The organism is Tenggerimyces flavus (assembly GCF_016907715.1).
GTDB lineage: Bacteria > Actinomycetota > Actinomycetes > Propionibacteriales > Actinopolymorphaceae > Tenggerimyces > Tenggerimyces flavus.
The window spans coordinates 6,365,697-6,827,069 of record NZ_JAFBCM010000001.1 but is presented as its reverse complement, the minus strand read 5'-3'; the positions used below and the strand labels follow the sequence as shown (position 1 = coordinate 6,827,069).

At 68.1% G+C, this 461,373-nt stretch carries 396 protein-coding genes, 3 tRNA genes and 6 pseudogenes (2 of these 405 running past the window's edge); 203 read left to right on the top strand and 202 right to left on the bottom strand.

The genetic code is table 11. The features are described from left to right. Positions 1 to 948, top strand: partial view of an MFS transporter gene (locus JOD67_RS31910; protein WP_205121406.1) — the 3' portion only. Its footprint begins 294 nt before the window's first position; only the last 948 of its 1,242 coding nucleotides appear in the window; its start codon lies beyond the left edge, outside the window; the stop codon is at positions 946 to 948. On the opposite strand, the gene JOD67_RS31905 is transcribed toward JOD67_RS31910, so the two are convergent. The 4 genes from JOD67_RS31905 to JOD67_RS31890 all read right to left on the bottom strand — a co-directional run bounded on the left by JOD67_RS31905 (position 915) and on the right by JOD67_RS31890 (position 4,452). Then, on the bottom strand, positions 915 to 1,196 hold the full coding sequence (locus JOD67_RS31905) for a DUF6295 family protein (protein WP_205121405.1): 282 nt from the start codon (positions 1,194 to 1,196) through the stop codon (positions 915 to 917). The two genes, JOD67_RS31910 and JOD67_RS31905, sit on opposite strands and share 34 nt — an antisense overlap. A gap of 415 nt (positions 1,197 to 1,611) precedes the next feature. Beyond that, the gene (locus tag JOD67_RS31900; RefSeq protein WP_205121404.1) at positions 1,612 to 2,373 is read right to left on the bottom strand and encodes a dienelactone hydrolase family protein; all 762 of its coding nucleotides are present in this window, start codon (positions 2,371 to 2,373) and stop codon (positions 1,612 to 1,614) included. Positions 2,374 to 2,431: 58 nt separating this feature from the next. Further along, positions 2,432 to 3,451, bottom strand: coding sequence for an ABC transporter ATP-binding protein (locus JOD67_RS31895; RefSeq protein ID WP_307782627.1), 1,020 nt, complete (start codon positions 3,449 to 3,451; stop codon positions 2,432 to 2,434). Beyond that, the gene (locus JOD67_RS31890; RefSeq protein WP_205121403.1) at positions 3,448 to 4,452 is read right to left on the bottom strand and encodes an ABC transporter ATP-binding protein; all 1,005 of its coding nucleotides are present in this window, start codon (positions 4,450 to 4,452) and stop codon (positions 3,448 to 3,450) included. Before JOD67_RS31890 ends, JOD67_RS31895 begins: the two co-directional genes overlap by 4 nt. 115 nt (positions 4,453 to 4,567) lie before the next feature. On the opposite strand from JOD67_RS31890, the gene JOD67_RS31885 reads away from it, so the two are divergent. The 13 genes from JOD67_RS31885 (at position 4,568) to JOD67_RS31825 (ending at position 18,716) form a co-directional block, all read left to right on the top strand. Continuing rightward, complete coding sequence (locus JOD67_RS31885; protein WP_205121402.1) at positions 4,568 to 5,239, top strand: GntR family transcriptional regulator; 672 nt, start codon at positions 4,568 to 4,570, stop codon at positions 5,237 to 5,239. 621 nt (positions 5,240 to 5,860) lie between these two features. Further along, positions 5,861 to 7,087 (top strand): CaiB/BaiF CoA transferase family protein, encoded by a 1,227-nt coding sequence (locus tag JOD67_RS31880; RefSeq protein ID WP_205121401.1) that lies wholly within the window; start codon positions 5,861 to 5,863, stop codon positions 7,085 to 7,087. Positions 7,088 to 7,103: 16 nt separating this feature from the next. Continuing rightward, positions 7,104 to 7,697 (top strand): MaoC family dehydratase, encoded by a 594-nt coding sequence (locus JOD67_RS31875; protein WP_205121400.1) that lies wholly within the window; start codon positions 7,104 to 7,106, stop codon positions 7,695 to 7,697. Beyond that, entirely contained in the window at positions 7,698 to 8,177 is a 480-nt protein-coding gene (locus JOD67_RS31870) for a MaoC family dehydratase (RefSeq protein ID WP_205121399.1), read from the top strand. Further along, entirely contained in the window at positions 8,174 to 9,385 is a 1,212-nt protein-coding gene (locus JOD67_RS31865; RefSeq protein WP_205121398.1) for a Gfo/Idh/MocA family protein, read from the top strand. The genes JOD67_RS31870 and JOD67_RS31865 overlap by 4 nt, the downstream gene beginning before the upstream one ends. Positions 9,386 to 9,413: 28 nt before the next feature. After that, positions 9,414 to 10,802: an acyclic terpene utilization AtuA family protein gene (locus JOD67_RS31860; RefSeq protein ID WP_205121397.1), complete on the top strand. Its 1,389-nt coding sequence runs from the start codon at positions 9,414 to 9,416 to the stop codon at positions 10,800 to 10,802. Between the two features lie 19 nt (positions 10,803 to 10,821). Beyond that, positions 10,822 to 11,145 (top strand): DUF4387 family protein, encoded by a 324-nt coding sequence (locus JOD67_RS31855; RefSeq protein WP_205121396.1) that lies wholly within the window; start codon positions 10,822 to 10,824, stop codon positions 11,143 to 11,145. Positions 11,146 to 11,226: 81 nt separating this feature from the next. Then, entirely contained in the window at positions 11,227 to 12,780 is a 1,554-nt protein-coding gene (locus tag JOD67_RS31850) for an ABC transporter substrate-binding protein (protein ID WP_205121395.1), read from the top strand. Positions 12,781 to 12,864: 84 nt separating this feature from the next. Continuing rightward, positions 12,865 to 13,788 (top strand): ABC transporter permease, encoded by a 924-nt coding sequence (locus JOD67_RS31845; RefSeq protein WP_205121394.1) that lies wholly within the window; start codon positions 12,865 to 12,867, stop codon positions 13,786 to 13,788. Positions 13,789 to 13,809: 21 nt separating this feature from the next. After that, positions 13,810 to 14,727, top strand: a complete 918-nt coding sequence (locus JOD67_RS31840) for an ABC transporter permease (RefSeq protein ID WP_205121393.1) — start codon at positions 13,810 to 13,812, stop codon at positions 14,725 to 14,727. Further along, positions 14,724 to 15,497, top strand: a complete 774-nt coding sequence (locus JOD67_RS31835) for an enoyl-CoA hydratase/isomerase family protein (RefSeq protein ID WP_205121392.1) — start codon at positions 14,724 to 14,726, stop codon at positions 15,495 to 15,497. Before JOD67_RS31840 ends, JOD67_RS31835 begins: the two co-directional genes overlap by 4 nt. 20 nt (positions 15,498 to 15,517) lie before the next feature. Beyond that, on the top strand, positions 15,518 to 17,572 hold the full coding sequence (locus tag JOD67_RS31830) for an acetate--CoA ligase family protein (protein ID WP_205121391.1): 2,055 nt from the start codon (positions 15,518 to 15,520) through the stop codon (positions 17,570 to 17,572). Positions 17,573 to 17,579: 7 nt separating this feature from the next. Beyond that, positions 17,580 to 18,716, top strand: a complete 1,137-nt coding sequence (locus tag JOD67_RS31825) for an acyl-CoA dehydrogenase family protein (protein ID WP_205121390.1) — start codon at positions 17,580 to 17,582, stop codon at positions 18,714 to 18,716. A gap of 20 nt (positions 18,717 to 18,736) precedes the next feature. On the opposite strand, the gene JOD67_RS31820 is transcribed toward JOD67_RS31825, so the two are convergent. Then, a complete protein-coding gene (locus JOD67_RS31820) occupies positions 18,737 to 19,273 on the bottom strand; it encodes a polysaccharide lyase family protein (protein WP_205121389.1) in 537 nt (178 codons plus the stop codon). A 129-nt stretch (positions 19,274 to 19,402) separates the two neighbouring features. Continuing rightward, positions 19,403 to 19,921, bottom strand: coding sequence for a hypothetical protein (locus tag JOD67_RS31815; protein WP_205121388.1), 519 nt, complete (start codon positions 19,919 to 19,921; stop codon positions 19,403 to 19,405). A 26-nt stretch (positions 19,922 to 19,947) separates the two neighbouring features. Here JOD67_RS31815 and JOD67_RS31810 point away from each other — a divergent pair. Beyond that, a pseudogene (locus tag JOD67_RS31810) lies at positions 19,948 to 20,331 on the top strand (substrate-binding domain-containing protein); the annotation flags it as partial. Between the two features lie 23 nt (positions 20,332 to 20,354). Here JOD67_RS31810 and JOD67_RS31805 read toward each other — a convergent pair. Genes JOD67_RS31805 through JOD67_RS31790 form a run of 4 tightly spaced genes read right to left on the bottom strand, consistent with a single transcriptional unit; the run spans position 20,355 to position 23,771 of the window. Continuing rightward, positions 20,355 to 21,545, bottom strand: coding sequence for an ABC transporter permease (locus JOD67_RS31805; RefSeq protein WP_205121387.1), 1,191 nt, complete (start codon positions 21,543 to 21,545; stop codon positions 20,355 to 20,357). Next, complete coding sequence (locus JOD67_RS31800) at positions 21,545 to 22,231, bottom strand: ABC transporter ATP-binding protein (protein ID WP_205121386.1); 687 nt, start codon at positions 22,229 to 22,231, stop codon at positions 21,545 to 21,547. Before JOD67_RS31800 ends, JOD67_RS31805 begins: the two co-directional genes overlap by 1 nt. Further along, positions 22,228 to 23,289 (bottom strand): peptidoglycan-binding protein, encoded by a 1,062-nt coding sequence (locus JOD67_RS31795; RefSeq protein WP_205121385.1) that lies wholly within the window; start codon positions 23,287 to 23,289, stop codon positions 22,228 to 22,230. Before JOD67_RS31795 ends, JOD67_RS31800 begins: the two co-directional genes overlap by 4 nt. Further along, the gene (locus JOD67_RS31790; protein WP_205121384.1) at positions 23,286 to 23,771 is read right to left on the bottom strand and encodes a hypothetical protein; all 486 of its coding nucleotides are present in this window, start codon (positions 23,769 to 23,771) and stop codon (positions 23,286 to 23,288) included. The genes JOD67_RS31795 and JOD67_RS31790 overlap by 4 nt, the downstream gene beginning before the upstream one ends. Before the next feature lie 88 nt (positions 23,772 to 23,859). Here JOD67_RS31790 and JOD67_RS31785 point away from each other — a divergent pair, with 88 nt between their 5' ends. Then, positions 23,860 to 24,516 (top strand): response regulator transcription factor, encoded by a 657-nt coding sequence (locus tag JOD67_RS31785; RefSeq protein WP_205121383.1) that lies wholly within the window; start codon positions 23,860 to 23,862, stop codon positions 24,514 to 24,516. Then, the gene (locus JOD67_RS31780; protein WP_205121382.1) at positions 24,516 to 25,697 is read left to right on the top strand and encodes a sensor histidine kinase; all 1,182 of its coding nucleotides are present in this window, start codon (positions 24,516 to 24,518) and stop codon (positions 25,695 to 25,697) included. Before JOD67_RS31785 ends, JOD67_RS31780 begins: the two co-directional genes overlap by 1 nt. On the opposite strand, the gene JOD67_RS31775 is transcribed toward JOD67_RS31780, so the two are convergent. Then, positions 25,694 to 26,542, bottom strand: a complete 849-nt coding sequence (locus JOD67_RS31775; protein WP_205121381.1) for an alpha/beta fold hydrolase — start codon at positions 26,540 to 26,542, stop codon at positions 25,694 to 25,696. The genes JOD67_RS31780 and JOD67_RS31775 overlap by 4 nt on opposite strands. A 57-nt stretch (positions 26,543 to 26,599) precedes the next feature. Between JOD67_RS31775 and JOD67_RS31770 the strand changes: the two genes are divergently transcribed. Further along, the gene (locus JOD67_RS31770; RefSeq protein WP_205121380.1) at positions 26,600 to 27,202 is read left to right on the top strand and encodes a TetR/AcrR family transcriptional regulator; all 603 of its coding nucleotides are present in this window, start codon (positions 26,600 to 26,602) and stop codon (positions 27,200 to 27,202) included. Between the two features lie 120 nt (positions 27,203 to 27,322). Next, the gene (locus tag JOD67_RS42505; RefSeq protein ID WP_372442348.1) at positions 27,323 to 27,547 is read left to right on the top strand and encodes a hypothetical protein; all 225 of its coding nucleotides are present in this window, start codon (positions 27,323 to 27,325) and stop codon (positions 27,545 to 27,547) included. 34 nt (positions 27,548 to 27,581) lie between these two features. Here the strand turns inward: JOD67_RS42505 and JOD67_RS31760 are convergent, their stop codons facing one another. Continuing rightward, positions 27,582 to 27,740: a hypothetical protein gene (locus JOD67_RS31760; protein WP_205121379.1), complete on the bottom strand. Its 159-nt coding sequence runs from the start codon at positions 27,738 to 27,740 to the stop codon at positions 27,582 to 27,584. Between the two features lie 57 nt (positions 27,741 to 27,797). Between JOD67_RS31760 and JOD67_RS31755 the strand changes: the two genes are divergently transcribed. Further along, entirely contained in the window at positions 27,798 to 28,031 is a 234-nt protein-coding gene (locus JOD67_RS31755; RefSeq protein WP_205121378.1) for a hypothetical protein, read from the top strand. Positions 28,032 to 28,732: 701 nt separating this feature from the next. Next, complete coding sequence (locus tag JOD67_RS31750) at positions 28,733 to 29,986, top strand: HNH endonuclease signature motif containing protein (protein ID WP_205121377.1); 1,254 nt, start codon at positions 28,733 to 28,735, stop codon at positions 29,984 to 29,986. A gap of 151 nt (positions 29,987 to 30,137) precedes the next feature. Here JOD67_RS31750 and JOD67_RS31745 read toward each other — a convergent pair whose 3' ends face one another. Both JOD67_RS31745 and JOD67_RS31740 read right to left on the bottom strand, forming a co-directional pair. Further along, on the bottom strand, positions 30,138 to 30,503 hold the full coding sequence (locus tag JOD67_RS31745) for a VOC family protein (RefSeq protein ID WP_205121376.1): 366 nt from the start codon (positions 30,501 to 30,503) through the stop codon (positions 30,138 to 30,140). Then, positions 30,500 to 30,883, bottom strand: a complete 384-nt coding sequence (locus JOD67_RS31740) for a nuclear transport factor 2 family protein (RefSeq protein WP_205121375.1) — start codon at positions 30,881 to 30,883, stop codon at positions 30,500 to 30,502. Before JOD67_RS31740 ends, JOD67_RS31745 begins: the two co-directional genes overlap by 4 nt. 85 nt (positions 30,884 to 30,968) lie before the next feature. Here JOD67_RS31740 and JOD67_RS31735 point away from each other — a divergent pair, with 85 nt between their 5' ends. Next, the gene (locus tag JOD67_RS31735; RefSeq protein ID WP_205121374.1) at positions 30,969 to 31,532 is read left to right on the top strand and encodes a TetR/AcrR family transcriptional regulator; all 564 of its coding nucleotides are present in this window, start codon (positions 30,969 to 30,971) and stop codon (positions 31,530 to 31,532) included. Here the strand turns inward: JOD67_RS31735 and JOD67_RS31730 are convergent. From JOD67_RS31730 to JOD67_RS31700, 8 genes are all read right to left on the bottom strand, one after another. Continuing rightward, positions 31,529 to 32,311, bottom strand: coding sequence for a DUF1684 domain-containing protein (locus JOD67_RS31730; protein WP_205121373.1), 783 nt, complete (start codon positions 32,309 to 32,311; stop codon positions 31,529 to 31,531). The genes JOD67_RS31735 and JOD67_RS31730 overlap by 4 nt on opposite strands. Beyond that, on the bottom strand, positions 32,308 to 33,420 hold the full coding sequence (locus JOD67_RS31725) for an LLM class flavin-dependent oxidoreductase (RefSeq protein ID WP_205121372.1): 1,113 nt from the start codon (positions 33,418 to 33,420) through the stop codon (positions 32,308 to 32,310). Before JOD67_RS31725 ends, JOD67_RS31730 begins: the two co-directional genes overlap by 4 nt. Continuing rightward, positions 33,410 to 35,653 carry an FAD/NAD(P)-binding protein gene (locus JOD67_RS31720; protein ID WP_307782626.1) on the bottom strand — a complete coding sequence of 748 codons (2,244 nt, stop codon included), beginning with the start codon at positions 35,651 to 35,653 and terminating at the stop codon, positions 33,410 to 33,412. Before JOD67_RS31720 ends, JOD67_RS31725 begins: the two co-directional genes overlap by 11 nt. Positions 35,654 to 35,743: 90 nt before the next feature. After that, positions 35,744 to 35,815 carry a putative leader peptide gene (locus JOD67_RS42500; protein WP_372442373.1) on the bottom strand — a complete coding sequence of 24 codons (72 nt, stop codon included), beginning with the start codon at positions 35,813 to 35,815 and terminating at the stop codon, positions 35,744 to 35,746. A gap of 84 nt (positions 35,816 to 35,899) precedes the next feature. Then, a complete protein-coding gene (locus tag JOD67_RS31715) occupies positions 35,900 to 36,298 on the bottom strand; it encodes an arsenate reductase ArsC (protein ID WP_205121371.1) in 399 nt (132 codons plus the stop codon). Then, on the bottom strand, positions 36,295 to 37,017 hold the full coding sequence (locus tag JOD67_RS31710) for an aquaporin (protein WP_205121370.1): 723 nt from the start codon (positions 37,015 to 37,017) through the stop codon (positions 36,295 to 36,297). Before JOD67_RS31710 ends, JOD67_RS31715 begins: the two co-directional genes overlap by 4 nt. After that, the gene (locus tag JOD67_RS31705) at positions 37,010 to 37,690 is read right to left on the bottom strand and encodes an arsenate reductase ArsC (protein WP_205121369.1); all 681 of its coding nucleotides are present in this window, start codon (positions 37,688 to 37,690) and stop codon (positions 37,010 to 37,012) included. Before JOD67_RS31705 ends, JOD67_RS31710 begins: the two co-directional genes overlap by 8 nt. Beyond that, entirely contained in the window at positions 37,687 to 38,391 is a 705-nt protein-coding gene (locus JOD67_RS31700) for an arsenate reductase/protein-tyrosine-phosphatase family protein (protein WP_205121368.1), read from the bottom strand. Before JOD67_RS31700 ends, JOD67_RS31705 begins: the two co-directional genes overlap by 4 nt. Positions 38,392 to 38,621: 230 nt before the next feature. Here JOD67_RS31700 and JOD67_RS31695 point away from each other — a divergent pair, with 230 nt between their 5' ends. Both JOD67_RS31695 and JOD67_RS31690 read left to right on the top strand, forming a co-directional pair. Beyond that, a complete protein-coding gene (locus JOD67_RS31695; RefSeq protein ID WP_205121367.1) occupies positions 38,622 to 42,239 on the top strand; it encodes a LamG-like jellyroll fold domain-containing protein in 3,618 nt (1,205 codons plus the stop codon). 26 nt (positions 42,240 to 42,265) lie between these two features. Then, a complete protein-coding gene (locus JOD67_RS31690) occupies positions 42,266 to 48,859 on the top strand; it encodes an RHS repeat-associated core domain-containing protein (RefSeq protein WP_205121366.1) in 6,594 nt (2,197 codons plus the stop codon). 58 nt (positions 48,860 to 48,917) lie between these two features. Here JOD67_RS31690 and JOD67_RS31685 read toward each other — a convergent pair whose 3' ends face one another. Then, positions 48,918 to 51,674, bottom strand: coding sequence for an AfsR/SARP family transcriptional regulator (locus JOD67_RS31685; protein WP_205121365.1), 2,757 nt, complete (start codon positions 51,672 to 51,674; stop codon positions 48,918 to 48,920). A gap of 25 nt (positions 51,675 to 51,699) precedes the next feature. Then, positions 51,700 to 52,014, bottom strand: coding sequence for a hypothetical protein (locus tag JOD67_RS31680; protein ID WP_205123377.1), 315 nt, complete (start codon positions 52,012 to 52,014; stop codon positions 51,700 to 51,702). Between the two features lie 145 nt (positions 52,015 to 52,159). Here JOD67_RS31680 and JOD67_RS31675 point away from each other — a divergent pair, with 145 nt between their 5' ends. Further along, complete coding sequence (locus tag JOD67_RS31675) at positions 52,160 to 53,071, top strand: diacylglycerol/lipid kinase family protein (RefSeq protein WP_307782625.1); 912 nt, start codon at positions 52,160 to 52,162, stop codon at positions 53,069 to 53,071. A gap of 213 nt (positions 53,072 to 53,284) precedes the next feature. Here the strand turns inward: JOD67_RS31675 and JOD67_RS31670 are convergent, their stop codons facing one another. From JOD67_RS31670 to JOD67_RS31640, 7 genes are all read right to left on the bottom strand, one after another. Beyond that, positions 53,285 to 54,022, bottom strand: a complete 738-nt coding sequence (locus JOD67_RS31670; protein WP_205121364.1) for a class I SAM-dependent methyltransferase — start codon at positions 54,020 to 54,022, stop codon at positions 53,285 to 53,287. Next, positions 54,006 to 54,791 (bottom strand): ABC transporter ATP-binding protein, encoded by a 786-nt coding sequence (locus JOD67_RS31665; protein WP_205121363.1) that lies wholly within the window; start codon positions 54,789 to 54,791, stop codon positions 54,006 to 54,008. The genes JOD67_RS31670 and JOD67_RS31665 overlap by 17 nt, the downstream gene beginning before the upstream one ends. Continuing rightward, positions 54,788 to 55,801: an ABC transporter substrate-binding protein gene (locus tag JOD67_RS31660; RefSeq protein WP_205121362.1), complete on the bottom strand. Its 1,014-nt coding sequence runs from the start codon at positions 55,799 to 55,801 to the stop codon at positions 54,788 to 54,790. The genes JOD67_RS31665 and JOD67_RS31660 overlap by 4 nt, the downstream gene beginning before the upstream one ends. Before the next feature lie 13 nt (positions 55,802 to 55,814). After that, positions 55,815 to 56,909 carry a FecCD family ABC transporter permease gene (locus tag JOD67_RS31655; RefSeq protein ID WP_205121361.1) on the bottom strand — a complete coding sequence of 365 codons (1,095 nt, stop codon included), beginning with the start codon at positions 56,907 to 56,909 and terminating at the stop codon, positions 55,815 to 55,817. 102 nt (positions 56,910 to 57,011) lie between these two features. Then, positions 57,012 to 57,242 carry a hypothetical protein gene (locus JOD67_RS31650; RefSeq protein WP_205121360.1) on the bottom strand — a complete coding sequence of 77 codons (231 nt, stop codon included), beginning with the start codon at positions 57,240 to 57,242 and terminating at the stop codon, positions 57,012 to 57,014. 129 nt (positions 57,243 to 57,371) lie between these two features. Further along, the gene (locus tag JOD67_RS31645; RefSeq protein ID WP_307782624.1) at positions 57,372 to 58,052 is read right to left on the bottom strand and encodes an anti-sigma factor family protein; all 681 of its coding nucleotides are present in this window, start codon (positions 58,050 to 58,052) and stop codon (positions 57,372 to 57,374) included. Next, positions 58,049 to 58,615 (bottom strand): sigma-70 family RNA polymerase sigma factor, encoded by a 567-nt coding sequence (locus JOD67_RS31640; protein ID WP_205121359.1) that lies wholly within the window; start codon positions 58,613 to 58,615, stop codon positions 58,049 to 58,051. The genes JOD67_RS31645 and JOD67_RS31640 overlap by 4 nt, the downstream gene beginning before the upstream one ends. A 157-nt stretch (positions 58,616 to 58,772) precedes the next feature. Between JOD67_RS31640 and JOD67_RS31635 the strand changes: the two genes are divergently transcribed. Continuing rightward, complete coding sequence (locus JOD67_RS31635; protein ID WP_205121358.1) at positions 58,773 to 59,627, top strand: DUF4394 domain-containing protein; 855 nt, start codon at positions 58,773 to 58,775, stop codon at positions 59,625 to 59,627. A 74-nt stretch (positions 59,628 to 59,701) separates the two neighbouring features. On the opposite strand, the gene JOD67_RS31630 is transcribed toward JOD67_RS31635, so the two are convergent. From JOD67_RS31630 to JOD67_RS31615, 4 genes are all read right to left on the bottom strand, one after another. Further along, on the bottom strand, positions 59,702 to 60,070 hold the full coding sequence (locus tag JOD67_RS31630) for a DoxX family protein (protein ID WP_205121357.1): 369 nt from the start codon (positions 60,068 to 60,070) through the stop codon (positions 59,702 to 59,704). Positions 60,071 to 60,105: 35 nt separating this feature from the next. Continuing rightward, the gene (locus JOD67_RS31625) at positions 60,106 to 61,605 is read right to left on the bottom strand and encodes a sulfite exporter TauE/SafE family protein (RefSeq protein WP_205121356.1); all 1,500 of its coding nucleotides are present in this window, start codon (positions 61,603 to 61,605) and stop codon (positions 60,106 to 60,108) included. Between the two features lie 20 nt (positions 61,606 to 61,625). Further along, positions 61,626 to 62,990, bottom strand: a complete 1,365-nt coding sequence (locus JOD67_RS31620) for a tetratricopeptide repeat protein (protein ID WP_205121355.1) — start codon at positions 62,988 to 62,990, stop codon at positions 61,626 to 61,628. A 116-nt stretch (positions 62,991 to 63,106) separates the two neighbouring features. Further along, complete coding sequence (locus tag JOD67_RS31615) at positions 63,107 to 64,699, bottom strand: DUF4331 domain-containing protein (protein ID WP_205121354.1); 1,593 nt, start codon at positions 64,697 to 64,699, stop codon at positions 63,107 to 63,109. A gap of 400 nt (positions 64,700 to 65,099) precedes the next feature. On the opposite strand from JOD67_RS31615, the gene JOD67_RS31610 reads away from it, so the two are divergent. After that, positions 65,100 to 65,678, top strand: coding sequence for a sigma-70 family RNA polymerase sigma factor (locus tag JOD67_RS31610; protein WP_205121353.1), 579 nt, complete (start codon positions 65,100 to 65,102; stop codon positions 65,676 to 65,678). A gap of 16 nt (positions 65,679 to 65,694) precedes the next feature. Here JOD67_RS31610 and JOD67_RS31605 read toward each other — a convergent pair whose 3' ends face one another. The 3 genes from JOD67_RS31605 to JOD67_RS31595 all read right to left on the bottom strand — a co-directional run bounded on the left by JOD67_RS31605 (position 65,695) and on the right by JOD67_RS31595 (position 67,966). After that, entirely contained in the window at positions 65,695 to 66,306 is a 612-nt protein-coding gene (locus tag JOD67_RS31605; RefSeq protein WP_205121352.1) for an RNA polymerase sigma factor, read from the bottom strand. Positions 66,307 to 66,436: 130 nt separating this feature from the next. Further along, complete coding sequence (locus tag JOD67_RS31600) at positions 66,437 to 67,207, bottom strand: GAF and ANTAR domain-containing protein (protein WP_239554125.1); 771 nt, start codon at positions 67,205 to 67,207, stop codon at positions 66,437 to 66,439. 42 nt (positions 67,208 to 67,249) lie between these two features. Continuing rightward, complete coding sequence (locus JOD67_RS31595; protein ID WP_205121351.1) at positions 67,250 to 67,966, bottom strand: ANTAR domain-containing protein; 717 nt, start codon at positions 67,964 to 67,966, stop codon at positions 67,250 to 67,252. 156 nt (positions 67,967 to 68,122) lie between these two features. Between JOD67_RS31595 and JOD67_RS31590 the strand changes: the two genes are divergently transcribed. The 7 genes from JOD67_RS31590 to JOD67_RS31560 all read left to right on the top strand — a co-directional run bounded on the left by JOD67_RS31590 (position 68,123) and on the right by JOD67_RS31560 (position 75,259). Continuing rightward, the gene (locus JOD67_RS31590) at positions 68,123 to 69,916 is read left to right on the top strand and encodes a cytochrome c biogenesis protein CcdA (protein ID WP_205121350.1); all 1,794 of its coding nucleotides are present in this window, start codon (positions 68,123 to 68,125) and stop codon (positions 69,914 to 69,916) included. Positions 69,917 to 69,979: 63 nt separating this feature from the next. Next, positions 69,980 to 70,318 carry a thioredoxin gene (trxA, locus tag JOD67_RS31585; protein ID WP_205121349.1) on the top strand — a complete coding sequence of 113 codons (339 nt, stop codon included), beginning with the start codon at positions 69,980 to 69,982 and terminating at the stop codon, positions 70,316 to 70,318. A gap of 185 nt (positions 70,319 to 70,503) precedes the next feature. Continuing rightward, the gene (sigK, locus tag JOD67_RS31580; protein WP_239554123.1) at positions 70,504 to 71,103 is read left to right on the top strand and encodes an ECF RNA polymerase sigma factor SigK; all 600 of its coding nucleotides are present in this window, start codon (positions 70,504 to 70,506) and stop codon (positions 71,101 to 71,103) included. After that, complete coding sequence (locus tag JOD67_RS31575) at positions 71,100 to 71,915, top strand: anti-sigma factor (RefSeq protein ID WP_205121348.1); 816 nt, start codon at positions 71,100 to 71,102, stop codon at positions 71,913 to 71,915. The genes sigK and JOD67_RS31575 overlap by 4 nt, the downstream gene beginning before the upstream one ends. Positions 71,916 to 72,197: 282 nt before the next feature. Further along, positions 72,198 to 72,848, top strand: coding sequence for a fasciclin domain-containing protein (locus JOD67_RS31570; protein WP_205121347.1), 651 nt, complete (start codon positions 72,198 to 72,200; stop codon positions 72,846 to 72,848). Positions 72,849 to 72,961: 113 nt separating this feature from the next. Next, positions 72,962 to 74,185 (top strand): Nramp family divalent metal transporter, encoded by a 1,224-nt coding sequence (locus JOD67_RS31565; protein WP_205121346.1) that lies wholly within the window; start codon positions 72,962 to 72,964, stop codon positions 74,183 to 74,185. A gap of 96 nt (positions 74,186 to 74,281) precedes the next feature. Further along, on the top strand, positions 74,282 to 75,259 hold the full coding sequence (locus JOD67_RS31560) for a ferritin-like domain-containing protein (RefSeq protein WP_205121345.1): 978 nt from the start codon (positions 74,282 to 74,284) through the stop codon (positions 75,257 to 75,259). A gap of 122 nt (positions 75,260 to 75,381) precedes the next feature. Here JOD67_RS31560 and JOD67_RS31555 read toward each other — a convergent pair whose 3' ends face one another. The 5 genes from JOD67_RS31555 to JOD67_RS31535 all read right to left on the bottom strand — a co-directional run bounded on the left by JOD67_RS31555 (position 75,382) and on the right by JOD67_RS31535 (position 78,799). Continuing rightward, entirely contained in the window at positions 75,382 to 75,789 is a 408-nt protein-coding gene (locus tag JOD67_RS31555) for a hypothetical protein (protein ID WP_205121344.1), read from the bottom strand. A gap of 208 nt (positions 75,790 to 75,997) precedes the next feature. Continuing rightward, positions 75,998 to 76,732: a class F sortase gene (locus JOD67_RS31550; RefSeq protein ID WP_205121343.1), complete on the bottom strand. Its 735-nt coding sequence runs from the start codon at positions 76,730 to 76,732 to the stop codon at positions 75,998 to 76,000. A gap of 14 nt (positions 76,733 to 76,746) precedes the next feature. Further along, positions 76,747 to 77,547, bottom strand: a complete 801-nt coding sequence (locus JOD67_RS31545; RefSeq protein WP_205121342.1) for a GVDTG sorting domain-containing protein — start codon at positions 77,545 to 77,547, stop codon at positions 76,747 to 76,749. A gap of 147 nt (positions 77,548 to 77,694) precedes the next feature. Next, the gene (locus JOD67_RS31540; protein WP_205121341.1) at positions 77,695 to 78,492 is read right to left on the bottom strand and encodes a GAF and ANTAR domain-containing protein; all 798 of its coding nucleotides are present in this window, start codon (positions 78,490 to 78,492) and stop codon (positions 77,695 to 77,697) included. A 133-nt stretch (positions 78,493 to 78,625) separates the two neighbouring features. Then, positions 78,626 to 78,799 (bottom strand): CsbD family protein, encoded by a 174-nt coding sequence (locus JOD67_RS31535; protein WP_205121340.1) that lies wholly within the window; start codon positions 78,797 to 78,799, stop codon positions 78,626 to 78,628. Between the two features lie 26 nt (positions 78,800 to 78,825). Between JOD67_RS31535 and JOD67_RS31530 the strand changes: the two genes are divergently transcribed. After that, on the top strand, positions 78,826 to 79,197 hold the full coding sequence (locus JOD67_RS31530; RefSeq protein WP_205121339.1) for an Asp23/Gls24 family envelope stress response protein: 372 nt from the start codon (positions 78,826 to 78,828) through the stop codon (positions 79,195 to 79,197). Between the two features lie 303 nt (positions 79,198 to 79,500). On the opposite strand, the gene JOD67_RS31525 is transcribed toward JOD67_RS31530, so the two are convergent. Then, positions 79,501 to 80,391: an AraC family transcriptional regulator gene (locus JOD67_RS31525; RefSeq protein ID WP_205121338.1), complete on the bottom strand. Its 891-nt coding sequence runs from the start codon at positions 80,389 to 80,391 to the stop codon at positions 79,501 to 79,503. A gap of 88 nt (positions 80,392 to 80,479) precedes the next feature. Here JOD67_RS31525 and JOD67_RS31520 point away from each other — a divergent pair, with 88 nt between their 5' ends. Beyond that, complete coding sequence (locus JOD67_RS31520) at positions 80,480 to 81,058, top strand: NADPH-dependent FMN reductase (RefSeq protein WP_205121337.1); 579 nt, start codon at positions 80,480 to 80,482, stop codon at positions 81,056 to 81,058. 42 nt (positions 81,059 to 81,100) lie between these two features. After that, a complete protein-coding gene (locus JOD67_RS31515; RefSeq protein WP_205121336.1) occupies positions 81,101 to 81,886 on the top strand; it encodes a GNAT family N-acetyltransferase in 786 nt (261 codons plus the stop codon). Here JOD67_RS31515 and JOD67_RS31510 read toward each other — a convergent pair. Genes JOD67_RS31510 through JOD67_RS31495 form a run of 4 tightly spaced genes read right to left on the bottom strand, consistent with a single transcriptional unit; the run spans position 81,883 to position 87,569 of the window. Next, positions 81,883 to 83,139 carry an APC family permease gene (locus JOD67_RS31510; protein WP_205121335.1) on the bottom strand — a complete coding sequence of 419 codons (1,257 nt, stop codon included), beginning with the start codon at positions 83,137 to 83,139 and terminating at the stop codon, positions 81,883 to 81,885. The two genes, JOD67_RS31515 and JOD67_RS31510, sit on opposite strands and share 4 nt — an antisense overlap. Continuing rightward, the gene (locus JOD67_RS31505; RefSeq protein ID WP_205121334.1) at positions 83,139 to 83,630 is read right to left on the bottom strand and encodes an HIT family protein; all 492 of its coding nucleotides are present in this window, start codon (positions 83,628 to 83,630) and stop codon (positions 83,139 to 83,141) included. The genes JOD67_RS31510 and JOD67_RS31505 overlap by 1 nt, the downstream gene beginning before the upstream one ends. A gap of 23 nt (positions 83,631 to 83,653) precedes the next feature. Then, complete coding sequence (locus JOD67_RS31500; protein ID WP_205121333.1) at positions 83,654 to 84,487, bottom strand: arsenate reductase/protein-tyrosine-phosphatase family protein; 834 nt, start codon at positions 84,485 to 84,487, stop codon at positions 83,654 to 83,656. 52 nt (positions 84,488 to 84,539) lie between these two features. Beyond that, entirely contained in the window at positions 84,540 to 87,569 is a 3,030-nt protein-coding gene (locus JOD67_RS31495) for an AfsR/SARP family transcriptional regulator (protein ID WP_205121332.1), read from the bottom strand. Between the two features lie 160 nt (positions 87,570 to 87,729). Between JOD67_RS31495 and JOD67_RS31490 the strand changes: the two genes are divergently transcribed. From JOD67_RS31490 to JOD67_RS31460, 7 genes are all read left to right on the top strand, one after another. Then, positions 87,730 to 88,386, top strand: coding sequence for a C39 family peptidase (locus JOD67_RS31490; protein ID WP_205121331.1), 657 nt, complete (start codon positions 87,730 to 87,732; stop codon positions 88,384 to 88,386). Beyond that, positions 88,383 to 89,570 (top strand): hypothetical protein, encoded by a 1,188-nt coding sequence (locus tag JOD67_RS31485; RefSeq protein ID WP_205121330.1) that lies wholly within the window; start codon positions 88,383 to 88,385, stop codon positions 89,568 to 89,570. The genes JOD67_RS31490 and JOD67_RS31485 overlap by 4 nt, the downstream gene beginning before the upstream one ends. 198 nt (positions 89,571 to 89,768) lie before the next feature. Continuing rightward, positions 89,769 to 90,542 (top strand): sugar phosphate isomerase/epimerase family protein, encoded by a 774-nt coding sequence (locus JOD67_RS31480; protein WP_205121329.1) that lies wholly within the window; start codon positions 89,769 to 89,771, stop codon positions 90,540 to 90,542. Beyond that, positions 90,539 to 91,519, top strand: a complete 981-nt coding sequence (locus JOD67_RS42180) for a Gfo/Idh/MocA family protein (RefSeq protein WP_205121328.1) — start codon at positions 90,539 to 90,541, stop codon at positions 91,517 to 91,519. The genes JOD67_RS31480 and JOD67_RS42180 overlap by 4 nt, the downstream gene beginning before the upstream one ends. Before the next feature lie 145 nt (positions 91,520 to 91,664). Further along, positions 91,665 to 95,243 carry a GH116 family glycosyl hydrolase gene (locus JOD67_RS31470; RefSeq protein ID WP_205121327.1) on the top strand — a complete coding sequence of 1,193 codons (3,579 nt, stop codon included), beginning with the start codon at positions 91,665 to 91,667 and terminating at the stop codon, positions 95,241 to 95,243. Continuing rightward, positions 95,240 to 96,919: a dihydroxy-acid dehydratase gene (gene ilvD, locus JOD67_RS31465; protein WP_205121326.1), complete on the top strand. Its 1,680-nt coding sequence runs from the start codon at positions 95,240 to 95,242 to the stop codon at positions 96,917 to 96,919. Before JOD67_RS31470 ends, ilvD begins: the two co-directional genes overlap by 4 nt. Then, complete coding sequence (locus JOD67_RS31460) at positions 96,912 to 98,024, top strand: glycoside hydrolase family 88 protein (RefSeq protein WP_205121325.1); 1,113 nt, start codon at positions 96,912 to 96,914, stop codon at positions 98,022 to 98,024. Before ilvD ends, JOD67_RS31460 begins: the two co-directional genes overlap by 8 nt. Before the next feature lie 217 nt (positions 98,025 to 98,241). On the opposite strand, the gene JOD67_RS31455 is transcribed toward JOD67_RS31460, so the two are convergent. The 7 genes from JOD67_RS31455 to JOD67_RS31425 form a co-directional block, all read right to left on the bottom strand. Further along, positions 98,242 to 98,604: a YbaB/EbfC family nucleoid-associated protein gene (locus tag JOD67_RS31455; protein ID WP_205121324.1), complete on the bottom strand. Its 363-nt coding sequence runs from the start codon at positions 98,602 to 98,604 to the stop codon at positions 98,242 to 98,244. Beyond that, entirely contained in the window at positions 98,592 to 99,041 is a 450-nt protein-coding gene (locus tag JOD67_RS31450; RefSeq protein ID WP_205121323.1) for a YbaB/EbfC family nucleoid-associated protein, read from the bottom strand. The genes JOD67_RS31455 and JOD67_RS31450 overlap by 13 nt, the downstream gene beginning before the upstream one ends. Before the next feature lie 10 nt (positions 99,042 to 99,051). Beyond that, positions 99,052 to 99,819 carry a hypothetical protein gene (locus JOD67_RS31445; protein ID WP_205121322.1) on the bottom strand — a complete coding sequence of 256 codons (768 nt, stop codon included), beginning with the start codon at positions 99,817 to 99,819 and terminating at the stop codon, positions 99,052 to 99,054. After that, on the bottom strand, positions 99,816 to 100,133 hold the full coding sequence (locus JOD67_RS31440; RefSeq protein WP_205121321.1) for a hypothetical protein: 318 nt from the start codon (positions 100,131 to 100,133) through the stop codon (positions 99,816 to 99,818). Before JOD67_RS31440 ends, JOD67_RS31445 begins: the two co-directional genes overlap by 4 nt. A 31-nt stretch (positions 100,134 to 100,164) precedes the next feature. After that, complete coding sequence (locus tag JOD67_RS31435; protein WP_205121320.1) at positions 100,165 to 100,605, bottom strand: hypothetical protein; 441 nt, start codon at positions 100,603 to 100,605, stop codon at positions 100,165 to 100,167. Continuing rightward, positions 100,602 to 101,291, bottom strand: a complete 690-nt coding sequence (locus JOD67_RS31430; RefSeq protein WP_205121319.1) for a C39 family peptidase — start codon at positions 101,289 to 101,291, stop codon at positions 100,602 to 100,604. The genes JOD67_RS31435 and JOD67_RS31430 overlap by 4 nt, the downstream gene beginning before the upstream one ends. 102 nt (positions 101,292 to 101,393) lie before the next feature. Then, entirely contained in the window at positions 101,394 to 101,930 is a 537-nt protein-coding gene (locus JOD67_RS31425; RefSeq protein ID WP_205121318.1) for a hypothetical protein, read from the bottom strand. 71 nt (positions 101,931 to 102,001) lie between these two features. On the opposite strand from JOD67_RS31425, the gene JOD67_RS31420 reads away from it, so the two are divergent. The 3 genes from JOD67_RS31420 to JOD67_RS31410 all read left to right on the top strand — a co-directional run bounded on the left by JOD67_RS31420 (position 102,002) and on the right by JOD67_RS31410 (position 104,551). Continuing rightward, positions 102,002 to 102,646, top strand: a complete 645-nt coding sequence (locus JOD67_RS31420; protein ID WP_205121317.1) for a hypothetical protein — start codon at positions 102,002 to 102,004, stop codon at positions 102,644 to 102,646. 105 nt (positions 102,647 to 102,751) lie between these two features. Further along, entirely contained in the window at positions 102,752 to 103,204 is a 453-nt protein-coding gene (locus JOD67_RS41450; protein WP_205121316.1) for a peptidoglycan-binding domain-containing protein, read from the top strand. A gap of 405 nt (positions 103,205 to 103,609) precedes the next feature. Continuing rightward, positions 103,610 to 104,551, top strand: coding sequence for a MerR family transcriptional regulator (locus tag JOD67_RS31410; RefSeq protein WP_205121315.1), 942 nt, complete (start codon positions 103,610 to 103,612; stop codon positions 104,549 to 104,551). A 364-nt stretch (positions 104,552 to 104,915) separates the two neighbouring features. Here JOD67_RS31410 and JOD67_RS31405 read toward each other — a convergent pair whose 3' ends face one another. Both JOD67_RS31405 and JOD67_RS31400 read right to left on the bottom strand, forming a co-directional pair. Beyond that, positions 104,916 to 107,729, bottom strand: a complete 2,814-nt coding sequence (locus JOD67_RS31405; RefSeq protein ID WP_205121314.1) for an AfsR/SARP family transcriptional regulator — start codon at positions 107,727 to 107,729, stop codon at positions 104,916 to 104,918. 114 nt (positions 107,730 to 107,843) lie between these two features. After that, positions 107,844 to 108,281: a hypothetical protein gene (locus JOD67_RS31400; RefSeq protein WP_205121313.1), complete on the bottom strand. Its 438-nt coding sequence runs from the start codon at positions 108,279 to 108,281 to the stop codon at positions 107,844 to 107,846. A 297-nt stretch (positions 108,282 to 108,578) separates the two neighbouring features. On the opposite strand from JOD67_RS31400, the gene JOD67_RS31395 reads away from it, so the two are divergent. Both JOD67_RS31395 and JOD67_RS31390 read left to right on the top strand, forming a co-directional pair. Then, complete coding sequence (locus JOD67_RS31395; RefSeq protein ID WP_205121312.1) at positions 108,579 to 111,779, top strand: adenylate/guanylate cyclase domain-containing protein; 3,201 nt, start codon at positions 108,579 to 108,581, stop codon at positions 111,777 to 111,779. Positions 111,780 to 111,858: 79 nt separating this feature from the next. Beyond that, positions 111,859 to 113,409, top strand: coding sequence for an alpha-glucosidase/alpha-galactosidase (locus JOD67_RS31390; protein WP_205121311.1), 1,551 nt, complete (start codon positions 111,859 to 111,861; stop codon positions 113,407 to 113,409). Positions 113,410 to 113,641: 232 nt separating this feature from the next. Here JOD67_RS31390 and JOD67_RS31385 read toward each other — a convergent pair whose 3' ends face one another. The 4 genes from JOD67_RS31385 to JOD67_RS31370 form a co-directional block, all read right to left on the bottom strand. After that, on the bottom strand, positions 113,642 to 114,481 hold the full coding sequence (locus tag JOD67_RS31385; RefSeq protein WP_205121310.1) for a class I SAM-dependent methyltransferase: 840 nt from the start codon (positions 114,479 to 114,481) through the stop codon (positions 113,642 to 113,644). A gap of 63 nt (positions 114,482 to 114,544) precedes the next feature. Continuing rightward, entirely contained in the window at positions 114,545 to 115,312 is a 768-nt protein-coding gene (locus JOD67_RS31380) for an IclR family transcriptional regulator (RefSeq protein WP_205121309.1), read from the bottom strand. Positions 115,313 to 115,385: 73 nt separating this feature from the next. After that, entirely contained in the window at positions 115,386 to 117,575 is a 2,190-nt protein-coding gene (locus tag JOD67_RS31375; RefSeq protein ID WP_205121308.1) for a caspase, EACC1-associated type, read from the bottom strand. A 166-nt stretch (positions 117,576 to 117,741) separates the two neighbouring features. After that, complete coding sequence (locus JOD67_RS31370; RefSeq protein ID WP_205121307.1) at positions 117,742 to 118,302, bottom strand: DUF4287 domain-containing protein; 561 nt, start codon at positions 118,300 to 118,302, stop codon at positions 117,742 to 117,744. A 280-nt stretch (positions 118,303 to 118,582) separates the two neighbouring features. Here JOD67_RS31370 and JOD67_RS31365 point away from each other — a divergent pair, with 280 nt between their 5' ends. After that, entirely contained in the window at positions 118,583 to 119,623 is a 1,041-nt protein-coding gene (locus JOD67_RS31365) for a TolB family protein (RefSeq protein WP_205121306.1), read from the top strand. 264 nt (positions 119,624 to 119,887) lie between these two features. Here the strand turns inward: JOD67_RS31365 and JOD67_RS31360 are convergent, their stop codons facing one another. The 4 genes from JOD67_RS31360 to JOD67_RS31345 all read right to left on the bottom strand — a co-directional run bounded on the left by JOD67_RS31360 (position 119,888) and on the right by JOD67_RS31345 (position 124,245). Further along, a complete protein-coding gene (locus JOD67_RS31360; protein WP_307782623.1) occupies positions 119,888 to 120,577 on the bottom strand; it encodes a coenzyme F420-0:L-glutamate ligase in 690 nt (229 codons plus the stop codon). A gap of 109 nt (positions 120,578 to 120,686) precedes the next feature. Continuing rightward, entirely contained in the window at positions 120,687 to 122,252 is a 1,566-nt protein-coding gene (gene murJ / locus JOD67_RS31355; protein WP_205121305.1) for a murein biosynthesis integral membrane protein MurJ, read from the bottom strand. 457 nt (positions 122,253 to 122,709) lie between these two features. After that, complete coding sequence (locus JOD67_RS31350) at positions 122,710 to 123,336, bottom strand: class I SAM-dependent methyltransferase (protein WP_205121304.1); 627 nt, start codon at positions 123,334 to 123,336, stop codon at positions 122,710 to 122,712. 3 nt (positions 123,337 to 123,339) lie between these two features. After that, a complete protein-coding gene (locus JOD67_RS31345; protein WP_205121303.1) occupies positions 123,340 to 124,245 on the bottom strand; it encodes an SPFH domain-containing protein in 906 nt (301 codons plus the stop codon). Positions 124,246 to 124,448: 203 nt separating this feature from the next. Here JOD67_RS31345 and JOD67_RS31340 point away from each other — a divergent pair, with 203 nt between their 5' ends. From JOD67_RS31340 to JOD67_RS31320, 5 genes are read left to right on the top strand one after another with little or no spacing between them, the layout of a single operon-like run. Next, on the top strand, positions 124,449 to 124,919 hold the full coding sequence (locus tag JOD67_RS31340; RefSeq protein WP_205121302.1) for a cation:proton antiporter regulatory subunit: 471 nt from the start codon (positions 124,449 to 124,451) through the stop codon (positions 124,917 to 124,919). A gap of 4 nt (positions 124,920 to 124,923) precedes the next feature. Further along, positions 124,924 to 126,114: a cation:proton antiporter gene (locus JOD67_RS31335; RefSeq protein WP_307782622.1), complete on the top strand. Its 1,191-nt coding sequence runs from the start codon at positions 124,924 to 124,926 to the stop codon at positions 126,112 to 126,114. Next, positions 126,111 to 127,007: an alpha/beta fold hydrolase gene (locus JOD67_RS31330; protein WP_205121300.1), complete on the top strand. Its 897-nt coding sequence runs from the start codon at positions 126,111 to 126,113 to the stop codon at positions 127,005 to 127,007. Before JOD67_RS31335 ends, JOD67_RS31330 begins: the two co-directional genes overlap by 4 nt. 57 nt (positions 127,008 to 127,064) lie before the next feature. Continuing rightward, a complete protein-coding gene (locus JOD67_RS31325; RefSeq protein ID WP_205121299.1) occupies positions 127,065 to 128,045 on the top strand; it encodes a HAMP domain-containing sensor histidine kinase in 981 nt (326 codons plus the stop codon). Beyond that, positions 128,035 to 128,700 carry a response regulator transcription factor gene (locus tag JOD67_RS31320; protein ID WP_205121298.1) on the top strand — a complete coding sequence of 222 codons (666 nt, stop codon included), beginning with the start codon at positions 128,035 to 128,037 and terminating at the stop codon, positions 128,698 to 128,700. The genes JOD67_RS31325 and JOD67_RS31320 overlap by 11 nt, the downstream gene beginning before the upstream one ends. Before the next feature lie 13 nt (positions 128,701 to 128,713). Here the strand turns inward: JOD67_RS31320 and JOD67_RS31315 are convergent, their stop codons facing one another. Together JOD67_RS31315 and JOD67_RS31310 are read right to left on the bottom strand one after the other, a co-directional pair. Continuing rightward, the gene (locus JOD67_RS31315; RefSeq protein WP_205121297.1) at positions 128,714 to 130,000 is read right to left on the bottom strand and encodes an ArsB/NhaD family transporter; all 1,287 of its coding nucleotides are present in this window, start codon (positions 129,998 to 130,000) and stop codon (positions 128,714 to 128,716) included. 94 nt (positions 130,001 to 130,094) lie between these two features. Then, a complete protein-coding gene (locus JOD67_RS31310) occupies positions 130,095 to 130,526 on the bottom strand; it encodes a CBS domain-containing protein (RefSeq protein WP_307782621.1) in 432 nt (143 codons plus the stop codon). Positions 130,527 to 130,765: 239 nt separating this feature from the next. On the opposite strand from JOD67_RS31310, the gene JOD67_RS31305 reads away from it, so the two are divergent. Further along, positions 130,766 to 133,318: an ABC transporter substrate-binding protein gene (locus tag JOD67_RS31305; RefSeq protein ID WP_205121295.1), complete on the top strand. Its 2,553-nt coding sequence runs from the start codon at positions 130,766 to 130,768 to the stop codon at positions 133,316 to 133,318. Positions 133,319 to 133,483: 165 nt separating this feature from the next. Here the strand turns inward: JOD67_RS31305 and JOD67_RS31300 are convergent, their stop codons facing one another. From JOD67_RS31300 to JOD67_RS31280, 5 genes are all read right to left on the bottom strand, one after another. Further along, complete coding sequence (locus JOD67_RS31300) at positions 133,484 to 135,367, bottom strand: ABC transporter substrate-binding protein (RefSeq protein WP_205121294.1); 1,884 nt, start codon at positions 135,365 to 135,367, stop codon at positions 133,484 to 133,486. A gap of 74 nt (positions 135,368 to 135,441) precedes the next feature. Continuing rightward, positions 135,442 to 136,293 (bottom strand): ABC transporter ATP-binding protein, encoded by an 852-nt coding sequence (locus tag JOD67_RS31295; protein ID WP_205121293.1) that lies wholly within the window; start codon positions 136,291 to 136,293, stop codon positions 135,442 to 135,444. Beyond that, positions 136,290 to 137,327, bottom strand: a complete 1,038-nt coding sequence (locus JOD67_RS31290; RefSeq protein ID WP_205121292.1) for an ABC transporter ATP-binding protein — start codon at positions 137,325 to 137,327, stop codon at positions 136,290 to 136,292. Before JOD67_RS31290 ends, JOD67_RS31295 begins: the two co-directional genes overlap by 4 nt. Further along, entirely contained in the window at positions 137,327 to 138,247 is a 921-nt protein-coding gene (locus tag JOD67_RS31285) for an ABC transporter permease (protein ID WP_205121291.1), read from the bottom strand. Before JOD67_RS31285 ends, JOD67_RS31290 begins: the two co-directional genes overlap by 1 nt. Continuing rightward, entirely contained in the window at positions 138,244 to 139,350 is a 1,107-nt protein-coding gene (locus tag JOD67_RS31280) for an ABC transporter permease (RefSeq protein ID WP_205121290.1), read from the bottom strand. Before JOD67_RS31280 ends, JOD67_RS31285 begins: the two co-directional genes overlap by 4 nt. A gap of 115 nt (positions 139,351 to 139,465) precedes the next feature. On the opposite strand from JOD67_RS31280, the gene JOD67_RS31275 reads away from it, so the two are divergent. After that, positions 139,466 to 140,593: a serine hydrolase domain-containing protein gene (locus tag JOD67_RS31275; protein WP_205121289.1), complete on the top strand. Its 1,128-nt coding sequence runs from the start codon at positions 139,466 to 139,468 to the stop codon at positions 140,591 to 140,593. A 156-nt stretch (positions 140,594 to 140,749) separates the two neighbouring features. On the opposite strand, the gene JOD67_RS31270 is transcribed toward JOD67_RS31275, so the two are convergent. Beyond that, entirely contained in the window at positions 140,750 to 141,736 is a 987-nt protein-coding gene (locus JOD67_RS31270; protein ID WP_205121288.1) for a LacI family DNA-binding transcriptional regulator, read from the bottom strand. 108 nt (positions 141,737 to 141,844) lie between these two features. Here JOD67_RS31270 and JOD67_RS31265 point away from each other — a divergent pair, with 108 nt between their 5' ends. Together JOD67_RS31265 and JOD67_RS31260 are read left to right on the top strand one after the other, a co-directional pair. After that, positions 141,845 to 142,882 (top strand): alpha/beta hydrolase family protein, encoded by a 1,038-nt coding sequence (locus JOD67_RS31265; RefSeq protein ID WP_205121287.1) that lies wholly within the window; start codon positions 141,845 to 141,847, stop codon positions 142,880 to 142,882. After that, entirely contained in the window at positions 142,879 to 144,147 is a 1,269-nt protein-coding gene (locus JOD67_RS31260) for a Gfo/Idh/MocA family protein (protein WP_205121286.1), read from the top strand. Before JOD67_RS31265 ends, JOD67_RS31260 begins: the two co-directional genes overlap by 4 nt. Positions 144,148 to 144,151: 4 nt before the next feature. On the opposite strand, the gene JOD67_RS31255 is transcribed toward JOD67_RS31260, so the two are convergent. Further along, on the bottom strand, positions 144,152 to 144,973 hold the full coding sequence (locus tag JOD67_RS31255) for an AraC family transcriptional regulator (protein ID WP_205121285.1): 822 nt from the start codon (positions 144,971 to 144,973) through the stop codon (positions 144,152 to 144,154). A 109-nt stretch (positions 144,974 to 145,082) separates the two neighbouring features. On the opposite strand from JOD67_RS31255, the gene JOD67_RS31250 reads away from it, so the two are divergent. The 7 genes from JOD67_RS31250 to JOD67_RS31220 all read left to right on the top strand — a co-directional run bounded on the left by JOD67_RS31250 (position 145,083) and on the right by JOD67_RS31220 (position 152,361). Beyond that, positions 145,083 to 145,820, top strand: a complete 738-nt coding sequence (locus JOD67_RS31250) for a phytanoyl-CoA dioxygenase family protein (protein ID WP_205121284.1) — start codon at positions 145,083 to 145,085, stop codon at positions 145,818 to 145,820. 163 nt (positions 145,821 to 145,983) lie between these two features. After that, a complete protein-coding gene (locus JOD67_RS31245) occupies positions 145,984 to 146,772 on the top strand; it encodes a glucosamine-6-phosphate deaminase (protein ID WP_205121283.1) in 789 nt (262 codons plus the stop codon). A gap of 7 nt (positions 146,773 to 146,779) precedes the next feature. Continuing rightward, positions 146,780 to 147,946 carry an oligogalacturonate lyase family protein gene (locus tag JOD67_RS31240; protein ID WP_205121282.1) on the top strand — a complete coding sequence of 389 codons (1,167 nt, stop codon included), beginning with the start codon at positions 146,780 to 146,782 and terminating at the stop codon, positions 147,944 to 147,946. Positions 147,947 to 147,964: 18 nt separating this feature from the next. Then, on the top strand, positions 147,965 to 149,704 hold the full coding sequence (locus JOD67_RS31235; RefSeq protein WP_205121281.1) for an extracellular solute-binding protein: 1,740 nt from the start codon (positions 147,965 to 147,967) through the stop codon (positions 149,702 to 149,704). Positions 149,705 to 149,744: 40 nt separating this feature from the next. Further along, entirely contained in the window at positions 149,745 to 150,590 is an 846-nt protein-coding gene (locus JOD67_RS31230; protein ID WP_307782620.1) for a carbohydrate ABC transporter permease, read from the top strand. An 87-nt stretch (positions 150,591 to 150,677) separates the two neighbouring features. Continuing rightward, complete coding sequence (locus tag JOD67_RS31225; protein ID WP_239554119.1) at positions 150,678 to 151,583, top strand: ABC transporter permease; 906 nt, start codon at positions 150,678 to 150,680, stop codon at positions 151,581 to 151,583. A gap of 13 nt (positions 151,584 to 151,596) precedes the next feature. Next, a complete protein-coding gene (locus JOD67_RS31220; RefSeq protein WP_205121278.1) occupies positions 151,597 to 152,361 on the top strand; it encodes a sugar phosphate isomerase/epimerase family protein in 765 nt (254 codons plus the stop codon). Between the two features lie 754 nt (positions 152,362 to 153,115). Here the strand turns inward: JOD67_RS31220 and JOD67_RS31215 are convergent. From JOD67_RS31215 to JOD67_RS31205, 3 genes are read right to left on the bottom strand one after another with little or no spacing between them, the layout of a single operon-like run. Then, on the bottom strand, positions 153,116 to 154,024 hold the full coding sequence (locus JOD67_RS31215) for a carbon-nitrogen hydrolase family protein (protein WP_205121277.1): 909 nt from the start codon (positions 154,022 to 154,024) through the stop codon (positions 153,116 to 153,118). 14 nt (positions 154,025 to 154,038) lie between these two features. After that, positions 154,039 to 156,123, bottom strand: a complete 2,085-nt coding sequence (locus JOD67_RS31210) for a beta-galactosidase trimerization domain-containing protein (RefSeq protein ID WP_205121276.1) — start codon at positions 156,121 to 156,123, stop codon at positions 154,039 to 154,041. 16 nt (positions 156,124 to 156,139) lie between these two features. Beyond that, the gene (locus tag JOD67_RS31205) at positions 156,140 to 157,120 is read right to left on the bottom strand and encodes a putative glycoside hydrolase (protein ID WP_205121275.1); all 981 of its coding nucleotides are present in this window, start codon (positions 157,118 to 157,120) and stop codon (positions 156,140 to 156,142) included. Between the two features lie 654 nt (positions 157,121 to 157,774). Between JOD67_RS31205 and JOD67_RS31200 the strand changes: the two genes are divergently transcribed. Then, positions 157,775 to 158,317, top strand: coding sequence for a DUF2637 domain-containing protein (locus tag JOD67_RS31200; RefSeq protein ID WP_205121274.1), 543 nt, complete (start codon positions 157,775 to 157,777; stop codon positions 158,315 to 158,317). Here the strand turns inward: JOD67_RS31200 and JOD67_RS41445 are convergent. After that, complete coding sequence (locus JOD67_RS41445) at positions 158,300 to 158,731, bottom strand: winged helix-turn-helix domain-containing protein (RefSeq protein ID WP_275577193.1); 432 nt, start codon at positions 158,729 to 158,731, stop codon at positions 158,300 to 158,302. The genes JOD67_RS31200 and JOD67_RS41445 overlap by 18 nt on opposite strands. 49 nt (positions 158,732 to 158,780) lie before the next feature. Next, positions 158,781 to 158,939 (bottom strand): annotated as a pseudogene (locus JOD67_RS40585) (phosphate ABC transporter ATP-binding protein); the annotation flags it as partial. Between the two features lie 191 nt (positions 158,940 to 159,130). Between JOD67_RS40585 and JOD67_RS31185 the strand changes: the two are divergent. The 10 genes and pseudogenes from JOD67_RS31185 (at position 159,131) to JOD67_RS40580 (ending at position 167,383) form a co-directional block, all read left to right on the top strand. Next, positions 159,131 to 159,487, top strand: coding sequence for an STAS domain-containing protein (locus tag JOD67_RS31185; RefSeq protein WP_205121272.1), 357 nt, complete (start codon positions 159,131 to 159,133; stop codon positions 159,485 to 159,487). Next, entirely contained in the window at positions 159,484 to 159,789 is a 306-nt protein-coding gene (locus tag JOD67_RS31180) for a hypothetical protein (RefSeq protein ID WP_205121271.1), read from the top strand. Before JOD67_RS31185 ends, JOD67_RS31180 begins: the two co-directional genes overlap by 4 nt. Before the next feature lie 93 nt (positions 159,790 to 159,882). Beyond that, positions 159,883 to 160,254: an ArsR/SmtB family transcription factor gene (locus JOD67_RS31175; RefSeq protein WP_307782619.1), complete on the top strand. Its 372-nt coding sequence runs from the start codon at positions 159,883 to 159,885 to the stop codon at positions 160,252 to 160,254. A gap of 42 nt (positions 160,255 to 160,296) precedes the next feature. Next, the gene (locus JOD67_RS31170; RefSeq protein ID WP_205121269.1) at positions 160,297 to 160,776 is read left to right on the top strand and encodes an NADH-quinone oxidoreductase subunit B family protein; all 480 of its coding nucleotides are present in this window, start codon (positions 160,297 to 160,299) and stop codon (positions 160,774 to 160,776) included. Further along, positions 160,773 to 162,782, top strand: a complete 2,010-nt coding sequence (locus tag JOD67_RS31165) for a proton-conducting transporter transmembrane domain-containing protein (protein WP_205121268.1) — start codon at positions 160,773 to 160,775, stop codon at positions 162,780 to 162,782. Before JOD67_RS31170 ends, JOD67_RS31165 begins: the two co-directional genes overlap by 4 nt. Continuing rightward, entirely contained in the window at positions 162,779 to 163,753 is a 975-nt protein-coding gene (locus JOD67_RS31160) for a respiratory chain complex I subunit 1 family protein (RefSeq protein WP_205121267.1), read from the top strand. Before JOD67_RS31165 ends, JOD67_RS31160 begins: the two co-directional genes overlap by 4 nt. After that, a complete protein-coding gene (locus JOD67_RS31155) occupies positions 163,750 to 164,412 on the top strand; it encodes a hypothetical protein (protein ID WP_205121266.1) in 663 nt (220 codons plus the stop codon). The genes JOD67_RS31160 and JOD67_RS31155 overlap by 4 nt, the downstream gene beginning before the upstream one ends. Positions 164,413 to 164,420: 8 nt before the next feature. Beyond that, on the top strand, positions 164,421 to 165,899 hold the full coding sequence (locus JOD67_RS31150; protein WP_205121265.1) for a proton-conducting transporter transmembrane domain-containing protein: 1,479 nt from the start codon (positions 164,421 to 164,423) through the stop codon (positions 165,897 to 165,899). Beyond that, positions 165,815 to 167,077: pseudogene (locus tag JOD67_RS31145) on the top strand (hydrogenase large subunit); the annotation flags it as partial. The gene JOD67_RS31150 and the pseudogene JOD67_RS31145, both read left to right, overlap by 85 nt. Before the next feature lie 150 nt (positions 167,078 to 167,227). Continuing rightward, positions 167,228 to 167,383, top strand: a complete 156-nt coding sequence (locus JOD67_RS40580) for a hypothetical protein (RefSeq protein ID WP_239556681.1) — start codon at positions 167,228 to 167,230, stop codon at positions 167,381 to 167,383. Between the two features lie 15 nt (positions 167,384 to 167,398). Here JOD67_RS40580 and JOD67_RS31140 read toward each other — a convergent pair whose 3' ends face one another. Both JOD67_RS31140 and JOD67_RS31135 read right to left on the bottom strand, forming a co-directional pair. Next, entirely contained in the window at positions 167,399 to 168,067 is a 669-nt protein-coding gene (locus JOD67_RS31140; protein WP_205121263.1) for a CBS domain-containing protein, read from the bottom strand. Between the two features lie 239 nt (positions 168,068 to 168,306). Beyond that, a complete protein-coding gene (locus JOD67_RS31135; protein WP_205121262.1) occupies positions 168,307 to 171,099 on the bottom strand; it encodes an AAA family ATPase in 2,793 nt (930 codons plus the stop codon). A gap of 313 nt (positions 171,100 to 171,412) precedes the next feature. Here JOD67_RS31135 and JOD67_RS31130 point away from each other — a divergent pair, with 313 nt between their 5' ends. Continuing rightward, positions 171,413 to 174,583, top strand: coding sequence for a hypothetical protein (locus JOD67_RS31130; protein WP_205121261.1), 3,171 nt, complete (start codon positions 171,413 to 171,415; stop codon positions 174,581 to 174,583). 36 nt (positions 174,584 to 174,619) lie between these two features. After that, entirely contained in the window at positions 174,620 to 178,627 is a 4,008-nt protein-coding gene (locus JOD67_RS31125; protein WP_205121260.1) for a hypothetical protein, read from the top strand. A 293-nt stretch (positions 178,628 to 178,920) separates the two neighbouring features. Here JOD67_RS31125 and JOD67_RS31120 read toward each other — a convergent pair whose 3' ends face one another. From JOD67_RS31120 to JOD67_RS31110, 3 genes are all read right to left on the bottom strand, one after another. Beyond that, positions 178,921 to 179,835: a TIM barrel protein gene (locus JOD67_RS31120; protein WP_205121259.1), complete on the bottom strand. Its 915-nt coding sequence runs from the start codon at positions 179,833 to 179,835 to the stop codon at positions 178,921 to 178,923. 16 nt (positions 179,836 to 179,851) lie between these two features. Next, positions 179,852 to 180,646, bottom strand: a complete 795-nt coding sequence (locus JOD67_RS31115) for a phytanoyl-CoA dioxygenase family protein (protein ID WP_205121258.1) — start codon at positions 180,644 to 180,646, stop codon at positions 179,852 to 179,854. A gap of 125 nt (positions 180,647 to 180,771) precedes the next feature. Further along, complete coding sequence (locus JOD67_RS31110) at positions 180,772 to 181,845, bottom strand: Ldh family oxidoreductase (RefSeq protein ID WP_205121257.1); 1,074 nt, start codon at positions 181,843 to 181,845, stop codon at positions 180,772 to 180,774. 56 nt (positions 181,846 to 181,901) lie between these two features. On the opposite strand from JOD67_RS31110, the gene JOD67_RS31105 reads away from it, so the two are divergent. Genes JOD67_RS31105 through JOD67_RS31070 form a run of 8 tightly spaced genes read left to right on the top strand, consistent with a single transcriptional unit; the run spans position 181,902 to position 188,543 of the window. After that, positions 181,902 to 182,813 carry an SMP-30/gluconolactonase/LRE family protein gene (locus tag JOD67_RS31105; protein ID WP_205121256.1) on the top strand — a complete coding sequence of 304 codons (912 nt, stop codon included), beginning with the start codon at positions 181,902 to 181,904 and terminating at the stop codon, positions 182,811 to 182,813. Then, a complete protein-coding gene (locus tag JOD67_RS31100; RefSeq protein ID WP_205121255.1) occupies positions 182,806 to 183,636 on the top strand; it encodes an NAD-dependent epimerase/dehydratase family protein in 831 nt (276 codons plus the stop codon). Before JOD67_RS31105 ends, JOD67_RS31100 begins: the two co-directional genes overlap by 8 nt. 31 nt (positions 183,637 to 183,667) lie before the next feature. After that, positions 183,668 to 184,663 carry a thiamine pyrophosphate-dependent dehydrogenase E1 component subunit alpha gene (locus JOD67_RS31095; RefSeq protein ID WP_205121254.1) on the top strand — a complete coding sequence of 332 codons (996 nt, stop codon included), beginning with the start codon at positions 183,668 to 183,670 and terminating at the stop codon, positions 184,661 to 184,663. After that, positions 184,647 to 185,666, top strand: coding sequence for an alpha-ketoacid dehydrogenase subunit beta (locus JOD67_RS31090; protein ID WP_205121253.1), 1,020 nt, complete (start codon positions 184,647 to 184,649; stop codon positions 185,664 to 185,666). Before JOD67_RS31095 ends, JOD67_RS31090 begins: the two co-directional genes overlap by 17 nt. Positions 185,667 to 185,669: 3 nt before the next feature. Continuing rightward, complete coding sequence (locus JOD67_RS31085; RefSeq protein ID WP_205121252.1) at positions 185,670 to 186,623, top strand: dihydrolipoamide acetyltransferase family protein; 954 nt, start codon at positions 185,670 to 185,672, stop codon at positions 186,621 to 186,623. Continuing rightward, positions 186,620 to 187,396 (top strand): SDR family NAD(P)-dependent oxidoreductase, encoded by a 777-nt coding sequence (locus JOD67_RS31080; protein ID WP_205121251.1) that lies wholly within the window; start codon positions 186,620 to 186,622, stop codon positions 187,394 to 187,396. Before JOD67_RS31085 ends, JOD67_RS31080 begins: the two co-directional genes overlap by 4 nt. Positions 187,397 to 187,405: 9 nt before the next feature. Continuing rightward, positions 187,406 to 187,849, top strand: a complete 444-nt coding sequence (locus JOD67_RS31075) for a VOC family protein (RefSeq protein ID WP_205121250.1) — start codon at positions 187,406 to 187,408, stop codon at positions 187,847 to 187,849. A gap of 13 nt (positions 187,850 to 187,862) precedes the next feature. Continuing rightward, positions 187,863 to 188,543 carry an RraA family protein gene (locus tag JOD67_RS31070; RefSeq protein ID WP_205121249.1) on the top strand — a complete coding sequence of 227 codons (681 nt, stop codon included), beginning with the start codon at positions 187,863 to 187,865 and terminating at the stop codon, positions 188,541 to 188,543. Positions 188,544 to 188,606: 63 nt separating this feature from the next. Here the strand turns inward: JOD67_RS31070 and JOD67_RS31065 are convergent, their stop codons facing one another. Both JOD67_RS31065 and JOD67_RS31060 read right to left on the bottom strand, forming a co-directional pair. Further along, positions 188,607 to 189,809 (bottom strand): alpha-hydroxy acid oxidase, encoded by a 1,203-nt coding sequence (locus JOD67_RS31065; protein ID WP_205121248.1) that lies wholly within the window; start codon positions 189,807 to 189,809, stop codon positions 188,607 to 188,609. After that, the gene (locus tag JOD67_RS31060) at positions 189,809 to 190,594 is read right to left on the bottom strand and encodes an HpcH/HpaI aldolase family protein (RefSeq protein WP_205121247.1); all 786 of its coding nucleotides are present in this window, start codon (positions 190,592 to 190,594) and stop codon (positions 189,809 to 189,811) included. The genes JOD67_RS31065 and JOD67_RS31060 overlap by 1 nt, the downstream gene beginning before the upstream one ends. Before the next feature lie 120 nt (positions 190,595 to 190,714). Between JOD67_RS31060 and JOD67_RS31055 the strand changes: the two genes are divergently transcribed. From JOD67_RS31055 to JOD67_RS31045, 3 genes are read left to right on the top strand one after another with little or no spacing between them, the layout of a single operon-like run. Further along, positions 190,715 to 191,557, top strand: a complete 843-nt coding sequence (locus JOD67_RS31055; protein WP_205121246.1) for an SDR family NAD(P)-dependent oxidoreductase — start codon at positions 190,715 to 190,717, stop codon at positions 191,555 to 191,557. A gap of 26 nt (positions 191,558 to 191,583) precedes the next feature. After that, a complete protein-coding gene (locus JOD67_RS31050) occupies positions 191,584 to 192,006 on the top strand; it encodes a cupin domain-containing protein (protein ID WP_205121245.1) in 423 nt (140 codons plus the stop codon). Between the two features lie 41 nt (positions 192,007 to 192,047). Continuing rightward, complete coding sequence (locus JOD67_RS31045) at positions 192,048 to 192,713, top strand: GntR family transcriptional regulator (protein WP_205121244.1); 666 nt, start codon at positions 192,048 to 192,050, stop codon at positions 192,711 to 192,713. Positions 192,714 to 192,948: 235 nt separating this feature from the next. Here the strand turns inward: JOD67_RS31045 and JOD67_RS31040 are convergent, their stop codons facing one another. Continuing rightward, positions 192,949 to 194,826, bottom strand: coding sequence for a glycoside hydrolase family protein (locus JOD67_RS31040; RefSeq protein ID WP_205121243.1), 1,878 nt, complete (start codon positions 194,824 to 194,826; stop codon positions 192,949 to 192,951). A gap of 208 nt (positions 194,827 to 195,034) precedes the next feature. Here JOD67_RS31040 and JOD67_RS31035 point away from each other — a divergent pair, with 208 nt between their 5' ends. From JOD67_RS31035 to JOD67_RS30985, 11 genes are all read left to right on the top strand, one after another. Then, on the top strand, positions 195,035 to 196,117 hold the full coding sequence (locus JOD67_RS31035; RefSeq protein WP_205121242.1) for a fatty acid desaturase family protein: 1,083 nt from the start codon (positions 195,035 to 195,037) through the stop codon (positions 196,115 to 196,117). Further along, on the top strand, positions 196,110 to 196,430 hold the full coding sequence (locus JOD67_RS31030) for a MocE family 2Fe-2S type ferredoxin (RefSeq protein WP_205121241.1): 321 nt from the start codon (positions 196,110 to 196,112) through the stop codon (positions 196,428 to 196,430). Before JOD67_RS31035 ends, JOD67_RS31030 begins: the two co-directional genes overlap by 8 nt. A gap of 200 nt (positions 196,431 to 196,630) precedes the next feature. Next, positions 196,631 to 198,145, top strand: coding sequence for an SDR family oxidoreductase (locus JOD67_RS31025; protein WP_205121240.1), 1,515 nt, complete (start codon positions 196,631 to 196,633; stop codon positions 198,143 to 198,145). A 55-nt stretch (positions 198,146 to 198,200) separates the two neighbouring features. Then, on the top strand, positions 198,201 to 199,262 hold the full coding sequence (locus tag JOD67_RS31020; RefSeq protein WP_205121239.1) for a C-terminal binding protein: 1,062 nt from the start codon (positions 198,201 to 198,203) through the stop codon (positions 199,260 to 199,262). 63 nt (positions 199,263 to 199,325) lie between these two features. Next, the gene (locus JOD67_RS31015) at positions 199,326 to 200,300 is read left to right on the top strand and encodes a sugar phosphate isomerase/epimerase family protein (RefSeq protein ID WP_205121238.1); all 975 of its coding nucleotides are present in this window, start codon (positions 199,326 to 199,328) and stop codon (positions 200,298 to 200,300) included. Then, positions 200,257 to 201,018, top strand: a complete 762-nt coding sequence (locus JOD67_RS31010) for an HpcH/HpaI aldolase family protein (protein WP_205121237.1) — start codon at positions 200,257 to 200,259, stop codon at positions 201,016 to 201,018. Before JOD67_RS31015 ends, JOD67_RS31010 begins: the two co-directional genes overlap by 44 nt. A 305-nt stretch (positions 201,019 to 201,323) precedes the next feature. Beyond that, entirely contained in the window at positions 201,324 to 202,697 is a 1,374-nt protein-coding gene (locus JOD67_RS31005) for an ABC transporter substrate-binding protein (protein WP_205121236.1), read from the top strand. Between the two features lie 102 nt (positions 202,698 to 202,799). Continuing rightward, on the top strand, positions 202,800 to 203,678 hold the full coding sequence (locus JOD67_RS31000) for a carbohydrate ABC transporter permease (RefSeq protein ID WP_205121235.1): 879 nt from the start codon (positions 202,800 to 202,802) through the stop codon (positions 203,676 to 203,678). Positions 203,679 to 203,681: 3 nt separating this feature from the next. Beyond that, positions 203,682 to 204,599: a carbohydrate ABC transporter permease gene (locus JOD67_RS30995; protein WP_205121234.1), complete on the top strand. Its 918-nt coding sequence runs from the start codon at positions 203,682 to 203,684 to the stop codon at positions 204,597 to 204,599. A gap of 128 nt (positions 204,600 to 204,727) precedes the next feature. Beyond that, positions 204,728 to 205,390 (top strand): GntR family transcriptional regulator, encoded by a 663-nt coding sequence (locus JOD67_RS30990; protein ID WP_205121233.1) that lies wholly within the window; start codon positions 204,728 to 204,730, stop codon positions 205,388 to 205,390. A 57-nt stretch (positions 205,391 to 205,447) separates the two neighbouring features. Beyond that, positions 205,448 to 206,308, top strand: coding sequence for an SMP-30/gluconolactonase/LRE family protein (locus JOD67_RS30985; protein WP_205121232.1), 861 nt, complete (start codon positions 205,448 to 205,450; stop codon positions 206,306 to 206,308). A gap of 31 nt (positions 206,309 to 206,339) precedes the next feature. Here JOD67_RS30985 and JOD67_RS30980 read toward each other — a convergent pair whose 3' ends face one another. The 8 genes and pseudogenes from JOD67_RS30980 to JOD67_RS30945 form a co-directional block, all read right to left on the bottom strand. Continuing rightward, the gene (locus JOD67_RS30980) at positions 206,340 to 206,699 is read right to left on the bottom strand and encodes a VOC family protein (RefSeq protein WP_205123245.1); all 360 of its coding nucleotides are present in this window, start codon (positions 206,697 to 206,699) and stop codon (positions 206,340 to 206,342) included. Between the two features lie 346 nt (positions 206,700 to 207,045). Next, complete coding sequence (locus tag JOD67_RS30975) at positions 207,046 to 207,903, bottom strand: MBL fold metallo-hydrolase (protein ID WP_205121231.1); 858 nt, start codon at positions 207,901 to 207,903, stop codon at positions 207,046 to 207,048. Between the two features lie 773 nt (positions 207,904 to 208,676). Next, positions 208,677 to 209,003 (bottom strand): annotated as a pseudogene (locus JOD67_RS30970) (metal ABC transporter permease); the annotation flags it as partial. Between the two features lie 44 nt (positions 209,004 to 209,047). Beyond that, a pseudogene (locus tag JOD67_RS30965) lies at positions 209,048 to 209,673 on the bottom strand (anchored repeat-type ABC transporter ATP-binding subunit). A 474-nt stretch (positions 209,674 to 210,147) separates the two neighbouring features. Beyond that, on the bottom strand, positions 210,148 to 210,333 hold the full coding sequence (locus JOD67_RS40575; protein WP_307782618.1) for a metal ABC transporter substrate-binding protein: 186 nt from the start codon (positions 210,331 to 210,333) through the stop codon (positions 210,148 to 210,150). Between the two features lie 94 nt (positions 210,334 to 210,427). Then, the gene (locus tag JOD67_RS30955; RefSeq protein WP_205121230.1) at positions 210,428 to 210,592 is read right to left on the bottom strand and encodes an LPXTG cell wall anchor domain-containing protein; all 165 of its coding nucleotides are present in this window, start codon (positions 210,590 to 210,592) and stop codon (positions 210,428 to 210,430) included. Next, positions 210,589 to 210,783: a TIGR03769 domain-containing protein gene (locus JOD67_RS42495; protein ID WP_372442372.1), complete on the bottom strand. Its 195-nt coding sequence runs from the start codon at positions 210,781 to 210,783 to the stop codon at positions 210,589 to 210,591. Before JOD67_RS42495 ends, JOD67_RS30955 begins: the two co-directional genes overlap by 4 nt. Positions 210,784 to 211,057: 274 nt before the next feature. Continuing rightward, positions 211,058 to 212,046: pseudogene (locus tag JOD67_RS30945) on the bottom strand (IS481 family transposase). Between the two features lie 505 nt (positions 212,047 to 212,551). Between JOD67_RS30945 and JOD67_RS30940 the strand changes: the two are divergent. From JOD67_RS30940 to JOD67_RS30925, 4 genes are all read left to right on the top strand, one after another. After that, positions 212,552 to 213,490, top strand: coding sequence for a hypothetical protein (locus JOD67_RS30940; protein WP_205121229.1), 939 nt, complete (start codon positions 212,552 to 212,554; stop codon positions 213,488 to 213,490). 114 nt (positions 213,491 to 213,604) lie between these two features. Then, the gene (locus JOD67_RS30935) at positions 213,605 to 214,654 is read left to right on the top strand and encodes a glycosyltransferase family 4 protein (protein WP_205121228.1); all 1,050 of its coding nucleotides are present in this window, start codon (positions 213,605 to 213,607) and stop codon (positions 214,652 to 214,654) included. 21 nt (positions 214,655 to 214,675) lie between these two features. Further along, positions 214,676 to 215,299 (top strand): sulfotransferase family 2 domain-containing protein, encoded by a 624-nt coding sequence (locus JOD67_RS30930; protein WP_239556002.1) that lies wholly within the window; start codon positions 214,676 to 214,678, stop codon positions 215,297 to 215,299. Positions 215,300 to 215,330: 31 nt separating this feature from the next. Next, positions 215,331 to 215,954, top strand: coding sequence for a helix-turn-helix transcriptional regulator (locus JOD67_RS30925; protein WP_205121226.1), 624 nt, complete (start codon positions 215,331 to 215,333; stop codon positions 215,952 to 215,954). 360 nt (positions 215,955 to 216,314) lie between these two features. Here the strand turns inward: JOD67_RS30925 and JOD67_RS30920 are convergent, their stop codons facing one another. The 5 genes from JOD67_RS30920 to JOD67_RS30900 all read right to left on the bottom strand — a co-directional run bounded on the left by JOD67_RS30920 (position 216,315) and on the right by JOD67_RS30900 (position 223,016). After that, complete coding sequence (locus JOD67_RS30920; RefSeq protein ID WP_205121225.1) at positions 216,315 to 217,781, bottom strand: hypothetical protein; 1,467 nt, start codon at positions 217,779 to 217,781, stop codon at positions 216,315 to 216,317. Positions 217,782 to 217,822: 41 nt separating this feature from the next. After that, positions 217,823 to 219,019, bottom strand: coding sequence for an aminotransferase class I/II-fold pyridoxal phosphate-dependent enzyme (locus tag JOD67_RS30915; protein WP_205121224.1), 1,197 nt, complete (start codon positions 219,017 to 219,019; stop codon positions 217,823 to 217,825). After that, on the bottom strand, positions 219,016 to 219,564 hold the full coding sequence (locus JOD67_RS30910) for a 2'-5' RNA ligase family protein (RefSeq protein ID WP_205121223.1): 549 nt from the start codon (positions 219,562 to 219,564) through the stop codon (positions 219,016 to 219,018). The genes JOD67_RS30915 and JOD67_RS30910 overlap by 4 nt, the downstream gene beginning before the upstream one ends. 78 nt (positions 219,565 to 219,642) lie before the next feature. Further along, a complete protein-coding gene (locus JOD67_RS30905) occupies positions 219,643 to 221,388 on the bottom strand; it encodes an ABC transporter ATP-binding protein (RefSeq protein ID WP_205121222.1) in 1,746 nt (581 codons plus the stop codon). Continuing rightward, positions 221,388 to 223,016: an ABC transporter transmembrane domain-containing protein gene (locus JOD67_RS30900; protein ID WP_239554116.1), complete on the bottom strand. Its 1,629-nt coding sequence runs from the start codon at positions 223,014 to 223,016 to the stop codon at positions 221,388 to 221,390. The genes JOD67_RS30905 and JOD67_RS30900 overlap by 1 nt, the downstream gene beginning before the upstream one ends. Positions 223,017 to 223,193: 177 nt before the next feature. Here JOD67_RS30900 and JOD67_RS30895 point away from each other — a divergent pair, with 177 nt between their 5' ends. Next, positions 223,194 to 224,159 carry a methionyl-tRNA formyltransferase gene (locus JOD67_RS30895; protein WP_205121220.1) on the top strand — a complete coding sequence of 322 codons (966 nt, stop codon included), beginning with the start codon at positions 223,194 to 223,196 and terminating at the stop codon, positions 224,157 to 224,159. A gap of 51 nt (positions 224,160 to 224,210) precedes the next feature. On the opposite strand, the gene JOD67_RS30890 is transcribed toward JOD67_RS30895, so the two are convergent. Continuing rightward, positions 224,211 to 224,711, bottom strand: coding sequence for a helix-turn-helix transcriptional regulator (locus tag JOD67_RS30890; RefSeq protein WP_205121219.1), 501 nt, complete (start codon positions 224,709 to 224,711; stop codon positions 224,211 to 224,213). Between the two features lie 173 nt (positions 224,712 to 224,884). After that, positions 224,885 to 225,625 (bottom strand): class I SAM-dependent methyltransferase, encoded by a 741-nt coding sequence (locus JOD67_RS30885; RefSeq protein WP_205121218.1) that lies wholly within the window; start codon positions 225,623 to 225,625, stop codon positions 224,885 to 224,887. Between the two features lie 156 nt (positions 225,626 to 225,781). Here JOD67_RS30885 and JOD67_RS30880 point away from each other — a divergent pair, with 156 nt between their 5' ends. Next, entirely contained in the window at positions 225,782 to 227,410 is a 1,629-nt protein-coding gene (locus tag JOD67_RS30880) for a hypothetical protein (protein ID WP_205121217.1), read from the top strand. A gap of 5 nt (positions 227,411 to 227,415) precedes the next feature. On the opposite strand, the gene JOD67_RS30875 is transcribed toward JOD67_RS30880, so the two are convergent. Together JOD67_RS30875 and JOD67_RS30870 are read right to left on the bottom strand one after the other, a co-directional pair. Continuing rightward, positions 227,416 to 228,549 (bottom strand): NAD-dependent epimerase/dehydratase family protein, encoded by a 1,134-nt coding sequence (locus tag JOD67_RS30875; RefSeq protein ID WP_205121216.1) that lies wholly within the window; start codon positions 228,547 to 228,549, stop codon positions 227,416 to 227,418. Further along, positions 228,546 to 229,616 (bottom strand): GHMP family kinase ATP-binding protein, encoded by a 1,071-nt coding sequence (locus tag JOD67_RS30870; RefSeq protein ID WP_205121215.1) that lies wholly within the window; start codon positions 229,614 to 229,616, stop codon positions 228,546 to 228,548. Before JOD67_RS30870 ends, JOD67_RS30875 begins: the two co-directional genes overlap by 4 nt. 47 nt (positions 229,617 to 229,663) lie before the next feature. On the opposite strand from JOD67_RS30870, the gene JOD67_RS30865 reads away from it, so the two are divergent. From JOD67_RS30865 to JOD67_RS30855, 3 genes are all read left to right on the top strand, one after another. Next, entirely contained in the window at positions 229,664 to 230,248 is a 585-nt protein-coding gene (locus tag JOD67_RS30865) for a D-sedoheptulose-7-phosphate isomerase (protein ID WP_205121214.1), read from the top strand. Between the two features lie 156 nt (positions 230,249 to 230,404). After that, positions 230,405 to 232,369, top strand: coding sequence for an HAD-IIIC family phosphatase (locus JOD67_RS30860; RefSeq protein WP_205121213.1), 1,965 nt, complete (start codon positions 230,405 to 230,407; stop codon positions 232,367 to 232,369). Then, on the top strand, positions 232,366 to 233,115 hold the full coding sequence (locus JOD67_RS30855) for a hypothetical protein (RefSeq protein WP_205121212.1): 750 nt from the start codon (positions 232,366 to 232,368) through the stop codon (positions 233,113 to 233,115). Before JOD67_RS30860 ends, JOD67_RS30855 begins: the two co-directional genes overlap by 4 nt. Here JOD67_RS30855 and JOD67_RS30850 read toward each other — a convergent pair. The 5 genes from JOD67_RS30850 to JOD67_RS30830 are packed head-to-tail and all read right to left on the bottom strand — an operon-like array spanning position 233,104 to position 238,755. After that, entirely contained in the window at positions 233,104 to 234,309 is a 1,206-nt protein-coding gene (locus tag JOD67_RS30850) for a polysaccharide deacetylase family protein (RefSeq protein ID WP_205121211.1), read from the bottom strand. The two genes, JOD67_RS30855 and JOD67_RS30850, sit on opposite strands and share 12 nt — an antisense overlap. Further along, entirely contained in the window at positions 234,306 to 235,229 is a 924-nt protein-coding gene (locus JOD67_RS30845; protein WP_205121210.1) for a Gfo/Idh/MocA family protein, read from the bottom strand. The genes JOD67_RS30850 and JOD67_RS30845 overlap by 4 nt, the downstream gene beginning before the upstream one ends. Continuing rightward, on the bottom strand, positions 235,226 to 236,182 hold the full coding sequence (locus tag JOD67_RS30840) for a glycosyltransferase family 2 protein (RefSeq protein ID WP_205121209.1): 957 nt from the start codon (positions 236,180 to 236,182) through the stop codon (positions 235,226 to 235,228). Before JOD67_RS30840 ends, JOD67_RS30845 begins: the two co-directional genes overlap by 4 nt. Next, a complete protein-coding gene (locus JOD67_RS30835) occupies positions 236,169 to 237,290 on the bottom strand; it encodes a radical SAM protein (protein ID WP_205121208.1) in 1,122 nt (373 codons plus the stop codon). Before JOD67_RS30835 ends, JOD67_RS30840 begins: the two co-directional genes overlap by 14 nt. Beyond that, complete coding sequence (locus JOD67_RS30830; RefSeq protein WP_205121207.1) at positions 237,283 to 238,755, bottom strand: FAD-dependent oxidoreductase; 1,473 nt, start codon at positions 238,753 to 238,755, stop codon at positions 237,283 to 237,285. Before JOD67_RS30830 ends, JOD67_RS30835 begins: the two co-directional genes overlap by 8 nt. A gap of 110 nt (positions 238,756 to 238,865) precedes the next feature. On the opposite strand from JOD67_RS30830, the gene JOD67_RS30825 reads away from it, so the two are divergent. Beyond that, on the top strand, positions 238,866 to 240,482 hold the full coding sequence (locus tag JOD67_RS30825; protein WP_205121206.1) for a hypothetical protein: 1,617 nt from the start codon (positions 238,866 to 238,868) through the stop codon (positions 240,480 to 240,482). Between the two features lie 59 nt (positions 240,483 to 240,541). Here the strand turns inward: JOD67_RS30825 and JOD67_RS30820 are convergent, their stop codons facing one another. Further along, entirely contained in the window at positions 240,542 to 241,516 is a 975-nt protein-coding gene (locus JOD67_RS30820; protein ID WP_205121205.1) for a prenyltransferase/squalene oxidase repeat-containing protein, read from the bottom strand. Then, positions 241,513 to 246,171 (bottom strand): excinuclease ABC subunit UvrA, encoded by a 4,659-nt coding sequence (locus tag JOD67_RS30815; RefSeq protein WP_205121204.1) that lies wholly within the window; start codon positions 246,169 to 246,171, stop codon positions 241,513 to 241,515. Before JOD67_RS30815 ends, JOD67_RS30820 begins: the two co-directional genes overlap by 4 nt. 56 nt (positions 246,172 to 246,227) lie before the next feature. On the opposite strand from JOD67_RS30815, the gene JOD67_RS30810 reads away from it, so the two are divergent. From JOD67_RS30810 to JOD67_RS30795, 4 genes are all read left to right on the top strand, one after another. Then, positions 246,228 to 246,908 carry a D-glycero-alpha-D-manno-heptose-1,7-bisphosphate 7-phosphatase gene (locus tag JOD67_RS30810; protein WP_239554114.1) on the top strand — a complete coding sequence of 227 codons (681 nt, stop codon included), beginning with the start codon at positions 246,228 to 246,230 and terminating at the stop codon, positions 246,906 to 246,908. 48 nt (positions 246,909 to 246,956) lie between these two features. Beyond that, the gene (locus JOD67_RS30805; protein WP_205121202.1) at positions 246,957 to 247,994 is read left to right on the top strand and encodes a thioesterase domain-containing protein; all 1,038 of its coding nucleotides are present in this window, start codon (positions 246,957 to 246,959) and stop codon (positions 247,992 to 247,994) included. A 15-nt stretch (positions 247,995 to 248,009) separates the two neighbouring features. Next, positions 248,010 to 249,125 (top strand): DegT/DnrJ/EryC1/StrS family aminotransferase, encoded by a 1,116-nt coding sequence (locus JOD67_RS30800; protein WP_205121201.1) that lies wholly within the window; start codon positions 248,010 to 248,012, stop codon positions 249,123 to 249,125. 172 nt (positions 249,126 to 249,297) lie between these two features. Beyond that, positions 249,298 to 249,804 carry an RNA polymerase sigma factor gene (locus JOD67_RS30795; RefSeq protein ID WP_205121200.1) on the top strand — a complete coding sequence of 169 codons (507 nt, stop codon included), beginning with the start codon at positions 249,298 to 249,300 and terminating at the stop codon, positions 249,802 to 249,804. On the opposite strand, the gene JOD67_RS30790 is transcribed toward JOD67_RS30795, so the two are convergent. Then, positions 249,741 to 250,682, bottom strand: coding sequence for a sugar phosphate nucleotidyltransferase (locus JOD67_RS30790; protein ID WP_205121199.1), 942 nt, complete (start codon positions 250,680 to 250,682; stop codon positions 249,741 to 249,743). The two genes, JOD67_RS30795 and JOD67_RS30790, sit on opposite strands and share 64 nt — an antisense overlap. A gap of 130 nt (positions 250,683 to 250,812) precedes the next feature. Between JOD67_RS30790 and JOD67_RS30785 the strand changes: the two genes are divergently transcribed. From JOD67_RS30785 to JOD67_RS30775, 3 genes are all read left to right on the top strand, one after another. Beyond that, positions 250,813 to 251,886, top strand: coding sequence for a hypothetical protein (locus tag JOD67_RS30785; protein ID WP_205121198.1), 1,074 nt, complete (start codon positions 250,813 to 250,815; stop codon positions 251,884 to 251,886). Continuing rightward, positions 251,873 to 252,340, top strand: coding sequence for a hypothetical protein (locus JOD67_RS30780; RefSeq protein ID WP_205121197.1), 468 nt, complete (start codon positions 251,873 to 251,875; stop codon positions 252,338 to 252,340). The genes JOD67_RS30785 and JOD67_RS30780 overlap by 14 nt, the downstream gene beginning before the upstream one ends. A gap of 932 nt (positions 252,341 to 253,272) precedes the next feature. Beyond that, positions 253,273 to 254,424 carry a glycosyltransferase gene (locus JOD67_RS30775; protein WP_205121196.1) on the top strand — a complete coding sequence of 384 codons (1,152 nt, stop codon included), beginning with the start codon at positions 253,273 to 253,275 and terminating at the stop codon, positions 254,422 to 254,424. A 16-nt stretch (positions 254,425 to 254,440) separates the two neighbouring features. On the opposite strand, the gene JOD67_RS30770 is transcribed toward JOD67_RS30775, so the two are convergent. From JOD67_RS30770 to JOD67_RS30755, 4 genes are all read right to left on the bottom strand, one after another. Then, entirely contained in the window at positions 254,441 to 254,647 is a 207-nt protein-coding gene (locus JOD67_RS30770; protein ID WP_205121195.1) for a hypothetical protein, read from the bottom strand. Positions 254,648 to 255,144: 497 nt separating this feature from the next. Beyond that, a complete protein-coding gene (locus JOD67_RS30765) occupies positions 255,145 to 256,047 on the bottom strand; it encodes a ParB/RepB/Spo0J family partition protein (RefSeq protein ID WP_205121194.1) in 903 nt (300 codons plus the stop codon). A 495-nt stretch (positions 256,048 to 256,542) separates the two neighbouring features. Continuing rightward, complete coding sequence (locus JOD67_RS30760; protein WP_205121193.1) at positions 256,543 to 258,381, bottom strand: heparinase II/III family protein; 1,839 nt, start codon at positions 258,379 to 258,381, stop codon at positions 256,543 to 256,545. A gap of 5 nt (positions 258,382 to 258,386) precedes the next feature. Then, on the bottom strand, positions 258,387 to 260,006 hold the full coding sequence (locus JOD67_RS30755; protein ID WP_205121192.1) for a type 2 periplasmic-binding domain-containing protein: 1,620 nt from the start codon (positions 260,004 to 260,006) through the stop codon (positions 258,387 to 258,389). 148 nt (positions 260,007 to 260,154) lie between these two features. Here JOD67_RS30755 and JOD67_RS30750 point away from each other — a divergent pair, with 148 nt between their 5' ends. After that, positions 260,155 to 262,350 (top strand): glycoside hydrolase family 5 protein, encoded by a 2,196-nt coding sequence (locus JOD67_RS30750; RefSeq protein WP_205121191.1) that lies wholly within the window; start codon positions 260,155 to 260,157, stop codon positions 262,348 to 262,350. Positions 262,351 to 262,372: 22 nt separating this feature from the next. After that, on the top strand, positions 262,373 to 263,395 hold the full coding sequence (locus JOD67_RS30745) for a LacI family DNA-binding transcriptional regulator (RefSeq protein WP_205121190.1): 1,023 nt from the start codon (positions 262,373 to 262,375) through the stop codon (positions 263,393 to 263,395). A 279-nt stretch (positions 263,396 to 263,674) separates the two neighbouring features. On the opposite strand, the gene JOD67_RS30740 is transcribed toward JOD67_RS30745, so the two are convergent. Further along, positions 263,675 to 263,748 (bottom strand) — tRNA-Arg (locus tag JOD67_RS30740). Between the two features lie 183 nt (positions 263,749 to 263,931). On the opposite strand from JOD67_RS30740, the gene JOD67_RS30735 reads away from it, so the two are divergent. Next, positions 263,932 to 265,620: a dynamin family protein gene (locus JOD67_RS30735; RefSeq protein WP_307782617.1), complete on the top strand. Its 1,689-nt coding sequence runs from the start codon at positions 263,932 to 263,934 to the stop codon at positions 265,618 to 265,620. Continuing rightward, positions 265,617 to 267,284 (top strand): GTPase, encoded by a 1,668-nt coding sequence (locus JOD67_RS30730; RefSeq protein ID WP_205121189.1) that lies wholly within the window; start codon positions 265,617 to 265,619, stop codon positions 267,282 to 267,284. Before JOD67_RS30735 ends, JOD67_RS30730 begins: the two co-directional genes overlap by 4 nt. Here JOD67_RS30730 and JOD67_RS30725 read toward each other — a convergent pair. From JOD67_RS30725 to JOD67_RS30705, 5 genes are all read right to left on the bottom strand, one after another. Continuing rightward, entirely contained in the window at positions 267,281 to 268,192 is a 912-nt protein-coding gene (locus JOD67_RS30725; protein ID WP_205121188.1) for a hypothetical protein, read from the bottom strand. The two genes, JOD67_RS30730 and JOD67_RS30725, sit on opposite strands and share 4 nt — an antisense overlap. Continuing rightward, the gene (locus tag JOD67_RS30720; protein ID WP_205121187.1) at positions 268,189 to 269,082 is read right to left on the bottom strand and encodes an IPT/TIG domain-containing protein; all 894 of its coding nucleotides are present in this window, start codon (positions 269,080 to 269,082) and stop codon (positions 268,189 to 268,191) included. The genes JOD67_RS30725 and JOD67_RS30720 overlap by 4 nt, the downstream gene beginning before the upstream one ends. 99 nt (positions 269,083 to 269,181) lie before the next feature. Next, positions 269,182 to 269,811 (bottom strand): hypothetical protein, encoded by a 630-nt coding sequence (locus JOD67_RS30715; RefSeq protein WP_205121186.1) that lies wholly within the window; start codon positions 269,809 to 269,811, stop codon positions 269,182 to 269,184. A 1-nt stretch (position 269,812) separates the two neighbouring features. Next, entirely contained in the window at positions 269,813 to 270,388 is a 576-nt protein-coding gene (locus JOD67_RS30710; protein ID WP_307782616.1) for an RNA polymerase sigma factor, read from the bottom strand. Positions 270,389 to 270,447: 59 nt separating this feature from the next. Continuing rightward, positions 270,448 to 271,143, bottom strand: coding sequence for a hypothetical protein (locus JOD67_RS30705; RefSeq protein WP_205121185.1), 696 nt, complete (start codon positions 271,141 to 271,143; stop codon positions 270,448 to 270,450). 106 nt (positions 271,144 to 271,249) lie between these two features. Between JOD67_RS30705 and ettA the strand changes: the two genes are divergently transcribed. Beyond that, the gene (gene ettA, locus JOD67_RS30700; RefSeq protein WP_205121184.1) at positions 271,250 to 272,932 is read left to right on the top strand and encodes an energy-dependent translational throttle protein EttA; all 1,683 of its coding nucleotides are present in this window, start codon (positions 271,250 to 271,252) and stop codon (positions 272,930 to 272,932) included. On the opposite strand, the gene JOD67_RS30695 is transcribed toward ettA, so the two are convergent. Together JOD67_RS30695 and JOD67_RS30690 are read right to left on the bottom strand one after the other, a co-directional pair. Next, a complete protein-coding gene (locus tag JOD67_RS30695) occupies positions 272,919 to 273,461 on the bottom strand; it encodes a dihydrofolate reductase family protein (protein WP_205121183.1) in 543 nt (180 codons plus the stop codon). The two genes, ettA and JOD67_RS30695, sit on opposite strands and share 14 nt — an antisense overlap. A 96-nt stretch (positions 273,462 to 273,557) precedes the next feature. Then, positions 273,558 to 274,061 (bottom strand): MarR family winged helix-turn-helix transcriptional regulator, encoded by a 504-nt coding sequence (locus JOD67_RS30690; protein ID WP_205121182.1) that lies wholly within the window; start codon positions 274,059 to 274,061, stop codon positions 273,558 to 273,560. A gap of 94 nt (positions 274,062 to 274,155) precedes the next feature. Here JOD67_RS30690 and JOD67_RS30685 point away from each other — a divergent pair, with 94 nt between their 5' ends. Further along, a complete protein-coding gene (locus JOD67_RS30685) occupies positions 274,156 to 274,710 on the top strand; it encodes a YceI family protein (protein ID WP_205121181.1) in 555 nt (184 codons plus the stop codon). Between the two features lie 45 nt (positions 274,711 to 274,755). After that, positions 274,756 to 275,163: an acyl-CoA thioesterase gene (locus JOD67_RS30680; RefSeq protein ID WP_307782615.1), complete on the top strand. Its 408-nt coding sequence runs from the start codon at positions 274,756 to 274,758 to the stop codon at positions 275,161 to 275,163. A 1-nt stretch (position 275,164) separates the two neighbouring features. On the opposite strand, the gene JOD67_RS30675 is transcribed toward JOD67_RS30680, so the two are convergent. The 5 genes from JOD67_RS30675 to JOD67_RS30655 all read right to left on the bottom strand — a co-directional run bounded on the left by JOD67_RS30675 (position 275,165) and on the right by JOD67_RS30655 (position 283,246). After that, a complete protein-coding gene (locus JOD67_RS30675; protein ID WP_205121179.1) occupies positions 275,165 to 275,551 on the bottom strand; it encodes a hypothetical protein in 387 nt (128 codons plus the stop codon). Then, a complete protein-coding gene (locus JOD67_RS42175) occupies positions 275,548 to 277,593 on the bottom strand; it encodes an ADP-ribosyltransferase (RefSeq protein WP_205121178.1) in 2,046 nt (681 codons plus the stop codon). The genes JOD67_RS30675 and JOD67_RS42175 overlap by 4 nt, the downstream gene beginning before the upstream one ends. Further along, positions 277,590 to 280,451 carry an ATP-binding protein gene (locus tag JOD67_RS30665; protein WP_205121177.1) on the bottom strand — a complete coding sequence of 954 codons (2,862 nt, stop codon included), beginning with the start codon at positions 280,449 to 280,451 and terminating at the stop codon, positions 277,590 to 277,592. The genes JOD67_RS42175 and JOD67_RS30665 overlap by 4 nt, the downstream gene beginning before the upstream one ends. A gap of 9 nt (positions 280,452 to 280,460) precedes the next feature. Next, complete coding sequence (locus tag JOD67_RS30660) at positions 280,461 to 282,440, bottom strand: hypothetical protein (RefSeq protein WP_205121176.1); 1,980 nt, start codon at positions 282,438 to 282,440, stop codon at positions 280,461 to 280,463. Positions 282,441 to 282,550: 110 nt separating this feature from the next. Next, the gene (locus tag JOD67_RS30655) at positions 282,551 to 283,246 is read right to left on the bottom strand and encodes a DUF1707 SHOCT-like domain-containing protein (RefSeq protein WP_307782614.1); all 696 of its coding nucleotides are present in this window, start codon (positions 283,244 to 283,246) and stop codon (positions 282,551 to 282,553) included. 633 nt (positions 283,247 to 283,879) lie between these two features. Between JOD67_RS30655 and JOD67_RS30650 the strand changes: the two genes are divergently transcribed. From JOD67_RS30650 to JOD67_RS30620, 7 genes are all read left to right on the top strand, one after another. Further along, positions 283,880 to 285,292: an IS1380 family transposase gene (locus tag JOD67_RS30650; protein WP_205121175.1), complete on the top strand. Its 1,413-nt coding sequence runs from the start codon at positions 283,880 to 283,882 to the stop codon at positions 285,290 to 285,292. 271 nt (positions 285,293 to 285,563) lie between these two features. Beyond that, positions 285,564 to 286,808 (top strand): IS110 family RNA-guided transposase, encoded by a 1,245-nt coding sequence (locus JOD67_RS30645; RefSeq protein WP_205117517.1) that lies wholly within the window; start codon positions 285,564 to 285,566, stop codon positions 286,806 to 286,808. 938 nt (positions 286,809 to 287,746) lie between these two features. Then, positions 287,747 to 289,078, top strand: coding sequence for a Gfo/Idh/MocA family protein (locus JOD67_RS30640; protein WP_205121174.1), 1,332 nt, complete (start codon positions 287,747 to 287,749; stop codon positions 289,076 to 289,078). A gap of 21 nt (positions 289,079 to 289,099) precedes the next feature. Beyond that, positions 289,100 to 290,404 (top strand): ABC transporter substrate-binding protein, encoded by a 1,305-nt coding sequence (locus JOD67_RS30635; protein ID WP_205121173.1) that lies wholly within the window; start codon positions 289,100 to 289,102, stop codon positions 290,402 to 290,404. 15 nt (positions 290,405 to 290,419) lie between these two features. Beyond that, a complete protein-coding gene (locus JOD67_RS30630; RefSeq protein ID WP_205121172.1) occupies positions 290,420 to 291,373 on the top strand; it encodes a carbohydrate ABC transporter permease in 954 nt (317 codons plus the stop codon). Beyond that, positions 291,370 to 292,227 (top strand): carbohydrate ABC transporter permease, encoded by an 858-nt coding sequence (locus JOD67_RS30625; RefSeq protein WP_307782613.1) that lies wholly within the window; start codon positions 291,370 to 291,372, stop codon positions 292,225 to 292,227. Before JOD67_RS30630 ends, JOD67_RS30625 begins: the two co-directional genes overlap by 4 nt. 97 nt (positions 292,228 to 292,324) lie before the next feature. Further along, positions 292,325 to 294,280 (top strand): NPCBM/NEW2 domain-containing protein, encoded by a 1,956-nt coding sequence (locus tag JOD67_RS30620; RefSeq protein ID WP_205121171.1) that lies wholly within the window; start codon positions 292,325 to 292,327, stop codon positions 294,278 to 294,280. Here the strand turns inward: JOD67_RS30620 and JOD67_RS30615 are convergent. Then, complete coding sequence (locus JOD67_RS30615; RefSeq protein WP_205123239.1) at positions 294,277 to 295,161, bottom strand: aminoglycoside phosphotransferase family protein; 885 nt, start codon at positions 295,159 to 295,161, stop codon at positions 294,277 to 294,279. The two genes, JOD67_RS30620 and JOD67_RS30615, sit on opposite strands and share 4 nt — an antisense overlap. Before the next feature lie 215 nt (positions 295,162 to 295,376). On the opposite strand from JOD67_RS30615, the gene JOD67_RS30610 reads away from it, so the two are divergent. Then, positions 295,377 to 299,384: a GH116 family glycosyl-hydrolase gene (locus tag JOD67_RS30610; RefSeq protein ID WP_205121170.1), complete on the top strand. Its 4,008-nt coding sequence runs from the start codon at positions 295,377 to 295,379 to the stop codon at positions 299,382 to 299,384. On the opposite strand, the gene JOD67_RS30605 is transcribed toward JOD67_RS30610, so the two are convergent. Next, positions 299,365 to 301,119 carry a glycoside hydrolase family 97 protein gene (locus tag JOD67_RS30605; RefSeq protein ID WP_205121169.1) on the bottom strand — a complete coding sequence of 585 codons (1,755 nt, stop codon included), beginning with the start codon at positions 301,117 to 301,119 and terminating at the stop codon, positions 299,365 to 299,367. The genes JOD67_RS30610 and JOD67_RS30605 overlap by 20 nt on opposite strands. Beyond that, positions 301,104 to 303,323 carry a glycoside hydrolase family 95 protein gene (locus tag JOD67_RS30600; protein ID WP_205121168.1) on the bottom strand — a complete coding sequence of 740 codons (2,220 nt, stop codon included), beginning with the start codon at positions 303,321 to 303,323 and terminating at the stop codon, positions 301,104 to 301,106. Before JOD67_RS30600 ends, JOD67_RS30605 begins: the two co-directional genes overlap by 16 nt. Before the next feature lie 92 nt (positions 303,324 to 303,415). On the opposite strand from JOD67_RS30600, the gene JOD67_RS30595 reads away from it, so the two are divergent. The 4 genes from JOD67_RS30595 (at position 303,416) to JOD67_RS30580 (ending at position 307,174) form a co-directional block, all read left to right on the top strand. Continuing rightward, a complete protein-coding gene (locus tag JOD67_RS30595) occupies positions 303,416 to 303,922 on the top strand; it encodes an NUDIX domain-containing protein (RefSeq protein WP_205121167.1) in 507 nt (168 codons plus the stop codon). 41 nt (positions 303,923 to 303,963) lie between these two features. Next, complete coding sequence (locus JOD67_RS30590) at positions 303,964 to 304,380, top strand: globin (RefSeq protein ID WP_205121166.1); 417 nt, start codon at positions 303,964 to 303,966, stop codon at positions 304,378 to 304,380. Between the two features lie 13 nt (positions 304,381 to 304,393). After that, entirely contained in the window at positions 304,394 to 306,040 is a 1,647-nt protein-coding gene (locus JOD67_RS30585; RefSeq protein WP_205121165.1) for a glycoside hydrolase family 13 protein, read from the top strand. A 171-nt stretch (positions 306,041 to 306,211) separates the two neighbouring features. Beyond that, positions 306,212 to 307,174 carry a GNAT family N-acetyltransferase gene (locus tag JOD67_RS30580; RefSeq protein ID WP_205121164.1) on the top strand — a complete coding sequence of 321 codons (963 nt, stop codon included), beginning with the start codon at positions 306,212 to 306,214 and terminating at the stop codon, positions 307,172 to 307,174. Here the strand turns inward: JOD67_RS30580 and JOD67_RS30575 are convergent. The 5 genes from JOD67_RS30575 to JOD67_RS30555 are packed head-to-tail and all read right to left on the bottom strand — an operon-like array spanning position 307,162 to position 312,931. Beyond that, on the bottom strand, positions 307,162 to 308,163 hold the full coding sequence (locus tag JOD67_RS30575; protein WP_307782612.1) for an ABC transporter ATP-binding protein: 1,002 nt from the start codon (positions 308,161 to 308,163) through the stop codon (positions 307,162 to 307,164). The genes JOD67_RS30580 and JOD67_RS30575 overlap by 13 nt on opposite strands. Next, entirely contained in the window at positions 308,160 to 309,134 is a 975-nt protein-coding gene (locus tag JOD67_RS30570; protein WP_205121163.1) for an ABC transporter ATP-binding protein, read from the bottom strand. The genes JOD67_RS30575 and JOD67_RS30570 overlap by 4 nt, the downstream gene beginning before the upstream one ends. Beyond that, entirely contained in the window at positions 309,134 to 310,036 is a 903-nt protein-coding gene (locus tag JOD67_RS30565) for an ABC transporter permease (RefSeq protein WP_205121162.1), read from the bottom strand. Before JOD67_RS30565 ends, JOD67_RS30570 begins: the two co-directional genes overlap by 1 nt. Further along, complete coding sequence (locus JOD67_RS30560; protein ID WP_205121161.1) at positions 310,033 to 311,088, bottom strand: ABC transporter permease; 1,056 nt, start codon at positions 311,086 to 311,088, stop codon at positions 310,033 to 310,035. Before JOD67_RS30560 ends, JOD67_RS30565 begins: the two co-directional genes overlap by 4 nt. A 10-nt stretch (positions 311,089 to 311,098) precedes the next feature. Beyond that, the gene (locus tag JOD67_RS30555) at positions 311,099 to 312,931 is read right to left on the bottom strand and encodes an ABC transporter substrate-binding protein (protein ID WP_205121160.1); all 1,833 of its coding nucleotides are present in this window, start codon (positions 312,929 to 312,931) and stop codon (positions 311,099 to 311,101) included. A 1,939-nt stretch (positions 312,932 to 314,870) separates the two neighbouring features. Here JOD67_RS30555 and JOD67_RS30550 point away from each other — a divergent pair. Next, on the top strand, positions 314,871 to 317,981 hold the full coding sequence (locus JOD67_RS30550; RefSeq protein WP_205121159.1) for an ATP-binding protein: 3,111 nt from the start codon (positions 314,871 to 314,873) through the stop codon (positions 317,979 to 317,981). A 3-nt stretch (positions 317,982 to 317,984) separates the two neighbouring features. Here JOD67_RS30550 and JOD67_RS30545 read toward each other — a convergent pair whose 3' ends face one another. After that, a complete protein-coding gene (locus JOD67_RS30545; RefSeq protein ID WP_205121158.1) occupies positions 317,985 to 318,725 on the bottom strand; it encodes an ABC transporter permease in 741 nt (246 codons plus the stop codon). Next, entirely contained in the window at positions 318,722 to 319,669 is a 948-nt protein-coding gene (locus tag JOD67_RS30540; RefSeq protein WP_205121157.1) for an ATP-binding cassette domain-containing protein, read from the bottom strand. The genes JOD67_RS30545 and JOD67_RS30540 overlap by 4 nt, the downstream gene beginning before the upstream one ends. 132 nt (positions 319,670 to 319,801) lie before the next feature. Here JOD67_RS30540 and JOD67_RS30535 point away from each other — a divergent pair, with 132 nt between their 5' ends. Both JOD67_RS30535 and JOD67_RS30530 read left to right on the top strand, forming a co-directional pair. Then, entirely contained in the window at positions 319,802 to 320,230 is a 429-nt protein-coding gene (locus tag JOD67_RS30535) for an OsmC family protein (RefSeq protein WP_205121156.1), read from the top strand. A gap of 89 nt (positions 320,231 to 320,319) precedes the next feature. Beyond that, a complete protein-coding gene (locus JOD67_RS30530; protein ID WP_205121155.1) occupies positions 320,320 to 320,877 on the top strand; it encodes a YdeI/OmpD-associated family protein in 558 nt (185 codons plus the stop codon). 33 nt (positions 320,878 to 320,910) lie between these two features. On the opposite strand, the gene JOD67_RS30525 is transcribed toward JOD67_RS30530, so the two are convergent. The 8 genes from JOD67_RS30525 to JOD67_RS30490 form a co-directional block, all read right to left on the bottom strand. Then, positions 320,911 to 321,777: a DUF4397 domain-containing protein gene (locus tag JOD67_RS30525; RefSeq protein ID WP_205121154.1), complete on the bottom strand. Its 867-nt coding sequence runs from the start codon at positions 321,775 to 321,777 to the stop codon at positions 320,911 to 320,913. A gap of 22 nt (positions 321,778 to 321,799) precedes the next feature. Beyond that, positions 321,800 to 326,197, bottom strand: a complete 4,398-nt coding sequence (locus JOD67_RS30520) for a glycosyltransferase (protein ID WP_205121153.1) — start codon at positions 326,195 to 326,197, stop codon at positions 321,800 to 321,802. A 362-nt stretch (positions 326,198 to 326,559) separates the two neighbouring features. Continuing rightward, a complete protein-coding gene (locus tag JOD67_RS30515; RefSeq protein ID WP_205121152.1) occupies positions 326,560 to 327,465 on the bottom strand; it encodes a mechanosensitive ion channel family protein in 906 nt (301 codons plus the stop codon). 147 nt (positions 327,466 to 327,612) lie between these two features. Continuing rightward, positions 327,613 to 329,721 (bottom strand): prolyl oligopeptidase family serine peptidase, encoded by a 2,109-nt coding sequence (locus JOD67_RS30510; RefSeq protein ID WP_205121151.1) that lies wholly within the window; start codon positions 329,719 to 329,721, stop codon positions 327,613 to 327,615. 130 nt (positions 329,722 to 329,851) lie between these two features. Then, the gene (locus JOD67_RS30505) at positions 329,852 to 331,495 is read right to left on the bottom strand and encodes a type 2 periplasmic-binding domain-containing protein (RefSeq protein WP_205121150.1); all 1,644 of its coding nucleotides are present in this window, start codon (positions 331,493 to 331,495) and stop codon (positions 329,852 to 329,854) included. Positions 331,496 to 331,553: 58 nt separating this feature from the next. After that, entirely contained in the window at positions 331,554 to 333,221 is a 1,668-nt protein-coding gene (locus JOD67_RS30500; RefSeq protein WP_205121149.1) for a type 2 periplasmic-binding domain-containing protein, read from the bottom strand. Between the two features lie 25 nt (positions 333,222 to 333,246). Beyond that, the gene (locus JOD67_RS30495) at positions 333,247 to 334,116 is read right to left on the bottom strand and encodes a carbohydrate ABC transporter permease (protein ID WP_239554112.1); all 870 of its coding nucleotides are present in this window, start codon (positions 334,114 to 334,116) and stop codon (positions 333,247 to 333,249) included. Between the two features lie 20 nt (positions 334,117 to 334,136). Further along, the gene (locus tag JOD67_RS30490; RefSeq protein WP_205121147.1) at positions 334,137 to 335,138 is read right to left on the bottom strand and encodes an ABC transporter permease; all 1,002 of its coding nucleotides are present in this window, start codon (positions 335,136 to 335,138) and stop codon (positions 334,137 to 334,139) included. Between the two features lie 542 nt (positions 335,139 to 335,680). Between JOD67_RS30490 and malQ the strand changes: the two genes are divergently transcribed. The 5 genes from malQ (at position 335,681) to JOD67_RS30465 (ending at position 340,382) form a co-directional block, all read left to right on the top strand. Next, positions 335,681 to 337,828, top strand: coding sequence for a 4-alpha-glucanotransferase (gene malQ, locus JOD67_RS30485; RefSeq protein ID WP_307782611.1), 2,148 nt, complete (start codon positions 335,681 to 335,683; stop codon positions 337,826 to 337,828). A 211-nt stretch (positions 337,829 to 338,039) separates the two neighbouring features. Beyond that, positions 338,040 to 338,813, top strand: coding sequence for a DinB family protein (locus JOD67_RS30480; protein ID WP_205121146.1), 774 nt, complete (start codon positions 338,040 to 338,042; stop codon positions 338,811 to 338,813). A 9-nt stretch (positions 338,814 to 338,822) separates the two neighbouring features. Next, positions 338,823 to 339,170: a hypothetical protein gene (locus tag JOD67_RS30475; protein WP_205121145.1), complete on the top strand. Its 348-nt coding sequence runs from the start codon at positions 338,823 to 338,825 to the stop codon at positions 339,168 to 339,170. Then, the gene (locus JOD67_RS30470) at positions 339,157 to 339,546 is read left to right on the top strand and encodes a DUF5130 family protein (protein ID WP_205121144.1); all 390 of its coding nucleotides are present in this window, start codon (positions 339,157 to 339,159) and stop codon (positions 339,544 to 339,546) included. Before JOD67_RS30475 ends, JOD67_RS30470 begins: the two co-directional genes overlap by 14 nt. Beyond that, entirely contained in the window at positions 339,546 to 340,382 is an 837-nt protein-coding gene (locus tag JOD67_RS30465) for an aminoglycoside 6-adenylyltransferase (RefSeq protein WP_205121143.1), read from the top strand. Before JOD67_RS30470 ends, JOD67_RS30465 begins: the two co-directional genes overlap by 1 nt. Here JOD67_RS30465 and pepN read toward each other — a convergent pair. Then, positions 340,373 to 342,931: an aminopeptidase N gene (pepN, locus tag JOD67_RS30460; protein ID WP_205121142.1), complete on the bottom strand. Its 2,559-nt coding sequence runs from the start codon at positions 342,929 to 342,931 to the stop codon at positions 340,373 to 340,375. The two genes, JOD67_RS30465 and pepN, sit on opposite strands and share 10 nt — an antisense overlap. 115 nt (positions 342,932 to 343,046) lie before the next feature. Between pepN and JOD67_RS30455 the strand changes: the two genes are divergently transcribed. After that, entirely contained in the window at positions 343,047 to 343,661 is a 615-nt protein-coding gene (locus JOD67_RS30455; protein WP_205121141.1) for a mycothiol-dependent nitroreductase Rv2466c family protein, read from the top strand. A 65-nt stretch (positions 343,662 to 343,726) separates the two neighbouring features. On the opposite strand, the gene JOD67_RS30450 is transcribed toward JOD67_RS30455, so the two are convergent. Together JOD67_RS30450 and JOD67_RS30445 are read right to left on the bottom strand one after the other, a co-directional pair. Then, the gene (locus JOD67_RS30450) at positions 343,727 to 346,810 is read right to left on the bottom strand and encodes a M36 family metallopeptidase (protein ID WP_205121140.1); all 3,084 of its coding nucleotides are present in this window, start codon (positions 346,808 to 346,810) and stop codon (positions 343,727 to 343,729) included. A gap of 425 nt (positions 346,811 to 347,235) precedes the next feature. Beyond that, on the bottom strand, positions 347,236 to 348,108 hold the full coding sequence (locus JOD67_RS30445; RefSeq protein WP_205121139.1) for a helix-turn-helix transcriptional regulator: 873 nt from the start codon (positions 348,106 to 348,108) through the stop codon (positions 347,236 to 347,238). A gap of 103 nt (positions 348,109 to 348,211) precedes the next feature. Between JOD67_RS30445 and JOD67_RS30440 the strand changes: the two genes are divergently transcribed. Next, positions 348,212 to 349,198 carry an aldo/keto reductase gene (locus JOD67_RS30440; RefSeq protein ID WP_205121138.1) on the top strand — a complete coding sequence of 329 codons (987 nt, stop codon included), beginning with the start codon at positions 348,212 to 348,214 and terminating at the stop codon, positions 349,196 to 349,198. Positions 349,199 to 349,284: 86 nt separating this feature from the next. Here the strand turns inward: JOD67_RS30440 and JOD67_RS30435 are convergent, their stop codons facing one another. After that, a complete protein-coding gene (locus JOD67_RS30435; RefSeq protein WP_205121137.1) occupies positions 349,285 to 349,905 on the bottom strand; it encodes a TetR/AcrR family transcriptional regulator in 621 nt (206 codons plus the stop codon). Positions 349,906 to 349,942: 37 nt separating this feature from the next. On the opposite strand from JOD67_RS30435, the gene JOD67_RS30430 reads away from it, so the two are divergent. Then, positions 349,943 to 350,350 carry a EutQ-related cupin domain-containing protein gene (locus JOD67_RS30430; RefSeq protein WP_205121136.1) on the top strand — a complete coding sequence of 136 codons (408 nt, stop codon included), beginning with the start codon at positions 349,943 to 349,945 and terminating at the stop codon, positions 350,348 to 350,350. On the opposite strand, the gene JOD67_RS30425 is transcribed toward JOD67_RS30430, so the two are convergent. The 3 genes from JOD67_RS30425 to JOD67_RS42170 all read right to left on the bottom strand — a co-directional run bounded on the left by JOD67_RS30425 (position 350,334) and on the right by JOD67_RS42170 (position 354,335). Then, positions 350,334 to 351,269: a beta-ketoacyl-ACP synthase III gene (locus tag JOD67_RS30425; RefSeq protein WP_205121135.1), complete on the bottom strand. Its 936-nt coding sequence runs from the start codon at positions 351,267 to 351,269 to the stop codon at positions 350,334 to 350,336. The genes JOD67_RS30430 and JOD67_RS30425 overlap by 17 nt on opposite strands. Before the next feature lie 196 nt (positions 351,270 to 351,465). Continuing rightward, positions 351,466 to 353,112: a beta-N-acetylhexosaminidase gene (locus JOD67_RS30420; protein WP_205121134.1), complete on the bottom strand. Its 1,647-nt coding sequence runs from the start codon at positions 353,110 to 353,112 to the stop codon at positions 351,466 to 351,468. Further along, complete coding sequence (locus tag JOD67_RS42170) at positions 353,109 to 354,335, bottom strand: MFS transporter (protein WP_205121133.1); 1,227 nt, start codon at positions 354,333 to 354,335, stop codon at positions 353,109 to 353,111. The genes JOD67_RS30420 and JOD67_RS42170 overlap by 4 nt, the downstream gene beginning before the upstream one ends. A gap of 71 nt (positions 354,336 to 354,406) precedes the next feature. On the opposite strand from JOD67_RS42170, the gene JOD67_RS30410 reads away from it, so the two are divergent. From JOD67_RS30410 to JOD67_RS30380, 7 genes are all read left to right on the top strand, one after another. Further along, the gene (locus JOD67_RS30410; protein ID WP_205121132.1) at positions 354,407 to 355,525 is read left to right on the top strand and encodes an ROK family transcriptional regulator; all 1,119 of its coding nucleotides are present in this window, start codon (positions 354,407 to 354,409) and stop codon (positions 355,523 to 355,525) included. Positions 355,526 to 355,917: 392 nt separating this feature from the next. Further along, a complete protein-coding gene (locus tag JOD67_RS30405; protein ID WP_205121131.1) occupies positions 355,918 to 356,748 on the top strand; it encodes a helix-turn-helix domain-containing protein in 831 nt (276 codons plus the stop codon). A 45-nt stretch (positions 356,749 to 356,793) separates the two neighbouring features. Next, entirely contained in the window at positions 356,794 to 357,219 is a 426-nt protein-coding gene (locus JOD67_RS30400) for an SRPBCC family protein (RefSeq protein ID WP_205121130.1), read from the top strand. Between the two features lie 42 nt (positions 357,220 to 357,261). Further along, complete coding sequence (locus JOD67_RS30395; protein WP_205121129.1) at positions 357,262 to 358,641, top strand: sensor histidine kinase; 1,380 nt, start codon at positions 357,262 to 357,264, stop codon at positions 358,639 to 358,641. Continuing rightward, a complete protein-coding gene (locus tag JOD67_RS30390) occupies positions 358,605 to 359,276 on the top strand; it encodes a response regulator (RefSeq protein ID WP_307782610.1) in 672 nt (223 codons plus the stop codon). The genes JOD67_RS30395 and JOD67_RS30390 overlap by 37 nt, the downstream gene beginning before the upstream one ends. 135 nt (positions 359,277 to 359,411) lie before the next feature. After that, positions 359,412 to 360,026: a P-loop nucleotide/nucleoside kinase family protein gene (locus tag JOD67_RS30385; protein WP_205121128.1), complete on the top strand. Its 615-nt coding sequence runs from the start codon at positions 359,412 to 359,414 to the stop codon at positions 360,024 to 360,026. Between the two features lie 13 nt (positions 360,027 to 360,039). Then, positions 360,040 to 360,504: a ribose-5-phosphate isomerase gene (locus tag JOD67_RS30380; protein ID WP_205121127.1), complete on the top strand. Its 465-nt coding sequence runs from the start codon at positions 360,040 to 360,042 to the stop codon at positions 360,502 to 360,504. On the opposite strand, the gene JOD67_RS30375 is transcribed toward JOD67_RS30380, so the two are convergent. Next, positions 360,471 to 362,780, bottom strand: a complete 2,310-nt coding sequence (locus JOD67_RS30375) for a HelD family protein (protein WP_239554111.1) — start codon at positions 362,778 to 362,780, stop codon at positions 360,471 to 360,473. The two genes, JOD67_RS30380 and JOD67_RS30375, sit on opposite strands and share 34 nt — an antisense overlap. A 124-nt stretch (positions 362,781 to 362,904) precedes the next feature. On the opposite strand from JOD67_RS30375, the gene JOD67_RS30370 reads away from it, so the two are divergent. Both JOD67_RS30370 and JOD67_RS30365 read left to right on the top strand, forming a co-directional pair. After that, on the top strand, positions 362,905 to 364,131 hold the full coding sequence (locus JOD67_RS30370; RefSeq protein ID WP_205121126.1) for a GNAT family N-acetyltransferase: 1,227 nt from the start codon (positions 362,905 to 362,907) through the stop codon (positions 364,129 to 364,131). Further along, positions 364,131 to 364,286, top strand: coding sequence for a hypothetical protein (locus JOD67_RS30365; RefSeq protein WP_205121125.1), 156 nt, complete (start codon positions 364,131 to 364,133; stop codon positions 364,284 to 364,286). Before JOD67_RS30370 ends, JOD67_RS30365 begins: the two co-directional genes overlap by 1 nt. Here the strand turns inward: JOD67_RS30365 and JOD67_RS30360 are convergent. Then, complete coding sequence (locus JOD67_RS30360) at positions 364,265 to 365,653, bottom strand: MFS transporter (RefSeq protein ID WP_239554110.1); 1,389 nt, start codon at positions 365,651 to 365,653, stop codon at positions 364,265 to 364,267. The genes JOD67_RS30365 and JOD67_RS30360 overlap by 22 nt on opposite strands. A 246-nt stretch (positions 365,654 to 365,899) precedes the next feature. On the opposite strand from JOD67_RS30360, the gene JOD67_RS30355 reads away from it, so the two are divergent. Genes JOD67_RS30355 through JOD67_RS42165 form a run of 4 tightly spaced genes read left to right on the top strand, consistent with a single transcriptional unit; the run spans position 365,900 to position 370,493 of the window. Then, positions 365,900 to 367,720 (top strand): peptide ABC transporter substrate-binding protein, encoded by a 1,821-nt coding sequence (locus JOD67_RS30355; protein WP_205121123.1) that lies wholly within the window; start codon positions 365,900 to 365,902, stop codon positions 367,718 to 367,720. Between the two features lie 3 nt (positions 367,721 to 367,723). Beyond that, positions 367,724 to 368,608 (top strand): Gfo/Idh/MocA family protein, encoded by an 885-nt coding sequence (locus JOD67_RS30350; protein WP_205121122.1) that lies wholly within the window; start codon positions 367,724 to 367,726, stop codon positions 368,606 to 368,608. Further along, complete coding sequence (locus tag JOD67_RS30345) at positions 368,605 to 369,627, top strand: ABC transporter permease (protein ID WP_205121121.1); 1,023 nt, start codon at positions 368,605 to 368,607, stop codon at positions 369,625 to 369,627. The genes JOD67_RS30350 and JOD67_RS30345 overlap by 4 nt, the downstream gene beginning before the upstream one ends. Then, complete coding sequence (locus JOD67_RS42165; RefSeq protein WP_307782609.1) at positions 369,561 to 370,493, top strand: ABC transporter permease; 933 nt, start codon at positions 369,561 to 369,563, stop codon at positions 370,491 to 370,493. The genes JOD67_RS30345 and JOD67_RS42165 overlap by 67 nt, the downstream gene beginning before the upstream one ends. A 533-nt stretch (positions 370,494 to 371,026) precedes the next feature. On the opposite strand, the gene JOD67_RS30335 is transcribed toward JOD67_RS42165, so the two are convergent. Next, positions 371,027 to 372,226, bottom strand: a complete 1,200-nt coding sequence (locus tag JOD67_RS30335) for a DegT/DnrJ/EryC1/StrS family aminotransferase (RefSeq protein WP_205121120.1) — start codon at positions 372,224 to 372,226, stop codon at positions 371,027 to 371,029. A gap of 116 nt (positions 372,227 to 372,342) precedes the next feature. Between JOD67_RS30335 and JOD67_RS30330 the strand changes: the two genes are divergently transcribed. Together JOD67_RS30330 and JOD67_RS30325 are read left to right on the top strand one after the other, a co-directional pair. Continuing rightward, the gene (locus JOD67_RS30330) at positions 372,343 to 373,395 is read left to right on the top strand and encodes a Gfo/Idh/MocA family protein (protein WP_205121119.1); all 1,053 of its coding nucleotides are present in this window, start codon (positions 372,343 to 372,345) and stop codon (positions 373,393 to 373,395) included. Further along, entirely contained in the window at positions 373,392 to 374,411 is a 1,020-nt protein-coding gene (locus JOD67_RS30325) for a Gfo/Idh/MocA family protein (protein ID WP_205121118.1), read from the top strand. The genes JOD67_RS30330 and JOD67_RS30325 overlap by 4 nt, the downstream gene beginning before the upstream one ends. Here JOD67_RS30325 and JOD67_RS30320 read toward each other — a convergent pair. From JOD67_RS30320 to JOD67_RS42160, 4 genes are all read right to left on the bottom strand, one after another. Further along, on the bottom strand, positions 374,408 to 377,488 hold the full coding sequence (locus JOD67_RS30320; RefSeq protein WP_205121117.1) for a heparinase II/III domain-containing protein: 3,081 nt from the start codon (positions 377,486 to 377,488) through the stop codon (positions 374,408 to 374,410). The two genes, JOD67_RS30325 and JOD67_RS30320, sit on opposite strands and share 4 nt — an antisense overlap. A 126-nt stretch (positions 377,489 to 377,614) precedes the next feature. After that, the gene (locus tag JOD67_RS30315) at positions 377,615 to 378,109 is read right to left on the bottom strand and encodes a DinB family protein (RefSeq protein ID WP_205121116.1); all 495 of its coding nucleotides are present in this window, start codon (positions 378,107 to 378,109) and stop codon (positions 377,615 to 377,617) included. A gap of 629 nt (positions 378,110 to 378,738) precedes the next feature. After that, complete coding sequence (locus tag JOD67_RS30310) at positions 378,739 to 381,795, bottom strand: heparinase II/III domain-containing protein (RefSeq protein WP_205121115.1); 3,057 nt, start codon at positions 381,793 to 381,795, stop codon at positions 378,739 to 378,741. Between the two features lie 216 nt (positions 381,796 to 382,011). Next, positions 382,012 to 385,044: a heparinase II/III domain-containing protein gene (locus tag JOD67_RS42160; protein ID WP_307782608.1), complete on the bottom strand. Its 3,033-nt coding sequence runs from the start codon at positions 385,042 to 385,044 to the stop codon at positions 382,012 to 382,014. A 157-nt stretch (positions 385,045 to 385,201) separates the two neighbouring features. Between JOD67_RS42160 and JOD67_RS30300 the strand changes: the two genes are divergently transcribed. Continuing rightward, positions 385,202 to 385,693 (top strand): YbaK/EbsC family protein, encoded by a 492-nt coding sequence (locus JOD67_RS30300; protein WP_307782607.1) that lies wholly within the window; start codon positions 385,202 to 385,204, stop codon positions 385,691 to 385,693. A gap of 363 nt (positions 385,694 to 386,056) precedes the next feature. Next, positions 386,057 to 386,971, top strand: coding sequence for an alpha/beta fold hydrolase (locus tag JOD67_RS30295; protein ID WP_205121112.1), 915 nt, complete (start codon positions 386,057 to 386,059; stop codon positions 386,969 to 386,971). On the opposite strand, the gene JOD67_RS30290 is transcribed toward JOD67_RS30295, so the two are convergent. Beyond that, positions 386,946 to 387,425: a GNAT family N-acetyltransferase gene (locus tag JOD67_RS30290; protein WP_205121111.1), complete on the bottom strand. Its 480-nt coding sequence runs from the start codon at positions 387,423 to 387,425 to the stop codon at positions 386,946 to 386,948. The two genes, JOD67_RS30295 and JOD67_RS30290, sit on opposite strands and share 26 nt — an antisense overlap. Positions 387,426 to 387,507: 82 nt before the next feature. Between JOD67_RS30290 and JOD67_RS30285 the strand changes: the two genes are divergently transcribed. Together JOD67_RS30285 and JOD67_RS30280 are read left to right on the top strand one after the other, a co-directional pair. After that, entirely contained in the window at positions 387,508 to 387,957 is a 450-nt protein-coding gene (locus tag JOD67_RS30285) for a GNAT family N-acetyltransferase (protein WP_205121110.1), read from the top strand. Positions 387,958 to 388,010: 53 nt separating this feature from the next. Further along, positions 388,011 to 388,781 carry a class I SAM-dependent methyltransferase gene (locus tag JOD67_RS30280; RefSeq protein WP_205121109.1) on the top strand — a complete coding sequence of 257 codons (771 nt, stop codon included), beginning with the start codon at positions 388,011 to 388,013 and terminating at the stop codon, positions 388,779 to 388,781. A 95-nt stretch (positions 388,782 to 388,876) separates the two neighbouring features. Here JOD67_RS30280 and JOD67_RS30275 read toward each other — a convergent pair whose 3' ends face one another. The 4 genes from JOD67_RS30275 to JOD67_RS30260 all read right to left on the bottom strand — a co-directional run bounded on the left by JOD67_RS30275 (position 388,877) and on the right by JOD67_RS30260 (position 391,727). Then, a complete protein-coding gene (locus JOD67_RS30275; RefSeq protein WP_205121108.1) occupies positions 388,877 to 389,677 on the bottom strand; it encodes a GNAT family N-acetyltransferase in 801 nt (266 codons plus the stop codon). 83 nt (positions 389,678 to 389,760) lie between these two features. After that, complete coding sequence (locus JOD67_RS30270) at positions 389,761 to 390,747, bottom strand: SDR family oxidoreductase (protein WP_205121107.1); 987 nt, start codon at positions 390,745 to 390,747, stop codon at positions 389,761 to 389,763. Positions 390,748 to 390,777: 30 nt separating this feature from the next. Continuing rightward, positions 390,778 to 391,350: a P-loop nucleotide/nucleoside kinase family protein gene (locus JOD67_RS30265; protein ID WP_205121106.1), complete on the bottom strand. Its 573-nt coding sequence runs from the start codon at positions 391,348 to 391,350 to the stop codon at positions 390,778 to 390,780. A gap of 20 nt (positions 391,351 to 391,370) precedes the next feature. After that, positions 391,371 to 391,727, bottom strand: a complete 357-nt coding sequence (locus JOD67_RS30260) for a DUF952 domain-containing protein (RefSeq protein ID WP_205121105.1) — start codon at positions 391,725 to 391,727, stop codon at positions 391,371 to 391,373. A 24-nt stretch (positions 391,728 to 391,751) separates the two neighbouring features. Between JOD67_RS30260 and JOD67_RS30255 the strand changes: the two genes are divergently transcribed. The 3 genes from JOD67_RS30255 (at position 391,752) to JOD67_RS30245 (ending at position 394,038) form a co-directional block, all read left to right on the top strand. Continuing rightward, entirely contained in the window at positions 391,752 to 392,759 is a 1,008-nt protein-coding gene (locus JOD67_RS30255) for an acyltransferase domain-containing protein (protein ID WP_205121104.1), read from the top strand. Next, positions 392,756 to 393,520: a polyprenyl diphosphate synthase gene (gene uppS, locus JOD67_RS30250; protein ID WP_307782606.1), complete on the top strand. Its 765-nt coding sequence runs from the start codon at positions 392,756 to 392,758 to the stop codon at positions 393,518 to 393,520. Before JOD67_RS30255 ends, uppS begins: the two co-directional genes overlap by 4 nt. A 104-nt stretch (positions 393,521 to 393,624) precedes the next feature. Next, positions 393,625 to 394,038, top strand: coding sequence for a VOC family protein (locus tag JOD67_RS30245; protein ID WP_205121103.1), 414 nt, complete (start codon positions 393,625 to 393,627; stop codon positions 394,036 to 394,038). 1 nt (position 394,039) lies between these two features. Here the strand turns inward: JOD67_RS30245 and JOD67_RS30240 are convergent, their stop codons facing one another. Then, positions 394,040 to 394,492, bottom strand: a complete 453-nt coding sequence (locus JOD67_RS30240) for an HIT family protein (RefSeq protein WP_205121102.1) — start codon at positions 394,490 to 394,492, stop codon at positions 394,040 to 394,042. Between the two features lie 57 nt (positions 394,493 to 394,549). Between JOD67_RS30240 and JOD67_RS30235 the strand changes: the two genes are divergently transcribed. Both JOD67_RS30235 and JOD67_RS30230 read left to right on the top strand, forming a co-directional pair. Beyond that, positions 394,550 to 395,509: an aminoglycoside phosphotransferase family protein gene (locus tag JOD67_RS30235; protein ID WP_205121101.1), complete on the top strand. Its 960-nt coding sequence runs from the start codon at positions 394,550 to 394,552 to the stop codon at positions 395,507 to 395,509. Then, the gene (locus JOD67_RS30230) at positions 395,509 to 395,919 is read left to right on the top strand and encodes a DUF4279 domain-containing protein (RefSeq protein ID WP_205121100.1); all 411 of its coding nucleotides are present in this window, start codon (positions 395,509 to 395,511) and stop codon (positions 395,917 to 395,919) included. Before JOD67_RS30235 ends, JOD67_RS30230 begins: the two co-directional genes overlap by 1 nt. A 57-nt stretch (positions 395,920 to 395,976) precedes the next feature. Here JOD67_RS30230 and tig read toward each other — a convergent pair whose 3' ends face one another. Together tig and JOD67_RS30220 are read right to left on the bottom strand one after the other, a co-directional pair. Continuing rightward, positions 395,977 to 397,374: a trigger factor gene (gene tig / locus JOD67_RS30225; protein ID WP_205121099.1), complete on the bottom strand. Its 1,398-nt coding sequence runs from the start codon at positions 397,372 to 397,374 to the stop codon at positions 395,977 to 395,979. Positions 397,375 to 397,538: 164 nt separating this feature from the next. Then, a tRNA-Pro gene (locus JOD67_RS30220) sits at positions 397,539 to 397,612 on the bottom strand. A 118-nt stretch (positions 397,613 to 397,730) separates the two neighbouring features. Between JOD67_RS30220 and JOD67_RS30215 the strand changes: the two genes are divergently transcribed. From JOD67_RS30215 to JOD67_RS30205, 3 genes are all read left to right on the top strand, one after another. Further along, a tRNA-Gly gene (locus JOD67_RS30215) sits at positions 397,731 to 397,801 on the top strand. 33 nt (positions 397,802 to 397,834) lie between these two features. Continuing rightward, a complete protein-coding gene (locus JOD67_RS30210) occupies positions 397,835 to 398,305 on the top strand; it encodes a GNAT family N-acetyltransferase (RefSeq protein ID WP_205121098.1) in 471 nt (156 codons plus the stop codon). A gap of 37 nt (positions 398,306 to 398,342) precedes the next feature. Beyond that, positions 398,343 to 399,110: a RibD family protein gene (locus tag JOD67_RS30205; RefSeq protein WP_205121097.1), complete on the top strand. Its 768-nt coding sequence runs from the start codon at positions 398,343 to 398,345 to the stop codon at positions 399,108 to 399,110. Here JOD67_RS30205 and JOD67_RS30200 read toward each other — a convergent pair. The 3 genes from JOD67_RS30200 to JOD67_RS30190 are packed head-to-tail and all read right to left on the bottom strand — an operon-like array spanning position 399,107 to position 401,714. Then, positions 399,107 to 399,868 carry a phosphotransferase family protein gene (locus JOD67_RS30200; RefSeq protein ID WP_205121096.1) on the bottom strand — a complete coding sequence of 254 codons (762 nt, stop codon included), beginning with the start codon at positions 399,866 to 399,868 and terminating at the stop codon, positions 399,107 to 399,109. The genes JOD67_RS30205 and JOD67_RS30200 overlap by 4 nt on opposite strands. Continuing rightward, positions 399,865 to 401,118, bottom strand: coding sequence for an MFS transporter (locus JOD67_RS30195; protein WP_205121095.1), 1,254 nt, complete (start codon positions 401,116 to 401,118; stop codon positions 399,865 to 399,867). Before JOD67_RS30195 ends, JOD67_RS30200 begins: the two co-directional genes overlap by 4 nt. Continuing rightward, positions 401,115 to 401,714, bottom strand: a complete 600-nt coding sequence (locus JOD67_RS30190; RefSeq protein WP_205121094.1) for a helix-turn-helix domain-containing protein — start codon at positions 401,712 to 401,714, stop codon at positions 401,115 to 401,117. The genes JOD67_RS30195 and JOD67_RS30190 overlap by 4 nt, the downstream gene beginning before the upstream one ends. 157 nt (positions 401,715 to 401,871) lie before the next feature. Here JOD67_RS30190 and JOD67_RS30185 point away from each other — a divergent pair, with 157 nt between their 5' ends. The 4 genes from JOD67_RS30185 to JOD67_RS30170 all read left to right on the top strand — a co-directional run bounded on the left by JOD67_RS30185 (position 401,872) and on the right by JOD67_RS30170 (position 405,884). Then, positions 401,872 to 402,486 carry an ATP-dependent Clp protease proteolytic subunit gene (locus tag JOD67_RS30185; protein ID WP_205121093.1) on the top strand — a complete coding sequence of 205 codons (615 nt, stop codon included), beginning with the start codon at positions 401,872 to 401,874 and terminating at the stop codon, positions 402,484 to 402,486. 46 nt (positions 402,487 to 402,532) lie between these two features. Further along, positions 402,533 to 403,141 (top strand): ATP-dependent Clp protease proteolytic subunit, encoded by a 609-nt coding sequence (locus JOD67_RS30180; protein WP_205123232.1) that lies wholly within the window; start codon positions 402,533 to 402,535, stop codon positions 403,139 to 403,141. A gap of 284 nt (positions 403,142 to 403,425) precedes the next feature. Beyond that, positions 403,426 to 404,715 (top strand): ATP-dependent Clp protease ATP-binding subunit ClpX, encoded by a 1,290-nt coding sequence (gene clpX, locus JOD67_RS30175; RefSeq protein ID WP_205121092.1) that lies wholly within the window; start codon positions 403,426 to 403,428, stop codon positions 404,713 to 404,715. Between the two features lie 86 nt (positions 404,716 to 404,801). Continuing rightward, a complete protein-coding gene (locus tag JOD67_RS30170) occupies positions 404,802 to 405,884 on the top strand; it encodes a hypothetical protein (RefSeq protein WP_205121091.1) in 1,083 nt (360 codons plus the stop codon). 64 nt (positions 405,885 to 405,948) lie between these two features. On the opposite strand, the gene valS is transcribed toward JOD67_RS30170, so the two are convergent. After that, a complete protein-coding gene (gene valS, locus JOD67_RS30165) occupies positions 405,949 to 408,462 on the bottom strand; it encodes a valine--tRNA ligase (RefSeq protein ID WP_205121090.1) in 2,514 nt (837 codons plus the stop codon). A gap of 266 nt (positions 408,463 to 408,728) precedes the next feature. Between valS and JOD67_RS30160 the strand changes: the two genes are divergently transcribed. The 5 genes from JOD67_RS30160 (at position 408,729) to JOD67_RS30140 (ending at position 413,009) form a co-directional block, all read left to right on the top strand. Next, the gene (locus JOD67_RS30160; protein WP_205121089.1) at positions 408,729 to 409,886 is read left to right on the top strand and encodes a hypothetical protein; all 1,158 of its coding nucleotides are present in this window, start codon (positions 408,729 to 408,731) and stop codon (positions 409,884 to 409,886) included. Positions 409,887 to 409,965: 79 nt separating this feature from the next. Next, on the top strand, positions 409,966 to 410,241 hold the full coding sequence (locus JOD67_RS30155; protein ID WP_205121088.1) for a hypothetical protein: 276 nt from the start codon (positions 409,966 to 409,968) through the stop codon (positions 410,239 to 410,241). Positions 410,242 to 410,289: 48 nt separating this feature from the next. Next, positions 410,290 to 412,143 (top strand): FG-GAP-like repeat-containing protein, encoded by a 1,854-nt coding sequence (locus JOD67_RS30150; protein ID WP_205121087.1) that lies wholly within the window; start codon positions 410,290 to 410,292, stop codon positions 412,141 to 412,143. A 118-nt stretch (positions 412,144 to 412,261) separates the two neighbouring features. Further along, positions 412,262 to 412,627 (top strand): hypothetical protein, encoded by a 366-nt coding sequence (locus tag JOD67_RS30145; protein WP_307782605.1) that lies wholly within the window; start codon positions 412,262 to 412,264, stop codon positions 412,625 to 412,627. Beyond that, positions 412,620 to 413,009 (top strand): hypothetical protein, encoded by a 390-nt coding sequence (locus tag JOD67_RS30140; RefSeq protein ID WP_205121086.1) that lies wholly within the window; start codon positions 412,620 to 412,622, stop codon positions 413,007 to 413,009. Before JOD67_RS30145 ends, JOD67_RS30140 begins: the two co-directional genes overlap by 8 nt. Here JOD67_RS30140 and JOD67_RS30135 read toward each other — a convergent pair. Both JOD67_RS30135 and JOD67_RS30130 read right to left on the bottom strand, forming a co-directional pair. Then, complete coding sequence (locus JOD67_RS30135) at positions 413,000 to 413,992, bottom strand: ClpX C4-type zinc finger protein (protein ID WP_205121085.1); 993 nt, start codon at positions 413,990 to 413,992, stop codon at positions 413,000 to 413,002. The genes JOD67_RS30140 and JOD67_RS30135 overlap by 10 nt on opposite strands. Positions 413,993 to 414,911: 919 nt before the next feature. Beyond that, positions 414,912 to 415,406, bottom strand: coding sequence for a GNAT family N-acetyltransferase (locus JOD67_RS30130; RefSeq protein WP_205121084.1), 495 nt, complete (start codon positions 415,404 to 415,406; stop codon positions 414,912 to 414,914). 39 nt (positions 415,407 to 415,445) lie between these two features. Here JOD67_RS30130 and JOD67_RS30125 point away from each other — a divergent pair, with 39 nt between their 5' ends. From JOD67_RS30125 to rodA, 12 genes are all read left to right on the top strand, one after another. After that, entirely contained in the window at positions 415,446 to 418,067 is a 2,622-nt protein-coding gene (locus tag JOD67_RS30125; protein ID WP_205121083.1) for a valine--tRNA ligase, read from the top strand. Between the two features lie 44 nt (positions 418,068 to 418,111). Beyond that, a complete protein-coding gene (locus JOD67_RS30120; protein WP_205121082.1) occupies positions 418,112 to 418,348 on the top strand; it encodes a DUF6364 family protein in 237 nt (78 codons plus the stop codon). 5 nt (positions 418,349 to 418,353) lie between these two features. Beyond that, positions 418,354 to 418,791, top strand: a complete 438-nt coding sequence (locus tag JOD67_RS30115; protein WP_307782752.1) for a PIN domain-containing protein — start codon at positions 418,354 to 418,356, stop codon at positions 418,789 to 418,791. Then, on the top strand, positions 418,788 to 420,152 hold the full coding sequence (locus JOD67_RS30110) for a bifunctional folylpolyglutamate synthase/dihydrofolate synthase (RefSeq protein ID WP_205121080.1): 1,365 nt from the start codon (positions 418,788 to 418,790) through the stop codon (positions 420,150 to 420,152). The genes JOD67_RS30115 and JOD67_RS30110 overlap by 4 nt, the downstream gene beginning before the upstream one ends. Further along, positions 420,149 to 420,493 carry a DUF4233 domain-containing protein gene (locus JOD67_RS30105; protein WP_205121079.1) on the top strand — a complete coding sequence of 115 codons (345 nt, stop codon included), beginning with the start codon at positions 420,149 to 420,151 and terminating at the stop codon, positions 420,491 to 420,493. The genes JOD67_RS30110 and JOD67_RS30105 overlap by 4 nt, the downstream gene beginning before the upstream one ends. A gap of 59 nt (positions 420,494 to 420,552) precedes the next feature. Beyond that, the gene (gene ndk, locus JOD67_RS30100) at positions 420,553 to 420,960 is read left to right on the top strand and encodes a nucleoside-diphosphate kinase (protein WP_205121078.1); all 408 of its coding nucleotides are present in this window, start codon (positions 420,553 to 420,555) and stop codon (positions 420,958 to 420,960) included. A gap of 70 nt (positions 420,961 to 421,030) precedes the next feature. Further along, positions 421,031 to 421,303 carry a hypothetical protein gene (locus tag JOD67_RS30095; protein WP_205121077.1) on the top strand — a complete coding sequence of 91 codons (273 nt, stop codon included), beginning with the start codon at positions 421,031 to 421,033 and terminating at the stop codon, positions 421,301 to 421,303. 55 nt (positions 421,304 to 421,358) lie between these two features. Next, on the top strand, positions 421,359 to 422,387 hold the full coding sequence (locus tag JOD67_RS30090) for a rod shape-determining protein (RefSeq protein WP_205121076.1): 1,029 nt from the start codon (positions 421,359 to 421,361) through the stop codon (positions 422,385 to 422,387). Beyond that, positions 422,387 to 423,199: a rod shape-determining protein MreC gene (gene mreC, locus JOD67_RS30085; protein ID WP_205121075.1), complete on the top strand. Its 813-nt coding sequence runs from the start codon at positions 422,387 to 422,389 to the stop codon at positions 423,197 to 423,199. Before JOD67_RS30090 ends, mreC begins: the two co-directional genes overlap by 1 nt. After that, positions 423,199 to 423,663, top strand: coding sequence for a rod shape-determining protein MreD (gene mreD / locus JOD67_RS30080; protein ID WP_205121074.1), 465 nt, complete (start codon positions 423,199 to 423,201; stop codon positions 423,661 to 423,663). Before mreC ends, mreD begins: the two co-directional genes overlap by 1 nt. 20 nt (positions 423,664 to 423,683) lie before the next feature. Continuing rightward, entirely contained in the window at positions 423,684 to 425,444 is a 1,761-nt protein-coding gene (locus tag JOD67_RS30075; RefSeq protein WP_205121073.1) for a penicillin-binding transpeptidase domain-containing protein, read from the top strand. Further along, positions 425,441 to 426,604 (top strand): rod shape-determining protein RodA, encoded by a 1,164-nt coding sequence (rodA, locus tag JOD67_RS30070; protein WP_205121072.1) that lies wholly within the window; start codon positions 425,441 to 425,443, stop codon positions 426,602 to 426,604. Before JOD67_RS30075 ends, rodA begins: the two co-directional genes overlap by 4 nt. Here rodA and JOD67_RS30065 read toward each other — a convergent pair. From JOD67_RS30065 to JOD67_RS30055, 3 genes are read right to left on the bottom strand one after another with little or no spacing between them, the layout of a single operon-like run. Then, positions 426,583 to 427,365, bottom strand: coding sequence for an ABC transporter permease (locus tag JOD67_RS30065; RefSeq protein ID WP_205121071.1), 783 nt, complete (start codon positions 427,363 to 427,365; stop codon positions 426,583 to 426,585). The two genes, rodA and JOD67_RS30065, sit on opposite strands and share 22 nt — an antisense overlap. Positions 427,366 to 427,369: 4 nt before the next feature. Then, a complete protein-coding gene (locus JOD67_RS30060; protein WP_205121070.1) occupies positions 427,370 to 428,137 on the bottom strand; it encodes an ABC transporter permease in 768 nt (255 codons plus the stop codon). Then, on the bottom strand, positions 428,134 to 429,108 hold the full coding sequence (locus JOD67_RS30055) for an ABC transporter ATP-binding protein (RefSeq protein WP_205121069.1): 975 nt from the start codon (positions 429,106 to 429,108) through the stop codon (positions 428,134 to 428,136). Before JOD67_RS30055 ends, JOD67_RS30060 begins: the two co-directional genes overlap by 4 nt. 42 nt (positions 429,109 to 429,150) lie before the next feature. On the opposite strand from JOD67_RS30055, the gene JOD67_RS42155 reads away from it, so the two are divergent. Beyond that, entirely contained in the window at positions 429,151 to 429,894 is a 744-nt protein-coding gene (locus JOD67_RS42155; RefSeq protein WP_307782604.1) for a MerR family transcriptional regulator, read from the top strand. A gap of 49 nt (positions 429,895 to 429,943) precedes the next feature. On the opposite strand, the gene JOD67_RS30045 is transcribed toward JOD67_RS42155, so the two are convergent. The 4 genes from JOD67_RS30045 to JOD67_RS40545 form a co-directional block, all read right to left on the bottom strand. After that, positions 429,944 to 430,354 carry a hypothetical protein gene (locus JOD67_RS30045; protein WP_205121068.1) on the bottom strand — a complete coding sequence of 137 codons (411 nt, stop codon included), beginning with the start codon at positions 430,352 to 430,354 and terminating at the stop codon, positions 429,944 to 429,946. Positions 430,355 to 430,729: 375 nt separating this feature from the next. Continuing rightward, complete coding sequence (locus JOD67_RS30040; protein WP_307782603.1) at positions 430,730 to 433,633, bottom strand: S8 family peptidase; 2,904 nt, start codon at positions 433,631 to 433,633, stop codon at positions 430,730 to 430,732. Between the two features lie 303 nt (positions 433,634 to 433,936). After that, positions 433,937 to 434,338, bottom strand: a complete 402-nt coding sequence (locus JOD67_RS40550) for a hemerythrin domain-containing protein (protein ID WP_372442371.1) — start codon at positions 434,336 to 434,338, stop codon at positions 433,937 to 433,939. Between the two features lie 283 nt (positions 434,339 to 434,621). Next, positions 434,622 to 435,461: an LLM class flavin-dependent oxidoreductase gene (locus JOD67_RS40545; protein ID WP_239554104.1), complete on the bottom strand. Its 840-nt coding sequence runs from the start codon at positions 435,459 to 435,461 to the stop codon at positions 434,622 to 434,624. Between the two features lie 86 nt (positions 435,462 to 435,547). Between JOD67_RS40545 and JOD67_RS30030 the strand changes: the two genes are divergently transcribed. Then, positions 435,548 to 435,979, top strand: coding sequence for a MarR family winged helix-turn-helix transcriptional regulator (locus JOD67_RS30030; RefSeq protein ID WP_205121067.1), 432 nt, complete (start codon positions 435,548 to 435,550; stop codon positions 435,977 to 435,979). A gap of 83 nt (positions 435,980 to 436,062) precedes the next feature. Then, complete coding sequence (locus JOD67_RS30025; RefSeq protein ID WP_205121066.1) at positions 436,063 to 436,878, top strand: class I SAM-dependent methyltransferase; 816 nt, start codon at positions 436,063 to 436,065, stop codon at positions 436,876 to 436,878. A gap of 274 nt (positions 436,879 to 437,152) precedes the next feature. Here JOD67_RS30025 and JOD67_RS30020 read toward each other — a convergent pair whose 3' ends face one another. From JOD67_RS30020 to JOD67_RS29945, 16 genes are all read right to left on the bottom strand, one after another. Next, complete coding sequence (locus JOD67_RS30020) at positions 437,153 to 437,839, bottom strand: CPBP family intramembrane glutamic endopeptidase (RefSeq protein WP_205121065.1); 687 nt, start codon at positions 437,837 to 437,839, stop codon at positions 437,153 to 437,155. A 23-nt stretch (positions 437,840 to 437,862) separates the two neighbouring features. Further along, the gene (locus tag JOD67_RS30015) at positions 437,863 to 438,066 is read right to left on the bottom strand and encodes a hypothetical protein (RefSeq protein WP_205121064.1); all 204 of its coding nucleotides are present in this window, start codon (positions 438,064 to 438,066) and stop codon (positions 437,863 to 437,865) included. 30 nt (positions 438,067 to 438,096) lie between these two features. Beyond that, positions 438,097 to 439,497 (bottom strand): sulfatase family protein, encoded by a 1,401-nt coding sequence (locus tag JOD67_RS30010; protein ID WP_205121063.1) that lies wholly within the window; start codon positions 439,495 to 439,497, stop codon positions 438,097 to 438,099. Positions 439,498 to 439,511: 14 nt separating this feature from the next. Continuing rightward, positions 439,512 to 440,318, bottom strand: coding sequence for a carbohydrate ABC transporter permease (locus JOD67_RS30005; RefSeq protein WP_205121062.1), 807 nt, complete (start codon positions 440,316 to 440,318; stop codon positions 439,512 to 439,514). Beyond that, on the bottom strand, positions 440,319 to 441,185 hold the full coding sequence (locus JOD67_RS30000) for a carbohydrate ABC transporter permease (protein ID WP_205121061.1): 867 nt from the start codon (positions 441,183 to 441,185) through the stop codon (positions 440,319 to 440,321). 2 nt (positions 441,186 to 441,187) lie between these two features. Beyond that, positions 441,188 to 442,462, bottom strand: a complete 1,275-nt coding sequence (locus tag JOD67_RS29995; RefSeq protein WP_205121060.1) for an ABC transporter substrate-binding protein — start codon at positions 442,460 to 442,462, stop codon at positions 441,188 to 441,190. A 10-nt stretch (positions 442,463 to 442,472) separates the two neighbouring features. Next, a complete protein-coding gene (locus JOD67_RS29990; protein ID WP_205121059.1) occupies positions 442,473 to 443,486 on the bottom strand; it encodes a LacI family DNA-binding transcriptional regulator in 1,014 nt (337 codons plus the stop codon). Positions 443,487 to 444,305: 819 nt separating this feature from the next. After that, positions 444,306 to 445,481: an alpha-D-ribose 1-methylphosphonate 5-triphosphate diphosphatase gene (locus JOD67_RS29985; protein ID WP_205121058.1), complete on the bottom strand. Its 1,176-nt coding sequence runs from the start codon at positions 445,479 to 445,481 to the stop codon at positions 444,306 to 444,308. Then, entirely contained in the window at positions 445,478 to 446,227 is a 750-nt protein-coding gene (locus JOD67_RS29980; protein ID WP_205121057.1) for an ATP-binding cassette domain-containing protein, read from the bottom strand. Before JOD67_RS29980 ends, JOD67_RS29985 begins: the two co-directional genes overlap by 4 nt. A 5-nt stretch (positions 446,228 to 446,232) precedes the next feature. Beyond that, positions 446,233 to 447,072 carry an ATP-binding cassette domain-containing protein gene (locus JOD67_RS29975; RefSeq protein WP_205121056.1) on the bottom strand — a complete coding sequence of 280 codons (840 nt, stop codon included), beginning with the start codon at positions 447,070 to 447,072 and terminating at the stop codon, positions 446,233 to 446,235. Then, positions 447,069 to 447,920 (bottom strand): alpha-D-ribose 1-methylphosphonate 5-phosphate C-P-lyase PhnJ, encoded by an 852-nt coding sequence (locus tag JOD67_RS29970; protein WP_205121055.1) that lies wholly within the window; start codon positions 447,918 to 447,920, stop codon positions 447,069 to 447,071. Before JOD67_RS29970 ends, JOD67_RS29975 begins: the two co-directional genes overlap by 4 nt. After that, positions 447,917 to 449,020 (bottom strand): carbon-phosphorus lyase complex subunit PhnI, encoded by a 1,104-nt coding sequence (locus JOD67_RS29965; protein ID WP_205121054.1) that lies wholly within the window; start codon positions 449,018 to 449,020, stop codon positions 447,917 to 447,919. The genes JOD67_RS29970 and JOD67_RS29965 overlap by 4 nt, the downstream gene beginning before the upstream one ends. After that, a complete protein-coding gene (gene phnH / locus JOD67_RS29960; RefSeq protein WP_205121053.1) occupies positions 449,020 to 449,631 on the bottom strand; it encodes a phosphonate C-P lyase system protein PhnH in 612 nt (203 codons plus the stop codon). The genes JOD67_RS29965 and phnH overlap by 1 nt, the downstream gene beginning before the upstream one ends. 11 nt (positions 449,632 to 449,642) lie before the next feature. Next, positions 449,643 to 450,077: a phosphonate C-P lyase system protein PhnG gene (locus tag JOD67_RS29955; protein WP_205121052.1), complete on the bottom strand. Its 435-nt coding sequence runs from the start codon at positions 450,075 to 450,077 to the stop codon at positions 449,643 to 449,645. After that, a complete protein-coding gene (locus tag JOD67_RS29950; RefSeq protein WP_205121051.1) occupies positions 450,074 to 450,796 on the bottom strand; it encodes a GntR family transcriptional regulator in 723 nt (240 codons plus the stop codon). The genes JOD67_RS29955 and JOD67_RS29950 overlap by 4 nt, the downstream gene beginning before the upstream one ends. 173 nt (positions 450,797 to 450,969) lie before the next feature. After that, complete coding sequence (locus JOD67_RS29945; RefSeq protein WP_205121050.1) at positions 450,970 to 451,803, bottom strand: DUF427 domain-containing protein; 834 nt, start codon at positions 451,801 to 451,803, stop codon at positions 450,970 to 450,972. Between the two features lie 75 nt (positions 451,804 to 451,878). Between JOD67_RS29945 and JOD67_RS29940 the strand changes: the two genes are divergently transcribed. The 4 genes from JOD67_RS29940 (at position 451,879) to JOD67_RS29925 (ending at position 455,752) form a co-directional block, all read left to right on the top strand. Further along, positions 451,879 to 452,301: a VOC family protein gene (locus JOD67_RS29940; RefSeq protein WP_205121049.1), complete on the top strand. Its 423-nt coding sequence runs from the start codon at positions 451,879 to 451,881 to the stop codon at positions 452,299 to 452,301. A gap of 90 nt (positions 452,302 to 452,391) precedes the next feature. Continuing rightward, positions 452,392 to 453,327 (top strand): phosphate/phosphite/phosphonate ABC transporter substrate-binding protein, encoded by a 936-nt coding sequence (locus tag JOD67_RS29935; protein WP_205121048.1) that lies wholly within the window; start codon positions 452,392 to 452,394, stop codon positions 453,325 to 453,327. 8 nt (positions 453,328 to 453,335) lie between these two features. Further along, a complete protein-coding gene (gene phnC, locus JOD67_RS29930; RefSeq protein ID WP_205121047.1) occupies positions 453,336 to 454,136 on the top strand; it encodes a phosphonate ABC transporter ATP-binding protein in 801 nt (266 codons plus the stop codon). Beyond that, a complete protein-coding gene (locus JOD67_RS29925) occupies positions 454,133 to 455,752 on the top strand; it encodes a PhnE/PtxC family ABC transporter permease (protein WP_205121046.1) in 1,620 nt (539 codons plus the stop codon). The genes phnC and JOD67_RS29925 overlap by 4 nt, the downstream gene beginning before the upstream one ends. Here the strand turns inward: JOD67_RS29925 and JOD67_RS29920 are convergent. The 4 genes in view from JOD67_RS29920 to kdpB are tightly spaced (at most 38 nt apart) and all read right to left on the bottom strand, a layout consistent with a single transcriptional unit that may run on beyond the window. Beyond that, a complete protein-coding gene (locus JOD67_RS29920) occupies positions 455,749 to 456,429 on the bottom strand; it encodes a response regulator (protein WP_205121045.1) in 681 nt (226 codons plus the stop codon). The two genes, JOD67_RS29925 and JOD67_RS29920, sit on opposite strands and share 4 nt — an antisense overlap. Further along, entirely contained in the window at positions 456,426 to 458,921 is a 2,496-nt protein-coding gene (locus tag JOD67_RS29915) for a DUF4118 domain-containing protein (RefSeq protein WP_205121044.1), read from the bottom strand. The genes JOD67_RS29920 and JOD67_RS29915 overlap by 4 nt, the downstream gene beginning before the upstream one ends. Before the next feature lie 38 nt (positions 458,922 to 458,959). Continuing rightward, a complete protein-coding gene (gene kdpC, locus JOD67_RS29910) occupies positions 458,960 to 459,553 on the bottom strand; it encodes a K(+)-transporting ATPase subunit C (RefSeq protein WP_205121043.1) in 594 nt (197 codons plus the stop codon). Next, on the bottom strand, positions 459,550 to 461,373 hold the 3' portion of the coding sequence (gene kdpB / locus JOD67_RS29905) for a potassium-transporting ATPase subunit KdpB (protein WP_275577562.1). Its footprint extends 195 nt past the window's final position; only the last 1,824 of its 2,019 coding nucleotides appear in the window; its start codon lies beyond the right edge, outside the window; it ends in the stop codon at positions 459,550 to 459,552. The genes kdpC and kdpB overlap by 4 nt, the downstream gene beginning before the upstream one ends.

The following is a 461,373-nucleotide window of genomic DNA, read 5'->3' as shown; positions in this document are numbered from 1 at the left end:
ATTCTGACCGCGACCGAGGTCGTGACGCTGTGGATCGTGATGGCGCTCGCGCTCGTGTTGGGCACGATCGAGGCCCTGGACAAGCCGGCGCGGCACACGTTCGTGCTCGAGATGGTCAACGCCCAGCAGGTGACGAACGCGGTGGCGCTCAACAACATCGTGCTCAACGCCGGCAAGGTCCTCGGTCCCGCGGCGGCCGGCGTGCTGATCGCCACGGTCGGGCTCGCGTCGAGCTTCTTCTTCAACGCGGTCTCGTTCCTCGCCGTCGTCGCCGCGTTGCTGTTCATGCGCACCGACCAGCTGGAGCTCAGCCTGCGTGCTCAGCGGGCGCGTGGCCAGCTGCGCGAGGGGCTGCGCTACGTCGCGAGCAGGCCGGGGTTGCTCGGCCCGCTCGTGTTGATGACGGTGTCGGGGTTGTTGGCGTACGAGTGGACGGTCACGCTGCCGTTGCTCGCGCGCGACACGTTCGGCGGCGACGCGCGGATCGCGGGCTTCGTGTTCTCCGCGATGGGCATCGGCGCGGTCGTCGGCGGGCTCGCGCTCGCGAGCGTCCTGCACGCGACGACGCGCAACCTCACGTTCTGGGCCTTGGTGTTCTCCGCGGTGCTCCTCGCGACCGCCGCGGCGCCGACGCTGGTGCTCGCTTTGGTGCTGCTGTTCGCGCTGGGTGCGGCGAGCGTGGCGTTCCGGGCCGTGGCCGCGGCGTTGATCCAGCTGCGCGCGGACTCACAGATGCGTGGGCGGGTGATGGCGTTGCTGGTCGTCGCCATCGGCGGCACGACGCCGATCGGTGGGCCGTTGGTGGGCTGGATCGGCGAGACGTTCGGCGCGCGGGTGGCGCTCGGCATGGGCGGCATCGGTACGGCGTTGGCCGTCGGCGGGATGGCGCTCTACCTCCGCCGCCGCCGCGAGAGTCAGGAAGCCGCGACCGTCACGTTGCCCTCGTAGGCGTCCGCCTCGTCGGCGGCCGCGAGCAGCTGCGCGGCGAGCGCGCGGGCCGACTCGCGGTCGAGCTCGATCGCGACCCGGGCGTCCGGGCCGGCCTTCGCGTCGACGAAGTCGAGCATCATCGCGTGCTCGAGGTCGATGTGGAACGGGTGGTCGTAGCTCACGCACACCTGGTCGACGGCGAACCAGCCGCGGCTGCCCTTCGCGCTGCCGGAGATCGCGACCTTGTTGGCGATGGTCGTACACATGACTAGCTGGTCTCCTTTGTGAGTAGGCCCGTTTTTGTGAGTAAACCCGTTTATGAGTAAACCCGCGACTCGTCCGTGGTCATCGCCAGGCCGTTTTCGGATGTTCACCGCGCTCCTGCTCTGGCGTGGCGTCTGCGGCGAGTCTTATTTGCCGCGACTCGTCCGTGGTCATCGCCAGGCCGTTTTCGGATGTTCACCGCGCTCCTGCTCTGGCGTGGCGTCCGCGGCGAGTCTTATTTGCCGCGACTCGTCCGTGGTCATCGCCAGGCCGTTTTCGGATGTTCACCGCGCTCCTGCTCTGGCGTGGCGTCCGCGGCGAGTCTTATTTGCCGCGACTCGTCCGTGGTCATCGCCAGGCCGTTTTCGGATGGTCACCGCGCTCCTGCTCTGGCGTGGCGTCCGCCGCGAGTCTTATTTAGCCGGCGAGGTTGGTGTGGAGGAAGTCCCAGATCTTCGCCCACCCGTCGACCGCGGCCTCGGCGCGGTAGGCGGCCGGCTTGTCGTAGTAGAAGAAGCCGTGGCCGGCGCCCGGGTAGCGGTGGAACTCGTAGGTCTTGCCCTGCTTCTTCAGCTCGGCCTCGTGCTGGGCGACCTGGTCGAGCGTGGGGGAGTGGTCCTCTTCGCCGAACAGCCCGAGCAGCGGGCAGCTCAGGTCCTTGGTCAGGTCGATCGGGGCGACTGGGTACTTGTCGTTCAGGTCCTCCGGCGCCATCACGACGCGCCCGCCCCAGCAGTCGATGGCGGCGTCGACGTTCCCGCTGCAGGCGGTGAGGTACGCGTGCCGCCCGCCGGAACACGTTCCGAAGACGCCGACCTTGCCGGTGGTGTTGGGCAGCGCGCGGAGGTACGCGACGCTGGCGAGCCCGTCGCCGATCACCTGTGCGTCGGAGACGTCGCCCTCGGCGCGGGCGCGGGCGGCGACATCGTCCGGGCTGCCGTGGCCGAAGCGGAAGAACAGGTCGGGAGAGATCGTGACGTACCCGTGGTGGGCGAACCGGCGGGTCGCCTCCTTGTACCACTCGTCCCAGCCGGGGCGGTGGTGGAAGAGCACCATCGCGGGGAACGGTCCGGGTCCGGTGGGTCTGGCGAGATAGGCGTTGATCAGGTCGCCGCCGTGTCCCGGGACCGCGATCGTCTCGGCGATCATGCCTTCGTACTCGTCGGTGGAACGACCCATCTCTCGCACCTGCCTTATGCATAGTGGGACCGCGTTGTGGATCTTATCCCCGCCGGGGTCAGGCGCGGATGCAGGCGACGAAGCGGCCGGGTTTGGCCTCGCGGAGGGGCGGCATCTGCTCCTTGCACGCGTCGATCGCGATCGGGCAGCGCTGGTGGAACACGCACCCCTTCGGCTTGTTGGCGGGGCTCGGTATCTCGCCGGTGAGGATGATCCGCTGCCGCTGTTCCTCCTGGATTGGGTCCGGGATCAGCGCGGCAGACATCAGCGCCTTCGTGTACGGGTGCAGCGGCTCGCGGAAGACCTCGTCGCGGTCGGCGATCTCGACCAGATGACCGAGGTACATGATCGCGACGCGGTCGGCGATGTGCCGTACGACGGAAAGGTCGTGCGCGATGAACAGATAGGTGAGGCCGAGCTTGTCCTGCAGTTCCTCCAACAGGTTGAGCACCTGCGCCTGGACGGACACGTCGAGTGCGGACACGGGCTCGTCGCAGATGATGAACGGCGGGTTGATCGCGAGCGCCCGCGCGATCGCGATGCGCTGCCTCTGGCCGCCGCTGAGCTCGTGCGGGTAGCGGCTCGCGAGCTGCGCGCCCATGCCTACCGTGTCGAGCAGCTCGATCACCTTGGCGCGGCGTTCGTGCCGCTTGGCCAGCTTGTGGATGATGAACGGCTCGCTGAGGATCTGCTCGACGTTCATCCGCGGGTCGAGCGAGCTGAACGGGTCCTGGAAGATGACCTGCGCGTCCTTGCGGAACTGGTGCAGCCCGTGGCCGTGCAGCGTGCTGAGGTCCGTTCCGTCGAACAGGACCTGGCCGCCCGTCGGCTTGTACATCAGCAGCAGGCAGCGCCCCACGGTCGTCTTGCCCGAGCCGGACTCGCCGACCAGGCCGAGCGTCTCGCCGCGGCCGATCGTGAAGCTGACGTCGTCGACGGCCTTGATCACGCCGCGCTTGCGGGGGAGGAGGCCGCCGGTCGTGATCGGGAAGTGCATCTGGAGTCCGCGGACGTCGACCAGCGGGGCCGCCGCGGTCTCGGTGTCGGCGGGCTTCTGGGTGGGGGCGGTCAGCTTCACGATGCCTCCCGTACTGGCTCTTTGGCGCGCTCGCCCAGCCGGTCGGCGGCCCAGCAAGCGGACAGGTGGCCTGTTCCCACTTGGACCAAGGGTGGCGTCTCGGTCTTGCAGCGGTCCATGACGAACGGGCAGCGCGGGTGGTAGGCGCAGCCCGGCGGCAGATCGCCGAGGTCGGGTGGGCTGCCTTGGATCGGCTCGAGCTTCGCCGTTCGTTCCATGTCGAGCCGGGGGACGGAGCGCATCAGTCCGAGCGTGTACGGGTGGCGCGGGTTCGCGAACAGCTCCTTGGTCGTGGCTTGCTCGACGATCTTGCCGGCGTACATGACGTTCACTCGCTGGGCGTACCGCGCGACGACGCCGAGGTTGTGCGTGATGATGATCATCGCGACGCCCGCCTGGGCGCTGAGCTCGCTCATCAGCTCGAGGATCTGCGCCTGGATCGTGACGTCGAGCGCGGTGGTCGGCTCGTCGGCGAGGATCAGCTTCGGGCGGCAGGCCAACGCCATCGCGAACATCACGCGTTGCCGCATGCCGCCGCTGAGGTGGTGGGGGTACTGGCTGAGGCGTTGCTCGGGATCGGAGATCTGTACCTGGCCGAGGAGCTCTATTGCTCTCTTGCGTGCTTCGGTGCGGGTCGCGTTCTGGTGGAGCCGGAGGACCTCGGTGAGCTGTCGGCCGATGGACAGCACCGGGTTGAGCGAGGTCATCGGCTCCTGGAAGATCATCGCGATCTCCTTGCCGCGGATGCGGCGCATGTGCTTGGCGTCCAGCTTGAGCAGGTCGACGCCGTCGAACAGGACCTGGCCGCCCAGGATCCTTCCTGGTGGGGAGGGGACGAGTCGCATGATCGACAGTCCGCTCACGCTCTTACCGCTGCCGCTTTCGCCAACCAGGCTGAGTGTTTCACCACGTTCGACATCGAACGAAACGCCGTCGACGGCCTTGACGTCGTTGCCTTCGCTGTCGAAGTGCGTCCGCAGGTCCTTGACCTCAAGGAGCATCTCGCGCAGTCACCTCCACGCTCGGTCCCCGTGGACGGCCGCTCCCTCCGGCATTTGCTATAGACTACATTGCACAGCTTGACGAGTGGGTTCAATACGGGAGAGGAAAGCGGTCATGAGCTCGACCGACGCGATGGAGCATCCCGGTCCGCCCATGAGCAAGACCGCGTACGTGCTGGACCGCATGCGCGGCGAGATCGCCAGCGGGGCGATCATTCCTGGTGAGTCTTTGAAGCAGACCGACCTGGCGGCTCGTTACGGCGTGAGCCCCACGCCCGTTCGCGAGGCTTTGCGGCTGTTGCAGGCCGAGGGCACGATCAGCTACTCGCCGCACCGTGGCGCGACCGTCGCGGGAATGTCCGCGGAACGGGTGCGCGATCTGTACCTGCTGCGCGCCACGATGGAGTCGTTGGCTACACGGCTCGCGGTCGAGCGCTTGGCAGACGACAGCGGAACTTTGGAGCTCGTCCAGAAGCTGCACCGCGAGCTTTCGCGGGGGCGGACGAAGCTCTCCGGTGGTGAGCTGGCGCAGCTGAACAAGACGCTGCATTTCGCCATCTATTCCAGCGGATCGACCATCGTCGCCGAGCACATCAACTCCCTCTGGCGGTTGATTCCGCCGACCGTGACGATGTGGGACCAGCCGCGGATCACCAAGGTCCTGGTGGCCCAGCACGCCAAGATCATCGAAGCCTTCGCCTCCCGCGACGCTGCCGCCGCGGCCGACCTGATGTCGGACCACGTCATGACGGCGGCGCGCTTCCGCGAACAACAGCTGACCCACTGACCCGCGCCGCACTTCACCCACGGGAACGGGGTTCGACGGGCTGTTGCCACGTTGCAGAACCCCACTTCGGTGGGTGAAGTGGCCGCCGGCTGTGGACGGCCGCGGTTCGGCGCCCTGCAGCTGGATGGTCGAGCGGCGCCAACGCGATGAGTCGCTCATCGCGTGGTGCCACTTGCGCGAGCGGTCGCACGGTCGGAACATCCCCATGTGGTTGCACTTCACCCACGGGAATGGGGTTCGGCGGGCTGTTGCCACGTTGCAGAACCCCAGTTCGGTGGGTGAAGTCGGCGGCGGCTGTGGATGGGTGGAGTAGCCCGCTAAGCGATCGGTCTCTGGATTCGCAGGCGTCGCCCGCTCGCCGCGTTGGCTCCACGATGCGCTGGTCTGGGCTGCGATCGGCTGTGGGGCGGGGCATTCCATCGCTCGACCATCCACTCGACCCGTTCGCCCAGGCAATCTTCTGATTCGCTTGTGGAGGCCATCTGTCGTAGCTACGATATTCTATATCGTGTACAGCGACGATTGATCCGGCCACGGAACGTGGCCATCACGAGCTCGGCTGGCACGGGTCGCACGGGGGACGTCAGGTCTCTGCTCAACGCGGGTTGGGAGATGCGGCCGATGCCGGAAACCGACTACAGCGGACCCCTCGAAGGCATCCGCGTCCTCGATCTGACCAGGGTCCTCTCCGGGCCCTACTGCGCCCTCCTCCTCGGAGAGCTCGGCGCCGAGGTCATCAAGATCGAGAAGCCCGGACGAGGCGACCACGCCAGGCGCCCAAGGGGCGGGCCGGGGGACACCGGGCTGAGGTTCCTCGCCTGGAACATGTACCGCAAGAGCCTCACCCTCGACATCTGGCAGCCCGAGGGCAACGCCATCTTCAAGAAGCTGGTCGAGCAGTCCGACGTCGTGCTGGAGAACTTCCGACCGAACGTCATGGGCAAGGCCGGCCTCGACTTCGAGACGCTCAGAAGCATCAACGAAGGCATCGTCCTCGCCTCGATCACCGGGTTCGGCCAGAACACCAGCCTCTCCCAACGCACCGCGCACGCGTCGGTCATCACCGCGTTCACCGGCGTGCAGCACATGAACCGGTTCGAGGGCGGCCCGCCCACCCCGACCCCCGGCGCCTCGCCCGACATCGCCGCCGGGACGCACGCTGCGATCGGGATCATGGCCGCGCTCCTCGGACGCCAGACCACCGGCAAGGGCAGGCACGTCGACATCAGCATGGTCGACTGCATGGTCGGCCAGGTCGCGTTCGACGTGATGTACGTCCTCATGACCGGCATTGCCCCACGCGAGCGCGAGCTGAGAGCCGGCGACGGGCACTCCACCGGCGAGGCCGGCCCGGCGTTCCACGAGTGCTACGAGGCCAAGGACGGCTGGTTCTACCTCCAGGCCGACCTCCCCGCGCACTGGCAACGTCTCGCCAACGAGATCGGAGAACCCCACCTCGTCGACGATCCACGATTCGCCACCGAGGGAGCCCGCAGCGACCACAAGGACGAGCTCGACGCGATCTTCTCGAAGTGGCTCAAGCAGCACACGAAGGAAGAGGCGTTCCGCATCCTCGGCGACGCGGGCGTCCCCTGCAGTCCGGCGTACAGCACGATCGAGGTCGCCAACCACCCCTACCTGCGCGAGCGCAACGTCCTGCACGAGATCGACGACCCGCGCCTGGGGAAGATGACCGTCCTCACTCCGCGCCTGCGCTTCGTCGGCGAGGAGCAGCGGCCACCGACGTACGCGCCGTTGCTGGGCGAGCACAACGCCGAGATCCTCGGCGACCTCCTCGGCTACGACGAGGCCGGCATGGAAGCCCTCAAAGATCAGGGCGTCATCTAAGGAGAGAAAGGCCGTCATGGCAGTCGAACGAGTCGTCACCCCTGAGATCGAGAAGATGGTCGGGAACGAGTCGCGGCCGCGGCAGGCCGTCGACGAGGTCACGACCAGCGAGGTCCGGCGCTGGGTCATCGCGACGCTGGACGACAACCCGCTGTGGTACGACCGCGAGTACGCCGAGGCCACCCGCTTCGGCACCGGTTGCGCGCCCGGCCCGTTCCCGATGCGGGCGGTCGGCCACTGGAAGCGCAGCCTCGGCAGCAAGGATCCCGTCCGCGAGCTCGACTTCGACGACGACTTCCGGTACGGCGACGAGTCGCTCGACGATCCCGCGGTGAAGATCCAGTGGCCCGAGGGCGTCGGCGCGTTCCACGCCGGCAACGAGGTCGAGTACTACAAGTTCCCGCAGATCGGCGACACGATCTCCGTCGTCGAGAAGATCGTGAAGATCGAGGAGAAACAGGGCCGCAGCGGCAAGCTCGCGATCGTCCACGTCGACCACATCTTCACCAACCAGGACGGCGAGATCCTGATCGTCAACCACGGCACGAACATCGCCCGCGAGATGCCGGCCGACCAGTGGAGCGAGTCCCGTTCCAAGAAGGAGGCCTGAATGACGCGGTACTTCGACGACGTCAAGGTCGGCGACGAGCTGCCCGAGGTCGTGCAGAAGGTGACGATCCCGGTGATGCAGCGTTGGGTCGCGAGCGCGGAGACGCTGCGCCGCGACCACTACGACCCCAAGTTCGCGATCGAGTTCGACGGGCTGCCGAACGCGGTGATGTCCGGCTCGTTCTCGCAGGCCTATCTGTGGCAGCTGCTGTTCAACTGGGCCGGCCCCGACGGCTGGGTCTTCAAGGCGTACCAGAAGAACGCGATGATGGTGCATCCCGGCAACACGATCACGTTCTTCGGCGCGGTGACCAACAAGGAAGAAAAGAACGGGCTGGGGTACGTCGAGCTGGACCTCGGACTGCGCAGGGAGGACGGCGTCGTCGCCGTACCCGGCACCGCCACCGTCGTGCTTCCGCTGCGCGGTGGCCGGAAGGTCCCGTACCCGTTCGTCCGCGAGCCCGAAGCCAGCGACGCATGAAGCGCCTCAAGGTCGGCGTCGTCGGCGCGAGCATCGCGCACAGCGCGGACGCCCGCGAGAACTTCGCGATCCGCGCCCACCTCCCAGCACTCAAGGCACTCGACCAGAACTACGAGGTCACCGCGGTCTGTACGACCCGGATGGAGAGCGCGAAAGAGGCGGCCAAGCGGTTCGACGTTCCCGAGGCGTACGACAGCGTCGAACGCATGCTCGCCGAGTCAGAGGGCCTCGACGTCGTCTGCGTGTCCGTACGTCCAGCTGCCCACTACGACGTGGCGATCAAGGCGCTCGAAGCCGGCAAGCACGTCTACTGCGAGCACCCCGGCGGCATCAGCACCGAGCAGGCCACCAAGCTCTACCAGACCGCGCTGCGCAACGACGTCCGCACGATGACCGGCCACCAGGCCCACTTCGACCCGACCGCGCTGCGGATGGCCGAGCTCGTCAAGCAGGGCTACGTCGGCAGGCCGCTGAGCTTCGGCATGAGCCACTTCGGCGCGAACTACATCACACCGCGTCCGTACTTCCATCGTTGGCTGTTCGACATCGAGGCCGGCGGAAGGCCCGCCTACCGCACCGGCCACAGTCTCGAGCGACTGATGGCCGTGATGGGCCAGGAGATCGCCGCGGTCTGCGCGGACTTCACCATCCAGGTGCCGGAACGACCAGCGCTCGACCAGCCCGACACCGTGCTGAAGAGCAGCCAGGTCGACAACATGAACTACCTGCTCCGCACCAGAGACGGCGCGGTCGGCACGCTCCAGGTGTCCAACACCGCCTGGTCCGGCACCGGCGACCGGTTCGAGCTGTACGGCACCGACGGCATGCTGATGCTCGCCGACACCGACGCCGTGGAATCCCTGTCCGGCAAGGTCGAACCCCTGCCCGACACCGAGACGGACACCCCGCGCGACTTCCTGCTGTACGGCGCACAAGCAGACGTGCAAGGGATCCTGCGCGACAAGAAGCCACCAGAGGAGCTGGGAAGGCTGGCACCGCTGCAGGTCGAGCCACGGGTGCTCCCGGTAGCGCTCAAGGGCCGCCCGGCCAGGCGCGTCGCCGCGGCGTGGATCGAGTTCGCACAAGCGATCGACGAGGGTCGCGACTGCGCGCCGAGCCTGCACGACACGTTCAAGATCCACCGCATCTGGGACGCCGCCGAGGAGTCCGTTCGCACGCATTCGTGGGTCGACGTCACCTACAAGTGACGCGCTCACCAGGGAGGTGCCACCGCATATGAACGCTGATCCCGCCACGGAGGACGAAGTCCGCATCATGTCCGTGGGCTCGATCGGTGCCGGGTTCTCCTACCGTGCTTTCAAGCGCGGGCTCGAGTGGAATCCCCACGTCGTCGCGTCCGACGCCGGCTCGGCCGACCACGGCGCCGCCTCGCTCGGCACCGGTGCCGTACGGTCGCGCGGCCCGATGAAGAAGCAACTCGACACGCTCATCACCGGCGCGCGGAGCATCGGCGCCAAGTTCATCATCGGCTCCGCCGGGACGGCCGGCGGCGAACGGAATCTGCAAGCAGTACGGGAGATCGTCGAAGAGATCGCCCAAGAACGCGACCTGCACTTCCGGATGGCGCTGCTGCACGCGGAGCTCGACAAGGACTTCCTCAAGGCCAAGCGCGCGGCGAACAAGATCGTTCCGCTCGGCCCGTTCCCCGAGCTGACCGACGAGCAGATCGACGAGTCGTACCCGATCGTCGGCATGATGGGCGCGGAGCCGTTCCTCAAGGCGCTCGACCTCGGTGCCGACGTCATCCTTGGCGGCCGCGCGACCGACCCGGCGATCTTCGCCGGCCCACCGCTGCGCGCCGGCATCCCGCCCGGCCTCGCCTGGCACGCGGCGCGCACGATGGACAAGGGCGTGATGATGACGGTCCCCGGCGAGGAGACCGGCTCGCTCGGCTTCATCCACTTCCGCAAGGACCACTTCGTCGCGTCGTCGACGAAGGAGGGCACGTACTGCACACCCCGGTCGGTCGCGGCCGTGACGCTGTACGAGAACGACAGCCCGTACCACACGATCGTCCCGTCCGGCGTCATCGACACCTCGGACTGTACGTACGAGGCCCTCGACGGCGGGCGGGTCAAGGTGACCGGCAGCAAGTTCCAGCCGGCGTCGAAGTACACGGTGAAGCTCGAGGGCGCGCGCTTCGTCGGCTACCGGGCCTTGGCGTTCGTCGCGACCCGCGACCCGATGCTCATCCCGCAGGTCGACGACTGGCTGAGCCGGGTACGGATCAACGCCGAACGCAACCTGCACCTGCAGGGCGTGGAGAAGGACGACTACACGGTCCGCTTCCGCGTCTACGGCAAGAACGGCGTGATGGGCGACGACGAGCCGATCAAGGAGACCGCGAGCCACGAGCTCGGGATCCTGATCGACGCGATCGGCACCACGCAGGAGGCGGCGCTCGAGGCCGCCGGCCGGCACAAGGCACTGGCGGGTCACACCAAGTTCCCCGGCCAGCTCAACCACGCCAACACCGCCGAGCCGTTCGCGATGGGCGCGGTCCCGTTGGGCGAGGTCTACGACTGGGGCGTCTGGCACATCGTCGAGCTGGACCACTGGAACGACTGGGAAGACCTGTTCCACGTCGAGATCGTCGACCTGTGAAGCAGCGAGGAGAGCTCTGATGATCCGGCTCCAGGACGTGGCCAACTCGATCCGGGGAACGAACAACGGCATCACGCGGCGCTCGTTCGACATCATGTTCGACAAGGAGGACGACTTCCGCCGCGTGTGGTCGTCCGGCGCGATCACGCCCGAGCTCATCGCGGAGCTGTACCGCGTCCCCGCGACCGAGGTGCGGATCTTCGACTACCCGCCGGCGTACGCGATCAAGATCCTGATGCCACGCAAGGTCGTGTCGGGCAGCCCCGACGACACCGACATCGACGGCAAGCAACAACACGTACCACTGCTGGACATTCTCATTCCATGGAGCGACGACACCTGACCGATGTCGCCGTCCGCCCGACCACGGCACAGGTCGCGGTCGAAATCCCTTGAGGTGCGAAGAGTTAAGGAGGGCACGAGAATGTCGTTGCCCAAGACAATCCGGGGGATAACGGTGGCGCTTGCCTTGCTGGTCGTCGCCGGAGCGTGCCAGAGCGGCGGCACGGGAGGTGCGCCGCAGGCCGGGAGCACGGGCAAGAAGGTGCTCACGATCGTGATCGGTCGCGCCCCGGACGAGCCGCTCGGTCTGCTGAACAGGCTGGGCGGTTCGAAGCCGTACACCGACCTCGCGGCGGACGTGCTGATGGAACGCGACCCGGCCGACGGGTCGCTGAAGCCGCAGCTCGCCGAGAAGTGGGAGATGATCGCGCCGAACAAGTGGCGCTTCACGTTGCGCAAGGGCGTGAAGTTCCACGATGGCGAGGACTTCAACGCCGAGACCGCCAAGTGGAGCATCGAGAAGCAGACCGAAGCGGACAGCCCGGCGCGGGTCGTCCGGTACGCCAAGGAGCTGAAGGCCGAGGCCGTCGACCCGTACACGCTCGACATCATCTGCCCGACGGCCTGCCCGATCCTCGACATCATCGCGCCGCAGCTGCAGTTCGTCCCGCCGAAGTGGGCGCAGGCGAACCCGAAGGAAGCGGCGCAGAAGCCCGTCGGTACGGGGCCGTTCAAGCTCGAGGAGTGGCGGACCGGTGAGTTCATGCGGTTCGTCGCGTTCAAGGACTACTGGGGCGACACCGGCTACTTCGACGAGGTGAAGTTCGTCTGGCGAAGCGAGCCCGGTGTCCGCGCGTCGATGGTCGCCGCGGGTGAGGCGCAGCTGTCCGACGACCTGGACCTCGAGTCGATCGACATCGTCCCGAAGACGTTCAAGCCCGAATCCATCGACTACGCGTGGATCCGGCTGCGGGAACGGGACGCGAACGGCAAGCTCGACCCGCTGTGGGGCGACAAACGGTTCCGCCAAGCTCTCGCGTACGCCATCGACTGCGACGCGATGGCGGAGACGCTGCTCAAGGGCGCGGTCAAGTGCAGCCCGTTCCCGTTCAACTCGGCGTCGGTCGGCTTCATCAAGGACGGGCCGCGCCACGAGTACAACCCGGAGAAGGCACGCCAGCTGCTCGACGAGGTCGTCGGTGCGGGCAAGGAGGTCAACGGGGTCAAGATGTTCTCCGAGACCGGTGACATCCCGCGGGTATGGGCCGAGACCATCATGAGCTACTGGGAGGACATCGGCGTCCACGCGACGTTCGAGTTCGTCGACGGTCCGCGCCGGGAGAAGCTGCACAACCCTGGTGTCAAGGGCAATCCGCCGGACGTGTTCATCCAGAAGAGCCACACCAACGACCTGTTCGACGCGACCGTGAGCCTGGCGTACATCGACGGCTGCAACGAGCCCCGCTCGTACTCGGTCTGCAACGAGGAGTTCTCGCAGAAGCTCAAGGATGCCGGCGCGGCGTCGGGTGAGGAGCGCCGCGGGCTGCTCGAGGCGTTGGAACGCGACTACTTCTACGACGGCGCGTACCAGATCCCGCTGTGGAGCTCGCCCGCCATCTACGGCGCGGCCGCGAACCTGGAGTGGGAAGGGCCGGTCGTCGGCTGGCTGCGCCCGGACCGGATGAAGTTCTCCTGAGGACGGACGGGTGGGCCGGAGCCTCTCTCAGGCCCACCCGTTCCACTTTCCGCTTACTGGCTGGCAAAGGATGGAGGCGAGGGCATGGGCAGGTACGTGATCCGCCGCGTCGCCCACTCCGTCTTCACGCTGTTCATCCTCGTCGTCGCTCTGTTCTTCGCGATGCACACGCTCGGCGACCCCGTCGCGCTCATGCTCGACACGGACTACTCGCAGTCGCAGTACGACGCCCTGCAGCACGAGCTCGGCTACGACCGGCCGGTGGTCGTGCAGTTCCAGGACTACATGACCGGCATCCTGCAGGGCGACTTCGGCGAGTCCCTGCGGCGCGGTCAACCCGCCCTTGACATCGTGCTCGCGTCGCTGCCGAAGACGTTGTTCCTTGGTGCGCTCGCGTTCCTGATCAGCCTGCTCGGCATCCCTCTGGGGATCCTCGCGGCGACCAGGCCGCGGTCGTGGATCGACCAGCTCGTCAACGCCTCGTCGTTCGCGATGCTGTCGGCGCCGAACTTCTGGGTGGCGCTGCTCGGCATCTACATCTTCGCCGTCCAGCTCAACTGGCTGCCGACCTCGGGATTCGGCGGCTACCTCAACCCGTCGTACCTCGTGCTCCCGGCCGTCGTTCTCGCGCTGAACAGCCTGGCCCGCTTCGCCCAGCTCACCCGCACCGCGGTGATGGAGGAGCTGACCAAGCAGTACGTCCAGACCGCGCACGCCAAGGGCCTCGGCGAACGCGTGATCCTCTGGCTGCACGTGCTGAAGAACGCGGCGATCTCGATCCTGACCCTGGCCGGTGACGAGGCCGCGTCGATCGTCAACGGCTCGGTGATCATGGAGACGATCTTCGGCTGGCCCGGCATGGGCTTCCTGATGATCTCGGCGATCGAGCAGCGCGACCTCCCGCTCGTTCTGGCCACGGTCGTGGTGGCCGCCGTTCTCGTCATGCTCATCAACCTCGTGGTCGACCTGGTGTACGGCTGGGTCGACCCACGCATCCAGTACCAGTAGTTCGCGGAGGCAGCAGTGGACGTGGAGAAGACAGTCCCGGCGGCACGGCGGCTGACCGGCCTGCCGTGGCGAGCGCTGCTCCGCGACAAGTGGAGCACCGCGTCGCTGGTGTTCCTGCTGCTCGTGATCCTGGCCGCGGTGTTCGGCCCGATGCTCAGCCCGTACGAGGTCACCGGCCGGAACATGGGCAGCGCGATGCTGCCGCCGTTCTCCGTCCAGGAAGGGAACTTCTACCTGTTCGGGACCGACGCGATCGGCCGCGACATGCTCACCCGGATCCTCGACGGCGGGCGCGTGTCGCTGAGCGTCGCGGTCGCCGTCGCGGTGATCTCGGGAACGATCGGCGTCGCGCTCGGCATCCTCGCCGGCTACTACCGCGGCTGGGTCGACGACGTGATCATGCGCATCGTCGACGTGTTCATGACGCTGCCGACGATCTTCTTCGTGCTGCTGGTGCTGTACGTCGTCGGCGCGAGCACGTTCAACCTCATCGCCGTCATGGCGGTCGCCCGCTGGATGCTCTACTGCCGCGTCGTCCGCGGGCTGGTGCTGTCGTTGCGTGAGCAGACGTTCGTCGTCGCGACGCAGACGCTCGGTGCCTCCGGCCTGCGCGTCATGCTGCGCCACCTCATTCCGAACACGCTCACCACGATCCTCACCATCGGCACGATCGACATCGCACGGGTCATCCTGCTCGAGTCGAGCATCAGCTTCCTCGGCCTCGGGCTGCAGCCGCCGAGCGTCTCCTGGGGTCTGCTGGTCGCGGACGGTCGGGCGTACATCCGCAACGCCTGGTGGCTGATCACGGTCCCGGGGCTGTTCATCTTCCTTACCGCGTTGAGCATCAACATGTTCGGCCTGTGGTTGCGGATGATCAACGACCCGTCGCACCGCTGGCGGTATCTGCGCCTCGCGCCGCGGAAGGAGCGTGCGGCATGAGCACGGTGACGTACGAGCTCAAGGGCCGCGTGTGCGTGCTCACGCTCAATCGGCCCGAGGCGCGGAACGCGATCAACCGGCAGCTGCGCGCCGACCTGCGCGCCGCGCTGGAGCGCTTCGACGACGACCCTTCGGCGCGGGTCGGGATCCTGACTGGTGCCGGGAAGTCGTTCTCCGCCGGACGGGATCTCAAGGAACGTGCGAGCGACAACGCCGCGGGCATCGTCGCGCGGCCGGACGACAGCATGTCGGCGAACAGCCTGCACAGCTGGCGACAACCGCGGAAGCCGTTGATCGCCGCGATCAACGGGCACTGCCTCGCGGGTGGCTTCTCGATCGCGCAGATGTGCGACCTGCGCATCGCGGCGGAGGACGCGAGCCTCGGCATCACCGAGCCCCGCATGGGTTTGCTGGCACCGTTCGCCTCGCTGCTGCCGAAGCTCATCCCGACGGCGACCGTGATGGAGCTCGTCCTCACCGGACAGCCGATGACCGCGCGGCGCGCGTACGAGATCGGTTTCGTCAACCGGGTCGTGCCGAACGAGAGCCTGCTCAGCGAGGCGATCGCGCTCGGCGAGCGCATCGCCGACAACGCGCCGCTCTCTGTGGAGTACTCCAAGGAGCTCGTCTACCGCAGCCTCGAGCTCGACGACGGGGGACTGCTGCGGCTCACCCACCACATGTACGCACGGCTGCTGGAGAGCGAGGACGCCAAGGAAGGCCCTCGCGCGTTCGTGGAGAAGCGTCCTCCCGAGTGGAAAGGTCGCTGATGGCCATACACACCACGACGATGAGCCCGGTCGACGTCGCCACCCGGCTTGACCGTGCCGGCATACCCGTGGCGAGGGGCGTCCTCGTCGACGACGTGTCCGGCATCGCGGCGGCGTACGAGGCGGTCGGCGCGACGCTCGTGGTGGTCAAGGCGGCCGGGCTGTTGCACAAGACCGAGTCCGGGGGAGTGGCGTTCGGACTGTCCAGTGCCGAGGCGGCCACGGAGGCGGCTCGGCGGATGCTCGAGCAGGTAGGGCCGCACGGGCTGCCGTTCATGGTGCAGGAGCAGGCGAGCGGCGTGGAAATGCTCGTCGGCCTGCGCCGCAACCCCGAGCTCGGCGCAGCGGTGGTCGTCGGTCTCGGCGGCATCCAGGCGGAGATCCACAAGGACGTCGCCCGCCGGCTCGTGCCCGTGACGCCCGACGACGTGCTGGCCATGCTGCGCGAGCTGCGTTCGTGGCCTCTGCTCGACGGCTACCGGGGCTCGCGTCCGTTGGACGTCGAGGCGCTGTGCGAAGTCATCGTCAAGGTCGCCTTGCTCGCCGAGGAGGACCCGAGCATCGGCGAGCTCGACCTCAACCCGGTGATGGTGCGGCCGGCGAACGAAGGGTGTCTGGTCGTCGACGCCCGGATCGTCACGATGCCCGTTCCGGAACGTACCGAACGCCCGCGCCACCAGCTCGAGCGGATGCTGCGGCCCAAGCACATCGCGGTCGTCGGCGTCTCCGACGACGAGAAGAAGGTCGGCGCCCGGCTGTTCCGCTACCTGGTCGACCACGACTTCCCCGGCCGGCTGTCGCCGGTGCATCCGTCCGGCGGTGAGACGCAGGGCTACCGGCGCTACCAGTCGCTGGCCGACATCGAGGGCACGCCCGACCTGGTGTGCGTCGCCGTTCCCGCGCGTGCCGTCCGCGAGGTCGCCGAGCAGGCGGTGGCGATCGGCGCGGGTGGCGTCCTTGTACACAGCTCGGACTTCGCGGAGGTCGGCGAGACCGGTCGGGAGTTGCAGGAGGAGCTGACCAAGGTGCTGTCGGCGGGCGCCGTTCCGCTCGTCGGGCCGAACTCTATGGGTGTCGTCGCGCCTCGGTTCGGCCTCGCGGCGTCGATCTCTGGCGGCCTGGAGATGACCGAGCTGACCGCCGGCCGGGTCGCGCTGCTCACCAGCTCCGGCGCGCTGGGCAGTTGCCTCGCGACCCGGTTGATGGGGACGAACGTCGGGATCTCGTACTGGATCCACGTCGGCAACGAGGGCGACCTCGTGCTCGCCGACTTCCTCGAGTGGCTCGCCGACGACGAGGACACGCACGCGATCGGCCTACTGGTCGAGGACATCAAGGACGGGCCGCGGTTCGTCGAGGCGGGGCGGCGGCTCGCGCGGGCGGGCAAGCCGATGTTCGCGTACAACATGGTGCGTTCCGAACGAGGTCGTGAGGCGGCGTTGAGCCACACCGGCGCGATGGTCGGGGCGATCGAGCTGCGCGAGGAGGTGATCCGCGCTGCCGGCATGGTGAGCGTTCCGTCGTTGCGGGTGTTGGAGGACGCGCTGCTGCTGACGTCGGCGTACGCCCTGCCGCGCGGGCAGCGACTGGTGGCGATCACGTTCTCCGGTGGCGCGAGCACGATCATCGCGGACGAGGCCGAGCGCTTCGGGATCGATCTGCCGGAGCTGTCGGAGGCGACGGCGGCGGCTGTGCGTACCCACGTCCCGTCGTACGCGGCGGTGCGCAACCCGATGGACACCAGCTTCCAGATGCTGTCCAACCCGGAGAGCTTCCGGAAGGCGATCACGGCGATCCTCGCGGGCAACGAGTTCGACGCGGCGCTCGTGCAGTTCACGACGAACGCGGACCCGTTCGCCGAACGGCTCGCCGAGTCGGTGGTCGAGGTGCTGCGGTCCGCGCGCGTACCGATCTACGTGTCCCGCTTCGGCGGCACGCAGCTCGCGCCGCGGGCGCTGAAGGTCTACAACGACGCCGGCATCCCGGTGCTCGACGCGCCCGACCGCGCCGCGCAGGCGATCGCGGCGGTCATGATGGCGCGGCGGGCGCTCGACGCGGCTTCGCGTTCGAGGTGATTGGCCCATGGACTTCTCCCTGACGCCCGAGCAGCAGGCTTTGCGGGCGATGGCGCGGCGGCTGGCCGTGGAACGGTTCGCGCCGAAAGCCTTTACCTGGAAGGGTTTTGCCTGGGAGAACGCTCGGATCCTCGCGTCGCTCGGGTTGACCGGCATCACTCTCGCGCCGGAGGACGGCGGGCAGGGCGGGTCGCTGCTCGACGCGGTGCTGGTGATGGAGGCGGTCAGTGAGGTGTGCCCGCACAGCGGCGACGCCGTGCAGGCGACGAACTTCGGGGCGATCCGCCAGGTGTCGACGTTCGGCTCCGCTGCCGTGAAGCGGGACGTGCTGCCTTTGCTGTTGTCCGGGGAGGGGCTGATCAGCGCGGGGATGTCGGAGGCGGAGGCGGGCTCGGCGTTGACGGACCTGCGGACGACCGCGCGGTACGAGGGCGACGAGGTGGTGCTGAACGGCGAGAAGCTGTGGAGCTCGTACGCGCCGGAGATCACGCACTCGGTCGTGTGGGCTCGGTTCGGTCCGCGTGCGCGCGACATCGGGTGTGTGGTGGTGCCGGTGACCGCGCCGGGGTTCTCGAAGGGGGTCGCGGGGACGTACATGTCGGGGGAGCACCACGGCGCCTTGTATATGGAGGAGTGCCGGGTGCCGCGGTCGTACGTCCTGGCCGACAGCGATGCGTTGCGGACGATGTTCACCGTGTTCGGGATCGAGCGGATCGGCAACGCCACCAGGGCTTTGTCGCTGGCGCAGGCGGCGTTCGACCGGGCGGTCGCGCACGCGAAGACGCGGACGCAGTTCGGCCGGCCGCTGTGTGAGTTCCAGGGGTTGCAGTGGCGGTTCGCGGACATGCGGATGAAGCTGGACGCCGCGCGGCTGCTGATCTACCGGGCGGTGCAGAACGCCGACGACGGCGCGCCCGACCCGGCCGAGGCGGCGATCGCGAAGTGCTTCGCGAACGAGGCCGCGTTCGAGATCGCCAACCAAGCCCTGCAGGTGTTCGGGGCGTCGGGCTACTCGACGGAGTACCCGATGGAGTACTACGTCCGCCGTACCCGCGGCTGGATGATCGCCGGCGGCTCGGTGGAGATGATGCGCAACCACGTCGCCGAAGCCGTCTTCGACCGCCGTTTCCCCCGCCGCCCCTGACGTCCGCCAGACCTGGCCCGCTACGCCGGGTAGATGCCGACCGCGTCGTAGACCAGCCAGGAGCCGGTGGCCTTGTCGAGCGTGATCGTGTTCCTGCCCGCCACCAGCTGCGCGGCCGGGAGCGCGACCGTGAACTGGGACGGGATGTCGCCGGAGTCGACCGCGCTGCCGGAGGCGTGCCCGGCGCTGCCGCCAGCGGGCAGCGCGACGGTCGTTGCCGTTCCTCCGTTGAGCTTCACCACGACCGTTCCAGGCGCGGTGGCGTGTGTGTCCAGCAGGAACACGACGAGCCGCAGGTCGCGGACCGTCGGCAGGTCGACGTTCAGCGTGTACGTGTGTGCCCGGCCGCCGGCCCACGAGTCGTCCGGGCCGGGGTGGATGTACGACCAGGACTGCGCGGGGTCGTCGCCGATGGTGAACGTCACGTCGTTCGGGAACCGCGTCGGGTACTCGGCATAGCCGCCCGGCGCGAGCGCGAACTCGTGGTCGGTCCAGTCCGGCGTACCGACCATTGCGAGCTCGCCGGTCGGTACGGCGATCACGGCGACCGACCTCATCAGCTGAGCGACCTGCCGCCCGCCGACGGAGGCCGCGGTGAAGATCGTGTTCCGCCCGAGCTCGAGCGCGTCAACCGGGACGGCGACCGCCTTCTCGACCCGCTTCCCACGCGGTGCGGTGACGCGGGTTTACCTTCTCAGGCTGGTGAAAACGGCATCGACCGACCTCTCGCCACCGGTGTTGTCGACGATGTAGGTGAGCGTCAGCGTCTGGTCGGACGTACGGACCACCTGCGGCACGGTCACCTCGAAGCGTGCGTTCGCGACGGCCTGAGCCTTCGTCCGCACGTACACCGGCGCGCCCGTCAGCGTGAGATGCACCTTGCCGTCGACCGGGGTGAGCCGGGTGCTGCCACCGGTCACGTCGACGACGTCGAGCGGCCGCTGCGTGGGCACGGCGACCGGCGTCCGGGTGTCGGTGCTCCACAGCACCGAGACGTCGTCGAAGACGTACTGGCGGATCGCTCCCGTGACGCGTTCAGAGCGCAGTTTCCGCCCTGTCAGTTGACGAATCGCCACGGCGTAAGCGGCGAACACCGGCCGCGGCGTGAAGTCGTCGACGCCGATCTCGTTGACCAGCCCGTAGTTCTGGTCGCCGACGAGGTCGTACCAGAAGAACTTCTCGACGCCGCCGGCGAGCGAAAGCACGAGTCCACGGACCAGGTAGCCGGCCGCGGTCAGCCCGTTGCCGAGCGACCGAGCAGTACGTGAGCCGCCACCGCGGCGACATCGCGCTGGCCGAGCAGACGACCCGGCGCATGCTCGCGCTCCCGGATCCGCCGACCGCGCTGATCACCGCGAACAACCGCAATACCGTGGGTGCGTTGCGGATTCTGCAACGCAGCCCCACGGCCGTGGCGCTCGCCGGCTTCGACGACATCGAGCTCGCCGACCTGTTGCAGCTTCCGCTCAGCGTGGTCTCGTACTCCGCGGCCGACGTGGGGCGCGAGGCCGCGCGGCTGCTGTTCCAACGCATCGAGGAGACCGGCGAACGTACGGCCGCTCGCCAGCAGGTCGTCATCCCCACGCAGGTGGTCGACTACCCGCGCTCTCGCTGACCTGTAAGGAGAAACTGGCGCGGCTATCCGCTGGACCGCAGCGCCGCGGTGGGTGCCATGCGTGCGGCGCGGAGGGCGGGCCAGGCACCGGCGAGGGCGCCGAGCAGCGCGGCGGCGAGGACGGCGCCTGCGAGGACGAGGGGATCCAGCGCGACCGGCCAGCCGCGGCTCGTGACGTACGCCGCGGTGGCGAGCGAGCCCAGCGCGGCGCCGGCCAGCCCGCCGAGACCGGCGAGCAGCAGGGCCTCGGCCAGGAACTGCGCGAAGATCTTCCGCCGCGTCGCGCCGAGAGCCCGGCGCAGGCCGATCTCCGACCGCCGCTCCAGCACCGCGATCACCATCGTGTTCGCGACGCCGATCGCCCCGACCAGCAGGGCGACCGCGCCGATCCCGAGCAGCAAGCCGGTGAACGCCTGCCGCGCCGCGATCTGCGCCTCCAAGGCGTCCGACGGCCGGCTGACCGCGATCGCGCTCGGGTTCGCCGGGTCGACCGTCCGCGGCAGCACCGCGCGGACGTCCTCGACCGCTTCCGGAAGGGAGCGCTCGAAGATCCGCGTCGGGTGACCGTCGAAGCCGAGCAGCCGTTCGGCAACGGGCCAGCCGACCATCGCCGCGCTGTCGATCTCCGGCGCCAGTGGCACCTCGGTGAGGATGCCGACCACGGCGAACCATTGGTCTCCGAGCCGGATCAGCACGTCCGGGTCGGCTGACGCCAGTCCGAGCGCGAGGGCGGCGTCGGCGCCGAGCACGACCGCGGGGTACGTCGACGTCGCGGCGTTCAGCCAGCGCCCGGTCGCGACCGACGCGCTGATGGTGTCGAGCAGGTCGAGCTGGGTCGCGTACACGCCGATGCCGCCACCACGGTTGGCCGGGATCCGCTCGGTTCGGTAGACCTGCGCTCCTTCGACCACGCCGATCGCGGAGACGTCGGTGACCGGGCCGATCCGGGCGACCATCGCGGGCGCATCGCGCGGCAGGACGGCCGTTTCGCCGAAGGCGGTCCGGCCGGGGGAGACGGTCAGCAGGTTCGTCCCCAGCTGGTTCAGCACGGCGTCGAGGTCGGCGCCGGCGGACGCGGAGATGCCGACGACGGAGATCATCGAGCCGATGCCGATCGCGATCCCCAAGCTGGACAGCAGGATCCGCGTCCGGCGGACGAGCAGGCCGCGACGGGCGGCGGCCAGGGTGTCGAGCAGGGCGTCGAACGTTCGCATTACCGCACCTCCGTCAGTCGGTCCTCGCGGACGAGCCCGTCCTTCACCTCGACGCGGCGCGGCAGCTGACCGGCCAGGTCGAGGTTGTGCGTCACGACCACGACCGCAGTGCCTTGTGCGCACAGGTCGAACAGCACCTCGACGAGCTCGTCGCCGGCGGCGCTGTCGAGATTGCCGGTCGGTTCGTCTGCCAGGAGCAGGGCCGGCGAGCCGACACAGGCGCGCGCGACGGCGACGCGCTGCTGCTCGCCGCCGGAGAGCTGGTCCGGCCGGTGGCCGAGGCGGTGACCGAGCCCGAGGCGTTCGAGCACCCGCGCGGCACGTTCGCGCCGGGTCGCGCGCGGCACGCCGGCGTACACCAGGCCGTCGGCGACCGCGTCGACCGCCGGCACACCGGTCGGAAGGTGGAACTGCTGGAAGACGAACCCGATCGTCCGTGCCCGCAACCGCGACAGCTTGCGGTCGTCCAGCTCGGTCACGTCCTGCCCGTCGATCCGGACGCGGCCGGCGTCCGGTCGGTCCAGCGTTCCCATCAGGTGCAGCATCGTGGACTTCCCGGACCCGGACGGTCCGACGATCCCGACCAGCTCGCCGGGCTCGATGGACAACGTGACACCGCGGAGAGCGGCGACGGTGCCCGCGTAGCGGCGATGAACGTCGATCAGCTCGACCAGTGACTCGTTCATGCCGCCATCCCCACGACGGTGCCAGCCTCGATGCCCGCGCCGGAGACCTCGACCCGGCCGGCCGCGAACAGACCCGTCTCGACCGGGACGATGCTTCGGCGATCTCCGTCGACGATCTCCAGGCCGTGACCGCCTTCTCGCAGGGCGAGCAGTGCCGCGACCGGGACTGTCAAGACGTCGTTGCGCCGGTCGCCGACGAGCTGGACGTCGACGGGTGCGCCGGTGATCGTGCCCAACGCTTGCTGGTTGGCGATCGTGATCGTGAGTGTGATCATGGGCTCCTCGGGTGCCGGGGCTTCCGACTCAGTCGTTGCCGGTTGCGCGATGTCGTTGCCGATCCGGCTGATTCGCCCTTGTATGGCTGGACGTCCGGGCACCGCCAGCTGGACGTTCGCGCCGGCGCGGGCGAGGCCTGCTTGCTCGACCTCGAGCTCGGCATACACGTTCCGCGCCGTCCCGGTGTGGTGGAGTACGACGTCGCCGGCCACGATCGCCTTACCTGGCGTGGCTTCCACGGTGTCGACGCGGACCGCGGTCGGCCAGAACACGACGCGGCCGAGCTCGACCTCGCCGGTGCGCAGGAGCGCGTGGTCCTGCTGCCAGTCCCTCACCGCTGCCGCGGTCCGCGAGGTGTAGCGGTTGTCGACCGTGAATCCCTCGTAGCCGAGGGCTCTGAGGTTCTCCTCGAGCTGGCGTACGTCGCGGCCCTCGACGCCCGGCGCCAGGTTTCGCCACGCGGGCAGGCTGCCGACCAGCAGGATCACCGGCCGCATGTCGATCGCGTACAGCCTGCTGTCGCGGCCGATCGCCGCGCCGGCGGCGGGCAGCCAGGTGACCGTTCCCTCCAGGGTGGTCGGCAGCTCCGTCGCCGGCCCGTACCCGAGCTCGCCGTCGATCGTCCGCGTCTCCACCAGATCGCCCCGTTCGACGGTCGCGGTCGACAGTGCCACCGGCTGCTGCTCGGCGACGGGGCGGGGGCGGAGGCCCACCGCAGCCACGACCGCGCCGGCGACGAGAACTGCTGCGACCGCTGTCCATCCGATCCGGGCCGCCCTCATTGCTTGCCGCCGCCCTTCGCGTCGTTCAGGTGATGGGAGCACTCCTGGTCGGCGGCCCTGAACCGCTCGTCGTCGATCAGGTTCTTCGGGATGCGCGGGCCGCGTTCGTCCGGGTCCGGGAAGTCCGGCAAGCCCTGGGCGCGGACGCACTGGGCGTACGCGCGTGCCGCCGCCGGGTCGAACGAGGACTCCTGCTGCTGGCTGGGCGGCGCGAACTGGGCGCACGCGCGGAGTGCCTCACGCGTCCGGTCGTCCTTGTCCGGCAGCTCGACCTGCTGGCCCGGCCGCGGGTCGGCGACATCGATGCCGCGCTCGCGGAGGCAGGCGGCGAACCGATGCGGATCGGCCGTGGCTCTCGAGGTGGCGGACGTCGTCGCTGTTGGCGACGCGGCGGTCGCGATCTCGTTGCTGGGTGGGGGTGTGCAGGCCGTGGCCATCGCCAGCGCGGCGATCAGCACGGCGAGGTTCGTGTGTCGGGTCATGGCTCGGACGCTAGGGAGCGAGCGATAAATCGGTCGTTAAGGCGAAACGTTGATCATTTCTTAACGACCATCTGGTCATGATGGGCTCGTGCGAGTCTTGGTGGTCGAGGATCAGCAGCTGCTCGCCGACGCGGTGGCCGAAGGGTTGCGGCGGGCGGTGATGGCGGTGGACGTGTCGTACGACGGCGCGGCGGCGCTCGAGCGGCTCGATGTGAACAGCTACGACGTCGTCGTTCTGGATCGAGATTTGCCTTTGGTGTCAGGCGATCGGGTTTGCGAGGCGGTCGTCTCGTCGGACGCGGGTACGCGTGTGCTGATGCTGACCGCCGCGGTGACCATCCCGGATCGTGTTGCGGGGTTGAACCTTGGCGCGGACGACTATCTGCCGAAGCCGTTCGACATGAGCGAGCTGTTGGCGCGGGTACGTGCGCTGGGGCGGCGCAGCGGGCCGGCTCGGAGCCCGGTGCTGTCGCGGGCCGACATACGGCTCGACCCGCACGTCCGTGAGGTCTACCGCGGCGATCGGCTGATTCCGCTGTCTCGCAAGGAGTTCGCGGTCCTGGAGGAGCTGCTGCGGGCGGAGGGAGGCGCGGTGTCGTCGGAGCTGTTGTTGGAGCGTGCGTGGGACGAGAACGCCGACCCGTTCACGAACGTCGTCCGCGTGACCGTGCTGAACCTGCGGCGCAAGCTCGGCGAGCCGCCCGTCGTCCAGACCGTCCACGGCGTCGGCTACCGGATCCCGTGATGTCGCGGCGAGCCTCGGTCCGCGTCCGCCTCACACTGGGATACGCGGCGACGTTCTTCGTCGTGAGCAGCGTGCTGATCGCAGCGACGTACGTCCTGGTGCGCAATCAGCTGCTGAGCGAGTACCGGCGGCTGAACGTGTTCGACCTGAAGGGCGGCCTCCAGCTGCCGCCGGAGAAGATCGTCGACTTCCGCCCCGACGGCACTCCGGTCACGATGGAGGAGCTTCGGACGCGGATCACCGAGCAACAGGAGTTGGCGCTCCAGACGACCACGACCAACCTGCTCGGCATCTCCGTCGCGGTGGCGTTGGTCGGAGGGCTGCTCGCGTTGGTCGTCTGCTGGCTGCTGGCGGGTCGGGCGATCCGGCCGCTCGCGATGATCAACGACACCGCCGAGTCGATCGCGGGGAGCAGCCTGGATCGGCGGATCCGGATGAGCGGGCCGCCGGATGAGCTGAAGCGGCTGGCGGACACGTTCGACGCGATGCTGGAGCGGTTGGACCGCTCGTTCGACGGGCAGCGGCGGTTCGTGGGGAACGCGTCGCACGAGCTTCGTACGCCGCTCGCCGTGACGCGGACGTTGGTGCAGGTGGCGATGTCCCGGCCCGGCGCTTCGGCGGATCTGCAGGAGCTCGGGTCGACGCTGCTCGACATCAACACCCAGCAGGCGCGGCTGACCGACGCGCTGTTGACGTTGGCGCGATCTGAACAGGCGTTGACGGCTGTGGTTCCGGTCGACGTCGGCTCCGTCGTGCTCGGCGTACTGGCCCGACATCGCGACGCCGCTTCGTCTTCGGGCGTGGCGGTGCACCCGAACGTCCGGGTCGCCGTCGTCCCGGGCGACGCCGTGTTGCTGGCGCAGCTCGTGCAGAACCTGGTGTCGAACGCATTCCACTACAACCATCGCGACGGCTCGGTGGTCGTCTCGGTGCTCGCGGCCGGTGGGCAGTGCCGGCTGATCGTGGAGAACACTGGCCCCGTCGTGTCCGAAGCTTCCGAACTGTTCGAGCCGTTCCGGCGCATCGGGACTCCGCGGGTGAACGGCCAAGCCGGGGTGGGGCTGGGGTTGTCCATCGTTCGTTCGATCGCCCATGCGCACGGCGGGGAGGTGCTTGCGACCCCCCGCGCCGCCGGCGGCCTCACCGTCACCGTCACGCTCCCGATGGTGCGGCCGGACTAGGCGACGGCTCGGTCGGCGATGGCGACGATCTCGTCCGTCAGTGCTTCCGGGGCGTCGAGGGAGACGAGCGTTCGCGACTTCGGCACGGAGACGAACCGTGCGTCGCGGAACTGGCGTTGCAGACGCCGTCCCAGCTCCGTCGAGAACGCGCGGTCGTCCGCTCCCCAGGCCAGCGTGACCGGGCCGGGGTAGCGGTCCAGCCTGGTGGAGACGTCGAGGAGCTCGCTCGGGCGTACGGACCGGGCGAAGCGGGAGACGTCGCGCAGGATCTGGCCGTCGTTCAGCGCCGGCTCGATCCACCCGCGGGTCAGGTCGGCGGGCAGGTCGTGGGCCAGCAGACCGAAGCCGAGCGGCGACTGCCGCAGGGGAGTGAACCGCATCTGGCCGGCCAGCAGCTTGGCGCGCCATTCGCTGCGCAGCAAGGCGAAAAGCTGCTTGAATGGCGCGGGCGGGAAGACGTCGAAAGCGTCACAGTTGGTGAGCACGAGCCGGCCGATCCGCTTGGCGTCCGCGTCGATCACGAACTGGCACAGCGCGCCGCCCGTGTCGTTGCCGACGAGCGTGACCTCGTTCAGGTCCAGCGCCTCCAGGAACTCCAGGATCATCCGCGCGACGCCCCGCGGCGACAGGTCAGCGTCCGGTGCCATGGGGGTGCGGTGGGAGCCGAGCGGCCAGTCGGGCGCGTACGACCGGATGCCGCGCTCGGCGAGCCGCGCGGTCACGCGCGACCAGAGGGTGGCGTCGGTGAGGAAGCCGTGGACGAACACGACCGGCGGCGTCGTGGAGTCCTCCGGCCCGGTGACGCGGTAGTGCAGGGTGCCAAGGGAGAGTTCGATCGTGGGCACGGCGGACCTCCGGGGGGTTGAAACTTGTGGCCTGCGGGGTAGTAACATACAGACTGTATGAATGTTCAGCGGAGAACGCAAGCAGACCGGACCGCGGCCACCCGCGCGGCCTTGATCGATGCCGCCCGGCGACTGTTCGCTGCTCACGGCTTCTCCGGCGTGGGTACGGAGGCAGTGGTCCGGTCCGCGTCGGTCAGTCGTGGGGCGCTGTATCACCACTTCGCCGACAAGACGGAGCTGTTCGCGGCTGTGCTCGAGGATGTGGAACGGGAGGTCACCCAGCTCCTCTCTTCTGTCGCGCTGGCGTCCGGTGATGCTGGCTTTCAGGCTGCGACTCTGAGTGCGTATGAGGCTTGGTTGGAGATGTGCGAGCGGCCGGAGATCCAGCGGATCGTTCTTGTCGACGGGCCTTCGGTGCTGGGCTGGATTCGGTGGCGGGAGATCTGTCAGCCGAATGTTCTTGGTCTGATCCAGGCTGTTCTTGCTCAGGGGATGGCCTCGGGGGAGGTTTCTTCGCAGCCTGTGGTGCCTTTGTCTCATGCGTTGATCGCTGTGGCGGATGAGGCGGCTATGTATGTGGCTTCCTCGCCGGATCCCGCTACGGCCCGCCGGGAGATGCTCGATGTGGTTCGGCAGTTGCTCTCGTCGCTCGCTGCCTAGGTGGTTGTGCTTTGTGCTTTGTGCGTGTTGGTTGGTCTCGAGCCGCCCGGCGTTCTCGTGCCCCGCGGTTGTGCCGGTGTAGCGCGTGACTGGCGGTCTGCTGACCCTTCAGCAACGCCAATGCGGGCTGAGCTCCAGGCCTATGTCGCCGCGACTCGCTGCCCGGCGACCCGCACCGGCGCCCAGCCAACTCCCGCGCGGTGCCCGGCCTGGCAGGCGCGGATCGCCAGCCCGATCGCGAGGTGGGACTTGCCGGTGCCGGGCGGGGCCGAGGAGGACGACGTTCTCCTTGGCAGTGACGACGTCCAGCGTGCCCAGGTGCGCGATCAAGTCCCGCGGCGCTGATGCGGCCCTCGTCGCCGTGCGCTTTCACGGTCGCTCACTTCGCGTTGCAGGTAGGCGACCAGGACTCCGCGACGGCCCGCTCGGTCAGGCGGTCGACCGAATCCCGCAGTGTCGGCGCCTTCCGCACCCGCGTCAGGTTGACGATCTCGGCGGTCAGGTCCGGCGCTGTCTTCGCCTTGGTGGTTGTGGCCATCGGGGATCACCCCAATCCCCGTCGCGCGGAGTCGGGATGGAGGGCAGTATGTCCCGCATGGCTGCTGACCTGCCCACTGTGGTGATCAAGCTCTGGCGCGCCGATGCCGTCGTGCTGTTCGACTGGTTGATGAGCACCGACCTGAACAGTGTGCCGATCACCCATCCGGCTCAGAAGCAGGCGCTGGCGGACCTGCTGACCCGGTTGGAGCACGAGACCGACATCCCCGGTGTCACGCAACAGCAGATCGATGCGGCCCAAGGCGAGGTCGCGCGCGACATGGGCTGGTAGTAGCTGCGTCATCAGGCGATACCGCCGTCGAGGTCCAGGCCGAGGGCGGTGTCGTAGTCGGTGAGTTGTGATGTTCATGCAGGTTGGTCAGGCGGTTGGTTGGTGCCAGGCCCAGGCCTGCTCGTGGTCGGCACCAGCCGGCCGTCGCAGACCATCCCCGTAAGTCCTCGGGCGAGTCCCGCGGCGCTCGATTTTCACCATCGTCACTTTGCCGACTGCGGTCATTCACCCAATGGCCCGCCACCTCACCCCGGCCGCAGGCCGTCACCACCAATCCCGCCCTTCCTGTTCCGCCCTGCTGCCATCCTCTTCACCATCGCCCCCTGGGGGCGGTGCTGTGCTTCTGCTCTTGCTGTTGCTTTGCCCTGCTGTGCTTGGGCGGCTAGCTGGTCGGGCTGTTGCGGCGGTCGAGTGTGGTGGCCCGGCCGGGGCGGGTCAAGGGCGTCGCGGCGGCTTCGCAGAGGGGCGACGTCGCTTCGCGACCGCTTTGCGGCCCTTGACTCGCCCCGGCCCGGCCACCAGATTTTCACGCGCCGCCCCTGCCCCCGGAACAGTTCCCCGGGACAGGCTTGCTTGCCGTCCTGTCTGCTGCCGTGTTGCGGTCTTTTGTGGAGCCCCCGGCTTCCTGTGGTGGCGGATGATGTCGGGGATTTCCCTTGCTGGGTTGGGCATTAGCCCGGTTCGGCTGGTAGAATTGTGCTATGGAATCGACCACCTGCTCGAACACCATCGGCACCGCCGATGGTGTGTCGGCGTGGTCGATGTCCGACGCCGACCTCGCCACCGCACTCCTCGACAACGCCACCCAGCTGAACCAACTCCAGGGCCGCCAGCTCGAGCTCATCCGCGAGGCCGACGCCCGCAACCTTGGTGTCACCGCGGGTGCCGCGAACACCGCGCAGTGGGTTGCTGGTCGGCTCCGGGTCCCGACTGCTGAGGCCGGGGCGATGGTGAAGCTGGCATCTCATCTCGACGCGGAGTTGCCGGCGACCGCGCGGGCGCTTGCGCGCGGCGAGATTTCTCTTCCACATGCCCGGGTGATCTCCCGCGTGGTGCAGCTGCTGCCCTCCCACATCGCCACCCCGGAGCTGCGCTCGGAGGTGGAGGCGACGCTGCTGAAGGGGGCCGTCACCTTCGACCCCGCCACGCTGCGGCAGGTCGGGAACCGGTTGTTGGAGACCGTCGCCCCCGACCTCGCCGACCAAGTCCTGGAACTGAAACTCAAACAAGAAGAAGCCAGCGCCGAACGCGACCGGTTCCTGCGCATGTCCTTCGACGAGTCGTCAGGGACATGGCGGGTCACCGCCCGGCTCCCCAAGATGGTCGGGGAACGCCTCAAACTGGTGCTCGACCCGCTCGCTGCGCCGCAGCCCGGACCCGACGGACGCGACACCCGTCTCCCCGAACAACGCAACGTCGACGCTCTGGACGAAGCCTGCCGCCGGTTGTTGGCCGAGCGGTTGGTGCCCTCTCATGGCGGGAACCCGACCCAACTGGTCGTCACCGTCACCCAGACTGGTGGACGGACCCTGCACACCGGGATCGAACTGTCCCGCAAACTCGTCGACCAGCTGATGTGCGAGGCCGACCGCACCTACCTCGTGAAGCCCGAGGACCAGCCCGGCAGAGTCACACTGCTGACCGACACCCAACAGCGACTCTTCCAAGGCAAACTCCGCCGGTTGCTCGAACTCCGCGACGGCGGGTGCGCGTTCCCCGGCTGCGACCGGCCACCCGGCTGGTGCCACGCCCACCACGTCACTCCGTGGAGTAAGGGCGGACCCACCACCCGCGACAACGGCGTCCTGCTCTGCGGCTACCACCACCGGTTAATCCACCAAGGCGCCTGGCAAGTCCGCATCGCACTCGACGGGTTACCCGAGTTCTTACCCCCCGACTGGATCGACCCCCAGCAACGACCACTCCGCAACCACCGCCTCACCCCAGCCGCCTAAGCGGCGGCCGGGGCCGGCGGAGTGCGCGCCGCCGGCTGGGGGCACCTCACCCGGCCAACCACCCCTCTACCTGGCGTCCACCCCACGTAAAGGGCCCAATGATCATGTAAACATGATCATTGGCCCCGCGGCCGCCGCATCTCGGCTCATCTCACAGCTGCTGGGTGAGGTTCAACGGGTTGCCGTCTGGGTCGGTGATGTGGGCCACTCGATGCCCCCACGGCATGTCGCGGGCTGGGCCGGTGACCGTGCCGCCGGCGGGTTCGACTTGGGGCAAGAGGTCGTCGACATTTTCGACGAACACGGTCACGGCGACTCGGCCGGGCGCTGCCTTGGCTCCCTTCTTGTAGTCGACCAGGGCCAGGCTGGCGTCGCCGAAGCGGAGGGTCACCATGAAGGGACCTTTGCTCCCCGGCACGCGGAGTTCTTCCGAGGCGCCGAACAGCTCGATGTAGAAGGCGCTCAGCCGGGCGATGTCGGTGGTGCAGAAGCCCGGTTGGATCGCGAACGCGCTCATTCGGCGGCCAACGGGATCTCGCCGCCGGTCTTGCTGTACCCGAGCGCTTCGACGACCTGGCCGTCTCGTACGCGCATCACGTTCACGCCGCGCACGTAGTCGGCGGGGCCGGAGCCGAAGCGGTAGCGCCAGCTGATGGTCGCGCGGTCGCCCATCACCACGATCTCCTCGTCCTCGAACTGCGAGCTATGGTCCTCGGCCAGCGCCAGCCAGAACGTCAAGCATGCCTCGCGGCCTTCGTAGCGGGCGCCGTCGGGGGCGGGCTGGATCGCCTCCATCACGCAGTCCTCGGCGATCAGGCCGTCCAGGGCGGCGGGGTCGTGGTGGACGAACGCGTGGTTGAAGCGCTCGATGGTCTCGGTCGGCGTACGCGGTGCCATCACAAGCTCCCTAGATAGAACGGTCGGTCTACCAGGACTATATCGACCGGTTGATCTACAGGCAATCCCGTGGCACTCTGCCGCTATGGAGACCCACACCCAGAGCCGTCCGCGCGAACGGCTCCTCGCCGCCGCGAAGGACCTGACCTACAGCCAGGGCGTGGGTGTGGGCGTCGACGCGATCCTCAAGAAGGCGAACGTCGCACGAAGGTCGCTCTATGAGCACTTCGGCGGCAAGGACGGCCTGATCGCCGAGGTCCTGCGGATGACGACCGACGAGGACGAGGCGCTCTACCGCGCGACCATGCAAGCCGCCGGCGACGACCCCCGCGCCCGGCTGCTGGCGATCTTCGACTGGCTCGGCGAGGTCGTCAAAGACCCCGACTTCCGCGGCTGCCGCTACCTGTCAGTGGATCTCGCGCTGACCGACCCCGACCATCCGGCACACGCGATCACCCGCCAGTACAGCGAGAACGTCAAGGCGCTCCTCGAGGCCGAGCTCGCCAAGCTCGGCCATCACGACCCAGCCGAGGCCGCCAACGAGCTCATGCTGCTCATCGACGGCACCCTCGCCGCCGGCGTCACCAAGCCGAGCTCCGACCCCGCCCGCCTGGCCCGCCGCCTCGCCGAGCAGGTCATCACCCCCTAGCGCGGCGCCTGCTCGCCCGCGGTGACGGGGAGGAGGAGGCGGTTGCCCTCGATCGGGGCGGGACAGGTGCCGTACGGGGTGAAGGCGAACGGCAGGTTCGTCGTGCGGTTGAAGTCGATCGACACCACGCCGTCCGGCCCCGGCGCACCGACCGACACGGCGCGCCAGGGGGCGGTGTCGACTCCGTTGGTCTCGTCGTGGAACGTCAGCGTCACCGCTCCGCCCCGGCCCGCCGTCGCGACCAGCTCGTACTCCGTTCCCGCCAGCGAGAAGCGGACGATCCCCACGGCGCGCACCTGCTGGCGCAGGTCCGAGCGCGCGGTCGCGACCTCGATCGCCAACGGCTGCGGGTACGGCGTGAACAGGCCCGGCACCACCCACTCCGACCGCGGGGCGAACGTGGGCACGCCGGCGAAACCGAGCCGAGTATGAGCGGACGGATCGCGCTGCCGAACGGCGTACCGCCCGCCCCGCAGCACGAGCTCGACCAACCGCCGACCATGCCGCAACCAGAGCAGCGAGCCCGCCTCCGAGACCGTCGCGCCGAACGTGCCGTCGATCGGTTCCCCTTCGTACGTGAGCCCATCCGATCGATCGGCCGTGACCCACGCAGCCCCGGATCGCACCGACCACAGCCCCGGCAGACCCGACACCCCACGAACGTCCGAGCCCAGCCAGTCGAAGCCGACGATGCTCAGCCAGCCGTACTCCTCCCGCAGCGAGCGGTCCCGCTCCGCCCGCCACGCGTCCCACGAGGTGACCACCGCGAGCCCGGTCACGACGCCAGCTCCGCTCGACGCTCCGCCGCCTCTCGGCGCGCGACTTCCTCGCGCACCAAGGGGATCACGTACCGGCCGAAGTCGATCGCGTCCTCGTAGACGTCGTAGCCCCGCGCCGAGAAGATGCGCACACCGAGGTCGTAGTAGTCGAGCAGCGCGGCCGCGACGGTCTCCGGCGTGCCGACGAGCGCGGTCGAGTTGCCACCGCCGCCGGTGAGGCCGGTCGGCGCGGTCCACAGCGCGCGGTCGTACCGTTCGCCCTGCGCGACAATCTCCAACAGGCGTTGGGATCCGGCGTTCTCCGGGTTCTTCGGACGCAGCCGCGCCGGCGTACGTCCGCCGGCCTGGACGGCCTTGATCCGCCCGAGGATGTCCTCCGCCTTCTGCCAGGCGAGCTCGTCGGTTGGCGCGAGGATCGGCCGGAACGCGATCTGGACGATCGGCCGGTCGGCGCGGCCCGCCGCGGCCGCTCCGGCGTAGATCGTCTCGATCTGCTGCTTGGTGTTCGCGAGCGGCTCGCCCCACAGCCCGTAGATGTCGGCCTCGGCCGAGCCGACCGCGTACGCCGCGGGGGAGGAGCCGCCGAACGAGATCCGCGGCCGCGGTTGCTGCAGCGGCGGGATGTCCGACACGAACTGCTCGAACTGGTAGTGCTTCCCGTGGAAGTCGAACCGCTCGGAAGACGTCCAAGCCTGCTTGAGGATCTGGATGAACTCGCGAGTGCGCGCGTAGCGCTCGTCCTTCGCCAGGAAGTCGCCCTCCGCGGCCTGGTCCGCGGAAGAGCCACCGGTGATCACGTGCACCTCGAACCGGCCGCCGGACAGGTGGTCCAGCGTCGCGAACGTCTTCGCCGTCAGCGTCGGGTACGCGACGTTCGGGCGGTGCGCGACCACGAGGTTGATCCGCTCGGTCTTGCCCGCGACGTACGCGGCGACCTGCGCCGGGTCCGGCGAGCCCGAGTGGTACGCGAACAGGATCCGATCCCAGCCCTGGTACTCGTGGGCGCGGGCGAGCTTGACGGTGTAGTCGAGGTCGAAGCTGCCGCCGGAGCGCGGCGTCACCTCGCTCGCCTCGTTCGTGCCGCCCATGCCCAGGAACTCAACTGGCATAGCGTTCATCGTCCTCTCTGCGGGTACGGGAGCCGGCCACCTCGGCCAGCCGGAGGAGTAGGTGCCGCGCGACCCGGTCGTTCTGCCGGAAGCCGGCGCCGTTGAAGTGCGGACGGGAGAAGCCCGACGACCCGGCGGAGCCGGAGACCGACGGGCCGAGCATGAACAGATCCGGGTCGACCGTCCCGTCGGCGCGGACGGCGCGGCACTCCGGGTCCGCGGTCAGCTGGCCGGCGTTCGCGGCGACTCGCCCACTGTGCAGGAGACTTCGCACCAGAGGGTCGGGCGCGGCGAGAACGTCCGGACGGGGGAGCCGAGCCTCGACGAACGCCCGCGCGGTGATCGCCCCGGGTACGGAACGGCTCCGGGCCACGAACCTGTCGCCGACGAGCTCCACCTCGAGGTCCGGCCCGGCGAAGCGCACGACCCCCGCACGGTGCATCGCGAGCAGCTGCTCCAGTCGCTGCGGTGGGGGACCGCTGGCGAGGAACGAGAAGAAGCCGTGCCACTCCAGCTCGACGTGTTGGACGCGATCGGCGTCGGAGAGCCAGCCGGCCGTGATCGCCGTGGACAGGACGCCGTAGACACTGAGCAGCGCGTTGAACACGGCGAGATCCGGGGAGTACGCAGGGTCTGCTCTCCTGCGCAGGTCCGCCTCGACCAGCGTGACCAGCTCCGCCTCGAGCGCCGCCCGGTCGGCGAACCGCCGCCCGGCGAGCGGCCGGTCGATCGCGGCGACCACGAACCGGTCTGCCGGATCGGGTACCGCTTCGTCGACGGCAGCGACGAGGTCCGGGTCGTCCAGCCAGCAGCGGTCGAGCACCGACTCGAACCGTTCCCACGGCCACCGGGTTCGTTCGGTGTGCGCGGCGAACAGGCGGGCGTAGTGCGCGTGCGCGAGTTCCTTGTGTAGCAGGGGTTTCACGTCGGCCACGAAGTCGAGCAGACCGTCGCGCCGGCGCGACGCGAGTGCCTCGGAGGTGAGGTACCTCGTCGGCACGGGCCCCGCGCCGGGCGCGACGTACCCCAGCTTGGCGTGATAGGGAACGCCGCGCCGCGAGCCCACGTACTGGATGGGCTCGCGACCGCTGGGGTGGTAGGTCAGGCCGCCGTCGTCCTCGCTGAACTGCCCGCCGCGCCCCTCGCCGAGCAGCACCATGAGGTCGACGAACGCCTGACCGAACCCGCGAACGATCACCGGCTCTCCGCCCCGCACTTCGGAGAGGTCGACGTCCGCGGTGTAGCCGGGACCGATGTACGTGAGGTCGTTCTCCCTTGCCTGCTGGGCGATCGCGGCTTGCTCCGGCGTCGGCAACCGGTCGAGGTAGCCGAGCGCGAGCACGACCAGGTCGGCGGGCAGCTCGGTGCCGGACGACAGCACGACTCGGTCGTCGTCGAGCGCGACGGCCCGGTCGGCGTGCACGGTGACGGAGACGTTCTCCGGCAGCGAACGAAGGACGCGGTCCCACACGCCGGCGAGGTACTCCGCCTGCGCGATCCGGGACGGGAACTCGGTCGGCTCCGCGCTGAGCCCGAGCTCTGTCAACCGCGCCTTGCCCGTGCCGGCGGCCCACTCGGCGAGCGACGGCCCGGGGACGATCGGTCCGTCACAGGTCACCGACTCGTCGGTGAAGATCGTGACGTCGCTCGCCATCGAGTTCATCCACAGCAGCGGCGACTGTGCGCGCCGCCAGATGCGGCCACCACCGGGCGGGTACGGGTCGACGACGTCGATCTCGACGCCCACACGGGGATCCAGCAGCTCGGGCGCGCTCGCGGCGAACCGTTCCAGCAGCCCGACGGTGCGCGGCCCCGCGCCGACGAACACCAGCCGGGCCGGCGCGCACACCGTCGTCGCGCCCAGGCTGGTGAGGACCGGCCGCAGCGCGTAGTCGATCGCCAGCACGTGCGCGGCCGTACCACCGGTCGCGATCGGCAGGACGACCTTGCCGCGCAGAGCGCTCTGCGGCAGCAGGTCGAGGAAGATCTTCAACAGGCCGGAGTACGCGGCCTTGTAGATCGGCGTCGTGACCACGACCGCGTCGGCCTCGTCGAGCACCTTCGCGGCGGCGGTGAGGGCCGGATCGTTCGCGCGGCCTCGTACCAACGGCTCGGCCGGCAGCTCGCGGAGCACGACCAGACCGTCGTCGCCGACGGTCGGCGGCACGCCGGGGTGGTGCTCGGGGATGGTGTTCGAGACGTCGGAGGGCGTGCTCGACGAGGTTGTCGACACAGGATCTCCCTGGCAGCAAGGCGATCACAGGCAGGATGCGTTGACGACCGAGTCGGTCGCACGAGGTGTTTCGCGAGCGTGGGGCGCTGGTCAGCGACGACAGAGCGCGCTGGAGACGCGCGCCAGGTCCACGTGACGGCGGTAGAAGGCCGGCCTACTCATGCCAAGCAGTGTAGGCACAATCCCTAGTGAAATGGTAGGCATTCTGGTCTTGCTTCGCGGCGTTCCGCGAAGTAGACAGGTCGCCTAGTCGATCAGCTCCGCGATCAGCTTCTCGACTCGCCTGCGGATCTCGTCGCGGATGGGGCGGACCGCGTCGAGGTCGAGCCCGGCGGGGTCGTCGAGCTGCCAGTCCTCGTAGCGCTTGCCCGGGAAGTACGGGCATTCGTCTCCGCAGCCCATGGTGACGATGACGTCGGACCCGGCGGCGGACTCGTCGGTGAGCCTGGCGGGTTGGGCCGTGGTGAGGTCGACGCCGACCTCGGCCATGGCGTCCACCGCGGCGGGATTGACCTGGTCGGCCGGTGCGGTGCCGGCGGAGCGGACCTCGATGGCGTCGCCGGCGAGGTGGCGGAGCCAACCGGCGGCCATCTGCGAGCGGCCGGCGTTGTGGACGCAGACGAACAGGACGCTGGGCTTGGTCATCGGGGGTTCCTCGAGAGTTCGGTGGTGGTCGGGATCGGCTGGGCGACGCGGCGCGGGTGCAGCAGCAGAACGATGCCCAGGCCGAGGCCGGCGCCGACGAGCTGGGCAAGGACGAACGCGGGTACGGAGGTGGGCGCGATGCCGGCGAACGTGTCGGTGAACGCTCGGCCGATGGTGACGGCGGGGTTGGCGAAGGAGGTCGAGGAGGTGAACCAGTACGCGGCGCCGATGTAGGCGCCGACGGCCGCCGGGATCGCGGCGGTGCGGCCGGCTCGTACCAGCGCGAAGATCACCAGTACCAGGCCGGCGGTCGCCACCACTTCGCCCAGCCACAGGTGTCCCGCAGCACGTTCGGTCGTGGACCAGGCGACGGCCGGCTGGTCGAACACCAGGTTCGCGAGAACCGCGCCCGCGATCCCACCGACGATCTGCACCGCGACGTAGGCACCCGCGTCGGCCAGTGGCGTGGTCCTCTTGGCTGTCAGCCACGCGACCGCGGTGACGACAGGATTGAAGTGGGCTCCGGAGATCGGCGCGAATACGAGGATGAGAACGCCGAGCGCCAAGGCGGTCGCGAGCGAGTTCTCCACCAGCTGGAGTCCGACATCATCGGGCGACAACGTGGTGGCCATGACGCCGGAGCCGACGACGACGGACACGAGAAGACCCGTACCCAGGAACTCCGCGAGCAGGCGTCGCCACAGCGCCACGTCAGGCATGCGCCGGGTCAACGGGTGGGAGTTCGAGCTCGGCGAGGAGGTGGCGTACACGGCGCTCCAGCTCGTCGCGGATGGGGCGTACGGCTTCGACGTCGAGCCCGGCGGGGTCGTCGAGGTCCCAGTTCTCGTAGCGGGTGCCGGGGAAGATCGGGCACGCGTCGCCGCAGCCCATGGTGATGACGACGTCGGCGGCTCGGACGACCTCGTCGGTCCACGGCTTGGGGTACTCGCCGGAGATGTCGATGCCGCGCTCCGACATGGCGGCGATCGCCGCGGCGTTGATCTCGCTGCCGGGCTCCGATCCGCCGGACCAGGCGACGGCCTGGTCGCCGGCGAGGGACGTGAAGAAGCCGAGTGCCATCTGCGAGCGGCCAGCGTTGTGGGTGCACAGGAACAGGACGACGGGGCGGCCGTCGTTGTGGTGGCCTTCGACACGGGCGAGGGCTTGGAGGCGTTGCCGGGCGAACCGTTCGGCCAGAAGGGGAAGGAAGTTCGGGATCGTACTGGTGGTCGCGAACTGGTCGTAGCTGGTGTGCAGGAACCGGTCGATCGTCTCAGGACCGTAGGTGCCGGTGAACTCCTCGGCGAGCCTGGTGGCGGCGGTTCGGAGGGCGAGTTGTTGGTCGATCGACAGGTCGTCGCGACGGTGTACGGGTGCCGGGCTGGTGGTCATGAGCGTGCTCCCTCGGGAGGCGGACTGTCGAGGGCCGAACCGAGGCGGCCGATCCGGGCCTCGAGGTCGGCGTAGGTGGCTTCGAACGCGGCGGCGGTGTCGATGCGGGCGGGGTCCGGAACGGACCAGTGCAGGTGGGGTCGGAGGTGGGTGGGTCCGGCCGCGAGGTGCTCGTGGGCGGTGTCGCAGACGGCGATGACGAGGTCGTTCTCGCGTACGACGTCGGTGGCATGCGCCGTCCCGGTGGGGTCGAGTTCGAGCCCGTGCCGGCGGGCGACGCGGACGGCGCGCGGATGGACGCGGTGGGCGGGATCGGTTCCCGCGGAGGCAGCCGGCCGGCGAGTGCGATGGGTCCACAGGGCAGCGGCCAGCGGAGAGCGGGCGGAGTTGTGGGTGCAGACGAACACGACCCGCGCGCCCACCGGCAGGCCAGGCAGCCGCAGCTCCGCCAACGCGTCCGGGCGCAACCGCAGGTACGTCCGGCGGCGGTCGCCCTCGGAGCGGGTCCGGTCGATCAGGCCCGCATCCTGCAACACGTTCACGTGGTGCGCGACGAGGTTGGTCGACAGCGACAGCTCGCGGCCGAGCTCACCCGGCGACGCGTCGCCGACGCTCAGCGCGTCGACGATCGCCAGCCTCGCCGGGTCGCCCAGCGCCGCATGGACGCGAGCCCGACGCTCGAGTGATCGCTCAGTGTTCATTGAGTCAATAATGACTGAGTGAACCGACCACGTCCAGTACATCATGTGGACGAGACCGTCTCGAACCAGCCGCGGCGACCAAAAGTACGAGCCACCTCGATCTCGCGCATCCACGGCGCAAGCGCCGCGCCAGTGTGGCGCAAGGGCGCCTCGCCATCCTGTGCGCAGGGGCGCCGGTCGGTGCGTACCCGCAGTGGTGCTGGGGAGCACTTCGGGGAGGGGTCTTGAACATGTGGCGAGGCGTGGTCGGCGTACTCACGGCGGCGGCAGTGGTGTCCGCGGGAGTGATCGCCGCGGAACCACGGTCGGCAACGGCAGCGGCGCCAGTGGTGAGGGCGGCACCGACGGGCCTGGAGGTCGAGCGGGAGACGGCCTCGGAGCAGGCCAGGCGGTCCGGCAAGCGGATCGAGGTCAAGAGCCAGCGCACCGTGTCGCAACGAGTCTTCGCCGACCCGAACGGCAAGTTCACCATGGAGCTCGACGCCCAACGCGGCGTACAGCCGAACGCCGTGCCCGGACTCCCGTGGTATCCCGCTCCCGGCGCGGGCTGGACCAAGGTGTTCAAGGGCCACCTGGACATGTCGTACTGGAACGGCGCCAACGACGACGGCTTCGCCAAGGTGGGCCGCTGCGACTGGCCGGGATGCAGGGACATCCATACGGCCCGTTCGTACTGGCAGTTCAACATCTCCGCGCTCCACGGCGGGGCCCAGATCCACGACGCGGAGCTCAACCTCCACCTGGCCTACTCACCGAGCTGTACGCCGACACCGTTCCAGGTCTGGCAGACCGATCCGATCAGCCCGGGAACGACCTGGAGAGCCCAGCCGAACACGACGCCGAGCCCACTGTGGACCCCCAATGTCGCGCACGGCTACAGCGCGGCCTGTCCGCCGAACAACGTCGGCATCCCGGTGCACGGCTCGATCGTCAGCAAGCTGAGCGTGGGCTCGACCACCGCGACGTTCATGGCCAAGGCCGTGGACGAGGGCGACAAGTTCCAATGGAAGAGGTTCGACGCCGCCACGCTCCTCGTGCAGTACAACTGGCCGGCCAGCAAGCCGACCAAGCTCTGGTCGAACGTGGGGCAAGGGCCAAGCCTCGGCTGCGCGAGCGATCCGAACCAGGCGTTCACCTACTCGCCGCGGCCCACGTTGCGCGCGAACGTGTCCGACCCGGACCGCCAGAACGTCAGCCTCGAGTTCGAATGGCACGAGTGGGGCAAGGGCGCCGTGGGTCGCATCCGTACCGCCGCCCACGGCAACAACACCACGGTTTCGGCGACGATCCCTGCCGGCCACTTCCAGGACGGCAACCAGATCGGCTGGCGGGTCCGCGCGACCGACGGCATCTCCTACAACGGGCAGCTGGTGTGGAGCGCGTGGGCGCAGTGGTGTGGCATGACGGTCGACACGAGGCCGCCGGGTCGCCCGGCACTCACCTCGACCGACTATCCGGAAGGCCAGATCGCCGGCTACGTGGGCAAGACCGGCGCGTTCACCGCGACCTCCACCGACCCCGACGTGATCGGATACCAATGGGCGTTGAACTTCCAGGACCTGCCCATCGTCGACCTCAAGTCGCCCTCGTTCGTCCCGGCGACGAACGGAAGGGCGATCATCCGAGCGACCCCACCAAGGGACGGTCCCAATGAGCTCTACGTCCGTGCCGTGGACCGCGCGCTGAACGTCTCTGACGTCTACCAGAAGCCAGATCCCAACGGTGGTTGGGAACCCGGTGGCTACCGGTTCCGGGTCGGGTCGGCGACACCGCCGCCGGTCGGGCACTGGCCATTGGAGGGCGGGCGCTACACGCCATCGGTGCCCGACGTGACGGCGGGCGGCCGGCACGGGACGGTCAGCGGGATGGTGCCCGGCGGTGGGTCGAAGTGGGTCTCCGGACGCGACGGCGACGGGCTGGGCTTCGACGCCACGGAGTCGGTGACGACCACCGGCGGCGCGCCGGTCGACACGGCCAACACGTTCACGGTCACAGCGTGGGCGCGCATGGATCGTCTCGCGGGATACCCGTCCGTCGTCTCGATGGACAGCAAGACCACGGCGGGGTTCCAGCTCCAGGCAACGCCGCAAGGCAAGTGGGCGTTCGCGATGTTCGCCGCCGACATCCCGAGTGGTGGCGACCGGCACGATCGGGTGGTGTCCTCCTCGAGCGTCCAGCTCGGTGTCTGGACCCACCTCACGGGCATGTACGACTCCGGTTCGAAGGAGCTCCGGCTCTACGTCAATGGCGCCTTGACGGCCTCCGGAACGCACCCGGGTGGGTTCACGGCGACCGGCCCGTTGACGATCGGACGTTCGATGTGGAATGGGAAACCGGTCGACTTCTGGCCGGGCTCCGTCGACGACGTACGAGTCTTCGACCGCATGCTCGCCGACAGCGAGATCGGGACCCTCGCCAACACTCCCACCGCCGAGGAGGTGTTCCTCCCGTTCGACGAGGGCGCCGGGACGACGGCGAACGACGTCTCCGGCAACTACACAAATGGGCGGATCGTTCCCGGGACCACCTGGGGTTCCGGGGTGGTCGGCGACGGCGCGGTAGTGCTCGACGGGGTCAAGGGCGAGGTCCCGACCTCTAAGCAGGCGGTGCGTACCGACCGAAGCTTCACGGTCACCGCGCGGGTCAAGCTGGACGCGGCGAGCACGAAGGCGCACACCATCGTCAGCCAGGACGGGCCGCTGTCGTCCGGATTCTCCTTGCAGTACGTGCCGATCGCGGGACAGGCGCCGGGTCGATGGGCGATGTTCCTGTCCCCAGCCGACAGCGCCAACCCGTCCTGGATCACCGTGATGTCCGCGGACCCCGCGCGCGATGGCGAGTGGACACACCTCGGCGCGGTCTACGACGCCGCGAAGGGCCAGGTGCGGCTGTACGTCAACGGCTACGAGCACGTGGCCCCGGCACGACCCAGTGCCCACGTCGGTGGCAATCTCGTTCTGGGTAGGGCGAAACTGAACAGGGCCGCGGTGTCCCGCTTCGACGGCGCGATCGACGACCTGCACGTCTACTCCGGAGTGCTGACCAAGGAGCAGCTCCAGGCCGACAACCTCAGCCCGGTCACGTCGCGCCCGAACGTGCGCGCCGGGCAGTTCAACCGGTACGTCAGTCGAGACGGCCGAGGACATTTCTTCACCAACGGACCTGTCCCGGCCGACATGCGGTTCGAGGGCGCGCTCGGCACTCCCGCGCCCGCGGAGGAGACCAACACGCGGATGCTCTACTCCTGCAGCTACGACCGGGGCCAGTTCTCCTCGGCGGATCCGGCCTGCGAGGGACGCACGCGGATCGGCGACATCGGGTTGGTCTACAAGAGCCCACCACCGGACGTCGAGTCCATCCCGATCTACCGCTGCGCCGTACCGGGAACGGGTGACCACTTCAACACCACCGACGAGAACTGCGAAGGCGACCAGTACATCCAAGAGGGTCTGCTCGGCCACGCACTGGCCTACTGGCAGTTGATCCGCTACGAGCAGGGCTACGGATCCCGCGACCAGCTGACGACCACGAACGTTCCCGGCCCTGGCTACCGACCGGCAGGTGCCCAGGGGATGGTGTCGATGAAGCGACTGCCCAACGGCGTGGACCTGTACTCGTGCGCCGACGGCACCGACGAGTTCGTCACCGACGACGCCACCTGCGAAGGGAAGACCAAGCACCGTTGGGTGGGCGACGCCTGGCCGGAGGCTCCCACGTTCGCCCGCCAGACCGCTCGGCTGTTCGCCTGCAAGGTCACCGACAGCGGCGACAGGTTCACCTCACTCGATGCGGAGTGCGAGGGCGAGACCGTCCAACGGCCGCTCGGCTACGTCATCACCCGCCTGTAGTCCCAGCGCACAAGGAGATTCTCGCGATGGCGAAGCATCGATCGACCGTGTTGCGCGGAGTAGTGCGCTGGCTCGCGATAGGTATCGGGTTCGCGTTGGTGGCCACCCTGGCTGAGCCGGTGGTGGCGGCGCCCCCGCCGTCGACGGTTCCCGGCGTTCCGCACGTACCGCCGTTCGACAAGCCGGTTCCCGTCACGCCGGTGCCGGTGAAACCGCAGCCGGCGAACGCGAAGGCAGTCGCCTCCGCCACAGGTGAGGTGCCGGCCCCGGCATGGCCGTCCGCTGGCACCGCCGACGTTCAGCTGGGCGCGATCGGCCGCGCCGCCGCGACGGCACGGGTCGGCGGACTGCCGATCAAGGTGGCGTCGACAGCACGAAGCGGGAAGGCGCCGGCATCGGTGCGGGTCGAGCTGCTCGACAAGGCCGCCGCCGACAAGGCCGGCGTCGCCGGGCTGCTGCTCCGCGTCCGCCGGACCGACGGCGTCGCGGCGCCCAGTACGGTCACGCTCACCATCGACTATTCCGCGATTCGCCATGCCTACGGCGCGAACTGGGGCAACCGGCTGCGCGTCGTGCGCCAGCCCTACGCGGCGCTCGAGTCGACGAACGACCCGAAGACCGAGACACTCACCGCCCAGGTGCAGGCCTCCGGTGCGGACGCGACGTACGCGATCGCCGCCGCGACGGGCGGCGACACGGGCAGCCACGCCGCGACGCCGCTCGCCCTCACCGGGACGTGGCAGACGTCCGGCCAGACCGGTGACTTCAACTGGTCGTACCCGCTCCGGGTGCCGGAGACGCCGGGCAACCTCACGCCGCAGCTGGCCGTGTCGTACTCCTCGGGCTCGGTGGACGGCCGCACCGCGTCCACGAACAACCAACCCTCGTGGGTCGGCGAAGGCTTCGACCTGTGGTCCGGGTCGATCGAACGTGCCTACAAGAGCTGCTCCGACGACAAGGTCGGCGGCAACAACGCGACCTACCCCACCAGCGACCAGTGCTGGTTCACCGACAACGCGACGATGTCGCTGGCCGGTCACTCCGGCAAGCTCGTCCGCGTCGGCACGAGCGACGTCTTCCGGCTGGAGAAGGACGACGGGACGAGGGTCGAACGCCTCTACGGTGCCGACAACGAGGACAAGGACAAGGAGTACTGGAAGGCCACGTCGTCCGACGGCACGCAGTACTTCTTCGGTCGGAACAGGCTGCCCGGATGGCCTGATGGCAAGCAGACGCAGTCCGCCTGGGTCGCTCCCGTGTTCGGCAACCACGCCGGTGAGCCGTGCTACGAGACGACGTTCCTCGCCTCGCAGTGCAGCCAGGCCTACCGCTGGAACCTCGACTACGTCGTCGACAAGCACGGCAACACGGTCACCTACTACTACCAGAAGGACCGCAACAAGTACGGCCTCGACAACGGCAAGAAGGTCGCGGAGTACGACCGCGGCGGCGTGCTGCTGCGCGCGGAGTTCGGCACCCGCGCGGGCACCGAGCACCTGGCTGCGCCGCCGGCGAAGGTCGTGTTCGACACCGCGGAGCGGTGCCTCGTGGCGACCTGCACGCCGACGAAGGAGAACTACCCGGACGTCCCGTTCGACCTGCAGTGCGTGGCAGCCACCTGTCCGACCGTCGTGTCGCCCACGTTCTGGACGACGAAGCGGCTCACCAAGATCACCACATACGCGGGTGCGCAGGCAGTCGACGCGTGGACCTTCAGCCACAGCTTCCCCAAGCCGGGCGACGGATCGAGGGAAGCGCTCTGGCTGACGAGGATCGGCCACGCCGGCCTGGGCGGGACCGCCGCCGCAGTACCGAACGTCACGTTCTACGGCCGGGCGATGGAGAACCGGGTCAACTCCAGCTACGACACCGCCGGACCGCTGCCGAAGTACCGCATCACCGGGATCCGCAACGAGTTCGGCGGCCACGTCACCGTCAACTACGCGCCCACGAACTGCACACCGACGACACTGCCGAAGCCGGAGCAGAACTCGCTGCGCTGCTTCCCGGTCTACTGGGCTCCGGACGGTGGCATCGCGTTCACCGACTGGATGCACAAGTACGTGGTGGAGAACGTCGTGCAGCAGGACCTGGTCGGAGGGTCGCCGAGTGAGGTCACGTCGTACGACTACCTGGGCGGCGGCGCCTGGCGGTACGGCGACGACGAGCTGATCGACCCGAAGCGCCGCACCTGGTCGGAGTGGCGTGGCTACCAACGCGTCGTCGTCCGGCACGGCAACCCGACGGAGACCGACACCCCGCAGTCCAAGACCGAGTACGTCTACTTCCGCGGCATGAACGGCGACCGTCTCAACCCCGCGGGCGGCGTCCGTCCGGCGTCGGTCCCGGACAGCCGCGGACCGACGTCGACCGTCCCCGACGACGACCAGCTGAACGGGCTGGTGCGCGAGAAGGTCACCTACAACGGCGTCGGGGGAGCGGTCGTCGGGAGCACGATCACCGACTACTGGCAACGCGGCCCGACCACCACGCAGGGTTCGGCGAAGGCGTACATGGTCGAGACCGGTGGGGTGTTGGAACGCACCGCGCTCCCCGGCGGCAAGTGGCGCAGCAACCAGATCAGCCGTGCATACAACGACGACGCCCAGGTCACCCAGATCGACGACCGCGGCGACCTCGGCACGGCTGACGACGACGAGTGCACGCGCACCTGGTACGCGCGCAACGAGACCGCCCTGCTGCTGCGGCTTCCGTACCGCACGCAGACGGTAGCGGCGCCCTGCTCGGCGACGCCGGTCTTCCCGGCCGACGCGGTCTCCGACGTCCGCACGTACTACGACGGCAACAACACCCTCGGCGCGCGTCCGGCGGTCGGCAACCCGACGAAGGTCGAGCAACTCACCGACCACCAGAATGGCCAGCCGGTCTACGCGGTCTCCTCCCGCACGACCTACGACGCGTTCGGCCGTCCGGAGGACAGCTTCGACGCACTGGGCCGCAAGACGGCCACGAGGTACACCGAGGTTGGCGGCCTGACGACGAAGCTGACGATCACCAACCCGAAGGGCCACGTCACGACGACCGACCTGGCGCCGGCGTGGGCGGAACCGGTCCGGTCGACCGACTCCGCTGGAGGCGTCACCGAGTTCGCGTACGACGCGCTGGGGCGGATCGCCAGCGTCTGGCTACCGGGCCGGGTGAAGGGCCGCGACAGCGCGAACCTGCGGTACGCGTACCTGATCCGTACCAACGGGCCGAGCGTTGTGACGACCGAGACGTTGCGGGCGAACGGCAACCACGTCGCGAGTCACTCGCTCTACGACGGGTTCCTCCGGCCGCGCCAGACCCAGTCGCCCGGCTGGGGTGAGGGCGGGCGCCTGACCGGCCGAGTCATCACCGACACCGTCTTCGACTCGCGCGGCTCGGTGGCCAAGGACAACGGCCAGTACTACGCCGAGGGTGCGCCGGCGACGGTCCTGGTCCAGGCCGGCGACAACAACATCCCGAGCCAGACCGTGACGACGTACGACGGCGCCGGCCGCGCCATCGGGACGGTCTTCAAGTCCAAGAACGTCGAGCAATGGCGGTCCACGAGCGAGCATTTCGGCGACCACACGAAGGTCACGCCGCCGCCGGGCGGAACCCCGACCACGACGTACCTGGACGGGGACGGGCGGATCGTCGCACTGCATCAGCACACCGGGTCGACCCCGGACAGCCCAGCCGACATCACGAAGTACACCTACGACCACAAGAACGGCGAGCTCGCGACCGTCACCGATCCCGCGGGCAACCAGTGGAAGTACACCTACGACCTGCGTGGGCGGCGCATCGCCGTGGACGACCCGGACCGGGGCGAGTCCACCTCCACGTACGACGCCGCCGGCCAGGTGCTGACGACGACCGACGCGCGCGGCGAGACGCTCGCGTACGGCTACGACGCGCTGGGGCGCAAGACCGAGGAGCGGCTGGGTTCTGCGACCGGTCCGATCCGGGCTTCGTGGGCATTCGATGCTCTTCGGCCGGGGCTTCCGGACTCGAGCACGCGTCATGAGGGCGGGCTGACCGTCACCACGGCAGTCGCGGGCTACGAGCCGGGCAGCAACCGGCCGACCGGCGAGAAGGTCGGTCTCGCTGGGATCGAGTCCGAGCTGAACGGCACGTACGCCACGAACTTCACGTATCGGCCGGACGGGAGCATCGCGTCGGTTGCCCTTCCAGGTAAGGGAGACCTACGGGCGGAGACGTTGACGCTCGGGTATGACGACCTCGGCCTGGTGCGGACCGTCAACGGCAGCCTGGCCGGCTACGTGAACGACACGTGGTACACGAGGTTCGCCGAGCTGTCGTTCCTCTCGCTGGGAGACGCGGGTGCACGGGTGTGGAACTCGCTGTACTACGACGAGGCGACGCGGCGCCTCACCCGGTCGCGGGTCGAGCGGGAGAAGAGCCCGGGCGACCAGGTGAACGACTTCCGCTACGACTACGACAAGGTCGGGAACGTCACCTCGATCGCGGACCGGCCGGAGGGCGGGGTCGCCGACGTGCAGTGCTTCGACCACGACCACCTCGCGCGGATGGTCGAGGCGTGGACGTCAACCGGGGCTTGCGCCAGCACACCGACTCCGGAGACGGTGGGTGGGGCGTCGGCGTACTGGACGTCGTACGGCTACGACGTGACGGGCAACCGCACCAGCGAGAAGCGTCACGGTGTCGGTGGTGCTGCTGACGACGTGACGCGCACCTACGCTCATCCTGCGCCGAAGTCGGCGCAGCCGCACACGGTGACGTCGGTGACGACCACCGGGCCGAGCGGGTCTTCGGTCGACTCGTTCTCGTACGACGCGACCGGCAACACGAAGAAGCGCACGCTGGCGGGCTCGACGCAGACGCTGGATTGGGATCCGGCCGGTCGGTTGATGTCGGCGGTCGCGGCGGACGGCGAGACGACCGGTTTCGCGTACGACGCCGGTGGCGAGCGCGTCCTGCGGCGCGAGCCCGGCTCGACGACGCTCTACGTGGGCGCGCAGCAGTTCGAGCTGAACCACGCGACTCGGGCGGTGACCGGTACCCGGTTCTATTCGCATGGCGACCGGATCGTGGCGGTGCGGAACGGCACCGGCCTGTACTGGCAGGCGGCCGACCATCACGGCACCGTGACGACCACGATCAGGGCTGGCACGTTGGAGGTGGGCCGGCGCCAGTTCACCCCGTTCGGCGAGACCCGCGGCGCGGCGCCTTCGTCGTGGCCGGACGAGAAGGGCTTCGTCGGCGGGAACCAGGATCCCTCGCTGGGAGTGACCCAGCTGGGTGCGCGCGAGTACGACCCCGCGCTCGGTCGGTTCCTGTCGGTCGACCCGATCATCGATCACCAGGACCCGCAACAGATGCACGGGTACGCGTACGCGAACAACAACCCGTCGACGCTGAGCGATCCGGACGGCCTGTTCCCCGACTGCGGGTGCCCGTCGGACCGGTACGGGTACGACAACGTGCTGCACAACGCCGACGGGTCGCTGCTGAGCGAGACGAACGCGAACAAGTGGCTGTCGCCGACACAGAAGAAGAAGTGGAAGGCGAAGGTCAAGCGCAAGGCCGAGGCGAAGAAGCGGCGGCAGGCCTGGGAGCAGAAGGTCCGCGCGGCCGGCTACACGCCAGAGGAGTACGAAGAGGCGAAGAAGATCAAGGAGAAATCCGTCTTCGACGTCGTGGTCGAAGCCGGCGGCGCGATCCTCTCGGAGTTCTTGGGCATCGAGGACATCAAGGGCTGCTTCGGCCGCGGCGATCTCGGCTCCTGCATCTCGATGGTGATCAACGTCATTCCTTGGTCGAAGCTCTTCCGCATCGGTGAGCTCATCGGAGCCGTGAAGAAGGCCTGGAAGGCCGTTACGTCGTTCAACGAGAAGAGGCGCCAGGCCGACAACGTGCTCAAGGGCGTCAACAACGCGACGAAGGGGTGTCACAGCTTCCGGCCATCGACGAAGGTGAAGATGGCCGACGGATCGACCAAGCCGATTGGGGAGATCAAGCTCGGCGACCAAGTGCTGACGATCGATCCGAAGACCAAACGTACGAAGGCGCACAAGGTCGTCTCCCTGCACGTCAACGTGGATCGCGACCTCGTCGATCTCCGGGTCCGGAACGCGAAGGGCGTGGTGACCACGTTCTTCACTACGGCGAACCATCCGTTCTGGCTCGAGTCGTCGGGCAGGTTCGTGGACGCGAGCGAGCTGGCGCCTGGGGACCGGTTGTTCGGGACGGCCGAGGGGTCGTTCGAGGTGCTGGAGGCGCGACGCTACGCGGGCGAGTCGTCCATGCGCGACCTGACCGTCGACGTGGCGCACACCTACCTCGTGTCGGACGGCGCGACAGATGCGCTGGTGCACAACAACGACTGTCCCGTGCACAGCCCCGACCCTTGCGACTGCCCCGATGCTGGGACCGAGGAACCCTGGGTCAACGAGCTCCACGACACCGAGAGGTTCAAGGAACGAGTGACGGAGACGAACACCAGGACCGACCAAGTATGGAACACGCCGAAAGTGGCAGATGGACTCGCCCACGGCACCACGTCCAACCCCATCGGCGACGCGATTGTCATCACCTTCGGTATCGGGCTTGGCATCAAGGTCGCATGGCAAAGGTTGCGGCGGCGGTGAGGGTTCGTGGTGGGCCGGGCTGAGGCGGGCCCACGACGTCATCCCAAGGCCACGTCCGTCAGCTGACGGAACGGAGCCGGGCGTGGAGGTCGGCGCGGTGGAGGTCGGGGGAGTCGGCGGCGCCGGTTTCGTCGAGGATGCGGAGCGCTGCTCGCCAGCTGGTGGCGGCCTCCGCGGGGCGCGCGCAGCGCAGTAACGCCTGGCCCAGTTGGGAAAGGAGGCTCGCCTCGTACCAACGGTCGCCGAGCTGGGCGTAGATCTCCACCGCCGTTCGGTATTGCTCGACCGCTTCGTCGCAGCGGACGAGGTTGGTGCTCGCCGCGGCGAGGGCTTGCAGCACGCGGGCTTCGCCGCGGCGGTGGCCGAGGGAGCGGAGCAAGGCAAGGGCGGAGTCGAAGACGGGCACTGCCTCAGGCGCGCGGCCGAGGGCGGTCAGCGTCACCGCCTCCTGGTACGCGCACACCGCCACGTTCCCCGACACCTCCTCACGCGCCCGTTCCATCGCACCCGCCCGCCGGAAGCAGTCCAACGCTTCGTCGAGAGAGCCGCTCGAGCGCAACGCGCTGCCGAGATTGTTCAACGCCTGCGCCGCGCCCACGGCGTGGCCCGCTTCGGTGAAGACCTCGAGCGCCGAGCGCTGCGTGCGTACGGCGAGCTCCGTCCGGCCCGTGGCGCGGTACGCGGCGCCGATGCCCGACAGCATCGTTGCGATGCCGACCCGGTCACCGCAACGCTGAGCCGCCCGAAGACCGATCTGGTGGGTCGTGACGATCTCGTCCCACGCGCCGATCAGATACAGATGCGCCCAGGTGGCGTTCGCGAGCCACCAGCAGAGGTAGTCGAAGCGATGGGCGAACGCGACCCGCACGGACGCGACGAGATTGTGCCGCTCCGTCTCGAACCAGGCATGGGCATCCGCTTCGCCTGTGAACGTAAGCGGCACGATGCCCACAACGTCGGGATGGAGGTCGTCCTTGGTCGGCTCCAGCTGCGCCTTCGCCTGGAAGGCGCTCATGGTCTGCCAGCCGAGGAGACGTCGAAGGCTCTCGGCCCGGTCCGCGGGCGCGTCCTGCTCCGAGGCGAGCTCGGACGCGTACGAGCGAAGCAGGTCGTGCAGTTCGTACCGCCCAGAGCGCTTGTGCTGCAGCTGACTCGTGCCCACCAGCCGGTCGAGCAGTCTGCCCGCGGAGGCGAGAGACACTCCGGCCAACGCGGCGGCTCCGGGCACGCCGATGTCGGGGCCGGGGTTGAGCGAGAGCACGCGAAGCATCCTCGCCGCATCGGCGGGCAACGCGGCGTTGGACCAGGAGAGGACGCCTCGCAGGTCCGTCGTCTCGTCGTCGTCGCTCTGCAGCGTGTCGAGTTTGGCGCTCTCGTCGCCGAGCGACGCCACGAGATCGGTGAGCCGATCCGACAGCTCCCGCCCAGCACGTTCACCCGCGATCGTCAACGCCAGTGGGAGACCGTGGCACAGCCGAGCCAGTTCGGCAACGCTGTCACGCGAGGTGCCGCGATCGCCGAGGAAGGACTCGAGCAGGTCGATCGACTCCTGGTGGTCCAAGCCGTCCAGGGTGAACGGATGCGCGCCATCGCGCACGGTCAGGCCACGCAGCTGGTTGCGGCTCGTCACCACCACCAACACCCCGGACCCGGGGATCAGCGGTCGGACCTGGCGAGCATCGCGGGCGTTGTCCAGCAGGATCAACGTACGGCGCCCCGCCATCATCGTGCGCAACAGCGCCGAACGGGCGTCCAGGTCCGGTGGCAGCTGGTCGGGTCGGCCACCGAGCGCACGCACGAGCGTCTCGACGGCGACCCCGGGGTCCATCGGCTCCCCGGGCCCGTACCCGTGCAGGTCGAGGTACAACTGCCCGCCGGGAAACAGGTGCGCGACCTGATGTGCCCAGTGCACCGCGAGCGCGGTCTTGCCGATGCCCGCCGGCCCGTCCAAGGTCACGACCATCCCCGGCTGGTCCGCCGCGTCTTGGTCGGAGATCAGCTTGCGCAGTCGGGTGAGAACCTCCGTCCTCCCGGTGAATCGCCCGAGATCGGACGGCAGCTGGCGCGGGATCGAGGAGGGCGGTCCCGGCTCGTCCGCGGCGAGCAACCGCAGATGTGCGCGCTGGAGGTCCGGCCCGGGTGAGACCCCGAGCTCGTCTGCCAGCCGGGCGCGGATCCGTTCGTACGCGACCAACGCTTCGGGGACACGGCCGCGGCGCTCCAGCGCGAGCATCAACCGCGCCCACAGCGACTCCCGGAACGGATGCGCGTCGGCCAGGCTGATCAGCTCGGCGATCGCGCTCGCGGCGCGATCGGTGGGGAGGTCGAGATCGACCCGACGCTCCACCAGTTCCAGCTGACGCTCGACCAGGTCGCGTTCGTACCGTGCGTCGAGCCAGGCCGACCGTACGTCCACGAACGCCCGGCCCTGCCACATCCGCAGCGCGGCGGCGATGGTCGCGGCCTCCTGGGGGGTACCACGCTCGGCGGCCGCCTGGTCGCACAGCTCGAGGAACCGCAACGCGTCTACCGCCTCCGCGCGGACGCGGAGGCGGTAGCCCTCGTGCTGGGTCTCGATCAGGTCCGGGAGGACCCGACGCAGCCGCGAGACGTACGTCTGGATGCCCGCGCGGACGTCGGCCGGCGGATCGGACTCCCACAGCGCGCGCGAGATCGTCTCGATCGGCACTGGGTTCGGCGCCGACATCGCGAGGACGGCCACCAACGTCCGCGGGATCTCCGCGGCGATCCGGACCGGCTCACCGCGCACGGTGAGTCCGAACGGACCTAGCAGCGTGATCTCGAGGTGTGACACCAGCCTCTCCCCTCCGCGAGGTGCGTCAGCCCTTGTAGTAGAAGAACCAGGGACCCCAAGCCATGTTGGTGTTGTGGATGCAAGCGCCGCTGGGGATGCCAGCGAGGCGTTTCTGGTGGCGTGCGTAGTCGCAGTCACGCCCGCTTCCGTGGTCGCGTGAGACGCAGGTGACACGCCACTTTCCGCCCGGTGTCGACCAGCACTCGGCGGCGGCGCGAACGGCGGTGGTGGTACCGGTGGGGGCGGCGGCCTGGGCGCCTGTCGCGAGCGAGATGGTGGAGGCGCACAGGAGGCCGACCGTTCCCATGGCGGCCGCGATCAGGCGGATTCGACTCGACACTGGCTGTTCCTTCCCTCTTGGTGAGAAACCCTACGAAGAGGGACGATGCCTGCTGGCGCTTTCCGGACGCTTTCCGCGCCCTTTCACCGCCACGGGCGGGGTGCCCCCGCACCGGGGACGGGGTGGGGTAGCGGATACTGGCGATGTGGCACAGCGCGTGACGATCATCGTCAACCCGATCAAGGTCGACGACCTCGACGGGTTCAGGTCCACTGTCAACCAGGCTTTGACGGAACGCGGGTACGACGAGCCGGTCTGGTTGGAGACCACGGTCGACGATCCCGGGTACGCGATGGCCAAGCAGGTCGCCGACGATCCCGTCGAACTCCTCGTGGTGGCCGGTGGGGACGGGACGGTACGCATCGTGTGTGCCGAGCTCGCGCACACCGAGATCCCGATCGCCATCCTCCCTTCAGGTACGGGGAATCTGCTCGCCCGCAACCTCGGCATCCCGCTCCAGGTCGAGACCGCGCTCTCCGCCCTGCTCGACGGTCGGACCCGCGTGATCGACATCGTCGGCGTCGAAGGCGACGGCATGGACGCCGACCGGTTCACCGTGATGGCAGGCCTCGGGCTCGACGCGGCGATCATGGCCGATGCCCCGGATCCGTTGAAGAAACGTCTCGGCTGGGCCGCCTATCTCGTGTCCGCCGCCAAGAATCTCAACCACCGCTCGGTGCGGGTCAGGATCACCGTCGACGACCATCCGCCGCTGACCAGGCGGGCCCGTACGGTGATCGTCGGCAACGTCGGCACCCTCACCGCGGATGTCGCGTTGCTGCCGGACGCGCGGCCCGACGACGGGCTGATCGACGTCGTCGTTCTCACCCCGACGCGACTGTCGCACTGGCCCGGTCTGGCCTGGCGCATCCTGACCCGCAGCGTGGCCCCCGACCGGCACGTGCACCGCCTCGCCGGCCGCCGCGTCCACGTCGAGGCGGCCCGGCCGATGCAACGCCAGCTCGACGGCGACCCGATCGGGCCCGGCCGAACCCTGACCGCCCAGGTCGAGCAGGACGCGCTCTCCCTGCGGGCACCCGCGGAGTCCGACGGCTAGCCTCAGGATTTCAGGTGTTTGGTGGGCGGTATCGACTGATCCGAGCGGGAAGGCACTCCGTTGGGTGAGGCGTCGTGGTCGCCTTACCCGGCCAGTGACCGCTCTACCTGGCGTCCACCCCACGTAAAGCGGCCAATGATCATGTAAACATGATCATTGGCCCCAGTGCGGGGGCGGACCGGGCGAACCCACCGGACGGACGAAGGATCGAGGCTAGTCGCCGTTCACGGCGGTGACCAGGTACTGCGTCTGGACGTGGTGACCGGGCGCCACGCCGTACTTCCGGTCGAGCTCGAGCACCTCGTCCAGCGCCGTGACACGGACGTCGGAGAACCCGCTCTCGCGCACGACGTCCGCGGTCGCGTCGATCGAGATCGCCTGCGCGAGCGGGAGAACGGTCAACACCTCGTCGTCGTACAGGTGCTGGAAGTCCGCCTCCTTGGCGGTCGCCGGGTCCGAGCGGATGCCGTCGGGGAACCAGGTGCTGTCGACCGCGACGAGCCGGCCGCCGGGCCGGAGCAGGCGGCGCCAGTTGGCGAGCGCGATCGCGGGCGTTCGGAGCGTCCACAGCACGTACCGGGCGGTGATGACGTCGAAGCTCTCGGGCGGAAAGTCCGGTGCGACGGCGTCGCCCACCGCGAGGATCGGCGGGGCGAACGGGAGCCGTGCGGCCTTCGCGCCTGCGTTGTCGAGCATCCCCTCGGCGAGGTCGATGCCGTAGACGGAGTAGCCGAGCTCGGCGAGCAGGAGCGAGACGTGCCCCGTGCCCGTACCGACGTCGAGAACGGTCGCCGGCGGAGGTGGGAGCGCCCGCCGCCAGACGTTCAGCCAGGTCTGGTGGACCTCGTCGTGCCGGAGGCGTTCGAGCTGGTACGCGTCGTAGGAGTCGGCGTGCCGGCTCCAGTAGGCGCTGATGTTGGACTGCACACCGCCGTCAGCTGGCGAGCTCACTGGTGTCCCTTTCGTCGAACGGCCTGAACAGCAGCTGGAAACCGTCGTCGGTCCGCACCCGCTGCACGCGGATCCGGTAGACGGGCTCCAGCACCTCCGCGCGGAGCACGTCCTCCGGACGACCGGCGGCGCGGATCGTCCCGCGGTCGAGGAGCACGACCTCGTCGCAGTACCGCGCCGCGAGGTTGAGGTCGTGCAGCACGATGATCGTCGTCACGTCGAGCGTGCTGACGAGCTGCAGAACCTCATGCTGGTAACGGATATCGAGGTGGTTCGTCGGCTCGTCGAGCAGCAGGTGGTCGGTCTGCTGTGCGAGTGCCCGCGCGATCAGTACGCGCTGTTTCTCGCCTCCCGACAGCCCGGCGAACGCGCGGTCCGCCAGCTGCCGCGCACCGACTCGCGTGAGTGCCGCGGCGGCGATCGCGTAGTCGTTCGTGGTGTGCCGTTGGAACGTCGACAGGTGCGGAATCCGCCCCAGCAGAACGAGATCGGTCACCGTGAGCGGCAGCTCGCCCCCGCCCTCCTGGACGACGACGGCGAGCCGCTTGGCGATGTCGCGCCGGTGCAGCGTCTGGATCGGGACGTCGTCCAACGACACCTGGCCCGCCCGCGGTGCGAGCGCTGCGTAGAGCGTGCGGAGCAACGTGGTCTTGCCGCTCCCGTTTGGCCCGATCAGCCCGACGATCTGGCCGGGGCGCGCGGTGACCTCGACGCCGTCGAGGACCACAGCGTCGCCGTACGCGAACGAGATCGACTCGGCAGTGATCACGTGCCGCTGCCGAAGTGCTGCTCGATCCGCTCGAGGCCGTCGACCGACAGCGGGGTCGGCGGCTCGGTGAAGTTGAACAGCTGCACGAGGATCGCGTCGTTCTTCACCGCGCGAAGGTCGTTCGCGCCGGGCAGCTTGACGATCGCGTGCTTCACTGCCTTCGGGTCGCCGTCGACGTAGAGCAGGACGAGCACGTCGGGGTCGCGGTCGATGATCGACTCGAGCGTCACCTCGAAGACCCGTTCGTTCACATCGCCGAACACGTTGGTGAAACCGGCGGCCTCGAGCTGCGGGTGGGACATGCTCTTGTTGCCGTACGCGTACCCGCTGCCACCGCCGACGGTCGGGAACAGCACCGCCGCGGTGCGCTTCTTGCCGGTCGGCCGCACCGTGGCCTTGGTGACCCGCTCCTGCAGCGTGTCGATCATCGCCGCGGCTTCCTTCTGCCGGCCGAAGATCTTCCCGTACGTCTCGACCTGCCCGTAGATGTCGTCGAACGTCGTGGCGCCGGGCGCACCTTCCGGGCAGTAGACCGGCTGCATCAACGCGTTGATGCCCGACGCGGCGAGCCCCTCGCGGGTGAAGCCGTCGGGCAGCCCCATCACAAGGTCGGGCTCCTTGGCGATGACGGTCTCCTGGGAGAGCTTCAGGTGGCCGCTGGAGTCCAGGTCCTCGCCGAGCGACTCGATCTTCTCGATGAACGTGTTCGTCTCGTCGTCGAAGTAGGCCGGCGGGAACGCACCGGCACGCAGCACGACCTTGTCCAGAACGCCCAGCCCCTTGAAGATCGTGACCGGTGCGCTCTCCAGCAGGATCACTCGCTCGGGTGGGCGTTCGAAGGTGACCTTGGCCCCGCAGTTGTCGATCGTGACGGGGAACCCGGCGACGGCCTCGTTGGACGAGCCGGTGGACGGACCAGCGGCAGGGGTGGCCTCGTTCCCACAGGCGACCGGCATGAGTCCGAGCGCGAGGACCGGCGCGAGCAGCAGCAGGCGTTTGCGGACGTGCATGTCGAACAGCTCCCTATTCGGTGGTGGCGTGGAATCGGCGGACGAGGAGAACGAGGAACGGGGCCCCGACGATCGCGGTGATGATGCCGATCGGGAGCTCGCGCGGTTGGAGGAGGACACGTGCGGCGACGTCGGCCCAGACCAGGAAGATCGCTCCGACCAACGCGGCGACGGGCACCACCCGTCGGTGGATCGCGCCGATCATCCGGCGGGCGAGGTGCGGGATGACGAGCCCGACGAAGCCGATGCCGCCCGACGCGGCGACCACCGCGCCCACGCAGAGCGAGACCACCACGAGCAGCTGGATGCGGAACCTCGTCGGCGAGACGCCGAGCGTCTGCGCGGTCTCGTCCCCGATCGCCAGCGCGTCGAGACGCGTACTCCACAAGGTGAGCAGCGCGATCGTCGCGCCGACGAGCACGAGCGCGATCGCGAGCGCCGTCGACCAGCGGGCGAGGCTGAGCGAGCCCAGCAGCCAGAACAGCACCGAGCGCGAGCCCTCGGCCGAGTTCGCGGCGAAGATCAGAAAGCTGGTCGCGGCGTAGAGGGCGTAGCCGACCGCGACACCGGAGATGAGCAGCCGGAGCGAGGTGACGCGGCCACCCGTACGCGCGACGACGAACACCGCGATCGACGCGGCGAGCGCACCGATGAACGCGCTGCCCGACAGGGCGTTCTCGCCGAGCGCCGCGCCGAACCCGAACAGGATCGCGGCCGCGGCGCCCGTCGACGCACCGGAGGTGACGCCGAGCAGGTACGGGTCGGCGAGCAGGTTGCGCACCATCGCCTGCAGCGCGACGCCGCACACCGCGAGCGCCGCGCCGACGGCCACGCCGAGCAGGACGCGGGGGAGCCGGACCTGCCACACGATGGAGTCCTGGGATCTGGGCCAGGTCGCGACCTCGGGTACGCCGAGCAGATGGTGGGAGACGATCCGCAGCACGGTCCCCGGGTTGATCTGGACGGCACCCATGGCGACCGCGAGCACGACGGTCACGACGAGGCCGGCGACCAGGCCCAGGGACCAGAACAGGTAGCGACGCCGGCCCGCTCGCTGTCCGAGGTCGTCGAGGACGTCCGTCGGCAGGTCGGGTGTCGTTGCCGTCATGGTTGTTGCCTTTCGAGCCGGTCGCGAGGCGATCTCAGCTGTCGTCGAGCTCTCCGGAGAGCTGGGTGGCGACGAGACGGCTGTAGGCACCGTCGCGTTCGATCAGGTCCCCGTGGGTTCCGGGCTCGGCGACGCAGCCGCCGTCCAGCACGACGATCCTGTCCGCGGCACGGATCGGGAGAGGGCGAAGACCCTGGCCAGGGCGGCGGCGACCAGCAGGCCCTGCCCCACGTACGTCGCGGTCGTCGCCAGCAGGACGACCACCAGCGCGACGACCCACCGTCGTGCGTCGGGCGCCATCCGTTGCAGCCGGCCGCCCATCGTGCTGTTCACCACTGCACGTTATTGCGAACGCTTTGCAAGTGCGACGGCGGGGCGCATATTGGTCAGACGTTCGGCAACGCGTTACGGGACGGCCACCGCGATGCCAGCGCACGTGCCGTGCGGCAGGTGGGGCGACGATCAGAACGTCGAGGTGAGGACGGCGCGATCGGTCTGGTCGAGGACGCGGAACCCGGCGGCGTTCTGGCGCAGGACTGAGGAGTTGAGGTTGCAGTGCATCTCGTTCGCGCCCGTTCCGATGAACTCGCCGGCCAACGCCTCCTTACCGTCGGCGGTCTGCACGACGACGCGGTAGCGCTGCCCGGAGGCGAAGCCCGTCGCGGTGAGCTTGATCTCCATGCCCCAGGTGTGCGGAACGACCCCGGCGGTCGAGGTGACGCCCGCCGCCGCATCGGCGACCGCGACCGCTTCCAGCGGGATCGCCGGTGGCTTCGGCGCCACGGTGTAGCCCACGGCCGCGCCGGCGCCGCCGATGACGACCACCGCGGCCGCCGCGGCCAGGACGCTGACGATCCGGCGGCGTGGCCGGCGCCGTGCTTCGTCGCCGATCGCGGTGACGATCGCGTCGCCCAACCACGGGGGCGGAACGGGAGTGGGCGTCCCACCGACCCGGTCGGGGTCGGCGTGCCGGAGCGAACGGGCCGTCGCCTCGAGCTGGGCGAGCTCGGCGCGGCAGTCGGGGCAGGAGTCGAGGTGGGCGAGGACGGCGGTGCGCTCGGCATCGGTGAGCTGCCCTTGCGCGAGGGCCGCGAGCAGCTCCCGCAGGGCGCGGTGGTCGTCGGGGGTCAGGTGGTCGTTCACGGCTCGATCCCCATCTCTTCCATCGCCAACCGCAGCGCCTTCAGACCATAGAAGACCCGGCTGCGAACGGTGCCCACGGGCACGCCTTGCTCGGCGGCGATCTCGGCGTACGGCCTGCCTCGCAGGTACGACTCGACCAACGCCGTGCGGTGCTCCGGGCGGATCCTCGTCAGCGCCTCCTCGACCAGCCAGCTCGCGATGGCGGCGTCGTGCGCCGGATCGTCCGCGGGGGCGATCGAGTGCAGCACCTCCATCGGCTGCGGCGTGGACGGGCGTGCCGCGGTCCGCCGGCCCTCGTCGATCACGGCGTTGCGGGCGATCGCGAACAGCCAGACGCGCAGGCTCGCGACGTTCGGATCGAACCGGTCGGCCGACCGCCATGCCCGCAGGAACACCTCCTGGACCACGTCGCGCGCGGCGCCCTCGTCGTCGAGCTGGCGGAGGGCGAACCGGTAGAGCTCGGCGCCGTGCTCGTCGTACGCCGCACGGACGCCTGCCTCGTGGCGCAGGTCATGCGTACCGCGCCGCGCGTCGGCGGATCTCGTTCGCGGGAGCCCGCGCATTCCCTGCCCTCCCACCGACTCGTTGTCCAAGGTTCTCGTGCTCGTCGGGAGTGTGTACGCACGGCTCCTCCGTCACGTTCACCGGCACGCCGATGAACGCGGTCCGATGTCGCTGCGTAAGCACCAGCGACACCTGAACGAGCGAAGGAGATCTGCCATGAAGAGACTGCTCGCGGTCATGACGACCGTGGCGCTGGCCACGACTGCCGGGGTGCTGACGATGCCGTCGGCGTCGGCGAGCTCTGGTGGGGGAGGCCAGATCTACCTGCTGGAGAAGGGCGGAACCCTCAGCACCCGCGACGCGAACCTGCCCCTGCTCGCCAAGCACCGGGTCAAGATCCGTGGGCTGGACGGCGATCGGCTGGTCGGCATCGACACCCGGCCGGCGACCGGTGAGCTGTACGGGTTGGGCAAGCGCGGGCAGCTCTACGTGGTCGACGCACGGTCGGGTCGCGCTTCGGCCGTGGGATCGCCGGCAGCCGGCGCGGTCGGCGACAAGGTCGGCTTCGACTTCAACCCGACCGTCGACCGGATCCGCGTGGTCACGAGCGCCGGACGCAACGTGCGGCTGCACCCCGACACCGGTGCTGTGGCGGGCGTCGATGGAGATCTCGCTTACAGCACAGGCGGATCGGCACCGCGCCTCGCCGCGTCGGCGTACACCAACAGTGTCGCCGGTGCCACGACCACCGGCCTGTACGGTCTCGACTCCGCTCGCGACACCCTCGTGACGCAGGGCACGCTGCCCGGCCGCACGCCGGTGGTGTCGCCCAACACCGGACAGCTGTTCAAGGTCGGCCGACTCGGCCTCGACATCACCTCGGTGAACGGCTTCGACCTCCGCCCTGGCGCGTCCAGTGCGATCGCCGCTGTGGAGCGTGACTCCCACGGGTTGTTCGGTTCGTCGAAGCTGGTCCGCGTGAACCTCAAGACGGGCCACGCGACCCCGTTGCTCGCGCTCGGGCTGGGTGACGTGGTTGGTCTCGCGTACTCCGGCGGCTCCGCGCACTGACGCGGGAGAATCCTTCGGCGGGCGATACGGATCGGTGTTGCCGATCCGTACCGCCCGCTGGCCGTTGTGGGCGGTCAGGCGTCGCGGCGCACCTTGAGGGCCCAGAGGACCAGCGGGAGCTGCAGGGGGAGACGTCCGTACGCGATCGCGCGCTGCCGCCACGGGCGATGCGACGAGTCGAGCGCCATCTTGATGTTCGCCGGGAACACCGCGACGAACAGGCCGGCGGCGAGCAGCCCACCGATGCGGCGGGTGCGGGGCACGGCGATCGCCGCGGCGACGGCAAACTCGGCCACTCCTGACGCGTAGGTCCACGTACGCCGGTCCCCGGGCAGCCACTCGGGGATGATCTGGTCGAAGGACCTCGGTGCGGCGAAGTGCAAGGTGCCCATGACCGTGAGGAAACCGGCCAGGGCGGCCGCGGGGCCGTGACGTGGTGCCATCCCGACAGCGTCCCACTTCGCCCGCATCCCTGCCATCAGCCGATACCGAGCGCGGTGCCGAGTCCCCGCGCGGTGAGCCCCACGCCCAGGACGATCACGACGGCCGCGGCGGCCGCCGGGAACAGGCGGAGCCAGGTGCGCGGCTGCGCGCCGCGCAGCAGCTTGGCTTGGACGCGTTCGCTCAGCCGCACCACGACCAGTCCCGCGAGGGCGAGGGTGAGCGCCATGCCGGTGCCATAGGCCAGCACGAGGACAACCCCGAACCAGGCTTGACCGAGCGCGGCCGCGCCGAGCAACACCACGATGGCTGACGGGCTGGGCACGAGCCCGCCGGCGATCCCCATCAGCACGAGACCGCCTCGACGCTCACCCGTGTGCTCGTGGCCATGTCCGTGGCCATGTCCGTGCCCGTGACCGTGCCCGTGACCGTGGCCATGACCGTGGCCGTGCCCATGGGAGTTCAGTTGGTGTTGGCGAAGCCGCTGGATGGCGCCTCGGAGCAGAGTCACGCCCACGACGAGGACGAGGATCCCGCTGATGGCTCCGAACCAGGGAAAGAGCGTCTCGGGGGCCAATGCCGTACTGACCGTGACGAGCAGGCCGAGGATGAGGACGCCCGCGGTGTGGGTGATGGTGACGGTGGCGCCGAGCGTGAGAACCCCACGCAGCGAGTGCTCGCCGCGGCCGGCGGCGTACGCGGCCATGATGGTCTTGCCGTGTCCGGGGCCGATCGCGTGCAGGGCGCCGAGCCCGAGCGCGATCGCGAACGCCAACGCGCCCAGCCCGAGGGTGAGGTCGCGGCGCGCGATCAGGTCGGTGAACGCGGCGGTGAGGTGATCCACCCCTCGCGGCAGCACGTTCGACAGGGGCGTTCTCGCCACGCCATCTTGGGAAGCCGCAGCTTGATCGCTTCGTGGGCCACCGGGTGCGAGCGTGAGACTCGCGGTCCGCTGGTCCAGCGGAGACGCCAGCATGTCCTCCGGGTAGCTGAGGAGCTGCTTGCTCACCGAGTCCTTTGGCACGTCGGAGCGGGTGAGCGTGACCCGGTCGCCTCGAGCGGTGATCTCTCGCCAGCCGACCCGGTTGGTTCCCGGATCCTTGAACGTCAACACGGAGTTGACGTCGATCCTCGGCAGGTCGGCGTGCAGCTGACAGTCCAACCGCAGCGTGGGGAGACCAGCCTGACCCGGGCGGGTGCTGGCCTCGGCGGTGGTGACCTCGAGCGGGAGGGGGTGACGGTCGAGGCTCGCGGCAACGGTGGTGGCGGCGTCGGCGCAGCTGGAGTCCGCCCAGCCGCGCAGCTCGGTGGCGCCGAGGGCGCCGTCCTTGTCGGTGTCGAGACCCGGCCGGAGCTGGGTGGTGGGGATCTCGGCCAGGTCCAGGACGTGGTGGACTCGCAGCTCCTCCAGACCGATGGTGAGGCCGTCGTAGCTGTTGACGCTGAAGTTCCCCAGCGGGTGGGCCACAGCAGTGCCGGCCATGCCGGCGATGACGATGGCCACGGCGCCCGCGACGATCGCGAAAGCGCGGCTCACGAAGCGGGATCGGACCTCGTTCACCGGTGGGCTCCGGGGTGGTCGAGTTCGGCGAGGGCGGTCCGGGCGTCGGCGGCGTGCAGCGGGGAGAAGCGCGGGTCCAGGTCGAGCGCGGACTTCAGGCTGCTGCGGGCCGCGGCGGTGAGGCCGAGCGCCTTCTCGATCATGCCGCGGTGGTACGCGAACGTGGCGTTCCGGAACCCGGTCGCGGCAGCTTGCCGTGCGTAGGCGAGGGCTTCGCGGTCGTTCCCGGCTCGGTGCAGCGACCAGGCGAGAGCGTCGGCGACGTGAATGCTGTGGCGGCGGCTCCATTCGGCTCGGGCCTGCTCGACCGCGCGGTCGGGGTCGCCGTGGTCGGCTTCGAACAACGCCATCTCCAGGTCGGTACGGACTCCGCCTGCCGCGGCGAGGCGGCGCCAGCTGTCCACGGTGGCGTATTGCGCCTTGGCCTCGGGTAGCCGGTCGATCGCCGTGAGCAGATCGGCGAACTCGATCAGGTACTGCGGCTCCGGGCGTTGCGCGACGACCTCGGTGAAGAGGTCGACCGCTGCGGCGTTCTTGCCTTGGGCGGTGGCGACTCGGGCCTGGCCAGCGACCGCCGCGACGTTGCTGTGGTCGGCCTTGACAGCAGCGGCGTAGTGGCCGGCGGCCTGGTCGTACGCGCCGCGGTTGCGCGCGAGCTCGCCGAGCTGGAACCGCACGAAGCTGACATCGGCCGGGACGGTCGTGGAGGACAGGGCCCGCTCGAGCAGTTCGGCCGCGGTGTCGGTCTGGCCGCGCAGCTCGGCTTGGTAGGCGAGCCGGGTGAACGTCGACAGTCCGGGATGCGTCTGGTCGGCGCGTTGGGCCGCCTGCTGGGCGTCGTCGTAGCGGCCGAGCTCGGTGAGGGCGTCGGTCCGTACGCCCTGGGCTTTGCTGTTGTACGGGTTGATGGTCAGCGCCTTGTCCGCCCACGACAGCGCCGCGGTGAACTCGTGCCTGGCCGCGGCCAGCGCGCCCATCCCGGCCGCCGCCGTGTCGTTGTCGGCGGGCTGGCGGTCCAAGGCGGTGCGCAGTACCTGGTCGGCCTTGTCGTAGAAGCCAGGGTCGCCGGTGATGCGGGCCTGTTCGACGTAGGCGATCCCGAGCGTCGCCCAGCTCTTGGCGTCCTTGGGCTGGCTGCGCAGGTGCGTCTGCAGCGTGGAGATGGTCGAGGCCATCGACACCGTTCCCGCGCGTTCCAGTCCGGCCTGCTCCGAGCCTGGTGCCCCGGTGGAGGAACGTGGGTTGGCGGCTCGATTCTCACCGCTTGACTGGCCGGAGTCCGGGCCGAGGACGATGGCCGCCGTCAGCGTGACGACCACGGCAGCGGCGCACGCGGCGAGTACGAGAAGGATCCGACGCACGAGATGTCCTCACGGGGAGAGGTTGCTGGCGGTGAATCCGGCTGCCCGGTCGGTGGAACGAGTGAGACACGACCGGGCAGCCGGGCTAGGTGGGACTAGAAGTGGGACTGGCTAGCTCACGCGGTGGCGACGGAGCCGCGGTTCCTGCGGTACAGGAACAGCCCACCGGCGATGGCGAGTCCGCCGAGCGCGACGGCCGACAGCGACACCAACGGGGTGCCGAGCAGGCCGGAGCCATCGGAGGTTCCGCCGGACGTGCCGCCGGCGATGGCGCCACCGTTGAGCGGCGTGCTTCCCGGCTTGCCTACGGCGGACTTGACCACCGAGCCGGAGTGCGGAAGCGCGACGTACGGGAACGTCTTGCCGAACGCCTTGTCGTTGGCGTTCACGGCGTCACCCAGGTCGTTCGGGGCACCGACGAGCTCACCCTCGACGACCTGCAGCGCGATGTCGACGACGTCGTCGGTGAGTCGGCGCCCGTTCGGGAAGCCGGCCGTGTCGCCCTCGAGCACGCCCAGCCGCTTCGGACTCGCCGCCGGCTTGATCGCCGTGTTGAGCCGCAGCTGCTCCGACGCCTTGACGTTCTTCGGCTGGTTCAGGCTGGGAACGCCGGTCAGGAACACCTGCACGAGGTCGTTGCGGGGCTCCTTGGGCGCCGGGATCCCGTAGACGGCCTGGATCAGCTTCGGCAGCTCGGGGTTGGTGACGTACTTGCCGAACTGCGCGTCGTCCTTGGGCTTGGAGGCGTTGAACCGGTCCTTGTCCTTGACCGGGATGACGACCTCGTTGACCAGCGGCATGCCGAGCCTGGACACCTGGCGGTCACGGCCGGAGCCGTCCTCGCGCGAGGTGCTCGACCAGACACCCACCACGGAGTCCCTGTCGATGAGCAGCTTCGACGGCACCTGCAGGGCGACCGTGTTGACGTTGTAGCCCTTGAGGCTGTCGTTGCCGACCTCGGAGAGGTCCCCGCCGTAGAGCAGGTCGAACACGCGCAGGTCGAGGAAGAACGAGTCATCGGCCTGGCCGGTGAAGCTCTTCGCCTTGCCCTTGCTGACCACGGCCTGGTTGCGCAGCGCCTCGTAGTTCGGCATCGACGCCGTGCCCACGTTGGACGGTGCGACCGGGGCGTTCTTGATCAGGTGCAGGGTCTTGCCGTCCCGGGCACCGAGGAGCACCGAGATGTCGATCTTCAACAGGTCCGCGATCTTGACCAGCAGCCGCAGGTCGAGCAGCGAACCGGAGTGCTCGTTGAAGATCAGGTCCAGGTTGTAGGTCTGGCGGAAGTTCAGGTCCGGATCGTTCAGCGACGTCACCGGACCGGTGTTGTAGAGGAACGTGTTGCCGTTCCGGTAGTGGTCCTTGAACGTCCACCGATACGTCAGGTCGGCCTTCGCGTCGCCGTCGTTGTCGATGTGGATGTCGTACTTGGCGTCGGTGGCGAACCGGTAGAAGTTCGGGCCACCAGCGGGGTCCTCGAACGGGACCCAGTTCGCCACCAGCGTGGTCGTGTCCGGCTTGTCCGGGGAGACGAACGCGTAGGTGTCGGTGTTGTCGTACTGCGGCTGACCCGAGATCAGCGGTGCTTCCCGGTGGCTTGACGCCAGCGCGGCCGGAGGGGCCAGCCCCGCCAACCCGCCCAGTGCGACGGCGGTGCCGGCCGCGACCAGCGCTGCCGCGCGTCTCTTGAAGCCTGATGCCTGAGACATGAATGTCCTTCAGACGAGAAGTTCGGCGCCCCCACCTCGTCGAGGGGGACGCCCCGTGATGTGCCGACCGGGCCACGGGGGAGGGCGTCCGGTCGAGCGTCGAGGTCGAGAGGCGCTCGACCCCGGTGGAACCTCCCTCCGTCCTCCGGGCTGTACGCGAACCACTAGGTGCTCCGCGCGCGATACCTCTCATTCGTGTGGGGCGGGCGGACGGATGGGCGATGTGGCCTCTTTCATCAAGAAAGTACTTGCAAGTAATTCGCAGCAACTGCGATTGCTTCGATCGCCGACCACTCCGGGCGGCCACCTGTTCCGAACTCCTGCTGACCTCGCGCGGGCTTTGGCGATCGCCACCGACTACGCAGCGCGAGAACAAGCGGAGGGGAAGTGCAGGTACCTCGTGCGGCCACGCATCGACCCTCGGGTGTCCGACAAGCAGCTGGAGAGTCTCCTCGTCCGGGTGTCGGACGGTGACGCAGGCGCGTTCGAACGTCTCTACTCGGTGATCGCCGACACCGTGGTCGCGTCAGTGCGCGCCGTCGTCTCCGACCCGGACCAGGCACAGGACATCGCGCAGGAGGTGGCGTTGCAGCTCTGGCGCAACGCCCACCGCTACGACCCGTCGCGGAGCAGCGTCTTGTCCTGGGTGAAGCTCATCGCCCACCACCGGGCCGTGGACCAGATCCGCACCAACCTGATCCGTTCGACGAGCGAGACCGCTGTGGCGCACAGAGCGACCGGACACGAGGCTGGTCCGGTCGAGCAGGTGCAGATCCGGTTCGAGCACCAGGCGGTTCGTGATGCTCTTTCTGGGTTGACGCGGATCCAGCACGAGGCCGTGGTGTTGGCGTACTTCGGTGGTCACACCTATCGGCAGGTGGCCGATCTGTTGAACGTTCCGGAGAGCACGGCCAAGACCCGCATCCGCGACGGCCTGATTCGGATCCGCCAGCACCTGGTCGAGAGCAACTGGACGTAGGGCTGGCTTGAACGGGTCAACGGCGACGGTGGCTGACCGAGTCCGTTCGCTGCAAGGAGACGACCTGCGCCGGTGGGGTGCCGAGCTGGTTCAGGCCGGACGACACCAGGCTTGCGGTGAGTTGGGGCGGAAGGCCCATCAGGCTGCCGATGTCTCGGTAGCTATGGTCGCCGAGCAGGGCCAGAGCCACGGCGGTGCGCTGTTGGTCGGCGAGGACGGCCAGCTCGGCGATGAGGTCGCATCCACCGTCACGTGGGCGATCGGTGCCGGCTCGGCCGCGGTGGCGTGGCTCGAGATCATCCTGGTAGCCGAGGAATCTGGACGGCTTCGCGCACCGTCGATAGATGAGTCGCGCCAGGTCGTGACGCACAGAGATGAGAGCTCCCTCGGCGGGCTGTTCCGGTGCCGTGCAGGCATGCTTGAGCACGTCGACGGCCACCAGCCGGGCGAACTCGCGATCGCCGGAGATGATGTTCGCCAAGGCGAACAGCGCAGCACCGTGGCGGTCACAGACTCGTCCGACCGCTGTCAGGTCTCCGGTACGAGCCGCCTCCAACAAGGCGTGATCCTCAGGCGGAACCGAAGCGTCACGCGACAACACATTCCCCGGCTCAACGTACTCAGACATCGCCCAACTCCCTTGTCCCAGACGCAAACGCGCCACCGGGGTCTTGGGCGGCAACTACTCGACCTCAAACGGACCTACCCTCTCCGCCGACTTCGGAACCTGAAAGGCGGAGAGACTCGACGATAGCCCGTCAGGGACTCTCGGTGGACGAAGTGGGGCGGCTTCCCGGCGAGTCAGTCAGAAGGTCGGTGGTGTCGGCGGTGCCGGCGGTGACCGCGCGGGCGAGATCGGACAGCCGCTGGTGGGTGCGGCGGGCGTGGCGTCGCATGGTGTCGAACGCCTCGTCGACGCCGATTGCGCCTCGTTCGGCGAGGATGCCCTTGGCTTGTTCGATGACGACCCGGCTGTTCAGGGCGGCCTGCAGCTGGTCGGTGAGGATCTCGGCGTGGCGGAGGCCGCGGTGCTGGAGGATGCCGATGGTCGCCGTGTCGGCGAGAGCCTGTCCGACCCGCTGGTCCTGCTCGGTGAGGCGGGTGTTCTCGGCGGAGAAGAGGTTCAGGGCGCCGATGGTGTCGTCGCGAAGCCGTAGCGGTAGGGCGTGTGCGGAGGAGAAGCCCGCTGCCCCGGCCGCTGCCGCGAAGTGTGGCCACCGGCTCTCGGCGGCCCGCAGGTCGACATTGACGACTGGGCTCTTGGAACGGTAGGAGTCCATGCACGGCCCGGTATCGGTCTGGATCTCGAACAGCTCGAGCAACCGGGCCTCCTCGGTGGAGGCGGCCGCGGGGCGAAGGTGGCCACGCTGGTCGGCGAGCATCACTCCCGCGGCCGTGACGCCCAGGAGCTGCACCGTTCTCTGCGTGAGGCCGTAGAGGAAGTCGATCACGTCGAAGTCGTCGATCAGGGTGTCCGCGAGCTCGACGAACGCGCTGATGAGCTGCTGCTCGCGAGTCATGCTCGTCATGGTCGGCTCCACGGATGAGATCGACGTCGGTTCTGGTGGTTGTCAGGCATGGAATCGTAACCGCCTCTGGACTACGTCCGTCGCGATGGCACGAATGGGTCGAGCACTGCTGAAGGCATGAGCCCGGAGCCGGACCAGGGCGTCGGCGACGCTGATGTCGAGCTGAACGCTGATCATGCCCGTGGCCTGATGAACGACCGCCGAGACGTCCGCCGGATCGAGCCCGCCCGCGCCGAGGGCGGATGTGGGGCTGGACGGGTTCAGCTCGTCGATCATCAGGGTCAACGTGATGGCGTCGGCGATGACCAGGCCATCGCCCTGCTGGTCTGCGGTCATCGGACCGACCGTGTCGCGGTGCAGCATGAGCGCACCGATGCTGATCACGCCGAGACGCAGGGGAAAGGCGAAGACGGCCCTGACCCCGAGGGTCTCCGCTTCGGTGGTGAAGGCCGCCCAGCGCGTGAGCGGTACGTCGCGCAGGCTGGGCTCGAGAACGATCGAGGTGCCGGCGCCCGCGTCGATCACGGGTCCCTCGCCCAGCGTGAGCTGGAGATCGACCAGCGAGGCACTCATCGGGTTCTCACCCCAGATCACCACCGGACCGGTGCCACTCGACAACGTCACCACAGCCGCGGTCATCCCGAGAACGAGCGCCACCTCCGCCGCCTCGACGGCCTGGAGCCCGCCCGCACCGCCATCCTCGCCGGTGAGCCTGGACAGGCACGCTGTTGCGGCGGCGGTCACCACGGCTCGCTTCACCTCCGACCCAAGTCCGCGACCTTGGCAGGAACCACGAGAGTCGGAGAGAAAGGTTGCGGTCAACCGTACCGGACGTCAGTGCCGGCACCCATCCATGATCGCGGCAGTCTCGAAGAGGAGGTGACGATGTCGCGCCGATGAGTGGAGTTGCTTTCGATGATCACGCTGGCCTTGATCGGATTGGTGGGCGGGCTGATCACGGGGGTTTCTCCGTGTGTGTTGCCGATGTTGCCGATCATCTTCTTTGCCGGTACGGCCGGCAAACCCGAGAACGCACCGGACAAGACGGCTGACAAGGCCGGCCGGCACAGCCGCGAGAGCGGTGGCGATGTGTTGGTGGATGAGGTCGTCGAGGCAGCGCCGAAGAAGGCGAAGCGGGATTTGCGGCCGTTGCGGATCATCGCGGGGATCGTGGTGAGTTTCAGTGTGTTCACCCTGTTGGGGTCGGTGATTTTGTCGTTCCTGGGACTGCCGGACAGCTTCCTACGCTGGGCCGGGCTGACGGTCCTGGTCCTGGTGGGGCTGGGGCTGATCTTTCCGGCGTTGGGGCATCTGATCGAGAAGCCGTTCTACCGGCTCCCGAAAGTCACCCGCAACGCCAACGGCGCGTTCGTCCTCGGCCTCGGCCTGGGCACCCTCTACGTCCCCTGCGCCGGCCCCGTCCTCGCCGCGATCACGGTCGCCGGGGCGACCGGGCAGATCGGCTGGCGCACCGTGGTCCTGACCGTCTCCTTCGCGGTCGGTGCGGCGCTGCCGTTGCTGGTGTTCGCCGCCGCCGGCTCCCGCATCGCACGCAGGGTGAAGGCGTACCGCGACCACGCCCGCGGCTTCCGGATCGGCGGCGGGGTCGTGATGATCCTCCTCGCCATCGCGCTGGGGTTCGGGGTGACCGATCTGCTGCAGAAAGCGTTGCCGAACTACACCGGCGGGTTGGAGAAGAAGGTCGCCGAGTCCGACACCGTCCAAGGCGTGTTGGCACCCGCCATCGGTGAGGGCGGTACGGAGTTGGCGAAGTGCACGCCGGGGGCGGCGGAGTTGGCGGCGTGTGGGGCGGCGCCGGAGTTCCGCGGCACCCAACAGTGGTTCAACACCCCCGACAACCAGCCCGCGACGGTGGCCGGGTTGAAAGGGAAAGTGGTGCTGGTCGACTTCTGGGCCTACTCCTGCATCAACTGTCAACGCGCCACCCCCCACCTGCTGGCGTGGGACAAAACCTACGGGCCGTTGGGATTGCAGATCGTCGGGATCCACTCCCCGGAGTTCGCGTTCGAAAAAGACCCCGGGAACGTGGCGGCGGCGATCCGGAAAGAGAAGATCGGCTACCCCGTCGGGCAGGACAACAACCTGTCCACGTGGACCGACTACCGCAACCGGTACTGGCCCGCCAAATACCTCATCGACGCCGACGGCACCGTCCGGGCGATCAAGTTCGGCGAAGGCGACTACGGACAAGTCGAAAACCAGTTCCGCCAACTCCTGAAAGACGCCAACCCCGACCTCAAGCTCCCCGACCCGGTCGACGGGACCGTCGAAGCCGACAACCCCGGCGCCAAGGGCACCACCCCCGAAACGTTCCTGTCCTACGCCCGCGCCACCAACTACCAAGGCACCGGGACACTCACCCCCGACGACGGACGGATGTTCGGGCTCAACCCCAACCAGCCCAACGACACCTTCAGCCTCGGCGGCACCTGGGCCGTCGACTCCCAACACGTCACCGCCACCACCAACGCCCAAGTACGGCTCAACTTCAACGCCGCGAAGGTCTACCACGTCCTGTCCGGCCAAGGCACCGTCACCATCAACATCCCCGGCCAACCCGACAAAACCATCAACGTCACAGGCACCCCCAACGCCTACCAACTCCTCGACCAACCCAACGCCGGCCGCAACACCATGACCCTCACCTACAGCCCAGGCATCTCCGCCTACACCTTCAGCTTCGGCTGAGCACGGCTGCCGGCAGCACTCGACGGGCTCGTCGCATTCGACCTGTATCCAAAGGAGATTCTCATGGGCACCAGCTTGGTCAGTGTGACCGACGCCGAGTATGACGCCGCCGTGTTGGAGAGCGAAAAGCCTGTGGTGGTGGACTTCTGGGCCGAATGGTGCGGTCCCTGCAAGCAGGTGACCCCGATCCTGGAAGAGCTGGCGGCCGAACACGGCGACCAGATCACGTTCCTCAAGCTGAACATCGACGAGAACCCAGCCACACCGGCCAGCTACAACGTGATCAGCATCCCCACGATCCACCTCTACCGCGATGGTGGGCTGGCGAAATCGATCGTCGGCGCCAAGCCCAGGGCGGCGCTGCTTCGTGACATCGCCGACCACACCGGGCTGCGGCTTTAGCAACGCTTGACCTTCCGCTCGGCCCGTACGACCCATCCGGGGCGGCACCAGCTCCGAACGATCAACACGGCCAGCCGGCACAGGCCGCCTGAAGTACGAGGGGATTGCAGATGATGGGTCAGGGGCCGAGGCTCGCCGCGGTGGCCGGTGATCGCACGCACGCGGGGGTCGTGGACAATCCGGACATGGCGACGATCGCGACACTGAGGCGACTTGTGGGCATGCGGGACGCGGATCCCACGCCCGAGGAGCTGTTGTCCAGGGCCGCTCGTGGCGACGAAGCCATGTTCGCGCTGTTGTACGACCGCCTCGCGCCGCCGGTCTTCAGCATGATCGTCAGGCTGGTCCGCAACCACGCCCTGGCCGAAGAGATCACCCAGGACGTGTTCGTCGAGCTCTGGCGTACGGCCACGAGGTTCGACGCGAGCAAGGGCACAGCGCTGGCGTGGGCGATGACGATGGCGCATCGCCGCGCGGTGGACCGGATCCGGTCCGAACAAGCCATGACCGACCGCGAACGGCGCGCCGCCGCCAGCGCCGGCGCGGCCGAGTACGACTCTGTCGTCGAGGAAGCGGTGGCGAACCTCGAGCACCAGCAGGTCCGCGGTTGCCTTGGCTCGTTGACAGACCTGCAACGAGAAGCGGTCACGCTCGCGTACTACGGGGGCTACACGTACCACGAGGTCGCGAACCTCCTGCAGGCCAACTTGGCGACGGTGAAGACGCGGATGCGGGACGGCCTGGTCCGGCTCCGCGATTGCTTGGGCGTGGAGACGACACGATGACGAACGACCTGAACAAGGGAGCCGACCCGCACTCGTTGGCAGGCCCCTACGCACTCGACGCGCTTCCGCTGGCTGAGCGGGCCGCGTTCGAACAACATCTCGACGAGTGCGACACCTGCCCGGCCGACGTCGAGGACTTCCGCCTCACCGCGGCTCGACTGGGAGCGGGCGCCTCCGACGGCGTGGTTCTGCCGTCCGGCTTGCGATCCCGGGTACTGGCCGAGGTCGCGGAGACCCGGCAGCTGCCACCCATGCCTCGCCACATCGGGTCCGCGCGTTCTCGTCGCGAGGGAGACGCGGCAGCGAGCGGTACGCGTACTCCGCTGTGGCGGCAGCCTCGGATCCTCGCCGCCGCCGCGGCGTTGGTCCTCGTCACCGGCGGCGCCGGAGTGGGCATCGGCATCGCCACGTCCCAGTCGCAGCAGACCCGACTGGCCGATCAGGCGCGCGACGAGATCACCAGCATCCTGAGCGCTCCGGACTCCACCACTCGACACGCGACGGTCACCGGTGGCGGCCGGGTCACGTTGGTCAGTTCGCCGTCGCACGACGCGGCCGTAGCGGTCTTCAACGAGCTTCCCGCCAACGCGGACGATCGCAGCTACCAACTGTGGATGTTGCATGGAACGGCTGCCCGTTCCGCTGGCGTCGTCCACGTTCCCGCGTCCGGTGGGGGAGCGGAGCCGGGCAAGGTGACTCGGGTCCTTCGGGGTGGCATCGTCGGTGCCGACGGGTTCGGCCTCACGGTCGAGCCCGCGGGTGGGTCGCAGACTCCCACCCTGCCGACGATCGCCCAGATCCCCTTCGCCTGAAGGTCAAACGCCTCTTACCGAAAAGACACGCCGTCCCTCGCGGGCGGCGTGTCTTTCGTCGTGCTCCCGAAGAAGTGGACAAATTCCTCGAGATTCGACCCATCCATCCGCTGAGTAGCCGCGAATGCCGGTCATGCAGACGATGCGGCACCACAGCTCGAGCGCACTGGCGTTCTTGTGCATCGTCCGCGTGCCGGACTCCCACCCGGATGTGCCGAGCGGGGAGCAAGTCATCGGCCTCCATAGCGCGAGGCGCGTCTACGACAGAGGGAGCACCACCTCATGAAGACCATCCGATCTCGATTCCGCTTCGGCGTGATGTTCGCCGGTGTGGGGCTGCTGGCCATGGTGGGTGCGGCCTGTGGCAACACCGCCGAGCCCACGACGCAGAACGAGCCCGCCCCCACGACGAGCGCGTCTTCTGAGGCGCCGGACGCGATGGGCGCGGGCATGGTCGGCGCCGGGTGCGCCGGCTACGCCGACCAGGTGCCGTCCGGGCCGGGTTCGGTCGAGGGTATGGCCAAGGACCCGGTCGCGGTCGCGGCGGGCAACAACCCGCTGCTGAAGACCCTGGTGTCGGCGGTGTCGGGGAAGTTGAACCCGAAGGTCAACCTCGTCGACACCCTCAACGGCGCCGAGTTCACCGTGTTCGCGCCGGTCGACGACGCGTTCGCCAAGATCGACGCCAAGACCATCGAGACGCTGAAGACCGACGACGCTCAGCTGTCGAAGATCCTCACCTACCACGTCATCGCCGGCCAGATCGCCCCCGACAAGATCGCCGGTGAACACAAGACCGTCCAAGGCGGCACCGTCACCGTCACCGGCTCGGGTGACGACCTCAAGGTCAACGACGCCACCGTCATCTGCGGCGGAGTCCAAACCGCCAACGCCACCGTCTACCTCATCGACACCGTCCTGATGCCGAAGTAGACAGCCGGAACAATCCTCACCATCACCCCCTGACTCTGCCGGCGCCCATCAGCGCCGGCAGAGTCATGCTCCACAGACCGAACCGCCGAGGAGGGGCAGTCTTGTCGACCGGGATGAGCTTGCGAGAACGAACCGGGCGCGCGCGGTCGAGCCTGTTGCTGCTGGGCCCGGCGTTCGTCGCGGCGATCGCGTACGTCGATCCCGGCAACGTGGCGACGAACGTCACCGCGGGCGCGGAGTACGGCTACCTGCTCGTCTGGGTGATCGTGGCCGCCAACCTGATGGCGGGCCTGATCCAGTACCTGTCCGCGAAGCTCGGCGTGGTCACCGGTCAGTCTCTGCCTGAGGCGATCCGGGACCGGCTTCCGCGCCCGTTCCGGCTGGCCTACTGGGGTCAGGCCGAGCTCGTCGCGGTGGCCACCGATGTCGCGGAGGTCATCGGTGGCGCGATCGCGCTGCAGCTGCTGTTCGGCCTGCCGCTGCTGGTCGGCGGTGTCATCACCGGCGTGGTGTCGATGGCGCTGCTCGCCGTGCAGGACCGCCGCGGGCAGCGTCCGTTCGAACGGGTCATCACCGGTCTGTTGCTGGTGATCGCGGTGGGTTTCTTCGCCAGCCTCGTCGTGTCCCCACCCGATCCGGCCGGCGTGGCCGGTGGCCTCGTTCCCCGGTTCGAGGGAGCCAACAGCGTCCTGCTCGCCGCCGGCATGCTCGGTGCGACGGTGATGCCGCACGCTGTCTACCTGCACTCCGCGCTCGCCCGCGACCGCCACGGCCGGCCCACGGGCCGCCGGCTCCGGCAGGTGCTCATGGCCACCCGAGTCGACGTGATCGTCGCCATGGTGCTCGCCGGCAGCGTCAACCTCGCGATGGTGCTCGCCGCGGCCAGCACGTTGTTCGGCCGCGAGGGTGTCGACACGCTGGCCGGAGCGCACGACGGTCTCGGGCAGGTGCTCGGGCCGGTGGTCGCCACGTTCTTCGCCGTCGGGCTGCTCGCGTCCGGATTCGCCAGCACCTCAGTCGGCTGCTACGCCGGAGCGGTGATCATGCAGGGCCTGCTGCGCCGACGGATCCCGCTGCTGCTCCGACGTCTCGCGACGTTGGTTCCCGCCCTGGCTGTCCTCGCCGCTGGAGTGGAACCGACCTGGGCGCTCGTGCTCTCCCAGGTGGTGCTGTCGTTCGGCGTCCCGTTCGCGCTGATCCCGCTGGTGGCGCTGACCGCCCGCGTCGACGTCCTCGGTGTCGACGTCAACCACCGCCTCACCACGGTCTTCGCGGTCGTCGCCGCCACCTTGATCGTCGCCTTGAACGTCGCGCTGATCGTGCTCACGTTCCGTTAACTCAATCTCTTGCGCAAATAAGAAGATCTGACCCATCCAACGGCCCTGCCCGTCCGAATACCTGAATGACATGTCCGCAATGGAAGGGATGTCTTCATGTTCGGTCGAAAGTACGCGGCCTCGATGATCAACCGCAGCGCGGAGACAGAGGCCGACCGGCGTCGGTTCCTGCGCAGCGCCGGTCTGGCAGGCCTCGGGGTGGTCGGCGCCGCGGCGCTGAGCACGGGAACCGCCCAGGCCGACCAGGTCAAGGCCGACGCCACCGCACTCAGTGACGCCTCGGTACTGAACTTCGCGTTGAACCTGGAGTACCTGGAGGCGCAGTTCTACCTCTACGCCGTCACCGGTCAGGGGCTTCCGTCCTCGATGACCGGCGGCAAGGGCAAGCACGGAACGGTCACGGGCGGCCGCAAGGTCCACTTCCGCAGCCGCGCTCTGCGCAGCTTCGCTCGTGAGATCGCTGGTGACGAGCACGCGCACGTCAAGTTCCTGCGTACCGCGCTCGGCTCGGCAGCGGTCGCGCAGCCCAAGATCGACCTCAAGGGCAGCTTCACCGCTGCGGCCCAGGCCGCGGGCATCGTACGCAAGGGACACTCCTTCGACGCGTTCGCCTGCGAGGAGAACTTCCTCCTCGCGGCGTACCTGTTCGAAGACGTGGGCGTCACCGCGTACAAGGGTGCGGCCCCGCTGATCCAGAACAAGACCTACCTCGAGGCCGCCGCCGGCATCCTCGCGGTCGAGGCCTACCACGCGGCCAATATCCGCACGTCCATCTACAACTCCGACAGCGGGCTGCTCGGAACCGGCTTGTTCGGGCGCGACCTGCGCAAGGCGGCCGGCAAGCTCTCCGCCGCCCGCGACAGTCTCGACGGCAAGACCGACCTCGACCAGGGCGTCGAGAACAGCAACGGTGAGGCGAACATCGTCCCCACCGACGCGAACGGCGTGGCCTACAGCCGCAGCGCCGGCAGCGTGCTGAACATCGTCTACCTCAACCCGAAGAAGGTCACCGCCGGCGGTTTCTTCCCCGCGGGCGTGAACGGCGACATCACGTCCAGCAACAACAACGCCTGACAGGCGGTTGTCCATCGGCCCTCCACCAACCGGCCTCGGCCAGTTGGTGGAGAGCCGCCGGACTCACCTCGTACTTGCGCCATCGGCTACTGGTCGCGCGCGTGCTCGACGCGCCAGGAGGATCAGCAGCGCGATCTCCAGCAGGATCGTGATCGCGCCGCCGACGACCGAGACGGGCGCGGCGCCGCGCTCCACCGCACCACTGCCCAGCCGATGCCGAGGGCGACCAGTGCCGCGAGGACGATCGGCACGGGATCCGGGACGATCCCGCCAAACACCGTTGTGGTGCCGGGGCGCAGCGCCAGCGGCAGCGTCAGCACCAGGAACACGAACGTCGCCGCCGCAGCGACAACGCCGACCACGACGAGGCCGCCGCGACGCAGGAATGGTTTGCCTCGGTGGGACGGGAAGATCAGGCCGACCAGCATGACCGGGACGAGCATGCTGAACACGACGTGCACCCCGAGCTGCGACGCCCAGTAGGTCAGGTTCGCACCACCCAGCCGCCGCGGACATCGGGGCGGGCACACCCTCGGACCTGACCGGCGTCGTGCGCGGCAAGATCAGCGAGCTGAGCTGGTGGATTCGGCCTGCCTCGGTCGCCTTACCCGGCCAGTGGCCGCTCTACCTGGCGTCCACCCCACGTAAAGCGGCCAATGACCATGTAAACATGATCATTGGCCCCAGGGCCGGACCGGGCCGGACCGGTCGAACCCACCGCTGGACGAAAGATCGACGCTATTTCGGCGTGGGGGCGCTGGACACGAGTCGCGCCCAGACGATGGTGTTGTCCTTGTAGGACCGCCGTGCGGAGTCATAGTCGCCGCCGCAGGTGATCAGGCGGAGGCCCGCGTGGCCGGCCCCGGCGTAGACGTCCTTGCTGGGGAAGTCGTTCTTCGGGAACGTGGCCACCCGTTCGACCTTGAACACCGCGGTCGTACGGTCTGCTCGGTCCACCTCGATGCGGTCACCCTTGTGCAGGGTGGACAGCTGGAAGAACACGGCCGGACGTCGGTCCCAGGTGATGTGGCCCGCGAGGATCGCCGACCCCACGACGCCGGGAGTGGGCGAGGGAGTGAACCAGCCCGCCTTGGCCGGGTCCTTGGGCGTTTCCATCACGCCGTCGTTGTCGAGCTCGAGGTGTTCCAATGTCGAGGAGACGTCGAGCCGGGGGATGCGTACGCGCCTCGGCTCGGACCTGGCGAGCTCGAGCTCAGGCGTCGGACGCGCCGCGGGCGAAGGCGAGCGGGACGCCTGCGGCGGTACGGAGGAAGCGGAGGAGGCGGAGGGCGACGGCGCGGCCGACTGCTTCGGCGGCGTGGGCAGCGTTTGGGTCTCGTTCACCGCGGGCGGATCGGGTTGCTGGCCGACCAGCGCGAACACGACGGCAGCCACGCCCAGAAGCGCGAGGGTGGCGCCGACGAGCGCGAGGATCCGCGCTCGTCGGCTGCGAGGCAGCTGTTCCGAGGTCAACGAGTCGTCCTGGTTCAGGACTCGACTCGGTGAGCCGCGGCGGACCGTCGGCGCGCGATCAGCACGCCACCCGCACCCAGCATCAGAACGCCACCGGCGGCGAGCAGGTCGAGCCGCTCGATCCCGTGGGTGCTGCTGGCGCCGGTTTCGACACCGCCCACAGGGGAGACCTCTCCGCAGGTCGCCGGGTTGGTGGCTTCCTCCGGGATGCCGCTCACGCCGAGAGACTTGGCGAAGACAGACTCGCCGAGCGCCTCGAGGTCGTACTTGTCGTTACCGTTGGCATCCAGGCCGTGCTGCACCACGTGCAGGTGCGACAGGCTGTCCACCAGGCCAGCTGGCAGCTGGCTGGCGGGGATGGTGCGGTCGTACTCGAGGTCTCCGTTCGCGTCGGCGACCGGGAACCGGTCGATCGCGAGCCCGCTCTTCGGACTCGTGTCGCCCTTCGTCGTCAACGACACGAACACCCCGCCGTACTGGGGAACGCCCTCTTCGGTGGCGACCTGTCCGTCACCGTTCTTGTCCGCCGACGGAGGCGGGCAGAAGAAGTCGTCGCTGTGCGCCATGCCGTGAATGTGCTGAGCGTGCGGCGAGTTCGGGGTGAAGCCCGAGCCCTCGATCTTGACGTGCAGGCTGCCGTCTTCTCGTGCGGTGATCGTCGCGTCTCCGCTGGAACCACTGTCGTTCAGCTCGTCCAACGTGAACCGGACTGTCTGGTCCGCATAGGCCGGGCTCGCGGCGAACAACACCGCGGCCATCGCCGCGATCAAGCCGGTTCCGGCCGCGACTGCCGCCGTACGTGTCAAGCGTGGCATCCGCATCACACCTTTCCGAGTCCTTCGGAATCTGGTTATTGGGTGTGGTTCGGAGCGGAGAGTGGAAAGGATGGGGTGAATCTCAACCACGGCGTGTCCGTGCTATAGCCGATAAACAGGAGGAAATCGGCTGTTTCCGGCTGCTAGTCAGCCCTTGGAGCCGCGCTCGTTGCGGGCGAGGGCGCTGCGGACGATGTCGGCGGCGACGTCGCGGAGCTTGCGGTTGGTGTCCTGGCTGTACCTGACCAGTGTGGCGAACGCGCGGGCGGTGTCGATGCCGTGGCGTTCGATCAGGATTCCCACGGCCTGGCCGATCACCTCGCGGGACGCGAGCGCTCCCTGCAGCTGGCCGAGGCGTTGCGCGCCGGCGATGGTGATCGCGGCGTGGGTGGCGAAGATCAGGCCGAGGTGCTCGGCCTCGTCGGTGAAGGCGTTCGGCGTGGCCGCGTAGAGGTTGAGCGCACCGAGGTCGTTGTCCTGAACGTAGAGGGGGAACGACAACATGCTGCGAACGCCTGCCTCGGCCGCGCGAGCGGTGAACGTCGGCCAGCGCCCGTCCGCGGTCATGTCGTCGACCCGGATGACGCGATCGCCGAACGCCGCGTCCAGGCATGGTCCCTCACCGATCTCGGTCATCAACGCGTCGACGAGCTTGGCCACCGCTCCCGACGCGGCCCGGTGGACGACGGTGCGCCGCTGTCGGAGCTCGGACATGGAGCCTTCTTCGGCCCCGGGCACCATGCCGACCGCCGCGTGCACGATGACCTCGAGGAGCTCGTCGATGTCGTCGAGACTCTCCAGCTCCCGTACGAGTTCGCCGAGCCGAGCGGCATCGGCAGCCTCGTTCCGCGCCGTACTGGTGTCCTGCCGCGAGTGACTTCGCGGACGACCACGGGAGCGCGTTTCCTGTCGACGGTCGTCGCCGTCGGGTCGCTGGTCACTCATCGATCTCGCCTGACCTCGTCCCTCGAGTAACTGGCTGAGGGCATTCCTACCTTGGATGTCCATAGTTGGGGAGGAAATCCCGCAGGTCCAGACCCACAGGGGCGGGCGCCCGCCCCTGCGGGTCCGATCCGTCCTACTTGGTGAACTTGTCCTTCACGTCCTCGCCGACGTCCTTCGCCTTGGCCTTGACCTGATCGGCCTTGCCTTCGTTCTCGAGCTTCTCGTTCCCGGTCAGATCACCGACGGCTTCCTTCGCCTTTCCGGCGAGGTTTTCGGCAGCGTTCTTGGCCTTGTCAGCGATGCCCATCTGGCTGATCTCCTTCTGTAGGGGTGATGCCTGGTCGCACGCCGTGGCTATTCGACGCGTGCGACGATCTGTGGCCCGCTGACGTCGTCGCCCAGGCGGCTCGGGCCGTACCCGGTGTCGCGCGGCTCCGGCCCGGTGTCAAGAGCATGTTGACGCAGTTCGCCCTGAACACCTGGCAGCGCGCTCTCGGCGGAACTCCACCTGACGTGACGGGGGTCGAGCTGCGGTCCCGTTCGGCGCGCCAGGTCGCCCGAGTCGACGTCCGCATCGTCGTCCGCGCCGGCCATCAGGCCGCCAGCGTGGGCCAAGCTGTGCACGACGCGATCGCTGCCGTCGTCGCGAGCGAGCCCCAGCCGGTCGACATCGCCGTGCACATCGTCGAGCTGGAAGCCAGATAGGGCGGGATGTGGCGTGTCGCGCGCCCGACGCTACTCAAGAGACACGGCCTCGCCTCGATCTTTCAGCTGGCGGTGGGTGCGACCGGTCCGGGCCTGCCCTGGGGCCAATGATCATGTTTACATGATCATTGGCCGCCTTACGTGGGGTGGACGCCAGGTAGAGCGGCCACTGGCCGGGTAAGGCGACCACGACACGCTTCACCTACGGAGTGCCTTCCCGCTCAGGTCACTCGAGACGTCGCCATCCCACTTTTCCGGCTTTCACAGGTCCGATGTCGCCCGCCAACACCCGAAATCCCGAGGCTAGGTGGCTTGCCGATACTTCCCGGGCGCGATGCCGTACTCCCGCTTGAACGCGTTGGCGAACGCGAACTCCGACGAGTACCCCACCCTGCGAGCCACCGCGGCCAGCGGCAGGTCCGAGTCGCGCAGCATCCGCGCGGCCGTCATCATCCGCCACCAGGTCAGATACGCCAACGGTGGTTGGCCGATGACCTCGTTGAAGCGGCGCGCGAACGACGTACGCGACAGCCCCGACTCGGCGGCCATCGCGTCCACAGTCCACGCGCGCTCGGGCGAGCGATGGATGCCGGCCAGGATCGCGCTGAGCGTGGGGTCGCGCAACGCCGTACCCCACCCGACCTCGGTCTCGACGCAGGGCTGCTGGGCGTACCACGCGCGCAGGATGTAGAGGAGGAGTACGTCCATCAGCGCCGGCACGGCGGCGTCGGCGCCCTGGCCCGCGTCCTCGAGCTCGCGGCCGAGTAGGTCGGCCGCGCCCTGGAGCTGGGGCTGTAGAGCGCCCTTGCCCACCGGCAGGTGGACGGTCTCCGGCAGCTCGCTCAGCAGGGGATGAGGTCGTCCCTGGTCCAGCAGATACTGCCCGCTGACCACGACGGTCGTTGCCGGCGCGTCGCTGTCGGCCGGGACCTGGTCGAGGTCGAGCAGTGCCTTGTCGGGGCTGTCGGCGAGGCCGTGCCCGGAGCCGTGCGGCAGCAGGACGATGTCGCCGGCGGCGAGCTGGAGTGGCTTGTCGTGCGCGGAGATCAGCCAGCAGGAGCCAAGCCGGACCGTGTGGAACGCCGCGCCGGCGACCGGATCGAACCGCCGGCCCCACCGTTCGCCGCCCTCGATGCGGAAGGCACGCGGCCGGCCGGTTCGGGTTGCCGCGATCGCGGGGCTGAGGACGTCCACCCGTTCCACTGTACGGGCTCGTTTCGCGTATGGACGTGGTGCTTTCACGTATGGGACACGCGCCGTGCGGTCCGTACGGTCGGATGTCATGAGCAACCAGAGCAACCAGACGAGAATCGCCATAGTCGTGGGAAGTACGCGACCTGAACGCCTCGGTGAGACGGTCGCCCGGTGGGTGTACGAGCGGGCCGTGGAGGGCGGCGGCGCCGAGTATGAGCTCGTCGACGCCCGCGACTTCGACCTGCCGGCCGTGACGGAAGTGCCGGCAGCGGTGGAGACCTACGCGGAGCCTGCGACCCGGGTGTGGGCGGAGAAGGTGGCTTCGTTCGACGGCTTCGTGTTCGTCACCGCCGAGTACAACCACGGTGTGCCCGGTGCGCTGAAGACCGCGATCGACGTTATCTACAAGGAATGGGGCCACAAGGCCGCGGGCTTCGTCGGGTACGGCGTCGACGGTGGCGTACGCGCGGTCGAGCAGCTTCGCCAGGTGATGGGCAACATCCGTATCGCGGACGTCTCGGTCGCGCTCGGCCTCTCATTGTTCACCGACTTCGTCGACCTGACCACGTTCCAGCCGGCCGCCCGCCACGAGAGCATGCTCAAGCTCCTGCTGGCGGACCTCCTCCCGTGGGCGAGTGCACTGCGAGGCGTTCGGGCAACCCCCTAAGGCCAAACGCGGCCCGGCGGCGAGTCGTCTATGGTTCGCGGTGTGTCCGTCGTGGTCGTCCGAGAGCTCGCAAGCGTGCGGCACCTGTTCGCGGGGGAGCACGCGGGGTTCGTTCTCGCTGCGATGATCGCGGGCAACAGCCCTGCTCGGGCGTGGGTCGACGACCTCGAGTCGCCGCGGGTCGCGCTGATCTGGGACGGTGCGCACAACGTGTACCTGGCCGGTTCGCTGGATCGGCCGGAGCTGTGGCGTGTGGTGTTCGACATCGAGATCGCGTCAACGGGGCCAGGCATGGTGAAGGTGCACACGTCCGACCCGGCTGCTGGGAACGTGCTCGCCGGCATCGAGGTGCAGCGGCGGGAACGGGTGCTGTATCGCATGGACGGGTTGGCGATCCCACCTCGCTGGCAGCTGCCAGACGGGATGCGGGTGAGCGCGATCAACGAGTCGTTCGCGGAGCTCGTTCCGCTGGCGAACTTCGATGCTGTGGTGGCGGAGATCGAGTCCTGCTGGCACTCGCTGGCGGACTTCCGGCGACGCGGTTTCGGCTTCGTCGCCCACGACGCGGACGCGATCGTGTGCTGGTGCACTGCCGAGTACGTCAGCGAGCGGCAGTGCGGGATCGGCATCGAGACCGTTCCCGAGTTTCAGGGGCAAGGCCTGGCGACCCTGGCCGCCGCCGCGTTCGTGCGACGCTGCGTCGACAGCGGCGTGACCGCACACTGGGATGCCTGGACGAGCAACCTGCCCTCCATCGCGGTCGCGGACAAGCTCGGCTTCCAGGTGGTCGAGACGTACTCGGTCCTCGTCGCCGACCTGAACGCCTAGGGCGCGTTGGGGGTGCGGGCCAGGCGCACTGCTCGGCCGGCGAGGCCGACGGCGAGGACGAGGGTTCCGGTGAGCACAGCGCTGAGCGGAAGCGTCACGGTCAGGGTCGCGCAGCCGAGGAGCCCGACCACGTTGATCGCTCGCGGCCAGCGTCGGTGGGCCTTGTCCTGGGTCCAGGCGGAGGCGTTCGCGACGGCGTAGTAGACGAGGACGCCGAACGAGCTGAAGCCGATCACGCCGCGCAGGTCGGTCGTGAGCACGAGAGCGACCACCACAACGGCGACCAGGAGCTGGGCCCGATGCGGCACGTGGTGAACGGGGTGCACCGCGGCGAGCTGGTGCGGGAGATCGCGCTCACGTGCCATCGCGAGCCCGGTGCGACCGATGCCCGCCAGGAGGCCGAGCAGCGCGCCGAGGCTCGCGATCGCCGCACCCGCCCGGACGACGGGGCTGGCCCAGGCGGCACCCACGGCGGAGACGGCGTCGTTCAACGGCGCCTCGGCCGCACCGAGCGCGTCGGCGCCGAGCGCGGCGAGCACGGCGGCACCGACGACGAAGTACGTGAGCACCGCGAGAGCGAGCGCCCACGTGACCGCGCGCGGGATCGTCCGTTCGGGATCGCGGACCTCTTCGCCGAGCGTGGCGATCCGTGCGTACCCGGCGAACGCGAAGAACAGCAGGCCTGCCGACTGCAGGACGCCGTAGACGCCGTGCGGCGCGACGCCGAGTGCGAGCCGCCCGACGTCGGCCTGCCCGCTGGCGGCGATCGCGACGACGACCACCAGCAGCGCGGCGAACGAGCCGGCGAGCAGCAGCCGGGCCACCCTCGCCGTCCGCGTGATGCCGCGGAGGTTGACCAGCGTGAGCAGCAGGACCACGGCCGCGGCGACGACCCGCTGGAGCCAACGCGGCTCCGGCACCACGTACGTCGCGAACGTGATCGCCATCGCGGCGCACGACGCGGTCTTGCCGACGACGAACCCCCAGCCGGCGAGGAAGCCCCACCAGGGTCCGAGTCGCTCGCGGCCGTACACGTACGTCCCGCCCGAGGCCGGGTACTGCATCGCCAACTGGGCGGACGACGTCGCGTTGCAAAAGGCGACGATCGCGGCCAGCGCGAGGCCGACCAGGAGCCAGCCGCCGGCAGCCGCCGCGGCCGGCGCGAAGGCCGCGAACACCCCCGCGCCGACCATCGCGCCCAGGCCGATCACGACGGCGTCGCCGGTGCCGAGACGGCGTACGAGGGTCGTCATCACATCGCGGCGGCCACGCGCTCGGCAGCGGCCCGCAGCTCCTCGTCGGTGACGTTCGGCAGGACGTCCTCCCACAGCGGGAGCATGAAGTTCTGCGCGTCGATCATGCCGAGCGGACGGGGCATGAACCACACATGGAAGTGCGATCCGCCGTCACCCCACCGGTAGAGGTGGACCCGCCCGACGTCGCCGAGCGACAGGATCGCGTTCTCGATGCGCGCCGCGAGCGGTCCGAACGCGGCGAGGGCCTCCTTCGACAGGTCCCGGAAGGAGTCCACGTGCTCGCGGCTCGCGACCCAGACGACGCCGGCCAGGCTGCCGCCGACCGGCGGGTGCATCGTGAACAGGTCGTCACCCCAGACCGGCGCGGTCGCGCCGCCGCCGCACAGGCCGCAGGGCTCACCGCCCGGCTCGCCCCTCCGGGGCGGCTCCGGGATCACCGGGTCGTCGAGCTTGAGCACGTTGAGTGGTTCGGCGTACGGAAGCCTCATGATCTGTCTCCTTGAACAGTGGGTCAGCGCGCCGGGTCAGGTCCGGCGATCGCGGGAAGGCGTCCCGCGGCGCGTCGTGCGATCTCGATGAACGGGCGCAGCCGGACGGTGAGCTCGGTCCGCGTGGCTCGGAACGCCTGCAGCCGGGTCTCCTGGGGTCCGCCGACCTCGGACGGGTCGTCGAGGTGCCAGTGGAGCGCGTTGTGCCGGCCGGACAGCGTCGGGCATTCCTCTCGGGCGGAGTTCGACAGCGTGATCACGTAGTCGATCCGCCGGTCGAGGAACTCCCCGATGTGCTTGGCCTTGGCGTTTCGCCAGTCCACGTTGATCTCCGCGAGGACCCGGACCGCCAGCTCGTGCACCCGCTTCGGCCTCGTTCCGGCGGACATCGCCGCGAAGTCGGGACCGCCGAAGTGCCCGAGCAGCGCCTCGCCGAGCTGGCTTCTCGCCGAGTTCCCGTTGCAGACGAACAACACCGCGATCGGGTCTCGCCGATCAGTGCCTCGCGGGTCGACGGCCTCGATCGTGCGCTCGAGGTCGACGAGTTGGTGTTCCAGCAGCTCGAGGTCGGCCCGCTGTTCGGCGATCTTGCGTCGTTGCTGTTCGAGCGTCGCGACGAGGAGCGGGTGGGTCGGCCCCGACTCGAGGCATTGCGTGGCGAGCCGGCCGGCCTCGACCGGCGACATGCCCAGGCGGCGCAGGGAGATGATGAGCGTCAGCCGGCTGAGGTCACGTTCGTCGTACGACCGGTACCCGTTGCCGGCGCGTACCGGAGCCGGCAGGATCCCGGCCGACTCGTACCAACGAACCCCGGACGGCGAGATCCCGGCCCGTCGGGCAAGCGCGGAGATGTTCACATCGACGAACGTTAAACCTTGCAGTCACTGCAAGGTCAAGCCGTTGGGGTGATCAGACTCCAGTGGGGGTTGCCGTGGCGGCGAGGGCGTCGCCGGCGCGGGCGATGTCGTGGGGTTGGTCGAGGGCCGTCGCGACGGACAGTGCCTCCTCCAACGGCGGCACGGCCTCAGAGGTGCGGTCGGCCGACATGAGCGCGCGCCCGAGGCCGTACAGCCCTTCGAACAGGTCGTTGCGGTTGGCGATCTCGCGCGAGATCGCCACGGCCGCGCGGTAGCAGGTGATGGCCTGGTCGTGGCGTTCGGCCGCGAGATGGACCTCGCCGACCGCCTTGAGCACCTGGGACTCACCGAGCCGGTCGCCCAACGAACGGGCGATGTCGAGGGCGTGCTGCGCGTGCCAGAGCGCGGCGGTGAGCTCGCCGACCAGCCGGTGGTTGCGGCCGAGCTCGTTGCGAACGGAGATCTCCGCGCCGAGGTCGCCGAGGTCCTGCACGATGTCGAGGGCGCGTTGGGCGTACTCGAACGCCGCGTCGTGGTTGCCCCAGTGCCGGTGCGTCATCGCGAGACTCGCGAGCGAACGTGCCTCGTAGCCGCGTTCGCCCGTGGCGCGGGCGGTCTCGAGCGCCTGGGTGAAGTGCGTGTTGGCGAGCGCCAGGTCGCCGGTCACGGCGAACCCCACGCCGAGGCCGCGAAGCGTGCGCTGCTCGACTAGCTCGTCGCCGAGCTCGCGGGACAGTCCGAGGGCTTGGTAGTAGCGCTCGCGGGCCTGCCCGTGGTCGTCGGTCAGGCGGTGGAAGTCGCCGAGTCCTGCGAGCGCGAGCAACCTGGCCTGCCTGTCACCGGTCGTCTCCGAGACCGCCAGCGCTTCCAGGTACGCCGCGCCGGCGTCGGGGTAGCGGTCCGCGAGGCTGTGCGCGTCGCCCACCCCGACCAAGGCGTACGCCTCCGCGATCGGGTTGTCCAATGTCCTGCTGGCGGCGACCGCGGCGAGGTGGAGAGCCAGCGCGTGGCCGTTGTGACCGCGCGTCGACAGCCACCGGCCCAGTAGCCGCGCGAGCACCGAGGTCTGGGGCCGAGCGGCCACAACCCGCGCGGCGGCCGCGAGGTTGACCAGCTCGACCTCGAGCCACGAGTTGGCCGACTTCGCGTCCAGGCTGGGGAGCTCGCTCACCGCGTCCGGCACCACCGGGCGATGCCGCGCGTACGCCGGGTCCGCGAGCTCCATCGCCAAGGCGGTGGCGCTCACGTAGTGGTCGAGCAGGCGGTCGAGGGCCGACGCGCGTTCGCCGTCGGTGTCCTCGGCGGCCGCCCGGTCGGCGGCGAACGTCCGCAACAGATCGTGCAGGACGAACCGCCCCGGAGTCTGCTCGGTCAGCAGGTGCGCCTGGACGAGGTCGTCGAGCGCGCGCTCCGCCGTCACGAGCGGCACGCCGACGAGCGCGGCGACCGCGTGCGCGTCGGTGTCGACGCCGGGATGAACGCCGAGAAGCCGGAACACCCGGCGCTGCTCGGTGTCGAGGTGCCGGTAGGAGAGCTCGAACGCCGCGGCGACCCCGCGGTCGCCATGGTCCAGCTCGTCGAGCCGGCGGCGTTCGTCGCCCAACCGGTCGGCGAGATGGCCGAGGGTCCAGCCCGGTCGGCTCCGCAGCCGGGCGGCCGCGATGCGGATCGCCAGCGGCAGCCGGCCGCACCGCTCGACGATCTCGCGGACCAGCTCCGGTGCGCCGGCCACGCGGTCGGCGCCGGCGATCTTGATGAACAGGACGGCGGCCTCGTCCGGGGACAGGACGTCCAGCGACAGGGGCACCGCGTGCTCGAGGTCGGACAGCCGTCGCCGGCTCGTGACCAGGACGACGCAGGCGGGGTTGGCGGGGAGCAGCGGGGCGACCTGGCGTTCGGAGGCCGCGTTGTCGAGCACGATCAGCATCGTCCGGTCGGCGAGCTGGGTGCGGTAGAACGCGGAACGTTCCTCGGTGTCGCGGGGGATCTGGTCGCCGGGCACCCCGAGCGCGCGCAGCATCCGGTCGAGCGCGTCGCCCGGGTCGACCGGCGGGACGCCCTCGGTATGGCCGTGCAGGTCGAGGAACAGCTGGCCGCCGGGGAAGCGGTCGCGGACCCGATGTGCCACGTGCGTGGCGAGAGTGGTTTTGCCGATGCCCGCCATGCCGTCGATCGCCGTGATGATCACCGTGGACGGACGGTGGTCGGAGGACAGCAACGCGGTCAGTTGGTCGAGCTCGCCCGACCGCCCGGTGAACGTCGGCAGGTCGGCCGGCAGCTGTGCGGGCGGCACGGGACGGCTGGCGGCCAGGGAGATCTCCGCGCTCTCCGGCCCGAGCTCCGGGGCGTCGCGCAGCATCGCGGCATGCAGATCGCGCAGCCGCGGACCCGGCTCGACGCCGACCTCGTCGACGAGGTGGGTCTGGGCCCGGACGTACGTCGCGAGAGCGTCGGCGCGCCGGCCGGTCCGGTACAGCGCCGTCATCAGCTGAGCCCACAGCTCCTCGCGCAGCGGGTACTCGTCGACGAACGTCGTCAGGTCCTCGATCACCTCGACCGCACGTCCGAGCTGGATGCGGGAGTGCGCGTAGCCCTCGAGCGCGTCGAGCCGGCGGCCGCGAAGCCGGGTCAGCTCCGCCTCGAGCGTCGGCCCGTGCCGCTGGTCGGTGAGCGGATCGTTCCGCCACAGCGCCAGCGCCGCGGAGTACGCCGATGCCGCGGTGGCGTGGTCGCCGGTCGCCTGCGCGTCGCGGCCAACGTCGAACTGGCGTTCGAACTCGGCGACGTCGAGCTCGCCCGGGTTGACCACGAACAGGTAGCCGCCGTCGCGCGTCACCACCCGCGGCGCGTCGTCAGCGGAGTCGGCCAGGCGCCGGCGGAGCCGGGAGATGTACGTCCGCAGGTTGGTGTCCGGCGACGCCGGCGTACGCTCCCACGCCGACTCGACGAGGTAGCCCACTGGCGCGACCTCGTTGGCCCGGAGCAGCAACGCGGCCAGCAGTGCGCGGTCGCGAGCGCCTCCGACCGGAAGCAGCTCGCCCGCCCGGATCACCTCCACCGGACCCAGCAGCCGGAACTCCATCTGACCTCCCTGGGCAAAGCCTGGCACGTCAGGGGTGCCCGGTGCCCGTTATCCACAGGCTGGTGTCCTTTGGGCGGATCTTGGGCGAGCCCGGACGAATACTGGTCGAAGCGGTCAGCAGACGAGCCGGCCGCCGAAACGACGAAGGGAACTCGTGGGGATGAGATCGATCAAGCGCCTCGGCGTGGTCCTGGTGGCGGGGGCTGCCGCGTTCTCGCTGGCGGGCGCCCCGGCCCAGGCCTCGGACACCGTCGACATCGCGGGCAAGACGCTCTCGGGCTACAAGCACGTCGGTCAGGACACGGGCTACTGGTGCGGTCCGGCGTCGGCGTACATCCTCATCACGGGGATGAAGGCCCACGGGAAGATCAAGACCACCAAGTCCAAGTCGGGTCTGAAGCTCACCCAGAAGAACCTGGCGTCGGACACCTATCTCGGTGCCAACGGCGGTGGCGGCACCCAGCGCGCGGACATGCGCGACGGGATCAACAAGTGGATCGGCCACAAGTGGTACAAGGTCCACTCCAACCCGACTCCCGCGGAGTTCAAGGACAGGTTGCTGCGGGCCATCCCCAGCGGCCGCGGCGTCGCGGTGGCGGCGTACGAGTCCGCGGGCAAGCGGCACTACAACGGTCACCCGAAGGGCAAGACCATCGACCACTGGGTCGTCGCGCGCGGCTACACGACGAACCTCAGCAAGACGAACTTCGTGGACCCGGCGACCACCGTCTGGTCGGGCGTGAAGCCGTACTTCTCGCACTACACGAACAGCTTCGTCAACGTGTTCGTCCGGCCTTCGAAGGCGATCGTGTGGTGAGGAAGCTCCTCGCGACGGCGGTCACGGCGGTCACGGCGCTCGCCGTGACCGCCTGCGCCGCGGACACCGGCGCCGAACGTACCGACGTCTCGTCGCCGCCGCCGTCCTGCGGCGGCAGCGGGACCGCCTTCAGCACGGCCAAGGCGTCCGCGGGCGCGGCCGACCTCGTCGCCCCCGGCACCGCGCTGCCCACCGGCGACCTCCTGCTCGACGTCGGCTCGACGGGTGAGCTGCTGGTCGAACGAGGCCGCGACGACACCCCCGGCACCGACGGAGCGCCAGCGACCCTGCGTCCCGGAACGCTGACCGTCCTCGACCCGGCGACCGGCCGCGAGCAGGTCGTCCGGGACAAGAAGGCGGTCCAGCCCAGTACGCAGACGGTCTTCGGCGACCTCGACCAGGAGCACGTGGTCTGGCTGGAGGAGAGGGGCACGAAGCTCGACGAGTCCGACTGGTCCATCCGCGCGGCCGATCGCCGCACCGGCAAGGTCGGCCTGCTCGCGCAGGCCCGACCGGTCAACGACAAGGGCCTCAAGCCGACCGTGCCCGGCTACACGGTTCCGCGCCTGCACGACGACACCGTCTACTGGGCCGAGGCACGCGCAGGGGCCGCGGGCAAGCCGCCGACCGTCGGCATCTACGCGCGTCCCGTCGACCTGTCCGCGCCCGCGAAGCTGGTCGTCCCGAACGCGATCCTCCCCGCCGTCTCCGGCTCCTGGCTCTACTACGCGGCGTTCGACGCCGAGAACTCGACCAAGCCGGGCTACACGATCTCCCGCTTGTCCTTGCGGACGGGCGAGACCGAGTCCGTACGGCGCTCGGAGACAGGTCCGGCAGCTTCGTACCTCACCGCCGACGGAGACGTCGCCGCGTGGGCGCTCGCGGACGGCACGGTCGAGGTGAGCAAGGCTCCCGCGTCGCCGCCGGTGCGCATCACCGCCGCCGAGGGCGAGCAGCTCAGCTGGCTCAGCGCCGACCAGGGACTGATCGGCTTCGGCGACGGCAGCGGGCAGGCCGGGGGAGCGTACGTCTTCGACCTTCGACGAGGCTGCCTTCACGATCTCGTCCACGAGGGCGCCGGCTCGGACGTCGTGCTCGGCGGCAGCACGGTGGCGTGGACGGTCGAGACCGAGGACGAACAGCGTTGGCAGATCGGCACCCGCCGGCCCGGCACGTCCGGCTAGCCGCTGTGACGGCAAATGATCATGTTTACATGATCATTTGCCGCTCTACGTGGGATACACCCCGCGTAAGGCACCCACTCGCCAGGTAAAGCGGCAGCGCCGCGACCCCCGCAACAGTGGACCGGACGTCGATTCTGTTGCCAATTCGCGCCGATTGGCCATGGATCGTTCGGACGCCGCGGAGCCAGCATGGGCCACATGGCGGACCTGTCGGCCCGATTCGTCGCCAGCCCGTGCTGCCTCCCGCAGCTCGGGCTGGTGCAGCTGCTGCACCTGTATCGCGACCTCGGCTTCCGCAACATCGAGCTGTTCACGGCGGGCGGATGGCCGTCCGCGGTGGATCCGCTGGGCGACGCCGATGCCCAAGCCGAGCTTCGTACTCAGGTGGAAGAACGGGGCATGCGGGTCACCTCGATGCACCTGCCGCCGATCACCGCGGAGTTCGACGTGGCGCAGGCGGTGACCGCGGCTCGGTTCGCCCGCGGCGTCGGCGCCGACGTCGTGCTGTTCAAGGCGACGACCCGGGACCTCTACATCGAGTCGGCGGGACCGTACCTCGAGGCGACCGCCGGCGTGGGGGTCACGCCCGTGCTGCAGAACCATGCCGGCGCGGCGATCTCCACGCTGGACGACTTCCGCGCGGTGCTGGCCGGGATCGGTGATCCGCGGATGCGGACGCTGCTGGAGGTGGGTCACTTCGCCCGGGTCGGTGTCGACTGGAGGGACGCGTACGACGTGCTCGGTGAGTCGATCGCCTTGGTGCATGTCAACGACATCGACGGCAACGGACGTTCGGTGCCGTTCGGTACGGGAACGGTGGACTTCGAGGGCCTCCTGAAGCACCTCGACGACGTCGGCTACACCGGCAACATCGTCGTCGAGCTCGAGCTCGAAGGACACACGGAGTCGATCGAACCGACCGTGACCGGCCTGCGCGACGCCCTCGACCTGCTCGGCAGGGTGGCGTCGTGAGCGTTCCTCGCGTGTGCGTGATCGGGGCCGGAGCGCTGTCGACCCGCCGGATCTACCCGAACCTCGGAGCCGCGGGACTCCGGCTGGTCGGGGTCTGCGACCTGGACCAGGACAAGGCCGAGCGCAACGCCACCTTGTTCGGTGGGACACCGTACGCGGACGTCGAGAAGCTGCTCGACGAACAGCGGCCCGACGGGGTCGTGGTGTGCGTCGGACCGGCCGGTCACGCGGCACTCGCGGTGCAGGTCCTCCGGGCCGGATTCCCTGTCTACACGGAGAAGCCGCCCGCTCCCACGGTCGACGCCGCGGTCGAGGTCGCGCGGGTCGCGCGCGAGACCGGCCTGCTGTGCATGACCGCGTTCAAGAAGCGGTACTCGGTGGCGTTCGAGCACGCCCGCCAGTGGCTCGACCAGTTCCCGGTGGATGACAGGCTCTCCATCTCCCACGACTACTGTTCGGCCGCGTACGGGGTGGGCGACGCGGGCAGGAGCCCGTTCCTGTTCGACTTCGCGATCCACCATCTCGACCTGACCCACTACCTGATGGGCGACGTCGCCGAGACCTTCGCCTACTCCGTTGGTGCGAACACGTTCGCGGTGTCCCTGCGGTTCGCGAGCGGTGCCGTCGGAACGATGCACCTGTCCGACGGCCGGTCGTTCGCCGTGCCCACCGAGGAGGTCGGCCTGACCGTACGCGGCGGGAACTTCCTCACCGTGTCCAACTCCTCGCGGTGGCGCGAGGTTCGCGAGGGGGAGCCGTCGGGGTGGCGAGAGCCGTCCACGTTCACCAGCGGCGGAGACAGCGGGCGCGACACCGGGCATCTCGCCGAGCTCGAGGCGTTCGCCGCCCATCTGCGCGAGGGCACACCGGTGCGCTCACCGATCGAGGAGAGCGTCAAGAGCCTGGTCCTGCACGACGCGATCCTCGACTCCGTACGGAGCGGCCAGCCGGTGGCGGTGCGCTACCCGCGCTTCTGACCCCCGTGCTCGACGGCTGACCAGCAACGGCCTGCGCTGTTGCGCATCCGCGCGCCCGATCCTACGATCTTCGAAACACGAGATACATCTACGAAATACCGTATAAATATTCCCACGTCGTAACGCGGTGCTCGCGGAGGCAGACATGGATGTCGAGTTGTCCAGGCGTCACCTGCTCTCCCTCGGCGGCGCCGGCGTGATCGCGGTCGGCGTCGAGCCGCCCAGGACCCGGGAGAACGACCGGCCACACCCGGACCGCGGCGCTCCGACCGAGTACACCGGCGCCGACCTCGCCCGGATCGGGATGCCCGTCGGTGGCGGATGTAGCGGGCAGGTCTACCTCGCGGGCGACGGACGGCTCTGGAACTGGGACATCTTCAACCCCCTCGGCCCGCCGCTCGGCGGCGCGGACCACTGGGGATCGCACTACGCGAGCCCGGTGACCGCGGACTCGCCGGCGCAGTTCGCGCAGGGGTTCGCGATCCGTACGACCGCGAACGGCGCCACGCAGACGCGGACCCTGGACTCCGACGGTTTCGACGACGTCCGGTTCGTCGGTCAGTACCCGATCGGCCGCGTCCGCTACCGGGCCAGGGCCACGAGCAGTCCCGTCGACGTCGTCCTCGAGGCGTTCTCGCCCTTCATCCCCTTGCAGACAGACGATTCCACCCTCCCCGCGACGATCCTCGCGTTCACCGTACGGAACACGACGAAACGTTCCGTCGACGTCACGCTGCTCGGCTTCACCGAGAACCCGGTCTGCGTCAACAGCCGCCGCGAACAGCCGACGACCCTTCGCGCCAGCGCCGTCAAGGACGGCAAGGTACGCGGTGTCCAGTTCTCCGCGGCCCTGCCCACGGCCACCGGCGAGCGTCCGGACGTCGTGTTCGAGGACTGGGAGAAGGACACCTACGAGGGCTGGACCGTCACCGGCGACGCGTTCGGAACGGGACCCGTCCACGCGCTCGCCGTACCCAGCTTCTTCAGGCGGTTCGGCAACCTCAACGTGTGTGGGACGAGGTTCGTCACCTCGCACCACTTCCGCGGCGGCGGTGACGGCGACTCCTACCAGGGGACGCTGACAAGCGTGCCGTTCACCGTCTCCCGCAGCCACGTCGCGGTGTCGATCGGCGGCGGCAACCACCCGGGCGCGACCTGCGTGAACGTGCTCGTCGACGGTCAGGTCGTCGCCACCTCGACCGGCGCCAACTGCGAGTCGATGGTGCCGGCGATGCTCGATATCTCAGCGTACGAAGGGAAAACGGCACAGCTCCAGCTCGTCGACAACGCTGCCGGTGCCTGGGCGCACCTGAATGTCGACCGCATCGTGTTCACCGACTCTCCCGACATCCTGTTCGAGGACTGGGAACGGACCGACTGGGGTGACTGGACCGTCGCCGGCGACGCGTTCGGCGCCGGTCCGGTAACGCCCGCGGAGACGCCGGAGGGATTCCGCCGCCCGTTCGGCGAGATCAACGACCTGAACGTGTCCGGTGCCCGCTTCGCCACCTCGTTCAACTTCCGCGCACCCGGCGCGTCGGACAGCTACCAAGGCACGTTGACCAGTCAGCCGTTCACGATCCAACGCAGGTTCGCGACGATCTGGATCGGCGGCGGTCGCCATCCGGGCGAGACCGGCGTCGAGGTCGTCGTCGGCGGGCAGGTCGTGGCGTCCGCGACGGGGTTGGAGATCGAGCCCCTGCAGGCCGTCTCCCTCGACCTGTCGACGTGGCTGGGGAGTTCCGCGCACCTTCGCGTCGTCGACCGGCACACCGGCCCGTGGGGGCATGTGAACGTCGACCGCATCATCTTCAGCGACCGGCCGATCCGGCAACAGGACATCCCCGACCGCCCGGACGGTGGAACGTTCGTCCTTGCGGCGTTGGACGAATCGTCCGTCGTACGTCCGTCGATCGCGGACTGGTCGACGACTGCCTCGTGGTTCGACTCCGGCCCAGGACCTGTAGAAGTGGCGGGCAACTCGTCGGGCCAGGCCGGAGCGGTCACGATCACGGCGAAGTTGAAGGCCGGCGAGTCGCGTACCTTCCGCTATGTCCTGGGCTGGCACTTCCCGACGCCCGAGCGACGGCTGTTCGCGGAGCTCGTGGGCGCGCCGACCCTGCGGCGGCACTACGCGGTGCGGTTCGCGACTGCTGCCGAGGTCGTACACCATGTCGCGCGCCACCTTGCACGGCTGGAGAACGACACCCGCGCGTGGGTGCGGACCTGGTACGAGGACTCGTCGTTGCCGTACTGGTTCTGTGAACGGACGTTGGCTCCGGCGTCGACCCTGGCGACGAACACCTGCTATCGCTGGCAGGACGGCCGCTTCTACGCGTTCGAAGGCTCGTATCTGTATGCCGGGACGTGTGGGCACGTGTGGAACTATGCCCAGGCTGTGGGCCGGCTGTTTCCCGATCTCGAGCGCGATACTCGTGAGCGCGTCGACCTTGGCATCGCGATGCGGCCGACCGGCGAGATCGCCAACCGTGGCGAGAGTCGCGACGACGCGTCGTCGTTCGTCGACGGGCAGGCGGGCACGATCCTGCGGATCTATCGCGAGCATCAGATGACCGCTGACAACGCGTTCTTGACACGGGTCTGGCCGAAGGTGCGGATGGCGCTGGAGTTCCTCGTTACCCAACGAGATGTGGACGGCAACGGCATGTTGCAGGGCGCGCAGTGGAACACGCTCGACACCCCGTTCACCGGCGACGTCCCGTGGCTGTCCGGCCTCTACGTCGCCGCGCTGCGGGCGGGTGCGGCGATGGCCGCTGAGCTGGGGGACACGGCGACGAAGGAGCGCTACACGCACCTCGCCGATGCCGGCACGCAGTTCATCTCCACCACGCTGTGGAACGACGAGGTGAAGTACTTCGTCCAGCACGTCGGCACTCCCGCCACGAACACCAACCGGGGCTGCTTCATCGACCAGACGTACGGGCAGACCTATGCGGCGCAGCTCGGGCTGCCGCGCGTCCTTCCGGCGGATCAGACGAGATCGGCGTTGGGCTCGATCGTCCGGAACAACCACCTGCCGAGCCCACGCGACCACCAGTCGCCCGCGATCGCCGGCGGCCGGATCTACAGCACCTCCGGCGAAGCGGGCACGATGATGTGTACGTGGCCGATCGGTGGTGACACCGAGGCACGCAGTGGCGGCTACTTCAACGAGGTCTGGACCGGGCAGGAGTACCAGCTCGCCGCCGGCCTGTTCGCCGAAGGCATGACTACCGAAGCGCTCGGGGTGACCCGGTCGGTCTACGACCGGTACCACGCGTCGAAGCGCAACCCGTACAACGAGGTCGAGGCCGGCGACCACTACGCGCGGGCGATGATGAGCTACGGCACGTACCTCGCGGCCTGCGGCTACGAGTACCACGGACCGAAGGGGCATCTCGGCTTCGCGCCGCGGCTCGATCCGGAGAGGTTCCGCTGTGCCTTCACCGCGGCGCGCGGCTGGGGGCTCTACCGGCAGGATCGCCAGCCTGGCAAGCAGATCTGCACCGTCGACCTGCGAAGCGGAGAGCTGCGGTTGGCCACGCTCGCGTTCGAGACCGCGACGCGGGCCAGCTCGGTGGCGGTTCGGATCGCCGGCAAGGAACGATCCGCCACGCTCTCCGCCGACGGGACGCGGGCGGTCGTCAAGCTCAGAACGCCGATCACGTTGCGGAAGGGACAGTCGATCGAGGTCCGGTTGCGACTGTCCGGAGGTACGTCGTGAACCTCCGCAGCAATCTCACCCCGGGCACGACCGAGTGGGCGGTACGCCGCGCGCAGTGGCGGGCGATGGGCATCCAGGACGCGGACCTGGAGAAGCCGAAGATCGCGATCGTCAACTCCTCGTCCCAGCTGTCGATATGCTTCACCCACCTCGACGAGGTGGCCCGCGAGGTCGCCACGGAGATCCGTGCGGCGGGCGGCCTCCCGTTCGAGATCAGAACGGCTGCCCCGAGCGACTTCATCACCAGCGCCGGGCGGCAGGCGCGCTACCTGATGCCCACCCGGGATCTCGTCGTGAACGACATCGAGGTGCAGGTCGAGGGCGCGCTGCTCGACGGGATGGTGTGCCTGTCGTCCTGCGACAAGACCACGCCGGCGCACCTGATGGCGGCGGGCCGGCTCGACGTTCCGACGGTCGTCGTGATCGGCGGCTATCAGGCCGGCGGCATGTGCGAGGGCGTTCGCGTCGACATCGACGACGTCTATGAGCAGGTGGGCGCGTACGCCGCCGGCAAGCTCGACCTCGCGGGACTGACCGCATTGACCGAGCACGCCGTCGACGGTCCCGGCGTCTGCGCCGGGCTGGGTACGGCGAACACCATGCACATCCTCGCCGAAGCGCTCGGCATGACCATGCCGGGTTCCGCGCCCGTCCGCGCCGGCTCCGAGGCGATGCTCGAACGGGCTCGTGCGGCCGGCCGCGCCATCGTCGCGCTCATCGCGAACGGGCAGCGTCCCCGCGCGACCATGACCAGGGAAGCGTTCGAGAACGCGGTCGTCGTCGACCTCGCGATCGCTGGTTCGGTCAACTCCGCAAGGCACCTGCAGGCGATCGCCGTCGAGACCGGCGTCGACGTGGACATCTACGGGCTCATCGAACGACTCTCGCTCGAGGTGCCGATGGTCTGCGCTGTCCGTCCCAATGGCCTCCACCACGTAGACGATCTGGACCGCGCTGGCGGTGCCCGGGCGGTCCTGGCGAGACTTCGCGACCGGCTGCACCTCGACGTCATGACGGTCACGGGTCGGTCGCTCGGTGACGTGCTTGCCGACGTCGAGGTCGAGGACGACACGGTGATTCGCCCACTGGCGAAGGCGTTCCGGCCGACGTCGGGGTTGACCCTCGTCCGCGGGTCGCTGGCGCCGGACGGCGCGATTGTCAAGATCGGTGCGGTGCCGGCCGGGCGCGAGCGCTTCACCGGCGGTGCGCGCGTGTTCGCGACCGAGGACGACGCCAAGCGCGCGATCGCCGACGGCGGTATCGCGGGCGGCGAGGTCGTGGTGCTGGCGGGCTTCGGCCCGAAGGGCGGCCCCGGGACCGTGTTTGCCGCTGGCCTGGTCGCGGCGCTCAACGGTGCAGGCCTTGCGAGCGAGGTCGCGGTCGTCACCGACGGCGAGCTGTCCGGTCTCAACCGCGGCATCACCATCGGGCAGGTGATGCCGGAGGCAGCCGAGGGAGGGCCGCTCGGGTTGGTACGGGAGGGGGACACGATCGTGATCGACCTGATCGAGCGCCGCGTGGATCTCGACGTCGACGCCGCCGAGCTCGCCGCGCGGCGTTCGCTGCGGGTCGAACCGCCACTCCCGACCTCGCGCAGCTGGTTGACGTTCTATCGGCACCTCGTGCAGCCGTTGTCCGCCGGTGCCGTGTTGGGACCGGTGACGTCGGATGAGTGACCAGCCGTACGCCGCCGCCATCGAGGCGATGACCGGCCGCATCGACCGTACGGCGGAGGAGGCGGCGACCGGCTTCCCGCACTACGCCGATCCGACCACGGGCCAGTGGACGCGCTCGCCGGACGGCGACTGGACCGGCGGCTTCTGGGGCGGCGAGCTGTGGTTGGCGTACCACCGCACCGGTGACGAGGCGTACCGCCGGCATGCGCTGCGGTGGGCCGAACGGCTCCGTCCGCGCGTCGCTTCGCAGACCGTGTTCCGCGGTTTCCTCTTCTACTACGGCTCCGCGCTCGGCGCGCTGCTCGGCTCGGACGAGACGGCCGGCGCGATCGCTGTCGACGGAGCCCGGGCTCTGGCGACGGGCTTCCTGCCGACCGTGGGCGCGATCCCGCTGGGTGCCCAGGCGGAGGAGGCGTCCGACGTCGGCGACACCGAGTTCAACATCGACGGCGTGCCCGGCGTCGCGCTGCTCGCCTGGGCGGCTTCGCGTACGGCGGATCCGGGTCTGCGCGAGCTCGCGGTCTCACACGCGCGGCGGCATATCGAGTTGTGCGTACGAGGCGACGGCTCGGTCTGCCAATCGGCGACGGTGGATCTCGCCACCGGAAAGGTGCTGAAACGCTATACCCACAAGGGTTTCTCGGACGACTCCACCTGGACCAGAGCCCAGGCGTGGGCGATGGTCGGTTATGCCCTCGCCGCGCGCTGGCTGCCCGAGGACGACTTCCTGGACACCCTCGTACGTGTCTGCGACTGGTGGTGCGATCACCTGCCCGCGAGCGGCGTCACGTACTGGGACTTCGACGCACCCCAGATAGCCGGAACCCGCATCGACACCGCCGGCGCGGCCATCGGCGCCGCCGCCCTCCTCAAGGCAGCCGCGCTCGTCCCTGACGAGTCCCGCGCCCAGCGGTACCGAGCGACGGCGGAGCAGACCGTCCGTACCCTCGTCGCCGACCACCTCACCTCGACGGGGATCCTCACCGCCGGCTGCTACAACCACCGCATCGGCCTCGCCACCGACAACGAGCTGATCTGGGGCTCGTACTACCTCTACGAGTCCCTTCACGTCCTGACCGGAGCGCTCGACCCACTCGCGGTCTAGCCTCGGGATGGCGACTTCTCGAGCGATTCGAGCGGGAAGGCGCTCCGTGGGTGAAGCGTCGTGGGTCGCCTTACCCGGCCAGTGGCCCCTCTACCTGGCGTCCACCCACGTAAAGCGGCCAATGATCATGTAAACATGATCATTGGCCCAAGGGCGGGGTGGGGCGGGCCGGGCGAACCCACCGCTGGACGAAGGTGCGAGGCTAGCCGCGAGTTGGTCAGAGCTGGAGGCGTGTGCGGGTCTTGCGCATGGCTTCGTCGAACGCGGTGTAGAACTTGTCGCCGACCGCGGACTGGGCGCGGCGTTCGAGGCCGGTGACGATGGGGACCTCGGTGGCTTGCCGTTCGGCGGCGTGGACCGCTTCGACGATGGCTGCTTCGAGGTCCTCGCGTTCCAGCCGACGCTTGGCCAGGACGTGGATGTCGATGTCGAGCCGGCCGTCGGCGAGGGTGGCCGTGACCAGTCCGTCGGCGGCCGTGCCGACGTACTCGCGTTCGCGCGCCGCCTTCAGTTGTGCGACGGCCTCGTTGATGGCGTGGCCCATCTCCTCGACGATCGCCTGGAGCTCTACGGGTTCCATCCGCTTGCCTTCCTGGCCTGCCAGATCTGCCCGGGATCGGGCAGTGGTGGCGCGTTCACGAGGTCGAAGCCGGTCAACCGCTTCAACGCCTCGCCCATCGACTCGGCGGCGTTGATCCGAGCAGCCGCGAGTGCTTCGGTGCACGCGCGACTGAGCTCCGCCGCGTCGAGGTCGCGCATCGCGAACGGGCTGACTCGCATGCGGAGCAGCGTCCCGCGGCCGTCGACGACCGCGACGACGCGATCGTCGTCGTCGACCCTGCCCTCGAACGCCTGGGTCTGAAGCTCGGCGAGCTGCCGCGTCATCGCGGAGATGCGCTCGTGCAGCGGTCCCAGGAGTTGGCGTGGATCGCCTCCTGGCCGTGCGGTGCGCCGAAGCTCCTCGACGTACGACGTCAGGTCCTGGCCGTTGTCCGGTTCGGGCGTCGTGTCGGTCATCGCGACCTCACTAGGGCTTGTTCCATTGATCGGTGTTGGTCATGATCTTCGCGACCTGCTTGCGCATGTTGTCGAGCGCCGCGGTGTCGAAGTTGTCGGCCTGGGTGCCGAACGCGGCCGCGAGCTGGTCCTGCGCGGTCCGCAGCTGAGCCTGCTCGCCCTCGAGCGTCTGGAACGTGTTGTTCATGTCCCAGACGTTGTACGCCAGGCCGATGAGCCACTGGTCGACGATGATCCACTTCAGCACCGCGACGATCGCGGCGCCCACGTACGGGATGGCGTTGAGGGAGTTGGACGCGATGCACAACGCGATGCCGACCGCACATTGCGCGAAGTGGATGATCAGGCCCTGGATGAGGTTCCAGCCAACGGCGGAGCAGCAGCCTGCTTCCTCGTCGGCGCACACTGCCAGCTGCTCCATCGCCGGCAGCAGTCTGTTGTTGACGTACGCGCAGAACTCGTCCGCGGCGGGCCCTTCCCACGCCGCGTCCACTCCTGCCTTGTTGACCAGGTCGCCGAGCTCGGTCTTGGTGTCGCGGATTGACTGTGCCAGCTCCTTCCACTTCTCCTCGGCCTCGAAGAAGGGAAAGGGAGGCGGCAGGCTGGGGAGCGCGACCAGCGTGGTCGCCAGAGCCACGACCACGCTGGCGCCGGAGGCCTCCGACGCGCCACCCAACGCCAGTCCGGCGAACTCGACAGCCAGCGACACTCCGCCGTGCGCGAGGGTGTCGCCGATCCCGACGACACCACCGGAGAGCCAGCTGAGATCCTCCGTCATCGCTCGCCCTTCAGCTTGGCGTCCGCGGTGTCGAAGGCTTCGCCGTGCTCGTCTTCCATCCGTTCGTAGTAGGTGGCGATCCCACCCACCGTCCGGCCCAGCGACTTCACCACGGTGTCGAGGGCCTGTGACGCCTTCTCCACCGTGATGCGGAGCTCGTCGTACTGGGCCGCCGCGCCGAACACCGCCATCAGTGGCCAGGCGACCGCCGGAATCCCCAACCGGCGTACCTTCTCCGTCACGTCCTGGTCGAGCTTCGTCTCTTGAAGCTCGCGCGCCAACGCTTGCAGCTTGGCCGTGTTGTGTGAGACCACGGATCTGCTCCCAGACTCTCGCGCTGCTTGGCTAGCTCGGCATCGTTGCGAAGAGCTCCGTCACCAGACGATCAGCTGGCTGGGACGGACGAAGAGGGAGTGGGCTCGGCCATGACGTGGTACCAGTTGTGGCCGATCCACACTTGTTGATCCCGCGGGCCAGGTCACCGCCCTGCGTGCCGTTGCCGTCGTTCGCGTCGAGGTAGCTGGGCCCCGCGAGCCTGCTCTGGGTGAGTGCCGAGCCCGCCAGGGAGGAGGTGGTCGTCCTGATCTTCCCGTAGTGCTTCATGCCCTTGATCAGGATGTACGCCGACGCCGGGCCGCACCAGTAGTTCGTGTCCTGACCGACGTGCTGGTAGCCCAGGAGCGACTTGGCCGCGAGGTTGACGGGGTCCGTGGCGGCCTGCGCCGGGGCGCTCAGCCAGGTGGTCACGGCAAGCGCCGTGACCACCAGCAGGAGGAGCTTCCTCACCAGACGATCGCCTTCGAGGGCTTGACGAAGCGGTTGACGAAGTCGTTGGTGTTGTAGGAGAAGTACGGCTCCACCGGGCCCCAGACGGTCGTCGCCGGGTCGACGAAGTGGGTCTTGGCGTAGTTCGCGGTGTAGCCGCGTGCGACGACCCAGTGGTCGATGGTCTTGCTCCTGGGGTGGCCGTTGTAGTGGGAGCCGCCCGCGTGCTCCAGCGCTGCCACCGCGACCGCGTACCCCTTGCGGATGTCCTTGCCCACGCGGTCCTTGAACTGGGTGGAGCTCGGGTTGGAGAGTACGTGGTACCAGTCCTTGCCGATCCACTTGTTGATGCCCCTGGCCATGTCCGCTCGCTGCGTACCCCCGCCTCCGTTGGCCTTGAGGTACGAGCCCGACGCGAGGTTGGCCTGGGAGAAGCTCCAGCTCGGGTGTGCCTTCGACTTGGTGCTCGAGATCTTCCCGTAGTGCTTCATCCCGGCGATGATGATGTAGGCCGAGGCCGGGCCACACCACCAGTTCTCCTTCTGCCCGACGTGCTTGTAGCCCGTCAGCGACTTGGCCGGCACGGCGGCGGCAGTTGCTGTGCCTGTGCCGTCGTCGGTTGCGGCCTGGGCGGGTGCTGCGCCCAGCATCGAGAACGTGGCGGCCGCCGCGACGACGCCCACGCCGAGTCGCTTGATCGATCTCATCTGCACGGCTTCCTCCGTTGGTTTCGGGCGACCCCTGGTCGCCGGAAACGAGTATTCGCAGGGTGCCGCCCAAGATCCGCCCAACGGGCGGTGTTCCACGCGCTACTGGTGGAGGCTCCGCTTGCCGGGTGCGAGGGCGTTCATCGCCGCGACGATCTGCTCGGTGGTGCCGTCGGTGAGGACGGGTTCGCAGACGACCCACCTGCGGCGCTGGCGAGACCAGAGCAGCCGGCGTAGGCCCGCGTCGGGTTGGGCGACGTGGGCGGCGGGGGAGGCGAGGACCATCTCGCGCCGGATCTTCTGGACCGGCTTGTCGCTCGGGACGCCGGCCCACCAGGAGTCGATGTCGGCCCACGGCAGTTCGACCGTCCGGCCGCGAGTGCGTACGTGGACGCCTTGACGGTCGAACGACAGGGCGTACCGCGGCACCCCGAACCAGAACATCGAGACGCCGACGCCGGTGAGCAGGAGGCCGACGACGCCGAGCAGGATCGTCGGCGCGACCGAACGGATGCCGCTCGTCCACGCGTTGATCGCGAACGCTCCGGCGAGGAGCAGGACGCCGAGACCGGTGAGGACGAACGCACTCCGCAACCGGCCAGGCCTGGGCCCGAACTCTGTCCGCACGTCACCGTCCATCGTCGAGCAGTGTAGAGAACTCTCAGTGCGTCATGCCGGCGGCGACCTACACTGCCGCCGAGGGGGATGCCATGGCGACACTGACAGAACGCCCGCCGCAGGTGCGGCGGCGGCCGGCGATCGTGCGGGTGGCCGGGACGAGCCTGGCGGCCGTGGTCGCCGTGGCCGGCATCGCGTGGGCGGGATTCACGTCGGTCTACACCCCGTTCCAGCCAGGAAGCCACGGCGCACCGCGGAGTGAGTCCATGAAGCCGGTCCATGACGGCGTCGAGCGGACTCGGTGGATCGTCACCGGGCCGACCGGTGGGACCGGGGTCATGGCCTGGTCGATTCACAACGCGGGCCCGTTCCCGGTGACGCTGCTCGATGAGGGCTACGAGGAAGAAGTCGACGACCCGGTCGTCGTGAGGTGGGCGCCGTTCTCGAGTCCGCGGGACAACCTGATGGGCGGCCATCCGGACGAGGTGCGCCCGTTGCCCGTCACGATCCCAGCCGACGAGGAGATCACCTTGTGGGTCACCGTGACCCGACCCCCCTGCGTGCCCGACAACGGCCTCGCTGGCGGAGGGTTCGTGGCGATCACCAGCATCCCCCTCCGCTGGTCGATCCTGGGCCGGACGCGGCTGTACGAGTGGTCCCTCGACGACCCGGACTCCCACACGCAGCCCATCTACCTGTGCTACCCCGACGAGGCGTTGCAGCACCTGGAGCGTTGACGGCAGTCCGTCGGAAAGCGAGCGGAAAGTGGGCGGAAAGCCGTACGCCCAAGACTCCAGTCACGAGGGGCCGACGATGCGGTCCCCGGACGGAGGGAACGAACGATGCGTACCTGGCGACGAGCGGTGGCCACAGCGTTCGCGGTGTCCGCGCTGGGCATCACGGGAGCGGGAACGGCGGCGGCTTCCCCCACTCAGCTGGGCGATTCCGGGACCACGACGGTGACGCCGTCAGCCGGCTGGTGCAACACGTCGAAGCTGTTCCCGCGTGGATCGGTCAGCATCCGCAAGCCCGTGTACAACGGCAATCCCGACTGCCTCATGGGCGTCGGCGCGAGCGGATCTCACGTCGGAGCCCTGCAAGACGCGATTCGGTACTGCTACCGCATCAACATCGCCGTCGACAACGTCTTCGGGCCGCGCACGAAAGCAGCGCTGCGTACCGTTCAGGCAGCTCTCCAGCTGAGAGACGACGGCGTGTACGGACCGCTCACCGAGGATCGCATCGTGTGGCCCAAGAAGACGTCGACCGGGTTGTACTCGGGCTGCGGCCGCTGAGTCTGGTCAGGAGACGGTCGAGGGTTTCTCGCTCGGTGAGAACCTGGAACAGCAGTTCGGCGCCGCGGCGGTCGACGTGCAGGTAGCCGAGTTCGTCTTGCCCAGCATCAACTCCGTCGGCTGCTTCGACGAGCTCGTTGACCAGCTTGGTCGCGAGGTGTATTTCACCCGATGCCCGGCTCGGGCGGCCTCGACCCGACGGGCGGAGCGGCGCCGGTCCCGATCGTGGCATTCGGCGAGTAGCAGTTCGGCCAGGAACCCGCTGGGGCCGCTGTGACGCTGCTCTGTACGAATGGTCTGTTTGAGTCACGGGCGAGTCCTCCGCGCGACCTGCCGAAGTTGCGGTGTGCCGACACCGCCCAGTGCGCTTGCGTCTCCGCTAGGGGGAGGTGTGAGGGTGGGTGCATGAACGGCGACGCGCTCTACTCGATCGGCGATCTGGCCCGGCGGACCGGGCTGACAGTGAAGGTCATTCGGTTCTACTCCGACCGTGGGATCGTGCCGCCGACCGACCGCAGCCCGGCGGGTCACCGCCTCTACAACATCGATGCCGTCGCGCGCCTGGACCTCGTGCGTGCACTGCGCGACCTGGGAGTGGACCTTGCCACGATCCGGAAGGTCGTCGACCGGGAAAGGTCGCTTCCCGAGGTCGCCGCAGCCCACGCCAAAGCGCTGTCGGTGCAGATCCGCGTGCTGCGTCTGCGGCGCGCGGTGTTGATGACGGTGGCCAAACGCGGGTCTACCCCTGAGGAGATGGATCTCATGCACAAACTGGCCACGCTCTCGGAGGACGAACGCCGACGTATGATCGACGATTTCCTCGGGGCCGTCTTCGGTGGCCTGGATGCGCACCCCGAATTCGTGGGGATCATGCGCTCGATGACCCCTGAGCTGCCCGACCACCCCGAAGCCCAGCAGGTCGAGGCGTGGGTGGAGTTGGCCGAGCTGTCCCAGGACCCGGACTTTCGGGCCAGCATGCGCCGCATGGCGTACTCCCATGCGGCCGAGCGAGCCCATGGCGACGATGCGGGTGTGCGTCGCGACCCCGCTGCGGCCGTTCGTGACCAGGTCAGCCCAGACATGGTAGCCGCGGTAGACCCGGCCTCACCCTACGCCGATCCGGTCATCGCGGCAGTCGCCGCTCATCAGTACGCACACGTCGGCGGCCACCCCGACGACATCGCCCTTCGCCGTCAGTTGCTGACCCGGCTGGAGACCGCGAACGATCCTCGCCGGGAGCGGTACCTTCAGCTGCTCGCCGTCATCAACGGCTGGCAGCCTCCGGAAACCCTGACGCCGGCGCTCAATTGGCTCATCCAGGCATTACGCGCCCGGACAGCGAGTTAGCGGACTGTCCCCTCATCGGCATGTGCGTGTGCTGAGCCGAAGTACCGGTCAGCGGCATGAAGCGCGCCTTCGGGTGCCGGGACGGCTGGGTTGGTTTTGAGTACCAGGCTGTCAAAGCTGGCCGTCGGCGATGCCCAACTGCGCATGAGCATCTCAGCTGGCCAGTTCGGAGAATCGCGAGCTGGAGAGGTAGGCCGTGCGCTCCTGGGACCTCCGGCTCCCTAGGTGGCGCCTAAGTGGAACGACACGTTCACCGGCGCTTCGGGCTGCTCCGGCCAGGCCGGATTGCCATGCCAGGAGCTGACCGGCGAGGGAGAGCCAGCACATCGGCCCTCCCACATCGGCGGTGATCCTGCGCCGATGGTCAGTGCACGGTCCTGCTCCGGAACTCGTCGGGGCGGTCGAAGAGCTCATCGATCTGATCGAGGCGCTCACTCTCCGAGCTCGCGACATAGGCGCGTGCTTGGGACCATGCCTCGCGTGCGGCCTCGCGGTCGCCTCGAGCGTGATGGATACGGCCCCGCACGACCATCGCGTTCGAGACACCTTTCGTTGTCTGACCGAGGGATCGAAGCTCGGCGAGGGCTTCCTCACAGAGCTCGTCCGCGCGGTCGACCTCGCCGAGACACAGGTGAGCTTCGGCGAGGTTGACCTGTGCGATGGCCGCGTACAGCCGCTCTCCATGGCGGCGATAGGTCTCGATGGCGTGCTCGCTGTACCGGATCGCTTCGCGATAGTTGCCGAGCGCCCCGTGCGATGCCGCGAGGTTGAGGTCGAGGTTCGTCGTAGGCTGCGACCCGGCGCCGACGACTGCCGCGTGCTCGTAGTTCTCGATCGCTTCCTGGTGTCTGCCTGCCCTGGCGTGGGCGTAGCCGATGTTCGACACCAGGACGAGCTCCCTGATGACGTCGCCGACGCGGCGTGCCTCGGCGAGAGCGTCCTCGTAGGCGGCCAACCCTTCGGCGATCCGGGAGGAGGCCAAGAGGGCGGAGCCGAGACAGTTGCCGGCCAGGGCCGCCGCCCGTCCGCCGCCCAGCCTCTTCGCCGCGGCCAGGCCGATCGTCGCGGTGCTGACCCAGTCGTCGTGGTGTTGCTGGTGATCGAAGAACGAATGGAGGCACCACGCGATCTTCCAGGCATGGTCGTCGAATCCGCCGTCCGCGGACGCGCCGACGCAGTCGATCAGGACCTGCCGCTCGGTCTCCAGCCAGGTGATTGCCTCCGCCGAGTCGGTGAGGGGCAGGGGCGCGACAGACGACTCGGCCGGATCGATCACCACGTCGAGGCCGGTACGCGGACGGATGTGGTCGCGGGCGACCGCCACGGTCTGCAGGTACAGATCCAACATCCGGCGGGTGGCGTCGGCGCGAGTCGACTCGGATTCTTCCCGGTGGGCCAGTTCCGCGGCATAGAGCCGGATCAGGTCGTGAAACGCGTAACGGTCCGTCTGTGGTCGCTGGAGCAGGTGGATCGAGACGAGGCGGTCGACCATCGACTGAGTCCGCGCGACACTTTCGCCGACGAGCACCGCCGCCGCGGGCAGGCTGAAGGTGTTGCTCGGGTGGAGCCCCAACAACCGGAACGCCCGAGCCGATTCCGCGTCGAGGGCGTGATAGGACCACGAGAACACCGCGCGCAGATCGGCCGCCGCGTCGTCGAGGTCGCCGAAGTGCTCGAGCCGGTCGCGCTCGCCGGCGAGCTCGTCGACCAGGTCCGACAAGGGCTGGTCCGGGATGCGGGTGGCGCGTTCACCGGCGATCCGCAGCGCGAGCGGTATCCCGCCGCAGAGGTGGGCGAGCTCGGCGAGCGAAGACGGCTCTCGGGTCGCGCGGCGCGTACCCACTGCCCTGGTCAGGAGGCGGAGAGCGTCGGCGGGCTCGAGCACGTCGAGCGTGACCCGGTGCGCCGAGTCGTGGACCGACAGGCCGCTGAGCTGGTTGCGACTGGTGACCACGACGAGGCAGTCCGCGGCGGGCAGCAGCGGACGGACCTGCTCCGGACTTCTCACGTTGTCGAGGAGAAGCAGGACGCGCTTGCCTGCCAGGTGGGACCGCAGCAACGCCGAACGTTCGTCCTCGCCCTCAGGAAGCTCGGAGGCGCGAACGTCGAATGCTCGCAGGATCGTCCCCAGGACGGCCGCCGCGCTGACCGGCTCGTGGTCGGAGTGACCACGCAGGTCGATCCGGACCTGACCATCGGGATACTCGTCGGCGACTCGATGGGCCCAGTGCACGGCGAAGGTGGTCTTGCCGATGCCGGCCGCCCCGACGATGGCCACGACCGTGGGGGTCGCTGCCGCGGAGTCCCGGCGGCGCACCACGTCGGTCAGCTCGTCGAGCTCCGCGGTCCGCCCGACGAAGCCCGCGGTGTCCGGTGGGAGCTGACGCGGCACCGTGGCGGCACGTTCGCCGATCGCCGGCGCTGCCCGGTCCTCGCCGAACAGGACGATCTGAGGCACGAGGTCCCCGAGGATGGCCGCGTGCACGCGTTGCAGCTCCGCACCTGGCTCGAGACCGAGTTCGTCGATCAAGGCACGACGACTGCGCTGGTAGACGTCAAGGGCCTCCGCTCGACGGTCGCAACGGTGCAGCGCGATCATCAGCAGTGCACCCAGCCGCTCCTTCAGCGGATGACGTTCCACCAGCTCGGCGAGCCCGGCGACGGCGGCCGAGGCGTGCCCGGTCTCCAGTTCCGCGATGTGCAGCTGCTCCAGGGCCGACAGCCTGAGGTCGTCCAGCCGGGTGACCTCGATCGCGACCGTGGGCAGGTCGTCGAGCCCGTCGAACGGTGGACCACGCCAGTACCGGCACGCGTCCCCGAGATCGCGAACGGCCGGATGCGGCTGGCCGGATCGCAGTGCCTCCGCGCCGGCACGTGCCAGCGTTCCGAAACGCTCGGAGTCGAGCTCTCCGGGCAGAACTCTGAGGGAGTAGCCGCCTCGTTCGTGAACGACCCGGTCTCGCGCGCCCAGAGCGTTGCGTACCCGGTGGACGAGCAGCTGAAGGCGACGACCTCCGTTGTCCTCGTCACCCCAGAGCTCCGCCGCCAGAGCACCAGCCGCCACCGGCTGGTTCGGTCGGCACAGCAACAGCGCGAGAAGACGGCTCTGCGATGGCGCGAGGTCCACCAACCGTTCGTCATCTCGCACCTGGAGCGGACCGAGCACGGCGAACTCCACGACACGCTCCCCAGCAGCGTCTGGCAGTGACGGAACCCCCACCGTACCGAGGAGCGCACAAATCGGCATCAAGGCACCGTCGCTGGGTCCCGATCGACGCCGAGTCGAGGTACGTCAGGGTCGCCCGACTTCGTCTTCGTCGTCTCGGCTCTGGACGAACCAGCGCTTCGGATTGCGCGACTCGAACTCGACCGTGCCCGAAACGCGACGGAATCGCCCGGTGCCCGAGCAGAGGCCCAGCTGCCCGGAGTTGAGCAGACCGGCGGTCGTGGACGCCGGGCCCGACACGCTGAGGGAGTCTGTGCGGTCGGCGTCGAAGAACTCGAAGGTCGCGGTCAGCAGGACGCGGCCTTCGGCTCCGGTGCGGGTCTCTCGCAGGTACAGAACCCCGATGACCTCGTCGCCGTGTTCCCAGGTGTCCGTCTCGAGGAACACGTCCTCGGTGCGGAGGCTGTCGTCGCCCTCGACGCGGCCGAACTGCAGTCGGCTCTCCGCGGCGCGTTCCTCACTGATCACAGGCACACCGAAGATCGGCGTCGGCATCTCTCTCACGGCTCGCCCTCCCCTTCAACCACCCCGGCCGGAGATCTGCCAGCGTAACGCGAACGCGTCCCCGGAAAGGCCAACTCGCACAGACTCGATCTTTCGTCCGGCCGCCGGTTCGACCCGTCCGCCCCCAGGGCCAATGATCATGTCTACATGATCATTGGCCGCTTTACGCCGGGTAGACGCCAGGTAATGGGGCCACTGGCCGGGTGAGGCGACCACCTGCAGCGCACGCGCGGACGCGCCGCGTCTCTTCCTTCGGATGCCGGCGCGATGTCCGCAACCCGGCTTAGACTTTCCGCCATGCCGCTCTGCCCGGGCTGCGGCCAGGACAACCCGTCGCTTGCCCGGTTTTGCATGTCCTGTGGGGGATTCCTCCCATCGCCGGGACCCGCACCGCCCGGCGCACGCAAGACGGTCACGGTGGTGTTCTGCGACGTCGTCGGTTCGACCGCGATGGGCGAACTGCTCGATCCCGAGTCGGTTCGGGAGGTGATGACACGGTATTTCCGTGCCTCGCGGGCGGCGGTGGAACACCACGGGGGAACGGTGGAGAAATTCATCGGCGACGCCGTGATGGCCGTGTTCGGCGTTCCCCTGCTGCACGAGGACGACGCCCTCCGAGCGGTGCGGGCCGCGAACGGGATCCGTGACGCTGTTGCCGAACTGAACGCGGAGATCAAGCAGCGTTGGAATGTCGAGCTGCGGGTACGCATCGGCGTCAACACCGGTGAGGTCGTCGTCGGGGATCCGAACGCCGGCGAGGCCCTGGTGGTCGGCGATGCGGTGAACGTGGCCGCGCGGCTGGAACAGGCAGCCGGTGCGGGGCAGATCTTCCTCGGCACCGACACGTACGCCCTCGTGCGTGACCATGTCGACGCGCCCCCGACGAAGCCCCTTGCCCTGAAGGGGAAACAGGCACCCGTCCGGGCGTATGACCTGCTGTCGGTCACCTTGGGGCCGACGTCGATCAGTGTCCGTTCCGATACTCCGCTGGTGGGACGAGCCGAGGAACTGGCGACGATCCGGTCGGCGTTCGACCGTGCCCGCGCGGCTCGCGAGTGCGCGCTCTTCACCGTGCGCGGCACGGCGGGAGTGGGCAAGTCGCGGCTGGCGCGGGAGTTCGAAGCCAGGCTCGGCGACAGCACCCTCGTCCTGCACGCCCATTGTCCTCCGTACGGCGACGGGCTGACGTTCTGGCCGATCGCCGAGCTCGTGAAGGAGGCGTGCTCGATCTCCGACGCCGATTCGCCCGAAGCCAGCCGCGCCAAGATCGACGAGCTGCTCGCCTCCGCTGACGACGGTCCGCTGGTCGCCGAACGCGTCGCGGCGGTCGCCGGCCTGGGTGGCAAGCCGACCGCGATCCGCGAGACGTTCTGGGCGATCCGCCGGCTGCTGGAGCGGCTGGGTCGCGACCGACCTGTCGTGCTGGTCGTCGACGACCTGCACTGGGCGGAGTCGACGTTCCTCGACCTGATCGAGTACCTCGCGGGCTGGTCGCGCGGGGTGGCGCTGTTCTTGCTGTGCCTCACGCGTCCCGAGCTCGCCGACGCCCGCCCGTCGTGGGCAGCCGGTACGTCGAACGCCGCGAGCCTGGCGCTGGTGCCGCTCGACGACGGCGACAGCGAAGAGCTCATGTCCGTGCTGCTCGATGGTCGCCGGCTGGGACCGGAGACGACCCGACGCATCGCGGAGTCCGCGGGAGGAAATCCGCTCTTCATGGAAGAGATGCTGCGCATGCTCGAGGACGACGGGCTGCTCCTGCACGGCAATCTGGCCACCGTGGTTGGGGATCTGGCGACCGTCGAGGTCCCCGCCTCGATCCACGCGCTGCTCGGTGCCCGGCTCGACCGCCTCTCGGAGGAGGAACGTGCCGTGCTGCGCTGCGCCTCGATCGTGGGCCGCGTCTTCTGGTGGGGCGCCGTCGCGACCCTCGCCCCCGAGGCAGCGCGGCCGCGGCTGGCAAGCCACCTGCAGACGCTGGTTCGCAAGGAGCTGATTCGGCCGGACACGTCGACGTTCGCCGGCGAAGACGCGTTCCGCTTCCACCACGTGGTCGTGCAGATGGCCGCGTACCGAGGCACGCCGAAGGAGCTGCGCGCCACCCTGCACGAGCGGTTCGGGGAGTGGTACGAGCAGATGACCGGTGGCGAAGGTCCCGACGTGGACGAAGTCCTCGGCTTCCACCTGGAGCAGGCCCACCGCTACCGGTACGAGCTCGGACTGGCGACGGGGGACGCCGAGATCGGGGTGCGTGCGGCGGGTCACCTGTCGACGGCCGGACGGCACGCGTTCGCCCAGGGCGCGATGTCGTCCGCGGCGGACCTGCTGTCTCGCTCGGTGGACCTGCTGCCGACCGACCATGTCGAGCGCCGCGCGCTGCTTCCCGACCTGGCCGAGGCCTGGAGCCAGGAAGGGGACCTCGCACGCGCCGAGACGATCGTGGCCGAGGCCGCGGCCGTCGCGGACCGAACGGGTGATCGCGGTCTGGGCGCTCACATCCAGGTCGTACGCCTGCTCCTGCTGGAGTCCACCGATCCCAAGCAGCTGGCAGCGGAAGCGGACCAGATCGGCGGGCTCATCGAGACGCTGAGCGAGCTGGGTGATGAGGTCGGCCTTGCCCGCGCGTACCGGCTGCTCGGGCACGTGCACTGGGCGCGGTCGCGGTTCGCCGACGCGGGGAGCGCGTTCGAGCGAGGCCTCGAGCACGCGCGCAGGTCGGGATCGCGGTGGGACGAGTCCGAGGCACTTGGCCAGTACCTGGGTGCCGCCGTTCACGGGCCGTCGACCGCGGCGGAGGTGGCCCGACGCTCGGAGGCGTTCCTCGCGTCCTCGCCGGGCATCGGGGTGGGCCAGGCGCAGGCGCTGCGGTCACTCGCGACCTCGCGTGCGATGGACGGGAGGTTCGACGAGGCGCGTGACCTGGTGGCGAGGTCCAGGTCCATGCTGACCGAGCTCCGCCTTCGCATGCACGAGGCGTTCATCGGGGGCACGCTCGGCTCCATCGAGCTGATGGCCGGCGACCCGGTAGCCGCCGAACGTGCCTTCCGCACGGCGTACGACGCGACCGTCGAGCTCGGCGAGCAGGGCTTCCTCTCCACGGTGGCCGCCCAGCTCGCGCAAGCCCTCGTCGCGCAGGGCAAGCTCGACGACGCTCACGTCCTCGTCCAGCTCAGCAAGGACATCGGCGCCGAGGACGACCTGGCGACCCAGGTGCTGTGGCGGACCGCGCAGGCAGGCATTCTCGCGGCGCGCGGCGCCACCGAGGAGGCGATCACGCTCGTACGGGCGGCGCTCGACCTCGCCGAGCAGACCGACGACATCGCGATGATCGCCGACACCCTCGACGATCTCGGTCGGCTGCTCCAGCCCGCCGGGCGCGGCGACGAGGCTCGCTCCGTACTCCAGCGAGCCCACGCCCTGTACGAGGCCAAGGGCAACGTCGTCGGCGCATGGACGACCACCCAGGGCCTCGAGCGCCTGACCGCCGAGGCCCAGCTCTGAAGGAGCACGGCCAACTTCGGCCGACCGCGTGCGGTCACCGGGCGCCACCGGACAGCCCGGGGGAGGCGATGGTGGAGCCATGGCCTTGAAGATTGCGATGGTCGGCGCCGGTTCGTTGGGCTTCACCAGGCGGCTGCTGCGTGACCTCCTCACCGTGCCCGAGTTCGCCGACACGACGTTCGCGTTCGCCGACATCTCCGAACGCAACCTGGAGATGGTCACCGCCCTGTGCCGGCGTGACATCGAAGCGACGAAGCTGCCGGCGACGATCGTGCCGACCACCGACCGTCGGGCCGCGATCGCCGACGCGGACTACGTGTTCTCGACCGTGCGGGTGGGCGGGCTCGACGCGTTCCGCACCGACATCGAGATCCCGCTGAAGTACGGCGTCGACCAGTGCGTCGGTGACACGCTCTGCGCCGGCGGCATCATGTACGCCCAGCGCACCATCCCGGTGCTGCTCGACTTCTGCAAGGACATCCGCGAGGTCGCCAAGCCAGACGCGCTGTTCCTCAACTACTCCAACCCGATGGCCATGAACACCTGGGCGTGCAACGAGTACGGCGGCGTCCGGACCGTCGGCCTCTGCCACGGCGTGCAGGGCGGTCACTGGCAGATCACGCGGTGCATCGAGGTGTGGGCTCGGAAGGAAGGCCTGATCGGTCCGGGCGAGACGCTGCACCGACGCGACGTCGACATCGTGGCGGCCGGGATCAACCACCAGACGTGGTACGTACAGGTGAGTTGGCGCGGCATCGACATGATCCCGCGCATGCTGGAGCTGTTCGAGGGGCACCCGACGTACCCGCGGACCGAGAAGGTGCGGATCGACGTCCTGCGGCGGTTCGGCTACTACAGCACCGAGTCCAATGGTCACTTGTCGGAGTACGTGCCCTGGTACCGCAAGCGGGTCGACGAGATCCCGCAGTGGATCGACCTGTCCAGCTGGATCAACGGCGAGACCGGCGGCTACCTGCGGGTGACGACCGAGGGCCGCAACTGGTTCGAGACCGACTTCCCCAACTGGATGCGCGAGGACCCCAAGCCGATCACGGCCGCCGATCGCAGCGAGGAGCACGGCTCGTACATCCTCGAGGGGCTGGAGACCGGACGCGTCTATCGCGGGCACTTCAACGTTCCGAACCGCGGCTACATCACCAACCTGCCGGAGGGATGCGTCGTCGAGGTCCCGGGCTACGTCGACCGCAACGGCATGAGCATCCCCGTGGTCGGTGACCTGCCACTCGCCTGCGCGGCGACGGTGTCGGCGAGCGTGCGCGTCCAGGAGATGGGCAAGGAGGCCGCGGTCCACGGCGATGTCAGCCTGCTGAAGCAGTCGATGCTGCACGACCCGCTGGTGGGTGCGGTGTGCAATCCGGAGGAGGTGTGGCAGCTCACCGACGAGATGCTGGTCGCGCAGGCCGAGTGGCTCCCGAACTTCGCGGCCGAGATCTCCCCAGCCCGAGAGCGTCTCGCCGCCGCCGAACGCTCCGGCACTCGCGTACGCACGGTACAGACGGAGGGCGCGGCCCGACTGGCGGTGAAGTCGGTGGAGGAGATGGCTCGCGACAAGGTCGCCGCATCCGCGAACGCGGCGGCAGCCGACAAGGCGGGGATGACCAAGACGTAGGTCAGCTCCCCGCCTCGCGGCGGAGATGCGGTTTGGTTCGACCGGTCCGGGCACGCCCTGGGGCCAACGATCATGTTTACATGATCGTTGGCCCCTTTACGTGAGGTGGACGCCAGGTAATGGGGCCACCGGCCGCGTAAGGCGGCCGTTTGTCTTTCACAGGCCAATGTCGCCCACCAACACCTGAAATCCCGAGCCTAGAAGATGCTGAAGATGCTCTTCGTCATCGCGTTCACCTCCTTCCGGATCGCAGCGGTCCTGACCTCGCCTGCACCACCCACAGCCGATCGGTGACCGAGCCGCGGTACGGATCGACCGAGGCGTAGCTGTCCGGCTCCACCAGCTCCCAGCCGGCGTCGAGGAGCAGTTCGGCGACCTGCTCGTCCGAGTACGCCCGTTCCAGGAACGGCCCGATGGTCGTGCTCTGGCCGCCGAGCACCTGGTACTCACAGGTGATCGAGAACAGATCGCGCTCCCGTTGCCCGAAGGTCACCCAGAATTCCCAGCCGTCGCCAGAATGGCCGAGAAAGCGCTCACCGAGCCTGCTCTGCAGTCCTCGATATCGCGCCGGCGTACGCATATCGAAAACGAACCCGCCACCGTCCAGGCTGTTCTTCCGGATGTTGGCGAACGAACCGAACAGCTCCGAATGGTCGAAGGCATTGAAGTGGCTGAATGCCACGTACGAATAGCTGACCAGTTCCGGAAGGACGACGTCGGCCATGTCCGCGACGAGCAGTCTGGTCGCCGCGAGGTCGGCGCTCACCTGGGCTTTCTCGATCATCCGTGGTGAGATGTCCACCCCGAACGTCGGCCGCACCTTCGCGGCGACACGCCCCAGGCCGACTCCGTACTCGACCGAAGGGCCGCCGAACCGCGCACTCAGAACCCGGTAGACATCGATGGCGGGGTCATTCGCGTTAAGCGCGCTGAACACTTCCCAATAATCAACGCTGCGGTCCCAATTCTCGAGCAAGTCCGCCACCTGGCTCACATGTCGGTACCTTTCCAGCACCCCTCGGCGGACGTCAATGGCACACAATGCCCGCGCCATCGCGGCGCCAGCGTTCATAACCTGAATGTCACAAAGGCTGCAAGGTTTGCATTGTCTTGGTTGCCAGGTCGACCAGTCCCGTCACGGGAGCAGGTCGGCGAACTCGCGCGGGTCGGTCGAAGCCAGACTTCGGCTGATGATGGCCGCCGCGCGTTGGACTCGCTCCGACAGCGACGAACGGACCCGCCGGCCGTACACGACCGCGCCCAGGGCCGCATACCCACAACCGCCCGGGAGCTGGACGGGTGCGGCGACGCAACTGACGCTCGGGTGCGCCTCCTCGTGCTCGATCACGACCGTCTCCGGCCTCCGGCCAGCCAGCCGAAGATGGCGCCATTGCCGAGATCCCATTCCTGCCGGGCGATCCTGGTCAGGATCCGCAGCGAGGAGGATCCGACCCATCGCGGTCTTCTCCAGGGTCCCTTCGCCGATACGAATGGGTGTAGGGCCGGTCGCGATGGCGCCGACTCCCTCCAACACGACCAGTCGATCGCCGCGCAGCGCACCGATCGACACCGAGGACGGGGCGAGTGCCGACAGCTCCCGGAGGTGGGTCGAGGCTGCCGCCTGGAGCGCGGGGTACCGACGCCCGGCGAGCGACAGGCGGTCCACCAGCGCACCGACGACGTAGCGTTCGCCCACTCGTTGCGCGGCCTCGAGCTCGACGAGCTGCTCCATCAGTCTGTGGACGGTCGACTTGGGCAGGCCGGCCGCGCGGGCCAGCTCGCTCAGTCCAGCCGGCCGCTCGAGCGCCGCCAACGCGTCGAGAACGGTGAAGGCACCCTCCAGCACGCTACGACCGGAGGTGCGCGCCTTCGAACGTCGCTCCTCCGGGGCAACCTCGTTCACAGACGTACCCCATTCCGCCGATTTCGCCTGCGTCCAGAATCGCGCATGGCGCGGCGCCGGGACATCCGTCGTTCTACGTAGATCGGCTCGACCTGGACGCCGCGATGCCGGCGGCAGCGGTGGCGACGAGCAAGATCCACGCTGTGGTCAGCAGGAGGCTGTTGCCGTCCGACATGCCCTCACCGAACAGGCTGACGGTTGCCGCAAGACCGAGCTCGGCGCCACCCGCCAGCCACCCGATCGAGAGGAATGCTCCGACGTGGTCGGCTCGCGCGACGAGGACGGCGAACGGCATGACCAAGGCGCAGGCCATGCCCGCGGCGACCAACACGACGCCGCTGTAACCAGCATCGAGGTGCCAGGCCTGGTGGATGAGCGGTACGGGCACCAGGTTCGTGGCGAGCGCGAGTGTCCCGACCAGCGCGGCAGCGGCCACCCGGGCCGGGTTGGCAGGGCGTCTGCGCGCGACGGCAACGATCAGGCACAGCTGGGCGGCGATGGCGAGCAGATCGGCAGTGATCATGAATCCCCAGGCGTCCTGGACGGAGTCCCGGGCGGAACTCTGCAGGGTGGGGGCCAGATCGACCCAGGCCCAGGCCAGCACTCCGATCAGGAACCACGCCCAGCGGACGCGTCGGGTGACGAGCAGGAGTCCAGCACCCGCAAGCTGCGCGAACCAGATCAGGTTGTGGAACCAGTCGTCCGCGAGCGACAGCTGGGCGATCCCGTATGTGGCGACCGCGTAGAGCGCGACACTGACCGAGACCAGAACGCAGGCCGCGAGCAGCAAAGCACTCCACTGCCTGACCGCGGGTCGATCGCGTACGTACGGACGCGGTGCGACGGCCGGAGCTGTCGTCACGCTGGGAGTCTCTTCGACGGCCGGCTCGGGCTCCGCCTCCCGACCGCCGCCCGCAAGCGCCGCGATGACAGCCCGCCGGACCTGAACGCTGTCGTCCGTGTCGCGGAGACGAGCCAGTGTCCACGCTGCCATCTCACGTATCCCCGACCGCTCGGAGGCCGACAGCTTCGCCAACGCGCGCACGGCTTCCAGCCGCAGGACGACCCGGTCGCTCGCAAGGTCGTCCACGATCGTCTGTGGCAGCGCGGCGGGGCGCGGGCTGCGGGCCACCACCAGGTGACCCTCGACGCCGAAGCTCCACTTCATCGGCGCCTGGTTCGGTGTGGTCTGGCGGACGCGACGGTACGTGTAGTCGTACAGCTCGTCGATGCTGATCTCGCCGTCCTCGTCCAGGTCGGCGGCTCCCGTTCGCAGGCCCTCCACCAACGCGGCGGTGAACACCGACGGACGGGCTTGAGCCTGGGTGAGCTCACCGTCCTCGAACGCGTACTCGGTCGCGCTGGACGCGGTGAGGACGATGCGGCCAGTGCCGGTGCCGAACGCTTCGGCGACGTGCACGTCGGAGCCAGAACGCACGGCGGTTCCGCGTGCGAACGCGCCGCTGTAGCAACAGTCGAGGATCAGCACGACCCGGCGAGACTGCGTCTGGCTCAGCGCGTCGTGCACGAAGCTGGCAGGGATACTCGTGGCTCCGAGCATGGACAGGTCCGTGTCGCGGGTCGCGAGGTGGAGCCGCCCGTGGGTGTCCTTGACGCCGTGACAGGAGAAGTGCAGCAGCAACAGGTCGTCGCGATCGCGGTCCGCGAAGAACGTCGCGATGCGCCGCCGGATGCTTCGCTCGTCCGCGTCCACCAGCTTGTCGACCTGAAAGCCGCCGATCGCGCCGTCGCCCAGGACGTTGGCCAACTCGTCGGCGTCGCGGCTGGGTGACCGCAGCCGGGTCAGCCCTGGATCGTCGTAGTGGGCGTTGGCGATCACGAGCGCGTCGCGCGTTCCCGCCGCTCGAAGCGTCGGCAGGTCGAGGAGCGCCTGGACGATCCGGGCGGACGTGACGTCGTCGTCTGCGGCCAGATCCACGTCGACGCCGGCGATCGTGACCTGTACGCGTTGCCTGCGGCGGGCGTACCGGTCGACGACGCGACGCACCGCGGCGACCGCGCGCGCCATGGACTCGCCCGTCTGTACGGCGGTGATGACGAACGAGCAGACGCCCACGATCTCGCTCAGCCCGCGCGCGCCCTGGGGCACTCTGCCGAGCGGCACCTGTTCCATCCGCAGAACCCCGGCGTCAGCCAGCTCGGGACGCAGCTCCAGAGCGATCGCTTCCACGACCTCGTCGGCGTTCGAATCGTCCTCCGCGGCGACGCGCAAGACGAACTGGGACGTCGGTTTCTCGCGCATGTAGACCTTCGTCGTCCGCCGTCTCGGGCGATGCCCCGTGCACGCACAGCGTCAGCCGAAGCAGTGGCGAAGGGAACCTCTCGGTCCGCTCACCGGACCAGCGTTCGGCGGAGCGATCCGTTCCCTCCAGCTCAGGAATCGCGAGTCCGCCGCCTGCTCAACAGCGTCAACGGTTGGTCGCCCGGTATGCGTCCAGCAGCCAGTTGGTGAGTTCGTCGTCGATGTCGTCGACGTCGGTGACATCCACCGTGTGGGTGCACATCGATCGCACCGCCCGTAGCCGATCGGTGGGTTCGCGGCCCTTCAGCACCAGTCCGACGCGGACGCGTTTGGCGGAGGGCACCTCGATGACGGCGAACTGCTTACGGGCGCGCAGGCTCACACCAGTCTTGTTGACCAGGACGTCGATGTCCTCGCCCAGACCGCGGGCGACCAGGAGCAGTTCGTCGTAGATGGGCCGCAATGCCGCTTTGGCGCCGGTGAACTGCGCCGCCAGGAGGTCCTCCTGCGTGGGAGGGCCGCCGTCGTCGAGCTCGCGAACGGCGTGCGCCAACGCGTTCGCGTTGCCGTGGGTGAAGCCGTGGTCGGTCTTGAGGAACGCGATGATCTCGCCGTGCTTTCCCTTGCCCGCGGCTTGGACGAGCGCCGCCCACTCGGCGACGTTGCGACCGGTCGCACGCTCGATGTTCGCGAGCTGGGTGCGCTTTTGCTCCAGCGGGTCGGTCACGGCTTCTCCCTATGTTCTCAATCTCGGTGTCGACCTCGAACAGTCCTGATACACCGGCGAGCATCGCGGCGTCGACGCGGTCTGCGCTTGGACGGATTTCACCTCACGGTGACGAAGCGGGTGTGGACGATCAACCGTACGTCGGGTTTCTCGGTCCGTTGAACGGACCGGGAGATTCCTCTGGTCGGGTTCGTCAGCGACGATTTGTGCAGTAAGCCCGCCGTCCGCCCCGGGACGTACGGTCGCCACGGGATGCTCGGAACTGACCCCGGGGGAGCGCATGAATCGACCGACCTTCGTTGCAGCCGTCAAAGCGGCAGTCGTGGTCGCCACCGGGGTTGCGCTCGCGGGCACAGGCATCACGGTGAGCGCAGCTGCTCAACCGACCGGCGCCGCCAGTAGCGCACGCGGCCGGATCGTGGTCTCGGTTGAGGAACGGTCCGGCGACAAGATGCGGTTGGCACTGGTCACCATGCGCGCGGGCGGGTCGCACCGGTTCCGCCTCACCCATCCGGCGTGGGGCTACCAGGACATGCCCGGGGTGTGGTCGCCGGACGGGCGGCGGATCGCCTTCCAACGCCGCGATCCGGAGGGCTATCCGAACATCATGACCGTCAACGCCGACGGCACGAGGCTCACGCAACTGACGCACTGCTCGATCGCGACCGACCCCTGCCTGGAGCAGACCCCGGTGTGGATGCCGGACGGGAAGACGCTCGTGTTCGAGCACTGCTGCGTCGCTACCTCCGCTGGCTTCCTGGACGGCATCTACTCCATCCGCGCTGACGGCACCCACCTGAAGAGGGTCACCCTCAACCCAGACATCTTCTGGGGCGACGGTGTCCCGGCGGTATCGCCGGACGGCCGATGGATCGCGTTCAGCCGGTTCAGAGGCGCTGACGACGACCCGGAGAACAAGAGCGTGAGCGCGATGTTCCTGGTCCGTCCCGACGGCAGTCGACTACACCAAATCACGTCCTATGACCTCATGGTCGACGAGAAGGACTGGTCTCCCGACGGCCGAAGAATCGTCTTCACCACTCATGCCGGCAGCAACGATGGACCGTTCCGAGCCGACGTGTTCAGCGTCCGACCCGACGGCACGGGCCTGAATGCGCTGACCACGACCACACCAGGCGAAGATCTCGCCTTCTTCCCCAATTGGTCCCCCGACGGCCGCACGATCCTCTTCAACTACTCCGCCACCGGCGGAACCTGCATCCACCTGCTGACCATGCGACCCGACGGCAGCCGCGTGCGCCAACTAGCCGATCCACCCGCCTGCGGCTTCTGGCCCGACTGGACCGACAAGAGTCGATGAGCTCAACGCGGCCCGCGACCCTCGACCAGGACCAGCGCTGAACCTGACGTCATGGCCCGATCGGGTGGCCTCGCGCGGCCAGCGACCGAAATGGGTGCTGGCACCGATGGCGACAGCGGCGTGCCGAGGCGAAGCTGGGTACGCGAGGCTCGGGATCGCTCTACCCACCCGGCGACGCCGGAGTCTCACTCGGGCTGGGGGCGGCCGCCTGCGTGGATCGGTTCGCCCCCTCCTCCGTACTCGGATGCCCGATCGTGGGACTGGTCAGAGTGGCCGGACCAGGCCGATCGGGGTACCCGTGCTGCGTTGGCCGAGCGGGTTGTCGGCCAACACCTGGAGGAGGTCGTCGGCAGGCAGGGACAGGTCGGACGCGGCCCGGATCGAGCCGCCGTGGTCGTTGATGTCGACGATGGCCACGCCAGCGCCCAGGGTGCGCTCGAGCTCGGTGCAGAGCGCGGTGGCGTGGGCAGTGGACAGTGGCGGAAACAGCATCGACCCGTACGGCGGGCGCCCACCGTCGATGTCTCTGGCGAGCGTTCCGGCGATGCGGTAGAAGGCACCGCGGATTCCGAACGGGCGGGTGAGGAGCGCCGCGGCTGCCGCCGCGGCGACGCGGGGGTGGCCCACCTCGTCGACGACGTACTGCATCTTTTCGGGGAGCGAGAGTCCCAGTGAGCCGAACCGGGGCCGCACCAGCTTGGCGAGCCGTCGGGCGAAGGGGCGAACCGTCACCGAGTCGAGCGAGATCGTCCTGCCGGTGAGCAGGATGGCGACTTTCTCACTGACGACGATCGTGTCGCCGAGCTCGCGGTCCACGGTGTACTCGTGCAGGATCGCGGTGAGGTCGTCCTCCTCGGACAGCCAAGGAGTTCGGATAGCGCATCGTCCATAGGACCTGCCGAGAACAGCGATCTTTGTCCATTCGATCGGCTGAGTGGAATGCCGGCCGGACACATTTCCTCCAGCAGTCAGGAACCTCTATGGAGCAGACCCTAAATGCCTAAAATGGGAAGAGCCGCAACAAACACGTGAGAGTATTCTCATCGCCATTTCGTGCCGCCCGTCAGGATTTGTTGTTACGGCGGAGCAGATCGCTGACGGCTTGTTTGAGGTCAGCGACCGCGGTGACGCGGAGCAGCAGAATCAGGCCGGTGTAGACGGCGAGGCAGGTCGTTCCCGCGGCGATGAGGGCGACCATCGCGCCGGACGCGGACGTCGGACCGTTGCCAGGGAGCAGCTGGAGCATGGCCCACGCGGCCAAGGCGGAGCCGGCGACCGCTCCGGCCAGGCGAGCGGTGTCGAGTGCTATCGGTCGAAGTCCGAGTGCTCGGTGTCGGCGGGCCGTGAGGACACCCAGGAGGACCGCGCCGAGCACGAGCGACAAGGACGTCGAGGCGGCCAGGCCGGCGACTCCGTAGCGAACGCCGAGGGTGAGATCTCCGGCCACGTTGACCGCCATCGCGACGACCGCGGCCAGGACCGGGGTACGGCTGTCGCCGACGGCGAGGCAGATGCGGGCTACCACCTCGCGCGCGGCCAGCCCGGGCAGACCCACCGCGTAGACCGACACGGCCAGCGCGGTGAGTTCGATCGCGTGCGCGTCGAAGTTGCCGCGGCCGAACAGCACGACCACGATCGGTTCGGCGGCGACGGTGAGCATGCCCACGACGGGACCGATGACGAGGAGGACGACGGTCAGGGCGCGTCCTGCGGCGCCGCGTAGCTCGGCGCGACGGGCGGGGTCGCCTATGGCGCTGAACCTCGGGTACAGCGTCGCCGCGAATGCCGCGACCAGGAGTACCTCGGCAAGAGTGACGATGCGCCAGCCGTAGCTCAGCGACGCGATCGTGCCGGCCCCTTGCGCGGACCCGACAGCGCGGTCGACGAGGGTGTTCACGTTGGTGACCGCGCTGCCGACGAGCAGGGCGGGAGCGAGCGCGACGACCTCACGGAAGCCACGGTCCGACAGCCGCAGGGATGGTCGCAGCTTGAGCCCGATCCGACGAGCTGCCGGGAGCTGCACGGCGAATCGCAACGCCGAGCCCACGACGAAACCGATGGCGAGCGCCGCCACCCCGAACTCGGCGGCCAGCAACGCCGCAGCCGCGATCATCGCGAGGTTGAACGGGATGCCTTGCAGACCCGACCAGAAGAAACGGCCACTTGCCTGCGCGGCTGCCGCGAGGATGTTCGTACCGGCGACGAACACGGTCGCCACCAACACGATCCTGGCCAGCTGCACGGCCTGCTCCGCGGTGGCCGCGTCGAAGCCCGGGGCAAGCACGGCGATCACGAGGTTGGCACCAATCGCCATCAGGACCGACCCGGCGACCAGCACCACGACCGCGACCGTGAGGACGACACGCACGGTGCGATGCCCCTCCTCGAGCTGACCCGCGTCCGCTGCCCTCGACACCGGCGGTACCAGCGCCTTGGCCAGCGCGCTGGCCACCAGACCGAGGACGAGGTTCATCAACCCCTGCGCGACCAGATAGGCGTCGACCCCCGCGGAGGCGCCGAACACCGCTGCCACCACCGCGTCGCGAACGAACCCCAACACCTGGCTCAGCCCGACCAGACCGATCAGGAGCGCGGACGAACGAACGATCCGCCGCCGTCCCTCACTCACCGCTCACCCGCACGAGGCCAAGGACCCCCGCGATCACGATGATCACCTTGGCTCGAACCATTGGACGAGTCTCCCCGAGGCATGCGGCGACCAGCGTGACCTGACGGTGAGATTCTTCTCATCCCAGGAACGCGGCGAGGTTTGGGTGTCCGCACCCATGGCGAACGCCCGGCCGGTTGGCGAGACTGAGATTGCCCCGGGGCGTGGAGTTGGCTACCTCAATGGCCGTCGGCCCCGGGGACCACCTGGCGACCTGTCATGCGTTGGTTTCCGTCGAGAGGAGTGGCCCTTGCCTCGCGGAGGCGACGTGCGTGGCAGGGACGGCCGTCCTCCGGTGTGGCTGCCGCTGTCGATCGTGGCCGCTGTCCTTCTCGCCAGCGCGGTGGCGTTGCACGATGGCTGGCTTCTCGTTGCCGGCTTGACGGGGTTGGCCGCGGCTGGGTACCTGTACGCGGATTCAAGGGGTCGGACGCGCGAGGGTTCGGGCCAGGACGACCACCTGGACGTCGGGGACTGGTCCTCGAACGGGCGCGGGCTCGATCGTGAGACGTGAGACCGCCTGTTCGTCGAGCAGGCGCGCGTACATCAGCTGCTTTCGTTCCTCGGTGAGTCGTGCGAGCAGGCCGCGTCGCTTGCCGGCCGGGAGCGCCACCTCGGCGACGACGAGGACACCGTCGGGTCGCAGGACTCGAACGACCTCGGCGACTCCCGCTCGCGGGCGGGACCAATGTCGCATCGACATGGTGACGAAGACCAGGTCGAAGCTGTGGGAGGCGAACGGCAGTCGCTCGGCGGCGGCGCGGACGAGTCGCAGGTTCGAGCCGCGTGCGAGGGCCGAGGCCTCGAGCAGCATCTTCGCCGCCGGGTCGACCCCGACGAGCTGCGCGTGCGGGTGATTCGTTCGCAGGTCGCGGAGCAGGCGGCCGGTACCGCAGCCGACGTCGAGGACACGGGACGGCGCGGGCAGGTACCGGTGGGCGAGCGCGATGGCGGTCGAACGTACCGGCGTGAACACGAGGGTTTGCATGGGCGTCGTCTCGTACGTGGCCGCCCAGGAGTCGAAGCTCGAGATGAGATCGCTCATGCGCTAAGCCGCGTCGGTGTCGACCTCGGCGGTCGGGGTTTCCGCGAAGGCCCGAGTTACCCCCTGGAGGGCCGCGGTGACCTCACCGGGAATGACCCAGAACGTGTTGCCGGGACCGCGGGCGAGCTCGGGCAGCATCTGCAGGTAGTGGTAGGCGAGCAGCTTCGGGTCGGGGTCGTTGCGGTGCACGGCTTGGAACACCCGGTCGATCGCACCCGATTCGCCTTCTGCCTTGAGGACCTGAGCCGCCCGGTCGCCTTCGGCGCGCAGCACCGCCGCCTGTTTGTCCCCCTCGGCGGTGAGGATCTTGGCCTGGCGCTGCCCTTCGGCACCGAGGATCGCCGCACGCTTGTCCCGTTCCGCGCGCATCTGCTTCTCCATGGCGTCCTTGATGGTGCGCGGCGGGTCGATCGCCTTGATCTCGACGCGGCTGACGCGGAGCCCCCACTTTCCGGTGGTGTCGTCGAGGACTCCTCGGAGTTGGCTGTTGATGGTGTCGCGGGAGGTGAGCGTGCTCTCCAGGTCCATCGAGCCGACGACGTTGCGCAGGGTGGTGACGGTGAGCTGCTCGACGCCCTGCAGGAAGTCGGCGATCTCGTACGCGGCCGCGCGGGGGTCGGTGACCTGGAAGTACAGGACGGTGTCGATCTCCACGACCAGGTTGTCCTCGGTGATGACCGGCTGGGGGAGGAACGACACGACCTGCTCCCGCAGGTCGATCACGGGGTAGACCCTGTCGACGTAGGGGATCACGACGTTGAGTCCGGGCTGCAGAGTTCGGTGGAAGCGGCCGAGACGTTCGACGTTTCGGGCTCGCGCCTGCGGCACGATCCGTACCGTTCTCGCGATCGTGACGACGACCAGGATGGCGAGGAGCACCGCGGCCACCAGGGCCTCGGGCGCGTTCATCGCTTCCATCGCCTCCGTGTCCTCTCTCGTGGACGACCGGGCCGTAGGGCTCGCAGTTCGAGACTCGCGCGGAGCCGCCCGGCCTGTCCATCGGGGCCAACACCCATCCGAGGGGCGTCGCGGCGCGACTCCGGACCCGACTTGGAGCCGAGTGCGATGATCATGACGACGAGAATCCTGTTGGAGGATTGACTGTGCCGCGCATGAGTTCCACGCCGCTGCCGGGCATCGGTGTGCAGTACGACCTGACCACCCGGGAGGATCGGGAGCTGTCGGTGATCGCGCACCGAGACGGTTCGCGCACCCTCAACGTCTACCGGCAGGACGACCGGGACACCTGCCAGCTCTCGCTCCGGCTGACGGGGGAGGAGGCGTCGCTCGTCGTCGGTGCCCTGTCGACCGAGCACCACAGCCCGTCCGTTCTGCACACCACTGCCCTCGGCCTGGTCGCGGAACGCATCCCGCTGGCGGCGGACTCGGTGTGGAACGGGCGGCTGCTCGGCGAGGCGCAGATCCGCACCCGTACCGGTGCGTCGATCGTGGCCGCGCTGCGCCGAACGGATGCGACGCCGTCGCCGACCCCGGACTTTCGCCTGGCGAGTGGTGACGTGCTGATCGTGATCGGCACGCGCGAAGGCGTCGATGCGGCGGCGACGATCCTCGGGCGGGACTGACTCGGTGACGGTTTTCCTGATCGAGCTCGGCGCGATCATTCTCGGGCTGGGCCTGCTCGGACGGCTGGCGACCCGACTGAAGCTGTCACCCATTCCGCTGTACCTGCTGGCCGGACTCGCGTTCGGCGAGGGAGGGCTGCTGCCGCTCGGCGCGACGGAGGAGTTCGTCTCCACCGGCGCCGAGATCGGCGTCATCCTGTTGTTGCTGATGCTTGGCCTGGAGTACTCGGCCTCCGACCTGGTCCGCAACCTGAAGACGCAGTATCCGGCTGGCGTGGTCGACGCCTTGTTCAACGCCGTTCCGGGGGCGGTTGCCGCGCTGCTGCTGGGCTGGGGTCCGGTCGCGGCGGTCGTCCTCGCCGGCGTGACCTGGATCTCGTCCTCAGGGGTGATCGCCAAGGTGCTGGGTGAGCTTGGCAGGCTGGGCAACCGCGAGACACCGGTGCTGCTGAGCATCCTGGTTCTCGAGGACCTGGCGATGGCGGTCTACCTGCCGATCGTCACGGCGCTGCTCGCGGGCGTGGGGTGGATGGCAGGCGGACTCACGCTCGCGATCGCGCTGGGTGTGGCGTCGGTGGTGCTGTTCGTGGCCGTACGGTACGGCCGGCTCATCTCGCGGTTCGTCTCCAGCGACAACCCCGAGAACCTGCTGCTGATGGTGCTGGGGCTCACGCTGCTGGTCGCGGGTCTGGCCCAGCAGCTGCAGGTGTCCGCCGCGGTCGGAGCGTTCCTCGTCGGGATCGCCCTGTCCGGCGAGGTCGCCGAGGGCACGCAGGCGCTGCTGTCGCCGCTACGCGACCTGTTCGCCGCGGTGTTCTTCGTGTTCTTCGGTCTGCACACCGACCCGGCCAGCATCCCGCCTGTCCTGCTGCCCGCGCTGGCACTCGCCGTCGTCACGACCGCGACGAAGATCGCCACGGGCTACTGGGCCGCCCGCCGCGCCGGCGTGTCCGTGCCCGGCCGGTGGCGGGCTGGCGGGACCCTCGTCGCTCGCGGCGAGTTCTCCATCGTCATCGCCGGACTCGCTGTCAGCGCCGGGATCGAGCCGTCGCTCGGACCGCTCGCGACCGCGTACGTGCTCATCCTCGTCGTCGTCGGGCCGCTCACCGCCCGCTTCACCGAGCCGGCGGTTCGCGGCCTGGCCGGCCTCCTGGCGAACCGACGCCAGCAGCCGATCGGGGGTACGGAACGGTGACCGACGACGCGTTCGCACACCCCCGAACACTCCGTCTCGACGGAGGCCCGCTGGGCGTCTACGAAGCCGGGCCGGCCGACGCGCCCACCGTCGTCCTGCTGCACGGCGCGATGCTCGACACCGCCGCGCTGACCTGGCGGCATCTGATGCCGGCCCTCGCCGCACGGTGGAACGTCCTCGCCGTCGACCTGCCACGCCACGGCCTCTCGAGACCCTGGACCGGCCGGGTCGACCAGCCACGGATGGAGACCGTCCTCGACGAGCTCCTCGAGCAGGTCGGCGTACGCCAGACCTCGTTGGTCGGGCTGTCGATGGGCGCAGGCGTCGCCCTCGGTTACGCGCTCACGCGTCCCGACCGGGTGAGCGCGCTCGTCGCGATGAACCCGGGTGGCCTCGACGCCCGGCGCCCGTGGCAGCTGCTGACCTGGCTCGTGTTGCGGTCGGGGGCGCTGCTCAGGGCTTCGACCCGTTGGACCGCCGGACCCCGCTACCTGCGCCGTACGATGTCCCGCCACCTCGCCAACGGCACGCGCACGCGCGACTTCGACGTCCTCATGCGGCTCATCGAGGCCGAGGCGCGGCAACGCGTCGAACACCGCGAACCCGCGCTCGACGACTGGCAGGTCGACGCGTACGGGCCCACCAGCATGCGCCTCGACTTCACCCCGTCGCTGCCCGTCCTGCGGATGCCGTCCCTCTGGCTGCACGGCCGGGACGATCCGCTCGTGACCGAGGGGGTCATGCGGCGCGCCGCGGCACTCGCTCAGAACGGTGAGTTCCGTTCCGTCGACGGCGCTGGCCACCTCATCCCGCTGGACGCTCCCGACCAGATCGCCGAGGTCGTCGGCACCTTCCTCGACACGGTGCACGGACATGGGTGCCCGCACCCATAGACAGCCCATCGCCACGCAGGGCCATAGTGGAACGGACACAGGATCAGGAGGTCGCGAGTGTCGCTGTTCTGGCGGATCTTCCTCACCAACGCGGCGATCCTGATCGCGGCCATCGTCGCGCTCGCTCTCGGACCCGTCACCGTCTCGACGCCGATCGCACGCAAGGAGGCGGTGATCCTCGGTGCGGGGCTCGTCGTCATGCTCGTCGTCAACGCGGTGATCCTTCGCCTCACGCTGCGACCGCTGCAGCGGCTGGCACGCACGATGACCACCACCGATCTGCTGAAGCCGACCCAACGGCCGACCGTGGCGGGCTCGGGTGAGATCGCTGACCTGATCGTTGCCCACAACAGCATGCTCGACCGGCTCGAGGCCGAGCGTGCGGCCAGCAGTGGTCGCGCGCTGTCCGCCCAGGAGGCGGAGCGGCAACGGGTCGCGCAGGAGCTGCACGACGAGGTCGGCCAGTCCCTCACCGCCGTGCTGCTCGAGCTCAAGCGGGTCGCCGACATCGTTCCCGAGCCCGTACGAGGCGTCGTTCACGAGGTCCAGGAGACGACCCGTTCGACGCTGGACGAGGTGCGGCGGATCGCCCGCCGGCTACGGCCTGGCGTCCTCGAGGAGCTCGGCCTGGTCAGCGCTCTCAAGGCCCTGACCGCGGAGTTCACCACGGGTGACCTGACCGTCGACGGGCGCTTCGACCACCAGCTGCCGTCCCTGGACCGCGAATCCGAGCTCGTCCTCTACCGCGTGGCGCAGGAAGGGCTCACCAACATCGCCCGGCACGCGCGAGCCCGGCACGCCACGGTCGAGCTCTATCGGGCGAGGAGCGGCATCGACCTCACCGTCATCGACGACGGGAAGGGACTCGGCCGTTCGACCGAAGGCGCTGGCATCCGCGGCATGCGAGAACGCGCCCTGCTCGTCGGCGCTCACCTCGTCCTCAAGGCGGGCGCCCACGGCGGCACCGAGCTCCGGCTGCGCATCCCGGCCGTACGTCGCAAGCCGTCCGTTCCCCGAGCCGCCGACCATGCACGCTAACCGCGCGCCGACGCGGATCCTGCTCGCCGACGACCACGCGCTGGTACGTCGCGGCGTACGGATGATCCTCGACAACGAACCCGACCTCACCGTGGTCGCCGAAGCCGGCGACGGCGCCGAAGCGATCGCCAAGGCCACCGCGGACCAACCAGACTTGGCGATCCTCGACATCGCCATGCCGAGGCTCACCGGCCTGCAAGCGGCGCGCGAGCTGTCCCGACTGCAGCCGGGACTTCGGATCCTGATGCTCACCATGTACGACAACGACCAGTTCTTCTTCGAGGCCCTGCGCGCGGGAGCGTCTGGCTACGTGCTCAAGTCCGTCGCCGACCGCGACCTGGTCGAGGCCTGCCGGGCGGCCATGCGCGACGAACCGTTCCTCTACCCAGGAGCGGTGACCGCCCTGATCCGCAAGTACCTCGAGCAGGCCCGCAACGGGACGATCGCCCCTGCGGCCAAGGCGATCACCGACCGCGAGGAGGAGATCCTGAAGCTCGTCGCGGAAGGCCATTCCTCGAAGGAGATCGCCGATCTGCTCGTCATCAGCTTCAAGACCGTCGAGCGGCATCGCGCGAACATCCTGCAGAAGCTCGGGCTCCGTGATCGGCTCGACCTCACCCGCTACGCGATCAGGACGGGCCTGATCGAGCCGTAGGTGGTGCCCGGTCTCAGAGGAAGTACCGCAACCACACGTACACCCACGCGATCATCGAGCTCAGCACGGTCACGACGATGCCGTACTTGGTGAACTGCCAGAACCCGATGGGGTTGCCGGTGCGCGCCGCGATGCCGATCGCGACGACGTTGGCGCTCGCGGCCACCGCGGTGCCGTTGCCGCCGAAGTCCGCCCCGAGGGCGAACGACCACCACAACGCCTGTCCTGTAGCGGGATCCGGTACACCGGCCACCATGCCCTCGACGATCGGTGCCATCGTCGCGACGTACGGGATGTTGTCGAAGAACGCGCCGAGTGCGGTCGAGCCGAACAGCAGAGCGGTCGCGGCGAGGAGATGGTTGTCGCCGAACGCCCCCGCCGCCCAGGTGCCGATGGTGGCGATCACACCGGTGTGCACCAGGCCGGCGACCATCACGAACAGGCCCATGAAGAAGACCAGCGTCGGCCACTCGATCTCGGCCAGGACATCGGAGACGTCCGCCTTCGTGACCAGCAACATCAGGCCCGCACCTACGAGAGCGACGATCGCCGGGTCGATGTGGACCACGGCGTGCAGCCCGAACCCGATCACGACGGCACCGAAGACGATCAGGCACCGCCGCAGCATCGCCGGATCGGTGATCGCCCGTCGTTCCTGCAACGCCATCACCGCTTCCAGCTCCTCGGGGGCGTGCTGGAAGGCCTTGCGGAAGAGGAACCTCGCGAAGATCACGAACAAGACGAAGACCACCACGACGATCGGCGCCATGTGGACGAGGAAGTCGGTGAACGTGAGCCCGCCCCGGCTGCCGATGATGATGTTCGGAGGATCGCCGATCAGCGTGGCGGCGCCGCCGATGTTCGACGCGAGCACCTCCGCGATCAGGTACGGCTGCGCCGGGATGCGCAGCCGGCCGCAGACGACCACGGTCACGGGCGCCACCAACATGATCGTGGTGACGTTGTCGAGGAACGGTGAGGCGATCGCGGTGATGACCATCAGCATCACCATGAGCCGATACGGCTTACCGCGCGCCCTCTTCGCCGCCCAGATGGCGAGAAACTCGAAAACGCCTGTCTGCTTGATGATTCCGACGATCACCATCATGCCGAGGAGGAGGAAGATGACGTTCCAGTCGATCCCCTCGTGCTCGGAGAAGAACACCTCCGAGCCAGGCACCAACCCCAGCACGGCCATCGCGCCGGACGCGATCAGGACGACCGTGACCTTGTTCGCCTTCTCGGTGGCGATGAAGTAGAACGCGATCAGGAAGATCGTCAACGCGGCAACGGCTGTCATCGTTCATGCCGCGCCGTCCTGCTTGGCTTCGGGCACACGGGCGCGACCTCCCCACAGCACGTGATCGTTCGTGTCGACTAGCGGCGGACGTCGTTCACTCGTCGTTGCCGAGGACCGCCAGGCTCGTGATCAACCGTTCGAGAGTGATCGCGCCCACCAGCACGCCATCGCGGTCGACCACCGCCACGAGCGGACTGTGCTGGCGTGCCATCAACGCCGCCACCTCGAGCAACGTGGCGTCCGCGGGAACCGTCACGGGCTTCGTCGGCTTCGCGGGAAGGGACTCGCCCACGGTCCGGTCACCCAGCTCCTGCCAGAAGCTGTCGGCGTAGGACTCGTCGACGACGTGCGCCAGCTTGGGGTCCTCCTGGTAGGACCCCGGAACCGCCAACCGCAACACCTGCGTACCAGGGAGCACGATCGACGGCCGCGATCGTTCGTCCACGACAACGAGCCCCGGAAGCCGACTCACCACCATCACCCGGACAGCCTTCGCCACCTGATCGTCCACAGTGACAGTCGGCACGTTCACGGCGATATCACTTGCCCGCATGGCACCAACCCGATCGGCCCGACTGTCCAGCTGCCCGAAGATGCTCACAGCCCAAGTCTTCGCCGTGGCGGCGCTCCCGACCATCAGGTGCGACACCCATCTGAGCGCCAGGCAAGCATGTAGGAGCTCGAGGAGCCATGGTTGCGGCTTCCCAGCTGTGCGCCGTCGGCTCAGATACGATCCCCGAACGACGAGAGGGGTGAGAGGGGAAGATGTCCAAGTCCGCTGCCAAGCACGAGCCGGTCGACCGTACGGTGCTCGCGACGCTGCGCGGCATCCTGCCCAACCTCTCGCGGTCGGAGGCCCGCGTCGCCCGGACGGCGCTCGACCATCCCGAAGGTACGGCGGCGTCGACGATCGCCGAGCTGGCGCGCCGCTGCAACACCTCCGAGACCACGGTGATTCGGCTGTGTCGCACGATCGGGTTCAACGGCTACCCCGAGTTCCGGCTCGCCTTGGCGGCCGCGGCTGCGGCGAACAGGAACGAAGAGCAGCTCTCCGGCGAGATCCTGCCGGACGACACCACGGCTCAGATCGTCCGCAAGGTGGCGGGCGCTGACGCGCGCGCGATCACCGAAACAGCAGAGCAGGTGTCGACTCGGAGCCTCGAGGAAGTCGCACGGGCGATCGTGGCGGCACGACGTATCGACCTCTTCGGCGCCGGTGCGAGCTCCTTCGCTGCCCAGGAGCTGCAGTCCAAACTGCATCGCCTGGGGTTGATGAGCCACAGCTTCGCCGATCCGCATTTCGCGATCGACTCGGCGGGCACGCTCGGCAGCAATGACGTGGCTGTGGGTCTGTCGCACTCCGGCTCCACCAAGGACACGATCCGCTACCTCGAGGCGGCCGCCAAGAGTGGCGCGACGACCGTCGCCGTCACGAACTACCCGCGCGCCCCGATCGCTCGTCGGGCGGACATCGTCCTGACGACGGCGGCGCGCGAGACCACGTTCCGATCCGGCGCCATGGCCAGTCGGATCGCTCAGCTCGCCCTCGTCGAGGTCATCTTCGTCCTCGTTGCCCAACAACGCGTCAACACCGCGATCACCGTCAACCTCAAGCCCGGCATCGAGTGGTCGGACGGGACGAGGCTCACCGCCCACGACTTCGTCGGCCTGTGGAACGTGAAATGGGCGCAACAGGACCCGAGTTGGGCGTCGCTCACGGACGTGAAGGCCTCGTCGGACACGCAGCTGGTGTACGAGACCCGCGACCTCTCGCCGAACCTCCTGCAGCAACTCCTTCGCTGGTACCAGCCGGCGCCATCGTCGCTGTTCGGCGACATCTACGACCGGCTCGGTCAGTTGCGCGCGGTGGGCGCCTCCCCGGGAGACGCCAAGGTCCAGGCTGTGCTCGACGACCTCGAGGCTCTGGAGGTGGACCGGGCCGTGACGTACGGTCCGTACGTCATCGACCCGAGCTCGGTCACCACGCAGCAGCTGCGCATGGTCAAGAACGACGGCGGCTACAACGGCGACAAGATCACCTTCGACCACGTCGACGTGGTCTGGGGCCGGTCGGAGCAAACCGTGCCGCTGCTGCTGCGGAACGAGCTCGACTACACGACCGACGCGTTCACCCCGACCGACGTCAAGGCACTCGAGGCGAACCCTCACCTCGAACTGATTCGGACCCCGCTCAGCACGGGCACCGGGATCTGGTTCAACGAGTCCATCCGGCCGTTCGACGACAAGCGGTTCCGGCAGGCGATCGCGCTGATCATCGACCGGGACCGCAACGCCAAGGTCGCCCTGGGTGAGGCTGCCAAGCCGGTGGAGTACATGGTCGGGTTCAGCGACACCTACGTCGACGGATGGCTCTCCGACGAGGTGGTCGCCGGCCTCGACACCTACCCCCGGGACCTCGACGCCGCCGCTCGCCTTCTGGTGGAGGTCGGTTTGTCGAAGGACAAGGACACCTGGACCTATGAGGGCGAGGCCTTCGGGTTCGAGATCACGGCACCGTCGGACTTCCCCGACTTCCTCGCCTCGGGCAAGGACGTGAGCGAGCAGCTCAACGCGTTCGGGTTCGACACTCGCGTACGCGGTATCCCGGCCGCGCACCGACCCGACACGATCGCGCAGGCCAGGTACGAGGTCATGCTCGACTTCAGCATGGTCTCCACCCCCTCCCACCCGGCGACCAGCCTCGGCTGGAACCTGGCCGAAGGACACTTCGGTACGAACAAGCCCGAGGCGAGCGGACCCAAGGGGCTCAACTGGCCGTGGCACCAGCGGGCCGCGGACGGGACAGGGGTCTACATTCCCGATCTGCTGAACCAGGCGGTCGCCGGGTTCGACCAAGAGCGGCAGAAGCGTGCCGTCGAGAAGCTGGCGCAGATCTTCAACGACCAGCTCCCCGTCGTTCCGATCTTCGAGCGGTACACCACCGACCCGATCGCCCACGGTCCCCGCGTCACCGGCTGGCTGCCCAAGGACCATCCGGTCTACGTCTACAAGAACAACCAGGGCAGCGACAACTACGTGTCGATCCAGTTCCTGGAGGGGATCCTCCAGCCCGCGGACGGCAGCGACGGCTCGTTCCGTACCAGCGCCCCGTACGCCCAGCCGCCGACCTACGTGTTGAACCAGTTCGCCGCCCACAGCATCTACGCCACGATGACCTCGCCGTCGTACGACATCACCCTGCCGCCACTGTTCTGGTACGGCGAGGCGATCGACGCCTACATCCCGGCAGTTGGAGAGTCGTACTCGGTGGCCAAGGTCGACGGATCGCCGATCCCCGGCCCGCCCTGGGGCCAATGATCATGTTTACATGATCATTGGCCCCTTTACGTGGGGTGGACGCCAGGTAGAGCGGCCACTGGCCGGGTAAGGCGACCGAGACGTCTCAGCCACGGAGTGCCTTCCGCCCCAGATCACTCGAGACGTCGCCATCCCAAGTCTCCCCAGGAGGGCAGGCACGTCCGGCTAGCCGACCTCGGCGACCGAGTACGACTTGCCCACGCTTGGCACATAGGCGCGTTTGGCCTGCGAGTACCAGAACAACGGTGGGAAGGCGATGTCGTAGGACGGCGACGTCATGGTGGAGAACATGCTGTTCGCCCCGTAGTAGTTCCAGGAGAAGTTGGGAGGCTGGGCGTAGGGAGCGCTGGTTCGGAACGTGCCGTCCCCACCTTCGACGGGCTTCAGGACGCCCTCCAGGAGCTGGATCGACACGTACGGATCGCTGCCCTGGTTGTTCTTGTACACCGGATGGTCCTTCGGCAACCAGCCGGTGACCCGCGGACCGTGGGCGATCGGGTCGGTGGTGTACCGCTCGAAGATCGGAACGACGGGGAGCTGGTCGTTGAAGATCTGCGCCAGCGTCTCGACTGCCTTCCGCTGCGGCGCCACGTCCATGCCCTCGACTGCTTCGTCCAGGAGGTCAGGGATGTAGACCTTGGTTCCGTCCGCTGCTGTCTGGCGCCATGGCCACGCGAGGCCCTTCGAGCCGGTGCTCTCGGGATTGTTGGTGCCGAAGTACCCCTCGGCCATGTTCCAGTTGAGGCTGCTCGCAGGGTGCGACGGCGTCGAGACCATGCCGAAGTCGAGCATGACCTTGTACCGTCCCTGCTTGATCGTGTCGGGACGGTTGGCTGCGGGGATGCCGCGCACGTGGGTGTCGAATCCGAACTCGTTCAACTGTGCGCTGACGTCCTTCGCGGAAGCGAGGAAGTCGGGGAAGTCGGAGGGTGCGGTGATCTCGAACCCGTACTTCTCACCGCCATAGGACCAGGAATCCCCAGACCTGGTGAGCCCAACCTCGGTGAGCAGGCTCTCCGCCGCGTCGAGGTTCCGGTCGTACGGGTTGAGCTCGCTGACGACCTCCGCGGGTAGCCAGTCAGCGACATAGACGTCGCTGAACCCGACCATGTGCTCGACAGGCTTGGCGGCATCTCCCAGCGCGACCTTCGCGTTTCGCTTCCTGTCGATGATCAGTGCGATCGCCTGTCGGAACCGCTTGTCGCCGAACGGTTTGATGGTCTCGTTGAACCAGATGCCGGTTCCTGTGCTGAGGGGTGAGCGGATGAACTCGATGTTCTTGTTCGCGCTGAGCGCCTGGACGTCGGTCGGTGTGAAGGCGTCCGTCGTGTAGTCCAGCTGGTTCTGGAGCAGCAGGGGAACCGTCTGCTGGGTTGATCCCCAGGTGACATCGACTCGTTCGAAGGCCAACTTGTCGGCGTTGTAGCCGTGTTCGTTTTTCACCATCGTCATTTGCTGCGCTGTCACCGCGCTGGGGTCCACAACGTAGGGCCCGTACGCGATGGTGCTCTCGGGCTTGAGGCCGTCCAGGTTCTTGAGAACCGAAGCCACTTCTGTGCTGTCGGGAGCGGTGCCCTTGGCCCGCAGTTCTCCGAGCGCCTTGTAGATTTCGCCGTACTGGGATGAGGACGCCGGCTGATTCCAGCGCACGAGCCGCTGCATGATGTTGGGCGACAGCTCACGCGTTTCGAACACCAGGGTGGTGTCGGTCGGTGCCCGCACCTCGGTCAACGACTCCCACACGGGGTCTTGCTGCGCCCACTTCACGTCGTAGAGTCCGACGAAGTCGCGAGAGGTGAGCGGCGTACCGTCCGACCATCCGATGTCGTCCTTGAGATTCACGGTGATGACGAACTTCGTGCCTTCGGCTACCTTTCCGGGCAGTTGCGCCGGTTGCTCAGCCGAGACCAACTCCAGTGTCCCCACCTCTTTGTTCGGCGAATCCTTGTCGTTGTTGCCGTTCGCATCTCCGACGCATGCGGCGGCCAACGAAGAAAGGACCACCATGGTGAGGCCGAGAACGGCCGACCGGAGCTTGGTTCTGGTCATCGGTACTCCTCAGATTTTGGGTAGAGCACCGTCGCACCTCATGCGGCGGAGGGTTGAGCTGTCGAAGTCGCTGCCTAACGTCCGGGCGGCATCGCCGGCGCGTTTGTCGCGGGTACCGACTGCGGGTGCGGCGAGTGCCTGGATCGCAGGCCTTCGTGTCGAGCGGCGCGGAGCAGATCTCTGGTGTAGTCGTGCTCCGGATTCGCCACGAGCGTCGCGGTGTCGCGGTGCTCGACGATCCGCCCTTGCTGCATGACCGCTACGGTGTGGCCGTCGCCGAACTGGCGGGCGACGGCGAGGTCATGCGTGATGAACAGGACAGCAAGCTCGCGGTCGTCGCAAAGCCCGCGAAGCATCTGAAGAACGCTCACTCGGATCGAGACGTCCAACATCGAGAGCGCCTCGTCGGCGACGAGCACCTTGGGGTCGACAGTCAGGGACCGGGCGATGACCACCCGCTGCCGTTGCCCGCCGGACAGCTCGTGGGGGAGTTTGGGTTCGAAGAGCCCTGATGGCGTCAGCCCCACGTCCTCCAGCAGGGTCCTGATTCGACGCGAGAGCTCGGTTCCGGACAGTCCCTCGTGTCGTTTGAGCGGCGCGGCAAGCGTCGCGCCGACGGTCATTCCGGGGTTGAGCGAGGCATAGGGGTCCTGATGGATCAGCTGGACAGCGAGTCGACTGGCCTTCAACTCGCGCCGCGACATCGACCGCGCGGACACTCCGCCGTACCGCAGGTCGCCAGCGGTCGGGTCGGTCAACCCGGTGACGATCCGACCGATGGTGCTCTTTCCAGACCCGGATTCGCCTACCAGGCAGACGATCTGACCAGGATCGAGACCGAGGGTCACCCGGTCGACAGCCGTCACTTCCCGTCGGCGACTCCGGTACACCTTGGAGATGTCGGAAAGGAAGACGAGTCCGTTCATCGGCCTTCACCTGGACCCTGCGCGGTGGCGACGATCGGGCAGGCAACCGACCGGCCCGCGAACCGGACGAGGTCTGGCGACGGTCCGCTTCGACAGCTCTGCTCGGCGAGGGCGCAACGCGGGTGGAACGCACACCCTGGTGGCAGGTTGGCCATGCTCGGCGGGTATCCACCGATGGGTTCGGCGGCGGCGTGCGAATCGACCGACGGCATCGACCGCAGGAGCCCGCGCGTGTACGGGTGAAGGGGTTCGGCCAGCACGTCTGCCGCCTGGCCCACCTCCACGGCGCGGCCGGCGTACATGGTGACGAGGTCGTCCGCAAGGGCGGCTGCCACGGCGAGGTCGTGGGTGATCGCCAAATAGCTCACGCCAGTGGACTCCTGGAGCTCGAGCAGGGTCCGCAACACCGCATCCTGCGTGAGCACATCGAGCGCGGTTGTGGGTTCGTCAAGGATGATCACGGCCGGGTCGAGCAGCATCGCCAACGCGATGGCAACCCGCTGCCTGGTGCCGCCGCTCAACTCGTGCGGGTACGAGTGCCACACCCGGTGCGGGTCCAGGTGGACCGCGGCGAGCAGTTCAGATGCTCTCGCCTCCGCGGCTCCTCGTGCCATGCGATGGGCGTCCGCGGTCTGTCGGAAGTGCTGCCCGATGCGTTGGATGGGGTTGAACGCACTGATCGAGCTCTGCGGTACGTACGCGACATGGTTCCAACGCAGGGAGCGCAGCTCCGCGTCGGGGACCGAGAGCATGTCGACCGATCTGCCACCCGCGTCGATCCTGATCCGACCTGAAGGGATGGTCGCCGTCTGCGGGAGCATTCCCAGGATGGCGAGAGCGGCGGTCGTCTTGCCACAACCCGATTCTCCGATCAGGACAACCGTGCGACCTCGCCGGAGGGAGAGGGACAGATCTGTGACCGCCTCGACCGTTCGGTCCCCCTCTTGGTACCGCACCGTCAGTCTCTCGACCTCGAGAACGACAGACGTCGGCGGATCTCCGAGTGCTGTCGTGTCGATCGCGTCCGCAGTCATCACCGACCGCCCCTCAATCGCGGGTCGAAGACTTCCTCCAGCGAACGCGAGGCGAGCACGAGACAGAACTGGAGGAAGCAGATCGCCGCGACGGGCGCGAGCATGCTCCAGGCGGCCGCGGGGAGATAGAGCGCGTTCTGGCCGTACGCGACGCTGAACAGCACGCCCCAGTTGTCCTCGAGCGGTACCAGTCCGAAGAACGCCAAGCCCACTTGCTGATAGATCGCGGAGGTCATGGCCTGGATCGTCGCGATGACGACGAACGGCGCCACGGCGGGGACCAGGTATCGCACCATGATGTGGACGGTCCGAAGCTGGAGAAGACGTGCCGATTCCACGTACTCACGACTGCGGAGCGACAGCGCCTGAGAGCGGATCTGACGCGCCAGGTAGGGCCAGCCGAACAGCGCGATGAGGACGGCGAGCGCGACTGTCGATCCGACACGGAACAGGCTTGCGATCACGAGTAGCAGGATGAACCGCGGGACCGTCAGCCAGACGTCGGTGACGGTCACCAGGACGCGGTCGACGACGCCACCTGCGAACGCCCCGAGGAGGCCCACGGCGACGGCGATCGCCGACATCAGGGTGCCGGCGACGAACGCCAGCTCGAGCATGTCCCAGCCGCCACGGATCAGGAGGACGAGATTGTCGCGGCCGACGAAGTCAGTGCCGATCGGGTGATCCGCGCTGGGCGCCTGGGCGATCGCATTCAGGTCGGTGGACGGGACTTCCAACCCGAAGCGTCCGTAGGCACACGTGAGCACCAGTGCGAGCAGGCCGGTGACGCCGAACGTCCCGCCGAACCCCAGGCGACGTATCCATCCGCGGACCGGGCGTCGCCTCGGAACCGCGGTGTGATCGCCCGGACTGCCGTCGGCTGGCGGACCCGCCGTGTGCCGATCCACCAGATCGTTCACGAGCTCACCTCGATCCGGGTTCGAGGGTCGAGCCAGCCGTACAGAGCGTCGGCGACGGCGGTCGCGATGAGGACCGTGATGGTGGTGGCGATGACCACGCCCTGCATGACGGTGTAGTCGCGTCGGGCAAGGGCGTCGGCCAGGAGCTGGCCGACACCTGGATAGACGAAGATCTCCTCGACCAGGACGGACCCGGAAACGACGAAGCCCATGCTGATGGCGAAGCCCGTCACCAGGGGGAGCCGGGCGTTGCGCTGCACGTACGACACTCGAATCGTCCGTTCGGACAATCCGCGAGCACGCCCCTGCTTCACGTAGTCGTCACCCAGCACGCTGAGGGCGCTGCTCCGCATGATCAGCGCCCATGCGCCGACGCTGGTGAGGATGTACACCGTGCCCGGCGCGATGACGTGGGCCAAGGCACTCAGGACGAAGTCGAGGTTGGGGCCGGGCTGCACGTCGGGCGAGTACGCGCCCCGAAGGTTCTGAACCGGCACCAGATCCCACACGACACTCAGGTAGAACGTGAGCAGGATCCCGAGGAGGACCGGTGGGATCGAATCCATCAGCGCGCTGCCGTTCGTGATGACCCGGTCGAGCCAGCTCCCGCGGCGGTAGGCCGCGATGCCGCCCAGGTACAGCCCGATGAAGAAGCCGATGATGAGGGCGAACCCGACGCTGAAGAGCGTCCAGCCGAGCCGGTCGCCGATCATTTCGCTGACGGGCGTGCCGGGCGAGAGAATGACCGATTGCCCCAGGTCCCCCCGGAGCAGGTTGTTCAGGTAGCTGACGTACTGACTCCACAGCGATTCGTTGACGTCGATGTTCAGCAGGCGCGTTGCCTGCTTCTCGGCTTGGGCCGCGGTCATTCCGGTGCCCTGCATGTCCTGGACCCAGACGTCGACCGGATTGCCGGGCAGTGCCCGGATCGCCAGGAACGTGACACTGGCGACCAACCAGAGCATCAGGACGGTTCTGAGGACGGCCCGCACCAGGAACGCGGCGAGCTGCCGAACCACCCCGAACCCCGAGGCGCGGCGGCTGGCGCCTTGGTCGCGGTCCCGTGCGCTTGGCGAGGCCGTCTGCGCGCCGTTGGTCGGCATGACACGGAATCTACGTCATTAAATAACGAAGCGTCCATGGATTCTGGTTCAAAAAATTCATCGAAGTACGTAAGTATGCTACGCAACGAGGTGTCAGCTTCGTATGATCCTGACCATGCACTCCGTCCGAAGCCACGACCTTGCCGATGACCGTCTGGCCCTCACCCGCGTCCACGCTGGCGACGACGGCACGATTCTCGACGCGAGCGGGCCGATCGGACTCGACGATCGCTTCCCGATCGCGTCGGTGACGAAGACCTTGACCGCGCTCGTGGTCGCACGGTTGGCGGTGGACGGCGTGTTGGGCTGGTCCGATCCGATCGCACCGTCGTCGGGTATCACCTGGCGGTCCCTGCTCAACCACACCTCGCGTCTCCCGTTCGAGCTTCGACCGGACCATTGGTTCTCGGCTGGACCTTTCCGAGACGAGTTGACGACCGCTCTCAGTCGTACGCCGTCACTGTGGATGCCGCCGTTGACGTGGCACTACTCCAACGCCGCGTACGGACTGGCGGCGCTTCGCCTGGAGCAACTCGTCGATCAGCCCTTCGCTGACCTCTTGCTCCACCAGGTGCTGGCGCCGCTGGACATGCACGCGACGTCGTTCTCGCGCGGAGTCGACGAACCTCCCGGGGTGCTGGGCGCTGCGGCGCCCGCGGGGGACCTGCGGTCGACCACGCGAGACCTGGTCGGGCTCGCTGCCGCCCTCGCTGGGCATCGACCGGACGTGGTTTCCGGGAAGATGATCGAGCTGCTCCTCGAATGCGCGGTCGCCGATGGGTCAGGCGGGGCACTCGGTGCCGGCCTTCGCATCCACCGGGAGGGAGCCCACCTGACCCTCATGAGTTCAGGGACGATCCTCGGGCACACCACCTGCGTTCTCGTCTGGCCGCGACGTGGCGCATCGGTCCTGGTCGCCAACGCGGCTGTGGACCACCGCGTGCTTCGCGATGAAGCGGTCGAGCGCTGGCAGCGCCGGGAGGTCGTTCGCTCCTGGTGGCTGGACGGCCAGGAGGTCATGGAGGTCCGCTCGGGGAACGAGGTGGAGCTCCTCATAGCCGAGTCGATGTGGCCCTTTCCCTTGTTCGCTGGCCGTGCAAGGAACCGAACGTTGGCCGGGCTCGACTGGCAGGGTGATCCACTCGTCCTGACCGATCGCGGCAGCGAGCTGGCCGGAGCGGACCTGCTCCTCACCGCCGTTCCCGGCGAGAGTGCGTTCCGTGCGGGAGCCGACGAGGCCTGACCGCATCGGCTCAGCGTCGTGGTCGCCTTACCCGGCCAGTGACCGCTCTACCTGGCGTCCACCCCACGTAAAGCGGCAAATGATCATGTAAACATGATCATTGGCCCCAGGGCAGGGCCGGCCGGGGCGAACCCACCGCCGGACGAGAGGTCGAGGCTAGGCCGGGACCGGGCCGGTGGAGCCGCGGATCACGAGGTGGGTCTCCAGCTCGGTCTCGTCCGGGTCCACGCCCTCGACGCCCTCGAGGAGGTCGAGCAGGAGGTCGACGGCGAGTGCTCCGGCCTCGGCGTTCGGAACGTGGATCGAGGTCAGCGTCGGGTACATCACGCTCGACATCGGGCTGTCGTCGATGCCGATGACGCTGACGTCGTGGCCGACGCGCAGCCCGCGCTCGGCGATCCGGCCCATCACGCCCAGTGCGATCAGATCGTCGTACGCGAGCACCGCGGTGGCGTCGCTCGCGAGGACGAGGTCGGCCGCCCGGACACCGGCCTGGACCTGTGCCTCGAACGGGCCGAACTCGGTCAGCTCGACGCCGCGCGACTTGCACGCCGCGCGGATCGCCTTGTGGCGTTGGGCGTTCGACCACGAACGGCGCGGCCCGTTCAGGTAGCAGATGTTCCTGTGCCCGAGCGCGCTGAGGTGCTCGATCGCGTCGTTGATGCCGTTCGCGCTCTCGATCGTCACACACGTCGCGCCGGGCACCTGCCGGTTGACGAACACGATCGGGCCGAGCTGGATGAGCTCCTCCATCCGCGCCTCCGACGTGCGCGGCGACACCATGATCAGCCCGTCCACGTCCTTGCGCATCGCCCGCGCGCGCGGCAGCTCGTCCGCGACGTGCTCGTCGGTGTCGGCGAGCAGCACCGCGTTCGCCCGTGCAGTCGCGCGCGACTGCACGGTCTTGATCAAGGGCGGGAAGAACGGGTTCGCGATGTCGGGCACGATCAGCCCGATCGTGCCGGTGCGCCCGATCGACAGCGAACGGGCGGCTCGGCTCGGCGTGTAGCCCATCCTGTTGGCCACCTGCTGGACCCGCTTCCGGGTAGCGGCGTTGACCTTGTCGGGGTCGGACAGGGCCCGCGACACCGTGGACGGTGAGATCCCGCAAGCAGCCGCGACGTCGGCGAGGGTCACGCTCATGACGTGATCGTACGGCAAGCGCTTGTGCCAGGAGACGGGACACTCCACAGGAGAGTCCGCCGCATGAGCACTGCACGTGCTGCAAGCGGTTGTGGTAGCGTCCGGGCGATGGAGCGGAGTGCGGAGGCGCGCCGGAACTTCAGCCCGTACGAGCTGTTCCTCGCGACCGCACGCTCGCACCTGCCACGGTACCGGTTCGCCGGCGCCTTCCCGGCCTGGCGAACGCGGGCCAAGCCGGCCGTTCTGGCCACTCTCGGCAGGCTCCCCGCCCAGGTCGACCCGCATCCCGAGCTGGTCGCCGAATGGCGGGACGGTCCGCTCCTCCGGCAGCGCTGGCACCTCGACGTCCAGCCCGGGCTGTCCGCCGTCGCGTACGTGAACCGCCCCGCCGATCTCACCCGCGGAGAACGACGCCCGGGCATCCTCTGCTGGCACGGCCACACCGCGGCGGGCAAGGAGCCGGTGATGGGCGAGCCCGGCGAAGACGTGCACCGCGGCTACGGCCGCCACCTCGCCGAGGCCGGCTTCGTCACGTTCGCCATCGACTGGATGGGGTACGGCGACCTCGCCGACGACCGCAAGCCGCACCACCGCGCCGTCGGCGGCGGCCACGACCGGTGCGACCTGTACTACCTGCACGCGACGATGCTCGGGATGACGCCGCTCGGCATGAACCTCGCGTACGGCCGGAAGCTGGTCGACTTCGCCAGCGAGCTGCCGTTCGTCGACCCGGACCGGCTCGGCGTCGTCGGCCTGTCCGGCGGCGGCACGCTCACGCTGTGGAGCGCGCTCCTGGACGAACGGCTGAGGGCCGCGGAGATCGTCTGCTACAGCGACCTGTTCGCCGACTTCGCCTACCGCGACGCCAACTACTGCGGCTCGCAGGTCACGCCAGGCCTCTACGAGCTCGTCGACGTCCCCGACCTGCAAGGCCTGCTCGCGCCGCTGCCGCTGCTGGTCGACATCGGCGCGCACGACGAGTGCTTCCTCGTCGACTCCGCACTCGCCTGCCACCAGCGGGTCCGCGAGATCTACGCGGCGGCAGGCGCCGCCGAGCGGCTCGAGCTGAACCTGTTCGCCGGCGGGCACCGGTTCGACCCGCACGGATCCGCCGAGTTCTTCGCCCGAGCCCTGGAGACTGCATGAGCACGCGCTACGCCCTGGTGGGCTTGAGCAAACGCGGCCTGGACATGTTCGCGCTGCCGCTGCTGGGCCGGCCCGCCAGCGGCGATCCCGCCGACGACCTGTCGGCGTACGGGCAGCTGGTCTCCGTCACCGACGTCGACAAGGGGCGAATGGCGGCGTTCGCCGAACGGCACGCGGTGAACGTGCCGTGCTACGTCTCCGACGCGTTCGACCGGATGGTGGACGAGACCAAGCCGCACGTGGTGATCGTGGCCTCGCCGGACCACAGCCACGCGCAGTACGCGATCGCGGCGCTCGAACGCGGACTCGACGTCATCACCGAGAAGCCGATGACCGCGGACTGCGCGCAGGCCCGCGCCATGCTCGCCGCCGAACGTGCCAGCAGCGGTTCGATCCGCGTCGCGCACAACGTCCGGCACACCGCGCGCAACCGGCAGCTCAAGCGGATGGTGCGCGACGGGCTCGTCGGCAGGGTGACGAACGTCGACCTGCTGTGGAGCGTCGACACCTGCCACGGCGCCAGCTACTTCCACCGCTGGAACCGGCAACGCGCGCTGTCCGGCGGCCTTTCGGTGCACAAGTCCTGCCACCATCTCGACCTGGTCAACTGGCTCGTCGACGACGTGCCGCGGCAAGTGTTCGCGTACGGCGCGCTCAACTACTACGGGCCGGACAGCCCACACAATCCCGGCAAGGACCTCTCGCCGAGTGAGCAGCGCCAGCGCTGCCCGTACCAGCGGCGCTGGGCCACCGCCAGCGCGGCGGCGGATCTGCCGTACGACGTGCAGTACCCGCCGGACGAGCAGCGCTACATCTACGACGAGGCCATCGACATCGAGGACACGTATGCGGCCGTGATCCGCTTCCAGCGTGGAGCTTCGATGACGTACACGCTGAGCTTCTCCGGTCCGTGGGAGGGCTACCGGCTCGGCATCAGCGGGACGCACGGCCGGATCGAGGCGTCCGACGTGACGTTCCGCGACGGCGGGGGAGAGACGCCGGAGTCGGCGCGGATCACGCACTATCCGATGTTCGGCCAGCCCGTGTCGTACGTCGTGCCGGCCGCGGCTGGCGGGCATGGAGGGGCCGACCCACGGCTGCGGCACGACCTGTTCGCGGGACCGTCGGAGGAGTCGGTCGAGCTGGGCATCGTCGCCGACGGACGGGCGGGCGCGTACGCGGTGGCGACCGGCGAGGCGATCTGGCGCTCGGTGCGCGACAACCGCGCGTACGAGCTCGCCGAGCTGCTGGGCGAGTTCGACTGACGCGTCAGAGGCCGGGCCGCCTCGCGTGCCGGTACTGCGTGGGCGACATGCCTTCGGCGCGACGGAACGTGCGGCTGAAGTAGAAGCCGTCGGCATAGCCCACGGCAGCTGCGACCTGGGCGACGGCCAGGTCGGTGTCGGTCAACAGCCGCTTCGCGTGGTCGAGCCGATGGCGACGCAAGTACTGGATCGGCGACAGCCCGAGCGTGCGGCGGAACAGCCGGCTGAGGTGGGCAGGGCTGGCGTTCGCCACTCCGGCGAGGTCGCGCAGCGACAGGTCGTCGCGGTAGTGCGCGGTGATGTGCTCGACGACGGCCGCGACGGCCGCCACCGTGCGTTCGCCGTACGCCAGCGACTCGACGTCCACCGCATTTCGCTGCAACAGGCCGAGGGCGCGGGTCAGTGCGGCGTTCGCCAGCAATGTGCTGCCGGGCTTGGGATCGGCCAGCTCGGTGCACAGCTCGCGTGCCGAGCCGGCGATCGCCGTCCAGGCGGTCTGCTCGACCTCGCAGATCGCGTACGGGTCCCAGAGCATTGCCGTCGGCAGGCCGTAGCTCCGTCCGACGAAGTGGACGACGTAGCAGTGCAATGGCCGGTCGGGGCGATGCTCGGCGCGATGTCGGAGGCCGGGGGAGAGCAGCAGGGCCGATCGCTCGCCGACCGTACGGACCGATCGGCCGTCGATCGTAAAGGTCACCTCGCCGCCGCAGACCAGCCACAGCTGGTAGTGCGGCCGGGTGCGTTCGCCGAGCGACCACGAGGGCGGGCAGGCGAAGAACGCGCCGGCCAGGGCGGCGACGGAGACGTCGGACCGTTCATCGACCATCGGGTGCCGCTCCGGAACGTCCAGCCATCCAGCGCGAACGTCCATACCACTGGCGCGAGTCCCTGGCGAGACTGCAGGTAAGTGCTGCTCTCACGGACGGAGAATCACCATGACTGCTTCGCGGATCCATCATGAGGTGCCGGTCGAGAACGTGGATCGCGACGGCTTCTTCCTGGTCGAGGAGCTGATCTCCGCCGCGGACTGTGCGCGGTTCGCGGACAGGCTACAGGAGTACGCGGCGGGCTCGCGCCCGTTGCCGGCAGGGGTGGAGCTGCAGCGCGAGCCACTCGCCCGGCAGCAAGCCGACGGGCTCGACATCCGCAAGATCAGCGGGCTGTGGGGCGACGACCTGTTCCGTTCGCTGATCTCGTCCGAGGAGATCACCGGGCGCGTCCGCGCGCTCGTCGGCGGCGACCTCCGGCTGTACCGCGCCGACGCGCTCATGAAGCCGCCATCGGTGGGATCGGAGAAGGGCGTGCACCAGGACTCGCCGTACTGGCCCATCGAGCCGATGTCGCTCTGGTCGTGCTGGATTCCGTTCGACGACGCGACGATCGACAACGGTTGCATGATGGTCGTCCCGGGAAGCCACCGCGCCGGCGCGCTGCCGCACGAGAACACGGCGCACGACTACGTGGTGCCGCAGACGCACTACGACGTGGACAAGCTCGTACACGTCCCGATGGCGCGCGGCACCGGGCTGTTCTTCCACAGTCTGCTCGTCCACGCCACCGCGGCCAACCAGTCCGGCTCGCCTCGCCGTGCCGTGACGATGAGCTATTTCGGCCCGGACCACCACCACATCGGCGACGCACCCCGCACCCCGTACCCGTCCGTGATCGCCTGAGGTGCCCGTCGGCGCGGGTGCTGCAAGATCCTGCAAACTGGCGCGATGACCGCATCTGGACGAGTCGTCGACCACACTTACCCAGCACGAGTCTTCCTCAATGCAAGCGCTTGCGTTATTGTCGTGCGACAGTAGGCGAACGGGCCCGAGGAGAGGCGACGGAATGGCGGACGGCGGAGCGAGCTGGGAGTTCGCCGCGGAGTCCCTGCGTGTGCGGGTGCTGTCCTCGCAGCGCGCGTTGGGACAGGCGGCCGCGGCGCACACCGCGGAGGTGGTGCGGGCGAGCGTCCGCGAGCGTGGCGAGGCTCGGGTCGTCATGGCCACGGGAAACTCGCAGCTCCCGTTCGTGAAAGCACTGGTGGACGTGGCCGACGTTCCCTGGCACGCGGTCACGGTCTTCCACATGGACGAGTACGTCGGGATCGGCCCCGACCACCCGGCGAGCTTCCAGCGCTGGATCGCCGAGAACCTCGAGCGGCCACTCGCCCCCGCCCGCGTGCACTACCTCGACGGTCGGGCCGCGAGCCCGTCCGCGGAGGCCGCGAGGTACGAGGACCTGCTCAGGGAGAAGCCGATCGACCTTGTCTGCATGGGGATCGGGGAGAACGGCCACCTCGCGTTCAACGAGCCGTACCAGGCTGACTTCGCCGACGAACGGTGGGCCAGGGTCGTCTCACTCGATGACAGGTCGCGTAAGCAGCAGGTCGACGAAGGACACTTCGCCGGCATCGAGTCCGTACCCGAGACGGCGATCTCGCTCACCGTTCCGGCTCTACTTTCCGCGCGCTCCCTCCAGGTCGCCGTTCCCGAACGGAGGAAGGCCGAAGCCGTCCGCGCCGCGCTGACCGCGCCCGTCGACAACTCCTGCCCGGCGACCGCGCTGCGCCGTCAGGGCAACGCCGTGCTGTTTCTGGACCCGGAGTCCGCCTCGCTGCTGGACCGGGAGGGATGAACCGACCATGGCCAAAGGCGATGCCTTCCCGTCGGAACGGATCGAGTTCCGCGACGTCGAGACCGACGCCCGCGTGCAACAGCTCACGAACCACAAGGGCAACAGCCACCACCTCTACTTCACCAACGCCGGTTGGTACGACGGCGGCCGGAAGCTCGTCGTCGGCTCGGACCGGCAGAACGCGACGAACCTCTACGGCGTCGACCTCGAGAGCGGTGAGCTTCGGCAGCTGACGGACCTGCCGGACGCCGGTTCCGGCACGTTCCTCTCGACGAGCGTCAACCCGGCCCGCGACGAGGCGTACTACTGGTTCCGCGGCCGACTCGTCGCCCTGGACCTCGACACGCTCGAGGAGCGGGTTCTCTACGAGGTGCCCGAGGGTTTCAAGGGCAGCGGGTGCACCAACGTCACCGCGGACGGCCGCTACGTCTGCGTGAACGTGACCGAGGACGTCAACGACAAGCTCGCCGCGATGCTCGGCCCGGACTACCACCGGCTGTCGCTGTATCCGGGCTTCGCCGAACACGTCGACCTGCATCCGCTCTCGCAGGTCGTCCGCATCCCCGTCGACGGCTCTCCGCCCAACGTGGCTTGGGAGGAGAACCACTGGATCGGGCACATCAACACCTCACCCGGCCGCGCCGATCTGCTGACGTTCTGCCACGAAGGCCCGTGGGACCTGGTGGACCACCGGATCTGGGGCCTCGACATCGAGAACGGGAAGGCCTGGAAGATCCGCCCGACCGAGCCGGGCGAACGCGTCGGCCACGAGTACTGGCAGGCCGACGGCGAGCACATCGGCTACCACGGGACGCTCCAGGGCAGGCCGTTCCTCGGCTCGATCAACTACGACAACACCGACCAGCAGGAGATGGAGACCGTCTCGGTCCAGCACTGCCACTCCAATGACGTCGGTCTCGTCGTCGGCGACGGGCAGCGCGACTTCCCGCAGCTGGTGTTGTGGCGCTCCACCGGCGACGCGTGGGACAAGCCTCGGACGTTGCACACGCACCGAGGCTCGTTCCACGTGCAGCACGTGCACGTTCATCCGCGGTTCAACGCCGCAGGCAACCAGATCGTGTTCACCAGCGACCACAACGGTTACGGGAACGTGTTCCTGATCGACGTTCCCGACGACGTGGAGGCGCTTCCCGTTCACGAACGCCCCAGGTAGCTCACCTCAGGAGGCAACATGGCGACGCACCTGTCGCGACGCGGATTCCTCAAGGCGGCGGCGGCTTCCGCGGTCGCCGTACCGACGATCGCCGCGTGCAACGGTGGTGATTCGGGTGCCAGCGGCGGCTCTCATGCCGCCGCCGGCAAGCCGGTCGCGGGGGGCCCGAAGACCACGCCGAACCCGAACGTCCTCTATCCGCAGGGATACATCGGACCCATCGCGTCGACCAAGGGCCCGATCACCACCGAGCCCGCCACGCTCACCGTCGCGGTGCCCGCGGACATCACCGTCGGGGACTGGAACAAGAACGCGTTCACCGACTGGTTCACGAAGCGTACGGGCGTCAAGGTGAAGTTCCAGGTCATGGCGAGCGGCGGCAGCGACACCATGACCAAGGTCAACGCGATGATCAGCTCCGGCAACCTGCCAGACATCTTCATGTTCCCGTGGTCCGGGTTCACGCCGTCCCAGCTGAGCATCTACGGCTCGCAGCAGAAGCTGTTCGTTCCGCTCAACAAGATCATCGACGAGTACTGCGTCGAGACGAAGCGGATCTTCGACGCGTATCCCGACGCCAAGAAGGTCATCACCTCGCCCGACGGCAACATCTACTGCATGCCCAGCGTGAACGACTGTTTCCACTGTCACACGCACAACGCCGGCGCGTTCGTCTACCAGCCGTGGCTGGACCAGGTGGGGCTGAAGGTGCCGGAGTCGCTCGACGAGTTCGAGAACATGCTGGTGGAGTTCAAGAACGGCGACCCGAACAAGAACGGCAAGGCCGACGAGATCCCGCTCACCACGCAGATGTCCCAGGTGACGTTGGACTCGTTCATCATGGGCTCGTTCATGTACAACCCCGGCTCGCCGTGGCTGGCACTGAACGAGGGCAAGGTCGACTGCGTCTTCGACAAGGACGAGTGGCGCGAGGGTCTGCGCTACCTCAACAAGCTCTACCAGCAGGGTCTCGTCCCGAAGCAGACGTTCACCCAGACGTCGGACCAGATGAAGAAGCTCGGAACGGCGAAGGTCGTGACGCTCGGGACCGTCGTCGGCCGGCGGGGCTTCCTCACCGTCGACACGCCGCGCTACTGGGAGTACTCCCCGATCGCGCCGCTTAAGGGGCCGAACGGATTCCGGCAGACGACCTGGGACTACTACAGCTCCTACTACATCGGGAACTTCGTGATCACGAAGGCCTGCAAGATCCCGGAGATCGCCGCGATGTGGGCGGACAGCCAGTACGAGCTGGAGTCGCTCAACCGCGCGTACCTCGGCCCGGAAGGCGTGGGCTGGACGTGGGCGAAGAAGGGCGAGGTCGGCATCGACGGCCGGCAGGCCGTGTACAAGTACCTCCAGCCGCCACCCGCGAAGCCGGGGCAGTCCTGGTACCAGGACGGGGTTCTCTACTGGTCGAAGGACTGGTTCATGAGCTCGGCGATCGACCCCAAGAAGCCCGAGCACGAGAAGAAGCTCTACGAGGACACGAACAGCGCGTACTACCCGCACCGGCAGCCCGAGGAACTGCAGGTGCCACCGCTCACGATGTCCGAGGCCGACTCGGCCCAGGCTGGCGACCTGTCGACGACGATCAACAACTACGTCACGCAGATGGAGGCCAAGTTCGTCATGGGCGAGGTCGATCCGAACAACGACGGTGACTGGACCGACTACACCGACACCCTTCAGAAGATGCACCTGAGCGACTACCTCGAGCTCAACCAGCGGTCGTATGAGCAGCGTCCAGGAGAATAGGAGCATCCGGGATACTCGAGGCGACCGCGCCGTTGGGCGGGTGAGCGCGGTCGTCCTCGGGCTGTTCGCCGCCTCGGTGCTGTATCCGCTGATCTACGTCCTGTCGGCGTCGTTCAGCAGCCCGGACGCCATCACCTCCGGCCAGATGTGGCTGTGGCCGGTCGATGTGACGACCCGGGCGTACGAGACCGTGTTCGAGTACCAGACGATCGTGACCGGCTTCGTCAACTCCGCCATCTACACGGTCGGCGGCACGGCGTTCGCGGTCTCGCTCACGCTGCTGGCGGCGTATCCCCTGTCCCGCAAGGATCTTCCCGCCCGCAACGTGATCATGGTGTTCTTCGTCATCCCGATGGTCTTCAGCGGTGGGATGATCCCGACCTACCTGGTCGTCCGCGAGCTCGGGATGCTCAACACTCGTTGGGCGTTGATCATCCCGGGCGTGGTCGCGGTCTGGAACGTCATCATCACGCGCACGTTCTTCCAGATCACGATCCCGAACGAGCTGCTCGACGCCGCGCACATGGATGGCTGCTCGGACTTCCGGTTCTTCCTGCGGATCGTGCTGCCACTCTCCAAGCCGATCATCGCGGTGAACGCGTTGTTCTACGGCGTGGCGCAGTGGAACTCCTGGTTCAACGCTCTGATCTATCTCACGAACGACCAGCTCTTTCCGTTACAGCTCGTGCTCCGCCAGATCCTCATCCAGAACACCGTGGATCCCTCGCAGGTGCAGGCGATCGCCGAAGGCAATACGAAGGAGGACATTCGCGACCTGCTGAAGTACGCGGTGATCGTGATCGCCAGCCTGCCGCCGCTGCTCGCGTACCCGTTCGTGCAGAAGCAGTTCGTCCGCGGTGTCCGCATCGGATCGCTCAAGGGGTGATGGCGAATGACCGCTCAGCCCGACGCCGCCGCCCTCGTACGGGAAACCGCGTCCCCGGCCGCACCGGCTCCACCGTCGCGTGCCCGGATGACTAGCCGGCGAGTCCTGCGCCGGTGGCAGCTCTACGCGATGCTCGTGCTTCCGGTCGCGTACCTCGCGATCTTCAACTACTGGCCGATGATCGGCATCCAGATCGCCTTCCGCAGCTACAACCCCGCGGGTGGGATGTGGGGGAGTCCGTGGGTGGGGGTCGCGAACTTCGAGACGTTCATGAACTCGTACCTGTTCTGGCCGGTCATCAAGAACACGCTGGTCCTGCACTTCTACGCGCTGGTCGCGACGTTCCCGCTGCCGATCATCCTCGCGCTGGCGCTCAACTATGTGAAGCGCCGCTGGTTCTCACGCGTCGTGCAGATGATCACGTACGCTCCACACTTCATCCCGACGGTCGTCGTGGTCGGGATCCTGTTCGCGATCCTCGATCCGAACAGCGGGATCTACGTTCTGGCGTTGGAGAAGCTCGGCGTTCCCGTACCGGACTTCCTGTCGGATCCGTTGTGGTTCCGCCATGTGTACGTCTGGTCTGGCGCGTGGCAGACGATGGGCTTCTCCGCGATCGTCTACCTGGCCGCGCTCGCCGGCATCGACCCCGAGCTGCACGAGGCCGCGACCGTCGACGGAGCGTCGCGGATCCGTCGGGTGTGGCACATCGACCTCCCCGGGATCGCGCCGGTCGCGATCATCCTGCTGATCTTGTCGATGGGGTCGACGCTGTCGACCGGATTCGAGAAGGTGCTGCTGATGCAGAACGCCTTGAACCTCGACTCGTCGCAGGTGATCGACACCTACGTCTACCAGGTCGGTCTGGGCTCGCAGGTGCCGCAGTTCTCGTACGGGGCGGCGATCGGCGTGTTCCAGTCGGTCGTCGGCCTGGTGCTCATCGTGGCGGCGAACCGGATCGCGCGGTGGATGACGGACTCCAGCTTGTGGTGAAGGGGATTCTCTGGTGATCGGCCTGCAGCTCTATACGCTTCGGCATGCTTTGGCGTCCGAGTCCGAGCTCGCCGAGACGTTGCGGCGGGTGCGCGAGATCGGATACTCCGGTGTGGAGCCGTACGTCGAGCTGGCAGAACGGTTCGGACTGTCCCGCTTCGCCTCGGTCGTACGTGACGCCGGACTGCGGTTGCTGACGCATCACCTGGACTTCACCCGCCTCGAGGCCGATGTCGCCGGCGCGGCGAAGGACTGCCACGCGATGGGCGGGCGCTGGATCGTGTTGGCCAACGTGCCGGCGGAGTTCCGCAGCGTTTCCGGAGCCGTGACGTTCGCCCGCCGTGCGTCGGAGGTGGCTCGGCAGCTCGCGGTGGAGGGTCTGGGGCTCGCTTTCCACAACCACCGCTACGAGTTCGAGCGCGACGAGTCCGGTCTGCGGATGTTCGATGTGCTGTGGGAGAACGCTTCTGAGGACCTCCAGGCGCTGATCGACATCGGCTGGGTGCACGCCGCCGGCGACGACCCGGTCGCCTGGTTGGGCACGTTGTCCGGACGGGTGCCGCTCGTGCACGCGAAGGACGTACGGGGGAGCGGAACGTCCGTCCAGACGGTAGCGGTCGGCGAGGGCGAGGTCAGCTGGCCGGCGGTCGTGACCGCCTGCGAGAAGGCCGGCGTGCAGTGGTACGTGGTCGAACAGGACCATTGCGCCGACGACCCGTTCGCCAGCATTGCCCGCAGCTTCACCACCCTACGACCGCTGCTGGCGGACGCACCCTGAGCTCTCGGCTGAGGGCCCCCTGTGCCGGGGTGGCCCGGGCCATCCGCTGGGTGCGCTCAGGCCCGTGATCATGAACGTGATCGTGAAGCCTAACTGATCGTATGCGACGGTTCGCCTTCATGATCACGTTCATGATCATGGGTGGGTGGCGCCGAGGTTGGGGTGAGGGGCACCCTCGTCCCGTAGGTTCGGACCAGGGTGCCCCCGACCCAGCTGCCGCGCCGCTTGAATGAAGGGCACCTTCATTCAACAGGTTGAGATGAAGGTGCCCTTCATTCGAAGGATCTCGGCGTGGCGCCGTCTTGCGCGGCGGGTGCGGCATGTTCTTGGCGAAGCTCTTCTGGGTCTGGTGCTGTCTTGGTGCAGTGTTCTTCGCAGGCTGTCCTGGGGTTTGGTGCTCTCGGGGTCTGTGGCGGCGTCCGAGTGTGGTGGCCGGTCCGGGGCGCGTCAAGGGCGTCGCGGCGGCTTCGCAGAGGGGCGACGTCGCTTCGCGACCGCGGAGCGGCCCTTGACTCGCCCCGGCCCGGCCACCTGTTTTTCACGCGCCGCCCCTGCCCCCGGAACAGGTGTCCCGGGGGAGGTTCCTTCTTGCTGGGTTTGTTGCCGTGCTCGCGTTGCTTGTGGGGCCCCTGGCTTCTTGTGGTTTAGATGAAGCCGGGTCTTCCGTCCCCTGTTTTGAATGAAGGGCACCTTCATTCAATAGGTTCGAATGAAGGTGCCCTTCATTCCAAACGAAACCCGTGCCGACCGGTGGTTAGGCGCGGTGCTTGTCCTGTACCTCCGTGGAGCGGGCGAGGTAGGTGGTGAGGTCCACCAGCCCGTACGTCTCCATGATCCGATCGAGCGGCCACGCGTCGTCGTTGCTCTCCAGCGTGAAGATGTTCTCCTGGCTCCCCGTCCGGATCGTCACGCCCGCCCCGAGGTCGCGCTGGACGTCTTGGAGCTTGAGGTACTGCTGGTCGATGTGGAACACCCGCTTCTCCAGGTCGATCGTCTCGACCGCGGCCCGGTGCCACTGGCTGGTGGAGGCCAGCACCTCGCCGGTGAGGTCGATGATCTTGCTGTGGAAGCTGCGCACCGAGGAGACCACGTAGTACTGGTGCAGCCACGCGTAAGCCTGCAACGGGAAGCCGCCGTCGTACGCGGACGGCCACACGACCAGCTCGGCTCCGGCAGAGCGCAATCCCGCCCACTGCGCCGGCCAGCCGATGTCGAAGCAGATCGCCAGCCCCAGCCGCCCGAAGTCGGTCTCGAGCACGAACGGGTCGAGCGACCCGGGAACGATTTTCCGGTCCTCGCACTCCTCGACCGTCGGGTGCGTCTTGGCGTACGCGCCCGCAAGCTCGCCTTGACGGTCGAGCACGACCGCATGGTTGCGGATCACGCCCTCGGCGTCCTCGGTCAGCAGCCCGCCAACGATCCAGGTACCGTACTTGCGCGCCAGCTTTCCCAGTGCCGAGGTGGTCGGCCCGTCGAGGGGCTCCGGCGTACGGGCGGGCCCACGGAGGTTGGTGAAGAGGTAGTTCTCCGGCAGGCAGACCAGGTCCGGCCGCGAGGAACCCACCATCTCGACGAACTCGCATGCACGGTCGCGATTCTCCTCGATCGTCGTCCCACCGGCGTAGATGAACGACAGCGTCGCGACACGAACCTTCCTGGGCATGAGTCCTCCGGTCGTCAGTGCACGAGAACGGCTTCGTACGTCGTGAGCTCGGGGACGACCACCTCGACGTAGTCGCCGTGCCGCACCGTCCGCGGCACCACGCCTGCCCGCAGCAGGCGAAACGACGCGTCGGCCCTCGCGCGGACCCGCACCCGCACGTCGCGGCGCGGTCGTACGTGGTCGAGCACGCAGCGCCCGGACTCGTACCGCGGCCCGGACAGGTTGATCAGGCTCAGCACCTTCGCGCCGCCCTTCCGCGCCAGGACGACAAGCAGGTCGGGATCGGCGTCGAGCTCGTACGGCAGCTGCTCGCGACACGCCCAGCGGACGGCGGCCGCCATCAGCCGCGCCAGCTCCGGCAGGTGGTCGTACCCCATCCGCTGCCGGACCAACGGCCCCGGCACGGACGGGTCGTGCTTGTGGATCCAGCCGACGAACGCATCCTCCGGCGCACCCGCCAGATAGACCACGCGGCCGTCGCCATGACGGCGCGCCACGATGCCGGGGTACGACGTGGAAGCCCAACCCCGCTGGAGAGTCGCGAGCACCGAGGCCTCGTCGTGCGCGGCGACCAACGCGTGCCGTTGCACCGGCAGCAGCCCGCCCTGCGCGAGCCCTGGAATCGTCGCGTCGGCGCTGTCGGGGACGTCGAGGTAGACGTCGTGCCCGGCCCATTCGTCGGAGCGTACCTCCACGCCGTACAGCTCGGGATCGGTCGCCGCGGTGATGCCGGCGGCGATCAGCCCGCCGCCGTTCGCCACGTACGCACGGACGTTCTCGCGTTGCGACGGCGTGAGCACGGCGACGTTCGGCAGGTAGAGCACGCGGTACTCGGACAGCCGCTCGGGGGAGTCGAGGACGGTCTCGAAGACGGGGTTCGTCTGCAGGTTGACGCTCTGCAGGAGATCGTGCGCGGCCGTCCACGGATGGTTGTAGCGGTTGATCGGGTCGGCGTGGGTGAAGCGTTCCGCGGTCGCCTGCGAGTACGGGAGCGCGAGGAACGGCTCTGGCTCGAGGCCCGCGTACAGCTCGCGGTGCTCCTGCTGGAAGTCGTACACCTCCCGCACGTGCTCAGATCCCCTGGTGTCGTAGTAGAAACGGCCTCCCGCGGAGATCAGCGGGCTGCCACCGATCGACAGGCTGCTGAAGCCCTCGAGCGCCCACTCGACGCCCTGCCCGACGATGCGCGGATGGTTGTTGTACCCGCCGGTGTACGACCACATCAGCCGACCGGCCGAACGGGTGAGCCCCGCGATCAGATGCCGGTGCACGAGGCTCGACCCGGTCTCGAACAACGTCCCGTCGACCTGCTCGAGCAGCCGTTGGTGCGGTTGCTTGTAGAGCGTGTGGAGCACCGGACCGCCATGCGAGAGCACGGGCAGGTCCGGGCGGACGCTCCTGATGACGTCGAGCTGCTCCTGCAGGACGTCGTGGTCGGTGTCACCGATCCACCGAAAGTACGCCGGAATGGCGGGATCGTTCCAGTCCAGGGCGTACTCCTGGCCCATCCGGATGCTCGGCAGCTCGCTCCCGCAGTACTCCTTGAACGACTCCCGGCACCCTTCGCAGTAGCAGGGCCGGTAGTAGTGCGGTCCGTCGAAGTACATCCCGTCGACGTCGTAGCCCTCGACGATCTCGCGGGTGATCTCCGCGGCTGCCGCCCGGTAGGGCCCGCGCGAGCAGATGTACCACATGTACGGCCGAGCGAAGTCGCCTACGTGGTAGTCGCATTCGTGCCGGTCGCCGGACTCGGTGCGCTGCAGCCAGTGCGCGCGCGAGTCCAGCGCCGGCTCGATCATCGGGTGCGACAGCGGGAGGTAGACGACGCAGCGCAGGCCCGCCGCACGACACGCGTCGATCGTCTCCCGCACCAGGTCCCGATCGCCGAGGCCCGGGTGCACCGGGAACCGCTTGCTCGGATAGTTCGCCCAGTACCCGATCGCCCCGAACCGGACGGTGTCGGCGTTCAGGGACCTCATCGTGGCGACGAGCCGGTCGGGCTCGTACTCGAGGTCAGGGTAGAGCGGCGGCGAATACGACTCGAGGATCAGCGTGCGTGCTTCGGTCAACCAGGTGGCGGTGGCGGGCCTGCTGGCCACGAGTGATCCCCCTCGTTCAGACAGCTGTGGTGGAGTCCCACAGGTGGAGGTGGTGGGCCGAGGCCGGCCAACCGTTGTTGCCGATTCCGCAGTCGCCGTACGGCACGGGTGGCCCGATGTTGTAGTCGGTCGGGTGGAAGCCCGCCTGGTCCACGCCGTCGATCTGCGCCCAGCCGCAGGCGAGCTCCGCCGTCGGGTTGGTGGTGAGGTTGCGCCGGCGTACGCCCCGCTTCGTGCGCGCGAGGATCGGCGGCCACACGGCATTCGTCGGCTCGACGTGGTTCTCCAGCATGATGCCGTCGACGTCGAAGTTGTCGTTCAGCCAGTAGTTGTTGTTGATGAGAATGCACTCGTCGCCGACGACGTCGCGCAGCTGCGCGACGAACCAGCGCATCCCCGCGCGCATCTCCTCCTGCTCGGCGGCCGACGCGCCGGTCATGTAGGCGAGGTAGCCGTCGCCGAGGACGTCGAGGAAGAACCCGTCCAGCTTCCAGTTCGGGTTCGCGAGCCTGGCCGGGTAGTAGTCCTCGAGCAGGTGGTGGAAGAACGCACTGTTCGCCCGAATGTCCATCATCCGCGCCGAGTAGTTGGGGACGGTCACGCGATCGGGGTTGGACGGATCCCAGTACCAGTTCAGCGGAATGTCCCGGCGCCGGTACACGTCGCCCGACCCGCCGGTGTAGAACAGCACCATCTCCTCGACGCCGCTGTTGGTGCCATCGTCGTACGGGTAGTCGCTGACCGGGAGCGTGTACTCGACGACCTCGCAGTCGTTCGCGCGCACGGCCTGGATTTGCGACGGGAAGTGCCGCGACGCCCACCAGTTGACGCACATGAACGTGCCCGCGCCGTACGTCGTGAGCGGCGGCACGTTCCAGGAGAAGTGCAGGATGAAGGGCCGGTTGGTCCCAGCGAGCGAGCACACCGGACTGGCGCTGGCCGCCTCGGGAAGCCCAGCGACGGACATCATCGCCGCGCCGGTGATCGTGGCGCCCAAGGTCAGGGCCTGGCGCCGGGAAAACGCTTTCGGTGTCGAAGCATGCGGGCGTCTCGTCATGGCAACCCTCACAGGGTCTCGTCGTTGCGCGGAGGACCGATGCCTTGAGTCTGTGCATTATGTTGCAGCAAACTGCAAGCGCTTGGCAAGACGGGAGGTCCGCAATCGGACCGAGAGGGTGCCGCGCCGTGGATGGAGCTTGCAGCAATCGCTGTCGAGGCACCGCGCCGCCCTGCCAGAGGCCCGACCCTCGAGCCACCGGCGACTACCAGCCACAAAGCAATACCCGGCCCGATAGGTTCGGAGGGTCCCATGTCCTGAGACACCACAGGGTGGGGGAGGTCGCGATCTTGCCAAGTCAACTGTGCGTTCCGGGCAGGGACGCGCGGACCCGGCGATGCGCGGCCCTTCCGAGGCCCTGACCTGCGAAAACGTGGCGCGCCCGGTGGTATTCGAACCTACGACCGCCGGATTAGAAGTCCGGTGTACGCCGTCCGGGTGGGACGGATGCGTATGGTCACGGTGCCCCTGGTCCATCAGGAGTCCAGCTAGGTACTCCTGAGTGCGGAGCCGTCTCGACCTTCTGTGAAACGGCTGTGAAAACGGGCGGTCGGCTTCGGCCGGCCGCCCAGGGGACCTCCAAGGAGCTCATCCGTGCCGCCCGCGACCCCTCATGACAACTCGCCTCGCACGTTCCTGTCCCTGATCGACACGGACAGGCTCATTCGATGGTCGACCGCCGCTGCTGTGGTCTGCGTTGCCACCGTTGCCGCGATCGTCTCCTACCGCCACGCCTTCCACGTTGTCCGTAGCTATGGCGAGGACGGCCTCACAGCCCGCGTCGTGCCGCTGACGGTCGATGGCCTGATCTACGCCAGCTCGATGGTGATGCTGCACTCCGCGCGGCGTCGGACCCCCGTTCCCGCCCTTGCCCGCTGGCTCCTGGGGCTCGGTATCGCGGCGACCGTTGCTGCGAACGCCGCGCATGGTCTCGCCGACGGGCTCGTCGGCGCTCTCGTAGCTGCGTGGCCCGCCTTCGCGCTTGTCGGTTCGTACGAGCTCCTCATGCTGATGGTCCGCAACATGGGCCGCGCATCCGAAGGTGTATCCGAGCCGACACAAGACGTCGTACGCGAGCCGGCCCGGATCTCACTTGTACCCGAAATGCCTAGTGCCGCGTCAAGCAACGTTGGGTAGGTAATCGGGTTGGCGGATCTTGGAGCCGATGGCGAAGTGGCGTTTGGGGTGACAGCGCTGGTTGCGCCAGCGGATGTAGCTGGCCTCGGGAAGCACGAGGCGATATCCCACGCCGCGGACGCTGAGGATGATGCGCGGGTTGCGGGGGTCGTCGCCGAGTCGGAGCCGGATGCGACGCATGTGAACACTCAAGTTGTTCGAGCCGGCATGACTGGCGGGAGCAGGCGTCGAGTCGCAGCGGCCCCAGGTCGATGACGTCGGGAAGATCGTCGAATACCGCTTGCGGGAAGTCGCCCGCGGCAAGGTGCGACCTCCGGCGAGCGGAAGGGGCGATCGTGTCCTGCTGCCGGACCTGGTGCATGAGATCCTCGATGCGCGCAGTGGCGATCGGGTCGAGGGCGGAGCAAGGCTCATCCTTGAGGATGATCCCTGTCTGCACAGCGATCGTGCGGGCGATGCAGAGCGGCTGCTGCTGACCACAGAAAAGCCTGTACGCACTCTGCTTGAGCTTGTCCTTGACCTTGTCCCAGAGCGCGGCTCCGCGAAGCGCCTCCTCGACGATCCCGTCCATGTTGTCGACATTCAGGCCGACTTCGCGGGGGCCGTACGCGACGTCGTCGATCTGTCGGAGATTCTCCTTGATCGGTGCGACACCGGTCAGCTGCAGGAGCGCATCGATGCCCCGTCCGCTCCATGATCTGGACTCGCTCGAAGGGCAGATGGGGAGGGGAGGAGGGTTCGCTGATCAGCAGTTGCTAAAGTTCGCAAGTAGCGAAGTTGGCGCAAGATGCGTGCGCGAGTGGAGGCGGCCTGGTGTCATCGATGCAGTGGCAGCTGGTGAGGGAGGATGGCGTCGCGGTGGTCGAGCTCGTCGGGTTTCTCGGCGACGCGGCTGTGGAGCAGTTCGATGGGGCTGTCGGGTGGGCGTTGACCTTCACCGGTGAGGCCTTGGTGCTGGATCTTGGCGAGCTGCAGGGCTGGAGCTCGAGTGGAGAACGGGCGATCTTGAAGGCTGCTGCCCGGGCAGCCGAGGTAGCCAGGCGATTCGCGGTGTGCGGTAGGGAACTGCCCGCATCGTGGTCGGCGCCCGGTGGGCCACTGTTGGGAACCGAGGTGTTCGCTGACGTGGCGTCCGCTCGTGCAGCCCTGGCCACCATGGGCCCGTCATGATCCATGGTCCCGGGGAGGCTTGGGCCTGGTACGTCTACGACCGGGACGGCGACCTTCTGCATATCGCGGAAACGGTGGGGGCTGCCGAACGATGGTCGTTGGATCACCTGAGGGCTGTTGAAGTGGCGTCGCGTCAGGAGATCGCCGACAACGACTACCTCTACCTGCTCGTCGCTCCTGTGCCCGACGTGGACTTGGACCCGCAGAGGTATCGGACACGTGACCGTCAGGTACGCATCATGCGAGGCGACCGGGTTGTTGCCGTGGACCGGGACCTGTCTCAAGAGCCGCGGTTCCCATGATCGGGCACGTGGACACAACCGGTTTCGTAGTTGCTAAGGTTGGCAACTGATGAGCATCGAATGTCGTGGAACGATACGCGTGGTCGGGCTGCCGTGACCACACCCCTGTATCAGTTGAAGGCGGAGTTCTTCAAGACGTTGGGGCATCCGGCCCGCATACGGGTGCTGGAGCTCTTGAGTGAGCGCGAGCACAGTGTCGGCGAGATGTTGCCGGAGGTGGGGATCGAGCCGGCGCACCTGTCGCAGCAGTTGGCTGTGCTGCGGCGTTCTGGCTTGGTCGTCACGCGCAAGGACGGGTCGACCGTCTACTACTCCTTGGTCAGTCCTGAGGTTGCCGAGCTGTTGGCGGTGGCAAGGACCATCTTGACCGGTGTGCTGGCGGGACAGGTGGAGATGCTCGAGCACCTGCGCAGTAGCACCTTGGCAGGTACGCGTAGCCGTAGCCGTGGCCGCGGCCGCGGTTAGGTGGGATCGGACGTCAGCTGTGGGGAATGTGGGTGGGGTGTCGTGATCAGGCTGCTGCGGAAGATCTGGCGGACGGGCCGGGTGGCCGAACCCAGCCCCGCACGAGGTGGGGCCGAGAGGGCGGTACGGGAACTGCGCGGGTCGGTGCAGTTCCGGCATGTCGACGCGGGGTCGTGCAACGGGTGTGAGGTCGAGATCGGGTCCGCGTTCGGTCCGGTCTACGACGCGGAACGCTATGGCGCCAGGCTGGTCGCGTCGCCACGACATGCGGATGGACTGCTCGTGACGGGTCCCGTGACGAGGAACATGGCTGAGCCGCTGCGGCGCACCTTCGAAGCGGTGCCGGGGCCGAAGGTGGTCGTGGCGGTGGGTGATTGTGCGCGCAATTGCGGAGTGTTCGCCGGCGGATATGGAGTGGCGGGCGCAGTCGGTGACTTCGTGCCCGTCGATGTGGAGGTTCCCGGTTGCCCCCCGCCGCCGGATGCGATCGTCGCGGCTGTGCGTGACGTGACCGGCCGGTGAGTATCGCCCGACTCTGTCTGTGTGCTGCGGTCCTGCTCGCGGGATTGGCCGCGGCCTATGCGGTAGTAGGACTCTCGCGCGCACGTTCGGTCGTGGTCGGCGGATTGGTGGCGTTGGCAGGAGCGGCGGCCGTGGTCTGCGGTGGAGCGGCCGTGCTGGGTGGCCGCCTGGTCGTTGATCTGCCGTGGTTGCTCCCGTTGTTCGGATTCCGGCTGGACCTGGATCCGTTGGGTGGGCTGTTCGTTGCGGTGGCGGGCGGTGTGGTGGTTGTCGCAGGCATCTACCACGTCGGCTACGCGCGCGGTTCGGGTCGCACCATGCAGGCGGTGCTGCCGATGTTCGCGGTGGCGTTGTGGTTGGTGCCCGCGGCGTCGACGGTAGCCACCTTCCTGTTGTGTTGGGAGCTGATGGCATTCACCTCACTCCTGTTGGTGTTGACCGAGCATCGACAGCGTCCAGCGGTGGCCCGCGCCGGGCTGTGGTACGCAGTGCTGACCCATCTCGGGCTGGTGACGATCCTCATCGGGCTGACAGTGTTCGCCACGCATGCGGGTGGGTCGTTCGACGAGCTACGTGCGGTCTCTGGCGAGCTGTCGCCCGCGGTCCGGTCGGTGGTCTTCGTGCTGACGTTCATCGGGTTCGCCTCCAAGGCGGGCATCGTGCCGTTGCATGCCTGGTTGCCACGGGCCCACCCGGAGGCGCCGAGTCACGTGTCAGCCTTGATGTCCGCGGCCATGGTCAACCTCGGTGCGTACGGCATCGTCCGCGTCGGGTTCGATCTGCTCGGTGGCGGCCCGGTCTGGTGGTGGTTGCTGGTCTTGGCGTTGGGCGCCATCTCCGCCGTGTACGGGATCTTGCAGGCCGTGGTCGCGACCGATCTGAAACGGATGCTCGGCTGGTCGACAACGGAGAACCTCGGCCTGGTGTTGGTCGGTATCGGCGCGGCTGGGATCTTCGTCGCGAACGGCAACGAGGTTGTCGCCGGGCTTGCCCTGGTGGCGGCGTTCTTGCATGTGGTCAACCACTCCGCGTTCAAGTCGGTCCTGTTCCTGTCAGCCGGATCAGTGCTGCATGGCACCGGCGTTCGCGATCTGGATCGTCTGGGTGGGTTGCGGGCGACGATGCCGACGACCACGGCACTGTTCGGCGCCGGCGCGTTGGCAGCTTCGGCGCTGCCGCCCGGAAACGCGTTCGTCAGTGAGTGGTTGTTACTGCAGAGCTTCGTCCACGGGTTCTCCGCTGGAGGCATGACGTCTGCCATCACGATGACTGTCGCGGTGGCGGCCGTAGCGCTTACGGCGGGTCTCGGTGTGGCCACCTTCGTGAAGGCGTTCGGTGTGGGGTTCCTCGCCAAGCCTCGCAGTGCCGAGGCCGAGGACGCGGTCGAGAGCCCCCCGACCATGCTCGTCGGGATTGGCGTGATGGTCGCCGCGATCGCGGTGCTCTCCCTCGCGCCTGGTCTGCTGTTGCCGTCGTTGAGCGGCGTCGCTTCGAACCTGGTCGGTACCGATACGAACGAGGTTGTGTCCGGCGTCATCACCGTCCGGCTGGAGTATCTCGTCGGGTCGATGTCGCCGCTGATTCTCGCGGTTGGCTTGTTGGTCGGCTGCGTGCTGGTCTTGGTGGTGCTCCGGGCGGTGGGTGGACGGGTTCGGCGGAACACCCGGCTATGGGACTGTGGTGCCGGACCGATGACGGCGCGGATGGAGTACACCGCGACCTCGTTCGCCGAACCATTGCAGCGAGTCTTCGACGACGTCCTCGACCCGGAGCTCGACGTCGACGTCACCCATGTCGCGGAGTCTCGCTACCTGGTCGACAGCATCGAGTACCGACGCCGCGTTCCGGACCGGATCGAGCAGCGGCTGTACGGACCGATCGTCGCGATGGTGCGATGGTGGGGAACGATGGGACGGCGCCTGGCCAACGGCAGCGTGCATCGCTACCTCGCTTATGGATTCGGCAGTCTCGTCGTCCTTCTGGTCGTCCTTGCGGTGACGCGATGACCGAAGGCGGCGGGATGGGCGTCGCGCTCGTTGGCGTGGCTGCCCAAGTCGTGCTGATCGCAGGTGGCGCACCGCTCCTGGTCGGGTTGATGCGACAGGTGCGGGCCAAGTTGGAGGGCCGCGTCGGCGCAGGTGTGGTGCAGCCGTGGCGCGACCTGGCAAAGCTGTTGCGCAAGGAACGGTTGACACCGAACGGCACGAGCGGGCTGTTCGCCGTCGCTCCGCTGGTTCTCGCCGCGACGACCCTGATGGTCGTGGCTGTGGGTCCGTTCCTGTCGACGCGATCGCCCTTCGACGGGGTAGCAGATCTGTTCGTCGTGGTCGCGCTGCTCACCTTGGGCGCAGTGAGCCTCGCGCTCGCAGGGATCGACACCGGGACGGCGTTCGGTGGCATGGGCGCGAGCCGGGAGATGACCATCCTCGCCCTCGTCGAACCGACTCTGCTGGTGGCGATTCTGGCCTTGTCGGTTCCGGTCGGATCGACGAATCTCGCGGCGATCGTCACCGCGACTCTCGATGATCCGACCCGAGTCCTGTCCCCGACGACGCTCCTGGCGGGCGTCGCGTTGGCCGTTGCTGTCATTGCGGAGACCGGCCGTCTGCCGGTCGACAACCCGTCGACCCATCTCGAGTTGACGATGGTGCACGAGGCGATGATCCTGGAGTACTCCGGTCCTGACCTCGCCGTTGTGGAGTGGGCGTCTGCCACCCGCCTGCTCGTGTTCGTCGGGCTTCTCGCGAACCTGTTGTTCCCCTGGGGGATAGCCACAGGTGGCTCGGTGGGTTTGCTTCTCCTGGCTGTTCTCGCGTTCGTCGCCAAGACAGTCGTGCTGGCCGTGGGTCTCGCGGTCGGCGAGGTGTTCATGGCGAAGCTCCGGCTGTTCCGCGTGCCCGAGTTGCTCGCCGGATCGTTCCTGCTCGCGCTGTTGGCTGTCGCGGCTTCGTTCTTCGTTCGTGTGGGAGTCTCGTGAGCGAGACCGTCTTCGTGGCGCTATTGAACGTCACCAGTGGGCTGTTCTTGTTGGCCGCCGTCCTGGTGCTCTGGCGCCGAGACCTGTTCACGATCATTCGGTTGTTCAGCGGGCAGGGGGTGGCACTCGGGCTTGTCGTCGGTGTGGTCGCCTGGCACGACGCGTCGCTCGAGCTCGCGCTGTTGGCGGTCGGCATAGCCGGCCTACGCGGAGTATTGCTTCCGTTCGTCGTCCGCCGCGCCGTCGGGGACCGGTCGCAGGCGCGGGAATCCAAGCCGCTCGTCAACGTTGCCTCATCCTTGCTCGCTGGGGCGGCGTTGACGCTACTCGCGTACGTCGTGTCCGAGCCGTTGATCGCGCTCGCGCCGAGCCCAGCCACTCGCGCGATTCCGATCGCCTTGACCGTCGTGTTGCTCGGGTTCCTTGTGCTGGTCAGCAGACGGCGTCCGGTCTCGCAGATCGTCGGGTTCCTGCTGATCGACAACGGCATCACCGCAACGGCGTTCCTCACTACATCGGGAGTGCCCCTGGTCGTGGAGCTCGCAGTGTCTCTGGACGTGCTGTTCGTCGCCCTCGTGCTACGACTCCTCACCGGGCGGATCCAGTCCGCCTTCGGTGATGCCGACCTGGACGAGCTGAAGGAGTTGCGCGACACGTGACTACGTGGATGTCCGTGGTTCTGACCCTGGTGCCCGTCCTCGTTCCGCTCCTCGGCGCCTCGATCTATGCGTTGATCGGCTGGCGGGTGGGGACTCGGTGGGTAGCGCTCGGATCCGCCCTCGTCACTCTGGCCGCCGGCATCACCCTCGCGGTCGCAGTGAGTACAGGGGGCGCGGTGACAGTCTTGGGCGGACTACTGCGCGTCGATGCCCTGAGCGCGTTCATGGTCATCGTCATCGGAGCGGTCGGGAGCCTTGCCACGGCGGCCGGTCCGGGTTGGCTCGCCCGCGAGATTGCCGCTGGTCGAGCCACCGACCGGACCGCTCGGCGGCACAGTCTCCTGGTCCAGGCGTTCCTCGGCGCCATGGCGGTGGCCGTCCTCGCGGCCAACCTCGGCGTGCTGTGGGCGGCTGTCGAGGCCACGACGATCGCGACCGCGTTCCTCGTCGGGCAACGCGGCACCCGTACGGCGCTCGAGGCCGCTTGGAAGTACGTCGTCATCTGCTCGGTCGGGATCGCGCTCGCGTTCCTTGGGACGGTGTTGCTCAACTACGCCGCCCTTCACGCTGGAGCGGGGGACAGGGGTCTGGACTGGACCACGCTCGTTGGGGTCAGCGGTGAGCTCGATCCCGGCGTGACCCGCCTCGCAGTAGCCCTGCTGATCGTCGGTTTCGGTACCAAGGCGGGTCTGGTTCCCCTGCACGCGTGGTTGCCCGACGCACATGGACAGGCTCCCGCCCCGGTGTCGGCGCTGATGTCAGGGGTGCTCCTGTCGGTCGCGTTCTACGCGATTCTCCGGGTGAAGGCTATTGCCGATCCTGCTCTCGGCGTCGGCTTCGCGCGAGGCCTCCTCGTGGTGATCGCGCTCGCCTCGCTGCTGGTGTCCGCCTCGTTGTTGCTCGCGCAACGTGACTACAAGCGGATGCTCGCGTACTCCAGCATCGAACACATGGGGCTGCTCGCCCTCGGCGCCGCCGCGGGTACAGCGGCCGCCATCGCCGCCGTCTTGCTGCACATCCTCGGCCACGGCCTGGCCAAGTCGGTCGTGTTCATCGGGTCCGGACACACCTTGCAGGTCACCGGAACCAGCACGCTGGCCCATCTCCGTGGACTCCTCGCTCGACACCCCGTGCTCGCCGCCAGCTCGGGGCTGGGGATTCTCGCCCTCGTCGGGTTCCCACCCTTCAGCCTCTTCGCAAGTACGCTCGGCATCGCCACTGCCGGATTCGGGACCGGTCTGACCTGGCCCACGGCCGCGGCGCTGGTCCTCATGCTCACCATCGCGGCTGCACTGCTCACACACACGGGTCGCATCCTCCTCGGACCGGCGCCGGATGCGACCTCGTCCACGTCAGCCTTGTCGGGCACGGCAAATGTTCCGCTCGTGCTCGGCCTGGTTGCATGCGCGGCGGTCGGTATCGGCATCGGCCCCCTCGAGCCGCTGATTCGCGCGGCCGCGGCGACGGTGACCGGAGGCACGCCATGAACTCAGCTGCGACCACCACCCATGAGGTGGCCGGCGCGGAGTTGGTGAACCGTACGATCGGCTTGTTCGCCGAGGGATTCCGACTCGCACTGATCGCCGGCCACGACGACGCGGCCGCTGCTGGCGGCCGTTTCCGAGTCGTCTACCTCTTCGTCGCACGCAACCCCGACCGGCGCATCGAGCTCTCTGTTCAGCTCGACCGCCAAGACCCCCGCCTGCCTACCATCGCTGAGATCTCCTTCCCTGGTGGTCGATTCGAGCGTGAGCTGCATGACCTGTTCGGAATCGGCATCGAGGGTCACCCACTGCCGCGTCGGCTCGTTCGTCACTTCCATTGGCCACGTGGCTGGTTCCCGATGCGCGCGGACGCGAGTGCGATTCCCAGCTTCGACGATCCCGAGGGGCCGTATCCGTTCCGCACCGTCGAGGGGCCGGGCGTCTACGAGATACCGGTCGGCCCAGTGCACGCGGGGCTCATCGAACCCGGACACTTCCGTTTCTCCGTTGTTGGAGAGACCATCCTGAAGCTCAAGCCACGGCTCTGGTTCGTGCACAAGGGCATCGAGAAGCTCTTCCAGGGCCGCGAACCTGACGACGGGATCGAGCTCGCCGAACGCATCAGCGGTGACACCGCGGTCGGGCACAGCCTCGCGTACACGCTCGCGGTCGAGGAGGCGCTCGGCATCGACGCTTCGATTGACGCCACCCGGAACCGGGCGCTGCTGCTGGAGTTGGAACGCCTCTACAACCACATCGCCGATCTCGGTGCGCTCTGCAACGACGTCGGCTTCGGCGTTCTCCATGCCCACGCCCAGCGCGTTCGCGAACAACTTCTCCGGATCAACGCGCAGCTCACCGGTCATCGCCTGCTCCGCGGCGCAATCCGCCCTGGAGCCACTGTGTTACGGGCCGAACCTGACGGTGGACAGCTCAAGACCATCGCTAGCGATGTCGCCGAACTCGTCGACATCGCCCTCAGCCACAGTGTCGTCCGTGAGCGATTCGCCGGCACTGCCGTTCTCCACCGTCAACAGGCTCGCGACCTCGGCACCCTCGGTTACGTAGCACGCGCCAGCGGGCTCGATCACGACGCGCGCCGCGACCATCCGTTCTGCGACTACCACCGATCCGTTCCAGTTCACACCAGCCCAGATGGCGATGTCCTCGCGCGGTTCACCGTACGAGCCGAGGAGTTCAAGACCTCCACCGAGCTGATCGCTCAGCTTCTCGACGGCTATGCTCGGCCGGTTCCGACCGTCCGTGAGGCATCGGGCGCGGGAACCGGAATCGTCGAGGGCTGGCGAGGCACCATCGTCCACCGTGTGGAGATGACACCGGACCGTACACTTCGCCGGGTCAAGGTCGTCGACCCGTCGTTCTTCAACTGGCCTGCGCTCCCCGTAGCCCTTGCCGACACGATCGTCCCCGACTTTCCCCTTACCAACAAGAGTTTCAACCTCTCCTACGCCGGCAACGACCTGTAGGGGGTCGCAGGCTGATCAGAGCCCGGTGACCATCAGATCGTCCATCTCATACCGCAGGGTGCTTCGTACCAACACCACACCTCGGATGCGGTGAACCGCGTGGCCGATGCTGAGCACGGTGCTGCGGAGCGGGATCGAACCTTCGAGGGTGACCACACCGTCCGCGACGTCGATGCCGACTCCTGCCGCTGCTGTGCCGCCTGCGACGGCTATGAGTGCACGTTCTACGGCATGACGTACCGCGCTATCGCTGCGCAGCATCAGTCGTACCAGGTCCTGCCCGGTGACGACGCCAACCAGATATCCACCCTTGTCCACGACACACAGCATCCGGTGGTTACCTGTCGCCAGCTTATGTGCCGCGACTCGCGCCGTCGTCGTGACCTTGACCGTCTGAGGCTGCGACATGAGGTCCTTCGCCACCAGGCCGCAAGACTTCCGCCAGCGACGCTGCGGGCTCCCGCCCGACCACAGAGGGGGCCTGTCATCGCCGCATCGAAACTCGAACTTGGTGAGCAGATCAGATGCCAGCACCACACCGATTGGCCGGCCCTCGGGATCGGTGACCGGTAGCCCACCGATCCCATGACCCACCATCGGACCGACAAGTTCTTTGAACGGCGTGTCCGCCGACGCAGTGATCATGGTGTGCGTCATCGCATCGGCGACCGTCGGCTCTTCCATCGCGTTCACCCCACCTCATGAGTTCGGCAGGTGTCCAGCCTCAACGATCGGCTCTAGTCTCAGCGCGTACCCACGCCATGTCTAGGACTCAGGCTAGGGCAAAGTGGACGGTGCAACCGCCGGGTGGCCGGAGATGCGCGACCCTCGTCCAAGCCAGCGGCAAGCGCGGTGCCCCCCACCCGGGACGGCATCGTCGCAACCGTTGATCGTGCCCCCACCTCACGCATGCCTGCGCGCGACTACGAACGCGGTGCGCCGAGGAGGCGGCTGAGATCTCGGCGGGTGCGGATCCCAAGCTTGCGGTAGATGCGGGTGAGGTTCGCTTCCACGGACTTGACGCTGACGAAGGCCGACGCAGCCGCCTCGCGGTTGGTGTGGCCTCGCGCGACGAGTAGGGCGATCTGTTCCTCTGTCGGCGTGAGCTCTCCGATGGTTCCTCGGCGTAGCCCGAGGCGACCCAGCTCGTCGGCTGTCGCCTCCGACCACGGCGCGGCCCCGAGCTCGTCGAACACCCGCTTTGCGGCCAGTAGGACTGCCCGGGCGGACCGTTTCTCCTTGGCGCGGCGAAGGAGCTGTCCCTGGACGAGCAGTGTGCGCGCGTGCTCGAACGGCATGGGAAGTTCGTCGTGCGCCTTGAGTGCCTGGTCGATCGCGTCGCGGGCCCCGTCGAGATCCCCATGCGCGACGCGTACGAGTCCACGACTCCGCAGGGTCACGGCCGCAAGCCATGGGTACGGCGCTCGCTCCATCCGCTCCTCCAGTCGTTGGAGCAGCGCTGATGCTCGCTCGAGGTCGTTCCGGGCGAGGACTGCCTGGAGGTGGTCGGCCTGGAACGGGTGCCGAGCAGGCTCGGCCAGGCCGATGGTGTCCAGCATGGACTCCGCTTGGTCGAAGTAGCCGATGGCGGTATCGATGTTGTGCCGCGAAAGCTCGATGAAGCCGAGCAGACCGAGATGCATGCCGGACACCCAGGGATCCTTCGTCCTGGTGGCGAACTCGAATCCTTGCAGCGCGGCGTTCCTTGCTGGCTCGAGCTCGCCTTGGTGTGCGGCCACCAGTCCCCAAGCGTAGAGAGCGAACCCGCGCCACCTGTCGTGGCCGCACTGTTCCAGGATCTCCATCGACCGTTCGGCTTCGTCGCGTGCGACCTTCCAGTCGCCAAGCCAGCAGTCGACCTCGGCGAGGTGCATCGACAGTGTTCCCATGGAACTCTCGTCGCCGACCGATGCGCACAGGTCGTACTCGGTCACGTAAGCGGCGCGGACCTCCACGAGGTCGATGTACTTGGCAAGCGAACGCCACACCATGCGCGCCCAGTCGGCGGCCCATGCCGTGTCGTCCGCGCGAACGAGACCTCGAGCGAACTCGATGGCTTCGCGGTCGAGTCCCAAACCGTTGAAGAAGCGGTAGTACGCGGCCATGAGTTGGGCGCAGGCGTAGAGGTCGGGATGGTTCCGCGCGTCGTCGTCCCGCACGAGCTCGACGGCCGCTTCGATGCTTTGAAGTTGCCCCTGCAGGTTATGGGTGCCGTACCAGGCCCGATGGAGGCCGCACTGAATGCGGAGGATGCGATTGTTTCCGGCCTCGTCGAGCGCCTGTGAGCAGAGAGCGACCGCGACCGGGGTACTGCCCAAGTAGAAGGTGACGTCGGCGAGGTCGAGGAGTGCGCGAGCACGCGTCTCGCCGGCCGGAAGTCGTGAGACGGCCGCGGTGAGGAGCTCGTCCGCGCGTCGTGCGTCGCCGGCGTGGAAGGCACGGGCACCGGCTGCCGCCAATCGCCCGTGGCGTTGGGCGTCCTGTCGTTGCGGGGTTCGCATGCCGGCGAGCTCCCAAAGGTCTGCCGCTGCCTCGGGCGCGCCGCGGCGATCGGCCTGGCGCGCTGCCTCTTCCAGGAGGTCCGCGACGGCTGGGTCTGGTCCGTTGGCGGCGGTGGCCAGGTGTCTCGCCTTCTGCTCGATGTCGTCTACGACGTCGACGAGGCGTGCATGGAGGTCTTGTCCTCGCAGGGAGGACTGCGCGCTGGTGACAGCTGAGGCGAAGAGCGGGTGGGTGAACCTGATCTTGCTGTCGGTGATCTCGATGATGCCCGCGGCTTCGGCGTTCGCGAGGTTGGAGATCACGTCCGATCGCGGGAGGGCGCGCACCACCTGGTCGACCCGGGGTTGGGCGAGAGCGGCGATGACCGCCAGCGGCTCGATCAGGTCATGAGGAAGCTCGGCGATTCTGTCCGCGACGACGGTCTGCAGGCTTTGTGGAAGTGGCAGGGGTCCCCGCGGGTGATTGACCTGCCTCGCTCCCCGTCGTGCTCTGGACAGCGCCAGAGCGAAGAAGGGATTACCGCCAGACGCTTCGGCGACGGTACGAAGGTCAGGTCGAGAAAGTGCTTGACCTGTTCGTGTGCGGATGAGCCGATGCAGCGCTCCCATCGTCAGGCCGGCAAGGCCGAGCTGGATCCGTCGCTGCTCGGGCAGGCTGGGGCTGAGGTCGAAGGGCACTGAGACGTAGCCGCCGTCGGACCGGAGCGACGCGAGGACGCAAACTCGTTCGGTCGTCAGCCGTCGCATCATGAACTCGAGGGCCGCGACGGTCGGAATGTCGAGCCACTGAAGGTCGTCGACTGCGACGACGACGGGTGAGGTGACGGCGAGCGCCCTCACCACCGCCAGGGTGGCCATTCTGACCGCACGCGACGCGGCGACAGGCTCGGCCAGGTCCGCGCGGAGAAGCGCGGCGTCCACGGCGTGCCGCTGGGGCGCGGGCAAAGTCTCGAGCAATGACCTGGGGACGTCGCACAGCAGATCGCCGAGACCGCCGAACGCCAAGGTGGCCTCCGACTCCGCCGGTCTGCACGCGAGCACGACATAGCCTCGTCGACGAGCTGCCTCGGACGTTCTCTGCCAGAGGACCGACTTGCCAATACCGGCTGGGCCGTGGAGGACACAGTGCACTGGCCCGTCGGCGGCGGCCGCCAAGGCATTGGACAGCAGCAGGAGCTCTCGGTCCCGCCCGACGAGGTCCGTCTCGTCGGCCACGGCGCACCCCCAAGGTGCATCATCCCGGTCTGTACGTACAAGTATCGACTCGGATGACGTGCTTTGGCGCGATTTTGCGAAGTCGTGGTACAAGCGCCATTTTCGGAGCATTGGCATTTGTAGGGTCGATCCCCGATTCGGGGCTGGGCCACAGGTCCCTAGCCTCGGCCACGCGGATGATTGTGACCCGTGCGCCACCCGCGCGCCGGCTCGGTCCGTCGAGATGACGCAGCTGGAACGAGGGGGCATCGTGACGGCACCGACCACACCTGACGAGCCAGGCGAAGCTGAGGTCCAGTCGGACGATCCAGCGATGGACGCCAGATCGGGACCAACGCGCCGTCAGGTGATCGGCGGCATCGGTGGAATCGGTGCCGCGGCCATGCTGGTCGGGGGAGCGGGGCCCGCCGCGGCAGCAGCCGACCTGCCGATCTTCACGTTCTCACTCCAACTGAGCCGGCGGGACGACCTCGTCAATCTCCGCTTCGAACTGGACAACGTGACGATCTCGCCGGATGGGACGACCCTCCGTCGCGGTATCGATCTGCCGGGCCTTCCCTCCAGGCTCATCGTCCACTTCCCGCCGCAGTCGCTTGCCGAGGTGACGTCGCTCGACGACGACCCACTGCCTGCTCTTCCGGTCCGGGCTGTGCTTGCGAGGGAGAGTCGGCTGGCGTTCGACATCACCAACTCACTGCCGATGCCGCTGACGATCGAGCGGCTGTTGGCCTGGAACTCCCACGTCGCGCTGCTCCCGCCGAACGCCACCAGCACACGACCCATGTGCTACGTGCCGAACCTCAGAGAGCCGCAGGCCGCGGAGACTGCCATCGAGCTTCCGTGGAAACTGGTGACGTCGCCGATCGCGCTCGGTGGATGGGCCCACCGGACGGCGCCTCGGACTGGAGCGTCCGGCTGGACCGAGCTGTGGCACACCCGACTCGGTGTACGGGACCCGGGCGCGCCCGGGGGAGTCGACGAGATCCACCCGGCTGGGCGGGTCATCCGCGCGGTGTGGGCGCGGTACCCACAGTTCGCGCTGTGGCTTGCCAACCCCGACCTGGTCCCCGAGGGCCAGAGTCCAGGCCCGAACGACCCTCCAGCCCTGGCCATGGACGCCAAGAGTCGGTACGAGATCGTCCGGCTCTCGAGCGACTCCTCTCTCGACACCTCGACAGCATGTACCCAGCCGATCCTCGGGCCGCGTCGCCATCCGAACCGGCGCGAGCCGGTCAACGTCGACCTGCTGATGCTGACCAGCCTGGGCGGTTGGCTCGACTCGTCCAGCTACTGGTCCCGCCTGGACACCAGCCAGGACACCTTTGGCACCAACCTGGAGTCGTGGACGCACCGAGCGACGATGGGCCGCGACCACTACGTACGCATAGTTCGACGCGGGTTCTTGTTCCCCTTCGGCCATCGAGCCGTGTTCGTCGAGCTGAGCGAGCGGAAGCTGCTCGGGGCCGGGCCTACCAGGGCCGCTTACCTGCGGAAGCGCTATTTCATCGTCGTCCGGCAGCCAACGAAGTCGTACGCAGGCGACAGCGCGATGCCGCATGACGGTCGTGGAGTTCCGTTCACCACGGTACGGGTACTGACCAGGATCACCCCGAACCTGAAGGCGCCCTCGGCGTCCAAGTTGATCTCCAGCATCTCTCATGACGATGCGTTCATTCCCACTCTGGCGGTCGGCGACGATCGGTTCCAGTTCCTCTTCCGTGGGACAGATCATGCGGACCGTGCGGTCGACTTCCGCGCTCCGGCGGTCTTCGTCGCCGACGAGTCTCCACCGACGAACCCCACTCTCGTACACGACGTCATCGAGGCGTATGCCAACTTCGCTGACGACGGACTTCGCGAGGCGGACTTCGGCCGCAAGCACACCGTGGTCGCGAACCCTGGAAGCGATCCCGCCTCGACGAACCTGCTCGTGCGATCTGCTCAACTTGCGGGGGAGGAGCCCGTCGGGGCCGTTCCCGAGGGGACCGCGCGGTTCTACCCCAAGGTGGCCGAGCTGTCCGTCGATCTGCCGGAGGTACGTGCGTTGGCGGGGGCCGACGCCCAGGTCGCAAGGTTCTCCTACGCCACGTTCTATCTCGACAACGGCTTCAGCGCGGTCAACGTCGGTCAGGTGTTCCTCGAGGTCGAAGAGGGCAAAGAGACCGCACTCGGATTCGCTACTGATCGCTCCGGAGGCGTCGCGACGCCGAACCTCACCATCCGCGGGATGTCTAGAAAGCGTGGCCCGGTCACGGAGACAGGCGGGAACGCTGCCGCGGAGAAGTTCGATCCCAGCGCTATGTTCGCGGTCGGTGCCACCCTCCTCGGCGGGGTGACGTTGGGAGACCTTCTCGCGCCGCTCGGCGCCAACCCCAACCCCGGACAGGCGCCGCAGCTCACCAGCCGCGAGCTCGGCGACGGCAAGGTCGAGACCCGGCTGTCCTGGAAGCCGACACTTCGCGACCTTCCGCTCGTGAAGACCAACGGGAGTGAGCTCGAACTGCGTGCCCGCGTGGTTGCCGCGAAGGACGAGCCGCCTTACTACGAGATCAATGGCCGGCTTACCGACTTCACGCTCAGCTTCATCGACGGCACCTACATCGAGGTCGAGGTCGGGGTCCTTCGGTTCGCCTCGTCCTCCGACCAGAAGCCGGACGTCGATTGCGACATCCGCGACGTCCGCTTCCTCGGGGAGCTCGACTTCGTTCGGGAGCTCGCTGAGCTCTGCGGCTTCGGCGACGGAGGCGGCGTATGGATCGAGCCGGCGGCGGACCGGATCTCTATTGGGCTTGATGTTCCGCTGCCCAGCCTCTCCGTCGGCATCCTCGCCTTGGAGAACATCAAGGTCTCCGTGGGGTTGGTCATCCCCTTCGACAGCACGCCAGTGCTGCTGCGCGTGGCGTTCTGCAGCCGCGAAGATCCCTTCACCTTGCAGGTGATGATGTTCCGTGGCTCAGGGTTCGTGGCGGTCGAGCTCGGCGCCCACGGACTCGACATGATCGAGTTCAGCTTCGAGTTCGGCGTCGGCATGAGCATCGACCTTGGCGTCGCGAGCGGAACTGTCGAGATCATGGGCGGGCTCTACTACCAGCTTTCCAACAACGGTGGTGGCGACGCCGACCAAACCGTCGACTTCACCATGTACCTCCGCATGCGCGGCGAGCTCGACGTCCTCGGCCTGATCTCGGCGTCCCTGGAGTTCTACCTGTCCCTCGACTACTCATCGGCCGACGACTGCATGTACGGCGAGGCGACGCTGACCGTGAGCATCGATCTGTTCATCTTCAGCGGCGAGGTCGAGGTGACTTGCCGACGCGAGCTCAGGCGTGGCAGTGGCTCCGCGGCGCTGTCAGCGCCGAACGCGAGAAGCCGGCGTGGAACGGCGGCGCTGGACGCTGGTGACGAAGGCATGCCGATCCGGTTCGGCGACGCGATGACCGCGGGCCACTGGGATTCGTATTGCAAGACGTTCGCGGCCCTGTAAAGCCACGCCACCGCAATCAGCCCGGGAGCACTCGCCATGGCCAACCAAACGATCACCTGGACCACGCTGCCGGGAGGAGTCCGCGGCGACGGTGGCGGGGTGCGGTTCGCGCTGCACATCGCACCTCGGCTGCAGACGACCGGCTTGGCGGATGCGACCCTGCACCAGCAGTTCGGCGACTTCGTCGACTGGCCGGCGACCCTCACCGGGATGGCTGTCGAGCTCGTGTTTCCCGATCTGGGCTTGACGATTCCGGCGTCGATCGACACCGCGCCAGACAGCGCCAAATGGCGAGCGCTGTTCCCGCCGGCGACGTTGGTCCGCAACCACACCGTCCCCAACCTCGACGGAATCAAACTGGCGTCGTACCCCGTCGCTCACGTCGACGCCTTCCTGGCCGAGCAGTGGGGCAGGATCGGCGCCACCCAACCGGAGGATCACCCGACCTTCGACGATCTGATCGCTCCGTTCCGAGACATCGGCTTTCTGGATCTCAACGAACGAGAAGAGAACAAGAGCGGATGGCACCGGCTGGCCGGACTCCGGAAGGAGCTGGACGACAGGTACACCAAACACGGCGGAGCTGTGCCGTACGACCCGAACGACAGAACGACCATCCAGGGACGCGGCCTGTCCTTCCTCCAGCTTTTCGACTTCCATCACCGCCCCAAGCCGACGATCCCCAGCCCGCTGCCGATCCGGATTCGGCAGAAGCTCGACTTCCATCAGGTCGTCGCCTTCACCGCCAACCATCGAGCTTTGCAACGGCTGCTCGGCCTGGTCGTCGAGCTCACTGCGCCGCTGACACCAGCACTGCGAGCACTGCTCGACGGCGCAGCCCAGGAGACTTGGTGCACTGCCAACCTGACCGTCCCTCAACTCGACGCCACGATGACCACGTCGGTGACAGCCCTCGTGCGCTGCACGATCGGGGATCATCGATTCGAAGCGGCACCGAGGACTGCCACCCAACTGTCCCGCGGCATGCTTCGAGTCGGCGATCCCGACCTGTTCACCACCGTCACGGTCGATCCGGACGGCGGCGCGTTGAAGGCCATGCAGTTCGCCGCGACGCTTACCCGTAGCCACATCCTGTCTGGCACGGAATGGAAGGGACGAAGCCTCGGCACCACCGAGGAGTATCCACTCCCCGCCCTGCGGACGGGCGGCCTGTCGATCGCTCGGCTCGGGCAGGCGGCGCAGGTCCTCATCGCGCTCAAGGGCCTCCTCGACACGAACGACGACGTCTACGAACCACCGCCGGACGAAGAGCCCGAGAAGCTCAGGCTGTATGCGGAGGACATCGTCCGCGGGTACCGATGGGACGTTCGCGACTCCGCCGACGATCAGTGGCGATCGTTGATGCGGCGGGAGGGCCAGTACGAGCTGCTCCGACTGCCACCCGGACAACAGCAGGTGCCCGTAAGAGAGGAAGCCGCGACAGTCCTCGCCGCGACGACAGCCCACACCGAAGCCAAGGATCTCTACCTGCAGGAGTCGATCGCGTCGTGGTCCGGGTGGAGCCTCGCGGTTCCTCGGGTCGGCAACACCGTCGGGCTCGAGGGTCAGGTCAGCGCGCCGGAGGAGGACATCGACCCGGACTATCAGTTCGCCACCCAGTTCGACGTGCCCGCCGGGACCCTGCCACGACTACGGTTCGGTCACTCGTACAGCTTCCGCGCCCGTGCTGCCGATCTCGGCAACAGCGGCCTGCCGCCCACCACGCAGGACATCTCCATCGGTGGACCGGACACGTTCACTCCCTTCCATCCATTCCTCCGATTCGAGCCTGTGGAAGCACCGACGGTCGCGTTGCGCAAGCCTCGATGGCCAGGTGAGTCGCCCGCGCACATCGCAGTGCGTTCCGACCACGCGCAGTCCGAACGGCACGTCGTGCCGCCGCGGACCTCGCAGCTGATGGCCGAATGGCATGGCACTTTCGACCTCACCACGTCCGGCAAGCCGATGGACGTCGGCGCCTACCAGACACTCGTCGAACGCGACGGGAAGCGACTGGAGGATCTGCTCGACCCGAGCCAGGTGTGGGATCCGCACAAGAACCCGGCCTACTACGACACCGATGAGCTCGCTGTCCCGTACCTGCCAGACGTCGTGGCCAAGAAGGCAGTCATCCGCGGACTGCCGCCCACCCCGGTAACCCGAGAGGTCGTCCCCTTCCTCGAAGGGCCTTGGCCGGACGCTCGATCGTTCCGAGTCGTCCTCGGCCGCGCGCCGGTCGGTGGCGCGACCTGGACCCGCAGCGGCCGGGTCCTCGACGTGCGGCTCGAGCCCGGCGACATCTATGAGCTCCGCATCTCCTGCCAGTTCGACGCCGGCGACCTCGACGCGATGGCGCTCTGGAAGTGGATCGAGGAGTGGAACGCCGCGCAGCCGCCTGCCGATCAGGTGAACCTCGTTCCGGTCCGAGGCGCGGCTCTGCGTGGGCACCACTGGATGTTCACTCCATGGCGACCGACCGCACTCGTTCACGCCGTTCGGACGCCGCTGTCCGCGCCGCAGTTCAAGCAACTCGCGGTCGGGCGTCTGGTCGGAGCGACGAACGCACACGTGTTCGACCGTATGCTCACCCTCAGCCAGAAGAGCACCGGAACCCTCGACATCGTGGGCTCCTGGCAGATGCACGTCGACAACGGGCCGGGGACCGCGCCCGACCCCACCCAGCCGCAGTCTTTCAACGCGACCGCATACTCCGTCGCCATTGAGCATCCCGTAGGGCCGGCGGCCGACGTCGTCGAGAAGTACGTCCAGGGCTATCACGAGTTCGGCGACCACAAGTACAGGCGGGTCAGCTATCAGGGCGTCGCCACGACGCCGTTCGTCGAGTACTTCCGGGAAGCTACGACGATCGCGATGACCGGAGCTGGCGTGCCGTTCGACGGTGACGTAGCGGTCGAGACGATCAAGGTACGACAGCAAGACGACGGCAGGTACTACGAGCAGGCACCGCGCGGTCAGACCGACCCGGCCACGGCGACAGGAGACTACCTCGTCGACGCGGGGACGAAGCTGATCAAGCGGACCGCGAACGGCGCGATCGAGGAGAACGAGCAGGTCGAGCTCAGCTTCGCCCGCGGGCCGATCACCCGGCGGGGAGTGGCGGTCGTCAGGGATGTGCCCAACTCGGCCAGGCCGGCTGCGCCCAAGGTGCTGTACGTCGTGCCGACCTTCAAGTGGGAGAACATCCCGGGCGGCTCTCGCCGGCTCGGCGGAGGACTGCGCGTCTACCTGGAACGGCCGTGGTGGTCCTCCGGCGACGGCGAACGACTGGGCGTGGTGCTGTGGGGCAGTGTCGCCGAGGCACCAGAACCAGTCCGTCCGTACGTCACCGGTTGGGGGCAGGATCCGGTGACTCTCTCGGCGCAGCTCCCCACCGACGGACCATCGGTCGCGTCATTCCCGATGCGGGACGCCGAGACGACCGACCATGGCGTCACCCTGGCCGAACTGCCGGGCACCTACGTTCAGGTCGCCGGCCATCCGGTGAGCTACGACGCCGAACGCGACCTGTGGTTCTGCGACCTGCGCGTCACTCGATCGGACGGCGCGGAACTCGAGGCGTACTTCCCGTACGTCCGTCTCGCCCTGGCCCGTTACCAGCCGAACTCACTCGACGACTGCCATCTGTCGAAGGTACTCCTCGCCGAGTACATCCAGCTCTCCAACGGTCGCAGCGCAACGATCACCGCCAACGGCTCGCGTCGGACGATCGTCGTCCACGGCCGCGGCTTCACCAAGAACTGGTCCGGCTATCAGTCCTCGATGCGTGCCATCGTCGAACGTCGGCGAAGCGACATCGCCGACCCCGACCTCGGCTGGGCACAGGTCGGCAGCGCACAGTCGTTCGCTGCCAACCCCGCGGGAAACCTCTTCACATGGTCACTGATCCTGCCAGCACCCGGCACGGGTACCTTCCGGCTCCGCATCGAGGAGTACGAACGGCTACGAACCGGCGACGCACCATTCCTCGGCATCCACCCCACCGGAGAGCGGGTGGTCTACACCGACACCTTGCCATTCACCTGATCAGGTCGACACGCGCCTGGAGGCAGGGTACGCAGTCGTTCAGGGCAAATGATCATGTTCACATGATCATTTGCCGCTCTACCTGGGATACACCCCGTGTAAGGCACCCACTCGCCAGGTAAAGCGGCATCGGGTGCCCATCCGCCAGCACCTCCGACAGAAGAGCCCGCCTCGGGAAACGCCAGCTCCCGACCACCGAACTGCGGAGCCTCGCATGCGCCGCCGCTCACACGTTCCTGTGCGCGTTCGCTCCTGAACCCGGGCTGTGCCCTCCAGTCCAGGAACGCGCGTGTCTAGAGTTCGGACCCGAGCCCGCAACGGCGCAGGTAGCTGAGGGTTCTGGTCGCGATGGGCAGGGGGACGTCCGGCGCACAGGGATAGAGGTCCTGCTCGACGATGACGAACAGCAACTCGTTGTCCAACTCGCCTAGGGCATCGACGATCGCGCCGATGTCGGGGTCGCCGCCGGGTGGCTCGACGGAGACGCCGCGACGTACTGCCTCGCCGAAGGACAGGTCCTTCGCGCGAACGTCGGCCAGGATCGCCTGGTCCATCTGCTTGATGTGGACGTAGCCGATCCGGTCGGCGTACGCGCGTATCAACGCGACGTTGTCGCCGCCGCCGTACGTAACGTGTCCCGTGTCCAGGCAGAGTGACACCAGGTCCGGATCGGTGTCGTCGAGGAGACGCTCGATCTCGTCCTGGGTCTGCACATGGGTGTCAGCGTGCGGATGGAAGACGAGCCGCAGGCCGTACTCCTCCCGCACGAGTTTGCCGAGCGCGTCGGCGGATCGCGTCATAGCGCGCCAAGTTTCGGCATCGAGCTGACGCGGTTCGAGGTAGTCGTCGGTGGACCCGTCTCGGTACGCCCCGGGAAGGAAGACGAGGTACTCGGCCCCGGCGGCGACGGTCAGCTCCGCGACTTGTCGCGCCGAGCTGACCACCGAGTCCCATTCCGAGGGGTGGTGGAGGGCGCCGCCGACCGTGCCGCCGGAGACCCTTAGGCCGCGGCGCGCGAGCTCGTCGAGGAGCTGGGCGGGGTCGGTCGGCAGATAGCCGTACGGTCCGAGCTCGAGCCAGGTGTAGCCAGCCGCCGCGAGCTCGTCCAGGAACCGCTGCCAGGGCACCTGTTTGGGGTCGTCGGGGAACCAGACTCCCCAGGAGTCCGGTGCCGATCCCACCCGCGTTCGCGCGATCGCCGTCGCCATCGGAGGACTCCTGCCGCTACTTCAGACCGAGCTTCACCAGCTCGGCGACCATGCCTCGGATCCGGGGAGACTCGCTCTGGAGGAACGAGTCGGTGTAGACCCGATCGGTCTGGGTGAACTGCATGGTCTTGATGAACTTGGACCGGTTCGTCTCGTGCATCTGACGCAGATACTCGTACTGCTCTTCCGACGTGGGCTTTCCACCGACGTTCAACGTGAACATGCGGCGCCCGGTCCTGCCGCCCCACGACGAGTGCCACAGGTTCTGGTTGAAGAACACCACATCGCCCGGCTTCGACTCGAGCGGGAAGGCCGGGATCTCCGAGCCGGGTACGCCGTACGGGGACTCGTTCGCCTCGTCGGTGGGGTGCTGTTCCTTGAGCCGATCGTGCAGCGTCGCGCGGTGCGAGCCCGGGATCACCCGCAAGCAGCCCGAGTCCTTCTCGACCGGGTCGAGGTAGAACGCGACCTTGATGCGCGGGTAGGAGTTGCTCGCGTCCGGGTGCCAATGCGTGTCTCCCACGTACAGGTTGCCGTCCGACCCGATCCACACGAACTCGCGGCCGAGCAGGTCCTCGAGCGCTTCGAAGATGCGGTCGTCCTCGACCAGCTTGCTGAGTTCCGGTCGTTGCTCGACGAAGCCCATCACGCCCTGTCGCTTCTCGCCAGGGAACTCCCGTCCCTGCCGGTCCTGCTCGAGCACCTCGTCGAACTGCTGGCTGACAACCGCCATCTCTTCCGGTGTGAAGAGCTGCTTCCGTACGAGGAAGCCAAAGGTCTCGAAGTGCAGCTTCTGTTGGTCCGTAAGCATCCCGCTTGCCTCTCGATCGCTGTCGACGTCTCGACCGCACCGCTCCGACTACGGTGGCAGGGCGCTGCCTGGGCTGACGACAGTATACTGTGTCTGTTGGATGGTGATGTCAAGAAGGTGGATCGTCAACGTCGGTGGGGGAGTGGTTCGACACCGAGCTCGCTGGCCAGCTCATCGAGACCCTCGATCACTGCTCCGCCAAGCTCGATGCCGGACTCGAGCTGAGCCGCTCGTCGGGCGGACTCGGGCTCGCCCGGCAGAAGCACGGTGTCGTTCCCGAGTGCCGGCCGGGCGGATCGCAGCTGCGCGGCGAAGGTATCGATCTGGTCGAGGAACGTCTCCCGTTCGGCGAAGGCGGTGAGGTCGATCGCGATCGCCAGATGCCCGGAGCGCCACGAGTCGAGCACCCGCGAGCCCTCGCGGAGGAACTCCCTGGGCATGTCTGCCGCGAGAGTCGCGCCGGCCAGCACGCCAGCGAGGATCTCGTTGACCACGGCGAGCCCGTAGCCCTTGTGGCCGGCCATCGGCAGCAGGAGTCCGCGCAGCGCAGCCGCCGGATCGATTGTCGCACCACCCTCGTCGTCCAGCGCCCAGCCGGAAGGCAACCGCCGGCCCGTGTTCGCGTACAGCCGGATCCGGCCCCGATTCGTCGCGGACGAGGCCATGTCCACGACGATCGGTTCGCCGCGGGTGGGGATCCCGTACGCGAACGGCCCGTTGCCGAGCTTCGGATCGCGGCCGCCGTACGGCGTCATGACGGCCGGCGCGTTGCTGGTGAAGAAGCCGATCATGTGCGCCGTCGTCGCCGGGGTCAGGTGGATCGCCAACATGCCGGTGTGGTTGCTGTTGCGTACGGAGACCGCACCGATGCCCGCTCCTTGGGCGAGCTCGACAGCCCGCATCATGGAGCGTTGGCCGAGGACCAACCCGAGGCCGTTGTCGCCGTCGAGGAGCTCCACCGCTGTGCCCCCGCGCACCCGGCTCAGCTCCGGCTTCGGATTGATGATGCGCGCGGCAAGGGCCCGCGCGTAGGCTGGAAGGCGAGCGCAACCGTGCGAGGACACGCCGCGAAGGTCGGCCTCGACCAGTGCCGCAGCGATGAGGTAGGAGTCGTCAGTCGGTACGTCCGCAGCGGCGCAGATCGCTCGAACGAAGGCGGCGAGATCGTCGGCCGTGACAGTCGCGGCAGTGGGTGACATGGGCATCAGATCCTTGTCGACTGTAGATCGTATACCGTACTGTCATCGAGGTGCTGATGGCGAGACCTCACTCGTATGCCTCGTTCCTCGAAGGTCCGGTCGCGACTCTCGACGGCGAGGTGTACGTCTGCGACGTCCGTGCCAACCGGCTGCTGCGGTTCGGCCCGGACGGCAGCATGGAGGTGTACCGGGAGGACAGTGGCCGCGCGATAGGTAACACGTGGGACCTCGAGGGGCGCTTGGTCACCTGCGAAGGCGCCGAGCATGGACCAGGTGGCAGGCGGCGCCTGACGCGAACGACGCTCGCGACCGGTGCGGTCGAGACGCTGGTCGACCGCTACGAAGGCCGTCGGCTCAACAGCCCCAACGACGTCGTGTGCGACGAGCTGGGACGGCTCTTCTTCACCGACCCAAGGTACGGTGCGCGAGACGACCTCGAGCTCACGCACGAGTCGGTCTACCGGCTCGACCCCGACGGCACCTTGCGCCGCCTGGTCACGCAGCCAGCCGTCCAGCGACCCAACGGCGTCACGGTCACTCCCGACTGCGCGCACTTGTACGTTGTCGACTCCAACCACGCGCCCGGTGGTAGCCGCACGATCTGGGAGTTCGCCCTCGATCGCGCCGGCGAGATCGTTCGCCAGCGGCAGGTGTTCGACTTCGCTCCCGGCCGCGGCGGGGACGGTATCGCGCTCGACGCGAAAGGGGACCTCTACGTTTGCGCGGGAATCGCCACGCCACGGAGCAGCGGAGAGACGCGGCACAACCCGCCCGGTGTGTACGTGATCAGCTCATCCGGCAGCTTGCTCGACGTCATCGACATCCCTCAAGACGTGATCACCAACTGCTGCTTCGGCGATGCCGATCTGCGAACGCTCTTCGTCACTGCCGGCCATCTGGTCTTTCGGTGCCGGGTCGACGAACCCGGCTATCACGCCGGTATGCGCCCACGGCCGATCGATGCCTGAGCCCCGCGAGCTCGTCGCCATCACCGGCGCCAACGGCCTGATCGGGCAGATCCTGTGTGCCGGCCTGGCGGGCTCGTTCGACCTCCGTCCGGTGACCAGACGCGAACGGGTTCCCGGCGGGGAGGTCGCCGCGCTCGACGACCTCCCAGGTCTTCGCGCGGCGTTCCAGGGATGCCGCTCGGTCGTCCACCTGGCCGCGGCCGCGTCCACCGAAGCCGAGTGGCCGGAGGTTCTCACGGCCAACATCGTCGGAACGCGCAACGTGTACGAGGCGGCCCTCGACGCCGGCGTCAACCGCGTGGTCTTCGCCTCGAGCAATCACACCGTCGGCGGCTACGAGATCGCGCATGCGCCCGGCATCTACGAGCTCGACGCGACGGCCGTGATCCGAGAGCAGGACGACGTCCGGCCCGACTCGCTGTACGGCGCCTCGAAGGTCTTCGGCGAGGCGCTGGGTCGCTACTACCATGACGCGTTCGGTCTGTCGGTCGTGTGCCTGCGGATCGGCTCGGTCCGCTCGGACGACGACCCGTACGGCGAGACGGTCCGACAGAGCGCGGGTTGGCTTCCGCTCGACGATCGGCAACGACTCGCCAGGTCGCGGGCTACCTGGCTCAGCCATCGCGACTGCGTCGAGCTGTTCCGCTGCGCGTTGGTCAGCGACGTCGGCTGGGTTGTGTGCTTCGGAACGTCAGCGAACCCCCGTCTGCTGTGGAGTCTCGACCGGGCGCGCGACGAGCTCCACTTCGTACCTGCCGACCGCGCATCGCCCCGACTCCCTTCTCCTGTGAGAGGGATCGACAACGCACATCGCCAACAGTAGTCTGTATACAAGAATTCGAAGGTGGGGAACCGTGGCGACGACGAATGTCACGGCGGTAACTGAGGACCTCGACCCGTCGGTCGACGAGTTGCGATCTCTTTACCGCCAGCTGGTGCTGATCCGGGAGTTCGAACAAGCCGCGCTGGACCTGTACGCTCGCGCGCAGATTTTCGGCATAGCCCATGTGTCGATCGGGCAGGAAGCCGTTCCTGTCGGGGTGTGCTCGGCGCTCGGCGCCGATGACTACATCACCAGCACGCACCGCGGGCACGGTCATTGTCTTGCCAAGGGTGCCGACCCCGGACGGATGTTCGCCGAGTTGTTCGGGCGCGCGGCGGGCTACTGCGGGGGCAAGGGCGGCTCGATGCACATCGCCGATCCCTCCACGGGCAACCTCGGCGCGAACGCGATCGTCGGTGGAAGTCTCGGCATCGCGACCGGCGCGGCGCTCGGCGCGAAGCTGAGCGGGTCGGGGCTCGTGGCTGTGTGCTTCTTCGGCGACGGCGCGGCCAACCAAGGCATCCTGCTCGAGGTGATGAACATGGCCGCGATCTGGTCGCTGCCGTGTGTCTATGTTTGCGAAGACAACCAATACGGTGAGTACACGCCCAAGCAGGCGGTCACCGCCGGCGACCTCGGCGATCGCGCGGAGGCCTTGGGTGTCGAAGTGCGCCGTGTCGACGGGATGGACGTCCTTGCCGTACGTGCCGCCGCGCGTGGAGCGGTGGCCAAGGCTCGCGCGGGCGAAGGTCCGCAGTTCCTGCTTTGCGAGACGTACCGCTTCCTCGGTCACGGCATGAGCGACCGTGACCGGCGCTATCGCACCCGTCAGGAGGAAGCGGAGTGGCGTGCTCGAGATCCGATAGCCGGCGCGGCGGAGGTCCTGCGCAGTCGCCACGCCATGGCCGTCGATGAGGCCGCGATCCGGGCCGAGGTCGCCGACGAGATACGACAGGCCATCGAAAGCGCTCGCGCCGAGGCCTTTCCCGATCCCGAGGCGGTGTCGCGCAATGTCTACGCTGATTGAGAGTTCCACGCAGGTCGAGACTCGCGAGCTCACGGTCGCGGCGGCGCTGAACGAAGCCCTGCGTGAGGAGATGTCCCGCGACGATCGGGTGTTCCTGCTCGGGGAGGACGTCGGCGCGGCCGGCGGCGTCTACAAGGTCACCGATGGGTTGTACGAAGAGTTCGGCGCCGGCCGCGTCATCGACAGCCCGATCTCGGAGGCTGGGATCGTCGGCCTCGCGGTCGGTGCCGCCATGACAGGTCGGCGCCCGGTCGTCGAGGTCATGTTCGGGGACTTCCTGTTCCTCGCGATGGACCAGATCGTCAACCAGGCAGCGAAGATCAGGTACATGTCCGGCGGCGCCTGGCATGCGCCGATGGTCATCCGCACGACGCTCGGTGCCGGTCGGCGGGCAGCCGCTCAGCACTCGCAGAGCGTGCACGCGATGGTCGCGCACATCCCTGGACTGAAGGTCGTCCTGCCTTCCGACGCCGCTGACGCGAAGGGGATGTTGAAAGCGGCGATCCGCGACGACGATCCCGTGGTGTTCTTCGAGGACAAGCTGAGCTACCGCGAGATCGGGCCGGTTCCCAGAGGCGAGTATCTGGTGCCGCTCGGCCAGGCGTTGGTACGCAGGCATGGTCGCGACGTCACGCTCGTCGCCACCTCGAGCATGGTGGGCGTAGCGATGTCGGCGGCCGAGACGCTCGCTGGCGCTTCGGTCGAGGCGGAGGTCGTCGACGTACGCTGCCTCAGCCCGCTCGACCTGGACACAGTTCTCGACTCGGTACGACGGACCGGCCGCTGCGTCGTCGTGGACGAAGGGCACCGGCGCTTCGGCGCGACTGCCGAGCTCGCCGCTTCCGTTGCCGAGAACGCGTACCGCGAGCTCGTCGCCCCGGTCCGGAGGCTCGCGGCGATGGACGTCCCTGTTCCGTTCAGCCCTGTGCTGGAGGACCTGACGATCCCGCGAGCCGACCAGGTCGTGACCGCTGTCAACGGCCTGATGGCGTGGGAGCGGTAGCCCATGACGTACGAGGTCGTCATGCCGGCGATGGAGATGGACCAGGAGTCCGCGACACTCCTTCAGTGGCTGCGGTCGGTCGGCTCGGAGGTCGCCGAGGGCGACCCACTGATGGAGATCGAGACCGACAAGGTGACCGTCGAGATCGAGGCACCGGTGTCCGGCGTGCTGGACTCGGTGAGCGCGCAGGCCGGCGATGTCGTTCCGGTGGGACGGGTCGTCGCGACGATCCGTCCCACCGGTGCCGTGACGACGCCAGCCGCGTCGGCCGTCGCGGAGCCCCAGGCGGCCGTTCCGTTGAGTCCTATGCAGGCGCGTGTCGCCGAACGGGTGCAGCGCAGCTACACCGAGGCGCCGCACATCGCGCTGCGCCGTACGATCGACGCCTCCCGCCTGCTCGAGCGACAGCGCGAGTTGCGTGCGTCCCAGCCCGCCACTGTCCTCTGCTTCATCCTCGAAGCCTGCGCCGCCACGCTCGTGGAGCATCCCCTCCTCAACGCCCACTACACCGACGGCCGGGTCACCCTTTGGCCAGACGTCCACCTCGGCGTCGCCATCTCGGCCGACGACGGGCTGTTCGTCCCCGTGGTCCGCCAGGCGCAGCTCAAGTCGCCCGCAGCGCTGGCCAACGAGGTCGCCGACCTCGCCGACCGCGCGCGCACCTCCGCTCTGACTCCGGCAGCGCTGCGCGGGTCGACCTTCACGATCTCCAACCTGGGCAAGTACACGGTCGACGACTTCACGGCGATCCTCAACCCGCCGGAGGTCGCGATCCTCACTGTGGGCCGGATCGAGCAGCACCCTTGGGTTGCGGCGGACGGAGCACTGGTCGTCGCTCCTGTGCTCACGTTCACGCTCTGCGTCGATCACCGGGTCGTCAACGGGGCGGCGGCCGCGGCGTTCCTCACCGACCTGGCCCGTCGGCTCGAGTCACCAAGGAATCGAGGATCGGCATGACAGTCCACGACCTGTTCGACCTGACCGGACGCAACGCGCTCGTGAGTGGCGCGGGACGTGGTCTGGGCGCCGCCATGTCGTTGGCGCTCGCCGCGCACGGAGCGAACGTCGCTGTGATCGACGCCGCAGACGAGTCGACCAGCAAGACGGTACAGGGGGTGCGCGAACTCGGCCGCGACGCCCTGTACATAGAGGGCGACGTCACGGACCTCGCCGCCTGCCGTGAGGCCGTCGACGCGGTCGCGTCCGGATGGGGGAGCCTCGACATCCTCGTCAACAACGCCGGCATCGCGCTCAACGGTCCGGCCGAGACCATCGCGATGTCCGACGTTCGCAGGGTCTTCGACATCGACCTGTTCGCGATGTTGCAGCTCAGCCAGGTCGCTTACGACGCGCTCGTCGCGAGCGGCAGGGGGCGGGTCCTCAACATCGCGAGCATCGCCGGCCTCAACGTGCTCCATCCACAGAAACACATCGGCTACAACGCCGCCAAGGCCGCCGTCGTCATGCTCACCAAGACGCTCGCGGTCGAATGGGCGGGAACGGGTATCCGGGTCAACGCGATCGCGCCAGGCTACATGATGTCGCCAGCCGTCGAACTGCTGAAGCACGAGAAGCCAGCGGACTTCGAGGCCTGGATGTCGATGGTTCCGATGGGCCGGCCGGGTGAGCCGGACGAGCTCGGCGGCACCGCGGTCTTCCTCGCGAGCGACGCCTCCAGCTATGTCACCGGCTCCGTGCTCGTCGTCGACGGCGGCTACACCTGCACCTGAGAGGTATCCATGGGCGTTCGGTTCCCGCGTCGTCTCCATCACGTCGGCATCACGGTGAACGACCTGCCGCGGTCCGTGCGGTTCTGGGCCGAGCTCACCGGCGGCACCGCGAGCGAGATCAAGACCGTGGACGCTCCGCATCTGTCCACCTTGCTCGACTACCGCGACGTCAGGCTGCAGGTGGCGACGGTGAAAGTGTCGGAGACGTTGACGATCGAGCTCCTGCGGTACGTCTCCGAGCCCGCTGACCCGTACGACCCGGGAACCGCGCATCCCGGGAACGTCCATGTCTGCTTCGATGTCGACGACATGAGCGCCAGTTGGGAGCACGCCGTTCGCTGCGGCGCGGTTCCCGTCGGGGACGGTCCAGTCGATGTTCCTTCCGGTGGGCAGCTGGCCTATCTGCGTACGGTCGACGGCGCGTCCATCGAGCTTCGCGCCATCCCTATCTGACTTGGAGAACGACGTGATTCCCGATGCCGACGTGTTCGCCGACCTCATCCGCTACGACTCCGCCACGATCTCCAACGCCATCGAGACGTTCGGCGTCCGACCGCGAACGGATGGGTTCGCCGACTCCACGATCCGCTGCCTCTACCCCGATCTGGCACCAATCGCTGGCCGTGCCGTGACCTGCCGGTTCGAGAACGGGCCCGATACGAAGAGCAAGCCGAACCTGCTCCCCGAGCTGTTCGACATCATCCACGCCATGGATGAGCCCGTGGTGGTCGTGTGCGGCCACATCGGTCCTGATCCGGCGAGGAGCTGCGTCGTGGGCGACCTCATGGCGGCGATGCTCCAACGGCTCGGCGCGGTCGGACTGGTCACCGACTGCGGTGCGCGAGACCTCGACGTCGTCCGCCGGCGTGCTCCCGGCTTTCAGGTCTTCGCGAGGGGGACCGTCGCATCGCACGGCAACGGGACGGTCGTCGAGGTCGGCGAGGTCGTGACCATCGGTGGATTGACGGTCTCGACTGGAGACATCGTGCACGGCGACCACAACGGTGTGGTGTCGGTACCGGAGCGGATCGCGGTCTCCGTCCCTGCCGCCGCTCAACGAGTGCTGGACGCCGAGGACACCCTGCAGCGTCGCGTCCACGCGACCAGGTTCGACTACGAAGACCTCCGTAAGGTCTTCACCCACTGACGCCTGGGGCGTGTCTGCGACGGAGCGGGGCCCGGCTGCGCGCGACCGGGATCAGGAGCGGGCCTACAACGTGACCGGTGCGTCCGCCGGAGTCAACCACGACGGCCCGAGCTCGTCGAGCCGGCTCACACCCATGAGCGTCAACACCCGCACGATCTCTTCACGCAGGATCTCGATCACGTGTTGCACCCCGGCCGGTCCGTAGACCGCGGCACCGTAGATGTACGGCCGGCCGATGCACACAGCGTCCGCGCCGAGACACAGCGCCTTGACGACGTCACTCCCGCGGCGGATGCCGCCGTCCATCAGGACTGTTGCGCGATCGCCTATCCGTGCGGCGATCGCGGGCAGGGCGTCGAGCGAGGCGACCGCACCGTCGAGCTGGCGCCCGCCGTGGTTGGACACCACGACGCCATCGGCGCCGAGGGCGACCGCGCGTTCGGCGTCGTCGGCATCGAGGATGCCTTTGACGAACACGGGGCCGGACCAGTGGTCGCGCACCCAGGAGAAGTCGTCCCAGGTGAGGTCCGCGCCCAGCATGCGGGTCTGGAGCTCGACGCCGCGAAGGGCCGACTCGCCTTCGGCCAGCTCGTTGAGGATGCGCGTCGTGTAGCGGCGGTGCTTGAGTAGCGCGGCCCACCACGCCGGCCTGATCGCGGCGCTGGCGATGCGTGCGGGTGTCAGCACGGGCGGGTTGCCCATCCCGTTCTTCCGCTCACCCTCACGGTTGCCGTGCGCCTGGATGTCGACGGTGACGAACAGGCCAGTGAACCCGGCGTCGCGCGCTCGCTTGATGAGCAGGTGCGTGAGGTCGTAGCGACCCGTGGTCGGATCGGTCCACGGATACAGCTGGAAGAAGTGGTCGCGCTCGGTCCCGCCAGCGACCTCCTCGAGCGTGTACGTGCTCGCCGTGCTGAGCACTGACACCGTGCCGGCACGTTCGGCGGCCTGAGCCGCGCCGAGCTCTCCCGTCCAGTGCGCGAGTCCCACCAGGCCGGCGGGAGCGAGCAGAACTGGCAGGGACAGGCGCTCGCCGCCGAGCATGACCTCGGTTCCCTTGACACGTTCGCCGGTGAGCACCTTCGTGCGCAGGGCATAGCGGCTGAACGCGTTGCGGTTCGCGTCGAGCGTGATCAGGTCCTCCGCGCCGTACTCGATGAACGCCCACACCATGCTGGGCAGTTCGCGCTTCGCGAGGTACCGGTAGTCCTCGACCGACATCGGCCCGGAACGCGACGAGAGTCGATAGGTGAACACGTCCGGCATCATCCTCTGCTTGGCGTTCGTGCGGCGCTCAACGCCGTCATCAGTTCGTCTGCCTGGTGGCTCATCATGAGGACGTCGCTGCTCACGCCGATCATCGTCATGCCCTGGGCTGACCGCAGCAGGGCGCTCTCGGCGTCGAAGGTGACGATCCCGGTGGGAACGCCCACCTCTCCCGCTACTCGCTGAATCTCGACGAGTGCCGCCTCGAACTCGTCCTCGCTCGGCTGGCCAGCCGGTGTCCGCATGAACGCGCGGAGATCGTTGGGACCGATGAGGAGGGCGTCGATCCCAGGAACGGCGCAGATCTCAGGCAGGTTGGCGATCCCGGTCGGGCTCTCGATCTGCAGGACGACGACGAGCTCGTCGTCCGCGTGCGCGTAATAGTCAGCTGTCGTGGTCCCGAAGCTGAGCGCGTGCAGCCCGCCGCCGGTGCTGCGGTCACCTTTCGGCGGGTACTTCGCGGCGGCCACAGCTGCCCTCGCCTGGTCGGCCGAGTCCACAGCCGGGACGACGATGCCCCACGCACCACTGTCCAGCGCACGTTTGATCTGGTCGTGGCTGCCGGCGGGAACGCGCGCCAAGGGAACGCAGCCGTTGTCCGCGACGATGGCGAACATCGCGGCCGCCTCGCTCCAACCGATAGGAGCGTGCTCGAGGTCCACGGTGAGCCAGTCGAACCCGGACCGGGCCAGAATCCGTGTCGACCAAGGGTGTGCGAGGGAGATCCAGCATCCGAACGTCGACCGCTGAGCCGCCAGATCTCGCTTCAACGGATTCGGCCTCACGGCTCGATCGTAGCTGTATCTTGTAGACTGTCAACCGAACTCGTTGACACTCCTCATGCTTCTCCCTAGGCTTGTATACACGATTTGCCGCTGCATGCGGCCTTGCCCGCTTGAGGAATCATGGCCGGACGATTTGCTGGTAGTGCCGATCCGGTGGTCCTGATCACCGGCGCAAGCGCTGGGATCGGGGCCGCATGTGCCAGGGTGTTCGCCGCGGAGGGATACCGGGTCTCGGCGTGCTCGAACGACCCGATCGGCGGGTCGAAGCTCCAGGACGAGCTCAGCGCACAGCGTCCTGGTAGCGCTCGGTTCCACGAGTGCGACGTCCGGGTCCCCACCCAGATCGCCGAGACGGTAGGAGCAACCATCGGAGAGTTCGGCCGGATCGACGTTCTCATCAACAACGTGGGTGTGAGCTGCGCTGCCAAGACCGCGGATGAGTTCACGCTCGACGAGATCGACGACCAGATCAAGACCAACCTGCTGAGCTGCATCCTGACGACGAGGGCGACGTTGCCGCACCTCCGTCGGAGCAAGGGGTCGATCGTCAACATCGGCAGCGTCGCGGGCCTGGTCGGCCACGACCGCGTGTCGATCTATAGCGCGACCAAGGGCGCAATCGCGTCGTTCAGTAAGGCTGTGGCGATCGACGAGGTGCACTCCGGTGTCCGGGTCAACACTGTCCTGCCGGGCAACATCGTGACCGAGTCGCGCCGCCGGCTCGAGTCCTCGTTGGACGACCCGACCGAGCTGCACAACGTCATCGAGAGCTGGCAATGGATGGGTCGCAGCGGTACGCCGGAGGAGGTCGCGCATACGTGCTTCTTCCTGGCGAGCGCGAAGGCTTCGTTCATCACGGGCACCGAGCTCGTCGTGAGCGGCGGTGCCGAGATCGGCTCCGGCCCGAAGCAGCGAACGACGGTCGTCGACGGGCACGTCATCGTGACACCGACGCCGGTATGAAGGACTTCGATCGAAAGGACACCGCCATGACAGTTGGCGAATCGCCCATCCGTACCGTCGATGCCGAGATCATCGAGTCGCCCGACGGCGGGATGCGCGACGTCGTGCTGATCGCCGACGCCCTCGGCGCCAAGAACCTCTGCGCGGGCTTCGTCTGGATCGCGCCGGGCGCCACGATTCACGAGGACGCGCACCCGTTCGACGAGGTCTACTACGTCGTCCGGGGGACTGCCGAGATCATCCTGGAAGGCGTCCGACACGTGATGACGAGCGGCGACGTGATCAACATCCCAGCCACGCGACGGCATCGTGTGCACAACTTCTCCGATGAGGTGTTCGAGATCTTCTGGTGCATCGGCGGTGCGATGAGCCAACTCGAGGGAGTCGAGGAGGAACTCGCGACCTGGCCGCGCGTCGACGCGACGAAAGGTTGGCATCTCGTCGCCTGACCGCCGATGTCGCGTCAGTGATCCCATGAGTCGGGGGTGTCATGTCCTCAGAGTTCGACCTCGTCCAGGTCCAGTCGACCTGGGAGATCGTCGCGGACCGTCTGCGCGCGGCGATCCTCGCCGGCGAGCTGACCGCCGGGCGCAAGCTCGTCGAGACCGACATCGCTGGCCGGTTCGGGGTCAGCCGAGGACCCGTCAGGGAAGCGCTGCGCGAGCTCGCCCGCGAGGGTCTGGTGGCCGACCTGCCCCGCCGAGGGACTGTCGTGTGCACGATCACCCAGGCTGACCTCATGGAGGTCTACGCCGTGCGCGAGGCGCTCGAGGTGCAGGCCGTCCGCGAGAGCCTCGGCATCGCCACCGACGCGGAGATCTGCGAGGTGTCGCGTGCGTATGACCTTATGATCGAGGCGTGGCAGGGCGAGGACTGGAACGCCGCGGTCAAGGCGGACAAGGCGTTCCATCAGTCGATCGTCCAGCTGGCGAAGAACAAACGGCTGTCGACGATGTATGAGCAGATGGCACACCAGACGTTGCTGTTGCTGGTGACCGCGAGCAAGACCGACCGCAGCCTGACCGCCGCGCCGCTGGGGAAGATCCACCAGGAGATGGCTGACGCGGTGATGGCGCAGGACCTGACAGCCGCGACCGAGGCTATCCGGCGGCACTACCAGTACACCCGGAAGCGGCTGTTCTCCTCGTTCGACTAGCCTCGATCTTTCGTCCGGCGGTGGGTTCGACTGGTCCGGCCCCGGGGGCCAACGATCATGTTTACATGATCATTGGCCACTTTACGCCGGGTAGACGCCAGGTAGAGCGGCCACTGACCGTGTAAGGCGACCACACGCAAGCCCACCTCGCTCCGATCACCTCAGACACCGCAATCCCAAGCCCCTCAACCACGACAGACACGGCCTAGGGCGCGCCTCTGAGAGCGCGATCCCCTTACCAGTTGACGATCTGGCCGTGGACGTACGCCGGCGTCTCCTTCATCGGTGCGTCGTCGGCGCGCAGGTGCTCGCGCTGGAACAGCCGGTACCAGCCGAAGTCCTGACCACCGGGCGCGACGCGATCCGGGCCGACGCTGAGCACGGTGTTTCCCTTGAACTCGCAGTCGTACTCTTCCGCGCCGCCGTGGCCGAAGCCGTACGCGCGCTGGTTGAGGTTGGCGAGGGTGTAGCTGGCCCGCTCGACACCGACGGCGACCTCCAGCGTGAGCTGCTCGTTGCCGGAGAGGCCGCTGAACAGAACGCGATCACCGACGCGGTCGGGCCTGGCGTCCTGCCCGTCGATGGTACAGCGCAGTGAGCCGAGCGGTGCCCACGCCGGGATGCGGACCGCGATCCGCTCGAGTCCCTTGTTCTGCAGGGAAAGCCGGCCCACGTGCGGAAGCCAGCTCGCGACATCGAGCCAGGGCGAGCGGCGGTTGAGCCAGAGGTTGACCTCGCCGGTCGAGCCCGAACGTCGTGTGATCGCTTCCCAGGCGTGGTAGAGCGCCTGCGCGCCGTTCCCCGTGCAGCAGTGCATTAATCGAGGCTTGAGATGGCGGGCGCCGTCGAGGTGGCCGAACTGACCGATGGCCCGCTCCAGCACGCGATCGGTCGTCTCCTGCCCTGCCAGGACGCCGCCGTACCCGTTGAAGCGCATGTCGCCGTCGCCGCCCCACGGCGCGTCCGGCGGGCGCTCGCGCCCGGCTTCGGACACCCGCTTGAGCTCGTCGAGGTCGGTGGCCTGGATGGCGAGCAGTCCGTTGCGTACGTACTGGTCCACGTCCTCCCAGTACTCGCCGATGCCCGACTCGGTGAGCTTGACGGCGAGCGCGACCATGTCGGCGACCGTGCAGCCCTCCGTGTTGCTGCCAGACGCCGGAAACACGCCCAGCCGGTGGATCCCGTGATGCCGCGCGTACTCGTAGGAGTCGCGTACGAACTGCTTCACGCGATAGTCGTCCGCGGCGATCGCATAGTCGAGCAGACCGCGTATCGCGGCGGCGTGCCCGTGGTAGTGGCCCCAGAAGTGTCCGTGCTCGGCGCCGGCGAGCGGCTCGATGTCGCCCAACCCACCCCAGAACTTGGGACGGAGGCAGAAGTTCACCAGCCGCCTCGAGAGGTCCAGGAACCGTTCGTCGCCGGTCGCCGTGTACCACCGGGCGAGGCCGCGAACGGGCTGCAGGAGATAGAACTTCGTCATCCCCTCCGAGCCCTCGAACTCCCGGTCGGGCTCGTCGGTGTGGGTCCATCCGGACACCCGCGGATAGCTGAAGTCGTTGCCCAGTCCGACGTTCGGGTAGTACGCGTAGTCGTCCTTGACGATGGCGAGCTCGAGCATCCGCTCCGCCGTGCGCCGTGCGTGCTCCTTCCACGCGTCGTCGCCCGTCGCCTGGTGGTAGTAGAGGAAGCCGGTGAGCAGTCGCCCGTCTCCGGCGAGGTTGGAGTAGTCCTCGTTCCAGCCGGTCACGCCATAGCCGATGCCGGTGTTCCACGGCCGGTCCTCCGACGCGCGGTCGTAGATGAGTCCGTCCTCGGCGGTGTTCTGCAGCACGGAGTCGAGCATCGCCTTCTCGATGTCGTTGTCCTGGCTGGAACCCGTCATCGCGCGAAGCAACGGCATCGCCTCGACGTACTTCGGCAGCACCCCGCTCACCTGGCTGCCGAAGTGGATCATGTAGGCGGGGTTCACGTCGAAGAACGTCAGGAAGTAGTTCTCGTAGCCGCGGTCGGGATCGCACGAGCCCAGGACGCCGTTGATGGCCAGGCGGCCATAGTCGGCGAGATCGAGGGTGTCGGGGGTCTGCGTGCCGTGGTCCGGGTTTCCTGATGGCATGGCGATTCTCCGGTTCGGGCCGAGGGCCTTCTCGAGGCGGGAAGTGATGACAGTATACTGATCCGTGAAGGCTTGAGAAGTACCGCGGGCCGACGTCCGCGCGACGTTGTCCTGAGCTGGACCTGGGCGATGTCGCCGTTCGCTTCCCCGGGAGCCCGCCGAGGTGAGAGTCTCGTGGTACGGCCTATCTGGACGGAGGTGATCGCTCATGGGCAAGGAGCGTCTCGAGCGATACAGCCTGGTCGGTCCCGAAGGAGAACGGGCGGCCGCGGCCGGCCTCGTCGACGGCGACTGGTTCCGCTCCGAGGTGCCTCGGGCCAGGATGAAGCAGCTGATGCGTCGGAGTGACGGGCCAGCGATCCGCGACACCGCACTGTGGATCGGTCTGATGGCGGTGACCGGAGCCGGCGGCGCGCTGCTCTGGGGATCGTGGCTGGCCGTTCCGTTGTTCCTCGTCTACGGCATCTTGTACGGCTCGGCCTCCGACTCTCGCTGGCACGAGTCGGGTCACGGCACAGCCTTCGCCACTCGCTGGATGAATGACGCGCTCTACCAGGTGGCGTCGTTCTGCATCATGCGCGACCCGACCGTCTGGCGATGGAGCCACGCGCGACACCACACGGACACCTTGATCGTCGGCCGTGACCCCGAAATCGCCGCCATGCGGCCCGCGCGGCTCGCCCGCATCTGCGCCAACCTCCTCGGCCTGGTGGACGTACCGCTCGCGATGCGAGACATGGTGCTGCACGCGTCCGGCCGGCTCCGGGAGGACGAACGTACCTTCATCCCGGAGTCCCAAGCGGGCAAGGTCTACCGGACCGCACGGATCTGGGTTGCGATCTACGTCGCGGTCGGCGCTGGATGCGTGCTGACCGGCTCGCTGCTTCCAGTAGTGCTCATTGGCGGTCCACGTCTCTACGGCACGTTCATGCACATCGTCTACGGGTTGACGCAGCACGCGGGCATGGGCGAGAACGTCCTCGACCACCGCCTCAACACCCGCACGGTGCTGCTGGGACCCATCCACCGCTTCCTCTACTGGAACATGAACTATCACGTCGAGCACCACATGTTCCCGATGGTCCCCTACCACCGGCTTCCCGAGCTGCACGACGAGATCAACCACGACCTCGCCCCGGCGTACCCCTCGCTCGTGGCGGCCTACCGCGAGATCATTCCGGCGATCCTGAGGCAGCTGAAGGACCAGTCGTACTACATCCGACGCGACCTGCCGCCCGACGCGGCACCGTTCCATCGGATCTCCGACGGAACGGCTCAGCCGTATGGCTGAGGGATCCTGGATCGCGGCATGTCAGGTCGACGACATCGATCCTGAAGATGTCGTCCCGTTCGAGCACGAGGGAACGGACTACGCGATCTACCGATCGCCTGCCGATGAGTTCTACGCCACCGCGGGTCACTGCACGCACGAACGCGAGCTGCTCTGTAACGGCCTCGTGATGGACAACATCATCGAATGTCCGAAGCACAACGGCCGCTTCGACTACGCCACCGGCGAGGCGCGTGGCGCTCCGGCGATCGATGACCTGCAGACGTACCCGGTCAAGGTCGAGAACGGCACGGTCTATCTCGGGATCGGCTGAGCTGTACCCGATCGCGTCAAGTCGACCTTTGCAACCTCCTCCAAACGGTATACTGTGATCAGGTGCGGCGAGGCATCGAGGCCCCGCGGACATCTCGGATCGGGACCGACGTCGGGCCGGATCTCTGTGTGCTGGACGTCCGGTCTCCGGTGGTGCGGCATATGCGGCGTCAGCCGACCAAACCGTGTGGGGAGAGGCAAATGCGTCGTGGCCTTGGCAGGCTGAGCGGAAAGGTCGCGGTCGTCACCGGGGGAGCCTCCGGGATAGGCGCGGCGATGTGTCGCCTGTTCGCCCGCGAAGGCGCCGCGGTGTGCGTCGCGGACGTCAATGGTGTGGCCGGACGCGAGGTGCTGGCGGAGATCCGCGAGGCCGGCGGAGACGCGATCTTCCTGGAGCTGAACGTCGCGGATCCCGAGTCCGTGGCCGCCGCGGTCGACACGGTGGCCGGCGAGTACGGGCGGCTCGACGTGTTCGTCAACAACGCGGGGATTGGAAGCCAGTCGAGCGGAGACGCGGCCGGCTGGTGGAGGTTGCTGCGCATCAACGCGTTGGGCGTCGCCTGGGGCATGCGCGAAGCGATCCGGCTGATGCGTGACGGTGGCGGTGGGTCGATCGTCAACACTGGTTCGCATGCGGGCTTGCGGTCCGCCCGCGCCGGCGTCTACGGGAGCAGCAAGGCGGCGGTGCACACCCTGACCAGATACGCCGCGCTCGCACACGCGCCGGACCATGTCCGGGTCAACGCCGTGCTCCCAGGCAACATCTACACGCCGATCCACGACCTCCGCCGGCACGAGGCGATCGTCCGCCTGATGGAGGGCGACCAGGGGGCGTTCTCGTCCGAACCCATGACGCACGGAGACGATCCGCGTGAGGCGAGGGAGAACCTGATCGAGGCCTTCCGCGAGATCCATCCGCTGGGGGAGCTCGCTACCGCGGAGGACGTCGCCGAGGCAGCCCTCTACCTCGCGTCCGACGCGGCCAGCATCGTGACGGGCAACGAGTTCCTCGTCAACGGCGGCATCATGGCGATGATGCTCCGCGACCGCCTCGCCACGGCCGCACAGTCAGCCGTCGTCGCCGCCCTCCCGCCGCCGGATCGGCGTGCGGTGACCGCGATCGTCAGCGCCAACCAGGCAACGGCCGCGGCATTGGTCTCGCGACTGGAGAAGGCCGGCCATCCGGCTGCCGTGAGTCCCGATCCGACGTGCACGGACAAGTCCGCCGTACGTACCTGGCTCGAGAGCGTCGGACCGCTGGCTGGAATCGTCTTCGCCGCCCGGCCGGACCCCGGTGGCGACCTGTTCAGCCAAGGGCCGGCGGAGTGGGCCGACGAACTCGCCGCCGACTTCCGGGTGCCGTGGGTGTTGGCGAACGCTGCGGTCGACGTTCTCCCGGCCGGTGGTGCGGTGACGTTCGTCGCCGATGCCGCTGGTCTGACCGGTGCCGCCTGCTCGCCCGCCTTCGGCGCCGCGAACGCCGCGTTGATCTACGCCACCGATGACCTCTCGGACACCATGCGGCAGCACGGCGTTCGCCTCAACACCGTGATCGCCGAGGCGACGAGCTCGCCTGCGGTCGTCGCCGGTCTGGGCGCTCCGTCCAGCAAGGAGGACCTCGCCGAGGTCGTGGTGACGGTCATGCGGGAGTCCGCCTTGACCGGGTTGCAGGTCAGCCTCCAGACAAGCCATCCGTTCGACCGTCCGATGCTGTGAGCCTGGGAAAGAAGATGTCCGAATCGCCGCGACGACTGGTCGAGGGAGCATGACGATGGCGAACTTCAAGGTTGCGCTGGTCGCCCTCGACGGTGAGACCGTTCCGGACTGGGTCCGGCAGCGACTCGACAACGCCGAGGTCGACCTGGTGAGCGGCGAGTGCACGTCGCGGGCCGACGTGATCGAGCTCGGACACGACGCCGATGCGCTGTGGGTGTTCGGGGGCAGCAGGGTCATCACCGCCGACTGCCTGCCGGAGCTGCCGCGTTGTATCGCCTTGCTCCGTACCGGAACGGGCACCGACAACGTCCCCCTGGCCGAGGCGAGCGCTGCCGGAATCGTCGTCGCGATCACGCCGGAGGCCGGTGGCGAGGCGGTGGCTGAGCACTCGGCGGCGCTGATCCTCACCCTGCTGCGGCAAGTCGCGACGCAGGCGCGCTTGGTGCACTCCGGGATGTGGGACAGGTTCCAGGCATGGCCGCAGGGGAACGTCAAGAACCAGACTCTTGGCCTGATCGGCTTCGGATCCATCGCGAGAGCTCTCGTCAGCCGGATGCGGGGTTTCGAGCTCTCGGTCGTCGCGACCGATCCGTACGTCGGCGACGAGGTGTTCGAGGAGTACGGTGTCGTCCGGCGAAGCCTGCACGAGGTGTTGAGCTCCGCCCAGATCGTCTCGCTGCACTGCCCGTTGACGCCTGAGACCCACCACCTCCTCGGCAAGGCGGAGCTCATGACGATGCGCGAGGACAGCGTCCTCATCAACACCGCACGCGGCCCGCTCGTCGACCAGGCAGCGCTCGCCCAAGCGCTGTCGGAGGGCTGGATCAGCGGGGCTGGTCTCGACGTTCTCGAGCGTGAGCCACCGGATCCGAGCGATCCGCTGCTGCGACTCGAGAACGTCGTCATCACGCCACACATCGCCGGGTACTCCAACACCTTCTACTACGACAGCTGGCGACTCTCCGTGGACACCCTGGTCGATCTGGCACGTGGCTGGTGGCCGCGCGCCTGCGTCAACCGTGACATCACCCCACGCCGCCCGTTGGTGGATCGTCCGGCCGACGGTGTGCAGGTTCCGGTCGAGTTGGGTCGCTCGCCGCTGCTGAGGAATGATTGACGCTCTCACCCGTCGGCAGTATACAATCGGCCGTATCCGCTGCCGAGTGTGAGGTGAGTGATCGTGAAGATCGCGTTGGATCCCTACATGCTCCGCGGGCTCCCGCTTCCTGGTGTCATCCACGAGGCTGCTGACCTTGGCTACCAGTACCTTGAGCTCTCGCCGCGCGAGGACTTCCTCCCGTTCTTCGTCCATCCGCGCGCGGATGCGGCGAGGATCGCGGAGGTCAAGTCCGCTCTCCGGGAGTCCGGTGTCGAGATCGCCTCGGTCCTTCCGCTCTACCGCTGGTCCGGACCAGACGAGGATGCGCGGTCCGCAGCGGTGCGTTACTGGAAACGAGCCATCGAGATATGCGTAGAGCTCGGATGCGAAGTGATGAACTCCGAGTTCAACGGGCGGCCGGACCAGTCAGCGGCCAGCGAGGGGCAGTTCTGGCGTTCCCTCGAGGAACTACTGCCGATCTTCGAACGAGAGGGCGTAGCCCTCAATCTCGAGGCGCATCCAGACGACTTCTGCGAGCGCAACACCGCGGCGGTCGACCTCGTACGGGCGATCGACCGGCCGTGGGTCAACTACCTCTACTGCGCGCCGCACACGTTCCACCTCGATGACGGCGAGGGTGACGTCGGCGCCATGCTCGACTACGCAGCGCCGAGGCTCGCGCACGTTCACCTCGCCGACTCGTTCAACCATCGCGGCTCGTCCGGGCTCAGGTACATCGTCAACCCGCCGGGTTCGACCGCACGAATCCATCAACACCTCGACATCGGCGAGGGTGAAGTCGACTGGGACGCCTTCTTCGGCGGGCTTCGACGTCTCCGCTTCGACGGCATCGCGACGGTCTGCGTCTTCGCATGGGAGGAGCGCGCCCGGGAGTCCGCGACGACCATGCTGGCGAGGGTGACGAAGGAGCTCGTCGCGCGGACCGGCGCTCACGAACCGACCGCTGTCCGGAGCTCCGGAGGCGCGCCACCACACGACGATAGGTTGACAGATGGCAGCACGATTGGAAGCCCTACGGGATCTCTGGGAGCTTGACCAGCCAACGATTGGCGGGTGGTGCGCGATCCCATCCGCGATCTCGGCCGAGCTGCTCGGCGTCGCTGGCTTCGACTGGGTGGTGATCGACGCCCAGCACGGTCTGGTCGGGTTCGAGGATCTGGCGGTCATGCTCCCGGCCCTGTCGAACGCAGGTGTGCCGGCGCTGGTCCGAGTTCCGTGGAACGAACCGAGCGCGATCATGAAGGCGCTCGACGCCGGCGCGCAGGGCGTCATCGTCCCGATGGTGAACTCCCCGGAGGACGCACGCCTTGCGACCGAGGCATGCCGGTTCCCCCCGCGTGGTAACCGCAGTTGGGGGCCGGTGCGGCCATCCCTGTACGACCAGGAGTACGCGCCGGCGACCGCCAACCGGAACGTCATCTGCGCGGTGATGGTCGAGACAGTGGACGCCGTCGCGAGCGTCGACGACATCCTCGCGGTGCCTGGTATCGACGCGGTCTTCGTAGGGCCGAGCGACCTGGCGATCTCCGCGGGCTTCCTGCCTTCCGCGGACCCGACGGAGCCGGTACATCTCGAGCTCATCGAGACGGTCCTCAAGGCATGCAAGGCGCGCGGCATCGTCGCCGGCATCGCGTGCGGCAACGCAGGGCTCGTCCGGCGGTGGCGGGACGAGGGTTTCCGGATGCTCGCTGTGCCGTCGGACATGTCCCTGTTGAGCGACGCTGCTGCGCAGCTGCTGCGTGACATCGGCTGACGAAGACCATTACGAACGCATAACGCGGGCGTTAACGTTGACGTTCCACGGCATCGTCACTATGATCGGCGGCAGTATACTGTAACCAATAGGATCACTCAGGCGTTGCGAGGCTGACCCGCCACGGCTGACAAGTGATCGCTGGGAGACGGGCCGCACGTTCGTGTGCCGGGCACCGAACCCACATTCGACGAGAGTCATTCAGCCGCATCGAGCGCAGCTGAGAGTTCGGCAATTCCGTGATCAGATCCAACGAGGCATGGTAGACACAGAGCCAAGCCCGTCGGGAACTTCCAGGAGGTTCGATGTCCACCTTCAACCCGACACTGAGCCGGCGGCAGATGTTGATTGCCGGTGCCGCGACCTCCGCGGCAGCGTTTCTCGCTTCGTGCGGCAACTCGCCGGAGAGCGGAACCGCGAAGAAGCCGTCGACGCTGGGACTGAGCGACTGGTGGGGTGGGCAGTTCGACAACTACTTCCCAACCATGGAGAAGGAAACGGGCATCAAGATCGCGCATCAGGTGTACTCCTATGCACCGGAGAAGATCTTCACTCAGCTCGCGAGTGGTACGGCTCCGGACCTGTTCCTGATCGACGCGTACTGGAACGGAAACCTCTTCCCGCACGAGCAGCTCTACGTTCCGTTCGACGAGCGGCTGAAAGAGCGAAAGATCGACATGAGCAAGTGGAATGTCGACCAGGCGAAGGAGTCGGGCTTCGAGGGCAAGATCTCCAGCCTGTCGCTGTATACCGCCCAGGACTTCATCGTGATGGTGAACAAGGGCATGGCCGAGGAAAGTGGCATCGCGGAGGACATGCCGGTGTGGGGCAGTCCGACCTTCGACACCTGGAAGTGGGACACGTTCGTCGACTGGCTCAAGGCCGGGACGAAGGTCGGCCGCAACGGCGTCGTCGAGCAGTACGGGCTGGGCAGCGTTCCGACGAACGCGTCCTTCTTCGTCACGCTCCTGTACGACCTCGGCGGAACGCTCTACGACGACGACTGGAACTACGGCGAGTCGAAGTCGATGCTCGACTCCGAGCCCGCCATCGGTGCGGCGCAGCAGATCGCGGACCTGTTCGTCAAGCACAAGGTCGCGGTTCCTACCGGCACCGAGACTTCGGTCCGTGGCGGTACGTATCTGGCCAAGCGATGCGTCGCCACCCTCCAGCTGTCGACTCCGAGTGCGTACCCCGAGGAGAACAACTTCCCGATGTCGTATTTCCACCTGCCGTATGCGAACCGCAAGGTCCACTGTTTCGGTGGAGGCTCGCTGTGCGTCAACGCGCAGTCGAAGTTCCAGGAAGCCGCGCTCGACTGGGCGATCACGTTCACCACGAACACTGAGGTGCGGACCAAGTTCCTCCAGTTCAGCTCCGTTCCCTCCTACGATCCGCTGCCGATCGTCGACGCGTCGCCGGAGGGAACTCCGAAGACGATCGCGCTGATCAACCTCTCGCGAATCAAGGGAATGTCGCCGCTCCCCGCCAACGCGGAGAACGTTACCGTCTACCCGCGGTGGTTCGGCCGCTACGCCAGCACGGCGACGCAGAACGCGATCGAGTCAGCGCTCGACCAGATCATCCTGGGCAAGGCGACGGCCAAGGACGCGCTGACCGAAGCGAAACAGCGCGTGGACAAGGAGATCGACGACGGTCGGCGTGCGGCGGGGGAGTAGACACGGCTAGATGCGGAGGAACGCATGGTTGCGACCACACCTCAGGTGAAGCGTGACGGCCCTGTTCGCAGCACGCCGCGGCGCCACTGGTGGCAGCATCCGATGTCCCGTCGTGAGGTGGGGATCGCCTATCTGTGCATCCTTCCGTGGCTTATCGGGTTCGTCGTGTTCACGGCCTATCCGCTCATCATTTCGGGGTACTACTCGTTCACGCACTACCCGATCCTCGGCGGACCTACCTGGGCAGGCCTCGACAACTACCGGGACCTGCTGGAGGACGAGCTCTTCTGGAAGTCGCTGCGAGTCACAGCCGTCTACTCGGCCTTCGCCGTGCCGGGAAGCGTTGTCATCGGCTACGCGATCGCGATGCTCCTGAACCAGCGGGTGCGATGGCTCCGGGTGTGGCGTACGGCGTACTTCCTGCCGTCGCTCGTGCCGGCGATCGCCGGTGCCTTCCTCTGGTCCTGGATCTTCAACGGCCAGTACGGGTTGGTGAACGGAGTGCTGCGGCAGTTCGGTGTCGAAGGTCCGCAGTGGTTCGCCTCGGAGGAGTGGGTACTCCCGGCGTTCGTCATCATGACGCTGTGGGGCGCGGGTGGTGGGATGATCCTCTACCTCGCCGCGCTCCAACAAGTACCCAGCACGTTGTACGACGCGGCGGAGATCGACGGTGCCAACGCGTGGCATCGCCTGATCCACATCAGCATCCCGATGACCTCGCCGGTCATCCTGTTCCAGTTCGTCACCGGGCTGATCGCGTCGTTCCAGATCTTCACGGCCGGCTACATCGTCACCAACGGAGGTCCGAACAACGCGTCGCTCTTCTACGTGCTCTACCTGTACCGGAACGGATGGCAGGACTTCCAGATGGGTTACGCGTCGGCTCTCGCATGGGTGCTCGTTCTGATCATGATGGTGCTGACGCTCGTGACGTTGCTGGTGGCGCGGCGAGCCGTCTACTACGAGTACGGGGGTCGGTAGGTCATGGCCGTTCTCAGTGCTCGGCCGCAGGTCGATGACCCGGAGCGGATCGTCGAACGCAATGTTCGCGGGCGCAGCGTCACCTGGCGCGTGCTGCTCTATGTCCTGCTGATCGGTGGCGCGCTGATGTTCGCGTTCCCGTTCTACTGGCTCGTGTCGACGTCGCTGAAGCCGGAGACCGACGTCCTGCTGTTTCCGCCGGACCTCATTCCGTCATCGTTCGAGTGGGGAAACTACGGGAAGGTCCTGTCCGCGTTCCCGTTCGCCCAGGGCCTCAGTAATACACTGATCATCCTGGTGGCGGTGGAGATCGGTCGCCTCGTGAGCGTGCCACTGGTCGCCTACGCGTTCGCACGCCTGCGGTTCCCAGGAAGGAACGTACTCTTCGTTCTTGTGTTGGGGACGATGATGCTGCCCTACTACGTGACGCTCATTCCGCAGTACCTGATCTTCCGCGACCTGGGCTGGCTCAACACCTTCCTGCCGTTGACGGTTCCGTCGTTCTTCGGCGTGGGGTCGGCGTTCTTCATCTTCATGATGCGCCAGTTCTACCTGAGTATTCCCAAGGAGTACGACGATGCGGCGATGGTGGATGGCTGCGGCCGCCTGAGAATCTTCTGGCACATCATCCTGCCGCAGTCCAAGCCCGCCCTTGCTGCGTTGGCCATCTTCACGTTCACCGAGCAGTGGAACGACTACTTCGGCCCGCTCATCTATCTGACGGATCAGGCGAAGTACACGCTCGCCCTGAGCCTGCAGGCCTGGCAGCAGACGCAGCAGTCCGGGCTGGGATACAAACCGCACCCCTTCAACGAGATCATGGCCGTAGCGACCTTGATCACACTTGTTCCCATCGTCATCTTCTTCTTCACCCAGCGGTACTTCCTGCGTGGGCTGATCGTGAGCGGGATCCAAGGGTGAGACACCCAAGTGAGTGTGGACGCGCACCTCCATCATGGGCAAGTCTGACGTCTGTATACTGACTGACACGTTCCCGGGAGGGGGCGCCGCCGGCCACGTGACGGCTCGACTGACGGGAGGGAGCGATGATGTCCGAGTTCGCGCCCGACACGGTGGAACGTGCCGACCTCTGGCAGCTCGTCGCGTCCAGGTTGCGCTACGCGATCGTCAGCCGTGAGCTGAAGCCCGGCGAGCATCTGCGGGAGCTTCCACTTGCCCGGCGGTTCGGCGTGAGCCGCGTCCCGGTGCGGGAGGCGCTGATCAGGCTGTCGCACGAGGGGCTGATCCAGAACGAGCCGAGACGCGGCGCATTCGTTGTCGGCATGACGCTCGACGACATCCGTGAGCTGTACGAGGTGCGAGCCGTCCTCGAGGTCCGCGGCGCACAGCTCGCAGCCAAGGCCGCCGTACCGGAGAACATCACCAACCTGCGGCGCATCATCAAGCAGTTCGATGAGGCGGCGAAGATCGGCGACTCCGAGTCCATCGCTGCCGTTGACATCGCGTTCCACCGTGAAGTCATGATCGCTGCTCACCACCGCCGATTGTTGGCGACCTGGGAGCCGCTGTCAGGCATCATCCAAACGCTGCTGACATTGACCAACGAGCAAAGCAACAAGACCCAGATCATGTCGGCCCACCGTCCGCTCGTCACGGCGATCGCGGCTGGCAAGGCGGATGCCGCCGAGAAGGCGACCCTCAAGTCGTTGGCGGAAGGCATGAAGAACGCCGAGCTCATGTGGTCCACCTGATCTAGTCGTCGCGCCGCACTTGGTCTTTGTCGACTCTGGACCAAGGAGAACCCACGCATGGCTGCTGTCGAACAGGTCACGTCACCGATCTCGTTCCACGGGGAGGGGCCCGTCTGGCACGAGGACTGGGGCGGACTCAGACTCGTGGACATGCTCGCGGGCGACGTCCTGACCGTCGACCTTCCGTCTGGAAGCGTTGCCCGGCTGCACTTGGACGACATTGCCGCGGCGATCCGTCCCCGCGTCTCTGGGGGGATGGTGGTTGCGGTCGAGCGGGGGTTTGTCCTGGTGGGCAAGGACGGCTCGATCGAGCGGCTCGAGCAGCTGTGGACGAGCAAGCTGGTCCGGATGAACGACGGTGGGACTGACCCGGACGGACGTTTCTATTGCGGATCCATGGCGTACGACACCACACCGGGCGCGGGTGCGCTATACCGCCTCGACGCGGATCGTTCGACTTCGGTGGTCTTCGAAGGCGTCACGATCTCGAACGGCCTGGCCTGGAGTCCGGACGGAAGTCTCGCGTACTACATCGACACCCCGACGCGGCGGGTGGACGTCTTCGACTACGAGCCTGACGTCGGCCTCGTTGTGGAGAGCAGGCGCATGGTGGTGGAGATCCCGGCGGGGGAGGGCGGTCCGGACGGGATGACGATCGACGGCGAGGGCTACCTGTGGGTCGCCTTGTTCGGAGGCTCGGCAGTGCGTCGCTACTCGCCGGCCGGTCAGCTCGACGGAGTCGTCGAGCTACCCGTAAGCAACATCACCGCCTGCACGTTCGGTGGGGCGAACCTCGACGAGCTCTACATCACCACGTCTCGCGATGGCCTCGCCGAGACCGACCAACCCGAGGCAGGCAGCATCTTCCGTGCTTCCACCGGAGTGCGCGGCCTCGAGGCCCTCCCCTTCGCCGGCTGACGGGTCGTTAGCGTGGTCTCGCGGGTGGTGATCAGTCGTCTCGGCACACGCAGAACGGGTGCCCGGCTGGGTCGAAGAGGACGCGGACGTTCTCCTGCGGCTGTACGGCGGCCACGGTGGCTCCCAGGGCGACCGCGTCAGCGACGGCGGAGTCGAGGTCCCCGACCTGGAAGTCGAAGTGCATCATCGGACGCTGCTTCCCCTGGATGGGCGGCCATACGGGGGGTTGGTAGTCAGTCGCCTGCTGAAACACGATGTAGATCGATCCCTCGGGAGCCGCGAGTATCGCCGTCCTTGGCTCCTCGTGACCGACGGGCCACCCGAGAAGTGCTGAGTAGAACCTCGCCAAGCCTCCAGGGTCGGGCGCTTCGATAGCTGTTCCCCACCACATGCCTTCTGTTCGAGAGCGCATGCTCGGATCATGCCGCACCTACCCGGAGCCGTGAGCGCGCGGCGGGCTACGGGTGCGCCCGGACCGTTGACTCGACTGATCCTGCTAGGCACACTGCCCCGGGGGGATCGACTGCGCTTTGACGGCGGGCACGTGGCGGCGCTGTCCTGGCCGTCTCGATCGACCTTGCCATCCCATGACTAGCCGCGAATATCCCACACCACGGCCGCAAAGAGCAGTTCGGTCTGCCCAGGGCGCGCCGGACGCGAAGCTTATGGGATGGCACCATTGGCGACTGCGCGGCGACGGACGGTCATGGAGAAATCCTGGCGCGGTCGATCTCCTTCTACGCCGATGCCCTCGGAGTTGACTGCGTTCGTGCGGCCTCTTGGTCAACCGACATTGCGGCGATGAGCTCGTCGAGTGCGGACTGGCCCGGCGGAGTCACGCATGAGGCGGCGGCCATGGATCGAACTCGGTTGAAGGCGTCGCCGATGGCGTCGCCGGTCAGCAGCGGCCCGTGTGCGGTGGCGACGGTGTCGGGGTGCAGGTCGGCGACGGAGTCGACATGGCGTTGGTAGCGTGCCGGGTCCAGCCACTGATGCCACGGTGAGACGAGGCTGTTGAGCAGCGCGAACGACTCGTCGTAGAGGTCTTCGGGTATGTCGTCGCGGTGGTGCACGGAGCCGGTGGTCATGGCCGCGAACGAGTCAACGCCCCACAACACGCCGGTGCGTTCATCGAACAGGCCACGGGTGGTGGGGCCATCGAAGATCGGTGGTAGCACCAGACGCATCTGACGGTCTCCGGCGAGGAAGCTGTCACCTGGCTCGAGCCAGCGAAGCCGCTTGATCGGCAGGGACCGCTCTAGAGACAGCCGCTCCGTGGCGAAGAAGTTGGTCACCATCGTCGCCGATGGGCACATCGCCAAGGCGTCCGCGAGTCCTCCGATGTGGTCGCTGTCGTCGTGTGACAGAAAGATCCAGCGCACGTCCTCCGGATCGACCAAGGAAAAGACCAGGTCCAGCCATCGTTGGCGATGGATGGGGGCGCCGGTATCGACGATGATCGGCTCGCTGCCGCGGATGAGCAGCGAGTTGACCGGAAGAAATTGGCTGGGTCCAGCGGCGGCCAGGTTGGGAATCAGCCATGTCTCCGGGGCGATGAGCACGGGGTCGCTCATCGGGATCTGGGAGCTGGTCATCATGGTCTCCTTGTTGTGATGGACGCCAGGTGGACAGGCCGGTCGGCTTATGGCCAGCCGGACCTCGATGTCCACATCGGCGGCGCTGACGATGTCCCGCGATCCCATCTGGCCGTCGCGGAGTTGAGCGCCGATCTCATTTCCACATCGGATCGTTGGAGTTGGCGAGGAGCTTCGTACCGAGTGCGGCGCCGGCTGGATTCGTCCGCGACGAGGTCGCTATACCCGCTGTCTGGAGTGAGCCGCATGATCGTGGAGAGGTCCGCCGCTGCGTTGATCAGGTCCTTCACGGCGTCGATGACCCCGTAGATCTTCACTCCGCAGATCACAGTGGCGACGGCGGCGCTGGGGCCGCGAAGCGCTTGAGCCGGCTCCCCAACGAATTCGGGTGTCGGATCCTGCCTGTTCGCCACGTGTTCCCTCCGTCTGTCCTCCGCCGTGTCCTGGCGACGGCGTGTTCGGTGTCCGCGATCCGCCGGCACGAAGAAAGATGGCGCGAGTCAGCGGAGCACGATGCCTGCCGGGAGTCTGTCGAGACCGTGCTTCAGATCTGCGTCGTGTTCGTTTCGCCGATTGAGACGGAGGCATGGTCCGCATCCCTCCGAGAACTCGGTCTCAGAGCGCGGTGTGGCACCACTCGCGGGCGGAGGCTTGCGGTCGTTCCGGGTTCGTGTGGTCTAGCGTCCGTACGGCTCCGCTGCGTACGGACTCCGCATCCACAAATACGGCGATCAGACGTCGCTGCCGCTTCGTCGCTTCGACGGTGACCACGACCTGTCGAGCGAACCGCCGTACCCCGGTGCCGTGCTGAGGATCACGATGCCGAGACCGAACGCACCCGCGAAGAACACGCCGATGACGGTGTCCTCCTTGAGCCGTCGGTTCTGCGCGAATACGGCCACCGCGATCGCCGTCAGCAACCCAGCCAGAACGCCACCCACCACGAGGCTCGTCTGCAGGACGAACGCGATCGCGATGCCCGGGAACACAGCGTGCGCGACCGCGTCGCCGATGAACGCCATGCCGCGCAGCACCACGTGGCTGCCGATCACGCCGCACACGATCGCGGACATCATCGCGACGAGGAACGCGCGTTGCATGAACACCTGCTGACAGGGTTCGGTGAGGAACGCGCCGAGCCCGTTCACCGCGTCACCCCGAGCGAATGCAGCAGCCGCTCGGACCGTGCGACCCCGAACGCGCGCAGCCAGATCGCCGGATCACGCAACTCGTCCGGCGGCCCTTCGGCGATGACAGTCTCGTTCAGCAGGCATAACCGGCTGCACAGCTCAGCCGCCGCTGGAAGGTCGTGCGTGGTCATCAGCACAGCCTTGCCTCGTCGCGCAGCTCGCGGAGTAGCGCGGTCAGGACCTCCTGCGTGGGAACGTCCAGCCCGGTGAACGGCTCGTCCAGCAAGAGCAACCGCGGCTCGACCGCGAGCGCGCGGGCGACCAGCACGCGCTGCCGTTGGCCACCGGAGAGCTCGCCGATCGGCCGGTCCTGGAGCTCCGTCATGCCGACGCGTTCCAGCGCGTTGTCAACTGCCTCGCGGTTCGCCTTGCCCGGGCGGCCGAACCAGCCGATCTGCCGGGTGCGGCCAGTCAGCACGGTTCTCATCACGTCGATAGGGAAGTCCCAGACGAACTCGTGCCGCTGCGGCACGTAGCCGACGCGCTCATCGCCGGGGCTGATGCTGCCGCTTCGGCATGGGAGCAGCCCGAGGACCGCACGTAGCAAGGTGGTCTTGCCCGCTCCGTTCGGGCCGATCATGCCGACCAGCTCGCCGGTGTCGATACTGAGGTCGACGTTGCGGAGCGCGAGCCGGCCACCGAGCTCGACCGACACGTTCTGCAGCGTGAGGAGCGCGGTCACGGGCCCACATTCCTTCTCCGCAGCGTTGCGGCGGCGATCGCGGCGAAGACCACCACGACCACTCCGGCCGCGCCGATCCAAACAAAGGGGGACACCGCGCGGAGTCGAAGTACACATCTGGCTGGCCGAGCGCCTCGGTGAGGTAGACGACGAGCTCGCCCGGTCCGGAGAGCTTCGTCGGGTACAGCTGGACCGACGACGTACGGGTCGCGCCGCGCTCGGATCCCTTGCCCTGCACGCGAAGTCCGAGCCACAGCACGTCGAGTCCGATGTTCTCCACCAGTGGGATCACGTGCGCGCCGTAGCTCTCGGACGCCTCCGCGAGCGAGACACTCGGCGCGTCCTTGCGGGCGTTGGAGTCGATGGTCTTGATCAGCGACTGTTCCTCGAGCAGGAGTGGTTGGTGAACGTCACGTCTGCCTTCGCGACGCGGCCGGCGTCGGCTGGTGTGGGCTCGTACGAGTGCGGGTCGCCGCCCGCTGGGACCAGCGAGCTCACCTCGACCCGATCCCCGCCGACCTGCTGGGCTAGGTCTGCGAGGGTCTCGGTGGTGGTCACGACGGTGAGCTTGCTTCCTGTCGTTCCCGCGCCGCTGCACCAGAACAGCCGACGGCCAGGCTCAGAGCAGCGATCAGGATAGGGCGAATCGTCCTCATGGCTTGCGCTTCCGCCGCCGGAACGCCGAGCCGGCGGTGAGCAGGGCTCCGGCGCCGAGCAGGACGCTGGCGGTCGTGAACGACGTGCTGGCGTCGCCGCCCGTCTTGGCGAGCGCGCAGCCACTGCTGCTCCGGGCGGCGGTCTGCTGCGTGCTGCTCAAGCTGGTGGTGCTGGCGGCCGCAGAGGTCGGAACGTCGACGTCGCCGACGGCGAAGCGGACGACCGCGGTTCGCTCGAAGTCGTTCCGCCAGCGAGTTGCGCGGAGTGCGTAGACGTCAGCTCGTATACGCCCTCTTTGGTGAACGCCCAGTTCCCGTGCTCGTGTGCCCAACGGAACGCTGAACGAGTCAGGCACGCCGTCGCCAGAGTTGAAAGGTCACCTTGGGTTGCCCGAACGAGTCGAACTCGAAGACGGCGAGCTCGCCCGATCCCTCGACCTTGTCCAGCCGTCAGTTTCCCCTTCCGTGACTAGACGAGGCAGTTGTTGCAATCGACCCTGCTATTTAGCATTCGAGTCCTCGTCCCGAGGTCGGGACGCCGTGCAAGCAGGAGGCATGGGCTCGTCGTTCTCGGGAGAACCGCCATCGAGTGTGCCGGTCTGCCAGGCTCTAGCTGTACTCGGCCGTCAGGTTGGTGACTGTTGTAGGCGGCTGGTTGGGGGTTTGCCTGCGAGTGCGGTGTGTCGGCGTTCTGTGTTGTAGAAGGTGAGCCATGGGGCTAGTGCTGTGGTGCGTTGGGTGTTGCTGAGGAAGACTTTGGCGTAGGCCCATTCGGTTTGCAGGGTGCGGTTGTAGCGCTCGACCTTGCCGTTCTGCCAGGGGCAGTGGGGCTTGATGAAAATTTGTGTGGCGCCGAGGCTGGTGACGGCGTCGCGGAAGGCGCGTGAGCGTTTGTAGCTGAGGTGGTTGTCGGTCATGACCTGCTCGATCCGGGTGATGCCGTGCGCGGTGAGGTAGGCCGCGGCGCGGAGCAAGAACCCGGCGCAGGTGGCGCCCAGTTCGTCGGGCAGGATCTCGGAGTAGGCGAACCGGGAGTGGTCATCGACGACGGAGTGGACGTAGTCGAAACCGATCCGTGCTCGTTTCTGGGCGCTGGTCTGGCCGTGTTCGCGACCGTGTGCTCGCCAGCCTCCGCCGTCGTGGATCCGGCCGACCTTCTTCACGTCCATGTGCACCAGTGCACCAGTGCGCCGGGGCGGTCGCGTTCGTAGCGGATCGTGGTGGTCTTCGACGCGCGGATGACCTCACCGGTCAGGGGATCACACTCGCGCAGGTAGGGCAGCTGGTGGCGGCGAAGAATCCGCGACACCGTTCTGGCCGGGACTCCGAGTTCGGGTCCCAACCAGTCCTGGCCGCGGCGCAGCTCCCGGCGGGCGGCCACCACCGTCGTCTCGACCTCGACCGGCGTCTGACGAGGCGAGTGGTGCGGGCGCGACGAGCGGTCCACCAGCCCAGCCTCGCCCTCGGCCAGGAACCGAGCGACCCAGCGGTGCGCGCACTGCCGGGAGATCCCGAGCTCCTTGGCCACATGCGCCACAGGCCGGCGCTGCCGACGGACCCGGTCGACCAGGAGCAGCCGACCATGCACGATCAAACGGGCATTACGGCGGGACATGAAGACCTCCGGACTGGTGAAGACGGCTATCTCCACCGCATCCGGAGGTCTTCGCTACGTCAACAACCCACGCCGTCACCAACGTCCTGACCGAGTACATCTAGCCGTGGCGCATCGCCTCCTGACCGTTCTGGACGACCAGTAGCACTAGTCTCCGCCAACGTGTGTCACGTGTGGTGGACCCATTCGCCGGATCGGCGAACGTGCTTCGTAACATCGCCAATGCACTCTCCGTTCCCGGCTATGGATCTGGAGCTAGATCCGCTGGTATTCCATGCAACTTTAGGCAATCTTCGGGGTAAGGTTAATAACGGCCAAGTTGAGGGGTCTCGTCTGGTGCAGCCTGTCAGGGTCCGTAGGTAGCCGGACAAGTTCTGTCGGAGCTGGATCCATGCGGATTTCGCGTTCGGCGGCGTTGTTGCGAACGACACGGGCAGGTCGTCGGCGAACCAAGCGTTGGAGGTTGGAGGTTTGTCGGCGAGTCGGTTATGGGAATCTGAACTCAATGGAGCACACCGTGACACAAAACCTCCCCGACACTATTCAGCAAACGGCATTGCGCCTGACGGAACGGCTGTTCAGCACACCGCCCACGGCGACAACCGGAAACAGGCGTGTCGAAGTGCACTCCCTGGTCTCCCACGAACACCTTCCACTCTACTTGTTCGCAATGAAGTCGCTTGCGTACTACTGGCATGACTTCTCGGCGGTCGTCCATGACGACGGCACGATCACCGACGCCGACAGGGCAATCTTGCGGCAGCACGTCCTCGGCGTCGACGTCGTTACCCGAGCCGCCGCCGACGCGATGATGGCCGATCTGCTGACGGACTATCCTTTGATCTCCTCGGTTCGCCGGCGCAATGTACGTATCCTGCAACTGACCGACTACTTCATGCTGAGCGACGCCGACATGGTCATCGGTATGGACAGTGACATCCTGTTCTTCGACACACCCACCGAAGTCGCACAGTGGACGAAGGATCCCGGTGAGGTGGCGCTCCTTTACTCACCCGAGGAGGGTTGGGAACCTCAGGGAGTCCACTGGATACCCGACGCGTTTCCTGACGCGCCCTACGTTCCGTACATGTGCTGCGGCTTCGCCTGCACGGACCGCGGTCGTTTCTTCGACGCCGATTTCCTTGAGCATCTGATGCGAAAGACTCCGCCGACCGTCTTGGGTGCCCCGCGCTACGTCACGCAGATGTTCTACTCGCTGCTGGGCGGCCGGCTTGGGAAGGCGGCGCACAGTCTCGGCGAGCCGTACCGGTCCGGGCCGTGGGAGTGGCTGCCCAGAGCTGAGCGTCGTGTGCTCTGCCACTACTTCGCCTCACACAACGGCGGAAAGACGAGCGAGAACCTGTGCCGTGATCCGGGCCTGTTCGCGGCCGTGCTCGACCGAATTGACGACGGTGGGAGCAGCCGTCCGCAGATCGGTCTCTAGTGCCGGATCTTGATCCACGAACTGCCACAAGGAGGGCCCGTGCATGTACTTTGGGTTCAACCGCTCAGTTACCAGCGGGCGTTGACCGGTGCCAGTCGCGCCAACCGTGCCATCGTGGAAACGCTGGCCAGGGGCGGGCATGAGTGTGTTGTCGTCGCACTCGACGAGAAGTATGCGGGAAACGGCCGGGAACGGCCTACGAAGCTCTCGTCGCGATCATCCGAGCGGGTCGAGACGAGAGTGTTCGTAGGCCTCGCCGAAATGGTCCGCGGACTGGAAGCGACCCTAGTCGAGCGGACGTGGGACTGGGTGATCCTTTCGGAGGACAGCACGTGCAGCTTGCTTTCCCTAGCGCTTCGACGGAGAACTGGAGCGATCGGCTACGTCGCACACTCGGCCAGCACACTGCCGGTGGGTCCGTATCGCTTCTTTCCTTACGACGAAGGTGCTGGTCTGTTCGAGAAGGTCGACAGGATCTTCACCATCAGCAAGTGGCTGCGCGACTACATCTGTGAGTGGTTGCGATGCCCGGCGGTGGTGATCCGAGCACCCATGTACGGTCAAGGCCCGTTTCCGTGGCTGGGCAAGGCGGATGGCCAGTTCGTCACACTGATCAACGCGTCCACGATCAAAGGCCTTCCGGTGTTCCTCGCTTTGGCGGGACAACGACCAGCCGTCAGCTTCGCGGCCAGCATCGGCTGGGCGACGACGAGCGCCGACCTGTCGGCCATGCGTGCTGTGGGCAACCTCGCGTTGATGGATCCGGTCGACGACATCGACGAGATATACCGGAAGACCAGGGTCCTGCTCGTCCCGTCGCTGTGGTCGGAGGGTTTCCCAGCGGTGGTCGTGGAGGCGATGCTGCGCGGGATTCCAGTGGTGGCAAGCGACCAGGGCGGGCTGCCCGAGGCGAAGCTAGGTGTGGACCACATCCTGCCGGTCTCCGGAATCGACGGCTACCGATCCGACCAGCTCGACGAGAACCTGAACCCGCGGCCGGTGCTGACCCGCACGACCGATATTCGTCCCTGGGTCGAGACGCTCGACCTGTTGGTCGATGATGCGAGCACCTATGCGGATCTGAGTCGAAGGTCGAGAGCCGCGGCCCTTTCGTTCGTCGACGCGCTGGACGAGAACGAGTTCACAAGGCTGCTTGAGCAATGAGCAGTAGCAGAGGTGGATGCGATGATACCCAACGTTTCACATGAACTTCGCTGTATCTTCGTACACATTCCAAAGACGGGTGGTACGGCCATCGAGCACGCATGTGGCTTCTACAACGTGAACAGCATGCGAGGACAGCAGGACCACCGCGCCATTCTGGAGTTCCAGCGGACGCTGCCGGCGAAGATCTTCTCCTCCTATTACAAGTTCGCGTTCGTCCGAAATCCATGGGCCCGTGCGTACTCTTGGTACCGCAACGTCATGCGAGATGCTGCTCACCGCGTCTGGCTAGCAGTGGACAGTAGCGAGATGACCTTCCGTACGTTTCTCCTGCGGTATCTTGGCTACGAGAGTCTCGCGCCACAGTTGAAATGGATCACGAACCAGGACGGCGAGATCCTGGTTGACTTCGTTGGCCGGTACGAGCGGCTGGAGGCTGACTTCGCACACGTGAGAGATGCTCTGGGGTTGGCTGATCGTCCGCTCAGCCGGCTTGTCATCGGCGACGGGTCCAATTACCTCGATCAGTTCACCCCCGAGCTGGTGGATCTGGTCGCCGAGTTCTATGCCGAAGAGGTCGAGTTGTTTGGCTACCGTTTCGGGAACGGTGTGGTCGGCACCAGTGAGCAGGGACCTCATCAGTAGGCGAGGTGCGACACGGGCTGCCGGAGTCGGCATGAGTCCAAACATCTTGGTGGGAGATCCTTGCCCAATCTTCCTCGACGGGGTGGCATGCGCATGCGTCGAAATCGGCGTCGAGGCGAGGTTGGTCGACGATGCGGGAAGTGTGGAAGAGTCATTTCGAAGCTACGAACCGGACATCGTTCTATTCAATCCCATGATCTGGGCGCGCAACGGCTGGCAGAAGCTCGCTTCGGTGCGGCAACGGCAGCGGCTCCGGACCGTTGGCGTCCTGACCGACCAGACGTCTCGGTGGCACGGCGTTCACCTGCGCAGAGTCCACCCGAACGCCTACATCGACAAACGTTACTTGACAGCCGAGATGCTCGATTGTGTGATTCGCAGCCTGCTGGCCGGAGGGCAGGTGTTCTTGTGCGGCGAGGAGCTCGTCTTCGACCAGCCTGAGCTCCACCAACGAGAGCTCGAGGTGTTGCGGCTCATGAGCACCGGAATGACGGTCCGCCAGATAGCCGAGGCTTTGTTCCTGGCCGAGCGAACCGTCAAAGTCGACATCAGGCGCGTCATCACGAAGCTTGAGACGGCAAATCGCGCGGAGGCTGTCATGCAGGCCTATCGACGCGGGATCTTGACGCCGACCGATGCGAGGGTGCTGGCGTGATCCGGCCCTGCTCCAGGTCCACGGACAGCGCGAGCCTGGCGAACGTGAGCTGCTCCCAGACACCGACGAGGAGAACGTCCCGCCTGGCCGTGGCGAGCCGGTAGGACCGGACGTCTGCGGAGGAGACCAGGGTGAGCGGCCCGCTTGCATCGGTCACGTCAACCTCGGGCTCCCAGCTCGCGTCGTGAAAACTGAGCGCCAGCCCGCGTGCACCGAGAAACTCCACGTGGACTTCGTTCGCGCAACGTCGAGCACGAACACGGATCCGTGAGACGAGCGGCGGAGGGTGTGGTAGCCGACGCCGGCGCCACTGCACGAGCCCGGCCAGCACCATGAGAGCCGAGAGTATCGTGACGCCGCTCAGCATCTGGCGTGCACCTCGACTCCCCATGGAACCTGGTCGTCACGAAACACGTGGCGTTCTGGCGTCTCACCGTTGCCGAGGAGCACGTCCGGAGCGGACACGACCCGGAGCTCGTAGTCGGCGCGGTCTCCGTTTAGCGCGGCAAAGGGGCGATCGAGGTCACCGAGCACCACGAAGTCGGGTGGCCGGCGGGCAAGGTGCTCGCGCTCCAACGACTTCCTGACACCCCAGGGCACGACACGCAGGTGTGGCCCGGCGACCTGCAACGTCGCGGCTTCGGTGTGACCGATGAGTACGGTGCTTCCCGCCGGTAGCCAGCGCGCTAGCTCACCTGACCGGGTCATGGGCGGTTTGACGAGCTCCCGGACGAAGTCCACCTGCAGCACTCGTATCCTCCGGTCCAAGTCCTCTGGCGCCTCTCGGGCGAGATGTGATCCACCTGGGCAGCGCAGGAACGCGACCCGCCGGACCACCCGCGGGGGCAGCAGGGTGAGGGGGCCGATGTGGAGCGCGTTCGTGGCGGCGGTGAGGGCGGCGAGCACGACCGCCAGTGCCGTGGATCGTTCGGCGATCGCCTGTAGCGCAAGCCCCATGGCTATCGCGGCCGGCGCCACCGCGGGGGTGAGGTACCTGGTGAAGAGGACCGGAGTGACCGAGCGAAGTCCCAGATGGGCCAGGACGATCCAGCCCAGCCCGGCGACGACCTCGATCGGAATCGAGGCCGATACCAGCAGGACCGCGATTGCGATCGGGATGATCGGCGCGAAGGCGCAGTGCAGTTTCCAGAAGTAAGTCCAAAACGACTCGAGAAAACCATCGACGAAGTTCTTGTGCAGGGGAACTGGCGCCTCTACATCACGGCGTAGCCAGGCCCACACCAAGACGATGCAGATGCCGCTGGACAGCCCGGCGACTTCAACGAACGACCAGGCGCCGAACACAGCACCGGCGACGCTCGCGGCAAGCGTTGCCAAGTATCCGCTCCACTCCGCGGCTGCCAGGAGCAGGCCCGCGAGCGCAGCCATCCACATCTGGTCGAGGAAGAGCGACCACAGCGCGAAGACTCGCGCCGCGAAGACGACCGGATAGTACCTGGCCTGGCGCAGGAGGAGCAGGACGGGAACCTGAAGGAGCAGCAGCCCGGTATAGACGCCGGCTCCAGGCGACAAGCGGTCCGCGAGTGCCACCGCGCCCCAAACTCCTGCGATGGCGACGAGCACGAACGGCAACCTGGTAGCGAATGGTGTCGGCTTGACGGCGCGGCCCAGGGCAGCCAGGTAGAACTGCAAGGGGGTGTGGAGAACGCACAGCCCGTTGGGGGCGAGCTCACTCGACGGGAAGAGGGAAGGACCTTCAGAAGTGTCCCGTGGCAGCCCTGTCGCCCGCACCGCGTCCGCCAGCAATGCCGTCCTGGCTTCGTCGAGCCTGAGCGGCTGCGAGCCCAGCCTGACCAGAGCCAGCACACTGAACACACACGCGACGACGACAGCGCTCGGTTCCATGCTCAGCTCCGGAAGGAGACCTGCATCGCTTCGGCGGCGAGGGGTAGGGCGGATCGCAGTCGCGCGCAGGCGTCGTCGAGCAGTTGGTCCGGCACTGCCAGCGCGACCCGGACGTAGCCGTCGCCACCCGCGCCGTAGGCCGCCCCGGGCGCAACCAGCACGCCGGTCTCGTCCAGCAGCCTGGAGGCGCAGGACGTCGATGACTCGTCGGCGGGGGTTTTGACCCAGACGGAGATACCGCCCTTGGGTGCGGCACAAGACCAGCCTGCGGCCGTGAACGTCGCGACTACCAGATCCCGTCGGCGCTGATACGTACGCACCAGTTCCGGCAGATGTGGCAGTCCACTGGAAAGCGCGCGGACGGCCGCACGCTGCACCGCAGTGAACACGCCTGAGTCGATGTTCGTCTTCAGCCGGCCCAGTGCCTCGACCACCCTCGGATTCCCAACCAGCCAGCCGACCCGCCAGCCTGCCATGTTGAAGGTCTTGGAGAACGAACCGAACTCCACAGCGACGTCGAGCGCGCCGGGAACCCGCAGCACGGACGGAGCGACGAAGCCGTCAAAGGTGATCTCGGAATAGACGTTGTCGTAGCACAACAGGATCTCGTGCCGGGCCGCGAACGCCACCGCGTGTTCGAGCTGTTCCAGGTCAGCGACCGCACCGGTTGGGTTGGCGGGGTAGTTGAGCCAGAATATCTCGGCTCGATCCGCCATCGCGGTCGGGATCGCATCGAGCTCCGGGAACCAGGAGCTCTCGTTTCGAAGGGAGACAGCCACCGGCCGGCCTCCGGCAAGCTTCGTCGCGACGGCGTAGACGGGATAGGTAGGCTCGGGAACGAGTGCGACATCACCCGGGTCGATCACGGACCAGGGCAGGTGAGCGATGCCGTCCTTGGATCCGATGAGGGGCAGCACCTGAGTATCCGCGTCTATGTGTACGTCGAAACGCGTCTCGTAGAAGTCGGCAACAGCGCGGCGAAAGTCAGGCAAGCCTGTGAAGGCTGGATAACGGTGGCTCTCCTGACTGTGCGCGGCCCGGGCGAGCTCCTCGATGACGAAAGCTGGAGCCGGTAGGTCGAGGTTCCCGCTCGCTAGCGAGATCACGTCCCGCCCGCTGGTCCGTGCGGCGGCGATGGTTCGCTCCAACTCGGCGTGCGCATAAGGGCGGACGTCGTCGAGCCGAGCTGCCAGTTTCATGGACCGACCGGCACTGTCGTCGCACGGTCGAGTTTCGCGATCAACCTCTCGGTCTCGAGGTCGATCAGGTGCATCCCCGAAACCGTGGCCGATATGGGCAAGCTGGCCTCTTCTCTTAGCACGTCGATGATGTCATCGGCGGAACCTTCGAAGGGCAAGGTGCAATGAGGAGTCCATGCACCCCTCGCATAGTGTGGCCGGGGTCGGTCGGCGGCTTGGAGTGCGTCCGTTACGAGACGGTGCACGTGGAGGAGTTCCTCCGACTGGGTGACGGTGAGGAACGCGATCAGGCGCTCGGCGTCGACAAAGAATCCAGCACCGGACAGCACGACACGGATGTCGAGGTCCGATGCGATGGAGCCCAGGGTAGCGACCATGCGCTCGGGATCCGCCGGCTCACAGACGGCCAAAGTAATGTGCGGACGATAATCGAACCCACGCTGCTTGGGAAGGACAGGTATGCCGGCATGCTCGAGAGCGCCCCATGCGGTCCGCACGCTTTCCTCGGCCGGCTCATCGAAATACAGCTCGATCGCCAACGGCACAATGGCCTCCTCTGATTGGCGGGCCAGTCTTCCAAGCAAAGATGCCGCAACGAGACTGGAAGTGTCAGATGGAGGCCCCTACGAAGTCCAGGAGCGCCAGAGCGCAGCATAGTCGCCGTCAGCCGCGATCAGCTCGTCGTGTGTGCCGACCTCCACGATTCGGCCGTCGTCCATAACAGCGATCCGATCGGCGTCCCGAGCCGTGTGCAGCCGGTGCGCGATTGCCACCACCGTCCGTCCCTCCAGAACCCCGGCCAGAGATCGCTCAAGATGGCGGGCAGCCCGAGGGTTGAGCATCGCGGTTGCCTCGTCGAGTACGAGAGTGTGCGGATCGGCCAACACCAAGCGCGCGAGCGCGACCTGTTGCGCCTCCGCAGGTGACAGCCTCTGCGCACCATCTCCGACGATGGTGTCCAAGCCTTCCGGCAGCCGCTCCACCCAGCCGAGCGAGTCCGTGGCGACGAGCGCGGCCCGGATCTGTTCGCTGGTGGCGTCGGGCCTACCCAGGAGCAGGTTGTCACGAACGGTACCGAGGAAAATGTGCTGCTCCTGGGTCACCAGGGCGACGTGCCGGCGTAGCTCCTCCGGCTGCAACGACACGAGGGGGATGCCTCCTACAGTTGCGACACCGGAGCGCGGCGGATGGATACCGGCCAGCAGCCGGCTGAACGTCGACTTGCCCGCACCGGAGACGCCTACGACGGCCAGCCTTTCGCCGGGTCTGATGTCGAGATCGACGCCATGCAGAACATCATGGTCCTGACGGTAGGCGAAACGTACTCCTCGTGCGACGATATGCTCGTCGTGCGGCGATCCCTGTGTCGGCCAGCGATCGTCCGGTACCGTGGCGACGCCGAGCAGACGGCGCATCGATGCCGCGCCGAGCTGGAGCTGATCGGACCAGGTCAACAACCGATCGAGCGGATCGGCCAGTTGCTGGACGTACAGTGTCGCAGCGGTTACCTGACCAAGCGAAACCACGCCCCGCTGATAGAGCAGACCACCAATCAGCAGTGTCGCCACCACCGGAACCAGATGACCGGTCTGCATGGCCGCGAACCAGATCGACCGCAGCCGCAAAGTGTAACGCTCGCTGGCGTAGAGCTCAGCGATATCGCGATCGCCGTGCTCGACCCGAAGCCGCTCCAGCCGCAGTGCCTCGACGCTGCGCCCGCCCTGGACCGTCTCGGCGAGGGTGCTGGTCAACTTGCCGTACAAGGCACTCTGTTCGAGGTAGGCATCCCCCGCCCGGCGCAGGTACCACCGACTGCCAAGCCAGATGATCGGTATACCCACCAAGGCGATCGGGCCCAGGATCGGACCGACGAGGACAACCGCACCGATCGTGAAGAGCGCCGTGATCAAGGCGATGGCGCTTTCCGGCACCGCGAACCGGACGCTGCCGGCCAACTGGTCCACGTCCCGCACCATCCTGGTCACGAGGTCGCCGGCGCCAGCTCTCTCGACCATACCGAGCGGAATCCGTAGCACGTTGTCCACGAACTCCTCGCGCAGCCGGGCGAAGACCGACTCGCCGAGCCGGATCGACGTGTATCTGGCGAGCCAGGTGAAGAGAGTCTGGCCGATGATGAACGCAAGGATCAGCACGGCGACCTGGTCGACCCTCGCCGCTGTCGTGCCTTGGTGCACATCGTCTACGAGGTCACCCAGGAGGCGCGGGACCGCCAGCCCGAGTATGGCGGCAGTGGAGTGCAGCACCAGAAGGAGCACGACCGCGCGTTGGTGCCGGACGATCAGGGTCCTTACCTGCTTGCGGACTTCTGGGGTCTCGGCGACCGGAAGCTTCGCGTCCTCGGAGCTCATCACACCTCTCCCTTCGTGACCAGAGCCCGATACTGTGGCTGGCTGGTCAAGAGCTCGCGATGTGTGCCGTCCGCGACGACGCCCGCTTCGGTGAGGAACGCGACCCGGTCGGCCCGATCCAGCAGCGCGGGGCTGGTCGACATCACGATGGTCGTGCGCCCAGACCGGAAGGAGAGCAGCTGTTCCGCGATTCGGGCCTCTGTGTGTGCGTCTACCGCGGACGTAGGGTCTACCAGCACCAGGACATCCGGGTCGAAGAGCAGAGCTCGCGCTAAGATCAGTCGCTGTCGTTGGCCACCGGAGAAGCTACGTCCGAGGCCGTCCACCTCCGTATCGAGATGGTTCGGCAGTGCCTCCACGATGTCGTCAGCGGACGCGGCCGTGATCGCTGCCTTTAGCCTGGTGTCTCCCTCGCCGAACGGGTCGAGCTCGTCACGCAGCGGCCCGGTGAACATGGCCGCTTCGGCGTCGACAACGAGTATCCGCTGGCGCACATCCGCGAGCCTCAAGTCGCTCAACGGAACCTTTCCGTACGTGACTCCGGAGTCGACGTAGCGACCGAGCCGATCGGCGACTCGCCCGGCCGCCTCGGGTACGTCAGCCGCTACGGCCGTGAACATCCCGGCCCGCGCGGTGAAACCGGACCCGGCATCGACGAGGTCCCCAGAAGACGGCGGATTGCGAGGAGTCTCTGGATCCGCCAACTCCGGGTGGAGGCTAAGGATCCGGATCGTCCGGCGAGCGGACACCAGGGCGTTGGCGATGCTCGTAAACAGGTCGGCGGCCGCCCGGAGCGGGTTGACCAGGAACGTCGCGTAGGCGTACATGGCGACGAGATCTCCGGGGGTGATCTGGTCGCCAACCACGAATCGGCCGCCCAGCCAGACGACCAGGACGACGAAGGCGCCCGGAAGCAGTACCTGCGCCGCTTGCAGCGTCGCGTCGTAGCGGCCGGCGTGCACCCCCGCGGTCCTGGCCTTCAGCGAGGCGAGGCGATAGCGTTCCGCGAACGACCGCTCGCCGCCAATGCCGCGTAGAACCCTGATGCCAGTGGCGATATCGACGCCCAGCCTGGACAACTGGCCGATCTGCTCACGATGGAGACCCTGCCGCTTGGCAAGGGGGCGGATCACCGCACTGATCGTGATCAAGAGCAGTGGAGTCCCCAGCAGAACGACGAGGCCTAGCAGACCGGACATTCCTAGGAGCGCGACGGTGACAACGGCGAACGCCACCAGCAAGCCGATGGCCGTTGACGACACCTCAACGCCGGCGCCGATCCACTTGATGTCCGAAACTCCGACGGTGACGACCTCGCCGGTCGCGACCTGACGTGGCAGCGCGCCACCCAGCTCGGTTGCCTTCCTGGTCAGAAGCTGCACGGTGCGAAACGCGGCATTGCAGTAGGCCAGGATGGACATCCTGTGCTGGTAGATGCCGCCGACGGCCTGGAGGGCGCCGGCGCAGAGCAGCGCAGATGCCCAAGCGAGGAGGGCGCTCGCGTTCCCAGCTGTCAGCCCATCGTCGATTGTCCTGCCCAGGACATACGGAACGACAGCCGCCATCCCGAGACCTAACACGCTAAATGCCGCCTCGCCCAGCAAAACACTGAGCTGGGTACGTGCCATCCAGGTGAGGTAACGGGTCGGGGTACGCAGGTCCGGAGTGCCCAGGACTTTGAACGGAGGACCACCCATGTGGCCTTAGCCTAATTGCTTCCCGCCCGCTTCGCTTGGAGACCGGACGCGACCTATGAACAAGCGTGCGCATCAGATGTGCGATGACGACTGACGAGTGGAGCACGGATGCGGATCGCGCTTCTGGCTGGCGGAGACTTTGCAGCGGCATGCCTCCACAGGTTGGTGGCCGACCGGCATGCCATCATCTGTGTCGTACCTTCCTGGCAACGATCGTCCGACCTGGTGCGGGCGGCTGGCAACCTGGGCATACCAGTCCGGCCGCCGCACGACAGCAGGTTGGAGGACGTCCTCCGGGACGATACGCCGGAGCTGCTGGTCTCGGTCGACTACGACAGGATCCTGCCGGCCAGCACACTCACGATCCCCACGGTGGCCGCCATAAACGCGCACCCCGGGCTGCTTCCAACGTATCGAGGCACTGGTGTCGTCATGTGGGCGATCCAGAACGGCGAACCGAGGCTCGGACTGACGGTGCATCACATGGACGTGGGCATCGATTCCGGCGACATCATCGTCCAGCGCGTCCTCGCCATCGAGCCCGACGAGGACTATGGCCACATCCTCGCGCTAATCGGTGCCGAGCTGTCTGACCTGCTCGCCGAGGCGGTGCGGTTGATCGAGCAGCGAGCGGACTCGAGAAGTCCCCAGGATCCTCGCCTGGCTACGTACTTCGCCGAGCGCCACCCGTGCGACGACCGGATCGACTGGTCGAGAAGCAGTGTCGAAATCGTCAATCAGGTAAGAGCTCTGACTATCCCCGGGACGGGCGCAAGAACCTGGCTGGGGGACGGGGAGCTCATCGTCTGGGCCGCCCGGCAGCGCTTGGATGCACCCTCGTACCGATGCACTCCCGGTCTGGTCGTCGGCCGGACGTCGAGCGGCCCTATCGTCAAGACTGGTGACAGCACAATCGTCGTGGAGCGCGTACAGCACATCGGCGGGGCTCCCGCCGATTCTCCGAGCTGGCGGATCGGAACCCTGCTCGGACTCGATCCGCTGGAGGCGATCACGGCCCTGCGCTGCCGGGTTTCCGAACTCGAAGAGCGGATCCGCAAGCTGGAAAGGGGTTGACCAGCTTCCGGAGCCGCTCGAAGGATCAGCGCCAGTAATGCGGTTGCACTATCAGGCGTCGATCTCCCACCCGGATATCAGTTCCAGCTCACAGGCGATCGCGACCGCGTGGGCGCGGTTCTCGGCCCCCAGCCGGCGGAGCACGTTTCCGATGAGCATCTTGATGGTGCGCTCGCCGATCCGCAGCCTACGCGCGATCTCACGCGATTCCAGACCGCTGGCGAGCAGTTCCAGCAGATCCAGCTCGCGGCCGCTGAGCTCGGGCACGAGTGGCCTGTCCGTCGACATCGCCGTCAAGAACTTCGTCTCGCGGGCGAACAGAGCAGTGAGTATGTCGTTAAGACCACGTGCGCTCAGATGACGCTTGTCGATGTACGCGGCGAAACGAAGCAGCTTGGTGCGCCTGAGTTCCGACGGTGTCGCCGCGTCGACGATGATTCCCAAGTCAACCGTTACCAGGCGGCTCGCCAGCGCGGCCGCACGATGCAGCCCGGAGGCCGGCCAGAGGCGCGGGTTGACCAGCACGACGTCAGGCTCGGTGGTGTCGAGCAACGTTGAAAGGGAGAAGTGACTGGGCGCCACAAGCAGCGAGCCAGGCCGGGCGTAGGCGTGTTCTACGCCGCGTAGGAACAGAGGTGACGGATCCCCGACGACGACTGTCGAAGTTTGGTCCATGGAACTCCCCCGACACGTGTCTCTTGGAACCTGGTCGCTTTGGTGTAGCCCTATCCAGGCTTACGATACGTCGTAATGTAGTTGAACGACCTGGACGTGAACTCCTGACCGTTCCAGTCGGCTTGGCGGGACACCAGCTCAAGGCCACTGAGCCGCGTCATGAGGTCGAGCTCGGCCGGCCAGACATAACGCACCTTCACGGGGTAGGCCTGAACGGATCCGTTCCGGACGTGGAGGTCTTCAGTGTGGATCGTCTGGGCCAGCTTGTCGTGCCGACTGGCCCAGATGCTGATGCGTTCGGGTGTGAAGTGGAACAGCTCGAGGCTTTTGTTGTTGCTGAACTTCGTCAGATCCGGGTAGAACGTCTCCACGACGAACGAGCCACCTGGCTGGAGGCGATCGAAGACGCCGGACAGGCAGCGCAGCTGTTCTTTCTGGGTCAGGATTCCGTAGAAGCTGCTGAAGACGCAGTAGATCAGGGAGAAGCTTCCAGATACCAGGTTGGCGACGTCCGCGGCGTCTCCGATGATGACCGGCAGATCGCCGCCCGGCTTCGTCCGCATCACCCGTACCATCTCCGCCGACGCGTCGACGCCTTGTACGTCGAGCCCGCGGGCCGCCAACGGGATGGCCACCCGGCCGGTGCCGATACCGAGCTCGAGCACGCGTCCGCCATCGGCCAACTTCGCCAGATACTCGACAGCATCGGCGGGATCCTCCCACAGGCCGTGCCAGCCGTCGTAGATTCCGGCAACGGTGTCGCCATACGTCGATACCGAATAGTCCTCCACAGCACATCTCCTCCCACGAAGAACTCGTTCATGGGATGCAGGTGAGGCCGCCGACGTCGCATGTCGAGTCGCACTCGCGGGAGCGACTGTGAGGGCCTTCGATGCATCTGTGATGCCTAGGCTCGGCAACTGCTCTGCGACGTGAGGAGATATCGCGTGGTGACGTCTGACTTGGAGCGCCGGGACGGCTCTGGTGTGAGCATCGATTCGAACGGACCGTACTTCGTGGCGGACGGCGAACGGTGGTTTCCCAGCGGATGGTGCTGTGCGACGCCCATGGCCCTCGGACCTGGCGAGTTCGAACGGATGGCCGCCTGGGGTTGCAACACCGTGCGAATCTGGCCGGATCCCAATGAGTCAGGCAGGCTGCCCGACGAACTGCCACGGATTCTGGCGGCAGCGGGCGAGGCTGGAATACGCACGGCGGTAACGATGCTCAATCTCGGCGAGCTGTCGGACCTTTTCATACCCACCCCGAACCTGAAGCGGACCAACAATGCTTACCGGCAGTCCTGTGAGACGCCCACGGACATCCTGACGACGGAAGCGGCTGCGGAGATCTCCCGGCAGCGGGTCGACGGATTTGTCGAGGCATGTCAGGATGCCGACTCCGTGTGGGCCTGCGTGGTCAACAGCCAGACCGACGGGATATATCAGGCCCCCTTCCCGGTGCTCGAGTCGTTTCAGCGCGCTGCCACATCCTGGCTGGACCAACGAGAGCGCGGTGACGGCAAGCGCCGGCTCAAAGCGGTTACGTCGTTCGATCCGTTGCCGATTTGGTCGTCGTTCTACGACTGCCCCTCGCATGACATCGTGGCGCTGCACTGCTATTCACCCGCTGTCTATTCTCCGGTCGACAGTGTGCAAGGCGCCTGGGAAGTCGCTGTAGCCACGGCTGAGGCATGTCGCCGGCGTCCACCTGGACGACCCGTCTACTGCATGGAGTACGGGCCGATCCTGCATCTGTTCCTACGCGACCAGCCACTGCTTCCGAGCAGCCTGCTCAGGAGATGGCGGCGTAACACCACCGCAGCCCATCTGTGTGCCGGAGGCGCGGGCAGCCCACTGCTCGTACCGCCGGTGCCAAGTGACCCTGACGTGCGCCCAGAGGTGGACACGGGCGCAGATACCGGCGCAGACGCGGAACTGGATCCGATGCGGATGACGGATCAGGTTCGAGGTGTTCCAGCGACGCTGCCAGCTGCTCTGGAGCCCGAGGAGCGAGCGTTTCGCCGCTTGGTAAGGGATCCGTTGTTGCAGACCATCGATCCGAGGCCCGTGCGGATCCGTGCGCCGCAAGGAACCATGTGCGTGGCGGCGGGAGCCGACGACGGCTCAGTCTTGTTGTGGGTGGCCTCGGATCTGCGGCTCGCCGAACGGATGGATCTGGTGCGGCGAGCCCTCGACAGCGATCCGGATGTGTCGCCACTGTTGGGATATGACGCCGGGCGGGCAGCCCTCGAGGCGGTCGGTGCGTGCGTCTGGAACCCTGGTAGCCGGGCACTGATAGGAAAGCTGCTCGACAGCAGGCTCGACGACGTAGCCCAGGAACGGGTCCGGGGCGAGCTCGACAAGGTGTGGCGGCTGTTGAACGGTCTCGACGTCAGCGCTCCGGCGCGTAACCTGGGCGGACTGAGGATCGACCTGCCGATCGAACGTCGCTCCCGCGGATTCCGCTGCTACGATCTGTCGAGCGGCGAAGTCATCGAGGCCGGACAGATGCGCGGCGAGATCGAGCTACCAGAGGTGTTCGAGACGGTCGTCGCCGTGGATCCCGCCGGATAGCGAGCTCAGTCGTCGAAGTCGATGGGACGGGACCTGGTCCGGACGATGCCGGCCGCGCGCATGTGCCGAACCCCGGCGGGGAACGGATCAGGCGGCAGCGGACGCTCCCGGAACCAAGCGACGAAGTCGGTAAGGGCGTCCTCAAGTGACACTTCCGGCTTCCAACCGAGCACGGACAGCGCGGTGGCATCGGTGATCAGGTCACGCACCTCGCCCACGCGGTACCAACCCGGCATCACCGCCGAAGGTTCGACACCGAGCAACTCCGCGAGCCGATGGACGACGTCGAGCACCTTCGTACCCAGCCCGGTCCCGACATTGAACACCCGGCCGGACGCGCGGTCGTCGAAGGCCGTAAGGACGCATGCACGGGCGACGTCGCGGGCAGAGATGAAGTCCCGGCGCTGCCTGCCGTCCTCGTAGATCAGGATGGGCTTGTTGCGCAGCATTCGCTGGGTGAACAACGAAACGATTCCACAGTAGGGGTTCGTCGGGCTCTGCCGTCGGCCGAACGTGAGGCCGAACCGCATCATCGTGGTCGACACGCCATAGGCAGGGCCCAGCCGGAGCCCAGCGGTTTCCAGGAACAGTTTCGACAGCGCATACGGGCTGTTCGGAGCGGCGGTTGCCGACTCCGGCGTCGGGCTGGGTGTCGCGTCGGCGCCACATGCAGGGCAAGGGACCGTCCATCGCCCACGTTCCAGATCTTCCGCCGACCGCAGGGCCGCGTCGAAAGCCCCGTGCTCGGGACAGGTTGCCGTGCCTTCGCCGTAGATCGCTTGACTGGATGCGACGACGGCCGTCCGGAGTCGACCGCCAAGGGCTTGTGCCACTTCCAGGATCCGGGCGTAGGAGGTGACATTGGTTTCGAAGTAGTCCGCGGCGCCCGGAGCGAATCCGCCGAACGCGGCCAGGTGGAAGAGCACTTCGACGCCTTGCAGGGCCCGCCGCAGGTCCGTAGGGCTGCGGATGTCGCCTATCACGTAGTCCACGTCGGGGCGCAACCAGTCTGGCCTGCCCTGGTGAGTCGGCTCGACCAGCTTGTCGAGTACGCGGACCTCGTGCCCTGCCTCGCAAAGGGCATCGACGATGTGCGAGCCGATCAGACCGGCACCACCGGTCACCAATGCTGTTGTCATACTGGCACCTTTCGGATCGCCTCTCCGGCACGGCCGAGCCACACGCCACGCCGGGATGGACGGACCGGCCGGACATCACGGAAATGCGCGCCAAGCACTCGCACGATGGCGTCGCGCCGGCCGGGTGGGGCCAGGAGCAGGAGATAGCCGCTGCGCCCGGCGCCGAGCAGCCGGGCGGCCAGGGCTCCCACGTCGACAGCCTGAGCCAAGGCCGCTTCGACAGTCACGTCGTACATGCCTGGGTCGAGGCCTGCCTTGACCGACCAGTCGTAGCGCATCAGACGCGCGAGTCTGGCGTGGTCACCGGCGGCCAGCGCCGTACGGAACTCCGGCACAAGGCGGACTCGCTCAGCGATGGCGGCCCGGACCGAGTCGACGCCGTTCCGGCAGCTGTCGTTTTGACGGCTCAGGGTGTCCCGTGCTGTGCGGGGCTCGCCGACGCTCGCGACCAGCAGACTGTTCTCCAACAGCTCGGCACCCGGCGGAGACAGGCGTAAGGGATGCACGCCAACTCCCTCTGGCCGGAAGCTGAACTCGTTCACACCGCCGAACGCTGAAGCGTAGTGGTCCTGCTTGCCGACCGGCTGAGCCAGTTCGCATGCCTCCAGCCGCCAGGCCGCCTCGGCCACATCGCCCGGAGTCGCGGGCAGGCCGGAGAGCGCCCGTTGAACCATGACCAGTGCGACGGCGAGCGCGCTGGAACAGCCGAGCCCACGGCCGGGGCCGGCGGCGAGCCGGACGTGGACATCACCTGTTCGGGTGAGTCCTACGGCGTCGACCATCGTCGTGCCCAACCTGACATCGGCCGGCTCGGGAACAGTGAACGAGGCCTGGCCGGGCGCGGAGGCGGATGTGTACGTCACGGTGACGGCGATGTCCAGCGCGAGGTTCAGGCACTGGCCGGGGCTCGCCTCGTAGTAGGACGGGAGATCGCTGCCGCCGCCCGCGAGCCCGGCCTTCAGCGGCGCGACGACCCGTATTGCACCTTGTCCGTAAGGAGATCGCGACACGAGGTGGCCTTCCGATGCATCAGTGAGAGGTATGAAGAGTTCGGTGAGATCGAACAACCGGAGCTGTCATGCGAACGGACATGATGACAACGCACCTAGGCGACGTGACCGGCAGGCTCGGGATCCTCCAGTCACCGGCCTGTTCGGAACTGGTCGATGTCTTGCGGCAGGCACGCGAGCACGGCCGCGCCGTCCTGGTCGCGGGCAACGGCGGCAGCGCCGCGACCGCCCAGCACCTGGCAGCCGACTGGGGTAGACGTGCCGGCGTTCGCGCCTTCGATCTGTGCGGCTGCGTTCCGCTCTTGACCGCGATCGGCAACGACGACGGATTCGAGCGGACCTTCGCCGAACCGATAGAACGACTGGCGCGGCCCCAGGACATCGTCGTATTGATCACTACCAGCGGCGAATCGCCGAACCTGCTTGCCGCCGCGCGTTCTTGTCGCACGGTCAGGGGTTTTCTCGTCGCCCTTACTGGCAGGAAGGATTCCTCGCTGGCCGAACTCGCCGACCTCACGATCTGCGTCGGCTCCGATGTTCCAGAGGTTGCGGAGGACGTCCACCTGTCGGTAGGCCATGCGGTCGTCCGGCAACTCCTGGCTGACCGGGAGCGCGGCCAGGTGGCCGCGACGGCGCGTCCCGTGGAGCCATCGCGCTTGCCTGTCACTACTGCCCCCAATCCGCTGTGAACGTGGCGACCTAAGAGCACTACGAAGGAGGGATGCAGCGTGCGTGGGACCGGTCTCGGGAAGGGGCTCAAACTGGCAGTGCTGGCCTCCTTTCCAACCGATCCACTCGGACCGGTTTTCAGCTTCTGGGCAAGACTTCTCGGCATTCCTCACGACGTGCGCCTCGGAACACCGCAGCGGTTGCTCGCCGACCTCACTGACTCGGACGGCCCGCTCCTGGAGCATCGGGATGGAACCAATGCCGTCCTGCTGAGGGTCGAGGATCTCGCCGCGACTCGGCGAATCACGCACAGCGGATGGCGAAGGGCGATCGAGTCGGGCGCCGACCTGTTCGAAGCCAGTGTCGTCGCGGCGGCGAGTTCCGGCCGATCCTTCACCGTCGTTACGTGCCCGCCGTCGCCCGGCGTCCAACAGGACCGGAGTGCGGCCCGGATCGTGGCCAATGTCGAGCACGATCTCGTCGCCAGGTTGCGCTCCGTGGACAGCGTTAACGTCAGCGAGTCCGCTAGCCTGCTGGCGGAGAGCGGTCTGGCGCGCACCGGCGACTACTATTCGGCGTTCACAGACCGGCTTGCGCAGATTCCTTACACCGCCCTCTTCTACGCAGCCGCCGGAACGCATGTGGTACGAAGGACGCTCGCGGCCGAGATTCCGCGGCCGAAGGTGCTCGTCGTGGACTGTGACGCCACCTTGTGGGACGGCTACGTCGCCGAGGACGGCGTACCGGGGATCCGGATAGGTTCACACCGGCGGGCGCTGCAGGAGTTCCTGGTGGCACAGGTTCAGAACGGACGGCTGCTCTGCCTGTGTAGCAAGAACGACGAGTCCGACGTCATGAAGGTCCTCGCGAAGCACCCGGACATGGTGGTTCGCGAAGAGCACGTGGCAGCGGCGAGGGTGAACTGGCGGCCGAAGTCAGAAAATCTCAGGAGCCTGGCAGCCGAGCTGAACCTCGCGCTCGACTCGTTCGTCTTCCTCGACGACAGTCCAGTGGAATGCGCTGAAGTGCGAGTGAACTGTCCGGAGGTCCTCGCACTGCGTCTGCCCAACTCCGCCGAGCGCGCCGCGCGGTTTGTCCGGCACTGCTGGCCGCTCGACACCCGGAACGTGACGGATGCCGACCACCACCGTACCCGGCACTACCGAGTCGAACGTGAACGCAGGCGACTCCGGCGAACCGCACCGTCCCTTTCGGACTACTTGGCTCAACTCGGCACGACAGTGACGATCTCGGCAGCGACGCAGCGGCACCACGCCCGGATGGCGCAACTCACCGCGCGAACCAACCAGTTCAACCTGACCGGCCGACGCTGGTCGGCAGCGGAGTTCGCGAACCTGCCTCGACGTACCCGTGCCCTGATCGTCGAAGTGGAGGATCACTTCGACACGTACGGCGTCGTGGGACTAATGGTCTACGACCATGACGAAGAAGTCCTCCGGATCCGTTCGTTCCTATTGAGTTGCCGGGTGCTCGGACGCGGCGTCGAACACCAAATGGTGCGGCGGCTCGGCCAGGCCGCCCGGGCGAGCGGCCTGAAGCGGATCACTTTCGACTGCGTCCGGACCGGGCGCAACCAACCCGCGTTGGAATTCCTCGACGGTCTGGGCGTCGAGGAGGCCCGGCTTCACGACGACCGTCCCGCCTTGGTTCTCTCGTCCGAGCTGGCGGCCGGCGCGGCGTACGATCCGGATCGTCACGCAGGTGAGCACTCCGCGAGCAGCGACGCGGTACCCACCTCCGAATCCTCGCCCGCAGCGGAGCGCATGCCGTGGCGGCTCGTGGAACACATCGCCAACGAGTTGAACGACGCGCATCGCGTCCTGGCGGCCGTCGAGGAATCCGGAACTCCGGCCGGCGACCTTGCTGGAGAACAGGTCAGCTCAACTGTCGCGGCCCTGTGGGCGCGTCGGTTGGGAAGGCCGCCGGTCACGCCGCAAGACGAGTTCTTCGGCACCGGTGGCACTTCTCTCGAGCTGGTCTGGTTCCTCGCAGACCTGCACGACGCCTTCGAGGTACAGCTCTCACTCGACGAGGTCCTCGAGGACGGCGTCCGTTTCGACCGGCTCGTGCAGGCAGTGCACGACCTGCGACAGGCGAGGATCGGAGGAACCGTGCCATGACAGCATGGCCGACGGCCATCGTTCGCCTCACCGCGCAAAGCAAGGAGCCTATTCTCGTGGTCGACTTCTTCCGGCCACCACCCTCGCGCCCGCTGGGGAACGTGCTGGTGGAGGCGGTCGAGCGAACCCGCCGCGGGCATGCTCTCTATCGGCTGGACGTCGTCGGTGACCTCGCGAGCTGTGACACCGAAGAGGTGCCGAAGCTGGAAACCCTGGTGGCCGGTTACGTAGAACAGATCGTGCGACTCGACTCGCCGCCGGTTGCGTTGGTCAGCGACTGTGCCGGCGCGGTGCTCGTGGACGGACTGGCCGCTAAGCTGCCAACGTACGGCTGTCATCCGGCGACGATTCGGGTCGCGCCGGCTCGGCCGTCCCGGTTGACCTTGCGGATGGAGTTCGAACGGTTGCTGCACGGTCTCGGTGCCGCGCTGGAGGAGCTGCCGGATGTCGACTTCACGTCGGATCCGCAAGCGATGCTGGTGACGATGGTTGACCGCCTGCGACAGGTCGCACGTCAGCAAACGACCTCGAGGCCAAGGCAGAACCCGATCCAGGAACGCATCATCGAGGACCTCCTGGCGCGGCAGCGCGCCTGGCTCAGCTACCTGCTCACGGCTGAATCGGCGACGATGCCTGTACGCAGGACCGGCGTCGACCTCGAGGACACTGAACGGCCCGATCTCGGAGACAGGATCCTCCAAGCGGTGGGAGGTACGAGCGACCCTTGCGAAACCTCAGCCAGATAGCGGCGTGAGTGAGAGCTGGTGGCGCACGACCGGCACGGGTGCCAGCTCGGCCCATGGCCGCAACGTGCCGTCGGGACGAGCCTTAGCCGTCAGGAATTCGGCAAGCTCCCCCGCAGTTCCGATCCAGGCCTGGTCGTCACCCACCAGCTCCGTGAGAAACGGCAAGACCTCGGTCTCGCCGCCGGGCGCCGGAATGTGCGTACACAGCAGACCCAGCCCGCGTGCGTCGGATATCCAACGCCACTTGACGCGCCACGCGAGACGTACCTTCGACCAGTCGTAGCCGTCGTCGAGCAGGTCGAGGTCGGTCGGCAGCGTTACAGGCAGCTGGATGGTGTTGTTGTGCTCGACGAACGGGAAGATGGTTTCGCAGCCGAGCCAGCCGATCCGTCGCCCGCGCCATCGCGTATCCGGCCGTGAGCTGTCGTAGGCGAACAGCGCACCAACGCGCATGGCATGCGCGTCGGGACATGCGAAGTGTGGACTGCGGTAGCCGAGCGGCGGCCCCAACCCCAGCTTGCGGATGACCGCGTCGAAGTCGGCGAGTGGGGCATTCGCCTCCCGGCCGGAGTGGTCCAGGCCATGGCAGGCGACCTCGTGACCGAGCTCGCGCAGTTGTTCTGGCAGCGCCTGGTCACGCCATTGACTCGGTATCAGGAAATATGTCGCGCGGATCCCCAGCTCGGCTTCGCTGCGGGCGAGCTGGACCACCCGATCCGGGCACTCGGCCTCGACGTCATGCGTGACGACGAAGGCGGATCGCTTGTCGTCCGGCCAAGGAGTGCGCTCCACCAGTTGGTCGGCGTGCCGCGCGAGCGCACCGACGGCATCGCCTGCCGGTGCGAACGCCGGCCGGCAACGGACACCGCGCAGCCGCCGCAACTCGTGCTCGAACCGAGCCACCTTACGGCGGACCAGCAGTGGAACCCGCGTCGGATAGCGCCTGCGGGCCATGGGGTACGAGGACTCCGTGGCGATTTGCTGCTGGAGCAGGTACAGGTCGTGCTTGGGCCGACCGTCGGCGTCGAGCAGGGCCATGAAGCCTTGCGAAGTTCGGATCTCGGCCATCCCGCCACGGCTGCTCCGCAGCGCGCTCACCGGCGCCGGAAGCGTGATCGGCCCGGTTTGCACGATCCACTGAGGCAGCAGGCGCGGCGCTGCGCTGAGCTCGCCGATTGTCCAGGTGTCGCTCACGTCGACTCTCCCTTCGTCAGCAGCTCCACCACGCGCAGGCCGAGCCTGCCGTCCGAACGGATCGGCCCGCCTTCGTGCATGGCCGCGAGGAAGCTCTCCCACTCCGTGCGGAGCGGTGGTGGTCCCGAAACGTCTTCCCACGTAGGCTCGATCGGCTCTCGACGGGTCCACGTGCTCTGCCCGGACCAGACCGCTAGCCACTGCTCGCGCCCGTCGTCCACGAGCAGGGCCTGGCCGGACTCCGCGATCGCCCATACCCGTCGCGAACGTACGGCGGACAGCCACGAGCACGAGATTTCCACGGTGGTCGAGTCCGTGGTGAACCGGCCCGACGCACCGTCCTCTCTGCCGACACCGGTGACGGACCAGCGTCGCAACGGCTCGACATCGACGCGATCGGCGAGCGCACCGAGGTCGAGAGCGGTCGCGATCTCGTGCGGTGCCAACTCGAGCCAGGCGCCGGACTCTCGTTTCACCAGGCCTGGCGTCCGCCGCTCGATGCTCAGCGTGCGCAGTGGCCCGAGTCCAGCCAGCGTTTCCCGAAGGCGTGCGTATGCTCGCTGGAAGAGGAAGACATGTCCGACCATCAACGGCACGCCGCGCAGCTCTGCGAGTCGGACGAGCTGCCCGGCCTCCTGGCAGTCGGCTGCCAACGGCTTCTCGACCAGGAGCGCGACGCCCTGCTCCAGCAGCGGGGCCGCTATGGCGGCGTGAGTCGGTGTCGGTGTCGCGACGACGGCAGAGGAGATGTCCTCTGGCAGCTGGTCGACGGCTGCGACGGTACGGAAACCGAGCTGCTCGGCGGCCGATCGTCGATCGGGACAGTCGTCGACGCCAACCACCTCGGCGGGGCCGACAAGCGAACCCAGCGTCGCCAGATGCTTCGAGCCCCAGTCGCCGAGGCCGATGACAGCGATCACGTGGACCTCCTCAGGCGACGAAGGCCGGCGCGCACAGCTCCGCTGGCGACGGCGGTGCGGAAGAGCACCAGCCAGAACACGCTACGAACGGCGAACCGCCAGCCCTTCCTGCGTACGGCGTAACCGAGCCACGGCCAGTCGGCGGCAAACCACGCGGCCAACGCGACCAGCCTGATGGGCGCTCTACCGCCGAGCCGTCGAGGTAGGAATGGGCAGGCAAGCGCGACCAGGGACGCCGCCGCGGCCACCAGTTCGCGGGGCGCGGCGGCGTGCTCGAGAACTGGACCGTGGCCGGCCAGCAACTCGACCGCAGACCCGCCGCGTTCGCGATGGTCCCGCCGCAGCAGCGCGAAAGCGCCCGGCCGCGGCAGGTGCTCGACGGTGGCGGCCAGCACACTGCGCCACCGGTATCCCAGCTTCGTTCCCGCAAGTCCGAACGCCACGTCCTCCATGGCCGGCAGATGGGGGAAGCCGCCTATCCGGTCGAAGCACGTACGCCGAACCAGCAGGCAGGCAGCCGAGACATGCCGTGGCTCCTGGTGGGCTGCGACGTGAAAGCGCTGATGGGTAAGTCGAAACTCCTCGTACCCGCTGCGCCGGCTCTCGCTGTACACGCCCATGACGCCGTCCATGCCCTTGGCGAGCTCGATATGCAACAGCGAAAGCGTGTCCGGTTCGACCACGACGTCTGAATCGACGAACCAGAGTAGTGGTGCGGTGGTGCTTCGAGCGCCGAGGTTTCGAGCCCCTGCTCGTCCGATACCACCGGTACGCAGGATCGTCGCGGACTCGATGGCGTCAACGGGTTGGCGGCTTCCGTCGTCGACGACGACGATCTCGGCCGGCGTCAGTGTCCCCGCCTGGATCGCCGAGACGGCACGCCACACCGACGCCGAGTCGCGCGCCGGAACCACTGCCGCCACCGGAACCGTGCGTACGCTAGGCGTCGCCATGCGGTCCTCGTGCGGCGATGAGCGCCAACCTCGGCCAGTTGCGCGGGTTGAACAAAGTGTTGCAGACCGCGAAGCACTCGTGCGTGCACTTGCACGGCGTGGCATCGCGGCGGGCCCGCACGCGTGCGGCCAGATCGCTGCGCCACAGGGCGGTGAAGTCGAAGTCCCAGTCGCGCAGGTTCCCGACGACGAGCGGGACCTCCTCGCAGAAGGCGACGGTGCCGTCGGCGTAGACCACTCCGCTGAGGTCACCGGCATAGCAGACGTTGTGTTCAGTGGGATCACGGGCCAGGGCGACGTTTCTGCGTCTTGTGAGCACGTTCTGGGCATTGACCAACCGGGCTTCGAGAAAGTTTCCGAAGCCCCTGTACTGACCCCGCATCCAGCCGTCGGCGCAAGCCTCGACGAACGCTTCGTACTTGTCGATGTCGACGCCACCAGCGTTCGGGTCGGCCGGCGTACCGCGAATCAACGTGCTCATGACGTTCTGGATGCCGAGCTTGCTAGTGAGGTACGTGTAGATCTCGTGCAACCGATCCTGGTTGTGCTTGGTCACGGTGACGTTCACCGACACCTGGAGTCCCTCGAACGACTTCTGCAGCTCCTGGAGCGCACGGATCGTGCCGACGAGGGCTTCGAACAGGCCGGCCATCTTCCGGTTCTCGTCGTGCCGGGCTTCGACGTCGTCGACGGAGATCACGAATCCGAACCGTCTACGGGGGTCTTCGGTCAGTACGGCTTCGGCGAGCGCGGCGGAGCGTTGGGTGAACCATCCGTTGCTGCACACCTGTACGTAACTGACAGCCGAGCTGGCGTAGTAGGCCCGGATGATGCCGAGTAGGTCGGCCCGGAGCAGGGGTTCGCCGCCAGTGAGCTGCACGGTATAGAGGTTCGGCCCCAACGTCTTTGTGAGCCGCTCGATCTCCTGCAGTGTAAGGACGTCTCCGTGAGTCACTCCGTCCGGTATCGCGTAGGCGCCGTCGTGCACGATGAAACAGTGCCGGCACTTGGCGTTGCAGCGGTCAGTGACGTGATGGATGAGATAAGCCGGCGCGGTGTTGCGTTTGCGGCTCAGCGCGAGACGAGCGTACGTCGCTGTTCTAGTCATTGTTCAGTCCGGCCAGGTCTCGTCGGGAATCCCACAGATACTGCACATCGGACACGAACTCGCCGTCGAGCGCTCCGTCAGACGCACTGGCTTCGCCTTGGACCACCTTTGCGGCGGCCCAGCCTCGTTCGATGGAGTTGTCCATGTCGAGATAGGCGAACGCGCCTTGCCTGCCGACACTTTGGACCCGGGGCGACAGCTCGTCGATCCAGTTCAGGCAGCGTATTCGTTGCACCTCGGTCTCCACCAGCTGCATCGGGTAGACATGCGGCTGTCTTGCGACCTTCGCCGCGATGACCTCCCGGACGGAGATGACGAAACCGATCCGGGCGAAGTCCTCGAGACACCTGTCGACCAGCTCCTCATCGTCGGCCTCCCAGGTTCGGTCACCCGGCGAAGCGGCGATCTCGAAGCAGAGCGATGTCTTGCCTTCTGGCACCAGTGCACTGCTCCACAAGCTTGGTTCCTCGACGCGGAAGAAGAGATAGTCGGGCTCGGGTACGTAGAGTGCGTCCCAGCCGAGGGCGACCGATCGGTCGAGCAGGACGAACACGAAGACGATCCCTCGATAGTGCAGTTGGCCGGCGGCGGAAAGTACCTCTGCCGGCGGGGCGGGGCGAAGGGCGTGTACGAGGTTGGGCAACGGGGCGGTGCTGATCACGGCGTCGGCCGCGACCTCCATCGGCTCCGCCGGTGCGCTCGAGTCGCAGGCAGGCTTCGTACCGACGACGACCTCGTCGGTGCGCAGCTCGACCGAGTCCGCGACGAGACCGTAGCGGAACTCCGTCCCCGCCGCGATGCATCGCTGCTCGAGCGCTTCGTACAGCTGGCCGACGCCCAGCCGTGGGTAGAGAAAGCGCCGGACGGTTGTACCGGGCCGATGCTGGTCGGAAACGAGCACCGACTTGATCAGGCTGGCGAGCCCGCCGACCATGATCCGGCGCGGAGCCCAAGCGGCCGCGATCCGCGAGGGGTCGACGCCCCAGACCTTGGCGGTGTACGGACCGAAGAACATGCTGTAGAGCGGGCGACCGAACCGAGCAACCACCCAGTCCTCGAAGCTGGCCTGTTGGTGGTTGCCGTTCCTCAGCCGGTACCGGCCGGCGGCCAGGTAGCCCAGGAACGCCCGCGCCGCCATGCCGGGCGTGAGTCCGCGCATCGCATCGGCCATCTCCAACGGCTGCGACCAGAACCGGCCTTTGAAGAGCAGCCGGGAGACTCGCGTGCCACGAATCAGGTCGTCGCCGATGAGGTCCTCGGCGAAGTCGACGATCCGTTGGTTACGGCTGATCAGGCGATGCCCGCCGTAGTCGAAGGCGAAGTCGCCGACCCGTTCGGTCGCCGACAGTCCGCCGGGCCGGTCTCCGGCTTCGATCACTGTTGTCACATAACCGGCGGACGCCAGCACATCCGCTGCCGCCAGGCCGGCTGGGCCTGCCCCGATGACTACGACACGTCTTGCCATGGCTGCCACCTCCACCTCGCAAACCTTGGATGCGCCGAAGCCGAAAGGCGTCACGCGACGGCCGGTGCCCGCATGGCATCTTCGGTTTGGATCGAATCGGAGAGCGACACATGAAGAGTGCCGGGATTCTCAGCGACAGCGCCGTCCGCGCCCCGTCCGGCTCGAGCTATCTTGCCGCCGGCGACGAACCGTTCAGCGTCTGCGGGTTCGCGGCCCCGAAGGTGGAAGGGCTCACCGGTGACGGGATGCGGAGACTCGCCGACGCAGGCGTGACCACGGTCAGGATCTGGTCCGACTTCCACGAGGCGGGGGAGGTTGATGCCGAAGGGCTCCGCGCGCTCCGGACGGCGGCAGAACGGTTCGGGCTCCGGGTTCTGGTCGTCCTGTTCAGCCCGTCGCACCTGACCGACATCTACGAGCCGCGGTCCCGGTTCGACCTCGGTCTCACGGTCTTCAACGGGACCTGTGCGACACCGACGGACGTCCTCACAAGTCCTGCGGCGATGGAGCTGTTGGTACGGCGCTGCCGCGAGGTGGTTGCGGCGTTCGAGGATTCGCCCGCCCTGCTGGGGTGGGAGGTGGTGAACCAGTGCGAGAACCTCTACCAGGTGGGCTTCGGTGAGCTGGCATCCTTTGTCGCACGCCTGACCGAGCGCGTGCGCGCCGAGGACCGGCGGATCGGCGCCACCCGGCTGGTGACAGCGAGCTCGGTGAATCCGATCCCGCCAGACTGGCTCCTCGGCCTCGCGGAGCTCGACTTCGTGGCGTTTCATCCGTACGCGGAGTCCATCGAGTTCCCGGTCAACCGAATCGACGGCGCACTGCATGTGGGCAACGCGATCGCCTACTGCCTCGACCGCCTGCCTGACCTCCGACCGGTGCAGGACACGGAGTCGGGAATCATCGGGCAATTCTACGACCCGGGACTGCCCAGGCCGGATCAGGCCTTCCGCGCCGAGCTGCTGCACAACCTACGGTGGGCCCACTACGCCTCTGGCGGTGCTGGGTCGGGTCTCCATATCCCTGTCAACGACGAGGGTTTCAGCGCTCGCCGACGGGTGCCGCTGTCTCGACTTCGATGGACGCCAACCTCTGCGGAACTGGTCGACCTGCGAGGTCTCCAACGGATCTGGGCGTTGGCACCGGGTCGTGGCGCGGTGCGCAACCTGGCCACGGATCTGAAGGTTGGTTCGGACTCGGTGTTCGCGTTCGCGTCCGCCACGCGGGACCGGATGGTCGGCTGGCTGCTTCGCGACACCCGGCGCGCGGATCTCGCCGCGGACATCGAACGTGCCCTGGCGGCAGGCCCGACCCGGCCCGGCAACCTGGATCTTCGGTTGCATGCGGTGGACTGTTGGCGAGCCGGCCTCCAGGCGGCCGACCAGGCGATCGATCCGTACAACTACTCGTGCCGTCGAGGCATCAGCCTGCTGCTCAGGAACGGAAACGCCGTCGACCGGGCATGCGCGGCGGTTGACGAGGCCATCGACCACCTGTCCGTGACTACGCGAAGACTGCGACCGGATCTCCTCACGGCGACCGGGCCGGCGTGCGATCCGGTGGAGCTCGAAGTCTCCGGACTGCCGTATGGTCGGTGCGAGCTGAGCTGGTACGACGACGCGGCCGGCACGCTCATCGGCACGGCGGAAGTGACCGGCCCGGTCGCGCGCGTGCTCTCGCCGCCGTTCGAACGCCATCTCGCGTTCCTGATCCGGGCCGCGGGTTAGAGTGTCCCGTGGATTGGTGGCAGCCGGACCCGCCGCGGCCGACGTCTGGCCGCGTACGGCTAGAACCGTCGGTGGTGGGTCGGGTAGGCACGGAACGGCACGCGGGGGGCGAGGCCGGACCAGGCCCCGGATCGCAGGCGGCGCAGGCTCGACAAGATGTCGAACGTGAGCCAGCGGCTCAGCTCCGGATATGCCGGATGCTCCCAGAGCCCGAACTGGCCGCGGCGGTCCATCAGGAACTCGACCAGATCCGCGACCCTCGCGTCATCGAGCGATGCGCCCGCACGCGAGGCGAGGTCGAGCAGGAAGGCGAGGTCGAACCGCGCATAGAACGTGACGAAGCCGGCTGCCGGTTCTCGTCCCGTGAGCCGCGCCACCTCGGTGCCCAATGCCCATTCGTCCCTGGTCTCTCGCTGCAGGAGGCGGTCCAGCGCGGCGCGCGTGTACGGTGCACGCGACCGGTCGGGGTGTAGCACGAGGCAGGCCAGGACGCCTTCGGTCGTTGCACGGCAGCCCTTGGAGCCCGGCAGCTTGCGATAGCCGGCGATGAAGCCTGGCTGGCCGTGCGCCATACCCATCGGCCAGGCACCGTCGTCGAGTTGATGGCTGAGCAGCCAGTCGTACGCCCGCTCCGCACGCGCGTCGGTCGCGTAGCCGGCGGCCGCGAGGCCTCGTAGCGGCAAGGCAACCTGAAGCGGGGCCATTGAGTAGACGCTTTCCCGCCGTCCACGCCTGAACAGGTTCAGCGGGAACGAGCCATCTGCCGCCTGGCTGTCGAAAACCCGCTCGGCGATCGCGGCGACCTCCCAATGGGATCGGTCGACGCCCTGGTAGGAGTATCGGCAAAGGGCCCAGCTGAGCTCCTTGACGCCCGTTGCGGAGCCGGCGTCCAGCTCGGCCGCCTCTACCTCTCGTTGCCGGCCAAGGTCGTGCAGCTCGGGATCGTCTGGCGGAACGTCCATGAGCTCGGCCAGCACGCGATATCTCAGGGCGGCTGAGCGCTCACACAACAGTAGGGCAAGGGGATCGGTCACGGCAGCACCTCGGCGAGGTAGGGAGCGGTCGGGGTGTGCGCCTTCGCGAGCTGCTCGGGTGTTCCGGTGGCGACCACCTGCCCGCCTTCCGGTCCTGCGCCCGGTCCGAGCTCCAGGAGCCAGTCGCATGCCGCGAGCAGGCTCGGCTCGTGCTCGATGACGAGAACACTATGACCGGTGTCGACGAGCTCTTCCAGCGCCGTCCGCAGGCTGGCGACGTCCCGAGGATGGAGCCCTACAGTCGGCTCGTCGAGAATGAACAGGGTGGGTTTGCTGTTCTTCTTGCGGAGCTCGCGGGTGAGCTTCAGCCGTTGCGCCTCGCCGCCCGACAAGCTGTGGCTCGGCTGGCCGAGCCGTAGGTAACCCAACCCCAGCGAGCAGGCGACCTCGAGCGGTCGGGCGACGCCCGTGACGTCGAGCCACAGTTCGAGCACCTCGGCCAGGGTCCTCGACTCGAGCGCGGGCAAGCTGTGCCCGCGAACCACGAGCCGACGGGCTTCGTAGTGGTAGCCCGTGGCTTCGCACACGTCGCACGGACTGGTAATAGAAGGGAGGAATCCCATGTCCTGCTTGATGAATCCGCGACCATGGCAGGCGTCGCACCGTGGCGTGAGGTCTTTCTCCGTCAGCTCCAGCTCTGCCGCGTCCACCGTCGCCGCGTACGCACGACGCAGTGCCGCCAAGACTCCGAGGTGCTGCCCAGGTGACTGGATGCCGGATCTGCTCTGATCCGAGTAGACCGTTCTCGTTGGAGCCCCGACGATGCCGTCATGTGCTCCCGGCTGCACGCGTTCCATTGCCACCGACGTAGTCAGCACCGAAGGTGCCAGAGCTCTGGCGATGATGTCGATACCGAGCGTGGATTTCCCGGAGCCGGACACACCACAGATCCCGGCGAACACGCCCAAGGCGATGCCGATGTCGGCACCCGTAAGGTTGTTCTCGCTCGGGCTCCGCACGGTCATCCATCCGGTTGGCGTACGGCGCGGCGACGTTCGCTCGGTGGGCCGGCGCGTGGGTACGAGAGCCCGCGCGTTCTCCGAGGCAGGCTGCAACACGCGGCCTCCGTCGCGACCGGCGGCCGGCCCCAGCACCACCGTCTGGTCGGCCCGGGAGACCAACACGGGATCGTGGTCGACCAGAACGATCGTGTTGCCGGCGTCCCGAAGCCGGCACAGCGAGTCGGCCAGGCCGTCCACCTCTCGCGGATGCAGGCCGCGAGTGGGCTCGTCGAGGAGCACAGTCATTCCGGACAGGTCGGCACCGAGCAGCGAGGCGAGCTTGATGCGTTGGGCCTCACCGGCCGAGAGCGTCGCCGACCCTCTGTCGAGGTGGAGGTAGCCCAGTCCGACGCCGGCCAGAAAACGCAAGCGGCGAAGGACAACCGTCCTGGACGTCGCAACCCAGCTGGGCGTGTTGCCCGGGATCCGCACGGCGTCCAGCACGTCCGCGACCCGGACCAGCGGCCACCGGTGGAGGTCGTGGCGGTTGGCTCCAGCCAACCGTACGGCGAGGAACTCCGGCCGCAGCCGGCCACCTTCGCAGGCCGGGCAGATCAGATGGTCGAGATAGAGACCGCCTTGGTCCCAGCCGTCGACGACCGGGAAGAACCCGACCCAGCGGGACTTGTCGGGTATCGATCCCTTCGCGCCGGGCTCGCCGAACAGGAAGGCCTGCCGGGCGGATTCGGTCATCTGCTCCCAAGGAGTCTCGAACGGGTCGAACCCGTAGCGCTGACCCAGGCCCTGGATCATCCAGTAGCCGCCGTTCTCCGGCTTGGACATGTACGTGTGCGGGAAGAATCCCGGCGAGTACATCGCGCCCTTGCACAGTGGCGCCGCCGGATTGACGATGAGTCGCTCGGGACGAGGCTCTGGAACCGTTCCCATTCCGCCACAGGTCAAGCAGGCGGCGCGGTAGGACTGCGGCGAGAAGTGGTTCGGCAGGAACGTCCCGTCGCCGCCCGTACCGGCATACGCGAGCAACACGCCGACGTGGAAGCTGACGTCGGTTGCGGTGCCGACGGTACGGCGTGGGTTCCAGAGGTTGCGATCCGGCTCGATCGTCACCGTTGGGCCGAGTCCCTCGACAGAGGCCACCGCGGCCTCCGGCCCTTCCTTCACCGACTGCCTTTCGTACATCGAAAGGCACTCCAGCAGCCGCCTGCTCGCTTCCGCTGCGAGCACATCGGTGAGCAAGGACGACTTGCCGGAACCCGAGCGGCCCACGATCGCAGTGATCGCGTTCTTCGGGAACGTGACCGTCACATGGTCCAGGTTGTTGGCCGTGGCGTCCACGACACTGATCGCCGGCGAGGAGCGAGGCCGTCGCCGGGGTCGTTCGCGAGGCCGTGGCTGTTTGACCGGCTGCCGGACGGACCCCGCCGTGCCGGCGCCGAGCAGCCGGCCACCTTCGGGTCCGCCACCTGGTCCAAGGCGAATCACCCAGTCCGCGACCTCGACGATGTCCGGATGGTGCTCGACCACCAGGACCGTGCAGCCGCGGTGGACCAACCGGTGAAGGATGTCGGTGAGGCGGGACAGGTCGGCCGGATGCAACCCCGTCGTCGGCTCGTCGAGCAGGATCAGGTCGCGGGCGCGCACGCGGGTCAGCCATTTGGTGAGCTTGACCCGTTGGGCCTCACCGCCGGAGAGCGTCGGTGACGGCTGGCCGAGGGTGAGATATCCCAGGCCGATGTCGATGAGATGCGTCAGGATCTGCGCGGACTTCTTGTCGTCGGACAGGAGCTCGAAGGCGCGTTCGATCGTGCTGTCGTACAGCTCGGCGATCGCGTAGTGCTTGCCGTCGGCCAGCGGTATCCGAGCTTCGAGCACATCACGACCGAACCGCTGACCGTCGCAGGTCTCACAGGTCAACCATTCGGAGGGCAGGTGTGGCAGCTCGAGCTCGACCGCACCCATGCCTGAGCAGGTGGGACAGGCGCCGTCGGATCGGTTGAACGAGAACGCCGACGCCGGCAGCCCGGTGGACTTCGCGAAGCGGTTGCGGACATGGCTCGCCAGCCCGGTGTACGTTGCCGGATTGGAACGGGGGTTGCGACCGATCGGGCTCTGGTCGACCGTGATCGCCCGGAGTCCGGGTCCCTCCAGCTGGGTGCATCCGCGTGCCTCGCCGGCCTCGAGCGAACCGACCACGACGTTGCGGGCGAACGTGGACTTACCCGCCCCTGAGGGCCCGGTGACGACGGTCAGTCGACCGACGGGGATCGCACAGTCGAAGCCACGCAGGTTGTTGGCACTGGCTCCGCGGACGGTCAGCAGTCCGAGGTCGTCCCCGAAGGCCGGCCGAGGTGGAGCCGGCGCGGTGGCTCGCCCGGAGAACCACTGACCGGTGACCGTGTCCGACTGCCACAGCTCCGCAGGACTTCCGCGGAACGTGACGGCGCCGCCGTTCCTACCGCCACCTGGTCCGAGCTCTACCACCTGATCGGCTTGTGCCACCGCCCATCGGTCGTGCTCAACCATCACCACAGGACCGCGGAGCCTGCCGAACTGCCGGAGCAGGCGCTCCACCTGCTCCGCGGACAGGCCGATCGTTGGCTCGTCGAGGACGTGCAGCAGGTCCTCCACCGGGGTTGCCAGGAGCACTGCCAGCCGAAGCCGCTGGGCCTCACCGCGCGACAGGGTGGGGGTCGTCCGATCCAGTGGCAGGTAGCCGAGCTCCACGGCCGCCAGCGCGGCGAGCCGGACCCGTACGTCTTCCAGGGGGCGGGCCGCCGCCGATGGCACCTCGAAGCCGGAGAGGGCGGCCATCGCCTCCGAGACGGACAACTCCAGGTACTCCTGGAGAGTCAGGCCTCCGAGCCGGAAGCCGCGGACGTCCCCGGTGCGGAAATCCGTGGGGCGGAGGGTCGGAAGCCGGTCGCCGCACGCCGGGCACAAAGGGATCCGGGAGAGCTGGTGCGCCTCACCGTTCGGGCGTCTGAGCACGAGCTGAGAGCTGCCGAGCTCTCGCCCGGTATCGAGGATCCTGCGGAGCTCGTCGGCACCGGTAGCCGGGGTGACGGACGCCAGGTTGAGCATGATGTCGTGCGGTACGTCCGCGCGCAGGGCCTTCGATCGCTGACGCCGCCAGACGTTTCCGTCGACCTCGACCGCCTCGGCGCCGAACTCCTCGACGAGGAGCTCGAGCAGGCGCTGATGGCTGCCTTCGGCCTTCCTGACCAGTGGAACGACGACCTCGAAGCCGTTGTCGCTGGTTCCCGCGAAGTGCCGCAGCCAGCTGAGCTGCTGCTCGCGGCCGCTGGCGACGAACCCTGGCTCCGCACCACAGCGCGGACAGGTACGAACCGCGAACGATGCGTACAGCACCCGGAGGAACGGGTGGATGCCCGTCGCGGTGGCGACGGTGGAGTTGGGGTTGTGGTTGACGACGTTCTGCGCGACGGCCACAGCCGGTCCGAGCCCGTCGATCGCCCGTACCAGCGCGGGACGCAGATGGGACCACGGTGAGCTGAGCGACAACGTCTCTAGAAAGCGTCGCCGGGCCTCGTGGAAGAGCGTGTCGAAAACCAGTGAGGACTTGCCCGAGCCCGACACTCCGACGACGGCCGTCACGCCCCTACCGAAGGAGACATCGACGTCACGGAGCGTGTTCTCCGCAGCGCCGCGGATCACTATCGCTAGGTCCGACATGCTTCTCATCGTAGAAGAGATGCGACCGGAAGGCGTTTGGAAGCATCTCCTGGGTGATGCGAGATCACCGTGCCTCTCAGGCCAGCCATCGCGTGGGTCGTACGACCTGGCATGCGCCAGTCGACCGACCTGGACCGCTTGCGTCGATATCCGAAACCGCGAGCCGTAGCGGCGCGAAGCACGCACTGGTCTGCGACCGCGATGGCGTGATCGTAGAGAACCGGCGGGGCTACATCTTGCGCCCGCGTCACCTGCGGCTCCTTCCGGGCGCGGTTGGTGCCTTGCGACTCGCCAGGGCGTTCGGCGCGCTGATCGTCATCGTGTCGAACCAGGCCGCTGTCGGGCACGGATTGTTGAGCGAGGTCGGCGCCATGCGGCTGCACACCCGACTGCTCGGGATGCTGATGCGCCGTGGCGTCGATGTGGCGGCCAGCTTCCTTTGCCCACACGCACCGCGGGACAGGTGTCCGTGCCGGAAGCCCGCATCCGGAATGATCGAGGAGGCGCTTTCCGCGCTCGCGTTGAAGCCGGCGGACTGCTTTCTCGTCGGTGACGCGCTGACCGACTTGATGGCCGGTCGGGCCGCTGACCTGCGATCCGGTCTGGTGCTGACCGGCCGAGGTCACGAGCAACTCGCCTCGGTGTCCGAGGATCATCCGGTATTCGCCGACCTTGAGGCAGCCGCGCGGTTCGCGGTCGGGCTCTGGACGTCGCGCCAGGTCGATGGCCCGGTCTGAACACCATTGGAGGACACCATGTTCGTTGGACCGCGGGACCCGTTCGAGGTGGCACTTTCGATCATCTGGCGGGACGTGCTCGGCATGCGCGACGTGTCTGTCGAAGACAACTTCTTCCTGATCGGCGGCAACTCGATCCTGCTGCTCCAGGTCACCCAGGCCGTCAGCGAGACCTTCAGCCGTACGCTCCCGCTCTATCTCTACTTTCACTATCCGACCATCGAGGAATTCGCGGCGGTACTCCGTGAGGAGACGAAGCTCCCGTCGGGGTCGACTGCCTTGCCATTGCGCGCCTCGGCGGCAATGACGCCGCCGCTCTTCCTCGTGCACGACATCTCCGGCGACATCACCTGGGGATTCGACTTCGTGCAGCTGCTCGCGCCGGAACGGGCGGTTTACGCGTTCCAGCCGCCGGGTCTCTACGACGACTCGCTTCCTATCGACGATATCCAGTCGCTGGCGGTCAGGTATGCCGACGATCTGGTAGCGGTCGCGCCGGGTGGGACGTACCTGCTGGGTGGTTACTGCTCTGGTGGACTGATCGCGCTCGAGATGGCGACCGCCCTGGCCGAACGGGACGTTCAGGTGCCGCTCGTGATCCTGTTCGACGCCGCGCCGCCGAGACGCAAGCGAACGCCGTCGTCCCCGACAGAACTTCTCTACGGCTTCTTCGCAGAGGAGGACGTCCCCGTCACACTCAAGGAGTTCGCCGCGCTCGACCAGAACGATCAACTTGAGTACATCTTGGACGGATGGAAGCAACTCAAGATCGCACCGCCCGCGGTATCGGTCGACTTCGTTCGCAGGCACTTGCGCATACACGAGGCGTCGGAGCGTGCCTTCGCGCGGTACGAACCGAAACCCTATGCCGGATCGGTCGTCCTGTTCGTTCCAGGTGAGGCGGCCGGCCGGAATGACGCGGCCGGCTGGCGGGAACGCGTCCTCGGTAAGCTGCACGTGCAAGGAGTGCCCGGTGATCACTTCGAGATGTTTATGCGTCCGGCCGTGACCGAGCTAGCGCGGCAAGCCAGTGGACACATAGCACACGCGCTCCGGGCGCCGTCGGGGCAGTTCATGCACCACTAGCGCGGTGGATGACAGATGACGGAAGAAATTCCGCTGATGGATCCCGGGCCTCAGCTGGCGGAGATCGAGGACGAGGTCAGGCAGGGTTGGGATCGCGTGCTCAAGAGCGGCAGATTTATCTTGGGTGATGAGGTCGCGGCGTTCGAGGAGGAGTTCGCCTGCTACTGCGGCGTGCGTTACTGCGTGACGGTGAACAGCGGATCCGATGCGTTGGAGTTCGCGTTGCGCGCGGTTGGCGTCGCTGTCGGCGATCGCGTGGTCGTACCCGCGAACTCCTTCTTCGCCAGCGCTTCCGCTGTTGTTCGTGCCGGTGCCACGCCGGTGTTCGTCGATGTCGACGAGCAGACTGCGCTGGCCGACCCAAAGCAGGTCGCCTCCCGCGTCGAGCAGGGTGCACGGGCCATCCTGCCTGTGCATCTCTACGGACAGACCTGGCCGCTGGACGAGCTACGACCATATCTGCGGGAACGCGACGTGCTGATGGTCGAGGACGCCGCGCAGGCGCAAGGCGCCAGCCGGTTCGGCATGCGCGCCGGATCCGTTGGCCAGGTTGCCGCGACGAGCTTCCACGTGTCCAAGAACCTGGGTGCGCTCGGCGACGGCGGAGCTGTGCTCACGAGCTCCGCGGAGATCGCGAGCCAGGTCCGCAGCCTGCGCAACCATGGATCGCGGGAGAAGTACGTCCATGACGTGATAGGGACGAACTCGCGATTGGACGAGATCCAGGCGGTTGTCCTGCGAGCGAAGCTTCGCCGGCTCGATTGTTGGAACGATGAACGCCGCAGGCTTGCCGCCCGCTACGACGAGCTGCTCGAAATCGACGGCGTAGGCAGGCCGTATGTATTGCCGGGGAACGTTCCTGTCTGGCACCTCTACGTCGTACGGGTACGGCACCGAGACGATGTGCTCGCGCGCCTGCGTAATCGTGGTGTCCAAGCAGGCGTGCACTACCCGATTCCCATTCACTTGCAGAAACCGTTCAACGAAAGCATGAGCCGGGCGGGCCAGTACCCGGTCAGCGAGCGGCTCGCCGGCGAGGTGCTTTCCCTGCCGCTCTTTCCTGGCATGAGTGCGGAGCAGCAGGAACGCATCGTGGCGGAGCTTAGGTCTTCGATCGCCGCCTTCGAATGACGGCCCTTATGGCCGAGCCGTTTGCGCTTGCATCGTCCAGAACCGCGGTCGGCGTGACCGGAGGGGCAGGATTCAGCGCACGAAAGGACGTATATGCGCTCCTGCCTCGACGGTAGTCATGAGTGAAACAAATCCCACAGATCACGAGGTCAGGATGATGCTGAACCCGAGGATGATCGTTGCCGAGACAATCGCTCGTGAGGATATCTACCGGCGCATGCTTAGGTATGCCTATAGCCTGTGCAAGGATCGATACGGAGCGGAAGACCTGGTACAAGACGCGATCGCCGTGGCGATCGGACGGGCGGATCAGTTCAAGGGAACAGGAGCGGTCGAGGCCTGGCTGAAGGCCATCGTGCGTACGACGCACCTGATGGCGATTCGCGCCAGAAGGGAGTGGCCGTCATCACTCCACGACAGTTATGTGCGGGTTTTAGTCTCAGCCGAAGAGGAAGCGCTCGGCAACCTTCATCGTGAGACGGTCAGCCGAGAAGTCCAAGGCCTTCTCGGTGAGCGGGACAAGATGCTGGTCGATCTCTACTACGGTTTCGGTCTGAGCCTGCGCCGGATCGCCGCCCTCACTGGTTCCACGGAGTACGCCGTCAAGTGTCACCTCTATCGCCTGCGGCGTCGCATCGAGGCGGAGAGCTCGGAGCGCCTGCGCATACTCGCGTCGTGACGCGCGACGTCGTTCAGCTCAGCTTCGGTGGGCTGGAGCAGGCCGTCGCGTCGGCCTACGGTCAGGTTAGCCCGTATCCAACCGTCGACTCGGCCACAGTCGTAGTGCTCTCCGGCGGCCCGGTGGATCAGCACAGGTTTGACCTTGGCGTACTGAGCGATCGCATCGAGCGCGACGTACTCGCCCGAGGCGGGATTTGGGCCAAGCGCTTCCAATACCTCGAAGACATCGGGTGGGAGAACGAAGCGAGAGATGGACGCGAGGTTGGAGGCGGCGTCCTCGACCTTCGGCTTCTCGATGGCATCGGCGACGTATTCGTGGCCATCAGGATCTCGTCGCGGTACGACGACGCCGCAGTGCCGGAGTCGCTCGCACGAAACCTCGACGACCTGAAGTGCGGCGGGACATCCGACGAACTCCCTGGCACGGATAAGGTCCCGCAGGTCACTGCCGTCGTCCTGCCGGAGGACGAGGTCGTCGGCCGACAAGTAGATCCAGTCGGAGTCTCCGATCCAGCGGCGTGCGAGCAGGGCGGGGATCGCGGTTCCGTACGCGCCGGGTGGCTGCTCGATCCACGTGAACGTGACCTGGTTGATCAGGTCGTACCAATCGGCTAACGGGGTATACTTGGCCGACCAGCCGGCCTCCTGGAAGTAGCGTTTGGTGTGCTCGTCTTCTTCGAAGTATCGGCGGATCTGGTCGTCGCGTGGCCTTGCTACGAAGGCGATCTCACGAATGCCGGCATCGATCAGCTCGGTGACCAAGTAGTGCACGATCGGGCGGTTGCACACGGGTAGCATTCCCTTGCTGATCGCGATCCCGACCGGGAAGAGTCGACTGCCGAAGCCGGCCGTACTAATCAGGGCCTTGAGTGACATGCGCGAAATGCTACGGCAGCTTGACGGGGCGTACAACGGCCCGATCGGCCAGGTGACAAGGAAACACCGAGACCATCGGACGGCGTTTTTCATCCTAGTAGCGAGAGCTGATTCGGAGGGAGGCTTGGCGGTGTCGGTGTTGAACTGGTACGACGCGCACGAGCTGGCCAAGCGGTATGGCGTTTGTTTCGACGACGTACTTATGATCGCGCTGAACGTGTTCGGGGCACGATCGGACCCGGGGTTCCCGCGGGCGCGTATGCTGATGCACCTAAGAAGCCGCCCTGAGGAGCCACTGCGCCAGGGGCTGCCGTTGGCAAGGGCAAATTCACCGTTCTTGGTAAGAGGCGACCAGCTGTTCTTCGACAACCAACTGATCGCCGACCTCGAAGAGGTAGAGCACGACGACGCTCTCTGGGGATACTTCCGCAACCACTGCCGCGTGTTGGTGCTGAACTCCAACGCTCGCAGCCAGTGCACCGGTTGTGTGTTCTGTCCCAACACGCTGGAGGGTGCGTCCGACCCGCGGCTCGCGGTTCTCGACGACCTCGATCAGTGCTTCAGCATCATCGAGGCCGAGCAGAGCTGGTCCGACATGAGCGGGCTCGACGAGGTCAACGTCGTGACGGGCTGCTTCCACTGGGAGGAGCCCGCCATCGATCATCTGGCGATGGTACGGGAGGCGCTCGCCAAGCATGGTGGCAAAGCTCAGCTGGGCATGCTGAGCTCGGTCATCAGGACCGAGGCGGGTATGGATCGGATCGCGGAGGAGGTTGCGCCGTTCTTTCTCGTGATGACTCTGGAATGCTTCACGAACCGGAGCGCCATTCTCAAGCACTCGAAGGCAAGCCTCCGGCCAGAGGAAGTGCCGCGCATCCTCGTGGCGGCGCGGGATCGCGGGTTCCAGGCCACGTTCACCTATATTGTGGGGCTGGAGCCGATCGACGTCGTGCGGGAAGCCCTCTTCGAGCTCAGTCAGGTCGTTACGAAGTTTCCGGATTTTCAGGTCTTCCAGGCGCACAACAAGTTCATGGAAAGCTTCGGTACGCGCGGATCGGACCAGCTGGAGTTCTATCTCCAAGCGCGCCGGCAACTGGAGCAGATGTTCCGCGACTTGCCGCTGCGTCCGCAGACCTGGGCGAACTATCGGTCGTTGTGGTACTACGAATTCGCCGGTGAGGAGCTCAGCGGTGCTCGCCACTAGGAACAACGTCGGTTCGGAGGGTGTGCCGGCGCGGCATCGTATCCGTGGAGAGGTTTTCGGGCACGGCGGCTTGATGGTGGTTGGAGTGCCGGCAACCCTGCTCGGGGAACGCCGAGCGATGCGCGTGCGACTCGACCTCGGAGATGGGAGACGACGTGCTCTCGCCTTCAGGAGCGGCGATGTGTCGGCCGTCGTCGTGCCGTCAAGTTGCCCGGTCGGAAGTACCGTCGAAGGTTGGCTTGAGCCCGAACGTGAGCCGTCGGCGTTGGTCGTTCCGCCCGATGTCAGACTCGCGTTCATAAGGGCACACGCCGACATCGGGTGGATGAAGTCCGTCGAACGAAGGCAAGCGCTGCTGTTGATCTACGAGGCCCGCGGCGCTGCTGTCCGGAGCCATCGGATATCTGCACTCGCGTCTGTATGCACCCGGTCCACGGACCGTGACGGGACATAGCCAGTGCCCGAAGGCCTGTCCCGGATACCGTGGGATGCGTACCTATGAACTCAGTCGATGCCCAGTTTCTGGCTTTGCCTGGTCGGGGCATGTGCGGTGGTGGATTCCGATGGTCGTTGCGTACCCCACAGGGTGACGAGTGTCAGTGATGCCTCGTGGCGGCACTGCGGATGGATCGCATCTGGCGAATCGCGTCGCCGTTGGCGCGTGCGATCGCTGAGCAAGAGCACATCGCACCGTGGTCGTGGAGCTTGGTGTAGAGGAGGCGAAGCGATGGCCGTGTGGGGTGAGGATCCAGGTGTAGGTGTGCTCGATGCGTTGGATGAGCCCTTCGGCCCGCCACCTCTGACATCTCATCTCCGGGCCGCACACGTTCACAAGGTCTAGCGGTGACAGCGACGGAATCTGGACCCTCTCGAGACGACGCTGCGTATTTAGCGCAGTGGGAGTTCGAGGATCTCCTCTTCCGCGCGCGCATTTCGCTTGGGCAGTCACCAAAGAGGTGCACGTTATCCCCACACGGATGTGCTCATCCCCTATCATGAAGCTATCCTCCGTGCGATCCTCACGAGCGAGCGACCGGCTCCTGTGCGGAGTGGATCAATCGAGGACCTCAGACGTGTCCTTGGAAGGCGCGAGTCTATCCGTTGCCATGGCGATGCTAACCCAATCCAGCTCCACCAGTTGAGTAGCTTCCTCTACCCATCATGCGATGATCGGAGCGACCTGGCTGTAGATGATGACCAGCCTATCCGCCGTCGCACCAACCGATCGGCGGGCTCGCTTTACGAGTTGGAGATCGACCCCGATTGTACCATTCCTGCCGCGATCTTGCTTCCGGTGTCGACCCTACGACTTCCTGACCGAAACTTCTGTTGCGACGGCTGCGTGGCCGAGCAACTGTCGCGAACCCAGCAAAATTGAGGTGACCTATGCGAGTCGCATTGTTGTCATTGTTCTGGAATCCGATTCGGGAACCGTTCACGGGAGGTACTGAGGTATTTGTCCACGACCTGGCTGAGGGGCTATTGGAACGCGGCATAGAGGTTGTGGTTTACGGCTGCAAGGGAACACGCATCGCCGACGTCGAGGTTCGCACATTTGGCACCGACCCCGGTCGAGTGCTCAACCCGACGAGACTATCGTTCATGCCCGGATTTGGTGTGGCGCATCAGCGGGACTTCGAGGACGAGCTCTTCCACCGAATCGTGATCGACGCTATGGAGGATCCCTCCATCGATCTAGTACACAACAACTCCTTCTCTCCGGTGCCTCTGTATGTCTCCAAGTGGGCGCCGAAGCCCGTAGTCCACACACTACACTCGCCAGCTGGCCCGTCAGCGCTCGCACGTGCTGTATCAGTGATGGCTTCAGCGGACACGGCTCACATCTGTTGCGTGTCGGAAAGCCAGCGCCGCGGCTGGGACGCCCTACCTGCGAACACGCCTGTCATCTGGAACGGCGTCCGAACTGACAATCTTCCGCCAACCGAGGGCAATTCCGATGGATCGCTGGCTTTCGTCGGCAGGATCGATCCGACGAAGGGCGTGGAAGACGCCATCGAGGCTGCTCACCACCTCGAGATGCCTCTCAACATCTTCGGCCCGGTTCCCCCACACTGCGAAGACTACTTCCACAACGTAGTCGAACCGCTCGTGCGCGGTAGCGGCATCGTCTACTACCACGGTCACTTGAAGCGGGCGGCGCTGTACGAGAGGCTTCGATTGGCCCAGGCACTCCTCTTTCCAGTCAAATGGGAGGAGCCATTTGGGTATGTCTTGGTGGAGGCGATGGCAATAGGCGTTCCGGTTGTCTCCTACGGACGGGGTGCAGCCGCTGAGCTGATAGATCGCGGCCTCACCGGCTATGTCGTGTCGCCGGACAACCTGGAACATCTGATCGATGCAGTCCGCATGACTGAGGACCTGGACCGCATACGGTGCTCAAGGACAGCTAGGGAGAAGTTCGACCACCGACACTGCCTCGACCGCTACGTCACGCTCTACGTGGATGTTCTGTCTGAGCGGGACCAAACGTCTTGCCGAGCCGTGGTTCGGGATCGGACATCCGCAGCACATCCGTGAGGCCGGCGTATCCGCTTCAGAAGCTTCGAATCCGCCTCCGCAACATGGTCTTCCCCCCAGCGTCTCGCGGATACACGATATCGCCCTCCGTCGGCTCCGTGTCGATCGCCTGCCGGATGCAGTCGTCGCCATCCATATAGGCCGACGACCGATACAGGCGATCGTTCGGACGGTCGCTACAGTCACCGGCGAGGTCGTAGTCGCGGGTGCGCTTCTCGGTCATCCCGAACTTGATGGAAAGTGCAGCTAGGTTCGGCGGGCTGCGACGTCGTGGCGACCGATTCAACTGGAGCATGGTGAGCTTTGCTGCAACAATCGCCTCCGGGGCCTGGATTCTAAGTCGAAGGAGCTGACGGCGGGGCCTACCTGGCGCGCTTGCCTGGTCGGCGTGACCGGAGCGCAAGATCGACAGGGTGATGCCGTTGATGCGTCGAGCGGAGGCGACGGAACGGTCACGCCGTGGGGCGATCCTCAGGTCTGCTCAAGCGTGTCAGCATGCGTTCCCGGACACAAGACACCGTCCAAGAACGGTGGTTGGCGAGGTTGCCCAGGTGTGTAAGATGCCGGCGCAACCTGATGAATGCCGTGCCCATGCAGGAGTCCACGGATAGAGTAGCGGCATGTCACGCCCCGCTGCTCCTTGTCGTGCCTGATTCAGATAACACCCCAGCTTGATAGCCCCGCCAACCGTCACGAGTCACGGACCCAAGGCTCCCACAGTCAGTCAATAGTGGAATTCAAGTTCTTTGAGGATTTCTGTCCATCTGCAACGCCGCTGCCGCCTACTTCGCCTTTCAGCTCATTCGGCGAGACTGCGCCTCCGAGGAATGCAGCAAGAATTTGTGCCGCCGCTCTGTCCTGAGTAAAACCTCGCCTACTCGCCCAACTGCGGAGCTGCATGTATTGTTCCTCGCGCAGTGTAACTAGAATCTGCTTGACTCCTCCTGGGCGCACGCGAAGCACCTTTCCCTTGCCGGCAACTTCCGCGACTCCAGATCCGAGGCTGCGTGCGCTTTGCGAAAGGAAATCGATTTGTTGCGCCGTCGTCATCCGTGAGAGCGTCTTAGCGATGTTCTCTAGCTCGGACTCATCGACACCCTTCTCGCCGAAGTGATCCTCGATTCGGATCGCCGTTCGGACATCAAGAGTGCCACCTTGTATAAGATTCTTAAGTTCGGGACGAAGGCGTTCGAACTTGATGTATGCTCTCACCTTGCTATATGGTAAGGCCAACTCTTCGCTCACTGCCTTGATAGAGCCATACTTGTGATAGAGGGAGGTGCACGCATCGATGAGATCCTTCGAACTTAATCCCCTTCGCATTAGGTTCTCGCTTATAGACAGCGCTCGCGTGGTGGCCTCGTCCGCTCTTTCTTCCAAAATTGCGGCAAGAATCGTTGGCTGGTTCAACCGTTGCAACGCGAGGAAGCGGCGTTGACCAGCCACAATCTCATACTGTGCGGCTCCTTCATCACTAGGTCCTTCGATGGGGGCAACAACGATTGGCTCGAGCTGTCCGTGAACCCGTATATTCTCCACAAGCTCCTCAAGATCCTTTTCGACCTCCCGTGTTCTGACCTGTAGCCTGCTTACAACGAGCTGATCCAGCCTGAGCTGTCGCACAGTGGCAATCCGTGGCAACTGCAGCACCCCCTACCGACTTTGACCCAAGTTCAGTGGCCAACTGACGATAGGGAGTTCGGTTGCCTTAAGCAAAGTCACTCGAAGTGATCCCCATTACCGTCTGTGATCGACGGGGACACGATATGTTCCTTGACCTGCAGATCTGTCGATATGCCTTGGAGCGAGAGTGTGTCCGCTATTGGCCTTCATCGCATTGCGATGTCACTGAACCGGTCGAGAAAGCGCGCATTTGATGTTGTCTTCGCGAGTGTTTCGGCCAGTGAAACGCGGATGTGCGATGCGAGGACGAAGTCATCTCTCGGAGAGCAGCGACATGAACGCCAGCGCGGGTCAAGCCGGCGACCATCGCGCGCTCGAGACTGTGGGCTGCATTGGCAGCGAGTGGCTGCGACGATGAGCCCGGGTGGGCGGCGATCTCTTGTATCTCTTTCCAGTGAAGGTCTTCCATGATGCGCGACCACGGCGCACGGTCGATCAACTTGTGTGCGGTGCCTTCTTCGGCGGCCACATTGGCGTGAGCCCGTCGCGCTCCGTGATCCGAGCACGCCGCACGATCGTTCCGGCCATGAGGTCGGACATCTCCGGCTCCCAGCCAATGCTCACGGCTCCGGGTACCGATGACGTCCGTACGACGACTGTCTGGTGCCCCGACCTCCATGTCCGCGGCGAAAACCTGCGCGGGTGGTGTTGCGACAGATGCGTGGAACGCGCCTTGCGAGGCGCATACCTGCCACCGCCTGCTCGTTCCAGCTCGACGGTCCGACACCAGGTCCGCAAGCCCGCATGGACTGGATACGCCGCGGCGAGGTCGAGGTCGATCCGCGCGCCGCTGTCGTCGAGCCGGCACCGAACGTCGCGTGCGGCGTGCTCCCCACCAGATGGCTGCTCGTGCCCATCGACGAGCGGCACGTTGTGGTATCCGCTGCGAAGGGACCAGATCTCGTACCGGTCCGGGCTGAAGTGCTTGTGGGTGTACTCCGCGACGCCGGCGTCTACGAGCACGGGATGCCCGTCGAGCGCAACGAGGAGAGTCCCGACGTCGTTGTGGTTGTGGTCCTCGCCGTTGTGTCCACCCTTGACCGAAACGAACAGCCCGCGGGTGCTGCCGGCGATCTGACGGGCGGTCAGCAGCTCGGTGTCCGGCCACCAGGCCTGCTGGACCAGCGGCGGCTCGGTGAGGGGCTCGTCCCGCCAGCGGGTGTCGGAGAGCGCGAAGAGGCTGCGACCGAGCCCGATGCTTCGCTCCACCACCGGGCCGGAGCCTCGCATCGCGCGGGCGTGCGCGACCATCTCGGCGTCGCCGACGCGGATGCCGTAGCGGTACAGCACGTGGGCACATGTGTTGTCGGCGTCGAGCTTCGCGGATCCGTCCGCCACGTTGACGTACCAGTCGCCGGCGATGTGCACACGATGTGGGTAGCGCCCGATCTCTCGTACCAGTGGGAGATCGAACGCGTCCAGGACGCCGTCGCTCGCGGTCCGGAGGAGCTCGAGACACTCCGAGAGCGAGGCGCCGGCGCGCCACCAGTACAGGTGACCTTCGTCGCACGCACCATCGCAGGGATAGCCGCCGAGGAACACGTCCAGACCTTCGATCGCGCGCTCCACCGTCTGGAGGAGGTCGGCACGGTCGGCGTCCAGGAGCAGCGAACAGGCGAGCACGTTGGAGTTGATCCACGGATTCCAGTTGCCCACCTGGCCGCGCCTGCCGAACCAGACCCAGCTGTCAACCGTGCGTTGCGGTACGAGGACGCGGGTGCGCACCTCGTCGACGATCCGATCGGCCAGCCCTCGTTCGGCGAGCTGAGCGGACAGCACTGTGTGCGTCCAGGCCAAGAGCGCACCGGTCTCGGCGGCGAACAAGTCGAGGGTCGGGTTGTCGACGTCGGGCAGCGCCGGCAGGTTGCGGGTGCCGTGCGACTCGTCATGAGCAGGCAAGCACCAGGACGACTCCTCGCAGAGCAGCCACGCGCCGTCGGCGACCTCGTCGTGCCAGCGTGCGTCGTCGGTGAGGCAGGCCGCGAGCACTGCGGCCGCGAGCCGCCGCCGGCGGTCGTTGTACGGGTCCTGGTACCGGACGCGGTTGCCTGTACGGGCGTAGTCCAACCACCGCGAGGCAGTCAGCTGCGGCCAGTCGCCGCCCGACAGTTGCTCTGCCTGGTCGAGTAGCGCGGTCCTGGTTGTGGCGTCGAAGCCGTCCCAGAACGAGCGGTCCGTGGCCGCCGGTACGGGCCGCCACGTTCCGGGCTCGGGCAGGTGCGCCCGCAGGCTCTCCGCGGACAGGACCGCCTTGAGCGACAAGGCTTCTGCCATCGGTCTCACGAACCGCCGTGGAGTGCGGCGTAGGCGGTCTCGTACTCGCGCGCGATGTCGTCGCCGCCGTTCTTGTGCCAGGCCGCGACGGCGTCCGGCCACGTCGAGGCGGGCTTGCGGCCGGCGAAGATGTCCATCCACCTGGTCTGGAGCTGCTCACTCAGGCGGCCGCCCTTGCTGCCGGCGGTCTCGGAATACAGCCCGACGGTGGGGTCTTTGACAAGCACCGCCACGGCCCGCTTCTGAAAGTCGTGCCATGCCTGGACGACGTCAGGTTCGCCGGGCAGGTAAAGCGCGTAGGCCGAGTCCGTGATGTATCCGGTCGGCAGCGCGACCTCGACCTTCCCCTTCTCCGTCCGCACCGGGTCGCTCCCGTTCAGTGTGTAGTGCTGGCCGGGCACGCCGTACCGGCGGAACAGATACTCCTCGGTGCCGAACGGCGCCGCCAGCCAGTTCGCGAGCCGGAGTAGGTCGGCGATCCGGCCTTTGTCCGCCTTCTTCAACGCGACTACGCCGAGCGTCGGCGGGCCGCCGCGGTGCGTGCCCTTGCCGCCGCCGTACCCGGGAGCGACCATCGCGTCGATCGCGAAGGTCGGGTTGCCCTGCCGGTACGTCGTGACGAAACCTGGCCAGGCGCTGTAGCCGTCGTAGGTGATCGCGATCGTGCTCGCCCCCAACCAGGTCTTGCGGATCACAGGGTCGGAGGTGAACGAGTCCGGGTGGAACACGCCGTCTTTGATCAGCAGGCTGATCGCGTCGATGGCCTGGCGCATCTCGTCGGTGTCCCAGACTGGCTTGAACGTGCCGCCGGCGTCGACCGACCACGAGTTCGGGACGCCGAGCATCTCCTGGACGAAGGCGAGTATCTCGTTGGGTCCGCCCATCGCCCAGCGGTTCTTGCGCGTGTCGGTCAGCGCCTTGCACAGCTCGCGGAACTCCTCGAAGCTCGTCGGCTGCGCGTCGAGCTTCTTCTCAGCCACCAGGTCGGTGCGGACGAACATCGCCGCTCCGGTCACCGCACGGGGAATCGGCAAGCCGTAGAGCTCGCCGTTCACCGCAGTGGCTCGCCAGGCGTCGGTAGGGATGGCGGCGAGGAACGGGTACTCCTTGATGGCGTCGCCGGCCAGGAACTCGGTGAGCGGGGCGAACCGGGCCTTGAGGAGATCGGGCTGCCGCGGCATCAACGGGTCGATCAGCGCGAAGTCGGGAATGTCGTTGCCCGCCATCGTCACGGCGAACTTCTGCGCGTACTCGCCGTCGGGGACCATCGTGAAGCGCAGCTGCGCTCCGAGTCGCCCGTCAAGCGCTTTCCAAAAGCTGTTGCGATCCGCGCCCGGCGGGGCTGCCGAGTAGAGACGCACGATGGCCGAGGCGGTGCCGCCCTTGATCGGCGGTTCCATGATCGTGCGGGTCGGGTTGGCCGGGTAGGCGAGGAATCCCGGCGCGATGTCCGCGGTGCCGGCGAGGTCGGGTTTCACTCCCTCGAAGGGGATGTACGACGGAAGCGTGACGCTCTTCGGCTGCGCGGTTGGCTTACGGTCGGTGCTCTGGCAGCCGGCGGCGAGGAGTCCGCTGGCAGTCGCCATCATCGCGACCCCTCCGCCGAGCACCTGGCGTCTGCTCATCCTGGACGAACTCATGTGCGACCTCACTCGGAAATCCGACCTTGACACTTAAAGGTTTAAGTTGTTTCGTGATGGTAACCGAGACGAAACGATCGGTACAGCCACTTCGCATGACCGCCATGGACGGACGACCACGAAGAGGGATGCCATGAGACTGAATCCTTGGCGGCCTGATCGGCGCCAACTCCTCAGCACAGCGGGAATCGTGACCGGCGCCGCGATGCTCTCCCTGCGACCGGGTTTGGCCAAAGCGGGGACCCATCCCACCGGCTTTTACGCGGGGGCGAACGTGTCCGGGCTGGAGGTCAACCAGGGCAAGATCCCAGGTGTCCCGAACACCGACTTCGCCGTTCCCACCGCAGCGGAGTTCGACAATCTCCGCGGGAACGGCCTCGTCGTATTGCGGATTCCGTTCATCTGGGAACGGATGCAGTCCACGTTGTTGGGCGCACTCTCCGCCGACTACCTCGGCATTCTCACCGGACTGGCCGACTATGCCGCCGATCATGGGCAGAGCCTGATCCTCGACATGCACAACTACGGTGGACGGGGACCGAACAAGCTGGGGAACGGCAACCTCACACCCGCGCATTTCGCGAACGTATGGTCGCGGTTGGCGACCGCGTTCGTCGGTCATCCCGGGATCGCCGCGTACGACCTGATGAACGAGCCGTCGAACATGCCGAACGCGTCGGCCTGGCCGACCGCCGCTCAGGCGGCGATCAACGCGATCCGGCAGGTCGATCCGGCCACCACGATCTACGCCGAGGGCGACAACTGGTCGTCGGCAGCGAGCTGGGTCGCGGTAAACGGCAACCTCGACCTGAACGACCCCGCGAACAACCTCGTCTACTCGGCGCACACGTACTTCGACCGCGACTCCTCCGGTACCCACTACTCCTGGACCGAGGAGGTCGCCGCCGGCGACCAGCTGAAGAACCCGCCAGGACCGCTGACCACGCAGATCGGTGTCCAGCGGTTCACCGGGTTCGTGAACTGGCTGCAGGACAAGGGTTTCCGCGGCCAGGTCGGCGAGTGCGGGACCGGGAAGGACGACCCGAACTGGCTGGCGACGCTGGACAACACGCTCGCGTTCTGCCAGCAGAACGGCGTCGGCCTGACCTACTGGGCGGCCGGGCTGTGGTTCACCGAGTACCCGATGGGCATCGAGCCCGGGCGGGACGGCCGCGACACGGTGCAGATGGCGGTGCTGCAGAAGTACACCGGTGCCGAGCCGTCGAAGAACTATCTGGTCACCGGACCGGACCGTGGCGCGGCGGGCAGCCAGTCGGCACCGTTCACGGCCGACTACCGCGGCTACCACGCAGCCGCACTCCAGCTCACGCCGACCTCGAGCGCAGGCACCTTCCAGCCCACGAGCCTGACGATTCCGGCGGGCTTCAACGGGGCGGCGGCGTTCCGCTTCACCGCGCCGAGCCTGGCCACGTACGCGATCGCCACGGCCAACACGTCCGGCCTCACCAACCCGCCGCCGATCGGCTACTCCACGCGGACCGACGCGTACTCGGTCATCGATCCGGCCGCGATCATGACCGCGCTGTCGACGCACCGGCTCTATACCCCGTATGTCGGCGACGCGGTGACGCTGTACCGTGCGAGCGACGGTGCCCAGCGCGGTTTCCCCTTCCTTGCAAACGATTCCCTCGACACGGCCGCGATCTCCTCCTGGGCCGGCGGGTCGAACGTGTTCGTGGTGCGGCTGAGCGACCAGTCGCCCCGAGGACGGCACGCAGGCACGGTCACGTCGCAGAACCAGAACGGTCCGGGTGGAACGCAGCTGCCGTCCCACGTCGACGACTACCCGCAGCTCGTGCTGAACGGGCCAGGTGGACTGCCAGTGCTGCGGTTCGCGACCAGCCGGATGGATGCGGTGGCGCCGATCAACGGGCTCACCGGGTTCACCTGTGTGATGGTGTGCAAGCCCAGCTCTGTGGCGAGCATGCAGCGGCTACTCAGCTGGCACTTCACCGAGTTCCTGCTGCTCGCGGGTGACGGATCGGGCACCTGGCAGCAATCGGGTGAATCTTCGCTGTCGTTGGGGATCGATCCCACGGCCTGGCACATCTACACGGCCCGCTGGGCCGGTGGTGGTCAGCGCACCACCTGGGTCGACGGCGAGGTCGTCGGGTCCGCGGCAGCCGCGACGCCGAAGATCACGTTCAACCACGACAACCGCGTCAATCTCGGATACTTCCGGTGGTTCCAGAACGTCTACTTCACCGGCGACGTGCTCGCGCTGTTGCCGTTCGGAGCCGCGCTCAGCGACGCTCAGCTCAACCAGCTCTGGAGTACCCTGTCCGACCTCACCGGTATCGGTGCCTGATCGAGAGGATGTCACGCCGTCCATGCGTCCTCGCCGGGTGACGATCGCCGACATCGCCAGACGCGCGAACGTGTCGACGAGTGCGGTTTCGTACGCCCTCAACGACCTGCCCGGCGTCGGATCGCGGACCCGCGACCGGATCCTCGCGGTCGCTGACAGCCTTGGCTGGCGACCGAGCAGCGCCGCACGGACGTTGCACACCGCGCGGACCAACACGATCGGCCTGCTCATGTTGACCGTCGAGCGCCCGCACGGCGAGGGTGCCGACTTCTTCGTCGAGTTCCTCTCCGGTGTGCAGGCGTGCCTGGCCGACCACGACGTCCTGCTGACCCTGCACTCGGTACCGAACCGCGAGATCGCCAACGAAACGTACAAGCGCTGGTGGGCCGAGCACCGAGTCGACGGCGTGATCATGCTCAACCCGCTTCGTCGTGACCCGCGGATCCCGGTGCTCGAGCAACTGGGCATGCCTGCCGTCGTCGTCGGAGACCTCAGCAGCCGCCACGCGATCTCGTCGGTCCACACCGACAACCGCGAGGCCACCGCCCTGGCGATCGGTCGGCTCGTGGACCTAGGGCACCGGCGGATCGCGCGGCTGGGGATCGGACCTGCCTACCTGCACACCGACATCCGGCGCCGGGCGTTCGCCGCGACGATGCGCCGCCACGGGCTGGAGCCCGACCTCTCTGTTCACCTCGAGGACGACGAGCCGCCGGACGCGCCGATCCTGCGCATGCTCCAAACGCCGCAGCCGCCAACCGCGGTCCTGATCGAGGATTCGATGACGGCGGTCAACGCCGTGCTCGGACTGGGAACGGCCGGCATCGACATCCCCGGCCAGCTCTCGGTCATCGGCTGGGACGACTCCTCCCGTTGCCGCCTGGTCCGACCGACCGTGACCGCGCTTCGGCGTGACATAGAGGGTTTGGGCGTGAAAACAGCCGAACTGCTGCTGCGGTCGATCGCGGGCGACCCGATCACCCAGGTCACAGGCGCGACGACCGACCTGGTCGAGCGCGACAGCCTGGCCCCACCCCGTTCTTGACTCGCTGACGAACCGCCAGGCACAACTGCCTGGCGTCTGCCGAGCGAGCGTCGACCACCCACAGTCTTATGCCTGCGTTGACACAAGACGCCGGTCGCCCACCTGCAACCAATTGGCCCCCGCTCCATCTTGGGTTCTCGACTCGCCAACCTTCAGTCTCATAGAGCAGGCCGGCGTGCCGATCTCGCCCATCAGCAAACTGGGCGAGGCACTGCGACCCGGCCTCGGTCGGTCCCTCACCGCGTGTAACAACAAGGCTCTGAGCTGCTGGTTCGCAAGCGCGCCCGGTAGGATTCGAACCTACGACCGCCGGATTAGAAGTCCGATGCTCTATCCAACTGAGCTACGGGCGCTCGGGACCGTTGAGGGGTCGGCGACAAGCGTAGTACGACCCGCGTGACCGGCTCGGGACGTGCGTGCGAACAATCTCCTGGGTGCGACGCGCTACCAGAACCGTGCGGAGAGCGATCGGGCTGGATAGCCTCGCCTGACGGCGTGGGCGTGATGGTGCCCGGCGGAAGGTGACGGAGGCACCGGTGACGGAGAGCGGCGGTCTCTATCAGGCGCTCGTGCGACTGCACGCGTGCCTGGAGAACGCGCGCCTTCCGCTCCAGCTTCCGGACGTCGACGAGGCCCGCAGGCTGCAGCGGGAGATGGCGAGTCAGATCCGCGACTACGCCCTGCCGCGGCTGGCCAGGATCGAGGCCCCGCTGCTCGCGGTCGTCGGCGGATCGACCGGTGCCGGCAAGTCCACGCTGGTCAACACGCTCGTCGGCCGCCGCGTCTCCGAGACCGGCGTCCTCCGACCCACCACCAGGTCGCCCGTCGTCGTCCACAATCCCAAGGACGCCGAGTGGTTCTCCAGCGGCGAGATCCTCCCTGACCTGCCCCGATCCACCGGCGCCGAGGGCGATCCGGGCTCGCTGCGCCTCGTCCCGGAGAAGACCATTCCCCAGGGTCTCGCGATCCTCGACGCCCCCGACATCGACTCCGTCGTCACCGCCAACCGCGACCTCGCCGCCCAGCTGCTCGCTGCCGCGGACCTCTGGCTGTTCGTCACGTCCGCGACGAGGTACGCCGACGCGGTTCCCTGGGGCTTCCTCAAGGCCGCTGCCGAACGGTCCGCCGCCGTCGCCGTCGTGCTCGACCGCGTTCCCGAGCAGGGCAAGGACGACATCCGCAAGCATCTCGCCCAGATGCTCGCCGAGCGCGGCCTCGGCAAGTCGCCGCTGTTCGCCGTTCCCGAGTCCGACACCGACCGCCAGGGCCTCCTGCCGCCGGTCGCCGTCGCGCCGGTCAAGTCCTGGCTCGGCCAGCTGGCCGGTGACGCCGCGGCGCGGGCGCAGGTCGTACGGCAGACGCTCGACGGCGCCGTACGCAGCTTCGCCCAACGCACCCCTACGGTTGCCGACGCCCTCGACGCCCAGCTCGAGGCGGTCAAGCAGCTCCGCGAGGACGCGAGGCAGGGGTACGCCGCGGCTGTCGACGTCGTCGACGACGCCAGCAAGGACGGCTCGATGCTGCGTGGCGAGGTGCTCGCGCGCTGGCAGGAGTTCGTCGGCACCGGCGAGATCATGCGCAGCCTCGAAGCCCAGATCGGACGCATCCGCGACCGCATCGCCGCCGCGATCCGGGGACGCCCCAAGCCGGGGGAGGACCTCACCGAAGCCCTGGGCCACGGCCTCGAAGCCGTCATCCAGGACGCCGCCGACCACGCCGCCGAGCGCGTCGAGGCCGCCTGGCGCGCCAACCCCGCCGGCCGGCCGCTGCTGAGCCAGACGCACAACCTCGCCGCCTCCTCACCGGAGCTCAAGGAACGCGCCGCCGAGGCCGTCCGCGCCTGGCAGGTCTACCTGCTCGACCTCGTCGGCGAGGAGGGCCAGTCCAAGCGCACGACCGCGCGCTTCCTCTCCTTCGGCGTCAACGGGCTCGGCCTCGTGCTGATGATCGTCGTGTTCGCCCACACCGGCGGGCTGTCCGGCGCCGAGGCCGGCATCGCCGGCGGTACGAGCATCCTCGCCCAGCGCATCCTCGAGGCCGTGTTCGGCGACCAGGCCGTACGCGACCTGACCACCAAGGCCCGCGACAACCTGCGCGACCGCGTCCGGCACCTGATGGATCGCGAACGCGGCAGGTACGACGCCGCGCTGGACGGGCTTGGACTCACCGACGAGCTGGGTACTGACCTTCGCGAGGCCGCCAAGCAGGTCGGGGGTGCCCGGTGAGCAAGGTGCTCGAACGTTCCGCCGACACGACCGGTCGCCTCGACGCGCTCGCCGAGGCCGTCGACGCCGCGACCAACCGGCTCGACGCCCAGCTGGTCGACAACGCAAGAGCCGTGATCGACCGCGCCGAGACGCGCATGCGCCTGTCCGCCGACCACACCGTGATCGCGGTCGCCGGCGCGACGGGCAGCGGCAAGTCCTCGCTGTTCAACGCGATCAGCGGCCTCGAGCTCGCCGCCGTCGGCGTACGTCGGCCGACCACCTCGACCGCGCTCGCCTGCGTTTGGGGCGCCGAGGGCGCCGGCCCGCTGCTCGACTGGCTCGGCATCCCCAAGCGCCACCAGCTCAGCCGGTCCAGCGACCTCGACACCGACCTGAGCGAGGACGCCGAGTTGCACGGCCTGGTCCTGCTCGACCTTCCCGACCACGACTCGACCGAGGCCCAGCACCGCGTCGAGGTCGACCGTCTCGTGGAGCTCGTCGACATGCTCGTGTGGGTGGTCGATCCGCAGAAGTACGCGGACCACGTCCTGCACGAGCGCTACCTCCGCAGGCTCGCCACCCACCGCGACGTCGTCGCGCTCGTTCTCAACCGGATCGACCAGCTGACGCCGGCTCAGGCGCGGGCGTGCGTCGCCGACCTGGAGCGCCTGCTGCAGGACGACGGCCTCGGCGGCGTACCGATCCTGCAGACGTCAGCGGCGACCGGGCAGGGTACGGCGGAGTTCCGCTCGATGCTCGCCGAACGCGTGGCTGCCAAGCGCGCCGCGAGCGCCCGGCTGGCCGGCGACGCGATCCAGGTCGCGGACTGGCTGGCCGCCGAGTGCGGCGAGGCCAAGGTGCCCGAGATCGCGAAGGCCGACCGCCGCGCGCTCGTCACGGCGTTCGCCGACGCGGCCGGCGTGCCGATCGTCGTGGACGCGGTCGCTCGTTCGTACCGGATGCGCGCCAAGCAGGCGACCGGCTGGCCGCTGACGAAGTGGCTGGTCAAGGTACGTCCCGACCCGTTGCGCCGGCTGCACCTGCGGGTCACCCGCGGGCTGCGCGAACGCTCCGTCGAGGACCCCACACCCAAGCAGATCGTCACCCGGTCCTCGCTGCCGCAGCCGACGCCGGTCCAGCGGGCCCGCGTCGACACGGCCGTACGCAGGGTGATCGACTCCGCGACCACGGGACTGACCCCGCCGTGGGTCGCCGCCGTCCGAAGGGCTGCCCGCGAACGCGAGTCCGGGCTGTCCGACGCGCTCGACCAGGCCGTCGTCGGGACCGACCTCGGCGTGGCGCGGGCCGCCCGGTGGTGGACGGTCGTACGGATCCTGCAGTGGATCGTGTTCGTGGTGGCCGTGGTCGGTGGGCTGTGGCTGGGCGCCCTGTTCGGCGCCGAGTTCCTGCGGGTGCCGTTCCTGCCCGAGCCGCCGGCGTGGAACGGCATCCCCGTCCCGACGCTGGGTCTGGTCGGCGGCGTCGTGGTCGGCTTGCTGATCGCGCTGATCAGCCGGCTGCTCGCCGGCGTTGGCTCGCAGCGCCGCGCCAGGGTGGCGGATCGGCGGATGCGCGAGTCGATCGCCGAGGTGGCCGACCGGCAGGTGTTCACGCCGGTCGAGGAGGAGCTCTCGGCGTACCGCACCTGCCGCGACGCGCTCGCCGCCGTCCGCCAGCGCTAGGAACGGGTGAACTCGAGCCGCAGCGAGTCGGTGTCACGCAGAACGACCACGATGCCATCGGCCTTGGACCATGCGGCGGGCAGCAGGAAGTACTTGCCGCCGGACGCCTGGAGCAGCCGCAGCCCCTCGTACCGATAGCCGTACGCCGAGTCGTCCTGGCGGAAGCGCGTGACGGCGACGCCGGGCGCGGCGATCTGCAGGTCCTTCGCGCTGTAGACGACCACGCCGGTGCGTTGGTCGAGGGTGGCGACGACCTGCGCGGCGAGGCCGCGGCCGACGACGCCGGCGAACAGCCACAGCTCCCAGAACAGCGCGACCGCGACGACCGTGCCCGCCAGCAGCTTGACCGTCGGCCCATGCCAGCGCGCGAGCGTCCTGGGCACGCCCTCTTCGCCGGTCGCGACCGCCAACCGGCGCCGTACGGCGACCGCGTACCCGGTGAGTACGACGCCCGCCGCGAACGTCAGCGGCGCGATCAGCTCGCCCCAGCCGGGCCACCCGGCCCAGGCCAGCAATCCCAACAGGGGAAGGGCGAACCAGGACAGCCGCAGGATGGCGAACACCTGACGCAGCCAGGGGGAGTCCGGCCGCACCTGGATCGTCCTGACCACGCGTTCGTGCGCGAGCAGCCAGCCGAGGCCGAGCACGGCCAGGATGATCATCGGCGCGTAGAGCGTGTCGACGCTGCGGAGGACGTAGTCCTGCGTCGACATGCCGAGCACGCTCTCGTCGATGCCGAGCTCGCGCGCCTGGACGTAGCTGCGCGCCCAGCCGAAGTAGACGAGCAGCGCGGTCGCGAGCGTCAACGGAGGACCGAACGCGCCGAGAAGGCTGACCGCGTTCTTCAGCACGCTGGTTTCATCGGGTGCGGGCTCGGGGCGCTCCGGCGCCGGCCGTTCCGCGCTCACGGCGCACCCGACCCGTCGTCGAGATAGGTGAACGTCTGGTCCTCGGGGCTGGTCTGCTCGCCGGCGGGGGAGCGCACCGTGATCCGGACCGCGCCGGCTTCGTCCGCGGCGGGCGAGGTCGCGCGCACCCGGAGGTTGCCGTCGCTGTCGCCGAGTTCGCCCTGAACGTCACCGAACCACACCTCGGTCACGCCGTAGAGGTTCTCGCCGCGGAGGATGACCTCGGTCCCACCGCCCAGCGGGCCTTGCGCCTCGGAGTCGGACTCCTCGTCGGCGTTCGGGTCGTCGACCCGGCTGATGCCCCACTCGCAGGCGGTCCCCTCGCCGGCCGAACCGATGCTGGGCGGCTGGTCCTGGTCGGCCTCCGCCAGGCGCTCGGCGAGCTCCAGGGCCGCCTGGTCGAAGCAGCCGAGCTCGTTCCCGCCGAGGTCGTCGGCCGCGGATCGCAGCTCCTCGCGAGCTTCTGGCCACAGGTCGGCCTGGCCGTTCCGCGTCGCCTGGCAAGCCTTGGCGAGCGCGACGTAGAGCGGTCCGAGCGCCAGGGTCCTCTCGCCTTGCTCCAAGCGGGTCGCCAGGCCTTCGCAGTCACCGGACTCGAGCTGCGCGTACCAGCCGTACGGCGGCGGCGAGTCCGGCCCGGAGGGCCCGAACGGCACCCATGCGATCTCCCGATCGCCGCCGTTCTCCTCCTCGCCACCCGAGGCCGTGGCCTCGGGGTTCTCCGGGCTTTCGGGGTCCTCGCTGGCGTCGGCGGGCGAGCTCGACTCCTCACCCGGAACCGAGCTGGAGGGTGGCGGTGTCTCTGCCCCTCCGGCGTTCCCACACCCCGTCAGCGCGGCCAGCAGCACGATCCCACCCGCCACGCGCAGAAGACCTTTCAGCAACCGCACGGCTTCCCCCCTCGCGTCGGTTGCCTCGAGCATGCGCCCGAACGACGCGAGGGGGTATAGGTAGTTCTACGTATCCGGCCGACTCCGCCCCGTCGCCGCCTACCGTGCCGGGACGACTGAGGGCAATGGATGCCGCGTAAAGTCGACGAACTCGCAGGGGCTGATGATCGGGCCCTTGGCCACGTCGACGTAGTTCGTCGTCGCTACCGCGAGTCGGTCGGGGTGGGCTTGCGGCGGGAGTGTTCCGAGGTTGTGGCGGATCACCAGCGTCTCGTCGCCAGCGAGCCGGTCGCGGTCGATCGTGAGCTCGACGAGCGCGCCGTCGGACTCGGTCCACTCGTACTTGGCGTTCGCGGCCAGCTCGGACGCGTACGGCGACGTCGACGCCGTGTAGTCGAGGCCCTCGCACCGCTTTCCGGGCGGTTCGGCGACGAGGTAGGCGTGGACGCCGTGCTCCTCCAGGCGCTTCTCCAGGCCTTCGAGGTCGGCGTTGATCTCCTCGTACAGCTTGACCTTGATCACGCCGTTGCCCTCGTCGGTGACGGCCCAGGCCTTTGGGGCGGCGACCTTGCCGAACGGTGCTCCGGCGACAGCGCCCACGGTGAGCAGCGCCGCGGCTCCGGCGACGGCCGCGACCCGAGGCACCCAGTTCGGCCGCCGGTACGGCGCAGGCTGGTTCGCCACCATGGTCTCGAGCTCTTCCAGCAATGCGTTCTTGAACCGAGTCATCTCAGGCCTCCGTCAGGGTCGGGCTTGTCGCCGAAAAGGGTGGTAGGCGGTCGCGGAGCGCCTTGCGGGCGCGATGCAGCCGCACTCGGGCGCTGACCGGCGTGATGCGGAGGGCGCGAGCCGCCTCGGTCACGGTGAGGCCGTCCAGCGCGACGAGCTCGAGGACAGCACGTTCGCCGTCCGGGAGATCGCCCATCGCCTGGTACAGGCTCCGTGCCTGGGCCTCGACGTCGATGCGTTCTTCCAACTCCAGCAGGTCATCGTCGTCGAGCGGCCGCTGTCCCGCGATCCGTCCGACCGCCCGCCGCTCGTGGAACCGGCGGCGGTGCTCGGTCGCGACGACGTTGCGCGCGATCCCGTACAGCCAGGCCAGTTCACCCGCGGCTCCGGGCCGGTAGGACGAGGAAGCCTTGATCACCGCGACGAAGACGTCCGCGGTGAGGTCGGCCGCCAGGTATGGATCGTCCACGCGGCGGGCGATGAAGCGCTGCACGGCCTCGTAGTGGCTGAGGTAGAACGAGCGCATCACCGCCCGGTCGTGGGCGATCCGTCTGACGTCGTGCGGTGGACCCGTCACATGCCCTCCCAGGCTTCCAGCCGATCTTCGCCTGTTTATTGCCTGAAGGGGCGGATCCGTTACGCCGGAGGGCTGGGGAAGCGTGGCTCGTCGTACTGGAACGCCTTCAACGTCCGTCGCTGCAGGAGGAACAGCAGGATCCACACGAGCACGAACGCCGCGATGCCACCCGCGATCAACCAGCCAGTGTGGGCGTGCACGACCTGCAGGATCACCACTGCCATCGCCGCTGCCAGCGCGGAGTTCACGGTGGCGACGATGGTCGGGGTGTTGATCAGGAAGTACAGCCAGAACGAGGAGCGGTTCGGCCGATGCACCATGTACGACTTGAACACGCCCCGCTCGTCGTCGTGAATGCCCGTGGTCAGGTAGCGCTTCAGGCCCGGCTCGAGGTCGACGTACGCGTGGCGCAGGCGGTTCATCGCCAACATCAGCTGGAACTCCTCGATGTTGACGTCGACCAGCCGGACGTACGCCGCGACACCGAGCAGGAACACCACCGGCAGCAACACCAGCGCGGCGATCGTCGTCGGCGTACCGAACTCCGTCGCGTCGGCGAGGAACGCCAGCGCGATCATCGAGGCGGACAGCACGGTCAGGAAGACGCTGACCCGGCTCTGCGCCTCGTTCCAGATCAACCCCCGCGCCGCGAGCAGGCTCCAATGCTCGGTCGCCAGGAGCGACGGCGCGGCAGTCCCGAGCTCCTCCTCCGCCGGCTCACTGGCCTGGTCCGACTCGCGGTCGGTGCTTTCCATCGTGGGTCTCCTCGAAGGCGATTGGGCTGCTCGGGCCTCGGTGAGGCAGGATAGAGAGTGTCGGAACCTCTCGACCCAATCAAAATCTTCCCGGGTGGAATCAACTGTGGCTGAACTGATCTTCACGATGCGCTCCGTGCGCAAGTCGATGGGCGACAAGGTCGTCCTCGACAACGTCAACCTGTCGTTCCTGCCCGGCGCCAAGATCGGCGTCGTCGGGCCGAACGGGACTGGCAAGTCGACGCTGCTCAAGATCATGGCCGGTATCGAACATCCATCGAACGGTGACGCCACGCTGGCGCCCGACGCGACCGTCGGCATGCTCGCCCAGGAGCCCGCCCTCGACGAGACCAAGACCGTCCTCGAGAACGTCGAGGAGGGCGTCGCCGAGACCAAGCGGGCGCTCGACCGGTTCAACGAGATCTCCAACGAGCTCTCCGACCCCGACGCCGACTACGACAAGCTGCTCGCCGAGATGGGCGACCTGCAGACCGACCTCGACCACCGCGACGCCTGGGACCTCGACGCCCGCCTCGACATGGCGATGGACGCGCTGCGCTGCCCGCCGCCCGAGGCCGAGGTCACGACGCTGTCCGGTGGTGAGCGCCGCCGGGTCGCGCTCTGCAAGCTGCTGCTCTCGGCGCCGGATCTGCTGCTGCTCGACGAGCCCACCAACCACCTGGACGCCGAGAGCGTGCAGTGGCTCGAGCAGCACCTCGCGGGGTACGCGGGCACCGTTCTGGCCGTGACCCACGACCGGTACTTCCTTGACAACGTCGCCCAGTGGATCCTCGAGCTCGACCGCGGCAAGGCGATCGGGTACGAGGGCAACTACTCGACGTACCTCGAGACCAAGCGCCAGCGGCTCACCGTCGAGGGCCGCAAGGACGCCAAGCGCCGCCGCATCCTCGAGCAGGAGCTGGAGTGGGTGCGGTCGAACCCGAAGGCCCGCCAGGCGAAGAGCAAGGCGCGTCTGGCTCGCTACGAGGAGCTCGCGACCGAGGCGGAGCGCGCGAAGAAGATCGACTTCGAGGAGATCCAGATCCCGCCGGGTCCGCGACTCGGCAACGTGGTCCTCGACGTCAACAAGCTGTCGAAGGGCTTCGGCGACCGCCTGCTCATCGACAACCTGTCGTTCTCGCTCCCGCGCGCCGGCATCGTCGGCGTCATCGGTCCGAACGGCGTCGGCAAAACCACGCTGTTCCGGATGATCGTGGGGGAGGAGAAGCCGGACAGCGGCGAGCTCAAGCTCGGCGAGACCGTGACGCAGTCGTACGTCGACCAGTCCCGCGGCAACATCCCGCCGGAGAAGAACGTCTGGGAGGTCGTCTCCGACGGGCTGGACTGGATCCGGGTCGCCTCGTTCGAGATGCCTTCCCGGGCGTACGTCGCCTCGTTCGGCTTCAAGGGTCCGGACCAGCAGAAGCGGGCGGGCATCCTGTCCGGCGGCGAGCGCAACCGGCTCAACCTCGCGCTGACCCTCAAGCAGGGCGGCAACCTGCTGCTGCTCGACGAGCCGACGAACGACCTGGACGTGGAAACCCTGCAGTCGTTGGAGAACGCGCTGCTGGAGTTCCCGGGTTGTGCTGTGGTGACGTCCCACGACCGGTGGTTCCTGGACCGCGTCGCGACGCACATCCTCGCCTGGGAAGGCGATGGGGACAACCCGGCGAACTGGTTCTGGTTCGAGGGCAACTTCGCCGATTACGAGGCGAACAAGGTCGAGCGCCTCGGCGCGGACGCGGCGCGCCCGCACCGGGTCACGTACCGCCGCCTCACTCGGGACTAGCCACCTTGTAGTGCAGGAGCAGCGAGCCGCCGGGCGTACGGTCCGAGGCTCGCAGCTCCAGCTTCTTGAGCGCGTCGTCGTCGAACAGCCGCCGGCCGCTGCCCGCGACCGTCGAGGCGACGACCAGGCGCAGCTCGTCGACGAGGCTCGCCCTGAGCAGCGCCTGGCTGAGCTTGATGCTCCCGTGGATGCCGATGTCGCCGCCGTCCTGCCGCTTGAGGTCGGCGACGTACGCCTCGGCGGGGGAATCGACGAACGTCGAGTTCGGCCAGTCCTGGTCCGGCTTCGACGAGGTGAAGACGTGCTTGGTCGTGCCGTTGATGAACGGCGCGAACGGCGCGAGCTCCGACGTCGGCCAGTAGCCGGCCCAGTAGTCGTACGTCCCGCGCCCGAGCAGGATCGCGTCCTGGCTCTCGATCACCTGACCGAGGTTGTCGAAGATCTCCGAGCCGCCGTCGGACATCCAGTCCCCGGGCTCCTCGGCCACACCGTCGAGGGAGAGCAGCTGATACAGGACGACATTCCGCATGCGGGCGAGACTACCGGCGGCCATCACGGGGCGTTGAGGGCAGCTGACGGATGGGCCGGCCTTTTGGATGAAGGTGCCCTTCACCCAACGTGCTGGCTACCCGGCGTCGGGGCAGGGCAGGTCCTCGTCCTCGGGCGCGTCGGGAACCTTCTGGCGGCAGGCGGTCGCGACGGCGGCGAAGGCGCGGCCCATGGCGAGGAAGTCCTCGCGGGGGACCAGGTCGACGAACGCCTCGAGCACGCCGGCGACGTGGTCCGGCGCGGCGCGAACGATGAGCTCCCAGCCCTCTTCGGTCAGCACCGCCTCCACGCCGCGGCCGTCGGACGTACACGCCTGGCGGGTGACCAGGCCGGCCGTCTCCATCCGGGCGACGGTGTGGGTCAGCCGGCTCCGGGACTGCCGGGCGCGGTTCGCCAGCTCGGCCATCCGCATGCGCCGGCCGGGCGATTCGGACAGTTCGACCAGGATCTGGTACTCGGCGCCGGACAGGCCGTGCTTGCGCAGGTCGCTCTCGACGCGCTCCATCAAGCGGGCCGAGCCGTCCAGGTAGGAACGCCAGGCCCGCTGCTGCTCCGCGTCGAGCCAGCGGGTCTTTGTCATGGTCCTCATCCTACCGGAATAGTTGACACTTCAACTTCGTTTGCCGTAGTGTCCGGCTCAAGTTGAAAATTCAACGAAGGGGATCGTTCCAGATATGACCAGCACGATCATCGCGCCGCCCGAGCTCGCTACCGGTACGTGGGTAATCGACCCGGTGCACTCCGAGGTGGCATTCAGCGTTCGGCACCTGATGAGCAAGGTGCGCGGCAAATTCACCGAGTTCGAGGGCACGATCGAGGTGGCTGACAACCCGCTCGACTCCAAGACCGAGGTGACCGTTCAGATCGGGTCCGTGACCACCGGCAACCCGCAGCGGGACGCCGACCTCGGCACCAGCCAGTACTTCGAGGTCGACAAGTACCCGACCATGAAGTTCGTCTCCGGCGGCTTCCGCCAGACCGGCGAGTCCGCGTTCGCCCTGGTGGGCAACCTCACCGTCAAGGACGTGACCAAGCAGGTCGAGCTCGAGGTCGACTACCTCGGCGTCGACCAGGACCCGTGGGGCAACACCCGCGTGGGTTTCGAGGCGTCGACGGCGATCAACCGCAAGGACTTCAACGTCACCGGCAACGTGCCGCTGAACGGCGAGAAGGTCCTCATCGGCGACCAGATCACCGTGACCCTGCTCGTGCAGGCCGTCAAGCAGTAAGCACTGTGTGCGCTTCCACGCGGCACGCCTGAGATGATCTCAGGCGTGCCGCGTTTCGTATGCCAGGTCCCAGTCCGTTGGGGCGACGCCGATGCCTACGGACACATCAACAACGTCGAACAGCTGAGGCTGCTCGAAGAGGCGCGCGTCGCGCTGTTCTTCGTCGCCGCGCGGGCGGAGGGGATCTCCACGTTCGAGGGGCAGCTTGTCGTCGTGAGCCACACGATCGAGTACAAGCGGCCGATGTACTACCGACCCGAGCCGCTGACCATCGAGGTCTGGGTGACGAAGCTGGCGCCGTCGTCGGTGCGGATCGCGTACGAGGTCCGCGACGACTCGACGGTGTACGCGCTCGCGAGCAGCGTCCTGGCGGCGTACGACAGCGGTGGCTCGCACGTCCGGCGGCTGAACGAGGCCGAACGGAGCTACCTGGAGAAGTTCCGCGAGGACTGAGCTACTGGGCTGCTCGCTTGAGCTCGTCGAGGCTGGCGGCCTCGCGCTCCTCGCCCTCGTGCACGACCCCGGACCGTTCGTCGGCCGGGTCGAGCTCCGTGCCGGCCCAGCGGGTGAGCAGGTCGGTGGCGCTCAGGCCGTCGGCGTACGCCTTAACCAGCCGCTCGTTCCAGCCGGCGGCGGCGTTGAAGCCGCGGGGGCCGCGGGGAACGACGCCCGCCGCGGAGTCGTCGGTCGCCGCCCAGAGGTACGCGACGGGCTCGTCGTTGACATACACCGGCGTGTACCGGACGGGGCCGTCGGTGCTGTTCGCGTAGTTGCCCGGCTCCCACACGGTCCGGAACTGTGGATCCGCCGACTGCGGTCCACCACGGTCTTCGTTCGTCACGGTCGCGTCCTTCCTTGTGCTTCAGGCGGCAGCACCGTGCCGTGCACGTGCCACTTCCCCAGCTCTGGTTCGTACTCCACCTTGTCGACGCGGTAGTCCAACCCGCGATCGAGGAGCAGCTCGCGTTCGCCGGGGTGGTCGCTCACCCGGTCGACGTAGAGGGCGTTCGTACCCTCGGGGACGTCCAGATGCAGCCAGATCGGCTTGTCGGGGAACGCCGGCGTCTCGCCGAGCGACGTACTGAGGTACGCGTCGTCGCGTTCGATCGAACCCAGCTGGAGCTCCTGCGGCGGCCGGCTGAACGCGACCTCGCTCGTGCCGCGAACGACGGCGAGGTTCTCGGGGACGGGCTTGACCTCGAGGGCCGAGTCGATGGAGCCGATATGGCGGTCGACCTGCGGGCTGGTCTCTTGTTGGCCGCGCAGCTGGCCGTTGATGTCGTGGTACGTGATGCGCTCGTCGCCAGGGAACCTTGGTTCCTTGGTGTAGTCGGCGACGGCGTTTCGCTCGTCAGGGCTGAGGGACTCGACGGCCTCGTCCCAGGTGCGCTCGCCGTACTCGCGGGCCTCGTCGTCCTCGAGCTCGAGGACGTCTTCGAGCTGAGTCTGTTCCTGGTGGGGCTGCTGCTCGTTGCGCGGCGTGTGGTCGGCTTCGTCGGTGCCGGTGGGGCGGTCGTCCTGCGCGGTCTCGTCTGTTTGTTCAGGCAGGGTTGGCTGTTCGACATCGGTGGTGGTCTCAGCGGGGGCGCTGGCGGGGCCGGGGTTGTCGGGGAACAGTGGGCGCGAGTCGAACATCGCCAGGGGAGCGTTCGCGATCTCGAGCGCGACCTCGCCGAGGCCCTGGTACCAGTCGTCGACCACGTTGAGCAGCTTCATCGCGTCGAAGCCGTTCTGCTCGGGATCCTCGGTCTCCTGCTCGACGCGCTGCCGGTCGGCCTCGTCGACGCGGTCAGGTTCGTTGGAGCCGACGGTGTTGTCCTGCTGCTCCAGCTGCTGCTGCCGACCGGCAGTGGCGTCGCCAGTCTCATCCTCAGTCTCGGCCTCGGTCCCGGGCTGCTCCCGCGTCGCGGTGCCGTCCTCGGTGGTGTCGGCAGTCGTGTTGGGGTTGTCCGCGGTGGTGGTCTCGTCGCCGGTGGTCGGGTTCTCCGCGGCGGGGACGTTCTCCTTCTGCCCGGCTGTGGCCTCGTCGGTCTCGGTCTGCTCCCGCGAGGCGGCCTCATCCTCGGCCTTGTTGGCAGCGGTGTTGTCCGCCGTGTTGGCTTCCTCGTCCGCGGTCTTGCCCTCTTCGGCTGCTTTGGCGTCGCCCTCGGTCTCGGCCTTCTGGCCTTCCTGCTGCGAAGCGCCGGTCTCGGTCTGCTCAGGCGTGGCGGTGCTGTTCTCGGTGCTGTTCTCGGTGCTGTTCTCGGTGCTGTTCTCGGTGTTGTCCGTGGTGGTGTTGCCTTCCGCCGCGGTGGCTTCCTCCTTGGCGGCCGGGTCCTCGGTGGCCGGGACGTTCTCCTTCTGCCCGGCTGCGGCTTCGTCGGTCTCGGTCGTCTCGGTCGTCTCGGTGGTCTCGGTGGTCTCGGTGGTCTCGGTCTGCTCGGTCCCGGTCTGCTCGTTCGCCGGCTCGGGTGGACCGCTGCCTTGCTCCGGTGGCTCGGAGTTCTGGGCACCCTCGACCGCTGGGGTGTCGGTGGTGGCCGCCTTCTCCTCCAGTTCCTGACCCTGGCCCGGCGACTCCTCCGCCGTACTCGACTTCTCCGTCGCCGTGGAAAGCTGCTCGGCGTCGCTCTCCTCCGCGCCCACCTCCGAGCCGCCCGCCGGCGTCGATGTCTCGGTGGACTCCGCCGCCGGTACCTCGGCCGACTGGCCGGCGCCACCCGTCTCCGCGGACTCCGCCTCAACCGCGGGTGCCGGCGCCTCAGCACCACCACCCGACTCGGCCGGCGGCTCCACCTGCGACGACAGCTGCTCCGCGTCGCTCGTCGAGTTCGACTCCGGCGCACTCGGCGGGTCCGGGGGAGGCGGCGGGGTCTCCGGCGCCTCGCCGGTGTCCGCGCTCACGACGCGTCCAGCCCCAGCACCGTCGGCGCCCAGGGCACTCGGAGGTCGAGGAACGACGCAGCCTGCGCGAACCGCTCCACCGGATCCGACAGGTGGCTCAACCGCGCCACCGCCGCCGCCCACAGCGGAGGCGTCTCGGTGCCCAGCACGATCGAACGCGCCGGCAGGTAGTTGTCCGGATGCACCTTCAATGCCGCCCACTGCTCCGACCGCGTCGCGCCCGGCAGGTCCAGCCCGCGCGCGGCCCACGAGTCCGACAGCGGATGACGTTCGTCGGAGTCACCCGGCCGCGGCCGCAACGTGTGCAGAACGTCGATCCACCGGTACCGCCCCGCCTGCCACGCGATCTCCGAACCATCACAGGACAAAGGCAGTCCGTCGATGACAGCCAGCGCGCTCGCCGCCAGATGAGCCGCCAAGGACTCCGGCGCGTAATACCCCGCCAGCCCCGTGTACCGAGTGTCAATCGCCGCTTGCACACGATGCGCGAGAGCACATTCCAACGTACGCCGATCCAGCCGCCCCACCAGCCCCGCGAGCCACGAGGCAGAAGGAACGGGCGCGGGCTGACCTGCCAGATGCGCGATCGCCAGCAGCTCGATCCACAACGTCAGTTGAGCATCGTCGGACGAACGAAGAGCGGAGTTCAGCTGCCGCAGCGTACAAGGAGACTCCACGCACACCGGCCCGCACGCCACACTCCGCGTCGACAGGATCGGGGCCTTGATCGAGGCATCGACAGAGGACTCGGCAGCGAGACGGTTCGGCATCGCCAACCTGATCGGCCGGTCCATCCCGTCGGCGAAGATCGCCGCACGCCCCGGCGGCAGCGTCACCACGTGCCGCGACTGCGCTTCATCGAGGTTCATCGTCGCACCGACAGCCTCGCGATCGTCCAACGCTGGGAGGCGATGCAGCACCTTCAACGCGGTGTTCTTGATCACGTCCGGAACGATCTTCGACGGGATCTGCTCGGCGACCACGATGCCCTCGCCGTACGCGCGGATCTCCGCCAGCAGCGACGTGAACAACTCCACCGCGTGCGCCGTCGGCGACCCCTCCTCGACCCGCTTCAGCAGCCGGTGCGCCTCCTCGATCACCGTCACATGCCGCAACCCCGAAGCAGGAGACGCGGCAGAACGCACCCGCAGATGCTCGAACAGCCGGATCAGGATCGCGCCGATGAAGAACGCCTTGTCCGTATCCGAGCCGATGTCCTCGATCTCCAGCACGGTGTTCTGCTCAAGCAGGGCGGCGAAGTTCAGCACGTGCCCGCCCTCGAAGAACCGCCCGGGCGTGCCGAGTCGCAACGACGTGAGCCGTACGTCGATGAAGCCGCGCACGTTGCTCGCGACCTCCTTGCCGTAACCGATCCCCTCCACCACATCCAGCGCCACGCGCTGCAGATCGCCGAGCGTCGGGTACTTCGCCGATCCGCCGACCGTGTGCACGTCACCGGTGACGGCGTCCCAGCCGAGGTCGGCGTAGCAGCGGTTCAGCGCGTGCGCGAGTACCTGCGGGAACGGTTCCTGCGCGTCGAACGCCGCCATGAACAGCGCGCCGGTGAGGTCGATGTGCGTCTGCAATGGGAAGCCGGGCTCGGGCTGCAGCGGGTTCAGCCCCACCGGCAGGTTGTTCGGCGCGCCAGGCCGGATCCGCAGGACCTTGCCCGCCGGCCCGAGCCGCCCGGCCATCAACGCGTACTCCGCCTTCGCCGGCTCGATCACCAACCACGGTATCTTCCGTGCGCTCAGGCCTTCGAGCACATGGCGTACGGTCTGCGACTTGCCCGAACCGGTCGCGCCGGCGACGAACGCGTGCCTGTTCAACGTGTCGAGCTCCACGCTGAACTCGCCCACCGGAAGGTCCGCCTCGTCCAGCACCGCACCGAGATGCACGGTGCCCTCATGCTCTGGCGTGACGTCGAACGACGGCGGCTCGATGATCCGGATGCCGGGCAGCTCTCGCCGCGGCGGCCGCGCCAGCGCGGCGACCAGTTCGCCCGCGGCCGGGAACGGGGACGCGAAGGCATCGCGCTCATCGTCAACCCGGCCTTGCCACACCTCCGCGAGCGTGCCGGAGGCAGCGCTGGAGGGCGTCAACGCGTACGGCAACTCGTCCAAATCGCTCGCGCTACAAAGCAATCCGGCCGCCCGGCGGGCGCTCGCGAGCGAGACTCCGCCGACGAGGATGTGCACGTTCCACATCCCCGACGCCATCGCGCGGGACAGCTCGCGGTAGCGGGCTTCCGCACGTAGCAAGGCGATCCGGTCGGGTTCGGAGTTCTCGCGCTGCCGCAGCCGCGGGATCTGCGTCTCGAGTCCGAGCAGGTCCTTGTCGACGTCCTCGGCGGTCAACGGTTCGGCGACGACGAGCCACACGAACCCCTCGGACACGTGCGCGACATAGTCCTCGAAACCGCCCCGCGACGGCGGCTTCTCCGTGGCGCCAGAGTCCGGCGTCCACAGCGGATCGGAGCGCCCGGAGCAGCGCAGCCACACCGGGAACTGTTCCCACTGCTGCCCGAGCGTCGGCGTGTCGACCCGTTCGCCCAACGAGCCTGGCGGATAGAGCACCGGCTCCAGCCCGTCGCCGGGCACCGCCGGCGCGGACGGGAAGTGCGGCCGCCCGCCAGTCAGCACCCGGATCGAACGCGAACCAGGCAACCGATCCCAGGCCACCGCGACCGCGGCGCCTGGCACGTCCAGCGACGTCAGCTCCGCGTGCGCGGCCGTCAGAGCCGCGAACAGCTGCGCCGGGACCCGGTCGGTCTGGTCCCGGTTGGATTCCGTCCAGTCTGGCGCCACGTCGAGACGGGGCGTCGAGTCGAGCCGGTGGAACTGAAACCCTTCGAGCACGACCGAAGCCTAGGGTCGACGAGGTACGGTCGCGATCCGGTCGAGCAGCGTGATGCCCGGATTGCAGTCGGCGGCGACCACGCGCCGTCCGGAGCGGTCGACCTCGACGAGGATGAACGCGGTCGGCGGCAGCCCTTGGATCGTGGTCGGCTCGACCGCGTACTCGTACACCCGTGAGGTGGTGTTGCCGCGGGTGCTGGAGTCGGCCTCGGACTGGTTGACGGTCTCCTGCCAGCTGCGCATGCGCGCGGTCGAGCGGGAGCTGGTCGTGCCGAACGAGCTCGACGAGAACGAGCTGCCGCCACCGCCGCCGCCGATTCCGCCCATGCCACCGCCGCCGCTGGACCCGCCGGAGGAGAACGAGCTGGTCGTGCCGGTGCTCGTGGTCGTCGTGATCGAGCCGCCGTCGGAGCTCGCGGTGCCGTGCGTGAACGTCTGGCCCACCTGCTCGGTGAGCTGGGACAGCGTGAACCGGTGCTCGCGGCCGATGAAGTCCGCCGCGGCCGAGGCCTCGGCCGAGTTGCCGAGCCGCATGACCAGCGCGGCGCTGTCGGAGCCGCCGAGGAGCTGGGTGAGGTCGCCGCGCAGGTGCTCGAGCATGAGGACCAGCCGTACGCCCACCCGCCGCGCGTGCCTGGCCAGCGCCTCGAGGCTTTCCAGCCCGACGTGGTCGGCGCCGGCGATCGCGATCACGTCCTGGCCGCTGCCCGGCCGGAGCGTACGCATCGCGTGCAGGACGCGGTGGAACACCACCCGGTCGAGCAGGTCCTTGCGACGGTGGTGCGACGACATCGTCGAGACGACCATGAGCCCGCGCACCGGCCAGAGCGGAACCGACTGCGCGGCGCCGTCGGCGATCGGCCGGCCCTCCTCGTTGACCGTCAGGAGGCCGAGGGTGCTGGTGAGGAACTGCAGCTCGTTGGCGTTGCGCTCGGTCGTACCGACGGTGTCGACGAACGAGTTGAGCGCGCGGACCTCGCCGGCGCTCAGCGCGGACTCCGAGCCGGCGTCGTACAGGCGGCGCAGCACGCGGAGGCCGGCGACGATACGTACGAACGTGACCGGCGCCTCGAGCCGCTGCGCCACCGTGCTGAGCAGCTCTGCGTCGAGCGCGCGGAGGTCGATGCCCTCCTCGCGGCCGGACCGCAGCGTGTGCACGGACTCGGCGAGCAGCTCGGCGATCTCGTCGGGGGAGAGGCTGGCGAGCAGGTTGACCTGCTCGGCGGCGGCCGGCAGCTCGACGGTGGTGACGGGCATCCCGCCGGCGGCGGACATCGCCGCGAGGTTGTCGGCGACCTGCTGCTCGGAGAAGTCGAGCACGAGCATGCCGCCGCTGCCGGCGAGCATCGAGGCGCCCAGTGTCGTGAACAGGCTGGCCCAGCCGTCGCCCGTACCGCCGAACACGTCCACGCGGCTCGGGTGCGAGCGCAGCTCGAGCGGGTGCCAGATCAGGCTGGTGGTGAACCGTTCCCGCTCGCGCTGGTCGTGCTCGGCGACCCGGGCCTCCCAGGCGGCCTTGTTCTGCTCCCACGTCTGGATGGCGGCGCCGCGCCTGTTCTCGTGCTTCTTGACCGCGGACTTGAAGCCGCGCCAGTTGCGCAGGAACAGCAGGATCGATCCGACGATCCCGCCGAGGAAGACGACGTTCGACACCCAGTCGGGCAGGACCTCGGTGGACGACGCGGCGATCGCGAACGTGGCGATCAGCATGATGATCAGCACGATGATGGCCTGCTTGCGCCTGGCGAGCAGGGCGGGCAGGTTCGCCGGGCGGTCGAGCTCGTACCACAGCGGCGGGTTGTCCGCCTCCGGGCTCCGGCTCATTGGTGCGGGGACCAGATACTCCCAACCCCAGCGCTCCGGCGGCACGAACAGCCGCCTGGCGAGCTCGGCCGGCGCCGCTTGTGGCGTCGTCGGCGGGACGGAGACTTCCGGAGATCCTGAGCTGGCCCGCGCTCCCGGGCCCGGGCTGGGGGTCCAGCCGGCCACGTCGTACCTCCCTGACTTCGGTGTGGACGTGGAACAGCGCACCATGCTAGTACTTGCGAGGTCTGTCTGGTGAGGAACGATCTGCCCCTTGTGGAGGTTTCTTCGGGGTGCTAGTGGCCGAGCTCCTTGTTGTGCTTCTGCTTGGCCTGTTCCTGGTCGCGACGTGGCTTGCGCTTGACCTCGACGCCGCCCCAGAACGCGAACCCGGTGACGCGTACGACGGGCGCGCCGGGCGGTGCGTTGTCGGCTGTGTCGGTGATGGAGTGGTCGAAGCCGCCCATGATCCCGACGCCGGTCACGTCGACCACGACGTCGTCGGGAACGGTGATCTCGATGCCGCCCATGACGGCGAACGCGCGGATCGTCACCTCGCGCTCGGCGAACCTCGCCTCGCGCAGGTCGAGTTCGACGCCGCCCCAGAACGCGATCGCGGTGTAGGCGGGCGGGACGACCCACGGGCCCTTGCGGACGGCGCCGGACATGATCGCGATCGACACACTGGTGGTGGGGTTGCCGCCGATGCGGTTGACGGAGGACTGGGCTGACTTCGGTGTGCTCAGCGGCATGGCTGCTGGGTTGCTTGTTGTGGCGACGGGCAGGTCGCGGACGTACGGCTCGAGCTCGGCGTACGTCTTCGCCTTGTAGACCCCGTCGAGGCGCTCGTCGAGCTCCTCGAGCGACAACCGGCCCTCCCCAGCGGCGTCGCGGAGCAGATCCGCCACCTTGTGGCGGTCCTCATCGGACGCGCGGACGTCGCGGGGCTGGATCGGTCCGGACGGCTCCGGCTTCTCAGGCAGCTGGCTCACGTGCGCACTTTACCCACGGAGGGGGCGTTCCCGATGCCGGTGATCGGCCCGGGTACGCCCCCGTCATGGGCAAGGTCACGATGCGGGACACCCGCCCGAGCCCAGGTTGGATGAAGGGCACCTTCATCCAAACAGCATGCGCGTGCGGAGTGGGGCGGAGGCAGGGAGCTCCATGCCAGAGCCGACTTCACCTACTGAGCCGGGGTTCTCCAACGTGGCAAGAGCGTTCCCAACCCCGTTTCGGTAGGTGAAGTCGCGCAGGTTGTGGACAGCGGTCACCTGATCGTCCTGAGGTGAGCGTCACAGCGAGGTCGTGAGGTGACAGCGGGGTGGGCTGGTCGTGAGCGGTGTGGTGGTCGGCAGGGTTTTCGAATGAGGGCGTCCCTGTAGCGATCTATTCGATAGAGGGACGCCCTGATTCGAAACGGCGGGGCAGCTCGGCAGTCAGGGGAGGGGAGTCTGTTGGATGAAGGGCACCTTCATACGAACCTATTGAATGAAGGTGCCCTTCATCCCCGATCCACCGAGTGGGCTGGGTGGTCGGGCGGGTCGTTGCGCACGAATGCCCTTCTGGGCGGGGACGATGGGACTTGTCGAGAGTTCCAGGTCACCGGCGAGAAGGGCATCCGTGAGATGCGAGTCTCTCATAGTGTTTCGGCGGTTTTTGATGATCCGAATCTGGTTTCGTGCGCGGGATTGGTTCCGGTGCTGTCGTTGGCGCGGCGGTGCGGGCTGGCGCAGTTGGCCGGCGCGAGGGTCAGCATCGATGCCCCGGGTGGGGCGAACCCGCAGCTGAAGGTGCCGGCGCTGGTCGCCGGAATGGTCGCCGGCGCGGACTCGATTGATGACCTGGACCTGCTGCGGCACGGCGGGATGGACCGGTTGTTCGGCGGGGTGCGGGCACCGTCGACGTTGGGCACCTTCCTTCGCTGTTTCACCTTCGGCCATGTCCGGCAGCTAGACGCGGTCGCGGCAGCGTTCTTGGTGAACCTGGCCAGGCACACTCCGCTGCTGCCCGACGGCGATGAGTTGGTGTTCGTCGATGTCGACGACACCATCCGGCGAACCCATGGTCACGCCAAGCAGGGCGTCGGCTGCGGCTACTCCGGTGTGAGCGGTTTGAACGCGCTGCTCGCGACCGTGTCCACATCCACCGGCGCGCCGGTGATCGCCGCCACCCGGCTGCGGAAAGGGTCGACGCATTCGGCTCGCGGCGCCGCCACGCTGATCGGCGACGCGATCGGCACCGTCCGGAAGGCCGACGCGTCCGGCATGGTCATCGTGCGTGCGGACTCCGCGTTCTACACCCACCACACGATCGCCGCGATCCGCCGGGCCCGGGCCCGGTTCTCGGTGACGGCCCGGATGACACCGGCCGTGGTCGCCGCGATCAGCGCCATCGACGAGCAGACCTGGACGCCGATCCACTACCCCAACGCGGTCTTCGACGAAGCCGAGCAGTGCTGGATCTCCGATGCCGAAGTCGCCGAAATCGGCTACACCGCCTTCGGTAACCGCCGCGCCGGTGAACAGGTCACCGCCCGACTGATCGTGCGCCGAGTCCGCCGCCTCAACCCCACCAGCCACGTTCCCCGCAACATCCAACGCCACCTCCAAACCGACGCGGTGCAGGGCGAGTTGTTCGCGGCCTACCGCTATCACGCGGTGTTCACCGACTCTCCGATGCTGCTGCTACAGGCCGAAACTCAGCACCGCGGCCACGCCATCGTCGAACAAGTCATCGCCGACCTGAAGAACTCCGCCCTGGCCCACCTACCGTCCGGCCGGTTCAACGCCAACGCCGCCTGGCTGGTCTGCGCCGCGATCGCGTTCAACCTGACCCGCGCCGCCGGCACCCTCGCCTCGACCTTCCACGCCCGCGCCACCACCGCGACCATCCGCGCCCACCTGATCAACCTGCCCGCCCGGATCGCCCGATCCGCCCGCCGCCTCACCCTCCACCTACCACGGAACTGGCCCTGGGAACACGACTGGCAACAACTGTTCACCACCGCTGCTCAGCACGCCCCACCACACCCCGCCTAATGGGACCTGATCGGCGAGCCTCGAACGGATGATGTCTGGTTGGAGGAACGCTGGTCGCCGAGCCGCTGGCCGGTGAGCACTTCTGCCGCCTGGATCGATGTTCGACTCCTAGGGTTAGATCGTGCGCCGGCCGGTTGGTGAGGCTTCCTGTAGCGCTGATGGGGTGTCGTGCCCGTCGATGATGGCGTGAGCACTGATCCATTAGGTTGCCGCCGGGTTGCCTTCGGCTCGGACAGGTTCCAGCGACTCGGCGCACCTTGGGAGGTGATCGATGATCTTCGTTGGCGATGACTGGGCCGAGGATCATCACGACATTCACGTGATGGACGACAACGGTGAACGGTTGGCCTCGCGCCGGCTGCCGGAAGGGCTGCCCGGGATCCGGGCGTTGCATGACGTGGTCGCCAGCCACGCCGCCGTCCATGCCGAGGATCATGGCGTGGACCCGGCCGGGGTGGTGGTCGGGATCGAGACCGACCGTGGTCTGTGGGTCAACGCGTTGGTCGCGGCCGGGTACCAGGTGTATGCGATCAACCCACTGGCGGTGGCCCGCTACCGCGACCGCCACCATCTGTCGGGAGCCAAGTCCGACGCCGGTGATGCGAAACTGCTCGCCGACCTGGTCCGCACCGACCGCCACAACCACCGGCCGATCGCCGGTGACAGTGCGGGTGCTGAGGCTGTCAAGGTGTTGGCCCGCGGCCACCAGAACCTGATCTGGGCCCGCACCAGGCAGACCAACGCGCTGCGCTCGGCGCTGCGCGAGTACTACCCGGGCGCGCTGGTCGCCTTCGACGATCTCACCGACCGGGACGCGCTGGCCGTGCTCGAGCGCGCGGCGACCCCCGACCAGGGTGCCCGGCTGAGCGTCTCGTCGATCCGGTCAGCGCTGAAGCAGGCCGGGCGCCGCCGCAACCTCGACACCCGGGCCCGCGAGATCCAGGCCGCGTTGCGCACCGAGCAGCTGGCCGCACCCGTCCCAGTGGCGGCCGCGTTCGCGGCCACCACCCGCGCCGCGGTCGGCATCATCGCCGAGATGAACCGCCAGATCAGCGAGCTCGAAACCGAACTCGCAGCCCATTTTGAGCACCACCCGGACGCCGACATCTACCGCTCCCTGCCAGGACTCGGTGTCATCCTCGGCGCCCGGGTGCTCGGTGAGTTCGGGGACGACCCCACTCGCTACACCACCACCAAGTCTCGCAAGAACTACGCCGGCACGTCACCGTTGACCATCGCCTCGGGCAAGAAACGCGCCGTGCTCGCCCGCCACGTCCGCAACCGCCGCCTCTACGACGCCATCGACGCCTGGGCCTTCTGCTCCCTCACCCGAAGCCCCGGAGCACGCGCCCTCTACGACCAACACCGCGCCGCCGGCGACCTCCACCACCAAGCCCTCCGCGCCCTCGGCAACCGCCTCGTCGGCATCCTCCACGGATGCCTACGCCACCACACCCACTACGACGAACACACCGCCTGGGCCCACCGAAACCAAGATCAACAAACCGCCGCTTGACAACTTACGGACCTGGGGTGTCTAACCACCCCGACCACCCGGCCCTCAACGGGCCCGACCGAAGACCACACATGGAACAGCCGGCACCGCCCGGCAACCTCCTAGCGCCCAAACAACACCAGCCACAACAACGAACAGCAAACCCCCCGAAAACCGCACCACCAAACCCGAACGGTGGATCCGGGTTCATTCAGAACGTCGCGGCTGGTGTGGCGGGGCAGCTCGGCCGCCCGGGGAGGGGAGTGCGTTGGATGAAGGGCACCTTCATCCAACCAGCGGGAGTGGTGGCGAAGGGGATGGGGCGCGGCAGAGTTGGCGCGGGCTGGACAGCGGGGAGTGATGGCGCAGGGGAGCTGATCTGGAGTCGATCAGGCGCCACGTCGATCTCGTCCAAGCGCCCTTCCGGTCGCGGCGGAGCTAGTCAAGGGTCGAAGATCGCGAAGCGACGTCGCCCCGTCTGCGAAGCCGCCGCGGCGCCCTTTACTCGCTCCGCCGCGACCGGACACTGGCGGACGAGATGACGAGGCGGAGCACCCACATCCGCCGAGCGCGCACGGGTGGAGCAAGACAGCTGATCCACGGGGAGTGATGGCGCCAAGGAGCTGGCGGGGAGTCGATCAGGCGCCACGTCGATCTCGCTCCGCCGCGACCGGACAATGGCGGACGAGATGACGAGGCGGAGCACCCACACCCGCAGAGCGCGCACTGGTGGATCACGGGAGCTGGTCGACGGGGAGTGGTGCCGACGGGGAATGGCTGAAGTCGATGAGGCGGAGCCCCCTCCGTCCCAGCCCATGCCCCTCTCCGAAGCCCTGCCGAAAGAGGACGGCATGCACCCGGTCTCGGATGGGTACGGTGCGTGGTAGTGTGCTGAGAAAGCGCTTACCGCAAGGACTTCGTTGTACCCAAACGCTTCCGCCGGGGAAGGAACTTCAGGGATGACGCGACGCACGAGGTACGCGATCGTCGGACTGGGCTCCCGGTCGCGCATGTTCTCGACCGCGTTGCTCACCGACTACCGCGACGACACCGAGCTCGTGGGGCTGTGCGATCCGAACCAAACCCGGATGGACTACTACAACAAGGTCTTCGCCGAGGCGCACGGCATCCCCGCGATCGACACCTACCGCCCGGACCAGTTCAACCAGATGCTCGAGGAGCAGCGCGTCGACACCGTGATCGTCACCTCGGTGGACCGCACCCACGACCATTACATCGTCGAAGCGCAGAAGGCCGGCCGCGACGTCATCACCGAGAAGCCGCTGACGATCGACGCGGACAGGTGCCAGCGCATCCTCGACACCCAGGCCAGCACGGGCCAGGGCCTCACCGTCAGCTTCAACTACCGGTACGCGCCCCGCAACTCCAAGGTCAAGGAGCTCATCAAGAGCGGCGTCATCGGCGACATCATCTCCGTGCACTTCGAGTGGACGCTCGACACCAAGCACGGCGCCGACTACTTCCGGCGGTGGCACCGGGACAAGCGCAACTCCGGCGGGCTGATGGTGCACAAGGCGAGCCACCACTTCGACCTCGTCAACTGGTGGCTCGGCGCGAAGCCCAAGCAGGTCTTCGGGTTCGGCGATCTGACGTTCTACGGCAAGGAAAATGCCGAACGAAGAGGAGAGCCCGTCACCTACGCACGCGTCCACGGCAGCCCGCAGGCCGAGAACGACAAGTGGGCCATCCACCTCGACCAGGACCCCACCCTCCGAGCGCTCTACCTGGACGCCGAGCACGAAGACGGCTACCTCAGAGACCGCAACGTCTTCCAGGACGGCATCAACATCGAGGACGACATGGCCGTGCTGGTGAAGTACGACACCGGCGCCACGCTCTCGTACCACCTCACGGCCTACTCGCCGTGGGAGGGCTACCGGGTGATGTTCAACGGCACCAAGGGCCGCATCGAGCTCGACGTGGAGGAACGCTCCTACGTCAGCGGCGCCGCAGGCGACCCCAACAAACCCCAAGAAGCACAGCAGAAGAACGCCCCGCCGATCGACCGCGCCACCCTCACCGTCCGACCCCTCTGGGACATCCCCCGCAAGGTCGAGGTCGAGGAAGGCAGCGGCGGCCACGGCGGCGGCGACCGGAGGTTGCTCGAAGACCTGTTCGGCGCGACGAACGAGCCCGACCCGCTCGGACGAGCAGCCAGCCACAAGGACGGGGCGTACGCCATGCTCGTCGGCGCCGCCGCGAACCGTTCGTTCGCCACGGGGATGCCAGTGCGGATCGACGACCTCGTCCGCTTCCCAGGAAGTGTGTGACCCTTCGAGAGGTGAGCTGACATGACACAGCTGTCACGGCGCTCCTTGCTCACAGCCGGCCTCGGCCTGCTCGGCGGGAGCGCGCTCGCCGCGTGCGGCGGCACCGGCGGCGGCCCGGCCGCCAGCGGCGGTGGCGGAGGCGGCGGATCGAGTGCGATCCAGATGACGTGGTGGGGCAGTCCCGAACGGCACAAGCGCACGCAAGAAGCGCTGAAGAAGTTCCAGGAGTTGCACTCCGACGTCAAGATCCGCTCCCAGTTCTCCGGTTGGGACGGGTACTGGGAGAAGCTCGCGACGCAAACGGCGGGCGGGCAGCCGCCCGACCTGATCCAGATGGACTACGCGTACATCACCGAGTACGCGGGGCGCGGCGCGCTCGAGCCGCTCGACGCGTACGTGCCGAAGGCGCTCGAGGTCGACGACTGGGCCGACGCCGCGGTCTCCGGCGGCAAGGTCGACGGCAAGCTCTACGGCATGAACGCCGGCATCAACTCGATGGCGCTGATGTACAACGACGAGCTCGTGAAGGAGCTCGGCTTCGAGGTGCCCGACTACAAGATGTCGTGGGACGACTACATCGCACTCTGCAAGCAGATCAAGGCGAAAGCGCCCGAGGGCACGTACGCCACGCAGAACGCGCTGTTCGAGAGCCTGCCGTTCGAGGCGTGGCTCCGCCAGCGCGGCAAGAACATCTACGCCGACGGCAAGCTCGGCTACGAGCCCGCCGACCTGACCGAGTGGTTCAGCATCTGGCTCGACCTGCAGAAGTCGGGCGTCGCCGCCCCCGCAGAGGAGCAGGCCACCGCGGTTGGTGACGTGCAGAACAGCCTTCTGGTACGTAAGAAGTCGGCGTTCCACTTCGGACACTCCAACCAGCTCACGGCGTTCTCGGGGCTGTCGAAGTTCCAGGTCGGGCTGCACATGTTCCCCGGCGGCGACAAGAAGGGCCAGTACTACAAGCCGTCCCAGCTGTTCACCGTGAGCGCGAAGTCGAAGGCCAAGGACGCGACCGTCGACGTCGTCAACGCGTTGCTGAACGTGCCGGACGTCGCCATCCTGCTCGGCTCCGAACGAGGCGTCCCCGCCAAGCCCGCCGTCAAGGACGCGTTGACGCCGAAGGCGAGCGAGACGGACAAGCGGGTCTTCGAGTACATCGACTTCCTTGCCGACAAGGTCGGGCCGACGCCCGCGCCGCCGCCGAAGGGATCGACGGACATCGGTACGGCGTTGTCCGACGCCGGTGAGCAGATCGCGTTCGGCAAGGCGCCCGTGGCCGAGGCGGTGGAGAAGTTCTTCGGGGAGGCCGAGCGCATCCTCGGAAAGTAGCGGGCAGGAGGTCGCATGCACGACACGCTCACGCCGGTGAGGCCTGAGGCGGAGCGGCGCGCGTCGTCCCGCCAGAAGCGGCGACGGACGGACAGCCGCGTCGCCTACCTTTTCCTGCTCCCATGGTTCATCGGCCTCGTGGTGCTCACAGCGGGGCCGATCCTCGCGTCGCTGTACCTGTCGTTCACCGACTTCGACCTGCTCACCGCGCCCAGGTGGCTCGGGTTCGACAACTACCAGGCGTTCGTCGACGACCCGCACTTCCACAGCGCGATCAAGGTCACGTCGATGTACGTGATCCTGTCCGTGCCGCTGGCTGTCGTGTTCGCGCTGCTCGTCGCCGTCGCGCTCGTCGGCAAGCGGCGCGGCAGCGGGGTCTACCGCGCGTCGTACTACCTGCCGTCGCTGCTCGGCGGCAGCGTCGCGGTGACGATCCTGTGGCGGGAGATCTTCGGCGCGGACGGCCTGGTCAACCAGGTGCTGGAGAAGGTCGGCATCATCGGGCCGAGCTGGGTGTCCTCGCCGGACTTCGCCCTCTACACGCTGATCCTCTTGCACGTATGGCAGTTCGGCTCGCCGATGCTGATCTTCCTGGCCGGCTTGAAGCAGATTCCGCAGGACCTGTACGAGTCCGCCGCGGTCGACGGCGCCAGCGCGTTCCAGCGCTTCGTCCGCATCACCGTGCCGATGCTGACGCCGCTGATCTTCTTCAACCTCGTGCTGCAGATGATCAACTCGTTCAAGGCGTTCACGCCGGCGTTCATCATCAGCGGTGGCTCGGGTGGGCCGGTCGACTCGACGCTGTTCTACACGCTGTACCTCTACCAGGAGGGCTTCGCGAACTTCCATATGGGCTACGCGTCGGCGATGGCGTGGGCGTTGTTGATCGTGATCTCGCTCTTCACCGCGGGCATGTTCATCACGTCGCGGTACTGGGTGTTCTACGGCGACGAGGAGGGCGCCAAGTGAGCACGATCTCCGTCGTCGGTCGCCGCGGTCCCGTGCGCGGGGCGGTCACGCATGTGCTGCTGATCGCTGGGGCGCTGGTGATGCTCTATCCGCTGCTGTGGATGGTGAGTGGAGCGTTCAAGCCGGCTGACGAGATCTTCGCCAGTGCCGGTCTGCTGCCCGAGTCGTTCACGCTGAGCAACTTCATCGACGGCTGGACCGGGCTCGGCATCGGCTTCGGCCGGTTCTTCCTGAACTCGTTCACGATCTCAGCACTCGCGGTCGTCGGGAACGTGCTGTCGTGCTCGATGGCGGCGTACGCGTTCGCGCGGCTCAGCTTCCGGTTCAAGCGGGCTTGGTTCGCCATCATGCTCGTGACGATCATGCTGCCGATCCACGTCCTGATCGTTCCGCAGTACGTGTTGTTCCACAATCTGAAGTGGATCAACACGATTCTCCCGCTGACCATTCCGCACTTCCTCGCGGTCGACGCGTTCTTCATCTTCCTGATGGTGCAGTTCATCCGCGGTCTCCCGCGCGAGCTGGACGACGCCGCGCGGATCGACGGCTGCGGTCCGGTGCAGATCTACCTGCGGATCGTGCTGCCGCTGATGACGCCGGCGTTGATCACCACGGCGATCTTCACGTTCATCTGGACCTGGGACAACTTCTTCAACCAGATTGTGTTCATCTCCGATGTGGAGAAGTTCACGGTGCCATTGGCGTTACGGGCGTTCCTGGACTCCAGTGGTGAGTCGAGCTGGGGCCCGATGTTCGCGATGGCGACGTTGTCGCTGGTGCCTGTCGTGACGTTCTTCCTCGTGTTCCAGAAGCGGATCACCGAGGGCATCTCGACGACCGGGCTGAAGGGCTGACCGCAGTTGGCCGCGTGAAGTGGTCTACGACCTCTTGCGCCGGAGCGCTACTAAGACGTCACCATTGGTCACCACTGGTCGAACATTGGGGGACGCGATGTGGCGTGCGACGGCTGTGGCTCTGGCGCTGACGGCTGGGTTCCTGATCGGTGGTCCACCCGCGTCCGCGGCACAGGCACCGGGTGAGCTCGCGCAGACGCCGCCGATGGGCTGGAACAGCTGGAACAAGTTCGCCTGCGACATCGACGAGGAGCTCATCCGGGAGACGGCCGACGCGATGGTGTCGACCGGGATGAAGGCGGCGGGCTACGAGTACGTCAACATCGACGACTGCTGGATGGCGCCCACCCGTACGGCCGACGGTCGGCTGCAGGCGGACCCGGTGCGGTTCCCGTCCGGCATCAAGGCGCTCGCGGACTACGTCCACGCACGCGGGTTGAAGCTCGGCATCTACTCCTCGGCCGGCCTGCACACCTGCCAGGGCTTGCCGGCGAGCCTCGGCAACGAGGAGATCGACGCGCAGTCGTTCGCCGACTGGGAGGTCGACTACCTCAAGTACGACAACTGCGGTCACCCTGGCCTGCCCGGAATCCCGCGCTACAAGGCGATGGCGGACGCGCTCGCGAAGACGGGCCGGCCGATCGTCTACAGCGTCTGCGAGTGGGGTTCGGAGCAGCCGTGGCTGTGGGCCGACGGCATCGGCGCGGACCTGTGGCGTACGACGGGCGACATCAGCGACAACTGGTCGAGCGTGATGTCGTTGCTCGACCAGCAGGTGGGGATCGAGCAGTACGCGCGGCAGAGTGGGTGGAACGACCCGGACATGCTCGAGGTAGGCAACGGCGGGTTGACACCGGACGAGTCGCGGGCGCACATGTCCTTGTGGGCTTTGCTGAACGCGCCTCTGCTGGCGGGCAACGACCTGCGCTCGGTGTCCGCTGCTGACCTGGCGATCCTGACCGATCCCGAGGTGATCGCGGTCAACCAGGACTGGGGCGGCAGGCAGGGTTCGAAGCTTCGCGACGACGGCGCGACCGAGGTCTGGGCCAAGCCGATGTCGTCCGGTGGGGTGGCGGTCGTACTGCTCAACCGGGACTCCTCGGCGAGGACGATCTCGGCTTCGGCTGCTTCGTTGGGCCTTGCGGGGCGACGTTTCGTCGTGCGCGACCTGTGGGCGGACACGTCGCGCGAGTCCTCGGGAGTGGTGCGGGCGTCGGTGCCTTCGCATGGCGCGGCGATGTTCGTGGTGGCGCCGTACCGCGGTCCGGTGCTGGCGCCGCTGGTGACGTTGGGCCTGGACGTCGCGGCGTACGCGAAGACCGGAGCGAACGTGCCGGCGACCTTGACGCTGTTCAACGACGGGACGTCGGCGGCCACTTCGGCGTCGGTGTCCATCACCCCGCCCTCCGGTTGGACCTCGTCGCCGGCCGGGCCCGCCCGGATCGCCGCGGTGCCGCCGCGGGGGAGTGCGGCGCGTACGTTCACGTTGACTCCTGGAGTCGCGGCGCCGGGTGAGTTTGACCTTGCTGTCAGGGGATCCTGGACGGGACGTGGCACTGTCGCGCAAGCGGAGGTGGAGTCGAAGCTGGTCGTGGTCGACCCGCTGCCCGAGGGTGACTCGTACCTGTCGGACGTGCCGTGGGCGTTCGCGCAGAACGGGTGGGGACCGGCCGAGCGAGACCGGTCGAACGGCGAGCAGGGTGAGGGCGACGGGAACCCGCTGACGATCGCGGGCCAGACCTGGGCCAAGGGAATCGGCGTGCACGCGGTGGCTTCGTTGGGGTTCTTCACCGGCGGCGACTGTTCGCGCTTCGCGGCGATGGTCGGCGTGGACGACGAGGAGGCGCCGGAGAACCGTGGCTCGGTGGCGTTCGAGGTGTGGGGCGACGGCGTGCTGTTGGCGAAGACACCGACCCTGTTGGTGAACCAGCCCGCGGTCCCGTTGTCGGCCGACCTCACCGGCGTCGACCTGCTCGAGCTCCGCGCCACCGACGGCGGCGACGGAGTCACCAGCGACCACGGCGACTGGGCCGACGCCAAGGTCTCCTGCTAGCTCTCCAGCAGGCGCCGCATGGTGGTCATCCCCATCCGGGCCATCGGCGGGTTGGTCTCGACGTAGTACCAGACGACGCCCATGGCCTGCTCGAACGCCCAACCGCGGCCGCGTTCCCACTCCAGGTCGTCGCTGCCGAGGGCGTCGCGGAACGCCGCGCGGGGCTCGTCCTCGAGCAGGTGCCAGGCGCCGACGAGATCCAGGGCGGGATCGGCCGCGCCGAGGCCGCCGACGTCGAGCACGCCCGTCAGGCGGCCGTTCGCCACGAGCACGTTGCCCGGGATGAGGTCGCCGTGTGACATGACGTCCTCGGCCTCGCGGGGAAGGTCGCGGAGGTGCAGCCACATGGCGCGGAGCGCCTTCTCGTCCAGGAGCTCGGTGCTCTTGGCAATACACAGCTCGACCCACTCCTCGTGGTCGCGCAGGTCGCCGCCTCGCCCCTGCCCGCGGAACGTCCTGCCGCGGGTGTCCATCGCGCGTACGCCCTGGACGAACTCGGCCAGGTCGAGCGCGAACGGGACGGAAGCACTCGGGTCGTCGTCGGTGGCGATGGTGCCGTCCAACCAGGTCTGGACCGACCACGGCAGCGGATACCCCGCACCGGGCTCGCCGATCGCGACGGGTTCAGGGGTACGGAACCGCGTCACGCCGGCCAGCTCCCGCGCGGCATCGGCCTCCTCCTCGAGCCAGCGGCGAATCTGTGCGGGCTCCTCGGGCCGGAGCGGGAAGCGGGCCGTGTACAGGTCGCCGAGCCGGAAGATCGCGTTCACCGTTCCCTGCGAACGCAACGAGGCGATCGGTAGGGAACGCCACTGCGGGAACTGGTCGTCGACCAACGCCCGGACCGTGTCCGCGGAGATCTCCAACTCGTCGTCATGCATCGCCACAGGACGGGAGCCTCACATGATCGGGGCCGCGCTTCAACTGTTTAGTGCCCTGGCCGGTTGGTGCAGGGAGGTTGTGTCGACGTCGTAATGGCTCCTACGCTCACAACGAGACTTGCTACGAGAAATGAGTTCTGTCTTCGAAATACGAGATTGTCGTTCGAGCGGAGGCACTCGTGGGGCTGGGGATTTCGAGGCGAAGGCTGCTGGCGATGAGCGGTGCCGGAGCAGCGGCTTGGGCGGTCACTTCAACGACGTACGCACGGGCAACGCCGACGCCGAACGCCGTCGACCGCGGCACTCCCACTCCATACACTGGCGCGGCGCTGGCGCGCATCGGGATGCCCATCGGCGGAGCGTGCGCCGGGCAGGTCTATCTCGCCGGTGACGGGCGGCTGTGGAACTGGGACATCTTCAACCCGCCCGGCCCGCCGCTCGGCGGCAACGACCACGGCGGCTCGCACTACGCGAACCCGGTCACCGCCGACTCGGCCAAGCCGTTCAAGCAGGCCTTCGCGATCCGGACGATAGCGAACGGCACCACGCGCACTCGCACGCTCGACTCCGCTGGCTTCGCCGACGTCACGTTCGTCGGCCAGTACCCGATCGGCCGCGTCCAGTACCGCGCCAGCGACAGCCCGGTCGAGGTCACGCTCGAGGCGTTCTCGCCGTTCATTCCCTTGCACACCGATGATTCCAGCCTCCCCGCGACCGTCCTCGCCTACACCGTCCGCAACACCAGCTCAGCGGCTGCCGACGTCACCATGCTCGGCTTCAGCGAGAACCCCGTCTGCGTCACCTCCCGCCAGGCGCAACCGACCACGATCCGCGCCGCAGCTCTCACCGGCACCAACGTGAGGGGCGTGCAGTTCGACGCCCGGGTCCCGACCCAGGAACAGCGCCCGGACGTCGTCTTCGAGGACTGGGAACGCGCCACATACGACACCTGGACGGCCACAGGCACCGCGTTCGGCGCCGGTCCTGTCGACAAGGCGACCCTGCCCGACTACATGAAGCGCTTCGGTGACCTCGGCGGCACGGGCAACCGGCTCGTCACCTCGCACAACTACCGCGCGAGCCCCGGCGACATCGGCGCCTCCGACGCGCACCAGGGCACGCTGACCAGCGCCGCGTTCACCGTCGAGCGCAAGTTCGTGACCGTCGCGATCAGCGGTGGCAACCACCCGGGCCAGACCGGCATCGAGGTGCTCGTCGACGGTGCTGTCGTGGCGCAGGCGACCGGTGCCGACGGCGAGCTGTTCGCCACCAGAGTTCTCGATCTCCAAGCCCACCAGGGGAAACGGGCGCGGATCCGCATCGTCGACACATTCGCCGGCGTGTGGGGGCATGTGAACGTCGACCGCATCGTGTTCAGCGACCGCGCCGACATCGTCTTCGAGGACTGGGAGAACGACACGTACGTGGGCTGGACGAAGACCGGCACCGCGTTCGGCGACGGGCCCGTGCAGCCGTTCGCGGTCCCCGCCATGCTGCGCCGCTTCGGCGACCTCAACGTCAACGGGACGCGCTTCGCCTGCTCGTTCAACTACCGAGCCGGCGGCGACGGCGACTCCTTCACCGGCACGCTCACCAGCGCGTCGTTCCCGATCACGCGTAAGTACGTCGCGGTCGGCATCGGCGGCGGCAACCGCCCGGGCGTCGAGTGCGTGAACGTGCTCGTCGGCGGCCAGGTCGTCGCGACGGCGACCGGGACGAACAGCGAACCGATGGTCCCACGCATGCTCGACGTCTCAGCGTACGAAGGGAAAGCGGCGCAAATCCAGATCGTCGACAACGCCGCCGGAGCGTGGGCGCATCTGAACGTCGACCGCATCCTGTTCACCGACGTCCCGGACATCGTGTTCGAGGACTGGGAACGCGCGAACTACAGCGGCTGGACCGTCACCGGTACCGCGTTCGGCGCCTCCCCGGTGACGCCGGCCGAGACGCCGGAGGGGTTCCGCCGCCCGTTCGGCGAGATCAACGACCTCAACATCTCCGGCGGCCGCTTCGTCACCTCGTTCAACTTCCGGGCCGGCGGCAACGCGGACAGCTACACCGGCACATTGACGAGTCCGGTGTTCACGATCCAGCGCAGGTTCGCGACCGTCTGGATCGGCGGCGGGCGCAACCCGGGCCAGTCGGGTGTCGAGGTCGTCGTCGCCGGGCAGGTCGTCGCGTCCGCGACGGGCTCGGAGATCGAGCCGCTGCAGGCCGTGTCGCTCGACCTCACGGCCTGGCTGGGTAGTCAGGCGCAGCTCAGGATCGCCGACCGATCCACGGGCGCCTGGGGTCATCTCAACGTCGACCGCATCATCCTCAGCGACCGGCCGATCCGGCAGCAGCAGGTCGCCGACCGTCCTGATGGCGGCTCGTTCGTCCTTGCGGCGTTGGACGAATCAGCAGTTGTGCGTCCGTCGATCGCGGACTGGTCGACGACCGCCTCCTGGTTCGACTCCGGTGCCGGACCGGTCGAGGTGCCCGGCGGCTCGCCTGGCCAGGCCGGGGCCGTGACCGTTCGCGCGACGTTGGCGCCGGGGGAGTCGCGGACGTTCCGGTACGTGGTCGGCTGGCACTTCCCGACGCCGGAACGGCGCTTGTTCGCCCAGCTCGTCGGCGTCGCCGCGCTGCGTCGTCACTACGCGACGCGGTTCGCGACGGCCGGCGACGTGGTGCAGTACGTCGCCTCGAACGCGACCAGGCTCGAGTCGGGGACTCGTGCGTGGGTGAAGGCCTGGTACGAGGACTCGTCGTTGCCGCACTGGTTCTGCGAGCGGACGTTGGCTCCGGCGTCGACGCTCGCTACCAACACGTGCTATCGCTGGCAGGACGGTCGCTTCTATGCGTTCGAGGGCTCGTATCTGTATGCCGGGACGTGTGGGCATGTGTGGAACTATGCCCAGGCTGTGGGCCGGCTGTTTCCCGATCTCGAGCGGGACACTCGTGAGCGCGTCGACCTGGGCATCGCGCTGCGGTCGACCGGGGAGATCGGCAACCGCGGTGAATGCGCCGACGACGCGTCGTCGTTCGTTGACGGGCAGGCTGGCACGATCCTGCGTGTCTATCGCGAGCATCAGATGACCGCTGACAACGCGTTCTTGACGCGGGTCTGGCCGAAGGTGCGGATGGCGCTGGAGTTCCTCGTCACCCAACGAGACGTCGACGGCAACGGCATCTTGCAAGGTGCGCAGTGGAACACGCTCGACACGCCGTTCACCGGCGACGTTCCCTGGCTGTCCGGCATGTACGTCGGCGCACTCCGCGCCGGCGCCGCGATGGCTAGCGAGCAAGGCGATACGGCGTCCGCGCAGCGCTACACGAACCTCGCGAACGCCGGCACGCAGTTCATCTCGACCACGTTGTGGAACGCGTCTGCCGGCTACTTCATCCAGCGGGTCGGAGCGCTCGCGACGAACACCAACCGGGGTTGCTTCATCGACCAGACGTTCGGCCAGACGCTCGCCGCTCAGGTCGGCCTGCCTCGCGTACAGCCCGCCGAAAAGACGAAGATCGCGCTCGCCTCGGTGGTGCGGAACAACCATCTGCCGAGCCCACGCGACCGCCAGTCGCCGGCGATTCCGGGTGGTCGCGTCTACAGCACGTCGGGTGAGGCGGGCACGATGATGTGTACGTGGCCGATCGGCGGCGACACCGAAGCACGCAGTGGCGGCTACTTCAACGAGGTCTGGACCGGGCAGGAGTATCAGCTCGCCGCCGGCCTGTTCCTCGATGGTCTGGTGACGGAGGCGCTGGCGGTGACCCGGTCGGTGTACGACCGATACCACGCGTCGAAACGTAATCCGTACAACGAGGTCGAAGCCGGCGACCACTACTCGCGGGCGATGATGAGCTACGGCACCTACCTCGCAGCATGCGGGTACGAGTACCACGGACCGAAGGGACACCTCGGCTTCGCGCCGCGGGTGGGTCCGGAGGACTTCCGGGGCGCGTTCACTGCTGCACGCGGCTGGGGCCTGTACCGGCAGACCCGTTCGGCGAACGAGCAGGTCGGCGTCGTCGACGTGTGGGACGGCGAGGTCCGACTGGTCACGCTGGCGTTCGAGACCACGGCTCCCGCGACGTCTGTTTCGGTAAGCCTGGCTGGGAGTCCGCGCGCGGCGACGGTAGCTGCGGCAGGCACGCGGGCCGTCGTGACGCTGTCCGCACCGGTGGTCGTGTCGGCGGGCCAGTCGCTGGAGGTCAGCCTGTCGTTGGCGTGAGGTGGACGGTGAAGCCGCCGTTCTTGGCGATCTTCACGTCGATCGTGTCGCTGGTGGTGACCTGGCGGGTCTCGGCGGCCAGCGCGTCGTGCGGGTAGTCCGCCGCGTCCGCGTAGATCCGCGCGGTCCAGTCGCCGTCGCCGAGGAACGTCAACGGCACCTTCACAGTACGGGCGCGACCGGCGAACCCCGCCGCGACGAACCAGTCCTGCCCGTGCCGCCGGGCGAGAACGACGTGCTCGTGCGGGTCGCCGGACAGCAGCTTGGTCTCGTCCCACGCCGCCGGCACGACCCGCAGCAGCTCCTCCGCGAGCGGCCGCGCCTGGTACGAGGCCACACTGTCGGCGAGGTGTTGGACGCCGGACTCGTACAGCACCGCGAGCGCCAGCTCGTGTCCCGCGCTGATCTCCCGTACCGCGGTGAACGTCACGGGCGTGAAGTCCATCGAACCTTGCAGGTTGCGGGTGTAGGCGAGCGTCACGTAGTGCCGCGGCGGCATCGGCTCCTTGCCGCGGCGGGGCTTGATGTTCTCCGCGCCCTTGACCGCCTCGACGCTCATCAGGTGCGGCCAGGTGCGCTCGGTGCCGCGCGGGATCGTGCCGCCGTGGAAGTTCACCATCAACTGGTAGTGCGCGGACGAGGCGAGAACGGCGTCGAACCAGCGCATCCGGTCCTGCCCGTCGGACTCCGTAAAGTCGATCTTGACACCGACGACGCCCCACTCCTTCCAGCGACCGAGGCGTTCGCGGTGCTCGCGCGGGGAGTCGAGGTTCTGCCACCGTTCCCAGAGCCAGATGCCGACGCCCTTGTCCGCGGCGTACTCGACCAGCTCGGGCACCCAGCTCGCGTTCCAGCCGGCGTCGACGAGCACGTACTCCCAGCCCTGCTTGCTCGCGTAGTCGACGAAGCCGCGCTGGGCTTCGGGGTCGCGCGAGCTCGAGCCGTCCGACCACCACGACCAGGCGGCTCTTCCGGGATTGATCCACGAGGTGTCGTCGAGCGTGGTCGGCGCGGCGAGGCTGGTGACGAGGTCGCTCTCGACGACGGTCGCGAGGTCGCCGACGATCAGCGTGCGCCATGGGGTGGCCAGCGGGCTCGGGCCGGTGACGTACGGATCCGGCAACGTGAGCTGGAACTTCTGGTCGTCGAGGGTGAGGAACGAGCCGGCGTAGCGCGCGTCGAGGTCGGACTCGGTGACGAGCAGCCAGCTGTCGCCTGATCCGAACAGCGCTGGGTAGCCGTAGACGTCCGGGGTCGCCTTGCCGACGGTGGTGTGCTCGTGGATGGTCTCGTAGTCGTACCTGCCGTTGTCGTACGGGAGCAGGATCGCCTCGGCGTCTTTCGGCACGACGTACTCCGAGAGCTCCTCCGTGACGGTGACCGGGCCGGTCCAGTGGATCACGTACCGGTAGGCGACGCCGTCGGCGGACACCCTGATCTGGAGGTCGATCCGGTGGTCGGCCTTGCTGAGCCGGAACGTCGTTTCCCTTGCCGTGTAGGTGTGCTTTCGTCGGCGGCCGGTCGTGGTCTCGTACGCGTCGCGGATCGTCCGCGTGGACTGCCGCACGAGCTGCAGGCCGGTGGTGAGGTCGGCGTGCGTGGCCCTGACGCCGAGCCGCGACGGCTGGAGCAGCGTGGTGTCTCCGTGCTTCACCGCCAGGGAGAGGCGACCGCGGGAGAGGTCGACCGAGGCTTCGATGTGGTGGCCCTTGGGTGGGGTCAGGACGACGCGCATCGGTAGGTGCCTCCCGCTTGGGTGGTGAACGTGATCTCGTCTTCGCTCTGCTCGTACTCGACGTTCATCGTGAACGGCCTTGTGAACAAGGCATTTCTGGCTGTGTAGGTGCCGGCTCGCCCTGTGTGCAGAGTGGCGTCGACGAGGCGGCCGTCGCGCCAGGTGAGGTCGACGGTCACGTCGCCGCGGGCGCGTAGTCCCTGGACAGTGCCGTTCTGCCACGTCGAAGGCAGCGCGGGGAGGAGGTGGATCGTGCCGTCGTCGTGGCTCTGCAGCAGCATCTCGGTGATGCCGGAGGTTGCGCCGAAGTTGCCGTCGATCTGGAACGGCGGATGCGTGTCCCACAGGTTGGGGAGCGTGGAGTGCTGCAGCTGCTCGGACAGCATCTTGTGGGCGTGGTCGCCGTCGTGCAGGCGTGCCCAGAAGTTGATCTTCCAGGCCTTGCTCCAGCCCGTGCCGCCGTCGCCTCTTGCTCGCAGCGTGACCTTCGCCGCTTCTGCGAGGGCGGGGGTTGTGCTTGGCGTGATCTGCGCTGCCGGGTGGAGCGCGTAGAGGTGGGAGACGTGGCGGTGCTCGTCGTTCGGATCGTCGAGGTCGACGGGCCATTCCTGGAGCTGACCCCATTGGCCGATGGTGAGACCGTTCTCGAGGCGTTGCAGCGTGCTGCGCACTTTGGTCTGGAACGCTTCGTCCTCGTCGAGGACCTCGGCCGCCGCGAGCGTGTTGGTGAGGAGATCGCGAACGATCTGCTGGCCCATCGAGGCGCCGGCGGTGAACAGGCCGTGCTCGGGGGAGTAGTTGGGGGAGACGACGAGCTTGCCTTCGGCGTTCTCGGTGAGGAACGTGAGCCAGAACTCGGCGGTGTCCCTGAGGATCGGGAACGCCTTGTTACGCAGGAAGTCCTGGTCCTGGTTGAACTCGTAGTGCTCCCAGACGTGGCGGCAGAGCCAGGCGGCTGCTTCGGGGAACCAGAAGCTGGTGGGGTGGTTGCGGAGGCCGTTGAAGCCCCAGACGTTGGTCTGGTTGCCGACGACCCAGCCCGGTGCTTGGTAGATCTGCTCGGCGGCCTTGCTGCCGGACTTGCGGAGTGAGTCGATGTACGCGAGAAGGGGGCCGGTCGTGTCGGCCAGGTTGGTGATCTCGGCCGGCCAGTAGTTCATCTGCAGGTTGATGTTGACGTGGTAGTCGGCGTCCCACGGTGGGGTGGTGGACGCGTTCCAGACGCCTTGCAGGTTGGCGGGGAGGCTGCCGTCGCGGGAGGAGGCGATGAGGAGGTAGCGGCCGTACTGGAAGTACTCCTCCTCGAGGCCGCAGTCTTGGCCGTCGTACTGCGCGAGTCGGACGTCGGTGGGATCGTCGTTCTTGTCTGCCTGCAGGTCGATCGTGACGCGGTCGAAGAGGGTGCGGTGGTCGTTCGTGTGCTGTGCTTTGATCCCTGCGTACGTTTTGGCGCTGTCGATGGTGGTGCTGACAGCTTCGCGCGGGTCTTTTCCGCTGCGGTAGTGGGGATACGCGTCGGCGTAGTCCGTGGCGGCGGTGAAGAGGATCGTGGCCTGGGTGGCGTTGCTGACGGTGAGGTCGTGGAGGTCGCCGTCGGTGCTTAGCTTGAGCTGGCCGGCGAAGCGGAGCCCGTTGTCGGTGAGGGTTCCGTCGATGGTGAGGCTGCCGTTCCGCGTGGTGAGCTTGGCGTCGTGCGGGGTTTCGAAGCGGAGCGTGAAGCCGAGGTCTGGCGCTTCGAGGTGGATGGCGATGACGTTCGCGGGGTAGCTGGCGAGGTACTCGCGGGTGTGGTTGCTGTAGGTGACTCGGGCGATGCCGTTCCGCAGGTCGAGCTCGCGGCGGTAGCCCTCGGCTTCCTCCTCGGCGTCCGCGAGGTCGAGGTAGAGGTCGCCGAACGGTTGGTAGGCGCCGAATCCCCAGTCTGGTTGGCCAAACGCCTCGACCATCCTTGCGGGCTCGAGCGTCCCGTGCTCGGCGAGCTCTCGGCGGATCCGCTGCAGCGCGTCGGGCCGGTCCTGCTCCCAGAGTCCATACGTGTAGGCGTGGCCGTCCTCGACCGAGCCCGGTCCGCCGGTCCAGAGCGACTTCTCGTTGAGCTGGATGCGATCGGTCTGGACGCCGCCGAAGATCATCGCGCCGAGGAACCCGTTGCCGATCGGGAGAGCCTCCCGCTCCCAGTCGATCGCCGGCCTGTCATACCACATTGCCCGGATCCTACATCCGATACGATCCGCCGGGAAAGCGGTTCCCCACGCCCACGCCGATATCGGTCAGAGCTGGCTGAGAGGCTGTCCGCATGAAGCGGCTGGTCGACAGGCAGACGGACGTTGCTCTGCTCAAAGGTGGCGAGGCCCGGCTCTATCTGGCCGACGAGGCGCCGCCGGCGGAGGTGTGGGGAACGGCGTTCGGGTTCGTCTTCGACGGCGACCGCATGCTGCTGACCCACCTGCGCGACCGAGGTTGGGATCTGCCCGGCGGCGTCATCGACCCGGGCGAGACGCCCGAGGTGGCGGCCGTGCGCGAGGTCTGGGAGGAGGCGTACGCCCGCGTCGAGATCGTCGAGCTGATCGGCTTCCAGGAGCTCGAGGTCTTCTTCCCCAAGCCGGCCGACTACCGCTGGTCCTACCCCGTCGCGACCCAGGTCCACTACCGCTGCCGGCTGTTCGAGCTCTGCCCGTTCGAGGAGAACGAGGAGAGTACCGACCGCGCGTTCTTCCCGCCTGACGAGGCCCGTGCCATCGCTACGGAGAAGGGCTACCTTCCCATCTACGAGGAAGCCCTCCGCCGCGCGATGCTCGGGTAGCGGGTTGGGCATCGGCCGAGGTGGTTGCCACAATGGACGCGATGAGTGAGCAGCAGGCAGCCGAGACGTTCTACGACGCCGTCGGCGGGCATGAGACGTTCCGGAAGCTGGTCGCCCGGTTCTACGAGGGCGTAGCCGGCGATCCCGTGTTGCGGGCGATGTATCCCGAGGAGGATCTCGGCCCGGCGGAGGTCCGCTTCCGGATGTTCCTCGAGCAGTACTGGGGCGGCCCGCGGACGTACTCCGAGGAGCGCGGCCACCCCCGGCTGCGGATGCGGCACGCGCCGTTCGCCGTCACCGAGGCGGCCCGCGACCGGTGGCTCGGGCACATGCGCGTGGCGGTCGACGAGCTCGGGCTGGAGGCGATGTACGAGCAGGAGCTCTGGGCGTACCTCGCGATGGCGGCGAACTCGATGGTCAACACGCTCGACGACCCGCGTCAGAACCTGCTCGGCTGAGGAGCGCCCGCTCATGACGTACGACCCGAACTGGTGGCGCGCTGCCGTCATCTACCAGATCTACATCCGCTCGTTCGCCGACGGGAACGGCGACGGCATCGGAGACATCGCAGGCATTCGCAGCCGGCTGCCGTACCTCCGCGACCTCGGCGTCGACGCGATCTGGATCACGCCGTGGTACCCGAGCCCGATGGCCGACGGCGGGTACGACGTCGCCGACTACCGCGACATCGCGCCCGAGTTCGGCACGCTCGACAACGCGTCCGCTCTGCTCAGCGAGGCGCACGAGCACGGGCTGAAGGTCATCCTCGACATCGTTCCGAACCACACCTCCGACGAGCACGAGTGGTTCCGCGCCGCGCTCGAGGCGGGTCCGGGCGACCCGGAACGGGAGCGGTACTGGTTCCGCGACGGCCGCGGCCCGGACGGCGCGCTGCCGCCGAACGACTGGTTCTCGGTCTTCGGGGGCGCGGCCTGGACGCGGCTGCTCGACGAGGAGGGCGTGCCGGAGCAGTGGTACCTGCATCTGTTCGCCCCTGAGCAGCCCGACCTCAAGTGGACCAACGACGAGGTGCGCACGGAGTTCGAGGACATCCTGCGCTTCTGGTTCGACCGCGGTGTGGACGGGTTCCGGATCGACGTCGCGCACGGGCTGATGAAGCACGCCGCACTGCCCGACCTGGGGCTGTCGATGGAGGAAATGCTCTCCGCGCCGCCGGCGGACCACCCGGCCTGGGACCGGCCCCAGGTGCACGAGATCTATCGCGAGTGGCGCAAGGTCGCCGACTCGTACGAGGAGCCGCGTGTCTTCGTCGCCGAGGCCTGGGTGCACACCGGGTCGGACCGGTTGGCCGCGTACCTGCGTCCGGACGAGCTGCACCAGGCGTTCAACTTCGACTTCCTGCGCTGTTACTGGGACGCCGGGCAGCTGAGGACGTCGATCGACCACAGCCTCGAGACGCTCGCCGAGGTGGGTGCGCCGACGAGCTGGGTGATGTCGAACCACGACATCTACCGGCACGTCACCAGGTTCGGCCGGCCTCCGATGCCCGGCATCCTCGATCGATCGTTCTACGAGACCGTGCCGGTGGACGTGGCGCTCGGCACGCGCCGCGCGCGGGCGGCGGCGCTGCTGATGCTCGGGCTGCCGGGGAGCGCGTACGTCTACCAGGGCGAGGAACTCGGGCTGCCGGAGGTGACGGACCTGCCCGAGGACACGCTGCAGGATCCGATCTGGGAACGGTCGGGCAACACCGTCCGCGGCCGCGACGGTTGCCGCGTTCCCCTGCCGTGGTCGGGTACGTCGCCGCCGTTCGGATTCGGCGACGGCGCCGCCCCGTGGCTGCCCCAGCCGGCGGGCTGGTCCGCGCTGACAGCGTCGGCGCAGGTCGAGGCGACGGACTCGATGCTGTCGCTGTATCGCGACGCGCTCCGGATCCGCCGCGAGGAGCTGGCCGGGCTGCCGGAGACGCTCTCGTGGAACACTGACGCGCCCGACTCGGTCCTCTCCTTCAACCGCGGCGACGCGGTCCGCGTCGTGGTCAACCTGGGCGAGACGTCGGTGGCACTACCCCAGCACGTGTCGGTCCTGCTCGCCAGTGGCCCGCTGCCTCACGCCACCCTGCCCCCGGACACCGCCGCCTGGCTCCGCGTGCGCTAGACGGCAAATGATCATGTTTACATGATCATTTGCCGCTCTACCTGGGGTACACGCCGCGTAGAGCACCCATTCGCCAGGTAAGGCGGCATCGGTGCACGCTCCGCCGGCGACATCTGCCTCATCGGGCAAATGTCGTCGACACAGCGCCTCGCGCGCTTCACCATGGCCGGCATGGACACAGCAGTTACCAGGCCGCTACCAGCGGGCCATACCGTGCGGCCGCCGACGACCGACGACGTGCAGACGATCTTCGACCTGTTCGCCGCGTACAACATCGGCGCGGTCGGGTTCGCCGATCTGACCATCGAGGACATCCACAACAACCTCGCCGAGCCCGGGCTGGACGTCGCCACCGGTGCGTGGCTGGTGCACGACGAGGCGGGCAAACCGGTCGGGTACGGCTGCGTCTACGCCGACGAGGGCGTCGAGGCGTTCGACGTCGAGGCCGCCTCGGCCGACCCGGGACTGATGCGCTGGCTGCTCGACACGGTCATCGCCCGCTCCCGCGAGATCGCCGGCGAGCGAGAGCTGAAGCACGCGCGGGTCGACCTCACCGTCTACCGGTCGGACGAGCCGTTGCGCGCGCTGGTGGACGAGTACGGCTTCACGTTCGGTACGACGTTCCACCGGATGCGCATCGACCACACCGAGCCGCGGCCGCAGCCGGAGCTCCCGCCGGGCGTGACGCAGCGGCGAGGCGACGAGGGCGAGGACGTACGGCGGGCCGCGTACGACATCGTCGTCGCCTCGTTCACCGGCCAGTTCGGCTTCACCGCCCGCCCGTACGACGAGTGGCTCGAGGCCAGGGAGAAGAACGACCTGTTCGACTGGTCCCAGCTCACCGTTCTCGACCTCGACGGCAAGCCGGTCGCGCTGCGAGAGAACAACGACCAGTTCCTCGACGACGAGAACTGCGGCTACGTCGCTCGCCTCGGCGTCCGTGAGGAAGCGCGCGGCAAGGGCTTGGCGAAGTTCCTCCTGCACCAGGCCTTCGCCGACGACGCCGCAGCCGGCCGCGAGGCGACGTACCTGCACGTCGACACCAACAACCCCACGCCGGCGCTCGGGCTCTACCTGTCCGTCGGCATGCGGCAGGTGCTCATCCTCGATGTCTGGCGGCTTCAGGCCGTCTGAGTGAACTGGCCGACGCGGGCGGCGTGCAGGTGGCAGGCCACCGAGTGCGTCGCCGGGTCGGGGGACAGGACGGGCAACGCCGTGCCGCGGCAGAGCCCGTCGACCCCGGCCGCCGCGGCGGGACCGGACGCCAGCTCCTGGCAGCGCGGATGGAAGCGGCAGCCGCCGGGGATCTGGGTCACGTCCGGCGGCTCCCCGGCCAGCACGACCGGCGCGGCGATCGGGGAGTCCGGCAGCACCGACACCAGCGCCCGCGTGTACGGGTGCGACGGCGCCGTCAGTACTTGCTCCACCGGGCCTGACTCGACGATCCGGCCGAGGTACATCACCGCGAGCCGGTCCGCGATCGACCACGCCAGCCCCAGGTCGTGCGTCACGACCAGCGCCGCGAGGCCGAAGTCGTCGCGCAGCTGCAAAAGCAGGGACAGGATCTCGCCTCGTACCGACGCGTCCAACGACGCCACCGGCTCGTCCGCGATGATCACCGACGGCTCCAGCACCAGCGCGCCGGCGATCACGACCCGCTGCCGCTGACCGCCGGACAGCTCGTGCGGGTACGTGAGGAAGAACCGCTCCGCCGGCCGCAGCCCGCACTTCGACAGCGCCGACGCGACGCGTTCGCGCTCGTTGTCGACCATGCCGTGGATCCGCAGCCCCTCCGCCACGGCCTCGTAGACCGTGTGCCGCGGGTTCAGCGCGCCGGTCGGGTCCTGCAGCACGAGCTGCACCGCGCGCCGGTACCGCTTGAGGGCGCCGGTGTTGTACGCGAGCGGCGTCCCGTTGTGCGACACCGTTCCCGCGCTGGGCTTGACCAGACCCAGCAACGTCCGGGCCAGCGTGGTCTTGCCGCAGCCCGACTCGCCCGCCAGCGCGAGCACCTCGCCCGGCTGCAGATCGAGGTCGACGCCGTCGACGGCGCGCGCCTTCCGCCCACCGCGGACCGTGAAGTCCACCGACAGCCCGCGTACGGACAACACTGGCTCCGTCACGCCGTCCTCCCTGCTGCGGGTACGCGCACGCACGCGGCCTCGTGGGAGGGTCCCGCCGGCCACAGCTCGACCTCGGTCGAGGAGCACTCGTCGAGCGCGACCGGGCAGCGCGGATGGAACGGGCAGCCGCTGGGAATGTCCGTCGGGTCGGGCGGATCGCCACCCAGCCCGCGTGGAGTCCGTCGGGCGGCGACGTCGCCGATGGTCGGGAACGCGTTCGCCAACGCCGCCGCGTACGGGTGCTGCGGATCGGTGAACACCTCCGACGACGGCCCGTACTCCACCACCCGCCCCGCGTACATCACCGCGAGCTGCTGGCAGGTGTCTGACAGCACCGACAGGTCGTGGCTGATCATCAGCAGCCCGATGTCGCGTTCGGCGACCAGCCGGCCGATCAGCTGCAGGACCTGCGCCTGGATCATCACGTCCAACGCGGTGGTCGCCTCGTCGGCGACGATCAGCTTCGGCGAGCAGGCCAACGCCATCGCGATCATCACGCGCTGCCGCTGCCCGCCGGACAGCTCGTGCGGATAGCTCCGCGCGCGCCACGCCGGAAGTCCCACCTGGGCGAGGAGTTCGATCGCGCGGCGGTTCGCGTCCGCCTCGGAGACCTTCTCGTGCAGCAGGATCGGCTCGGCGATCTGCCGGCCGACCCGGTGGACGGCGTTCAACGAGTGCATCGCGCCCTGGAAGACGATCGACGTTCCCGCCCAGCGCACCGCGCGCAGCCGGCCCCAGGACATCGTAAGGACGTCCTCGCCGTCGAGCAGGATCTCGCCGGTGGTCGTCGTTCCGGCCGGCAGCAGCCGCAGCAGCGCGAGTGCCAACGTGGACTTGCCACAGCCCGATTCCCCAGCCACACCGAGGGTTTTGCCCGCGTCGAGGGACAGGTCGACACCCCGTACGGCGGGCACGTCACCGCGCGAACCGTGGTACGTGATCGCCAGGTCCCGAATCTCGAGCAACGGCATCAGGACCCACCTCGCAGCCTCGGGTTGAAGACCGCTTCGAGCGCTCGACCCACCAACGTGAAGCACAGCACGACACACAGGATCGCGATGCCGGGCGGCAGCAGGTACCACCACGCGCCGTACGTCACCGCGCCGGAGGAGTTCGCGCGGCTCAGCATCGTTCCCCACGACACCCGTGACGGGTCGCCGAGACCGAGGAACGCCAACGTGGCCTCGGCAAGCACCGCGCTCGCGACCTCCAGGGTGGTGCTCGCGAGGATCAGCGGCATGATGTTCGGCAGGACGTGCCGCGTCATCTGATGCCAGTGTCCGGCGCCCAACGCCTTGGCGCGTTCGAGGTACGGGCGGCCCTCGACCGACAACGTCTGCGCACGGATCAGCCGCGCCGTACCCGCCCACGACGTCACGCCGATCGCGATGATGATCGTGAGCAGGCTCGGTCCGAGGACCGCGGCCAGCGAGATCGCGAGGACCAGTCGCGGCAGCACGATGAACCAGTCCGTGACGCGCATCAGGACCGCGGAGATCCTGCCGCCGAAGTGTCCGGAGGCGATGCCGATCGCGGCGCCGATCAACATCGCCAGCAACGTCGCGGTGATGCCGACGACCAGGGAGACTCGCGTACCCCAGATCACCAACACCAGAACGGATCTGCCGGTCTCGTCAGTGCCGAGCGGGAACTGCCAGCTCGGTGGCTCGAGCCGGTCGCCGGGTGCCTGCGTGACGTCGAGCCCGCTCTCGTCGGTGATCACCGGTGCCAGCAGTGCGATCGAGATGATCACGACCAGCGCGATCAGGCCGACGAGACCGGTCGGTTGGCGCCGGAACGAGTGCCAAAAGCGGATGATCGCGGTGCGTCGCCGTGCCCAGGTGACCGCGCGGGTCGAGGTCAACGTACTCATGCCGCACGCACCCGTGGATCGAGGAACCGGTAGACGAGGTCCGCCGCCGTGTTGGCGAGGATCACCACCGCGGAGAAGAACACGAATGTCCCTTGGAGCAAAGGAAGATCGGGGATCTTCAGCGCTTGGTAGGCCAGCAGTCCGAGGCCAGGCCAGCTGAACACCGTCTCGGTGAGGATCGCGCCGCCGACCACCCCGCCGAGGTGGAGGAACAGCAGCGTGACCGTCGGTAGCAGCGCGTTGGGTACGGCGTGCCGGCGGCGCACGAGGTCGTCCTTGAGCCCCTTGGCGCGTGCCGTTGTCAAGTAGTCGTTGCCCATCTCGTCCAGGACCGACGAGCGCATGACGAGGACGTACTGCGCGTACACCACCGCGGTCATCGTGAGCACCGGGAGCACGAGGTGATGCAGCGCGTCGAGGGTCTGCGGCCAGAAACCCGGAGGAGTGATGGGCGAGATCATGCCGTTGATCGGGAAAAGCCCAAGCCCGCGGGCGAAAACCATGATGACGATCAGGCCGAACCAGAACGTCGGAGCCGACCAGAGCGTGAGCGCGACACCGACGTTCGCCTTGTCGAACGTACTGCCGTGCCGCCAACCCGCGCGCGTACCGATCCACAGGCCCAGCGACGCCGCGACGACGAGCGCGGTGATCGTGAGCAGGAGGGTCGCGGGCAGGCGTTCGCCGATCAGCTCGGTGACGGGCTGCTGGTACTGGTACGAGGTGCCCAGGTCACCGCGCACCACGCCGGTCACGTAGTCGACGAACTGCACCCACAGCGGCTCGTCCAGGCCGAGCTGCTTGCGCAACGCGGCACGTTCGGCCGGGGTGGTCGGAACGTCCCGCGTCAGGGCGTCGACCGGGTCGCCGCCGAGGATGCGGAACAGGAAGAACGCCGAGAACAGCACCATGACGAGCGAGATCGCCGCGCCGCCCAGTTTCATCAGCAGGTAGCGCAGGAAGCTGCTGCCGCGGGCGTCGCGCTTGGCGTCGAGTGCTGCCGAACCGGCCGAGTCGTCCGGAGACGGCTCGGCCGTGAGCGTGGGCTGCATGCGTTGCTACCTACTCGCGCTCGTCCGCTGTCCGGCGGCGGCGGAACGCGACGAAGCCAGCTGCCGCGGCGATCACCACGACACCGCCGCCCGCGATCGCGTACAGGGCCGCGTTGTTGCCGCCGGCCGACTCCTCGGCCTTCTTCTCGACCGGGGTGGCCGAGAGGAACGCCCACATGCCCTGCTGGCCGGAGATCATGCCGCGGTCGGAGGGCTGCTTGGTGAAGTTGGTCCAGCGGTCGCTGCGGTAGGCCTCGAGCGTGTCGGCGTACCTGAGGGTGATGACCGGCGCCTGCTCGTACAGCAGCTTCTGCATCTGCTTGACGATCTCGGCCCGCTTCGCGATGTCGGACTCGGCCTTCTGCTGCTCGTGGAGTTCGTCGTACTCGGGGTTGCAGTAGAAGGTGTCGGTGTCGCGCTCGGTGCCGTCGGTCGTGTTCGGCAACGTGCCGCAGGTGTGCAGCGCCAGGATCGGCGTCGGGTCAGGGCTCACACCCCAGCCGGAGAAGATGATGTCGAACTTCCCCAGGTAGAGGTTGTCGTTCAGCTTGGTGAAGTCGGCCGCCTCGATCTTGGTCTCGATGCCGATCTGCTTCCACCAGCCAGCGAGGAACTCCGAGTCGGTCGCCTCCGACGGGGTGTCGGAGTGGTTGAGCAACCTGAGGTTGAGCGGCTTCTTGCTGACCGGGTCGATCCGGATCCCGTCGGCGCCCTTGGTGTAGCCGGCGTCGTCGAGGATCTTGTTGGCCTCGGCGATGTCGAACGTCACCTTCTCGGCGTCCGACGGCTCCCAGAAGTAGGTGCTGAACAACGGCGGGATGTAGCTGACGCCAGGGATCGCCTTGCCGTCGTTGACCTTGTTGATCATCTCTTCTTTGTCGATCGCGTGGTGGATCGCCTGGCGGAGCTTGACGTCCTTCAGCGCCGGGTGTCCGTCGCCGAACGCCTTGCCCTGCTTGGTCTTCGCGCCGACGTTGAACGTGATCGAGCCGAAGCGCCTGTTCTGCGCCTGGTTGAGCGTGATGTTCGGCTTGCCGTCGATCGCCTTGTACTGAGCGGGTGTGAGGCCGCTGACGAGGTCGACCTCGCCGCCGAGCAGTGCCTGGACGGAGGCGTCGGGCGTCTTGTAGTAGCGGAAGACGAGCTCGTCGTACTTCGGCGCGCCGCCCCAGTAGTCCTTGTTGGCCTTGAGCCGGATGAACTGGTCGGTCTTGAACTCGACGACCTGGAACGGGCCGGAGCCGACGATGGGGAAGTCGAAGTTCTTGAAATCCTTGAGGGTCGCGAGCTTCGGCTCCCAGATGTGCTTGGGAACGATCGCATTGTCGAGGCCGAGCATCTGGTTGGTCGGCTTCTTCAGCTTGACGACGAACGTGCTGTCGTCCGGCGCGCTGATGCTGTCGAAGTTCTCGACCAGGTCGCTGCTCGAGGCGCGGGCGTCCTCGTTCGTCATCATGGTGTTGAACGTGAACAGGACGTCCTGGGCGGTGAGCGGCTTGCCGTCGGTCCACTTGACGTTCTTGCGGATCGTGTAGGTCCACGTCAAATTGTCGTCGGAGTGCTCCCACTTCTCCGCGAGGCCGGGGATCGGCTTGTAGTCCTCGGCGCTCCAGTCGATCAGCGAGTCGTAGCTGAGCCCGGAGATCGTGTAGCCGATCGCGAAGAACGAGAGGAACGGGTTGAACGTGTCGACCGACTGTGACGCGGCGACCACGAGCTGCTTCTTGTCCGGCTGAGCCGTCTCGGCGTGCGCGCCGGTCGCCGCCATGGTGAGCCCCACGGCGCCGACGATGGCGGCTGCGCGGACAAGGATCCGCCGCCAACGGGATGTCGCGATCCGCATCCTGAGGTACTCCTCCCGAACTTCCGGCCAGTGCCGTGAGCTGAAGTTGATCATGTGGCTGTAACTTTCTGCCGCTTACCGCCCCTGTTTCGGTAAGTGATCGCGATCGTGCCGCGACCTGGGCCTTAGGTCAAGCAGCGGCGGGTGACGAGTCCGTCTCGGTTTCGGTCCCGGGGCGGCGGTCGGGTGGCCGAACCGGGCCTTTCGGGCCGCTGCGGGGCTGCGCTGGGTTAGCGCGAAGACCTTTGGTCGCTATAGCGCTCATAGTCTTCGCGCTCATCGACGATGTGTCGGGTGGGACTCGTGTGGTGCTGGCTCCCACCAGATGCGGCGGTGGGTGGAGTGGTGCGGTGTGGGCAGCTCAATGGGGAAACTTTGGGGGTCTATGTGTCCCGGAGTTTCCCCAATGATCGGGGTGTGGCAGCTGAGACCGGTGACGCCGATGGCAGCCGTCGGCCACCACTGGGGGTGGCAGTCGAGCTGGCCTGGACAGGGGAGTGGTGGGGAGCGGACGGGCCATGGGATCTCAGCGCCGCTGCTCGAACCGGGTCGCCACGGGGCACCGGTGGGCAGGCGCAGCCTGCCCTTAACGACCTGCGTCGGGCCGCCGAGAGGCTCAATGTCAAGGGTCAGGCCGGCCACGGCCTGATCTCGCACAAACTCGCCCACCGACTGCAGCAACCACGGCAGGCCGCGAGTTTGAGCGAGACGCGAAGCGCCCTTGACATTGAGGGCGGCCCATAAACTCCCGAGGCGACCCATCAGTCGGAGATCTCGACTCCGCGCGCGGACAGCTCCCCGCACAGTGCATCTGCGCGGATGACAGCCGAGCCGACGGCAGGACACCTCGTCGCGCGGAAGTGCTGCGCGGATGACAGCCGAGCCGACGGCCACGCCCCCTCGCCACGCGGGGCGCTCCGCGGATGACAGCCGAGTCCACGGCCGCACATCTCGCCGCCCGGACGTGCGGCGCGGACCTGAGCCGAGGCCGCACATCTCATCGCGCGGACGTGCTCCGCAGTCGCCAGCCGAGTCGGTGGCCGGCACATCTCGTCGCGCGGGGTGCTGCGCAGAACGACAACCGGGATGGTGACCGCACCTGTCGTCGTGCGGGGGCGCGGCGCGGGCCACAGCCGAGCCGGTGGCCGCCACCTCATCGCGCGGACGTGCTGCGCAGAACGACAATCGGGTTGGTGACCGCACCTGTCGTCGTGCGGGGGCGCGGCGCGGGCCACAGCCGAGCCGGTGGCCGCCACCTCATCGCGCGGACGTGCTGCGCGGACCGCTGCCGAGCCGGTGGCCGCACTTCATTGCGCGGAGGTGCTGGGCGCCGGTGTGAGAGAGCCCATCTATGGTCAGCTCTTCGCTGTTGCGATTGGCGCTCTCTGAGAGCTTGGAGCTCTTCGGGGACTTTGGCGGCGGTCGATTTTGGTGGCCGGTCCGGGGCGCGTCAAGGGCGCCTCGCTGGGGGGCGCTTCGCGCAGACGGAGAGAGGCGTCGCTTCGCGATCGCTTTGCGACCCTTGACTCGCCCCGGCCCGGCCACCTGTTTTTCACGCGCCGCCCCCGCCCCCGGAACAGGTGTCCCGGGGCAGGCCTGCTTACGTTCCTGTCTGCTGCCGTGCTCGCGTCGCTTGTTGGCATCCCCCGGGTCTCTTGGCGTGCAGATGAAGCCGGGTGTGGCCCGGTCACCTGGGGCAGGCCTGCTTGCGGTTCCGGTCTGCCGTGCTCGGGTCGTTTGTTGGCTTCCCTCGGTCTCTTGTCGTGCAGATGAAGCCGGGCCGTCCGTCCCCACGTTTCGAATAAGGGCGTCCCTCTATCGATCTATTCGATACAGGGACGCCCTCATTCCAAACGGTGGGTGGGAGGTCTGGCGGTCTGCAGCCGGGTTGCTGCCTCGTGGCGAGGTGGCTGATCGGTGGCGTGGGAGGATTGGCCGCGTGTTGGTCGGGATGCTTGGCCCCTTCGAAGTTCGCACGGACGACGGCGTCTTGGCCGACCTTCCGGGCGCTCGGTTGCGCGCTCTTCTCGTTGCCCTTGCTCTCGATCCAGGCCGCGTCGTTCCCAAGACCACCCTCATCGACTGGATCTGGGGCGAGAACCCGCCTGCCGATGCTGCGAATGCTCTGCAGCGGTTGGCGTCTCGGCTGCGGAAGGTGCTTCCCGCTGGCGCGGTTGAGGGGCAGACCGGTGGCTACCGGCTGGCCGTCGCACCCGATGACGTGGATGCCAGCAGGTTCGAGCACCTCCTTGCCAAGGCGCGCCAGGCTGAGGGGCCGAAGAGGCTTGCCCTGTTGCGCGAAGCCACGAAGCTCTGGCGTGGCGCCGCGATGCAGGATGTCGGGCTCGAGGACAGCGAGGCGTTCGCCGCTGCCGTCACTCGGCTCGAGGGCCTCCGCCTCACGGCGATGGAGGAACGGTACGAAGCAGAGGTCAGCCAGGGGAACGGCACCGACGTGCTCACTGAGCTCACCGATGCCGTCGCCGCGCATCCGCTCAGGGAGCGGTTGGTTGCCGCGAAGATGCGGGCGCTCGTGGCGGCTGGCAACAACTCCGAGGCCCTCCGAACGTACGAGAAAACCAGAGAAGCCCTCGCCGACGAGCTGGGCGCCGACCCCTCTCAAGAGCTGGCCGAGCTCCACCTCAAGCTCCTCAGAGGCGAGCTCAGCAAGCCAAGAAGAGCAGAGACAAAGCGCACCAACGTACGTGCCGAGCTCACCACCTTCGTCGGACGAGACGAAGACGTGGCAGCGGTCAAGCAGCTCGTCGAGAAGCACCGGCTGACCACCCTGATCGGCCCCGGCGGCTCGGGTAAGACACGCCTCGCCAGGGAGACTGCCCGCACGATGGTGGACGACCTCCCCGACGGCGTCTGGCTGGTCGAGCTCGCCGCCAGCGCCGCCAGCGCGGGCGGCAACGAGGTGGCGCAGGCGGCGCTCAGTGGGCTCGGGCTGCGGGAGGCTTTCCTCGGCGAGGCACCGACCGCGGACCCGATCGAGGGGTTCATCGCCGCGATCCGCGACCGCGAGGTGCTGCTGATCCTCGACAACTGCGAGCACGTGATCGAGGCGGCCGCGGCGTTCGCCGATCGCGTCCTCGGCGAGTGCCGCCGGCTGCGGATCATGGCGACCAGCCGGGAGCCGCTCGGCATCACCGGCGAGGCGCTCTGGCACGTCGAGCCGCTGGCAACACAGACAGGCGTCCAGCTGCTCAGGGACCGGGCCAGCGCCGTACGCACCGACCTCGGCACCGACGACGCCACCGTGGCGACGATGGTACGGATCTGCCGAGCGCTCGACGGGATGCCGCTCGCGATCGAGCTCGCCGCCGCCCGGCTGCGCACGATGACGCTCGAGCAGCTGGCCAACAGGCTCGACGACCGGTTCCGCCTCCTCACCGGCGGAAGCCGCACAGCAGAGCAACGGCACCGCACGTTGCGCGCAGTGGTCGACTGGAGCTGGGAGCTCCTCACCGACGCCGAGCGTACGGTCCTCCGCAGGCTCTCCGTCTTCAGCGGCGGCGCCAGCCTCGAAGCCGCCGAGAAGGTCTGCGCCGCAGACGCCGAAGACGTTCTGGAGCTGCTCACCTCCCTGGCCGAGAAGTCGCTGCTCGTCACCGTCGACGACGGCGACCAACAGCGCTTCCGGATGCTCACCACCATCAAGGAGTACGCCGCAGACCGGCTCGAAGAAGCGCAAGAGCAGGACCGGCTGAGACAAGCGCACATCGCCTACTTCACCGAGCTCGCCGAGACGGCGGAGCCCCACCTGCGCCGCGCCGAGCAACTGGAATGGGTCGCCAAGCTCAAGGCCGACCACGACAACCTCAGCGCCGCGATGCGGGCGGCGATCGCGGCCGGGGACGCGGAGGCGGCGATGCGGCTCACCGCGGCCGCGGGGTGGTACTGGTGGGTCAGCGGTCGCCGGGCCGAGGGCATCGACCTGATCATCGCGGCCGCCAACCTGCCCGGTGAGGTGCCCAACGAGATCCGGGCCATGACGTACGGGATGGTCGTCTTCTTCGTGACCTCCGGGCGCGGCGACGAGCACCTCGGCGCGGAGTGGATCCACAAGGCGTACGAGCTCTACCAGCGCGGAGGGCACACCAACCCGATGCTGGAGCTGGTCGTTCCGCTCGAGACCCTGCTGCGTGACCCCGGCTCCGCGTCGTCCGCGTTCGAGGCGCTGCTGGACAGCAAGGACCCGTGGGTACGAGCCCTCGCCAGGATGCAGTCGGGGAAGATGCGGATCGTCCTCGGCCACGGCGGACCTGAGGCGGAAGCCCTGCTGGAGCAGGCGGTCGCGGAGTTCCGGGCGATCGGCGAACGGTTCGGGATCTCGACGGCGCTGTCGATGCTGGCGAGCCAGCTCGCCGTGCGGGGCGAGTTCGGCCGCGCCTGCGAGTACCTCGAGCAGGCCACCGCGGTCGTCACCGAGGTCGGCGCCGTCGAGGACGTCATCGAGCTGCGGACCCAACAAGCCGTGCTGTACCTGCTGAACGGCGACGAGGAGCGCAGCGCGGAAGCCATGGCCGACGCCGTACGGAGCGCCGACGGCGTCACCTGGCCGTACGCCCTGGTCGACCTGGCGCTGGCCAGTGCGACCCTCGCACGTCTCCGCGGTGACAAGGAGGAGGCCCGCCACCAGCTCGGCCGCGCGACCATGCACCTGGGCGATGTCGCCGAACGCGCGTACGTCCGCGCCCAGATCCACGACACGCTCGGCTACCTGGCCGACGATCTCCGGGAGTCCCGCACCCACCGGGTGGCCGCCTGGCAGGCGGCGTCGGAGGCAGAAGCCCCCCAGGTCGTCGCCCAGATCATGGTCGGCACCGCGGACCTCGCCGTGCGGCTCGACCAGTACGAGCAGGCGGCACGGTTGCTCGCCGCCGGCATCCAAGCCCGGGGAACGCCGGACCGCACCAACCCGGACGAGACCAGGCTCGAGCAGGACGTACGACGTCACCTCGGCGAGGAACGGTTCGCCGAGGTGACGCGGGAGAGTACGGGCACGAGCTGGTCCGACCTGATCGAGGCCACGCTCGCGACGTGAGGCTCAGGCTCGCTTCTGGAAGGTGGACAGCGACCACAGGTAGCCGACCAGGGCGATACCGACGCACCAGGCGATGGCCACGAGCGTGCTGCTGGTGTTGAGCTCGCCGTTCAGCAGCCCGCGTACGGCCTCGTTGATCGGCGTGAACGGCTGGTACTCGGCGAACTGCTTGATCCCCGCGCCCATCGTGCCGGACGGGACGATCGCGCTGCTCAGGAACGGCAGCATGATCAGCGGAACGGTCACCATGCCCGCCGACTCCGGGGTCTTCGCGAACAGCCCCAGCGCGACGGTGAACCAGCTGGTCGCGAACGTCACCAGCACGACGAGACCGGCGACGCCGAGCCACTCCACAGGGCCAGCCGCCGGCCGGAACCCCGCGACGAACGCCACCCCGACGAGGACCGCGATGCCGATCAGGCTGCGGAACATGCTCGACACGACGTGGGCGCTGAGGATCGCGCTGCGGGAGACGTCCATCACCTTGAACCGGTTGATGATCCCCTTCGTCATGTCGTTGTTGACCGCCAACGCGGTCGCGCTCAGCCCGTAGCTGATCGTCAGGACGATCATCCCGGGGGTGATGTAGTCGATGTAGTTGCCGGGGATGTCGAACGCGCCGCCGACGACGAACGTGAACAACAGCAGCATGATGACCGGCATCAGGACCCCGTTGAACAGGGTGAACGGGTAACGGATCGTGTGCTTGAACGTGCGGCCCAACATGGCTGTCGCGGTGCTCATCGTGCTGCCACCTCTGCGCTGGTACGGCCGGTGAGGGCCAGGAAGACGTCGTCGAGATCCGGGGTGTGTACCGAGAACTCCTCGACCTTGAGGGAATGGGTGTCGAGCAGGTCGAGCAGGGCTCGAACCGACTTCGACTTGCCGTCGTTGGGAACGCGCAGGACGAGGTCGTCCTCCTCGTCGCGGGTCGCGTCGGTCAGGACGCGCGTCGCGGACTCGAGGTCGAGGTCGCTGGCGAACTGGAGCCGTACGTGGCTGCCGGGGATCTGCCGCTTGAGCTCGGCCGGAGTGCCCTGCGCCACGACCTTGCCCTGGTCGAGGACCGCGATCTTGTCCGCGAGCCGGTCGGCTTCCTCCAGGTACTGGGTGGTGAGGAAGATCGTGACGCCCTCGGACACCAGCTGGCGGATGATGTCCCACATCGCCCGGCGGCTGCGCGGGTCCAGCCCCGTCGTCGGCTCGTCCAGGAAGATGATCCGGGGCTTGCCGACCAACGTCATCGCCAGATCCAGCTTCCGGCGCATGCCGCCGGAGTACGTCGACGCCAGCTTCGGCGCCGCCTCCGTCAGCTCGAACCGGTCCAGCAGATCGGCGATGACCCGCTTGGCCTCGCGGGAGTCCAGGGCCTTGAGATCCGCCATCAGTTGGAGGTTCTCCTGGCCGGACAGCAGCTCGTCGACCGCCGCGAACTGTCCGGTGACGCCGATGGCCGCGCGTACGGCCTTGGTCTCGGTCGCCACGTCGTGGCCGTCGACGCGGGCCGTGCCGCCGTCGGCCTTCAACAGGGTGGTCAGCAGGTTGACCGTCGTCGTCTTGCCGGCCCCGTTTGGGCCGAGCAGGGAGAAGACCGTTCCCGCGGCGACCTCGAGGTCGATGCCGTCGAGCACGACCTTGTCCTTGAACGCTTTCCGCAGGCCCGAAGCCGCGATCGCTGAACTCGTCATGTGTCCCAGCCTCGGCGGCCGCCCCGCCACCCGGCTGACACGCTCCTGACACGGCTCCTGACACGCCCTCGACCAGGTGCGGCAGGATGTGATCGTTAGCGCTGCATCTGACTTTCATCGAGGAGATTCGGTATGGCCACCACACGTACGGCCAACGCGCACTGGGAGGGCTCCCTCATGGAGGGCGCCGGCCGGGTGTCGCTCGACTCGTCCGGGATCGGCACCTACGAGGTCAGCTGGCCGAGCCGGGCCGAGGCGGCGAACGGCAAGACCAGCCCGGAGGAGCTGATCGCCGCGGCGCACTCGACCTGCTACTCGATGGCACTGTCGCACGGCCTCGCGCAGGCCGGTACGCCTCCGACGACCGTCGACACCAAGGCGGACGTGACGTTCCAGCCGGGTCAGGGCATCACCGGCATCCACCTGACCGTGCACGCGTCGGTCCCCGGCCTGGACGCCGAGGGCTTCGCGGCCGCCGCGCAGTCCGCCAAGGAGAACTGCCCGGTCTCGCAGGCGCTCACCGGCACCACGATCACGCTGGACGCCACGCTCGACGCTTAGACCGGTTCGATAGAGGTCGGAAACTGGCCGGAATGCCCGCCAGACTGGACGGACAGCGCCAGTTTCCGACCGCACCGGAGGACCGAACCATGACCGAGTTCCTCACCTTCCGCTCCGGCGCGGAGTGGGACGCGTGGCTCGCCGACCACCACGAGACCCACGCCAGCGGGGTCTGGGTCAAGATCGCGAAGAAGGGTGCCGGCGTCGAGTCGGTCACCATCCGCGAGACGCTCGACGGTGCGCTCTGCTACGGCTGGATCGACAGCCAGCGCAAGGGCTTGGACGACTCGTTCTACCTGCAGCGCTACTCCAGGCGCCGCCCGACCGGGGCCTGGTCGCAGGTCAACGTCGAACGTGCCGGCGAGCTGATCGCCGAAGGCCGGATGCGCGCCCCGGGCTTCGCCGAGATCGAGGCCGCCAAGGCGGACGGGCGCTGGGACCAGGCGTACGAACGCCAGAGCACCGCGACCACCCCCGACGACCTCGCCGAGGCGCTGGGGCGGAACGAGCAGGCCGCCAAGGCGTACGACAACCTCGACAAGACCGGCCGCTACCTGCTGATCCTCCCGCTGCTCAAGGCGCGCACGCCCGAGCGCCGGGCGACGCTGGTCGAGCGCACCGTCAAGGACCTCGCCGCCCAGGCCTGAGTCCCGGGCGGCGAGGCCGATCGATCAGCCGCGTCAGACGACCTGACCGACCTGAGGACGACGGCGCCGCAGCAGCAGGAAGGCGAGAGCCAGCACCAGCGCGCCGGCACCCAGCCAGTACGCCTTCGAGGCCCAGGCCCCGAAGCCGTCACCGGTGTCCACGGCACCGACCGGCATCTGCTTCATGCCCTCGGCGTCGAGCACCGTACGCACGGTGAGCCCGCCGTTCGCCCCGTTCACCACCAGCACCGACAGCACCGTGCCGCCGCGCAGGTTGACCGGGACGCTCGACGCCTTCGCCGTGCCACCGATCGGCTCGATCTCCAGCGAGGTCTCGCCCGCCGGCACCGCGGCGTACCCGGTCGTCGTCGCGAACTTCGTGTCCGACGCCAGCATCCCGCCGGCCGCGGTTTTCACGTTGATCGACGGGGCCGAGTTGGCGGCCTGGATGACCCGGACGCGCGACTCGTTCGCCGCCGGCGGGGTCAGGTCGTCCTCGAACAGCCGCAGGCTGAGCTGCTTGTTCAGCCCCGTTCCGGCCAGTGTGTACGCCTTCGACGTCGACAGCCGGATGTCGGTCGAGATGACCGCCGGTGTGCTCGGGTCGGCACCGGTCGCTCGCATCGCGACCGTGTAGTACCCGGTCTGCAGCGTCTGGTACGGCGACATCGCGCCGTAGCCCACGTGGTCGAGTACGAGCTTCTGCTCACTCGTACGCCCGAACGGCGACAGGTAGACGTCCACCTGCGGCGTGTCGGGCGACAGGTGGGCGAGTCGCAGGTACGTCGACGTCGCGGCCGCGGCGGGCCGCGCGAACGCGAGCAACCCGCCGAGCGCGACCAGGGCCACCACGAGGGCGACCATGGTCTTGCGTGGCACGAGCAGTGTTGCTGTCTTCACGGTTCCTCCTCTTGGGTCGCACTCAGCCGCCCGGAAGCAGGCCCACCGGACTCGGCGCGGCGAAGTGCACTTCGAACGCAGGTGCGCTCTGGTCGCCGACCACACCGAACTCGGTGGGCCGGAACGTCGAGCGCTGCAGGTTGAGCACCCGGCTGAGCCGGGCTACGTCCGCCGTACTGGTGACCGGGCGGCCGTCGATCGAGGTGATGCGGAGGTTGCGGCGCGGCGAGGCGCTGCTCTCGCCGGGCTCCTGGGCGAACCCGGCGACGCCCAGCCGGTGCTCGCCGGTCAGCAGGGACAGGACGCTCAGCAGCCGCGAGTCCACCTGTCCGGACTCCAGCGACGCCCGCGCGGCCGGGGTCAGCTCGAGCCGGTCGTTCGTCGCGAGCTCGGTCCCGGCGAACTGCCGCGCTTGGGCGTCGGCCGCGGCGTCCGCGTCGGTCGGGACGGACTGCTTGGGCAGGACGAGCCGGATCTCGATCCGGTCGTTGCCGGTCCCGAACGTCGCGATGGCCGGCGCCTGGCCGAGCCGCTGCCGCGTCGCGGGCGACGGCTTGGGGGAGGTGCGCGTGAACGAGGTCTCCACCACGTAGTCGAGGCCGGACTCGGCGAGCGCCGTCGGCGTGAGCGCCTTGGTGTCGGCGGCGCCGACGACGGAGTCGACCAGGTCGAACGGGATGAGGTACGTCGTGGAGAAGCCCGCCGAGACGAGGCGTCGCATCATCGTCTCGCCGGCGATGACCCGGCTGCCGGACGCGACGTTGCGCTCGATCCACTGGACGGCTGCAGCGCTGAACGAGGCCGCCCGCGCGTTCTGGCTCTCGTCCGGACCCGCGGTCGGCGCCGCCTGGGTGATCGGCACCCCACCGCCAAACTGGGGCGGCGAGATCACCGTGGTCACGAGCAGGATCGCGGCAGCGGCCACCCCGAGCGACGCGAGCGCCGGAATCGCGCGGCGCGGCGCACGGATCCAGGCGAACCCGCGTACGGGGGTCTGGGCGATCCGGACCAGCGCCGGGATCGGGATCGGCACGCCCGGTACGAGCTGCGGAGCGCGGCGCGCCGCCAGGTCCTCGACCCAGCCGAACAGCACGACAGCGACGGCGACCAGCGCCCAGACGATCGCGAGCTGCACCGCGACGTTGTCGACCGCGACGAAGATCAGCACGCCGACGCTGAGCAGGATCGCGACCTCGTGCCACAGGTACACCGTGACCGCTCGGTTGTTCAGGACCTCGACGAGCCTGCGGAGTATGGGAATCCGTTCGAGCCAGCCCATCGACGGCGAGAAGCGCAGCAGCAGGATGACGAAGCCGAACGACCACATGGCTTGGGCGAACGGGATCTCGTTCAGGTCGTACGTACCGAGGACGCCGTACTGGTTCCACGCCCACCAGCCGCCGATCGCCAACGTGGGCACGGCGAGCAGCGCCAGCGTCGACCGCCTCGCCCGCTTGATCATGCCGTCGTGGTGGGCGAAACCGAGCAGCCAGCAGGCGCCGTACGTCGCGACGTCCAGCAGCGCCGAGTTCAGCAGGCTTCCCTCGAAGGTGAACACGCCGACCGCCGTCAGCGCGATCATGCCGAGCGGCACCAGCATCGTGCGGACCGGCCAGCGGCGGAACGCGGCGAGCGCGAGTGGGGAGAGCAGCACGAACCACAGGTACGTACGCAGGTACCACAGCACCGCGCTGACGTCGCCGCCCCAGTCGCTGGTCGGCGGGTCGAGAATAGGGAACAGCCACAGCAGCAGCTCGGGCCCGTTCAGCGCCCGCGAGGCGTCGCCGTTCGACGTCCAGCCCTGCCAGATCATCACCGGCACCCAGACGATCGCCAGCAGCCACAGCGCGGGCAGCAGGCGGCGCAGCCGGGACATGATCACGCCGCCGGACGAGCGGTCCAGCGACCGCGCCATCAGCGAGCCAGCGAGGCCGAACATGATCCCCATCGACGGGAAGATCAGGCTGAACCAGGCGAGCCCCATCGTGTGGTACGTGACGATCCGGACCAGCGCTATCGAACGCAGGAAGTCCAACCAGCGTTCACGTTTGGCCACGGTCACCGGAGCCGCGACGGCGGACGCCACGCGCGTCGGACGTACCGGATCGGACGCGATCGTGCCCGTCCTGCTGAGCTTGTTCCACCCGAGGTGCGCGCCGCGCAGCGCGGAGACGAGCGACTTGAACACCAGGTACGCGCGGAGCGGCTCCTGGATCGCCGGATAGAGCGGCAGGATCAACAGATGGGACGGGCGTTCCTTCTGCAGGATCACGCCGATCGTCGCGAACACCAGATGGATGCCGAGGAAGACCAGTAAGTAGAACAGCACGGTCGAGACGCCCTGGTCGCGCAGCGCGAGGAACACCATCAGGTAGATGAACGGCATGAACGCGACCGACGTCGCGAGCGAGAGCGCGGCGAACGGGAGCACGACGAGTCCGAGGCAGCCGAACCGCGGGCGCAGCAGCATGCCGCGGTGCTTCCACAGCGACTGCAGGTTGCCGAACGTCCAACGCAGCCGCTGCCGGAGCAGCGCGGCCATCGTCTCCGGCACCTCGGTGTAGGCGATCGCCTCGTCGTCCTGCGTGACGAGGTAGCCGTGCTGTTGCAGCGTCAACGCGAGGTCGCAGTCCTCGGCGAGCGTCGCCTGCGAGAAGCCGCCGACGGCGAGCACCGCCGAGCGGCGCCAGGCCGCGCAGGCGCCGGGGACGGTCATGATCGCGCCCATCGCGGCGTGCGCGGCCCGTTCGACCCCGACCTGGGTCAGGTACTCCAGAGCCTGCCAGCGGGTCAGCAGGTTGCGGACGTTGCCGACCTTGACCACGCCGGCGACGGCGGCGAGGCGTTCGGCGCCGGGACGGACGAAATGCCTTACCAGGTTGGTGATCGCGTCCGGCATGAAGATCGTGTCGGCGTCTCCGGTCACCACGATCTCGCCCGCCGCGGCCTCGAAGCCGTTGTTGAGCGCGACCGCCTTGCCGGTGTTCGCCTGCCGGACGAGACGGACCCGGTCGTCGGTCGCCTTGATCCGGTCGACGATCTCCGCGGTCCGGTCGGTGGACCCGTCGTCGACCACGACGATGTCGAGGTACGGGTACGTGGTGCGGCGGAGGGTGTCGAGCGTCCGCTCGATCACCTTCTCCTCGTTGAACGCGGCGATCACCACGCTGATCAGGGGAGCGTCGAAGTGTGGTGCGTACGAACGGATCCGTCGCTTGCGCAGGAGGCGGCGGATGATCGCGAGGGTGATGTTGACCAGGCCGACCGTGACGACGAGGAACACCGCGAGGTAGAGCAGGTAGCGCAGCAGCTGCCCGCTCCACGCGGAGATCACGACGGCGCCGCCGAACGTGAGCTTGTCCCACGTCGTGGGCGTCACCTTCGAGGTCGCCGTGGCGAGCTCGGGGTTGACGTCGGGCATGGTGTGGAACGTGTAGCCGCGCGCTCGGGCCGAGTCGATCAGCTTCTTCGTGTAGGCGACGCTGTTCTCGCGCTTGCCGCCCGCGTCGTGCAGCAGCACGGTGAGGTTGTCGCCAGACAGGTCCGGCATCGGGATCGCCTTGTGGTCGAGGGCGTGCTCCCAGTCGGCGGTGTCGAAGTCGTAGTTCGCGATCTGGTAGCCCCATTGCTGGGTGCGCAGCAGCGCCTCGGTGCTTTCCCGGACCGACTTGTCGTCCGCGCCGTTGTAGGGCGGCCGGACATAGTCGACCCGAACACCACCGGTGACGCGAAGAATGCGATCGGTGAGAATCAATTCCTCGCGCGTCTGAAATGCGCTGACCGTACTGAGGTCGGCGTGGCTGTACGAATGGTTGCAAAGCGCATGTCCTTCACGCACGATTCGCGCCACGATGTTCGGGTATTTCGCCGCGTTCCGTCCCATGATGCAGAAAGTCGCGGGGACGTGTTCGCGGGAAAGGAGATCGAGGATTTTCGGCGTGTAGGTGGGATTCGGGCCGTCGTCGAAGGTGAGCGACATCGTGTGCGTCCTGGACGGTTCGTAGCCGTACCGTTCGATCGCGTACGTGCTCTTGCCCAGCCGCGAACTGTCGGCGGCACTCACGACGTGCAGGGGAGTGTCGGCGAACGGGTCCATCGCGATCAGGTGGGCGCCGTGCCGCTCGAGGCGGACGACGCGCAGCAGCGGGCCGGTGCCGAACAGGGGCGCCGTTCCGACCTCGTCCGCAGTGATGGCTGGATACCTGACGCCGGCTTCGAGTGCCGTGGGTTGACTGATCTGAGGCACCACGATCGCGAGGGCGGTGACGAGGAGCGCGGCCGCGACAAGCAGAGCCATCCGCACCACACGCCAACGCCGCCCGGTCGGGTCGAAGAACATGACCCGGTCGGGCTTCTCGGTGGAGGCGATTCCGGACACGCCGGTACGCACATCCTGCGAAGCCACAGCGACGACCCCCACGCCGTGATAATTGCCTCAGCATGACCACCGGGTGCCGTCGCTCCTAGCTTTGGCAGTCCGGCCCAAACCCCTGTACCCCTGCGCGCTCCCACGGCGCGGACATTTCGTTTGCAGACGCAATATCGAGCGTGGGTGCGTGCCTGTCAAGACGTTAGCGTGACTATCCGGAACGTGGTTCCAAATGGCTAGGTAAGTATGTTAAATGTCAGAATTTCGGAGAGTCGTCTCTGATCCGGACGGTGCCGTTACTCAGCGTCTAACGAATTGCCCTCGCACGCGTTTTCACGGTTTCGGAAAACGGTCTAAACCATGCTTTCCGTGAGCTTGGGAAGATCCCTCGCGGATGGGTGCAAGACGCGGGTTCAGGCTGGTGGTTGGCCCGGGCCAGACCACGGAACGGGCTGCGGAACGCGGATTCCCTCCACGGCGAACGCGTCCTTGAGCCGCTGCCGGAGCTCGCGCTGCACCGAGAAGTGTTCGTTCGCCGTGCATTTTCCGATCACCCTCAGCGTGACCGCGAGTCCGCTCACGCCCTCGATGCCGACGACCTTCGGCGCCTCGATCACCTTGCCGGCCCAGTCCTCTTCGGTGGCCAGTGCCGCCGCGACGGTGTTGATCAGGTCCTCGACGCGTTCGGTGTTCTCGTCGTACGCGACGTCGACGTCCAGTAGGAGAGTCGACCAGCCCTGGCTCTTGTTGCCGACGCGGAGCACCTCGCCGTTGCGTACGTGCCACAGGACGCCGTCGCCGTCACGGAGTCTCGTGGTCCGCAGCCCGACGCCCTCGACCGTACCGACGGCCTCGCCCATGTCGATCACGTCGCCGATGCCGTACTGGTCCTCCAGCAGCATGAAGACGCCGGACAGGAAATCCTTCACCAGGTTCTGCGCGCCGAACCCGAGGGCGACGCCGACCACGCCGGCACTGGCGAGCAGCGGGGCGAGGTCGAACTGGAGCAGGCCGAGCACCATCAGCACCACCACGGTGCTGACGACGACGGTGGTGATGCTCTCGAACAGCGAGCCGAGCGCCTCGGCGCGCTGCCGGCGACGCTCGTTCGCGAGGCCCGCGTGGTTGACGATCGCGGCGGCGGTCTTGCTGCCGAGCAGCCGATCGGGCGCCGTCAGGCCGACCGTACGGCGGACCAGGCGGCGGATCGCGCGGTGCACGAGCAACCGGATCACGACGCCGAGCACGATCACCAAGGCGATCTTGCCCGGCACCTCGAGGGAGTTGGCCCAGAATTGCCAGTCCAGAGCGGCGTTCATCGGTTCATTCTTTCCAGCGAACCTGAGAGCCTCGACCTAGCCCCTCTTTTGAGAGTTGCCTCGACCGGAAGGACTCCTGCCGGAGCTACAAGCCAAGCAGGGCGTTCACCGCGCTCTCCGACTGGTGCCGCCATAGCTTGGTGATCCTTATTTTTTCCGCAAGCCGGTCGCCCAGGCGAGGAAGGCCAGCGTGTCGGTGGAGAGTTCCACAGTGCGGGACAGAGCGCGGTTGCTGTGCCCGACCTCCCGCTCGTTCCGGAGCAGGATCGGGTGCGTCGCCGGGTGGGACGCCGAGGAGTGCTGCAGCGCGGCCGCCATCTTGCGGGCGTGCAGCGTGTCGACGCGGGTGTCGCCGTCGAAGACCGTGAACAGCACCGCCGGGTACGGCAGGCCGTCGGTCACGCGGTGGTACGGCGAGTAGGCGAGCAGCCAGCCGAACTCCTCCTCGTTCGACACCGTGCCGTACTCGTCCGTCCACAGCTGCCCCAGGCCGGAGCGTTCGTACCGGACCATGTCGAGCAGCGGCGCGGAGCAGACGACCGCGCGGAACGCCTGCGGGCGCTGGGTCAGCGCCGCGCCGACGAGCAGGCCGCCGTTCGAGCCACCGGAGATCGCGAGCAGGTCGGGCGTGGTCCAGCCGTGCTGGGTCAGCCAGTCGCCGGCGGCCAGGAAGTCGTCGAACACGCGCTGCTTCTGGTCGCGCATGCCGGCGCGGTGCCACTCCTCGCCCTCCTCGCCGCCGCCGCGGAGGTTGGCGATCGCGTACACGCCGCCGGCCTCGACCCAGGAGAGGATGCCGGCGGAGAACGCTGGGGTCAGCGAGATGCCGAATCCGCCGTACCCGTAGAGGATCGTCGGCCGCGGCTTGTCCGGATCGCCGTCGGCGGGTGAGATCACGAACATGCGGATCTCGGTGCCGTCGGGCGACGGGTAGGTGATCTGCCGGGTGGCGATGTCGGGCAGGTTGTCGACGGTGCCGGGCGGGGTGGCCCAGATCGTGCACTCGCCGGTGCGGGCGTCGAAGCGCCAGATGCTCGACGGAGTGCCGTAGTCGGTGTAGCCGAACCAGCACTCGTGGCCGCCCTCGGGACGTTCGCCGACGCCGCCGACCGAGCCGACGCCGGGCAGCTCGACGTCGCCGCGCTGCTCGCCGGTGGCGAGGTCGTGGACGGTGAGCTTGGACACGGCGTGCTCGGTCCACGAGGTCACGAGCAGCGGTGCCGGGAGCTCGGGGCCGTCGAGGATCGCGTAGTCCTCCAGAACGGCGTCGTCGTCCTGAGCGACGAGCGTGCGCCACTGCTCGTACGGCGGCACCCCGTTGTCGAGGTCGGCGACCTTCAGCTGTCCGCGCGGCGCGTCGCGGTCGGTCCAGGCGTAGAGCTTGCCGTCTCTCCCGACCCGGGCGCCGACGCGGGCGTCGACGCCGACCTGCAGGGGAGCGAACGTGGGCGCGTCGAGCGCGCTGCTGGTGAGGTCGGCCAGCCAGACGTCGTTGCGCGGCGCCGTACCCAGCGCGGCGCTGACCATCAGCCAGCGGCCGTCGCGGCTGACCGTGACGCCGTAGAACGTGGTCTTGTCCAGGTCCGCGCCGAAGACGATCACGTCGTCGTGGGGGTTCGTGCCGACCTGGTGCAGCCAGATGCGGCGGTGGTACTGGCGTTCGTCCTTCGGCACGTCGTCCGGGTGCAGCCTGCGGACGTAGTAGAAGGCCTTGCCATCGGGCAGCCAGGCGATTGGGGAGGACCTGGTGCGGTCGATGGGTCCGTCGACCTGGCGGCCGGTGGCGACGTCGAGGACGACGATCTCGGACTCCTCGGTGCCGCCGCGGGAGACCTGGTACGCGAGCAGGTCGCCCTCCTTCGAGGGCTGCCAGGCGTCGAGCGTGGTGGTGCCGGACAGGTCGAGCTCGATCGGGTCGACGAGGACGCGTTCGGTGCCGTCCAGGTCGATAGTGTGCAGAACGGAGTGCTCCTGGTCGGCGGTGCGCCGCAGGAAGAACTGCCGCTCGCCGCGCCAGACCGGAGCGCCGATCGCGCCGGAGGCGAGCAGCTGGCCGAGGCGCTGCTTGAACCCGTCGTGCTGGTCCCAGTCCTTGCGGCGCTCGCGGAACAGGTCCTCCTGGCCCTCGAGCCATCGCTCGGTGTGCTTGGACTCCGCGTCCTCCAGCCAGCGGTACGGATCAGCGACCACCTGCCCATGCAGAGTGTCGGTGCGCTCGTCTCGTTCGGCCTCGGGATAGGGCGTGGAGTTCGTCACGACCCTGAACCTTACTGTCCACGGCCGATCACAGCTGATCGCGGCGACGTTTCGAATCAGGGACGCCCTCTATCCATCTATTCGACAGAGGGACGCCCTCATTCGAAACGGTCGCCTCCACGGTCAGCCGTCACCCACCAGAGGAGCCCTGCTTCTGCAGCTGCTCCTCCAGCTCCGCCCGGATCTTGTCGCCGCCGCCCGCACGCCACGTCGCCACCGCGTCGTCCCAGGCCGACAGCGGCTTGCGGCCCTGGATGATCTCCTCGGTCAGGTCGTCCAGCGCCGTCGTCAGCACCGCGCCCTTCGTCGCCTCGGTCTCGGAGTACAGACCCGAGCACGGGTTGACGATCGCCGTCGGGATCACCTTCGACTCGTACGCGTGCTGCCGCTCCACGTCCGTCGGCCGCCCCGGCTCGTAGATCGGCGTCGACGGCTCCGCGATATAGCGGATCGGCAGCACAGTCTGCGACTGCCCGTTCGGTGTCAGCTTCGGGTCGCCCTCCGGCGAGAGGGTGTGGTGCAGGCCCTCCAACCCGTACACGTTGAAGAAGTACTCCTCCGTCCCGAACGGCGCCGCGAAGTAGTCGCAGATCCGCAGCAGCTCCTTCAGCCGATCCGGCGAAGCCTTCTTCAACGACGTGATCGAGAAGATCGACCCACCCGCGTGGACAGCGCCCGCGCCGCCCGAGAAGCCGGGCAGCACCGTCCAGTCCAGGTCGAACGAGGGGTTGTTCGACGAGTCCGACACGTACTGCCGCCACCCCGGATACCCGTCGTAGTGCAGCACGATCTTGCCCGAGTTGAACCACTGCTTGACGACCACGTTCTCCACGCCGAACGCATCGGGATGAACGACGCCCGCCTTCCACTGCGAGAGCGCGTAGTCCAGAGCCTGCTTCCACTCCTCGGTCTCCCGCGCGTGCGTCAGCTTCCCGCCCTCGGAACGCCACGAGTTGGGCGCCTTCAGCATCTGCGCCGCCATGTTGACGATGCGCGTCGCCGAGCCGTACGCCCACCGCGACTTGCCGTCCGTTAGCTCCTTCGCCAACGCGGACAGGTCGTCCGCGTTCGACAACGATGTCGACAGGCCGAGCTTCTTCACCACGTCGAACCGGGTGAACACCGGCGAGCCCACCGGCTCGCGCGGGATCGGGATGCCGTAGATGCCGCCGTTGAAGACGGAGTTCTTCCAAGCCCGCGTGGGAATCGCCGCGAGGTTCGGGTACTCCTTGATCGCGTCGCCGGCGAGGTACTCCGACAGGTCCGCGAACTTCGACGACAGCATCCGCGGCATCTGCGGCTTCGTCCCGCGCACCTGCATGAGGTCCGGCAGCGAGTCGGCGTTGCCGGCGATCAACGTCGCGAACTTCGCGTCGAAGTCCCCGCCCGACGGCGTCATGATCATGTTGAACGTGACGCCGAGCCGCTCGTTCAGCGTCGCCCAGTACTTGTTCTTGTCCGCGCTCGGCGGCAGCGGGAAGTAGATGTTCGCGAACGCCAGAACGGTACTTCCCGCCCCGATGTCACCGGTGACGGACTTCGGCTTGTCCTTCGGGTAGTGCACGAACCCAGGCCGTACACCGGCCTCGGTCCCAGGCAAGTCCGGCTTGACGCCGGTGTAGGCAGCGTACGTGGGGAGTTCGACGCTCTCCCGGCTCACCGCCTTCTTCGCGCCAGCACCACCGGACTCACCGCAGGCGGCCCCTGCCAGGAGGAGTGCGGCACCACCCGCACCTCCCAGGAATGCGCGCCGGCTCAGCTCGGATCTGGGCATGCCAATCACTCCTCCCCGCGGCTATGCGATGGTGCGCAGCGCTGCGGCCGCGCCGAAGCTACTTAGAGGTCGGACCACCCTGCTTCTGCAGCTGCTCCTCGAACTCGGCCCGGATCTCGTCGCCGCCGCCCTTGCGCCAGGCGTCCATCGCCTCGTCCCAGGTCGCCAGCGGCTTCCGGCCCTGAATGATCTCGTCGCGTGCGTCGTCGAGCGCCTGCGAGAGCTGTCCACCCTTGCTGGCTTCGACGTTGGAGTACATGCCGAGGACCGGGTTCGGAATCGCGTCCGGGACCGTCGCCGACTCGTACTCGTGTTGGATCTTCACGTCCTGCGGGCGTCCCGGCTGGTAGATCACCGACGGGTTCTCGGTGATGTAGCGGACCGGGATCACCGTCTCCGAGCGCCCGACAGCGGTCAGCTGCGGGTCGCCGTTCTTGTCCAGCGTGTAGTGCGTCCCCTCCTCGCCGTAGAGACGGAAGAAGTACTCCTCGGAGCCGAACGGGGCCGCCAGCCAGTCCGCGATCCGCAGCTGCTCCTTGATCCGCTCCGGGTCGGCCTTCTTCAGCGCCGTGACGCCGTTGAGGAACGTCGATCCACCCTGCGGGATCCGCGCCTTGCCGCCCTCATAGGCCGGGACGTACAGCAGTGCGAGGTCGAAGTCCGGGTTCGTCACGTTGTCGGCGATGTACTGCGTCCAGCCCTGATAGCCGTCCGGCTGGATCACCACCTGGCCCGCGTTGAACCACTGCTTGAACGGGATCGAGTCCGCGAACGCGTCCGGGTGGATCAGCCCTTCCTTCCAGAACTTCGCCGCGGTCTCGAGCGCCTTCTTGTGCTCGTCGGTCTCGTTCGCCGCCGTCAGCTTGCCGCCGTCGTTCCGCCAACCGGACGGCGTGTTCTGCATGATGCGAACGATGTCGATCGGGTAGCTGACCTGAGCGAAGGCGTAGCGGTTCTTCTTCGGGTCCGTGACCGCCTTCACCAGCTCGTAGAACTCCTCGAAGTTCTCGGGCTTGGTCGTGAAGCCGGCCTTCTTGATGATGTCGTTCCGGACGAACGGGAACGCGCCCACCGCGTCCCGCGGCACGGGCAGACCGTAGATGCCGCCGTTGTAGACGCAGGACTTCCACGCGCGCTCGGGAATGTTCGCGAGGTTGGGGTACTCCTTGATCGCGTCGCCCGCCAGGTGCTCGCTGAGGTCGGCGAACTTCGCCTTGAGGATCTGCGGAAGTCGCTGCGGCGCGCCCGTGTTGCGCGTCAGCATCACGTAGTCCGGCAGGTCGTCGCTGGCGAACGTCGTTGCCAGCTTGGTGTTGTACTCCTGGTTCGGAACCATCACCATGTCGAGCTTCGCGTTGAGCCGCTTGTTCAACGCCTGCCAGTACTTGTTCTTGTCCGGCCCCGGAGGCAGCGGGTAGTAGAGGATCGCCATCGCCTTGAACGTGTTGCCGGCACCCGGGGGCTCCGGGACCGCCTTCGGCCGTTCCTTCGGATAGCTGAAGAACCCGGCGCGGATCCCGCCCGGCGAGCCCTCGAGATCGGGCTTGACGGCGGTGTACTCGACAAGCGTCGGAAGCTTCACCGCGGTGTTGGCCTCCGGCGTGTCCGCGCCGCCCTTGTCGTCCGAGCCGCATGCCGCGAGGAGCGCCCCGCCGCCCGACGCGAGCACGGCCGCACCGCTGGCTCCCTTGAGGAAGAACCTCCGGTTGAGCTGACGATCTGTCATGACTTCCTTCTCTCTCGAATTGCCGTCAACCCTTGACCGCACCGATGAGGACGCCCTTGGCGAAGTGCCTTTGCAGGAAGGGATAGACCAGCAGGATCGGCACGATCGACACCACGAGGATGGCCATCTGGATCGACTGTTGCGGAGGCAGCGCCTCCGCGCCGATCGCCAGCTGGTCGGTGCCGAGCGGAGACTGGTTGACCACGTACGTTCGTAGCACCAATGACATCGGCCATTTCTCTGGAGTGCTCATATAGAGCAGCGCGTTGAAGAACGCGTTCCAGTACGCCACCGCGTAGAACAGGCCGATGACCGCCATGACGGCCTTCGACAGCGGTAGCACGATCTGCAGCAGGATCCGGAGCTCGCTCGCGCCGTCCAGCCGCGCGCTCTCCAGCAGTTCTTCGGGCAGCTCCATGAAGAACGCCCGCATGACGATCACGTTGAAGCCGTTCACCAACACCGGCAGGATCAGCGACCAGTACGAGTCGAGCAGGCCGAGCTGCTTGACCATCAGGTACGTCGGGATCAGACCCGGGCTGAACAGCAGGCTGCCCAACAGCAGGAAGATCATCGGACGGTGCAGCAGGCTGCCCGGCCGGGACAGTCCGTACGCCAGGGCTGCGGTGCAGGCGAGGCTGAGGAACGTTCCGACCACCGTCACACCGACGCTCACCAGCGTCGCCCGGGTGACGACGCCGCCCGCGAAGATCGCGCGATACGCGTCGAGCGAGGGGTCCTTGGGCAGGAGCAGGAAGCCGCCGGCCTCGTTGAGCGCCTGTTGGCTGGCCAGGCTGGTCGAGATCACCGCGAGGAACGGGATCAGCACCAGCAAGCAGCAGATCAACAGGACGACGGCCTTGGCCGCCGTCGTCAGCAGAGACGGCTTCTCCATCCATACGGGCCTGAGAGTGCTCATCGCTTGGTGTACACCCCCGGCTCCCCGAAGATGTGGGCGACCTTGTTGGCGCCCACGACCAGCGCGACGCCCACGACGCCCTTCACTAATCCGACGGCAGCGGAGATTCCCCAGTTACCGCCGACGATGCCGTTGTTGTACACGTACGTATCCAGCACCTCGCTCGCATCCTTACCGACGGGACCCTGCTGCAGGATGATCTGCTCGAAGCCCACGTCCAGCGCGTTGCCGAGGCGCAGGATCAGCAGCAGGATGATGAGGCTCTTCAGTGCGGGCAACGTGATGTGCCAGATCCGTCGCCAGCCTCCGGCGCCGTCCACTGCGGCGGCCTCGTAGAGGTTCTGGTCGACGCGGGAGATCGCGGCCAGGAAGATGATCGTGCCCCAGCCGGCGTCCTTCCAGATCACCTGCGAGGTGATCAGGACCTTGAACACCTCGGGTACGCCGATGATCTGGAACACGCCCAGGTCGCTCTCGCGGAGGAACGTGTTGAGCATGCCCGCGTTCCCGAGCATCTCCTGGAACAGCGCGACCACGATCACCCAGGACAGGAAGTGCGGCAGGTAGAGGATCGACTGGACGGTCCGCTTGATCCTGTCTGACAGGAGGCTGTTCAGCAGCAGGGCGAGGGCGATCGGGACCGGGAAGACGAAGACGACCTGCAGCACGGTGATGATCAAGGTGTTGATCAAAGCCGTGATGAAAGCCGGGTCGCCGCTGAAGATCACGGCGAAGTTGGTGAAGCCGACCCACTCGCTCTCGCTGAACCCGAGGAACGGTTGGTAGTCCTGGAAGGCGATGACGTTGCCGAGCAGCGGAACGTAGCGGAACGTCAGCAGGATCAGGACGCCCGGTATCGCGAGGAACAGCAGGAGCCAGTCGCGGCGGAACCGCGAGCCCAACGTGCTGTTCGACCGCGGACGTCCACCCGCCCGGCGGGAACCTCCGTCAGCCTTCCCACGCGAACGCGTGAGCAGCCCCTGGTTGGTCTGGGCCATTCGGCCGGTTCCTCCCTGTCGTGCGGTCGGAGTCTCGTGCTACGCCGAGGCAGTCCCTCGGCGTCCCGCTGCGATGGTCGAGCCGGGAGCTTCGCGATGGGGAAGCGTTTTCCCAAGCCAACCTTCTGCCATCTGCCGAACAATGTTGCGCCCTCGTGGCCCTTCCGAGATCGCGGCACCCCCGCGCGCTTACTCGAACCGTGTGGCCGTACGTCCGTCGTCGATCGCGTCCCATCTCATCGGCTGCGCTCGAGCGCGTGTTACGCCGAGACAACCGCGAGATTGCCCGGAGGCTACTACCAGTGTGGTTCGCTTCGTCAAGTACCGCAACCGGTTGCCAACTCGTTGCCAGGTGTTGACCGGGTCGGATCATTGGGCCAGAATCGGGCAGCTGGGAAAGCGTTTCCCCCTGGACCCGGGCCGTTGTTATCCATCTGTCACAGAGGCATTTTCTGTGGTCGTGAAGTGTCCGGGAACGGACTGCTTCTTTCGGTGGGCGCGGGCGACGGAGAGCTGCGGTCGCCGCCCCCTATCTTTGGCCCGTGGGTGATGAGAGCGCGGACCGAGCGGACCGACTGGGGCCGGAGCTGGCTGAGCTGGCCGCGGCGTACGGCGTCGCGACGGAGTACTGGGACTGGCGCGGCAACCATGTCGAGGTGGCCCGCGCGACGATCGTCGCCGTCCTCGCGGCGCTCGACGTCGACGCGTCCTCGCCCGCGGTGATTCGACGCGAGCTGACCGCCGCAGCGCAGCAGAAGTGGCGGCACCTCCTGCCGCCCTGCGTCGCGACGCGGGAGGACGTGGCGACTCGGTTCGCCGTGCACGTTCCCCATGGCGCGCACGTCACGGTGTGGGTCGAGCTCGAGGACGGCACGCGCCGCGGCGACGTGACGCAGGTGCATCACCTGGTCGCGCCGCAATGGATCGACGACCGGCTGATCGGCGAGGCGACGTTCTCGCTGCCGCCGGACCTGCCGACGGGGTACCACCGGCTGCTGGCCCGCTCGGACGGGCGGTCGGCGGACGTCCCATTGGTCGTGACGCCCGCGCGGATCCCGATGCCTTCGAGTGTGGCGGCGCACCGGTCGTGGGGGTACGCGGTGCAGCTCTACAGCGCGCGGTCGCGGCGCTCGTGGGGGCTCGGCGATCTGGCCGATCTCGCCGACCTGGTGTCGTGGAGTGGTCGGGAGCTGGGTGCGGGTTTCGTGCTGCCGAACCCGTTGTTCGCGTCGGATCCGACGGTGCCGGTCGAGCCTTCGCCGTACCTGCCGACAAGCCGGCGGTTCATCAGCCCGCTGTATCTGCGGGTCGAGGACGTTCCTGAGTACGGGTATCTGTCTCCTGCTGCTTTGGCTTCATTGGAGGCTATTGCTCAACCCTGTAAGGCGATGAACACCTCTCCTGCTCTGCTCGATCGGGACGCTGTGTGGGCCGCGAAGCTCGCCGCTCTCGAGGCTCTGCAGGCCGTGCCGTTGTCGCCGGGGCGGGCGGGGGAGTATCGGGAGTTCTTGGCGCGGGAGGGCTCGGCGCTGACGGACTTCGCTACCTGGTGTGTGTTGGCGGAGTTGCACGGCGACGACTGGCACGAGTGGCCGGTGGCCTTGCGTTCGCCGTCCTCGCCGGAGGTCGCCGCGGTGCGTTCGGCGTCTGCTTCGCGGGTGTCGCTGTACTGCCTGGCGCAGTGGTGGCTGGACGAGCAGCTGGCCTCCGTTCAGGCCCGGGCTGTCGCCGCCGGGATGGGGCTGGGGGTCGTGCACGACCTGCCGGTCGGCGTACATCCGGACGGGGCGGACGCCTGGGCGCTGTCGGACGTTCTGGCCAATGGCATCGGGGTGGGGGCGCCGGCGGACGAGTTCAACCAGCAGGGCCAGGACTGGTCGCTGCCCCCGTGGCGTCCCGACCGGTTGGCCGCGACCGGCTACGCGGCCTGGCGTTCGTTGGCCTCGGGTGTTTTCCGGCACGCGGGTGGGCTGCGGGTGGACCACGTGATCGGGATGTTCCGGCTGTGGTGGGTGCCGGCGGGGATGCCGGCTCATCAGGGGACTTATGTGCGGTACGACCACGAGGCTCTGGTCGGGATCCTTTCGTTGGAGGCCGCGCGGGCTGGGGCTGTCTTGGTGGGGGAGGACTTGGGGACGGTCGAGCCTTGGGTGCGGGACGTGCTGCGGGAGCGGGGGATCCTGGGGACGAGCGTGCTGTGGTTCGAGCGGCAGTCGGATGGGTCGCCGCTGCCGCCTGAGGTGTGGCGGGAGCTCTGTTTGGCAACGGTGACCGTGCACGACCTGCCGCCTTCGGCTGCGTACCTGTCGGGGGCGCATGTGCGGTTGCGGGCTTCGTTGGGGTTGTTGACGCGGTCGGTGGAGGAGGAGCTGGCTGCTTTCCAGTCGGAGCAGGCTTTGTGGCAGTCGACCCTCACGGCGCGGGGGCTGTTGCGGCCGGGGGCGGGGGAGCAGGAGGTCATCGAGGCTTTGCACCGCTACGTGGCTTTGACGCCTTCGCGGCTGGTGGGGGTGTCGCTGACGGACGCGGTGGGTGATCGGCGGACCCAGAACCAGCCGGGGACGAACAAGGAGTACGCGAACTGGCAGCAACCCCTCTGTGGCCCCGACGGCGAACCCGTCCTGCTGGACGACCTACCCACCCTCGAACGCCTCCGCGCCCTCGCCGCCACGTTGGCCACACTGCGCTGACCACCCTGCGGTGATCATGTACGTGATCATGAAGCCGGAGCTGTCATATACGCCGGGTTTGGCTTCATGATCACGCACATGATCATGGTGCGGGGTGCTCCGAGCCGATCGTGCGATCCGACGGGGTCCGGTGAAGTCGCGAGGCGAGCTGGGCCTGGCGGATCGCTGTTCCGGACGAGGATCGTCCGGAACACGGTCTACGGTGACCGGCATGAGCGAGCTGTTCGAGGGTGCCGACCTCAGCGGGGCCGTGTTTCGGGAGGTGGATCTGAGCGACGCCAGGTTCGAGCGGGCTTCGTTCCAGCGCGTGGTCATGCGCGGCGTGGAGCTGGTGGACGTCACGATCGACGGCGACATCGAGGGCCTCGTCATCAACGGCGTGGAGGTGGCTCCGCTCATCGTCGCGGAGCTCGACAGGCAGAACCCCGACCGGGTCAAGATGCGGCCCACCGACCCCCAAGGGTTCCGCGAGGCACGAGAGCTCGTCGAGCAGCTCTGGAAAGAGACGGTCGCCAGGGCCAGGCAGCTGCCACCCGAGCTGCACCACGAGAACGTCGACGGCGAGTGGTCGTTCGTCCAGACGCTCCGCCACCTCAACTTCGCCATCGACGCCTGGGTCAACCGCGTCATCCGAGGCAACCCCCACCCGTGGCACGAGCTCGACCTGCCGTTCGACGGCATGCCCGACATCCAAGGCATCCCCCGCGACCGCGACGCCAAGCCGAGCCTGGACGAGATCCTCACCGTCCGCGCAGACCGGCAAGCCAGCCTGCGCGAGGTCATCGACAACCTCACCGAAGAACAGCTCGCCAGCAGCACCGAGCCGGTCGAAGAGCCGGCCTGGCCGAGGAGCGAGAGCTTCTCCGTCAAAGAGGTCCTCCACCTCCTCCTCAACGAGGAGTGGCAGCACCGCCTCTACGCCGAACGGGACCTCGCCGCCCTCGAGGCGCGGGTCGATCACCACGAGGCCCGAGAGAGTCGATAACGTGGACTCGTGAAGATCCGGAAGGCTCTGCGCTGGGCCACCGTTGGGGCAGCCACCGCCGCCACCTTGGCGGTGCCGGGCATCGCCGCCGCGGAGACGCCGTCGTCCTGGACCGAGAACGGACCGATGCCGTGGGTCGAGGTCATCGGCATCTACGTCGGCATCCCGGTCGGCCTCTTCCTGCTCATCTCCGTGCTCGTCATCGCCCCCTCGCTGGTCCGCGGCTCCGGCTACCGGCCCGGCGGGTCGTGGTATTCCGAGCCGCTCTCGTTCGGTCCCGAGTCCAAGCCGGTGACCGCCGAGGCCGAGACGGCAGCCGCCGCGAAGCGACGAGGAGGTGCCGGTGCCAGCTGGTGAGGGCCTGAGCCCACGCGAACGCGGCGACATCGCGCATGCCGTACGCACCGCGACCGAGCTCTGCGGCTACCCGTTCACCGTGCACATCAGCGGCGCGGACGAGGAGACTCGCCCGTACGCCGAGACCCTGCACGCCGGGCTGCCTGACAGCGACCGCGCGGTGCTCGTGTTCATCGACCCCGGCGCGAACCGCCTGGAGATCGTCACCGGCACCGAGGCACGCCGCGTGCTGAGCGACGACGACTGCGCCCTGGTCGCGCTGACCATGCAGTCCGCGTTCGCCGTCGGCGACCTGGTCGGCGGTACGACGTCCGGCGTTCTGCAGCTCGCCGAGCACGCCCGCCGCCCGACGACGGTCCACACCGACACGCCGTAGTGCGCCCGGAAGCGGTCGAACGAGCCCTCGCCCCGCTGCCCGAGGGCTACCGCACCCTGTTCGACCGGCTGCTCACCGTGGTGGAGCACGACGAACGGATCCGCGCGCTCTGGCTCTCCGGCTCGCTCGCCAGAGGAGACGCCGACGCCGGCTCCGATCTCGACGTCCTGCTCGCGGTGGCCGACGACGACCGCGACGGGTTCGCCGAGAACTGGCGCGAGTGGCTCGCGACCATCACCCCGACGCTGATCGCCAGACCGCTCACGTTCGCGCCCGGCAGCTTCTACTCCCTGACCAGGGACTGCGAACGCCTCGACGTCGTCGTCGAGACGGTGACCACCGCGAGAACGACGACCCCGTTCCGCACCAGGCTCGTCGTCCTCGACCGCGACGGCCTGCACGAGGACCTCCCCGACCCAGAGCCGCCCAAGCTGCCCGACCGCGAGCGCATGGAGTGGATCGTCGAGGAGTTCTTCCGGCTGCTGGCGATCTTCGTCCCGGTCAACCTCGTCCGGAAGGACTATCTCCTCGGCGTCGTTGGCGTCCAGGGCACGCGGCAGATGCTGCACGAGCTGTTCGTCAACGCCAACCAACCCCTGCCCGCGACCGGCGTGAAGCAGTGGAGCTCGAAGCTCACACCCGCCCAGCGAGCGCTGATGGAGTCACTCCCGCCGCTCGACGCGACCCGGGAGTCTCTCGTGCCGGCGATGCTCGCCACCGCCGAGGCGTTTCGTACGGCGGGCCGCGAGGCCCTCGAAGCGCAGGGCATTCCCTGGCCCGAGGACCTCGACCACACCGTGAGCGCTCACGTCACGGCCGCACTCGTTCAGCTCTGAGCGTCGCGCTCCTGCGCCTTCAACGTACGTTCCAGGTCCGCCAGACCCTCCGACACCAGTCGCCGCACCGCGCCCGAGGGCTGGTGCGTCTCCAGCCACGTGCGCACCTTCGCGGCGGCCTCCGGCGTCGGCAACGCCCGCGGGAACAAGCCCACGAGGAAGTTCGTCGCCATCTCCGTCGTCTTCCGCTCCCACACCCAGGTCGCTGCCTCGAGGTAGCGGTCCACGTACGGAGCCAGCAACGACTCCTGCCCGAACTGCCAGAACCCGCGGATCGTCTTGGCCTGCGTCTGGTTCGGGACGTCGTCGCGCTCGACGGCGTCAACCCAGGCTTGCTCCTTCGCGTCACCGGAAGGACGAGCGGCCCGAGCCGCGGCCGCCTCTTCCTGGCCGCGGATCGTCCCGTCCCGCGACAGCTCGGCGTCGATCTCGACCGTGCCGATCGCACCGAGCCGCGCCAGCTCCTGCACCAGCAGCCACCGCACCTCGGCGTCGACCGCGAGTTCCGGCAACGTCACCGATCCGTCCAGCAGACCGGCCAAGAACGCGGCGTCCTCGGACGACTGAGCCGACGCCGCGAACATCCGCACGAACGTCAGCTGCTTGTCCGAACCAGGCTCAGCAGACTCCGCCAGACTCCGCAATCCCGAAGCCCACAAGGCCAAAGCCTCGTCCCGACGCGCCGGAGCGCTGTAGAGCTTCGACGCGAAGTTCGCCGTCCGCACCAGCATCTGCACGGTGTTGATGTCGGGCTCCGCGGCGACACCGTTCAGCACCAGCTGGACGTAGTCGCGACCCGCCAGCTCGGCGTCGCGACAGGCGTCCCACGCCGACATCCAGCACAGGGACCGCGCGAGGGAGTTGTCCAGCGACCCGATGTGCGACACCAAGGTGTCGAGCGAACGCGCGTCCAGACGGATCTTCGTGAACGCGAGGTCGTCGTCGTTCAGCAGCAGCAGATCCGGCTGCGCGGCACCGATCAGCTCAGGCACAGCGGTGCGCTCGCCGACCACGTCCCGTTCGACCCGCGACTGCCGCACCAGCCCGTCGGAGGTCAGCGAGTAGAGCCCGATCGCCAACCGGTGCGAGCGAAGCGTCGGGTACTCGGGGACCGCGGTCTGCCGGACGAAGAACGAGGTGAACCGCCCGTCGGAGCCGACCTCGAACTCGGCCGACATCGTGCTCACGCCCGCCGTCTCGAGCCACTCCCGGCTCCACGCGTCGAGGTCGCGCCCGCTCGTCGCCTCCAGGCACTCGCGCAGGTCCGCGAGCGAGGCGTTCCCCCACTCGTAGGTCTTGAAGTAGTGCCGCAGTCCCGCGAAGAACTCCTCGCGACCGACCCATGCGACGAGCTGCTTGAGCACACTCGCGCCCTTGGCGTACGTGATGCCGTCGAAGTTCGTCTCGACGTCCTCGAGGTCGCCGATGTCCGCCGAGATCGGGTGCGTGGTCGGCAGCTGGTCCTGCCGGTACGCCCACACCTTGTCGGTGTTCGCGAACGTCGTCCACGAGTTCGTCCACCGCGTCGCCTCGGCCTGGCAGAGCGTGCTCGCGTACGTGGCGAACGACTCGTTCAGCCACAGGTCGTCCCACCAACGCATCGTGACCAGATCGCCGAACCACATGTGCGCGAGCTCGTGCAGGATCGTCGTCGCGCGCACCTCGTACGCCGCGTCGGTCATCCGGCTGCGGAACACGTACTCGTCGCGGATCGTCACGCAGCCGGCGTTCTCCATCGCGCCCATGTTGTACTCGGGCACGAACAGCTGGTCGTACTTCGCGAACGGGTACGGGTAGTCGAAAAGCTCCTCGTAGAAGGCGAAACCGCGCCGCGTGACGTCGAGGATCTCGTCCGCGTCGAGGTGCGCGGCGATCGACTGCCGGCAGTAGACGCCGAGTGGGATCTCGCCGTTGCGGGCCTGCACCGTGCCGTGGACGCCGTGGTACGGGCCGGCGACGAGCGCGGTGATGTACGTCGAGACGCGCACCGTCGGCTCGAACTCCCAGCGCGCGACGCCGTCGCCGAGCGAAGTCGGCGCGGGCGTGGCGGAGTTCGAGACGATCTGCCAGTCCTCCGGCGCGGTCACGGTGAGCTGGAACGTGCCCTTGAGGTCGGGCTGCTCGAACGTCGTGTAGACGCGGCGGGCATCGGGGACCTCGAACTGCGAGTACAGGTAGGTCAAACCGTCGACCGGGTCGACGAAGCGGTGGATGCCCTCGCCGGTCGTCATGTACGCGGCGTCGGCGACGACCCGGAGCTCGTTCGTCTCCTCCAGCCCGGAGAGCTGGATGCGCGTTCCGTCGTAGGCCTGCGCCGGGTCCAGCTGCCGCCCGTTGAGCGTGAGCTCGCGGACGTTCGGCGCGACGAGATCGGCGAACGTCCCCCCGCCCGGCTCGGTGCAGCGGAAGCGGACGACCGTGGTGGACGGGTACGTCGCGTACGACTTGTCAGGGGCGCTGGTGAGGTCGAGCTCGACGTCGTATCCGTCGACGGAGATCAGACGGGCTCGCTCCGCAGCCTCGGCGCGGGTGAGGTTGCTTCCTGGCATTAGTCCATCCTCGCACGGTCAGTTCCGGACGCCGGAGGAATGCCCGGAAGGGTTCGCCGAGTTGCGCTGGAGGTAGGGGTCAGACGTGAGGGCACGTACGTATGGAGGAGCGACAATGTCGGACGACCGTCAGGTAGCCGATTTCTGGTTCGACCCGGGTTGCCCATGGGCGTGGATCACGTCCCGATGGATGCTGGAGGTCGAACGGGTCCGGCCCGTGACGCCGCGCTGGCACGTGATGAGCCTCGCCTACCTCAACGACGGTAGGCAGCATGGCGCGGTGCGGGCGATCATGGCCGCGGCCGCCGAGGCGGAGAAGGCAGGCGAGGACCGCTCGGACGCGCTGCTGAGGCTCTACACGGCGTTCGGAACGGCGTTCCACCTGGACAAGAAGCCGCGCGAGCAGGCGACGTACGAGGACGCGCTCGAGGCCGCCGGCTTCGACCGGTCCCTCGCCGCCGCCGTCGAGACGGACGAGTGGGACGAGGCGCTGCGGAAGAGCCACGACGAGGGCATGGACCAGGTCGGCACCGACGTGGGTACGCCGGTGATCAGCGTCAACGGCTCGGCGTTCTTCGGCCCGGTCGTGACGCCCGTCCCGCGGGGCGAGGCGGCGGGCAAGCTCTGGGACGGCGTCCTGCTGGTCGCCAACACCGAGGGCTTCTTCGAGCTGAAGCGCACCCGGACCGTCAACGCCGACCCGTCCTGGACGCCGCTCCCGCCCGCCTGAGCCCCGTGATCATGTACGTGATCATGAAGGCGTACCCGTCGTATACGACCAATTTCCCTTCATGATCACTCCCAGACGTCGAACGCGGTGCTGGGCCGGCGCGATGCCGGGTCGGTGCCGTACGCCATGAGCTCGGCGACGGTCGCGTCCTGCACCGTCGCCGAGGCCCGGCAGTCCGAGGTCGACAGCGGGTCGGTGTCTTGTTCGGAGACGTACGCCGGCGCCCCGGTGCACTGGGTCGAGAGCACGACCAGACGCAGCTGGGTCGCCGACACGTCCGGGACGTCGAACTCGCGGAACACCAGGTCCGGCGTCACTGGTCGCGGCCGCCCGGCCGGGAACGCGTCGGCCGGCGAGGTGTAGAAGCGCCGCCAACCGGCGTCGGTACCGCACGCCACGCTGCACGCCTCGAGCGCGAAGCTGCGCAGGCTGGCGAAGCGCATGCCGCCGTCAGCGCTGGGCGTTCCGGCGATCGAACGGGGGAGCGCGCTCACCCGTACCGACCGCACGGCCTGCGGCGCGGACCCGGCCAGGTCGATGGTCGCTGCCGCACCGATCGCGTCCGGCGTCCGGCCGGTCACCGACCAGGCCGACGCCTCGGAGTCGTCGATCAGCCCAGCCGCGCTCGGCTCCTCGGCGGCGGCGCGAGCGCCGTTCGTCGCGGAGGCGACGTTGCGGGACAGGTGCAGCGTCAGCCACGACGTCCGGCCGGCGACGATCGTGACCCGCGCGCGGCCCATGCCGTATCCCTGCGCCGACCAGGTGAGGTCGTACGTCCCCGGCACGAAGTGCAGATGGCGTGGAACGCCCGCCCGCGCGTCGGTGGTCGTCACCGGCGACGTACCGGCCTGGTAGCGGCCGATGCGGATCGCGGCGGCCAGCGGACGGCCCGAGGAGGCCTCGACCGCCTTGACGAGCAGCGTGCCCTCGGCGCCGAACGGCGTGGTGAAGTCCGGACGCGCGGCGCCGAGCGGCGTCAGCGTGGCCGCGATACCCAGCCCGCGGTGCGCGAACGCCTGCCAGATCTCGGCCTGGTTGGCGCCGCCGAAGCGCAGCCGGTCGGCGGCGAGCAGCGCGTCCCGCGCCGTCGGCATGCCGGAGTCGGGCTGCAGGAGCAGCAACGAGTCGAAAACCAGCTGCAGCCAGCGCCGGTTGCCCGGGCACTGGGCGGTGGGGCGCTCGCCGGCGGCGCACGCCTGCTGCAGTTCGGCGTTGGCGACGGGGAACGCCTTGTCGTACTTGGCGATCAGGGCGGCGCGGACGTCCCAGTTCGCGGCGGACCAGATCTCGCCGTCGGCGGCCGCGTCGGGGCCGGCGAGGTCGTAGCCGAGGTTGCCGAAGTTCAGCGGGCTGGACCCGACGGGGTAGTTGCGGATCCCGCGCTTGGGGTTGCCCGCGACGTACCCGCCGATCGCGGTCGCGCGGGCCTCGCCGCGGCCGGTCTCGCCGTGCGCGAGCAGATACTCGGCGGCGATCAGGTCCGACCAGGACTCGCCGAGCCCCTGCGCGTTCGGCGCGGACAGCCCGAGGTCGGGGCCGGCGGCCAGCCGTTCGGTCACGGCGTGCGCGTACTCGTGCGCGACGACGGTCGGGTCGAACGCGCCGTCCACGCACGGGCCGTACCACTGCGCGGCGACCGGCTGGAACAGATAGAGGTTCGTAATGCCGGGGATGCCGTCCTGCAGCGTGGCCTGGTTGGCGTTGTTCCGGCCGAGGTACGTCGGGTAGCCGCCGGTCAGCGCGCCGGACTGCACGTACCCGACCTCCGGGTCGCCGGACGTCGCGCTCGCGCGCTGCAGGTTGGCGGTGCGCTCGGTGAAGCCCAGGTCGTACGTCCAGTCGTGCAGCGCGTTGTGGCGGGTGAAGACCTCTTTGACCGCGGCGTCGATGTCGTTGCCACCCGGCGTGAGGTTGGCGACGTCGCAGCCGGAGGTACGCCAGACGTCAGCGAACTCCCGGCTCGGCGCGGGGCTCCCGTAGGGCGGCGAGCTCGCGCCGGCCGCGCTCAGTGGGCTGCTCCAGGCCTCGGTCGTGATCGCGTTCTCGCCCTGGCTGCCGCCGAGACCGCCCAGGCCGTTGTCGCCCTGCGGACCGCCGGCGAGCATGCTCGAGATCGCGTTGACGGGTCCGGAGCTCAGCCGCACGCCGCAGCCGGTCAGCGTGGCGTCGCAGCCGCTGGGCGGTGCCTTCTGCACCTTGCCGGTCAGGGCGTCGAAGCCGCTGGGCGGTGCCTTCTGCACCTTGCCGGTCAGGGCGTCGACCCGGTTGGCGCGGACCAGGATGGCGCCGGTGACCGCGTCCACGAACGAGGTCGCGGCGAGCGCGGTGCCGTTCTGGACGTCGACGACGTTCGTCTCGTACGCCGGCCGCACGCCCTGCCCGGGCACGCCGACCGCGGTGAGCCGGACCTGCTGGACCTGCGCGAGACCGGCGACGGTGAACGTGGCCCACTGCCTCGGGTCCGTCGGCGTCTGCAGCGGACGCACGGCGTTGCCGGGGAGCTGCCGGCCGAGGCTCCTCGCGGCCGCGCGCCAGGCGGTGATCGCGGTCAGCGTGGGCTTCGCGGGGGTGGACGCGGCGCCGTACGCGGAGGAGCTGGCGTACTCGACCCGGTTGCCGGCGACGGCGATCGTGATCAGACCGCCCGCGCCGGCGGGGATGCCGCCGAAACGTTCTCTCAGCACCACGACGCTGGCCGGGGTCGTGGTGCCGGGGAGCGGGGCGTTGGTGACGACCTCGAGCTGGTCGACGCTCTGCGCGTTCTGCCGGAACAGGACGCGGTTGGCGTCGACGAAGCCGCGGGCGACGGCTGCCGGGTCCCCTTCGCGGCCCTGCGCGAGGGGCTTGTCAGGCGTCGTTGGCGAGAGGGTCGCGACCGTACCGAACTTGGTCCACCGGGCCGTCGCGCCCAGCTCGGTGACCCGCGCGCGCTGGGCGTCGGTCGGGCCGATCCGGCCCTCGCGGTGGTCGGTGCTGAGGGAGTCTGCGGCCGGGACGCCGCTGGAATTCAGCAGCGTCCCTGGCCGGTTGGTGCTGGCTCCGTCGGCCTGGGCGGGCTGGTGTACGGAGACGACCAGCGCCGCGGTCGCGAGCGCGAGGATCGGCGCACGACGAAGCACATCGGTACAGCGGGTGCGCGGGGCGCGCATGACACTCCTCACGTGCCAACCCGTTCGGGTGGGGCCAACCCGATTAGGCGGTGGTGGGGAAGTTGTGGTGGTGCAAGGCCTCGGTGGAATGAACGACAGCCCGGGGCAGAAGGTTACGCACCGATACGAAAGTGAACGAAATGGTACGCAGCGTCACCGATAGCCCTGCGTGATCATCCCGAGCTGGGCGGTGCTGGCTGGGTCGGGGGCACCCACGTCCGAACCTAGGGGACCAGGGTGCCCCTCACCCCAACCTCCCCGTGACCTGCCCCGTGATCATGTACGTGATCATGAAGGCAAACCCGGCGTATATGACCAGTTCGGCTTCATGATCACGTACATGATCACGGGCGTTGGCGGCGCTTGGCGGAGGGGCCGGCCGATGGGACAGGGGTGCCCCCGACCGAGGGCGCGTCCGCCGGAGATCAGGTGCGGCTCTGCTGCGCGGGTTCGTCGATGGTCGTGGACCAGCTGCCGAGCAGGCTGAGGGCGTCCTCGGTCGGGGAGCCGGCGGCGGCCGTGTAGATCGTCAGCGTGAGCCCGGGATCGGCCGGCAGCGCGAGCGCTTCGAAGGACAGCTCGAGGTCGCCGACGACCGGGTGGTGGAACTGCTTGATGCCGGTCCGGTGCAGCCGCACGTTGTGCGCGGCCCACAACGTGCGGAACACGTCGCTCCTGGTCACGAGCTCGCGGACCAGGTCGGTCAGCGCGCGGTCGTGCGGATCGCGCCCGGCCTCGGTCCGCAGCAGCGCGACCGTGTTGTTCGCGGACAGGTCCCAGTCCGGGAAGAAGTCCGTGGCGCGCGGGTCGAGGAACGTGAAGCGGGCGAGGTTGGCGCCGTTCGCCGGGTTGTCGAACATCGACGAGTACATCGCGCGGCCGAGCCGGTTCGCGGCGAGGACGTCGAGCCGCCGCGAGCGGACGACCGCCACCGCGGTGGTCAGCGCGTCGAGGATCCGCAGGATGCTCGGCCGTACCTGCGCGGCCCGCCGCCGTGGTCGGCTGGCCGGCGCCTGCGCGGCGCGGGCGAGGTCGTACAGGTGCTCGCGCTCCGCCTCGTTGAGCTGCAGCGCCCGCGCGATCGCGTCGAGAACGGACTCCGAGACGCCGCCGAGGTTGCCCTTCTCCAACCGCGCGTAGTAGTCGACGCTCACGCCCGCCAGCAGCGCGACCTCCTCGCGGCGCAGCCCGGGGACGCGGCGCTTGCCGGCGCCGTACACCGGCACGCCCGCGAGCTCCGGGGTCAGCCGGGCGCGACGGGTCGAGAGGAACTCCCGCACCTCGGCCCTGTTGTCCATGGGTTCCACGCTACGACGGCCGTGGGCCGCGAAGGGGGTTCTGTCAGGACCTGGAACGACGTGACCTTGCCCGCTCTGGGCTCGGGCGGCTTCCATCGGGGGCATGGACACACGCACACTCGGCTCCGGCCTCGAGGTCTCCGCGATCGGCCTCGGCTGCATGGGCATCAGCCAGAGCTACGGCCCGAACCCGGGCGACCGGCAGCAGATGATCTCGTTCCTCCGGACCGCCGTCGACCGCGGCGTCACGTTCTTCGACACCGCCGAGGCGTACGGCCCGTTCCGCAACGAGGAGCTCGTCGGCGAGGCGCTCGCCCCGGTCCGCGACGAGGTCGTGATCGCCACCAAGTTCGGCTTCCAGTACGCCGACGGTAAGCAGGACGGGGTCAACAGCAGGCCCGAGCACATCGAGCAGGCCGTCGAGGGCTCGCTGCGCCGGCTCGGCGTCGACACCATCGACCTGCTCTATCAACACCGCGTCGACCCCGACGTTCCGATCGAGGAGGTCGCGGGTACGGTCAAGCGGCTCATCGAGCAAGGCAAGGTCCGGCACTTCGGCATGTCCGAGGCGGCGGCCGCCACGATCCGCCGCGCGCACGCCGTGCAGCCGGTGACCGCGGTGCAGAGCGAGTACTCGATCTGGTGGCGCCGCCCCGAGGTCGACGTGCTCGCGACGCTGGAGGAGCTGGGCATCGGCTTCGTCCCGTTCAGCCCGCTGGGCAAGGGTTTCCTGACCGGAACGGTGAGTGATGCGACACCGTTCAGCGACGGCGACATCCGTACGAGGATCCCGCGCTTCACCCCGGAGGCACGCAAGGCCAACCAGGCCCTGCTCGACCTCCTCGGCACGATCGCCGCCCGGCTGGGCGTCACGAACGCTCAGCTCGCCTTGGCTTGGGTGCTCGCGCAGAAGCCGTGGATCGTTCCCATCCCCGGCACCCGCCGGCTCGAACGGCTCGACGAGAACCTCGGCGCCGCGGCCGTCGAGCTCACCGCCGACGACCTCGCCGAGATCGACCGCGTCGCCGCTGCGGTGGACGTCCAGGGCGGCCGCTACCCCGACCACCTCGAGGCGATGACCAACCTCTGACCCCGCCCCAGCCGGTGATCATGTACGTGATCATGAAGGCAAACCCGGCGTATACGACCAGTTCGCCTTCATGATCACGCACATGATCACGGGACTCGGGTGAGGGCGGTGAGGAGGTCGTCGAGGCCGGACTTGATGCGCTCGACGGACAGGCCCTCGTCGCGGTGCTGGCGGACGAACTGGGCGGCCGCGACCTGCGCCAGCAGCGCGTCGGCGAGGTAGTGGGTGTCGGCGCCCGGGCGCAGCTCGTCGAGCAGCGCGACGACGTGGACGTGGTGCAGGCGGTACGCCCCACTCTCGTAGCGGGCGGTCGGCGTGGCCGTCTCCGCCACCACAAGCAGGTCGGCCTGGGTCGACAGCCGGTCGACGAACGCGTGCAGGAACGCTCGCAGCCGGTCCCCTGCCGGAGCGCCGGGACCAAGCGGCGGCGGACCAGTCATGAACGAGGCCTGGAACGCCTGCTCGTGCGCGTCCATCAGTCCCTGGGCGAGCTGCCCTCGGTCGGCGAAGCGCCGGTACACCGTTCCGACACCGACCCCGGCGACCGCCGCGACCTGGTCCAACGCGAGCCCGTCCACGCCGCGCTCGGCGTAGACCGACGCGGCCGCGGCCAGGATCTTCGCCCGGTTCCGGGCGGCGTCCGCCCGCTCGGGCGAACCCGACCCAGTCAACTGGAATGGTTTCCGGTTACCCTCGCGTTCAGGCATAAGTGGAAACTACTCCAGTTACGAGAGGGTGATGGTCATGACACGAGTGGAGCACTTCACCAGCAGCGACAAGGCTCTGACCTGGTTCCGGCGCGGCGACCAGGACCTCCGGCTCGCCGACGCGCTCGACCACACGTCGGACGCCAAGATGAGCGTCGGCTTCGTCCACCACGGCGCGGGCGAGTCCAACGAGTGGATCGTGGCGTACGACGAGGCGCTGATCGTCACCAAGGGCCGCTTCACGGTGCACACCAAGGACGGCGACTACACGGCCGGCCCGGGCGAGATCATCTACCTCTATGCCGGGACCGAGCTGACCTATCACGCCGAGCACGAGGCGACCGAGGTCGTCTACGTGACGTACCCGCACTGGCTCCGCGCCACCGAGCAGGCCGCGCACGCGGCCAAGCTCGACGAGTATCAGCCGGTCACGGACAACGGATGACGAGGCCGGCGTAGGTCACGCCGCCACCGAAGCCGAGCAGCAGGACGGGGGCTCCGGACGGCACCTCGCGGCGTTCGACCAGCTTCGCGAGCGCGAGCGGCACGCTCGCCGCCGAGGTGTTGCCGGAGTCCACGACGTCTCGCGCGACGATCGCGTTCTCCGCGCCGAGCTTCTTCGCCAGCGGCTCGATGATCCGCAGGTTGGCCTGGTGTGGAACGAAAGCCGCCAGCTCCGACGGCGAGATGCCCGCCTTCTCGCACGCCGCGCGCGCCAGCTTCGGCAGCTCGGTGGTGGCCCAGCGGAACACCGCCTGGCCTTCCTGCTTGAAGACCTGCGGCTCGCCGTCGATCGTGATCGTGTGTCCCATCTCGGGTACCGATCCCCACAGCACGGGGCTGATCGCCGGCTCGTCCGACGCCGACACGACCGCCGCGCCCGCGCCGTCGCCGAGCAGGACGCAGGTCGAACGGTCGGTCCAGTCGACGAACTTGGACAGCCGCTCGGCGCCGATCACCAACGCGTTCCGCGCCACGCCGGCCTGGATCGCGTGGTCGACGGTCGCGAGCGCGTACACGAAGCCTGAGCAGGCGGTGTTGAGGTCGTACGCCGCGACCGCCTTGATGCCCAGCGTCTCGGCGACGCGCGCCGCGACGTTCGGGCAGCGGTCCTCGGCGGTCAACGTCGCGACCACGACCAGGTCGATGTCGGACGGGGAGAGCTCGCTGTTCGCCAGCGCTTTGCCGGCCGCCGCGGCGGCCATGTCCGCGACCGTCTCGTCGTCGGCGATGCGCCGCGTCTTGATCCCGACGCGACTCTGGATCCACTCGTCGGAAGTCTCGACCATCTGCGCGAGCTCTTCGTTGGTGAGCACGCGAGCGGGCTGATAGTGGCCGAGGGCGACGATGCGGGATCCAGGCACGGGAGGCTCCTTCAGGCGGGCGGCGTACCGATCAAGCCTAGGTCGCCGCCGGCCGTCCGCCGAGGACGGCGAGGACAACATCCCGCCTCCCGGGTTGTGGGAGTACGAAGTACCGGACCGGCCGCGACGGCCCTCGGGCAGCTCAGGCCACTGAACGAGTCCAAGGGCCGACGAGGCCGGTCCGGTGGGTTTGCGACTAATGCGCGCCCGTCGTCGTCACGACGTCGGCGACGACCGAGATCTCTTCGTGGTGGGCACGTTCGGCGTCCATCGTCGAACCGGTCTGCCGCCGCCGGTCGCCCGTTCCGCCGCGCTGCCAGGGGTGGCTGCCCTCGAACGGCCGGAACTCCACGCCCGCCGCTGCGAGCCGGCCCAGGTGTGCGTCGAGGCGCAGGTCGACCGCCGGTCCACCGCGCCACACGACGTCGGCGAGCACGGATGCCCGCGGGAACATCAGGTAGTCGAGGTGCCGCTCGTTCGGGATGTACTCCGACCACGCCTGGAACTGGCCACCGAGAACGTGAGCCCGTTCGGCCTCTGACCACTCCGACGGCAGCGGCTCCCACTCCGCCACCTCCGACAGCAGGATCGGCCCGCCCTGCGACAGCGGCTCGTCCGGGCTGTCGGACTGGTCGTAGTTGAGGTACGTCGGGAACACCGGCGCCCGCACCACGTCGTACCCGGCCGCCGCGGCCCGCCGCGCGACGCCGTCGCCGCGCCAGGCCATCACGATCGAGTCCTCGAGCAGCCCGCCGGTGACGAACGCCTCGTCCCAGACGACCATCCGGGTGCCGAGCTCGGTCAGCCGGCCGCCCAGCGCTCGGAGGAAGTGGCCGTGCAGCTCCTCGTGTTGGCTGAGGCCGACCTCGGCGAGGTACGCGGTCACCTCGGGGTCGGTCGCCCAGTCCTTCATCACGCACTCGTCCCCGCCCAGATGCACGTACCCGGTGGGGATCGCCTCGACGAGCTCGCCCACCAGCTCGGCGACGAACTCGAAGGTTGGCGGCGTCGGCTTCAGTACGCCGGAGGAGATGCCCCAGCCGGTCAGCACCTGGTGGTCGCCGATGCCGAACTCCGGATGGGACGCGAGCAGCGCGGAGGAGTGTCCGGGCAGGTCGATCTCCGGCACGATCGTGACGCCGCGCTCGGCAGCGTACGTCGTGACCTCGGACAGGTCGTCGAGGGTGTAGAAGCCGCCGTGTGGCGTGCCGTCGTTCCGTCCGGCGGAGCGGTCGCGGCCGGCCTGGGTGTACGGGCGGTGGCTGCCCTGCTCGTGGACCTCGGGGTGCAGCCGGCTCTCGATCCGCCAGCCCTGGTCGTCGGTGAGATGCAGGTGCAGGTGGTTCATGCGGTGCATGGCGAGCAGGTCGACGTACCGCAGGAGCGTCCGCTTCGGGAAGAAGTGGCGGCTGACGTCGAGCATGCCGCCGCGCCACCACAGCGCCGGCGAGTCGGCGACCTCGCCGGCCGGGACGCGCCAGGCGGTGCCGCGGCGGCCGACCGCGCGCCAGGCGTCGTCGGGCAGCAGCTGCTTGAGGACCTGGGTGGCGTGCCATACGCCGTCCAGGTCGGCGCCGACGATCGTGACGCCGTCGGTGGTGACCTTCAGCTGGAACGTCTCGGGTCCGCCGACGGTGCGGTCGATGCGGACGGTGACGGCGTTTCTGGCGGCCTGGCTCGCGGGCCGCAGGGGGAGCCGCAGCGTGGTGAGCAGCAGCCGTACGGCATCCGCGGCCGCGAGGTCGTCGGCGACGAGGACCGTGTCCGGCCCGAGCTCGAACTCGCCCGCGGCGGCTCGCGCCTCGTTGGGCTTGGGGACGAGCGTCTCGTAGCGGTCGGTCACGCCTGGCTCCGTTCGGTTTCGACGGCCGGCAGGACGGCCGCGTAGTTGTTGTAGCGACGTAGCGAGAGCCCGATGCCGGCGGCGATCACGGCCAGGATCGGGACGGTGGTGAGCGCCCAGGGGAGCCCGAACTGGTCGGCGAGGAAGCCGATGATCGGGCCCTGGCCGAGGATGCCCGCGCCGGCGAGGAGCACGACGCGGCTGACGCCGCGCGGGCCGCCGATCGCTCCGGCTCTGGCGATGGCGATCGGGTAGACGTTCGCGAGGCCGAGGCCCAGCAGCACGTACCCGGCGATCGCGAGCGGTAGGCCGCCGCCGTCGATGTGGCTGGCCCAGGCGGCGTTGACCATGCCGACGGCGGCGACCAGGAAGCCGCCAGTGAGCACGGCCGTCGCGCCGATCCTCCGGATCACCGGGCTGCCGAGGAGACGGCCGGCGGCGATCGCGCAGGAGTACGCGGCGAAGACGTACGCTGCGACCGAGGCGGAGGCACCGAGGTTCTCGCGCAGGTGCAGGTTGGCCCAGTTGTTCGCGGCGAACTCGCCCCAGGCGGTGCAGAGTCCGATCACGCCGAACAGCACGATGATGCCGAGGTGCTTGGTCCTCGCTGGCGTCGCCTGCTTCGGGTCGGTGTGCGCTGCGGGAGTGGTGCCGCCGGCGTCCGCCCGCAGCATCCTCGGTGCGAAGAGGGCGACCACGACCAGGCTCAGCGCACCGATCACGGCGAGGTGGACGGTCGGGCTGACGCGTCCCGCCGCGAACCCGCCGACGACCGCGCCGACGAGCCCGCCGACGCTGTACGTGCCGTGCAGCGTCGGCATGATCGAGCGCCCGTACGCGGCCTCGACCTCGACCGCGGCGGAGTTCAGCGAGACGTTGAACATCGAGTGGATCACGGTCAGCACGATGAGCGCGGCGCCGAGCCAGCGGACGTTCGTGGCGAGGGCCGGCAGCACGATCGCGAGCGAGAGCAGGACCGCGCCGAACGCGATCGGCGGCCGCGTACCGATCCGCATCGCGAGCCGGCCGCCGAGCGGCGTCATCAGCAGGCCGCCGACCGACCCGGCGAGCAGCGCGAGGCCGAGTGACGCGGCGGACGCGCCGACCTGCTCCTTGACGTCGGGGATGCGGACCAGCCAGTTCGCCGGGACGAACCCGACGAGGAAGAAGTAGACGGCTAGGGGGAACCGGCGTCGCACCGGCGTCCGCCACTGTGCAAGCACGTGCGTTGCCCTCCCGAGTCGGTGTATGTTCCGAAACTAACAGGCAGGGTTCCTGATGAAAAGAGGTTCCGGTGGGTTCCGAGCGCGAAGGCCCGGCGTCGCCCGCGCTGGTGCGCCAGCTGAACGACCGGAAGGCGTTCGACCTGTTGCTCTCCCGTGGGCCTCTGACTCGGCCGCAGCTGCGTTCCTTGACTGGGCTGTCGCGGCCGACGGTCGGGGACCTGGTCGATCGGATGGAGGCCGCCGGGCTGGTCGCTGTCGTGGGGGAGTCGGGGACGGACCGGCGCGGGCCGAACGCGGCGCTGTACGGGGTGGTGGCGGATCGGGCCTTCGTCGCCGGGGTGGAGGTGCGGCCTCGCGTTGTGCTGGCTGTCGTTTCCGACGTGACGGGGCGGACAGTCGGGTCGGCGCAGGTGCCTTTCGACGCTTCTTCTTCGCCGGTTGAGGTGGTGCACGCTGCTGTGGTTGCGGCTTCTGCCTCGGCGTCGGTGTCTGCGCTGCGGACGGTGGTCGTGGGGACGCCGGGGCTGGTCGATCCTTCAACGGGCGATTTGAGCTTCGCGGCGTTCTTGCCGACGTGGCACGCGAATCTGCTGCCTGGGTTGCGTTCTCGGCTCGATGTGCCGGTGCTGTTGGAGAACGAGGTGAACCTGGTCGGGCTCGCCGAGCACCGGCTGGGCGCGATGATGGGGCGGTCCTCGTTCGCGCTGTTGTCGTTGGGGTCGGGGATCGGGATGGCCGTCGTGTTGGGCGGGCAGCTTTATCGGGGCGCTTCTGGTGGTGCGGGGGAGACGGCCTATCTGCCGGTGGGTACGGGGACGTTCCAGGAGCTCGTGGGTGGGGCGTCTGTGCTGGCCCTTGCCCGTGCGCATGGGGTGGATTCGTCTGGCGGGCTGGAGGGTGTCGTTATCGCCGGGTCGGAGGCTTTCCTCGACGAGCTCGCCGACCGGGTGGCGGTGGGTGTGGCGGGGATCTGCTCGATCCTCGACCCGGGCACCGTCGTCCTCGCCGGCACCGTCGGCCGCGCCGGGGGCACGGCGTTGGCCTCGCGCGTCGCGACTGGGGTGGCCGAACGGGTCCCGCTGCCGACCGAAGTCGTCGCCGGCACCGTCAGCGGCGCCCCCGTCCTGCGCGGAGCGGTCCTGGTCGCGCTCGACCTCCTGCACGCCGAGACCTTCGGGCCTGCCTGATCCGGACCATGCCGGGATCTGTTACGCCGGTAACACCATGAACGGACGTTTTACGTCCGTATCAGCAAGCGGGCGGGTGCTGGGTTGTCTTACGCCTGTAGTAGCAAAGGTGGACTTGTTACGTCCGTATCGGTGGGCGGGATGTCTTACGGCCGTATCACCAAGGGCGGGCGCGGGAGGTCTGTGCTCGCATCGCGGAAGGTGGACGTCTTATGTCCGTATCACCACACCGGGATCTGTTACGCCGGTAACACCAAGAGCGGACGTTTTACGTCCGTATCAGCAACCGCGCGGGCGCTGGGATGTTTTACGCCTGTAGTAGCAAAGGTGGACTTGTGACGTCCGTATCGTTGGGCGTATCGCGAAGGCGGTTCGGCGGTAGCGTCCGAGGGGTGGCGGAGTTCGAGTACGTGACGCGCCGGCCGCCCGAGCCGTTGGAGCCGTTCGTCGAGTCGATCTGGTACGCCCGCGGCCAGCTCATGCACAACAGCGAGCGGATCGCGCCGACGGGATCCACCGTCGCCGTCTTCGTCCTCGGTTCCCCCATCCTCGAGACCCCACGCAACGGCGAAGGCGAGCCGTTCCTCGCCGAACGGGGCTGGCTCGCCGGACCGCACGACGGTCCCGTGCTCAACGCCCCGACGGCAGAGACGCACGCGGTCGGCATCGTCTCCACACCAGTCGGTTGCCGGGCCCTGTTCGGCGTCGACCCGTCACCACTACGCGGACGCGTCGAAGACCTCGAGCACGCCTGGCCCGCCGCCACAGCGCTCCGCGACGCCCTCCACGACAAGTCGCCGCACGACTGCCTCGACGCCGTCGAGGCCACCCTCAGCGAGGGCCTGCGACCACCACCAAACTGGCAACGCGCCGCGAAAGCCATCGCCAACCTCGAGCAGGACCCGCGACGCCCGATCCATGAGCTCGCCACAGAGCTAGGCATCACCCACGCCCACCTCGACCGCGAGTTCGTCCGCGTCGTCGGCCTCACCCCACGCGTCCTCGCCCGCATCCTCCGCCTGAGAAGAGTCCTCCAAGCCCTCGACCTCAACGAAGGCACCACGTGGACAGGCATCGCGGCCGAGTGGGGCTGGTTCGACCAGAGCCACTTCATCCGCGACTTCCGCCGCCACACCGGCGTCACGCCGTCCGCCTACAGGCAAGCCCAGCGCGCCGCGTACGACGTCGGCCAGCAGGAGCCCGGCTTCGTCCCCGTGATGTGAATTCCGTCCAAGCGCCACGAGCAACAAACCAAGATGCTCGCCGGCATGCGAAGACTGTTCCAGGTCGACACCGTGATCGACCGTCCCGTCGCCGAGGTCTGGACCGAGCTCACCGCCTGGGACCGCGCCCCCCGCTGGATGAACGGCGTCGACACCATGCGCGTCGACGGCACCACCGTCACGTACGAGGCCCGCGGCAAGACGATCCAAGCCGAGATCACCGCCATCGAGCCCGGCCGCTCCGTCACCATCGTGAACAAGCAAGGCGGCGTGACGGCCCAGTACGTCTACAAGCTCAGCCAAGAAGGCGAACGCACCCGAGCCACCCTCACCGCCGACCTGCAGATCAGCGGGTTCCCGACCGTCCTCCTCGGCCCCGTCATCCGCACGGCCATCAAACGCACCGACTCGGGCCAGCTCCAGAACCTCCGCGAGGTACTGGAGCGGGCTGGAACCCGCGACTCCACCTAGCGCTACCGACCGGGACGGCCGCGAAGCCGTAACGTCGGGCAGGTGACCCCGCAGTACGCCCCGGCCGTCCCACCCCAAGCGGCGAACCAGACGGACCAGACGGCACAGAAGGCCAAGAAAGAGCCGGTCACCGCCTGGGACGCGATCCGCCTGCCACCGCTGAGGTTCCTCACCTCGTCCTGGCCGTGGCGCGCGTTCGGCTACCTCGTCACCAGCAGCGTCTTCGGCCTGGTGCTACTGCTCGTCCTGATCGGCATGGTCGGGTTCGGCCTGCTCGCCTCGATCACGGTCATCGGCGCCGCGGTCCTCGTCGCGATCCCGCTCTTCGCGATCCCGGTGGCCGCGTTCGAACGCCGACGCCTGGGCCTCGTCGACCGCGAGCCCGCCCCCAGCCCGCACAAGCAGCTCCCAGCAAAACCAATGAGGCTCTGGCTGAAGGAGCGCCTCAAAGAGGGCGCCACCTGGCGCGAGCTCGCGTACGCGTTCGTCGTCGTCTCGGCCGTCTTGATCGGCGACCTGCTCGGCGTCTTCCTCTGCCTCAACCTCATCGGCTTCCCGCTCGCCGCGATCATCATGCCGACGCTCGGCGACGACTCGGTCGCGTTCTTCGACTGGCAGATCGACAGCTGGGGCGAGAGCGCGCTGTTCCTCGGCATCCTGCCGATCGCGTACGCGTTCGCCGCCTACCTCGCCTGCGTGGTCGTCGGTGCCCGGGCGAAGATCGCGCGGGTGATGCTGGTCGGCTCGGTCGACGCGCCGCAGTACGTCGAGGCCGTCACCTCGCGGGCCCGCCTCGTCGACGCGTTCGAGGCGGAAAGAAGGCGGATCGAACGAGATCTGCACGACGGTACGCAGGCCCACCTCGTCTCGCTCGCGTTCCGGCTCGGCGTCGCGGAGCTCGAGCTCGGCCGCGAGAACCCCGACAACCAAGAGGCCCGCGCGCTCGTCAAGGACGCCCACCGGGAGGCGAAGGTCGCCCTGCAGGAGCTCCGCGACCTGATCCGCGGCATCCACCCGCAGGTCCTCACCGACCGCGGTCTGGCCGCCGCCGTCGCGGAGGTCGCCGGGCGGTCGGCGGTGCCGGTCCAGCTCGACCTCAGGCTCGACCAGCGGCTCCCACCCGCGGTGGAGAGCGCCGCGTACTTCGTCGTCACCGAAGCGCTCACGAACGTCGCCCGCCACTCGCAGGCGTCGGTCGCGTTCGTCCACGCCCGGCACGACGGCCGCCAGCTCGTGGTCGGCATCACCGACAACGGCGTGGGCGGCGCCGACCCCGCGAACGGCAGCGGGCTGCAGGGCCTCGCGGACCGGCTCGCGGTCGTAGCCGGCAGACTCATCCTGTCCAGCCCGCCCGGCGGACCCACCGTGCTGACCCTGGAGATTCCGTGCCCGACGATGGGACCCGTTCCCTCACGATCGTGATCGCCGAGGACGCCGTCCTGCTCCGCGAAGGCGTGGTCAGCCTGCTCGAACGCCTCGGCCACCGCGTGCCCGCGGCGGTCGGCGACGCGGTGGGATTGGTCGCCGCGGTCGACGAGCACCGGCCGGACATCGTGATCACCGACATCCGGATGCCCCCGACCCATACCGACGAGGGCCTCCGCGCGGCGGTTCGGCTGCGGGAGAAGTACCCGACGCTCGCGGTCCTCGTGCTCTCCCAGTACGTCGCGTCCGCGTACGCCGCCGACCTGCTCGAGTCCCCGGGCACCGCGGGGCTCGGCTACCTGCTGAAGGACAGGGTCAGCGAGATCACCGAGTTCGTCGGCGCGATCGAACGGGTCGCCGACGGGCAGACCGTGATCGACCCCGACGTCGTACGCCAGCTGCTCGTCCAGCGCCGCGACACCGGCCCGTTGACGCGGCTCACGGCGCGCGAACGGGAGGTGCTCGCGCTCATGGCCGAGGGCCACGCGAACGCCGCGATCGCCCGTTCGCTGGTCGTCAGCGAGGCCGCGGTGGCCAAGCACATCGGCAACATCTTCGCCAAGCTCGACCTGTCCGAGGTCGAGGACGGGCACCGCCGCGTGCTCGCCGTCCTCGCGTACCTCAACGGGTAGAGGCAGGATCGCAGCCGGGTGCCGCGGTCCTTTCCTCCGCGGCCTGCCGCCCGGCACCGGGCAGGCGACCGAAACTTTGGGCCGCGGTGGAAGGGACCGCGTTCAAGCACCCGGTTCGTCGCGCGGAGCGCGACAATGAGCCAGATGCACTACTGCCAGAACTGCGACGACCCGATCCCGATGAAGCCCGCCGTCACCGAGGACGGGCGGCAGGTCGCGCGGTGTACGCAGTGTGGGAACGACGTCCCCGCCAAGCGGCTCCCGCTCTTCGTCGTGGCCGGAGCGTCCGCCTCGGGCAAGACCGCGATCACCCAACCGCTCATCGACGCCCTCCCCGAGTGCGCGGTCTTCGACGTCGACTGGCTGATCGACCCGCTCGGCCGGATGTGTCTGCCCGACCCGATGGACTGGGCCGGCTTCCGCGACGCCTGGCTGGCCGTCGCGCACGGCCTCGCGCAGGGCGGACGGTCGACCGTTCTGCTCTGCCCGTTCGTTCCCGAGCAGCTCGACGAGCTGCCCCTCCGGGAGTGGGTCGGCGACACCCACTTCGCGGCCCTCGACTGCAACGACGACGTCCGCCGAGCGAGGCTGGAAGCGAGACCGGCCTGGCGCGAACGCAACATCGAGCAGCACCTCGAGTTCGCCGCCGAGCTCCGCAAACGCCTCGACACGGTCGTCAGCACCGACGAGGGCACGCCGGAGGAGGCGGCGGCGAGCGTGGCGCGCTGGGTGCGTTCTCACCTGAGGTGAAAGACTCTGCCGCGTGCGAGTGCATCTGGGTTCCGACCACGCCGGCTACGAGCTGAAGCAACACCTCGTCGCGTGGCTCGCCGGCCGCGGCCACGACGTCGTCGACCACGGTCCCGAGGCGTACGACCCCGACGACGACTACCCGCCGTTCTGCCTCGCGACCGCCGCCGCGGTGGTCGCCGACGAGGGCAGCCTCGGCATCGTCATCGGCGGCAGCGGGAACGGTGAGCAGATCGCCGCCAACAAGGTCGCCGGCGTCCGCGCCGCCCTCGCCTGGAGCACCGAGACCGCCCAGCTCGGCCGCCTGCACAACAACGCCAACGTCTGCTCGATCGGCGCGCGCATGCACACCGTCGACGAGGCGGCCGCGTTCGTGGAGACGTTCCTCAGCACCGACTTCACGAACGAGGCCCGCCACGTCCGGCGGATCGAGATGCTCGCCAGCTACGAGTCCTCGGGCGTCATCCCACCCGTCTGAACGGTCTGGGTCAGCATCTCCGGGATCGGTCCCGGGCAGACGACCCCGAGCCGCTTCGTCGCCCGCGTCACCGCGACGTACAGGTCGGACAGACCCCGCACCGAGGAAGCCACGATGGCCGAGGGGTCGGCGATGAGCACCGAGTCGAACTCCAGGCCCTTCGCCTGCCCGACGTCGAGCACAGCGATGGTCGAGTCCAGCACCCCCGGATGGGTTCCGAACGCCACGCCCTCGACCTGCGACGCCAACAGCGACGTCAGTTCGGCGTACCGCGACGAGGGAACGAGCACCGCCAGCCGCCCGTCACCCACCTCCGCCTGCTCTGACCGCACCGCGGCCACCAACGCGGAGCCGAACGAAGCAGCCGGGACGCTCGAGCTCCACGGCTTCACCCCCGTGTCGCGGACCGACGTCGGAGGGGTCGCCGACGGGTCGATGGCCGCCAGCACGTCGGCGGCCACGGCCATGATCTCGGCGGGCGTCCGGTAGTTCACCGACAGCTCCGCGGTACGCCACCGCCGCGGCGCGTACCGGTCCAGCACCTCCGCCCACGACCGGGTGCCGGCCGCCGAACCGGTCTGCGCGATGTCGCCGACCAGCGTCATCGAACGCCGCGGCACCCGCCGCATCAGCAGCCGCCAGTCCATCGCCGACAGTTCCTGCGCCTCGTCGACGATCACGTGCCCGAACTGCCACGTCCGATCGGCAGCGGCCCGTTCCGCCAGGGTCCCGACAGCGTCGGTCTGCGTCGTCCACTGCGCCAACATGCCGGTGAACTGCTCGACCTCCCACGGCATCAGGACGATCCGATGCGCGGTCGACTCGAGCTCGATCACGCCGCGGATGTAGTCCAAGTGTTCCTCCGCCCCGACGGCCTGGTTCACCGCGCCCTGCTTGCGCGCGTACACGTCGGAGTCGAGGTCGCCCAACAGCTCCGCCGCCTCGTCCAGCAGCGCCACGTCCGACGCGGTCCACGGGGCGTCGTTCGCCCGTACGAGGGCGGCCCGCTCCGACTCGCTCAGGTCCGGCGCCGCCGCGGCGAGCCGCGAGTCCGAGGACAGCAGGATCGTCACGAACAGCTGCGGCGTGAGCTCCGGCCAGAGCTGCCGCAGCAGGTCCCGGACCACAGGGTCCTCCCGCAACTCCTTCCGCAGATCGGCGATGTCGTCGTCGGAGATGAACTCACGACCGAGCTCGTCGACGACCTGGTCGGTCAAGGCGTCGAGGATCGCCTTGACGAAGAACCGCCGCGCCCGGTTGTGCGGCTCGTCGGCGTCCCGCGCTCGCTTCCGCGCCCGCCGGACGATCGACGGCGTGAGCGTCAGCTCCCGGTTGTCCACCTTGAGCGCGATCGGCTCGGCGGGCACGGCCTGGAAGTCGCGCACGGCCCGCGCCAGCACCTCGACCATCTCGAGCGAGCCCTTCACCCGCGCGGCGAGCGGCGACTCCGGTGCGGACCCGACCACGCCGGGAAAGAGCTCGCCGACCGTCGACAGCACGACGTCGGTCTCACCGAGCGACGGCAGCACCTGGTCGATGTAGCGGAGGAACGTCGCGTTCGGCCCCACGACGAGCACGCCGCGCCGCGCGAGCTGCTCGCGGTGCGTGTAGAGCAGGTACGCCGCGCGGTGCAGCGCGACGACCGTCTTGCCCGTACCGGGACCGCCCTGCACGACGAGCACACCAGGCAGCTCGGAGCGGATGATCACGTCCTGCTCGGCCTGGATCGTCGCGACGATCTCGTTCATCCGGCCGGTTCGGTGCGACGTGAGCGAGGCGAGCAGCGCGGCCTCACCGGTCAGCGTCGACCGGTCCGGGTCGCTGAGCGCCTCGAGGTCGAGCAGGTCGTCGTCGACCGCGACGACCGTCCGTTGGTGCAGCCGGATGTGCCGGCGCCGGATCACGCCCATCGGGTCGGCCGGCGTCGCGCGATAGAACGACTGGGCGACCGGCGCGCGCCAGTCGACGAGAACGGGTTCGTAGTCGTCGTCGAACAGCCCGATCCGGCCGATATGGAACTTCGTGTCGTCGGTGTTGTCGACGCGGCCGAACACCAGACCTCGTTCGACCGACGAGAGCTGTGCGTGCCGCCCCTGGTAGAGCGTGGAGAACGAGTCGCGTTCGGAATCCCCCTGGTCGTGCCCCAATCTCTCCTCGCCCTGCACACGCTTCAGGTCGGCGGCTGCCCTTTCGCGCAACACGTCCAGACGGTCGTACAGCATGCTCACCTGGGCTTGTTCTTCGGCGATCTCGTGCTTGATCGTGCTTTCAGTCAAAACTAGGTCCCCTCACCCTTTGACGCGGCCCGCATTGCCGAGCTATACTTTTCGATAGAACCTCCGAAAGAGGTTCTATTTTTGTGTGTCGACACAAATCGAAAAGAATAGCAGAGTTCTCGCTATGCCGACGCATTCAAAGATCGAAATTCGCCCCTCCGGCGACGACTGGGACCAGATCGTCCACCTCGTCGAGCTCGCGTTCGCTCAGCCGTATCCGGAACAGGAGCGCGAGCTCGACCGGTCCGCGTTCGAGCCGGACCGCAGCATCGGCGCGTACGCCGGCTCCGAGCTGGTCGGCCACGCCACCACGTACTTCCGCCCGATGGCCGTCCCGGGCGACGTCAACCTCTGGACCGAGCTGCTCACGCTGGTCGCGGTCCGCCCGACGCACCGGCGCCGCGGCGTGCTGTCGTCGCTGATGCGCGACCAGCTCACCGGGATCCACGAGGTCGGCGGCTCGCCGGTCATCGCGCTGACCGCGTCGGAGCCGGCGATCTACGGTCGCTTCGGGTACGGGCTCGCGAGCGAGCACGCCCAGGTCGAGATCAACCGCACCGACCGCGCGCTGCGGCCCGTCGCCGACGTGGAGAACGTCCGGATCGAGTACGCGTCGCTCGAGGAGAGCCTCGCGACGTGCTCGGCCATCCGCGAGGCGACCAGGGCCGAGCGCCCGGGCATGTTCCACCACGACGACGCCTGGCAGCGCAAGCTGATCGCCGACCCGCCGGAGCTGCGCGAGGGTGCGGGGGAGCTGCGCTGCGTGCTGGCCGACGTCGACGGGACCGTCGGCGGGTACGCGTACTTCCGGGCGTCGGGGCCCTGGGGCGACCGGCGGATCGAGGTCATGCGCCTGCACGCGACCGACCTTCTGTCGTACGTCGCGCTGTGGCGGTTCCTGCTCGACCAGGACCTGGTGGCGCGGACGACCTGGGGGAGAGCGGCGCTGGACGAGCCGCTGGTCTCGCTGCTGATCGACCCGCGGGCCGCAAAGAAGCGGATCTGGGACGGGCACTGGGTGCGGCTGATCGACGTGGACCGGGCGCTCGCCGCTCGGCGGTACGCGTCGCCGATCGACGTCGTGCTCGAGGTCGCCGACCCGTTCTGCCCGTGGAACGCCGGCCGGTGGCGGCTGGCGGGCGACGCGACCGGCGCGACCTGCGAACGGACCACGGCGCCGGCGGAGCTCGCGCTGGACGTCCGCGAGCTCGGCGCGGCGTACCTCGGCCGGCCCTCGCTGGCGGCGGCCGGGCTGGCCGGCCTGGTCGTGGAGCAGAAGGCCGGTGCGCTGGCCGTGGCGTCGCGGGCGTTCGTGAGCGAGCCGCTGCCGATCTGTGACACTGGCTACTGATGCCGATCGACAGACCTTCCCAGCTCGGCCTGTCCGCTGCCATGCGGGCGCGGGACGCCTCGCGCCCTCGGCCGGAACACCTGCCCGCTCCGTCGGAAGCGGAGCTGGCCGAGAAGCCGAAGGAAGTCGAGCCTCAGGCGGACGCCGACTCGTAGGACGGCTCCGCGACGGCGGGCGCCGTCGCTGTGCGGCGCGGCCGCAGCCCGAACCAGATCACCACCGCCGCGGCCACGGTGCCCACGACGTTCACGATCACGGCCAGGTGGATGCCGTCGAGCAGGTTAGCCTGGGTCGCCACGATCGCGGCGAAGATCGGCACACCGATCGTCGACCCGACCTCGTCGACCAAGGTGGTGAGGCCGGTCGCCAGGCCTTGCTGGGAGTCCGGCACGCTCGACGTCGCGGTCACCATGAACGCCACGGTGCCGGCCACGAAGCCGAAGAAGCCGACGAACAGGGCCGGGACCACCAACCAGACCCAGGCCTCGGACATGCCGAGCAGGACCATCGGCGCGGTGAACGCGGTCTGGGTCAGCAGCCCGGCCACCAGCACCTTCCGCGACCCGAAGCTGGCGATGAACCGGCCGGCGAGGACACCCCCGGCGACGGCGGCGAGCCCGGGTACGCCGAACGCCAGCCCGGTCAGGAACGGCGACAGGTGCAGGACCTTCTGCAGGTAGAGCGTCATGACGAAGATCAGCGAGATCTCCATCGCGAACAGCACCAGGCCGGCGACGATGCCCCACTTCACGCCCGGCCTGACCAGGATGTCGACCGCGGCGAGCGGTGCCTTCGCGCGCTTCTCGACGAACCAGAACACCACCAGCATCGCGACGCCGCCGAGCAGCGCGTAGACGTTCGCGTTCGTCACGCCGTACGCGATCGCCAGCAACCCGAGCGTCACGGTCACGGCGCCGGGGACGTCCAGCCGGACCCGTTCGGTGGCCCTGCTCGCGCGGATCACGAACGGGGTGACGACGAGGGCGAGGATCGCCATCGGGACGTTGATCAGGAACGCGCCACGCCAGCCGAGGATGCCGACGATCGTCCCGCCCACGAGCGCGCCGACGGTGAAGCCGGCGGCGCCGAGCGCGCCGTTGATGCCCAGCACTCGTGCCCGCAGCTTCTCGTCGCTGAAGGAGGTGACGAGCAGCGACAGCGCGTTCGGGATCGCCATCGCGCAGGCGACGCCCTGGAGCGCGCGGGCGCTCAGCAGCATCGCCGGGTTCGCGGCGAGCCCACCGAGGACCGAGGCCACCGCCAGCACCGCGATGCCTCCGAGGAACATCCGGCGCCGTCCGTACAGGTCGCCGATCCGGCCGAACAGCAGCGTGAACCCAGCGGCGGGCAGCGCGTACGCCGTCGCCACCCAGGCGAGCCCGGACACCTCGAGGCCGACGGCCTCGCCGACCTGCGGCAGCGCGACGTTCAGGATGGAGAAGTTGGCGGCGAGCATGAAGCTCGCGCCGAGCAGCACGAAGATCGTCAGCCGCTGCCTGCTGGTGAGCTTCTGGGGTGTCATCGGGGGTTCCTCTCGCCTCGTCGTTGCCCACCGACGATCGGGACCCGGCATGATTCGACACCCGCGACCAAGGAATTCGACGGCCTGAACCGGACGGCCCACGTTGCCGACTCCGGTCGCTCCGGTTACGACCGTGCAACGCGCCGGAATCGTCCATTGACACAGGCATACGGCAGTCCTACGGTCGGGACCGTAAGTCCGTAAGTATGGACGACAGTCCGTCCGCCTGGAGACGAGGTTCGCTCGATGGACCAGCCCGCAAGCTCGCGTTCGACCAGCCGTTTCACCCGATCTCAACTGCCTGGCTCCACCCGCCGCGAGTTCCTTCGCGTCAGCGGTCTCATCGGCCTCGCCGCCGGAAGCTGGTCGCTGACCGGTTGCGGCCTGTTCGGTGGCGACTCTCCAGAGGACCCCGGCAAGCCCGGTGGGCAGCGCACGCTGCGGCTGAGCTTCGTCCCGGTCGAGGTCCTCGACCCGCAGGTCATCACCAACGGCATGTGGCTGCTCACCCGCGGCGTGCTCGAGGGCCTGGTCGCGCAGAACCCGGCCGGTGACGACGTCATCCCCGCGGTCGCGGAGAAGTGGACGATCTCGCCGGACAACCTCACCTACACGTTCCAGCTTCGCGCCAACGCGATGTGGTCGAATGGCAAGCCCGTGCTCGCCACCGACTTCGAGCGCACGTACGAGCGGCTGTTCACGCCGGCCGGCACCTCCGCCGGCGGCACGACGCTCGGCGCGAACTCCTACCAGGCGTCGACCAACATCAAGGGCGCGACGGACTTCCTGTCCGGCGTCCTCACCGACTGGTCGCAGGTCGGGGTCAAGGCGAACGGCGAGCGCGAGCTCGTGCTCACCCTCGCCAACCCCAACCCGGACTTCCTGCTCGCGCTCACGCACCCGGCGCTGCTGCCGCTGAACATGGACCTGGTCGACGAGAAGCCGGAGGACTGGCAGAACCCGCCGAACTTCGTCTCCAACGGTCCGTACGCGGTCCAGAAGTGGACGAAGAACTCCAGCATCGAGCTGATCCCGAACGAGAAGTACTGGGACCGCAAGAACGTCAAGCTGGACAAGATCGAGGTTCAGCTCGTCGAGCCGACGACCAGCGGCACCGCGACCGTTCCGTACGAGAACGGCGAGACCGACATGGTCAACATCTTCGACGCCGACGTCGCGCGGTTCGAGAAGGACCCGGAGCTCAAGAAGCAGCTGCAGTCGATCCCGACGTACTCGATCGTCTACCTCGCCAAGCTGCGCAGTGAGAACCCGACGATGGACGACCCGCGGGTCCGTCGCGCGCTCTCCCTCGCGCTCGGTCGCGACACGCTCGCCAAGGTCACCCCCGGCCTCCGGCCCGGCCTCTCGCTGGTCACCGACCGCACCAAGGGCTGGGACGAGAGCATCGCGATCAAGGAGGACATCGCCCAGGCGAAGCAGCTGCTCGGCGAGGCCGGGTTCCCCGACGGCAAGGGGCTGCCGGAGATCCGTCTCCTCGCGGGTGTGCAGGCGCCGATGGTCGACGCGATCGTCGACACCTGGATCCGCAACCTGGGCATCAAGGTGAAGTCGGACATCGTCGAGAGCGGCGTCTACACGACACGCCGCTGGCAGGTCCAGAAGGGCGACTACATCGGCTTCTACTACGGCACGTTCGCCGGCCTGCCCACCTGGCCGACGATGGTCGGTGCGCTATGGTCGCCGAAGGACAACCAGATGTTCAGCCTGCCGGCCGCCAAGTGGGCGGAGTACCAGGAGCTCCAGCTCGACAAGAACCTCAAGCCCGCCGAGAAGACCGCGAAGCTGGACGCGATCCTCGCCAAGGACGCGTCGCCGGAGACCCGGCAGATGGGCGAGCTCGTCGCGCAGGCCACGAGGGAGCCCGACGAGGCCAAGCAGCTCGACTTGTTCAAGCAGGCCGCGAAGATCCGCGAGGAGCAGGCGCTGTACATCCCCGTGGTGTGGACTGCGGCATACTTCGCGGTGCGGCCGTCGATCAAGGGTCTGCAGCTGCGGCCGTACCCGGACTACTTCTACCTCAAGCCGCTCGATGTGGAGGCGGGATAGTCAGTGTCTGACGACGTACGGGTCGGGCTGGTCGGTGTCAACACCTCACACGCGGGGGCGTTCGCTCGAATCCTCAACGAGAACAAGGCAATCCCGGGCGCACGGCTGAGTTGGGTCTGGGGCGGCGAGCTCCGCCCGGACCAGCCGGACGCCTCGACGCTTGCCGAGAAGTACGGGATCGACGCCGTCGCCGGCGAGCCGACCGAGCTGCTGGGTCAGACCGACCTGGTGCTGGTCGTCGACGACACCGGCGGCGGCGCGACCCACGCACCGATGGCGCGGCCGTTCGTCGATGCCGGGATCGCGACGTTCGTCGACAAGCCGATGACGCTCGAGCTCGGCGAGGCGCATGCCCTTTTCGCCTTGGCGGCAACGAAGAACGCGCCGCTGTTCAGCGCGTCGGCGTTGCGGTTCTCGGCCGAGCTCGAGGCGGATCGGGAGAAGTTCGCGGCGCTGGGCGACCTGTCGTCGGTGGTGAGCGTCGGGCCGGGGGAGTGGTTCTACTACGGCGTGCACGCGGTCGAGCAGCTGTTCACGGTCGCCGGAGGCGACGTCGAGTGGGTGCAGCGGTTCAGCTTCCCCGATCGCGACGTGGCCGTGCTGTCGTACGCGAACGGCGGTCCGACCGCGACCGTGCAGACGTTGCGTGACGCGGCGTACGCGTTCCACGTGACCGCGTACGGCAAGGAGGGCTTCCACGCCGCGCAGGTGAAGGACTCGACCGCCTACTACACCAACCTCGTCCGCGCGGCGGTGGAGATGGCACGTACGCGCGTCGCTCCCATCGCGGCGGAGGAGACCCTCAACCTGCTCGCCGTCCTGCAGGCCGGCGTGCTGTCCGCGGAACGCGGTGGCGAACGCGTCACCGTCGCCGAGCTGGTGCGATGAATCTCGCGGTCTACCTGGCCAAGCGGCTCGTCCGCCTGGTGATCTCGATCGCCGCGGTGTCGATCATCGCGTTCACGCTGCTGCAGCTGGCGCCGGGCAACTTCGCCGACATCCAGCGCGTGGCGAGCGGCGCGACGAACATCGGCAGCACCGGCACCGAGCAGATGGTCGGGGAGCTGACGACCCGGTACGGGCCCGATGTTCCGGCGTGGAAGCAGTACCTGCTGTTCATGAAGGGCGCGGTCACCTGGGACATGGGGCCGTCGTACAAGTACGCGACGATGGACGTGCAGGACATCATCGAGACGGCGTTCCCGGTGTCGGCGACGCTCGCTTTGATCGCGGTGATCCTGGCGTTGCTGATAGCGGTGCCGATCGGCGTCTTCGCGGCACTGAGGCAAAACTCGATCGGTGACCAGGGCACGATGTTCCTTGTCACGTTGGGACATGCGCTGCCGAGCTACCTGACGGCGGCGTTCCTCGTGCTGCTCTTCACCGCGACCTTGCACTGGATGCCGTCGAGTGGCTGGGATCGGCCGATCCACCTGGTGATGCCGGTGCTGGCGTTGGCGCTCGGTCCGGCGGCGGTGCTGGCGAGGTACGTACGGTCCTCGATGCTCGAGACGCTGCGCGAGGACTACGTGATGGCGGCGCTCGCGAAGGGCGGGCGCCGCAGCACGGTGATCGTGCGGCACGCGCTGCGCAACTCGTTGATCCCGTTGGTGACGGTCGTCGGACCCTTGTTGGCGGCGCTGATGACCGGCACCGTCTTTGTCGAGACACTGTTCCGGATCCCCGGTCTCGGGCTCTACTTCGCCTCGGCTGCGGCGAGTCGTGACATGCCACTGTTGATGGGAACGGTCTTGTTCTACGGGCTGATCCTGATGGTGACGAACCTGCTGGTCGACCTCGTCTACGGCGTTCTCGACCCGCGCGTACGAACGGTTGGGGGGTGGGGAAGATCGCGACCGCGACGGATATCGACGCCAGCGGCGGCGGCCCAGGCCCCGTCGGTGTAACGGCCGATCGTCGGGCCATTGGGCCGTGGGCCCGGGCCTGGCAACGGTTCCGCGGCAACAAGCTCGCGCTCGGCAGCCTGATCTTCTGTGGCTTGCTGATCGTGTTGGCGTTGCTCGCGCCGGTGCTGGCGCCGCAGCACTACGCGGAGACCGACTTCGCCAACCTGCTCGCGCCTCCGGGGCAGGGCGGGCACCTGTTCGGCACCGACCAGCTCGGCCGGGACATCCTGTCCCGGTTGCTGTTCGGGCTGCGGACGGCGTTGACGGTCGCGTTCGGCGCCGAGCTGACCGCGCTGGTGTTCGCGTTGGTGATCGGCCTCGTCGCCGGGTACGTAGGCGGCCGGGTCGAGACCGTGCTGATGGCCTTCACCGACGTGATGTACGCGTTCCCCGCGTACCTGTTCGCGGTGATCATGGTGACGGTGCTCGGCCGCTCGGTCTTCGCCCTGATCATCGCGATCGGCATCGCCTCCTGGGTGACGCAGGCCCGGCTGGTGCGGGCGCAAGTGCTGACATTGAAGGAACGCGAGTACGTCGAAGCGGCGCGCTCGATGGGAGCCGGCGGCGTGACGATCGCGGTGCGCTACATCCTGCCGAACGCTATCGGGCCGATCCTCGTGACAACCTCGTTCGCGATCCCGGCGGCGATCGCGGCCGAGGCCGGCCTCGCCCTCCTGGGCCTCGGCGTCCAACCCCCGACGCCGTCCTGGGGCGCGATGATCACCGACGGAACGCGCAACCTGCTGTCGGCCCCACACATGCTGGTCTTCCCAGCATTCCTCTTCGCCCTCACCCTGCTGGCTTTCACCTGGCTCGGCGACGGAGTCCGAGACGCCTTCGACGCCGCCGGCGAGGAACGCGGCTAGCCCAAACCCGTTGTATGAAGGGTCCCTTCATTCGAACCTATTGAATGAAGGTGCCCTTCATTCAAAACAACCGGCAACGGACGGCCCCGGCTTCATCCGAGCAACAAGAGACCGGGGGCCAACAAGCGACCTCAGCACGGCAACAAACCCCAGCAAGAAGGAACCTCCCCCGGGACACCTGTTCCGGGGGCAGGGGCGGCGCGTGAAAAACAGGTGGCCGGACCGGGGCGAGTCAAGGGCCGCTCCGCGGTCGCGAAGCGACGTCGCCCCTCTGCGAAGCCGCCGCGGCGCCCTTGACGCGCCCCGGACCGGCCACCAAAATCGACCGCCGCCACAGTCCCCGAAGAGCACCAAACAGCCGGAGAGCTCTCAAAGGAACACCGCATCAAGACAGCACCAGCCCCAGAAGAGCTTCGCGGTGATCATGTCTGTGATCATGAAGCCAAACCCGTCGTATCCGACCAGTCCAGCTTCACGATCACGTACATGATCACGCCCGAGCGGGCACCTGCGGATGCCCTCCATTCAAGAGGTCAGATACCGCGCGCCACCTTCTCAATAGCCGCAGCGGCGTCGCGGATGTCGTCCTCCGAACCGAGCAGCACATTCTGCGGCAGCCAGATCGTGTCCTCCGACAACCGCTCGCTCACCGGTACCTCAGCCACCGGAACGGGCTGCCCGAGCCGCTTGCAGAGCGCCTCGACCTCCTCGAGCAGGGCCGGGTTGCGGTGCAGGCCGTCGTACCCGGGGCTGCACGGCACGCCCTCGGCCTGGAGCGCGGAGGTGAACTCCTTCTTCCGCTCGACCCCGCCGATCGAAGGCAGCCGCAGCAGGAACAGGTGCCAGCCGTGCGCCGTCACCGACGGGTCCTCGCTCGGCAGCGCGACGCCCTCGACGGACCCGAGCAGCGACCGCAGCAGCGTGCCGTTCGCGGCCCGTACTGCCTGCAACGAGGGGTGCTGGCGCAGCTGCTCGCGCAGGATCGCCGCCTGGAACTCGGTGAGCCGCAGGTTGTAGCCGAGGTGGTCGTGCTGGTACCAGCCGCCGCCGGGTACGCGCCCGACGTTCGCCGCGGCGTACAGGCGCCCCGCGATGTCCGGCGAGTTCGTCACACACGCGCCACCCTCGCCGGCGGACATGTTCTTGCTGGTCTGGAAGCTGAACGTCCCGACGTCGCCGATCGCCCCGACGCGGCGGCCCTTCCACTCCGCGCCCGCGGCCTGCGCGGCGTCTTCGATGATGGCGAGCCCGCGACGCTGACCGAGCTCCACGAACGCGTCCATGTCACAAGGCCGCCCCGCGATGTGCACGGGCATGATCGCCTTCGTGCGCTCAGTGATCGCCGCCTCCGCAGCGGCCGGCGACAGCAGGTGGCTGTGCTCCTCGATGTCGGCGAAGACGGGGATCGCTCCGACGAACGTCACCGCGGCAGCGCTCGCGATGAACGTGTACGGCGGCACGATCACCTCGTCACCGACACCCACCCCCACCGCGCGCAGAGCGGCCGCCAACGCGAGCGTGCCGTTGCACACGCAGATGCCGTGCGCGGCCTGCTGGTACTCGGCGAACTCGGCCTCGAAGGTCGCGACGACCTCCCCGTGCGTGCTGCCCCACTTGCCCGATGCCAGGACCTGACCGACGGCTTCCGCCGTGGCGTTGTCCGAAGTCGGCCAGGTCGGGTATGGCCGGGTACGGACGGGCTCGCCACCTCGGACGGCGAGTGTCGACGACATGCGCTTTTCCCCCTTGGAGAGTTGTCCATTAGTGCCCGCCCCGAGCAGTGTCGAGGCACGTTCTTGCGCTAGCGTCCCATACGGGTGCGCACCAGATCGAGCTTAAGGAGTGGGGCGTGGGCGAAGGGCAACAGGGCGATCCGGTCCGCCGGGTCGGAGTGATCGGACTCGGCTTCATCGGCCGGGTCCACCTGGCAGGGTTAAGGAACATCGGTGTCGAGGTGCACGCGTACGACGTGCTGCCCGACCTGCGGACCCGAGCGGTCGAGGAGTACGGCGCCACCGAGCACACCTCGCTCGAGTCGATCCTCGGCGCGGTGGACGTCGTCGACATCTGCACGCCGACCGACACGCACGCGGAGATCGCGTTCGCCGCGGCCGCGGTGGGCAAGCCGGTGATCAGCGAGAAGCCGCTCGCGCGGACGAACGACCAGGCCGAGCAGATCGTCCGCACATTCCGCGAGGCCGGCCTGCCGCTGCATGTCGCGCAGGTCGTGCGGTTCTTCCCGGAGTACGCCGCCGCGCAGCGCACGATCGCCGCGGGGAAGATCGGACGTACGTCGGTGGTCCGCCTGACCCGCGAGGGCGGGGTGCCGAAGTGGAGCACCTGGCTCACCAACGCCACCCGCTCCGGTGGGCTCATCCTCGACGTGATGATCCACGACATCGACTACGCGCGCTGGATCGCCGGCGACGTCGTTCGCGTCTGGGCCAAGCAGTTCCGGCCCACCGGCGACGACCAGGTGCTGTCGCACGCGTACGCGATCCTCACCCACGTCGACGGCGCGATCAGCCACATCACCGCCTCCTGGGCGCGTGAGGGCGCGGGCTTCCGGACCAGCTTCGAGATCGCTGGCTCAGAGGGCCTGCTGTCGTACGCGACCGACGAGCACGTGCCGGTACGGTTCGCGCCGCCGGAGCTCGCCGTCTCCGGGAGCGGCCTGCCGCCGATCACGCTGGACGAGGACCCGTACACCACGGAGCTCAGGGAGTTCCTGCCCGCGATCGCCGGCGGCCCGACGCCGCGCGTGACGGCCGAGGACGGCGCGGCCGCGGTGGCGATCTCGCTCGCCGCGATCGAGTCGTCGGAGACCGGGCGGGCCGTCGAGCTGCCCGTTCCGGACCAGCCCTACCTCGGCAGCGCGCCGGCCTTGGAGACCGCATCATGAGCAAGCTGAAGCTGGGGATCCTGTCGTTCGCTCACCTGCACGGCGCGGGCTATCTGTCCTTGCTGGCTGGGCGATCCGACGTCGAGGTCCGGGTGTCGGACGTCGACCCGTCGCGCGGGCAGAAGATCGCGTCGACGTTCGGCGTGGAGTTCGTGCCGACGTACGACGAACTGCTCGCCTGGGAGCCGGCGGGCGCGATCGTGTGCTCGGAGAACTCCGTGCACCGTTCGCTCACCGAGAAGGCCGCCGCCGCGGGCGCGCACGTGCTGTGCGAGAAGCCGTTGGCGACGTCCCTGGCCGACGGCCAGGCGATGATCAAGGCCTGCGAGGCGGCCGGCGTCAACCTGATGACGGCGTTCCCGATGCGGTTCTCCGCGCCGGTGTGCGGTGTCGAGTCCGTCGTCCGGGACGGGCGGCTGGGCAAGATCTACGGCGTCGCCGGCACCAACCCGGGCCAGATGCCGGGCAAGGCGCACCCGTGGTTCGTCGACCCCGAGCTCGCCGGCGGCGGTTCGATGATGGACCACACCGTGCACGTCGCCGATCTGCTGCGCTGGATCCTCGGCAGCGAGGCAACCTCGGTCTACGCGCAGACGAACAAGCTGATGTACCCGGACCTGCCGGTCGAGACCGCGGGCACGCTGGCGGTGACGTTCGAGAACGGCACGGTCGCGACGATCGACTGCAGCTGGAGCCGGCCGGAGTCGTACCCGACCTGGGGTGGCGTGACGCTGGAGCTCGTGGGCGAGAACGGGATCGCGTCGATGGACGCGTTCCGGCAGACGTACGCCTCGTTCTCCGACGGTCCCGGCCGCCAGGGGCCGCACGAGGTGCGCTGGAACGGTTGGGGCTCGAACGCCGACGCGGGCATGCTCGACGAGTTCATCTCGTCGATCCGCGAAGGCCGCGCGCCGGCTCCGAGTGGCTGGGACGGCTACCGGGCGACCGAGATCGCGATGGGCGGCTACAAGTCCGTCGAGTCCGGCCAGCCGATCGCGTTGCCGCTCGCCGTCTAGGCCTGCCACTCGAGCGTGAGGGGGATCCGGACGGCGGCGCCCTTGGCGACGTCGTAGACGAAGCCCTGGCCGGTGTCGTCCGGATCCGCGAAGCGCCTGATCGTCGTCTGGTCGCCGAGGTCGAGCGCGAGTTTGCGGTTGCTGAGCTTGCGTACCCGCTTGATCCGGTAGACCGCGTTGCGCTCGCCGTCGTTCGCGACGTACACGTACGCCCCGGCGAGCGCCTCGAAGTCGTCGACCGGGTTGGGTACGCGCACTGTCAACGTGTTCTTGCCGGTGAGCTCTCTGGTGAACCCGACGAGCACACCCTCGATCGCCCTGTCTGCCTTGCGGATCCCTGCCTGCGCGGCGTCGTGCCCGAACGCGTACGTCTGCTCGCCGCCCTCGAAGCTCATGACTCCGAAGGCGCCCTCGAACCGGTGCTGCCCGTCCACGGTCAGCACGAGGTCCGTTCTCAGTGAGCTGACGATGTAGTCCACCCGGCCGTTTGTCAACGTAACCTTGACAGCCACCGCTTCGTTCGGATCGAGGCCGCTCGCCTCGACGTCGACCAGCCGGGCATCTCGTACGAATCGCGAGTCGACGTACGGCTCGATCACCGACACGAACTGGCTGGCCAGGTTGCCGTCCTCGCCGTGCCGGTGCGCGACCACGTACCGCAGCCGCTTCGGGTTGCCCGGCTTGTTGCGCGGTGGCGTGCCGTCGCAGACCGCGACCTCGTCGACGTCGGTCAGCATCGTGTAGCGCAGCCGCAGGTCGGGATCGGGGTCGAGGACGCGCCAGGTGTCCTTGATCTTCCACTCCAGCGCGAAACCCCGGCGCGGACGTTCGGCGCGGAAGACGTTCGTGAGCCAGTCGAAGCCGTTCGCGTCCGGCCTCGCCTTCGCGGTGTCGGCGGGGCGGGGGACGTTGCGGCCGGCGTACGTGCCGCGCGACTGGTGGCTGAACCCGATGCCGTCGGCCGTGAGGTCACCGGCTGCGGCGTGGAAGCTCAGGTGGTGGTCGGAGCCGCCGACGACGCGGAAGATGTCGACCACGTAGGAGTTCTGCTCGTCAACGTCGACCATCGCGCTGACGCGGCGATAGACCGAGGTCTGCTGGTAGACGTTCGGTGCCGACGTGTCGACGACGCGAACCCGTTCGCCACTGGCGAAGCCGTGCGGCTCACCGACCCAGTGCGGTTGCTGCTTGCTCGCGTCGACCACGACGGTGTTGTGGGCAACGGTGTTCTCGTTCCACTCGCGGGTGCGGATGCTCTTGTCGGCGTATTCGGGGTAGCCGAGGTCGGGCATGAGATCGACGCCGAACGCGTACAGGCCGAGGTTGAGCGCGTCGTAGTCGCCGTGCCCGGTGGTGCGGCCGTAGTACGTCCAGAGGCCACGCAGGTTCTCCTTGTCGCCGGTGCGGAGGGCGGCGAACCCGTACCCGGTGAGGTTGTCGCTCTCGAGCTTGAAATCGCCGTACTGGTTGACGATCTGCTGGATGCGCTCCTGCGTCTTGGCCGGATCGGGGCTGAAGATGTCGCCGTACAGCAGGTCGATCCGGCCTCGCGCGATGTGGTTGGCGAGCTGGGCGTACTCCTTGTTTCCGTACCGTTCGAAGGAGCGGACGTACGCGTTCAGGCTGCCGATGATCGCGGGCTCGCCGGTCGTGCCGGTGTCGCCGATCGAGGGGGTGTAGCGGTTGAGCATGATCAGCGGCAGGCAGCCGGCGAGCAGCTTGCGCACCTTCGGGTGCCGGTAGAGGTCGGCGGTGGGGTAGCGGTCGTACCCGGCGAGCACGTCGGCGATGCCGCGGATGTACTCGGTCCACAGGTAGTTGTAGCCGGGCGCGCCCTCGTCGCCCATGCCGTCGCGGTCCACGCGGTCGATCAGCGCGGCCCGTACGCCACCGCCGGTGATCTTCCAGGCGGGCGTCTGGATGAGGCCGCCGTTGTCGAGGACGAAGTCGATCCAGCGCTTGGACTCGCCCGGTGCGTCGAGCACGACGGCGGCGAGCGCGAGGGCGCGTTGGTGCATGCCGAAGTTGCCGGCGATCTGGGCGTCCTGGACGGCGGGAAAGACCTGTCTCAGCAGGTTGTTCTCGAGGTTGGCGCGGATCGCGGCTGGCGTGTTCTTCGTTGTTGCCTTGTTCTTGAGGAAGTCGACGACGTTGCCGCGGTCCTTGTTGGAGATGGCGGGGAAGAACGCGTCGTACGCGAGGATGAGGTCGGCGACGAGCTGCGGCTCCCAGATCGCGCCGACGGTCTTGCCCTTCTTCATGTTGCCGTCTGAGTTGAGGAAGCCCTGGTCGGCGGGGTACTCGGAGATGTCCATGTCCGGGTAGAGGTCCGCGACTCGGTCGAGAAGGATGAGCCCGGCGCGGGCGTACTTGACGTCGCCGGTGTAGAGGTAGCAGTCGCGGAACGCGTTCAGGGCTTGGACGATCTGGCCGGTGTGCCAGACGTGCCAGTGGTTGTAGTAGGCGACAAACGTCCAGCGGTTGCCGTTCCGGTCGACCCACCCGGTGCCGTCGTCGACGCCCCAGGACCTGCCGCGGGCGGGGTAGAGGCGGTTGACGAGGTAGGCGGGGTTGGCGCGCTCGGGTTGGAAGCAGCCTTGCTTGTCCAGGCCGCTGGCGTAGTAGGAGGCGAAGTCGTTGGTGGGGAACGTGTAGCCGCTGGACGGGTCGACGAGCTTCCACGGGTTCTTGATCGGGTCGGCGCGCCAGGGGTAGTTGCCGAACTTGTTGATCGCGGTGCCGGTGATCGGGGAGCCGAGTGCCTGGTTCACAGCGTAGCTCCTCGGGACGCATTGGCTGGTGGGGAGGCGCCAGAGCCATTCGTCGCCTTGGTCGAGGAACGGTTGTGCTCTCTCTTGCGCCTTCTCGAGGAGTTGGGCGGCCCACTCGAACTGGGCGATGTTGCGCCTGGCCGCCTTGACCTTGTCGTGGGTGTAGAAGGTCGGCCTGGTCTTGCTCGTCTTGCTGGTTACGGGCGGCCCCGCCTGCGCCTGGTGTTGGCCTGCCGCCGCTGATCCGGCCAGGAGCGCGCCGGCGCCCCAGAGGACCTCACGTCGTCCCGGTGCCCATGCCCCCATGGTCAGCCTCCTTGCCGGCCGGACTCTCCCGGAGACTCCTCCTCTCGGGCAAAGAGTTCAAGACTGGACTTTTCGGGCATTCGGGGTCATGATTCGCCCTCACATCAGCCCCACCGACCTCACCCGTCACAGCTGCTGGCGAACGTCCTGCAGGTGGTGGCACGCCTCGTGGGCGGCACGGTGGGCGAGCTGTTCCACCGTCCGCGGCTGCCCACCGGACCCGACGCCCTCCCGCTGCCAGGTTGCCGCGGGCAGATTTTCCAGCAACTCCACGAACGTCGCGCACCTCCAGCCCACGCTCGCGAGCACCTCATCAAGCCGTCGCTCGCGATATTGCTGACCCTCTGTGTAGGCGTCCCAGTCGAACGGCTCGAGCTTCGGCTGGTCCTCGGTCAGCACGCGGTGGATCCGTTGTTCGTACCAGCCGATCGCATCCCCGGTGTGCGCCACGTACTCGAGCGGCGACCACACCTCCGGCGCTGGCCGTGCCCTGAGCCGTTCGTCTCGGTCACCTCGCTCGCCGATCACCTTTGACAGCGCGGCCGGGAGCTCGCGGATCGTCGCGATCGCCTCGGCGGGGCGGCCGTCCCAGTGGTATCCACATTCCTCGCAACGACTCACCCGCCGCACGCTATCCGCCCCGCGCTCTCGGGGAGTGGGAGCTCCATCTCGACCTCACTCCACCACGAGCAGCTGCCGCCCGCTGCCGTCGCCCGCCATCCGCAGGGACACCCACCAGCGCCCGCTGACCCCCACCTGACGACATCACTCCACCAGGACCAGTGCGCGTCGGCTGCACGTCCCCACCACCTGCCGACATCCCTCCCCGTCGCTCAGCTGCCGCCGCTTCCCGACGAGCTGTCTTGGCGCGATCGAGCTGTCCGGCTCGCGGGTTCGTCGGCGGCTCTCCGGGGAGTGGTGCTCCGCCTCGTCATTCTCGTCCGCCAGTGTCCGGTCGCGGCGGAGCGAGTAAAGGGCGCCGCGGCGGCTTCGCAGATGGGCGGCGTCGCTTCGCGACCGCTTTGCGGCCCTTGACTAGCTCTGCCGCGACCAGAAGGGCGCATGGACGAGATCGACGTGGCGCCTGATCGACTCCCCGCCAGCTCCTTGGCGACATCACTCCCCGCTGTCCAGCTCGCGCCAGCTCTCGCCGCACCCCATCCCCTTCGCCACCCTCCCACTGTTTGGATGAAGGGCACCTTCATCCAATAGGTTTGGATGAAGGTGCCCTTCATCCAAACCGGCGTGGGTCAGGCACTCCACTGGCGGGTCAGCGGGATCCGCACGGACTTCCCGATCACCGGATCGAAGCGGAACCCCAGCGAGGGCTCGTCAGCGTCCTTGTAGCCGCGGATCGGCGTCGCGTCCCCGATGTCCAGCCACAGTGTCTTCGCGTCGAGCAGCTTGGCGCCCTTGATTGCGTACACCGCGTTCCGCACCCCATCGGTCTGCGCGTACACGTACGACCCCACCAGCGTCGACGGCGTGGGGCAGGCGCCGCTCAAGGTCACCGTCAGCGAGTTCTGCGCCGACAGGTTCCCGGTGAAGCCCTTGATCGTGCCGCCGACCGCGTGCAGGCCTCTCATCGCCGTGTTCGGCCCGCACTGTGTCGCGTCGTGGCTGAACGCGTAGACCGCCTTGCCACCCTTCAGCTGGTACACGCCGAAGCTGCCGCGGAACGTGAACAGGTTGTCGATCAGCAGCGGCACGTTCGTCCGCGTCGACGAGACGATGTAGTCCACGCGGCCGTTCGTCAACTCTACCTTGACGGCCGCCGACTCATGCGCGGCGAGCGTTCCCGTTGCCGGCTTGATCGAGACCGCGGTCAGCTTCTTGATCAGCCGGGCGCCGACGTACGGCTCGATGACCGACACGAACTTGCTTGCCAGCTTGGTACCTCGCCGGTGTGCGATCACGTACCGGAGCTTGTCGGGGTTGCCTGGCTTGTTCCGCGGCGGGATTCCGTCGCACAGCGCCACGTCGTCGATCGGGCCGAGCATCGTCAACCGTACATGGAGATTCGGGTCGACCGGATGAACGTTGTATGTGTCCTTGACCTTCCAGTCGACGCTGAACTGGCTCGCCGGCGCCGAGCAGCGCGACACGTTCACGAGCCAGTCGAAGCCACTCGCCCCGCTGCGCGGCGCGGCGTTGTCGGACGGCGGCGATACGTTGATGCCGGCGTACGACCCGCCGCCCTGGGAAGACAGCGAGAGCCCGCTCGTCGTCACCGGACCCTCGGCGGTGTGGAACGAGAAGTGGTGATCGGTCCCACCGACGACGCGGAACACGTCGAAGACGTAGGAGTTCTTGGCGTCGATCGCGATCATCGCGGTCGTCCGGCGGTACGTGCTCGTCTGCGAGTAGACCTTCGGCGCGGCGACGTCGAACACCTGGACCGCGTTGCGTACGGCGTAGCCGAGCGGCTGCCCGACCCAGTGCGACGACTGGCGCTTCCGGTCGACCGTCACGGTGTTGTGCGAGATCGTGTTGGCGTTCCACTCGAACCGGCGGGCGTTGTTGTCGGCGAACTCGGGATAGCCGAGGTCCGGCATGAGATCGATGCCAGTGCCGTACATGCCGATGCTGAGGGCGTCGCCGTGGCCGTGCGAGCCGGCGTTGCGACCGTAGTACGACCAGACGCTGCGCATGTTTCCGCCGGTGCCGGTGCGCAGGGCGGTGAACCCGTACCCAGTGAGGTTCATGCTCGGCAGCGCGAGCGGGCCCTTCGCCGCCAGCACATCGGCGATCTTGCTTCGCGTTCCCGCGACGTCCTTGGAGAAGATGCTGCCGTACAGGCTCTCCAGTCGCTGGTGGTTGAGCTGATACGCGAGCTGCGCGAACACCGGGTTGCCGTACCGCTCGAAGTCCGCCACCAGCTGCTGCGACGTCGCCATCGCTATCGCCTTGCCGGTCGATCCGCTGTCGCCGATCGACGGCAGGTACTTGTTCAGCATGGTGAGCGCCGGACGAGCGGCGATCATCTTCGCGTACTTGGGATGCTTGAACAGGTCCGCCGTCGGATAGCGCTTGTAGCCGGCGAGCGCGTCGGCAACGCCGCTCAGCGCGGTGATCCAGCCGAGGTTGTACTGCGGCGCCGCCTCGTCACCGAAGCCGTCGCGGTCGAGCTGGTCGACGAGCGTCGCCTCGAGGTTGCCGCCGGAGATGCGCAACGTGGGATCGCCAACTCGCCCGCCCGCTTGGAAGATCCAGTCGATCCACTGCTTGGACTCGGTCGGCGAGTCGAGCACGACTGCCGCGGTCGCCAGCGCTGCTTGGTACATGCCGAAGTTGCCAGCGATGCGGTGCGCCTTGACGGCGGGGAAGACCGTACGGATCAGGTTGCCCTCGATGTTCTGCTTGATCGCGTCGATCGAGGCCTTCGAGGGCAGACCGTGCTTCTGCGCCTTGGCGTGCAGGAACGACACTACGTTCGCCACGTCTTTCGTCGCGATCGCGGGGAAGAACGCGTCGTACGCGCTCATCAGATCCGTGACGAGAAAGGGCTCCCAGATGCACCCGAGGACCTTTCCGCGCTCGGTTCCGCCTTCGGAGTTCAGGTACGTCGGCGCCTTGTAGACGCTGATGTCCATGCCGGGATAGACGTCCGCGACTCGGTCCAGCATGATCAAGCCGGCGTGGGCGTATTTCGTCAGTCCCGTATAGAGAAACGCGTCGCGAAGCGATCGAATGGTGCGGTGGATCGCGCCGCGGGCGGTGTCCCTGGTCACGTCGCCGAACCAGTTGTGCCAGTGGTTGTAGTACGCGACGAACGTCCAGCGCTTGCCGTTCGCGTCGACCCAACCGGTGCCGTCGTCGACGCCCCACTTGGCGCCCTTCTCCGGGTAGAGCTTGTTGACGAGCAGGCTGCGGTTGGCCTTGGCGGGATCGAACAGTCCCTTGGCGTCGAGTCCGCTGGCGTGGAACGCCGCGAAGTCGTTCGTGGGGAAGACGTAGTCGCTGGACGGGTCCACGATCTTCCACGGCTTGCTGACCGGGTTGGCCGTCCAGGGGTAGTTGCCGTACTTGTAGATGTTCCGGCCGGTGATCGGGGAGCCGAGCGCCTGGTTGACCGCGTAGCTGCGGGGGACCCGCTGGCCGGAGATCAGCTTCCACAGCCAGTCGTCGCCCTTGGCGACGTACGGGTCGGCCGCGGCGACCGCGTCGTCGCGCAGCTTGCGCGCCCAGGCGAAGTCGGCGATGTTTCGACGTGCCGCGGCGACCCTCTCCGGGGTATAGAGGGTGGGGGCCGTCTTCGTCGCGTATGCCGCCACGCCACGCGGCGGTACACCCAGCAAAGCGGTCATTAGGGGAAGCCCTCTCGCGCAATTGTGCGAACGCGGATTTCGGGAGGTTCCCCTGAAACGGACTAACGGCGCAAGATGGGATATCCAGTTCTGGTCATTTAACTCGCTCCGTAGCCGAACAACTATTGTTCGGTGATTTGAGCGAAATGCGAGTAACCGATTACTCGCTCGCTGTCATGTTCTGACTGAGCGCGAGGATCACCTGACTGGACGTGATCAACCCATCCACTCGCGGGTCAGCGGGATGCGCGCGTTGGCGCCGACCGCGACGTCGTAGCGATAGCCGAGGTCGAAGTCGTCGGGATTGACGTAACCGCGAATTGTCGTCGTGTTACCGACCTTGAACTCGCATTGATTGCCGGAGATCTGGCCAATTCCCGCGATGCGGTAAACAGCGTTTCGTTCTCCGTCATTGGCGACGTACAGATAGTGACCAATCAGCGTCGACGGGTCGTTTAACGCAGAGTCGAGAGTCAGTGTCACGCTGTTGTCGGCGGAGAGCTCTCTCGTGAACGCGTGCACCTTTCCGGTGAGCGCGGCGGGGCCGCGGCGGATGCCAGGCTCACCGACGCGAGCCGCGTCGTGACCCATCGCGTACACCGGGCGGCTGTTCCGCAACGAGTACACGCCGAAGCCGCCCTGGAACGGAAAGCGCCCGTCGACGGTGAACAGCACGTCGGTGCGCAGCGAGCTCACCACGTAGTCGGTACGCCCGTTCGTCAGCTCGACCTTCACCGCGACCGTGTCGTGCTCGCTGAAGTCCTCGCCGCCCGCACTGACGACGGGCACCTCGGTCACCGCACGGATCGTCGGCTGGCCCACGTACGGCTCGATCACCGAGACGAACTGACTGGTGAGCTGCAGGCCCTGCCGGTGCGCGATCAGGTAGCGCAGGCTCGGCGGGTTGCCCGGCTTGTTGCGTGGCGGGATCCCGTCGCACAGCGCCACGTCGTCGATCGGGCTGAGGACGTTCAGCCGGAGGTGCAGGTCGAGGTCGGGATCGTGGACGTTCCAGGTGTCCTTGATCTTCCAGTCGGCGGTGAACGGGCCTTCGGGGTTGGCCCTCGACACGTTGGACAGCCAGTCGAACCCAGACGCGTTCGGTCGCGGCAGCGCGTTGTCGGCCGGCGGGAGGATGTCGGGGCCGGCGTACGTGCCGGTGGGTTGCGCGGCGAGGTCGAGACCGGTCGTGGTGACGGGGCCTTCGGCGGCGTGGAACGACAGGTGGTGGTGCGTGCCGCCGGTGACGCGGAAGACGTCGACCGCGTACCAGTTCGCGTCGTCGATCGTGACGGTTGCGGTGACGCGTCGGTACCTGCTGGTCTGTGGGTAGACCTTGGGCGCGGACAGGTCGAACAGCTTGACCTGTGGAGTGTTCGCGAACGCGTGTGGTTGGCCGACCCAGTGGTTGCTCTGGCGCTTGTTGTCGACCGTGACGCTGTTGTGCGCGATCGTGTTGGCGTTCCACTCGAACCTGCGCGCGTTGTTGTCGGCGAACTCGGGGTAGCCGAGGTCGGGCATCAGGTCGGTGCGGAACCCGTACAGGCCGAGGTTGAGCGCGTCGCCGTGGCCGTGGCCCGCCGTTCGGCCGTAGTACGCCCAGGCCGCGCGCATCGCGTCGCCCGTTCCCTGGCGGAGCGACGCGAGACCGTACCCGCTGAGGTTCACGGTCGGAAGTGCGAGCGGGCCGTCGCTTTCGACGACCTGACGCATCCGCTCGAGCGTGCCTTCGACGTCGGTGGAGAAGATGCTGCCGTACAAGCCGTCGAGGGAGTTGTTGTTGGTGAGGTAGGCCATCTGCGCGTAGACGGGGTTGCCGTACCGCTCGAAGTCGGCGGTGAACTGCTGCGGCAGGCCGGTGAGGATCGGGCGGCCGGTGGAGCCGCTGTCGCCGATGGAGGGCTGGAAGCGGTTGACCATCGTGAGGATGGCACGGCCTTCGAACATCTTCGCGTACTTCGGGTGCTCGTACAGGTCGGCGGTCGGGTAGCGGTCGTACCCGCTGAGCGCGTCGGCGGCGGCCTGGATCGCGGTGATCCAACCGAGGTTGTAGCCGGGCGCGGCCTCGTTGCCGAAGCCGTCGCGGTCGACGTCGCCGACGAGCTGGGCGTGCATGTTGCCGCCGGTGATATGCAGCTCGGGAGTGGTGACTCGTCCGCCTGCCTTGAAGATCCAGTCGATCCACGGGTTGGACTCGGTGGGGGAGTCGAGTACGACGGCGGCCATCGCGAGGGTGGCTTGGTGGGAGCCGAAGTTGCCGGCGATCTGGTGTCTCTCGATGGCGGGGAAGATCTGGCGGATCAGGTTGGTCTCGATGTTCTGCTTGATCGCCTCGACGTCGGCCTTGGGCGGCTGGCCGTACTGGCTGGCCTTGCCGTTGAGGAATGGCACGACGTTGGCCTGGTCGGTGGTCGCGACGGCGGGGAAGAACGCGTCGTACACGCTCACCAACTCGCGGGCGAGGCCGGTCTCCCAGATGCAGCCGACGATCCTGCCGCGGCCGGATCCGCCGTCGGAGTTGAGGAAACCCTGGCTGGACCTGTAGGCGCTGGTGTCCATGCTCGGGTAGACGTCGGCGACGCGGTCGAGGATGACCAGGCCTGCGTGCGCGTACTTCAGGTCGCCGGTATACACGTACGCGTCCCGCAGCGCGCGGAGCGTGAGGTGGACGGCGGCCTTGGCGGTGTCGCGGGCGACGTCGCCGAACCAGGTGTGCCAGTGGTTGTAGTAGGCGACGAACGTCCACTTCTTGCCGGCGTCGTCGACCCAGCCGTAGCCGTCGTCGACGCCCCAGGTGGGGCCGCGGTCGGGGTAGAGCTGGTTGACGAGCTTGGTGCGGTCGGCTCGGGCCGGGTCGAACCTGCCTTGGTCGTCGATGCCGCTCGTGTAGTACGCGGGGAAGTCGTTGGTGGGGAAGACGTAATCGCTGGACGGGTCGACGATTTTCCACGGTGCGGTGAGCGGGTCGGCGCGCCAGGGATAGTTGCCGTACTGGTAGATGTCGCGGCCGGTGATGGGGGAGCCGAGCGCCTGGTTGACGGCGTAGCTGCGGGGGAGCTTCTGGGTGGTGACGAGGTTCCAGAGCCACTCGTCGCCCTTGGCCACGTACGGGTCGGCGGCGGCTCGCGCGTCGTCGCGGACTTGCTGTGCCCAGTCGAAGTCGGCGATGTTGCGCCGCGCGGCGGCGACCTTCTCGGCGGTGTAGAACGTCGAGGCCGTTTTCGTGCTCGCGCGTCCGAGGTCGCTCACGGGGTTCCCTCCGTCGTTGATTCGGTAGGGTCCCTTACTCGTTTTGGTATGGGCAAGCGTTTGCCCGTGCCGGCCACCGAGATGTCCGGCTAGTCCCGATGCGTCCCCCGGGATATCCAGCTGCGGTGCGGACGGTGACGCGGATATCGTCACGGTCGTGACGGTGGCAGTGGAAGCAGTGAACAGAGTCCTCGCGGCGTTGGAGTCGCACGGCGCGAAGGGGCAGCTCGTCAAGCTCGACTCGCCCATCCCGACCGCGGCAGCCGCCGCCTCGGCGCTGGGCTGTGAGGTCGGGGCGATCGCGAACAGCCTGATCTTCATGGCCGACGAATCGCCACTGCTCGTCGTCGCCAGCGGCGCCCACCGGGTGGACACCAAGCTCGTCGCAGCGTTGATCGGAGTACGCAAGGTGCGCCGAGCCACGCCCGAGCAAGTCCTCTCCGCGACCGGCCAGGAAGTCGGCGGCTGCGCCCCGATCGGCCACCCCCACCCGGTGCAGACGGTGCTCGACGATACGCTCGCCAAGTTCCCAGTGGTCTGGGCAGGTGGGGGCGACCACTTCACCATGTTCTCGAGCACGCTGGCCGAGCTGGAACGCATGACCGGCGGCAAAGTAGCCTCCGTCGCCGCAGCGCCCGCCCTTTCCTAGGAAGAGGTGCGTCGCGCTGGCGTGCCGCCCGCAACAGTCGGCAAGGAGTGTGCTACCGCGCGGTCGGTGACCGCACGCGCACGACGCGGCCCGACCCCGCAGCCCGCGACCCACCTCGCAGCGCATCAGCCGCCGCCTTACGCCGATCGCGCCTGCCGCGAGGTCACGCAACCCGAGCCGTCGCCCGCACAGCAGCACCTACGCTGCGACGGCACCACCGCGCGCGAGGCAGCACCACCGCTGCGCGCACCGGTCGCGGCGACGCATCTTCACCCACCCGCTCGCTCTCGTCACCTCCATCGAGCCGGCGCGCCGCCCTCCTCCACGATCCCTCGGCGATGTGGCGGCCGTAGGGTTCGGGGCATGACGGGTGCAGCGCTGCCATCGGCGGGTGGGCGGTTTGTTCGCGTGCCCTACACCACGTTGCGCGTGGATGAGCGGGGTCCCGTCGACGGACCACCTGTGTTGTTCGTTCATGGCGGGCCGGGGCAGGGGTGTGCGGACTTCATGGCGTGCGTCGGCGATCTGCTCGCACGTGAGCTGCGGGTGATCGGTGTCGATCAGCGTGGCGCTCTCTACTCCGACGCGCTTCCGGACGACGTCTCGCTTACGGTCGACGACCTCGTAGCCGACTTCGAGGCGCTCCGGCTTGAGCTCGGCATCGATGAGTGGACCGTCCTCGGCCACTCCATCGGCGGCCGCTACGCCCTCCGGTACGCGCTCCAGCATCCGAACCGGGTCAGCGCGGCGATCTTCGAGAATCCCGAGTGGGACTTCGTCAACTCCACTCGCGCTCAGCTCGCCCGCGCGCTCCCGCTCCTCGACGGCCGCGACCGCCAGGCCGACGCCGAACGGATCCGCGAGCTCCTCGCCGGCGAGTTGTCACGCACCACCGCGATGTGGCAGGAGAAGCGCCAACTCCTCGCCGGACTCGAGTCCATCTACCTGCACGACACCACGACCGCCCTGATGGACCGGCTCCCGCAACTCGATCCGGACGCCCGAGCACGAGGCCAACGCCATGCGCAGCTGCTCACCGAGGACCCCATGCTCTACCGCTCGTACCTGGCCGACCTCGACCAACTCACGCAGCCCGCGCTCCTCCTCGCCGGCGCGCACGACCCGATCGCGAACGAGCCCGTACTCGACGCGTTCCGCCGAGCTCCGCGCGGGCACCTCGAGGTCTTCGAGCAGTCCGGCCACTTCATCCATCTCGAAGAGCCGAAGCGCTACGCCAAGGCAGTCAGCGCGTTCATGACCGCGCTGCATCCAGCGTGACGCTCTTCGGCCGCAACCCGAACCGGCCATAGAACCGGATCGCACCCTCGTTCGCCGCGTACGCCGTCACCGCGACTCGGCCGACGCGACACTCGTCCGCCCAGCGCAGGAACGCCCGCACCAGCAGCGATCCCGTGCCGCTGCTCCGATTCGGCGGCCGGACGTACATGCTCTCCAGCTCTCCGGTCAGCACCGGTCGCATGCTGTTCGGCGCGTGCAGCCGACCGATGAGATAGCCGACCGTCCCGGCGTCCCCGGCATCGGCGACGTAGACGACCACGTTCGCGCCATCGTCCAACGCGGCGGCGAAGTACCCACGTGCCTCGCGAACCGGCCACGTCTGGTCGAGGAACGGGTCACGCGTTCCCGAGTCCTCCGCGAACAGCGCCGCGTTCAGCTCGGCCAGCACGTCCAGGTCGCCCGGACCCGCCAGTCGCACGGTCGTCTCACCCATGTCGGCGACGGTACAGCGTCCTCCCCTCGTTGATAAATGCCTCCACTAGGCTTGGTGAAACCAGCTACGGAAGGGATGCGCGATGATCTCGATCGGTCGACTCGAGCCCGAGGATCGGGCCGAATGGGAGGCCCTCTTCCGCGGCTACAACGCCTTCTACGGACGCCCATCTCCGGATCAGGAGATGATCGACCGAGCTTGGCGCGAGTTCCAGGCCGACGATCGCATGCACGCGCTCGGTGCTCGTCTCGATGGACAACTCGATGGACAACTCGTTGGCATCACCCACTTCTTCGTGCATGTGAGCACGACCTCGCCGGATGTCTGTTACCTGCAGGACCTGTTCACCGCTCCCGAAGCGCGCGGCCACGGTGTGGGCCGAGCGCTGATCCAGGCCGTCGCCGACTGGGCGCGTGAGCGGGACTGCGTCCGGGTCTATTGGCACACGCATGACTCGAACGAGACCGCTCGCCGGCTCTACGACAAGGTCGCGGTCAATCGCGGGTTCATCGAATACAACCTCCAGCTGTGACGCGGTAGGTAAACAGGTTGCCGGTCGGCACCACCGTCCGGTTGGTTGGAGTCATGGACGAGCCGCAGAACGACGAGCCGCCCGAACACGCGCGACGCAACCGTGAGCTGTGGGACGCCAGCTACAGCGCTTGGTTCGGATCGCTCGCTCGCGACCAGTGGGCGGCGGACCCACACTGGGGCTTGTTCGCGATCCCGCAGACCGAGCTGCCGGTGTTGCCGGACGACCTCGCTGGGCGCGACGCGATCGAGCTCGGCTGCGGCACGGCTTACGTCTCCGCATGGATCGCTCGAGGCGGCGGCCGTCCGGTCGGCATCGACAACTCCGAACGCCAGTTGGCCACCGCGTCCGCGATGCAGGCCGAGTTCGGTGTGAGCTTTCCGTTGCTCCATGGCAATGCCGAAGCGGTGCCACGGCCGGCGGCTTCGTTCGACCTCGCGATCAGCGAACACGGCGCCGCATCCTGGTGCGATCCGTACCGATGGATTCCCGAAGCGGCGCGACTGCTCCGTCCAGGCGGGGAATTGGTGTTCATGCGGAACTCCACGCTCCTTGCTTTGTGTCAGCCTCCGGAAGGACCTGCGGGCACCGAGCTGCTGCATCAGCAGTTCGGCATGAACGCGCTCGACAACGGCGACGGTGGTGTCAACTTCCAGTTGCCCACCGGACCGATGATCCGGCTGCTGCGGGAGAGCGGCTTCGTGCTCGAGGATCTGATCGAGGTGCAGGCGCCGCAGAATGCCACGTCACCGTACGACTACGTCGATCCCGCGTGGGCTCGGCAGTGGCCGTGCGAGGAAGTGTGGAAGGCGCGGCGCGTCTAGTGCGAGTCGGCGAGGTCATCGTCGTGGCTCCGTTCGGGTCGGTGACTTGGTGCTGAGGATCCTGCCTCAAGCCATCGACAAACGCATCGAGCACACTAACGAATCGGGTGCTCCAGGTAGGCGCCGGAAGTGTGAAAGCCCAGCGTGCGGTACAGCTGTTCGCCCTCAGCGGACGCTTGCAGGACGACGATCGGATGGTCGTACGCACGGGCGAGCTCGAGCGCGGCGGCCATCATCGAGGTTCCGAATCCGCGTCGGCGATGGGTTGCCGCCGTCATGACGGCGTAGATTCCCGCTACGCCCGCGGAGAGAAACACCTCGGCCGTGGCCATCGGCTCGCCGTCGACATAACCCACGAGGTAATGCGCCGGGCAGCTGTCGAGGAGGGCCGCGTCGGCAGTCCTGGTGACGAACTCGGGGAGCGTCGTCGACGGCGGATCCCAGCCATGTCCAAGCACAGCGGCGTAATCCACAAGGTGCTTCGGCTCGGTTGCCATGTCGACCCGAAGCTGAGGTACGTTGTCGGCGGTCGGGTTTACGGTCTCGTTCAGGTCGATCCACATGGCCGACTCTGGATCGGACGCAGGCAAGCCCGCCTTGACGAGGAGCTGGGAGAGATCGTTCGGAGTCGACGTCGGGCCAACCCACCACGAGAATGGGCGTTTCGTGGCACGGGTGGCGGCGATGACGTCGTCGATCCGAGCGGCCGCGGTCTGTTCGGTGAAGCGAGCGCGCGCGACGATGTTGAAGGTGTCGTCGGCCAGACCGCTGTCTGAGATGAGGATGTCGGCCGACTCCTCAACGGTCATGGGTGCATGAGTGCGATGCAGATGGCAGGCATGCTCGGCGAGGTTGTGATCCATCCGCTCGAGCAGGTCCTGCAGGCCGTACGTCATGTCGGGGAGCGTACGGGTTCCGGGCTCGTTCGTGCCCGCCATTAACGGAAGGTAGGTGGTTGCTGAGAGGAAGGAGGTGGCCGTCAGGAGTGTGCCGCGATGAGCTTGTCGAAGAACGCGTTCGTCTCGTCGTCGACGGTCTTGCGCTCGGGATGAGCGTCATACCAGTCGATGATCTGGCGGGCGCCGAGCGCGAATGGGATCGTCGCGACGTAGTCGGGGACCAGCGCCTTGACCTTGCTGTTGTCGAAGATCACTGAGTGCGTCTTGTCGCCGAGCAGTGAGGCGCCGAGCTTGCTGTCGGCGGCAGCGATGGTGTCGGAGGCGACGTGCACGAGGCGTGGTTCGACTCCGGCGGCAACGGCGAGGAACTCGTAGATCTGGTTCCAGGTGAGCACCTCGTCGGAGGTGATGTGGAAGCTGTCACCGATCGCCTGCGGGTGGCCGAGCAGTCCCACGAACGCCTTGGCGAAGTCGACGTGGTGGGTGACCACCCACAACGACGAACCGTCGCCGTGCACCACGACCGGGAGGCCGCGGCGCATCCGGTCGATGTCCGTCCAGCGACCCATGAGAGGAAGGGAGGTGCGGTCATAGGTATGTGACGGCCGAACGATCGTGATCGGGAAGCCCGAGTCGCGATAGGTGTCGACCAGCAGCGACTCGCAGGCGATCTTGTCGCGCGAGTACTGCCAGTGCGGGTTGTACAGCGGCGTCGACTCGACGATCGGCAACCGCGCGGGCGGTGTCTGGTAGGCCGACGCCGAGCTGATGAACACGTACTGACCGGTCCGGTCACGGAACAGGTCGAGGTCGGTCTGCACGTGGTCGGTGGTGAACGCGACGAAGTCGACGATCACGTCGAACTCCCGATCGCCGAGTGCCCGGCGAACGGACTCGGGCTCGCGGATGTCGGCGACCACACTCTCGGCACCGTCGTGAAGTGGCCGGATCGAAGTCGTCCCGCGGTTCAGCACGGTGAGCTCGATCCCGGTGTCGAGCGCGCGCTCGACGCAGGCCGAGCTGATGATTCCGGTGCCGCCGATGAACAACGCCTTGAGTGCCGTCATATTCGCCAGCATGTCACTCGCACGGGTGACCTAATGCCGAGAGTCCGAGTCCGGCCGCGCCGCAACCGCGGCCGACAACGGTCGCTGGCCGACCGGTTGTTCGCGACACCAAGCGGCAACCCGTTCGATGTCGACCGTTGTGCTGGTGTCGACCCGGAGGACCGGTCCGATGGCGAGTGGGCCAGGTGAGTCGGTGGTTGGGATCGTTCCCGCAGAAGAGGCGTGGATCGCGTGGCGTGTCGGTTGGCGCTCGTCACACCGCTGGGCGGCCAGCTCCAGCGGGACGTCGCACCAGAGCTCGAGCGGATGGCCGATTCCGGAGCGGGCGAGGCCGGCCTCGACGTGCGGTCGCATCGCCTCCGTATGCGGGCTGTCGACGATGCCGCCGATCGGTGACTCGGCCAGGAGCCGCCACATGGTCTCGCTCGCGGCCGCGCCGAGGAGCATGCTCCACTCGCGCGGCGAGCGCCCATCTGGAGCGAGGAAGTCCGCCCAGGTCTCCTTGATCACGTCCTTGGCGAACAGAGGGAGCCCGAGCGCCCGAGCCAACGGTCGGGCGAGCGTCGACTTGCCCGAGCCCGGGACCCCGTTGACCAAGATCACCACCGGATGGTCGGGCACGGCTACGTTCCCGACCCTGCGGCGAGAGGCGCGAAGGCCCCGTTCTCGTCGGGCTGGAACTCGTGCACGGCGACGACCGCGGCGACGGGGAGGGGCCCGTAGAGGTGCGGAAACTTCGGCGACGCGGTGTCGGTGGGGTCGCCTGGTTCCCAGCGAAGTGGGGCGTCGACGCGGTCGGGGTCGAGCTCCAGCAGGACGAGGTCGGTACGGCCGCGGGCGATGAGGTTCGCCGGGACGTGTACGAGCTCCGCGGTGGAGCAGTGGATGAAACCCTCGGTGTCCAACGTGTCGCCGCGATACTCGCCAGCCGACTGCGCCGCGGCCCAGTCCGCCCGCGAGCAGAAGTGCAGGATGGTCATGCCGGGCACAGTACGCTGGCGGCCATGGCGGAGCTCGACCTCGACGTGGTGCAAGGCGAGCTTGACGCCCCCGAGCACACCGTTCGCTGGTTGGCCGCGCTCGAGCCGGCTGCCGACGTCGATGGCCCCGAGCTGCCCGACGACGAGGCCGAACGGCTCCTCGATCGCCTCGAGGTCCCCCGGGAAGACCAGGCCGATCTGCTGGCGGCACGCCCGGATCCCCAAGCGGACAAGGCGTATTGGTGGATCCTCGACCGACTCCACCGATCGTTCCTACCCACGATCGGTAAGCCCGTCACGACCGACGGCTTCCAGGCCTGGCAGCCGCTGACGACCAACGCGGCAGACGCCAAGGCCCGGCAGCTCTATCTCTGGGCCTACCTCGCACTCCTCCCCGCCGTGCGGCGCTATCACGCCGAACGCGGAGTACCCGACGAGGTGTCATGGGCGACCCTCTCGCTCGCCTTCGCGATCCGCATGCACAAAGACCTGACCGGCCACAACGGCCTTGGCCTCAGCCATCAATGGGGACCGCCCATCAGGCTCCGCGGCGTGTTCTACAAGCTCGGCCGCCTCGACTTCAACCGCGCCGAGCTCTCGTTCAGCAACGGGCCGGGCGGTTTCGCGCTGTCGGTGCACATCCCGCCGGATGGTCCACTCGACAAGGCCGCCGTCGAGGAATCCATCGCCGCCGCTCGCGAGTTCTTCCCGCGGCACTACCCGGACGAACCCGTCACGTTCTTCACCTGCGACTCCTGGCTCCTCGACCCGCAGCTGGCCGACTACCTGCCCGCGGAGTCGAACATCCTCGAGTTCCAGCGCCGGTTCACACTCACGCCGCAACCTCACCGCGACGAGAACGGGAATGGCGCAATCCTGCGCTTCGTGTTCGGCCGCCAGGGCAGCGGTGAGAACGTGCTCGACACGCTCCCGCAGGAGACCACGCTCCACCGGGCCGTCGTCGCACATCTGCGCGCAGGCAGACAGTGGTACGAACGCACCGGCTGGTTCCCCTTCGAGGAGGCACCGTGATCCTTCGCAACGCGCTGTACGCGATCTACGCCCGTCGGCTGCGGCGGCAGCTCGCCGGCGGCCCGATGCCCAAGCACGTCGCGCTCGTCATCGACGGAAACCGCCGCTGGGCCAAGCAGGTCGGCCTGGCCAACCCCAGCCTCGGCCACAAAGCCGGCGCTGAGCACATCGAGCGCGTCCTCGAATGGTCGGCCGACCTCGGCATCCGGCACGTGACGATCTTCGTTGCCTCGCTCGACAATCTGCGCAAGCGCGGCGACGACGAGGTCCGGTTCCTGATGGAACTGGTCGAGGCCGTCATCACCGAGCGCCTCGTCCACCGCCGGGGCCGATGGCAGGTACGGGTCGCGGGAAGGCTCGACGCGCTGCCCGACTCGACTGCGTACGCCCTGAAACACGCCGTCGACCTGACGGCCGAACGTGACACCGACTCGGAGGTGACGATCGCGATCGGGTACGACGGGCGGACCGAGATCGCCGACGCATTCCGTTCGCTGCTGGACGACGCGGCCCGCCACGGCCGGTCGCTGGAGGACCTCGCCCAGACGATCACGCCCGACGACCTCGCCGCGCACCTGTACACCAGCGGGCAGCCCGATCCAGACCTGGTGATCCGTACGAGCGGGGAACGCCGCATGTCGAGTTTCCTGCTCTGGCAGGCCGCGCGATCCGAGCTGTACTTCTGCGACGTGTACTGGCCCGGCTTCCGCTACGTCGACTTCCTCCGCGCCCTGCGTTCGTACGCCGCGAGGTCTCGTTAACGGTCAGTCCCGTACGGGTGAAACTCCTCCCCAAACGGCACGCGCCGACACCCGATCTCGCTAGGGTGCGAGATGCCAACGTCGGCACCGATCAAGGAGGGGCTATGGCCTCCCGACTCAACCCATACCTGAACTTCGACGGCAACGCCAAGCAAGCGATGGAGTTCTACAAGGACGTCTTCAGCGGCACCCTGACGCTCAACACGTACGGCGAAATCGGCGGCATCGAAGGCGACGGCGCCGAGAAGATCATGCACAGCCAGCTCGAGACCGACCTGGACTTCGCGCTGACGGGCGCGGACCTGCCGCCAGGTATGGAGTTCCAGGCCGGCAACAACTCATCGGTGAGCCTCAGCGGCGACGACAGCGACGCGCTGCACGGCTACTGGGACAAGCTCTCCGGCTCCGGCCAGGTCGTCGTGCCGATGGAGAAGCAGATGTGGGGCGACGAGTTCGGTCAGTGCGTGGACCAGCACGGCGTCTCCTGGCTGGTCAACATCAGCCCGCCGCAGGCCTGAGTTACTCATTCAGCCGATCGAGCGCGGCGCCGAGCCGCGTGGCGAGGGCGTCCCGAGCGGGCGATTCGGCTGGCTCGGGACGACCCAGGTAGCCGAAGATCTTCGGACCGCGGAGCTCCGGATCGAGGTCGACCGGCCGCGGCACCACGTGGAAGTGCAGATGGAAGCCCGGCGCCTCGCCGAGTTCGATGATGTACGTCTTGGGCGTACCGAGCTCCTGCGCGAACACCCGCGCCAGCCGCACCTGCCATCGACCGAGCGCGGCCGCCTCCTCGTCGGTGAGGTCGGCGACCTCCATGACGTGCCGGCGCGGAACGAGGACCAGCCAGCCCAGCAGTTCGCTGCCGGTCGCGTGGCTGACGCGCCACAACGAGTCGTGCCCGATCCGTTCGCGCGGCGGCAGCTGGTCGAACTCGGCCTCGCGGTCGCACGTGTAGCAGTCAGTCACCGGCATAGGTATACCGGTCAATTCGGTTGAACGCAGGTCGCGCCGTGCGACAGCATCCGGCTCGTGTCCCTGCACGCGATCCTCACACCGCCGGACTTGTCCCTGTTTCGGGAGCTCACCGGCGTCGGCGAGGCTGAGCTCGAGGTCAATTTCGACGGTTGGTCGAAGCTGGCCGTGCTGAGCTCGGACCGGGTGTTCCTGTTTCCGCGCCGGGGCCGAGACGAGCAGTTGCTGCACGGCGCGCGGGTGTCCGAGGCGCTGACGGCTCTCGGCGTTCGCTGTGTCCCGCGGGTGGTCGGGCAGTGGGGCGAGGGCGTGTTGTCGGCCGGCCCGTTCGTCGCGTACGAGCGGCGGCTCGGCGTGCTCTGGCAGTACGTCGAGGACGACGCGGACCTGTCGGCGATGTCGCGGCTGCTGGAGAGCCTCGGCGGCGCAATCGCGAGCTGGCATCGCCTCGACCTGTCGTTGCTGCCGGTCGAGCTGCGTGGTCCGGGTCGGTTCGGCCGGAAGCAGCCGTGGCTGAACGAGTTCCTCGAACCCGACCTGGTGGATGACGCCGCTGATCGCGTCCTTCGGCTGCTCGATCCGCCGACGAGCTGGGCGTCGATCTGGCGTACGGCATTGGGCGGGCTGGCGGCGTTGCCTCCTGTTCTGCTGCATGGCGACGTGACCGAAGGGCAGCTGCTCGTCGACGCCGACGGCCGGGTGGAGACGGTGCTCGACTGGGACACCGCGGGGATCGGGCACCCGCTGCACGACTTCGACTTCGGTGAATGGGGCTTCGGCATCTTCGGTTGGGAGCCGGACTTCGCGTCCCTCCGGCAGGTGATGTGGGACGCGTACCGCGCCGGCCGATCCGATGCCGAGCTGCCGGGGTGGGAGCAGGTGCATCTGCTGTTCACACTGGCGGAGCTGGCGTATTTCGAGCAACGAGAACGCGACGGCCTGAACGACGACTGGGGCCGCACGCGCCTCGCCCACTGCCGCGCCGCCCTCGCCCCCGCGACGGAATCGGCCGCCTGATGGCCGTCGCGGAGGGGCTCGTGACGTTCGTGGCGAAGAGCGCGACGCGAACGGCGGCCTGGTTCGGCGAATGGATCGGACTGGTCCCCACCCGATCCTGGGAGATCGGCGACCTCGTCGGCAACGGCTTCACCGGACGGCGGCACGACGGAGCAGGCTGGGAACTCGAACGTGAGCTCGCCGATGGACCGGAGCCGCTGAACGCCGCCTTGCTCGACCTGCTCAGCGCGTTCAATGGTCGCGAAGACCGGCTGAGGGAGCTGCGCGAGAACTTCGAGCTGGAGCTCTGGTGCTATGTGTCGTCCGACTCCACGCAGGGAGGTTTCTGGCTCAGCCCCGAGGCGACCGGGTGCCTCGGCAGACTCGGGTTGCCGTTCTTCTGCACGGTCTACCTCGACGATCCGGCGTAGAAACGCGACGACCGCACCGGCCAGGTGGGCAGGTGCGGTCGTCGGACGTTCGTGGTGCTAGTTCTCGTCGGACTCCGAAGACCCGTCGGCCTCGGCGTCGGCGTTCCGCTCGTCCTCCGGCACGATCGTGCCGTCGGGGCGGAGCCACTTGAGCTCGATCGGCTGGCCGTTGTTGTCGGTCACGGTCGCGCTGTCGATCACCAGGTTGAGCGCCTTGTTGCGCACCACCTCGCGGACGAGGCTGGGGACCATGCCCTGCTTCATCGCGAGGTCGGCGTACTCGTTCGGGCTCACGCCCACCTGCTGCGCCCGCATCACGATCTGGCTGGTGAGGTCGTCCTCGCTGACCGACAGCTCTTCCTTCTTGCCGAGCTCGTCGAGGATGAACTCCGCCTTCATCGCGTCCCGCGCACGCTTCTCGAGGTCGGCGGCGAACTCCTCCTCCGTCTGGCCTTCGGCCTGGAGGTACTGCTCCTCGGTCAGGCCGGCGTGCCCGAGCTGGTGGCGGAGGTTGTCGTGCCGCTGCTCGATGTCCTGAGCGAGCGCGGCCTCGGGGAGGGGTACGTCGACCGCCTCGAGCAGCTTGAGCAGCACCGCGTCGCGGGCCTCGCGGGCCTGCTCGATGCGCTTGCTCCGCTCGAGCCGCTCACTGAGATCCGCGCGCACCTCGTCGAGCGTGTCGAACTCCGTGGCCAGCTGGGCGAACTCGTCGTCCAGGTCGGGCAGCTGCTGCTCCTTCACCGACTGCACGGTGACGGTGATGTCGACCTCCTGGTCGGCGAGGTCACCGGCCGGGAGCTTGCTGACGAACGTCGCCGTGTCGCCGGCCTGCTTGCCGCGGAGCACGTCGTCGAGACCCTCGACCAGCTCGGAGTTGCCGGCGAGCTTGTAGCTGTAGCCGGTGAGCTGGGCGTTCTCGACGGGCTCGCCGTCCTTGCTCGCGGACAGATCGAGGCTGACGTGGTCGCCGTCCTGCGCGGGACGTTCGACGGTCTGCAGCGAGCCGAACCGCTCACGCAGCGACTCGACCTGCTCGTCGACCTCGCTCTCGGCGATCTCGAACGCGTCGACGCTCGCCTCGATGCCCTGGTACTCGGGCAGCGTGATCTCCGGACGTACGTCGACCTCGGCGGTGAACTTGAACTCGCCGCCGTCGACGAACTCGTCGTCGAGCTTGACCTCCGGCTGGCCGACCGGCTCGACCTGCGTCTCCTGGACCGCGCTCGAGTAGAGCGCGGGGAGCGCGTCGTTGATCGCCTGGTCGAGCACGAAGCTGCGACCGACGCGCTGGTCGATGATCGGCGGCGGGATCCTGCCCTTGCGGAAACCGGGGATCGTCACCTGCTTCGCGATCTCCTTGTACGCGGCGTCGAGGTTCGGCTTCAGCTCCTCGAACGGAACCTCGACGGTCAGCCGGACCCGCGTCGGGCTCAGGGTCTCGACGGCGCTCTTCACGATGGTGAATCTCCTCGGCATTACGACAGGTGGTGTGGCGCGCTCACTGGCCTGCGGGTATGCGGCACCGGCGCCGTGGGCAGTGTACGCCAGCGACACGCGAGGGTCCGGGGGTCGCCCCCCGGGCTCGCACGCTGCCGTGGTCAGCACACAGGTCTAGCTCGTCGGGGAGGGGGGATTTGAACCCCCGGCCTTCGGCACCCAAAGCCGACGCGCTGCCAAGCTGCGCCACTCCCCGCGGGTCCGCGAGACGTGACGCTACGCTCTTGTCTGCGGTTCCGCCTGCGAGTTTAGTGGACGGGATACCTGCTCGTGCGTTCAGCCCGGCGCATGCGATCATGTCTGTGCACAACCACGCGGGCGTAGCTCAATGGTAGAGCCCCAGTCTTCCAAACTGGCTACGCGAGTTCGATTCTCGTCGCCCGCTCCCCACGCCAAACCCCCAGGTCAGGGAGTAGGCATGCCCACGGACATCGTCCCGTTCCCCCAGGATCGGTACGCCGAGGTGCTGGGGGAGTTGCTCGCGGCGCACGAGGAGTTCTGGGACGGCCGGGACCTGCGCGCGCTGCATGCGGCGACCTGGTTCCGCCAGTTCGGCGGCTGGGCGCTGCTCGCCATGGACGGTCCGGTCATTGCGGGCTACCTGTGCGGAACGGTGACAGCGGACGGCCTCGGGTACGTGCAGCTGGTCGCGACCAGGCAGCCGTATCGCGGCCGCGGCATCGCGCGCGACCTGTGGGCGACGTTCACCGCGAACGCGCGGAAGGCCGGCGCGACGCGGCTCGAGGCCGTGACCAGCCCGGGCAACGCCGGCTCGATCGCCTTCCACCGGAGCTTGGGCATGACGGCCGAGGAGATCGCGAACTACGCCGGCAACGGCGGCACCACCGTCCTCTTCCGGCGCGACCTCGACGACGCCGGCTCGCCGTAGCGCTGGACCTGTCGGTGGTCGCTGGTAGGCAACTGCCATGGCGAACGACGACAGGGCGCGGGTTGTGATGGCGGTGGGGATGTCCGTCGATGGGCGGATCGCGCACCGACGCGACCAGCTGTGGTTCGACGAGGACGCCAAGCGCGACTGGGAGGCGGTGAAGCCCGCGAGTACGCCCAGCCTCGAGGCGGCGCGGTCGGAGCTCATCGACCGCCTCTACCAACCGCAGGCCATTCTCGAAGGAAGCGGCTCGCTCGCCCGGTCGACGGCTGGACCGGTCGCAGGGCTGCCGCCGGAGGAACCACCGGAGGTCCTCTATTCCGACTTCCTACCCGACGAAGTCGTCCATCGCCAGGGCCACGAGAGGTGGTTCACCACCGTCGACAGCCGTGGCCGCGTCGAGTGGGAGGACGAGGACCACGGTGAGTGGGACGTGCTCGTGCTCGTCAGCAGAGCTACCCCCGCCGCGTACCTCCAGTTCCTCCGCATGCGCCGTCTCTGCTACCTCGTCGCCGGCGACGAACGGGTCGACCTGGCTGAGGCGCTGCGCAAAATGAAGGCGAGCCTCGGCGTCACCTGCGTGAAGTCGACAGCCGGCGGCGGCCTCAACGGGGCTCTCCTCAGAGCCGGCCTGATCGACGAGATCCACCTCATGGTCTCCCCGTACGCGATCGGTGGAGCAGGCACGCCGACGATCTTCGACGGCGTGCCCCTCGCCAAGGGCGAGCTCCCGACCAACCTCCGCCTGCTCTCCACCCACGCCGAGTCCGACGGCATGCTCTGGCTGCGCTACGAGGTCGCCTAGAGCCGGCGGGCAGCCTCGTCCAACCGGCTCAGCCAGCCGAGCGCCTCAGCGGAGCCGTCAGGAGAGTCCGCGTACGACAAGATCCCCTGGGACACGGCGGCCAACAAGGCAGGACGAAGACCAACCGACGTCCCATAGGCCGCGATGGTGTCGTCCCACTGTGGCGCCGAGACCGACGACACCAACAACCAGGCGAGGTCGCCCAGCCCAGGGCCGACTCCGACGTCCTCCCAGTCCAGCAAGGCGATCTCTCCGTCCGGACTGGTCCGTACGTTGCGCATCGACGCGTCGCCGTGAACGAGGGTGAGCGGCCCAGCCGTAGCGGCATCGCCGACGATCGCGGGAAGCCGCCCGCGGAGACGTTCGCCCAAGGCGAAGGTGGCGGGCGTGCAGTCCGTGCGGCGCGCGACAGCAGGCCAGGTCGAGTCGAAGAGCGACCCGACCAGGTCGACCGCGGCCCCAGGCCGGCGCAGCCAAGGCCACCGGTCGGCGGCATCCGAGCGCCAACGCTCGTGCAGGGCAGCCAGCAGACGCGCCACGGCCACCGGATCGGCGCCCGGCGTCCACGCGGTCAGGTCCTCGAGCTCGAGCAGAGTCCCACGGTCGTCCTCCGTCGCCGAGAAGCAGGCGGGCACCCGCACCCCGACCGTCGGAGCGATCTCGCGATAGAAGCGCACCTCCGCGGCGAACATGCCCAACGCCTCGGGGATCGACCCCGGCTCAGGTCGCGCCCTGCGTTTGACGAACGGCGTGCTCATGCGGACACCGGCACCGACGCGCGATCGTCCCGCGGCCGGTCCAGCTCGGTCCACTCGCGGGCGAACGCGGGCAGCGTGGTGGCTAGTAGGTAGACGATGCCGAACCCCACCAGCACCGGGGTCAGGCCGACGAGGCCGACCAACACTCCGCCCAGCAGGGGACCGAAGGGGATGCCGGCCCAGGCGAGGGAGTCGGTCAGGGCATGCACGCGGCCGAGCAGGTGGCGAGGGATGCGTTCGAACATCACGGCACCCAGGATCGGGTTCAGCACGCCAGACGCCAACCCACTTACCGCGAAGACGCCCACGGCCAGCCAGACGGGCGCTCCGGCGATGGCGAGCACGACGAAGCGCGGCAGACCGGTCACCAGGTAGCCGATCAGGTACGTCGCCCGCCGCGGCATCCGATGCCCGACGGCCGCCGTCACCAGGGCGCTCAGAGCCGAGAACGCCATCATCGCGGCGAACAGCAGCCCCACCATCGAGGCGCTGTGCCCGTGCGACAGCGCCCACACCGGGACGAGCACGGCGGCGAACGCGGAGTCCAGCACGTTCGTCACGCCGACCATCAGCGCGATCAGTCGCAGCAGCCGGTCGCGGCGCAGGAACGAGAAGCCCTCCTTCAGCCGCTGGAAGTACGGCAGAGCATCCGACTTCGACGGCTCCCGCGAAGCAGCGGCAGAAGAACGCACCGTCGCCACCACGATCACCGCCGACACCGCGAACGACAAGGCGTCGAAGGCCAATGCCGTCAACGGCCCGAGCATCGCCACGATCACTCCCGCCAGAGCCGGCCCGAACGTCGAAGCAGACCGCTCGACCATCGCCGACAACCCGGTCGCCCGCTCCATCGGCACCCCGGCCTGCGCGACCACGTCCGGGATCAGCACGCCCTTCGCCGAGTCCGACGGCCCACGCATGGCCCCAGCCACAGCCACGAGCACCAACAACAAAGGGAAGGACAGCACAGAAAGCACGTGCAGCAACGGGATCAACCCGACGACGACCGCCGACACCAGATCGCCGGTGATGTTCACCCGCCGCGCGCCGATCCGGTCGACCAACGGCCCGGTCAGCGCCTTGAACAGCACGTACGGCGCCATCTCGCACGCCGCGACCAAGCCGGTCATCGTCGCCGACCCGGTCGACACGAGCACGAACCACGGGATCGCGATCGCCGACATCCGCGTACCCGTCAGCGACACCGCCTGAGCGGCGAGCAACCCGATCAACCCTCGACGAGACCTCATGACGACTCCTCCGGAGCGAGCACTCCTGGACGGGGGAAGAGCTGGAACTGCAGGGAGACGGGCACGGTCCCCTCAGCCTCCGCGGCCGCGGTCGGGGAGTCGCGCCGATACCGGGCGACGATCTCGTGCACCTCCGAAGCCAGCCGCCGGGTCTCCTCGGGCGTCAGCCGGAGCAGCTCGTCGCCGAACGAGCCCGCCCCTCGCCACGCCGAAGGCAGCAGCGGCATCTCCTCGACCGCCGCGAGCATGTTCTCGGTGTAGATCTGCACGATGCCGCGGTAGAACGCGGCGCCGGCCTCGCGGTCCTCGGCGCTGACCTGCTCCAGGTCGACGTGGGTCATCCGGTGCGCCGCGCGCCACCAGCGGTCGCGGGCGTTGCCCCGCGCGGCGTCCTCGACCACGAAGCCGTGGGCGGCGAGCTGGCGCAGGTGATAGCTGGTGGCGCCGGTGTTCAGCCCCAGCCGCGCGGCCAGCGTCGTCGCCGTGGCCGGCCCGTCCGTACGCAGGATGGCCAGCATCCGCAGCCGCACCGGATGGGCGAGGCCGCGCAGGGATCGCGCGTCGGGGCGGGCGACCGACGGCTCGGGTTCTGTCATGCGGCTCACGATACGTTTGCAGAGATATCTTTGCAAACACTTCTTTGCGATCGCTGCGCCGTGAGCGAACAGGGCGCGCTGAAGGGCCGTCCGACCGCAGTGGTTGGCTAATGTCGAGGAACAGGTTCGCGCGGAACGGAAAACTCAGGTGGAGGACATGAACGCTTTCGCACCCACGGCTCAGCAGGACGGCTCTGCGTTCGGGCTGGACGACCAGATCTACCAGCGGCTGCTCAGGGAGCGGATCATCTTCCTCGGGTCCGAGGTGCGCGACGTGAACGCCAACGCGATCTGCGCGCAGATGCTGCTGCTCAACGCCGAGGACCCCAAGAAGGACATCTGGCTCTACATCAACTCACCGGGTGGCTCGGTCGACTCCGGCATGGCCATCTACGACACGATGCAGTTCATCTCGAACGACGTCGCGACGATCGCGATGGGGCTCGCCGCGTCGATGGGCCAGTTCCTGCTCGCGGCCGGCACCAAGGGCAAGCGGTTCGCGCTGCCGCACGCGCGGATCATGATGCACCAGCTGTCCGGCGGCCTCGGCGGCTCTGCCTCGGACATCAGAATCCAGGCCGAGCAGAGCCTGCATCTGAAGAAGAAGCTGCACGAGCTGCAGGCCCTGCACACGGGCCAGACGTTCGACCAGATCGAGCTCGACTCCGATCGCGACCGCTGGTTCACCGCGGAAGAGGCGAAGGCGTACGGCTTCATCGACGGTGTGGTGAAGACCGCGGACCAGGTCGGCTCCGGCGGACCGGTTTCCTAGGACGACAAGGACAAAGACGATGACAACCCCTGACCTGTCCCCGCGGATGGACTACTACATCCCGCGCTGGGAAGAGCGGACGCCGTACGGCTACCGCCAGATCGACCCGTACGCGAAGCTGTTCGAGGACCGCATCATCTTCCTCGGCACGCCGATCACCGACGACGTCGCCAACGCGGTGATGGCGCAGCTGCTGTGCCTGGAGTCGATCGACCCCGACCGCGAGGTGCAGATCTACATCAACAGCCCCGGCGGCTCGTTGACCGCGCTCACCGCGATCTACGACACGATGCGCTACATCACGCCGGACATCCGCACGGTCTGCCTCGGCCAGGCCGCCTCGGCCGCCGCGATCCTGCTCGCCGCCGGCGCGCCGGGCAAGCGGTCGGCGCTGCCGAACAGCCGGATCATCATCCACCAGCCGCACACCGAGGGTGGGTACGGCCAGGCGAGCGACATCGAGATCCAGGCCAACGAGATCCTCCGGATGCGGGCGCTGACCGAGCAGATGATCGCCGACAACACCGGCCGTCCGCTGGCCGAGGTCGAGCGCGACATCGAGCGGGACAAGATCCTCACCGCCGAGCAGGCCGTGGAGTACGGCCTGGTCGACGAGGTCCTGCTCAGCCGTAAGAAGAGCCTCGTCGGAGTCTGAAATGTGTAGGTCCTGGAGAGTGCCACGCCGGTCGGCGGGGTACTCGCCAGGTCAAGATCACGCCTGTACGGTGTTGTCAAGGGCAATACGGTTCGCCTGCGGCGTACAGGACGCGAAGCCGAAGCCGACCGTTACCCGGCTAAACCGGGTACCGTCGGTGTCTGTACGGCTTCGGACCGACCATGTCGGACCGGTCGTCACGAGCCGAAGAGCGGCTCGAGACACACGCTGGCTCGACGATCGCCCGGTCCACCGGGCGAACGATGCGAAGGAGACGTTCCGGAGTGGCACGCATCGGTGACGGCGGCGACCTGCTGAAGTGCTCGTTCTGCGGGAAGAGCCAGAAGCAGGTCAAGAAGCTGATCGCAGGGCCGGGCGTCTACATCTGCGACGAGTGCATCGATCTCTGCAACGAGATCATCGAGGAAGAGCTCAGCGAGTCCTCCGAGGTCGGCCTGCACGAGCTGCCGAAGCCCCGTGAGATCTACGAGTTCCTCGACCAGTACGTCGTGGGTCAGGACAGCGCGAAGAAGGCGCTGTCGGTAGCCGTCTACAACCACTACAAGCGGGTGCAGTCCGGGCTCGCGAGCGGGCGGCACACCAAGGACGAGCCGGTCGAGCTGGCCAAGTCCAATATCCTGCTGATCGGCCCCACTGGCTGTGGCAAGACCTACCTCGCGCAGACGCTGGCGAAGATGCTGAACGTCCCGTTCGCCATCGCCGACGCGACCGCGCTGACGGAGGCTGGCTACGTCGGCGAGGACGTCGAGAACATCCTGCTGAAGCTGATCCAGGCCGCGGACTACGACGTCAAGAAGGCCGAGACCGGCATCATCTACATCGACGAGGTCGACAAGATCGCTCGCAAGAGCGAGAACCCGTCGATCACCCGCGACGTCTCCGGCGAGGGCGTGCAGCAGGCGCTGCTGAAGATCCTCGAGGGCACGACCGCGTCGGTGCCGCCGCAGGGCGGGCGCAAGCACCCGCACCAGGAGTTCATCCAGATCGACACGACGAACGTGCTGTTCATCGTGGGCGGCGCGTTCGCCGGTCTGGAACGGATCATCGAGCAGCGGATCGGCAAGAAGGGCGTCGGCTTCGGCGCGACGATCCGGACCAAGGAAGAGCGCGAGAAGTTCGACGTCTACTCCGAGGTCATGCCCGAGGACCTGCTGAAGTTCGGCCTGATCCCGGAGTTCGTCGGTCGGCTCCCCGTGGTGGCGACCGTGCAGCCGCTGGACCAGCCCGCGCTGACCCGGATCCTCACCGAGCCGCGCAACGCCCTGGTGAAGCAGTACCAGAAGCTGTTCGAGCTGGACGGTGTCGAGCTGGAGTTCTCCGCGGACGCCGTCGAGGCGATCGCCGAGCAGGCGCTGCTGCGCGGCACCGGCGCGCGGGCGACCCGGGCGATCATCGAAGAGGTCCTGCTGAACGTCATGTACGAGGTGCCCAGCCGCGACGACGTGGCCCGGGTGATCGTCAACCGTGGCGTGGTGCTGGACAACGTCAACCCGACGCTGGTGCCCCGCGAGAAGGTCAACCGCAAGAACGAGCGCCGCGAGAAGTCCGCGTAGCTCCGTACGAAGCTCCCCCCTCCGGCCCGGTACCCCCGGGCCGGTAGCGTCTGCGGTCGAACACGATTCGGACATTCGGGGGAGAGATGCGCATTTCCAAGCTGGTGGTGACGGCTCTCATCGCGCTCACGACCGTGGTCACGGGGGCAGTGCAGGCCAGCGCGGCGCCGGCGGGGTTCGCGCCGAGCTCGACGAGCTGGCCGTCGGTCTCGCACGGGTGGGTGCTCGGCTGGGTTCCCTGCGGCAGCGACAAGTGCGCGCGGCTCTACCAGACCATGGACGGCGGCAAGACCTGGGCGCAGCGGGTCGCGCCGCCGATCAAGCCGTCGGAGTACGGCGACCCCACCCGCTTCACCATCGGCTACGACGGCGGCAGCACCCGCGGCGCCTCGACCGCGCTCGTGACGAACGGCACGACCGCGTACGCCAGCTACGACGGCGCCCGGACCTGGCAGACCGAGACGTTCGGCGCCGGAGGTCCGCTCAGCGTCGGCACGATGAAGGCCTCCACGACCGACGCGTACGTGCTCGCGACCAGCGGCGGGACCACGCAGCTCTACCGTTCGCCGCTCGGGAAGCGCGCCTGGACCAAGGCGACACCCGCGCGCAAGCTCGACCTGACGTACCCCAGCGGCGACATCGCCACCCGGGGAGCGACCGCGGTCGTCAGCATCGGCAGCGACAGCACGGCGTACGCCGTCTGGACGACCAAGAACGGGACCAGCTGGACCAGGCGCGAGCCCAGCTGCTTCCAGGGCGCGCTCACCCAGCTCGCCGTGCCTGCTGCCGGCAAGGTGTTCGCGCTCTGCAGCTGGGCGCCGGGCCGCGGGTCCATGCGCAAGGAGCTGAAGTTCTCCGACACCGGCGCCGCGTTCTGGACCGCCGGCTACCCGAAGGACACCGGCATCACCTCCGACTTCGCCGCCGCGAGCGCCGAGGTCGCGGCGGTCGGCTCGACCGGCGGCGACGAGGCGTTCGTCCAACTCACCACCGACGGCGGCTACACCTGGCGAACGACGCTCGCCCAACCCGAGACCGGCCCGGTCCACGACCTCGCGTTCGTCGACGCCAAACACGGCGCGCTCGTCGCCGGGTACGCGGACCTCGGCACCAGCAAGCCGTTCCGCACGGTCGACGGCGGCAAGACCTGGACCACGTTCAGCCCCTGACCGCCCGCCGACTTTGTCAGGATGTCTTAATGTCCTGACATCCTGACAAAGTCGGCCGGAGAGGTCAGCCGACGGCGATGCGGAGCTCGGACTCCGCGTCGTCGCCCCTGAGGTCGAGCGTGCCGATCCGGCCGGCGGCGGTGAGGTCGCCGCGGGCCTGGGCGATCCGGTCCACGTCCTCCTTCGGACCGGACACCGACACGCGCTCGAGCTCCGCCCGCATCGACAACTTCGCCGCCGTCTTCGCACCGCGCACCGCCGACAACGCCACGCCCACCGCGCGCAGCACCGCCGGATCCCCGACCGACCCGAGCTCCGACTCGGCCGGCCAGGGCGAACGGTGCACCGAGGTCTCGCCCTGCCACCACGACCACACCTCCTCGGTCACGAACGGCAGGAACGGCGCGAACAACCGCAGCTGCACCGACAGAGCCAACGCCAGCGTCGCCTTCGCCGAGGCGTCGCCGGCGTACGCGCGGTTCTTCACCAGCTCCACGTAGTCGTCGCAGAACACCCAGAAGAACCGCTCGGTCGCCTCGAGCGCGGTCGTGTAGTCGTACGCCTCGAAGGCCGCCGTCGCGTCCACAACGTTCTGCCGCAAGGAGGCGAGCAGCGACAGGTCCAACGGCGACGTCACCGAAGCGAGGTCCGGCGTCGTGGCGTCCAACCCGAGCACGAACTTGCTCACGTTCAGCACCTTCATCGCCAGCCGGCGGCCGACCTTCATCTGGGCCTCGTCGAACGGCGAGTCGAGCCCCGGCCGCGCGCCGGCAGCCCGCCACCGCACGGCGTCCGACCCGAACGTCGACAGCACCGCGGTCGGCGTCGTCGCATTGCCCGTCGACTTGCCCATCTTCTTGCGGTCCGGGTCGGTCACGAACCCCGAGATCGCCGACAGCCGCCACGGCAGCACGCCGTTCTCGTAGTGTGCGCGCACGATCCGGTTGAACAGCCAGACGCGGATGATCTCGTGCGCGTGCGCGTTCAGGTCCATCGGGAACGTGCGCGCGAACAGGTCCGGATCGCGTTCCCACCCGCACACGATGTGCGGCGTCAGCGACGCCGTTGCCCAGGTGTCCAGGATGTCGGGGTCGGCGACGAAGCCGCCCGGTTGACCGCGCTGCGCCTCGGTGTAGCCGTTGGGCACGTCGGACGACGGGTCGATTGGCAGCTGCTCCTCGCCAGGCAGCAACGGGTGTGCGTAGTCGGGCTCACCGGCGGCCGACAGCGGGTACCAGATCGGGAACGGCACGCCGTAGAACCGCTGCCGGCTGACCAGCCAGTCGCCGGTCAGTCCGCCCACCCAGTGCTCGTATCGATGCCGCATGAAGTCCGGCACCCACGCCAGCTCCTGGCCGCGCGCAAGGAAGACTTGACGCAACGCCTCGTCGCGTCCGCCGTTGCGGAGGTACCACTGCCGGCTGGTCACGATCTCCAGCGGCAGGTCGCCCTTCTCGTAGTACTTCACCGCGTGCGTGATCGGCCGCGGCTCGCCGAGCAGCTCGCCGGACTTATGCAGCAGCTCCACGATCCGGCGCTGAGCCTGCCGCACCGTACGGCCGGCCAGGTCGGCGTACGGGGCAGGATTCCCCAAGCCCGCTGGAGGATCCGCCAGGAACCGGCCGTTCCGGCCGATCACCGCGCGGATCGGCAGGTCGAGCTCGCGCCACCACGTCACGTCGGTCGTGTCGCCGAACGTGCAGATCATCGCGATCCCGCTGCCCTTCTCGGGATCGGCGAGGTGATGCGCGAGCACCGGCACGTCGGCGCCGAACAAGGGAGTCCGCGCGGTCTTGCCGAACAGCGACTGATAGCGGGGATCGCTCGGGTGCGCGACCAGAGCCACGCAGGCCGGCAGCAGCTCCGGCCGGGTCGTCTCGATCTCGATCGGTCCGTCCGGCCCGGCGAACGCGAGCCGGTGGTAGGCGCCCGGACGTTCGTGATCTTCCATCTCCGCTTGGGCAACGGCGGTCTGGAACGTCACGTCCCACATCGTCGGCGCGTCCGCGGAGTACGCCTCGCCGCGTGCGAGGTTGCGCAGGAACGCGCGCTGCGAGGTGGCCTGGGCGATCGGGCTGCTGGTCGAGTAGATGTGTGACCAGTCCACGCTGAGACCGAGCTGGCGCCACAGGTCCTCGAACGCCGTTTCGTCAATGGCAGTGAGGAGTTGGCACAGCTCGGTGAAGTTGCGGCGGGACACATTGAGCGGCGGGTCGTGCGGCTTGCTGGGCGGCTCGAACGCAGGGTCGTACGGCAGGGACGGGTCGCAGCGCACGCCGTAGAAGTTCTGCACCCGCCGCTCGGTGGGCAGGCCGTTGTCGTCCCAGCCCATCGGGTAGAACACCTCGCGGCCGCGCATGCGTTGGAAGCGCGCGACCAGGTCGGTGTGGGTGTAGGAGAACGTGTGCCCGACGTGCAGCGAGCCGGACGCGGTCGGCGGGGGAGTGTCGATGGAGAAGACCTCTTCGCGGGTCTTCGTACGGTCGAAGCGGTAGGTGCCGCGTTCCTCCCACAGGCTGGACCACTTGGCTTCCAGGCCGTCAAGAGTGGGTTTGTCGGGCAGGGTGGGCGTGGGCATGGATGGCTCACAGACGTGCTCGGGCGCGCATCGGTGGGGCGCGTCACGGGACAGGAACGGTCGAAGGGGGCGCCTCAGTGGCGCACGAGTACTCGCCCGCTGCCGACCAGGGCGCGGGCGGTACGAAGGATCGAACCGTTGGAGGCCATCGCCGGAAAGTGTACGGGTCTAAGAGCTGGCAGCAACAGGCCAATACATATCGCGGCGCGAACAGGCCCGCATAGCGTGATCTTCGGCGGAGTCCGGCGCGCGCGTGGGGAGCGAAGATGCGGTCACCCATCAGGTACGTCCTTGTCCTGCTCGTGAGCTGTCTCGTCGGCGCCCTCGGCATCGTCGCGCCGGCACACGGCGCCGCGCCCAAGGCAGGGCCAGCACCGCAGATCGTCGTCCCGCCGAACGTGACAGCGGGCGTCGCCGTCTTCGACCGCCAGACCGGCCAGTTCACCGAGCAGCTCAACACCGCGATGCAGTTTCGCTCGGCCTCGTTGGTGAAGCTGCTGCTCGTTCTCGACTTCCTGTGGAACCGCGGACCGACGTACGACATCCCTGCCGCCGACCGCACCCGGCTCGACGTCATGCTGCAGCGCAGCGACGACGCCGCCGCGAGCCACTACTGGTCGACGCTCGGCGGCAGCGCGGTCATCAACCGGATGGTGCCTCGGCTCGGGCTGCAGAACACCGCGCCGCCGCCGTCCACGCACCCTGGCTTCTGGGGCTACGTCGCGATCTCGGCGGCCGACGTCGTACGGATCTACCGCTACATCCTCGACCAGGCGCCGGCCCAGGTCCGCGACTACATCATGGGCAACCTGCACGCCGCGAAGCGCTGCGGGACCGACGGCTTCGACCAGTACATGGGCATCCCGTCGTCGTTCAACCGCCCGTGGGCGATCAAGCAGGGCTGGTCGGGCATGTCGTCCGGCGGCTGCACCTCCGCCACGCTCGCGTCGCTGATGGGCGCGAAGGAGCCGGCGGTCGCGCCGGCGGTGATCGGGCCGATGGCCGTCGACCTGACCCGCGAGGCGCTGCACTCGACAGGCACGGTCGGCGCGGGCGACCGCGTGATCGTGGCCGCGTTGACGCTCAACCCGGACGGCACGTCGTACGGCGCCGCGTACTCCCGTCTCAACCAGCTCGTTCGGTCGCTGAACGTCCCCGGCGCCACGAAGCCCGCCGGAACCTGGTTCGGCACCTGGGGCTCCGGCGTTCGCGTCCGCTCCGGCACGAACACTGGGACGTCGATCGTCTCCGAGCTCCCCGCCGGCGTCGAGGTGCTCGTCGACTGCCAGGTCCAGGGCCAGACCGTGAACGTGCCGCCGTACACGAACAACTGGTGGGCGCACCTGCCGCTCTACCCGGGCTACATGACCAACATCTACGTGAGCTCACCCGGCAACCAGCTTCCGGGCGTCCCCACCTGCTAGACCCGCACCCACCTCGCCTACTACAGTTCGTAGCACTACGAATCGTAGTAGGCGGGGTCGTGTGTGGGGAGCGTGAGGGATGTCGGCGGTGCCGTCCTGGGCCGAGCCGCTCGTGGACCAGGTCGCCGGGGAAGCCCGGCGGGTGATCGACGCCGAGCTGGAACGGCTCGCGCGCAAGAGTCCGACGCTGTCGCCGCGCGACGTCGAGGCGGTCGGCCAGGCGTTGGACGAGCTCGCCGAGCGGCTGCTGATCCGACGCCTCGTGACGCTCGCGGAGGCGCGGCCGGACCTGTGGGGCGAGGCGACCGCACTACTGGCGGGGCGCCGGCAGCAGGTGCCAGGGGCTGGCAGCTAGCGGCCAGATAGCAAGGCTTTTCTACGTTGAGCGCTCTACGGTTCCGGCATGAAGACCGTGCGCTCGTTGATGATCGTCGTACCTTTCGTGATCGCGCTTGCGGTAGCCGGTAGTAGCGTTTCCGCGGCGCCTGTGCAGACCCAAGCCACGGCGGTCGTCGCCCAGGACTGGCTGGCGATCGCCGACCAGGCCGCGGCGGAGTCCGCGACCGCGATGCCGTTCGTCGAGTCCGACGGCGGCGGCGCGATCCCAGTCTGGTGGATCGCTCCCGTCGCCTACTACGCCGGGAAGAAGTTCGGCTGGCAGGACTCGCGGACGACGTACTGGACGAGCCGCGTGCTCGCCCGCAAGAACCCCGACGGCGGCTACGGCCTCGGGTACGCGTGGGACTGGCGCGGCGACGGGACGACGAACCCGGCCAACACCTCCTACACGATCACCACCGCCGGCCACGTCGGCCGCACGCTGATCGCGGCGTACGACGACGGCGGGTTCTTCGTGAACGAGATCAAGCAGGCCGCGACGTCGCTGCTCAACACCTCGACGACCGCGGGCGGCAAATGCATCTCGTACTCCAACTCCACCCACGACCGGAACAAGCCCTGCGTGTTCAACGTGACCGCGCACGGCGCCTGGTTCCTGTGGAGTGCCGCCCGCCGCGGACTGTATCCCGCCGGGCGGCAGGCCGAGATGGACACCAAGTGGCGTACCTGGCGCGACTACACCTGGACGCACTTCCGCGACGACCTCGAGGGCTACGCGGGCGCTCCCGGCTGGGCGTACGAGCAGGGCCAGAACGTCCTGCAGGACCCGTGGCACCACGCGGCCACGGTCTGGCCGCTGTACGAGATGGATCCGGTGACGGGCCTCAAGGGTCTGAACGGCCACTACGCCAACTACGGCTCGACGAACGGCGCCAACGCCGACCTCGTCGTCTACGACTGCGCGCGCATCGCGCCCGCCCTGCTCGCCGACGTGCGGCGGCGCGCGACCGAGCCGTACACGACGCAGCGCGACCGGCTCACCAAGCGCTCGCGGTGGGCGCTGATGGCGATGCACGTGCACCACGCCTGCTACAGCTCCGACGGCCCACACGCGCTCGGCAACTTCGACGGCGACACGAAGGCCGACCTCGCGACCTGGCGTCCGGACGGGACCTGGTGGGTGCAGAAGTCCGGCGGCGGCACGGTCGACGGCGCGCAGTGGGGCCAGGCCGGCGACATCCCGCGCGTGTACGACCTGGACGCGGACGGCAAGGACGACTACGCGGTGTTCCGGCCGGACAGTGCGACCTGGTGGATCCAGCACGCGGACGGGACCCAACGGACGAACGTGGCGTGGGGCAAGCGCGGCGATGTCCCACTCGTCGGCGACGTCGACGGCGACGGCAAGGGCGACCTGGTGACCTGGCGGGCGAAGGAGGCGCTCTGGAGCGTCTCGTACTCCGGCGGCGGCACGTTGTCGGTCAAGCACGGCGCGATCGGCGACCTTCCGTTGCTCGGCGACATCGACGGTGACCACAAGGACGACCTGATCCTGCGCCGGCCGTCGACGGGGAAGTTCCACGTGCGGTTCGCGAATGGAACGACGCTCGTGCACGGTTGGGGTGGCAAGGCGAACGACGTTCCGCTGATCGGCGATGTCGACGGAGACGACAAGGACGACTACGTGGTCTGGGCGCCGGGCGGCGCGTTCTGGGTGTCGTACGCCGCCGGTGGCAGCCTGAACAACTTCGCGTGGGGCCAGCCCGGCGACGTGCCGCTGCTCGGCGATGTGAACGGGGACGGCAAGGAGGACCTCGTGGTGTTCCGGCCGTCGAACGCGACCTGGCACGTCGCGTACACCGGCGGCGGCACGCTCGTGGACGTGCAGTGGGGCGCCGCGAACGACGTTCCGGCCTGAGCTACCCTCGCGGGCTGGCTCGCAAAGCAGCGGCTAGAACCGCTGACGTGCACGTCGTGTCGACGGAGTGAAACTGCCGCGAGCCGGCACGCGACAAGCTAGTACTACGCTGCGTCGTGTGATTCCTTGGCTTGGCAACGGACTGATGATCGCGGCGCTGCTCTTCGCGGCGTTCGCGATCATCACGTTCTTCCGCAAGCAGCCGCCCGGCACGATCGACCTGACGCTCGCGCTGATCCTCGAGGTCGCGGTGCTCGCGCAGGTCGTCGTGGCGATCGTGCTGATGGTCGGCGGCGACCGGCCGGTGGAGTTCGGGACGTTCATCGGCTACCTGGTCGCGTCGGTGCTGATCCTGCCGCTCGCGATGTTGTGGGGGCTGTCGGAGCGCAGCAAGTGGAGCTCGCTGGTTCTGTTCGTCGCGTTCTTCGTGGTGATCGTGATCGTGTTGCGGATGCAGCAGACCTGGCTGGGACCTGGTGTCTGAGCCTCGTCGGACCGGCTCGGGGCCTGGTCGCGTGCTCGTCGTGGTGTACGGCGTTTTCGCTCTCGCCGCTACCGCGCGGGCGGCCGTGCAGATCGCGTCGAAGTTCGGCGAGGCGCCGGTGGCGTACCTGCTCTCGGCGTTCTCCGCTCTCGTCTACGTCGTGGCGACCGTGGCGCTCGCGCGGTCAGCGCGCCGGCTGGCCTGGATCGCGTGCGGCATCGAGCTCGCGGGTGTGCTGATCGTCGGAACGTTCAGCCTGCTCGACCGGGCGGCGTTCCCGGACGAGACCGTGTGGTCGGTGTTCGGGATGGGGTACGGCTTCGTGCCGCTCGTGCTGCCCGTTCTCGGTCTGCTCTGGCTCCGCCGTACCCGTCAGGTCTGAGCGAGGATCTCGCCGCACAGCTCCAGGCACTCGCGGCAGATCTTCGCGCTCGGGCCTTCCGCGACGCGGTTGGCCTCTGTGTGCGCCTTGCCACAGAAGTTGCAGGTGGCTGCTGTGTCGACTGGGACGAGCGCGAGGGTGCCGCGCTGGTCCGCTCCGCCGGTGACCAGGGCGATGGCGTCGCCGACGCAGCGGTCGCACACGTACAGCCCGGGACCCGCGATGAGCTTGCCGACGTCCAGCCCGCCGCGGCCGCAGAACGCGCAGCCGAGCCCGGCCCAGCCGATGCGCTTGCGGACAGCCTCGAAGTCGACGCTCGCCTCGGCGAGGATCTTCGCCGCGACGCCCTGGCCCTCGCGGAGCAGCGCGAGCAGCAGGTGCTCGCTGCGGACGTGCGTGCTCCGGTCATGCTTGGCTTCGCGTACGGCGAGGTCGAGCACCTTCTTCGTGCGGGGCGTGAGATTGAGCGTCTCCGGCGCGGACTCGGCGCCGCGGCCGATGATCCGTACGACCGCGTCCCTGGCCTGCTCGACGTCGAGCCCCGCGAGAACCAGCACCCGCGCGGCAACGGTGTGCTCGGCGCGGAGGAGGCCGAGCAGCAGGTGCTCGGTGCCGAGATAGGGCTGCCGGAGCTGCCTGGCCTCCTCCTGGGCGAACGCGATCGCCTGCCGCGAGTCGGCGAACAGCTGCCCGAAGAGCTGGTCGGTGACCTTCGCGGTGGGAGTCCGTTTGGACAACCTTCGGAGGAGGCGGTTGGGCTTCTGCCCAGGTGTGGTGGCGTCACCGCCATCGACGATCTGGTGGACGCGCTGATGACTCATGCCGAGCGCCTCGGCGATCTCGCGCATCGAGGCGCCCGAGGCGTGCAAGACGCGGATGAGGTGGTGGTAGTCGACCTTCGCCGTATCGGCGTCGTGCTGCAGATTGAGCAGCCGATCACGGGCAACCCGCGCCTGCTCGAGCAGTTCCTTGTCCAGAACCATCCGTCTACAGTGATAGACAGAGACTACGGCGTCAACCCACCTAGACAAGCCGTTTCGAATGAAGGGCACCTTCATTCGAACCTATTGAATGAAGGTGCCCTTCATTCAAAACAAGGGACGGAACGCCCGGCTTCATCGCCACCACACGCAAGCGGGGCCAACAAGCAACGCGAGCTCGGCAAGAGACCCGAGCAAGAAGGAACCTCCTCCGGGCACCCGTTCCCGGGGGGTGGGGCGGCGCGTTAAGAACTGGTGGCCGGGCCGGGGCGAGTCAAGGGCCGCTACGCGGTCGCGAAGCGACGTCGTTTGCAAACTGCGCGAAGCGCCGTCCAAACGGCGCCCTTGACGCGCCCCGGACCGGCCACCAAAATCGACCGCCGCAACAGCCCACGGCGAGCACCGATCCCGGACAGCTCGCGAAAGATCAATCGAGCTCGAAGCGCCAAGAACAGCAGCGATCCGCTGACAGAGCAGGAGATCCGCCCACCATTGAGCCATCGACGACGGCCAACGGGGGGGGCGCCGAGCTGGTCCGAAAGGGACGGCCGACCGGCCGTCGAAGGGATGGCCGACCGGTGATCGCGGGGCCGACGACCCTGGGGTGGCGGGGCCGACCGACCGGAGGTGGCGGCGCGACCGAGCGGTAATGGCGGGACGTCACCGCTGGACCTTGGATGAAGGGCACCTTCATCCAATGCCCGGCCCATCCACCCCGCGCCCTCCACACCGCCGTGATCATGAACGTGATCATGAAGCCGAACCGGTCGTATACGCCGGGTTAGCCTTCATGATCACGTTCATGATCACGTTCATGATCACGTTCATGATCACGGGCAGGTGGCCACCGTTTCGAATGAGGGACGCCCTCTATCGAATAGATCGCTACAGGGACGCCCTCATTCCAAACCACCACGGGCGGTCAGAGCGTCAAGACCATCGTGTCGGCGTCCGCATCCCCGCCCACCACCTCGTAGCCAGCGGCCGCGTAGAGCTTCGCCGCGTGGTTGGCCCGTTCCACGCTCAGACTGATTCGCGCGATCCCCGCAGTACGCGAAGCCGCAGCGAGCTCCGAGAGCAGCAGCCGTCCGAGGCCCATGCCGCGCCAGTCGGGGACGACGGCGAGCGTCAGCTCCGGCACGTCCTCCGCCACGTAGCCGTAGCCCGGCGACGAAGCCGGGAAGTACCGCAGCCACGCCGCCCCCGCCGGGTCGCCGGCCAGAGACTCGGCCACGACCCCGAACTCGCCGGCAGCCGGCCAGGGCGCCAGGTACTTCGCCAGAGAAGCGTCCGCACGGATCTGCTCCAGCGTCAGCTCAGCCCGGTCCGGCGCCCAGTTGAACGCCTCCACCGTGAGCTCGTCGAGGAACGCCGCGTTGTCCGCCGTCGCGGGGCGGAATCGGAAGGTGTCGGTCACCCGTGCATCATGCCGGAACGCCGTCTCTAGACTTCCCGCATGAGTGCAGCGCAACCCGAGCTCCCCCCGGCGTTCGTTCCGGCCGACGTCGAGGGACCGCTCTACGACAGCTGGGTCGAACGCGGCTACTTCGCGCCCTCCGGCAAAGAGGATGCCGAGCCGTACAGCATCGTGATCCCGCCGCCGAACGTCACGGGCTCGCTGCACGTCGGCCACGCGCTCGACCACACCATCCAGGACATCCTCATCCGTCGCCGCCGGATGCAGGGGTACGACGCGCTCTGGCTGCCCGGCATGGACCACGCCGGCATCGCGACGCAGAACGTCGTCGAGCGCGAGCTCGCCAAGGAGGGCCTCAGCAGGCACGACCTCGGCCGCGACGAGTTCGTCAAGCGGGTCTGGCAATGGAAGGCCGAGTCCGGCGGCCGGATCCTCGGCCAGATGAAGCGGCTCGGCGACTCCGTCGACTGGGACCGCGAGTCGTTCACGATGGACGAGCAGCGCTCGCGCGCCGTCCTCACGATGTTCAAGCGGCTGTACGAGGACGGCCTCGCGTACCGCGCCGAACGCATCATCAACTGGTGCCCGCGCTGCCTCACCGCGCTGTCCGACATCGAGGTCGAGCACTCCGACGACGAGGGTGAGCTCGTCTACATCCGTTACGGGGAAGGTGATTCCTCGATCGTCGTCGCGACGACGCGAGCCGAGACGATGCTGGGTGACACCGGCGTCGCGGTTCACCCCGAGGACGAACGGTACAAGCACCTGATCGGCACCGAGGTCGAGCTGCCGCTCACCGGCCGCCGCATCCCGGTGGTCGGCGACGAGCACGTCGACCCCGAGTTCGGCACGGGCGCGGTCAAGGTGACGCCCGCGCACGACCCGAACGACTTCGAGATCGGCCGCCGCCACGACCTGCCGAGCTTCACCGTGATGGACGAGCACGGCGTGATCACCGCGCACGGCCCGTTCCAGGGACTCGACCGGTTCGAGGCGCGGCCCGCCGTCGTCGCGGCTCTGCGCGCGGAAGGGCGGATCGACAAGGAGGTCCGCCCGTACCGGCACGCCGTCGGCCACTGCCAGCGCTGCGACACGGTGGTCGAGCCGCGGGTCTCGCTGCAGTGGTTCGTGAAGGTCGCCCCGTTGGCAGAGGCCGCGAGCGCCGCCGTACGCGAAGGACGCATCGCGATTCACCCGCCGGAGATGGCGAAACGCTACTTCGACTGGGTCGACAACATGCACGACTGGTGCATCTCCCGGCAGCTGTGGTGGGGGCACCGGATCCCGGTCTGGTACGGCCCCGACGGCGAGACCGTCTGCGTCGGACCGGACGAGGAGCCGCCGTCCGGCGACGGCTGGACCCAGGACGCGGACGTTCTCGACACCTGGTTCTCCTCCGGGCTCTGGCCGGTGACGACCCTCGGCTGGCCGGACTCGACGGAAGACCTGGCGCGCTACTACCCGACCAGCGTGCTGGTCACCGGGTACGACATCTTGTTCTTCTGGGTCGCGCGGATGGTGATGTTCGGCCTGCACGCGATGCGGGACCAGGGGCCGGAGGGGGCGGTGCCGTTCAAGACCGTCGTCCTACACGGCATGGTCCGCGATGCGCACGGCAAGAAGATGTCGAAGTCGTTCGGCAACGTGGTCGACCCGCTGGACTGGATCGACCGGTACGGCGCCGACGCGACCCGTTTCACCTTGGCCCGTGGGGCGAACCCCGGATCGGACGTCCCGGTCTCGGAGGAGTGGTGCCAGGGCTCGCGTAACTTCACCACGAAGCTGTGGAACGCGACGCGTTTCGCCTTGCTCAACGGGGCTTCCGCCTCGTCGCCCGTGCCGCCGGCCGCCTCATTGACCGCTGCGGACCGGTGGATCCTGTCGCGGCTGCACACGGTGATCGCCGAGGTCGACGCGTACTACGAGGGGTACGAGTTCGCCAAGGTGTGCGAGACGATCCAGGCGTTCGCGTGGAACGAGTTCTGCGACTGGTACGTGGAGCTGGCGAAGACCTCGCTCAACGCCGGCGGCGCCGCCGCGGACGCCTCGCGGGCGGTGCTCGGCCACGTCCTGGAGCGGTTGTTCCGGCTGCTGCATCCGGTGATGCCGTTCGTCACCGAGCGGCTCTGGCTCGCGCTGACCGGCGGCGAGTCGATCGTCGTGTCTTCGTGGCCGTCGGCCGAGTCGTCGTACCTCGACGCCGCTGCCGAGGCCGAGCTGGCCGCGGTGCAGCGGCTGGTGACGGAGGTGCGGCGGTTCCGCGCCGACCAGGGCTTGAAGGACGGCCAGCGCGTGCCGGCTCGCCTGGTCGGGATCGAATCGACGGTGCTGGTCGCGCACGAGCCGGCGATCCGTACGTTGCTGCGGCTGGAAACGCCGGCCGACGGCTTCGCCCCGACCGCGTCGCTGCTGGTGGAGAACGTGACCGTCGAGCTCGACACCGCCGGCACCATCGACGTCGCGGCCGAGCGGAAGCGGCTGGAGAAGGACCTCGCCGCGGCCCGGAAGGAGAAGGCGCAGTCGGAGGGCAAGCTGGGCAACGCCCAGTTCCTCGACAAAGCCCCGCCCCCGGTCGTCGAGAAGGTCCGCGCCCAGCTCGCCACCGCCGAAACCGAGATCACCCGCCTCGAATCCCAGCTCGCCGGCCTCCCGACGGCTTGATATAGTGGCGTGAATCAGGCAGCTCCACGTGGCATACTGTGGGCATGGCGAAGCGGAACCTGACAGTCCAGCTGGATGAGGACGTCATCAGTCGTGCCCGAGTGGTCGCCGAGAAGCGCGGCACGTCGATCAGTCAGCTCGTTGCTCAACAGATCGAGCACCTGGCTGACGAAGATGAGCGTTATGAAGCGGCGCGGAAGCGTGCCATGGAGCTCATGGACACAGCCGCGACGCATGGGGGAGGCCGCAAGTGGAAACGCGAGGATCTGTACGACCGTTGACCTTGGTGCATTCGATCACCTTTGTTGACACGAACGTGTTGGTGTACGCCTACGACCTTGATGAGCCTGAGAAGCGGAAGCGGGCAAACGAATGGTTGTCGAAGCTGTGGCAGGGCGGCGCTGGAGCCATCAGCGCTCAGGTCATGCAGGAGTTCTACAACACGGTGACAAGGAAGTTCGCCCAGCCGATGGCGGCGTCGACAGCCCGCGAGGTCCTCACCACGTACTCGGCTTGGCGAGTCGTGACAGCCGATCCGGAACTCGTCCTCGATGCGTCGAAGCTGGAAGAGCGTGACTCCGTCTCGTTCTGGGACGCACTCATCATCGAGGCGGCCAAGCGGGCGGGTGCGACAAGGCTGCTTACCGAGGATCTGCAGCATGGGCGTAAGTTCGGTTCGGTGACCGTCGAGAACCCCTTCGTGGAAGAGCCCATCACTCAATGACCCAAGGCGATGAAGAGCGCGCGCTGTATGTCGATGTCGAGCGCGCGTTGCTGGCGCGGCTGCCGGAGCACAAGTCGGTCGAGGGGCCGACGATCGAGCGGATCAAGAGGCTGTGCGAGCTGCTCGGCGAGCCGCAGCACGCCGCGCCCGTCATCCATCTGACCGGGACGAACGGCAAGACCAGCACCGCACGGATGGTCGACAGCCTGCTGGTCGCGTTCGGCGTACGGACCGGGCGGCTCACCAGCCCGCATCTCGCTGAGATCAGGGAGCGCATCTCGTTGTCGGGCGAGCCGATCGACTACGAACGCTTCGTGCAGACGTACGCCGAGGTGATGCCGTTCGTCGACCTGGCTGACCCGATGCTCGACCGGCCGCTGTCGTTCTTCGAGATCATCACCGCGATGGGCTTCGCCGCGTTCGCCGACGCTCCGGTCGACGCCGCCGTGCTGGAGGTCGGGCTCGGCGGGACGTGGGACGCGACGAACGTCGCCGACGGCAAGGTCGCGGTCGTCACGCCGATCGCGGTCGACCACGCCAAGTACCTCGGCAACACGCCGCCGGAGATCGCGCGGGAGAAGGCCGGGATCATCAAGCCTGGCGCGATCGCGGTGATCGCGCAGCAGGAGGTCGAGGTCGCCGAGGTGCTGATGCGCCGCGCGGCCGAGGTCGGTGCGACCGTGGCCCGCGAGGGGATCGAGTTCGGCGTCGTCGAGCGCGAGATCGCGGTCGGCGGGCAGATGATCTCGCTGAAGGGCCTGTCGGGGGAGTACCACGAGATCTTCCTTCCCCTGCACGGAGTTCACCAGGCGCACAACGCGGCCTGCGCGCTCGCCGCGGTCGAGGCGTTCCTCGCCGGCGGCGCCCCAGAGGGATTGAACGCGGACATCGTTCGCGAGGCGTTCGGCGGCGTGACGTCGCCGGGGCGGTTGGAGATCGTCCGCCGGAGCCCGACCGTTCTGCTCGACGCGGCACACAACCCGCACGGCGCCGAGGCGACCGCGGCGGCGATCAGCGAGGCGTTCACGTTCGAACCGCTCGTCGGCGTGATCGGCGTCATGCAGGACAAGGACGTCGCAGGTGTGCTCGAGGCGTTCGAGCCGGTCATGGACCACGTCGTGGTGACGCAGAACTCCACCGAGCGTGCGATGCCGGCCGCGGAGCTGGCCGAGATCGCGATCGACATCTTCGGTGAGGACCGGGTCGAGGTCGCGCCGCTGCTGCCGGACGCACTCGACGCCGCCGTCCGCACGGCTGACGAACAGGCCAAGGAGATGGGCGGGGGCGGGGTGCTCGTGACCGGCTCGGTGATCACGGCCGGCGAGGCGCGCGTGCTGTTGGGACGGGGCGAGGCGCAGTGAACCTGAACGTGACGGTGATGCGGGGAACGCTGTCGGCGATCCTCGTCTTCGAGGCGATCATCGTCGGGCTCGCGATCCCGGTGGCGATCGGCGTGGCCGATGCACCGCGTGGGTTGGCGATCTGGGGCGGCCTGGCGATCGTCCTGATGTGCGTCGCGGCGGCCGCGACGCTGCGTAAGCCGGTCGGCGTGGTGCTCGGCTCGGTGGTGCAGGTGGCCGCGTTCGCGAGCGGATTCGTGGTGTCGATCATGCTCGCGCTCGGCGCGATCTTCGGCATCCTCTGGTTCGCCTGCCTCGTCTTCGACCGCAAGATCGCTGCCCAGGCACCCAGCGAGGGATGAGCGTCGGCTACGCTGCGTGTGCTTTGCCGTCGTGACCTCGTTCTTAAGGAGTTTCTGTCGTGTCCGAGCGCACCCTGGTCCTGATCAAGCCGGATGCGGTCCGTCGTGGGCTGGTCGGCGACGTCCTGGCCCGGTACGAACGCAAGGGGCTCTCGATCGTCGCGATGGATCTGCGCACGATCGACGGCGAGACGGCCGACCAGCACTACGGCGAGCACCTGGAGAAGGCCTGGTACCCGCCGCTGCGCGAGTTCGTCATCAGCGGACCGCTCGTGGCGCTGGTGCTCGAGGGCGACGAGGCCGTGGAGGCCGTACGCCTGCTGAACGGTGCGACCGATGCCCGGAAGGCCGCCGCGGGATCGATCCGTGGCGATTTGGGCCTGTCGAACCGGGAGAATCTCGTCCACGGCTCGGACTCGGTGGAGTCGGCCGCACGCGAGATCAAGCTGTTCTTCCCCGACATCTAGGCGCCCGAATGGGAAATCTAAGTAGTCCTCCCCATGCCGCCCGGTCTCGCGCCACCGCACGCTTGAACGTATGAACGAGAGCACCGCCCGAGACCTGATCGACAAGCTGCTGAAGCACCGCTCCGACCGCGGCTGGTCGGCGCTGTATGCCGACGACGTGCGGCTGGACTTCCCGCAGGTCGGAGCCGCGGCTGAGTGGTCCGTACGCGCCCCGAACGTGTGGGTGCACGAGTACCGCCTCGACAACGACGACGGCGAGCCCGCCCTCGCCGTCGTCGTCACCGAGTTCGCCGACGGCGTCGTCGCCCGAGAACGGGTCTATCTCACCCAAGCTTGGACATGACCCCGGCGAGTCACCGCAAGCCACGGCTACGTAGCGTGTCAAACTGGCTACCGAAATGGCGAACAGCTTTCTCGGCCGGGATCTGGCCGTCGACCTCGGAACGGCGAACACCCTCGTCTACGTGCGCGGGCGCGGCGTCGTGCTCAGCGAGCCCTCCGTCGTCGCCACGAACACCGCGACCAACACGATCGTCGCCGTCGGGACCGCCGCGAAGCAGATGATCGGCCGTACGCCCGGCACGATCACCGCGATCCGCCCGCTCAAGGACGGCGTCATCGCGGACTTCGACGCCGCCGAGAAGATGCTCCGGTACTTCATCCAGCAGGTGCACAAGCGGCGCTACTTCGCCAAGCCGCGGCTGGTCGTCTGCGTCCCGTCCGGCATCACCACCGTGGAGCAGCGCGCGGTCCGCGACGCCGGCTACCAGGCTGGCGCCCGGATGGTCTACCTGATCGAGGAGCCGATGGCTGCCGCGGTCGGCGCCGGGCTTCCCGTGCACGAGCCCACTGGCAACATGGTCGTCGACATCGGCGGCGGGACGACCGAGGTCGCGATCATCTCTCTCGGCGGAATCGTCACGAGCTGCTCGATCCGCGTCGCCGGCGACGAGCTCGACAAGGCGGTGATCTCCTACCTCAAGAAGGAGTACTCGCTGATGCTCGGCGAGCGCACCGCCGAGGAGATCAAGTCGACGATCGGCTCGGCGTTCCCCGTTCCGGACGAGCCCGAGGCGGACGTACGCGGACGCGACCTCGTCAGCGGGCTGCCGAAGACCGTCACGGTGTCCACCGACGAGATCCGCAAGGCGCTCGAGGAACCCGTCAACGCGATCATCGACGCGGTCCGCACCACGCTCGACACCTGCCCGCCCGAACTCGCCGGCGACATCGTCCGGCGGGGCATCATCCTCACCGGCGGCGGTGCGTTGCTGAACGGGCTCGCCGCCCGCCTCCAGCACGAGACCGGGGTGCCCGTACGGGTCGCCGACGACCCGCTGCAGTCGGTCGCGGCCGGCGCCGGCATGTGCGTCGAGGAGTTCGAGACGCTTCGACGGGTGCTGGTCTCCGAGCCCCGCAAGAGATGATGCGGCCGCGGTCCCGGGTGCTGCTGGTGCTGCTCCTGCTCGGCTCGTTCTCGCTCGTCACCGTCGACCTCGCGGTCGAGGAGTCTCCGTTGAACGCCGTACGCGCCGCGGTGGCTGAGGCGGTCGCTCCGCTGCAGCTCGGCGCGCGGGTCGCGACGCGTCCGATCGTCAACGCGGCAAGGGATGTCGCCTCGCTCGGCGAGCAGCGGAGCGAACTGCTGAAACTGCGTGAGGAGAACGCCGCCCTGCGCGGGCAGCTTCGGACGGACGCCGAACGCCGTGCGGAAGGGCGAGCCGTCGACCAGCTTCGCTCGGCCGGGCACACAGTCCCGGCGCGGGTCGTGGGCTTCGGGGCGCAGCAGAGCTTCGCGCATACGGTGACTCTCGATGTCGGCACGCGGGACGGGGTTCGCGCCGACCAGGCCGTGGTCGCGGCCGACGGGCTCGTCGGCCGGGTCGTTCGCGCGGGTACGACGAGCGCGACCGTCCTGTTGCTCGGCGACGCCACGTCGACCGTCGGTGGGCGGCTGGAGACGAGCCGCGAGCTCGGTTTCCTGCACGGGACAGGCGATGTGGTCGGCAAGGCCAGGTTGACGCTGCAGCTCGTCGACCACTCGGCCCGGGTCAAGCAGGGTGACCGGCTGGTCACCTGGGGATCGCCGAACGGATCGCCTTACCCTGCGGGGATTCCGATCGGCCGCGTCGTCTCGGTGGATCCGGCGACCGCGGGTGTCGCGCCGAAGGCGTCGGTGGATCCGTACGTCGATCTCACTGCCCTCGATGTCGTCGGTGTCGTGGTGGGGGAGCGCTGATGCTGCTCGCCGCGGCTGTCGTTCTGGTCGCCTGGCTGGTCCAGGTCACGCTGCTGCCGAGCGTCTCCTTGGCGCTCGTCGCCGTGCTGGCGTTCGCGTACGTGCGGGGGCCGGCGTTCGGTGCGGTGCTGGGGTTCTGCGCCGGTCTGCTCGTCGACGTCGCGCCGCCGGCGGACGGGGTCGCCGGACTGTGGGCACTGTCGTTCACGCTCGCGGCGTACCTCGTCGGCGCCGCTGGCGTGACCCGCGCCGACGACGGCAACCACCGGGTCCTCATCGGCGTGCTCGCGATGACCGGTGGCGCCGCGCTCACACTCGCCACGTACGCCGGAATCGACGTCCTGCTTGGCGATCCGCGAGTCGACTGGTCGGTCCTGCTCAGTGCCGGCGGCACGTCGATCCTCTCCGCGGCGGTGCTCGCGCTCGTCCTCGTACCGCTGTCAGCCCGGGTCGCGCCGCAGTGAACGCGAGGACCACGGCGCGGATGGCCATCCTCCAGCTGCTCGTGCTCACGCTGGTCGCCGTCCTGCTCGGCCGGCTCTGGATCGTGCAGGTCGCCCGCCCTGTCGAACCCAGCGCACCCATGACCGACGTCGGCGAGCTGCGGACGATCTCGGTGCCCGCCGTCCGTGGCCGGATCCTGGACCGGAACGGCCGCCCGCTCGTCGACAACGAGAGCGCCCTCACCGTGCTCGTCGATCCTTCGGCGGTCGGCAAGCTGGACAAGCCTGGCCGGACCGCGCTGTACGACCGGCTCGGCTCCGTCCTCGGGAAGCCCGGTGCCGACCTGGCCGCGCGGACGGTGCCTTGCGGGACGCCCGGGGCCCGCCGCCCGCCGGTGTGCTGGAGCGGCCAGCCGTACGAACCGGTGCCGATCGCCCGGAACGTGTCGACCCAGGCAGCGCTCGCGATCTCCGAGCGATCGGAGCACTTCCCGGGCGTGGTCGTCGACTCCCGTGCGACGCGGCGTTTTCCCAAGCCCGATGGGGTTTCCGCCGCGCATCTGCTCGGCTACGTCGCGCCGGTCAACCGCACCGAGCTCGACGCGTCCCACGGCGAACTGCGGACGACCGACCTGGTCGGGCGGGCCGGGCTGGAGAAGCAGTACGACGCGCTGCTGCGCGGCACGCCGGGTCAGCGGACCGTGCGGATCGACGCGCAGGGCCGGGTGCTGTCGGTGGTGTCCGAGCGGCCCGCGAAGCCTGGCGCGGACCTCGTCACGAACCTCGACGTTCGCATCCAGGCCCTCGCCGAGCGCGAGCTCGCGAAGACCCTCGCCGCGACGCGGACCCGCTTCGACAAGGTCACCAAGCGGAAGTACGTCGCCGACGCCGGCGCGATCGTCGTCCTCGATGCGCGAACGGGTGGAGTGATCGCGATGGCCAGTAACCCTGGTTACGATCCCTCACTCTGGCTAGACGGTCTAACAAGCGCCGAGCGGAAGCGGCTGCTCGCCTCGGGCGACGCGCCCTTGGTGGCGCGCGCCACGCAGGGCGAGTACGCGCCGGGGTCGACGTTCAAGGTGGTCTCGGCGACCGCGGCTCTCACCCACGGCTTCCGGACGTCGGAGCAGCTGCCCTGCCCGGGCACGATGGAGATCGTCGGCCGTACGTTCCGCAACTTCGAGTCGCTCGCGTACGGCGACCTCTCGCTCGCCGACGCCCTCGCGGTGTCGTGCGACACGTTCTTCTACCAGGTCGGGCTCGACCATCGGCGGGACGACGCGATCGAGGCCGCAGCCGCCGCGTTCGGCTTCGGTCGGCGTACTGGACTCGACCTGCCGGGCGAACGCGCCGGCCACGTCGGACGCCAGACCTCGTACGCCGGGCACGCCGCGCTGCTCGCGATCGGGCAGGGCGACACCACGGTGACGCCGTTGCAGCTCGCTCGTGCGTACGCGGCGCTCGCGAACGGCGGCTCGCTCCTGCAGCCCTCGTTGCGGAAACAGGTACCGAAGGTGGCCGGCAAGCTGCCGTTGACGCCGTCGCAGTTGCGCTATCTGCAGGCGGCCCTGCGCAAGACCACGGTGTCGGGCACGGGCGCGGCGCCGTTCGCCGGGTTCCGGCTCGACAAGACGCCGGTCGCGTCGAAGACCGGGACTGCCGAGGTCGACGGCAGGCAGTCGACATCGTGGTTCGCGTCGTTCGACCAGAGGTACGCCGTGGTGATGATGGTCTCGCAGGGCGGTACGGGCGCGGCCACCTCGGGTCCCGCGGTGCGGCGATTGTGGGAGGCGCTGCGATGACTGCCGTCGCTCCGCCTCGCCATGCCGGGTCGACCGCCGCCCGGCAGCTCGACTGGTCGCTGCTCGTCGCGGTGATCGCCCTGCTGGCGTTGGGTTGTCTGCTGGTGTGGTCGGCGACCGCGCACCGGCCGTCTCTCACCGGTGGTGACCCGCAGGCCTACCTGCTGAAGCAGATCCTCAACATCCTGATCGGCGTGGTGATCGCCGTTCCGGTCGCGATGATCGACCATCGCCGGCTGCGGCTGTACGCGCCGGCCTGCTACCTGGTCGTGGTGGCGGGACTGGTCCTCGTGCTCGTGCTGGGCGCGACCGTGAACGGATCCCAGTCCTGGATCCGGCTGCCGGGCGGTTTCTCCTTACAGCCCGGGGAGTTCGCGAAGGTCGCGATCGTCGTCGGGATGGCAGTAGTCCTCGCCGAACGGAGAGACAATGCCCGCCGTTCGACCCGATCGGCGCGGTCCGATCTGCTCTGGGCGCTCGCCGTTGCCGCGGTGCCCATCGGGCTGGTCGCGATCCAACCCGACCTCGGTACCGTGTTCGTCCTGCTGGTCACAGGATTCGGCGTCCTGGCGCTCGCGGGCACGCCGTTGCGCTTTCTCGCCGGACTCGTACTCGTCGCGGCGACGGCCGGGTACGCCGCCGTGCGGGTGGGGCTGCTGGAGGGTTACCAGCTCGCGCGGCTCACCGCGTTCGTCAACCCTGGCGTCGATCCGGAGGGGATCGGCTACAACGCCGAGCAGGCGCGGGTCGCGATCGGGTCGGGCGGGCTGTTCGGGGCGGGCTTGTTCCACGGCAGCAGGACGAGCGGTGCGTACGTTCCCGAGCAGCACACCGACTTCGTGTTCACGGTGGCGGGGGAGGAGCTCGGCTTCGTAGGCTCGAGCGCCTTGCTTCTGTTGCTGGCGTTCGTGCTGTGGCGCGGCGTACGCATCGCGCGCGCTGCGCCCGACCTGTTCGGCCGCCTGCTCGCCGGCGGCGTCGTGTGCTGGTTCGCCGCGCAGATCTTCGAGAACGTCGGCATGACGCTCGGGCTGATGCCGATCACCGGGCTGCCGTTGCCGTTCGTGTCGTACGGCGGCTCCAGCATGGTCGCCTGTCTGGTTGCCGTTGCCCTGTTGGAGAACGTGCACCTGCGTGGTCAGGACGTCGCACCGGTGTAGCGGCGCACGCCCACCGACCATGCACCGATCGCGAGCAGCGCGATGCCGGCGCCGGCGGCGATGGCTGCCGCCGTACCGACGAGGGTCGGGCCGCGCAGCAGCGCTGTGGTCGGGAGCGTGGTCACGACCGCCATCGGGAACAGGTAGGTGAGCACGATGCGCAGTGGTCGGCTGTAGATGTCGACCGGGTAGCGCGCGAGGTTCAGTGCCGAGCTGAACAGGATGTCGAGCTCCAGCCGTGGTGCCCAGAACGCCAAGCAGGACACGAGAACGCCGAGGCTCCACATGATCACTGTGCCGGTGGCGAGCAGTAGTAGCCAGGTGAGCAGGCCGGCGATCGTGGGGAGCTTGCCGTGGTCCGCGATGCCTCCGCCGATGACCGCCAGGCCGAGGACCGCTCTGGTGAGGGCCACCGGCGAGTGCGAGCTCAGGCTGGCCAGGAACAGGCTCGACGCCGGCTGGATCAGGTAGAGATCCATCTTGCCGTTGCGCACCTGATCGGTGAACCAGCTCAGGTTGGGCTCGATGAACGCCGTACGGATGCCGGCCATCAGCTGGAACGTGCCGACGAGGACGAGCAGCTCGGCTCTGTTCCAGCCGGCGAGGTCGTCGGTGCGGGTGAAGATCAGCTGGACGACCGCCAGCTCGCTGATGAGCGTGAGGATCGCCAGGAGGACGTCGAACGTGAGGTTCGTGCGGTGGGCGAGGGATCGCCTGAGCGACATGGAGAAGCCGGCGCCAAAGAGCCTCAGGACGAGCACGGTTTCAGCCTCCTACGGACGTGTAGCGGCGGACGCCGACGCGCCAGAAGACGACCGCGAGGATGGCGAAAAGGGCGATCCAGCCAAGCTGGTAGGCGAATCCGCGTACGACGTCCGCTCCCGCGACGGTCCCGGTGGCGAGCTCGGCGGGGAAGCCGAGCATCGCGCGGAACGGGAGCGCACTGGCGATCGAACGCATCGGTTCGGGCAGGAACGGCACGGGTGCCGCCGATCCGCCGAGCAGGAAGATCAGTACGCCGCCGAAGCCCATCGTGGCGTGGGCTCGTTCGGTCCAGAACGCGGAGAGCGCGAGGACCCAGCTGAACAAGAAGCGGAGGATCGCCGCGAGTCCGAGCGCGGGGACGGCGAGGAGCAGGTTCGTCGCGGTGAACGTCACGCCGAACGCGGGGATTGCCACGGCCAGCATGGGGATTCCCATCAGGATCAGCCAGACGCGGATCGCGAGGTTCTCGCCGGCAACCGCGATCCAGGTGGCGCGTGGCTTGAGCAGCTCGTGGGAGATGGTGCCGTCGTAGATGCCGTTCGACAGCGTGTGGGCCTCGTAGGAGGCGGTGGCGAGGAGGACGGCCAGGAGCGCCACGTAGTAGGTGCCGACCTGCTCGCCAGGGGTCACGGCAGTCCAGATGAACAGGCCGAGGAGGGGCGAGATCGCTTCCTGGGCGGCGAGGGTGACGACGAACCACCAGGAGCCGGACCAGGTGAGGATCTGCCGCCAGATCTCGAGCCTGGTGAGGGCGAGCGTTCGGGTCACGCGACACCCTCGCGGTAGACGCGGTCGATGACGTTCTCCAGCGGGGGCTCTTCGACCGCGAGGTCCACGATGGGGAGCTCGTTCAGGAGTCTGGTCGTGGCGTGGGCGACCTCGTCGCGGGCGACGCGGATGACCCAGGTGGTGCCGTCCTTCTCGACGACCTCGCCCACCTGCGGGACTTGGTCGGGCTTGGCATCGGGGGCGGAGACGCGGATCAGTTTGTAGGGCGCGAGTTTCGCGGCGAGGGCGTCGATCGGCCCGTCGTACTGGAGGCTGCCCTTGTCGATCAGGATGAGACGCGGGCACAGGGACTGGACGTCGCCCATGTAGTGGCTGGTGAGCAGGATCGTGGCACCGGTGCGTTCGGCGTAGCTCTTGAGGAACCTGCGCACGATCGCGGCGGCGCTGACGTCGAGGCCGATGGTGGGTTCGTCGAGGAACAGGACGTCGGGCTTGTAGAGGAGGGTCATCGCGAGGCCGGCGCGCATCCGTTCGCCGAGGCTGAGGGCGCGGACCTGGCGGGGGAGGAGCTTGGCGAGCTCGAGCAGGTCGGTGAGCTCTTCGAGGTTGTCGCGGAAGTCCTTGGCGGAGACGTCGTACAGAAGCTGCTGGTAGCGGAGGGAGTCGAGGACGGTGAGCTCGACGGGGCCGCCGATCGGTTGGCTGCCTCTCACCAGGGCGATCCTGCGGAGGAACGTCGTCTTGCGTTGCCAGGGGACGTGGCCGAGGACGCTGACGGTGCCCTCGGTGGGGTGCAGGATGCCGGAGAGGATCTTCATCGTGGTGGTCTTGCCGGCGCCGTTCGGGCCGATGAAGCCGACGACCTCGCCGGCCTGGATGTCGAACGTGATGTCGTCGACGGCCTTCACGTCCTGGTAGCGGCGGTGAACGAGCGTGCGGAGAGCGGCCTTGAGCCCGGCGTCGCGGATGGGGGCGCGGTAGGTCATGCGGAGATCGCGGACTTCGATCATGCTTAAAGTTTCTCATTGAACCGCAGTTATAGACTTTGACGCGTGTCTCGCTCACGCGGAACCGTGAAAGCCTCCACCGCCGCTGTAAAGCGGCCGCGGCTCGTCGACCTCGCGCGTTCGGCGGGCCTGTCGGTGCAGTCGGTACGCCAATACGCCGACGTCGGCTTCCTGCCGCCAGTGTCGCGGACCCCGAGCGGCTACCGGGTCTTCACGTCCGAGCACGCCGAGGCGCTGCGCGTGGCGCGGGTGCTGATCAAGGGGTACGGCTGGGACTCGGCGTTGTCGGTGCTGCGGGCGGTGCACGGTGGGTCGCGCTCGCTCGTGTTGTCGTTGGTGGACGCGTCGCACGCCGAGCTGCATGCCGAGCGGCTGCGGATCGACCGCGTGCTGGGAGCGTTCGAGGCCGTGGTGGTGGACGCGCCTCCGCCCTCGTCGGCCTACCTGCGCGTCGGCGAGGTGGCGCGGTCGCTCGGGGTGCGAACGTCAGCCCTGCGGTTGTGGGAGAAGCGAGGGCTCCTGCGGCCGACGCGGGACCGTACGACGGGATACCGGGTGTACGACCGCGGCCAACAGCGCAACGCCCACCTCATCGCCATCCTCCGCCGCGGCGGCTACGGCATCGAGCTGATCCGCCCCGTGCTGGACGAGCTGCACTCGACCGACCAGTCCCGCAAGCCCGAGAGAGTCCGCGCCGAACTGGCCCGCCGCGAAGCCGACCTCGACCGCCTCAGCACCCTCCGCCTCCAAGCCACCGCCACGCTCTTCGGTTATCTCGAGTCCCTTTGAGTACGTGGCCCGGGGAAGAGCTCCCCGGGCCACGTACCGCGTTGGGCGATCAGGAGCGGTTGCAGAGGCCGATCTTTCCGACCGGGCTCCAGTTCACATTCGTCGCGGAGCCGCCGCCGCGCCAGCCGATAATGCCGTAGGAGTCGTTGAGAAGGTTGACTCTCGACGTTCCATGATTGTGAGCGTCGTATTCTCCGACGAAGTTGTCGAGGTCGTAGATATCGCAGCCCGTCAGCTTGTAGCCGCGGTATCTGTCGTTGTTGTATCTCTGGATGGTGCAGAACGAGTCACGGCAATCGACTCCGCTGTGCACCCACGCTCGCGCCTTTGCGCCAGCGGAAGAGTCGGAGAAGAAGAAGTCCTTGTGCACGACCCTTCCACTGCCCTCGGCGTCGATGTGCGGCTGCCCTGCGAGGGGCACCACTTCTGTCGACTGGGCTCCCGCTGGAACGGCGCTCATCGAGATAGACGCTATAAACGCGACAAGCGCTGCTATCAAAGCGACCACAATTCTCCTCGGTGAAATTCGAGTCGATTTCATCAAGTCCCCGATCGGATGAGGTGATGCCGTTTGCATCGGCCGAGGGAACGGTAAACGGCCATTCACGGGAATGCATCCACTGTCCACGTACGTGAACTTCGAGCTGCTGAAGAACGAATTGATGACATGGTGAAGCCGCCCCCTTCCGATGCGGAGCGAGGGGAGCACATCCCCCGTGCATGGCTAGTCTCGCAAGCCGCGCTGGCGTATCGCTGGCGGCATAATCCCCGCACACCAAAGAAGCACCCGCTGTCGAGAGTCTCGACAGCGGGTGCCCCTGTGGGAACGCGCCGGTTACGAGTCGATGCGCAAGATCGTCGAGCCCACCGGGTTCGTTCCGTCTCCGTAGACGACTCGGCCGAGCCACCGCTTCCCGGCAGACAGACCGGTCCACGCAGCCGTCACCGAGCTGGACTTGCCGCTCTTCGCCGGCTGGCTGGCCGGCGTCACCGTCAAGTTGCCCGTGGACGTGGAGCCCAGGCCCCAGGTGAAGTGCTTCACCGCGAGCGACGTCTCTCCCGGCGCCAGGCCGAAGAGGTCGACGTACACGTCGTACGAGCCCGCCTCCGGGTCCGCGATGTCGATCTGCTCCTCAGCCGATCCACCCGCACTCGAGCCGACGAGCTCGTTCGTGCCCGCCTTGAAGACGAACAGGTCGAGGTCCGTTCCCGCCGCGTAGTCCGAGTCGTACAAGGAGAATCGGGCCAACGACGAGCCGGCCGCGATCGGCACGGTGAACTTCGCCACGTGGTCGTTCGCCGCCGGAGCATCGGTCGGGAAGGCCGAGCCGTCGGGGTTCGTCAACGTCGCGTTGCTCTCCGTCCCCGCCACCAGGCCGGCGGCCGAAGCGGTGAGCGTTCCCGTGTAGCCGGCCTTCGTCGCGATCTTCGCCGACCCCGAAGCGCCAGCACCGCGCACCTCCAGAGCCGCCGCCACCCGCACGGGCTTCACGACGATCGGGCTCTGAACGGAGTGCTTGCCGTCCTTCCACACCAGCGAGCCGAACGCGTACGCGTCGAACGCCGCCGACGTACGCGTCAACTTGATCTTGACCTTCGCCGACTGCCCAGGAGACAGCCGCAGCTTCGAGGGCACCACCGACACCGAGAAGCCAGCCGGCGACGACACGTGCGCCGTGTACGTCGAACGAGACCGCGACACGCTCGTCACCGTACGGGTGATCGTCTGATCCCCGGCCAGGTCGCCAGCCGCGATCGACGGGTAGTTCAGGTTGCTCGCGTCGATGCTGCCGAGCTTCTTGCAGTTCCGGTCGGACGAGGGCAGCTGCCCGAGCCCGCACAGGTAGCGGATCCAGTCCTTCGGGCCGCTGTCGTACACCAGACCCGGGTCGAGCGCCTTCGTCGGAACGACCTGCCCAGCGCCGTAGTCCAGCGCGCTCGCGGGAGTGCCGGTGTCATTCGTGATCGGATTCCCCTTGTTGTCAAGGGTTGTCGCGGTCGTCATCAGCGCCGACTTCACCGCCGCCGGCGACCAGCGCGGGTGCGCCTGGATCACCAGGGCGGCCAGGCCAGCGATGTGCGGCGACGACATCGACGTACCTGAGTAGTAGTCGAAGTCGCGTCCACTGTTCGACGGCGGTGCCACCGCGGCCAGAACGTCGACGCCAGGCGCCATGATGTCCGGCTTCAGCAGGTCGCCACCGCCGGCCAGAGCCGGTCCACGCGAGGAGAACGAGGCCACCCACGGAGCCTCCGCGCCAGCCACACCGGTGCCCTGCGCGAGCGAAGCGGTCGCCGCCGGGTTGGCGGAGACGTACGCCTTGATCGCCGCGCCAGCCGTCTCGTCGACGTGCACGGTCGGCAGCGTGTGCAGGTCGGCGTTCAGCGAGCTCGGCGAGGTGTTCGCGAGAACGACTCCCACACCGCCGGCCTGCTTGACCGCCGCGCTCTTGTCGACGCGCGCGTTCACTCCGCGGTCGCAGACGACGATCTTGCCCGCCACCTTGGCCGGGTCGAGCGCGCCGATGTAGCAGAGCTGGACCTCGTTCGCCGGCTTGCCCGGCAGGCCGACGGCCGTCGACAGGACGACCGGCGAGGAGGGAACGGCCGCGCCCTGCCCAACGCCGGCGTAGGTCGCGCCGTTGCCCAACGTCACCGAGGACTCGTACACGCGGTCGTGCGTGCCAGCGGCCACCGTCGCCAGCCACGGGCTGTTGTGCGCCACCGTGCTCGAGCCCGGACCGGAGTTGCCGGCCGAGGCGGCGACGAAGACACCCGCGCGGGCGGCGCGGAAGAACGCCAGCTCCACCGGGTCCACGACGCTCGCGGTCGACCCGCTGATCGAGAAGTTGATCACGTCGACGCCGTCGGCGATCGCGGTGTCGATCGCGGCCACGCTGTCCGAGCCCGCGCAGCCCCCGCCGCCGGTCGTCCAGCACACCTTGTAGATCGCGAGCCGCGCGTGCGGCGCCATGCCGCTGACGTTGCCCAGGTTCGAGCCCTCGACCACGGCCGGTACGCCGTTGTTGCCGGCCGCCGTGCTCGCGGTGTGCGAGCCGTGACCGCCACCGTCGCGCGGCGAGATGTAGTCGGACTTGTCGACGTTGTCGACGCCCGTGCCCTCGAGGAAGTAGCGAGCGCCGATGACCTTGTTGTTGCACTTGACGTACGGCTGCTCGATGCCCTTGTCACAGGTGCCGTCGAACTTGCGCTTGATCAGCCGGTCGGAGGCCTTCGTGGTCTTGATCGGCGCGAAGCTCTTGCTCTCCTGCCAGAAGCCCGAGTCGACCACGCCGACGATCACGCCGTCGCCCGCCTTGTCGATGCCGCCGAGCTTCTCCCACATGCCGCCCTTGCCGGTGAGGCCGAGGAACGTCGGGGTGGTCGAGGTGTCGAGCTTGCGGATCTCGTCCTTCGTCACCGACAGCACGCCGGGCGTCTTCGCGAGCTCCGCGGCCTGGTCGCCGGTGAGCTTCGCGGCGAAGCCGGCGAACGCGTAGTCGTAGTCGTACAGCTTCTTCGCGCCGCCGATCTTGGCCAGCAGCTTGCCGCGCTGCTTGCCGAGGTACGAGCGGTAGCTCTTCACGGCCGCGTTGTCGCGCCGGACCTTGGCGCCGACCGCGGGCTTGGTGGATTTGAGCCCGGACAGGCCGCCCTCGTAGGAGAGGACAGGCTGGTCGGCGAGCTGGACGATGTACGTACCGCTCTTGTACGTCGGCGCGGGGTTGGCCGAGGTCACGACCGGCTTACCGGCGCTGTCCCCGGATCCGGGAGCGGCGGCCGTGGCCGGGATGGTAGCGAGAGCGATAGCTGCGGCAGACAACCCTGCAAGGGCTATGCCGAATGTTCGGCCTGGTCCGAACACATGGGCCTCCGAGGGGCTTGATGGTGATGACTTTCATTCGCGGGGGATCACCCGAACGGACAGAGTCTGGATCACCGGAGGCTGATTTGTCGCTACCTAGGCCCCTGTTCTCAGCAAAATCGCCTTTCGTGAACGGCACCAAAGGTGCGAAGTCGGGACAAGACTCCCCTCATTCGGCTAGTGGAGGGGGAACCGGGCCAGCGGCTCGAGCACCTCGCGCTCCTCGTACGCCAGGTGGGACAGCAGGGTGTCGGTCATCAGGTCGACCACGTTCCGCAGCCCGTCGATGTCGCCCGTCCCGTCGACCAGGGCTACCAGCGCCAGGTCGACCCGGTCCAGAACGGCGTGGATCACCCGGTGCTCCTGCTGCAGCCGGTCCATCACGGGCACGAGCGCCGGGTCCGAGCGCCGCAGGTGCGGGAACAGCTGCGCGTCCTCGGCGCCGTGGTGCATGGTCACGAACCGGCAGTACGACTCGCAGTACGTGCCGAGCGTCCAGTTGTTCTGCCGCACCGTCATCGTGCTGAGCTCCGACCGCGCGCGGCCGGCGTCCATGGTCCCGGCGGCCACCTGCTCCACCAGGTCGCGAATGTTGTCGAGCTCCGAGCGCAGGTTGTCGTGGATCGTAACCAGCTGCTGGGCGGCGGCCACCGCGTCCGGGCTGTAGGTGCGGTTCGGGTCGCGCACCGGGCCGGTCGGGCGCTCCGCCTCGTCCCAGAGGCGTTCGTCGCTCCGACGTACGCCGTCGTCCGGCGTCGGCCGCACCTCGAACCCGCCAACGGAGGCGGCCGGTACAGGCGTCAGCGTCGGTACGTCCCCGGCCCGACCCGCCGCGACCGCCTCCCGGACGGCAGCCGCGACGTCAGCGAACCGGCGCAGGTCGTCCGCGGAGTCGGTCGCGAGGAGGTACGTCGCGACGCCCTGGGTGAGCGTGAGCTCGGTGAGCTGGCGGACCCAGTCCAGCTGCGAGCCGCGCGGGAACCCGTTGCCCGAGCCGAACTGGGCGAACAGGTTGTACATCCGCAGGATCTCGCTCGGCGACCGGCAGGCCTCGACGGCGGCCTCGTCGACGATCTTGTGCATCGCCTCGGTCTGGTCCGGCCCGAACATCCCGCTGTTCGGCATCAGCCAGCCGTCGGCGACGCGCCCCGGTCAGCCGCAGCATCCGCGGCTTGAGCGCGCCGAGCCAGATCCGCGGCTGGTGCGGTGGGATCGGCCCGCGCTTGGCGCCGGCCAACGAGAAGTGCTTGCCTTCGAACGTCACGCCTGCGCGGTCGGGAGTCCAGAGCTCGCGCATGATCGCGATGGACTCCTCCAGCGCCTCGATGCGTTCGCCAGGCGTCTGGGGCGGGATCCCGTTCGCCTCGGCGACCTCGGCGTACGCGCCGGAGCCGAGGCCCAGGTCGACCCGGCCGCCGGTCAGCAGGTCGAGGCTCGCCACGCTGCGCGCGAGCACGACGGGATGGCGGAACGGCAGGTTGGCCACGTCCAGCGTGACCCGTACCGACTCCGTGGACGCCGCGATCACCGACAGGATCGTCCAGGCCTCGAGCAGCTCGGGCGTGTACGGGTGGTCCTGGATCCCGATCAGCTTCAGGCCGACCTGCTCGGTCACCTGGGCGAGGGCGATGGTCCGTTCGGGATCGGCCGCCACCGGGGTGAGAAAGGATCCGAAGGTGAGCTCGTGGCCGTAGTCCGTCATTCCCAACCTCGTTCGTGTCACGTATTATTGGTGCCACGAACAAAGTACTTCGTGCCACGAACAACCGCAACGCAGGAGCTCGCACGGTGCAGCAAACCCTCGGTCCGGCCACGGGGCTGATCCGGCTCGCCTTCCGGGTGCAGGAGGTCTACGCCCAGGTGGGGCGCGACCACGACCTCACCACGGCGCAGGCGCAGATCCTCTGCACGCTCGCCGACCGCCCGCACGGGATGGCCGAGCTGTGCACGATCCTCGGGCTCGAGCGGTCCAGCCTCACCGGCCTGGTCGATCGCGCCGCGCACCGCGGCCTCGTCGTCCGTACCGCCGACCCGAACGACCGCCGTGCCGTCCTGGTGACGCTCACGCCGGAGGGTGCGAAGGCGGGCGCGGAGTTCCACGACGACCTGATCGCGCGGATGGACGAGCTGCTCCTCGACCTCCCTGCCCCCGAGCGCGAGCGGTTCGCCCGTACGGTCAACCGGCTCGTTGCGGACGTGCCCGCCGTGTTCCACGACTGAACGGGCGTTATGGCGCTTCGATAACCGATCCATAGCGGAGTCCCCTATCGTCCCCCTCCGATCGACGAACTCGGAGGAGTCACATGGCCCAGCGGGAGTACTTCACGACCTACCAGCAGGTCGAGGAGGATCGGCTGTTGGCTCAGGGGAGGGTTCTCGATCCGCTGACCCGGCGGTTGTTCGCTTCGGCCGGGTTGTCCCGCGGCATGCGGGTCCTCGATCTCGGCAGCGGGGTGGGGAACGTGTCGCGCCTCGCCGCCGAGTTCGTGGGGCCGGAGGGGCGTGTCGTCGGCGTCGACCGGGATCCGGAGGCCGTCGAACGGGCGGCGCGGCTGGCCGCGAGTGCCGGATTCGGCAACCTCGAGTTCCGCGTGGGCAGCGTCGAAGCCCTGACCACCGAGGACGGTGAGTTCGACGCGGTCGTTGGGCGCGGGGTGTTCATGTATCTCGCCGACCCGGTGCTGGCGCTGCGCCGAGCCGCCGGGCTGGTGCGCAGCGGCGGGCTGGTCTGCGTGCAGGAGCCGGACATGACCTACACCTGGTCGACCGTCGACGGGCCTACCTGGCGACAGCTCAGGTCCTGGATCGTCGAGACGTTCGAGACCCTCGAGGTGGACCAGCGGATGGGCCCGTCCCTGTTCGCCACGTTCCACGCCGCGGGTCTGCCGGATCCGGAGCTGGTCATGGAGTCGGCCGTCGGCGGCGGCGAACGTGCGGTGGCGTTCGGCTGGGCCAACGTGGCGACCGCTGCCCTCCCGCTGATGGAACGCCTCGGCATCGCCACCGCGGCCGAGGTCGACCAGGACACACTGACCGATCGGCTGCTCGCCGAGGTCCACGCCGAACAGGGGATCGTGATCGGGCCCTGCATGTACGGCGCCTGGACGACCGTGCCCTAGCCTTGCCCTAGCCTCGATCTTTCGTCCAGCGGTGGGTACGCACGGCCCCGCCCCTTGGGGCCAATGATCATGTTTACATGATCATTTGCCGCTTTACGTGGGGTGGACGCCAGGTAGAGCGGCCACTGGCCGGGTAAGGCGACCACGACGCTTCACCTACGGAGAGCGTTCCCGCTCGGATCACTCGAGATGTCGCCGTCCCAAGTTTCCCAGCATGACAGGCACTTCCGTCTTCCCAGGCCAATGTCGCCCACCAACACCTGAAATCCCGAGGTTAGGTGCTGAGCGCGAACGCGTACGGGAGGATGCCGAACGGCGCGTTCGTCAGGAAGTGCGCCACGATCAGCGGCACCAGTCGCCCCTGCCGCTGGTAGATGATCCCGGCGAGGGCGCCCCACAGCGTGAACGCGATCGCGTACGCCACGGCCGCCTGCCAACTCGGGGCGAACGCGAGGTGCTGGAGGCCGAACGCGACCGCCATCACCGCGATCCCGACCCGCGGCTGCGCCCAGGCGCGGTAGTGCAGCTCCTCGGTCGGCGCGTTGAGGAACGGGAACAGCACGCCGATGCCCAGCCCGAGCCAGAGCGGAACGGCCGTGCCGGTGCTGTCGGCGTAGACGCCGACGAAGAGCTCCTCGTAGTCCGCCCGGAGCACGAGCGGGACGACCAGCAGCGTCAGCGCGAACGGCACGTACAGCACGAACAGCCAGAGCAGTCCCCAGCCGACGTCGCGGCCGATCCGCGTACGGTCGAAGCCGACCAGCTCGCGAAGCCGGCCGCCCTCGCGGTGGACGCCGCGGCGGAGCAAGGCCAGGTTGACGACGTTCGTGAGCGTGACCGCGATCGTGGAGGTCGACAGCGCGAGCGCCAGGGCGTGCGGCTCACCCGCGGCGCGGAACAGGACGTAGGCCAGCGCGAGGCAGCCGAAGATCAGCGGGATCCGCAGAAACGTGAACCCCACGGCAGCGGCCGGTCGGCCGAGCCTCACGCCGGTGGCAGGACGGACTTGGAGACGGTGACGGGGATCGTCAGGGCGCTGGTGCCGGAGCGGTTGATCGCGGCCGGGGGCTCGCCGAGTTGGACCGGGGTGCCGTCGGTGGCGCCAAGCGCACGGGCTCGGTCGACCCAGGCGGCGATGTCGGCCAGGGTGAGGTCGGACCCCGCGGCGAGATAGAGAAAGGCGGCCATGGCGCTATCGTGCCATTCCTTCCGACTGCTTCAGCCGTTCGGGCCGGGTTGGTGCCCGAACCTGGTCGGAACGTAGCGGCCGTCGTGCACCATCGGGTCCACCCGGCGCTGCCCACCCAGCTCGAGGGTGGGGGTGGGTGCTTCGGAGATCGTGGCCGTCGGCTCGCCGGCCTGGGCCATTCGTCGCAGCAGTACCCCTCGAAGGGCGGTGGCGACGGAACGATGGGCCGGGGAGCCGGCCAGGTTGACCAGTTCGTAGGGATCGTTGGCCAGGTCATAAAGTGCTGTCTCTACATACGAAAGTCCGGATGCGTCGTCCCAGGCATCCGCCGAAGGGTCCACCACGTAGTACTTCCAGCGGTCCGTTCGTAGCACCCGGCCGACTTCCGACTCGGACACTTGGACGTACACCTCCTCCGGCCAGTCCGCCCGCGCGTCGGCGAGCAGTGGCAGGAACGACCGCCCGTCCATCGCGTCCGGCACGGGCACGCCGGCCGCCGCGAGCAGCGTCGGCGGCAGGTCGAGCACGCTGACCGGTCGCGCGACGGCCCCGCCGCCGTCGAAGCCCGGACCGCGCAGCGCGAGCGGCACCCGGATCGACGCGTCGTGACAGGACCGCTTGTACTCGGAGTTCCGCGTCTTGAAGTGACAGCCGTGGTCGGACGTCTGCGCGACGATCGTGTCGTCCAGCAGATCGAGGCTGCGGAGCGCGTCGAACAGCCGGCCGAGCCCCTCGTCGACCCGCTTGATCTGGCCGAGATAGCCGCCAAGATGCCGATGGGCTGTCCCGCCGAGCTCGGCGAGGTCGGGCGGCAGCCAGCGGCCCTGGTAGCGCTCGACGTAGCCGGTCGGAGCGGGGTAGGAGTCGACCTCGTTCTGGTGGTGCGGCTCGATCAGCGAGAGGAACAGGTAGAACGGCTCGTCGACGTGGTCCGCGGCGAACCGGATCGCCGCGTCGAACAGGGCGTCCGAACGGTAGCCGGGCAGCATTACCGACTGCTCGTCCTCGTCGAACACGATCGTGCGGTACGCGTCGGAGGTGAACTCGAGCACGTTCGCGCCGAGCCAGCTCTGGTAGCCGCCGCGTTGGTCGGCGGGGACGGGCTCCTGGTCGGCGAGATGCCACTTGCCGAGGTAGCCCGTCGCGTAGCCGGCGTCGCCGAAACAGTGCGCCAGCGTGCGGTTCTCGGCTGCCAACGGGATCCCGTTGCGGTACGTGCCCGTCGCGGTCGGGTAGCGCCCGGTCTGGATCGCCGCCCGCGCCGGAGCGCAGACCGGCTGGGGGGTGAACGCCTGCGTGACGTGCGTTCCGGACCGTGCCATCGCGTCGAAGTTCGGTGTGAGGTCGAGCGGGTTGCCGTGCACCCCGGTCGTGTCCCACCGCTGCTGGTCGGTGAACACGACGATGACGTTCGGGCGTTCTCCCCGCATGTGGACGGCCTTTCCTACTTGAGTCCGGTCAACGTGATGCCGCGAACGAGGTATCGCTGGCTGAACAGGAACAGCAACGCGGTCGGGACGAACAGGATCACCGAGCCCGCCGCGGTGAGGTGCCAGAGCGTGAAGTACTCCTGGTTGAACAGCGTGAGCCCGACCGGGATCGTGCGCATGTTCTCGGTCGTCGTCGCGACCAGCGGCCAGAGGAACTCATTCCACTGGAAGACGAACGTGAACAGCCCGAGCACCGCGAGCGCCGGCCGTACCTGCGGCAGGATGATCCGCAGGTAGATGCGGAACTCGCTCGCGCCGTCGATGCGCGCCGCGGCGATGAGGTCGTCGGGGATCGGTTGGATGAACTGGCGCATGAGGAAGATGCCGAACGCGTCCATGAGGAACGGCGTGATCAGTGCCTGGTAGCTGTTCAGCCAACCCAGGTTGGCCATCATCACGTACAGCGGGATCATCCGGACGAAGAACGGCACCATCAGGGTCGCGAGCAGCAGCACGAACAGCGTGTTGCGCAAGGGGAATCGGAACTTCGCGAACGCGTACCCGACGAGCGGGTCGAACACCAGGTGCGCGATCGTGATGCCGCCCGCGACAACGAGGCTGTTGACGATGAAGTTGCCGAACGGAGCGCGCTCGAACAGCGTTGCGTAGTTGCCGAACTGCGGGTCCGACGGGAGCAGCACCGGGTCGGCGGCGAGCGTCTCGGCCTCGGTCTGCAGGGACAGCGAGAGCATGTAGAGCAGGGGAACGACCGTGATCGCGCAGACCAGGCCGAGCGCTGCGTAGGTGAGGGCGCGTCGCATCTAGTACTGCACCTCCGCTCGCCGGCCAGCGCGCAGCTGCAGTGTGGTGAACAGCACGATCACGATCAGCAGCAGGAACGACAGCGCGGAGGAGTAGCCGAAGTCGCGCGAGGTGAAGGCGACGTTGAAGACGTGGAACACGTACAGGTCGGTCTGGTTCGCCGGACCGCCGCCGGTGATGATGTACGCCTGTCCGAACGCCTGCAGGCCGGAGATCACCGACATCACCGAGACGAACAGCGTGGTCGGTGCGAGCAGCGGAAGCGTGATCCTCCAGAACTGCTGCGAAGGGCTGGCACCGTCGATCTTGGCCGCCTCGGCGTACGTCTCCGGAATCCCTTGCAGGCCAGCGAGAAACAGCACCATCGTGTAGCCGACGTGCTGCCACAGCGTCACCGCGACGATCGTCGCGAGCGGGTGGGTGTTGAGCCACTGCTGCTGGGGGAGGCCGGCGCTGTCGAGGAGCCGGTTGAGGATGCCGAGCTGTGGGTCGAGGATGTTGCGCCACAGCAGGCCGACGATCGCGACCGACGTGAGGTACGGGACGAGCAGCGCGGCGCGGAACACCACGCGTCCCTTGAGCGGACGGTCGAGCAGCAGCGCGAGCCCGAGGCCGAGCACGATCGAGCCGACGGTCGTCGCGACGGCGAAGATCAGCGTGACCTTGAACGAGTTGTGCATCGCGGCGTCGCCGAACGCCTTGACGTAGTTGTCGATTCCGGCAGGCACGTTCGCCTGCGGACCGGTCTGCGTGCCGGTGGAGAGGATGTTCGCGATCGGCAGGTAGAAGAAGATGCCGAAAAACACCACCGCGGGCAGCAGGAACAGGTACGCGGTGACGGCGTAGCGTCGGTTGAGCGAGCGCATGCCTAGCTTCCGAGCACCTTCTTGGCTGCTTCGACGAACGTCGGCACGGCCTTCGCGGCGGGCTCGTTCCGCATCACCACGCTCTGGTAGAGCGTCTTGTACAGCTCGCCGATCTCGCCGCTCTTGCCGGTGAGCCGGAGCTCCGCGCTCGAGTCCTCCGCGAACGGGAACGACTGCGAGAACGCCTTGTAGCGTTCGTCGTTCTTGACCTCGGGCTGCTGCGCCCACGAGCGGCGCGGCATCAGCATGCCGACCTCCTTCGTGGCGGCACGTTCGACCTCCAGGGCGGTGATGCGCTTGATGAAGTCCCACGACAGCTCGGGGTTCTTCGCCTTGGCCGGAACGAACAGGCTGGTGCCGGCCGAGATCGTCGCCTGCGTCTTGTGGTGCAGGGGAACTGCGATGCCGAGCTCGAGGTCGGGGCTGGTCTGCGCGATCGGCGCCAGGTCCCACGGGCCGGTGAGGATCATCGCGGCGCGGTTGGCGCTCAGCAGCTTCTGCGGGCCGGAGTAGTCGGTGCCGGGCGTCGGAACGGGGGAGACCTTGTGTTTGTGCACGAGATCCGCCTGGAACTGCAGGGCTTCGACCGCGGCCTCGTTCGGCGCGAGGACCTGCTTGCTGTCGGGGTCGTAGTACTTGACCGCGTTCTGCAGCAGCCACGGCCAGCTGTAACCGGCGTCCTGGTTGAGCGCGACTCCGTGCACGCCGTCCTTGGTGAGCTTCTTCGCCACAGTGAGGAAGTCGTTCCAGGTCGTCGGCGGCTCGACACCGGCAGCGGTGAGCATCGCCTTGTTGTACAGGAGAAGCGTGCAGGTGTAGTGCAGCTGGACGCCGTACACCTTGCCCTCGAAGGAGTTGCGGTCGACCGTTCCGGGTTGCCAGTCCTGCGGGAAGCCGATCTTCTCGCCGTCCTCGTCGACGTACTCCTGCAGCGGGCGGGCGTCGCCGGAGATCGCGAACTCCTGTACCCAGCCGCCGGGCTCCTCGACGACGTCGGGGACGTTGCCGGACGCGAAGTCGGCGAGCAGGCGCGTCCGCAGGTCGGGCCACTGCTGCTTGTTCAGGTTGACGGTGACGCCGTGCGCCTTCTCGAACTCGGCGATGACCTTGTCGTACGCCTTGTACGCGTGGCCGGCGTTCCAGTACACACTGAACGTCTTGGCGTCGCCACCTCCGCTCGTGGTCGGGTCCTTCGGCGCCCCGGCGCAGGCCGCTGCCGCGGCGGCGACGCCGGCGAGGCCAGCGAGTCGGAGCAGATCGCGTCTCGTGGTGGTCATGGGCTGACTCCTAGGCGGACTCGCGTTGGATGAACGACCAGGGCGTCGTCACCTCGCGGCCTGCCGGTGGGTCGGTCGCGGCGAGGCGTTCGAACAGCATCGAGGTGGTGGCGCTGAAGTCGAGCTGGGGAGGGCCGACCGTACTGAGCGGTGGCTTGGTGATCAGGCCGTCCTCGAGGTTGCCGACGCCGACGACGGCGAGGTCGGTCGGGACGGCGAGGCCGGCGTCGCGCGCCGCCCAGATAGCGCTGATCGCGGCGCGGTCGGAGGCGGCGAAGATCGCGTCGGGTTTGTCCTTCTGTCGCAGGAGATTCTCGACGGCACGGTAGGCGACGACGCGGTCGTCCGCGCCGTCGACGACGATCCGCTTGGCGCCGTGCCGTTGGATCGAGTCCTCGTACGCGGCGAGCCGTTCGTGGTTGCCCGAGTCGCCGGAGACCTCGCGGTGGTGGCCGACGTACGCGACCCGCTTCCGGCCGATCGCGAACAGGTGGTCGACCGCCTCGGTGCAGGCCGGCCGCTCGGGGGCGCGAACGACGTCGAAACCCTCCGGCTCGAGCTCGTTGCTCATCACCACGAGCGGCAGCCCGCTGCGGGCGAGGGCGCGGAGGGCGTCGCCGTCGAGGAACGGCACCGAGCTCGCGATCACCGCCCCGTCGGCGATGCGTTGGTGGAGGAGCTCGATCGTCTGCGCGGCGCGCTGGGCGTTGTTGACGACGATCGTCAGAACCCCATGCCCCTCTTCGTCGGCCTTGTCGTGCAGCTCGCGGGCGAGCTGGTCGTACGCGGGAACGCCGATCGAGCCGACGACCAGGCAGATGCGCTCGGTCTTCCTGCGGCGGAGGCTGCGAGCGGACTGGTTCGGCGCGTAGTCCAGCTGCCGGGCGGCCTCCAGCACCCGCTGCCTCGTCTCGGCGCCGACCTTCGTCGCGCGGCCGGTGAGCACGTAGGAGACGGTCGCCACGGACACGCCCGCCAGCGCCGCGACATCGCGCGACGTGGGCCGGCCGGTCCGCTGCTGCATGGTTATACGTTTAACCATGGCGAGGTGGATCGTCAAGAGCCGACCGGTTTCTTATGAAGGGCACCTTCATCTCAACCTATTGAATGAAGGTGCCCTTCATTCAAACGCTCGAGGCCGGTGCCCGGTGATCATGAACGTGATCATGAAGGCTGAGCGGCGCATAGAGGGGCTCCAGCTTCATGATCACGTACATGATCACGGCGCGCGCGGCACTGGCTCGAGCGCGGCCCTCCGACGTCGACTGGGCGCCCCGGCTTCATCTTCACCACAAGAAGCGCCGGGCCGGCGCGCGGAGAGCTGGCGGCGCGAGGGGTTGGGGGCGTCGACCAGGGGCGGCGTCGTTCTCGTCCCCGCCGCCCTTTGGCCGGAGTCGTACGGGTCAAGGGTCGCAAAGCGATCGCGCAGCGACGCCATCCCGCGCGAAGCGCCGCCTATGGCGCCCTTGACGCGTACGGCTCCGGCTAAAACCCTGGCGGACGAGAATGACGCAGCACGAGCTCGTCACGCCGAAGATCCCCGGCTGGAGCACTCGGGCCGCAGCGTTGGATGAAGGGCACCTTCATCCAAACCTGTTGGATGAAGGTGCCCTTCATCCAACAGCGCCGCCACCCGCCCCGTGATCATGAGCGTGATCATGAAGGCAAACCCGTCGAATACGACCAGTTCGGCTTCATGATCACGTACATGATCACGGGGCGTCGCGGGTGGAGGGGCCGGCCTATTGGATGATTCATCCAAAGATGGCGGGGTGGCTGGGTCGGGGGCACCCTCGTCCGAACCTTTGGGACCAGGGTGCCCCCGACCCAAAGCGGGCTCGGGCTAGCTGACCAGGCCCAGCTGGTCGTCGGCCGTGCGTACCAGGCGCACCGTGGGCCAGCCACGGTCCACCGTCACCGCGACGAGGTCGGCGCGCTGGCCGGGGGTGAGGGTGCCGCGGTCGGTGAGGCCAACCGTGCGGGCGGGGCCGGAGGTCACCAGGGCGACGGCGGCCGGTAGGGGGAGGACGGGCGAAGACGCCAGCCGGAAGACCGCGGCCAGGAGGGCGCTCGGCAGGTAGTCGCTCGACAACGAGTCCGCCACGCCCTCGGCGACCAGTTCGGCCGCGGACACGTTGCCGGAGTGCGAGCCGCCGCGCAGAACGTTCGGCGCCCCCGCCACGATGTCCATGCCATGCGCCCGCGCCGCCCGGGCGGCCTCCAACGTGGTCGGGAACTCTGCCACCGCGACGCCGTGCTTGGCGGCCACGGCGATCTCCTCCTCCGTCACCGGGTCGTGCGCCAGCAGCCGCGCCCGCCCAGCAGCGGCCGCGTCGGAGAGCCAACGCAGCGCGACGTCACGATGCCAAGCCCGGCTGGCGCGCTCGTTGATCAGGTCGTCAACCCGACGTTGCGCCTCCTGCTCGTCCAGACCCTCGGAGCCCTCCAACCACTTCCGGTAGTAGCTCGGGTCTCGATACTGACCCTGCCCCGGCGTGTGGTCCTCGAACGACACCAGCGGAACGAGGTCGTCGGAAACAGGCCCGTCAAGCGCACGTTGCAAAGCCGCCAGCGCGTTTGGGTCGCGCGCGTCGAGCCGGTGCAGCAGCCGATGGTCGACCAGCGCGCATCCACTGGACGCCCGATCCTGCAGTGAATGAACGATCTGCAGCGCCCGCTCGATAGTCCGCTCCTTGCGCACGCTCACCTCGTACCCGATGCCGTGGTAGCACGTCGTGACCCCAGCGGCCCGCGCCCGACCCTCGAAGCTCGTCACCGCGAAGTCGAGGCCGAGCTCCACGTTCGGTCGCGGCCGCAGCTCCTTCTCCAACCCGTCGCTGTGGCTGTCCACCAAGCCAGGAAGGAGAAACGCGCCACGCAGATCGATCGCCCCGCGCGGTACCGCGCCCGGGAGCGCCGCCGAGACCGACACGATCAGACCGTCTTCGACCACGAGCACCGCGTCGTCGAGAACGCGGTCCGGCAGCACCGCCTGCCCGTGCGCGAAGATCGTTGTCATCGAGCCACCTCCAGGTCGAGTTCGGAATCGCGAAGAGTCGCGGCCGGCGGCCCATCGGCGACCACGCGGCCGTCCGCGAGGACGACGACCCGGGTTGCCAACCGTTCGATCGCCTCCAGGTCGTGGAACACCGACAGCACCGCCACCCCCGAGTCGGACAGCGAGGCGATCATCGACAGCACCGCCTCGCGGTTCGCCGGGTCCAACGCCGACACCGGCTCGTCGAGAAGCAGCAACCGGGGTGGGGAAATCGTGCCCGCGGCCAGGTTGACCCGCTGCTTCTGGCCGCCCGACAGGACCGTCGCGTGTACGGCCCACAACCGTTCCTCGATCCCGAGCCGAGCCAACGCCGAAGCCGCGGCCGAACGAGCGTCGTCGATCGGCATCCCGCGCGCGACGCCCGCCCGCGCGACCAGTTCGAGCACCGAACGCCGCGGCTCGGCCCGCAGGAACTGCGACACGTACCCGATCTCGTGCCCCCGCAGATCCGCCATCGACGCGTCCGACAACCCCACCAGATCGACGACCGCCCCCGACGCCGTACGGAAGAGCAGCGACCCCGCGCTCGGCAGGTACGTACGGAAAACGCAACGCAGCAACGACGACTTGCCCGCACCCGACCGCCCCGCCAGAGCCACATGCTCGCCCGCGCGCACCGCGAGATCCACCCCGCGCAACGCCGAGACCTCGCGCCCGTCGATCGTGTGCAGCACGAACGCCTTGTGCAGCCCCCGAACCTCCAACACCGCGCTCATCCGCGGGCCGCCGCGACGAGCTGCTGGCTGTACGGATGCTGCGGATCCTCGAACAGCTGGTCGGTCAGCCCTGCCTCGACCACCCGGCCGTGCTGCATCACCAGCACGCGCCGCGTCAGCATCTCGATCACCCCGAAGTCGTGCGACACGACGACCGCCCCGACCTCCAGCTCCTCGAGCAGCCCGCGCAGCAGGTCGAGCACGCCCGCCGCGACCGACGCGTCGAGCCCGGTTGTCGGTTCGTCGAGCAGCAACACCGGTGGCCGGTTCGCGAGTGCCTTGGCAATCTGTACGCGCTGCTGCATGCCGCCGGAGAACGTGCTCACCTGGTCGTCCATGCGCACGAGCGGCACCTCCGTACGTTCCAGTAGCTCGCTCGCCCGCGACCGGATCCGCCCGAAGTGCCGCCAGCCCGCCGCGGTGAGCCGGTCCGCGACGTTGCCGCCCGCCGAGAGGTTCAGGTCGAGGCCGGTCGCCGGGTTCTGGTAGACGACCGACAGCTGGTCGATCCGTAGCCGCCGCCGCACGCTCGGCGGCTGCTCGAGCAGATTCGCCTTGCCTCGTTCGAAAGTACGCAGGTACGCGGAGCCGGAGGTCGCCACATCGTCGCCGGCGATACACCGCAGCAACGTCGACTTGCCCGAGCCGGACTCGCCGATCACGCCGAGCGCCTCGCCCGGCGCGACCTCGAACGACACGTCCCAGCAGGCCACGACAGCACCGGTCGCGGGGGAGACGGCGGTCCCGTACACGGGTCCCGTGCCCGGCAACGAGTCGGGGCCAGTAGGCCCGAAGATCTTGCCGAGCCGGTCGACCCGCAGCAGCCAGTCGCTCACGCGTCCTCCCTCCGGCGGTCGCAGTGGTCGGTGTCGCTGCAGACCCACCTCACCGAGCCGTCCGTCGACGGCACCTCGACGAGGTAGGAGTCGTCGGCGCCACAGAAGTGACACGCGGCGCCGTCGGTACGTTCCGTCTCGAACGGCACGTCCTCGAACGTGAGCGGTTCGACGTCGGTGTGCGGCGGCACCGCGTAGATCCGCTTCTCCCGCCCAGCGCCGAGCAGCGTCAGGTGGTCGGACTGGTGCAGCTTGGGTACGTCCCAGCGGGGGATCGGGGACGGCGCGAAAACGTAATGCCCGTTGACCAAACACGGATATCCCGCGGACTGCATGATCACACCGTTGCGGACGATGTCCTCGTACAGGCTCACCCACATCTTCGCGTAATCGGCCTCGGCGTGCATGCGCTGCTGCTCCCGCGCGTCGCCGACGACCAGCCGCAGCGGCTCCGGCACCGGGACCTGCAACACCAGCACCTGGTCGTCGCGCAGCCGCGTCTCGGGGATCCGGTGCCGCGACTGGATCACGGTCGCCTTCCTCGTGTCGGTCACCTCCGCGCAGCCGACCTGGCCGACGATCAGCCTGCGCAGGTTGGACGCGTTAACACCGGCGTCCTCGCCCTGGTCGATCACCTTCAGCTGGTCCTCGGCGCCGACCACCGCGAGCGTGACTTGCAGCCCGCCCGAGCCCCAGCCGCGGGCGACCGGCATCTCCCGGGAGCCGAACGGCACCTGGTAGCCGGGCACCGCGACGGCAGTGAGGACGGCGCGGCGGACCTCGCGCTTGGAAAGCTCGTCGAAGATGCCGGACGTGTCGTTCTCGCCGGCGAGTGCCCACAACGTCATCGAACGGCCTCCGCGGGCGGACGGCGGACGGCGCGCTTGCGGTCGATCACCGAGCGGAAGTCCACGTAGTGCGGCAGCTTGAGGTGTTCGAGGAACCCGGACGACTCGATGCCGTCGAGCGTCAGCAGCACGCGCTGCTCGAGGTCGGTCTGGCCTTTGTCGCGGTGGACGAGCAGGTCGAGGCCGGCCATCGCGATCGCCTTGCGTTCGTTGTGGCCGAAGCACATGCCGTAGCCGATGTCGAGCCGCGTACGGTCCTCGTCGAGCCGGTCCAGGTCGTCGATCGTCTCGACCTCGGTGACGCGCACCTCGGCGACCGTGACCGGGTTGCCGGTGACGGGGTGGCGCAGTCGTACGGGAAGCGTGCCGTGCCGGACCTCACCGGGGAACTCGTGTTGGTGCTTGGTCGGCGTGAACGTCTCCGTGTACCACAGGTGCACGAGCGCGCCGGTCTCCGCGCGCGCCATCGCGGTGAGCCGCGCGGAGCGCTGCGCCGAGCCGGGCCGTGGTGGGACGCGGGTGATGTCGTCGGGCTCCGGGTCGTCCTCGGAACGGCGGTCGACGACGAGATCCATCTTGCGCAGCAGGCCGAGCAGCCGCGGTGGGTGGCGCGGATCGACGCCGTTCGTCTCCACCGGCGCCGCGGGGTGGTCGTGGTGGTGAACGTGGGTCGCCGGCTGGGAGTCGGCGTCCTCCGGCTCCGGCATCAGGTCGAGCAGCCGGCCGACGTAGTCGAGCGTGCGGCCGAGCAACTGCTGCCCGGGTGGGTTGCGGAACGCGGGGGAGATCCGCCGCTGCACCGAGAGCTCGTCCGCGTGCACGGGCTCGGAGTACGCGAGCCGCGGGATCGTCGACCGGTGCGCGCGCAGGATCTGCGCCGCTTCGGAGACGTCGCCCTCGGCCTGGCGGAACGCCCTGGCCGCGAGCTCCGGCGCCCAGAGTCCGCCCTCGCCCTGGACCCGGTCGACGGCGAGGCGGAGTCGTTCGCCGATCTGGTCGAGTCCCAGCCACGCACTCCCGCCACCGTCGCGGGCGCGGCGGACGAGGTCCTCGGCGGCGAGGATCGCTTCGGTGCCGCCACGTGCGGCCGCGTACCCCATCAGACAGCTCCTGACAAGTCGAGGTTGACACTGCGCGGTAGACCGGCGACGAGGCCGTTCCCGGCGACGAGGAACGTGTCGACGCCGGCCGGGAAGTCGGCGTTGACAGCCGAGAGCGTCGCGAAGAACTCGGTCGGCAGCCCGCGGACGGCGATCCGCCGCTCGCCCGGCACGCCGGGCCCCGTCAAGCGGAGGTTGACGCCGGCCTGGCGGTTCGGGACACCAAGCCCGGTGACGCTCTGGACCAGTCGCGTGCCGTGTTCGGGATGCATCGGGTCGCCGCGGTGGAGGCTGGACAGCTCCGCCGTTGTAAGAGGTCGGAGCGCGAGCACCATCCGGGCCTCGGTGAGCGGAACGATCGGTGCCTGCGTGGCGACCTCGACCGCCCGCGTCCACCTCGCGTCAGAAGAGTCGGCGACGATCGCGAGCGGCACCTCGAGGTCGGCGAGCCCGATCACCGGGACGACCGCCGCGGGTCCTTCGGGTGGCGGGAGCAGTGTCCCGATGCTGCCCGGGCGGGCCAGAACGTCAAGCAGCGTGCGAAAATCTCGTTGCGCCTGGGCAGGCGTGCGGCGGATCGCGGCGACCTGCTGGCCCACCGGCGTGGACATCGCGGGCACGGTCAGGTCAGCTCCTCGAACGCGACGATGGTCGGCTCCAACGCGGCCCACTCGGCGGCGAGGGCTCGTTCGCGGCGGTCCGCGACGGCTTGGCACAACGTCTCGACCTCGGCTGCCGCCGGCAGTGCGGCGGCCGCCGCTCCGTCGAGGAGCGCGGCGGCCAGCGTCGCGACGCGGTCGTCGCCGGCGCGTACGCACCAGCCCGTCGCGCCAGCGACCTCGACCGTGCAGCTCGTCACGAGCACCTCGCCGAGATAGAACCGTTCCTCGACGACGGGTTCGCGGACCTGCATCATCACCATGCCGATCTCAGGCCCGGCGAGGACGGCGACGTCGCCGAGGACGCCGCTCTCCACGAGTCGTTCGGCGACCGGGACGACCTCGTCCGGAGAGGCGGCGGCCAACAGCTCCGCGCGCTGGTCAGGGGTGAACGTCATCGGCTCTCGTCCAGCTCGAACACGACGTCGAGGACCTCCGGTCGGATGTACGTACGCGAGTACTCGATGCGGCGACCGCTGTCGCCGGCGACCCGGTTGACGCTCTCGGCGAGCCAGAGTGGGCCGCGGTCGCCGCCGGTGAGATGACCGGCGACGACTTCGGAGGGCACGTCGAAGCCGAGCCGGTACTGGGAGCGGACGAGCAGGAAGCCGTACCTCCGGCGGAGTGTCGCGAACAGCGATCCGTCGTCGGCGAGCGCGCGGGCGAAGCCGGGCAGCAGGTTGTGGGGGAGCACGCTGGTGGCGAAGCCGGCGACCTCGCCGTTCACCTCGAACAACCGCTCCACCACCCAGACGGCGGTGCCGCCGTCGAGCTGCAGCTGGTGGCGTTCGCGTTCGACGGCTCGCCGGGTGGTGCAGGAGAGCAGCCTGGTGTGCGGGATCGCGCCGGCCTTCTTGACCGTCTCGTGGAACGAGGGCGGGTCGTTCGCCGAGATGACGTACGTGATCCGGCTGCGGCGGAACGTGCCGAGCCCGCGCACGCGGCGGACGAGGAACCGGCGCTCGAGCTCCTGCAGCGCCGCCCGCGCCGTGGGCCGGCTCACCTCGAACCTGGCCGCGACCGCGTGCTCGCTCGGCACCCGTTCGCCGACCGGAGCGCGGGCCAGCTCGGCCGTCAGCTCGTCGGCGATGTCGAGATACCGCTGCGCGGTTGTCATGACAACCACGCTCGGGGCCGCCGGTGAACGGGTGCCGAACGTGGGGGAAAGCTGCGAGAGCCGACGCGCAAGACCCTCGGTCGCCATCCACAACCGCCGCCACTTCCCTTGCCGAACCGGGGTTTCTAACGTGGCAGAAGCCACCCAAACCCCGTCCCGGTGAGGGAAGTCGGTCAGGCCGGAGCGGTGTGGACGGCGAACTCGTCCAAGAGGAGCTTGGCGAGCACGGAGTTCGACTTCTCGCGCAGTACGCCGTCGACGTACACGTCGAGCAGGTCGTCGTAGAACGCGACGAGCCCGGCGAGGTCGGCGACCTGCTTGCGCGGCTCGGGGTAGCTCCACGCGATGTCGGTGAGTCCGGGAGCGGAGAAGTAGCTCGCGTGCCCCTTGTACGCGCAGGCCGTCCTCGTGCTGCTGGGCGTGAGGTCGGCGACGACGTCCTCGCGCGGCAGGTAGTAGCGCACCGGCAGCGAGGTCTCGTACACGAACGTCGGCCTCGTGCTCTCGGCGATGAGGATCCCGTGGTGCTCGATCCGGACGTGCCGGGAGCTGGGGAGGGTCCGCACCCAGTGGTACGGCTCGCGGGCGTGCGAGACAAGGAGCTCGTCCTCTTCGTACCAGGCGTCGAACGCGTCGAAGTCGAGCACCGCGTGCTGGTCGAGCTGGCTGTCCTCGAGGCGGAACGCGGCGGCCGGCAGCGTCGTCTCGCCGACGACGACGTCGAACGACTCGCCCTTGGCCGAGTGCACGGCGAACGAGATGCCGGGGTGCAGCAGACCGCCCGGATCGGCCGGCGGCGCTTCCTGGCTGGTGGCGAGCGGGACGCGCAGGTCGGTGAGCGGCACCGCGTACGACGGCACGACACGGCGCGGCTCCCACACCAGGACGGCCTTGGTGGTGTCGACGATCTCGGTGTCGCCGAACCGCACGCGCAACCGCCACTCGGTCGGCTCCCGCCGCACCTCGTCGACGGCCCCGAACAGCAGCTCTCGCATCGTGATGCTCATGCCGCCAGCCTAGGTATCCGGCGGCGCGCCGGGCATGGGCAACGACTGCCCATCTTTGCCACCTAGGGTGAGCACATGGGACTGCGAATGGGTGCACTGGTTGTCGATGCCGGCGATCCGGGACGACTGGCGAGGTTCTGGGCGGAAGCACTGGATTGGGTGATCAGCCAGGCCGAGGATCCCGAGTGGGTCGTCGAGCCGCACGAAGGCAGCCGCGACGACTGCGTGGTGCCCGACCTGCTGTTCATCAAGGTGCCGGAGCCCAAGGCGGGCAAGAACCGCCTGCACTTCGACCTGCGCCCCGAGGACCAGGCCGCGGAGGTCGCCCGCCTCGAAGGGCTGGGCGCTACTCACGTCGACGTCGGCCAGGGCGACGTTGCCTGGGTGGTGATGGCCGATCCGGAAGGCAACGAGTTCTGCGTCCAGCCGGCCCATCGGCCGGAGGTCCGAGCGGAGTGGCTGCGGCGGTACGAGTCCCACCAGCCGGCCTCGACCTGACCAGGGCCTGCCGGCTGTTCACCTGCCGGTCAGTGAACGGACCACCGCTGCTCGCTCCGCCTCTCCTCGGGCGGCCGAACGTTGGGGAGCGTGACCGCACCCAAGGCATTCCTGCTGGCCGCCGCCGCCCTGCTCCTCGCTGGCGCCGCCGCGGGCTGCGCAAGTGACAACGCGAGCTCGGGCGGGGGCGACGCGTTGACGCTCGCGGCGATTCCGGCCGAACAGAACGTCGATCCGACAGTCAGCTACGAGAATCTGGCGAAGCTGATCGAGGAGAAGACCGGCCGCGAGGTCAACGTCGTCCGTTCGACCGACTACAACGCGGTGATCGAGGGCATGGTGTCGGGCAAGATCGACATCGCCGAGTTCGGACCGCTGTCGTATGTCCTCGCGGTCAACAACGGCGCCAAGATCACGCCGGTCGCGTCGACGATCGAGAAGGGCATGCCCCCGACGTACCAGAGCTACGGGATCGTCGGGAAGGACAGCAAGATCACTGGCCTGGAAGGCTTCAAGGGCAAGAAGGTCTGCTTCGTCGACCCGAGCTCGACCTCCGGCTACCTGTTCCCGAGCGCCGGGCTGCTGTCCAAGGGCATCGATCCGAAGAAGGACGTCCAGCCGGTGATGGCTGGCGGGCACGACAACTCGGTGACCTCCGTCGCGTCCGGCACCTGTGAGGCCGGCTTCGCGTTCGACAACATGGTCGACCACACGCTGATCGACAAGAACGTGATCAAGGCCGGCGACGTCAAGGTGATCTGGAAGTCCGATCCCATTCCGAACGACCCGATCGCGATCCGCACCGATCTCCCGGACGATGTCAAGCAGAAGTTGACGGACGCGCTCAGCAAGGACGCGACCGTCGACAGCCTGGTGAAGCAGGGCATCTGTGCGAAGGCCGACGACTGCGCGATCACCTCGGACCCGGCGGTCTGGGGCTTGGCGCCGGTCGAGGACAAGGTCTTCGACTCCGTCCGCGACGTGTGCGCGGCGACGAAGAACAGCTCGTGCACGAAGCAGAGCTGACACCTGGCATGACGACTCAGGCCACGGAGCCGCACACCCAGGTCGAGGCACCGGCCGTCGTCGAGGTGTCCGCGCTCGTCAAGACGTACGGCGGCATAAGGGCCTGCGACGGCATCGACCTCACCGTACGCAAGGGCGAGCTCGTCGGCCTGCTGGGCCGATCCGGCTCCGGCAAGTCGACGCTGCTCCGACACCTCAACGCCCTGAACCGCCCGGACAGCGGCCAGATCAAGGTGTTCGGCGTCGAGGTGGCCGCCGCCCGCGGCGCCGAGCTTCGAGCACTCCGCCGCCGCGTCGGCGTGGTGTTCCAGCAGTTCAACCTGATCGGCCGGCTCAGTGTGCTGGAGAACGTTCTCGTCGGCGGGCTCGGCCGGGTCAAGGGCCCGAGGTACGGCATCATCACCTGGCCGCGCGCCGAACGGCAGGCCGCGCTGGTCTGCCTCGATCGCGTCGGCCTCGCCGACCGCGCGTACGAACGCGCCCAGAACCTCTCCGGCGGCCAACAGCAACGCGTCGGCATCGCCCGGATGCTGATGCAGCAGCCCGAGCTCGTTCTGGCCGACGAGCCGGTGTCGTCGCTCGACCCCGAGACCGCCGCGAACGTGATGGACGTGCTGTTCCGCATCTGCCTCGAAGACCAGCTCACGGTCATCTGCACGCTGCACCAGGTCGACCTCGCGCTCGGCTGGACCAACCGCGTCGTCGCGCTGCGGGACGGGCTCGTCGTCCTCGACCGTCTCACCGCCAAGCTCGACGCCGAACGGCTCACGCGCATCTACGCGACCGAGCCCGCGCCCTCCTCGGCATGACGACGCTCGACCTTCCGGTCCCGGCGAGGAACGCGACAACGACCACGCGCCGCGTCCTCGCGTGGATCTTCCCGCTGTCGTTCGCGATTCTCGGTCTGGCGGCGCTCTCGCTGGTCGGCCCGAGCCCGGCCAGCCTGGTCGAGGGCGCGCAGGCCGGAATGGCCTTGCTGGTCAGGGCCTGGCCGCCGACTTTGGCTGACCCGATGCTCACGGCGAGCCACGCCTTGCAGACGATCTGGATGGCTCTCGCGGGTACGGCACTCGGCGCGATCCTCGGCGCGTTACTCGGCGTACTCGCCGCGGCGGCCACGATGCCGTACCGCCCGATCCGTTCGGCGGCGATGGCCGTGATCGTCGCGTGCCGGGCGATCCCGGACGTCGTGTTCGCGGTCTTCTTCGTCGCGGCGATCGGCATCGGTCCGCTGCCCGGTGTGCTCGCGCTCGGGCTGCACTCGATCGGCATGCTGGGCAAGCTGTTCTCCGAGGCGATCGACCGGACCGACGACGGCGTTCGCGACGCGTTCGCCAGTACGGGCGGCGGTCCGGTGCAGCGGCTCGTCGCGGGCGTGCTCCCACAGGTGGTGCCGGCGTTCACCGCCACCGTGCTGTACCGGTTGGACATCAACTTCCGGCAGTCGGTCCTGCTCGGCGCGGTCGGCGCCGGCGGACTCGGGCTGGACCTGAAGACCGCGTTCGGGTTCACCGACTACCGCGAGGCGCTGGGCATCGCGGTCGTCACGGTCTCGCTGGTCCTGGTCGTCGAGGGCGTCGCGGTCCTGCTGCGGTCGCTGCTGGTGCGTGCTCCTTCGCAGCGTGGTCGTCTGCCCATTCGGGGAACGACGGTGCCGTGGACTCGCCCGCGTACGGTCACCCACGTCGCCGGCTGGCTCGGCCTGCTGCTGGTCCTGCTCGCGGCGTGGCAGGTGGGCGCGGGACCGGCCGAGCTCTGGCAGACCGTGGTGGGGACTCTCGACGCTCTGGGGCGGTTCTGGCCGCCGAACTTCGCCCCGATCCAGCCCATCCTGCTCGCCGGGCTGGTGCAGACGTGCGCGATCGCTCTTGGTGCGACTGCGCTGGGTGTGCTGTTCGGCCTCCCGCTCGGGCTGCTCGCCGCGCATGGTGTCGCGCCGCCGCGGGTCGTGGCCGTCGCCCGTACGGTGCTGGTGACGCTGCGGTCGATCCCTGACCTGCTGCTGATCCTGGTCTTCGTCGCCGCGTTCGGGCTCGCGCTCGGCGCGGTCGCGGCGACCTGCGCGCTGGCGGTGTTCACGACCGCGTTCGTCGGCAAGCTCGTCGCGGACGCGGCGGAGGAGATCCCGTACGGCACCCGCGAGGCGCTCGCGTCGGCCGGGGCGAATCGCACGCAGCTGTTGACGACCTGGCTGCTCGGGCACCTGACGCCGACGTTGACCGGGACGATCCTGTACGGGCTCGACGTGAACCTCCGCGCGTTCGTCGTCCTCGGCATCGTCGGCGCGGGCGACCTCGGGTACGCGCTCAGCCAGCACATCCGAGCGCTGAACTACGACGTCGTGACCGCGATCGTGCTGCCCGTCTTCGCGATCGTGCTTGTCGTGGAGGTCATCTCGACGCTGCTCCGCCGGGCTCTGCGCTAGGGCTCGAAGCGGTAGCCCATGCCGGGTTCGGTGACCAGGTGCTTGGGGTGCGAGGGGTCGGGCTCGAGCTTGCGGCGCAGTTGGGCCAGGTAGACGCGCAGGTAGTTGGTCTCGGTCGAGTAGCCCGGCCCCCACACCTCCTGCAGCAGCTGTTGTTGGCCGATCAGCTTCCCCGGTGACCGCACCAGCACCTCCAGCAGGTGCCATTCGGTCGGTGTCAGGCGGACGTCGGCGCCGTCGCGCAGGACCCGCTTGGCCGCGAGGTCCACGGTGAACGAGGACGTCTCGACGATCGCGTCCTCCAACGACGGCAGGCCACGGCGTACGGCGGCGCGCAGGCGGGCCAGCAGCTCGTCCATGCCGAACGGCTTCGTCACGTAGTCGTCCGCCCCGGCGTCCAGGGCCGTCACCTTCTCGTCGGACGTATGCCGCGCCGACAGCACGATGATCGACACCTGGGTCCAGCCGCGCAGCCCGCGGATCACGTCCACACCATCGAGATCCGGCAGCCCGAGATCCAGAATCACCACGGCGGGATGCTTGCGCGCGGCCAGATCCAACGCCGTACGACCATCCGGCGCCAGGTCAACCTCGTAGTCCCGCGCCCGCAGGTTGATCGCCAACGCCCGGGCGAGCTGTGGGTCGTCCTCGACCACGAGTACGCGCGGGCCGTTCACGACGCACCTCCTGCCGGCAACGACAACACCATCGTCAGGCCCCCGCCCGGCGTGTCCTCCGCGGTCAACGACCCGCCGAGGATCTCCGCGAAGCCCCGCGCCACCGCCAACCCGAGCCCGACGCCCGTTCCGTCCGGGGCGTCGCCCGTACGCTGGAACGGCTCGAAGATCCGCTCCTTCGACTCGTCCGGCACCCCCGGCCCGCGGTCGATCACTCGCAGCTCCACCCGATCCTTCAACGAGGAAGCGGAAACCACGACCTGCGCTCCCGGAGGCGTGTGCCGTACGGCGTTCTCGATCACGTTCGCCAACGACCGTTCCACCAGCCCCGCATCGACGCGCACCGGAGGAAGCCCCTCCGGCAAGGTCAGCTTGACAGGGACGTGGTTCGATCCCAGCAGCGCCGCACCGACGACCTCCTCGACGCTGGCATCCCGCAGCAGTGGCGTGACCGCACCAGCCTGGACCCGGCTCATGTCGAGCAGGTTCGCGATCAGCCGATCCAGCTTGTCCGCCGACTCCTCGATGCCCGCAAGCAGCTCTTGACGGTCAGCCTCGGAGAGCTTCAGATCGGGCTGCCGGAGCGACCCCACCGACGCCTTCACCCCGGCGACCGGCGTACGAAGGTCGTGCGAAACCGCGGCCAGCAAGGCCGTACGGATCCGGTTCGCCTCCGCGAGCTGCCGCGCCGACCGGGCCTCGGTCGTGAGCCGCTGCCGTTCCAACACGACCGCGGCGTGTGCGGCGAACGCCTCCAGCACGCGCCGGTCCGAGGCTTCCAACACCCGACCGCGCAACGCCAGCACGAGATTGTCCGTCACCGCGACGTCCACGTCGCTCGCCTGAGGTTGCAGCGCCGGGTCCGGACCCACGCTGCTGACGCACTGCCACGGAGAGTTCTCGTCGGGCCGTTCGAGCAACGCCACCGACGACATCGCGAACGTCTCCCGCACCCGCTCCAACAACGCCGACACGCCACGCTCGCCGCGCAGCACCGAGCCGGCCAACGTCGACAGCGTGTCGGCCTCCGCCCGAGCCCGCGCGGCCTGCAACGTACGCCGCGCCGCGAGGTCGACGAACGAAGCGACCGCGAGCGACACCACGACGAAGATGCCGATCGCGAACGCGTTCTCCGGCTGGGCGATCGTGAACGTGTGGAACGGCGGCGTGAAGAAGAAGTTCAGGAACAGTGAGCCGATGACCGCCGCCACGACCGCCGGAGCGAGTCCACCCAGCAACGCGTTCCCCACCGCCAGCGTGAGGAACAGCATCATCTGCGTCGGCAGGCTGTGCAGGTCACGGGTCAGGTCGAGGACGAACGTCAGCAAGGGCGGCCCGACGAACGCGAGGATCCAGCTCGCCCACAGCCGCCGGCGGCTGAGGGTCCGTCGCCGGGTGGGAAAACGGCCTTGCCCCACAGCTTCGTGCGTGACGATGTGCACGTCGATGTCGCCCGACATCGGGGTCAACACCGAAGCCACACCACGGCCGAAGAACTGCTGCCACGTACGCCGGCGGCTGCTGCCCAGCACGAGCTGCGACGCGTTCACCCCACGCGCGAACTCCAACAGGGCTTCGGGAACGTCGTCGCCAACGACCTGGTGGTACGTGCCGCCGAGCGACTCGATCAGCTGCCGGTGCCGCGCGAGCTCTGTCGGCGACGCCCCGGTCAGCCCGTCCGAACGCGTGACGTGCACGGCGAGCAGCTCACCGCCGGCGCCTCGGGCGGCGATGCGCGCCGCGCGCCGGATCACCGTCTCGCCCTCGGGCCCGCCGGTGATCGCGACCACCACGCGTTCCCGCGCCGGCCACGACTCGTCGATCTCGTGGTCGGCCCGGTATTTCTTCAGACCCTCCTCGACCCGGTCGGCCACCCACAGCAGCGCGAGCTCGCGCAGCGCGGTGAGGTTGCCGGGCCGGAAGTAGTTCGCCAGCGCCGCGTCGATCTTCTCCGGGGGATAGACGTTCCCGTGCGCGAGTCGGCGGCGCAGAGCCTCCGGCGACATGTCCACCAGCTCGATCTGGTCGGCGCGGCGGACGACCGCGTCGGGGATCGTCTCGTGCTGCTTGACGCCGGTGATCGACTCGACCGCGTCGTTCAACGACTCCAGGTGCTGGATGTTGACCGTCGTGATGACGTTGATCCCGGCGTCCAGCAGCTCCTCGACGTCCTGCCAGCGCTTCTCGTTCCGCGAGCCCGGAACGTTGGTGTGCGCGAGCTCGTCCACCAGCGCCTGCCGCGGCTTCCGGGCGAGGACGGCGTCCACGTCCATCTCGGTGAACGTATGGCCGCGGTACTCGAGCTCCCGGCGAGGAACGACCTCCAGCCCCTCCAACATGGCCTCGGTCAGCGGGCGCTCGTGGCACTCGACGACGCCGACGACGATGTCGGTGCCACGATCCAGCCGTCGATGTCCCTCGCCGAGCATCGCGTACGTCTTGCCGACACCCGGCGCGGCACCGAGGTAGACCCGGAGCTTCCCGCGCGCCATACCTCCCATTCTCCCGCGCCGGCGCCGGATCCGGCGGTTCACCCCGCCGAAACCGAGGTCAGGGCGAGGTTGAGCTCGAGCACGTTCACGTGCGGCTCACCCATGAAGCCCAGGACCCGTCCGCTGGTGTGGTCCGCGACGAGCTGCCGTACCTGGGCGACGTCCAGGCCGTTGGCCTGCGCGACCCGTTCGACCTGGATCGCCGCGTAGGCGGGGGAGATGTCCGGGTCGAGCCCGCTCCCGCTCGCGGTCACCGCGTCGGCGGGCACCGACGACTCCGGGACGCCGTTCTCCTGCGCGACCGCCGCCTTGCGTTCTTGGACGGTCTTGAGCAGGTCTTCGTTCGTCGGACCAAGGTTGCTGGCCGCGGAAGCGAGGCCGTCATACCCGTTCTCACCCGCGGCTGACGGACGAGAGTGAAACCACTCCTCGCCTTCGAAATTCTGCCCGATCAGCGAGGAACCGACGACCTGCCCCTCTCGCTCGATCAGCGATCCGTTGGCCTGGTCGCGGAACGCGACCTGGCCGATACCCCAGACCAGGAACGGGTAGGCCAGCCCGAGAATCACGGTCAAGGCGAGCAGAGTCCGCAGCGCCGGCCAGAGTTGACGAATGGTGAGCACGTGTTTCACCCGATCCCAGGAATGAGCGAGATGAGCAGATCGATGAGTTTGATGCCGATGAACGGGACGACGATCCCGCCGAGCCCGTAGATCCACAGGTTGCGCCGCAGCATGTTCGCCGCCGACGTCGGCTTGTACCGAACACCCCGCAGCGCAAGGGGAATCAGCGCGATGATGATCAATGCGTTGAAGATGACCGCCGACAGGATCGCCGACTCCGGCGTCGACAGCCGCATGATGTTGATCGTGTCGAGCCCGGGGTAGACGGAGGCGAACATCGCCGGGATGATCGCGAAGTACTTCGCGACGTCGTTCGCGATCGAGAACGTGGTCAGCGCGCCCCGCGTGATCAGCAGCTGCTTGCCGATCTCGACGATCTCGATGAGCTTCGTCGGGTTGGAGTCGAGGTCGACCATGTTGCCGGCCTCTTTGGCGGCCGGCGTTCCGGTGTTCATCGCGACACCGACGTCGGCGGCGGCGAGAGCGGGCGCGTCGTTCGTACCGTCGCCGGTCATCGCGACGAGCTTTCCGCCCTCCTGTTCGCGCCGGATCAAGGCCATCTTGTCCTCGGGCTTGGCCTCGGCGAGGAAGTCGTCCACGCCGGCCTCGCGAGCGATCGCCTCCGCGGTCAGTGGGTTGTCGCCGGTGATCATCACCGTCTTGATCCCCATCTTGCGCAGCTCGTCGAAGCGGTCGCGCAAGCCCTCCTTGACGATGTCCTTGAGGTGGATGACGCCCACCACGCGGGCGGATCCGTGCCGGCGCTCACCGACGACGAGCGGCGTACCACCAGAGGAGGAGATCTCGTCCACGCGGGCCGCGGTCTCCTCGGGGATGATCCCGTCGAGCTCGCGTACCCAGGAGACGACCGCGGACGTCGCGCCCTTGCGGACCTGGTGGCCGTCGGGCTGGTCGATGCCGCTCATCCGGTTCTCCGCGGTGAACGGGATGAACGTGCTGCCGAGCAGTTCCCGGCCGCGCAGACCGTAGCCCTCCTTGGCCAACACGACGACGGAACGTCCTTCCGGCGTCTCGTCGGCGAGGCTGGCCAGCTGGGCCGCGTTCGCCACGTCCGCGGCCGAAACACCGCCGACGGGGATGAACTCCACGGCCTGGCGGGCGCCGAGCGTGATCGTTCCGGTCTTGTCGAGCAGCAGCGTCGAGACGTCACCCGCTGCCTCGACCGCGCGGCCGGACATCGCCAGCACGTTGCGCTGGACGAGCCGGTCCATGCCCGCGATGCCGATCGCCGACAGCAGCGCGCCGATCGTCGTCGGGATGAGGCAGACGAGCAGGGCGACGAGGACGACGATCGACTGCGGGTCGCCGGAGTACGCGGCCATGGGCTGCAGCGAGACGATCGCGAGCAGGAAGATGATCGTCAAGCTGGACAGCAGAATCGTGAGCGCGATCTCGTTCGGCGTCTTCTGCCGGTCCGCGCCCTCGACGAGCGCGATCATCCGGTCGATGAACGTTTCGCCAGGCTCGCTGGTGATGCGGATGACGATCCGGTCCGACAGCACCTTCGTACCGCCGGTCACCGCGCTGCGGTCACCGCCGGACTCGCGGATGACCGGCGCCGACTCGCCGGTGATGGCCGACTCGTCGACGGACGCGATGCCGTCGACGACCTCGCCGTCGCCGGGGATGACGTCCCCGGCCTCACAGACGACGAGATCGCCTACGTGCAAGGCGGTTGCGGTGACGCGTTCCTCGACCCCGTTGTGAGCAGGGCCGCGCAGCAGGCGTGCCTCGGTCTCGGTCTTGGCACGCCTCAGCGTGTCGGCCTGCGCCTTGCCGCGCCCTTCGGCGACGGCCTCGGCGAGGTT

Bases quoted from the DNA above. Each gene is read 5' to 3' on its own strand.
- JOD67_RS31905 (WP_205121405.1), bottom strand. From the start codon at position 1,196: ATGTGTACGACCATCGCCAACAAGGTCGCGATCTCCGGCAGCGCGAAG.
- JOD67_RS31900 (WP_205121404.1), bottom strand. From the start codon at position 2,373: ATGGGTCGTTCCACCGACGAGTACGAAGGCATGATCGCCGAGACGATC.
- JOD67_RS31890 (WP_205121403.1), bottom strand. From the start codon at position 4,452: ATGCTCCTTGAGGTCAAGGACCTGCGGACGCACTTCGACAGCGAAGGC.
- JOD67_RS31885 (WP_205121402.1), top strand. From the start codon at position 4,568: ATGAGCTCGACCGACGCGATGGAGCATCCCGGTCCGCCCATGAGCAAG.
- JOD67_RS31880 (WP_205121401.1), top strand. From the start codon at position 5,861: ATGCCGGAAACCGACTACAGCGGACCCCTCGAAGGCATCCGCGTCCTC.
- JOD67_RS31875 (WP_205121400.1), top strand. From the start codon at position 7,104: ATGGCAGTCGAACGAGTCGTCACCCCTGAGATCGAGAAGATGGTCGGG.
- JOD67_RS31870 (WP_205121399.1), top strand. From the start codon at position 7,698: ATGACGCGGTACTTCGACGACGTCAAGGTCGGCGACGAGCTGCCCGAG.
- JOD67_RS31865 (WP_205121398.1), top strand. From the start codon at position 8,174: ATGAAGCGCCTCAAGGTCGGCGTCGTCGGCGCGAGCATCGCGCACAGC.
- JOD67_RS31860 (WP_205121397.1), top strand. From the start codon at position 9,414: ATGAACGCTGATCCCGCCACGGAGGACGAAGTCCGCATCATGTCCGTG.
- JOD67_RS31855 (WP_205121396.1), top strand. From the start codon at position 10,822: ATGATCCGGCTCCAGGACGTGGCCAACTCGATCCGGGGAACGAACAAC.
- JOD67_RS31850 (WP_205121395.1), top strand. From the start codon at position 11,227: ATGTCGTTGCCCAAGACAATCCGGGGGATAACGGTGGCGCTTGCCTTG.
- JOD67_RS31845 (WP_205121394.1), top strand. From the start codon at position 12,865: ATGGGCAGGTACGTGATCCGCCGCGTCGCCCACTCCGTCTTCACGCTG.
- JOD67_RS31835 (WP_205121392.1), top strand. From the start codon at position 14,724: ATGAGCACGGTGACGTACGAGCTCAAGGGCCGCGTGTGCGTGCTCACG.
- JOD67_RS31830 (WP_205121391.1), top strand. From the start codon at position 15,518: ATGAGCCCGGTCGACGTCGCCACCCGGCTTGACCGTGCCGGCATACCC.
- JOD67_RS31825 (WP_205121390.1), top strand. From the start codon at position 17,580: ATGGACTTCTCCCTGACGCCCGAGCAGCAGGCTTTGCGGGCGATGGCG.
- JOD67_RS31820 (WP_205121389.1), bottom strand. From the start codon at position 19,273: ATGAGGTCGGTCGCCGTGATCGCCGTACCGACCGGCGAGCTCGCAATG.
- JOD67_RS31805 (WP_205121387.1), bottom strand. From the start codon at position 21,545: ATGCGAACGTTCGACGCCCTGCTCGACACCCTGGCCGCCGCCCGTCGC.
- JOD67_RS31800 (WP_205121386.1), bottom strand. From the start codon at position 22,231: ATGAACGAGTCACTGGTCGAGCTGATCGACGTTCATCGCCGCTACGCG.
- JOD67_RS31795 (WP_205121385.1), bottom strand. From the start codon at position 23,289: ATGAGGGCGGCCCGGATCGGATGGACAGCGGTCGCAGCAGTTCTCGTC.
- JOD67_RS31790 (WP_205121384.1), bottom strand. From the start codon at position 23,771: ATGACCCGACACACGAACCTCGCCGTGCTGATCGCCGCGCTGGCGATG.
- JOD67_RS31780 (WP_205121382.1), top strand. From the start codon at position 24,516: ATGTCGCGGCGAGCCTCGGTCCGCGTCCGCCTCACACTGGGATACGCG.
- JOD67_RS31770 (WP_205121380.1), top strand. From the start codon at position 26,600: ATGAATGTTCAGCGGAGAACGCAAGCAGACCGGACCGCGGCCACCCGC.
- JOD67_RS42505 (WP_372442348.1), top strand. From the start codon at position 27,323: ATGCGGGCTGAGCTCCAGGCCTATGTCGCCGCGACTCGCTGCCCGGCG.
- JOD67_RS31760 (WP_205121379.1), bottom strand. From the start codon at position 27,740: ATGGCCACAACCACCAAGGCGAAGACAGCGCCGGACCTGACCGCCGAG.
- JOD67_RS31755 (WP_205121378.1), top strand. From the start codon at position 27,798: ATGGCTGCTGACCTGCCCACTGTGGTGATCAAGCTCTGGCGCGCCGAT.
- JOD67_RS31750 (WP_205121377.1), top strand. From the start codon at position 28,733: ATGGAATCGACCACCTGCTCGAACACCATCGGCACCGCCGATGGTGTG.
- JOD67_RS31745 (WP_205121376.1), bottom strand. From the start codon at position 30,503: ATGAGCGCGTTCGCGATCCAACCGGGCTTCTGCACCACCGACATCGCC.
- JOD67_RS31740 (WP_205121375.1), bottom strand. From the start codon at position 30,883: ATGGCACCGCGTACGCCGACCGAGACCATCGAGCGCTTCAACCACGCG.
- JOD67_RS31735 (WP_205121374.1), top strand. From the start codon at position 30,969: ATGGAGACCCACACCCAGAGCCGTCCGCGCGAACGGCTCCTCGCCGCC.
- JOD67_RS31725 (WP_205121372.1), bottom strand. From the start codon at position 33,420: ATGCCAGTTGAGTTCCTGGGCATGGGCGGCACGAACGAGGCGAGCGAG.
- JOD67_RS31715 (WP_205121371.1), bottom strand. From the start codon at position 36,298: ATGACCAAGCCCAGCGTCCTGTTCGTCTGCGTCCACAACGCCGGCCGC.
- JOD67_RS31710 (WP_205121370.1), bottom strand. From the start codon at position 37,017: ATGCCTGACGTGGCGCTGTGGCGACGCCTGCTCGCGGAGTTCCTGGGT.
- JOD67_RS31705 (WP_205121369.1), bottom strand. From the start codon at position 37,690: ATGACCACCAGCCCGGCACCCGTACACCGTCGCGACGACCTGTCGATC.
- JOD67_RS31700 (WP_205121368.1), bottom strand. From the start codon at position 38,391: ATGAACACTGAGCGATCACTCGAGCGTCGGGCTCGCGTCCATGCGGCG.
- JOD67_RS31695 (WP_205121367.1), top strand. From the start codon at position 38,622: ATGTGGCGAGGCGTGGTCGGCGTACTCACGGCGGCGGCAGTGGTGTCC.
- JOD67_RS31690 (WP_205121366.1), top strand. From the start codon at position 42,266: ATGGCGAAGCATCGATCGACCGTGTTGCGCGGAGTAGTGCGCTGGCTC.
- JOD67_RS31660 (WP_205121362.1), bottom strand. From the start codon at position 55,801: ATGCACGTCCGCAAACGCCTGCTGCTGCTCGCGCCGGTCCTCGCGCTC.
- JOD67_RS31655 (WP_205121361.1), bottom strand. From the start codon at position 56,909: ATGACGGCAACGACACCCGACCTGCCGACGGACGTCCTCGACGACCTC.
- JOD67_RS31640 (WP_205121359.1), bottom strand. From the start codon at position 58,615: ATGCGCGGGCTCCCGCGAACGAGATCCGCCGACGCGCGGCGCGGTACG.
- JOD67_RS31635 (WP_205121358.1), top strand. From the start codon at position 58,773: ATGAAGAGACTGCTCGCGGTCATGACGACCGTGGCGCTGGCCACGACT.
- JOD67_RS31630 (WP_205121357.1), bottom strand. From the start codon at position 60,070: ATGGCACCACGTCACGGCCCCGCGGCCGCCCTGGCCGGTTTCCTCACG.
- JOD67_RS31615 (WP_205121354.1), bottom strand. From the start codon at position 64,699: ATGTCTCAGGCATCAGGCTTCAAGAGACGCGCGGCAGCGCTGGTCGCG.
- JOD67_RS31605 (WP_205121352.1), bottom strand. From the start codon at position 66,306: ATGTCTGAGTACGTTGAGCCGGGGAATGTGTTGTCGCGTGACGCTTCG.
- JOD67_RS31600 (WP_239554125.1), bottom strand. From the start codon at position 67,207: ATGACGAGCATGACTCGCGAGCAGCAGCTCATCAGCGCGTTCGTCGAG.
- JOD67_RS31590 (WP_205121350.1), top strand. From the start codon at position 68,123: ATGATCACGCTGGCCTTGATCGGATTGGTGGGCGGGCTGATCACGGGG.
- trxA (WP_205121349.1), top strand. From the start codon at position 69,980: ATGGGCACCAGCTTGGTCAGTGTGACCGACGCCGAGTATGACGCCGCC.
- sigK (WP_239554123.1), top strand. From the start codon at position 70,504: ATGGCGACGATCGCGACACTGAGGCGACTTGTGGGCATGCGGGACGCG.
- JOD67_RS31575 (WP_205121348.1), top strand. From the start codon at position 71,100: ATGACGAACGACCTGAACAAGGGAGCCGACCCGCACTCGTTGGCAGGC.
- JOD67_RS31570 (WP_205121347.1), top strand. From the start codon at position 72,198: ATGAAGACCATCCGATCTCGATTCCGCTTCGGCGTGATGTTCGCCGGT.
- JOD67_RS31565 (WP_205121346.1), top strand. From the start codon at position 72,962: ATGAGCTTGCGAGAACGAACCGGGCGCGCGCGGTCGAGCCTGTTGCTG.
- JOD67_RS31560 (WP_205121345.1), top strand. From the start codon at position 74,282: ATGTTCGGTCGAAAGTACGCGGCCTCGATGATCAACCGCAGCGCGGAG.
- JOD67_RS31545 (WP_205121342.1), bottom strand. From the start codon at position 77,547: ATGCCACGCTTGACACGTACGGCGGCAGTCGCGGCCGGAACCGGCTTG.
- JOD67_RS31540 (WP_205121341.1), bottom strand. From the start codon at position 78,492: ATGAGTGACCAGCGACCCGACGGCGACGACCGTCGACAGGAAACGCGC.
- JOD67_RS31535 (WP_205121340.1), bottom strand. From the start codon at position 78,799: ATGGGCATCGCTGACAAGGCCAAGAACGCTGCCGAAAACCTCGCCGGA.
- JOD67_RS31530 (WP_205121339.1), top strand. From the start codon at position 78,826: ATGCCTGGTCGCACGCCGTGGCTATTCGACGCGTGCGACGATCTGTGG.
- JOD67_RS31520 (WP_205121337.1), top strand. From the start codon at position 80,480: ATGAGCAACCAGAGCAACCAGACGAGAATCGCCATAGTCGTGGGAAGT.
- JOD67_RS31510 (WP_205121335.1), bottom strand. From the start codon at position 83,139: ATGACGACCCTCGTACGCCGTCTCGGCACCGGCGACGCCGTCGTGATC.
- JOD67_RS31505 (WP_205121334.1), bottom strand. From the start codon at position 83,630: ATGAGGCTTCCGTACGCCGAACCACTCAACGTGCTCAAGCTCGACGAC.
- JOD67_RS31495 (WP_205121332.1), bottom strand. From the start codon at position 87,569: ATGGAGTTCCGGCTGCTGGGTCCGGTGGAGGTGATCCGGGCGGGCGAG.
- JOD67_RS31490 (WP_205121331.1), top strand. From the start codon at position 87,730: ATGAGATCGATCAAGCGCCTCGGCGTGGTCCTGGTGGCGGGGGCTGCC.
- JOD67_RS31480 (WP_205121329.1), top strand. From the start codon at position 89,769: ATGGCGGACCTGTCGGCCCGATTCGTCGCCAGCCCGTGCTGCCTCCCG.
- JOD67_RS31470 (WP_205121327.1), top strand. From the start codon at position 91,665: ATGGATGTCGAGTTGTCCAGGCGTCACCTGCTCTCCCTCGGCGGCGCC.
- JOD67_RS31460 (WP_205121325.1), top strand. From the start codon at position 96,912: ATGAGTGACCAGCCGTACGCCGCCGCCATCGAGGCGATGACCGGCCGC.
- JOD67_RS31455 (WP_205121324.1), bottom strand. From the start codon at position 98,604: ATGGAACCCGTAGAGCTCCAGGCGATCGTCGAGGAGATGGGCCACGCC.
- JOD67_RS31450 (WP_205121323.1), bottom strand. From the start codon at position 99,041: ATGACCGACACGACGCCCGAACCGGACAACGGCCAGGACCTGACGTCG.
- JOD67_RS31445 (WP_205121322.1), bottom strand. From the start codon at position 99,819: ATGACGGAGGATCTCAGCTGGCTCTCCGGTGGTGTCGTCGGGATCGGC.
- JOD67_RS31430 (WP_205121319.1), bottom strand. From the start codon at position 101,291: ATGAGATCGATCAAGCGACTCGGCGTGGGCGTCGTCGCGGCGGCCGCC.
- JOD67_RS31425 (WP_205121318.1), bottom strand. From the start codon at position 101,930: ATGGACGGTGACGTGCGGACAGAGTTCGGGCCCAGGCCTGGCCGGTTG.
- JOD67_RS31420 (WP_205121317.1), top strand. From the start codon at position 102,002: ATGGCGACACTGACAGAACGCCCGCCGCAGGTGCGGCGGCGGCCGGCG.
- JOD67_RS41450 (WP_205121316.1), top strand. From the start codon at position 102,752: ATGCGTACCTGGCGACGAGCGGTGGCCACAGCGTTCGCGGTGTCCGCG.
- JOD67_RS31410 (WP_205121315.1), top strand. From the start codon at position 103,610: ATGAACGGCGACGCGCTCTACTCGATCGGCGATCTGGCCCGGCGGACC.
- JOD67_RS31395 (WP_205121312.1), top strand. From the start codon at position 108,579: ATGCCGCTCTGCCCGGGCTGCGGCCAGGACAACCCGTCGCTTGCCCGG.
- JOD67_RS31390 (WP_205121311.1), top strand. From the start codon at position 111,859: ATGGCCTTGAAGATTGCGATGGTCGGCGCCGGTTCGTTGGGCTTCACC.
- JOD67_RS31385 (WP_205121310.1), bottom strand. From the start codon at position 114,481: ATGAACGCTGGCGCCGCGATGGCGCGGGCATTGTGTGCCATTGACGTC.
- JOD67_RS31375 (WP_205121308.1), bottom strand. From the start codon at position 117,575: ATGCGCGAGAAACCGACGTCCCAGTTCGTCTTGCGCGTCGCCGCGGAG.
- JOD67_RS31365 (WP_205121306.1), top strand. From the start codon at position 118,583: ATGAATCGACCGACCTTCGTTGCAGCCGTCAAAGCGGCAGTCGTGGTC.
- JOD67_RS31350 (WP_205121304.1), bottom strand. From the start codon at position 123,336: ATGAGCGATCTCATCTCGAGCTTCGACTCCTGGGCGGCCACGTACGAG.
- JOD67_RS31345 (WP_205121303.1), bottom strand. From the start codon at position 124,245: ATGAACGCGCCCGAGGCCCTGGTGGCCGCGGTGCTCCTCGCCATCCTG.
- JOD67_RS31340 (WP_205121302.1), top strand. From the start codon at position 124,449: ATGAGTTCCACGCCGCTGCCGGGCATCGGTGTGCAGTACGACCTGACC.
- JOD67_RS31320 (WP_205121298.1), top strand. From the start codon at position 128,035: ATGCACGCTAACCGCGCGCCGACGCGGATCCTGCTCGCCGACGACCAC.
- JOD67_RS31315 (WP_205121297.1), bottom strand. From the start codon at position 130,000: ATGACAGCCGTTGCCGCGTTGACGATCTTCCTGATCGCGTTCTACTTC.
- JOD67_RS31305 (WP_205121295.1), top strand. From the start codon at position 130,766: ATGTCCAAGTCCGCTGCCAAGCACGAGCCGGTCGACCGTACGGTGCTC.
- JOD67_RS31300 (WP_205121294.1), bottom strand. From the start codon at position 135,367: ATGACCAGAACCAAGCTCCGGTCGGCCGTTCTCGGCCTCACCATGGTG.
- JOD67_RS31295 (WP_205121293.1), bottom strand. From the start codon at position 136,293: ATGAACGGACTCGTCTTCCTTTCCGACATCTCCAAGGTGTACCGGAGT.
- JOD67_RS31290 (WP_205121292.1), bottom strand. From the start codon at position 137,327: ATGACTGCGGACGCGATCGACACGACAGCACTCGGAGATCCGCCGACG.
- JOD67_RS31280 (WP_205121290.1), bottom strand. From the start codon at position 139,350: ATGCCGACCAACGGCGCGCAGACGGCCTCGCCAAGCGCACGGGACCGC.
- JOD67_RS31275 (WP_205121289.1), top strand. From the start codon at position 139,466: ATGCACTCCGTCCGAAGCCACGACCTTGCCGATGACCGTCTGGCCCTC.
- JOD67_RS31270 (WP_205121288.1), bottom strand. From the start codon at position 141,736: ATGAGCGTGACCCTCGCCGACGTCGCGGCTGCTTGCGGGATCTCACCG.
- JOD67_RS31265 (WP_205121287.1), top strand. From the start codon at position 141,845: ATGGAGCGGAGTGCGGAGGCGCGCCGGAACTTCAGCCCGTACGAGCTG.
- JOD67_RS31260 (WP_205121286.1), top strand. From the start codon at position 142,879: ATGAGCACGCGCTACGCCCTGGTGGGCTTGAGCAAACGCGGCCTGGAC.
- JOD67_RS31255 (WP_205121285.1), bottom strand. From the start codon at position 144,973: ATGGTCGATGAACGGTCCGACGTCTCCGTCGCCGCCCTGGCCGGCGCG.
- JOD67_RS31250 (WP_205121284.1), top strand. From the start codon at position 145,083: ATGACTGCTTCGCGGATCCATCATGAGGTGCCGGTCGAGAACGTGGAT.
- JOD67_RS31245 (WP_205121283.1), top strand. From the start codon at position 145,984: ATGGCGGACGGCGGAGCGAGCTGGGAGTTCGCCGCGGAGTCCCTGCGT.
- JOD67_RS31240 (WP_205121282.1), top strand. From the start codon at position 146,780: ATGGCCAAAGGCGATGCCTTCCCGTCGGAACGGATCGAGTTCCGCGAC.
- JOD67_RS31235 (WP_205121281.1), top strand. From the start codon at position 147,965: ATGGCGACGCACCTGTCGCGACGCGGATTCCTCAAGGCGGCGGCGGCT.
- JOD67_RS31225 (WP_239554119.1), top strand. From the start codon at position 150,678: ATGACTAGCCGGCGAGTCCTGCGCCGGTGGCAGCTCTACGCGATGCTC.
- JOD67_RS31215 (WP_205121277.1), bottom strand. From the start codon at position 154,024: ATGCCCAGGAAGGTTCGTGTCGCGACGCTGTCGTTCATCTACGCCGGT.
- JOD67_RS41445 (WP_275577193.1), bottom strand. From the start codon at position 158,731: ATGAGCCTTGCTCCGCCCTCGACCCGATCGCCACTGCGCGCATCGAGG.
- JOD67_RS31180 (WP_205121271.1), top strand. From the start codon at position 159,484: ATGATCCATGGTCCCGGGGAGGCTTGGGCCTGGTACGTCTACGACCGG.
- JOD67_RS31160 (WP_205121267.1), top strand. From the start codon at position 162,779: ATGACCGAAGGCGGCGGGATGGGCGTCGCGCTCGTTGGCGTGGCTGCC.
- JOD67_RS31150 (WP_205121265.1), top strand. From the start codon at position 164,421: ATGTCCGTGGTTCTGACCCTGGTGCCCGTCCTCGTTCCGCTCCTCGGC.
- JOD67_RS40580 (WP_239556681.1), top strand. From the start codon at position 167,228: ATGACACCGGACCGTACACTTCGCCGGGTCAAGGTCGTCGACCCGTCG.
- JOD67_RS31140 (WP_205121263.1), bottom strand. From the start codon at position 168,067: ATGGAAGAGCCGACGGTCGCCGATGCGATGACGCACACCATGATCACT.
- JOD67_RS31130 (WP_205121261.1), top strand. From the start codon at position 171,413: ATGGACGCCAGATCGGGACCAACGCGCCGTCAGGTGATCGGCGGCATC.
- JOD67_RS31125 (WP_205121260.1), top strand. From the start codon at position 174,620: ATGGCCAACCAAACGATCACCTGGACCACGCTGCCGGGAGGAGTCCGC.
- JOD67_RS31120 (WP_205121259.1), bottom strand. From the start codon at position 179,835: ATGGCGACGGCGATCGCGCGAACGCGGGTGGGATCGGCACCGGACTCC.
- JOD67_RS31115 (WP_205121258.1), bottom strand. From the start codon at position 180,646: ATGCTTACGGACCAACAGAAGCTGCACTTCGAGACCTTTGGCTTCCTC.
- JOD67_RS31110 (WP_205121257.1), bottom strand. From the start codon at position 181,845: ATGTCACCCACTGCCGCGACTGTCACGGCCGACGATCTCGCCGCCTTC.
- JOD67_RS31105 (WP_205121256.1), top strand. From the start codon at position 181,902: ATGGCGAGACCTCACTCGTATGCCTCGTTCCTCGAAGGTCCGGTCGCG.
- JOD67_RS31100 (WP_205121255.1), top strand. From the start codon at position 182,806: ATGCCTGAGCCCCGCGAGCTCGTCGCCATCACCGGCGCCAACGGCCTG.
- JOD67_RS31090 (WP_205121253.1), top strand. From the start codon at position 184,647: ATGTCTACGCTGATTGAGAGTTCCACGCAGGTCGAGACTCGCGAGCTC.
- JOD67_RS31085 (WP_205121252.1), top strand. From the start codon at position 185,670: ATGACGTACGAGGTCGTCATGCCGGCGATGGAGATGGACCAGGAGTCC.
- JOD67_RS31080 (WP_205121251.1), top strand. From the start codon at position 186,620: ATGACAGTCCACGACCTGTTCGACCTGACCGGACGCAACGCGCTCGTG.
- JOD67_RS31075 (WP_205121250.1), top strand. From the start codon at position 187,406: ATGGGCGTTCGGTTCCCGCGTCGTCTCCATCACGTCGGCATCACGGTG.
- JOD67_RS31065 (WP_205121248.1), bottom strand. From the start codon at position 189,809: ATGCCGGACGTGTTCACCTATCGACTCTCGTCGCGTTCCGGGCCGATG.
- JOD67_RS31055 (WP_205121246.1), top strand. From the start codon at position 190,715: ATGGCCGGACGATTTGCTGGTAGTGCCGATCCGGTGGTCCTGATCACC.
- JOD67_RS31050 (WP_205121245.1), top strand. From the start codon at position 191,584: ATGACAGTTGGCGAATCGCCCATCCGTACCGTCGATGCCGAGATCATC.
- JOD67_RS31045 (WP_205121244.1), top strand. From the start codon at position 192,048: ATGTCCTCAGAGTTCGACCTCGTCCAGGTCCAGTCGACCTGGGAGATC.
- JOD67_RS31040 (WP_205121243.1), bottom strand. From the start codon at position 194,826: ATGCCATCAGGAAACCCGGACCACGGCACGCAGACCCCCGACACCCTC.
- JOD67_RS31035 (WP_205121242.1), top strand. From the start codon at position 195,035: ATGGGCAAGGAGCGTCTCGAGCGATACAGCCTGGTCGGTCCCGAAGGA.
- JOD67_RS31030 (WP_205121241.1), top strand. From the start codon at position 196,110: ATGGCTGAGGGATCCTGGATCGCGGCATGTCAGGTCGACGACATCGAT.
- JOD67_RS31025 (WP_205121240.1), top strand. From the start codon at position 196,631: ATGCGTCGTGGCCTTGGCAGGCTGAGCGGAAAGGTCGCGGTCGTCACC.
- JOD67_RS31020 (WP_205121239.1), top strand. From the start codon at position 198,201: ATGGCGAACTTCAAGGTTGCGCTGGTCGCCCTCGACGGTGAGACCGTT.
- JOD67_RS31010 (WP_205121237.1), top strand. From the start codon at position 200,257: ATGGCAGCACGATTGGAAGCCCTACGGGATCTCTGGGAGCTTGACCAG.
- JOD67_RS31005 (WP_205121236.1), top strand. From the start codon at position 201,324: ATGTCCACCTTCAACCCGACACTGAGCCGGCGGCAGATGTTGATTGCC.
- JOD67_RS31000 (WP_205121235.1), top strand. From the start codon at position 202,800: ATGTCCCGTCGTGAGGTGGGGATCGCCTATCTGTGCATCCTTCCGTGG.
- JOD67_RS30995 (WP_205121234.1), top strand. From the start codon at position 203,682: ATGGCCGTTCTCAGTGCTCGGCCGCAGGTCGATGACCCGGAGCGGATC.
- JOD67_RS30990 (WP_205121233.1), top strand. From the start codon at position 204,728: ATGTCCGAGTTCGCGCCCGACACGGTGGAACGTGCCGACCTCTGGCAG.
- JOD67_RS30985 (WP_205121232.1), top strand. From the start codon at position 205,448: ATGGCTGCTGTCGAACAGGTCACGTCACCGATCTCGTTCCACGGGGAG.
- JOD67_RS30980 (WP_205123245.1), bottom strand. From the start codon at position 206,699: ATGTGGTGGGGAACAGCTATCGAAGCGCCCGACCCTGGAGGCTTGGCG.
- JOD67_RS30975 (WP_205121231.1), bottom strand. From the start codon at position 207,903: ATGACCAGCTCCCAGATCCCGATGAGCGACCCCGTGCTCATCGCCCCG.
- JOD67_RS30940 (WP_205121229.1), top strand. From the start codon at position 212,552: ATGGAGCACACCGTGACACAAAACCTCCCCGACACTATTCAGCAAACG.
- JOD67_RS30930 (WP_239556002.1), top strand. From the start codon at position 214,676: ATGATACCCAACGTTTCACATGAACTTCGCTGTATCTTCGTACACATT.
- JOD67_RS30925 (WP_205121226.1), top strand. From the start codon at position 215,331: ATGAGTCCAAACATCTTGGTGGGAGATCCTTGCCCAATCTTCCTCGAC.
- JOD67_RS30915 (WP_205121224.1), bottom strand. From the start codon at position 219,019: ATGAAACTGGCAGCTCGGCTCGACGACGTCCGCCCTTATGCGCACGCC.
- JOD67_RS30905 (WP_205121222.1), bottom strand. From the start codon at position 221,388: ATGAGCTCCGAGGACGCGAAGCTTCCGGTCGCCGAGACCCCAGAAGTC.
- JOD67_RS30900 (WP_239554116.1), bottom strand. From the start codon at position 223,016: ATGGCACGTACCCAGCTCAGTGTTTTGCTGGGCGAGGCGGCATTTAGC.
- JOD67_RS30895 (WP_205121220.1), top strand. From the start codon at position 223,194: ATGCGGATCGCGCTTCTGGCTGGCGGAGACTTTGCAGCGGCATGCCTC.
- JOD67_RS30875 (WP_205121216.1), bottom strand. From the start codon at position 228,549: ATGACAACAGCATTGGTGACCGGTGGTGCCGGTCTGATCGGCTCGCAC.
- JOD67_RS30855 (WP_205121212.1), top strand. From the start codon at position 232,366: ATGACAGCATGGCCGACGGCCATCGTTCGCCTCACCGCGCAAAGCAAG.
- JOD67_RS30840 (WP_205121209.1), bottom strand. From the start codon at position 236,182: ATGGCGACGCCTAGCGTACGCACGGTTCCGGTGGCGGCAGTGGTTCCG.
- JOD67_RS30835 (WP_205121208.1), bottom strand. From the start codon at position 237,290: ATGACTAGAACAGCGACGTACGCTCGTCTCGCGCTGAGCCGCAAACGC.
- JOD67_RS30830 (WP_205121207.1), bottom strand. From the start codon at position 238,755: ATGGCAAGACGTGTCGTAGTCATCGGGGCAGGCCCAGCCGGCCTGGCG.
- JOD67_RS30825 (WP_205121206.1), top strand. From the start codon at position 238,866: ATGAAGAGTGCCGGGATTCTCAGCGACAGCGCCGTCCGCGCCCCGTCC.
- JOD67_RS30815 (WP_205121204.1), bottom strand. From the start codon at position 246,171: ATGTCGGACCTAGCGATAGTGATCCGCGGCGCTGCGGAGAACACGCTC.
- JOD67_RS30810 (WP_239554114.1), top strand. From the start codon at position 246,228: ATGCGAGATCACCGTGCCTCTCAGGCCAGCCATCGCGTGGGTCGTACG.
- JOD67_RS30800 (WP_205121201.1), top strand. From the start codon at position 248,010: ATGACGGAAGAAATTCCGCTGATGGATCCCGGGCCTCAGCTGGCGGAG.
- JOD67_RS30795 (WP_205121200.1), top strand. From the start codon at position 249,298: ATGATCGTTGCCGAGACAATCGCTCGTGAGGATATCTACCGGCGCATG.
- JOD67_RS30790 (WP_205121199.1), bottom strand. From the start codon at position 250,682: ATGTCACTCAAGGCCCTGATTAGTACGGCCGGCTTCGGCAGTCGACTC.
- JOD67_RS30775 (WP_205121196.1), top strand. From the start codon at position 253,273: ATGCGAGTCGCATTGTTGTCATTGTTCTGGAATCCGATTCGGGAACCG.
- JOD67_RS30770 (WP_205121195.1), bottom strand. From the start codon at position 254,647: ATGACCGAGAAGCGCACCCGCGACTACGACCTCGCCGGTGACTGTAGC.
- JOD67_RS30760 (WP_205121193.1), bottom strand. From the start codon at position 258,381: ATGGCAGAAGCCTTGTCGCTCAAGGCGGTCCTGTCCGCGGAGAGCCTG.
- JOD67_RS30755 (WP_205121192.1), bottom strand. From the start codon at position 260,006: ATGAGCAGACGCCAGGTGCTCGGCGGAGGGGTCGCGATGATGGCGACT.
- JOD67_RS30750 (WP_205121191.1), top strand. From the start codon at position 260,155: ATGAGACTGAATCCTTGGCGGCCTGATCGGCGCCAACTCCTCAGCACA.
- JOD67_RS30745 (WP_205121190.1), top strand. From the start codon at position 262,373: ATGCGTCCTCGCCGGGTGACGATCGCCGACATCGCCAGACGCGCGAAC.
- JOD67_RS30715 (WP_205121186.1), bottom strand. From the start codon at position 269,811: ATGACTCGGTTCAAGAACGCATTGCTGGAAGAGCTCGAGACCATGGTG.
- JOD67_RS30705 (WP_205121185.1), bottom strand. From the start codon at position 271,143: ATGGAAAGCACCGACCGCGAGTCGGACCAGGCCAGTGAGCCGGCGGAG.
- JOD67_RS30695 (WP_205121183.1), bottom strand. From the start codon at position 273,461: ATGCGGAATGTCGTCCTGTATCAGCTGCTCTCCCTCGACGGTGTGGCC.
- JOD67_RS30690 (WP_205121182.1), bottom strand. From the start codon at position 274,061: ATGACAAAGACCCGCTGGCTCGACGCGGAGCAGCAGCGGGCCTGGCGT.
- JOD67_RS30685 (WP_205121181.1), top strand. From the start codon at position 274,156: ATGACCAGCACGATCATCGCGCCGCCCGAGCTCGCTACCGGTACGTGG.
- JOD67_RS30650 (WP_205121175.1), top strand. From the start codon at position 283,880: ATGCGAGTCTCTCATAGTGTTTCGGCGGTTTTTGATGATCCGAATCTG.
- JOD67_RS30645 (WP_205117517.1), top strand. From the start codon at position 285,564: ATGATCTTCGTTGGCGATGACTGGGCCGAGGATCATCACGACATTCAC.
- JOD67_RS30640 (WP_205121174.1), top strand. From the start codon at position 287,747: ATGACGCGACGCACGAGGTACGCGATCGTCGGACTGGGCTCCCGGTCG.
- JOD67_RS30635 (WP_205121173.1), top strand. From the start codon at position 289,100: ATGACACAGCTGTCACGGCGCTCCTTGCTCACAGCCGGCCTCGGCCTG.
- JOD67_RS30630 (WP_205121172.1), top strand. From the start codon at position 290,420: ATGCACGACACGCTCACGCCGGTGAGGCCTGAGGCGGAGCGGCGCGCG.
- JOD67_RS30620 (WP_205121171.1), top strand. From the start codon at position 292,325: ATGTGGCGTGCGACGGCTGTGGCTCTGGCGCTGACGGCTGGGTTCCTG.
- JOD67_RS30615 (WP_205123239.1), bottom strand. From the start codon at position 295,161: ATGCATGACGACGAGTTGGAGATCTCCGCGGACACGGTCCGGGCGTTG.
- JOD67_RS30610 (WP_205121170.1), top strand. From the start codon at position 295,377: ATGAGCGGTGCCGGAGCAGCGGCTTGGGCGGTCACTTCAACGACGTAC.
- JOD67_RS30605 (WP_205121169.1), bottom strand. From the start codon at position 301,119: ATGCGCGTCGTCCTGACCCCACCCAAGGGCCACCACATCGAAGCCTCG.
- JOD67_RS30600 (WP_205121168.1), bottom strand. From the start codon at position 303,323: ATGTGGTATGACAGGCCGGCGATCGACTGGGAGCGGGAGGCTCTCCCG.
- JOD67_RS30595 (WP_205121167.1), top strand. From the start codon at position 303,416: ATGAAGCGGCTGGTCGACAGGCAGACGGACGTTGCTCTGCTCAAAGGT.
- JOD67_RS30590 (WP_205121166.1), top strand. From the start codon at position 303,964: ATGAGTGAGCAGCAGGCAGCCGAGACGTTCTACGACGCCGTCGGCGGG.
- JOD67_RS30585 (WP_205121165.1), top strand. From the start codon at position 304,394: ATGACGTACGACCCGAACTGGTGGCGCGCTGCCGTCATCTACCAGATC.
- JOD67_RS30580 (WP_205121164.1), top strand. From the start codon at position 306,212: ATGGACACAGCAGTTACCAGGCCGCTACCAGCGGGCCATACCGTGCGG.
- JOD67_RS30570 (WP_205121163.1), bottom strand. From the start codon at position 309,134: ATGCCGTTGCTCGAGATTCGGGACCTGGCGATCACGTACCACGGTTCG.
- JOD67_RS30565 (WP_205121162.1), bottom strand. From the start codon at position 310,036: ATGAGTACGTTGACCTCGACCCGCGCGGTCACCTGGGCACGGCGACGC.
- JOD67_RS30560 (WP_205121161.1), bottom strand. From the start codon at position 311,088: ATGCAGCCCACGCTCACGGCCGAGCCGTCTCCGGACGACTCGGCCGGT.
- JOD67_RS30555 (WP_205121160.1), bottom strand. From the start codon at position 312,931: ATGCGGATCGCGACATCCCGTTGGCGGCGGATCCTTGTCCGCGCAGCC.
- JOD67_RS30545 (WP_205121158.1), bottom strand. From the start codon at position 318,725: ATGAGCACCGCGACAGCCATGTTGGGCCGCACGTTCAAGCACACGATC.
- JOD67_RS30540 (WP_205121157.1), bottom strand. From the start codon at position 319,669: ATGACGAGTTCAGCGATCGCGGCTTCGGGCCTGCGGAAAGCGTTCAAG.
- JOD67_RS30535 (WP_205121156.1), top strand. From the start codon at position 319,802: ATGGCCACCACACGTACGGCCAACGCGCACTGGGAGGGCTCCCTCATG.
- JOD67_RS30530 (WP_205121155.1), top strand. From the start codon at position 320,320: ATGACCGAGTTCCTCACCTTCCGCTCCGGCGCGGAGTGGGACGCGTGG.
- JOD67_RS30515 (WP_205121152.1), bottom strand. From the start codon at position 327,465: ATGAACGCCGCTCTGGACTGGCAATTCTGGGCCAACTCCCTCGAGGTG.
- JOD67_RS30505 (WP_205121150.1), bottom strand. From the start codon at position 331,495: ATGCCCAGATCCGAGCTGAGCCGGCGCGCATTCCTGGGAGGTGCGGGT.
- JOD67_RS30500 (WP_205121149.1), bottom strand. From the start codon at position 333,221: ATGACAGATCGTCAGCTCAACCGGAGGTTCTTCCTCAAGGGAGCCAGC.
- JOD67_RS30495 (WP_239554112.1), bottom strand. From the start codon at position 334,116: ATGGAGAAGCCGTCTCTGCTGACGACGGCGGCCAAGGCCGTCGTCCTG.
- JOD67_RS30490 (WP_205121147.1), bottom strand. From the start codon at position 335,138: ATGGCCCAGACCAACCAGGGGCTGCTCACGCGTTCGCGTGGGAAGGCT.
- JOD67_RS30480 (WP_205121146.1), top strand. From the start codon at position 338,040: ATGAGCGAGCTGTTCGAGGGTGCCGACCTCAGCGGGGCCGTGTTTCGG.
- pepN (WP_205121142.1), bottom strand. From the start codon at position 342,931: ATGCCAGGAAGCAACCTCACCCGCGCCGAGGCTGCGGAGCGAGCCCGT.
- JOD67_RS30455 (WP_205121141.1), top strand. From the start codon at position 343,047: ATGTCGGACGACCGTCAGGTAGCCGATTTCTGGTTCGACCCGGGTTGC.
- JOD67_RS30450 (WP_205121140.1), bottom strand. From the start codon at position 346,810: ATGCGCGCCCCGCGCACCCGCTGTACCGATGTGCTTCGTCGTGCGCCG.
- JOD67_RS30445 (WP_205121139.1), bottom strand. From the start codon at position 348,108: ATGGACAACAGGGCCGAGGTGCGGGAGTTCCTCTCGACCCGTCGCGCC.
- JOD67_RS30440 (WP_205121138.1), top strand. From the start codon at position 348,212: ATGGACACACGCACACTCGGCTCCGGCCTCGAGGTCTCCGCGATCGGC.
- JOD67_RS30435 (WP_205121137.1), bottom strand. From the start codon at position 349,905: ATGCCTGAACGCGAGGGTAACCGGAAACCATTCCAGTTGACTGGGTCG.
- JOD67_RS30430 (WP_205121136.1), top strand. From the start codon at position 349,943: ATGACACGAGTGGAGCACTTCACCAGCAGCGACAAGGCTCTGACCTGG.
- JOD67_RS30400 (WP_205121130.1), top strand. From the start codon at position 356,794: ATGCGAAGACTGTTCCAGGTCGACACCGTGATCGACCGTCCCGTCGCC.
- JOD67_RS30385 (WP_205121128.1), top strand. From the start codon at position 359,412: ATGAGCCAGATGCACTACTGCCAGAACTGCGACGACCCGATCCCGATG.
- JOD67_RS30370 (WP_205121126.1), top strand. From the start codon at position 362,905: ATGCCGACGCATTCAAAGATCGAAATTCGCCCCTCCGGCGACGACTGG.
- JOD67_RS30365 (WP_205121125.1), top strand. From the start codon at position 364,131: ATGCCGATCGACAGACCTTCCCAGCTCGGCCTGTCCGCTGCCATGCGG.
- JOD67_RS30360 (WP_239554110.1), bottom strand. From the start codon at position 365,653: ATGACACCCCAGAAGCTCACCAGCAGGCAGCGGCTGACGATCTTCGTG.
- JOD67_RS30355 (WP_205121123.1), top strand. From the start codon at position 365,900: ATGGACCAGCCCGCAAGCTCGCGTTCGACCAGCCGTTTCACCCGATCT.
- JOD67_RS30345 (WP_205121121.1), top strand. From the start codon at position 368,605: ATGAATCTCGCGGTCTACCTGGCCAAGCGGCTCGTCCGCCTGGTGATC.
- JOD67_RS30335 (WP_205121120.1), bottom strand. From the start codon at position 372,226: ATGTCGTCGACACTCGCCGTCCGAGGTGGCGAGCCCGTCCGTACCCGG.
- JOD67_RS30325 (WP_205121118.1), top strand. From the start codon at position 373,392: ATGAGCAAGCTGAAGCTGGGGATCCTGTCGTTCGCTCACCTGCACGGC.
- JOD67_RS30320 (WP_205121117.1), bottom strand. From the start codon at position 377,488: ATGGGGGCATGGGCACCGGGACGACGTGAGGTCCTCTGGGGCGCCGGC.
- JOD67_RS30310 (WP_205121115.1), bottom strand. From the start codon at position 381,795: ATGACCGCTTTGCTGGGTGTACCGCCGCGTGGCGTGGCGGCATACGCG.
- JOD67_RS30295 (WP_205121112.1), top strand. From the start codon at position 386,057: ATGACGGGTGCAGCGCTGCCATCGGCGGGTGGGCGGTTTGTTCGCGTG.
- JOD67_RS30290 (WP_205121111.1), bottom strand. From the start codon at position 387,425: ATGGGTGAGACGACCGTGCGACTGGCGGGTCCGGGCGACCTGGACGTG.
- JOD67_RS30285 (WP_205121110.1), top strand. From the start codon at position 387,508: ATGATCTCGATCGGTCGACTCGAGCCCGAGGATCGGGCCGAATGGGAG.
- JOD67_RS30280 (WP_205121109.1), top strand. From the start codon at position 388,011: ATGGACGAGCCGCAGAACGACGAGCCGCCCGAACACGCGCGACGCAAC.
- JOD67_RS30275 (WP_205121108.1), bottom strand. From the start codon at position 389,677: ATGACGTACGGCCTGCAGGACCTGCTCGAGCGGATGGATCACAACCTC.
- JOD67_RS30270 (WP_205121107.1), bottom strand. From the start codon at position 390,747: ATGACGGCACTCAAGGCGTTGTTCATCGGCGGCACCGGAATCATCAGC.
- JOD67_RS30260 (WP_205121105.1), bottom strand. From the start codon at position 391,727: ATGACCATCCTGCACTTCTGCTCGCGGGCGGACTGGGCCGCGGCGCAG.
- JOD67_RS30255 (WP_205121104.1), top strand. From the start codon at position 391,752: ATGGCGGAGCTCGACCTCGACGTGGTGCAAGGCGAGCTTGACGCCCCC.
- JOD67_RS30245 (WP_205121103.1), top strand. From the start codon at position 393,625: ATGGCCTCCCGACTCAACCCATACCTGAACTTCGACGGCAACGCCAAG.
- JOD67_RS30240 (WP_205121102.1), bottom strand. From the start codon at position 394,492: ATGCCGGTGACTGACTGCTACACGTGCGACCGCGAGGCCGAGTTCGAC.
- JOD67_RS30230 (WP_205121100.1), top strand. From the start codon at position 395,509: ATGGCCGTCGCGGAGGGGCTCGTGACGTTCGTGGCGAAGAGCGCGACG.
- JOD67_RS30210 (WP_205121098.1), top strand. From the start codon at position 397,835: ATGCCCACGGACATCGTCCCGTTCCCCCAGGATCGGTACGCCGAGGTG.
- JOD67_RS30205 (WP_205121097.1), top strand. From the start codon at position 398,343: ATGGCGAACGACGACAGGGCGCGGGTTGTGATGGCGGTGGGGATGTCC.
- JOD67_RS30200 (WP_205121096.1), bottom strand. From the start codon at position 399,868: ATGAGCACGCCGTTCGTCAAACGCAGGGCGCGACCTGAGCCGGGGTCG.
- JOD67_RS30195 (WP_205121095.1), bottom strand. From the start codon at position 401,118: ATGAGGTCTCGTCGAGGGTTGATCGGGTTGCTCGCCGCTCAGGCGGTG.
- JOD67_RS30190 (WP_205121094.1), bottom strand. From the start codon at position 401,714: ATGACAGAACCCGAGCCGTCGGTCGCCCGCCCCGACGCGCGATCCCTG.
- JOD67_RS30185 (WP_205121093.1), top strand. From the start codon at position 401,872: ATGAACGCTTTCGCACCCACGGCTCAGCAGGACGGCTCTGCGTTCGGG.
- JOD67_RS30180 (WP_205123232.1), top strand. From the start codon at position 402,533: ATGGACTACTACATCCCGCGCTGGGAAGAGCGGACGCCGTACGGCTAC.
- JOD67_RS30170 (WP_205121091.1), top strand. From the start codon at position 404,802: ATGCGCATTTCCAAGCTGGTGGTGACGGCTCTCATCGCGCTCACGACC.
- valS (WP_205121090.1), bottom strand. From the start codon at position 408,462: ATGCCCACGCCCACCCTGCCCGACAAACCCACTCTTGACGGCCTGGAA.
- JOD67_RS30160 (WP_205121089.1), top strand. From the start codon at position 408,729: ATGCGGTCACCCATCAGGTACGTCCTTGTCCTGCTCGTGAGCTGTCTC.
- JOD67_RS30155 (WP_205121088.1), top strand. From the start codon at position 409,966: ATGTCGGCGGTGCCGTCCTGGGCCGAGCCGCTCGTGGACCAGGTCGCC.
- JOD67_RS30150 (WP_205121087.1), top strand. From the start codon at position 410,290: ATGAAGACCGTGCGCTCGTTGATGATCGTCGTACCTTTCGTGATCGCG.
- JOD67_RS30135 (WP_205121085.1), bottom strand. From the start codon at position 413,992: ATGGTTCTGGACAAGGAACTGCTCGAGCAGGCGCGGGTTGCCCGTGAT.
- JOD67_RS30125 (WP_205121083.1), top strand. From the start codon at position 415,446: ATGAGTGCAGCGCAACCCGAGCTCCCCCCGGCGTTCGTTCCGGCCGAC.
- JOD67_RS30120 (WP_205121082.1), top strand. From the start codon at position 418,112: ATGGCGAAGCGGAACCTGACAGTCCAGCTGGATGAGGACGTCATCAGT.
- JOD67_RS30110 (WP_205121080.1), top strand. From the start codon at position 418,788: ATGACCCAAGGCGATGAAGAGCGCGCGCTGTATGTCGATGTCGAGCGC.
- JOD67_RS30095 (WP_205121077.1), top strand. From the start codon at position 421,031: ATGAACGAGAGCACCGCCCGAGACCTGATCGACAAGCTGCTGAAGCAC.
- JOD67_RS30090 (WP_205121076.1), top strand. From the start codon at position 421,359: ATGGCGAACAGCTTTCTCGGCCGGGATCTGGCCGTCGACCTCGGAACG.
- mreC (WP_205121075.1), top strand. From the start codon at position 422,387: ATGCGGCCGCGGTCCCGGGTGCTGCTGGTGCTGCTCCTGCTCGGCTCG.
- mreD (WP_205121074.1), top strand. From the start codon at position 423,199: ATGCTGCTCGCCGCGGCTGTCGTTCTGGTCGCCTGGCTGGTCCAGGTC.
- JOD67_RS30075 (WP_205121073.1), top strand. From the start codon at position 423,684: ATGGCCATCCTCCAGCTGCTCGTGCTCACGCTGGTCGCCGTCCTGCTC.
- rodA (WP_205121072.1), top strand. From the start codon at position 425,441: ATGACTGCCGTCGCTCCGCCTCGCCATGCCGGGTCGACCGCCGCCCGG.
- JOD67_RS30055 (WP_205121069.1), bottom strand. From the start codon at position 429,108: ATGATCGAAGTCCGCGATCTCCGCATGACCTACCGCGCCCCCATCCGC.
- JOD67_RS30045 (WP_205121068.1), bottom strand. From the start codon at position 430,354: ATGAGCGCCGTTCCAGCGGGAGCCCAGTCGACAGAAGTGGTGCCCCTC.
- JOD67_RS40545 (WP_239554104.1), bottom strand. From the start codon at position 435,461: ATGACGGACTACGGCCACGAGCTCACCTTCGGATCCTTTCTCACCCCG.
- JOD67_RS30025 (WP_205121066.1), top strand. From the start codon at position 436,063: ATGGCCCAGCGGGAGTACTTCACGACCTACCAGCAGGTCGAGGAGGAT.
- JOD67_RS30015 (WP_205121064.1), bottom strand. From the start codon at position 438,066: ATGGCCGCCTTTCTCTATCTCGCCGCGGGGTCCGACCTCACCCTGGCC.
- JOD67_RS30010 (WP_205121063.1), bottom strand. From the start codon at position 439,497: ATGCGGGGAGAACGCCCGAACGTCATCGTCGTGTTCACCGACCAGCAG.
- JOD67_RS30005 (WP_205121062.1), bottom strand. From the start codon at position 440,318: ATGCGACGCGCCCTCACCTACGCAGCGCTCGGCCTGGTCTGCGCGATC.
- JOD67_RS30000 (WP_205121061.1), bottom strand. From the start codon at position 441,185: ATGCGCTCGCTCAACCGACGCTACGCCGTCACCGCGTACCTGTTCCTG.
- JOD67_RS29995 (WP_205121060.1), bottom strand. From the start codon at position 442,462: ATGACCACCACGAGACGCGATCTGCTCCGACTCGCTGGCCTCGCCGGC.
- JOD67_RS29990 (WP_205121059.1), bottom strand. From the start codon at position 443,486: ATGCAGCAGCGGACCGGCCGGCCCACGTCGCGCGATGTCGCGGCGCTG.
- JOD67_RS29985 (WP_205121058.1), bottom strand. From the start codon at position 445,481: ATGACAACGATCTTCGCGCACGGGCAGGCGGTGCTGCCGGACCGCGTT.
- JOD67_RS29970 (WP_205121055.1), bottom strand. From the start codon at position 447,920: ATGACGTTGTGGGCACTCGCCGGCGAGAACGACACGTCCGGCATCTTC.
- JOD67_RS29965 (WP_205121054.1), bottom strand. From the start codon at position 449,020: ATGGGGTACGCGGCCGCACGTGGCGGCACCGAAGCGATCCTCGCCGCC.
- phnH (WP_205121053.1), bottom strand. From the start codon at position 449,631: ATGTCCACGCCGGTGGGCCAGCAGGTCGCCGCGATCCGCCGCACGCCT.
- JOD67_RS29955 (WP_205121052.1), bottom strand. From the start codon at position 450,077: ATGACGTTCACCCCTGACCAGCGCGCGGAGCTGTTGGCCGCCGCCTCT.
- JOD67_RS29950 (WP_205121051.1), bottom strand. From the start codon at position 450,796: ATGACAACCGCGCAGCGGTATCTCGACATCGCCGACGAGCTGACGGCC.
- JOD67_RS29945 (WP_205121050.1), bottom strand. From the start codon at position 451,803: ATGAGCATCACGATGCGAGAGCTGCTGTTCGGGGCCGTCGACGAGGTG.
- JOD67_RS29940 (WP_205121049.1), top strand. From the start codon at position 451,879: ATGGGACTGCGAATGGGTGCACTGGTTGTCGATGCCGGCGATCCGGGA.
- phnC (WP_205121047.1), top strand. From the start codon at position 453,336: ATGACGACTCAGGCCACGGAGCCGCACACCCAGGTCGAGGCACCGGCC.
- JOD67_RS29925 (WP_205121046.1), top strand. From the start codon at position 454,133: ATGACGACGCTCGACCTTCCGGTCCCGGCGAGGAACGCGACAACGACC.
- JOD67_RS29915 (WP_205121044.1), bottom strand. From the start codon at position 458,921: ATGGCGCGCGGGAAGCTCCGGGTCTACCTCGGTGCCGCGCCGGGTGTC.